Genomic DNA, 368510 nt, shown 5'->3' with positions numbered 1-368510 from the left:
GAACAAGCAAGAAAAATAACGGAAGAATGGTTAGAAATATATAACACAGAAAGACCGCATGAAGCATTAAATAATATGACACCAATTGAATATAGAAACATGAAACAAATAGCATGATTTTCTACTTAGTTTGTGTGCTAACAATGGGGTATTTACAATGATTGTTCCAAATATTTTAATTTAAAACATGAATTTTTGATTGTTTATCACTTCCCAATAATTCTTACTTTATCCTATAGTGCCATTTTATATTTTTATTATAAGATATACTTTTCAATAAATTTTCCAATATGTATTTGCAGTAATCTGTATTTATACACTGATTACTATTGTGATTTCAGGGAAGATTAATCAGAAGCAGAGGAGGTAAATAATCAGATTATGGTAGCTCCTAAAGTATTCTGAAAGTGCTTTAATGCCCATGAATGTCCTACCGGGTCAAAGCTGGCAACAGCATGCTGATGCACGACAATCTGATAATTAAGGTTATATGCATCAACTGCTGTATGTAATACGCAGATATCAGTACATACACCGGTTAAATGTATTTCGGTAATATTTCTTTCACGCAGGCGTAAATCCAGATCTGTTCCGCTGAATGCAGAGTAGTGGTGTTTATTCATCCAGTAAACTTGCGGATTGGTTTGATTGGCTATGTAGAGCTGTTTCAATGAACCGAAGAGATTCTGACCGTGGGTACCTATGATATTATGCGGCGGAAATAATTTATTTTCCGGATGGTACTTATCATCAGGTTCGTGCGCATCAATTGCAAATACCACAAAATCTTTCTGCTCAATAAACGTTCTGGTCAGATTTACCATTTCGTTTTCTATGGCTTGTCCCGCCTGACCGGTTGTCAGTGCTCCGTCTGTGGCAATAAAGTCGTTGGTATAGTCGATTGAAATAAGTGCTTTCATATGTCATTTATCAAATTGTTATTGTTGTCTGAGTTTTGTGAATTATAAATCATAAGTTAAACTGATTTTATTTTATTGTGTCAATTGGTGTTTATATAATTTTATTTTTAGTCAAGGTTGAATTCGCGAATTCGAACCTCGTTTCCGTACTGAATCTTCTCCTAAGAATTTCTAAAATTTATATAACTATTTGAAATAATAAAATTAATATTAAATTTATTGTCTATTGCAATCTATTTAACTCTACTTATTAAAGCAAGTACATTTAAGTCCACAGCTATATTCATTTTAGACAGCTGTTTTAACTGGGTATTTTATTTCCTATAATATATTTTTTAGGTCAGGTAGATACTCGATCATTACAAGGTAGTGTTTCTTAGTTCCTAGTTATTTTTGTCATGAAAATACTTTGAACAACGAATAAGAGGATAACACTTCCAACCGATTTATCAATCCGATGAGCCAAATCTACCCTTAATGTATATATCCTTAAGGACAGGGCTGGTCTTTACCTTAACATTAAGCAGAACATTACTAGGCAATCGCTATTTCGCTTTTACTGAGAAAGTATACAAAAATGGATCTCTTTCGAGGATTAACTCTGATATAAATTTATAGAAAGTACGTTCTTAACGGCAACAGTCTCTGTATTTAATCACATCGGGTGTTAACCCGTGTACGGGCGAAAAACAAGATTAAAATTTTTGGAAAATTTTTTCAGATAAAATTAATTTTTGTTGAGTATGTACAAACATAGAAGGAGTTTAAGTTTAGAAAGTTAGAAAGGCCAAGCTAATCATCGATAAAGTACGCATATTCAAATAGAGAAAAGCGAGGAGGATTATTTATTGCGAAGAAGTATCGAATCTGGTCAAATAAGATTTTTCGTTTGTCATCACTGAAGGATTTATTGTCCGTAATCCCGCAGGAAATTTAGATATTGTAGCCCTACAATCATTAAAGACCAAGTAAAAAGATATCAACAAAGACAAGAATACTTATAGGAACTGATTACTATCGGCACTGGTTCCAACTAGTATAGATTAAATTTTGATGATAATTACTGCTATTAATTAGGATATGCAAATATATCAAATTCTGTAAAATTAATTCTATCATCTAAACTATCAAAAATATTTTGATTAAAAATTGATTCATTTTTCAATATTTTTAGAATTTTTGTATCATTCACCCATGAATGGTTCCATAGTTGTATCTGTTTATTTTTTAAAGCTATTTGGCATAGATGTTCAGAAAATTCTATATCAGGTAACTTATTTTTTAACATGCGTTGTAGCCATATTTGAGCAAATCCGGAATCAGACATACGTTCTAGCTTTTGATAAACTTTCATTGCAAGATTTTTTTGTTCTTCCTCATTCAATATAACTAAGAATTGACTAATTATAGCGCAACAAACCGAAATACTTTTAGGATTTAGATAAGCAATATCTGCGACAATACTGATGATTTGTCTTGAGTATTGACTAAGATTTTTATCCTTTTCTTTTGTAATACGTTTTTGAAATTTGTTAAGTGCTGTTGTGAGACTACCAGAGTTTGGATACTCTAAAGAATGGTATTTAATTAATAGAATATGTTTTTGTAATGTAAGATTATTTATTTCTGGATTTGGTAATTGTAACCAGGCTAGTTTATCTTTTTTGATAGATGCCATGACAACATTATTATGATCTTTTGTTTTACTTGAATTAAGTTTTAAACCGAATGGTCTCAATATTTCAGATAGTAATTTTAAAATAATTTTTCCATTATTCGTAGAGTTTACAAAAATTCTATAATCATCTCGGTATCTGAGTATAAAATAATCATCAATATTATTTTCTTTTATTTTTCCTGTTAGTAGCTCATCAACATATCCTAGAACCATTTCGGCTATAAAATCCATTAAAACAGAGCCTTGTGGTATACCATTTGTTTGTTGGTACTGTGCCTCCTGAATGCTAGAATCAATAAAATTGCCAAGCAAGTCTCTCCCACGATTTTTTTTTGCAATCTCTTTTGTTTCAATAGCCCATGCGATAGAATGTGTATAAATTGAACTATAACAATCTGCTATATCTGTTTCAAATATAAAATCATAATCAATGGATAACGCTATTGACTCCTGTTCTACAGCTTCCCACCATTGTGAGATTTGTTGAGCTTTGTCTCTTTGTTTATTTTCTGCTTTGACAGGTATGCTTAAACAGCGAATTTTAGGGTTCTGTTGAAATTTTTTAAATCTTTCTTTTATTTTGCTCCAGCTTTGTGGTTCTGTAATTTTATCTACTAAAGCAACATATACTAAAGGATGGATGATCTGTAAAGGTCTCCATGAGAGCTTGCCATCTTTATTTGTATAAAGAGTATAATTTACATCATCTAGATTTTTTATTTTTTTTAAGTTAGATAATTCATTCAGTGTTCGATGATTTAATTCCTCAGCTAATTTTTGCAGCAACTCTGTAAATGAGAAATATATTGGTAAATCAATATTGCAATAGCTTTCATGTTTTAGAAAAAATTTTTTTGCTGAATCATTTTGTAAATCTAAAAGAGATTTTCTAGATGCCATTACTTAATTCTCATATTGCTTCTTATAAAAAGCTACATTTTATAATTATTGTGAAGAGGATTGACTGATAATTTTTTAAACTTGCTTAGATAATATCCATAAATCGTTTTTAGTTGGAAATGTTAGTCAAAAATATAACACTGTTTTCTGGCTATTGTAAATAAATGGTATTAGCTAAAACAATGATATGTATTTTATAATTTTGTTAACTATTTAGACATTTGCTAGAGAGAAAGTCTGACAAAATATTCAATACTTTGTTGCAGGGCACTAGTCTGGTTTTGTTTATCATTGAGCTAAAGCATTTGTAGTGCCAACTATTATTCTTTCTTAATTAATATATTTAGCGTTAGTGATTTCAGTATTTTACTATTGTTAATAATTCTTCTCTGTGCTTTATTAAGTGGCGTTGTAATAAATATTGCAGCAGCCTGATTTAAGAAATATTTATCATTATTTAATTTGGTAGATTAAGCGAAAAGTTTGTTCCTCCTTACCATTGTGACTACGAAAGGGAAGTTTATGTTTTGTTTCATCGGTTCTGATACAAGGCATTTTCTTCTTTCCTACAGGACAGTTAGTTAATGAAGCTCTTGCTCCTTGAGCTTCTAGATTTTGAATAGAATGCTCTAAATAAGTTAGCTCTGCACGTCTGTTTTCAATTTCATCAAAAGTAGGTATATAGCAAATTACAAATATGAGCATCATCACAAAGCATAAAGCTAAAACGGACCAATTAATAATAATTATCTTCCATTTTAATTTTTTTGCTGCTTCAGCTAAGGTATCTGCAGTTTGTTGGGCTTTTCTATCAAGTTCTTGTAAGTCACCTATTACTTTTGTGGAGACAATATTGGCGCTTGTTTCTGCGGCACCTTTAATGGTATTCGGAACATCTTGAATAAATTGGTGAACAGTATGTTCAATAGTTTGATGCAGTTGCATTGACCTTTTAATAGCATTTTTGATGTCTTCTTGGCTTTGTGTTTGGTTATTCATTAATATAGCTAATGCATCAAAGCCATCTTGCAATTGTTTATTCATTACTTTGTATTCGTCGTTATTATTCATAATTACCTCTCAAAGCTTGGTCCATCTCTTTCTATTTCTCTTCTATGTCTGATGATGTGTTGTTGTTTAATTTCTACTTCTTTTCCTTTCCACTCTTGCTGTAGAGAGTTTCGCCAGTATTTATAATCCTTTCTTAGATCCATTATATCTTTCATCACCACATAATGAATTTCACCTTTAGGATTGATGGATAGTAATAATCCTCCTGAACCACATTTTCCACCATTACCTAATGTTTTACGTACTATATTTAAATACCTTTCAGCATCTTCTGGAGTATAGTCATCTGAACCATTGGAGACATCGCTTGCGATATACTCAATAAATTTATTAAATACATTTGGCTGATGCTCTGGTAGTGAATTCATCTCAACATAGGGACCAATTCTGCTGACTAAGGTGTGGTTATTCAAATCATCTTGGGTTACGCTAGTTTCTATATACCAATGGATTTTTTTAGAGATTGATAGCAGGTCGTAATATTGTTCATTCTTTAAGATATTTTCTAGCATCTTATGACGGATTAATTCTTTGTTAGAATGATTCTTAGCTTCCTTGAATTCAATTAAGTAAACTTTGTTTCCTAGCTTAGCCATTAAATCACCTAATAACTTATCAGCAGGTGTCTGCTGCAGTAGATTAATATGGCTAGTAAATGATAAATCAGTATTTTTAGAGCCAATACGATAGCCTAATCCAAATAGAAAGTTACCGATAATGATGTTCTCGTAGATTTTCATAAAGTGTTTGACCTTAAGACAAAGAATTTTCAACTTTCTGATTGTTTAACTTCATTAAATAGTATATTTTCTAAGGCTTTATTTATTAAGATGACCGCTTGTTTGCCGCAAAACATCCGTAATCCTGCGAAGTATTTGTTTGGGATGATTTGTAAGTCTCAGTTAGGAGCGTTTAGGACCACTAGGTTGGATTATCAAGATCAGGTTAAGTCTATCATTATAACACTCATATATTAGCTTTAAAAAATACTCGCTTTAGTCAAACTAAAGCGAGTGCTGTTATTTCACTGTAACTTGACCATTCATTAGCATGGGGAGAAGAAAATCTCTTAGTGAGGCTAGACGAGCATTTTCATAATAATTTTTAATAATTTTTCTAATAATCGGGTTGGAAATATTACTAAATTTTTCAATTGTTTGCTGCTGAAAAGGAATTGCATAATCAATTATTAAATTTGGATCTATTCTTTTATGACTATTTGATGTTCCTGTGGACGATTGAGAGCAGTAATCAATAAATGGTTTCGACGTGGTTATACAATACAAAAAACTTTTACTTTCAAAATTATCTGTTCTTAAAACCACAAATTCAGTTGAACATATTTGGTCTTCTGCAGCCATTGGATATACTACTCTATTAAACCAAGGGTTTAATTTAGATACTAATAAATCATTTTCGGTAACTCTAAACTTATTACTTTTAATGTTGCATCCATACTCTATTTTATATATTTTATTTTCGTCAAACTGTGGAATACTAAAATATTTAAATATCTTTGAGGCACTCTTTTCTGGAATAATTGTTTCAGTTATTATGTTCGTTAGCGATGAAAGTCTTTTAAAAAGCCACCCCTCAGGTATTTCACGTTTTAAAGTGCTGTTATAAACCATCTTACCGCCTGAGCTTTTATAAGGCTTTCCTTCTTCATTAGGAAAATCAAACTGTACAAACCAATAGTCATATAAGGTTTTCGCCATAGCTTCTAATTCAGTATTAATGCGGTTGTTTAGTTCGATTTTTTGATCAATCAACATTAGTACTGAGGAGATTTTAATTTGTTCTTGCTTACTATCAGGTAAATAAATAAGATAATTTTTGATATCATTTGAGTTCAAATTTTTTCTTATTCCTGATGATAGGTTACGAATATTTTGGTATTGTGTTTTTAAAAAATAATAAACATATTCAAAGTCAGCATATTCAGGGTCTATTTCTATATTACAACATGCTTGATTGGTTGCCATTTCAGTCTTTAAAATAGATAAATTACCACGTGTTTTTCCCTCTCCATACATAGCAATTGATAGAGTGTTTTTAGGGAATATCTTCATATTGTTTTTTTTAACAGCTTCTTCAGAAATATATTCTTTTGTATCAAAAATATATTTATTACCTAATTGCTCTGTTTTTAGCCACGGTACAGTAGGATTGACCCAAAATAATGGATTACTCCTTAATGGAGTAAGTCCACTTGAAATATTTTTCGCTATACTTGATAGTGGCTTAATAATCATACTTCAACCCCGCCAACTGCTTTTTAATTTCTTCTTCTAGTTCATGGGACTGTTTAAATAGATTGTCTAAGTTTTGAGTATAACCTTGCATTTTGGCAGCAAATTCTTCTGGAGTAATATCCACGTACTCAATTTTTACGTCAAAATATTGTCCGGCGCTTAAAGAGTAGTTTTTGTTGATAATGTCCTCATAACTCACCACAACTGAAAAATCTTCATGTGCTTGTTTTTGGTTGAAGGCTTCGGTAATTTGTTGTTCTTCGGCTGGGGTGAGTACAGTTTTTTGGTTTTTGCCGTCTTTCACTTTTTTACCAAGGCTGGAAGCATCAATCAAAACTACCTTATCTTTATTGGTGGCATCAATAAAGATAATCGAGACATTAGTGCCAGTGGTGGCAAAAATATTGCTGGGCATGGAGACTACGCCTGCCAGCATTTTATTATTCACCAAATGCTCACGGATTTTTTTATCAATTCCTGATTGTGCCGTAATAAAGCCGGTGGGCACGACTACGGCTGCTTTACCTGTAGGTTTTAAGGAAGTGATTATATGCTGTAAGAACAATTGGTAAATTTCCATTTTGTCCTTATCTTTGGCTTTGATTTTTGGAATACCGGCAAAAAAACGGTCTTCATTGGCTTTGGTGTCTAAATCATTGCGATAGTCGCTAAAATCAAGCTTAAACGGTGGATTAGATACAATATAATCAAACTGTTTTAAGTGGCTACCTTCTTTATGGTAAGGATGCAATATAGTATTACCCTGTATCACATTAGGTATAGAATGCACGAGACCATTCAAAATCAAGTTTAAGCGTAATAAGTTAGAGGACTTTTGTGAGATGTCTTGGGTATAGATGCTACACCGACTCTCACCAATAGCATGGGCGACGTTCATTAATAGGGTGCCTGAACCCGCCGAAGGGTCATAACAGCTGACATTATTTACTTTACCCCGTTGTTCAACAGGCACAAGCACCGCCGCCATAATACGAGCCACGGCATGAGGGGTGTAATATTCGGCATATTTACCACCACTATTGCTGTTATAGTCTTTGATCAGGTATTCAAAAATAGTAGCGTAGAAGTCAAAGCCTTTTGAGAAAATATGTTCAAAGCTAAAGGCTACCAGCTTGTTAATGATAGCACGACAGAAGTCATCTTTTTTGCTCTCGTCGGCAATAAAGTTGCTGACGCGGTCAAACAAAACTACCTTAGCCCCGCCTTCTGTTTTAATGGAGAATACGTCGGTATTGCTACTGGCAATGTCGATTAGTGTGTCATCAAAGATTTTAGCAAAATCTTTTTGATTTTGGTTGTTAAACAAATAGCCAATAAAGTGCACAGGCTTTAAATGCGCAACCCCCGCGGGTAAACGCAACAGGAGCATTTCGTATTGTTCACCCTCCATTGAGGTCAATACTTCTTCCCACTTATCGGCTTTAGCTATGTGAGGATCCGTTTTTTTAACGGCTGAAGCAAATTGGTCGTTTAAAAACTTATAGAGAAAAGCTTGGGTGATGATTTTAAATTCGTTGCCATCGTTACCCAGGCCATAGTTAGCACAAATAGCTTTTAGATCGTCAATTAAGGTTCTAGTTTGTTCTTGAAAAGAGAGTTCTACTACCACTAATGAGCTCCGTTAGTAAATTCTTTAAGGTATTCTTTAACCACCAGCTCATTAATATAATGAGAGGTAGCAGGATTTAATTTAATCTGTTGTTGCGTCATAAATTGGTTAATGACCGTCGGCATAGTAATTTGTTTAAAATACCCTTCATTATTTAGAAGTTGTAAATTTTGTAATACTTGCTCATCGGTATCGTGTTTTACACCATTTAATGCTTCGAAAATTTTACGTTCATTCGCGCTTATTTCGTTTTTTTCTGTTAAGCGTTTATGAATGCGGACATATTTTACATCACCTGAGTATTTTTGACGAAGCAAATTGTCCTCTCCATTTAATATTTTAACACGCTCATAAATTTTATTGAGTACCTCGGTATTGGCTTTCATTTCTTCTTGGGTGGTTGCACTCAAGTTCTTTTTCTTAAATAGCCGTTCCAGCTCTTCTTTTAAGGTGATAAATTTAGGGTCATCTTGGTCAAAATTATCGTTCAGCGCCTCACGGGTACGTCTAAGTGTTTTCTGATAATCGTCTGCCAGTTGCAGTTCTTCTTCCCCAACTTTAATAAATTCAAAGAGAATATCTTCTAAGGCAAGATTCAATAGGTTAGTGTTTTCTGTGCCTTTTTCTAGGCTCTCTTTCAGGTTGAGCAGATTAAGCCGATTAGTCGTTTCACGGTAAAGCAGGTTAAGCTTATTAAAATCGAGTTGATCTAAAAGGCTAGACTCCCCTTGTAGGCGAATAAGGTTGTATAGAGTCTTGGCATTAGCTAAGGCTTTTTTAAGCGCTAAAATCGTTTCACGATTGTCTATTTCATTAATTTGCTGTGAAAAAATTTCAGCATTGGTGATATTGTATTTAAAAAGTGCATCTTTAATCTGTTCGATTTCTTGCTGAATTTCTTGTTGCGATTTAAACAGCTGTGAGTAGCCCTCTATTTCGTCACCCAACTCGTCTTGTAGTTCTTCGAAATAAGCTTTATTGGTAGCATCAAACTCTTTGCGAATATCTGCAAAATCAACCACGTAACCATAGCAAAAATCTTTATAAGGCCGATTTACACGCGTTAGCGCTTGCAGTAGATTATGAGAACGTATTACACGCCCTAAATAAAGCTTTTTTAATCGTCTGGCATCAAAGCCTGTTAAGAGCATGTTAAATACAAAGAGTAAGTCGATTTTGCCTGCTTTAAAGTCTTCAATCCAGTCTTTACGCTGTTGTTTTGTACCTACGTCGTGCAAAATTAACGCAGCTGTTTTAACTTTGTTATCTTGCTTACGTTTAACAGTATATGTTGTGATTGGTTCTGCTACTTTTAATGGAGTCAGTTCATTATCGTTAGCCGCTGCCTGGTTGAGCAACTGGTTATTTTGTAGGTAACGATCATTAAATAGCTTAAAGAGTTGCTTGGCTTGTTCCGCACTGTCACAGATGACCATTGCACCAATGGTGGAGTCAGCAAGGACGCCTCTGCTTTTTTGAAAATCAGTAACAATATAATCCAGCATGGGTTCAACAAAGCTAGAGTGGGCATAAATAAATTTCTTATCTACATCACCTTGTTGAATCTCGGCTTCCTCTAAGGCTTTTTGTAAAGCCATTTTGTAATGAGTGGCGATTTCTTCACGGATTAGCCTTAGGGTGTAGCCATCGGCAATAGAGGCGTTATAGTAATATTTATGAATATAATCGCCAAATAATTGGCGCGAGTTATAGTCTGTACCTAATAATGGCGTACCGGTTAAACCAATTTTAATTGCGTTAGGGTCAGATTGCTCTAGATTGGCTAAAAAGCTACCTTTAGGGTTGTAGCTGCGGTGTACTTCATCTAGAAAGTATACCCGTTGAATACTGACATCATAATCGTTCATTGAAACAACATCGGGGTCATCCTTAAATTTTTGAATGTTGACCACGGTAATTTCGGGCTTACCAATATTATTATGAATCGCTTTAGTGGCTTTAATATCTTGACTAAATGCCTCACGCGAATCAATGGTATAAACAGTTAAGCCACGACAGGTAAATTCTCGCTGTGCTTGAGTAAGTAGATCGATCCGATCCACAATAAAATAAAATTTAGGAATAATCTGTTTTTGCTGAAAATAATCGGTTAAGAACCTAACATTATAGTAAGCTAGGGCTGTTTTGCCGCTGCCTTGGGTGTGCCAGATAATGCCTTTTCTAATACCCTCATTAAGTTTGTTCTCAATCGCTTTAGTTGCAAAAATTTGGGGGTAACGCATTATGTGCTTTTCAATCCCTTGTGTTTCTTCCACATAAGTAAGCGCATAGCGTAAAATAAAAGCTAATCTGTCTTTGCTTAATAATGAGGTACAAATACGGTTTGTTGGCCTAAGTTCATTTTTATTGAGCTGATACTCATTACTGCTTCGAAGCGTCTCTTTGTTATTATCTTTGAGAATTTCTAGCTCTTTTTGCTCATCCAACGGCTTAGAAAACTCAGGTAAAATTAATGTTTGTTCTTCTCTAAAGTAGTTAAAAATAGGCTCACCATAAGAGGCACTAGCATAGAAAGCGCCTTGTAGTGGTTGAACAGCACCATCTTCATATTCCATGTTATTAGAAAAGATCATAAACTGAGTTATATTTATAAAGCGCTTAAACTTTTTATTTTGAAAGCGTTTATTAATTCGATCACGTTCAGCTAATATTCCTTCAGGATTATTTGGTTTTTTAACTTCAATAAAGACTAACGGCATGCCATTAATGAGTAACGTTATATCGGGTCTAAATTCTTCATCACCATTTTTGTAGGTTAGCTCAGTCACCACATGAAAGCTGTTGTTATTAAAACACTCGAAATCGATAAGTTTTGTGCCTGAACTCGCTGTTAATTTTTCATAAAAGGCTTTACCTAAATCTTCATTATCTAACGTTAATTTTACTTCTTCCAGTAATCGCCTGACATCATCTTGCTCTAGATTAGGATTAATTTTTGCAATCGCTGGAAGAAATAATTCAGGAAAAATATTGGTGTTAATATCCCAATGCTGTGTTTTGAGTGATAAATACTGATATCCTAAACGAACCAAATGCATAATGGTTGGTATTTTAACGCGTGTATCTTCATTGAATGCCATAACTAATCCCCTCAATTTTTATAGCAGTCAAGACCAGATTTTATAATAACCCACTCTGATGATGATTTCAGTTGGGTGGTATCTAGCCTGAATTGTCACCAAGTAATGTTTGTGCAGATGCTGTTACTTGATGTATTTTTCCTTAATCAGTTAGATTATTATTATTGTAATAATCTACGTATTCGTCCAGATAAAATTTTAATGTTTTTTTACTCGATATAGTAATCTTTAGTATAAATTAAACTTTTATTAGCTTGGGAAACAGGCTTCAATTTGTATTGAATATAGATATTATTAACTTTTTTTGAGAATACTCCGCTCTTAACTGAATGTTCTTTGATTTTTGGATGAATCTCATTTAAAAAACGATCTTGGTTATGGATAGTCTGTGTAAAGTATTCAGATAGTTAATATTTCTTTAATTCTGGTTGTGATGCAGTTGCTTAGCTGAGTTCGGGTCATAAGCCAGTCGCCAGATTGCAGCTCGCTGCCAAGCAGGATGCTGCCGCGGCCGTAGCGGCTGGTGATGTTGTCCCATGCTCTCATTAGTTCAGGGCGGTGATTGTGCTGGCTGTGGCAGAGTAAATCTAACTGCCGGAAGGTGTGCACTGGTTCGATGCCACTCAGTTCAATTCCACATTTTTTATATTCGTAGCCGGAACGGTAGATGCTGTTTAACAGGTGCCGGGCAATGTGGTTGAGGGTGAGTGTGTCGTTACTGGCCTGAGGCAGTTTGGTAATTCGGTAGCCGTTGTATTGTGGCAGGTCGTGGCGAAAGCGGTTGGTGTAGATAAATACACCAATGATATGTGCCTGACTGTTTTGTTCGCGCAGTTTGGCTGCTCCGGCGGTAATATGATGGCTGATGGCCGCCTGTAAACCGTCAAGATTGGTGACCATGTTGCCGAAGCTGCGGCTACGGACAATATTCTGACGACCGGCTTCTTCTGTGATGAGTTCGCTACAGGGAATTCCCTGCATTTCCCGCTGGGTACGTTCGAGTACAACACCAAATTGTTTTCTTAAGGTTGGGGTATGGGCATTGATGAAATCCAGAGCGGTGTGAATGCCTTGGGCGGCGAGTTTGTGGCCGGTTCTGCGGCCGATACCCCAGATTTCGGTAACCGGTTCGCTGGCAAGAGCTCGTTGTCTGATATTCTGATTCCAGTCTGTCCAGACAACAACGCCATTGAAATGATGGCGGTGGCGTTTGGCCAGATGGTTACAAAACTTAGCTAGTGTACGGGTAGGGGCAATGCCAACGCAGGTGGGGATGCCAACCCATTGCTGGATACGGGAGCGGATATTGTGGCCGAGCTGATGCAGGTTGTTCAGACCGTGCAGGCTGGCAAAGCATTCGTCGATTGAGTAGATTTCAATGGCCGGTACCAGTGAGGCAATGGTGCTCATCATGCGTCGCGACAGGTCGGCATACAGTTCGTAGTTGGACGAGAAAACGATTAGTTTGCCTTGCCGCACGAGGTGCTGAATCTGAAAGTAAGGTACGCCCATTCTGATGCCCATGTCTTTGGCTTCATTGGAGCGGGAAATGACGCAGCCGTCGTTATTGCTCAGTACGATAACGGGTTGCTGCCTGAGTTCGGGGCGATAGACTCTTTCACAGGAGCAATAGAAGTTATTACCGTCAATCAGGGCAAACATGGGCAGGATTCAAGGCTTGCAGCAGATGTTTATGCTGACGGATGATTTGATAGATGTCGCGATCAAGCTGTCCTCGCGGCTGATTGAGCAGGGTTTGCAGTTCGTCGGTATTACCGGCACTACCTAGATAAATCCAGTGGTGAAAGATGTGGTATTTGTGCTGTTCTTTTATATAGGCGTAACCACTAAACGGCCATGCAGCCAGTTTAAGTTTCTGTAAGGCCAGTGCAAGTTTGAGGTTGTGCATGTTGGCGGTAATTTTGTTGATGCAGGCACCACTGCACTGATGCAGCTGATGGCGGAAGCAGGGGCGGTTATTGCTGCCTTTTTCGATCCCCAGAGTTTGCAGACACAGATCGGTGTTGCTGATGATGTTTTTAATGCTTTTCTGTGCATCGCTTTTGCTGTGAAACAGGCCGTAATAGTGCTGTTCGCGGTTAAGCTGAACGTGGCGCATGGGTACAATGCTCAGGGTGTTGTATCCGTTAGTATTGGTATTCAGCTGGAAGCTGAACAGGTCTTTCTGACGGCGCAGGCGGCGGTTGAGGATGGGCTGGCGCTGCTTAATCTGGGCTGATTCGGTGAGCAAGGCATCCAGTTCGCCGCTACAGGGGATAATGTCGATTTTTCTGGCTTGCTGTGACAGGCTCATTTCTTTGCTGTTGTGTACATCCTGACTGAAATGGCTCATCAGGCGGGTTTTAACTTGTTTGCTTTTGCCAATATACAAAGGAATGTCGTTGTCACCATAAATAAGGTACACGCCGTAATCGTCGCTGATGTTGTCCAGAACATCGCTGTGCAGGTGAGCGGGCAGGCTGGGGCGCTGCATGATGGTTTTACAGGCCTGATGCAGGATGTCTGCGGGAAAGTTGTGTCTGAGCTGCTGCCAGAAGTCGTAGATAGCCCGGGCATCGGCAAATGCCCGGTGACGGTTTTGCATGTCGAGGTTGTGGCGGGCAATAATTTTGTCCAGTCCGTGATGTTTGTGTTCGGGATAAAGCAGACGTGACAGTTTAACGGTGCATAGTTGCTGCGGGTTGAATGTTCTGCCCAGACGTTTAAAAGCGGCTTTGATGAAGCCGTAATCAAAACGCACATTGTGCGCTATAAAGATTCGCTCTTTGAAGATGGCTGCCAGCCGGTCGGCAATTTCATTATCGAAATAAGGTGCTTTTTCTACCATTTTATTGCTGATGCCGGTAAGAGACTGAATAAAAGGCGGAATGCTGGTATCAGGATTAAGCAGGGTATGAAAAGTTTGTGGCTGCTGCTGTCCGGCTTCTGTGTAAATAACCGCGATTTCGGTAATACGGTCGCTGGTGGTGCGTCCGCCGGTAGTTTCGATATCGACAAAGGCAAGTTGCTGATCTGAAAACATGGTTTCTGGGTTAGCGGATATGTTTGATAACGTAGGTTACGACGCCGACGATGGCAAGGGTGTCGCCTTCTTTTAAGCTGAAATTGGGATAAGACTGGCTGCTGTTTTCGGAGTGTAGTTCGATGCGGCTGTTATCCAGTTTGTGCAGTCGTTTGATGGTAAATTCATTACCTAAATCGGCCATGACGATATCACGGTGTTTGGGTGTGATGGAGCGGTCAATGATAAGCAAATCGTTGCGGCTGATGCCGGCATCCTGCATAGAATCACCACCGCAGCGTACGGCAATGGTGGCAGCCTGATTTTTTATCAGGTACTGGTTGAAGTCCAGATAATCGCTGATATAGGGTTCTGCCGGGCTGGGAAAGCCGGCGGGAATGGTTTCGGTGGCTAAGGGAATGTTGAGCCGCGTGAGGTTGTCGGCTATTTTCCAGCAGTCGGCAGGCAGATTTTGTGCCGGTCGCAGCGGGGTAACGGCCAGCTGATTCATCAGGTGTTCTACTGCCGGTATCAGGCTGACGGGAATGCGTTTGACTATTTTGGGTCCGGCAATTCTGGCTTTGCGTCCGGCGCCGGCTCTTACGCCGCCATGCTGATTGTGTTTTGCTGCTGTATCAACCACAATTGTGCTCATCTTGATTAAGTTATTTAATCAAGAATGGTAGATTTTTGATTTTTCTGCGTCAATTATGCCTGCTGCGGATGGTTGGTAATGGTTTGTTTTTTATCTGTTATGCTGTCGGATATTACCCATGCTAATCAAAGCTAACTTATTTTATAGTTTTGAATTGGTTTGTATTGATGTTATCGAATGCAGATAAATTGTGATGGCAGACAATAGGTTTACTGATGTTGTGCAGGCAGGGAGGCAGGACGGGTCGGATGGCTGTTTGAGCCTGAAGCGTTACTGGCTGAGTTTATTTCATCCGCAATCCGGTCCAGGGTAGTGGTGGTTTCCAGGTGAGTACTTTGGATATCCGAAGCGGTGATAGCTGCGGCTTCACTGACGCTGTGTGTGCTCTCATTATGTGAACAGGCTGTCAGGCAGATGAGTGTGAGAGTGAATAGTGGAAGAGAAATTTTCATGATAGTTGTACGGACGCTGATTTAATTCTGCTTATTATGATCGGGTAAGTGGTGTACAGCCACATTGGGTAAGCAGCTGAGTAGTTTCGTATACAGGCAAACCCATGATGCCGGTGAAGCTGCCGCTGATATGCTCGACCAGCATTCCGCCCAGCCCTTGGATACCGTAAGCTCCGGCTTTATCCAATGGCTCACCGGTAGCAATATAAGCGGCAATCTGTTCATCATTTAAGGCGGCAAAACTGACTGTACTGGTTTGCAGGGTCTGAAAGGTTTGATTTTGCCAATAGATGCAGACTGCTGTATGGACATGATGTTGTTGTCCTGACAGCAGTTTAAGCATACGAGTTGCGTCGTTGATATTTTCCGGTTTGCCGAGAATCAGGTTATTCAGGCTGACGGTGGTATCGGCACTGATAAGGGGAAACTCTGGTGGCTGTTGTTTGCTTTGCTGCCAGGCATTGAGTGCTGCACGGTTTTTCATGCTTGCCATGCGCTGAACATAATCTGTGGCGTTTTCATCTGGATAGGGGGTTTCATCGATCTCTGCATTTAGCCGCAATACATGGTAGCCAAGATTAATGAGGATTTCATGCCGGCGCGGGCTGCCTGATGCAAGATAGACGGTTAGCGGATTCATTGATACAGGATGATTATGTATGGTTGAAATTGACTACGGTTATTTTAGTATTGCTTTAAGTTAGCATGTTGCTTGTTAACAATATAATAAAAGATTATGCCGGATATTTGTTAGCTGCAAGTCATATCCGGTAGCAGATTAGGTTTACTATTATCGGTTTAATGGTTTACATCGACAATAAATCGTCCTCGGATTTTACCACTAATGATATCTTCTGCAATGTCGCGACACTGATTCAGCGATATGGTATGCGCGATATTTTCTAATTGCTGAATGTCCAGATGTCTGGCAAGAAAATCCCAGGCTGCAATACGTTTTGCCCGTGATGCCATGACGCTATCAATACCTGCCAGAGTGATACCTCGCAAAATAAATGGCGCAACTGTGGCCGGAAAATCCATACCCTGTGCCAGCCCACAGGCGGTAACAATGCCACCATACCGGATTTGTGCGCAGATATTAGCCAGGCTATGAGAACCAAGCACGTCAATGGCTGCCGACCATTGTTCCTTTTGTAATGGTTTGCCTGTATCAGACAAGGTTTTGCTGTCGATAATATGCTGCACACCTAGTTGCTGCAGATAATCTGTATCGTTGATTTTGCTGGTAGCTGCGGTAATGGTATAGCCCAGCTGAGTGAGTAACATAATTGCCACTGATCCGACACCGCCGGTGGCTCCGGTAACCAGAATATTACCCTGTTCGGGAGTAATGCCGTGTTCGAGTATACGTTGTACACACAAGATTGCTGTATATCCGGCGGTTCCGATAATCATGGACTGTCGGGCAGTTATGCCTGCGGGTAGGGGGATAAGCCAGTCTGCATTGAGAAAAGCACGCTGGCTCATGCAGCCCCAGTGGGTTTCTCCACAGCCCCAGCCATTTAAAATCACTTTATCCCCGGTTTTGAAATCCTTACTGTTGGTGCTAATAACGGTTCCAACACCATCTATACCGGGAATCATCGGCCACTGCCGTACTACAGGTCCGCTGTTGGTAATAGCCAGGGCATCTTTATAATTCAAACTTGAATACTGCACCTCAATCAGGGTATCACCTGGTTGTTGCAACAGGGTGTCTTCACTAATATTTTGGATATTGCAGGAAAATTCAGTCTGATTTTTTTCTAAGAGTATGGCTTTGGATAGCATGATGATATTCCTGTTGCAGTTAACTAGACGAATGGTCTGTTTTTATTATAGACCGGTTGTCTAGTTGTAAGCAATTATTGCCGAATCTATCTGAGTATATAAGGGATTTTGATTAAATTTCAGTTAAATAGAGTGTTATTGATTATGACTGGTAACAGATATTGGAAGCTGATTAATGGTTTTTTATCAGATTAAAAAACTGTTCGGTAAAGATATCCAGCGGCGTTGCATTTTTGAGCAGTTTGGCACGGCTGACTGCACCTTCCCAGCCAAGCCAGAAGAAGTAAGCCAGTTTTGTGCAGTCTGTTTGTGAACTGATTTCTTGCTGCTGTTGCGCCAGCTGCAAACAGCAGGCTATTTTTTCCTGCCAGTTGTGCAGGATGTTATTGAGTAAAGCAGGATAATTTTGTGGCAGAAGAGATTCATTCTGCATTAGTTCACCCACCAGACAACCTCTGTTGAAATGATATTTGGCCATACTGGTTTTGGCATCTGTGCAGAATGCATTAATTCTGGCCAGTGCGGAAGAGATATTCTGGTTTAATAAATGTTGTTCCAGTTTTTCAGTAAAAAAGTGGTCGTAGTATTGGAGTATGGTTATGCCAAACTCTTCTTTACTCTTGAAATAGTGATAAAAAGAACCTTTGGGTACGCCTACCTGTTTCAGTATGCTTTCAATATTGGCACTGATGTAGCCGTGTGTGGTCATGGCTGCTACGCCGCTGTGAATAAGGGCGATTCTGGTGTTATTACCTTTGCGGGATAATGAGGGTGTACTGAATAATTCTGTCATTGTTATAAGATTTTTGCGGGCTGGTTGGGACAAATGGCTGTGGCAGGGGTCAGTTTGATTTTCCCTGTTTTCTGACGGCAGTGCGACATAGCCAGTCCAGACAGCTGATGGGCAGGAATTTTTTCAGATACCAGAAGAGGTGTGCCGGTACGGTAACCGGGTAACGTGCTTTAGGTTTGCTGGCATTGAGTGCACGGGCGCAGACCTGGGCGCATTGTTCGGCAGTCAGTGTAAATGGTGCGACAGAACCGGCTGCCTGCAGGCGGTTGAGCTGTGCCTGATAGGCGGCACGATGCACGCTGTTTTCAACATCTATATATTGTTTGAATTTAATCAGTGCATTGGGACGAAAGCGACTGGTGATTGGTCCGGGCTCAAGCAGGCTGATATAAATACCACTGGCATGAGTTTCATGACGCAATGTATCACAAAGTCCTTCCAGTGCAAATTTACTGCTGGTATAAGCACTGCGCCAAGGCATGGCTGCATAGCCCAGTATGCTGGAATTTACCAGAATACGGCCATGCTGCTGACGCCGGAAAATTTTCATTGCTGCGTTGATGCATTGCCATGTGCCGAATACGTTGGTATTAAACTGTTCCTGTAAGGCTGCCCGGCAAAGATCCTCGGCTGCGCCTGTCTGTCCATAACCGGCATTGCAAAATAAAGCATCAAGGTGGCCGAATTCGGCTATTACGGTTTCGATAGCTGCCTGTATCTGTTCATCATTGGTAATATCCAGTTGCAGACTGTGAAAACCTTCTGAACGTAAGCGCTCTACATCTTCTGCCCGACGGCAGCTTGTATAAACGTGCCAGTTGTCTTGTCGCAGAAGCTGAGCAGTTGCATACCCGATACCACTGGAACAGCCTGTGATCAGAATAGTTTTCATCATATTTATGTCGGTTGGAATTTAGTTACCGGATGTAGTTTAACATGCCGGAAAATGGATATGTCCGGGTTGTTTGACAGTTATGCTGTTGGCAGCAGGCGGTAAAATATCATTTTCCTGTCTGTGCGGAATATGCAGCTTCTGCCGGTAATCAAATTATTTTATTGCGTTATCAGCGTGCTTTATTTAATCGTTAATTAAAAGATTACTGTTCTTTTTCAGCTGCTTCATCATAAGCGTCGACAATTTTCTGTACTAACGGATGGCGTACTACGTCTTCGCTGGTGAACACGTGAAAATAAATCCCCTCAATGTTGCTGAGTTTTTCACGCGCATCTTTCAGACCGCTTTTGATATTTTTAGGTAAGTCGATCTGGCTGATGTCACCGGTAATCACTGCTTTGGCTCCGAAGCCGATACGGGTCAGGAACATTTTCATTTGTTCCGGTGTGGTATTCTGGGCTTCGTCCAGAATAATATAAGCCCCGTTAAGTGTGCGTCCGCGCATATAGGCTAAAGGTGCGATTTCAATCAGCCCTTTTTCCAGTAGTTTGGTCACACGGTCGAAGCCCATCAGGTCATAAAGGGCATCATACAGGGGACGCAGATACGGATCGACTTTTTGTGCCAGATCGCCCGGCAGAAATCCGAGTTTTTCTCCGGCCTCTACAGCTGGACGAACCAGTACGATACGTTCTACCTGATGTTTTTCAATGGCATCTACTGCGGCGGCGACAGCAAGATAGGTTTTACCGGTACCGGCAGGGCCCAGACCAAATACGACATCATGTTTTAATAATGCCTGTATATAACCGTTCTGACGCGGGGTGCGCCCGCTGATGTTGCCGCGGCGGGTGCGCAGTGTCCAGACTTTAGGTTCATGGTGGTCTGAGTTTTCCTGGGTGGTGGTTTTGGCTTCTACCGCAGCTAAATGGATGTCACTATCGCTGATATCGCGCTCACGCGCTATGCTGGCCAGATTCTCCAATGCTTTCACTCCTTGACTGATATGTTCTCCGCTTAAGGTAAAATGGTCAAAACGACGGGTAATTTCAAGATCCAGAGCTTTGCCCAGGCTGATAATGTGCTGGTCTAATACGCCGCACAGGCGTTGCAGAGAAATATTGTCTATCTGATGTAACTGATAATGGCTGGTTTGACTCATAATTACAATAAATAAAAAGATAAATATTGATTTTAATATGTAGTCAGGCTGATCGAAAGCAAGAGAGGATGATTTGATAATATTTTATCCGATAAAAGTGTTTTTTGTGTTTGCTTAAAGAAAACACCGGCTGACCTTGCCGGCAGAATTGAGTTGATATAGATTGTAGGTGTGGTGGAGAAATGCTGCAGGCAATTTATACTACTGCATATATAAATAATTCTGAAATGGAACATTGCATGCGAACTGCGACAATTACGCGTAATACCAGTGAAACAAAAATACAAATAAGTATTAATCTTGATGGCACCGGTGTAGGAAATTTTGATACCGGAGTGCCTTTTCTGGAGCATATGCTTGATCAGATAGCCCGCCATGGGTTGATTGATCTGGATATCCGTTGTCGCGGAGATCTGCATATTGATGATCATCATACTGTTGAAGATATTGGCATTGCGCTGGGACAGGCGTTAAAACAGGCACTGGGTGATAAATGCGGTATTACGCGTTATGGTCACAGTTATGTGCCGCTGGACGAGTCTTTGAGCAGGGTGGTGCTGGATTTATCCGGTCGCCCCGGTCTGGTGTATAACGTAGAGTTTACCCGGGCGTTAATCGGCCGGTTTGATGTGGATTTGTTCAGTGAATTTTTTCATGGTTTAGTGAATCATGCCATGATGACTTTGCACATTGATAATTTGCGTGGTTTGAATGCTCATCATCAGGCAGAAACGATTTTTAAAGCCTTCGGTCGTGCTTTGCGAATGGCTGTTACTCAGGATGAGCGAATGGCAGGGGTGATGCCGTCGACGAAAGGTACGCTGACTGCATAATGGTTTTGTATAGATTCTAATCCGCTGGTGTGTATACATTGGCGGATAAATTTATTTATGTCGGTCTGTACGAGTAATTATGAAACCATCTGCAATAATTTATTTTGCAAATCACAATTACTGATGGCTGTCTTATATACGTTATATTGTATTTGAAGTGATTGATTACAGTTTCTATCGGCTTGTACAACAAATTGCTGATGAATATGCCGGTTATTTATATCTTTAGGATTATTTTTTTACGGTTAGCTGTCATTGAATTTAACGGATAAAAATAAATGAAATCAGTCACCGGATAATAAAATTCTGATGGATAATATGGAAATAATCAGCATAATTGCTGATAAATATGTGTTTTTTTAGCAAGATTATGGCTACGTATCATAATCTGCCAGTTTCAGATTTTCAGCTATCCGGTGTTCATGTATGATAACAAGCTGTTTCTTTGCAGGCAGCCCGTTAGTGATAACCGGACTCCGGATAAACTTTTGCTGCAGGTATGTTCAGTTGATTTTATAAAGATATGAAGATGAAAGTAGCCATTGTCAATTATGGTATGGGAAATCTGCATTCAGTGCTGAAATCTGTACAGGCAGCAAACCAGTTACAGCAGATGCAGGCGGAAGTTATTCTGACAGCCGAACCGGATGAGGTATATCAGGCTGATAAAATTATTTTTCCCGGTCAGGGGGCTATGCCGGATTGTATGGCTGCTTTGCAGCGGAGCGGATTGGCTGATGCGCTGGAAGACGGATTGCGGCGCAAACCGTTTTTTGGTATCTGTGTTGGCGCGCAATTGCTGTTTGAATGTAGCGAAGAGGGTAATACGGCCGGATTAGGCTGGTTTCAGGGTACGGTACCGCGTTTTCAGGCTGCATTAAGTACTGATGGCAGACCACTGAAAATACCGCATATGGGCTGGAATCGTGTACATCAGATGCAAGAGCATCCTTTATTTGCCGGTGTGGCTCAGGATGAATGGTTTTATTTTGTTCATAGTTATTATCTGCGACCAGAGGATCCTTCAATTATTCTGGGTACGGCTGATTATGCCGGTAATTTTGCCTGTATAGCAGGCAGAGATAATGTTTTTGCTACGCAGTTTCATACAGAAAAAAGCCATGCGGCCGGTTTGCAGCTGCTGGGTAATTTTTTGCGGTGGGATGGTACGTTTTAATTGAAGTAAAGGTACCGGTGTTTAACTCGTCAGTATATTTGAATTTAATATGTTATTGATTCCGGCAATTGATTTAAAAGGCGGACAGTGTGTACGTCTTCAACAGGGGCTGATGGAAAAAGCCACTGTATTTTCTGATGAGCCTGCACAGATGGCTGTGCACTGGTGTCAGCAGGGTGCGCGTCGTTTGCATTTGGTTGATCTGGATGGTGCTTTTGCTGGAAAACCAGAAAATATGACCGCCATCAAAGCGATACTTGAACAGGTAGCGGATAATGTGCCTGTACAGCTTGGCGGTGGCATTCGTGATTTGCATACAATTGAACAATATCTGCAGCTAGGACTGAGTTTTGTCATTATTGGTACAGCAGCTGTGAATAATCCCGAATTTGTGCGTCAGGCATGTGCAGCTTTCCCCGGACAAATTATTGTGGGGCTGGATGCTAGAGATGGCATGGTTGCCATTGATGGCTGGGCAAAAGTGACAGATATCCATGTTACTGAGCTAGCCAGACAGTTTGCGGATGATGGTGTTAACAGTATTATTTACACTGATATTGGTCGTGACGGAATGATGAGTGGTGTGAATATTGACGCCACAGTCAAGCTGGCACAGGCAGCTTCTGTGCCGGTTATTGCATCCGGCGGGGTGAGCAGTATGAAAGATGTGGAATCTTTATGTGCCGTAGCCGGGCAAGGAGTTGTCGGAGCTATTGTTGGACGCGCGATTTATGAAGGTTCACTTGATCTGGCCGCAGCACAGCGGATGGCTGATCAGTATAAGTAATAAATTTTGCTGACAGTGCTTGTATCAGAATATTTTCTGATAATCTGATTTTGTATAAATTAATAATAATCATATAGGACTCGATTAATACCGATAGCCAATATGATTTTTGGACTGTAACTGTACAGGTAATCAGGGAGGACGTTTATGGTTAGCATCTTAGGTGCGGTAGTAATAGTTTTATGGCTATTGTTTACAATGAACCGCCCGAGACAGACTTTTTTTCAGGCCAGTATATTTACGATGGCGATGATGGTATTCAGCAGCATCATAGAACATGCATGGCCGGAAGTTAACAATGTCTGGTTAGTAGGATGGATAGCACAATGGGTATTTGTATTCATTGTCATATGGCTCTTTGATATTATTGCTGTAAGTACTACCAGTGCCGTGATTTATACATTAGTTGTGGGTATTGTTTACTATTTTTATCAGAATCATATTTTTGCTCTGGTTGCGCAGTGGCTAGGTAAATGATTGCTGCTCAGTAGCAGAGAAAGATGGCATTATTATGGCTTTAGCCAAACGTATTATTCCCTGTCTGGATGTTGATAACGGGCGAGTAGTTAAGGGAATTAATTTTGTTTCTTTGCGTGATGCCGGTAGTCCGGTTGAGGTAGCACAGCGTTATAATGATGAAGGTGCTGACGAGCTGACTTTTCTGGATATTACTGCCAGTTCGGATAATCGTGATACGATTTTACATGTTATTGAAGCGGTAGCCAGCCGAGTGTTTATTCCGCTGACAGTAGGGGGCGGCGTACGCAGTGTTGAAGACGTGCGCCGCTTACTTAATGCCGGTGCTGATAAGGTATCAATTAATACCGCAGCAGTGACCAATCCTGAACTGGTTAGTGAAGCCAGTGCATTTTTCGGTAATCAGGCAATTGTTGTGGCGGTAGATGCTAAAGCAGTCAATGCTGAGAATACCTGCTGGGAGGTTTTTACTCATGGCGGACGCCGGCATACCGGACTCGATGCAGTAGCCTGGGCACAGGATATGGCCTTACGCGGAGCCGGTGAAATTTTGCTGACCAGTATGGATCGTGATGGTACCCGTGCAGGGTTTAATTTACCGTTAACCCGGGCTGTAAGTGATGCTGTGTCGGTCCCTGTTGTTGCATCAGGAGGTGTGGGCAATATTGAACATTTGATAGAAGGTGTTCAGGAAGGTCATGCTGATGCTGTACTGGCTGCCAGTATTTTTCACTTTGGTGAAGTACGTATTCAGGATGCCAAGATAGCCATGAAACAGGCCGGTATTGAGATGCGTATCTAATCTAGCTGCCGATAGTGGTTGTATGTTTACCTGAAAATAAGGACAATTGCAGTGTTTGATACGCTTCTGGATGCGATAAAGTGGGATGATAAAGGTCTGATTTGCGCGGTGGTGCAGGACAGACATACTCAGCGCGTTCTTATGGTGGCATGGATGAATGCCGAAGCTTTGCGTCAGACAGTAAGTACTGGTCTGGCTCATTATTACAGCCGGTCACGCCAGCAGCAATGGATGAAAGGCGAACAGTCCGGGCATACGCAAAAGGTATATGAAATGCGGCTGGATTGCGACGGTGATGCACTGGTGCTGCTGGTTGAGCAGTCCGGAGGTATTGCCTGTCATACCGGACATGCCAGCTGTTTTTATCGTGTTTATCATGATGGTGACTGGCAGAGCACTGATCCGGTTATTAAAAATGAAAATGAAATATATACTCGTCCTGCCAATGGACACACACATACTGATTAAAGAGGAAGCAGGATGACACAAGTACCGGAAAAAGCAGATTTTTCCAGAGTATTAACTGAACTGGCTGATGTGCTGGACAGCAGACGTGAGGCTTCACCGCAAACTTCTTATGTTTCACAATTATTATATGCCGGTGAAGATAAAATCCTGAAAAAAGTTATTGAGGAAGCCGGTGAAGTATTAATGGCATCCAAAGACGGAGATAAACAGCATTTAGTTAAAGAAGTTGCTGATGTCTGGTTTCATACGATGGTGTTATTAACTTATCATCAGATTCGGGTTGAAGATGTATTGCAGGAATTGCAGCAGCGGCAAAATGTGTCTGGTCTGACTGAAAAAGCCAGTCGCCAGCCACAGTAATTACAATGGAATTTTAAATATGCGCAGCTGTGAGTAAACAGCAGGCGCATGTTTTTTTAGGCAGTTGAAGTAAAGGATAACATCATGGGCAGTTTTTCAATTTGGCATTGGGCTTTGGTATTACTGATTGTTGTACTGGTTTTTGGCACCAAAAAATTACGTAATCTTGGTAAAGATCTGGGCGGAGCTGTACACGATTTTAAGCAGGGACTGAACGAAAGTGACCGGGAAAGTACAAAAAATGATGATGTAATCGAACATAATAAAGACGACAGCAAAGTGTAGAAAGCATTTATGTTTGGTTTGGGGTTTGGTGAAATTTTACTGATTGCTGCTGTGGCTCTGGTTGTACTCGGACCGGAGCGACTACCCAAGGTAGCACGCAGTGCCGGTCTCTGGGTCGGGCGCATTCAGAATTTCATTAATAATGTTAAAACCGAACTAAGCCAGCAGGCCGGTGTGGCAGAATTCAGGCAGGCGCGTGACAGCATTGAAGCCGCAGCCCGTTCTTTTGAGCATGATATCAATGCCAATGTGCATAGTATCCGCGGGGAAGTAGATGCACTTAAACGTCAGCTCTCTAAAGATGAACAGCAGGCTGAAACAGACAGTACGCCTGAGTTCTCTGGGTCGTCACAAGATTTTCATTTGCCGGTAAGAGAAGCGCCATTGCTGCATCGCGTGTCGTTACGCCGGCAGGCTTTGCAACGCCGGCGGGATATGCGACCGCGGCACAGCATTACTCCTAAACTGCGGGTACGCCGACATTGATGGATAACCGATTGTGAAGCAGGTTGAAGAAAATACTGAATTGACGCTGATTGATCATTTGCTGGAATTGCGTCGCCGCTTGATGTGGATTCTGGGAATTCTGCTGCTGTGCTTTGCAGTTTTGGTGCCTTTTGCGCAAAAAATTTATACTTTTGTAGCTGAACCATTAATGGCGAATCTTCCGGCTGGTCAGCATATGATTGCCACAGAAGTGATTGCCCCGTTTTTTGTGCCATTAAAGGTAACACTGATGGCGGCATTTCTTCTGACACTTCCGCATACTCTGTATCAAATCTGGGCTTTTGTGGCACCGGGTTTGTACAGACATGAGAAACGTCTGATACTGCCATTACTGATTGCCAGTGTTTTATTATTTGCTTTAGGTATGGCATTTGCCTACTATCTGGTTTTTCCGGTTATTTTCCGTTTTCTTACCGGTGTTATTCCTGTTGGTGTCAGTATGGCAACTGATATAGATAAATATTTGTCTTTTATTCTAGGTATGTTTGTAGCATTCGGAGTAACATTTGAAGTGCCTGTACTGGTGATTCTGTTAAACAGAATCGGAGTAGTGTCTGTTCAGCAATTGAAAAAAGCCCGTGCCTATGTGGTGGTAGGTGCTTTTGTTGTAGCTGCCGTAGTGACTCCACCGGATGTGCTGTCGCAAACATTACTTGCTATACCGCTGATTCTTCTTTATGAAGTAGGAATTCTGGTGTGTCGCTGTTGGGGTAGTAGTAACAAAAAGACTGCTTTAACAGTCCACTCGGGAAGAGAATAGTTTTGTCACTTTTGCTTTTTTACTGAAATAACAGGCTGCCTGAGAATTTTCAGGCAGCCTGTTTAATAAATAATATAAGCCGGCTAATGATGTTATTCGTTGGAGAGTTGTATGAATCAGTCACAAATTGATTCGTGTCCGAGTATTTGCCGTCTGTCCACACTGATATGGTGGCTGGGGATGCTGACTTTATGCATTGTGCCATTTATGTCGAGTTGGCGGGTAGGTACGCTGTCAAGCTTTTATCTGGAAGCCGGGACGTTATTTTTTGCTCTTTGTCTGACTGGATTAACGGTACTGACACGCAAAACTCAGTTTTCATTTCCTCCTGCCTGTATCAGTCTGCTATTGCTCGCTTTTTTGCTGATGCTACAGGCAAGAGTTATGCATCTTACTTATATCAGCCAGTCTGATCTGACTGCTCTGGTATTTGTAGTAATGGCTTTGCTCGCATGGGCTGCACGGGCATGGGTGATTCGCATAGGCCAGACTCAGGCTGTCACTATTCTGGCGATGGCTCTTGTGCTGGGTGTATTACTGCAGTCAATCGTATGTGTAATGCAGTTTGCTGATATTGCAGGCCGGATACCGGGAATATTGCGCGGTCCGGGTAATCATTACATCTATGGTCAGCTGGCACAGCGCAATCATCTCGGGCATTATCTGATGTGGGGCGTGCTGGCACTGTGCTTTTTATGGGAACAGCGACGTCTGCCTAACTGGCTGGTATGGGTTTTATTAATCTGGTTTACCGGCATTATGGGACTGATCGGTTCACGGACGATTGTTGTCTATGTGCTGGTAATAGGACTGTCACTATTTTTCTGGCGCTGGCGTGCCGGCTCTGCAGCGAATCGCCTGTTGCTGATGCTGGGTATTGCCATAGGTCTGGTATTGCTGTTTCAGCTGATATTAAGCCCATTATTTGACATGTTGCTGCATATCAATTTTCAATCCGGAACAGCACGGCTGGAACAGGGTGGATTTGCCCGGTCAGGCAGACAAATGGAGTGGCATAAGGCCTGGCTGATATTTCAAAGCGCTCCGTGGTTTGGTTATGGCTGGGGCAGTTATTCATATCAGGGCTTTGCTATTGCAGATGTTTATCCGAATGGTTTTCGTCAGTATGAAAATACTGTGCTGTTTACTCATTGTCATAATCTGGTACTACAATTACTGGCTGAAACAGGCATAGTCGGACTGCTAATTGTCAGTGCCTGCTTTTTATGGGTTATCTGGCCTCATTTACGTAAAGGATTTAATCCGGCATCAATTGTGCTGATCAGTATGATTCTGGTGTCTTTATGCCACAGCATGCTGGAATATCCGCTGTGGTACAGCTATTTTCTTGCTGTGTTTGTTTTGTTTGTGGCATTAACGCCTGTATCACAGGAAGACTTGAAACGGTTTTGCCGTCCGGCGTCCGGCCGTGTAAATCAGTTTTGCGCCATAGTGGTATTGATTTCGATGGTTCTGCTTCTGTGGCAAATGATGAACTATCAGCGTTTTTTAAAAGTGCGTGCTGAACGTAATCTGCCCCAGGCTGAACAAGTAAGCCGTATGCATGATTTGCGTAATCAAATGTACTTTCTTCGTTATTATGTAGACATGGCAATTATCGAAAAGTTGAATGTTACTGATTCTTTTTTACCTTTATGGGGTAAACAGGCTGCATTGCTTGCCGGACGGTATCGCCCGTATAGCAACACTTTCATGCGCGGATTTTACTTAGAGCAAGCACATCAGAATAATGAGGCTAAAGAGTGGTTCAGCCATGTAAGTCATTATTATCCTGTACTTGTTCCTGGTTTTATAAGCAGATTTAAACAGCAGCCTAAGGCCGTGGCAGTAATACCACAATTGCAACAAGATTGCCTGAAATATCAGCAGCAAAGCATGCAGAAAGTGAATTGTTTATAGAGTTCAGACAAATATTTAACATAGTGCTTTTTAATGAAAAAATGAGCAAAAGCCTTGTTATTGTAAAGATAATCTCAACCTACATGTTAAGATACAAAGTGTAAATATAGTAAATTCGTCTGTAGTCAATACAGACAACGCACTTCCATTTAGGAGGATGATATGAATCGCGTATTATTAATTGATGATGATAATTTGTTGACTGAACTGCTCACTGAATATCTGACAGCAGAAGGTCTGGAAGTCAGCCGCGTTGCTGATGGTGAAGCCGGTGTTAAAGAAATTTTAACCGGTCAGTATGATGTAGTGGTTCTGGATTCCATGATGCCGAAAATGAACGGTCTGGATGTATTGAAAACGGTACGGGTTCAAAGCAAGATTCCGATTATTATGCTAACCGCCAAAGGCGATGATATTGATCGCATTATCGGTTTGGAAATGGGTGCGGATGACTATGTGCCGAAACCTTGTCAGCCGCGTGAATTGCTGGCTCGTATCAATGCTATCCTCCGCCGTACACATCAAAGTCATGACAATGACCAGAATGGCATTCCGAACAGTATTTCAGCCAGTGGTGTAGTACTTTATCCGGCTAAACGTCAGGTTACTATTGAAGAAGAACCACTGGAGCTGACCAGTACCGAATTCAATCTGCTGGAAGTTCTGATGCGTCATGCCGGACAGGTAGTTAGCAAAGAAACACTGTCTCTGGAGGCACTAGACCGGAAGCTGGCTAAATTTGATCGCAGTATCGACGTTCATATATCCAGTATCCGTCATAAGCTGGGCAATGCCAGTCTGATTCAGACTGTGCGTGGTCTGGGTTATCTGTTTGTAAAAAACTGAACCAGTGGATACAGGCTGTTGATAAACAGCCTGTTCTGATTTATGAAACTGTTCCCCCGTATCTTTGCTACTTTTTGTGCTGTAATTGTTTGTGCCATTTTTGTGGCCAGTTCTTCATTCTGGCTGGTACAAAACACTTTAGCCGAAACACGGTTTAAACAACAGCGCAATTTTGAAGAAAATCTGCTGAGCAGCACCATGAATGCGTTTCAGGCACGTGGTGATGCCGGTATACGTGAACAACTGGTTGAATGGGGGAATAGTCCGGGTGGTGAAAACCTGTATGTTATTACCGGTGACAATAAAAATGACATACTAGGGCGCCCTATTGATCCTGAGGATATTGATAAAGCACATGAGTTCGCTTTGTCACATCCGCACTCAAAACTCGTACAGATTGCCTATAATTCACTGGGTGAAGAATATCTCTTCATGATTCGCGGCTGGAATCATGAACGTACTCCTCGTCCGCCGAGCCCGTTTTTTATTCCCGGTTTACCCATTGCACCAGTCTGGCACGAATTTATCATTCTCAGCTTTATTATTATAGTAGGTTTATTAACAGCCTATATACTGGCTAATAATATTACTCAGCCAATCCGCGTATTGTGGCGCGGGATGGATCGTCTGGCTCACGGGAATTTGCAGACCCGTGTTTCTCATCAGCTATCAGAACGACGTGATGAACTGTATTCTCTGGCTGTGCAGTTTGACAATATGGCAGATAAACTGCAGAAGCTTGTGGAAAAAGAGCGTCACCTGCTGCACCATGTATCACATGAAATGCGCTCTCCTCTGGCACGCATGCAAGCGATTATTGGTTTGATTCACGTACAACCACAAAAACAGGAACAACACTTGCAGCGTCTGGAAAGTGAACTGGGACGTATGGATTTACTGGTAGGTGAACTGCTTACCTTGTCACGGCTGGAAACTTCTGATTTGCCTATTACGCTGGAGCCCCTGTCTTTGGTGCCACTAATCAAACAAATCGTAGAAGACAATCAGGCCATAGCTATGCAGCATCAGCAGACTTTATCATGGCAGTGTGAGATTCCTGAAACTGCTATGGTAAAAGCCAATGAAAGCTATTTATATCGGGCTTTTGATAATGTTGTGCGTAATGCCATTAATTACAGCCCTGATGGCAGTGAAATTAAGGTTTATCTGCATGAGGGTGGTAAACAGCAATGGCAGGTTGATATCAGTGACAATGGTCCTGGTGTAGCAGAAAATCAGTTACCGCATATTTTTACTGCTTTTTATCGTGCAGACAGCAGTGCTAATAAACCGGGTACAGGTTTAGGATTGGCGTTAACCAAACACATCATTGATCGTCACCATGGCAAAATTTATGCAGATAATCAACAACCCAAGGGTTTAAGTATGCATTTTTTACTGCCTAAATTTACGCCGAGCAGAAACAGGAACCGCCAGAAAAATAAAAATCAGTTGCCTGTAGCCAGCCGATAAAGTTATTTATGCTCTTATCCGGCTGGCAGGTTCTCGCCGAAGAATACGTTGTAGTTGTATGTAAACCGCTACTATTTAAATTTCAATATCGATATGGTTCTAGCCTGGCAGATGTATAGTACAACAGATAAATATTAATCTGTGGTTCTCTGGTCTGGTTTTTCCGCGTCTGTTATCAGGTTAGTTTGCCGGGTAAACCAATCAGTGGCAATTTGATTGACCTCATCTATACCTTGCTTTTTCAGGCTGGAGAACAGTTGTACCGTAACTTGCTGGCGGGCAATGTAAGGTTGAAGTGCTTTTTTAACACTGGACAAGGTTTTAATTTGATCGTTTTTTGATAATTTATCTGCTTTAGAGAGCAGAATATGGACAGGACGCCGAGTTACCGCAAAAAAATCAAGCATCTGTTTATCCAGCTCTTTAAGCGGGTGGCGGGCATCCATAATCAGAATCAGTCCGATCAGTTGCTTGCGTGTTTGTAGGTAATCGCCCAGCAGTGTCACCCAGTGTCTGCGGATTGCCTCAGGTACCTGAGCGTAACCATAACCGGGTAAATCCACCATAAACCCGCCATTAATCAGTTCAAAAAAATTAATGTGCTGGGTACGGCCTGGAGTTTTGGATACATAAGCCAGACGAGTATGATTAGTCAGTGTATTGATTGCGCTTGATTTACCCGCATTGCTGCGACCGACAAAAGCAATTTCTGCACTGGTTGCGGGCAGGTCTTTCAGATGATTAACGGTAGTATAAAAACGGGCGTGACGAAACAGATTCATGAGTAATTAAAAAAATAGTAAGGTGATAGCATACCATATTTTGAGCCCAGTCCGGATTCAGCTGTTTATGTAAATGCTTGCTTTCAGGCGGGGTACTTGATTTTTTGTTTTATGCTGCTAAACTGCATTTAAGATTATTTTAAGGAAACTTTCAGATGGAAGACGAGGTCTCGAGCAGTTGTATCGTGCGTAGACGTGTTTTTTCTCTGATTTAAGGCAGCCTTGCTCATGTAGCAGGCTGCCTGTTTGTATTTAACGCATAGGAAAAGAAAATGGATTTTAGCTGGTTAGGAGAACCGGCCACATGGGTAGGGCTGATTACCCTGATAATTCTTGAAATCGTTCTGGGTATCGATAATCTTGTATTTGTAGCCATACTGGCGAATAAAGCCAGTCCGAAAAAGCGTGACCATGCCCGTATAGCTGGTTTGTCTCTGGCAGTACTGATACGCATTCTGATGCTGGCACTGATGTCTTTTATCATTACCCTGACCAAGCCCTTTGTACATATCAGCGGTTTTGCCATTTCAGTTAAAGATCTGATTATGTTTGGCGGCGGACTCTTCCTGCTCTATAAGGCAACAACTGAGTTGCATGAACGGCTGGAAGGGCATACTGCTATGGCGTCAATTACCAATGTCTCCGTTTATGCCAGTTTCTGGAGTGTGGTATTACAAATTGTCGTGCTTGACGCGGTATTTTCACTTGATTCAGTCATTACCGCTGTCGCCATGGTGCAACACATTACAGTGGCAATGCTGGCCGTGATTATTGCTATGGCAATGATGATTTGGGCAAGCGGACCATTAACAGAGTTTGTAAATCGCCATCCTACAGTAGTAATGCTGTGTCTGGGCTTTTTACTCATGATAGGGTTCAGCCTGATTGCTGAAGGTTTACACTTTGAAATACCTAAGGGTTATCTGTATGCCGCTATTGCTTTCTCTATTCTGATCGAGATATTTAATCAGATTTCTACCCGGAATACCCGTCGTAACGATATGATTGGTCGCTCTTGGCGTTACCGTACCGCTGACAGCGTGCTGGGTATGATGGGACTGCGTGAAAAAGAGCTGGCTAAAAATGGTACGCAAACTGATGATGACGAACATTTTGAAGAAAATGAAAAATCCATGATTCGCAGCGTGCTTACTTTGGCCGAACGTCCGATAATGGGTGTCATGACACCGCGCAGTGATATTGAACGTCTGGATTTATCTCAGCCACGTGAGCAGCAGTGCCAACAATTACAAAGCACACCATTTTCACGACTGGTAGTAGTAGGAAAAGCCGGAATTGATGAGCCACTGGGATTTGTAAATAAAAAAGATTTACTTAACCAGTTATTAAGCGGAGAGCAATTAAATATTCAGGCTGCATTACGGCAACCACTGGTCTTACCGGACAGCAGCACCGTACTAGATGCTATGGAGTTGTTTCGTTCGCGAAGTGCTGATATTGCACTGGTAGTTGATGAATTTGGCGCTGTACTCGGACTGGTCAGCATGAAAGATTTAATGGAAACCATTGCCGGTGATTTTCCGGAAGAGTATGAACGTGCCGATGCACCCAGTATCCAGCAAAATGCCGATCATAGCGTTACTGTAGACGGCAGTCTTGAATATGCCATTCTGGCTCAGCACCTGCATTTGCCTACCTTACCGGAAGATGCTGAGTATCATACTGTAGCCGGATTAATTATGGAAGAAATGCAAGATATTCCAGATGTCGGAGATACCATTGATTATGCCGGTTACCGTTTTGAAGTATTGAACAAAGACGGGCACCGTCTGGAACGGGTACGTATCAGCAAAATTGAACAGCCGGAATCTGAATAATTCGGTTGATAGCCATAAAAAAGCCCGCTGATAACAGCAGGCTTTTTTCGTTAACTAATTTGATTATTGAATCTGGCTGCCGATAACGCCACCCAGCGCAGCACCGCCTAAAGTAGCACCGGTATCTTTACCTAACAGATTACCGGCTACACCTCCTACCACTACACCAGCAGCAGTATTACGCTGAGCCGGGGTCATATCAGCACAGGCAGAGAGAGAAGCAGCTACTGCAGCTATTAAAGCCAGTGTTTTTAGACTTGATTTCATGTTAATACCTCTTTCTATTCTGAATAAAGAATTGCGTGTTAATTAATATTTATATGTTACCTATAAACTATTTAACTACAAATAAAATATTATTTCAAAGTTAATTATATACCTTTAGCAAAGCAGTTTAGTAAAAAACTGCAATCAAAATCACAAATGTATTTTAGAGAAATATTCAAAATATCTGTCGATTATTCAAGTTCAGTAGCAGTATCCGTATCAGTACATATTTCCGGTGTCTGATGTGAAGGCTGCCTTTTTTGTTTATATTTAATCACAGCCCTGTCCAGTTTATCCATCAGACAATCGATAGCAGCATACATATCATTATCCAGACATTCAATATGGATATCTTTACCGGAAAGATGCAAATCAATTTCAGCTTTTTTCTGTACTTTAAATACAGAGAAAGTAACAGTTGCGCTGATGACCTGATCGGCATGACGGATAATGCGCTCCAGCTTATTCAGTGTGTAGTCTTTCAGAGCTGCGGTAACATCAAGATTCTGTCCGATAAATTTAAGATTCATAGCCTGATCCTTTTTAAAGGGTTTAGGAAAAAACAGGATAAATTTTATGGAAGTTAACTGAAAATTAATGATTAGTGTACTGTACTTTACGTTGGTGCGCCGGAGGAATTTTCAAGTCCTCACGATATTTTGCAACTGTGCGCCGGGCCAGATTAATACCCTGCTTAGCCAGCTGATTTACCAAATGTGTATCAGAATAGGGATGTTGCGGGTCTTCTCCGTTAATTATACTTTGCAGCAGTGATTTAATTGCTGTCTGACTGTTACCTGTTCCATCATCCATTGCTGCAACAGACTGGTTGAAAAAATAGCGCAGAGGAAAAACACCTTGTGAACAGGTCAGGTATTTTTGATTGATTGCCCGTGAAACAGTACTCTCTGCCAGTTCAAGAGCCTGAGCTGTTTCTTTAATGGTTAAGGGAGCCAGCGCCAGAGAACCAAAATTGAAAAAATCCTGCTGTTGCTGCAAAATCCATTCGCCCAATCGTTGCAGAGTGGTTTTACGCATCTGCAGGCTGTGAAGACACGTTTGTGCTTCCTGCCATTTGTTTTTACACATACTATCCATTTCTGTGCTTTTTTGCTCTATCCACTCTTCGACACCGGGTTCTATTCTCAGCTGAGGAAAAGTATCATGCAAAAGGCGTATCTGCCATTTGCCACTCTTATTGATATAAACTTCCATATCAGGGCGTACAGACAGAATACCATTACGATCAGGTAATCCGTAACAGGGATAAGGATTCAGTGCGCTAATGAGTTTACAGGCTGCTTCAAGTGTGTTTGCAGAAAACTGGGGCAGTTGCCGACAAAGTTGTCTGAACTGATGGGTACTCAGCCATTGACCAAAGTGTTTGCTAATCAGTAAGCGCGCGCAGGTATGAATTTCATCATTATCGACAGATTCAGCAGACAGATTATCCAGTTGCAGTAACAGAGATTCCTGTAAATTCCGAGCACCAACACCAGTAGGCTCAAACTGCTGCAGAATCGTCAGCGCCTGTGCCAGCTCTGTTTCGTCCAGCCGCCATTCCAGCGGTGCATTTTCTACCAGATCAGTTAAACTGCTGTCCAGATAACCCTGCTCATTCAGATTCTCTATCAGAAAATACACCTGTGCTGCCGTAACGTCATCCAGATTGTATTCACATACCTGCCGGCGTAGCAATTCATACATATCAGGATTGTCGGCCAGCGTGTCCCAGATATCACTTTCGTCTTGCATAATACCCAGCTGTGGCGGCTGTACATACTGAGTATCGGAAAAGCTGTCTTCAGATGTATTTTCTACTTCCTCAAGAAAAGGATTATCCGCCAGCCAGCCGGCTACCAGTTCCTGCAATTCCAGCGTAGATAGCTGCAACACCTGTAGCGATTGTTGCAGCTTCGGACTAAGGCGGGTTGTAAGACTGAGTCGGAGATGAGTAGCTGGCCTTTGCATAAGCAGTTAATACTCGAAATGCTCACCCAGATAAACAGCGCGTACCTGTTCATTATTAACCAGCTCTTCCGGTACACCGGAAGCCAGTACACTACCCTGATTAATAATATATGCGCGGTCACAGATGCGCAGGGTTTCACGTACATTATGGTCAGTAATCAGTGTGCCGATACCACGCTGTTTCAGGAAAGAAATCAGATTCTGAATATCAATCAATGCTATCGGATCAACGCCGGCAAACGGTTCATCAAGCAGAATAAAACGTGGATTGATAGCTAGTGCCCGCGCAATTTCGACTCGACGCTGTTCACCGCCAGACAGGGAACGTGCAACATTGTTGCGCAAGTGCTCAATATGCAGGTCGGCCAGTAGCAGTTCCAGCTGTTCGGCTCGTTTTTCCGGCGGATAATTAATTTCCAGAATAGCATTGATATTTTGGGCTACTGTCATTTTACGGAAGATTGATTGTTGTTGGGGCAGATATCCCAAACCCAGACGAGCCCGCTCATAAACCGGACGATGAGTAATTTCCTGCCCATCTAGCATAATATTGCCGCTATCAGCCGCTATCAGGCCTACAATCATATAGAAGCTGGTGGTTTTACCGGCACCATTCGGACCAAGCAGTCCGATTACTTCGCCACTGTTGACTTCCAGTGTGACATCGTTAACTACCTGACGCTGTTTAAAACTTTTTTTTAGACCGCTGACACGAAGCTGACTTGGCGGCACAGTAGGCATTACATTCATGAGTATGGATTATTTCTTTTTCTGTTGCGGTTGGATAATAACGTGTACCCGGCCTTTAGGCGCGCTTTTAACGGTATAAACCTCAGTATTGGTGTTATAAACAATTACTGCACCGCGTGCCATATCACCACCACGGTTTACCTGAGCATTACCGGTAATCGTAACAATACCGCTCAGGCTTTCATAATGTACATTATCTCCGTGACCGGTTACCATGCCGTCTTTTTCCAGCTGTTGTCCAAACGTAGCAGGCTTGCCATCAGCAATAATTGTCTGGTTACCGGCATTATCCTTATGCGCAGTGATACGGGCTGCATTCATATACATACTGCCCTGCCGCATTTTTACATTACCGGTAAATACGGTTGTCTGATTCTGTTTATCCAGGGAGCCCTGATCGGCTTCAATCTGAATAGGTTGCTGCCGGTCACTTTCCAGTGCCCATGCATGCATACTGCCGGCAAGCAGACAAAAGACTGCTAAAATTTTGCCGTTAATGAGAGTGCGGGTCATAAATAATCGCCTTTACGCGTGCGGGTAAATTCAGAAAGCCGCGTTGTTTGTCGTATTCGAAACCTTGTGATGTACCGTGAGATATACCATACTGGTAAGAAACCTGTGCATCAGTTTTGATTACCTGAGTTTGTGTATCAACATGTAATACACTGGTTTCCAGCTGTCCTGCCGGTTCATTTCCCACCGGATTTTTGTTCCAGACTACCTGTCCCAGTAAATCTACCTTGCGGCTGTCGGTATAGTACTGTCCGGTATTGGCCTTAATACGATAAAGTTCAGCACCGTTTTTATATAATCCCATATTGGGATTATCAATATAAATAACAGTTTGCTGCGGAAACTGCCGGGCAGCAGTGGCGTGAATGGTTTCACTTAACTGTCCGTGCTCATCATACCGTTCACCGTCGATTAAATTAATCACATATTTAGGCTCTTTCGGATTCAGGGGAACTTCCACTGTCTTGATATCAGTAATCCGGTCTAGCCAGAAGCTTATGCCGCCAAGGGCTACGGCCAGAATCAGCGGGAATGCCCAGTTACTGCGGCTGCGAATCACATTCATGCCAGATACTCCGCCATATCCTGAGCCAGAAAGCCCTGTGCATCCAGTAATAAATCACAGACTTCACGTACTGCACCGGCTCCACCGGGCGCACGAGTAACATAATCAGCATGCTGTAACACCAAAGGATGAGAACCGGGTACTGCAACTGCCAGCCCGCAATGTTTCATAACCGGTAAGTCTACGACATCATCACCGATATAAGCACATTGCTGCTCATCTAAACCAAGCTGCTGTAATAATTGCCGATAACAGCTGCGTTTATCCGAAATACCTTTAAAATAATATCCGATGCCAAGCTGCTGTACCCGGATACCGACAGAGGGTGCGTCGCGTCCGGTAATAATTGCCGTTTGAATGCCGTGGCGGTGCAACATCTTCAATCCGTGGCCGTCAAGTGTATGGAATGATTTGATTTCCTCGCCGTTATCACGGATAAAAATACGACCGTCAGTCAGTACGCCGTCTACATCCATAATAAACAGCCTGATTTTCCGGGCAGCTTCAACCACCGCACTGGCAGACATCATCGTAATCATCGGCATTCCTCAGTCATAACATTCGCACGCATTTAAACAATCCGTGCCTGTAATAAATCATGCATATTCAGTGCACCAACCGGACGATTATTTGCATCAATTACTGCCAGCCCGTTTACATGATTCTCCTGCATGATTTTCAGGGCTTCCGTCGCCAGTCGGTCGGCAGAGATGGTTTTAGGGGTATGTCCCATTACATCGGCCATCAGCCATTCCTTTAATTGCTGGTTATCCTGAAATAAACGGCGTAAATCACCGTCTGTAAATAAACCGCAAAGCTCTCCGGCAGTATTGACTACCAGCAGCATTCCCAAACCTTTTTCACTCATGGTAACAATGGCTTCACGCAAAGGCGTATCTTCCTGTACCAGAGGCATATCTTGGCCGCCATGCATAACATCAGCCACCGTTAACAACAGGCGTTTACCCAAACTGCCGGCAGGATGGCTTAGCGCAAAATCTTCAGGTGTAAACTGGCGTGCACGCAGCAGTGCCACAGTAAGCGCATCACCCAATACCATTACCGCCGTCGTACTGGATGTTGGAGCCAGCCCTAACGGACAGGCCTCCTGTGATACATGTGCGCATAAATGGATATCCGCATGTTTCGCCATACTCGAACTGGTTTTACCAGTTATACAGATCAACTGCACATGCTTACGTTTGATGGCCGGTATCAGCGCCAGAATTTCCTCGCTTTCACCAGAATTGGATAATGCTATCAGCACATCGCCATCAACAATCATACCCAGATCGCCGTGTCCTGCTTCAGCCGGATGTACAAAATAAGCCGGTGTACCAGTAGACGCCATCGAAGCGGCAATCTTACGCCCGATATGGCCGCTTTTGCCCATACCGGTGATAATCACCCGTCCGCGGCAGTTCAGAATAGTGGTTACCGCCTCAGCAAAATGCTCATCCAGACTATTGGCAACTTCACGTATCGACTGCTCTTCAATAGCAAAAACTTCTTTACCCCAGCCTAAATATTTATCCTGTAAATTCATAACATCATCAGCAGTAATAATAAGCAAACGAAAACACAATAAAGTTAACCGGATTATAACCTGATACCGGTTATTTTGTTTGCTTCGGAACTTGTCAAATTACACCATCCTCGTTAGAGTAATCCATAATTCATGAATAACCAGTTTAATCGATTGATTAACCTTAATAAAACATATCTAACATATATTTACTATAAGGAAATAATATGGCCGTATTAGCACAAGTCAATACATTGGGGCAGCAAATCTGGCTGGATAATCTTTCCAGAAACCTGATTCAGTCAGGTGAACTGGCACACATGCTTGAGGCGGGTATCAGTGGCGTGACTTCCAATCCGGCTATTTTTCAAAAAGCCTTTGCCAGCGATACCCTTTACCAGAATGATATTAACCAGCTAAAACAGCAGCCGCTGTCCCCTAAACAGCGTTATGAACAACTGGCCGTGGCCGATGTACAGGCTGCATGTGATGTCTGTCTGCCCTTGTATGAACGCAGTCAGGGTAAAGCCGGATTTGTCAGCCTTGAAGTGGCGCCAGATCTGGCCGATGATGCTCAGGCTACCGTTACCGAAGCCCAGCGACTATGGGAAGTTCTTAACCGACCCAATGTCATGATAAAAGTACCAGCCACAGACAGCGGAATACAGGCATTAACCACACTGGTTGCACAGGGCATTAATGTTAACCTGACCCTGTTGTTTTCTAAAACCCAGCTTAGCAAAGCATGGAAGGCACACACTGCCGGCATTCGCCAGCGTCTGGCACAAAATCTGCCGGTTAACCGTATTCAGGTAGTCGCCAGCTTTTTCCTGTCCCGCATTGACAGCGCTCTGGACATTACTCTGCCGGAATCTTTGCAGGGTAAAACCGCCATTGCACTGGCCAAAACAGCTTATGCTGAATGGCAGGAATTTATCCAGAGCCGTGAATTTACCGATCTGGCTGCACAGCAGGCAGCACCACTGCGTTTGCTATGGGCATCCACAGGGACTAAAAATCCGGCGTATTCCGATGTTTGCTATGTAGAAAATATTATTGGTGCTGATACCATTAATACCGTACCCACCAACACGCTTAATGCCTTTATCGATCATGGACATGCCGATACCACACTGACACAGGATGTACAGCAGGCTAAAAACATACTGATTGAAATTCAGAAGCTGGGTATTAATCTTGAATCCCTCGCAGTGCGCTTGCAGCAAGAAGGCTTACAACAGTTTGTGGATGCATTCGATGCATTACTGCAACCTCTGGCTTAAACGGAATAAATAAAACACAACAGACATACGGAAATCTGAATTGTGGCTTACCGGTTAGACTTATCAGAATAATCGGTAAGCTTTTTATAATTTTAGATTAAAAAAAGCACATTGAAAATACATTTGTAATATAAAACTTAAAAAGTATTAATTTAAATGATAAATTACACTTAATAATTTAAAGTATAGATAAATTAATTAACTTTTAAATTTATATTTAATGATTTTCAACTTTAAAATTAATAATAACAACTATAGTTTATAATCTAAACATAAATAATAATCAGAACAATACCATATAAGCCGCGCTGAATTAATCTTAACCTTATAATCGGTATTGCAGCCAGATTTTGGCCATAAGCCATAATCTTTATCCAAGGCTCAGATGTTCATGGCTGCTGAATTCAGACTAATATACATAAAAATGCCACAAAAGCATAAAACTCTTGTGGCATAAGCATGAATTGTCACTCAGCCGGCAACCGACCGGCGGCTCTGTTAAATTTTAATGTAAACCGACAATATTACCTTCAGCATCAATATCAATCTGTTGATAAGCAGGCAGAGTACCCAGCCCCGGCATAGTCATCACATTACCCGCATATACACGGATAAAGCCCGCACCGGCTGATACCTGTAAACGGGCAATTTCAACATCAAAATTTGTCGGAACATTTTTCAGATTCGGGTCTGCACTGATAGATAATGGTGTTTTCACCATGCATAACGGTAAATGATCAAGCTTAAGCTCTTTGATTTCTTCAATATTCTGCAAAGCCTGTGCCGACAGATTAGCCTGACGCGCGCCGTATTTCTTCACCATGGTCTGAATTTTTTCCGGCAGCGGCATATTGTCAGCATAGGGCAGATTAACCGAATTTTCCTGATTGCAGGCAGCGACTACATGCTGAGCCAGAGCCTGAGTGCCCGCACCACCCTGAGTAAACGCATCACTGATTTCACATGCGCAGGCACCGTGTTCCAGCGCATACTGGCGTACAAAATCCAGCTCTTCCTGATGGTCGTACGGGAAGCGGTTAATAGCCACAATCACAGGCAGGCCATAGCTTTTCGCATTCTGAATGTGCCAGCCCAGATTAGCACTGCCTTCAGCCAGCAGCTCAACATTACACTGAGTAACTTCTGCCGGTAACGGCTGACCCGGCTTAATATTAAACCGGCCGCTATTCGATTTCAGACTGCGTACCGTGGCTACCAATACAATGCATGAAGGCGCCACACCTGTCTGGCGATATTTAATATTAAAGAATTTCTCCATGCCCATATCAGAGCCGAAACCAGCTTCTGTTACCACATAATCCGCCACTTGCAGACCGACCATATCCGCCAGCACCGAAGAATTACCATGGGCAATATTGGCAAACGGTCCGGCATGAATCAGTACAGGGGTCTGTTCTGCCGTCTGCATCAGATTCGGATTAATCGCATCTTTCAATAACACCGTCATCGCACCGGCTACCTGAAGTTTTTCTGCCGTAACCGGATTGCCCTGAGTATCATAAGCCAGAATAATCCGCCCGATACGCTGGCGCATATCCTGTAAATCCGTCGCCAGAGCCAGAATCGCCATTAATTCGGACGCAGCAGAAATCTCAAACCCGTCTTCACGCTCCACACCATTAACACCACCGCCCACACCTACTTTAATCCGGCGCAATGCACGATCGTTGTGGTCGATTACCCGTTTCCAGACAATCCGGTTTTTATCAATATTCAGCCGCGACAGCTTGGTTTGTGCCGTAAACTCCTCGCCCAGATGTTCTTCATGGTATAAGCGTGCATCCAGTGCCGCAGAAGCCAGATCATGAGCCGCAGTAATAGCGTGAATATCACCGGTTAAATGCAGATTCAGCTTTTCCATCGGCAAAACCTGTGCCTTACCGCCGCCGGCTGCACCGCCTTTTACCCCGAATACCGGCCCCAGACTGGGCTGGCGGATACAGGCAATCGCTTTCTTACCGATAAAGTTCAGCCCCTGACTCAGCCCGATGGTGGTTACTGTTTTACCTTCTCCCAGCGGTGTCGGCGTAATAGCAGACACCAGCACCAGCTTACCCTGTTTGCTATCCGGCTGAATCACCCTTAAATCTACTTTGGCTACCTCATGGCCGTAAGGAATAAGGTATTGTTCAGGAATGCTGCTGTTGCGGGCAATTTCGGTGATGGGGAGTAGTGTTGGGCTAGAAGCCATATGAAATTTCCTTGTTTTTGAATTTAATACTTCATTGTTAACTATGTGTAATAAAAGTTTTATTTTTATAGAAAATAAAATTATTTAATTTATATATGCATATATTTATTTCATTCATTAAAAAAATTATTGTAACAATTGAAGTTATTTCGAAATAAAGCTTGAAATAATTAAATTAAAGATTTTTTAATTTAATGTATTATCAATATCATTTAAAAGTTTAATTAATGAACGTCCAACAGCATAAGCTAAATTTATAGGGACAGCATTGCCAATTTGTTTATATTGATTACTTAATGATCCTGCAAATTGCCAGTTATCTGGAAATGTTTGTATTCTTGCATATTCCCTGATAGTAAGTGGTCTTGTTTCATCAGGATGACAACGTTCTGTTTGTTTTTGTGCTGGAGAACAGGTGAGTGTTAATGATGGTTCGTTCCATGCTAAACGACGCGCCATTCCGGTTTTTCCCCCACCTAGAAAAAAGCTTTTCTTCATATACTCACGTTGCAAATTCTCAGGAAGATCTTTCCAATATCCGCCTTCTGGAACAAAACTTAATATTTCAGCTTTACGTTTTGGATATTTGGCTCCAACTGTTACTGGTACGTCGCAATCATATAAATCTCCCTTCTTTAGCGCATCTATTAATGTCATTATTCTATTATATGGAGAAGGCCAGTTATATTTCACTTTATCAGCTATATCTTTTCGTATTCCTATTAAAAAAAGTCTTTCTCTTTTTTGTGGGACTTGATAAAAGATGGCTTTAAGTATTCTAGGTTCAACAAGAACATACCCAATATCATTAATAATTCTTTTAATTGTATTAAGCGTTTTACCGTTATCATGATTAAGTAAACCTTTAACATTTTCTGCTAAAAAAACTTTAGGTTTAATTTCATCAATAGCTCTTGCAAATGCAAAAAAAAGAGTCCCTCTAGCATCCTCAAAACCTCGTTTTTGCCCGGCATAAGAAAATGCTTGACATGGAAATCCACCTGAAACTATATCAATTGAATTATGATATTTTTGGAAATCAATTTTATTAATATCTCCTTCTATAATATTCCATTTAGGGCGATTTATGCGTAGAGTTTGACAAGCGAATTTATCTAATTCACTTAATAACACCGTATTAAAACCGGCTTTTTCCATTCCTATTGCTAAACCACCTGCACCCGCAAATAGTTCAATTAAATTATACTTTTTTTGAGGTTTAATTTTTAACTCATCTTCCCACGCACTATTAAATAATAATTGAGCTTCTTCAAATTGTTCTAATTGTGAACGATGGTAAAGTCTATAATTATTCTCATCATTTCTTGATGGTACTAACTTACCACTTTTATCCCAGCGTCGAAGTGTTTCTTTTGATGTACTAAGAATATCAGCAACTTGTGCAATAGTATAAAAATCAGGAATCATTGTTTACTTAATATATATAAGATTACTCATGGTTATCAATTTATATTAGTAAATTTGGACTGTCAAACCTTATTCATGGTTATTTAAATTCTGTATTTTTTCTGATTTGGCCAATTCTGAAATTATATTTTGTAATTCTTGACCATAATTGGCTTCACAAGCAACCGAATCTATTGCATTTATTAGATCATTATAAAAATCTTTATCACCAGTCAGTCTATACCAAAATTCTTTTCCTATAATTACAGGATAATGATGTTTTTTTGTGATATTTTTATAATGTGTGCTTAGATCTGATTCTTCACCATAAATAACACCAATAACCATATCATCAAAACTGATTCGCTTTCGATTTTGTTTTGCCAAATTAATGACATCTTTAAAATGATTTGCAATAGTTTCAACATCATCTTTATTAATTGTATTTGGTCCGGCTTTTAGTTGGCAATATTTCCATTCTTTGTCGACTTGATCCATAAATTCAATATCAATTCCTGGGATAACACTACCAAATCCTTCTAAAACAGTACTTGTAAATGTTTGCATATTTGTTCCAAATGATGTGTTTATTGATGTGCCTAAAGCTCTTGGTAACACAAGTGCCTTAGCTATACTTTCTGGATTGGAATTTCCTGTTAGAAAATGTGCCAGATACTTACCTAAAAATGGATTGATTATAAAATTTTTTGGATTAGCTAATTTTTTAGTATTTTTAATATGATTTTGAGCAATAGAGTTTTTAAACCATTGTTTTGCTTTTTGTAAAATATCATTTTTATCGATAATCAATTCTTTAACTCCCTATACTTTTATATACGAAAAATAAAATACAGTATCAAATATTATAAAAAAATAATTATAATAAAATTTTTATAAATTAAATAATTTATATTACCTAATATTTTCATATTATTGATAGAAAGATTTTAATTAAGAAGTGGTTAAAGATTGAATAAATAAATGCATTATATTCATTTAGGTAAAATAGAAAATTTAGTGATTCATGATGTCGGGTCGGTAACAAAAGTATTGCGGATGGTATACGGATGTTTGATGAGTTAAGTAATTAGAAAAATGTAGAAGAATCATTTAATAAGTTAATTACTTCCAATTTTAAATTTGATAAATCTACCATTTAAAATATTATTTTAAAAATATCGAAATCTTGAAAGTAAATGACACAAACAAGCAAAAACATCAACCTTGAAGATGAAATAATTTTGTCGAAGTTTGAACAACAATGTCGTCAGAAACTATTAGATGAAGATTTTTACCATTACTTTCGAAAAAGGCTTACTAAACTAATTGGTCTGATTGATGGTGATAAGAAAAAAGTTGATTACGCTGAGTTTAATGTAGAACTGAAATATCAACAAGTTAGTTTAGATTAAGTAGTAGGAAAAAGTTGTGGTGAGTTATTTGATAGGCTGAAACATATTATAAAACTAATTAAGAGCTCAAATGATTATACGGACAAATATAATCTTGCCAATCCAGATAGTGAAATGAGGAATATTAAATTAAGGAAATACTTTACAGCTAAACACTGCTAACCTTACTAGGTTTAAGTATTTTGTTAATTCCTTTATTGATTCAATAGTTATTGACAACAAAATTTGTTTCCAACAATTTTAATAAATTATGTATTACTAAGTGACTAGGATAAATTACTGAATTTTAATTAATTGATAAGTTGATTGCTGGTGTTAATGCTAGCATACCAATTGAGCTTTTAAAGGTTACTCTCCAGTTATAATTACCAACAATTAATTTATCCCGTCGTTAAGTAAAATCATGAACAATGCTAAAAAGCGCTCTCAGATATGGTCGTCGATTCTTTGTTTAGCTTTTGCCGGATTTATTTTCAATACCACCGAATTTGTACCGGTTGGTTTACTGCCTAATATTGCAGAAAGCTTTTCGATGGATGTCGCTCATGCAGGGTTATTATTAACGATATATGCATGGGCAGTATCATTACTATCCTTACCCTTAACCGTATTAACATCCAGAATGGAGCGTCGCAAGCTCCTTATTTTGCTGTTTTGTTTATTTATCGGCAGCCACTTATTAGCTGGTTTTGCCTGGAATTTTTATAGCTTAATGACAGCTCGTATTGGTATCGCTTGTGCACATGCTGTATTTTGGGCTATTACCACGCCTTTAGCTGTTCAATTGGCGCCGAATGGCAAAAAAGCCAAAGCGATGAGTTTTATCGTAGTTGGCACATCAATGGCAACGGTGCTCGGTATTCCTATTGGTACCAAAATAGGGGAATTAGTCGGTTGGCGTGTAACATTTTTATGTATTGGTGGCATTGCCTTTGGTATTTTAGTTTTATTGATTTATTTACTTCCTAAAGTTCCTAGTATAAATACTATTTCAATCAAAAATCTGCCAAAAGTGTTAAAACGCCCGGCCTTACTCAATATTTACTTATTAACGGCTATTATTATCACAGGACATTTTACTGCCTATACTTACATCACACCATTTATGATGAAAGTAGGCGGATTCAGTCAGGAAATTGTTGTCCATCTCTTATTGGTTATTGGATTTTCGGGCATGATTGGTAGTGTTATTTTTACTCGATACGCAAGTAAATATCCGACAGCGATATTAGTTGTCCCCGTGATATTATTGACGGCGTGCTTATTATCACTCTATTTTAGCTCCTTTAGTCTCTACACCGCGATGATACAAGGCGTGATATGGGGATTAGCCATTACCATTATTGGTATGGTCATGCAAAGTAAAGTGATCGATGCAGCGCCCGATGCGACTGACATTGCCACGTCTGTTTATTCAGGCATTTATAATATAGGTATCGGTGGAGGAGCCTTTGTCGGCAGCCAGGTATTAGTGAAACTGTCAACTCATTATATTGGATTGGTTGGTGCTATTTTTGTTCTCCTCGCGTTAATACTTTTTTTCTTGTTATCCAGAAAAGCTTGGTAAAAAGCAAATAAGCGCAGGTGTAACCAGCGTTTATTAATTTTGTTTATTGATTATAAAAATGTTTGAATCTATGCCGAAATTTGTTCTTGGAAATATTAGTAGATTAATCATACACAGTATTGGCAACAAAAGTACTGCGGATGGTGTGCGGCTGTGTGATAAATTAAGTAATTATGAAAATGTGGAAGAAACACTTAATAAATTGATTACTTCCAATTTTAAATTTGATGAGTTGTATCAGTTTCATTTTTTTCCTGATTTAGAGCTCAATCCGGTTTATACCATTATCAAAGCCATGTTTGAGCATACAGATATTGATGATTTTATTAATCAGTCTAAAAATATGGGGCGTTATCTGTATGAAAAAAGTAATCATCCGCAAATTAAGCCCGGTGAATTGGGTGTATTTTATCTTGCGGACTGTACGGTAGATGATGAAGTAGTGGATTGTATTGGTATTTTTAAATCAGAAAATAAGCAGAGAATTCTGAAAGTTGAAGACCGGCAGAATGGTTATGATTTAGCTGATATTGAAGGATTAAGCATTCAGAAACTGGATAAAGGCTGTCTGATTTTTAATCTGCATTCAGAGCAGGGCTATCTGGTTGCTGTTGTAGATAATACCAACAAACATGCAGAGGCCAAATACTGGACTGAAGATTTTTTAAGTATCAGACCTGTTAATAATGAATATCATCAGACTACTCAGATTATGGAAACAGCCAAGCAATTTATTGCTCAGACCATGGATACTGATGATGAGGCGAGTAAATCAGAAAAAATCGGTTTGCTGAATAGGTCTGTTGATTACTTTAAAAATAATGAGCAGTTTGATTTGCAGGAATTTGAGCAGCGGGTTTTTGCAAATGATGATCTGATTCAGCAATATCAGGATTTCAGCCAGAATTATGCTCAGGAAAATCAATTAGAACAGGTTAAAAGCTTTGCTATTTCTCCCAAAGCGGTAAAAAAGCAGGAGAAATATTTTAAAAGCGTGGTGAAGCTGGATAAAAATTTTCATATCTATATTCACGGCGGTAAAGATATGATTGAAAAAGGGCGGGATGAAGACGGGCGTAAGTTTTATAAAATTTATTACCAGCAGGAAAAATAGTAAACCTAACTTATTCAGTATTTTGGATTGTCTGCAAAATAGAATGACGATAAGTCTGACAAAATAATGTCAGACTTATCGTGTTTGTTTACAAAGAGAATAACTCTCTAATAAAAATTTGTTTACCAAAAATATTACTAAGCGTGAAATAAGTATATTGATAAAATTATTAAAAAATTTATTGTAGTAAGAGTGATTTTACTCTTATCAGCCTGCAACTTAATATAAGTCTATGCAGAAAGTGGTTTCTAGCCAATGAAAACAAAAGCTGGTTTCTGTAATATAAATCTTCGAATCTAGCAGAAAATACAGCTATTTTTATAGCAGAATAAATTTATTTAAAATTTTTAATCAATAAACTCCTATGACTGTATAACTAAATAATTAGCGATATTAATACATCCGTGAATGGAACTTATTTATTATTGATGTTTTATATTTACACTAGCCGAATCAACTGCAATATCAGTTATGGGAGGCTGATTTTTTACTAAATCAGAAAAACGTCTGTATTTTTTCCAGTAAATAATTGGATTTGAGTTATCCGGAAGTTTATCAGCATAATGGAAGGTATAATTCTCATTCGTTATATTTGTTTTTATATTAATGAAAGTAGAGTACAAATCAATTAGATTTAATCCGCTAATCACTTTTTTTACCAGAATATGTTTTTTTTCATCCGGAGCTAAATAAAACAATGGTACTTGGTATTCTTGTAATAAACCACCCAGATCATGAAAAATACGATCTGGTTCAACCGATAATCCGTGATCTGAAAAATACATTAATTTATATTTTTTTCCTTTCATAAGTTCTGTAAGTTTTTTTATAAATAAATCTAATTTTTCAATGCTTGCCACATAGCAGCCAGCTTGATTATTCAATTTAAAATTTGATTTAAAATCATTAATTTGCGAGCATATTGGTTCATGAGAGCCCATCATATGCACAAAAACTACTTTTTTGTTACTGTTTTTGTTTATTACTTCCGAAACAATGGGTAACATATGATCATCATCATTAAAGCTAGTATAGTATGGACCTTTTTTTAAAAATTTGGATTTATCAGTTGTACCAGCTAATGCAGAAAAAATATTATCTCCATATTCACTTGTGCCCTGATTGCTAACCCAGTAAGTCTCATACCCGGATTTTTTTGCTAAGGAAACGAAATTAATTTCCCAGTCAATCTTATTTTTCTCAGGATAAGCTTTAAATAAAGTTCTAGTTAAGGATTGTTCTGTATTCGGACCAGCAGCCACTAATCCATCAATAAAAATTCCATTAGCTGTATTTAAAAAAGGAGTAGTATTGAGAGGGTAGCCATATACGGATAAATAATCTTTTCGTACAGATTCACCGATTACGACTAAAAATATTTCTGTATTATCATCTTCATTTAACCGACTTACCCGTATATTGTTATTATTACTGCCAATATATTTTTTCATTTCTTCATGTATTGAATTTATTTCTTGATATGCAGATATGACATTTTTTAAAAATGCGCTATTATTTACTCCCAGGTGCTGATAAGAAATGCCGAGTAAAGTTATTATATAAAAGAATATAAAGCTCATTACTGAGACAAATTGTGAAATTTTATTTTTCTTAATTTTTTGTGTTTTTATAATTTTATTTAAATAATAAATTAAACCTTGAATAAATATAAATACTACAGTAATTAAAATTTGCTGTTTGACAGCCATGAGATAACCAATAATTTCAAGTTTATTAGTTTGTAATAGTGGCATTAATAAATCAGCTGTTGGTTTGCCGTAATTTATCCCTGTAGGAAAATAAAATGATAATACGGAAAACGTAACTAACAGACTTATTAAAGTAAATTTATTTGCCGAACTTAATATGTAACAACCTAAGAATAATAAACCAGTAGAAATAACTGTATGATCAAAATCATAGTAATAACCTAAACCATATATAAGAGCTATAGTAGATATAATATATAAAATAGGTAATAAAACTAAGGCTGTTTTTCTGGTTATCACTCACATACCCCAATTATTTATTTAAAGCAGCTAGGTAAGAAATTTTGCTATGTGCTTAAATAGTTTATTGATTTGTATTATGAAATTAATATTTGATTTCGCTAAGCTGTTAATATTGGTTCTTGATGATAAATTCTTTCATCATATTAGAAATATTATAATAAAGTTTTAGGTATAGTTCTCCAGTTTTAAATGAATCATAATCCATTTGTTAATAAGCGATTTGTAAATAGCACATTGATAATATATATAAACACAGAGTAGAGATGATATTTTTTAATGTGTCTGTATCTAAGATGTATAAATAACAATTCTTTGGTCCCGCCGACAGGAATCGAACCTGTATCGCACGCTTAGGAGGCATGTGTTCTATCCGTTGAACTACGGCGAGACTTTTTAAAAACAGGGCTATGGCTGAAATTTGCCATAGCCCGCTATTTTAAGAGATTCGGGCTAAAGATGCCAAGGCTAAATCTCGCATAGCCTGGGTGGTTTCATTAACCGGTAACTCATTCAGGCAGTTAATTGCGGCATCTACGGCTTTTTTTGCTTGCATAGTGCAATAAGCCAGTGCATCAGAGTTGATTACGTGATCGTGAATTTTGTTGAAATAGCTGCGGTCGGCGTGTTCTAGAGCATGGCGTACATCGGCTTTGGCCGCAGCACTGCCCTGATTAAGCAGGTAAATCAGCGGCAGGGTAGGTTTGCCCTCAGCCAGATCGTCGCCGACATTTTTACCAATGGTTTCTACATCACCAGCGTAATCCAGTACATCATCGATAATCTGGAAAGCTGAACCCAGATATGTACCGTAATTTTTTAAAGCCAGTTCCTGTTGTTCTGTAGCCTTGGCAAGTATGGCACCTACCTGTGCCGCTGCCTGAAAGAGTTTGGCGGTTTTGTATTCGATTACTTGTAAATACTGTTCTTCAGTAACATCAATATTACCAATATTCATCAGCTGCATGACTTCACCTTCAGCAATGATATTGGTGGCTTCTGCCATCACTTTGAGAATACGGAGGCTGCCGGAGCCAACCATCAGCTGGAAGGCTCGTGTGTAGAGAAAATCGCCCACCAATACAGCAGCGGCATTGCCAAACAGATTGTTCGCAGTTTCCCGGCCGCGGCGCAGGTCGCTTTCATCCACTACATCGTCGTGCAGCAATGTAGAGGTATGGATAAATTCCACCATGGCGGCCAGTGAAAAAAGAGGGTCTTCTGTATAGCCCAGAGCTTTGCCGGCAAGGATGGTAATTATCGGGCGCAGGCGTTTACCGCCGGCACTGATAATATACTGGCCTATTTGTGAAATCAGGACAACTTCGGATTCAACAGCACGGTTGATTACCGCATTAACACGGTTTAAGTCTTCAGGCAGGTGTTTCTGGAAATAAGGCAGGTTCTCAAGCATGTGTTTAGTGTTTCTGCAACTGGTAATGATGATGTGTTTTAGCCATGTGTCCCCGAAACTGCCGGGCACTTTTGTGTATTATTATACTTGAAATTCATTTGGGAAATGAGAAAAGTTAGATTGGGTTAATAAAGATGCAATTGTGAATCGGTTAGGTAAATTATGCTGATATATACACAGGCCGGAACAGAAATTCTATGCTCAAAGCGGTGCATCCGTCAGAAATGGTAGTATATCCGGCAGCTGGTTAGCAGTTATGCTGCAATACTTGTAAAGTATTTTTGTGTGTTTGTACGGTAGACCGGAGAGCAAATTTTATGACAATGAATAATTCAGCTCAAGTCTGGGTATGGTAAATTATTAATATAAATCAGTTATGTAGTACTTCGCCATTTTATCCATTCATTTAGCGGAACTTAAAGCATTATTTAAAGAAGTTAATGCTAAAATAAATTGCATAAAATCAGGTGGATTACCAACCGTGCCGGAACTGCCTGAATGATAGGTTTCAGGATTAAATATGCGTTTCGGATTATAGGATAAAATCCAGTTATTCCAAGATTCATCTAATTGCATGCAATAAGGGCTTGGCATGGGGAGTGGCTGCGATAAAGCATTATGATAGTGAGTAACCGGTTGGTGATTATCCGGTAAGGTAAAACCGGTATTTGTCATATTTAAGGGAATGGTTATGCTGTTTTTTATTATTTCCTCTAATGATTGTTGAGTGACAGCAGTTAATACGCCATCTAAGACATCTAATGTCATAGTTTGAGCGGCTTGCTTTGGCTGTAACCAGTCTGTGAATGTAACGGGTCTTGCATATGCCCGGCGACACTATAAATAGCTTTCGGCAGGGCTTAATTTTTAATTGACTTAACTAATCTGAGCTATATATGCCATGAGATATTTATTATTGTTTTGACAGTAAAATCATGCGTTGATATAATCGCGAATTCCGTTTTTTGCGGAAATTTAATTTTTGTTTTTTAATTGAATTCCTATTGGAGTTGAGTATGTACGCGGTCGTAAAAACCGGCGGTAAACAATATAAAGTTGCCGTTGGCGAAAAATTAAAAGTAGAACAGATACCAGCAGAACTCGACAGCCAGATCGAACTGAATGAAGTTTTGATGATTGCTGACGGTGAAGCGGTGAAAGTGGGCACGCCTTTTATTGAGGGCGCTAAAGTAACCGCTAAAGTGGTTGCACATGGCCGTCACGATAAAGTACGTATTTTCAAAATGCGTCGTCGTAAACACTATCAGAAACGTCAGGGTCACCGCCAGAATTTTACCCAGATTGAAATCGTGGCGATTGCCTAATTGAGTGAAGGAATAACAGAATGGCACACAAAAAAGCAGGCGGTAGCTCCCGCAACGGTCGTGATTCAGAAGCCAAACGCCTGGGCGTTAAAGCCTTTGGTAATGAGCTGATTCCGGCTGGTTCAATTATTGTTCGTCAGCGCGGTACCCGTTTTCACGCGGGTGAAAATGTAGGTATGGGTAAAGACCACACTCTGTTCGCTAAAGTGGATGGTTATGTGGAATTTGCCGTTAAGGGCGCGCTGAACCGTAAAACCGTAAGTGTGCGTCCGTATACCGGCGCAGACGAGTAAGTTTTTACTGATGTTAAGCCCTGCCTTGTCTGGCAGGGCTTTTTTGTTATCAGGTCAGCTGGTGTGAAGAGGCAGCACAGATATTCTGTACTTTGGCTATAATCATGCTATGAGGTGTTCACAAGGGTATTACTGAGACTGGTTGCCCGGCATAAATATTGCAAACTGAGAATGATATGAAGTTTATTGATGAAGCAAAAATCGAGGTAGTTGCCGGCCGCGGCGGCAATGGTGCGGCCAGCTTCCGCCGCGAAAAATTTGTGCCTAAGGGCGGCCCCGATGGCGGTGATGGCGGCAGAGGCGGCAGTGTCTGGGCTGTAGCCGATGAAAATATTAATACCCTGGTGGAGTATCGTTTTGTTAAACGCTATCAGGCTAAAAACGGTGAAAAAGGTCATGGTTCAGACCGTTATGGTCGCGGAGCTGATGATATTGAGTTGAGAATGCCGGTAGGTACGCTGATTCGTGATGTTGATACGGAACAGGTTGTGGCGGATTTAACTCATCATGGTCAGAGGGTATGTCTGGCTAAAGGCGGTAAGGGCGGCTTAGGTAATATTCATTTTAAATCATCAGTAAACCGTGCTCCTAAGCAGGCCACACCCGGTGAAGAAGGTGAGGCGCGCAGTTTGTTGCTGGAGCTAAAAGTACTGGCAGATGTGGGTTTGCTCGGTATGCCGAATGCAGGGAAATCTACGCTGATTAGTGCAGTTTCGGCTGCACGGCCAAAAGTGGCTGATTATCCGTTTACAACGTTGCATCCTAATCTGGGGGTAGTACGCAGTGATGACAATCACAGTTTTGTTATGGCTGATATCCCTGGGTTGATTGAAGGTGCTGCTGAAGGTGCCGGTTTGGGGCACCGGTTTCTGAAACATTTGTCGCGTACCGGTTTGCTGCTGCATGTGGTGGATCTGGCTCCTTTCGATGAAGGTGTGGAACCGGCAGCAGAGGCGCTGGCGATTATTGAAGAGTTACGCCGTTATGATGAGGCTTTGCATGATAAACCGCGTTGGCTGGTGTTGAATAAAATTGATATGCTGGCTGATGATGAGCGTGCCGAACGTGTGGCTCAGTTTCTGGCAGATATTGGCTGGGATTACCCGCAGCCGGATGATCAGTTTGAATTTGATCTGACAACCCCGCGGGTATTTCAAATCAGTGCACTGGCACGTGAGGGTACGCAGGAGCTGGTGCAGACCATACAGCGTTATTTGGATGTGAAGCATGAATTACTGGCAAAACAGCAGGCTGAACAACCTGTTGTGGCGGAAGTGCCGGCTGCAAACGGGTTGATACAGCCGGAATAATTCTGCTATCCGGATAATTGATGTAGCCACCTGTTACAGGTGGCTTTTTTGTATTGGAATGAATCAGAAAATTGATGGTACTGAGAAATTAGTTTGCCCTTTTTCTGACAGTACGTCGACGAATAAAACGATATATCAATTGCAGGAGCAAGACGCTGACTAATGCCAGAACGGCAGCCATTGATATCTGATCTATTGTATATACCGTTGATTTTATCGGTGTGACTGTGCCGGCGGTAGCCTGATAGGTGGCAATGGTAATGCTGCGTGATGTACGCAGGCTGGTTCGTATCAGCTGTTGTTGTGCGTTTTGTTCAATAACTTTATAACTAAAGGTATCGTTATCATTTTTCTGTTTGCTGCCGTCAGGCTTTTTAGCCAGAAAAGTGGTATTGGCCAGTGTGTACTGCTGAACGTAAGAATAGGGCAGGGCAAGAAATGAGCCGTCCGGTTCAAAGGCTGCAATAGTCAGATCGCGGTGCCATGGTTTGTGATTGGCCGCAGTTCTGCTGTCCTGACCGGCAAGCAGGAAAATAAATAAAATAAAGAAGCCGCAAAATAAAATCAGTTTAAGCAGTCGCTGTTTAAACTGACCGGAACGCTTCTGAGGCTGACTGGCTGCCGGATTATGCTGAGTACTCATGTAACTAACCACTGCTGATTGATTAAATTCAGTCTGAATAATGTCTGAAAGGTAATTTTACCTAATTTTTGGCCTGTGAAAGCTTATTATATTGTTATTAATACTCTGATACGGGTAAATAATTACCGATTTTATTGATTTTAATGGCATTCTGATTTGATGATTTATTTGTGTTCATCTTTTTTTCCGTGCCCGGTATGTTTGATAATGATGCCTCGCCGATGATAAATAATGGTATGACGGTCAAATGGAATTTGAATTTTCAGATGGAAATTATTATCATTAATTTTGGTTATTGTTAATCTGATACAGGAATGAGTGTATGAGTGAGCAACAGAATGTCGCTGAGCTTCAGGCTGCTGTAACACGTTTACAGCAATTAAATTCTCTGGTTCTGGCTACGGTAGCACAGGATGGTACCCCTCAGGCAAGCTATGCGCCTTTTGCTGAATATGATGGTTGTCTGTATATCTTATTATCCGGTCTGGCACCGCATACACAGAATTTGCAGCAACAGGAGCAGGCCAGTGTGATGCTGATTGAAGATGAAACTTCGGCACGCAATATTTTTGCCCGTGCCCGGCTGAATTATACGGTATCGGTTACGGTAATTGAAAAAAACACAGCTGATGGCATTGCCGCTTTACAGGCAATGAAAACAAAACTGGGCAATACAGTAGATGTGCTGTCTGAATTGCCGGATTTCATGCTGTTTCGTCTGCAACTGGAAAAGGCTCGCCTTGTAACTGGCTTCGGCCGCGCTTATGTCTTTATGCCGGGTAAGGTTGATGGTGCAATACAGCTGACTGAAAAGAATGCTAAAACAGTGTGATGACGCTGTGCGCAGCGATTGCTCGGTAAAAATGGTTAAAATCCCGTACAATAGTCGTTTTATTCGGACAAACCGGAGCTGCGTGCATGTGGTGTTGGCCTAAACGAATTTGGGTAATTATCCATACGGTGTATGTATATGGTCTGCTGGATCTGGTTCAGCAGCATGTACATCCGTCATGGCTGCAAAGGCTGATACGTTTACTGCCGCGCGGACGCAAATACCGGCAGCTGGATGCAGCGGTACGGTTGCGTCTGGCTTTGGAAAGTCTGGGGCCGATTTTTGTTAAATTTGGTCAGGTATTATCCACCCGGCCGGATTTAATCCCTGCTGATTACGCGCGTGAACTGGCCTTACTGCAGGACAGGGTGCCGCCGTTTGCCAGTGATGTAGCAATCCGGGTGATTGAAACTGAGCTGGGCAGGCCGTTGGCTGAAATTTACGCCCGCTTTAATCCGCAGCCGGTAGCCAGTGCGTCTATCGCTCAGGTTCATGAAGCCTATTTATTCAATGAGGCCGGTGGTATCGGTCAAAAGGTTGCAGTAAAAGTTCTGCGTCCTGACATCGCGCCGGTTATTGATCAGGATTTAGCACTGATGGCTGTAGGAGCGCGCTGGGTAGAATGGCTGTTTGCAGATGGCAAACGCTTAAAGCCACGCGAAGTAGTCGCAGAGTTTAAGAATTATCTGCATGATGAGCTTGATCTGATGCGGGAAGCCGCTAATGCCAGCCTGCTCGGGCGGCAGTTCAGTAAAAGCACTATGCTGATTATTCCGGCTGTTTACTATAATTATTGTGCGCGTCGGGTGCTGACAATTGAATGGATGGACGGTACTCCGGTTGCCAGTACCGATAAGTTGCGTGAAAAGAATATAGATTTGCACCAGCTGGCACGCTATGGGGTAGAAATATTCTTTACTCAGGTATTTGACAACGGTTTTTTCCATGCGGATATGCATCCGGGCAATATTATGGTCGCAGATGACGGCAGGTATATTGCACTGGATTTTGGTATTGTCGGCACGTTAACAGATTATGATAAGCGCTATCTGGCAATTAATTTTTTGGCGTTTTTCAATCGTGATTATCATCGGGTGGCTACTGCGCATGTGGAATCAGGCTGGGTACCGGCAGATACGCGGGTGGAGGAGCTGGAAGCAGCAGTGCGTGCTGTATGTGAACCGATTTTCAATAAACCGCTGGCAGAAATTTCTTTTGGTATGGTGCTGATGCGGTTGTTTGAAACCAGTCGTCGTTTTAATGTAGAAATTCAGCCGCAGCTGGTGCTGCTGCAAAAAACATTACTTAATATAGAGGGGCTGGGAAGACAGCTGGATCCTCAGCTGGATTTATGGGCAACTGCCAAACCGTTTCTCACCCGCTGGATGCATAACCAGATTGGTCTGAAAGCGCTATGGAAAACGCTAAAGCAGGAAGCACCGGACTGGGCGCAAATGCTGCCTGCACTGCCGCGTAAGCTTAATGCCCTTGTAGATGAAAAGCGTCAGCTTGAATGGCGTGATGCCTATATTCATCTGCTGCGTACACAGCGGCAACAGAATTTCTGGCTGGCAGTAATTGCTCTGGTGATGCTGGCAGTTTTTCTCTTTAAATAAAATTTTACTGTGTTTTCAATGTGAAGTTATCGGATATCAGCTTGCGATGCTGAGATGGTAACCGTTATGGTTTAGCTGGTCTTTGGTTAATAATTGTACTGTTTTTATATTGTTCTTATGCTGAAATCTGCTTATAGTTATATGCGGTGCTTTAAGATACGGATTTCGGGTTATAATTTTGTCATTGTTTTAGCTCGCGGTTCATCCGCAGTATCTCATCTGTAAAGGAGTAGCCTTGTGTCGCGTGTGTATCCTTATCCTTTGATTGCTAAGGAAGGCTGGCCGTTTATTATTGGCAGTCTGGTGCTGAGCATATTAACTTTTTTCTGGTGCGGATGGTGGTCGCTGCCTTTATGGGTGCTGACAGCATTTGTGGTGCAGTTTTTTCGTGATCCTGCCCGTGATATTCCTGCAAATCCTGAAGATGTGCTGAGTCCGGCAGACGGACGTATTGTGGTTGTGGAAAAAACTACCGATCCGTACCGTGGTGTGAATGCTCTTAAAATCAGTGTATTTATGAATGTATTCAATGTGCATTCTAACCGCAGCCCTATTGATGGCAAAGTGGAGCGTGTAGATTATTTTAAAGGCAGCTTTCTGAACGCTGCACTGGATAAAGCCAGTGCACAAAATGAACGTAATGCAGTTCTTGCGGTAACCAAAACCGGCCGGCCGGTAACATTTGTACAGGTTGCAGGTCTGGTAGCACGGCGTATTCTGTGCTACGTAAATGCGCATGATTTATTACATCGCGGTGACCGCTATGGTTTTATCCGCTTTGGTTCGCGGGTAGATGTTTATTTGCCGGAAGATGCTACTGCGCTGGTGGCTATTGGTGATAAGGTCAGTGCCAGCAGTACAGTACTGGCAACTTTGCCATTGCAGGCTCCTGATATCAGTGCTGAACCGCAAAGTAATACTGAAGAACATGCAGATCTAGTCACAGAAGCTGCTAATCGGGCAGCAGCTGCCGCACGGCATGTACTGTCTCAGGAATAAAGGCTATTAATTGTTTACAGGCTGTTTGTCCTTTGTAAGGTCAGGCAGCCTGTTGTCGTTTAAACCGGTAAATGATGAGCAGATTTGATAAGACCAATTTATCTGAGCAGCAGCCAGAGCGGGTGCTGCTGGTAGGGGTATTGCTGGATAAGGATTTTCCGGTTGCTGCTGAGCGCCGGACAGTATTGTTTGAGTCGGCACTGGCTGAAGCTGAGGAGCTGGTACGTGCTACCGGAGCAGATTTAGTGGAAGTTGTTCCGTGTAAACGTCAGCAGCCGGACAGTGCATTGTTTGTGGGTAAAGGCAAAGCAGAAGAACTGGCACAAACAGTAGCTGAAGCCGGGATTGATCTGGTGGTCTTTAACCATGCGCTAACGCCTACGCAGGAGCGTAATCTTGAAAGGCTGCTCCAGTGCCGGGTATTGGATCGGGTTGGCCTGATTCTCGCTATCTTTGCCCGGCGTGCACAAAGTCAGGAGGGGCGCTTGCAGGTGGAGCTGGCTCAGCTGGTTCATTTATCCAGCCGGCTGGTGCGTGGTTATGGTCATTTGCAGAGCCAGAGAGGCGGTATTGGTTTACGCGGCCCAGGTGAGACACGTCTGGAAACTGACCGCCGTCTGATCAGGCAGAAAATTACCCGTCTGCGCCAGCAATTGCAGCAGGTGCGCCGGCAGCGGGCAACTCAGCGTAAAAGTCGGTATCAGGGTACACTGCCGGTCTTTGCGCTGGTGGGCTATACCAATGTAGGCAAATCCAGTCTGTTTAACCGTTTAACCAAAGCTCAGGTCATGGCAGAAGACCAGCTGTTTGCCACCCTGGATAATACAGTGCGCCGTTTGTATCTGAATGACCAGACCAGTGTTTTATTATCCGATACAGTCGGTTTTATTCGCGATTTACCGCACGGACTGGTAGCTGCTTTTGCGGCGACACTGGAAGAAACTGCGCTGGCTGATGTACTTCTGCATGTGGTGGATATTACCCATCCGGAATTTGAGCGGCAAATAGATGCTGTGAATACGGTATTACAGGAAATTGATGCAGAAAACATACCGCAGCTGATTATTTATAATAAAATTGATAAATTGTCTGCTGAACAAAGAATGCAGGGAATTGTGCGTGATATACATGGTCGTCCGCAGGCTGTTTATATATCGGTACAGGATGGCAGCGGACTGGATGATTTACGTACAGCTATGATAGAAATGGCAGGTATGAAATATGCACAACATAATAAACAGGATGAGTATTAATATTGCCTGTTGAGGATTTAGCTGAATATGACTCAAGAAAAAAATGATGTAATTAAACCAAATCGCCCCCATCGTCCGAACCGGCGCCGCCGGCTGCGTGATAACAGTATTTATTTGTTGCCTAATGCATTTACACTGGCGGCACTGTTTGCCGCTTTTTATGCCATTACTCAGTCGATGCATGGTCATTATGAAGTTGCAGCAATTGCGGTATTTATTTCTATGCTGCTGGATGGCATGGACGGTCGGGTTGCCCGTCTGACTAACAGTCAGAGTGCTTTTGGTGAACAGCTCGACAGTCTGGCTGATATGGTAAGTTTCGGGGTGGCACCTGCCTTGATTGCGTATAAATGGCAGTTATTTCATTTTGGTAAAATTGGTTACTCGGTAGCATTTATTTATTGTGCCTGTGCGGCCTTGCGGCTGGCATTGTTCAATACTCTGATTGGTAAAGTAAGTAAGAAATGGTTTATCGGAATTCCCAGCCCGACGGCAGCTGCACTGGTAATCGGCTTAATCTGGGTAAGCCATACTTTTCAGGGTTTACCTCATGTAGACTGGCTATGCCTGATTATTACTCTGTTTGGCGGTTTATCCATGGTGGTTCAGATACCTTTCTGGTCATTCAAGGAAATCAATGCTTATCGTAAAGTACCTTTTTTTGTAATGATTCTGGCTGTTATTGGCTTACTGGTAGTGACATGGGAACCATCAGTAGTACTGTTTGCCTTTTTCCTGCTCTATAGTTTGTCCGGTTATGTGATGTTTATCTGGCGCGTGCTGACTAAACGCAAATTTCAGCCAGAATAATGATGAGCACTTTCTATTGCTGAAAAAAATAAGCTGATATATTGATTAAAGGAGAATAGTAATGGCAGTTAATTTGTCCGTGCCTGGTGATGAGCAGATTTTAGCCATTGACGGCGTGCAGGTATTTGTTGGACAGGCCGGAATCAAAAAACCGGAACACGATGATTTAACGCTTATTGTGCTTAACGGGATAAACAGTATCGGCGCTGTATTCACCCAAAACCGTTTTTGTGCTGCACCGGTGCAGATTGCTAAACAGCATCTGGCTACAGACGCCGGAGTGCGTGCACTGGTAATCAATACAGGTAATGCCAATGCCGGTACAGGCAAACAAGGGCTGGATGATGCGCAGTTGATATGTGACAAGGTTGCACAGCAGATTGGTTGCAGTGCATCAGAGGTTTTACCGTTTTCTACCGGTGTGATTCTCGAACCCTTGCCGGTAAATAAAATTGTGGCTGCTTTGCCGAAAGTGAAAGTTGTACACTGGCCGCGGGCTGCTGCTGCCATTATGACTACGGATACTGTTCCTAAAATGGCCAGCCGTACGGTTTATATTGACGGGCATAAAGTACGTTTCACCGGTATTGCCAAAGGTTCCGGCATGATTCATCCAAATATGGCTACTATGCTCGGATTTGTGTTTACTGATGCGGCTATAGCCCAGCCATTGTTGCAGCAAATGGTAGCTGAAGTAGCAGCCATATCTTTTAATGCGATTACTGTTGACGGAGATACTTCTACTAATGACAGTTTTGTGGTGGTAGCCACAGGTAAGTCTCAGCTGGGGCGGATAGAGTCAGTAGCCGGAAAAGATTACTTAGCCGTCAAAACTGTACTGGCTGATCTGGCACTGGAACTGGCACAGGCGATTGTACGTGACGGTGAGGGCGCAACCAAGTTTATTACTATTGATGTACGCAATGCTCTGACTGAAGCAGAGGCCAGACAGGTAGGCTATGCTGTTGCCCGTTCACCATTGGTAAAAACAGCTTTTTATGCCAGTGACCCGAATCTGGGGCGTATTTTGTGCGCGATCGGTTATGCAGGTATTGCTGATTTGGATGTGGCAGCAATTAAGGTATATCTGGGTGAAGTGCTGGTGGCAGAAAATGGAGGTCGGGCTGCCAGCTATACAGAAGAGGCTGGTCAGCAGGTAATGGCACAGAATGAAATTACAGTAACCATTGATCTGGCACGTGCGGAAGCACGGGCAAAGATTTACACCTGTGATTTATCCAGAGAGTATGTGACGATTAATGCTGATTATCGCAGCTAAGCTATACTGAATCAGTAATTACTGAACCCGCGTTTAACGCGGGTTCAGTGCTTTAAAGGATTTCTTTTTGTACAGCTGTTAGTTTGATTTCTACTTTCCAGTCTGGGTTAGCCAGCGCAGCCTGTATACAGGCTCGTGCCGGCGCTCTTCCCGGTGTAACCCAGTTATCCCATGCCTGATTCATGCCTTCATATTCCTGCATATTGCTCAGGTAAATTACAGCTTCACAAATATGTTGCTTATCACTGCCACATGCTTGCAGAATAGTATCTATCTGTGCCAGAACATTGGCAGTTTGCGCAGTGATGTCGCCATCTTCATTAGTTGGAACTTGTCCTGCAAGAAATATCAGGCCGTTAACAATGGTGGCTTCTGCCAGGCGGTTACCGCTCTCGTAAAATTTAATACTCATAAAATTCAATACCCATATACTGGTTCTTGTGAAAATAGCCTGAGCTACAATGTTATTTGTTACTGCAAGAATTTATTTTGTGGCCGGGCAATACTGGCCTGAAAAAAAACAGACAGCAAAAGAATATAAGCAATGCCTTTTTATATCAATACTATCTTCTGAATCTATCGAGATATCGCTATATGATAACCATCATTTTTCATTAAGTAGTAAAATAATAATCCGTTATCTTTGCCTGAGTTGATGAAAATAATTGATGAGTAAAAGTAAATTTCCGGTTACTCCTGCTATCCGTTTTTTGCGTGCTCACCAGATACCGTTTGAACCGCGTGAGTATGCTTATGTTGAGCATGGCGGAACAGCACAATCAGCATTAGCGCTGGGCGTAGACGAGCATGCAGTGATCAAAACCATTGTGCTGCAAAATGAGCATAAGCAAGGTCTGATTGTGCTGATGCATGGCGACCGGCATATATCTACCCGTCAGCTGGCACGTGAACTGGGTATGAAGCATATAGAACCAGCCAGTCCGCAGCAGGCTAATAAATGGACTGGTTATCTGGTTGGTGGAACCAGTCCTTTTGGCAACAAGGCCGGATTACCGGTGTATGTTGAAAAAAGTATTTATTCTTTGCCATTGATTTATATTAATGGGGGTAAGCGTGGATTTCTGGTACAGATGCAGCCAGAATATCTGGCCTGCCTGCAGCCGCAATCAGTGCAGGTGGCAACAGAGACGGAATAATGTTAGCTAATAAACACAGGCCGGACGTGAAAGTCTGGCCTGTTTGTTTGCCGGCTAATAAAAATTTTTATTTGATTAGTCCGCGCTGATAAGAGTTATTAAAAGGCTGATAATTATGATCATGCAGCTGCTGGGCTGCTTCGGTTAACCAGTTGGTATTACGTAATAACACCCTTCCTTCCATAATCAAATCTGCCTGACCGGTTTGTAAAATATATTCAGCCAGATCAGGGCTGTCAAGCAGGCCAACGGTTGCTACCGGAATATTGACTACTTGTTTCATGGCAGTCGCAAAAGGTGTCTGATAACCGCCATGCACCGGGATATCCGGAGCGTAATCCATAACACCTCCGGTGGACACATCGATAACATCTATGCCGTCACGTTCTAGCCACTGACATATTTCCTGCCAGTCGGCAATACTGTTTTGCTGACCGGTTTTATCATAGTCGGATAAAGACATGCGTACCCATAATGAACCGGAAAATACTGCACGCATTTCGAGAGTAATTTCGTGCAGCAAACGATAACGATTCACTAAAGAACCGCCATATTCATCGGTACGCTGATTGCTCAGCGGTGAAAGAAATTCACTGATTAGATAACCATGTGCAGCATGGATTTCAATTACATCCACACCGGCTTGCTGAGCTCGTCTGGCTGCAGCAATAAAATCTTCTTTGATTTGTGTGATTTCCGGTTTACTCAATGCTTTTGGCGTTTTCGAGCTGCTATTAAAAGGAATAGCACTAGGTGCAACCGGCTGCAGTGCATCTGAGGCTTTGCGTCCGGCATGTGCCAGTTGCACACCTACTTTGCTGTTCAGATAATGTAGTGAATCAACCAGCTGAGCGAATTTTTCTGTCTGACTATCATCCCATAAACCTAAATCGTGTTTGGTAATTCGTCCGTCCGGCTGTACGGCAGTGGCTTCTATAATAATCAGACCAACATTGGCAATGGCACGTGCGCCATAATGTGCAAAATGAAAAGGTGTAACGATGCCGTCTTCCTTTTTTACTTCATACATGCACATTGGTGCCATAACTACTCGGTTTTTCAGATTTAAATTACCAATGGTTATAGGAGATAATAATAATGACATTGATATTCCTTTCGAGTTTTAGTAATTTAAAATGGACTTAAATAATAAGTATATTTTAAAGATTAGTCACTCCAAATGGAATGTGTACAGATGGAAGGATATTTACAACTTTTTCCAAATGATTTATCTGATCATCGAAAAATATATGAGGTCGTATAATTTCTAATACTTTATTTTTTTCAATTCCTCCAAGGAAAAAAGCTTCATTAATTTCTATTCCAAGCTTTCTTAAAGTTTTTATAGCTCTAGTATGTGATGGTGCATTTCTAGCTGTTACAAGGGCAGTTTTAAGAATTGGTTTATACTTTAGATTTTGGGAGACTTCTAAATGTTCAATTTGCTGAATATGTGCCAATCTCTGAATAAAATTATTTAATGGACCTGGATTATGAGTAATATCTTGTTTTAAACTTTCATTTTCATGAAATTTTTGTAAATCTTTATTTTTATGAAAAATTTTCTCAGCTTCATCATCAATAATTACACCATCAAAATCAAAGGCTATTCTTAATTCAAGATCATGAATATCATCTTTTATCTTTCCTTTCATTACTTGTCCAGCTGGATAACCTGCTCTTATTGCTTGACTTACATCAGTTGGGTTAGCCGATAGAAATAGCTCGATATCAAAAGCGGGTATATATGGTAAAGGCGATTTGCCTTGCAAAAATACAGCTCTGGTAATATTAAGCTTGTGATGTTCTATTGAGTTCATGACTCTTAAACCAGTGTCAGGATCATTTCTGGATAATAATATTACTTCTACGAGTGCTCCATTTTCATCCGATAGTTTATTCAATGACAAAAGTCTTTTTATAAATGGAAAAGCTACTCCTTTAGCTAGAGGCTTCTTTTCATTTTCTCTCTGATAATTTCGGTAACATTGTTCTCCACCAGATCTAAAAACTCTGTCAGATTCTTCTAAATCAAATAATGCACTTGAGGCTAAGCCTATTACTAATCTTTTAGTTAAATCATAAGCCATTATTTTTATGTACCCCTCTATTAGAATTAATTATAAAATTTAGATACAAATAATATAATAAAATATATGAATATTTTATATCAAAAATAAATTTTTATGCGCTCAAATAAAACTTATTTGTAATTTAAATTATCTATAATTTGTGACACAAATCCCCATATATGAATCCCTGCCAGTCTACGTCAATATCTTTTCCAAATGCGATGACTTTAAATAACTCGCCCATTTCATGTGCATCCAGCAGGGTATGACAGACCGAAGCAGTCTGAATGTATGCATTTTCTTCCGGTTTGCCGGTTTTTGTGAGTAATTCGGTTATACCCAGATTAAGCAGAAATGATGCCTGATTGGTATAACCAATTAAGTCCAGATGATTATCAATGCCGGCATCAGCAATACGGGTGAAATTAACATGAGCGGTTAAGTCAGTGAGTCCGGGATAAAAGAACGGATCATGAACGGTATGATGCCGGTAGTGGCCGATTAACGTACCCTGACGACGCTGAACATGATAATACTGTGCTGCGTCAAAACCATAATCAATCCATATCATTGCTCCGCGTTTCAGCTTTTGTGCCAGTGTTGCTACAAAGGCATATTGTTGCGGATGCAGCTCAGACTGATAAGGTTCTGCTGTATCAGGGAAAGTTTCCATAACCTGTTGTATTGCTGCGCTGCTAGCAGGTTTATCCTGCCAGACAAACTGGTTATCCAGCCAGCTAACGCCCATTTCTGTTATCAGATTTGCCTGACGGAGATAGACCGGAACAGGCATGGCATCCAGAACTTCGTTTCCTATCAGGATACCGTCAAACTGTTCAGGCAACTGAGTCAGGTGTGTAACTTTATGTATCTGATCAGGTGCATGAGTCTGAATATATTCTCTCTGACGCTGCGCCAGTTCTGCAGAAAGTTCAATAATGTAATAGTGCTGAAAGTGCTGGCTGTGCAGAGCTGGCAAAACAGATGCTGCCAGATGACCGGTTCCGGCACCGAATTCATAAATATTGCCTGCTGTTTGTGGCAATAGTGCATCTAATTGATGCGCCAGCGTCTGCCCGAACAAAGGAGTCAGAACAGGTGCAGTAATAAAGTCGCCATCACGACCGAATTTTTGTGCTCCGCCGGTGTAATAACCATAGTCAGGCGTATACAGTGCCATTTGCATGTAGTCGACAAAAGAAAGCCAGTTATTTTGCTGCCGGATTTTCTGCTGAATAAGTTCAGACAATTTCTGCGAACTGATTAATGCGGCTTTTTCAGGAGTGGGTAAATTATCCATAGGATAGATGATGGAAATTGTAAAGAAGATGGTCATTATAAACGCTGATTTTGGCTTATGTTGACCCTGGTCAAGTATCTGAAAAGGCACATAGGGACTGGATTGGATGATTAGTAAAATAATGATTTGATTTAAATATATTTTTGTATTTTAGATTGCTTTTATTCGGCTTCGGAATTTGACTGGATTACATTGACCCTGTATGCAAAATTGCCTTATAGTGTGAATAAGTGTGTAAAGGTGTGGCGAAGTGGGGGATAATCCCGTTATATTGAATAGGAGCTGAACAGTGTTTGGCGGCGCGTATGAATTAAGTATAGACAGTAAAGGACGACTGGCGATTCCGGCCAAGTTTCGTGATTTGCTGGCGCGTCATTTCACTCCGGTACTGGTTGCCACACTGGAAAAGCGCACACATTTGTTACTGTATCCCGAGTCATCATGGCGCAGTGTGGAAGCTCAGCTGTTACAGCTTCCTGTGGCAGGCAACAGAGTATTGCAGGCCTATCAGAATTTACTGTTGCATAATGCGGATACTTTGGATTTAGACAGTGCCGGCAGAGTATTGCTACCGGCACATTTGCGCCGTCTGGTGAATTTTGAGCGTGAAGTTTATGTTGTGGGTCGTGCCAACCGCATTGAAGTGTGGGGCAGGGCGCTATGGGAAGAGCAGAATAATGCTGCACTGGATATGGATGAAGATATGCTGGCGGCAGAGTTGGGTAAGACTCAACTGCAATTATGAGTGAACAGATAAATAATGGCGGTCATGTTACCGTTTTCCTGAATGAAGCAGTTGCCGGTTTACAGGTACAGCCGGCCGGAGTGTATGTTGACGGAACTTTTGGCCGTGGCGGCCATTCGCGTTTGATTCTGTCTCAGCTCGGGAAAGACGGGCGGCTGGTTGTTTTTGATAAGGATCCGCAGGCGATTGCTGTAGCACAGGAACTGGCAAGGCAGGATGCACGGGTACTGGTTGTACATGAAGGTTTTTCTGCATTAAAGCGGTCGTTACAACAGCTGGATATCAGCCGGATAAATGGTGCCTTATTTGATCTGGGTATTTCCTCTCCTCAGATTGATGATGCAGGTCGCGGTTTCAGCTTCCGCTTTGATGCACCGCTGGATATGCGTATGGATACTACGCGCGGACAGTCAGCAGCCCAATGGCTGGCTGTGGCAGAAGAGCAGGATATACACGAGGTAATTAAAAATTATGGTGAAGAGCGGTTTAGTCGCCAGATTGCACGGACAATTGTGGCGCAGCGGGAACAAAGCCCGATTACCACAACCGGCCAGCTGGCGCGCCTCGTCGCACAGGTCGTCCGTACTCGTGAACGCGGACAGGATCCGGCCACACGTACCTTCCAGGCCATTCGCATCTTTATTAACCGTGAACTGGAAGAAATAACTGTGGTACTGCCGCAAGTGATGGAATGTCTGGTTGCCGGCGGACGGATGGCGGTGATTTCATTTCATTCACTGGAAGACCGGATTGTAAAAAGATTTATGCAGCAGCACAGCAAGCCGGCTCCTTTACCACGCTGGGCAGTAGTTAAAGAAGCAGAACGTGAGCAGCCGCCGTTGCGTCTGATAGGCAAGGCGCAAAAACCTGCTCCGGCAGAAATTGAAGTTAATCCGCGAGCCCGTTCAGCGGTATTACGGGTAGCAGAACGCAGTTATTAAATAAAGACTAATAGTTGATTAATTATGAATAAAATCAACATTATTTTGCTTATATTGGTACTGGCTTCAGCTTTTGCTGTTGTAACAGTACAGGATCGTTCGCGTCAGTTTTTTATTGCGCTGGATAAAGCGCAAAAAGGGGAAAGTCTTTTGAACGAAGACTTTAGTCGCTTAAAGTTAGCGCAGGCAAAGTTATCTAATCATCAGTTGATTCAGGATGCTTCAGCCCGGCAGAATTTGCATTCGCCGTCATTGGCTGAAACGCAGATGCTGGATGCGCCGCGTTTGGTTAAGCAGTGATGTGACGGGTCAGAGAATAATGGAGTACTGCTTCAGGCAGTATTTCCGGCAGTGGAACAAACTACTATGTTAATTAAAAACGATTATAAGCCGCGCATGCTGCCCCGTGAGGTAAAACAGGCTAAGCCTGTAACCACTAACGGGCGGATTGTATTGGTGTTAGGTGCTCTGGCTATAGCTTTTGCTATGCTAATCGGACGTGGTATCTACTTGCAGACTGAGAAACATGAATTTCTGAAAGAGCAGGGTGATCAGCGTTTTGTCCGTACTCTGCCGCTCACGGCTACCCGGGGCACAATTACTGATCGCAACGGAGCCGCACTGGCCATCAGTGCACCCGCAGACTCTTTATATGCTATGCCCTCTGCTATGGAGCAGATGCCGACAGATACTCAGATTCAACAGTTATCTGCATTAATTGATGTACCGGCGGCAACCATTAAAAGCCGCCTTAGCCGTAATAAAGACTTCATTTATCTGAAAAGACAATTGTCGCCGGAGGTTGCAGAAAAAGTTGCTGCGCTGAATATTAAAGGTCTTGCCTTTCAGCATGAAAGTAAACGCCATTATCCGATGGGACCGATTTTTTCCCATATTATCGGTTTTACCAATATTGATGGTAAGGGGCAGGAAGGACTGGAATTATCGCGTGAAGACAGTCTGCATGGTATTGATGGTGCTAAAGTTGTTTTGCGCGACAATAAAGGTAATATTGTTGATAGTCTGGATTCTCCGCGTAACCGTCTTCCTCAGAATGGTACGAATATGGTGCTGTCTCTGGATCAGCGGATTCAGTCAATTGCATATGAATCGTTAAATAAAGCAATGCAGTATCACACTGCATCAGCTGGTTCAGTTGTGGTTCTGGATGGTAAAACCGGTGAAATTCTTGCTCTGGTAAATTCACCGGGATATGACCCTAATAATCCGGGTGCCACCGATAGTGATGCACGCCGTAACCGTGCGGTAACTGATATGATTGAACCGGGTAGTGCGATGAAACCGTTTACCATTGCTAAAGGGCTGGATAGCGGAAAAATCAAACCAGGCAGCGGTTTTAATACTTTACCGTATAAAATCGGACCGGCGACAGTACGGGACACGCATAATTATCCTTATCTGGATGTGGGCGGCATTATTCAGAAATCATCTAATGTTGGTACAAGTAAAATTTCTGCAATGTTTACGCCCGAAGAAATGTACAACATGTATACTTCTGTCGGTTTCGGGCACCGGATGCATTCCGGTTTTCCGGGTGAAACACCGGGAGTAGTACGTGACTGGCATAACTGGCGGCCGATTGAGCAGGCTACTATGTCTTTTGGTTATGGTATACAGATGAGTCTGCTCCAGCTGGCACGGGCATATACTATCTTTACCAATGACGGTGCGCTACTGCCAGTGAGTTTTCTTAAGCTGAACAGTGCCCCGCAGGGTGAGCAGATTATCCAGCCAAAGACTGCAAAGGCAGTACGCCATATGATGATTGCTGTAACGCAGCCCGGTGGTACCGGTTTGCAGGGGGCAATTGACGGGTATGATGTAGCCGCTAAAACAGGTACTGCGCGAATGCTGGTAGACGGACACTATTCTGATTCCAAGCATATGGCTACATTTATCGGCTTTGCACCGGCAGACAATCCGCGAGTTATTGTAGCAGTCAATATTCAGAATCCTACTACTAATGGTTATTACGGCGGACCGGTTGCCGGTCCGGTATTCCATGATGTAATGGTTGGCACTCTGAATGTACTTGGTGTTTCTCCGAGCAGACCGGTAAAATCCGCGCCACATTCTGAAACGCATTAATCTGAAGACAATCTGTGTGTTTGCACAGATTGTCTGTCTGTTTGTACCCGATAAAAATGTTTGAATCGACAGTGTTATGTTTTCCCTGAAAAAAATTTTGCCTGAATATCATTTAAGTGCTGAAACAAGTCGGCTGATTGCCGGCCGTACACTGCGGGTGGATAGCAGAAAGGTACAGCCCGGAGATGTATTTGTAGCCTGTCAGGGTGAGTATAGTGACGGTCGTGATTTTATACAGGCTGCAATTGATAATGGTGCAGAATTTGTTTTCTGGGATGATGATGGTCAGTTTGTATGGCAGACCGGCTGGAAAGTAGCGAATGAGGCTGTAAAAGATTTACGTCAGCGTGCCGGACTGGTGGCTGCTGCCTGTTATGACTATCCGGGCAGAAAGCTGAGTGTCTGGGGAGTGACCGGAACTAATGGTAAAACGTCAGTGTCACAATGGCTGGCGCAGGCCTCAGATATTTTTGGCAAAAAATGTGCCATTATGGGTACGGTAGGGAATGGATACTGGCAACAGCTGCATGATACTGCCAATACTACTATGGATGCGGTATCTAATCAGACATGGTTACGTGATTTTGCTGAAAATAATGCTGCAGCCGTTGCCATGGAAGTGTCCAGTCATGGTCTGGATCAGAGCCGTGTCGTTGGTGTCCCTTTTACCAGTGCTGTTTTTACCAATCTGACCCGGGATCATCTGGATTATCATCATAGCATGCAAAGTTACGGTGATTGCAAGGCTTCATTGTTTTACTGGCAGGGGCTGAAACACGCCATTATTAATATTGATGATGAGTTCGGCTATCGGTTATGGCAGGATTTATGCCGTGATTGTCCGCAGTTAACTGTACTGGCTTATGGTTTTCATGCTGATGCAGATATTCATATTAGTCAATTTCAAGCTTCAGCAAGTGGTATGCAGGTGCATTTGTGTACGCCGTGGGGAAACGAAGTAGTACATACACGTTTACTGGGTCGGTTTAATGCTCAGAATCTGGCAGCCTGTATAGGTGTATTGTGTGCTAATGGTTTTACTTTTAATGAGGTAATTGCTGTCTGGCCGCAGATTAATCCTGCTACCGGACGTATGGATTGTTTGATGGGAAGTAATCAGCCGCTAGTGGTGGTTGATTATGCTCATACACCGGATGCACTGGAAAAAGCATTATCGACTTTGCAGGAAATTAAACCTGACGGAGCGCATTTGTGGTGTGTTTTTGGCTGTGGCGGAGACCGTGATGCAGGTAAAAGACCATTAATGGGAGCCGCAGCCGCTGCAGGAGCGGATTATGTTGTCGTAACCAGCGATAATCCGCGTACAGAAAATCCGCAGGCAATTATTAATGATATTTTGCCGGCTGTTGCTGAACCGGTGCTGGTAGAAGCAGACCGCAAAGCTGCGATTAATTATGCTGTAAATCATGCAGCAGTTGACGATATTGTTCTTATTGCAGGAAAAGGTCATGAAACCTATCAGGATATCGGTGGTCAGAAGCAGCATTTTTCAGACTTTGAAATAGCACGGTCAGCTTTGCAACAGCGAGTCTAAAGTTTTGTAATTGCTTAATAATATGTCAAATTTAGATCTTAATTTTATTTATCAGACTTTTGGACAAGTGTTACCTGATAATAATCAGCCGGTCACACGGGTAGTTATTGATAGTCGTCAGATTCAGCCGGGTGATGTATTTGTAGCCATTAAGGGTGAACGCTTTGATGGTCATGATTTTGTTGATGAAGTGCTCGCTCAGGGAGCTCAGTTGTGTATTGTCAGTCGCTCAGACTGGCAAAATAAGGCGAAATGTCTGGTAGTTGCAGACACAGAAAAAGCGTTGGGAGAGCTGGCACAGGCATGGCGAATGCAGGTTAATCCGGCATTGCAAGTGTTTGGTATTACCGGTTCAGCAGGTAAAACCACGGTAAAAGAAATGCTGGCTGCAATTTTGCGGCATCATGCAGGTACTAGTGCGGTTCTGGCTACTGCCGGTAACTTTAATAATCATATTGGTTTACCGCTGACATTATTACAGTTAAAGCCGCAGCATCGCTATGCTGTGATTGAAATGGGTATGAATCATACCGGTGAACTGAGTTATTTAACCGGCCTGACCAAACCGGACTATGCTCTGGTTAATAACGCACTGCGTGCTCATATCGGCTGCGGCTTTTCAGATGTTGCTGATATTGCCCGCGCTAAAAGTGAAATTTATCAGGGGCTGAATGCAAATGGAACTGGTTTTGTTCCTACTGATGATGGTCAGTCAGATATTTATATTTCAGCTTTGCAAGGTAAGCAATGTGTCCGCTTTGGTTCAGAACAGGGTGATGTATATGCCAGCAATATTGTACTGCAGCCATTAAGTATCTGTTTTGATTTGTCCAGCCCGCAAGGGGTGGTTAATTTACAAATACCGGTTCCGGGATTGCATATGGTACATAATGCTGTGGCCGCCTGTGCACTTGCTCTGGGTGCCGGTTTGCCCTTAGCGGCATTACAGGGACTGAATTCATTTGAGAATGCTAAAGGCAGATTGCAACAAAAGCGCAGTGTGCATGGCGCTCTGGTAATTGATGACACTTATAATGCTAACCCGGATGCATTTAAGGCAGCTATCGATGTTTTGGCGGCTTTTCCTGCGCCACGAATTATTGTGATGGGTGCTATTGGTGAGCTGGGCAATAATGCTTCTGCTCTGCATGCAGAGGTAGGTGCTTATATACGGGCACGCGGTATTGATGCGGCATTTTTTATTGGTGACGAAGCGCGGTTTGCGGCAGAAGCTTATGGTGTACCAGATGCATTTTATACGGATCGAAACAAACTAATTGATGATTTACGTGCATGGGATCAGCAGACAGCTACCATTCTGGTAAAAGGTTCAAGGTTTATGCATATGGAAGATGTAGTACAAGCAATAACACAGAAATAAATTATTGCTAACTCTCGTCAAGTAGTGCTGAACGACTTAAAATAGCCGTTTTTATCCGGCTCAGGCTATCTGGATGATTATGCATCATTCATATAGCAATAAATTATTTAATAACGGTTATGGCTTTGGCTGTGACAAGGGAAAACAACCATGCTGTTGTGGTTAGCAGAAATTTTTCACTATTGGATAAATGGTTTCCATTTATTTCAATATACTACTTTTCGTGCCGTAATGGCGGCACTGACTTCCATGGGGCTGAGTCTGGCATTCGGTCCGTGGATGATTCGCAAATTAACTCAGCTCAAAGTAGGGCAGGCTGTTCGCGATGACGGACCAAAAACCCATCTGGTGAAAACCGGTACACCAACTATGGGCGGTACACTTATTTTACTGGCTATCACTGTTACAACATTATTATGGGCTAATCTGGCCAACATTTATATCTGGATACTTTTGCTGGTTATGCTGAGTACCGGAGCTCTGGGTTTTTATGATGACTGGAAAAAGGTAGTTTACAAAGATCCGCACGGGGTTTCAGCCAGATTTAAAATGATCTGGCAGTCTGTAGTGGCTCTGGTAGCCGGTCTGGTGCTGTTTTATGTGGCACACTTAAGCTCTACAAATACTTTTATTGTTCCTTTTTTCAAGGAAATTACTTACCCGCTGGGTGGCATTGGTTTTGTTATTCTGACGTATTTTGTCATTGTTGGTACTTCTAATGCAGTAAATCTGACTGACGGACTGGACGGGCTGGCTGCTTTTCCTATTGTGCTGGTTGCTGCCGGTCTGTCAATTTTTGCTTATGTCAGCGGTCATGCTGAATTTGCTCATTATCTGCAGCTGCCGCATGTCCCCGGTGCGAATGAAGTTATGATTTTCTGCGCTGCTATTTGTGGTTCTTGTCTAGGATTCCTGTGGTTTAATGCTTATCCGGCACAGGTATTTATGGGAGATGTCGGTGCACTGGCTTTAGGTGCAGCTTTGGGTACGATAGCTGTGATTGTGCGTCAGGAAATTGTGCTGGTAATTATGGGCGGCTTATTTGTTGTTGAGGCAATGTCTGTCATGCTGCAGGTAGGTTCATATAAATTACGGCGTAAACGTATTTTTTTGATGGCACCGATTCATCATCATTTTGAACAAAAAGGCTGGAAAGAAACTCAGGTTGTAGTACGTTTCTGGATTATTACCATGATTCTGGTACTGGTTGGTTTAGCTTCCCTGAAAATCCGTTAGTAGTCAGATAAGCAGGATCAGACGATATACATTTGGGTTAAATTTAGTGTAGGACTTAACCATGATTGACTGGCGTAATCAAAAGGTTTTAGTTGCAGGGCTGGGGCGTACCGGAATTTCAATGCTGGAGTTTTTAACTCAGGCAGGTGCTGATGTAGCTATTTATGATGCCCGGCCTGATGCAGAACAATTGCAGTCTTTAACTGAGCGTCATCAGGTTGCCGTATATACCGGAGAGCTGGCAACAGTGTTTGAACAGCACCAGTTTGATATTCTGGCTTTAAGCCCGGGAATCAGTCAGCGTCAGCCTGCTATTGTTGATTTTAAACGTGCCGGCGGTGTCGTACTGGGTGATGTGGCTATTCTGGCTGATTTACTTGAAAGCAGTAACAGTAAAATTATTGCAATTACCGGTTCAAACGGTAAAACCACTACTACCAGTCTGGTGGGTTTTTTATGTGCGCGATGCGGACTTGATACAGTGGTGGCAGGTAATATTGGTACCCCAGTACTGGAAGCCTATCTGGAGCGCGCAGGTAAAGCAGCAGATGTCTGGGTTCTGGAATTATCGAGTTTTCAGCTGGAGACTACTCCCTGCCTGAATGCGACTGCTGCTACAGTACTGAATGTATCAGAAGACCATCTGGATCGCTATGATGATTTTCTGGATTATGCGCATAGCAAAGACCGGATTTTTCGTGGCCAGGCCATACAAGTGTTAAATGCCGATGATGTTTTTTGTCGTGCTATGGTACGGAATAACCGGCCGGTGAAATGGTTTTCTTTACAGCATAATACTGATTTCTGGTTGAATAAAGATATGCTGTGTGCCGGTAATGAACCATTGCTGGCTTGTGATGCTCTGTCTTTACAGGGTACACATAATGCGGCCAATGTTTTGGCTGCATTTGCTTTATGTGAAGCCATTGGCTTGCCGCGTGCACAATTGCTTCAATATGTTCCCACTTTCAAAGGTTTACCGCATCGTGTGGAAAAAGTAGCCGAAGTGAAAGGTGTGACATTTATTGATGATTCCAAAGGTACTAATGTTGGTGCTACCTGTGCTGCATTGCTCGGGTTGGATAAACCTATTGTGCTGATTGCGGGCGGACAGGGTAAAGGTCAGGATTTTACTCCGTTGCAGGCTGCATTACAGGATAAGGCACGTGCAGTTTTACTGATTGGTGTGGATGGTCATCAGCTTGGTGCAGTTCTCGGACAAGCCTCCTATCCGGTAGAGTACTATGACGATTTGCCGCACGCTACTGAACGTGCTTTTGAACTGGCTCATCCGGGAGATATTGTGCTGCTTAGTCCGGCTTGTGCCAGCTATGATATGTTTAAGGGTTATGCACATCGCAGTGAGGTATTTATTGCCAGCGTCCGTCAATTGCAGGGTAGCGCAGCATGATTACTGAATCACGTCTGCTGGATCGCAAGCTATTGCGACGCGGATATACTTTTGATCAGTCACTGTTATGGATGGTGGTATTGATGGCCAGTTTCAGTCTGATCATGGTTTACTCGGCCTCAGTTGCATATGCAAAGCATGATGGTGGCAGTACTTATTTTTATCTGATTCGTCAGGCTATTTTTCTATTGTGCGGCGGTGTACTTGGTTGTGTGGCTGCACGTATTCCTTTGCGAACATGGAAAAAGCTGACACCACTGGTATTGCTGTTCAGTATCGTGTTGCTGATTCTGGTGCTGGTAATGGGAAGAGAAATTAACGGTGCCAAACGCTGGATTAATGTAGGAATGGTTAATATCCAGCCTACCGAAGTTTTTAAACTGGCGATAATTTTGTATTTATCCAGTTTTTTTACCAGACGTGCTGAAATCTTGAAAGAATTCAAAAAAGTCTGGTTTGCAGGTATTCCGGTAGGACTTGGTCTCGGGCTGATTATGCTGGAACCGGACTTTGGTTCATTTGTAGTGGTTTCTGTTATTGCGGTAGGCTTGCTTTTTCTGGCTGGTTTACCGTTTCGCTGGTTTATGGCCGTAGTAGGTTTTGGTTTGCTGGCCATGGTTATGCTGGTGCTGTTTGAGCCTTACCGTATGGCACGTGTAGCCGGCTTTCTTGATCCGTGGGCAGATCCTCTGGGTAAAGGTTATCAGCTTACGCATTCATTAATGGCAATCGGGCGCGGCGGCTGGTTTGGTGTCGGACTGGGAGCCAGTCTGGAAAAACGTTTTTATTTACCTGAGGCTCATACGGATTTCATTCTTGCGGTCATTGGAGAAGAATTCGGTTTTGCCGGTATTCTGGTATTAATGTTTTGTTATATCTGGCTGGTAGTCCGTGCTTTTTCCATTGGTAAACAGGCTCGCGATTTAGAATTATTTTATGGTTCTTTCGTCGCCAAGGGTATTGGTATCTGGCTGGGCATTCAGAGCTTTTTTAATATTGGTGTGAATATCGGGCTGTTACCGACTAAAGGGCTTACTCTGCCTTTACTGTCATATGGTGGTTCAGCTGTTATGATTATTTTAATCAGTGTGGGTTTGCTGTTGCGAGTGGATTATGAGAACCGGCGTGTGATGCGTGGATTCAAAGTATAAATAATCACAAAACTCTGATAGTTTTGACGGGAAAATAATGAGTGTAAAAACTTTCATGGTCATGGCTGGTGGAACAGGCGGTCATATTTTTCCTGCGCTTGCAGTTGCTCAGGCATTACAGGCACAGGGTCATCGTATTATCTGGCTGGGTAGTGACGGGGCGATGGAAACCCGTCTGGTTCCGCAGTACGACATACCACTGGAAACCCTGGCAATCAAAGGAATACGCGGTAACGGGCTAAAGCGTAAGCTAATGCTACCTTTTACCTTATTAAATACCATTGCGGCAGCACGTCAGATTATTCGCAGGCATCAGGTAGATGCTGTCATTGGTTTTGGTGGTTTTGTTACTTTTCCGGGAGGTATAGCCGCAAAACTATGCGGTTTACCCTTGATTATCCATGAACAGAATGCGATTGCAGGTTTATCTAATAAAGTGCTGGCTCGTTTTGCCAATCAGGTAATGTATGCATTTCCACAAGTATTTGCAAATGAAAACGGACTGGTAGGTAATCCGGTACGTGCTGATATTGCTGCATTACCACCACCGCAACAGCGCTTTAACGGTAGAAATGGTGAGCTGAATATTCTGGTAGTTGGCGGAAGTCTGGGTGCTGATGTATTGAATCAGATTGTGCCGCAGGCTGTGGCTTTGTTACCGGCTGAACAGCGTCCGCGACTGCTGCATCAGTCCGGACGAAATAAACTGACACAGTTGGAGCAGAATTATGCTCAGTGCGCAGTAGAGGCGCAATGTGTTGAATTTATCACAGATATGGTATCAGCCTATCGTAACGCCGATTTGGTGATTTGCCGGGCAGGTGCACTGACAATTGCTGAATTAACCGCTGCCGGAGTCGGGGCAATTCTGGTGCCTTATCCGCATGCGGTAGATGACCATCAGACAGCTAATGCACAGTTTATGGTTAAAGATGGTGCGGCAATATTATTACCGCAGACGAATCTGAATACGCAGACATTAATGACTACGCTGGCCGATTTATCGCGCGAACGCTGTTTAGACATGGCGATTAAAGCACGTGCGCTGGCTCAGCCTGACAGTGCGGCTAAGGTTGCGGCAGCAGCGCTGGCGAGTATCCGTTAAATTTTGATTGAGCCGGATGAATTGTTCAGACACGAGCTATCAATCACAATTCAGACTGGCAGGAAAAGTTATAAAGTATGAAAGAAAACATGAAAGACCGTATCCGCCATATTCATTTTGTAGGGATTGGCGGAACCGGTATGTGCGGTATTGCAGAAGTTTTACATAATGAAGGTTATCAGATAAGTGGATCTGATTTGGCTGATAATGCCGCAACCCGGCATTTACGGGCAATCGGAGTGCATATTTGTTCTGGACACAGTGCTGAAAATATTACTGGTGCAGATGTAGTAGTGACATCAACAGCCGTTAAAAAAGATAATCCGGAAGTGGTAGCGGCGCAAGAACAAAAAATTCCGGTAATTCCGCGAGCCATGATGCTGGCTGAAATCATGCGCTTTGGTCGCGGTATTGCCATTGCCGGTACACATGGTAAAACCACAACAACCAGTTTAACTGCTTCTGTACTGGCAGCAGCGGGGCTGGATCCGACTTTTGTTATTGGTGGTCGGTTAACTGCAGCCGGAACCAATGCCAAGCTGGGTAAAGGTGAATATATTGTTGCTGAAGCAGATGAATCAGATGCTTCGTTTTTATATCTGACACCTTTATTTACGGTCGTTACCAATATTGATACCGATCATATGGATACATATGATCATGATGTAGAAAAACTACATCAGGCGTTTGTGGATTTTGTGCACCGCATGCCGTTTTACGGCAAAGCCTTTCTATGTATTGACAGTGAGCATGTGCGTCAGATTTTACCGTTGATTCAGAAACCTTTTGTTACCTATGGTCTGGATGAAAATGCTGATTTATATGCAACTAATATTGTTGCCGATGGTGCACAAATGCATTTTGATGTCCATACGCGTAAAAAAGGCATAAAACCATTTAGTGTGACGGTCAATATGCCAGGGCGGCATAATGTTCTGAATGCACTGGCTGTTATCGGGATTGCACTGGAAATTGGTGTCTCAGTACCGGCAATTCAACTTGGGCTGGAAAGTTTTGCAGGTGTGGGTCGCCGTTTTCAGCAGTACGGTGAGATTGCATTACCGAATGGTGGCGAAGCATTACTAATTGATGACTATGGTCATCATCCTGTTGAAATGTCTGCAACCATAGCTGCTGCACGAGGAGCCTACCCTCAGCGTCGTCTGGTCGTAGCATTCCAGCCACACCGCTATACACGTACACGGGACTTGTTTGAAGATTTTGTTCAGGTTTTGAGTAAAGCTGATGGCGTGGTTTTAACGGAAGTGTATTCTGCTGGTGAAGACCCGATTGTGGCGGCTGACAGTAAGGCATTAATGCGTGCGATCAGAGTGCTGGGTAAAGTTGAGCCGATTTATGTAGCAAACGTAGACGAAATGGCGCCCACGTTATTAAATGTCTTGCAAGATGGTGATGTTTTGCTCAATATGGGTGCCGGCAGTATTAACAAAGTACCTGCCATGCTTACCGGAATGTCTGCTGCAGTATAATGACAGCAGTTTAATTATTTTACATACTGTTCTTATTAAAAGAAAAACAGGATTAATGACAAACAATGAGTGATTTTGGTAAAGTTGCCGTACTGATGGGCGGTTTCTCCAGTGAGCGTAAGGTTTCACTGGCTAGTGGTGCATCAATTCTTACTGCATTGAAAAGCCGTGGTATAGATGCACATGCATTTGATCCGTCTGAGCGGCCATTGTCTGAACTGGTTAGTGCCGGCTTTGACCGGGCTTTTAATATTCTGCATGGCTCTTATGGAGAAGACGGAGTCGTACAGGGGGCATTGGAAGCATTTGATATTCCTTACACCGGTTGTGGTGTTGCGGCCAGTGCGCTGGGTATGGATAAATTCCGTAGTCGTCTAGTCTGGCAGGGAGTTGGTTTGCCTTGCGTACCATTTATTGTGCTGCATGATGATAGTAATTTTGCTGCAGTAGAAGAAGAGCTGGGTTTACCTTTATTTGTTAAACCTGCAGCAGAAGGCAGTAGTGTGGGTGTGGTGAAAATCAGGCAGGCTGGTGAGTTGGCACAAGTTTATCAGCAACTGAAACAGTACCATGGTGAAATTCTGGCTGAACGGGCCATCGAAGGTGGTGAATATACATGTGGTATTCTTGGTGAACAGGTATTGCCAAGTATTCGCATCGTACCGGCAACGGAGTTTTATGATTATGAAGCTAAATACCATCGCAATGATACCGAGTATTTGTGTCCGGCTGATCTGGCACCGGCAGATGAGCAGTATATGCGTGATTTGACAGCCCGTGCTTTTAAAGCATTGGGTGGTCGGGGCTGGGGGCGAGTAGATTTTCTGCGTGATGCGGACGGTACAATCTATATTCTGGAAGTTAATACTGTACCCGGTATGACCGGACACAGTCTGGTGCCTAAAGCTGCACGTGAAATTGGCTTGAGTTTTGAAGATTTGTGTGTTGAAATTTTAAGTCATGCGACTTTGGGATAATGCACAAGCCTTAAAACGGCTTTATCGGTGGTTATATGTATGTGTATTGTTCTGCCTGCTGGCAGCAGGCGGATCGTGGCTGGTGCATTCGCCATATTTTCCGGTCCGGCAAATTCAGGTAATACATCCGTTGAAGCATTTGCAGTCGGCTGAAATTGAACAAATCAGCAGACAATATTTGCAGGGTAATATTTTTACTGTGGATGTGAGTGCGGCACAATCTGCACTGGCTAAACTACCCTGGGTATATAAAGTACAGGTAAAACGAATCTGGCCGGATACGGTACAGTTAGACATTAGGGAGCGGGACCCTGTTGCACGCTGGAATGACCAGCAGCTGGTGGATACTGACGGACAGATATTTAATGCAGTAATTCATGAGCAGCTGCCGGTATTTGTTGGAAGCAGCGGTTCTGCTCGCTACATGACCGTACATTTGTTAACATTCGAAAATTTGTTGCAATCAACAGGTCTGCATATTCAGCAGTTGCAGTTAAGTAATCGTTCTGCCTGGCAGCTGACCTTAAGCAACGGAATTACCCTGAAACTGGGGCGGGAAAAGGTAGAACAGCGTTTGGCTCATTTTGTCTGGGCATGGCCACAGGTTTTACAGAAACAGGCCAGTAATATCGATTATGTAGATTTGCGTTATCCGGATGGTTTTGCGTTACGGTACAAAAATAAGGCTAATTCAGCTGCAAGTACCAGAGCAGTAAATGCATCTGAAGTGGCGGATCAGTATGAAGCAAATCTGGATTGATCCGGACAGACCGATTGATTATTTGATTTTAAAGTGATGACCATGGTTAAAGGTAAAAAATACATCAGTGCACTGGATATCGGCACTTCAAAAGTAATCGCTCTTATTGGTGAGGTTCAGGAAGATAATGAAATCCACATTGTTGGTTTAGGGCAGGCTCCGTCGCGCGGTTTGAAAGCAGGTATGGTGACCAACATTGAAACCACTGCACAAGCAATCAAGCAGGCCATGGAAGAAGCGCAGATGATGGCTGATGTACAGGTAGACTGTGTAACAACTGGTATTGCAGGTAATCATATTCGCAGTTTCAATTCACAGGGTGTGGTTAAAATCAAGGACGGAGAAGTCAGTCAGGCTGATATTGACCGTGCAATTGAAACGGCAAAAGCTGTCAATATTCCGCCGGATCACGATATTTTACATACAGTGGTACAGGAATTTATTATTGATAATCAGCCGGGTGTGCGTGAACCCATTGGCATGAGCGGGGTTCGTCTGGACACGCGCATACATATTATTACCGGTGCTGTAACAGCGATGCAGAATATCCAGAAGTGTGTCAATCGCTGTGGTTTGCAAATCAATAAAATGATATTACAGCCACTGGCCAGTGGTCAGGCAGTACTGACTGAAGATGAAAAAGATCTGGGTGTCTGTGTTATTGATATCGGCGGCGGCACGACAGATATTGCCGTATATACTAACGGAGCTATCAGGCATACAGCCGTTATTCCGGTGGCAGGGGATTTGATTACCAAAGATCTGGCACAAGCGTTGCGTACACCCCACAGTGCAGCTGAATACATCAAAATCAATCATGGAGTGGCACTGGCAACCATGGATGGTCTTGATGATATGATTGAGGTGCCCAGTGTGGGTGACCGTAATCCGCGCCAGATTTCGCGTCGGACACTTGCAAGTGTAATTGGTCCGCGCGTGGAAGAGATTCTGGAACTGACACTAAATGAATTGCGCCGTTCCGGTTTTCCTGAGGATGTGCTGACTTCAGGCATAGTTCTTACCGGCGGAGCATCATTATTACCTGGAATGGTCGAGCTGGCAGAGGATGTATTTAATCTACCAGCCCGAATTGGTGTGCCGCAGGAAATGGGTGGTGTCTCAGAACGGATTCGCAATCCGCGTTATGCTACTGCTATTGGTCTGTTACAGTCTGCCTGTGAAGAAGAAAACAAAACAGACATGCCTGTGGCAGCAGCTTCTGAACCGAAAGATTCATGGCTTAAAAAATTACAGACTTGGTTTAAGAACAATTTTTAACTAAACTCAAACATTAAATGACAGAACTTTTGCGCATTGTATATAACTGTCTATATAATGATAGCTATACAAGGGCAGATGACGTTTATGCATAGGTTTTGTCAGGAGACATAAATGCAATTGGTATATGATGTTGTGGAGACGGTAGTCGGTGCTGCAGTTATCAAAGTCATTGGTATCGGCGGTGGTGGCTGTAATGCTATTAACAATATGGTGGAAAATGCGGTAGCCGGTATTGAGTTTATCAGTGCCAATACTGATGCACAGTCTTTACAAAACAGTAAAGCATCTAAACGCATTCAGCTGGGCAATAATCTCACCCGTGGTCTCGGCGCAGGAGCCGATCCGGAAATTGGCCGTAACGCCGCAATGGAAGACCGCGAAGCATTATCTGATGCTATTCGCGGAGCGAATATGCTGTTTATCACCACTGGTATGGGGGGGGGTACAGGTACAGGTGCGGCTCCGGTAGTAGCTGAGCTGGCAAAAGAGATGGGTATTCTGACTGTTGCTGTTGTTACCCGTCCGTTTGAATATGAAGGTAAACGTATTCACGTTGCTAATAACGGGATTGAGATTCTTAAAAATACCGTTGATTCACTCATTGTGATTCCGAATGACAAATTAATGTCAGCACTGGGTGAAGATGTAAGTATGCGTGAGGCTTTTCGTGCGGCAGACAATGTATTGCGTAATGCAGTAGCCGGAATTGCTGAAGTCATTACTAATCCGGGTATCATTAATCTGGATTTTGCCGATGTGAAAAATGTCATGAGTATTATGGGTATGGCCATGATGGGGTCAGGCAGTGCACATGGTGTTGACCGTGCCCGTATTGCTACAGAACAGGCTATTGCTAGCCCGCTTCTGGACGACGTGACTCTGGATGGCGCACAGGGTGTGCTGGTTAATATTACTACCGCACCAGGCTGCCTGAAAATGTCTGAATACAAAGAAATTATGTGCATGATTGATGAATATGCACATGATGATGCCGCCCTGAAATACGGTACTTCTGAAGATGACAGTATGGAAGAAGGCGAAATCCGCGTAACCATTATTGCTACCGGATTGCAGGAACAGAAAGTTTTACATCACCAGCAACCGAGCAGTTTGCGTGTTTTGCAAACCGTACAAGCCACTGGTACTGAAGATGCCTATCCGGATATCGGAAGTGTGGTACGTTCAGGACGCAGTGCACGCGGGATGAATCTGGCTGCTGCTGATTTCTCAAATCAGTCTGTGCTGGATGACTTCGAAATTCCGGCAGTCATTCGCCGACAAGCTGATTAATTGATTAAAGTTATTAAAGCTGTCCGGGCTGAGCTCCGGACAGCTTTTTTATTTTTAAAATCAATATATAATTTAAATACGATATATTGCCGGCATAAGAAAATTTTTAAAAAATTAGATAAAAAAGTTTATTCTTTAGAAAAATTGCAATTTCTGCAAAGTTTGTGTTGTATTAAAACCAACAATATTTAGCTGAAATGATAATGGTTTTTATAACATGAATTTCTGTTCTGTTATTTCATCAAACCAGAAGCAGTAGTTTTGGGTATAAAAGCAAAATCCTTTACAATAGGTAGCTTAGATAATCTGTTCCACAGAAGAATTTAATTAAGTCAGAATAAGTATGAGTGAATCTATTCAACAATCAGACCGCAGTGATGATCATCTGTTACTTGGTCAGTATGCAGAACGTGCTTACCTTGCCTATGCCATGAGTGTGGTAAAAGGGCGGGCATTACCGGATGTGGCTGACGGGCAGAAGCCGGTTCAGCGACGCATTCTGTATGCTATGAAAGATATGGGGCTGGCTCATGGTGCCAAACCGGTAAAATCTGCCCGCGTGGTTGGTGAGATACTAGGTAAATATCATCCGCATGGTGATTCATCAGCTTATGATGCTATGGTTCGGATGGCACAGGATTTTACCTTGCGTTACCCTCTGATTAACGGTATTGGCAATTTTGGTTCACGTGATGGTGACAGCGCAGCAGCTATGCGCTATACCGAAGCACGCTTAGCACCGATTGCTGAATTGCTGTTATCGGAAATCGATATGGGTACTGTGGATTTTGTGCCCAATTATGATGCCAGTTCTGCTGAACCCTCTGTATTACCGGCACGCCTGCCAATGATATTGCTTAATGGCGCCTCAGGTATTGCAGTAGGTCTGGCAACTGAAATTCCTTCACATAATTTACGCGAAGTCAGTGCAGCTGTTGTGGCTCTGTTGAAAAAACCTGAGCTGGATTCAGCAGCCTTAATGCAGTATTTACCCGGTCCTGATTTTGCCGGTGGTGGTCAGATTATTACTGCACCAGAGGATATTCAGGCAATTTATGCACAGGGTAAAGGCAGTATACGTGTACGCGCACGTTATGAAATTGAAAAACTGGCACGCGGACACTGGCGGGCTATTGTCACAGAATTACCTCCCGGTACTTCTGCGCAAAAAATTCTGGCTGAGATAGAAGAACAGACTAATCCCAAACCGAAAACCGGTAAAAAAAATCTCACTCAGGAACAGCAGAATACGCGCACATTAATGCTATCACTGCTTGAGCGGGTGCGTGATGAATCAGATAGTCAGGAACCAGTGCGTCTGGTGTTTGAACCGAAATCCAGTCGTCTTCAACCTGAAGAATTTATGAATACTTTGCTGGCACAAACCAGTTTGGAAGGGAATGTGCCGGTCAATCTGGTTATGATGGGGCGGGATAATAAACCGGCACAAAAGAATTTATATCAGATTCTGCGTGAATGGTTGGATTTTCGGATACTGACTGTAACCCGGCGTTTGCAATACCGTCTGGAACAGGTGGAAAAACGTATTCATATTTTACATGGGCGGCAAACGGCATTTCTTCATATTGATGAAGTCATCAGGGTTATCCGTGAATCAGATGAACCCAAAAATGAATTGATGTCTGCATTCGGTTTAAGTGAGATACAGGCGGATGATATTCTTGAAATCCGTTTACGTCAGCTGGCCAGACTGGAGTGGATTAAACTGGAAACAGAACTTAATAAACTACAGCAGGAACATGATCAGTTAACCACCCTTCTGGAAGATGATAAAGCTAAAAAACGACTGATTATCAAAGAAATTGAGTCTGATACCAAAATCTATGGAGATGACCGGCGTACACTGATACAGCCGGCAGAGCGGGCTACGCTTACACGAACTACTGCAGATGAACCAGTTACACTGGTATTGTCACAGAAGGGCTGGCTGAAAACGCGTGTCGGACACAATCTGGATTTAAGCCAGACTACTTTCAAGGAAGGTGACGGTCTGCTTCAGGCAGTAGAGGGACGTACAGTCTGGCCGGTAATTTTACTTGATTCGCGCGGGCGAGCTTATAGTGTGGATGCTGCCAGTATTCCGGGTGGACGTGGTGATGGTGTGCCTGCAGGTTCATTGGTTGATTTAGATAAAGGTGCCAGAATTGTAGCTATGCTCAGTGCCTTGCCGCAACAGCATTATGTACTGAGTAACAGTGGCGGATATGGTTTTGTGGTTGCATTTAAAGATATGGTCAGCCGTACTAAAAACGGTAAAGTTGTTATGACGGTTAATAGTGATGAGGCATTGCTGCCGCCGCTTCCTGTACCGTCTGCCTGCCTGTCTGTAAACGGGCAGACTCAACTTATTGCCATCTCCAGTGCCAATCGTCTGCTGGCCTTTCCATTACATGAATTGAAAGTGATGGCTAAAGGCCGTGGTCTGCAAATTATGAGTTTACCGGCTAATGAGAAACTGCTTTATCTTACTCTGACAAATAAATCGGAATTTAAACTGGAGACTCAGGGAAAACGTGGCGGACGCTATCAGGAAACCTTACGCGTTCAGGATATTCTTAATAAACGCGGACATAAAGGTAAGGAATTAAGCGTTTCGGGTGATATCGTTGCCGTCTATGGTGATCTGGATAACGGAAACTAAGCCGGTATGAAAACGTATATAAATGGCTGGCCGCAATATCTGGACAGGCTTTCAGCTTTGCTGAATATTGCGCGTATAAGTCTGCTGTTTTCAATTATGACGTTTTATTTGCTGACCCGCAGCATGGATGAGCCCGGTCTGGCTGTACCTATATTCAATAAAATTGAACTGTATAGCTGGGCAGCACTCTACGGTATTCTGATTGTCTTTTCCATGCTGGTACCACGCTGGCAGAATCAGCCGGATGCACTACCAAATGTTAATTCTGCTGTAGACATTACCATGATAGCCTGGCTGATGAATATGGGTGGAGGAGTGGATAGCGGTTTTGGTATTTTACTCCTGCCATTTGTCGGTTCGGCCTGTTTGTTCAGCCGTGGCCGGTATCCGATGATTTATGCCGGTTATGTAACTTTACTGATTGTCATCATTACCTGGACGCAGCTAAGCCGTAATGGTTTTGCTAATCACAGTATGCGGATATGCATTATTGCCATCATGCTGATTGCCGCTGTCTTTCTTGTGGCCGGTCTGACTGCCTATGCCGCTACTTTACTGGCGCGTTCACAAAGTTTGCAAGATCAGCAGTCAAAAATGCTGGACAGTTACCGGAATTTGCTCGACCGTGCTTTTAATTATGTACAGGAAGGGGTAGTTGTACTGGATGAAAGCGGTCTGGTGTGGCTGATTAACCGGAAGGCGCAGAATTATTTCCCGATGCTGCTGGTTGATAAACAAACTGCTTTATTTCGTCAGGTTATGCATTACTGGCATACTGAACAGAAAAATATTTTCGAAATAAACTGTACACTGAATAATTGGCCGATGAGGGTGCATGCACGCTTGTTACAGGAAGCAAATACACCTTTACTGATGTTATCAATGCGTTCGCGTACTGAAATTGATAAGGAGGCTATGGCCATTAAACTGGCCTCATTAGGCCAGTTAACGGCTAATCTGGCTCATGAAATTCGCAATCCGATGTCTGCAATAAGACAGGCCAATGAATTGTTACAGGAAGAAAAATATGATTCGACACGACTGCGGCTGTTTAATATTATAGAAAATAATATCAGTCGTATTGATAAAATGCTTGAAGATATCAGTATGCTGAACAAGCGGGATAAAAAAAATAAGCAGGCAATTGATTTGCGGGTATTCTGGACTGCCTTTTTGCAGGAATTTATACTGATCAGGCAGCAGGCCGTAAATTGTATTGAACTACAAGCCGATAAAGGAGATTTAATCGTCTGGTGTGATTCGGTACATTTGCAGCAGATTATATGGAATCTGATGAATAATGCATGGCGTCATAGTTTGCAGAATAAAAATGCTATTCGTGTTATTTTTTGCATAGAAGAGCAAAATGAAATTTCCATTACTGTAATTGATAATGGGGCTGGTGTCAGTGCGGAAAATCAGTTGCAATTGTTTGAACCATTTTTTACGACTGAACCCAGTGGCACTGGTCTTGGATTGTATGTGGCGCGCGAGCTGGCTCAGGCTAATCATGGTCAGTTAATTTATCGCCCTGAAGTTAATGGATTTGAATTAACCTTGCCAAGGATGGTTGATGAATAATAATAATCAGATGGACTTAGAAAAGCCGGTACTGATAATAGATGATGAAGCCGATATTCGTGATTTAATGGAGTTAACCCTGATTAAAATGGGTTTGTCCGTAAAAACTGCCGCTGGCGTAGCTGAGGCAAAAAAGGCTTTACGTACGCATGCTTTCTCCCTGGTGCTAACGGATATGCGTATGCCGGATGGCTCCGGGCTGGAGATTGTTGATTATATCACTGCTCATAATCTGGATATTCCGATTGCAGTTATTACCGCTTACGGAAATGCAGCGCAGGCTGTACAGGCACTGAAAAATGGTGCTTTCGATTACTTACAAAAACCCATTACTCTGGCACAGCTGCGTACTCTGGTTAAATCTGTTATTACAATCAATAATACTGCCGAAACCGAAATAGATAATAAAATGGTAACCGCATTTAAACAGTCTGAAAATAAACAAAAAAATGAAGATGCTTCCGCAACGGTTAACGAACAGCAGGTACGTGAACGTTTACTGGGTAATTCTCCGTTAATAACAGAAGTACGTCAGTTGATCAGCAAGCTGGCTAAAAGTAACGTGCCGGTATACATCGCCGGAGAATCAGGCAGTGGTAAAGAGCAGGCAGCGCGCAGTATTCATGAACAGTCAGAACGCAGAGACAAGGCATTTGTTGCTGTAAATTGTGGTGCCATACCTGAAGCATTGATGGAAAGTGAGTTTTTTGGTTATAAAAAAGGCAGTTTTACCGGAGCAGAATCAGACAGGGCCGGTTTTTTCCAGCATGCGGACGGTGGAACATTATTTCTGGATGAGGTAGCTGATTTACCACTATCGATGCAGGTTAAATTATTGCGGGCCATTCAGGAACGTGCTGTACGCCGGATTGGCGAAATGGAAGAAAAGCAGGTTGATGTCCGTATTATCTGTGCAACTCATAAAGATTTAAATGCTCTGGTTGAATCAGGTCAGTTTCGTCAGGACTTGTTTTATCGTTTGAATGTTGTATCTATTATCATGCCGCCATTACGTGAATTACGTGATGATTTACCGCAGTTAATTCGGGTTTTACTGCAACGAATTTTGCATGATGAAACCATGACATTAACACCGGAAGCAAAAAAAGCACTGTTGCAATACAGTTATCCCGGTAATTTCCGTGAATTGGAGAATATTCTGGAACGTGCTATTGCACTGTCGAAAAATCATATTATTGATATAGATGATTTACAGATTCATAGCTATCAGCTGGATAATCCGCGTACTGAATCTGCAGAGAATGCAGGCAGTAATCTATCCGCAGATAGTAATGAGGAAATTAAGGATTACCAGTTCGGAAAAACTCAGATACAGGATTATCTGGATGAAATAGAGAGAAAAATCCTGGAACAGGCTTTGGCGCAAACCCGATATAACCGAACACAGGCCGCCAAGTTACTGGGTATCAGTTTTCGTTCTATGCGTTACCGGATGGAACGGTTAGGGATTGTCTGATGGTAAAGCCTCTGATTTTAACCGGTCAGATAGCAGATAAAACTGATCTGATCACTCCTTTACAGAAATTGCTGGCCAGTAAAAAACTCTGTTATCAGCAACAACCACCCGAACAGGGATTATATCTGATATACGAAAATGACAGTCTTGCTTTAGCTAAAGCCGGGCAAAAAGGGGTCGTGCGGGTTGATTTTGTAGAAGGTACTGCACGACACCGGCGGCTTTTTGGCGGGGGAGAATTACTGGCACGTGCTATTCAGGCCAAAAACCGGCCGCTTGTCTGGGATGCTACCGGAGGTTTAGGTCGGGACGCTTTTGTAATGGCATCATTGGGACTGGAAGTTGTGGTATTTGAACAGAATCCTTATGTATATGTTTTATTTGCGGATGGGCTGAAACGTGCGATGGTTGATGAACAGACTGCGCATATAGCAAAGCAGATTCATCTGCATTATGGCAGTATTACTTTACCGGACGCGGAACAAAAGCAGATACCATTGCCTGATGTGGTCTATCTGGATCCGATGTATCCGCAAAAGCAAAAAGCAGCGGCAGTAAAAAAAGAAATGGCTTATTTTCATGAATTACTGGGTAATGCAGATATGAATAATGATCAGGCTTTATTACTCGCAGCACAGAAATTAGCCCGAAAACGGGTCGTGGTAAAAAGACCGGCTAATGGGGCAGTTTTAGCAGGAAAGACACCGGCATTTCAGTATTTTGGTAAAACGACGCGATTTGACGGGTATATGCCTTTGTAGCTTTAAAAAGAAGTCAATTTTGTGAATCTGAATTATTTTATTTAAATTTAATACAGGGGAGAATAACAAATGGCTAGAAAAATCTGGGCATATGCTAAAGATAAAAATCAATGTTTTATTTGCGAAAATCAATCTTTGCAGCCAAAAATTTTTTATATCTGGGATGTTCTGAGATTAAAAGAACAAAATTTTAAAAAATATCTGGAATTAACGTTTTACTCAACGGAATATGATGAAATTAATCGTCTGGAGTTAATTCCAACTGAACATGGCTTTTTTCGGTATAAATCCGACGAAATTGATGAAAACAATAAAGAGTCTATTTATCATTCTGCAGCGACAGTGATATTACTGGAAATGCCTGTAATTAAATTTACTATTGATAAAAATAAATATATTTTAAATTTTTCAAAATTTTTAGTTGAGCCGTGTCTTCGATTTAAGCATTTTGATCAAGATGAGGAAAAATATTATCCTGACCTTGTTGGCTATTTTTCTTCTGAGTGTGAATTACAGGAAAAATGGAAAGGATGTCTGGCTATAGAGGTTGTTTATACTAATGCTTGTTATTCTAAAAAAATACACTCTTTTGAAAAGAATCATATACCGATCATTGAAGTGAGTATATCAAAAAAATTAAAACTAGAGACAGAGTTTGGCGGTGAAATAAAATTTACAGTTGCAGATGTTGAAAATTATTATTTCTCACTAAAGAAGATTTTTGAGAAAAACGTATATGGCAAAATACGTTCAGATCCGGTGAATCATAAATTTTATACGGATAAGATTATTTCTCTTGAAGACGCATATAAGCGTGAATTAGAAAATAAGCAGCTATTAAATGATAATGAACAAGCAAATTTAAAAAGAGAGCTTAATTATATAAATCTAAAGTATGAAGAAATGAAATCTGAAGTATCACATTTACACAATTTACTTGAACAAATGAAACAACAGGAATGGCACTTAAATAACCGGTTAAATAATTATGCAGTAATGGGATTTTGGCAGAAACTAAAATTTTTATTTAATATTTCTGCAGATTAAATAATAAAGCTGCTTAGAAATTAAGGCAGCTTTATTATTTCCTGGCAGATATTTAATCATTTTGATTTATTCAGAAGGTATAACCTGTCTGAACTTCTTCTGAGCCAATTAATTCAGTAATTAATTGCAGTAGCGGGCGCAATTCACCATAACGGCGGCTGGTTTTGCGTAAATATTTCAGGAAGCGATGAATTTCACCGCGATATTTATCTTTACCATCGCGGTAATATAAGCGGGCAAAGATACCGGCAACTTTCAGATGGCGCTGTACACCCATCCATTCAAAATCACGGTAAAACTGATCAAAATCGGTACGTACCGGTAATCCGGCAGCTCTTGCTTTTTCCCAGTAACGAATGACAATATCAAGTATAAATTCTTCGTCCCATTCGATAAATGCATCACGTAATAGTGATACTAAATCATAAGTAATCGGACCATACAATGCATCCTGAAAATCAAGAATACCAGGACGGTCACGGGTGAGCATGATGTTTCGAACAATAAAATCACGATGTACATAGACCAGTGGCTGTGACAATATTACCGGTAATATATTGTTAACTGTCTGCTGCCATAACTGTTGCTGTTTCTCAGTTAATGATAAACCAAGTTCTTTCTGAACATACCATTCAGGAAAAAGTTGCATTTCCCTTTTTAGTACGGCTTCATCATATAATGGTAGTTGCTCCGGCTGGCTTGAAAGTTGTAGTTTGATGAGTTCATCAATGGCTTCCAGCAGCAATACTTTGTGTACTTCAGTACGTTTATCTTGTTGCAGTGCGGCCAGATAAGGGGTATTACCAAAATCTTCCAGAGCCATAAATCCTTGCTGTGTATCCAGATGATAGATTTCGGGAACATTAAGAGCCTGAAAAAGCTTTTGTACCTTAATATATGGCAGGATACTCATTTTATCCGGTGGGGCGTCCATACAGATTACTGTACGGTCGTCAGTAAAAGTAGCGCGGAAATAGCGTCGGAAATCAGCATCAGCAGCTGCAAAGCTAAGAACAAATTCCTGTTGCGGATAGCAGGTATGAAACCATTTTTTTAATTCAGATTCTCGTTGCATGACATTTTTCAGGTTAAAATAAACACTATTTTAACTGGCAAAGCCGTTTAGGTGATACTTTGTCCTACTTATTCTCTCCAAAACCATTAGCTCTGGCCTTAACAACGGTTTTTTGTACTTTGCCCGGGTTTGTTCTTGCGGCCTCACCTTTGTCTATGGGCGAAGGAAATGTTTGTACAGCGCCACAGCGTCCGAAAAATTTTGTTAAACCTGTACAAAGCAGCGGTGAAGCTAATCCGGGTACTGATGTTACCCGGGTTGTGGCTGACGATGTCAACGGGCAGTCACAGGTTCAGGTACATGCAAAAGGGAGTGTCATTATTGAGCGTAATGATGTCACTTTGAATTCAGACTGGGCTGATTATGATCAGGAAAGCCAGATTGTTAAAGCTGGTGATCACTTTACTTTAGATAATGGTAAGGGACGTGTTACCGGTGAACATGTTACTTACGACATGGCTAAAAGTACGGGTGTCGGTGATGCCGGCCGCTTTGAAATGGAAAATGATAACCGGCGTCTGCAAGGTGTCGGGGACGAGATACAGATGGGTGGTAAAAATCGCTATCGTCTGCAAAGTGCTAAATTCAACACCTGTAATCCGGGCGATGACAGCTGGTATATCCGTTCAGGCAGTATTGATCTGGATTATGATAAAAATGTCGGGGTAGCCCGTAATGCAACGCTGGTATTTGGCGGTGTTCCTCTGTTTTACACACCATGGATCGATTTTCCGTTAAACGGCAATCGTAAAAGCGGGTTTCTGACGCCTACACTTAAAGGAGGATCTGACGGTTTTGAAATAATGACTCCTTATTATCTGAATCTGGCTCCTAATTATGATGCAACTATCCGGCCGCATTTTATTAGTAGCCGTGGCATACAGCTGGGCGGTGATTTACGTTACCTGCAGCCGACTTATCAGGGGCAGATTAGTGCTGACTGGGTGCCGAATGATCAGAAAAGCAGTCACAAAAATCGTGCAGAAATTGATTTTACCCATTCCCAGAGACTGGCAAAGGGATTAACCGGCGGTATTGACTATCATCAGGTCTCAGATGATGATTACCGGCGTGATTTTTGGAGCGGAGATAATGGCAGTTCTAATCTGAACCGGCAGGCATGGCTGAATTACCACCGGGATTTATGGGGCGGGACATTTGATGGCAGTTTAATGGTGCAAAAATATCAGACACTGGCCTCAATCAGTGGATATAAGGATCAGCCTTATTCACGTTTACCTCGTTTATCTGCTACGTGGAACCGTTATTTTGGTAATCATTACGCAGTCAATGTCTATGCTGAAGCAACCCGTTTTGAGGGCAGGGAAACTGGTCATAAAGACTGGTGGATACATAAATATCCCAATGGTACCCGCATGGTGTTATTGCCCACATTTACTGCTGACTATTCCAATAACTGGGGTTATATTCGGCCAAAACTGAGTTTTCATGCCACTCATTATGATATGAACCGGCAGGATAATCAGGATAGCCGCAGTATGGATCGTGCCGTACCTTTACTTAGTGTGGATTCAGGCGTGACCTTTGAGCGTTTATGGAAAAACAATCGATTAAACAAGGGATATATTCAGACACTGGAACCACGTCTGTTTTATACCTATATACCGCGACGTAATCAGAATGATATGCCTTTGTTTGATACAGCTGAAAACAGTTTTACCTATGATCAGTTATTTCATGAAAACCGTTATTCAGGACAGGACAGAATCAATGCGGCTAATTTTATGACAACAGCACTGCAATCTCGGATATATGATAGTACTAACGGTATTGAACGTTTCGCAGCCGGTATTGGTCAGCGCTTTTATTTCCGTGATGATAACGTCAAACTGAATGACAACACGCCTAAAAATAAAGAACGCAAACGCTCTGATATGGTGGCTTTTGGACGTGCTGCCCTGAGCGAGCACATCACAGCTGAAACTAACTGGCATTATAATCAGGATTTAAAAACATCTGAAAGTTATAACTTTGGCATCCGCTATACACCGAATGCAGGTAAAACTATCAGTGTTCGCTATAAATATGGTCGTTATGAAAATTTATATGATGATGTTTATGGCAAAATGCGTACAATAGATGTCGGTGTTCAATGGCCGCTAACCCGTAATTACTATCTGGTCGCACGGCAGGATTATGATTTTAATAGTAGTACATCTCTGAATCAGACAGTAGGGATAGAGTACCAGAGTCCGTGTCATTGCTGGAGTGCCGGACTGGTAGGTTCCCGCTATACAGATGATTACAAAAAACGCAAAACCGCCGTATTATTCCAATTGCAGTTGCGTGACCTGACAGGTATGGGAAATGGTTCCCTCAATCAGCTCACTTCACAAATTCCCGGTTACAGCAATACTTATGAGGTAAAACATTAATGAAAAAGATACATTCCTGGCTGGCAGCAACGATGCTGGCTGTAGTATTGCCTTCGGCAATGGCATTGGATATCAAACCAGTTGATAACATTGTGGCAGTTGTCAATGATGATGTAATAACACGTCGCGAGCTGGACTTAGTAGCAGCCCAGATGCGTTCACAGTTACCAAAAGGACAAAATATCAGTAATGCAGATTTACACGAGCAGGCACTTGCACAGCTGATACGTAAGGATTTACTGGTGCAAGCTGCCAGGCGCTCCAATATCCGCCTGACTAATGCCGATGTAAACGAAGCAATTGAACTGTTTGCTTCACAACGCCATATGACAGTTAAAGAGCTGATTCAGCGCATTGCTAAAGAAGGTGTGAATGAAGATCAGCTGCGCCGCACCATAACGGAAAACCTGCTGGCACAGAAAATTGAACAAAGTGAAGTAATGGGCAAAAGTCAGGTCAGTGATGCAGAGGTAGATGATGCTATTGCACGTGCCCAGCAGGAAGGAAGACCTCTGCCGCCACCGGTTACAGCCTATTCCTATCATGTGCAACATATTTTGTTGAAAAACGATAACGATATCACACGAAAACTGATTGAACAGATTGCTCAGCAGGCACGTTCCGGTGCCTCATTCGATCAGCTGGCACGGCAGTATTCTCAGGATGGCAGTGCACAAAATGGCGGAGATCTGGGCTGGATTATCGATGGTGAGACTGTGCCGCCATTCGAAGCTGCGGTGAAATCATTGCAGCCGGGTCAGATATCCATGCCGGTGCGTACTCAGTTTGGCTGGCACGTAATCCGTCTGGTAGCTGTCAGAAGCAATGACAGCCCGCAAGAACGTCAGCGTAACGGGATGCGTGCAGTACTGGTGCAGGAAAAACGCGAAATTCTACTGCAGAATTTCCTGAAACAGTTACATGATCAGGCCTATATCAGTATTCGTCCTTTGGATTAACCGGATAAAAACGACTTTTCTGCAATGCGTGCAGCCTGTATCAGTGTCCAAATGTCGAGTTTGCATATTCTGATAGCAAAGTATTTTTTATTGATTTTTCTGTGAAAAATATCATTATAATTCTGGCTTATTTTTATGAAGAATCAGTTAATTATTGCTGTTACTAGCGGAGAGCCGGCAGGTATCGGTCCGGATATCTGTCTGGATCTGGCCAGCCAGGACTGGCCGCAACGCATTGTGGTATTGGGAGATATGCAATTATTGCAGCAGCGTGCGGCACAACTGAATAAAAAAATTACCATACAGGCTTATCAGCCAGATAGTAACAAACCTGTATCCGGAGTACTGGAAGTTTGTCATATTCCAGTTCAGGTATCTGTTCAGGCAGGAAAATTAAACGTACAAAATGCTGCTTATGTATTGCAATTACTGGACAGAGCATATACTGGCATAGAACAGGGTGAATTTGCTGCTATAGTCACTGCTCCGGTTCATAAAGGAATTATCAACGATAGCGGTATTGCTTTTAGCGGCCATACGGAATATCTGGCTGCTAAAAGTGCTACTTCTCAAGTAGTAATGATGCTTACCGGTGGCGGTCTGAGAGTGGCTTTAGCCACTACTCACTTACCACTGCGGGCAGTAGCAGATACCCTGACACTTGAATTATTAACCGAAGTACTAACTATTCTGCATCATGATTTGCAGACAAAATTCGGGCTGATACAGCCGCGTATTCTGGTTGCCGGTCTCAATCCGCATGCTGGTGAAGGCGGTCATCTTGGAAATGAAGAAAATGATATTATTATTCCGGTAATCAGCCAGTTACAACAGAAAGGTATGCAAATAACCGGACCATTTCCGGCAGATACACTGTTTCAGCCTTTCATGCTTGAACAGGCTGATGCTGTTCTGGCTATGTATCATGATCAGGGATTGCCGGTATTAAAATATGCAAGTTTTGGAGAGGGCGTTAATATCACTCTGGGACTGCCTTTTATCCGCACCTCAGTGGATCATGGTACTGCGCTGAATCTTGCCGGTACTGGTGAAGCAACCAGCAGCAGTTTATTTGCAGCAATTCATGCTGCAGTGGATATGAGCAGGCACTGGAAAGCAGGGCAGTAATTACGCACTTGTATTTGATAAATACCAACAGACATCATAAAATCTAAGTTGCTATACGGCATGGGAATTCTCAATATGGCTACGCCGTTTATTGAAATGAAAAATGTGGTTTTCGCTTATGGCGACCGACCCATTTTAAAAAATATTAATTTTAAACTGGAGCAGGGCAGTTTTACCGCTATTATGGGTAGTTCCGGAAGTGGTAAAACAACCTTGTTGCGTTTAATTACCGGTCAGATCAGTGCACAACAGGGGCAGGTATTGATCAATGGTCGTGATATTTCCGAATTCAGCCGCGAAGAACTGTATTACCATCGCCGTAACATGGGCGTACTGTTTCAGTTTGGTGCTTTGTTTACGGATTTATCAGTATTCGATAATGTTGCTTTTCCAATGCGGGAACATACTGATTTGCCGGAAAGCATGATACATGATCTGGTGGTCATGAAACTGAATGCAGTTGGTTTACGCGGGGTAGAGCAATTAATGCCATCCGAGCTTTCCGGTGGTATGGCAAGACGAGTAGCACTGGCTCGTACAATTGCACTTGATCCGGCATTATTGCTATATGATGAACCATTTACTGGCCTGGATCCGATTTCACTCGGGGTAATAGCCAGTCTGGTGAGTAAGGTCAATAAAGCCTTACAAACTACCAGTGTAATGGTGACACATGATATCCAGCAATCTCTGGATATTGCCAGCCATGTGGTTTTTCTGGCACACGGTGAAATTATTTTTTCCGGTTCACCGCTACAAATGCGTGAACTGGATTCACCATGGATAAATCAGTTTATTCATGGTCAGGCAGACGGCCCGGTAGCATTTCGTTATCCGGCTACCACCACCTTACAACAGGATTTAGACATCGCGTGATGAAAGCAATCGAGCAACTGGGTGCAAAAACCCTGAGTTTTGTCCGGCATCTGGGGCGGGCAGCATTATTTCTGCTTGCCGCCTTGCTGCGCAGCGGAACAGTTTTACGCCGTCCGCGCCTGATGATCCGGCAAATGTATTTTTCCGGTGTTCTTTCTATTGTCATTATCGCAGTATCAGGACTGTTTGTCGGAATGGTACTGGGGTTACAGGCCTACACACAGCTGGCTAAATTTAAATCTGCAGATATTCTTGGTTATATGGTGGCTGCCGCCATGCTGCGCGAGCTTGGTCCGGTATTGGCTGCGATACTGTTTGCCAGCAGTGCCGGTGGTGCAATGACCAGTGAAATAGGTTTAATGAAAACCACTGAACAACTGGAAGCCATGAATGTCATGGCTATTGATCCGGTGGCGAGAGTTATCGCACCACGTTTCTGGGCAGGTGTACTTTCCATGCCTTTACTGGCTTCAATATTCAATGTTGCCGGCGTTTATGGTGCTTATCTGATTGGCGTAAAATATTTTGGCATGGATAACGGCGTATTCTGGGGTCAAATGCAGAATAATCTTGATTTTTACTATGATGTTGTAAATGGTTTAATTAAATCATTGGTATTTGGCGTAGTTGTTACTCTGATAGCTGTTTATCAGGGTTTTTATGCAAAACCGACATCAGAAGGTATTTTGCGCGCCAATACACGTACTGTTGTATCCAGCTCACTAACTATTCTGGCAGTGGATTTTATGCTGACCGCTCTGATGTTTACCAAATAGGGTGCAGATTAACAAGGTAATGATATGAAAAAAAACAGTCTGGAAATGCTGGTTGGTCTATTTGTTTTAATAGGCATAGTGGCAATTCTATTTTTATCTTTTCGGGTAGCCGGCGGTAATGGGATCGGCTCTTCCCAGCCTACATATACTTTATCGGCCTCGTTCAGCGATATTGGCGGTTTAAAAACACAGGCGCCTGTCAAAGCAGCCGGTGTTGTGGTTGGCCGGGTAGACAAAATTGTACTTGATCCGAAAACTTACTGGGCTAAAGTGACTTTAAAAATTGATAAACAGTACCAGTTTAGTACTGACACTTCAGCGCAGATTCTGACTTCAGGTTTGCTTGGCGACCAGTATATCGGACTGGAGCAAGGCGGCGACCCGGATAATCTGGCCGATGGGGATAATATTACTATTACCAGTTCAGCTTTGGTGCTGGAACAGTTAATTGGTAAATTTATGACCAGTTTTGCTGAGGGTAATGCCAAAAGCGATAATAAAAAAACAGATACTGCTGTTTCTGCGAGTGAATAAGTAAAAGTAACAGTAGATAAACAAATTTAATTTAATTAAAGGAATATATTAATGAAACTGAATAAATCTTCATTTTTCGGGGCGGTAAGTATTGCGATTATGAGCATTAGTATGGCATTTGCTTCACCACAGCAGGCAGTAAGCCAGCTTAAAGACAATGCTACTCAGGTATTGAATATTTTAAGTTCAGCCAATGGTAAAAATGATAATCAGGTACGTCGTCAGGCTGAAAACTATGCTATTCCGTATTTTGATTTTGAGCGCATGACTGCACTGGCGGTAGGTGCTCCGTGGCGTACCGCCAGTACTGCACAGCAGCAGGCATTAACTCAGGAGTTTAAAACCCTGTTAATCCGTACTTATTCCGGCACTATGCTGAAATTTAAAAATGCTCAGGCAAATGTATACAGTAATCCTGTCGTTAATAAGGGCGGACGCGAAATCATTGTGCGTGTAGATGTTACAACACCTAACAGTAAACCAGTACGTATGGATTACACCCTGTATCAGGCAGGCAATATATACCGTATTTACAATGTAGCTGTAGAAGGTGCCAGTCTGGTGACTGTATACCGCAACCAGTTTAATCAGACTATCAGCCAGAAAGGCATAGATGGTTTAGTAGCGGATTTACGTGCCAAAAACGGTAAATAATCATGCAAACCAACGTGCAGGGTAAAACCCTGATGATTCATGACAAGGTAACTATGGGTACAGTAGGAGAAAACGATTTCAAACGTTTCTGTGACTATATCCAAACCGGACAAATAGAAAAAGTGGACGTCAGTGGTGTAACCGAAGCCGATTCTGCCTGCGTGGCATTACTCGTGGCGGCTAAGCGGCTGGCGCACAGACAGAAATTTATGTTGCACATCGCCGGTGTGCCGGCGGGACTCATTACCCTGATGGCACTTTACGGTGTAGAGGAATCATTACAATGAGTAGTAAGAAAAAGTTGCTAACAGGCTGTGTACTGCTTGTGCTCAGTCAGGCTGGCTGGGCGGCAGCAGAACAGACCTATACTTATAAAGATCCGTATGAGGGTTATAACCGGGTGATGTTCAATATTAATGATCATCTTGATCGTTATATCATGACACCGGTTGCCCGCGGTTACCGAAAAGTCACTCCTTCACCTGTGCGTACAGGCGTCAACAACTTTTTCAATAACTTGCGCGATGTAGTGAGTTTTGGCAGTAATCTGCTGCGACTGGATATTGAGAAAGCCAGTACAGATTTCGTGCGCGTTGGTATTAATACTACATTTGGCCTGGGCGGTTTACTGGATATTGCTGATGCAGGCCGGATTCCGAACAACAAAAATACCCTTGGTGATACCTTTGCCTCATGGGGTTGGAAAAACAGTAATTACTTTGTTTATCCTCTTTTGGGTCCGTCGACAGTACGTGATAGTATCGGCAGTACCATTACTGATATATTCCCCATAGAAAATGCTATTTTCAAGGAAGATGCTGTACGCTGGAGTCTTACCGGCCTGAATGGAGTGGCCTCGCGTGAAGCATTGCTGGATGTAACCGATAGCTTGAATGATGCTGCACTGGATCGCTATACATACATGCGTGATGTATATATGAAATTGCGTAACAATCAGGTAGGCGGCACACTGTTTCCGGCAGATGATGAAGATGATGACGATATAGATAATCTGGTAGCTCCGGGTAGCGATAATGCCGTTACCCAGCCGGCTTCTGTATCATCAAGTCAAACTGTTAAAAAAGTAACTGAATCAGATGATAATGTTCCGGCAACAGCTGATTCAACACCAGATAAAATTACAGGCGACAACTTGTCTGAATCTCCGGTTTCAGCAAGTCAGCCCTATTGGAATGTGCATTAAACGTTAGTATTTTATAACAGTAATAAAGATCATTCCGAAAACTGAAATTCAGATCAGTATAAAACAAGGAATAAGACTATGTATGAAGTTAACCGCAGTGTATTTTTGCTTGTTCCGCTTGAACCATTCTGGGCCTGGTTGCAAAAATTACCTGATATTGATCTGGAACAGTTATCTCTGGATATTTTGCAACAGGATGCCAATGCCTATCTGACTTCCGCCAGTGAAGATATAGATAGCTTGTGGGTTGAAATCGAACAGCGTTATGAGGATATCTTTGCAGCAGAACTGGCTGACTGGTGTGAGGATGAAAGCTTGTGGCCTGATTTGAGCTTTGAAAATTTCAGAAACTGGTTTGGTGTACAATTTTCCACAGTAGTAACTGATTTGGCACAAGAAGAGCTGGCACGTGAAGCTTTTGTACCGATCGCTCTGAGTTAAGCAGTTCAGCTGTTATATTATGAAAAAAGCCAATATTGATATTGGCTTTTTTCTTTAAAACAGTTGTCTGATATGGATTCTGTGGATTGAAAAACTCATGTTGTCATAAAAAATACTGTATAAACTTTAAAATATCTAACTATATTTAATATAATCAATTAAAATTACCTATCGTAATCTTGCAATCAGTTTGTATACAATACACAAACGGAATTAAATTATATGCCGTACAGAAATAAATCTGTCTCGCGACGCCGGCTGTTACAGGCAGGCGGTGCTTCCCTGCTGGGGATAGCTGTGCCGCGTATAGTGCTGGCAGGTGCACAGCGTGAAGAAACCCTTTCTGATGATGTTGCTTCGATCATGCGCAATGCAGTTAATAATGCCAATCCTCCGCGCCTGATTTTTTCTTCGCCTTCAGAGGCCAGCCGCTGGCTAAATGCCATGTCGGGTCGTCTTGCTTCACATATTCCTGATGATTATGCACGAAAACGTTTATTAACCAATATTCAGTATGAATCAATGCGTGCTGGTTTGGATACACAGGTTATACTTGGTCTGATCGAAGTAGAAAGCCGTTTTCGTCAATATGCTATCTCCGGAGTAGGCGCCCGCGGTTTAATGCAGGTAATGCCTTTCTGGGTAAAACAAATTGGTCGTCCGGAACATAACTTATTCGATATTCGCACTAACTTACGTTACGGATGTACTATCCTGCGTTATTATCGAAATCGTGAGAATGGTAATATGGTAAGAGCGCTGGCGCGTTATAATGGTAGCTTAGGACGTAGTACTTACTCGAATGCTGTTATCAATGCCTGGCAACGGCACTGGCAATGGGCCTGAATTCCTGGCATTCTGCGATATTTGTAATCTTTTAATTATGGGTTGTCATCTTGGACAGCCTGTATTCATTATTAGGAAACCACCATGTCTGTTAATAAAGTCATCCTGGTTGGCCGTCTGGGTCGTGATCCTGAAACACGATATATGCCCAGCGGAGATGCAATAACCAATTTTTCCATAGCTACTGATGAACAGTGGCGTGACCGTAATGGTGAACGCCAGACGCGTACTGAATGGCATAATATTACTCTGTTCGGTAAATTGGGTGAGATAGCCAGCCAGTATTTGCGTAAAGGCAGTCAGGTGTTTATTGAGGGTAGGATTCAAAGCCGTAAATATACCGGTAAAGATGGTATCGAACGCACCGCATACGATATTATCGGCAATGAAATGAAAATGCTGGGTAGCCGCAATGACGGGGCTTCCGGCTCAGGTAATAGCTATGATCAGATGAATGGCGGAAATAACTATGCACAGGGAGGTAACTATAATCAGGATGGTTATGATGCTGCATCTGCTGCTTCCAGTCCGCCACCGGCAGCTCCGCGCCGTCAGGCACCACGGCCGGCACCTACTCCTGCTCCGGTAGATGATATTGATGACGATATTCCGTTCTAATAACAAAGAATAGCATTGAATCTACTTTAAGCTGATAAAAACCTGATGATTTTTATTAATCAATTTTATACCTTTCAGAGAAATATCTTTGAAAGGTATTTTATTTAATGAAATATTAATACTTAGATTGGATAGTATATATTTTTATGTTGATTGGATACCGATCAGATGAAATAATTAAATTTAGCTCTTAAGATATAGTCTGGACTATTATTTATATAATAAATTAATATTTATTGATTAAGTAAATGTTTAAAATAAAGCATCTTTATGCCAGATGAAATGGTCTACCAGAACCCATTGATCCTGTTTTTTCTCATACCAGATAGTTAAATTTTCATCTTTATTGCTAGACCATGTAACTTCTCTGATTAGAATGTCTCTGTTTTCAATTTCTTTTTCTGTAAATGTGTTTCTTAAACCAATTCTGAATTCTGAAATCACACCATCTCCTTTGCCTAAAATAAAAGTACTATCTGTTAATGGCGGGTATTTTGATACTAAAGTATTAACTGGTATCTGTTGTATTTGATTTAAATTTATATTTTTTTCAGTAATAAATTCTGTATTTACATTCAGAGTATCTGTTTTATAGCTTTCTTCTAATGATTTGGTTTTATTACAGGCAGATAACAATATTACTAATAGCATAGCTACAAAATTTTTATTTGTTTTAAATAGATTCATATTGAAATAATTTTGGATTTTTAAACGGGATTATTTGATTAGATATAAAACAAGAGCGAAAGGATATACTAATAGCCTAATTTAAATCTAATTAGCGTAGTGATGTTGAATATTTTATTAACAAGCCAATCAATGTATATATTTTTTAAATGGTTAGCAGCAGTATTCTTTTGGTAAATTTGTTCTGATGAATTTTAGCAAAAAATTTATATCTGAGTGATTTTCCTTATCGGGCGAAACTGAATTTTTTAAACTTCATAAAAGCAAGCTGAATTGATTTACTGTATGTTATGAAATAACTAAAAGATTAGATAACCGAGGCATAAACTAATAAAATAATTAAAATATGTATATTTTTATTAAAATATATTTAAATGAAGTTTAGACTTCAGATAAATCTGGTGATGATTGGTTCGATTAATCAGATTAATGAACATACAAAGCCGCAGTATTGATGATGAATATTATGGCAAATTAAATTAGCTGATTATTCTATGAAATAGTCGTTATAAACGTTGCTATTTTATACCGGTCTGCTAAAATAGCACCTATGGAACAGCGCAAGCCGCCAAAATCGGGCGGCTTGCTTTTTGTTATTAATACGAAATACCGTTGATGCATTCTGCAGCGGTATCTTGGAGAAATATGATGCAAAAAATTCCGTTGACCGTAATTGGTGCTAATTTGCTGAAACAAGAGCTACAAGAGCTTAAAAGTGTAGCTCGGCCGGCTGTGATTGAAGCAATTGCTGAAGCACGTTCGCATGGCGATCTGTCGGAAAATGCAGAATATGAAGCTGCTAAAGAAAAACAGGGCTTTATTGAAGGCAGGATTGCTGAAATTGAGCACAAGCTTTCCCTGGCGCATATTATTGATCCAAAAGAAACCAATGCTGATGGTAAGGTGGTTTTTGGTGCTACAGTGAAAATGCAGGATCTGGAAACCGAAGAAGTAGTGAGTTACCAGATTGTGGGTGAAGATGAGGCAGATATTAAACAGGCTAAAATTTATGTCGGTTCACCTATAGCACGTGCTCTGATTGGTAAAGAAGAGGGTGATGTGGCAGAAGTTCAGGCACCGGGCGGTATTCGCGAATATGAAATTCTTGAAGTGTTTTATATTTAATTTATCTGCATTTAAAAAATTGTTTACTGTTTTACAGAAACTAGCCGGATAAAATAAAAGCGATTCATGTAATGAATCGCTTTTATTTATTCTGCCGGATTCTCTTTGCGGCGGAATAATATTAGTTGTTTGCCAATATGCTGAATTAATTCGGCATGAGTAGCTTTACATAGTTCTTCTGCAATGGCTATACGCGCTGCACGATCGTCACCTGCTACCTGTACTTTAATCAGTTCATGTGCATCAAGATTACGATTGGTTTCGGTGATTACTTCAGTAGTCAGTCCGTGCTGACCAATCAGTACTACTGCATGTAATTGATGTGCACGAGCTTTTAATGCCATTTTTTCTTTACTGTTTAATTTATCTGTTGCCATTTTACTTTCCGGATTGATTACGATCTGATTAGCCTGTTATTCAAGTTAGATTCAGAGTTAAGCTATTTTAAATGAGACAGACGATTTTTTATAGTTGAGAGGTCTTGTATATTTGTATTGAAAATAAAAATTCAAAATCAGTATATTAATAAGGTATTTCTTATTTTAATTAAAATAGTAATTTATAAAACATTCAGGTATATTTAATTTCTGTGATATTTGTTTATTGTTGGTAATATTTATTTTATTCCGATTAGTTAGAGAAATTTAGTATTTTTCCATTAGATCATAATAATTATGAAATTTTCGCAGATTTTGTGTCTCGGCATACTGAGAGTTCTGGATACCTTTATTTTCAGATTAGCTGTAGGGTTTGGGTTGTGCATGGTTTGTCTGCCTTTAGTGTCGCATCTGTACGCTAAGAGCAGCATCAAAAACCAATCTCATTTTCCTTTTGAAGTTGCGGTATTTAGGCCTGATGGCACTTTTACTCAGGTAAATTATAGTATTAATAAAGATTTTAAACCGGAAAATACGTCATTTCTGGCCAAATTTCCCAGTGGGCAGGATAAATCATCAGATGGTAATTATTCCTTCAGTTATAAGGTACTTAAAGAGGAGCCACATCTTCAATTGATTGAGATTGAAACTATTGACCTGGATGATGATAGAAATACATGGGCAACATATGTTGCTACGTCCGATACTATTATGCCATTGAGTACCAGAATTGAAATCCCCGGTTATCTGCTGCTGAGCGCTCTTATGGCTTTTATTCTGGTGCAGCTAATGAAACAATTTATCAGATATGTGCGCTGGTGTTTCACTATGTCAATCTATTCAGATGAGTAATTTACACTACAAAAAAAGATTTGGAATAAAACCTGAGGAACAGGTCTGATAAATTGCTGAGTATAGCCGGTGGATAAAATTATTTATGCTGATGAATTTATCTTTTATATAAGGGGAAATGCTGTATTCTGCATCAATTTCACGATACAATGTGGTGATTTTTTCAAGAATTTGCATCATGGGTGTTCGCTCTAAATCTTCCAGTGCATGGCTCAACGAGCATGTTAACGATCATTATGTTCATCTGGCTCAGAAAGAAGGCTACCGTGCACGCGCAGCCTATAAGTTGCTGGAAATCAATGATAAGGATCATCTGATACGACCGGGTGCGGTAGTGGCTGACCTTGGCAGTGCTCCGGGTAGCTGGTCGCAGGTTGCGGCCAGGCTAGCTGGTGCGGCAGGACAGGTATTTGCACTGGATATTCTGCCTATGGAACCAGTGACGGGTGTACGTTTTATTCAGGGTGATTTTCGCGAGAATGACGTGCTGGCAAAGTTTGAAACTTTGCTGGATGGTTGTGAACTGGATCTTGTAATTTGTGATATGGCACCCAATATGTCTGGCAATAACATTACTGATCAGGCACGCAGTTTTTATTTGGCAGAATTGGGTCTGGAGTTTGCTCAGGCACATCTCAAACCGGGTGGTGATTTTCTGGTGAAGGTGTTTCAGGGAGCAGGTCTGCAAGAGTTTCAGCAGGCTATGAAGGATTGTTTTGCTCAGGTAATGGTTCGCAAGCCGAAAGCATCCCGTGACCGCTCGAGCGAAATTTATTTGCTTGGTCGCGGTAAAAAATAGTAGTTATAGCCAATGCTATATGAAGAAGTTGGCTATATTAACTATTCTGAACAACAATTAATTAACCTCCTTAGGAGTTTCTGACAGTGCGGAATACCGTAAAGAATCTTTTGGTCTGGCTGGTGCTGGCGTTAGTATTAATGGCCGCATTCAATGCCATTACTGAGAAAAAAGAGAGTAAACAGCAAATTGAATACTCTCAGTTTATTCAGCAGGTTAACAAGGGTGAGATTGCCAGTGTAAATATTGAAGGTTCAGTGATTAATGGTCTGCAGCTGAAGGGCCAGCGTCATGATAAATCTTCTTTCATTACCAATGCACCGACACCGCTGGAAAATAATTTTGTTAGTAATCTGATAGCGAAAAATATTCGGGTTAATGTGATTCCGGAAGAAAAACCGGGTATTTTGACTAATATGTTTATCAGCATATTACCTATACTGTTGCTGATTGGTGTATTTTTTTATTTCATGCGCTCCACACAAGGCGGCGGAGGCAAGGGTGGTGCCTTTTCTTTTGGTAAAAGCCGTGCCCGATTACTGGATAAAGAATCTAATAAAACAACCTTTGCTGATGTAGCTGGTTGTGATGAGGCTAAGGAAGAAGTGCAGGAAATTGTGGATTATCTGCGGGCACCACAGCGTTATCAGACGCTTGGCGGGCGCGTACCGCGCGGTATTCTGATGTGTGGCAGACCGGGTACAGGTAAAACTTTACTGGCTAAAGCGATTGCCGGCGAAGCTCAGGTGCCGTTTTTCAGTATTTCCGGTTCCGATTTTGTAGAGATGTTTGTTGGTGTGGGCGCATCGCGTGTTCGCGATATGTTTGAGCAGGCAAAAAAGAACGCTCCCTGTCTGATTTTTATCGATGAAATTGATGCGGTAGGCCGCCAGCGTGGTGCCGGTTTGGGTGGTGGTAATGATGAACGTGAGCAAACGCTGAATCAGTTGCTTGTGGAGATGGATGGTTTTGAAAGCAATACAACAGTTATTGTGATTGCGGCAACTAACCGTCCGGATGTGCTTGATCCTGCTCTGATGCGACCAGGCCGTTTTGACCGTCAGGTAGTGGTACCGTTACCGGATATCCGCGGACGTGAACAGATTCTGAAAGTACATGCTGCTAAAGTGCCTCTGGATAAATCAGTGGATTTACCTGTGCTGGCACGTGGTACTCCGGGTTTTTCCGGTGCTGATTTAGCCAATCTGGTAAATGAGGCTGCTCTGTTTGCAGGTCGTCGGAATAAGACCAAAGTAGACATGAGTGACTTTGAAGATGCTAAAGATAAGATTTACATGGGTCCTGAACGCCGCTCCATGGTTATGCATGAAGATGAGAAAAAAGCCACTGCTTATCATGAATCAGGTCACGCTGTTGTTGCTGAGACACTGGATTTTACGGATCCGGTACATAAAGTAACGATTATGCCCCGCGGGCGTGCACTTGGTCTGACCTGGCAGCTGCCGGAACGTGACCGCATCAGTATGTATGAAGATCAGATGCTTAATGAAATTTCAATTCTGTTTGGTGGTCGTATAGCTGAACAGTTGTTTATTGGTCGTGTGTCTACTGGTGCTTCTAATGACTTTGAACGTGCTACTCAGATTGCGCGTGATATGGTAACCCGTTATGGTATGTCCAAAAAAATGGGACCAGTGGTATATGGTGAAAATGAAAATGAAGTGTTTCTCGGGCGTTCTGTAACGCAATCGAAAAATATTTCTGAAAAAACCATGCAGGAAGTAGATGCTGAAGTACGTCGTATCCTTGATGAGCAGTATGAAATTGCCTATAAAATTCTGGATGAGAATCGCGATAAGATGCATACCATGGCTAAGGCTCTGATTGAATGGGAAACCATTGACCGTGATCAGGTGCTGGAAATTATGGCAGGTAAGCAGCCTAGTCCGCCAAAAGATTTCAGTGAAAATATAGTTAAGGATGGCGATACTGAGCAGCCGTTAGCTGAGACTGAAACTGAAGCTAAGACTGATGCGGTAGCTGAAACCGAAACAGGTGCTAAAGCGGATGGAGCAACTCAATCCGAAATTAAAGCTGATGCTGTGGCTGAGGATGCAGATCATACTGAATCTAAAGCATCTGCACCTGAACAGAAATCACAGGACTAATTGATGTAGTTATATGATTTTTAACGGCAGCAATAGCTGCCGTTTTTTCTATGTTTTATCTGAAAATAAGAGGCACAAAATATAATAGTAATACTGAAAATAGTTATTCTGGTATATAGGTATATGCTATTTTGGTTCATATGAATTGTTGAAAAGCATGGTAATTTAAGTCAGGAAGATTCTGTATTATGTAAATGATAAAATACTGGCAAAAGCTGGTGTTAAAAATTCAGCTAAACGGTTCAATTCATGAAAGTAGTAAATCAATATTTCCCATGAGACAAATATTCTTTCATTTATTAATCTGGCTGGCTTTAAAATAGGTGAATTTATAAATTGAATATTTCTCCATTATTATCAGTTATAAATGTCAAATCAGAGCAATTATGATGGTTATATTGGAGTCTGGGTTATTTATATAACTCAGATAATGACAGGATATTTAAATCTTGAGATTTATCAATTTATTTTACATCAAGGTATTCTGTCTTAGTTCTGACAGCAATTCTGGTTGTAGTTCACTATATATCTTTGTTTATTTCAATATTCTTTGATTTACAATGATTTTTTAATAGATTTTATATTTTTGTTATTTTCAGTGAGTCTGAATTTGTACTTTGCGGATAAAAAAATTGAGATGCGAAGAGAAATAACTTTATCTGGCTGAGCAGAATTTATTGCTAGTATTATTGGTTTAACCACAAATACAGACTGTATGATTATTTGATAAATGTTAAGAGATTATGATTTAAGTATGGATAATTCTAGTCAAAATTACTGGCAGTGCGGGCGTTTTCAAATTGATTTGGCTCAGCCGAAAATTATGGGAATCGTCAATTTAACGCCGGATTCATTTTCAGATGGCGGAAGTTACAGTACTTCTCTGACTCTGGCATTAAAGCATGCGGAACAGTTATTAAAGGATGGGGCGGATATTCTGGATATTGGCGGAGAGAGCTCCCGTCCCGGATCTGATTTTGTTTCACCTCAGGATGAGTGGAAGCGTATTGAGCCGGTATTAACAGAGTTGGTTACCTGGAATGTACCATTAACTGTTGATACACGCCGCACATGGGTAATGCGTCAGTTACTTGAGCAGCAACTGGTTGACGGAATAAATGATATTCAGGCACTGGAAGATGCCGGTGCAGTGGATTTACTAGCGCAGCAGCAGAATATTGGTGTGTGTCTGATGCATATGCAGGGACAGCCGGAAAATATGCAGCATAATCCTGAATATCAGGATGTGGTTACTGAAGTTGGTCAGTATTTGCAGCAACGGGTATCTGTGTGTGAACAGGCTGGGATTGACCGTTTGCGTCTGACAATAGATCCGGGTTTTGGTTTTGGTAAGAGTCTTCAGCATAATATCGCATTAATGCAGCATTTTGCAGACTGGCATGCGGCCGCCGGTTGTCCGGCACTAATTGGGGTATCACGTAAAACGATGATTGGTTTACTGACTGATGAAACTGAACCAAGACAACGGGTTGCCGGAAGTGTGGTGGCGGCAGTAGCAGCCGTGGCACGTGGTGCAGCAATTATACGGGTACATGATGTACGTGAAACACGTCAGGGTTTACAGGTATGGGCGGCCTTGGGCGGAAGTATTTAACAAGATAGGTTGCAGATTGTCAGCAGACGCGGGCTGCGTTTTTATTATGTAATCTGAGTAGAGTTTAATCGGGTTCAGATTTATTGTGAACCGGATAGTTTTCAAATAACATTTTATTTACTGACTGAACAGCTATGCCTGTTCTACAATAATAGTCTTGAATTAATCGGTCGGAGCAGGTGATGGCAAAAAAATATTTTGGTACTGACGGGGTGCGTGGTGAAGTTGGTAAGTTTCCGGTAACCCCCGAATTTGTACTGAAATTAGCGTATGCTGCCGGACATGTACTGGTACAACATGGAACTGATCATCAGCCTACTGTGCTGATTGGTAAAGATACAAGAATTTCCGGTTATATGCTGGAAGCAGCAATGGAAGCGGGCTTTACAGCAGCAGGGGTAAATGTGCTGCTTACCGGACCATTACCTACACCGGGTGTGGCTTATTTAACCCGTGCACTGCGTTTGGATTGCGGTGTGATGATATCTGCTTCACATAATGCTTATCATGATAATGGTATTAAATTTTTTGCAGAGGGTGGAGTCAAGTTAAGTGATATTCTGGAGCTGGAAATTGAAGCAGAGCTGGAAAAGCCGGTAAAAACTGTCCCCTCCAGCGAACTTGGTCGCGCACGTCGCATAAATGGTGCTGTTGACCGTTATATTGAGTTTTGTAAATCTACTTTTCCGAATCATTTGAATTTGCGCGGTTTGAAGCTGGTGGTAGATACGGCAAATGGTGCGGCCTATGCTGTGGCACCTAAGGTATTTCATGAGCTGGGTGCAGATGTGGTCTGCATCGGCGATCAGCCGGATGGTTATAATATTAATCAGAAAATCGGTGCGACATATACTAAATCACTACAGGCAGCAGTGTTACAGAATGAAGCTGATTATGGTATTGCGCTGGATGGTGACGGCGACAGGCTGATGATGGTAGATAAATTCGGCAAAGTCTATGATGGGGATGCGCTGATTTATGTAATTGCCAAAGCTCGTGCTTCAGCAGGCTGTCTGGATGGCGGTGTAGTGGGGACAGTTATGACCAATCTTGCTATGGAGCTGGCGTTTAAGCGGCTGGGCATTGATTTTGTCCGCGCTAAAGTAGGCGACCGTTATGTTCTGGAACAGCTGCATCAGCATCAGTGGTCACTAGGGGGAGAAGCTTCCGGTCATATAGTTTGTCTGGATAAGCATAATACCGGTGATGGAATTATTGCAGCTTTACAGGTCTTTGCAGCCTTACAGGTTTTACAGCAGGATTTAGCCAGTATACTTACTGACTGGCAGCCTTTTCCGCAAACTATGATTAATGTTCATATTGAGCCTGATCAGGACTGGCAGAGTATTGCGGCGCCGGTAGCTGATGAGGTGATGAAACAGCTCGGAGATAATGGACGTGTGGTACTTCGCCCGTCAGGAACAGAACCGGTGGTGCGGGTTATGGTAGAAGCTCGTCAGACTGAAGTTGCGCGTCAGGCAGCTGAAAAAATTGCCAATGCAATTAAGACAGGTTTGGCAGAGTAAATCTGTCTGACAGGAATAAAAGAAGAACGGGCATTTTATGTTTGCATTGCTGGAAGCTTTTTTTACTGAGTATGGCTATGCAGCGGTATTTATGGTATTGGTTGCCTGCGGCTTTGGTGTGCCGATACCGGAAGATGTAACGCTGGTTGCCGGTGGTGTTATAGCCGGACTGGGACATGCGCATGTACATACCATGTTTATGGTAGGTATGGCCGGTGTTCTGGTAGGCGATGGTATGATGTTTAGTGCCGGACGCGTATTTGGTCATCGTATTCTGAAATTTCGTTTTGTTCAGCGGGTAATGACGCCCAGGCGCTATGCTCAGGTACAGGATAAATTTGATAAATATGGTAGCTGGGTATTATTTATTGCCCGTTTTCTGCCCGGTTTGCGTACCCCGATTTACATTACCGCCGGGATCAGCGGGAAAGTTTCTATACCGAAATTTTTGTTGATGGATGGTCTGGCAGCAATGATTTCTGTACCTGTGTGGGTGTATCTGGGTGAATATGGTGCGGAAAATATTGATTGGCTGATGCATAAGGTACATCAGTTCCAGGCAGTTGTGTATGTTGTGATTGGCGTTGGTGCACTGGCACTAGTCTATTACTGGTGGAAAAAGCGTCAGCGTATCCAGTTTTTTAAACGTAAAATTGCTGAAATTCGTCAGCGCAGGCGCAATCGTAAGCAGCAAAAACAAAATTTGAAGTAATACGCCCGAGATAAAGAAAAAGACAGTTGAGAAAACTGTCTTTTTTATTTATGGTCGCTATGTCAATTTATTATTTAGTTTCGCCGATTTTACCTTCACGACCGCTGAACAGGTTTTTGATATTGCTTTTATGCCGGTAAAGAACCAGTATATCAATTACTATAACAGCAATTACCCAGCTTAACTGAGGCATAAACCACCAGGCAGCAAACGGGCTGATCAGAGTAGCTATTAATGCGGCCAGTGAAGATACTTTGAAACCAAAGGCCATAATCAGCCATACCGCTGCGCAAATAAGTGCAGTAGGCCATGATAAAGCCAGGAGTACACCCAGTGCAGTAGCTACGCCTTTACCACCTTTAAATTTGAAAAATACCGGCCACATGTGGCCAATGAGAACCACTACGGCAATTATAGCAATGGTATTGCTGTCCAGTTGCCAGACCGTCTGATAGTGTTTTGCCAGCCAGACGGCCAGCCAGCCTTTGAATGCATCGCCTAGCAGTGTAAGAGCAGCGGCACTTTTTTTGCCTGTACGCAAAACATTGGTAGCACCGGGATTGCCAGAACCATAGCTGTGCGGGTCGGGCATACCCATACAGCGCGAAACAATAACGGCAAAAGACAGAGAGCCCAGTAAATAGGCACCGATAATTGCAAGGTAATTGACCATAAAGCGGTTTCTTTAGTCTACAATCTGAGGGTTTGCATTTTAGCTCAGTAGGTTGGACATGGATACTATCTTTTTACACGGTATGACTGCGCAGACGCTGATTGGGGTATATCAGTGGGAGCGGCAACAACAGCAAACACTGTTGCTGGATGTGGATATTGGTACAGATTTTCAGCAGGCAGCGCAAAGCGATAATATTGACGATACGATTCACTATGCCAGAGTGGCTGATGATTTGCGTGAGGTACTTGCTGAACAGGAATTTTTGTTACTGGAAGCACTGGCAGAGTATGTGGCGCAGTTTATATTGAACCGTTACGGGGCGTTATGGGTTCGGGTGAAAGTGGTGAAGCCGGGTATTCTTGCTGGTATTAAGGAAGTGGGTGTACAGATTGAACGCCGGAATACCCAAGTATGATTATAATCTGTTTTTCCTGCTAAAGGACAAGATATGAATATGCCAGTGTGGACTGTGGCACAGATGAAAGCATGGGAGGATACACAGAACCGGGAAGGTTTGAGTTATGCCCAAATGATGGAACATGCAGGAAGTCGTGCAGCGAAGGATTTATTATGTCGGTTTCGTTCCCCGCAGCATGCGCTGATACTGTGTGGCAAAGGGAATAATGCAGGTGACGGGCTGGTACTGACCCGAGTATTGTCTTTACATGGCTGGCCGGTAACGATTATGTTTTTACAGGGACAGCGATTATCAGCTCTTGCCGAAGCCAACCGGAAATGTCTGCCGGTTACTGTAGATTGTATTGATACTTCGCAATTGCATACTGTGCTGCCGTCTGTTCATCTGGTTGTGGATGCTGTTTATGGTACTGGTTTCCATGGTAAATTGCCTCAGGCTATTGCACGTTGTTTTGATGCAGTTTCTCAGGCAGATGTGTTTAAGGTGGCGCTGGATATGCCCAGTGGTGTGGCAGGAGATGGCGAAGAAATAGCTGCCGGAAGTTTTCAGGCACAGCTTACTTATGCTTTTCAGGCTCTGAAACTGGCACATTGTCTGGAGCAGGGAAGACGGTTATGCGGAGAAATAGTACGTATTGATTTACTGGATTAGTGTTGATGGTTTTGCCTGCTCCATACCTGATAGCATTGAGCCAGGTGTAATAGCATGCATGCAGTAGCTCCCCAGATATGCCGGTTTTGATAATGTAAATGATATACCTTAAGCTTAAGTTGCTGATGTTGTTTAATACTATGCTGGTATAGCTTGCTATCCAGAACAACAGGTAAGGGTACAGGGAATATTTCGCTGACTTCTGACGGGTTGAGCTGCCAGTATAGAGATGAATTGGTCCAGGCCAGAACAGGAACAACTTTGAAACCGCTGGGCAGATAGCATTGAGGTAAGGTTCCGACCAGCTGCCACTGATTACGAATTAGTCCGGTTTCTTCTTCGCTTTCGCGAAATGCTGCATTGATACTGCTTTCATTATTTTCCAGTTTGCCACCGGGAAAAGCGATTTGCCCGCGGTGCTGGCGTAGTTGCTGACTGCGCTGAGTAAGCCAGATTTGCGCGTTACCATGATTCCAGTCAACAGGCATCAGTACCGCAGCGCAGCGAAAATTAACGGGCAGATGCTGTAATGTATCCTGGCGCTGATTAAGTATAGTGGGCAGTGTACTAGTGCATGCGTAATGTAAAAATTGTTTCAGCTTATCAGGTGTAGTAAACATTTCAATGATGCCAGACTGTTCTTTTTTCAGGATACTAAGTAATTTATATATCGTTCAGGCATAAATGACCAGAATAATTTTAAGGAGGATTAACCAGTGGTTACCAGAGATATAATGTAATTATGGGTAATTGAAGCACTGAAGTACTTAGGCGGATCTGGCTGGCCTAAGGATGTCAGTAAATATATCTGGGATAAATATGAGCAGGAGTTGAAAGCATCCGGAAGTATGCTTTATATCTGGCAATATGATTTACGTTGGGCTGCTCAGCAATTGCGTAATGAGAAAAATTAAAACCAGTTCATAAACGGTGTGATTTACCGTGGGAACTGGTTTAATTTTAAACAGTAAAATTGGTTTGCAGTTAAGTAAATGGCGATGACGAACAGTTGCAGTATTTATTAATTTTGGCAACGTTATTTATCTTGCTGATAAAACGATGGTAACTGTTGCGGTTTGATTATTATAATGTACGCGAATACTGGGCTTCGGTGCGCTTCTGGCGCAAATAGTAGTCAAATACCATGGCGATATTGCGAATCAGCAGCCTCCCTTTGGGTGTAACCTGTAAATTCTGATCACTAAGATTGAGCAAGCCAAGCTGTTGCAGGTGCTGTAAATCAGACTGCTCAGCAGCAAAGTAAGTTTGAAAAGGCTGCTGCATGGCATGGCTATAATCAATGTAATTAAGCTGGAAGCGGCACATCAAATCCTGAATTACACGCCGGCGCAGTAAGTCGTCTGCATTAAGCTGGTAGCCGCGCATAACTGGCAGGCGGTTTTCATCCAGAGCCTGATAGTAGGCAGGCAGTTCTTTTTCATTCTGGCTGTAGATATTGTTGATTTTGCCGATGCTGGATACGCCGATGGCGATTAAGTCACAGTCTGCATGGGTTGAATAACCCTGAAAATTGCGTTGCAGGCGGCCTTCAGATAAGGCAATGGCCAGTTCGTCATCAGGTTTGGCAAAATGATCCATGCCGATGAAGATATAGCCCTGCTGTAACAGATATTGAACGGTGTTTTGCAGAATATCCAGTTTAACACTGCTGTTGGGTACGGCTGATGTATCAATACGCCGCTGTGGTTTGAACAGATGTGGCAGATGTGCATAGTGATACATGGCAATGCGATCCGGCTGCAGAGTCAGTACGTGATCCAGTGTGCAGCGCATAGAGGCTTCAGTCTGGTGCGGTAAGCCATAGATTAAGTCGACACTGACAGAGTGAAAACCATTAGCTCTGGCTGCCTCAATAACTGTCCGGGTTTCAGCTTCGCTCTGGATGCGGTTAACGGCCTGTTGTACCGCCGGATTGAAATCCTGAATACCGACGCTCATCCGGTTAAAACCGAGTCTGCCCAGATGAGCTACAGTTTCAGCTGTCACTTTACGCGGGTCGATTTCAATTGAATATTCACCCTGTTCTGACAGGGTAAAGTAGCGGCTGATACTGGCAAAAATATGACTGAGCTGGTCATCATTCAGAAAGGTTGGTGTACCGCCGCCGAAATGTAATTGTGCCAGCAGCGGTTTACTCTGCCAGTTTTTTGCCAGCAGTGCCATTTCTTTATCCAGATACCGGATATATATATCGGCACGGCTGGTATCTTTGGTAATAATTTTATTACAGCCGCAATAGTAACAGATGGTATTGCAGAAAGGCACATGTACGTACAGGGAGACTGGTTTGTCACCAATATTTTGCTGTAAAGCAGTTTGTAACTGAGTTGCGGTGAATGAAGTATTAAAACGGTCTGCTGTAGGGTAGGAAGTATAACGCGGGCCGGAAGACGGTAAGGAAGCAATAAGGGTACGGTCGAATTCTATGTTGATGCGTGGTGTGTTCATTGGATAATGATGGTTATTCTTGTGTTGGTCTGGTGAAATAGATAGGAGTGATAACTATTTATGGTAGAATACATCCGGCAGTAAAGTAAAGCAGTGAAAACATAATAAGCCAATTTTTTTATTAAATCAGGGTCTGAAGGAAATTCAATTCACTTTGTCTATAACAATACTATATTGGATAGTTTTTAAAAAATTGATTTATATCAATATGTTTTTTATATGATGTTCTGGGCAAAGTGTAATCAGTAATTATTAAATATATTATGATTAGATTGTATAAACAGGGTGAAATAGTACAGAAATTATGCGAAAAATGTTCTTTGCATATTCTCTGTATGCCGGTAATGCTTAAAGAGCGGGAACTAACCGATTTAGGAGCGATTATTCGTCAGAGTCGTCGTTTAAAAAAAGGGGAGTATCTGTTTCGTGCCGGTGAACCGTTTGATGCAATATTTGCCATACGAACCGGTTTTTTTAAAACCATGGTTAATAGCCGGGACGGACGAGATCAGGTAACTGGTTTTTTTATGTCAGGTGAATTGTTGGGGCTGGACGGTATTTGTCATAATGTTCATGGCTGTGATGCAGTAGCTCTGGAAGATAGTGAGGTATGTGAGCTACCATTCACTAATATGGAAGATGCCGGTAATATTTTGCCTTCATTACAAATACATTTTTATCGTCTGATGAGTCAGGAAATTCTGCGTACTCAGGAGCTGATGCTGATGCTGGGTAATATGCGTGCAGAAGAGCGTCTGGCTGCGTTTCTGGTGAATTTATCTCATCGTCTGAGTTTTCGTGGTTTTGCTGCAAATGATTTTATTTTGCGTATGTCACGTGAAGAAATTGGCAGCTATCTGGGGCTAAAGCTGGAAACAGTAAGCCGTACTTTGTCTAAATTTCAGCATGAAGGCTGGATAAAAGTTGAGCACAAGCATATTCAGTTATTAGAACCATGGATGTTGCAGAAAATGGTGATGCATTGTCAGCGGGCTGCAAGCTGAATTCAGTTAATGCTTAAAAAAGCTGTAGCATGTTATTGTTGCTACAGCTTTTTTGCTTGATGAGAAAAATTATTTTATATACCTGAATTTGCAATATCGATCATGATTGTGTTAGCTGGGCTGTTTCAGGCATATCCGGCCATCGCGGCAAGCTTAAGTGTATCTTTACCATAAAATTTAGCCTTTAGATGACGCATCCAGCGGATTTTATGTAAGCTTTTGTTGACAATACTACTTACTTCATTAGGTTGATTATGCAGTACGCTATGCCATAATTCTTTAGCCTGAATAGTTACGCCGAATTCCTGCATTAAACGTGCACCTGAGTGCAGATAGCATAGCCAGTCGCGGGAATGGCATTGCGTTAATGTCATCGCGGATAAAGGATCATCTTCGAAATCGATAAAGCCTATGCTGTCCTGATTAATGTAAATCATATTGCGTGCAAAAGTTTCACTCAGGTATTGCTTGCGTTTATGTACATCTTCGATGGCGTTAAGACCAAGCTGCCAGCGTTGCAACAGAAGTTCAGGCTGATGCTTACAGTGTTTCCATTCTTTTTCCAGATTGTGATCGCCAATATGACTAATCATCAGAGCATCCGGTTGTTGCGCCAGAATGGCAGGAACCCGCACTCCTGCTGAGGCCAGAGCCCGCAGACGGGATGCTTCGGTTTGCAGTGCAGGTATTCCGCCCAAATTGGGTACAGGTTGCAGCATGTGAATACCACTTATTTTCTGAGCTATTTTTAATAAGTGATAGCGCCAGGCACTATTGCGTGCACCAGCTTGCCGTACCCATACTTTTTCGCCGTTAGTCAGTATATGGCTTTGCATCAGGCCGGTTTGTATGAGCAGGCACTGTTGTAATGCATGCTGATAAAAGGCAGAAGAGTCGGAAGCGGTCATGAAGCCTGTTGCTTGAATTCAAAAACGGGTATTGATTGTACTATAGTTAAGTTTATAACTCTTAAAATTAAGGTAATAAATCTTTTAGACGGTAATAACCTGTTCCTGCCCATTGTATGGGCAGGCGCAGTAAACTGCCACCGGGAAAGTTGTGATGTATAATTTTTTCAAACATGCACAGGCGGCTGTCATCGCCGCTGATTGCCTCAGCAATAATTTGCCCGCCCATACCGGCAGCAGCCACGCCATGTCCTGAAAATCCTTGTAAAAAATAGAGTTGCGGGTTAAGACGCCCGAAATGGGGCAGGCGGTTCATGCTGATATCAACCAGACCACCCCAGGCATAATCAATTTCTGCATCAGCCAGTTGTGGAAATACTTTAAGCATGTCACGGCGCATACTCTGAATGAGTTGCAGCCGGCCGGGTTCACGACCGGAATAATTGACTTTACCTCCGAATAACAGACGTTTGTCTACACTCAGGCGATAATAATCAAGTACAAAACGGGTATCACATACTGCCATGTTATTTTTGATAAGTTGCTGAGCACGTTTCCCAAGCGGCTGGGTTGCAATCATGTATGTACCTACCGGCAGGATTTTGGCTTCGAGTGCCTTTATAGGTGCCTGCCGGAGGCTACGGGTAAAGGCATTGACGGCAATCACGAGGTTTTTTGCAATGATATTTCCGTTTGGTGTGGTAATCCGGTATCCGTGCTGCCATGTTTCCAGCGAAAGCATAGGGGAATGTTCAAACAGCAATGCTCCGGCACGGGCAGCTGCACGAGCCAGTCCAAGTAAGTAGTTTAGTGGATGTAAATGTCCGGCCTGATGGTCAAAAATCGCGCCGGTATAGCGTTCACTGGCCAGTTGCTGTTGCAGCTGATTGGAATTCCATACTTCATAATCATGAAAATGATAGTGTTCGGCAGCTTCTTTCACCCATTCAGTTAAGGCACGCAGCTGGCGTGGTCGGATGGCTGCATGAGCGTAACCGCGTTGCCAGTCACAGCTGATTTGGTAGGTTTGAATCTGTTGTTCAATCAGAGTGACAGCTTCACGGCTCCACTGCCAGAGTGTTTGTGCGTTTTTCAGTCCGATCATGCCGGCCAGATTGCTCATTTCAGCAGCGTAACCATAAATGACCTGACCGCCGTTACGGCCGGAGGCGCCATAACCGATTCGGGCGGCTTCGATAAGTGCTACACTATGCTGCTGTTGTGCCAATGGCAATGCAGTACCGATTCCGCTCAGTCCGCCACCAATGATGCAGGTTTCCACTTCAACAGTACCTGTTAAACTTGGATAGTGGCTGTGGTCATTACAGCTGGCTGTATAGTAGCTGTCAATGCGTTCTGTATCTGGTGGCATGTGTGTAGACATAGTTACAATGATTAAACTGATTAGGAAGATGAAAAATTGGCAGCTAACCGAAATCAGATAGCTGCCATGTATGCATTTTTATTTGTTAGCCTCAAGTAACTGGCTCTGTCGATAGGCTTCTGCCATTTCCCGTTCACGTCGGGTATTTTGCCGCATCATGAAGTAATTAATACCTATAACCAATGTACCTACCAGTGCAATGATGATGGTGGCCAGTACATTCATTTGCGGATCCAGACCCAGTTTGATTTTTGAAAATATAATCATTGGTAAGGTTGAGGAACCCGGACCGGACAGGAATGATGTAATGACTAAATCATCCAGCGACAGTGTAATGGACAGCAGAAAGCCGGATGCAATAGCCGGAGCAATTGAAGGCAGTGTAATCAGAAAAAATACCTTTAATGGCCTTGCACCAAGATCCTTGGCTGCTTCTTCCAGTGACTGATTAAGCTCAGATAAACGTGAGCGGATAATAACAGTTACATAGGCCATACACAGGGTGGTATGACCAAGCCAGATAGTAAAAAAGCCGCGTTCAAAATACAGAAAGCTAAAAACACTGTTTTGCAACAATATCTGTACCTGAATAATTAACAGCAGCATGGACAAACCGGTAATGATGTCCGGCATAACCATTGGTGCAGAAACCATACCGGCAAACAAGGTACTACCACGGAAACGTTTGATGCGGGCTAATGCGTAGCCGGCAAGTGTCCCCAGAATGACTGCGGCTGCCGCCGAGCACAAAGCAATGCGTACTGAAAGCCACGCAGCATCAAGTATCTGTTCATTCTGTAATAACTTACTGTACCACTGAATGGAAAAACCTCCCCAGACAGTGACCAGTCGCGAATTGTTGAATGAGTAGATAATCAGGACAACCAAGGGTATATACAGAAATGCCAGCCCCAGAAACAGCATTACTCTGAGAAACCAGGATGATATGTTTTTATGCATGGCTGGCTCCTTCTTCAATTTCCCGGTTTTCATAACGATGGAACAAGGTAATCGGAATCACCAGTAACAGCACCATAATAACAGCAACTGCTGACGCCAGCGGCCAGTTATTCTGATCGAAGAAAGCCTGCCACAGTACTTTACCAATCATCAGATTTTTTGGTCCGCCTATCAGTTCGGGTATCACAAACTCACCAACTGCCGGAATAAAGACCAGCATCGAACCGGAGATAATCCCGGCTTTGGATAGTGGCAGAGTAATGGAAACAAACGCTTTAATAGGACCGGCACCGAGATCGGCAGCGGCTTCCAGCAGGCGGTTGTCCAGTTTTACCAGCTGAGTGTACAGAGGCAGAATCATAAAGGGCAGATAGGTATATACCATAACCAGATTCAGTGAGAATGAGTTGTATAGCATATTCATCGGGTTGTTGATGAGTCCCCATTTGATCAGATAAGTATTAATAATACCGTTATGGCCGAGCAGGCTCATCCATGCATATACACGCAGCAGAAATGATGTCCAGAAAGGCAGCATAATGGTAAGCAGCAGACCGTTACGGATCCTTTCCGGAGCCCGGGCGATAGCATAGGCTATCGGATAACCCGCCAGCAAACAGATAAGTGTCGTAGTGAAAGCGGTTTTAATTGATAACCAGTAAGTCAGCAGGTAAATATTATCGCCTAGATTGCCAATAAACATTTGTCCGAGAGAATGCCAGAAATCATTGAAAATGTCGGCATAATTCTGGTAGCTGACCAGAATATTTACTCGTCCCATTTCAGCATCTACATGATACAGCGGAGTATAGGGCGGGATAGCAATATCCTGTTCGGCAAAGCTGATTTTAAGTACGATAAAAAATGGGATAAGGAAAAGTACCAGCAGCCAGATATAAGGAATGCCAACAACCAGTCCCTGTGTCGGGCGTAAGCCTTTGAGGCGGTTAAACCAGTTCATGTTTAAGCTCCCGCGCCAATTAATGGGTCAGAGGACTGACCTGATTATCCGGCCAGCTGATGTAAACTTTTTCTTCCCATGTGGGCATAGGAATGCTGTATTGTTCCCAGTATGAGGATAACACCTGACTTTTAATAATTTTGCCGGAAGGCAGCTGGATATGAAAAATACCGAAGCTGCCGAGATAGGCAATTTCTTTGACAATTCCGGCTGACCAGTTATATTCCTGCTGAGGTTGCTCACGATAGATGTTGATATCTTCAGGACGAATAGACAGCCAGATTTTCTGATCTTCCGGTCCGCTGATACCGTGACCAAGATAAACCAGTTGCTGCATTTCTGGGCAGTGAATAATGGTATGGTCGGCACCGTCTTCAGTCACTTTGCCTTCCAGAATATTGGTTTCACCCATGAATTCAGCTGTAAAGCGGCTATTCGGATAGTCGTAAATATCAGAAGGTGTGCCAACCTGTTGCAACTGTCCGTCCGACATGATGGCAATACGTGAAGCCATTGTCATGGCTTCTTCCTGATCATGAGTAACCATAATACAGGTAGCACCCACTTTTTCGAGAGTATTCACCAGTTCCAGCTGAGTTTGCTGGCGCAGTTTTTTGTCCAGAGCGCCCAGAGGTTCATCCAGTAATAGCAATTTAGGGCGTTTTGCCAGACTGCGTGCCAGCGCAACGCGTTGCTGCTGACCACCGGAAAGCTGGTGTGGTTTGCGTTTGGCGTATTTGCTCATTTGTACCAGACGCAGCATTTCTTCTACCCGCGCACTGATTTCATCTTTGGGCAGTTTATCCTGCTTTAATCCGAAAGCGATGTTTTGTTCGACCGTCATATGCGGAAACAGGGCATAGCTCTGAAACATCATATTGATAGGGCGGTCGTAGGGTTGCAGTTTAGTAATATCTTCACCATCAAGGATAATCTGTCCCTGAGTTGGTGTTTCCATACCGGCGAGCATGCGTAATAAAGTCGATTTACCGCTGCCGGAGCTGCCGAGCAAGGCGAATATTTCGTTTTTTTTGATGGTCAGATTAATATGGTCTACGGCGTAATTATCGCCATAGGTCTTGACGATGTCTTTAATCTGTAAGTAGTGTGCTGGATCGGCACCGGGTCTGGTGATTGCGTTTTCGCTCATAATTAAAGGTTACTCCAGAAAAATCGTTCCAGCCAATGCTCGGCATATGGATGTTTACTGTAATGTTTAAAGAACGGTGCAAAAACGATTCTGCTCCTGCTTTAGGGGACGCATTGTATGCAAGCATTTAGTATGGGGCAATGAAATTTAAGTGTTAATACGTTTAAATTCTCCACTTAGAGTATAACTTTGTATGTAAACAGGGATTTAGCGGTACTTTTTAAATTGAATAAAATTTTGTTAGGATTGAGCTAAAGTACGGTCTGACAGAGAACATGCTGTCTGGCAGGCTGAATATTGCCTAGTGTATCATGTAATTATTGGCTGCTATATTCATTTAAACCTGATCTACTCAGCGGTTGTATCTGATAATGAGATTGTACTGATTTCAATTATAAAATGTGAATATGAGTATAAATGGATTGTGCAAAAAATTTTCCTTATAATCAAATAGTTTGTTTTATTTTTTTCTGACTGGGTTAAATGAAAATTCGGTAGATATCTGTTTACGGCCGGTCATGACGATGGATGTAAAAGTAATGAAGAAAAAGGTGTTGCTGGGTATTTGTGGTGGTATTGCTGCATATAAATGTTGTGAACTGGTGCGGCTGCTTAAAAAAGCAGGACATCAGGTTAATGTTGTGATGACACAGGCAGCTACTGATTTTGTCAGTCCCACTACTTTTCAGGCACTGAGCGGAGAACCGGTATTGCTGGATACCCATGATGCTGCCGGCGGCAACGGGATGGCTCATATCAATCTGAGTCGTCAGGCAGATGTGATGCTGATTGCACCGGCTTCTGCCAATACGCTGGCGAAAATAGCGAACGGAATGGCTGATAATCTGCTGACAACTCTGGTAGCAGCCCGTACCTGTCCGCTGGCTGTTGCGCCGGCAATGAATGTACAGATGTGGAATAATCCGGCTAATCAGCGCAATCTGGCTTTATTACGTCAGGATCAGATAAAAATACTCGGACCGGCAGTTGGTGAGCAGGCCTGCGGCGAAACTGGCAGCGGACGGATGCTGGAAGCGGCTGAACTGGCGGAATTGCTGGCAGATGTCTGGACACTGCCGGTGCTGGCTGGTAAACGTGTGCTGATTACAACCGGGGCAACCTTTGAAGCCATTGATCCGGTACGCGGTATTACCAATATTTCCAGCGGACAGATGGGTATGGCTCTGGCGCGAGCCTGCCGTGCAGCCGGAGCAAGTGTATCTTTAATATACGGACAGATTAATACCTCAATGGCAGCAGGGCTGGCTTACACTGAACAGGCTGTCAGCGCAGATTCTATGCTGAATGCAGTCGAGCGTTTGTTGCCACAGCAGGATGTGTTTATTTCTGTAGCAGCAGTGGCTGATTACAAAGTAAAAAACCGCAGTGTACAAAAACTGAAAAAACAGCCGGGACAGGCTGTTCCTATAATCGAACTGACTGAAAATGCCGATATACTGGCAACCGTAGCCAGCCGGCCGGATGCTCCTTTCTGTGTTGGCTTTGCAGCAGAAAGTGAGCATGTTCTGGAACATGCGCGTGCTAAACGGCTGAAAAAAGGTGTGCCGTTACTGGTAGCTAATGATGTGAGTCTGGCTATGGGTAAAACGACCAATCAGGTAATTTTACTTGATGACGAGCAGGAAACGGCTTTACCGCAAATGAGTAAAGCGGATACGGCTGCGGCTATTGTTGAACGGCTGGCACAATTATTGCCGTGACAGTAAAAGGCTGTTACTGATGTGTTATAAGGGCGTGCTGTCCTGATATTTTTAATGATCTATTATTTAAAGACTGGTTTTTATGAGTGCTTCTGAGTTATCTGTACAAATTAAAATATTACATCCGTCAATGGCAGAACAATTACCTGAATATGCGACGATTGGTTCGGCCGGGCTGGATTTACGTGCCTGTATTGAAGCACCGGTTACTTTGCAGCCGGGAGAAAGCTTTCTGCTACCGACCGGACTGGCCATACATCTGGCTGATCCGGGATATGCAGCTCTGATATTGCCGCGTTCCGGTCTGGGGCATAAACATGGGATTGTACTGGGTAATCTGGTTGGTTTAATTGATTCGGATTATCAGGGAGAATTAAAAGTATCGTTGTGGAATCGCAGTCATGAAGCGTATGTGATTGAACCTCTGGCACGGATTGCTCAGATGATTATTGTGCCGGTTATGCAGGCAGCTTTTACCGTGGTTGATGAATTTGCGCAAACCAGCCGCGGAGAAGGCGGTTTTGGTAGTACTGGACATCAGTAATTTTTATGTATTCAAATGAAAAGCAAGGTATCCGGATGGATAACCTTGCTTTTTTTGCCATGGCACTGGCTAAAACTGCTTACTACACAATTAATTCAGCATTCTGACCGGCCATTCGGTAGTTTTAGGTTTGAAACCAGTATTATTACTGGCGATAACGCTCAATAAGCATATTCTGCATATTGGTTATTGACTCTTTCTCTGCTGGTTTAATGCGCTCATACTGACCATCCGGCTGCATCAGCCATGCACACTGATTATCAGCCAGCGCAAGCATCAGAGTTTCCTTGATTATACGTTGTTTTAGCTCAGATGTTTCAATCGGTGTACAAATTTCTACACGACGGAACAGATTTCGCCCCATCCAGTCGGCGCTGGATATCCATAGTTTAGAATCACCGCCATTTTCAAAATAAAATACCCGCGCATGTTCCAGCAGCCGGCCGACTATAGAACGTACCCGGATATTTTCTGATAAGCCTTTAACACCCGGACGTAACACACATATTCCGCGTACTATTAGCTCAATTTGTACACCGGCCTGACTGGCTGCATACAGGGCATCGACAATAGAAGGCTCAACCAGTGCGTTCATTTTAGCAATAATACGAGCTGTTTTGCCGGCTTTTGCCTGCTCAATTTCGTTATTAATGCTGTTGAGAAGCATTTTGTGCAGAGTAAACGGGCTTTGCGCTATTTTATGCAGATTATTGGGTTGTCCCAGACCGGTGATTTCCATAAATACGGTATTAACATCCACGCTGATATCCTGATTGCAGGTCATCAGACCCAGATCAGTATAAATACGGCTGGTGCCCTGATGATAATTACCTGTACTGACATGAGCGTAGCGTTTCAGCCTGCCGTCTTCACGTCGAACTATCAGTGCCATTTTGGCATGAACTTTATAACCGAAGACTCCGTATACGACATGGGCACCGGCAGCTTCAAGCTGACCTGCCCAGTTCAGATTGGTTTCTTCATCAAAACGGGCCATCAGTTCAACCACCACAGTAACCTGTTTGCCTGTCAGTGCCGCTTTCATCAGTGCTTTTACCAGGTCAGAGTTACTGCCAGTACGGTAAATGGTCATTTTTATCGCAATAACCTGAGGGTCATCAGCTGCCTGCTGAATCAGACGAACTGTAGGTTCGAAAGACTGGTAGGGATGATAGAGTAAGATATCGCGCTGGCTGATGATGCTGAACATATCGCGATTTTTATTCAGAATGGCCGGTGTGCCGGGAATAAATGGCGGAAATTTTAAATCATTGCGTTCAACCATATCCGGTACGGCCATCAGTCGTACCAGATTTACCGGACCGTTTACTCGGTACAATTCGTCGCGGCCCAGATGAAAATGGCTAAGCAGGAAATCGTAAACGTGTGCCGGACAATTATCGGCTACTTCCAGCCGGACACCATCTCCATATTGTCTTCCCTGTAATTCACCAGCAATCGCCGTGCGCAGATTTTCCAGATCTTCTTCATCAACACTTAAGTCGCTGTCGCGGGTAAGGCGAAACTGATAGCATCCTTTAACGCTCATTCCAGTGAAGAGTGTATGCACATGAGCATGCAGGATTGACGACAGAAATACAAAACCATCATGTCCGTCACATAATTCCTTAGGCATTTTCAGTACTCTTGGCAAAATACGCGGAGCCTGAACGATGGCCATGCCACCGGTACGCCCAAAAGCATCTTTACCTTCCAGTTCTACTGCAAAATTCAGTGATTTATTCAGTAAACGCGGAAAAGGATGCGAAGGATCCAGTCCGATAGGGGTCAGAATGGGTAACAGTTCATTTCGGAAGTAATCAGCCACCCACTGGCGTTGTGCTTCACTCCATTCACTGCGCGGATAAAAAGATATGCCTTCACTGCGCAGTGCCGGAATCAGCTCATCGTTAAATAATCTGTATTGTTCGGCAATAATGGCGTGAGCTTCTTCGGTTACATTGGCAATAACTGTATCCGGTAGTTCGCCATTGGCCAGAGGAATATGTGGCGAAAGTTCACGGGTACGCCGCAGCCATGCCATCCTTACTTCAAAAAATTCATCCAGATTGGAAGAAACGATACATAAAAACCGTAAACGTTCGAGTAAGGGTACCTGTGTATCCTGCGCCTGTGCCAGAACGCGACGATTGAAAGCCAGCAGGCTAAGTTCACGGCAAAGTAGATGTGGCTGAATTTCGGACATTGGCTATACCTGTAACTGTCATTAAGGGTAAGAATTTGTCAGTCTGGTGTTAATGTTACTAACATTGGCACTGTTTTGCTGTCAGGTCAAGCTTCATTTGTATTTTCTGGTGGCCAGCGGTTGTGGATATATTGTCCCGGATTCTGGTAATTCAGTACTTTAGCGTAATTGCCGGCAGCAGTGGCATTTGCCGGAATATTTTTAGTCACAACACTGCCGGCGCCAATAGTGGCATTGTCACCAATCTGTACATTTTCAATCAGATTACAATTGGGTCCGATGTAGACGTTATTACCGATACAGGCTGCGGGGCCGTTGTTAGCGCCAATTACTGTGTAGGGAGAAAGATTGACATTATTACCCAGTCGGGCACTGCTATTGATAATCAGCGGGCCGCCATGACCAATGTACAAACCATAACCTACTGCTGTGCGCGGGCTGATAATGATACCGCTGCGGCGTTTTTGCCATGCATACATGGGGTAGGCAATTTTGCGCCATATTCCCGGTACGGAGGCCAGCCTGAGCCAGAAAGTAAAGCGGAACCCCCGGTTAAACAGATAATGACGAATAAAACTAGACCAGTCTGTACGGCCGCTATAACGAAACAAATCACTTTTAATAAGCTGGATAACCATAAAACAGTGCAAAGATGTCGGGAAAATAAAAGGCTGTTCGTCTCTGTGAAATCGAACAGCCATTAGTTTTTATTCCTGAGGCGGTGTATAACCACTGATTTGGTCGGCACCCTCGCCGAAGAAATAATTTTCCATTTGCTGGGTAATGTACTGACGGGCGCGGGGGTCGGCCAGACTAAGGCGGTTTTCATTAATAATCATGGTTTGATAACGTAACCAGCCATCCCAGGCTTCCTGTGATACGTTATTGTATATGCGTTTACCCAGTTCATTGGGAAATGGCGGAAATTTCAATCCGGGCGCTTCTTTGCCCAGTTTAACGCAATGCACCATATGGCTCATGTGTTTTCCTTTGTGTCATTCAGGGAAAAATACAGATTGTAGAATATTTTGCAGGAGTTGGTTTAAAGCTGGCGGCAAAATATTTTCGACTGGCGTTTGTTACTGGTGTACTGTTGCTGCCGCTCTAATGGTAACTGTTCCAGATGAGCACTGATAAATCCGCGTTCGACAAACCAGTCACCAGTATGTGTGCTCAGAGCAAACAGTTCTTTTAGCTGTAATTGCTGTGCCTGTTTAATAACATGAGTCAGCAGCAGTTCTCCGTAGCCGCGGGCGCGGGCATTCGGTGAAACAATCAGACATGCCAGCTCACCGGCATTTGCTTCAGGATAAACATGTAAAGCAACACAGCCATAAACATAACAATCCTGCTCAAGCACAGAAAATTCATGAATATGGTTTTCCATGTATTCACTGTCACGCGGTAATAAAATACCGGCTGCTTCCAGTGGCGCAATCAGTTGCAGGATATCACCGATATCTTTATTGGCAGCCGGCCGGATACGCATAAAGGGCGCTTTAGCCATGGCTGTGCCGCTGCCTTCACGGGTAAATAATTCCTGTAACAGGCTGCCATCCTGAAGACCGGACAGAACATGCACCCGTTGAACGCCGTGTTCAAGTACATGGGCTGCTGTCTGTAACAGCTCTGTCTGGCGTCTGCTTCCGGTGTTTTGTGCCAGCAGACTGGCAATTTCAACACAGTTCAGTTCACTGATGGTTTGTTGCTGTTCATCCAGTAAACCCTGCTGTGTGCCCAGAAAGATGAGTTTTTCTGCGCTGATGGCTTCTGCCACAGCCTGTGCAACTTCATTTACCTGCAAACGATATGACTGACCGCTAAGCGAATGACCGATCGGGCTGATTAATACCAGCTGATTGTGAGCCAGACGCTCTTCGATAGCGGCCGAATCTACTTTGCGAACACAGCCGCTGTAGCCCATATCTGTTCCGTTAATTACGCCCAGAGGCTTGGCGCGCAGGAAATTCCCGGCAGCAATACGTAGGTTCGGAGTGCTGTGCTCCATAACCTGTGTAGGTATCATAGATAGTGCTGCTTCCAGATTGAAGCGTGCAATTCCGCTGGCCTGTTTGACTAACTCCAGAGCAGCATTATCAGTAACCGGATTTTCATCTATGCTGATTGCAGTATCACTGCCAGCTATGGCCTGAATATACTGGCTGCACCCGTGAATAAGAACCAGCCTCATACCGAGGCTGGTTAATAAAAGTATATCGGCGGCCAGTGCTGCGAGTTTGTCGCTTACCAAAACATGGCTACTGATTGCTAAAACAAGCGTTTTACCATTCAGATGGTGGATATAAGGTGAGGCCTGACGAAAATCGTGAACAAACTGGTTACTTTTAAAAATTTCTTGATTACCTGCATGAATGTTCATTTTACTGCCATTAAATAAAATAACTGCATCATCAGTACAGTTAACGCAACAATGGTTGCCAGAGTCCAGTTAAATTCTTTGGACAGTTTATCCTGCTGATGATGTAAAAATTCGGTTTTGGCATGGATGGCATCGGTTTTTTCGATTGCATCATTAAGCAGTAATGGTACATCTGCCTGATTTGGATTGTCATTAGGCAGTAAGGTAAAAACAAGATTATTCAGGTTATTCACATTACTGTTCATGGAGATGCTGGTGGTGTTTTCTTCAGGCACATGGACTGGTGTATTGACTATTGGCGGAGCTTCTTTTACCGGCTCTGCTACAGGTGGCGGGTTGCGCAGTAATTCACTGCTGGCTAGCTGCGGCTGCGGCGCAGACGAGTGTTCCGGTTCCGGTTCAATTACCGTTGGCACGCGGATTTCAACTTTATTGGCTACTTGATTTAATAAAGTATTCAGATTCGGTCTTTTATCAATAACCGCAGTATTTTTTGGTGTTGGTGCACTGGTAAATATCTGACTCTGGGCATTTCTGCTGTTGGTCTGATTTAAATTCAGAGCATTTTGCAGTAAATCCATTACTTCACTGGCACTGGGTACCTGTTGTCCGGAAGCAGCCGTATTATTTTTGCTTCCGGCCGGCGGGGTGACATTTTTATTCGTACGGATTTTGGATACAACTGTAAATCTGTGCCGGCATTGTTCACACACAACACGTCCTCCGTCACGTGGCGGTGTTGCTACGATATTTTCTGCATGGCATTTAGGACAAATAACAGTAATTGTTTTAGACATGATTTTTCAGCAAACCAAATAGTTAAAAAGGAGGCAATTAAGTACTGTCAGAAGCGGATAGCCGTGTTATCGCATTAGCATGTCATGCCGGTATTTTCAGATAAATAGCAAAACCGGGCAATTATGCTCTTTTACGGCCACTAATACATACCCACCCGTCCAGTGTTTTAGGTGAGTTCAAATCAAACCACTGACGATATATTCCACTGAGCTCTTCTGTCTGTTCTGCCAGAATACCTGACAGGACAATTTCACCACCGGTACGGGTACGTTCTGCCAGCATTTGAGCCAGCATGCGTAACGGATTAGCCAGAATATTTGCAACAACGATGTCAAATTTCTGACCGGCTGGCAAATTATCCGGAAGATAAAATTCAGCACTGACCTGATTTTGTGCAGCATTATCCTGACTGGCACGGATTGCCTGCGGATCAATGTCTACACCACAGGCACGACCGACACCCAGTTTCAGTGCGGCAATCGTCAGAATACCTGAACCACAGCCATAATCCAGCAGAGTTTCACCACTGCGCACATGCTTATCCAGCCATTGCAGGCACAGCCGGGTAGTGGGGTGACTCCCGGTACCGAAAGCCAGCCCCGGATCCAGTTGCAGATTGATGACCCCCGGTTGAGTTGGCTGGTTATGCCATGATGGCGTAATCCATAAGCGCGAAGAAATCTGAATCGGGTCAAACTGAGACTGGGTCAGGCGTACCCAGTCCTGCTCAGGAATGGTTTCAAGATAGTACTGTGGTTTGGCAATCGCACATTCCTGTGCCGCTGTAGAGACAACGGAATCAATATCAGTATTTTCATCAAACAGTGCCACAATGTTACTTTGCTGCCACACCTGTTCAGTGGGCATATCAGGTTCGCCGAAAATCGGCTGTTCATTATCATTGCCGGCATTGGCATCTTCAATAGCTGTACTTAATGCGCCGTTTTCAATTAGTGCATCGGAGAGCTTATCCACCTGATCTTGTGTAACTGTAATAACAACTTGTTGGTAGTGCATGGCTTTTTTACCGTAACTGGATGTTTTATAAAACTTCAGGCAGCCACCGCGGCTGCCTGCAAACAAAAGCGCAATGTATGCTTATTGTAAATTATTTTTGTGATTCTTTGTGTTTTTGTAACCATTGTTCAAGATAATGAATACTTTCACCACCATGAATGAAACCCGGATCAGCAAAAATATCACGGTGCAGGTTGGTATTGGTTTTAATACCGGTGATGGCCAGCTCCTGCAGGGCAACACGCATTTTGGCAATAGCTTCATTACGATCACGCCCGTGGGTACACACCTTACCAATCATGCTATCGTAATAAGGAGGCACGGTATAGCCCTGATAAATATGGCTGTCAATGCGCACACCGTTACCACCTGGCTGGTGGCAGCTGGTAATCAGACCGGGGCTGGGAACAAAAGTATACGGGTCTTCGGCATTAATCCGGCATTCAAAAGCATGTCCTTGTAAACGGATATCCGCCTGAGTGTAGGATAAGGGCAGACCGGAAGCTACACGGATTTGCTCCTGCACAATATCCACACCGGTAATCAGCTCGGTAATAGCATGCTCAACCTGTACACGGGTATTCATTTCAATGAAGAAGAACTCACCATCTTCATACAGAAATTCAAATGTACCCGCACCACGGTAGCCGATGCGCTGACATGCGGCTACACACGCGCTACCAATACGTTCGCGTTCTTCCGCGGTGATAAATGGTGCCGGTGCTTCTTCAATGACTTTCTGATGGCGGCGCTGCATAGAGCAGTCACGTTCACCCAGATAAATGGCATTGCCATGTTCATCACACAGTACCTGAATTTCAATATGGCGCGGTTTCTGCAGATAGCGCTCCATATATACGGCAGGATTACCAAAAGCAGCCCCGGCTTCAGTACGGGTCATTTCTACTGCGGCCAGTAAATCCTCAGCCTTTTCAACTACGCGCATACCGCGACCGCCGCCACCGCCTGATGCTTTAATAATGACAGGATAGCCTACCGCAGCACCGATTTTTTCAATTTCCTGCGGATCTTCCGGTAATGCGCCATCTGAACCGGGTACACAGGGGACACCGGCTGCCTGCATCGCCTTTTTCGCAGAAACTTTGTCACCCATCTGACGTATGGTTTCCGGACGCGGACCAATAAAAACGAAACCGGACTGCTCAACCTGTTCTGCAAAACCATCATTTTCTGCCAGAAATCCATAACCGGGGTGAATCGCATCAGCATCGGTAACTTCAGCAGCGGAAATTAGAGCAGGGATATTCAGGTAACTTTGGGCGGAACTGGCCGGACCAATACAAACAGATTCATCAGCCAGCTTAACGTGCAGAGCATCACTGTCGGCTTCTGAATGCACAGCCACGGTTGCAATACCCATTTCATGGCAGGCGCGCAGAATGCGCAGCGCAATTTCGCCACGATTGGCAATAAGAACTTTTTTTAACATGAGGCAGTACCTTGTAAAAAAGGGGAGTTATGACTGATATTAAGATTACTCAATAATAAACAGCGGTTCACCAAACTCCACAGGCTGCCCGTTGGATACGAGAATTTCCTTGACCACGCCACTGTGATCAGCTTCAATTTCATTCATCAGTTTCATGGCTTCGATGATACACAGAGTATCGCCGGCATTAACGGTTTGCCCCACTTCAACAAACGGTGCAGAAGTCGGACTTGCTGCCCGGTAAAAAGTTCCGACCATCGGTGACTTCATCGCTTTGCTCAGATCAGGACCGGCTGCCGGTACGGCTGCTGCCGGAGCAGCTTCTGCCGGAACTGCTGCTGGTGCAGCCATAACAGCCGGCTGTTGTTGTACTGGTGCAGAATATACTGGCTGAGCAGCAGTAGTGCGGGTAATGCGTACCTTTTCCTCACCTTCGGTCACTTCGATTTCAGCAATGCCTGACTCTTCTACCAGATCAATGAGTTTTTTAAGTTTACGTAAATCCATATTATGAACCCTTGTGTGATTGGACCTGATCGCAATAGGTATTAGTGTTGGCGATCTGTCTCTTGAATGTATTCAATTGCGCGGTGTAACGCTGCCTCGTAACCATATACGCCCAGACCACAGATTACCCCCATGGCAATATCGGACAGATAGGAATGGCGCCGGAACGCTTCGCGTGCATGTACATTTGAAATGTGTATCTCAATAAATGGTTTGCCGGCAGCTGCAAAAGCATCACGAATGGCTACGCTGGTATGAGTAAATGCACCCGGATTAATAATAATAAACCGGGTATCATCAGTTAATGCAGCCTGAATGCGTTCTGTCAGAACATGTTCGGCATTGCTTTGCAGTGTTTCCAGCGTTAGGCCGGCTGCCTGTGCCTGTACAAGCAGTTTCTGATTAATGTCTGCCAGTGTGGTATGACCATATATATGCGGCTCCCGTAACCCTAAAAGATTCAGATTGGGGCCGTTTAAAACCAGAATTGAGGCACTCATATATTGATTGTTTATCGCAAAATTGCGCCATTTTTGCCGAAAATGCGCGCAAATGTCCAGTATTTTCGTAAAAATTTCACTATATAAACTACAACTGTTTTCCCTATAACAGTCTGGCAGCCTTATTTTGCGTGCTTAATAAACTGATAAGCCGGATATTTAAACTGTGGCTGATAAGGGTAATATGCTACTGCTTCGCAGTCTGTGCAAGCCGGCTTATAATACGTCTTTTGCCTTTTTCGGGCACATATACATGCATATTAATGATTTTGATTTTGATTTGCCACCGGAACTGATTGCTCAGCACCCTCCGGCTGTGCGCGGCAGTAGCCGTCTGCTGGTGGCTTTGCCCGGGCAGCCTCCGACAGACAGTGAATTTATCCGGCTGGCAGATTATGTGGCAGCCGGTGATGTTCTGGTATTTAACAATACCCGTGTAATGAAAGCCCGCCTTTTTGGCCGTAAAGCCAGTGGCGGTCAGATTGAAGCATTGATTGAACGAGTGCTGGATAATCATACTGCTCTGGCGCATGTGCGTTCATCTAAATCGCCCAAACCGGGTACAGAACTGATTTTCGAAGGCGGATTGCATGCACAGATGCAGGCACGACAAGGTGAGTTATTTGTACTGCATTTTTCCGGCGACAAAACTGTATGGGAGCTACTGGAAGCTCACGGCCATTTGCCATTGCCACCATACATTACCCGTTCGGCTGATCATGACGATGATGAGCGCTATCAGACGATTTATGCTAAATATGAAGGAGCAGTAGCTGCCCCTACTGCCGGTTTGCACTTTACCGATACTATTTTGCAACAATTGCGAAATAAAGGCGTACACCTGACCGAAGTAACTTTACATGTGGGTGCAGGCACCTTTCAGCCGGTGCGGGTAGAAAATATTGCTGAACATCATATGCATAGTGAATGGTATGACGTGAGTGAGGAAGTTGTTGCAGAGATTGAAGCGGCACAGGCGCGAGGAAATAAAATCTGGGCGGTAGGCACAACAGCAGTTCGCGCACTGGAGTCTGCGGCACGCAGCGGAAAATTACAGGCAGGCCAGGGCGATACCAATATTTTTATTACGCCGGGCTATGAGTTTAAGGTAATTGACCGCATGATTACCAATTTTCACCTGCCTAAATCAACTTTACTCATGCTGGTAAGCGCATTTAGTGGTTATGATGAAATTCGTGCCATTTACCAGCATGCCATTGGTGCCGGATACCGCTTTTTCAGTTATGGCGATGCCATGCTGCTGGGTAATCTGGCAAAAACAAAAACAGAATAAGATATAAGGAACATAACATGAGAATGTTGCATACTATGCTGCGAGTAGGTGATCTGGATAAATCACTGGCGTTTTATCAGGATGTGCTCGGTATGAAACTGCTGCGGCGGGAAGATTTTCCCGGCGGACGTTTTACTCTGGCTTTTGTCGGCTATGGTGAAGAATCTGACAGTACCGTACTGGAATTAACCTATAACTGGGATACGCATGCTTATGATCCAGGTACAGGGTACGGACATATTGCTATTGAGGTAGATGATGCTTATGCTGCCTGTGATGCTGTGCGCGCTAAAGGCTGTCGTGTAACCCGTGAGGCCGGACCCATGCAGCATGGCACTACTGTCATCGCATTTGTGGAAGATCCTGATGGCTATAAAATTGAATTCATTCAGAAGAAGAAATAAGTTCGCAGCATTATATTGATTATAACTGTGGCAGACTGAACTGCGATCAGTATCAATATCCTGACAGATGGTCTATAGCCATCTGTTTTTGTTCCAATGGAGTTTTGATTGCTTGACGCTGATTCAGACTGCCTATTATGATGCCATTATTCACATGCTTATTTATGCATCCGTTCGGGACGACCCGGCCGGTAGATTCTCACGCAGGACGGCCTGCATCAGCCTTAACAGGAATCATTATGGCCTGGGTGTCATTATTGCTGGCCGGCATACTTGAAATAGTCTGGGCAATTGGTCTTAAGTATTCACAAAATTTTACTAAATTCACCCCGAGTATCATTACATTGGCTGCTCTGGTTGGCAGCTTTCTTCTGCTGGCACAGTCCATGCGTTCATTGCCGGTAGGTACAGCTTATGCAGTCTGGACTGGTATTGGCGCTGTTGGAGCAACCATTGTCGGTATCATTGCTTTTAAAGAACCGGCTGGTGCCATGCGTCTGATTAGCCTGACACTGATTATTGCCGGTATTATTGGTCTGAAACTGGGCGCACACTAAATTCATGCTGTCCGGCAAGTTATAACATCCGCTTATTAAATTTATATTAAGCCGGATTGTATTGCAAAGCTGGACATTTATATTAAATAATGATAATAATTATCATTATTTAATAATTTAAAATTCAAGGGGTAATTCAGTTATGAAAAAAATAATAACGCTGGCTGTTGCATCGGCTCTGATGATGGGGTTAAGTGCTTGTCAAAGCACTGCACCGTCAATTAACCTTACTCAGGCTGGCGAAGAAATTAAGATACCGGTACAACCGCAAAAAATTGTTGTGATGGATTTCGGTGCTTTAGATACGCTGGATGCACTGGGTGCCGGCAATCGTGTTATTGCTGCTCCGGTAAGTAATATTCCGGCTTATCTGCAACAATATCATAATGCACAGGTACAGGATTCAGGCAAAATGAAGGAGCCGGATATTGCCGGTATTAAAGCTGCCAGTCCGGATCTGATAATCATGAGCGGAAGGCAAAATAATTTCTATAAAGATTTGAGTGCCATTGCACCTACACTCAATTACTCAATTAATTCCGGTGAAAATTATTATTCTGCGGTCAAGAATCAGATCAGAATGCTGGGGAAAATTGCCGGTAAAGAAGTACTGGCGCAGGAGCAGTTGAATGCACTGGATTTAAAAATGGATGCAGCCCGTCAGCTCGCACAGCAATCCGGTAAAAAAGCCATCGTGGTATTACATAATGATGGAAATGTGATGCTGATGAATCAGGGTAGCTATGCTGCGCTGATCTTCGATGAATTACATGTAAAACGAGCTGTAAATGCCAATGATCTGCCTGTACCGGATAAAGCTGAAAATGGCCGGCCGGCACGTATAATGGTTGATAATCAGTTTATTGCTCAATATCATCCGGATATTATTTACGTTGTTGACCGCAGTAAAGCAATAGGCAATACACCGATGCGCAGCGATTATTTTGATAATAAAGTTATGCAGAATGCAGGTACACAAATCGTTAATCTTAGTGCTGACTTGTGGTATTTATCCGGCAACGGGCTGGAAAGTCTGAACCGTCAGATTGATGAAGTTATCCGGCCGCTGAACAGCATGAATTAAATTTTGTTCCTGTCAACATTACAGCCAGCCGTTATTACTAATGGCTGGCTTTTTTGTTGAAAACAGATAATAGCCTATCCTGATAATAGACATTATTGATAAAGACATATTATATGTAAATGTAATTGTTAAATTTTTTAAATCAGACACAAATAATGACCTGAATAAAGGTTTTATTGCTGTGTTTTCGATAATATAGTGGTTGTAAACAACAGAAAATATTATCTTCTGATAGTTATGAGTTAGGCAGGCAGTCTATACTGATTAACTCTGACCAAATATATCAGAGCAGATAAATATTTACAGTTACAACTATTTTACGGCACCTTCCTCGGAAAGGAATAAGAATGAAGATAGGTATTCCACGCGAATCTCTTGCCGGTGAAACCAGAGTAGCGGCTACGCCGAAAACCGTTACCCAGCTAATTAAATTGGGGCATGAAGTTGTTATTGAGCATGATGCCGGTAAGGCAGCCAGCTTGTCTGACGGTTTGTATCAGGAAGCAGGCGCAACAGTGGCTGATGCAGGCACTGTCTGGCAGTGTCCGCTAATATTTAAGGTAAATGTACCGAATAAAGAAGAAATTGCCGCCATGCAGTCCGGCACGATACTGGTCAGCTTCATCATGCCGGCGCAGCAGTCAGAGCTGGTACAGCAGTTACAGGCGAAAAAAATTACCGTGCTGGCAATGGACATGGTACCGCGGATTTCACGTGCACAGGCAATGGATGCATTGTCGTCAATGGCTAATATCAGTGGCTATCGGGCGGTAATTGAAGCTGCTGAAAACTTTGGCCGTTTCTTTACCGGCCAGATTACTGCTGCCGGTAAAGTTCCTCCGGCAGAAGTGCTGGTGATAGGTGCAGGGGTGGCTGGTCTGGCCGCTATTGGTACAGCCCGTCAGCTTGGTGCCGTGGTTAATGCATTCGATACCCGCCCTGAAGTTGCTGACCAGATTGAATCCATGGGTGGTAACTTTCTGCAACTGGACTATCAGGAAGAAGAAAGCAGTAGTGGCGACGGCTATGCTAAAACCATGAGTGCTGCTTATATTGAAGCAGAAATGAAACTGTTTGCCGAACAAGCCAGACAAGTTGACATTATCATTACAACTGCTGCGATTCCGGGAAAACCTGCTCCCAAACTGATTACCCGGGAGATGGTAGACAGCATGCGTGAAGGTTCAGTAATCGTGGATCTGGCTGCTGCTACCGGCGGTAACTGCGAATATACCGAACCCGGTAAAATTATTACTACCGCCAATGGGGTGAAAATAATTGGTTATACCGATATGGCTAACCGTCTGGCCGGCCAGTCTTCACAGCTTTATGGCACAAATCTGGTTAATCTGGCACGCCTGCTTACACCGAATAAGGATGGTGAACTGGCATTAAATTTCGAAGATGTGATTATCCGTAACATGACTGTTACTCATGAAGGCAACAGCATGTATCCGCCACCACCGATTCAGGTATCCGCCGCGCCAAAAGCAGAACCGAAAGTTGCAGCTCCGGCTCCTGTTGCGACAGCACAGCCGACATCAGCAAACAAAAAAATCATCTGGGCAGCAATTGCAGTCATACTGATGTTGTGGATAGGTGCGGTTGCTCCGGTGGCTTTTCTGAATCACTTCATGGTATTTGTACTTGCCTGTGTAGTGGGTTACTTTGTGGTATGGAACGTGAACCACGCCCTGCATACCCCGTTAATGTCAGTAACTAATGCCATATCGGGCATTATTGTAGTAGGTGCATTGCTGCAAATCGGGCAGGGACATGGTTTTGTATCGCTGCTGGCCTTTATTGCAGTAGCGATAGTCAGCGTTAATATCTTCGGTGGCTTTGCTGTTACCCGCCGTATGCTCAATATGTTTCGTAAATAAGGGGGAAACGGTATGTCTCAAGGTATCGTAACTGCTGCATACATCGTTGCTGCGGTATTGTTTATTCTGAGTCTGGCCGGACTCTCACAGCAGGAAAGTGCCAGACGTGGCTGTTATATGGGCATAGCAGGTATGGCTATTGCGCTGATTGCTACTGTTTTCAGTGAAAATGCGCACGGTCTGGGCTGGGTGATTATTGCCATGGTTATTGGTGGTGCAGTGGGTCTGCAACAGGCTAAGAAAGTGGAAATGACCCAGATGCCGGAGCTGATTGCTATGCTGCACAGCTTTGTCGGATTAGCTGCCGTACTGGTGGGTTTCAACAGCTATATCGACCCTCATGATGTAGACTCAGACATGTTCACCATCCATCTGGTTGAAGTATTTCTGGGGGTATTTATTGGTGCAGTAACCTTTAGTGGTTCATTAGTAGCATGGGGAAAACTGAATGGTAAGATTGCCAGCAGCCCCTTGCAACTGCCACACCGGCACCTGCTCAATCTGGGCGCACTGGTATTGTCATTTTTACTGATGCTATGGTTCGTAGGTGTTGGCGGTTCCGGTTTTGCTCTGATTGTCATGACTCTGATTGCCCTGGTATTCGGTTATCATCTGGTCGCTTCGATTGGCGGAGCTGATATGCCGGTAGTCATTTCCATGCTGAATTCTTATTCAGGCTGGGCTGCCGCCGCTGCCGGTTTTATGCTTGATAACGATTTACTGATTGTTACCGGTGCATTAGTCGGTTCGTCCGGTGCGATTTTGTCATATATCATGTGTCAGGCAATGAATCGCAAATTTCTGTCTGTAATTGGCGGTGGTTTCGGCGTAGCGCCGGTAGCCGCAAACAGTGACAATATACCAGCCGGCGAAGTTCAGGAAATCAAACCGGAGCAGGTAGCAGATACACTGAAAAATGCACATAGCGTCATTATTACGCCGGGATACGGTATGGCGGTGGCTCATGCACAAAATGCAGTGGCCAGTATTACTGCCAAACTGCGCCAGCAAGGTATTAATGTCCGCTTCGGGATTCATCCAGTAGCCGGACGTCTGCCCGGACATATGAATGTATTACTGGCTGAAGCAAAAGTACCTTATGATATTGTACTGGAAATGGACGAAATCAATGATGATTTCAGCGATACTGATGTAGTACTGGTGATTGGTGCCAATGATACAGTCAATCCGGCAGCAGTAACTGACCCGAATAGTCCTATTACCGGTATGCCGGTATTGCATGTCTGGGAAGCTAAAAACGTGATTGTATTTAAACGTTCCATGCAATCTGGTTATGCAGGTGTAGATAATCCACTGTTTTATGAAGAAAATGTCAGAATGTGTTTTGGTGATGCCAAAGCTACGCTGGATGAAGTGGATAAAAATATTTAACAGTGAAAAAACAGTCTGGTCATTTACCAGACTGTTTTTTATTAAAGCTCGATCAATACAAATCTTAAGAAATTCAAAATAAATCTGGATATTATCCTATCTGCTAAAAATTACAGAATGTTATTTATTGAATAAAGAATCACACCTTCCCATTTTCCGCCAATCAAATCCATTGCCAAATTAATTGGTCTGTGAACATCAGGCATTATTCAATCAGCGCTTGGGTAATACTACCGGACAAAAATCGGAATCTGTACGGATAAGCGGACCGCCAACGGCATCTACTGCAATAGGTATTGAAGCAAAAATACCCGGTATCAGGGTTTTTCCCTGTTCATCTTTTACGCCCCCCAGCGTTTCTGCAATTGCAGATGGTTTGCCGGGTAAATTCAGAATAAGACTATTGCCACGCAGTACCCCTACCTGACGCGATAAAATAGCTGTAGGAGTGAAATGCAGACTAATTTGCCGCATTAATTCACCAAAGCCCGGAATTACCCGGTCGGCTACTGCCAGCGTTGCTTCCGGAGTTACATCGCGTAAATAAGGGCCGGTGCCGCCGGTAGTCAGAATCAGAGGGCAGGCATCTTCATCGGCAAGCTGAGTCAGAATACTTTCAATAAGTGGCTGTTCATCCGGAATCAGGTGCTCAACAAATTCCAGAGGATTCAATACCGCACGCTGTAACCATTTTTTCAGTTCAGGCAAACCCTGATCCGTGTAGACGCCAGTAGAGGCCCGGTCACTGATAGAAACCAGACCAATTTTTAATAAAGACAATGTATCCATTTTCAGAGCTCATCCAGCATTACAAAGACAATTATTGTAATATAGACCCTTTAGCCTGTCAGTGAAGCAAGATGAATTCAGACGAGTTAACACATTTCAATAACCGTGGCGAAGCTCATATGGTAGATGTGGGAGCCAAACCGCATAGTAAGCGCATTGCCATTGCAACTGGTATTATCAGTGTCAATGAAACTGCGTTTAATAAAATACGCAATGGTGACAGTAAAAAAGGGGATGTGCTCGGTATTGCACGAATTGCCGCAATACAGGCATCTAAACAAACCAGTAATTTAATACCTTTATGCCATCCGATAGCACTTACCCGGGTTAATGTTGATTTCAGTCTTGATAATGAAAAACGCAGTATTACTATTTGTGTACAAACAGAAAATACGGGGCAGACCGGAGTTGAAATGGAAGCATTAACTGCTGCCAGTGTCGGACTGCTTACTATTTATGATATGCTCAAAGCAGTAGATCGCAGTATGATTATCAGTAATATCTGTCTGCAACACAAAGAGGGTGGACAGTCCGGTACCTGGCATCGCCTGCCCTGATACTGCTAAATAAATGTAAACGAATAGTCACTGAAAAATAAATAGTTGCCTGAGCAATTTAGTCTCAGAAATATTCTGTCAGTGACTTTAAATAAGCAAAGTTACTATTAACAAAATAGCTGTGATGATAAACTATACTCAGATCGTCTATGACATTAAAGATAAATTGTCTTAGATCCTATTCAGCTACAGATGGATTGCATCAGTATTATCATTAAATCCAGCAAAGCCAATCTGTAAGTCACCTAAATTAATTCTCTGCTATTTGAAAGCTTCACCTGTCTTTTCGTATCTAATTTAATCATTATTAAATACAAAACGTGTTGATTAAACAGAACCCTGAATAAAAAATTTCCTCTTATCTGAATCTTCAAATTTATACTGATAATGAGTTAATCGTTTGATTTCACTATTATTTATCTATGCATTTGTAGGTTGTAACTTGATTTATAGTTACACATTAAAAAATTAATATAAAAAATGAAGTGTTAACTTTATATATATTTTTTAGTTATAATAAAAAAATTTAATAGTATAATTAAAATCAATGAAAAATAAATGAATTTGCTGTTTTTGTTTACAAATTAATTTTCCAAAAAAATTTTGAAAGTTTTATTTGTATATAAAAAAATTTTAGTATTGGAAATATATAACTAGAAATATAAATATAAATTTACTAATTGAAATTTATTTAAAAATTAATAAAAAATTAAGTTTTAAAGGGTTTTTATAAAGGTTTATTTTAAGAGTATTTATTTTGAAATAATAGTAAAATACTATATGTTTAACAAAAAATTCACATATAATGACTTGAAAAATATTGCTTTAGGTTAAACAATTGTTTCAGAAAATGTGATATTTTATTTTATTTGATCAATTTTTTTATACAAAAAAAGTACAAAGACACGAAGTCACCCATTTTCTGGCATTTCCTTGCTCATGACAAAATGGTATTATTCATTCAGTGCCAAGCAAGCAAAGTGAATGTTTAGCCAATGTACGTTATTTAATATTAAATGCAATACTGTAAGTTAATAGTATAGCATTAACGTTAAAAATTTAACGTTAAATTTAATTATATTAAAGTAATTAGTTAATGCTCCTAATATATTTACATACTAAATTATATAGTAAAAGTTATATTTTGCAAGTTTTAATTTAAAGAATGTACCAAAATGTTGCTTTTTTATAATTTTAAAATTGTAAATTATTGTTTGCAAATATATTTTAAATTTGACCTTACATATTTTTTATTTGAAGGTAATTCCCATATGGAAAATTTTAACGTCGGCTTTGCCTCTAGAATGCAGGAAGTAGTAGATATTCTGAAAAGTGTTTCTGAATTAGCAAGAAGAGTAGGGGTTGCTTATCCGACTGCATCTAAATGGGTAAAAGATGGTGCGGAACCAGGTGCCGAAAATTTAATTAAAATAGCTGATGCTGCACAGGTAAGTCTATTATGGTTAGCAAAAGGTCAAGGACCTAAATTTGAAAAGGACAGAGAAAATAATCATAAAGATTGCTATGCAACGCTGTCCAATCCTTTATCTGTGAATACCGGTGCTCACCTCAGTGAAAGCAGTTGTGATTATGCCGGCCGCTCAAATGAAATATATGCCGGAGATTATGCATTTATTCCAGAGTATTCTTTGCAGAATTCATATGAAGTCAATGCCAGTGAGAGTAATGTTTTATGCACATTTGCATTTAATCGTATCTGGCTGAAAAATATCCTGAATGTAGATCCGCAAAAACTGAGTACCTTTATTATCAAAGATGACAGTATGGCCGGAATACTTAATCACGGAGATCATGTACTGATTAATCATGATAAAAAAGAAGGTGGTGATGGTCTGTATGTATTGCGTATAGGAAATAATATACAGGTTAAGCGTACACAGCTGAAACCGAATAATCAATTACTGGTTACTTCTGCTAATAAAGAATACGAAGCATTTGCTATTGATCTGAATAATCCTGAGGAAAATTTTGAAATCATTGGTAAAGTAGAATGGTACTGCAGAAAAATCTGAATGGTACTGATAATTCCGGCATTGAAATGCGGTGCTATTGTCTGACTCAATTTATATGGCGGTATTAATACAGAAACAGATCATCACCGGCAAAAAACTCTGTAAGAGGATTAAAACAGACAAACTGCTTTATTTTTACTTTTAATATCCAGTGCTATTTATTTTGTTCAATCAAATATACAAAATTGGCAAATGTATTTTCATTGTGTTATTTATACTGAATTTAGCGTAACTGGCTGTCTTTGCTGCCACGCCGGTTATATAAACTGAATGTTTTCTGCATTTCCTTATCCCGTTCGGCCTGACAGTGAACACAAAAACGAACGCCCTGAATAGCCTGACGACGCCCGATAGGAATTGCTTCGCCACATTCTTCACAAAATTCTGCGCTTTCATCTGCGGTATGTATTTGCTGGCGAACATGATTGATGGCATCTTCTATTGTGCTTTCAATCTGCTGATTTACCGCATCATCTGATGCCCAGCCGCTGGCCATAATAAACTCCTTCAAAATAATAGATTATTAATATGGAGTTATATTGTCTTATTTCAATATATTACTGATTAATATAGATATTTATTGATAATGTAAAGAGGGGACGAATCTGGATTACTGGATTTTTATGATCAAACATAAAGTTAATTATTGAAACGGTTTTAATATTTTACTTTGAAAGTAATCAATCTGCTTTATGAATGGCTAATCAGAAAATAAAAATTTATATTCTGAAATTATTTTTCTATTATATTTGCTTACTTACGTGAATAAACAATTTTCACCTGTTAATTGGCATATGAAATACAGATTCGGATAAAAATTAAATTAATCTATCTAAATCATAATTTTATTTACCTGTAAGTGGATTGCAACATGCGCTATGGTTTTATAGACTGATTTTGATTTCTCTTGTTATATCAAAATATTGCTGAATAGGATATCAACCATGGATGCCCAGAAATTTAAAGAATGTATAGAAGCCTGTAACCGCTGTATTGCTTTATGCCAATATTGTTCTACTGCCTGTCTGCAGGAAGATGATGTCAAAATGATGGCTAAGTGTATTCATCTAGATATGCAATGTGCGGCTATGTGCACACTTGCTGTTAATTTTATGTGCATGAACAGTGCTTTTATCGTACAGGTGTGTCAGCTGTGTGCTGAAGTTTGCCGTGCCTGTGCTCAGGAATGTGGTCGTTTTAAAATGGATCACTGTCAGCGCTGCGCTGAAGCTTGTAATGCCTGCGCGGATAAATGTATGGCTATGGCTGCATAAATAATGAAGTATGTATTGCAAAATTTTTTAAGCCATTGTTTCTGACAATGGCTTTTTTATGGTTGTTATGTTATTGAAAATATAATTAATTTTATGCCGTTTTTCGCTCTAAAATGTCTAAAATAAACAGGGTTAGCCAGATAAATAGCTAACCCTGTTTACTGTGTTTGTCAGATAACTTTATTTCAGACCAAGTACATCCTGCATATCAAACAAACCATGTGGGTGCTGACGCAGCCACACTGCCGCCCGGACAGCACCGTTAGCGAAAGTAGCACGGCTGGAAGCTTTATGGCTGATTTCTACGCGTTCACCATCAGTAGCAAACAGTGCTGTATGTTCGCCGACAATGTCACCGGCACGGATAGTTGAAAAGCCGATTGTCTGCGGGTCACGCGCTCCGGTATGTCCCTCGCGCCCGTAAATGGCACAAGTTTTTAAATCACGACCTAGTGCATCGGCAATTACTTCTCCCATGCGCAGAGCAGTACCGGAAGGAGCATCAACTTTATGGCGATGATGTGCTTCGATAATTTCAATATCGTAGCCTTCATTTAATACTCGGGCAGCAGTATTAAGCAGAGCAAAGGTCAGGTTGACACCTACACTAAAATTAGGGGCAAATACAATGCCAATTTTTTCAGCGGCTGAGGCAATGCGTTGTTTGCCTGTTTCATCGAAACCGGTCGTGCCGATAACATCATTGACACCAAGCCGTTCACAGATAGCCAGATTATTCAGTGTGGATTCCGGTTTGCTGAAATCTATCAATACATCGGTATTGTCCAGTACTTTTTCCGGGTCGTGACAAATACTAACACCCAGCTCCAGACCGATGGCAAACCCGGCATCTAGACCGATAGCAGGGGAAGCGTCGTGTTCCAGTGCGCCGCTCAGAACACAATCCTGGCGCTGACTGATGCTTTGAATAAGAGCTCTGCCCATACGCCCGTTGGCACCGGCTACAGCAATTCTTAAACGTGATGTAGACATGTTTTACTCCGTTACAGGTACAGGCTGAGCAGTTAAAGCATCACCTTCGGCATGTATCAGTTTTCCGTTGGCATCAAAGTAAAGAGTCAGCTTCTTCTCTTCCTGAATTTCATTGGCACGGGTTATAACAAACAGATAATCCCAGCGGTTGGCATGAAACGGATCACGGAGTAAAGGAGTGCCAAGCAGCATTTGTACTTGTTCACGACTCATACCGGGCTGTAAAGAGTTCACAACATTCTGGTCCAGCTCGTTACCCTGAATAATTTTCAGTTTGTACGACGGAATTTGTGTCAGTTTTGCTGTGGAGCATGCGCTCAGGCCTAGAACGGCCACTGCCAGCAGGCAGTATATTTTTTTCATACTGATACCTCTGATCCGGGACGAAACAGTTAGCAATGGCGATGGCGACATTGTATGACACCCAGTGGGCAATTGCCTTAAAAGTGCGTATTATAGCGAGTATTATTACTTAGTGGTGAAATAAGCATCATGAATAGCAATGTAGCTCAATTAAAAGATAACGGTTTAAAGGTTACTGGCCCCAGACTGAAGATTCTGGAGCTATTTGAAGCCCAGCCTGAACTGCATATGAGTGCAGAAGATGTATACCGGCGCCTGCTTGATGAAGGCGTGGAAATCGGTGTGGCCACCATTTATCGTGTGCTTACCCAGTTTGAACAGGCCAATATTCTGTTACGCCATCATTTTGAAACCGGTAAAGCTGTATATGAATTAAATCGCGGCGGTCATCATGATCATCTTGTATGTATTAAATGCGGAAAGGTAACTGAATTTTGCAGTGAAGAAATTGAAAAGCTGCAAAAGAAGATTGCTGATGATAACGGCTACCGTATTGTTGACCATGCCTTATATATGTATGGTGTATGCACTGAGTGCCAGCAGTTTGACAATAAATATCTCTGAAACTGAAATAAAGGGCAGGATATTCAAGTATGAATCAGCCTGAATACCGCTTACGTGTTCCGGTTCTGAGCAGGAATAATCTGGATTTTCCGGATATTGAAACTGCACAGCAACAACGTGACGGATTGGTGGCTGTTGGCGGCGATTTATCTCCTGCCCGAATACTGGCTGCATACCGGCAGGGTATTTTCCCTTGGTATTCACCTGATGAGCCTATTATGTGGTGGTCTTTTGCGCAGCGGATGGTACTATTTCCGGCAGAGCTGAAAGTCAGTCGTTCTCTGGCGAAAAATCTGCGCAATAAGCCTTATGCCGTGACCATGAACTATGCTTTCCGGCAAGTGATTGCCAACTGCGCCCAAACTCCGCGCCCCGGGCAGAACGGTACATGGCTGAGCGCAGAAATGCAGCAGGCTTACTACTCGTTACATCAGCAGCAGTATGCTTGTTCATTTGAATGCTGGTATCGGGATAAAGATGGCAATACGATTCTGGCTGGAGGCTTATACGGCGTGCTGATTGGGCAGATATTCTATGGTGAATCCATGTTTGCTCATGCTTCGGATGCTTCCAAAATAGCTTTTGTGCATGCCGTGCATTATTTGCAGCAACAAGGCGTACCGCTGATAGATTGTCAGGTTTACACTGACTACTTAGCCAGCTTCGGTGCCCGTAAAATTCCTTATGCTGAATTTGCAGCTTGTCTGCATGAGTTTAATCCGCGTTCACTGGCACAGCCAGACTCTTTCAAATCACAGATACTGGCAGATAATGGTGTTATACCCTTGATAATCCGGAACTGAATTATTGATTATAGGAATATTGTATGTCTTTACAACAAGTAATTGAAACTGCTTTTGAAAACCGCGCGGAAATTACTCCGGCTTCTGTAACTGCCGAAGTAAAGGAAGCTGTAGCTGAAACTTTACAGCAACTGGACAGCGGACATCTGCGTGTGGCTGAAAAACAGGGTAATCAGTGGCTGGTAAATGAATGGGCCAAAAAAGCAGTATTGCTGTCTTTCCGGATTAGTGACAATGTACTGGCAGATGATGCAGTCAATCGCTATTTTGATAAAGTACCTACTAAATTTGCCAACTGGACTGGCGCAGATTTTCAGCAGGCAGGCTTCCGTGCAGTTCCGGGTGCAGTAGTACGTGCCGGCAGTCATATTGGTAAAAATGTAGTACTGATGCCTTCATTTGTTAATATTGGTGCATTTGTTGATGAAGGTACGATGGTTGATACTTGGGCAACGGTAGGTTCCTGTGCTCAGATTGGTAAACATGTTCACCTGAGTGGCGGGGTAGGCATAGGTGGTGTACTGGAACCTTTACAGGCAGCACCAACAATTATTGAAGATAACTGTTTTATCGGTGCCCGTTCTGAAATTGTTGAAGGGGTAATTGTCGAAGAGGGCAGTGTAATTTCGATGGGTGTATTTATTGGTCAGTCTACTAAAATTTATGACCGTGAAAGCGGTGAAATCAGTTATGGCCGGGTACCAGCCGGTTCTGTGGTGGTTTCAGGCAGCCTTCCGGCAAAAGATGGCAGCCATAGCCTGTACTGTGCAGTGATTGTCAAAAAGGTAGATGCCAAAACCCGTGCTAAAACCAGTGTTAATGATTTACTGCGTGGAATTTAAGTTTATTCAGGTTTTATAAATAAAAGCCTCTTATTTTCTGGTAAGAGGCTTTATCTTTATTATCTGTTGTATTTTAACGTATATTGCGGCTAATTTTATTGGCTATCAGGGTAGCCGCGGTTAATACTGCACCCACCAGCAGCTTATTGCGCCAGCGTTTGGGTTTGTTCGCCAGCTTAAGTGCCAAACCTCCTGCCGGAATTTTATCCACAATATTCAGCGAGCGCTGCCATAAACGTGATTTATGGGTATTATCGCCATTCCTGAGCTGCTCTGCGAGTAATTTTAATCTCGTACCTTGTGCCTGTATGTCCAGCAATTCGCGTTGTTGTGCGATATTCAGCTTATCAGATTTATTCATGGTCGTCTGTGTTCTCCATTGGCTTCATGCTTGCCGGTGTGTCTGAGATAGCTGAGATCTTCACTCATTGCATCCAGTGTTTTTGTCATAAACTGGCTTTGCTTGCGTAACAATTTAATAATCAATATAGTCAGAAGCAGAATCAAAAGTAAAAACAGAATGGCAAGACCAAAAAATACCCATACTTTAGCCCGAGGGGAAAGTACAGTATTCAGACCGAATAATAAACTGATAAATCCCAGAAAAAACATAACTCCGGCAAGTACAACAAGTACCATCAGTACAATAATACTTTGCAGCTGGGCAATCGCATCCAGGCGCAGCATACGTAAGCGAATCCACAATAACTCAGTGCCGTAAGTCAGCCAGATTTTCAGCTGACGCAGGTCACGACCAAGATTGCCTATACTCATGGTATATTATCCGTTAAAAAGTAAATTATATTCAGGCAACCGAGCGTCAGACCAGATTGCCTGAATGAACTTATGCCGTAAGTTGTTTAGTGTCTGCAACGTCCCAGCAATACACCGGCAAGAAAGCCGACTGCGGCAGCAACACCCATAGCATAGTATGGTTGTTCATGTACCAGCTCATCAGTGCGTTCAGCTGTAGCACGGGCTTTTTCTGCCAGTGTACTTTCGATATCGCACAGTTTGGATTTGGTATTGCTTAGTTTTTTACGAAACTGATCTTTCAATGCTTTGGCCTGATCAGACCCGTTGTCGCCGGCGTTTTCATATAAATCTTCAACTTCATCCAGTACAGAACGTACTTCTTTCATTAAATCTTTTTTTTGTGAATCAAAATCAGCCATGGCAATTCTCCTTCCAATTGGCGTGGAATTTATCTACGATTTAACATCAGCAACCGACTTAACCCTTGCAGTACGGCAAACAGACTGTCTGTTGTATTGCAATATCGGTTAAAATAATCATTGGCTGCTAACATTTGTTGCACAATGATTACCTTAGCACAAGGTTATTGATTTGCACAGGTATATTATATTGGCGATTAACTGCTTGAATAGAGGTAGATGATGACTGAGCTGGCGCTGGAAAAAATATATTCGGGTAAAGTACGCGATTTGTATGCAATTGACGAGAAACGCATGTTGATGGTAGCTACAGACCGCTTATCGGCTTTTGATGTAATTTTACCTGAACCTATAACAGGAAAAGGCGAAATTCTTACCCAGATATCAAATTTCTGGTTTAAAAAACTGCAACATATTATGCCTAACCATTTTACTGGTGAAACAGTTTATGATGTGCTGCCACGCCAGCAGGCTGACAAAATTGCCAAACGGGCAGTTGTGGTAAAAAAATTAAGCCCGTTAAAAATAGAAGCTATTGTTCGCGGTTATCTTTCTGGCAGTGGCTGGCGTGATTACCAGCAAACCGGAGCTGTTTGCGGAATTAAATTGCCAGCGGGATTACGGGAAGCTGAACAATTACCTGAGGTAATTTTTACTCCTTCGAGTAAAGCCGCTGTAGGCGACCATGATGAAAATATCAGTTTGTCACAATGTGCTTCTCTGCTGGGAGAAGAACTGACAGAGCAGGTAAGTGCTAAGGCGATTAAGCTATATTCAGAAGCCGCGGATTATGCTCGCAGTAAAGGCATCATTATTGCCGATACCAAATTTGAATTCGGTTTGGATGAGAATGGTGTTTTAACGCTTATGGATGAAGTGCTTACCCCGGATTCCAGCCGTTTTTGGTCTGTAGACAGCTATCAGGTTGGTAGCAATCCGCCTTCATTCGATAAACAGTTTATCCGTGACTGGCTGGTAGAGTCCGGTTGGAATAAACAACCACCGGCACCACATATACCGGCAGACATAATTGCCAAAACACTGGCTAAATATGAAGAAGCCCTGCATCAGATTGCCGGAGCATAAAATATTATGAATGGCAGGCAAGCGGTCCTGCCAGTATCATCCTATGTATATCAGCTCATACTCTTTCAGGAATATTGAGTAGAGGGGATGGTTTGCCTGCTTTTATTGCTGATTTAGAGCATCATTATCGGATTTTGCTTTGCTTGTGATTTTGCTGATAACAGCACTAATCAGTCCATTGACCTTATTCTGTATCTGTACTTGTTTAATCTTACTACATAGATAGTTATTAAATTACTCTTTGGATATTACAAATCTCATGATAGATAGTTTGTGATTCAGCAATACAAATGGAAACACCGGATTTATAGATTACAGTATCAGAAAATTGATTCAATAACCGTTTAGCAGCTAACAAGACATAATATTTTAGAAAGATACTAGTATGCTTGTAATTATATTAATCATTGTTGGCATAGTTTTAATCGATTTGATATTAATATTTTGTCTTGTTTGGGTAATAGATAAAATATGGACTGAAGCAAAAGTTAACCCCAAAAAAACAAAATATATAATAAGTTTTTTATTCATAATATTAATTATTGCAGGAGGATTCGGAATAAAAAAACTATTCTATGAAAGATCTCCTTATCGCTTCTGGTATGACATATTAAAAAAGAATTCCATACCTTTTAATATTTCACAGAAAGAGTTTGAGAAAAAGAATAGAGAAGGGTACTGCTGGCGGGACAGAAGGTATTACACCAAAAAAGAGCTTTGGCATAAGGCAATGAAAAGCTTAACTGAGCGGATGATATTTGAGAATAGTTTATTTTGGAATAATGATGTTTTGGATGCCAATGGAGTGAAAAGATGGACTTCTAGTGATTGTAAAAGTCAGAATAATTGCAGAGTATGGCGAATTCCTTTGAATTTAAACAATGAGGAGCTTAAAAAACATATAGAAGTAGAAGAAGGAGAGAGTTACATGGAAAAAATTGAGGAACTTATTAATACTGATAAAGCACAGAGCTATGTAACATTAGATCAGAATTTTATCAATGATGATTTTAAATTGGAAAATTTAATTTTAATTCAAAGTAATAGTGGTGCTGAGATATATGGTAATAACTGTTGTAGTATTTTAAGTAAGTCTGAATGGTCAATGATCAGTAAAAATTATATTTTAGATTCTACTAAAAGTGATATAGGGACATTTGTGGAAGAAGCTAAAATTCCTGAAAAGATAAATATTAATTCTTGGGGAGTAGGTAATTTTTATCTAAGCACTAATTATTTTATCGCCGGAAATAAAAAAACACTATCCAAAAATTGGAATAATGTGTTTTATTTAAATAATTGTGGTGATGTTTTATATAAACCTTTTTATTTTAAGAAATATTAAATTTATTAAAATTAATCATATTAATGATGCTGATTCCAGATAAGACATAAGATTTGTTATAACTATATAATACACAACCAACTGGCCTCACTATATTTGCTGTTTATTCCAGTCTTATCAGTGAGGCTAATATTATTTTTAAACGGTTTACTGCTAATCTGATATTGAATATTATCAGACTGCATATTAGCCATCCGGCCAATTGCTACTTTATTGTTATCTGATGACGGAAATTACTATGCCACAACACCCCTATCGTCGTTTACGTCCTGCGCACTATGAGTTACCCGAAGTAGGCATATCCGAATCAGGCAATATACGTTCACTCCATCTGGGTACGTCTACTATACAAAGTTCTATGAATGTCGATGATCCGGCAGAACTGGTGCTATCGTATAGCCGGGCTATGATGGCATGGTTATTGTTTGCCGACAGCATGCCCCGGCATATTACCCAAATAGGTTTGGGCGGTGGTTCATTTGCACGCTGGATAGATGCTTACCTGCCTGATACCTGTCAGACTGCTGTCGATATCAACCCTCAGGTTATCAGTATTGCCCGCAGTATGTTTGAGCTGCCATTTGAGGGCGAAAAATTTGAAATTATTGAAGACGACGGTGCCGAATACATCAAGATATTACGGGGAAATACAGATATCATTCTGGTTGATGGCTTTGATGGTGAGCAGATTATTGACAGTCTGGTTGCTGAACCTTTTTTTGAGGATTGCCGTCAGGCACTGAGTGAGCATGGCATCTTTGTTACTAACTGGTGGCAGGGTGACAAACGGTTTCAGACTTTTGTACGCCGGTTACGTAGTGTATTTGACAACAGAGTACTAATGGTGCCGGCTGAAACTCATGGCAATATTGCCGTATTGGCCTTTCAGCACCCGCCTTCAGTACGTGACTGGGATAAACTGAAAAAACGGGCTGCACAGCGTGCAATTGAATTTAATCTGGATTTGCCCGCTATGCTCTCTTCTATTAAAGCTCAGCAATCACACAGTAATCGTGTGCTGACATTTAATGATTAAATATTTCATACTGGCAAAATGGATATTGCCGGTGTGAACAGAAACAAAGAATAAAGGAAAACCCGTGAGTTATTATGCTAAACATCTTTTTGTCTGCACCAATCGCCGAGATAATCCGTGTCGCCAGAGCTGTGGAGACGATGATGTTGGTGCAGATGCAGTTGATTATCTCAAAGGTCATGCTAAGGCTATGGGGCTGATGGGAGTAGGTAAGCTGCGTATCAGTAGTGCCGGCTGTCTTGGCCGGTGTGATGAAGGACCGGTTATGGTGCTTTATCCGCAGGGACGCTGGTATACCTATGTAGACGAAAGTGACCTGCAGGAAATATTGGATGAAGAACTGGCAAACGATCGTATTGTTACCCGATTGTTAATGGATAAACCTGAAAGTAATGAGTAAATCTGATGCTGAAGCAACAACCGAACATCTGGATTAACGGGCCGGCAGGAAGGCTTGAAACTATTTATTTACCTGCGCAGGGTACAGCATGTGGTGTGGCTGTAATTAATCATCCCAATCCTTTACAAGGCGGGCTGAATACCAATAAAGTGATACAGACAGCAGCAAAAGCACTTACAGGAATGGGTTTTCACTGTTATCTGCCTAATTTGCGTGGCGTGGGTAATAGCGAAGGAGAGCATGATTATGGTCGCGGCGAAGTGGCGGACTGCCTTGCCGTGGTTGACTTTGCCCGTGCTCAGCATCCAGAAGTTAGTAAACTGGTATTATCCGGTTTTTCTTTTGGTGGCTATGTAGCCTTGTTCAGCGCGCTCACTGCAAGACCGGATGCCTTATTGCTGATGGGTCCGGCTATAGGTATGTATACCATTGATGCACCCAGTGCCTATAATCCGGCTACTACATTACTGATTCATGGTGAAAAGGATGAAGTGGTACCGTTGCAGAACACCCTGAACTGGGCTGAAGGGCAGGATTTACCTGTATTGGTTGTACCCGGTTCCGGCCATTTTTTTCATGGTAAACTGATTTTACTGCGTCAATGGATTGAAAGGCTATTCCCTGCATTATTGACGAAATAAACGATAATATGTCTTTTGCCGGCAATTATCTGATGTTGGCAAAAGGCTATATTTAATTATTACAGTTTTTAAAAAGTATAAGCTATTATTATTTCAATTAACTGATTCTATTATTTTATTAATAATTAATCTTCATAAATAGATTTTAATATTTAATATTTACATGTTTGATTAAAATCAAATATTAATATATGCATAAATTGCATTTAATTTTAATATTTAATTATAATAAATTTACTTATTAAAGATAAATAACAGGAGAAGCAATGAAAAATTGGGTTTTAGCTTTTAGTGCTGCTATTTTTATGTTTAGTGTATTTAACCCAGCTAATGCCAGAGGTCGTGAACCATGTTCTGGTAAAAAAGGGGGTATTTCCCATTGTGCCGGTACAAAATTTGTATGTAATGATGGCAGTTACAGCGCTTCTAAGAAAATTTGCAGGCGTTAATATATCATTTATAATATTTATTATAACATAATAAATAGGCAGCCAGACGTGGCTGCCTGTGTTTATAAGTTTATAGTATTACTAAAAAAATATTCTTAACCTGAAAATTTATAAATTTAAATCAGTTATCAAAATTATCCTTTAATTTATCTGGGTTTGATGTTCGTCCCCTTGACGAGAACGAATACGACCAATCTGATAAACAGTTTCGCCTTGTTGCTGCAAAAATTTCTGTATCGCATCTGCATCTTCTGCACTCACCACCAAAACCATACCAATACCGCAATTAAAAGTGCGGTACATTTCCTGAATTTCTACATTTCCAGCTTGTTGCAGCCATTGAAAAAGTTTGGGTAATGGCCATGATTGAGAATCAATGGCGGCCACGGTGTTTTCAGGAAGAATGCGGGGTACATTTTCACTGATACCGCCACCGGTAATATGAGCCATACCTTTAATGGTAAATTGTTTTAGAGCCGCCAGGATAGGTTTTACATAAAGCCGGGTAGGGGCAATGATTGCCTGGCGCAATGTTTTACCCTGATTAAATTCAGCGTCAAGCTTAGGCTGGGCACGTTCGATGATTTTACGAACCAGTGAGTAGCCATTGGAGTGAATACCGTTTGAAGCCAGACCTAATACAACATCACCTGCAACAATGCTGCGTCCGTTAATTACCTGTTCTTTTTCTACAACGCCAACTGCAAAGCCGGCCAGATCATATTCGCCATCGGGGTACATGCCCGGCATTTCTGCAGTTTCACCACCTATCAGTGCACATCCGGACTGTTCGCAACCGGCAGCAATGCCTTTAATAACAGCAGCGGCACGTTCAACATCCAGTTTGCCGCAGGCAAAATAATCCAGAAAGAATAATGGTTCTGCCCCTTGCACCAGAATATCATTGACACTCATAGCTACCAGATCAATGCCTACGGTGTCGTGCTGATCCCATTCAAAGGCCAGTTTCAGTTTGGTACCTACACCATCGGTACCAGAAACCAGTACTGGGTGGCGATATTTCTGGCTGATTTCAACCAGAGCACCAAATCCGCCCAAATCACCTAATACTTCAGGCCGCATGGTACGCTTAGCAAATGGTTTAATTCTTTCAACCAAAGAATCACCAGCATTAATATCAACACCGGCATCACGATAACTCAGGGACTGGCTCATTTGGTGTGTTTCCTTTGGGTAAGACAAAGCAAGTTAAATTAGGGTGGAGTAAACCAAAAACCGGATAATTTTAACATTTTTCACCTTTTGCCGCTGTGTAAATTATTAGAGTTTGTGAGCAGAGGAGAGGATAGGCGTGGCTGGCATTCACAGATTTGGATTATTTCTGCCAGAGAAATTAATTTTTAAAAATTCAATTATCTATTCAGTATTTTTTATATAACACTATTTCAATAAGTATTTATTGATTATTTCATGCTATTTAAAAGCTCTGACATTTTCTGTTTTGCCGGTTTGACCGAAAGCATAAAGAAAAAGGCCGAATCTGATGATTCGGCCTGAGTATTAGCTCTGCCGCAGGCGGCTAATAGTAATTGTAAATACTGCTTAGGCTTTACGAGCCGGCAGTTTTTCACGGATACGGGCAGCTTTACCGGTTAAGCCACGCAGGTAGTACAGTTTGGCACGACGTACATCACCACGACGTTTAACTTCGATTTTTTCAACGGCTGGAGAATATAACTGGAATGTACGTTCTACACCTTCACCGCTGGAAATTTTACGAACGATGAAGTTGCTGTTCAGACCACGGTTACGACGGGCGATTACAATGCCTTCATAGGCCTGTAAACGGGTACGGCTACCTTCAGTAACACGTACAGAAACAACCACGGTATCACCTGGTGCAAAAGCCGGAATTTCTTTATTCAGGCGAGCGATTTCTTCTTGCTCTAATTGTTGAATTAAGTTCATATTAAGCTTCCTATTATAATGGGATATCCCGTTCCTCTTGTCTGATCGTCTGCAAGAGTCTGGATTCCTCTGGGGTTAATTCACGATCGGCCAGTAAATCCGGACGGCGTGTCAGTGTGCGCCTGAGCGCCTGAGTTAATCGCCACTGTGCGATTAAAGCATGATTACCGCTACGTAGAACGTCGGGAACTGTCTGCTGACGAAATTCTACCGGACGGGTGTAGTGTGGGCAATCAAGTAAACCATTGGCAAATGAATCTTCTACTGCTGAGCGCGTATCGCCAAGTGTGCCGGGTAACAAACGGATTACTGCATCCATTAACATCATTGCCGGCAATTCACCGCCGGAAACCACAAAGTCACCAATACTGATTTCGGTTACTTCGTTGCTGGTCAGGATGCGTTCATCAATACCTTCATAGCGGCCGCACAGTACAATCAAAGCTTTTTCTCTGGCCAGATTTGCTGTCTGTGCGTGATTCAGTGGCTTGCCCTGCGGACTCATATAAATCAGTCGTCCTTCGGGACAAGTCTGTCTGGCTGTATCAATGGCTGCCTGTAAGGGCGGAGCCATCATAATCATTCCCGGACCACCACCAAATGGCCGGTCATCAATATAACCCAACGGGTTATCAGCGAACTGGCGCGGATTGATGGTAGCAAATTCCCATATACCTTTTTGTAATGCACGACCGGTTACGCCACTGCCGGTAAGGGCGGTAAACATTTCCGGAAACAGGGTAATGGCCTGAATGTGCATCAGTAATCACTGCCCCAGTCAACAACAATTTGCTGTTGAGGCAAGTTAACTTCATCAATGTACTGTGAGACAAAGGGAATCAGTTTACGGCCAAAAGCACCATCTACTACCAGTACATCATGCGCACCGGTTTGCATTAATGAACTGACAGTTCCCAGATTTTCCTGTGTACGGTTATGTACCTGCATTCCGATCAGGTCTGTCCAGTAATATTCATTGTCATCGGTTTCGGCAAAGCTGGCGCGGTCTATTTCGATGGTAAAGCCGCGCAGTAATGCTGCGCTGTCACGATCGGTTATGCCGTCAAATCTTACCTGTAATTCATCGCCGCTGATTTTGCTTTCGGCTATGCTTACAGTTTTAATCTGGCCATCTTTACTCAGCTGCCATTGCGGATAGTCGAGCAGGCTATCGGTATATTCAGTATCAGAATGGACTTTCACCCAGCCTTTTACTCCGAACACACCTTTTATATAGCCCATTGCTACCCATTGTGGCTGTGTACTATTCATTTGCTTTACTGCTAAATCAGGCCGCAGCCTTTTGTTCTTTAACCAGCTTGGCAACAGCTTCGCTTAATTGCGCGCCCTGACCAATCCAGTGGTTCAGACGGTCTGCGCTCAGACGTACGCGTTCCTGTTTCTCATTGGCAACAGGATTGTAAAAACCAACGCGTTCGATAAAGCGGCCGTCACGACGGTTGTGAGAGTCTGCTACGACAATGTTATAGAAAGGACGGTGTTTAGAACCACCGCGAGCCAAACGGATAACTACCATAGTGTATTCCTTAGTGAAAAAATCGAAGTAATTTTATTCTGCCAAGATAACAGAAAATCGCTAATTTTAGTGGGTAATTCCTAGTCTTGGCAAGCTGTTAATGCATATTTGTTGCGTATATAGTGTTTCGAATCTGCTTGTTATCGGATGTTTATTTAATTAGCATTGCTGCTGAGGCATGTGGTTTAAGTTGTTGCTATATCTGTTTAAATTGATAGAAAACGCTAAAGTGTGATTCGGATGCGCAGGTGGCTGTAGAGATGTTTTTTTATAATTATATTTTATAAATCATATTGTTATTATTATAATCTATAATTGTGCTATCAGGTTTTTATTAATAAGGGCTGCATAGCTTCATTTCTTCGCGTATCATAGCTGATACATGTTTTTGCGGATATTTTAACAATGAAACAGATTTTTTTGGATTTTGAACAACCTATAGCTGAACTGGTACAGAAAATTGATGAATTGCGCTTTGTACAGGATGAATCGGCTGTGGATATATCCGAAGAAATCGCGCGCCTGAAAAAGAAAAGCGACGATTTAACCAAAAATCTTTTTGCCAAACTGACGCCGGTGCAAATTTCGCAGGTATCCCGTCACGCACAGCGTCCGTATACCTTAGATTATATTGATGCTCTGTGCACAGATTTTGAAGAATTGCACGGGGATCGTGCGTTTGCAGACGATGCTGCCATTGTTGGCGGTTTGGCACGCTTTAATGGTGAAAGCGTAATGGTTATTGGTCATCAGAAAGGCCGTGATACCAAGGAAAAAATTCGCCGTAATTTTGGTATGCCTAAGCCCGAAGGATACCGTAAGGCTCTGCGCCTGATGAAGCTGGCAGAAAAATTTCAAATACCTCTGCTAACCTTTATTGATACTCCGGGAGCTTATCCGGGCATCGGAGCGGAAGAAAGAGGGCAGTCTGAAGCCATCGGCCGTAATTTATACGAGCTGGCACGGCTGCGTGTACCGGTTATCTGTACAGTGATTGGTGAAGGTGGTTCCGGCGGGGCTCTGGCAATCGCTGTAGGTGATTACATCAATATGCTGCAGTTTTCGACTTATTCAGTGATTTCACCTGAAGGCTGTGCATCTATTCTATGGAAAACGGCTGAAAAAGCTCCGGAAGCTGCTCAGGCTCTGGGGATTACTGCCAAACGCCTGCATGATTTGAAATTAATTGATACTGTGATTGAGGAACCTCTGGGGGGAGCACATCGTAATTATCCGGAAATTATGCAACGGGTAAAATCGGTGCTAACCCATCAGCTGCAAGATGCTAAAGGCAAACAGTTGTCGACATTGCTAAGCCGGCGTTTTGATCGTCTGATGAGCTATGGTCAGTTCAGCGGTAAGTAAATTATGTGAGAGTATTGCACAACAATGGTCAGCCTCTATGGCTGACCGTTGTATTTTGGCAGTAGGTCTCAGCGGCGGGTTGGATTCAGTGGTATTGTTACACGCGCTGACTCAGTTGCGTGATAGTCTGCCGATACAGATATCTGCAATTCATGTGCATCATGGTTTGAGCAGATATGCGGATGAGTGGGCTGCATTCTGTGAGCAATTATGCGCATTGTGGTCAGTTCCGCTGCAACTTGTCAGGGTAGATGTGTGTGCGGCCGGAGAGGGATTGGAAGCCGCTGCGCGTAAAGCACGTTATCAGGTTTATGCTGATAGTGAGGCTGATGCGGTAGTATTGGCGCATCACAGAGATGATCAAATTGAAACCTTTTTTTTGGGGGCTCTGCGCGGTGGTGGTTTACGTTCGCTTTCAGCTATGCCGGCGATACGTTCATTAACTGAAAATACTGTTATCTGGCGTCCGCTATTGCATTTTTCCCGGCAACAGCTCAAGGCATATGCAGATGCCGCAGGACTTGGGCATATTGAAGATGACAGTAATAGTAATTGTGCCTATTTACGCAACTGGCTGCGTCTGGACGGTTTGCCATACTGGCGCACACATCTGCCACACCTGGATACCCAGATAGAAGCGGCAGTAGAACGTTTACAGGATGAACTGTCCTTATTAAATGAAATAGCTGAAGCTGACTGGACTATGCTGCATGCACAGCAAAGGGGGTTTCAGATACCTTTATGGCGTAATTTAAGTGAATCACGCCGTCGGCAGCAATTGCGTCTATTTACGCAAAAGCATTGTTTGGGAATGTCTACGTCTGCGGCTCTAACAGAATTTGCACGACAGTTGATGGAAGACAAAACCGGTGCACAATGGGCTTTACCGCATGCACGTGTGGTCTATTATGATTCCAGATTATGGATTGATAAGTATGATGTAAGCGGGCAGTGGCACTGGTATGGATTGTTACCGGTATCCAGTCAGAAACTGGTTACTGCCCGTTATCTGCAATGGAACCGGCATCCTTTTGGTTTGGCGGAAACTGATGCTGCATGGATAGTGCGTCAGGCAGATAATGAAGATACTATTGTTCTGAGAGGAGGAAGAAAAAAAGTTAGAAAATTATTACAAGAAAGGAAGATCCCTCCTTTTATGCGTGCTGTCTGGCCGGTTTTATGTGACTCAGACAATCAGTGTGCCGCTGTTATTAATGTTGCTGTTGATATTGACAGAGGTATAACTGACGGATGGATGCCAATTATGGAGGACTTGCCTCTAAGGCTGTAAAACTTTAAGGCTGATACTAGATTTATCGCAGATTCAGCTGCTGATTGATGCAACAACAATAATGACTAGAGGATAATAAAATGCATGATGATTCTACCCGGCAGGTGGAAGAGCAGGTGTTGGTGCGAAGGGCTCAGCAGGGTGATGCTCAGATTTTTAGTTTGCTGGTCAGAAAGTATCAGCGTCGTTTAAAACACTTTCTGCATCGTTTTACTCATGATGAGCAAACAACGCTGGATGTGGTACAGGAAACATTTCTTAAAGCTTATAAAGCTATGCCGCAATTTCGTGCCGGAAGTCAGTTTTATACGTGGCTTTGCTGTATCGGTATGAATACGGCTAAGTCTATGGCAGCTGTTTACGGACGTGAACCGCAAATGATTACTGAGATTATGGATGAGGACGGAGATGAAACTGATGTACTGGAACATTTGTCAGATTATCAGACTCCGGAGGATTTATTACTTAATCGTGAGCTGATTGATGCTGTTGATGAAGCAATTAATCAATTGCCGGCCAATCTGCGTCAGCCGATTATTTTATCAGAGATAAATGGTCTGACCTATGAAGAAATCGCTCAGGAATTAGGCTGTCCGGTAGGTACAGTGCGTTCACGTATTGCACGTGCCCGCGAAACGTTATCAGCCCAGATTGATACCAGATTTGAAAGAAAATAAGTCCCTCTGTAAATTGAAATTCTGATTTTCAGAATTTGGTAAAATAATTCTGGTAATTAAGTTAATCAGCATTATTTGGCATTTCACCACTTATATTTTAATCTGGTATATATACTTAATATTATGCAAAAAACAGTTTATCTGTAATTAGCAGATAAACTATCTTTTTTCTTGATGTGTTACCTGTGTCCGGAATCTGTCCGGCGGGCTGAGGTAATATATTTGCTCTGTCTCAAATTAATTTATCGGGTCGAAACGGGATGCAGGAGATTTGCTTGTAATTGCAGCTATCTGTCTGTAATGACTAAGATAATTTGTCAAATTTGCTAAGTATTTGTAAGAGTAAGGAAAAAAATTATTTTACTTACTCTTGAATTGCGGCGAGCCAGCCCTACTTTAAGTAACGAATAAATTTATATTTACGCCCCGCTGAAAATGCGGGTTTGTATTAACCAACTTTGCTGTGCCTCGGGCACTAAAGATGTGGAGAAGATAATATGACTATTCGTCCTTTGAATGACCGCGTTGTCGTAAAACGTCTGGAAGCTGAAGAAAAAACTGCTTCTGGTATTGTGTTACCCGGTTCTGCTGCTGAAAAACCTGATATGGGTGAAATAATTGCCGTAGGTAATGGCAAACTGCTGAAAAACGGTGACCGTCAGAAACTGGATGTTAAAGTTGGCGATAAAGTAATTTTCGGAAAATACAGCGGCCAGACTGTTAAAGTAGACGGTGAAGAGTTGCTGGTAATGCGCGAAGAAGATATTTTCGGTATCGTTGAATAAATTATTTATCCAGAAATTAAATTTTATTGCGTAATTAATTATTAAAGATTAGGAGTTGCAAATGGCAGCAAAAGACGTGAAATTCTCTGACGAAGCCCGTCAGAAAATGGTTGCTGGTGTCAATGTATTGGCTGAAGCGGTAAAAGTAACTTTAGGCCCTAAAGGTCGTAATGTATTGCTGGATCGTGCCTTTGGCGGACCACACATCACTAAAGACGGTGTGTCTGTTGCTAAAGAAGTAGAATTGAAAGACAAATTCGAAAATATGGGCGCACAGCTGGTTAAAGAAGTTGCTTCTAAAACCAATGACGTGGCTGGTGACGGTACCACTACGGCAACTGTTCTGGCTCAGGCTATTGTTACTGAAGGCATGAAATACGTTACTGCCGGTATGAATCCGATGGATTTGAAACGCGGTATCGATAAAGCTGTTGAAGCTGTTATTGCCGAACTGAAAAATATTTCTAAACCGGTTCCGGAAAAGTCTAAAGAAATTTCTCAGGTTGCTTCTATTTCTGCTAATGCAGATGAATCTATCGGTGAAATCATTGCCAAAGCCATGAATGAAGTGGGTAAAGAAGGCGTGATCACTGTTGAAGACGGCAAATCACTGGAAAATGAAGTAGAAGTTGTTAAAGGTATGCAGTTTGACCGTGGCTACCTGTCTCCTTACTTTGTTACTGATGTAGAAAAACAGATTGCCGGTCTGGACAGCCCGTATATTTTGTTGTTTGATAAAAAAATCTCTAACATCCGCGATTTGCTGCCTGTTCTGGAACAAGTGGCAAAAACCAGCCGTCCGTTGCTGATTATTGCTGAGGATGTTGAAGGTGAAGCTCTGGCTACTCTGGTAGTAAACAACATTCGCGGTATCCTGAAAACTGTTGCTGTTAAAGCTCCAGGCTTTGGTGACCGTCGTAAAGCCATGTTGCAGGATATTGCTATCCTGACCGGTGGTACTGTTATTGCTGAAGAAGTTGGTCTGTCTCTGGAAAAAGCCACTCTGGAAGATTTAGGTCAGGCTAAACGTGTAGAAGTTGGTAAAGAAAATACTACTGTGATTGACGGACTGGGTGACAAGGCTGCTGTTGAAGCACGTGTTGCTGAAATCCGCAAACAGATCGAAGTGGCTACCAGCGACTACGATAAAGAAAAATTGCAGGAACGCGTGGCTAAACTGGCCGGCGGTGTGGCAGTAATTAAAGTTGGTGCTGCTACTGAAGTTGAAATGAAAGAGAAAAAAGATCGCGTGGATGACGCCCTGCATGCTACCCGTGCTGCGGTAGAAGAAGGTGTGGTAGCCGGTGGTGGTGTTGCCCTGCTGCGTGCCCGTGCTGCGATTAAAGACCTGAAAGGTGCTAATGCCGATCAGGAAGCCGGGGTGAAAATCGTACTGAAAGCAGTTGAAGCACCATTACGCCAGATTGTTGCCAATGCTGGTGATGAACCAAGCGTTGTAGTCAACAATGTGTTGAATGGTTCTGGTAACTATGGCTATAACGCTGGTACCGGTGAGTATGGTGATATGCTGGAAATGGGTGTACTGGATCCGGCTAAAGTTACCCGCACTGCTTTGCAGCATGCTGCTTCTATCGCTGGTCTGATGCTGACTACTGATTGCATGATTACCGAATTACCGGAAGATAAACCTGCTGCTCCTGATATGGGTGGCATGGGCGGTATGGGTGGCATGGGCGGCATGATGTAATAGTCGTGTCTGGCTAACTAGTCAACATATAGCTAATAGTGAGCATAACTGGTGTTATGCTCACTATTTTTATATTGAATGGTTTAACTATAATAATGGCCAGATGCTTCAGATTTTATCTCCCACATATCAGACAAAGTAACCATTCTTTTGCTGTTAAATGTGTTGATGATGATATTGTGTAAAAGTACAGTATTAGCCACACCTCTTTTGTTAGTAATTGCTTATTATTAATTTTTCAATGTGTTAACTATGCTTTAGTTTAAAGCAGATTTATAAGCTTTATACCTTTTAATGTAGCTATTAGTTTTTTACGTCTGTGGAAAATATCTTTATTTCGATTTGATTTTTTCAATAAATCTTAGTCAATAAGAATGTTATATGGCTGAAATATTGTTAAATTAAACTTTTATCAATATTTCAGCTCATATCATAAAATGATTGATTATCATGAAGTGAAAAATGAAATTTCAAATCTTAAAAACTGTTTAGCTATTTTCAAAATAATCTTCATAAATCAATTCAAAATTTGATAAATTAAATTTATCGGTAAAATCACCAACCAAAAATTCAGTCTGTTTTATGCAGAGTAAAGCAGGTTGGTACATTCCTACCTATGAATAAAAAATTATTTTTCAGATGATGAATTCTCAAATAAGAAATAGCTTATTGCGCAAATAACAGCCATGACTGCCCAAACGCCAACCCAGGAGAATTGATGTAATAGCCATGGAATTATGGCTGGAGTTGCAAACAGAATGAAATATACTACTGTATTAGCCATGGCTAATACGGTTGCAACACTCTTTTGTCCGGCAACGGTAGCCAGTTCGGTATATCCGATTCCATGCCAGGAAGAAATTGATATACCAGATATAAGAATAATGAAACTAACAAAGTAGGCAAAATGATGTATATTGAATTTATATGAAAAATAAGTAAATACGGTAAGGGCTGCGAATAAGATGAATGACAGGGCTGTAACCGCTTTCAGAAAAAATTTTCTATTTCCCTTTTTATCTGTATAAAAGCCACTACCGATACGTGTTGGTATTGAACTGATTTGTATGAAAAATAGTAGGATACTGATATATCCAATACTTAATCCGGCAAAATCGTGCAAGAAAAGCATTGAAAATGTCATCAATGCAAACTGTGGCGCACATAGAATACCCACAGCTAATACAATGCGCCACACTCTCAATGATTTCATTGGCTGAGTTGATTTATTTTTTAGTGATTGTGTTATATCCGGTGTTTTGCGTTCACTCTCACTATCCGGATCAATAATCCATAGATAGCTGAATAATGCAGCCAGAATACAAATAAATGCCGATATAAATAGTGTGGTCGAGAATCCATAATGAATTGATATATAAGGGTAGAATAATGCTCCTAATGCATAACCAAGTGGTACAGCTGCCTGCCTTACACTCATTGCTAAGCCGCGTTGCTGTGGTTTAAACCATTGTATGATCGCTTTGCCACTGGAACCATTTACACTGCTCCCAAAAAGACCGACGACTAGTAAACCGGCACATAAAATGATACTTATTGAAGTGTGTGATGATATTTTTGCAAAATAAGCCAAGGTGAAAAGAGCTATGGCAGTTGTGGACAATCCTGTAATTAATATCGGCCGATCTCCGAAGCGATCAGTGGCAATTCCCCAGGGTAATTCACTTACAGCAATTCCAAAACCTACAATACCCATTAAAAGCCCTAATACAGATGTTTGGATATGGTAATCATTACGTAGAATAATGGAGGCTGCAGGTACGCCGCCGATAACAAAGGTAAAGCATGTATTAGCGAATGCACCTGTAAATAAAACTTTCCATTTATGGTTATCAGAAAAAAAATTTTTATTTTTATCCGGCAATTTGTTTGAGTTTAAAGACATTGATGAACTCCTGTTGTTTTTCCAGAAAATAATAGCTAAAATTTTTTATATCTGTAAAACAGGATTTTTTGATTTATTTATAACGGAAAATCCGATATATTAAAGAAATCTAATGACACTAATTGATGAAGACTGATTACACTATGGAAAAACTTGATTTAGAAATTCTTCACACATTTGTTGTCATTGTAGAAATGGGCAGCTACACAAAAGCTTCGAATATTTTATTTAAATCTCAATCGGCTATCAGTGAACAAATCCAAAAGCTTGAGGTATTTTGCGATGCACAACTGCTACATCGTGGCAGATACGGCGCGAAACCGACAGCTATCGGTGAAAAAATGTATAAGCATGCAAAAAAGATATTATCTTTAAATGATAATATCATAGCTGATATTAGAAACCATGATTCGGTATATGAGCTGACACTTTCAATTACAGATTATTTTATGCCTGCTACGATAGCATCTGTATTAAGAGGGCTACGTGACCAATGTCAGAATATTCAATTTAATGTCTCAATTCAGAGCAGTTCAAAAATGCTTCTTGAACATACTCTGGAACAATATGATATCGCTTTATTTATTCATTTAAACGGACAGCGATTACCCGATAATGATAATTTTATGGTTGTAGGGCATGAACCGCTCTGCTGGGCTGGCTCGAAAGATCTTAGTATAACCGGATCTGCTCCGCTGCCAATTATAACTTTGCCAAAAGGCTGCTTATTACAAAAATTAGCTATAGATAAATTAGAAAATAATAAAATATCTTATAATTTATCTCATTATGCTTCCAGTGTTATTGGTATGCAGTCTGCTATTGAGGCTCAATTAGGCATAGGCTGCCTGAACAGATCGTCAATGTCTAAGAAATTTATCGATTACACCGATATCCTGAAACTTCCGGCATTACCAGATATTGATTATATTATGTATTATAAATCGGAGAAAAATCCTTTTATAAATACGATAAAAGGATTAGTTGAGCGGGTAACAAGCAATGATAATGCTTTTGAAAAATAAAAATTTTAAAAAATATTATTATGTTTATCAGTACTGGTGTTTTCGCTAACTCAGATCTTAGATAATTCATAATATCGATTGATAAGTTGTTTTCTGTCAACTTTGCCAATATGAGTCATGGGCAATTCGTCAATGATATATATTTTTTTGGGCATCTGGTAACGTGCAATTTGTGGTTTTAACCAGTCTATTAAAGTATCTTCGGTTTGTTCAGTATGCGCTGCTAATACCACAAATGCCACTAATCTCTGTCCGAATTCCTCATCATTAACACTAATAACGGCTAAATCGTTAATGTCAGGATGGTTAACTAAGCATTGTTCGAGTTCGAATGGGTAAACATTTTCACCGCCTGAAACTATCATGTCATCAGCCCGACCATTTAGATAATAATTATTTGTACTGTCTTTTTGAACTATATCACCAGTAGCTATCCAGTTTTTGCCCTGAGTGGACCATGCACACTTGATATAGAGTTCACCTTTTATCGCATCCTCTTTGCCATTGTTCATTAATTTGGCTGATAATCCTTTAACAGGCTTACCTAGAGTTGATGGGTGAGTGATCAAATCATCCGGCGTTGCAATCAGGCATATTCCAGCTTCCGATGTGCCATATAAGTTAAATAACACTTTACCAAGTTGATTAATTGTTCGTTGAACCAGCGTGACAGCAATTGGTGCGCCGCCGGTGATGATGCATCTTAAACTACGTAACTGCGTTACAGAATAATTCATCATTCGACTGAGCATTAAGGGAACGAGGGTGATAACTTCAATGTTATGTTTGTTAATAAGTTGACAAACTTTGGCGGCATCAAAGCGTTTATTGATAAATATAGTGGCACCTAATAGTACCGACATACACAATGTCGCAATACCAAAACCATGGTAAATCGGTGTTGCTATATAGATTCTGTTATATTTGCTCAGGTTTAATTTCATCAACAATTGATAAAAAGGACTGATAAAATTTTGTGCTTTACTATTGCGTCCTGCCATTTTAAAACGTCCTGTTGTACCACTGGTTAACACAGTAAGTTTATTAAAATGGGTAACTTTAAGATTGCCGGAATAGGGTGGCATCTTATCCTTTAAGAGCGAGTAAATGGAAATTTGCTCCGGATGATCTGTTGGTAATGATTTGACATCAATTAAGATAGGAATTTGAGGATCATGTATGATCCAATCAAATTTTACTGCATCTTGTATATTTTGTAATTGCTTGGCTGATAGTTCTGTATTGAGTAAGTAAATATCTGCACCTAGCCGGGCAATAGCAAAGAGAGTTTGAATCATAATAGTATGATTACTTGCCATTATGGCTATTTTTTGATGCGGTTTTATGTCACAATGCGCCGCTAATTTTTTGGCTAAATGCTGTGACTGCGTATAAAGTGTACGATAATTTATGTAATTATCATTTTCATTAATGGCGATTTGGTCTGGGCTCAGCTTCTGACGTACATAGAGCAATGCCATTAAATTCATTCCAACCGAACGAAAACTCATTAATAAATAAAAAATTCCTTTAAAAGTCAAAAGTTTAATGGTGTATAGCGCTTTGATTGTTTTTATCATCATTTTCTCTTAATGTAATAACAATTTAATTTAAACCAGATGCCATTAAACAGGACGCTGGCCAATTGCACTATCATCGCCCACCATGGTTTATATTGGCGTTTTTGTGTTTGTAATAAATAACTTATAATTGTAGCAGCTTGCTTTGGCTGTAATGCAGGTAAGTTCTGATAAGCTTTGGTCGGCTCGATCATCCTTGTTTTTACTAAAGGTAAATATGCTGTCGATACTTTGATTTGCCGGTTTTGTAATTCAGGCATTGCTGAACGCAGCCATTGATCGAATGCCGTTTTTGAGGCTTGATATGCTGACCAATTCACCGCTGGAGCAAACAACACATTGACAGCCGAAACGTTAATGATATGTCCTTTACTTTGCTGTAATTTGGGGATAAGTGCAAGGCATAATTGTACCGGAGTCAGGTAGTTTAATTTTATTGTTCGTTCAAAATCATGCTGGCGGTCTAACGATTGCATGACCGGGCGACAAATCGATTTACCGGCATTATTAATAAATATGTCAACAGGTAAATTTTGTATATATTTTATGAATCCATCAATTTGTTCCTGATCACGCAAATCAGCTGCATAAATGTCAATTTTAGCTTTGCTCATAGTAAGCCGTTGCTTTAATTCGCGCAGTTTATCAACTGTGCGCGCAACCAATATTAAGTTGCAATCAATATCGGCTAAAAGATAACAAAGCGACTCTCCAATGCCATAACTGGCGCCTGTTATAATGATAGTTTTATGTTTTAACCGCTGCGTTAAACGGCGGATATTAGGTTTATGTACATAAAACAGCAAAAAGTTAAGCAGTTTAATCAAAGCAACGGATTTCAATTGTAAATAATATGAACAGCAGCATGAAGGTAGCAATTAATAAATCAATAGGTTATTTATTTTTGTTACGTCATCATTTTAATTTCATATGTTAAGTAATTAGTCTGGTTAAATCCTGTCCTTAGCATGGATCAATAAAGCAGGCAATCATCATGACGGAATAAATAGCGGGAATGTAAATCATCCTGGAATATCATATATTCCAAAAAGATAAACAAACCTTGCCAAAGATAGGATAAAAAATTAATGCTACAAGTTTAATTGAAAACTTTATAGATTTAGTAAATGAAAAAGTTATATGCCTATAATATAGAATGAACCATACTTTTGTATAGTTACATCAATCCAGGCTATAAAATCGATAATCATCTGAGAAAGCAAAGGCTTGGATTTAGAAAACTTGTGAGCCGTTTCTTTTAAATAATCGTCTTCCAGCATACAGACAAAACGAAAATCAAATAAATCATTTTTAAGTTCTTTTAAATTCTGGGCTTGATCAACCCTGGTCTTAAGCCTTAATAGTGCCGGTTTTATAAGTAGCCATTGTTCTGTATTAACTTCGGTGATTCCCCAATGCCCATATTCACCGTATTTAGGAACATACTCGTATATAATGCCCTCAATAAAGCTGAACGCACCTTCTGTCAGGTATTTAGATGTAGTACTGTAGACGGCTTTTTTATTAGGGGGTATGGCAAATTCAAAAATAAGTCCGCCTATGTTCTTATAATATGATTGTAAATTAAAATTAATCATGCACACACCATTATATTTCTCAAATGAGATTAAAACTGTATTAAATACAGGTACACTGAATATATTTTTAATTCAATTAATATATTGTTTTAAATGGAAATTTGATTTATTATTAAAAAATTCAACTAGATACTGAGTTATGTTTTAGGTGAAAAATTAGGTATTTTATACCTATATTTATAGCTTAATTATAAATAATCATTGCAAGCGTGTTATTGAGTTTTCAATAATATTGGAATATTTTAGCATGAAATAAAAAAACGGTTTAATTAAATTAATCTGTTTTTTCCATAAAATTTCTTTGAGCCCACATCTGCCGGCTTAGGCTGAGTTTTAAATTCCTGTAAGCCAATACCAAAACTTATCAAACAGTATGCGCTTCTAGGCATGATAGCATTATTATGGTAGCTGAGAAGTGGGTAGGTGATAATAATTTATAAAGAAATTAAAGCTTTATTCAGCTAGTTCTACGCCACGGTTAGCCAGTTCATCAGCTTTTCTTTAGTATGCAGCTTTTATTACAGGTCTGATGATGAACTGATTGTTTGATTATCAAATTATCGGAAGATAAACCTGCTGCTCCTGATATGGTTGAAATAAATGGCAAAATGTAATGTTACCTTAAACATTTAAATACAAAAAAATCCAAATAATTATTATTTGGATTTTTTGTTAATGGAAATAATTTTAACAAATAAGAAAATTGAAAAACTATTTAGTTTCTACTAAAGTGGATTTTTTCTCTAAAAACAAATCTCTGGCAGTATTTCCAATAATATTTGTTGTAATGCCATCAAATGTTGCGCCTACTAATCCCCCTACAATAGGAACAGCTTTTGTCAAATTTAATATTCCTGTACTTCCTGCTTTAGTAATGAGTCTAAATCCGACAGCTTTATTTATATAAATAATAATATCTCGGGTTATGTATTTTTGTATCAACCCCGCAGTATATTTTTCCGCAATTTTTATGCCAGCTTGTTTTAGAATTTCTGCGGAATTATTTCCTGTGAGACATAAAATACAAAGTGTTTTTATTTTATCGTCGCCTAATTCTTTTCCGCTTATACTGGCTATAGCTGCAATCATCCTTAATTGAATATATATACTTGTAACTAAATTAGCTGGTATTGAAACAGGCAGTGTTATTAAACCACCTAAATTTGTAATAAATCCTCCTGTTGCCGCCTTAGTATTTTGCCATCTAATAAGACTATTAATAGCTTCTAGTTTATCATAGTTGTTTGAATGTAAGTATTCTTCAGCTAAATCCTCTGCACTTCCTATACCAACAACTCCATTAACTGCCTGAGTATATGCCCACGTAAGTATTTCTGGCATATTTTTTTGTAAATCCTCATCCTTATTATTACTGTTAAAAATATCCATAAAAATCTCCCTTATTGAAGTAGAAAATTTATTTTAAAATAATATTGTTTAAATTTACAAATAAAAAAATTATTTAAAAAAAATTTGTACACCTTTATTAGCCAGTTCATCCGCTTTTTCATTTCCCGGATGTCCGGCATGGCCTTTAACCCAGTGCCAGTGCACCTGATGCTTACTTACTTCGCTGTCCAGTGCCTGCCATAGTTCAGCATTTTTTACTGGTTGTTTTGAGGCAGTTTTCCAGCCGCGTGCTTTCCAGTTATGAATCCATTCCTGCATGCCGTTTTTAACATATTGTGAATCTGTGTAGATGTTAACAATACACGGGCGTTTTAATGCTGCAAGTCCTTGAATTACAGCTGTGAGCTCCATGCGGTTATTGGTGGTATTAGCCTCACCGCCGAAAAGCTCTTTACTGTGGCTGCCGGATTGTAAAAATGCTCCCCAGCCACCTACGCCAGGATTGCCTTTGCAGGCACCGTCGGTATACAGAGTAACTTCACTCATATTCATAGTTGATTTAAAAATGCTTACTATATCATGTATGCACAGGTAAAACTTTTCCGGGATTCAGGATACCTTCAGGGTCGAGGTTATGCTTTTGTGCCTGCATCCATTTGATTTCTGCGTTACTGCGAACACGTGGCAGCCACTGATTTTTTAACTGACCAATGCCATGTTCGGCGGCTATACTGCCATGGTAGTTTAATACCTGTTCATATACGACTTTATTGATGTTTTCTTCATATTGATAAACATCATTATTCATTATATCAGCAATAAAAACGTTGTAATGCAGACTGCCATCACCGAGATGGCCGAATAAAATGGTCCTGGTTTGCGGAAAGGTTTTAATCAGTTGTTGCTGGCAGTTTTCGACAAAGTCAGCAACATGTTCAATCGGAACGACAATATCATGCTTAATACTGGCTCCGAGACTGCGTTGTGCAGCAGATATGTTTTCACGCAAACCCCATAAATGCTGACGTTCTGTTTCAGACTGAGCAATAACTGTATTAAGCCAGTTGCCCTGTTCCAGTACGCTGATTAAGGGATCGGTTAAATTTTGTGCCGGCAGGCTATCGCTCAGTTCTACCAGAATATGCCAGCTCGCATGAGTTGGTTCGCGTAACTGACTATAGCTGGCTGACAAACTCAGAGCCGCCTGACTGATCAGTTCAAAGCTGGACAGGCGCTCGGCAAAGTAATTTTTCAGTGCGGCTAACAGACTGGTGGCAGAGTGAATATTGTCTACGCCAATCCATGCTGTTAATACACTTTGCGGCGGAGCAAACAGTTTTAGTGTGGCTGCGGTAATAATCGCCAGTGTGCCTTCACTGCCAATGATTTGCTGACGCATTTCATAGCCACTGGTGTTTTTATGCAGTGGATACAGGTGACTGACCAGTTCACCATCGGACAGGACATATTCCAGACCCAGTACCAGATCACGCATTGTGCCATAACGCACTACATTCAGACCGCCGGCATTACAGGCAATATTTCCGCCTATCTGACAGGAGCCTTCACTGGCCAGACTCAGGGGAAAATAGCGATTGGCAGTTTGAGCGATTTTCTGTACTTCAGCCAGTATCATGCCGGCTTCTACGGTAATGGTGTTGTCAGCCAGATTGAGTTTGCGCATGCGGTTAAGTTTACTTAACGACAGGATAATTCCTTTACCGGCAATAGAAGCATGCGGTGTAGCACCGCCGCACAAGCCGGTATTTCCGCCTTGCGGAGTAACAGGAATATGTTGCTGATGGCAATAGCGCATAATCTCCTGTACAGCGCTGACAGTATGCGGTTGTAATACTGCAAAAGCCTGTCCATGATAACGGCCGCGCTGGTCGGTACAAAATGGTTCGATAAGCTGATTGTCAGTGAGGATTTCATCAGGCGTAAGGATTTGCTGAAACCGGGCTAGATGAATGGTGTGAGGCATGGCAGTTAACCCTGTAGACACAATAAGCTGATTGTACGGTAATTAAAAATTGCGGGGCGGTAAATATACGCTATCGCTGAAGGTTTACAGTACAATATGGTTATTCAGTAATATTAGTAAGGATAGGGCATGTATTTTGTTGATCGCAGTGCTGTTGTGCTGAAACCTGCTCAGGCTTTTCTCGACTGGCTGAAAAGTACCAGTGATGATTTGCCTGAGTTAACTTTGTCACAGCTCCAGAGTAATTGTACTACATTGCTGGTACCGGAATTTGAAACTCCGGAACAGGTCATTGGTTATATTGGTGAACGCTTTAATCTGATTTTTGAGGCAGAGCTGTCTGCATGGGAGGTTGAGCGTAAGCTGTGGCCGGTATTGGATATTGATCAGTTCTGGAATTTTTTTACAGTAGAAGTACATGATATGGTACTGGATCTGGTAGATACAGATATACATATATCTCCAGTATATGGTGAAGAACAGGTTTAGTATCTGATGATGGCGTGTGTTGTGCGGCTGAAGCCATCCCGATGTGCTTTATATCTGGCGGTGATTATGCATGTACTGACACTAGTGGCTATTGTGTTCTACAGTACAGGCTGGTTGTGTCTGGTATGGCTGCTGGCATGGTTATTATCTGCATTATGGGCAGGTTATGGCTTGCAGCAAAGCAGAGTCAGAAAAATTGAAATCAGTCCACAGGGGCAGGCTTCACTGCTATTTACACAGGGCAAAGCTGCTGAACCGGCTAAACTGTGTTGCAGTGGTATTGTTATCAGAGCAAATATGATGGCTTTACACTGGCAAACTTCGCGCGGCTGCGTATACCAGCTTTTGCTACCGGATATGACCGATGCGCAGGCATGGCGAAGATTACAAGTATGGGTACGCTGGTGTCAGCCAAACAATACACAATCTGGTTTGAGGCAATCAATCTTGAATAAGGTAATCCGCAGACTCGGGCTGAAGGATAAGAATTAAAATAATGGCAGAAAAATTTCATGCAACTGGTTTGTCTTCATGGCTGCAACATCTGGAAAATGGTGTGGCCGGCGGCGAAATTGAAATGGGGCTGGCCAGGGTAGGCGCTGTTCGTGACCGGATGGGTTTAAAGCCGGTATGTCCGCTGATTGTTGTTGGCGGAACCAATGGTAAGGGTTCGGTATGTGCCTATCTGACACAGATTTATCATGAAGCTGGTTATCGGGTTGGTACCTTAACCAGCCCGCATTTGTTACGTTTTAATGAACGTATTGCGATTAATGGTGAAGCTGTTGCTGATGATTTGATTGTCAGTGCGTTTGAGCATATAGAGACAGCACGGGCTGAGATACCGTTAACCTATTTTGAGTTTAATACGCTGGCTGCCGTAGATGTTTTTATACGCCAGCAGGTAGACGTAATGATACTGGAAGTAGGGCTGGGCGGGCGGCTGGATGCTGTCAATATATTTGATGCCGATGTGGCAGTGATTACCAGTGTTGATTTGGATCATGAGGCATTTCTTGGTGATACAGTAGAAAAAGTGGCATTTGAAAAAGCAGGCATTATGCGTGCTGGAAAGCCTGTAATTTGTGCTCAGATTCCTGTACCGCACAGTCTGTCATCGCATGCAGCTGAGGTAGGAGCAGATTTACTTCTGCTTGGCCGAGATTTTGATTGCCATAAAATGGAAATGCAGCAGTGGTCGTATCGTTTTCATCCACAAGAAAGTAGTTTGTATACAGGTGAGCATGCCCGTCATGCTTTACCGATACCTGTATTGCGCGGTAATTTTCAGCTTAGTAATGCAGCTTGTGCTTTAACTGTGCTGGAATGTTTGTCTGAACGTTTGCCTCTGGATATTGGCGCAATTAAGCGCGGCTTGTTGCGCGTACGCCATCCGGGAAGATTTCAGGTGTTGCCCGGACGACCGGTTACGGTACTGGATGTGGGGCATAACCCTCATGCAGCACGAGCATTGCGCAGCAGTCTGATTGCTTTACCCTATGCAGAAAAACGCATGGCTGTATTCAGTATGCTGGCTGATAAAGATATTGATGTAGTTCTGGAAATTATTAAAGACCAGTTTGACTGCTGGCTGATAGCTCCGCTTGCTTTGCCGCGCGGCATGACTGAACAGGCTTTACAACAAAAATTTATTCAGCATAATATTACTGCTGTGACAGCTTATCCTGATGTTAAGGAAGCTTATCAAGCTGCTTTATCAGAGGCAGGTGAGAATGATAGAATTGTTGTATTTGGTTCGTTTCACACGGTAGCAGAAATAATAGATTTATCATCTCGGTAAATTCTGAAAATAGAAACAATAAGGACAGAGGAGTTAGTGATTAATGAATGCGCAGGAAAATTATGAACAGCTGAAACGGCGCAACAGGCGCCGTTTAGTAGGTGCATTAATTATGGTGGTCATTGCTGCTATATTGCTGGTTATTATGCTGAGCCGTCGCACTCCTCAGCCTGTACCGGCACCGCAGCTTGATGTCAGAACTGCTTCATCAGCAAATGCAGCGTCAGGTACCACAGCTTTGGCTTCTCAGGTTAATGTTACCGCTCAGGTACAATCGGCTTCAGCGATCGTACTGGAACCGGTACACGGAACAACTGCATCTGCGGGTAGTACTCCTATTAACTCAAATCACGCGTCAGGAAGAACTGAACATCAACCTGTATCCAGACCTGCTGTGCATACAGATATTCCGGCTAAACCAAGTGACATACCGGTAAAAACTCCCGGTCCTGTGCAGACAGGCACTCAGCAGAATAATACAGATTCAGTCCATACCAGACCATCTTTACAGTCATCAAGAACTCCGGCTGAAAATAAGGTGATAAATAAAGAGGCTGCTGAAAGTAAAAAAATTGAAAAAAATACGCCGGTTCCAGTGAGCACTGCAACTGGGAGCCATTCTAAAACAGATGCTGTAGTAGCCAAACCAGCTAATAAAACACCGACATCTGTAAAACCAGCAGTGCCAGCAAAACCGGCAAATAATCCAACAGGCGGTAAACTGACACCGCAGCAGATATTGGAAAATAAAGCTGCCGGTACAATGTCTAAAAATTCTGCTTCTGGTCAGAATCGGAGCAGTGCTACTAGTAGCAGTAACAAACCGCCTGTGGAGCGCACAGTCATTCAGATTGGCGCTTATACCACTGAAGCACAGGCAAGTCTGGTACAGCAAAGGCTGGCGGCTGTTGGTGTGACCACGAGTATAAGCAGCCGGCAGACTAGTAAAGGCACACTGTATCGGGTACGCAGCCAGGTTTATAATAATCGCAGTCAGGCTTTGCAAAATTTGGATAAAGTGCATGCTGCAGGTCTGGACGGACTGGTAATTGGTTTATAGGAAGTTGGTATTGCATGACCCTTTTTGATGTGCTGGCTCTCGGCCTGATATTGTTAACAACTCTGGTTGCAATGATGCGCGGACTGGTAGGCGAAATAGCTTCACTGTTGTGCTGGGTAGTCGCATTTGTCGGAGCCAGACTGCTGGCAGCTCCTGTGGCTGATATGGCTTTTACCACCATGCAGCCACGGGCACTGGCTGTTTCATTGTCATTTATAGTGGTATTCGGTGTGTTATGGATTATTCAGCGTCTGATGCGTACACTGATAACTTCGGCATTGAAATCGATCGGGCTTGGCGGAGTTAACCGTATGCTGGGTGCCTGTTTTGGTGCGATTAAAGGAATTATTATTGTTACTTTGGTGGTGCTGATATGTTCTTTTACTGATTTGCCGAAATCCCCTGTGTGGCGGGATTCATTTTCAGCAGGCATGTTTGAAAGGCTGGCGATGGTGGCGGTGCCTTATCTGCCGTCTTTTCTTGCTGATAAGCTGAATTCACCATCGGTATAACAGCATGAACATAAGTAACCAAATACAACGCGCGTTTTTAATAACAAAAAACGCGCGTATTTATTTGTCTTGAATGGAGAAAGTAATGTGTGGTGTATTGGGTATTGTGGCACATGAACCAGTAAATCAGCTTTTGTATGATGGTTTACAGATGCTGCAACATCGTGGACAGGATGCTGCCGGAATTGTTACCGCTGAGGGTACTATGTTTCACATGCATAAAGGTCGCGGTATGGTACGTGATGTATTCCGTACCCGTAATATGCGTGAACTGATAGGTAATATTGGCATTGCTCATGTCCGTTACCCGACAGCCGGAAATGCCAATTGCAGTGCTGAAGCGCAACCCTTTTATGTAAATTCCCCTTTCGGAATTGTGCTGGCACATAATGGTAATCTGACCAATACCGGGGAGTTATTTAAAAATGTCTGTTTTACTGAATTACGCCATGTAAATACCCGCTCTGATTCTGAAGTGCTACTTAATGTACTGGCACGAGAGCTGGAAAATCAGGTTGGTAATCGTACTGCGCTGGCTTTATCGGATATTTTTGCTGCTGTGGCCGCACTGCATAAACGGGTACATGGTGCGTATGGTGTGGTGGCATTGATTGCCGGCTATGGTTTACTGGCTTTTCGGGATCCGCTCGGTATCCGGCCTCTATGTCTGGGTAAAAGGGAAGAGAACGGTCATACAGATTATGTCGTTGCTTCTGAATCAGTAGTGTTTCCAAGTCTGGATTATGAGCTCGTACGGGATGTGGCACCCGGTGAAGCTATATTTATCAGTAATGAAGGTCAGCTATTTTCACAGCAGTGCGCACAGGAACCACATCTGATGCCCTGTCTGTTTGAATATGTATACTTTGCCCGTCCAGACTCAGTCATTGATGGAGTATCGGTATATCAGGCTCGCCTGAATATGGGCGTAACACTGGCAGAAAAGGTAAAACGGACGCTGGATTTAGCAGACATTGATGTAATTATGCCTGTACCCGACACCAGCCGTCCCAGTGCTATGGAACTGGCTCTGCATCTGAATAAGCCTTACCGGGAAGGATTATTTAAAAATCGTTATATCGGTCGGACATTTATTATGCCCGGACAGTCTGTACGTAAAAAATCTGTGCGGCAAAAGCTTAATCCGATGAATTATGAGTTTAGCGGTAAAAAAGTTCTACTGGTAGATGATTCTATTGTACGCGGGACAACCAGCCGGGAAATTGTGGATATGGTGCGTGAGGCAGGAGCGATAAAAGTTTACTTTGCTTCCGCCGCGCCAGCTGTATTGTTTCCGAATGTTTATGGTATCGATATGCCAACCCGGGAAGAATTGATTTCATACCGGCGTAATGCAGAGCAGGTGGCTGCAGAAATTGGTGCCGACGGCGTTGTATTTCAGGATCTGGCTGATTTGAAAGATGTCGTTTTAAAGCTGAATCCGCAAATTGAAGGGTTTGACAGTTCCTGCTTTGACGGCCGTTATATTACGGGTGATGTTGATGAAGCTTATCTGCAACATCTTTCTGAGAATAAAAATGCATTAGCCACTTCTTTTGTGGTTCCCAGTCTGATTGAACACAGTGTCAGTGTGCAGGAAGATGAGGATGAAGAGGAATAAACTTATATTTTAAATTCTGAGGCTGACCGGACAAATAACAGAATTGCTGAATGTTCGATTTTTCAGCGGATTTAATCAGTAAATTGTCTATAGCTGTTCAGGGATAATTATTTTGTAAACAGATAGTAATCAATAAAGCAGCCTTAATGGCTGCTTTATTTAATAGGGCAGATTTAATTAAAGCTTTTATCTGCTCCGCAGTATTCAATAATCAATAATAACTTTCATGGCTTTTTCATCTGCAGCATGCTTAAAGACATCATAAGCTTTTTCCAGTTCATTAAAATGGAAATGGTGAGTAGCCAGCTTTTCCATCGGCAGTTTGCCTGAGCAACAGGTTTTCAGCAACATGCCGGTAGTGTTGGCATTAACCAGACCTGTGGTAATGGTAAGATTTTTAATCCAGAGTTTTTCCAGCTCAAAGTTGACTGATTGCCCATGTACACCTACGTTAGCTAAGTGTCCCCCTTCTTTTACCACACGCTGACAAATATTCCATGTGGCTTCAAGCCCTACAGCTTCCATAGCGCAGTCTACTCCGCGGCCGCTGGTGTATTCCAGAACACGCGCCACCGCGTCTTCACTGGCAGAATTAATGATTTGCGTGGCACCCAGCTCTTTTGCCATATGCAGGCGGTTATCATCCATATCAATCATGATAATCTGGGAGGGAGAATATAATTGTGCGGTTAATAAACAACTCATTCCTACCGGGCCGGCACCGACAATGGCTACTGTATCGCCGGGTTTAACATCACCGTATTGCACGCCGATTTCATGTGCAGTAGGTAAGGCATCTGACAACAAAACGGCCACATCTTCATTTAAATTTGCCGGTAATCGGTAAAGTGAATTATCTGCAAAGGGAGTACGTACGTATTCAGCCTGAGTACCATCAATCATGTAGCCCATAATCCAGCCGCCACCACTCTGGCAATGTGCATAAAGCTGTTTCTGACAGTTTTCACAAGTACCGCAGCGGCTGACACAGGAAATAATGACTTTATCGCCTTTTTTAAAGTTTTTAACCGCACTGCCTGTTTCTTCAATAATACCAATCCCTTCATGCCCGAGAATGCGACCGTTGAATTGACCGTCTTTTTGAATGGCGGTTTGTTCAATTTCCGGATTTTTTCCTTTCCAGATACCCAGATCGGTACCGCAAATAGTTGTCCGGGTTAAACGAATGATTGCATCAGTTGGTTCGATAATAACTGGTTTAGCCCGTTCTTCAAAACGAATATCACCTGCTCCGTAGTACACCATTGCTTTCATGTTGTTTACTCCATAAACTATTGAAAAATAATCCAGATATCTTTCTGGAAACCTCTTGATATGATTGTAGTGCAAAGAGATTCATACCACAATTTACCTGAGTATTTTCTTTAAAAGGTTTGTCGGAATATTAATTTGCCTCAAGTTTGAGCGATTTATTGCTATAAAGATAAATAGAATTATGTCATAATAGATAGTTTGAAATAATAATAAATATAAAGTTCAAACATACACTACTGGCTGGAAAAGCAGTCTGAAAAAATCCGCAGACTAACTACGGATTTTTATGTTAAATCACTAAATTATTAAATTATTTTTTTCGATACGGGTTTGCCATCCAAACCTTCCATCATGTCGGATAATTCGTCTGCATGATCTTCTTCTTCAGCAAGAATATGTTCGAGTATGCGTTTAGTAGTGGTGTCATAATCGCTGACATACATAATGGCCTGCCGGTAAAGATCAATCACAATACGTTCTGCAATCAAATCTGACTCTACCATATCCCGTAAAGTTTCTCCCTCAATATATTCTGTCGGTGAACGCTGAATAAACACATCCGGATTCAAATCCGGTTCACCGCCAAGCTGGGTGATACGTTCAGCCAGCATAGCTGCATGTTTTTGTTCCTGCTCTGCATGTTCCATAAATTCTTCTTTAACGGCATCCATAAACAGGCCGGTTGCCATGTAGTAATGTCGCAGATAACGCAGTACACATACCCATTCTGAAGCCAAAGCTATATTAAGCAGTTCGATTACCCGTTCTACATCCAGCTCATAAGTAGAAGTAATCGGTCCGTCTTCATAATTTTTGCGTGCATTTTCCCTTAATTCTTCAGTGGTGCTGAATTTAATATCTCTTTTTAGCGGTTTGCGTTTGTTCATGCTTATCTCCTTATTTATCTAAACAAGTTACGGTTTGTTGCCTTGTGTTCCTTTTATAACGGTAACTGATTGTGTAAGTTGTTGTCTATGAAAGTATTTTTAATATAAGTAATAATTAGCTGAATTTAATCGCATATTGTTTATTTAAATGTTTTCTTCTAAATATTTAATATATCAAGTCAAATATAATTAATTTATAAAGCATATATTTATGTTTTATGAGTAAAAAATTTAAAAAATATTATTCTTTATGCGTAAAAATTTTATTTTTTTTAATAAGATACTGCTTTAAGGCCTTTCAGAGCCAGTATTTCGCCGGTTTAAATCCATATTGTAAATAAAGCTATAAATTATTTTTTTGGTATATTTATTTATAATTTACCAATCTGAAATTAAATACATAATAGTACGGAATATTAAAATAGATAAAAAAAATCTTATTTGGTTAATAAATATATAGACAAGTAAATCAGTAATTTAGACCATGTATCATGCCTGAATGCTAAACCCGAACTGAATAAGCAAATCAATGTTCATTAAGGTTATCAAGAAATATTAATAAAAATGAAATTTAAATTTTTATATTTATTTTTCAAATTAAGATAAAGGAACAGCCAGTATGAAACATTCAGCTTTAATGCTTAAATCAATAGTGATTGCTGTTTCATTTGCTTTAACGGCATGTGGTGGCGGTGGCAGTGGTGTTCATTCTAATTCTACTGAAACTGGAGGTAAACCGGGCGGAACCGATCCCGGTACCGGAAACCAGACACCGGGAGACGGAGAAAACACACCAAATGTGCCTTCACCAGTTACTCCTCCTCCGGTTACTCCTCCTCCGGTTAATCCTTCACCAGTTAATCCAGATCCAGACAAACATGAGCCGGTTGATCCGACTCCGATAGATCCGGCTGATAATATTCCTGTTCCTTCATCCAATCCGTCGAGAATGGACAGTACCGAATCAGCAATAAAAGTTCCGTTGAGTAAAAACCAGTATCCCCGCAGTGTATACGGTGAGGATAATACACAAGCTAACCTGCTAAATCTGAAAGATGCACGGGATCAGGAGCTGGATGGTAAGGGGGTGAAGGTCGGTATTGTTGATTTGCCAGTCGATGTTAATCATCCGGCTTTACCTGACAATGTTGTTGATCTGGGACAGTTCGGGACACCTTATAATGGTAAAGCTTACCCGCATGGTGATGCAGTAGCTTTAAATATTGCCGGTAAAGATGTCAGGGGTAAAAAAATCGGAATTGCTCCAGAGGTGCAAATTTATTCAGCCAGTGCAACAGATAGCCGCGGGCCGGGATTAATCAATTTACTGGCTACCATAGATTCGTTTAACGCGCTTGATAAGGCTGGCGTGAAAATCGTCAATAACAGTTATGGCGCTAATTATTATAGTAATAAGCAATGGTACACTAATGTAGCTAAAGCTTATTTAAATGCAAATAATCCTGCTGATAAATCTGCATCCTATATTGGTCGTTTTGTTTCTCTGGTTCGGGATGATATGCTGTTTATCTGGGCAGCTGCCAATGATGGGCAAAGTCAGCCCAGTATTGAATCGTTATTTCCTTTAATTGAACCTGAATTGCAGAAAGGCTGGATCGTTGTTGCTGGTGTAAATAGCGATAATACAATTCAAAAGTCTTCCAACAGATGCGGCGATACTAAAAATTGGTGTATGGTGGCTTATTATCAGTATGAGATTGCTAATTTATACGCAAAGCCCGGCGATGATATTAATGCATTGCCACTAACCTATATCACGGGCACTTCATTTTCTGCTCCGCAGGTTACTGCTGCTGCGGCACTGGTTAAACAAAAATATCCCTGGATGACCAATAATAATTTACGAACCACATTACTGACGACGGCCACTGACCTGGGCGCTAAAGGTGTAGATTCGGTATATGGCTGGGGACTGCTGAATATTGGTAAGGCGGTTAACGGACCGGCACAATTTGCCTTCGGTGATTTCTCAGCAAATGTAACCGACGGCAGCTATGTATTCAGTAATGATATCAGCGGGCAAGGCGGGCTAATCAAAGATGGTACCGGAACACTGATATTGCAGGGTAATCATACTTATCAGGGTAAAACGCAGATTAATTCTGGTACGCTGGCCGTAAATGGCAGTAGCCAGTCTGCAACGCAAATTGGTAAAGATGCTGCTTATCTGGTTAAAGGCTTCACTGGTTCAGTAGATAATTCAGGTACATTTATTAGTCGGGATGCCACTGTTAATGGTAGTTTTAACCAGACGGCAGCGGGTACTTTTCAGACCAGCCTTGGTAGCCGGACTACTGTCAATGGTACTGCCAGACTGGCCGGCAGATTATATTTCGATGCGCTTAAAGCCGGTTTTGTGCCTCAGACAGGGATAAAAGTAGCTGTTATTAATGCACAAAAACGCTTGGGTGAATTTGACTCAACTGAATTTTCCGGTGGAATTCTGCTAAATGGTAAAACGGTTTACGATGACAATAATGTAGATTTTGATATTACCCGTATTCCTGCACAAAAAGCTGTTATGAATAATGGTCTGTTAACCCGTAGTATTGCCGATCCGGCAATAGAGTCTGCTGCCAGAGCTGTGGATACGGCTTTCAGCCAGCTGGATGGTATACCCGCAGCGGACCAATATAGTGAACAGGATAAAGAATTATTCGATGGTGCGGCCAGAATTCAGAATGTACAGTCCGCTCAGAGTTTAAGGCGGTCGTTATATTCTTTATCCGGTGCGGTTTACAGTAACGCTAATATGGTCAGCACTCTGACATTAGGAAAACTGAATAGTGACTTTATGTCATCAATTCAGAATAACTCTGATGAGGTTAATGTGATTATGGAATTTAATCATTCACAGAATCGCTGGAATCCCACTGTTGTCAGAGGAAAACAGAATACTAATAGCGGTATATTCGGTATCAGTAAAAAATTTGGTAACGGATTATCTGCAGCGCTGGCCTATACTTTTCAAAATACCGGCTGGAATGAACAATATGGCAATGCTGATATTAAAACCAATGGTCTAATTGCTGGTTCATTTTATGCGCCAAACCGATGGAACGGTGCCTATATATCCGGCAGCTTTGGATACAACCGTTTTTCCAATGATGTCAACCGGCGAATATGGCTGGGTGAGTCGTCAGAAGCCACGGGAGCGAAAGCTAAAGGTAACGTATGGCAACTGGCTTTTAAAGGAGGTAAAGCATTTTATCTGAATCAATTGATTCTGACACCGCAGCTAGGTCTGAGATATGATTATTTGCAACAGAATCATTTTAGCGAAGAGGGGGTAAGTGGTTATGGTTTATATGCCCGAAAGCTTAATAAAGGCGTTGTCGCCGGTTCGGCCAGTATTCTTACTCAATATCGTTTTGGTATACGGGATACTGTGTTTGATATTTTCGGACTGCTGGGTATTGAGCATGATTTTCGCGATAGAGAATATGCAATGCGCGGAGGTTTTGCCGGAATACACGGAAATGAACGTTCCGGTAAATGGGCTTCAGCAAAAACACGCTGGAATGCTGCTGTAGGTGGAAACGTACAGATCAGCCGTAATCTGAAAGCAGGTATTCAGTATCAGTATGAAAATGGCAGCCACTGGCACAGTAATTCAGGAATGGCAAACTTAAAAATCACTTTCTGATTATGATAAGTAGTAAAACGGATAATTAACCGGATTTCAGGTTAATTAAAATTCTTTTTTTAAGAAATTAAAATTTTAATTTAACAGAATGCTGTCTGACTTGAGGATTTATGGTCGATGTTAAGTTAACAAATAAATGTATAATGTAATGGCTAAAATGAAAAATCAGGCGTTAAAAAAAATTTATATACTGGTAAGTAAAACATCAGTAATTATAAATTTATTTTTACCGGATTAATCCTATGATTATTAAAATAAATACTAAAGCCTTTTATGCTTTTATTATGACACTTCCAATATTGATTATAGTAATTGGTATTGATGCTTATAATATTTATATAAATAGAATAACAATTTCTCTGATAATTCTGAATATTATAACTATTTTCTATCCGATATTTAAAATCAAGGATGAATTTGAAAAAATAGGAGGATTTGGCAATTATATTATTGAAATTACTTCTGAGTGCCTGACAAAAGAAAAAAAGGGAAATAAGACATGCTTTGAATGGCAGGATTTTTATTCAGTAATTAAATTTCACAATAGAATTTATTTGTATTTAAAGAGAAAAAACTCTATCAGATCATACAGACGTTTAATATATTTGGATAGAAAAGACTTTAGCAGTAAAGATGAATTTGATGCCTGCTTCGAAAATTGTAATACCTATATAAAAAAGCAAAAGTATAAAAATTTGATTAATTTGTAAAAAAACCACAAATAATTTACTTAAAATTAACAGTTATTTATGAGGAAGTTTTTTATTCTGTTTTTTAATGAATTGAGAAGAATAGAATAGATAGAAAAAGAATAAAATTTTAGTAATGTAAAATAGATTTCTGAATTTATATAAAAAAAGAACCCGTCATTAAAAATTTATAAGCCGGAATGTAGGAGAAAAGCTTATAAACAAAATGACCGGGTCAGGGAAATAAATAGCTTAGATATTCAGGTGTTAATGATATCAGTCATATTAATCTATGTCTACAAATATTTTCTTATTATTACTGAAATATACAAAATATTTTAAATATGGTTTTGATATTTATATAAATATTTTTAAAGCTGGGTTATGAATGATGTTAAATCAGGAATTAATGTAATGTTTAATGTTGTAAATTACTGATTTTTAATTTAATTTTTTTATATAAGTTGACTTGTCAATATGTGCTAGGAAATAGCTTTTAGTGTCAAGAAGCAGGTTGAAGCAGGAATCGAAAACTTTACCAGATATATCATTAGGTATTTATTTGCATAATAAGCTGAATGCCAGACATAAATTTATTTAAATAAGGTTGGTTATGCTTTTTTATTGCTGGTTTAATGAGTATGCAGCTATTTTTTATATTTTTTAATAGTTTATGGTGATTGTAGCATGTTGAGCATCTAAATTTATTTTAGCTATACTAATTGAGTTATGCAGTGTTGGTTTATAAGGGAATTTTGCAAATATGGCTATTTTATCTGGGGCCAGAACAGTCCGGAAGATGGCCTGTGATCATCGTCAGAGTATTCTGGCATTTAGCACAGGTAAGAATGCTGTTGCTGCGTATCTGGCAATTAGGGATAGTTTTACTGAGATTTATCCCTATTATTTGTATCTGGTGCCCGAGCTGGAATTTGTAGAAGAACAGCTTGATTTATATGAACGCCAGTTTAATTTCAAAATTACCCGTTTGCCGCATCCAGCACTGTATCAGATGCTCAGTGCACATGTTTTTCAGCCACCATCTAATATATCTGTGATTGATAAGGCAAATTTGGTGAATTTTGATTTTGCTGATATCCGCCGGATGATGTGCAGAAAATTTAATTTACCGTCCAATACCCCGGTAGCGAACGGTACCAGAGTGGAACATAGTTCCAAACAGCGCCTGAGTATGCAGAGACACGGATCGATTGTGAAGAGTCAGTGTCAGTATTATCCAGTATGGGACTGGAAAAAAGGGGATTTGCTCCGCTGTTTTAAGCAGCATAACATCAGGCTGGGAAGTGATTACAGGGTGTTTGGCTGCTCATTTGATAGTCTGGATTTACGTTTTTTGTTACCTGTTAAAGAACTCTATCCGAAGGATTACCGAAAAATTCTGGAGTATTTTCCGCTGTGTGATTTAGAAATTTATCGCTGGGAATGTGCTAATGGAAAAAGATAAAACAATGAAAATTAAAGTATCTGCACAATCTGTTTATAACAGGGGAAGGCAGAGAGGTAAATCCGAACCGGTTTCATGTTCAAAGCATGCTGACAGGAATACAGATGCAGATGCATTAGAGCAGATGAGAGGGCTGAAAGAAGAGTTTCAACAGGTTAAAAAAATGCCTGCGCAGCTCAGACAAAGAGTGACTGACAGTGAATACTGGTGTGCTGTCTGTTTTCAGTCCTATGAACAGTTGATGGTTTTTCTCGGTGAATTAACTGTACCGGTTTTTGAAAATAAGTATATTGACGGTCAGTTACTGGCACAGAAAATGAGTATTGATCTGCCCCCGGTCAAAGTGAGATTTCGTTTGCCTGGTTATATAGATAAAGATTTCCAGGAGTTAGCAGATGAAAAGTAATAGAAATCTGTGTCATAACTGCCGGTAAAACGGACGGGATAACAGCTCTGTTTTTCCGAACAGAGCTATTTTATTGAGTACATTTATAAAATAGCCGTGCGTTTATCCCATTCTTTGCTCAGGCGTTTTGCTGAAACCGGATAGGGTGTTTTCAGCTCCTGAGCAAACAGGGAGACGCGCAGTTCTTCCAGCATCCACCGGAATTCGGCAATGGCCGCAGGTACCGGCTGATTTTGTTGCCGGTATTGCTGTACTTTTTTTTGCCAGGTATCAGTAAGTTCCTGAATGTCGTTTTCCCGCGCATTATCACGTGCCGGATTACTGCCGTATTTATCCATACGCCTGAGCATGGCTTGCAGATAAACCGGCAGACGCGGCCACTGCTGCCATGGTGTGGCACTGGCAAAACCCGGATAAACCAGACTGTTCAGATGCTCACGCAGAAGCGGGGTTAACGGGTGTTTACCCAGATGGCTGCTGACTTCAGTATAAGCCTGCGCTGTTTGCAGGGCATATTGATTAACAGCTTCTTTAACTGCCGGTAAACGGCTGCGGGCACGTTTTATCTGTTCTTTAAAAGCTCTTTCATCACGCGGCAGTTCATCTTCACCTATCAGAGCCCGATCCAGAACGGCATGAGTCAGGTCTTCACGCAAAGTATCAGTACCCAGGTGTTTAAGCAGCATGGCGATTTGGGTGAAGTCGGGCAGACCTTTATTCAGGTCTTTAACCTGTTCTTTCAGTTGCAGACTCATCAGAGCAAGTACGCCGCTGCGGTGTGCCTGTTCGGCAGCCGCCGCTGTATCAAACAGCCTCAGGGAAATACTGCCGTTTTTTTGCAGTTGCAGGCCGAGATAGCCGGTAAGCTGTTGCTGAGCACGGGCAAATTTGATGCTTTCCGGTAGTTTACCTATATCCCAGCTGGTAATGTTATCTCGCTCAAACTCATTGCTGTTGTCACGGAAAGTAACCGCAGCCGCCTGTCCGAGCTGTTGTTGCAGGCTAATAAGATCACGACCGCTGGCCAGTTCTGTACCGCTGTCATCAATCACCTGAATATTGAAATAACAATGTGCCGGCAGTTGCTGGGTTTGCCAGTGTTCGACGTCTATCTGGTTAAGCAGACGCATGTCTCCGGCCTGACGGGCAATGGCATGTGCCAGCTGAGGCAGTAAAGGCGCATTGATATCGGGATGATTGCTGAGAAATGTAGTGATGAAATCAGGTACAGGCACGCAGATCCGGCGAATTTGTTTGGGTAAAGCTTTTATCAGTAACTGCAGCTTTTCTCGAATCATGCCGGGAACCAGCCATTCCAGTCTGGATGCATTGATGCGGTTAAGCAGTGGCAGAGGCACAGCTATAGTGACACCGTCAAACGGATGATGGGGTTCGAAACGGTAGCTGAGCGCACAGCGACCGTCTGTAGTATCAAGGTATTCCGGAAACTGGCTTTCAGTAACATTACTGGCTGTATGTTGCATCAGGTCGTCACGGCTCAGATACAATAGTTTCGGATTTTCTGCCTCAGCCTGTTTACGCCACATTTCAAAGGTACGGATATCAGCCAGCGGCAGAATACGGCCTTTGTTTTCTACATTTGCCGGCAGACGCTGGTCGTAGAAACTGAACAGTGCTTCTTCATCTACCAGTACATCCTGCCGGCGTGATTTATGTTCCAGTTCGGTGATTTCTTCGATCAGTTGATGGTTATGCCGGAAAAAAGCTGCTTTAAGATCGCATTCCTGCGCTACCAGTGCACTGCGAATAAAGATTTCGCGTGCTTCTTTGGCATTGATGCGCCCATAGGCGACCGGGCGGCGGGGCAGAACAGTGAGACCATAAAGAGTAATGCGTTCACTGGCCACCACTTCACCGCGTTTCTGTTCCCAGTGGGGTTCAAAATAATGATAGCGCAGAAGATGAGGTACTTCGCTTTCAATCCATTCCGGTTCAATCTTGCCGACATCACGGGCATATAGTCGTGAGGTTTCGGTTAGCTCTGCAGCAATAATCCATTTAGGCTTACTTTTAAACAGAGCGGATGCCGGAAAAAGGTGAAAATGAATTCCTCGTGCACCGGTATAGTCGTGGCCTTCGGGGCTTTTCAGTCCGACATTGGCTATTAGTCCGGTCAGTAGAGCACGGTGAATTTGTTCGTAGCTGGCTTCTTTTGCCTGTTGCCGTTGCTGACGCTGCTGCCGGCGGACGATTTGCTGCTGTTTGAGTTTTGCGGATAAATCCTGATCACTAATGTCAGTTATGGCTGGCTGGGGATGATTGTCCGGTAATTGTCGGTAAGCACCGGCCTTATCGGTAAGTTCCATATCTATGGCAATTTGTGCCAGCTGGTGATGTAGCTCGCGCCATTCGCGCATACGCAGATGAGAAAGAAAATATTGATGACACCACTGCACCATCTGACGATTGGATAACCCTTTGTCACGTTCGCGCTGATAGGAGTCCCAGATATTCAGATAGGCGAGAAAATCCGACTGCTTATCGTTAAAACGTTCATGTGCTTTGGCAGCAGCTTCGCGAGCTTCCAGTGGTCGTTCACGCGGATCCTGAATCGACAGTGCAGCCACAATAACCAGCATTTCGGCAACGCACTGCAAGCGTTTCCCCGCCAGCAGCATGCGGCTGATACGCGGGTCTACTGGCAGACGTGCCATTTGTTCGCCAAGTTTGCTTAGCTGATTATGTTCATTTACTGCGCCCAGTTCGAGCAATACCTGATAGCCATCATTGATATAGCGCTGGTCAGGTGCTTCGAGAAAGGGGAATGCATTAACATCGCCGAGTTTCAGGCTGATCATGCGCAGGATTACAGCCGCCAGATTACTGCGGATAATTTCCGGATCTGTAAAGGCAGGGCGCTGATTAAAATCCTGCTCGCTGTAGAGGCGTATACAGATACCGGCGGCAATGCGCCCGCAACGGCCGGCGCGCTGACGAGCCGCAGCCTGACTGATAGGTTCGATATGCAGTTGTTCGACTTTAGCACGGGCTGAATAGCGTTTTACCCGCGCCAGTCCGGTATCGATAACATAACGGATACCGGGTACGGTGAGTGAGGTTTCGGCAACATTGGTAGCCAGTACGATACGCCGCTGACGACCATTGGGATGAAAGATTTTATGCTGTTCGGCTGCTGACAGGCGTGCAAATAGAGGCAGAATCTCATCATTACGACGCAAAGGTGATTGCTGTAATGCATGTGCTGCTTCGCGAATTTCTCTTTCACCCGGCAGAAAAATCAGAATATCACCTTCACCTTCTCGTGCCAGCTCATCTGCGGCATCGACGATGGCATCATTGATTTCTATTTCAGCTTCGTCTGCATCTGTGGTGTGCAGCGGACGGTAACGTACTTCTACCGGATAGGTACGTCCGGATACTTCAATCACCGGTGCTGCTACACCGTTCTGTATGAAATGTTTACTAAAACGTTCGGCATCAATCGTAGCTGAGGTAATGATGACTTTCAGGTCCGGGCGCCGTGGCAGCAGTTGTTTGAGATAACCAAGCAGAAAATCAATGTTCAGGCTGCGTTCATGCGCTTCATCAATGATGATGGTATCGTAAGCACTGAGAAAGCGGTCAGTCTGGCTTTCTGCCAGCAAAATGCCGTCAGTCATCAGCTTGATGTAGCTTTCCGGCGCGGTTTTGTCATTGAAGCGCACTTTATAGCCGACATGCTGTCCGATCCGGCTATGCAGTTCTTCAGCAATTCGTTCAGCTACTGAGCGTGCGGCCAGCCGCCTTGGCTGAGTGTGACCAATCAGTCCGGCTACACCTCGGCCTAGCTCAAGACAGATTTTCGGTAACTGGGTGGTTTTACCGGAACCGGTTTCACCACAAACGATTACGACCTGATGCTGACTGATTGCCTGCTTGATTTCTTCGCGTCTTTCATGCACAGGCAAAGTGTTATCGTATTCGGGTACAGGCAGTCCGGCCAGACGTTGCAGATAAGCCTGATGAGAGCGCTGGTAACGGCTGTTTACTTTTTCCTCGCCACCGAAAGGGGCAGGATTTTTACAGGTTCGATACAGGTAATAGCGGTCTTTACTCAGGATTTGGTTAAGTTCGTATACAGACATGGCACAGAGATTGCCGGAAAATTAGTAGTGTGTGTATTATACCAAATCTGCCAAAACTGCTTTTTTACAGGCATTCCATGGCAGATTTATATCTCAGAATCAGATAAGGATATAAATGAACAACAAGATAATAAAAATAAAGATTTTTAATTGCTATGCGGAATAATTATTAAGTCTGAGCCGGAAAGCAGCAGAAAAATTATTTTAATAAACACACTGGTACTGAGTTATGCAGAATAGCATAACTTTCAGTTTGGCTTTTGGCCTTGAATCTATGTGTTTTTAGTGATGCGTGTGTTGCCGGCGCCAGATTTTCGCGCCAATCATAATAAATACGCCAAACAGAAAAGTACACACTAGCCCCATAAAAATGAGCATAATCCGTGCCATTGACATCCGTACGGCAGCATCATCTCCCAAAAACAGCCAGATAAACCATGCAGCCAGTACGACAAACAAAGCAATCATGGCAGTAATCAGCCCCGTCATTTTGCGTGAACCGGGGGTATTATTGTTTTGCATAATAAAGCCTGCTAGAAGTGATGGATAACAAGAGGTTTCCCTTTATGACTGACAACTTCTGTATCCAGATTAAATATGGTTTGAATATGATCTGCAGTAATAATATCTTCTGGTGTACCTTGCATAACAATCTGCCCGTCTTTAAGAGCAACAATATGGTCAGCATAGGCTGCTGCCATGTTGATGTCGTGAACCACCATAATGGTAGCCAGACCCTGTTCGCCGGTAAGCTGGTGTAATAAACGCATCAGCTCACGTGCATGATACATATCCAGATTGTTAAGCGGTTCATCAAGAATAACATGTTTGGTTTGCTGGCAGAAAGTCATGGCTACCAGTGCGCGCTGGCGCTGTCCGCCGGAAAGTGCACTAAGATAACGCTGTTGCAATGGTTCCAGCTCAAAGCGCTGTAAAGCCTGATCAACAATTTGCTGGTCTTCTGCTGTGACGCGTCCCTGATTATGCGGATAGCGGCCAAACAGTAATAAGTCACGTACGGTAATACGGCTCTGTATGTTGTTCTCTTGCGACAATATAGCCAGTTTTTTGGCTATAGCAGTTGATTTGCTGTGGCTGACTTCAAGTTCATCAATATGGATATTGCCTTCCTGTAAAGGTTGCAGACGGGCAATCAGCGAGAACAATGTAGATTTACCTGCACCATTGGGCCCAATCAGCGCAGTAATGCTTTTATCCGGAATATCAAGATTAATATCGCGGAGAATGGGTGTACCGTTGATGTGGTGGTTAACATTTTTTATGGTAATCATAATGCTGTCAGGTTAAATCGGTGCAAAAAATGGTGATGATAAAAAAGCTACTGTTGCAGCTTAGCGTTTGCGTTTTAATACCAGCCATAGAAACACAATGCCGCCGCAAAATTCAATAACGGCACTCAGTACGCCCAGCATCCCAAGCAGCTGCTCAAATATCAGCTGGCCGCTGACCAGTACCAGTGCTGCAACCAGAAATGCTGCCGGCAGCCGCAGCTGATGTTTCATATCGGGGGCGCAGGTATTAACCAGTGCGCATATCAGTAAACCGAAAAAACTGACCGGACCGACCAGTGCAGTGGAAACTGAAACCAGCAGAGCAATCCATAACAAAATGCTGTGGCTCAGCCGTACATAGTTAATACCCAGTGCTATAGAGGCATTACGTCCGAGCATAAGAACATCGAGCTGATAGCGCATCCGCCAGATCCAGACTGTACTGAACAGCATGATACTCATGCCGATAATCAGCATGGTGACATTCACAGAGGTAAACTGAGCAAAATAGCTGGTTTGAGCAACCGTAAACAGAGTAGGGTCAATCAGACGTTGCAGCAGACTATTGAAACTGCGAAACATGACTCCGAAAATCATACCGGTAAGTATCAGTCGGGCCAAATCACCGTTACTGTTCCGGGTTAAAGTGCGAAACAGCAGGAGCGAGGCAACCATCATTATGGGTGCTTCGATAACAAATTTGCTCAGCACACTCATACTGGTGAATCCTACTGCACCGAATACAAACAAAGTAATGGTTTGCAGCAACAGATAAAGCGAATCGTAGCCAAGTAATCCCGGTGTAAGAATAGGGTTATGGGTCAGAGTCTGGAAAAGTAAAGTGGATACACCAACTGCGTAGGCAACAGTAAGCAGCATCAGCAGCTTTTTACCGCGCAGTTGCAACACAAAATCCCAGCTTCCTTTAACGCCATACGTCATAAACAGAATACTGGCAATAATTAACAGAATACCGAGTACACCGAAAAAACGTGCACCGGAGCGGTGTGACGGCATAGTGGAATTAAACTGCATGTACAGGAGGCTTTCTAAACAGCAAATACAGGAAAATCACAGTTCCGACGATACCGAAAATCAGAGACACCGGTATTTCATAAGGCGGGTCGATAGTGCGGCCGATAATGTCACAGATCAGCAGAGCATTGGCACCCAGGAGTGCAACTGCGGGCAGATTCTGACGTAAACGGTCACCTGCCAGCCGGGAAATAATATTAGGCACTACCAGCCCGATAAAAGGAATCTGTCCGACTGTGACCACGACAATGGCAGTAATCATGGCCACGGTAATCAGGGAAATCCACATCATTTGTGCATAATTGATACCGAGGCTGGTGCTGATATTCTGTCCCAGTCCGGCAATGGTAAGCCGGTCAGCCAGAAAATAAATAACTAATGTCATCAGACCGGTAATCCACAGCAATTCGTAACGTCCGGCGAGTACTGCAGAAAAATCACCGGCAAACCACACCGCCAGCAATTGCAGGGTATTGGTTTCCACACCGATAAAATTCACCAGTGCTTCAATAATACTGCCATAGATTATGCCGATTAGCGGAATCATCAGTTGCCGGTGTGCAGGCAGACGCCGAAATAAAAATAAAAACAGCGTCATCCCCAGCAAAGCAGTCAGACTGGCGCAGCTCATTTTGGTCAGCTGACTGGCCTGCGGCAACCAGATGGAGACCAGTAATACCCCAAGTGCTGCACTTTGGGTAGCACCAACCATACCCGGTTCCAGAAAACGATTGCGCAATACTATCTGTAACACCATACCCGCTACGGCCAGTGTGGCACCGGTGAGAATAATCGCCAGAGAACGGGGTAAACGGCTATACAAGAGCAAAGAACGGGTATCATTACTGATAAACAGATCACCCCAATGAAAAGAAGCTGCACCAATACTAATGCTGATAATCAGTAAAATAGGTAACAGCAAAAAATTGATTGCATTAATCTGAGAGGAACGAAGCATATGACAGAAAAAATACAGACAACAGGTTTGCGCTAATACTGCATATTTATGCAGCATAGCACAACCTGATTATCGTGAATAAAACTCCGGCTTAGTGTGACATTGCCGCTTTAATATTGGTCAGATCAGTTTTCATTTGCTGTACGCCGCCTGCGGCCAGATAGGATGCACTGCTCAGATAAATAACGTGACCTTCTTTCCATGCTTTAGACTGACGTACCAGATCATTATTCAGTACAGCCTGAGCGGTTTTACCTTCTTCGCCGATGGCAGCAGTACGGTCAATAACGAATAACCAGTCCGGATTGATTTTCTGCACGTATTCGAAAGAGACAGACTGACCATGCGGAGAAGCCGGAATGCTGGTATCTGCAGCCGGTACGCCAACCTGAGTATGAATCCAGCCAAAGCGAGAGGAAGAACCAAATGCTGAAAGTTTGCCGGCATTAACCATCAGTATCAGACCAGTGCCTTTTCCTTTGGCTGCCTGCTGGGTTTCATTAAGCAGATTCTGGATATCATCATGCAGTTTTTTCGCTTCAGCTTCTTTCTTAAACAGCTTACCGTAGCTATCAAGCATTTTCATGCCATCGCCAATTAAATCCTGTCCGCTGTCAGACATATCGATAGTAGGAGCAAGAGCAGCGAGTTCATCATATTTCGGAGCGGTACGACCTGCGATAATAATAAGCTGTGGTTTCAGCGCATTAAGTGCTTCCATATCCGGTTCAAATAAAGTACCGGTATTATTTACCGTTTCCAGAGTTTGCTGCAGATACGGTACCAGCACTTTTTTCGGGGCACCGATAACCGGCACTTTCAATGCCTGTAAATCATCCAGTGTAGCCATATCAAATACTACAACTTTAGACGGATTCTCCGGTACGGTTATTTCTCCGCGGGCAGTATTTATTGTCACTGTTGGTCCGTTAACAGCAGTTGCAGCAGCAGACGAAGCATTACTGGCAGTGTGATTCTCATTGGTTTTTTCGCCACAGGCAGAAAGCAGAGACAAAGTTAAAACAGACAAAGCAAGAGGTTTCCAGCAAGATTTAATCATTTTTCAGTATTTCCTATCATTATCGTTTGCATTAATTATACCGCCTGAACAAGGCTAAAGTTAATTTTCTTGAACAGGTATCTATTTATCAATAAATCTGTGCCGTGTTTCATGATAACTTTCTTCATTTTCTCCCTGACGCCAGTAGGGGACGGCATAATGGCGCTGAGGCGGTAATTGCCACTGTGTACGCAGCAATTCACGCAGTGGCTTAACCAGTGCCGCTTCGCCGGCAACCCAGGCAAAGTCATCATCATTCAACGGGGCAAAACTGCTTATATGCTCTACTACAGCAGGAATCTGGCTCAAATCACCAAAAAAGGTATGCAGATGCATTTTTTCAGGTAACGGGAGTGATGCAGGCAGATCTTCTGCCTGCGGTAATAACAGCACAACGTCACCGCTCGCATCTGCGGCAATATCTGCCAGCAGAGATTCAATTGCCGGAAGAGCTGTAATATCACCGGCAAATAAATAGCGTGACGCTGTTTTCAGCATCGGATTCGGCCCGCCGGGAGAAGAGATTCCAAGAATATCTCCAGCCTGAGCATGCTCGGCAAAAGATGAAGCGGGTCCGGTGTCTCCGTGTTTGACAAAATCAATACTTACCGTACACGTCTGTGCATCATAATTGCGAATAGTATAGGTACGCACAATCGGTTTATTATCCGGCTCAATCCAGTTAAAACCATGACCGGAAAACTGGGGTAATTGCGGTGTTATCTGACCATCCGGTGCCAGAAATATTTTGATATGGGCACCATTATACTGATGCGGATAATCAGTCAGCTCCGGACTATGCAAAACCAGCCGGCGTAAATTCGGGCTCAGATCGATAATATCCTGAACGCGTGTCAGATAAGCCTGATGTGGTGAACGTTTATTCATTTTATTGCCTGATTACTGGATAAAATAATGCCTGCTGCAGGCTTTTGCCAAACAGGCTGCCATGATTTTCCTGCGGATAATGCTCATATCTGATAGTTAAATCAGTTTTTTGCTCTAATTCGTTAATCAGTTTGTTAATCAGACCGGCATATCTGGCTGTATGCTCATTGCGTATGCGGATACGTGCGGCCGCCTGAGGATTTTTCGGTAATTTACCGGCTTTGAGTTTGCTGCTTAAAACCCACAGACTGCTGCCGGAAAAAGCCACCTGACGTTTAAGCATGGTTTCAGCTTCCTGCTGTAACAGATCGCCGTGTAACCAGACGGACGGATCGGCAGCAATATAGTGCTGAAAAAGATTAGGCTGAGTAAACAAAGTATGCATAACCATCAGCCCGCCGTAAGAGTGCCCCCACAGAGTTTGTGCATTGGGATTAATCCGAACCTGTTGATTTACTGCCGGCATAATTTCATTCTGAATTAAATCCAGAAATATATCAGCCCCGCCGTTTATTCTGGTTGAATCAAGAGGATCGGTATTGTCATTGTCCGGCGCAATGGTGTAATCGTAGGCCCGTGCCTGCGCATCAAAGCGTTTATCTGTGGCATAGCCAATCAGTATCAGCACCGGAGGCTGAGGCTGTGCGGACAGTACCCGCATATTTTCCGGCGCAAGAAAATCCAGTGCAGCATTTCCGTCCAGAATATAGAAAGCAGGAAAACCCCCTGCAGGAACTTTACAGTCGGGAGCTGCTATATAAACCCGGTAATGACGCTGTCCGTCTGCAGAAGTAAACGCAAGCTTATTAAACAGATAGCCGCTGTCTGATTGCTTTAATGCAGAAAAATTAGCTGGTTTATTCAGATTAGGCTGAGCTTTGGCTGTGTTGTGCAAGATTAAGGCCGTAAAAAACAATAAAAGAAAAATAATAATCTGGCGCATATTTAATCTTTCCGTCAGTTGATTGGTGTTAAAGAACATATGGAGACAACAGGACGGATATGAGGTAAGATTTTGTTTCTGCATGGTAAAATTAATCGAATACCAGTTAAAAATATTGCCGGATCAGGTGGTTTGGTTAAAGTACAGTCAGATTGAATAACCTATTTTATTTACTTAATAAAGTTGCTCAATATGTGTAAACAATAATCATTACTATTTATGATGGTAACTGAAATTGATTGATAAGTCACGGTGAAAAATAATTTGCTTATAAAAAAACAGGCTGCCCGAATGGCAGCCTGTTCGCAGAAAGCATCAGAAAGAAACTTTCATACTGCCCCATACTGCTCTGCCACGTTCATTGTATGTATACGCAGTGCCGCGCAGTGTAGAGGCGTAGATACGTTTATTGAATATATTTGACATTCCGGCTCTGATATTAATATTTTTATTTACAGCGTAGCCGGCGGAAATACCCCAGATACCATAACTGCCGATTTCTTCTCCGCTCAAACCGGTAGTTACTTTTCCTCCGTTACCGATACCTGCCTCAACAGGATTTACCGGTACTGTGCGCGGTTTCTGGCGACCATAATAAGTATAGGTAAGTAATGTGTCCCATTTTTCAGCAGGATTCCAGGCCAGAGACGAATTAATTGTATATTTAGGGATGACAGATAAAGGATTGCCGGTTTCCTTATTTTTGGAATCAAACATATAAGTAAAATTGTTTACCCATTTCCATTTACTTGAAAACGGCAGGGTTAAATTGCCTTCCAGTCCTTCTACCAGCGCTTTGCGGGTATTGGTCCATTCAAAATAGTCATATCCGCCTGAGCGTGAATTGGTGCCTGTACTATCTGTGAAGATAATCTGCCGGCCGGCTTCAATCTTATTTTTGTAATCATTGCGGAAATAAGCCAGAGAAGCCAGATAACCGTTTTTATTAAATTCAAAACCCAATTCTTTATTAATACTGGTTTCCGGTTTGAGATTACTGTTACCTATCAGATAGCAGCCGCGGCCGCTTCCGGAAGAGGTGGCACAACCATTGCCTTTGCTGTACAGCATATAACTGTCTGTACTCTGGTACAGATTCGGAACTTTGTAGGCACGTGCTATTCCGCCTTTAATCAGCCAGTTCGGATGAAGCTGCCATGACAGATTAACTCCGGGGCTGACATTGCCGCCCGTTTTATTATTGTGATCATAGCGCAGCATTGGTACCAGTTTTAAATAGTCGGTCAGGCTGATATTGTCTTCCACATAGCCGGCCCAGCTGCTTAGTGACGGTGTGTGGTTGGCCGGAGCCGGATAAACTGCCCCGGGAAGAGGTATACGGCGCAGACCATCCGGATCATTCAGTTTATCGTGCTGATATTCTGCACCCATAGTCAGCACGTGGGACACACCTAATGTAAACGGAAAGTGTATTTCACCCGTCAGACGTTTTGTTGTCAGTGTACTGTCTTTATAAGTAATATCTTTGCTGCCCAAATCCTGACACAAGCCTTCAGGACCACCTGACAGCGCTTCAGAGCAGTGGCTGTCGGTAGTTTTATCGTATTGTGCTACCAGCTTGCTGTCGCCCTAGTCCCATACACCTTCATGAGTCAGCGCAAAACTCTGGCGGTATACTCTGCGGGTTTCCTTACCATATAAACTTTGGGTGTAATCAGTCTGTACATTATTGGGACCATCACCGTTATAACGATTGCCCTGCCGGCTGTAGGTAGTATCCAGTGTCAGAGTTTGTGCCGGAGATAGGCACCATGCCAGCCGTCCGCCAATATCTTTATTAATCAGACCTTCCTGTCCGGCAGCCAGCGGTTTACTGCCTTTATCATTCGAACGCTGATTAATGAATGGTGAATCTGCATCAGTACTATTCAGATTGCCATATATCCGAAAGCCGATACGATGTGTATCGCCTTCTTCTTTATCTGCCGGCAAATTCATAAACGCATTGATAGAACCGTGAAACTCATTACTGACTTTTTTTGTCACAATGTTCACTACACCGCCAGCTGCACCAGAACCATAGCGTGCGGCAGCCGATCCGCGAATAACTTCAATTGATTGAATTTCTGCTGCCGGTACCCAATTGCTGTCACCAATGGTGTCACGTTCACCGCGCCAGCTCATGCGTGTACTGTTGCGCGAAGTAACCGGCCGGCCGTCAATCAGTATTAAGGTGTTTTCCGGACCCATTCCGCGAATATCAATCTGGCGTTTATTGCCATGCTGACCGGAAGCAGTATTACCGGTCAGGTTAACGCAGGACATCGTACGCACCAGCTCAGAAATATCATTGACCGGTGTTTTGCGTTCAATATCCTGACTATCAAGTTCAGAAACGCCAAGAGACTGTTTAACCTGCTGTTCGGCGGTGACGTAAATATCGTCCAGCTTTGCTGAATTATCCTGAGCATAAACAGTACTGCCGGTAAAAATAATGAACGGAATTAATCCCAGTTTAAAAGAAGGAAAAGGGTGATCAGATATATTATTGAGTTACGAAAAGAGAAAAATTGATAAATCCGCGAATAGGTAATGAATACCATTATTATTTTTAACTAAAACCATACTGATTAATCAAAAAATACAAATTCATACTTAATCAGTATAATAACTATCGATACTTACATAATTCAGTTTAATGTGACAAAATTTGACACATTTGGCAAATAATCTATTCAGTGAGATGACGAGAAATGTATATTGATAAATTAAAAAATTGATTTATTTAAAAAAATTAACGGAGAATTTTGTTTTCAGACTGGATATTCAGCAGAAAATGTAATTCTGACAGATATATAGTTATCAAAATCAAAATATACAAAAAATTGAAATTAAAACAGAAAATAATCAGCCAAATGAAAAAATCAACTTTTTATATTTGTCAGTATATTTTTTTATTGTTATTGATTACTACAGGTGTCTTACCTGCGCAAGCAGAAGATCCTGTTTCGAATTCCTTTAATACAACCGGACAAGTAAAAATATTGCCAGTGACTCAGACTTGTACGGGTAAACCATGGCAACATATTGTATGGGTGCATGTGCATGATAATGAAGAAACTGCACGTCAGACCGCATTAATGGCATTAAACCAGATTCAGCAGGGCTGTCTGCTGGATTTTCGCCATGGTGGCAGCCGGGAAATCAGAATACAAACAAATGATGTAAATTATCACTTTGATCCAAATAGAATTTTTACTGAAACCGGTCGGAAAAACGCATTAAAATGTCTGCGCGGTAATTGTGCTCAGGCACGAGAAGAGTTAACTCAAGAGGTCGACAGTTTTCTGAATCAGTATATGATTCACGCCAAATTGATTGTTGCTTTGCATAACAATCATCCAAGTGGATTATCTATACGAAACTATGTGCCTGGTGGCTCAATGACGCAAGGGATGAGCCAGGTAGCGGTCAGCCCCGATAAAGATCCTCATGATTTTTTCTATGTTACCAGCCAGCGGGCCTTTGAGTTTTTGTCCGGCCGGAATTTCAATGTCGTTTTACAGAATAATCAAACTGTTCGTGATGATGGTTCATTGTCTGTATGGGCTGCCCGGCAACAGATTGATTATATTAATTCTGAAGCCGGTACCGGAAATCTGGCCAGTCAGATGGTTATGCTTGCAGCAGTATGGGCGTATATGCAGGAATATTACCTGTAATTTTTCAGATTAAGTAAGTCCGGACAAAGTTATCTGATTTACAATTATATCCGTCGGATATAATTGTCTGACTATTAATAATAAAAAACTTAATTTAAAAATTTTGTCAAAAAATTTATTAAAAATATACAAATAAATCAATTTATTATGAAATAAAGGTACATATTTGATTTTTTAATCAAAATAAATAAATTTTTGTATAGAATAATCAAATATAATAATGAATATTACATTTGCAAATTAGTCGGACAATCAATCAAATTTAAACATTTAAAAACATCATGAGTTTACATCACCAGGGTTTTACATTAATTGAAATAATGATTGCAATAGCAATAATAGGGATACTGACTGCCATTGCCGTGCCCGCTTATCTGGATTACAGTGCAAAAGCTCAGCTTGCTGAAGCAGCAGATCTGGCAGGAAACCTGAAAGCGCAGGTTTTAGATAGTTTACAGAACCAAAAATGCCGGGCACAAAATCCATCAGAGTATAGCTATAAAGGAAAATACGGAATTGCAGAGATTACGACAGAATTTCCTGTCGTGAATGCTCAGCATTCTGCTACTGCCAGAACAGGCTGTTCTATTCGATATACGGTATATTCGCAGAATGCTTCATTTGTTCTGGTAAATAAATATCTCGAATTGGATGTACTGAGGAACGGAACATTAAAACTCAATAACGGCACTATAGAACAAAAGTATTTGCCTAAAGCTTTGGTTATTTAATCAGCCGCAGCATCATTGTTAAATTTAAATGAGTCTGTATACAAAATTTTGGATAATACAGATTTAATATTCTTTCGAAAATACATGTTATTTTAAGAAAATGGTATGTGTTTTGCTTTCATTTCTTTAAATATCTGATTTCGTCTGACAATGAAAATATATCTATTAGAAAAAGGCTTTACTTTAATTGAGTTAATGATCGTTATTGCTGTAATCGGGGTACTGGCGGCTATAGCGCTTCCTGCTTATAATGATTATATAGCTCGTACGCAAGCTAGTGAGGCTTCGAGTATGGCAGGGGTATTGAAATTACAAATTTTTGAAAACCTGCAAAATAATACATGTTTTGATTCAGGAACCAATTCTGTTGTGAGTCAGACCGGTAAATACGGTACGGCTACTATTGGTGGTAATGCATCAATATCATCAGGGGCTTCGGCTAATTCGGTTACGGGATGTACAATTACTTATAAAGTAAAAAGTACAGAAGTCTCTGCTGCTATTGCAAATAAAATATTGGTAGTGGATGTTTTGAAAAACGGATCCTTACGTAAAAATAGTGCTTCAACCATAAATAATAAATATATTCCAAGAGCATTTCTAAATATTTAAAATTTAAAAATCAAAATATTATCTTACAGATACATTTTTGTATTTAAAAAATAATTAAATTTTAAAACTTGGCATGAAATTTGCTCCAGTATTATATAAATTGATGTATTAATGAATTTTCAACCGTTTTGTAAGATGGAGAATAATATGAAAGCATTCCAAAAAGGTTTTACTTTACTTTAATTGAATTGATGATTGTAATTGCAATTATCGGTATTCTTGCTGCAATTGCCGTACCTGCTTATTCTGATTATATTGCCCGTTCTCAGGCTTCAGAGGCTTCCAGTCTGGCTGCTGGTCTGAAAACTCAGATTATTGATAATTTGCAGAATAATAATTGTAAGTCAGGTGACAATAATGCACTTGATGCCACCATTGACGAACAAACTGGTAAATACGGTAAAGCAACAATCGGTGGTGATGCTAAAGCCGGCAGTCTTTCTGCTAACGCTCCAACAGGCTGTACAATTACATATGAAGTAAACAAAACGAAAGTATCTGCTTCTATTGCTAGTAAGAAATTAGTATTAGATGTATTGAAAAATGGTTCACTGAAGAAAAATGCAAGCTCAGATATGCCTGATAAATATATACCTAAAGCATTCACAATCTAAATACTCAGGAAATCTATACATACAAAGCCGCGGTAGCGGCTTTTTTTTTCATTAAGCATATATACATATGAAACGAATTAAGTATGAGTTTTGATAAGAATTTTCCAACAATTATTAAAATAGCAAATCTGTTAAAGTTTTATTTTCCATTACGATTTTGGATTTTTTTATTACTTTATTTATTAATAACCAATGGTTTGTTCTGGCTGGCTCATATTTTTGTTTACTCTGAAAGATATATTATTGTTTTAGAGTATATATGGATTTTGCCCTTAATATTCCTGCGCAGACGCTGGTCATTAATATTATTTGCTCTGGCATACACGGTAGTATATATATTTGATATTCTGTACTGGATTAAACAATTTTATCATTATGATAATATTGTCGAGTTTATTGAGATTTTACGTTTTATTCCTCATGCCCCGAAATTATACTGGTTATTTATAGCAATATTTGTTCTGTATTTAGCAATAAGTCTGTTTCTCATACTTAAATATATTGTTCGGCTATGTTCTGGCAGAATGATATGGTCATTGGGCTTACTGTATCTGATTTTTGCAGTTTTCTTCTTTGATTATCGCGGGGTCAATCTATCCAATCGTTATCAGACAACTGGCTGGTGGGGAAGTTATTATGAAACGATTCAAAATCTGAAATTCAATCATGAATTTTTCTGGCGAGGTACGGTTAAACCGGAATTTTATGACTGGCCGCACGGCGGTGTATTGCAAAAGCAGATTGATATGCAGAATCCGCCTAAAAAAATATTGTTCATTCTAAATGAGTCGTGGGGAACGTTTATACCTGAACACGGAGCTGTTAATCCGTCTGTTGATGCTCCGTTAATGAATATTCCGAATGTGCAGTTAATTGCACAGGGAGAAAATCCCGCACTGCACAGTACTATTATGGGAGAACTGCGTGAGTTATGCGATTTAAAAGCTAAAAGTTCTAATTTTGTTCTGGGTCCGTTTGATAAATTCAAACAATGTGTTCCTGTACACCTGCAAAAAGAAGGTTATCTGGTTCAGGCTTTTCATGGTTCATATTCTAAAATGTATGACCGTAAAGACTGGTATCCGCATATGGGTCTGCAAAACGCCCGTTTTTTCCCGCAATTCAGTAATATCAAACAATGCCATTCATTTCCCGGCGCTTGTGATTATAATATTGTGCATGATGTGTCTGCCGCAAATAAAGCTGCGCAAGGCAAATCATTTATCTATTGGCTGACACTCGACACTCATCATCCGTATTCTGAAAAGGATATACTTGGTAATTATACTTATGATTGTAAACAGCCGATATTTGACGGCCGGCAGGAGGCATGCCGGAATCTGAATTTACAGCATCAGTTTTTTACTGTGCTTGCCAATGAAATTAAGGCCGGAGGTTTTAAAGACACAGACATAGTGGTTGTTGGTGATCATAGTCCGCCAATTATTCTGGATAAATATAAGGACAGTTTTAAGGAAGATTCTGTGCCATTCACTCATGTACGTGTACATTAACCTAGTATTAAAAAAGCCGGACGAATTTTTGTTGTCCGGCTTTTTTTATTTGCTTAGGAAATTCAGTATGCAGTTTATCGGCTAAATATAAAATTTGTTAATTAATATTAATAGAAATCGGTATTTATATAAGATTTTCTATGATCTCAGTTTAATTTTAAATCTCTGATTTTTTAAAATTCAATCAGCTGATTGTTCATTGGTATGACTACTCAGACAATCATAAATGGTTTGTGCCATGCGCTCACTTGCTCCCTGATGCTGCCGGATAAAGGCTTGTGCACTGGCAGACATCTGCTTTCTTTGCTGTGAATCATCCAGCAAAGCCAGGGTTGTTGCTGCCCAGTCTTCTGCAGACTGAATTTGCCTGGCTGCTCCTGCGGCAATTGCTTTGGGTGCGGCGTCGGCAAAATTATAGGTAGAAGGACCAAACAGAGTAGGGAGTTTACACACAATCGGTTCGATAATATTATGGCAGCCGCTGTCGACCAGACTTCCGCCTACAAAGGCAATATCGGCACATTCATAGTAGGCAAACAGTTCGCCGATACTATCACCTATCCAGACCTGAGTCTGTTCGGCGATATTCTGGTTATCACTGCGTTTTTGGGTAATAAAATTCAGTTTTTCGGCATATTCGTAAGTTGGCTCAAAGCGCTCAGTATGACGCGGAACGATAATCAGCAGGATATTGCCGGTTTTTTGTTTTGCCCATGCATCAAGCAGTAACTGTGCTTCGTCTGTGCCGTGATAAAAGCGGGTACTGCTGCACACAACTACCGGTCTGTTACCACTACGCTGTCTGAATGTTTGTGCCAGTTCAGCCATTTCTGCCGGCGGAGTAATATCATATTTGGTATTACCACAGACCTGAATATTGGCTGCACCGATTTGTTTAAGCCGCTGAGCATCCGCCTCAGTCTGGGCGTAACAGCCGGTTAACGTGCCCAGAGCCGGCGCAACCAGTGAGCGTACTCTCAGATAACCGTGCAGAGACTTTTCGGATAAGCGCGCATTAGCCATAAACAGCGGAATCTGATTGTCGGCGCAGACATTAATCAGATTCGGCCAGATTTCTGTTTCCATTAATACGCCGAATACAGGCTGGTGATCCCGGATAAATTGTTTAACCCAGGATTTTTTATCATAAGGCAGATAACGGCATTGTGCTTCAGGAAAAAAATGCTGTACTGTGGCACGACCGGTAGGCGTGGTTTGCGTCATCAATAATGGTTTATCCGGAAAATGTTTTTGCAGTGCACGGATAAATTGTAATGAAGCGCGTGTTTCACCAACAGAAACTACATGAACCCAGATGCCGTGTTTTACCGGATCGGGATAAGGTTTGCCGAAACGTTCAGACCAGTTAAGCGCATATGCCGGTGCCAGCGCTGCACGCCGGCGTAAATACCTGCGTAAAAAGGGAGGTGCTATCTGCCATAAGATTTGGTATAAAAAATTCAGTAGCATAGGTATTGCTTGTAATGGTCTGTTGCAGGGAATTATAAATTAAAAAAAGCTGATTATCAGGAATGATTCAGTAAGCATCATGAGTTGAAAAAGCAGAGGCTGTATTGTGCGGTTAGTGCCATTCTGTTATCTGCGCACTTAAGCTTCAGCCATATCCAGTGCCTGGCGGATATTGACTTCAACAATACGCGAAACACCTTTTTCCTGCATGGTTACCCCTACCAGCTGCTCGGCCATTTCCATCGTCAGCCGGTTATGGGAAATATACACGAACTGAGTCTGTGCCGACATTTGCTGAACCAGATTGCAAAAACGGCTGGTATTGGCATCATCCAGCGGAGCATCTACTTCATCCAGCAGACAGAACGGAGCGGGATTAAGGCTGAACAGGGCAAAGACCAGACTCATGGCAGTTAAGGCTTTTTCTCCGCCGGAAAGCAGATGAATAGTACTGTTTTTCTTGCCCGGCGGGCGTGCCATAATGGATACGCCGGCGCTGAGTAAATCATCGCCGACCATATCCAGTCTGGCCTCACCACCACCAAATAAGGTAGGAAAGTAGCTTTGTACTTTTTCGTTTACCGCATCAAAAGTAGTTTTAAAGCGGGTTTTGGTTTCTTCATCAATTGTACTGATGGCTTCTTCCAGTAACGCAATAGCCGCCTGTACATCCGCTGTTTGTGTCTGATAATACTCAGCGCGCTCATGTGCTTCTTCCAGCTCCTGTAATGCCGCCAGATTAACCGCACCCAGTGCATTGATTTTCTGTGCCAGTGCCGCAATTTCCTGATTTAATTCCGGTACAGCCTGCTGTGACTGATTAAACAGTTCGGCTAATGCCTCCAGATCAGCCTGATTTTGCTCAAGGGTTTGATGAAAACGTCTGGCATTCAGCAAGGCTTCCTGTTGCTGCAACAAGGCAGTCTGAGTATCGGCCTGTAATTGCGGAAGCTGGCTGTTGAGATTGTGCTGCTGTTGCTGTATGTGCTGTAATTGCTGCTGGAGCTGCTCAAGCACTTGCTGTGCAGTTGTACACTGTTCAGTAGCTGCATCGATTTGGGTATTCAGTTCTTCAGTTTGCAGAGTTTGTTCGTCTTCCATTTCCTGCTCGGCAATCCCGAGTGCAAGCTCGCTCTGACGTTCCTGCCAGCGTTCCGTTTCGCGTGCAATACGCTGCTGTTCCTGTGTGGCAGTCTGAATCCGCTGTTGTAAGCGTACTATAGCCATTTCTACCAAACCCTGCTGCCGTCGCGCTTCCAGCAATGCCAGCTGGCTCTGTTTCAAAGTTTGCTGCTGGTTTTGCTGGCTGGCAGTATGATTTTGTAATTGCGGACGCAATTGTTCTACCGCAAGTGTAAGATTTTCAGTATCAGCCTGCGTTTGTTGCTGTACATGCTGCTGCTGTGCCAGCTCACTGATGATTTGTGCGCTTTCCTGCTGAATATGTTCCTGCCGCAATTGCCCCTGACTGGTGCGTGCCAGTAACTCAGTAGCCTGAGCAGAGGCTGTTTGCCAGCGCTGTTGCTGCTGTTTAAGCTGTTGCTGACACTGATTCAACCGTTCTTCCGTACTCTCAAGGTTGCGCTGCGCCAGCTGCATGGTTTCTGCAGCCTGCTGCAAAGGTTGTTCCAGTGCTAGCAATGCCTGTTGCTGTTCGCGCAATTGCTGCTGCTGTTGCAGCAGACCGGTGCCATTATCTTCAGCATACAATGTCACACTGATGGCATCTATGCAGTGGCCTTCAGGAGTAATAATAAGCTGTTGTGCCTGTAAATCAGTCTGTCCGAGCAAAGCCTCTTCCAGTGTTTCTGCACAAAATACCTGTCCGAGCCAGTATTGTATGGCTTCGGAAAATGGAGCCTGAACTTCTATATGCTGTAAAAGGGCATTTGTTGCCCATTTTTGCCGGTTGGTTTCAGCTGCCTGATTGACCCAGACGGTTGTGTGTTCTGGCAGAGTATCTCCAGGTTGCAGCTGTTCGGTATACAATGCCTGTAGTCTGTGTCCGAGGACAACGGTTGTCGCATGCTGCCATTTTTTGGCAACCTGCAAATGTTGCCATAATAAAGGAATATTACTGTCGGTTTCGTTTTCTGTATTGCTGCGCTCAGCTTGCGGAAGCATGGCTGTTAACGCTTCTACCTGCGCGTTAAGGGTAAGCTGCTGCTTGTCCAGCTGCCGGTATTGTTGCTGAGCCAGAAGCAGTGCTTCCCGTGCGCTTTCACGCTGCTGTTCATATTGCAGCAGGTTCTCTTCCAGCGTAGTTACAATCTGTTCCAGCTCTGCTGCTGTCTCACGGGCGGTTTCCAGCTCTCCGTTTTGCGGTAAGGCCAGTTGAGTCAGCTCTTCTTCCAGACGCTGTCGGCGCTGCTGCAATTGAGCAATGGCCGCTGTCGCATGCTGGTGCTGCTGCTGTCTGATGGCCAGTTCACGTTCCAGACGTGCCAGCTCATTTTGCTGGTTCTGACGAGTGCGCTCGCCCTGATGAGCCAGTTCTTCCAGTTCCGGCATGCGCGCTTCATGTTCCGCGGCCTGTAAAGCCCATTCTTCACGCTGTAATTGCTGTTCTTCCAGCTCTGAACTGGCCGATTCCAGTTGCTGCTGTTGCTGAATATTTTCATTGTGCAGGCGTTGCAGCTCAGTTTGTGCCTGAGTCTGTTCACGGGCAATACGCTGCTGCCAGTCACGCCGGTGGCGAATCTGTTCTTCCAGCCGTGCCCATTGTTCGCGCAGGCCGGCACGCTGCATTTCAGCTTCGCGTACTCGCTGTTGCTGTTGCTGTTCCTGTTCGCGCAGCTGCTGTAATTGCTGTTCCAGTGTTTCCAGTTGCTGCTTCAGCGATTCCTGTGCATTGCCATGCTGCTGGTAAAGTGCTGTCGCACTGTCTGCCTGATGCAGAGCCTGCTGCCACTGACTGTAATCAAATAAATTCTGTTTATCGGCTATCTGAGTTTTCAGTTCCTGATAGCGTTGTGCGGTATTTGCCTGTCGCCTGAGTTTTTCTACCTGACGATCAAGCTCGCTTTGTAAATCGGCCAGTCGCTGTAAATGTTCACGGGTATCGGCAAGACGATTTTCAGTTTCACGGCGGCGTTCTTTGTATTTAGACACGCCGGCGGCTTCTTCGATATGGGCACGCAGCTCTTCCGGCCGTGCTTCAATGATGCGGGAAATCATTCCCTGCTCAATAACGGCGTAACCGCGGGCACCGACGCCAGTTCCGAGAAACAAATCGGTAATATCACGGCGGCGCACAACCTGATTATTAATGAAATAAGTAGAATCGCCCTGACGGGTCAGCTGGCGCTTTATCGCCACTTCGGCATATTGTCCCCATGCTCCCTGAAGCTGACCGTCACTATTGTCAAATACCAGTTCGACACTGGCACGCGGTGCCGGCCGGCGGGTATTGGCACCGTTAAAAATTACGTCCTGCATGCTTTCGCCGCGCAACTGCCTGGCAGAAGCCTCTCCCAGCACCCAGCGCACAGCATCAATCACATTGCTTTTGCCACAGCCGTTTGGTCCGATTACCGCTACCAGTCTGCCCGGTACAGCAATCGTGGTGGGATCTACAAAGGATTTAAAGCCGGAAAGCTTGATATGGGTAAGACGCATAGCAACAATAAAGCCCGGGAAAAGTGCCGAAAAGCGACTATTTTAGCTTGTTTTAAGTAAAAAGACAGTTTTAGTTACCATGAATAACAGCTAGTCCTGAACGGATAACACAAACCGGAGCCGGCTTAACTGTGATTACCGGCATAACCATGCTTATCCAGCCCGTCGATAATCGCACAGTGTGGTGAAGCATCACCGCCACAGCGGTTGTACCAATTTTCCAGAGTCTCTTTCATGCTGGATAAATCATTAATTTTCTGGTTAAGACGCTGTATGTGCTCGCCTGCCAGTGCTTTGACATCAGCACTGGTGCGTTGTGGATTGTTGCGTAATGCAAGCAGCTGGGCAATCTGTGCCAGCGAAAAATCTACTTCGCGGGCATGTCTGATAAAGCACAGTGTGGCAATATCGGCTTCACTGTAATCGCGATAGCCGTTACTCTGGCGTACAGGCTGAATCAGTCCGGCAGCCTCATAATCACGAATGGTTTTACTGGATAAACCGGTTAATTTTTCTGCAGCACTGATATTCATAAGATAAAAATCTGAATTTGCATATGTAAAGCTTGACTCTATCACAGTGTTAAGGTTTAAGCTGTACTTTATCTACTTTTTATTAAACCCGAATCCATAAGGAGACAGAAATGCAAATGGTTCAGTTTAAAATTGACGGCATGACCTGCGAAGGTTGTGCCAAAAGTGTGACATCAGCACTACAGGGCAGCCCGGGTGTGGAAACTGTGGCGGTTAATTTTGCAACCGGTATTGCCGATATCGGCTTTGACGACAGCCTTACTAACGTAGATACCCTCAAAGCCGCGGTTGAAGCTGCCGGTTTTGATGTAGTTTAATCCTCAGATATGCGGCTGGAAAACACGAAGGACAGAACCATGGAACAAACTCAGCACACTAACGGCAATACAGCCGAAACAGCGCGCTTTGCCATTGAGGGCATGGACTGTCAGGCCTGTGCCAACCGCATAGAAAAAGTATTGCGCCGGCAGCAGGGTATTATTGCTGCCGATGTAAACTTTGCCAGTGATGAATTACAAACCTGTTTTGACAGTAAGCTGCTGAGTACGGCCGATATAGTTCAGATAGTGGCAAAAACCGGATTTAAAGCCACAGCCGTAACCAGCGCCAGTATAGAAGCACTGGCTGAAATGCAGAATGAGGAGCATAAAACGACAGCGATACCGTGGCGTCTGGCAGTTATCTGGATCATTGCTCTGCCTTTTGTTATCGGTATGCTGGGCATGCTGCTGGGACAGCACTGGATGCTGCCGCCATGGTGGCAGTTTGTTCTCGCTTCGATTATCCAGCTTGGTCTGGCGTGGCCGTTTTACAATAGTGCGATTAAATCCCTGCAAGGCGGCGTAGCCAATATGGATGTACTCGTGTCTCTGGGCACGGTCGCTATCTGGCTCTATTCCAGTATTATGCTGTTTAATCATCAGCATGATGCGCATCAGTTTATCTATTTCGAAGCCAGCGTGATGGTAATTGCCTTTGTTTCGCTGGGCAAATATCTGGAACAGCGGACTAAAAAGCAAAGCCTTAACAGTATGAGCATGCTGCTGCAACTGACCCCGAAAATGGTGCGCAGACAAACAGACAACGGCTGGCAGGAAGTACCGCTCAGCCAGATACAGAAAGGTGACATCCTGCAAACCAATGCCGGCAACCGCATCGCTGCCGATGGCATCGTGCATAGTGGTGAAGCATGGTGTGATGAAAGCTATCTCACCGGTGAATCTAAACCATTACTGAAACAGGCTGGTGATAAAGTACTTGCCGGTGCATTACTGAGCAACGGCAGTATCACCTATCAGGCACAGACCCTCGGCAGCCAGACTCTGCTGGGTGACATGATGCAGGCACTGGCGCAGGCACAGGGCAGTAAAGCACCGATTGCAAGGCTGGCTGATAAAGTATCCATGGTATTTGTGCCTGCCGTAGTTGCCATAGCCGTATTAACTTTTATTCTGAACTGGTGGTTTGGTGGTGATTTTAACGAAGCAGTGACCCGCGGCGTAGCCGTACTGGTAATTGCCTGTCCATGTGCGCTGGGGCTGGCCACACCGGCCGCGATGATGGTGGGTATGGGGCGCTCGGCGCGGTACGGAGTATGGTTTAAAGATGCGGCTTCACTTGAGCGTACCAGTCAGGTCAATACGGTTGTACTGGATAAAACCGGCACTCTTACTCAGGGTAAACCCCAGATTGTTGCCCAGTGGCGAAATCCCGATTGTCAGTATGATGCGCAAACCATTCTGCAACTGGCAGCCGCCGCTGAACAGCTCACCACTCATCCGCTGGCGCAGGCGGTGATTCAGGCTGCTGAACAGCAAAACCTGCCGGTACTGACCGCCAGCAATAGCCACAGCGAAATCGGGCAGGGTACACAGGCGCAGGTAGACGGGTATGGCGCGGTAAAAGTCGGTAATCCTGCCTGGTGCGGTTTCAGCATACCCGGGCAATTACAGCAGCAGGAAATCTGGCAGATTGCCAGTATTGTGGTTGTCGCTATTAATAATGAAATAGCAGGTGCATTTGCTATTGCTGATGCTTTAAAAGAAGACACTGTCAGTGCAATTAAACGCTTACAGCAGCAAAATATTGATATTCATATTATGAGTGGTGACCAGCACAGTGTAGTTGAATACATTGCCAAACAACTGGGTATCAGCTATTATCAGGCAGAAATGAATCCGCGTGCCAAGGCCGAAGCGGTGAGAGCGCTGATGCAGCAAGGCAAGGTAGTAGCGATGGTCGGTGATGGTATTAACGATGCGCCGGCACTGGCCGCGGCGGATGTCAGCTTTGCCATGTATGGCGGGGCAGATGTGGCCACCAATACTGCTTCAGCTACGCTGATGCGCCATTCGGTGACTCAGGTAGCCGATGCCCTGGCTCTAGCTCACGCTACTGTACGCGTTGTTAAACAAAACCTGTTTTTTGCTTTTTTCTATAATATTCTCGGTATCCCGCTGGCTGCAATTGGCTGGCTCAGCCCGGTAATCGCCGGCGCGGCAATGGCAATGAGCTCGATTTCAGTATTGCTTAATGCTTTGCGACTGCGAAAAAGCAGGCTGGACTGAATAATAAATTTTCTGTGCAGGCAGATAAATCGCTGCTTGCATAACAATAAAAATAAAAATATCAGTTTCTTAACCCTACCAATAAATCTGCAACTAAAGTAGTAGTAGTCTACTTTGGCAATGTATTTTTTTATCTGTCTGATTGTAAATAATTTATCAGATGATAATCAATTGCCGGATATATGATTTAAAAGAATCATAACTTAACGAATAATCAGAAGAAAACAGCTTTTTTTCTATTCGGATTTTCTTATTGCATGATAGATATGGGCTAAGGAGAAACTTTATTATGAATCATACGGATATATTTCTGCCAGTAAAGAATAAAGTATCTTATTCTATATTTTTGGCATCAATTGCTCAGGTGCTTAAACTGAGTATCTGGCTAATGTTGATCTGGGTCCTGTACCAATTAATGTTGGATGCCAGTGTTTTCCCGGGACTGCCCATTCTCTCTCTGCTTGTGCTGAGCATTCTTTTTTATACGCTGAGAACTTATGCCCACGATAAATCTCACTATGCGGCATTTGAACTAGAAGAAATATTACGAACCAGGCTTATCAAAAAAATCAATCAATTGCCAATTGAAACGGTTAGAAACATGGGCAGTGGGAATCTTGTTAAAACATTAATTGATGATATTAAAGAATTACATGCTTTTGTGGCTGATGCTCCGCCTTTAAAAGCTGAAGCATTCGTTACCCCAATTTTTACCTTACTCGTTTTATTTATCTTTAATTGGGTCTTTGCAAGCATTGTATTTGCAATCACTTTAGTTACTTTTCTGCTGCTGAGTTTTATCATGAAAAAAGCTAAGCTTTTAAAGGAAAGCTATAACAATGCAACTATTCAAATCAACGGTAAAATCATTGAATATATTCAGGGAATGAGTGCAGTAAGAACATTTGATGCCGGGGAGGGGGCATTCGGTCAATATCAAAAAGCGCTGGAAAATTATAGTCAGGTGGTCTTTCATTGGTTGCAATCTATGCGATTGTCTACAAAAATTGCCCGCAGCCTTTTCTCTGCTATGCCGATGAGTATCATATTAGTTGTTGGATTGAGCATAGCCCAGCTAAATGACCAAATCTCTTTTATCACGACGTTCTGTTTTTTATTGCTGGCGATCGGTATTGCAGAAAGTGTTTATCCTGTGATGAGCCTGTTTCAGATATTACAAAAGTCAAAGGCAGCAATAGAAAGGATATTTGAAGTTGAAAATCTGCCAATTTTAAAGGCTCCCACCAACCCGCTATTACCTGACAATAATGAGATTATTTTTAAAAACGTTGGGTTTTCTTACCAGAATTCTGGCACTGTTTTATCCAATATCAATATCAAAATTCCTGAAAATTCATTTACTGTTCTTATAGGTACATCTGGTTCTGGCAAGACAACGCTGGCTAATCTCATTCCTCGCTTTCTTGATACAACCTCTGGAACGATAACTTTAGGTGGCGTGAATATAAAAGATATTGAATACACTGAACTTATGTCGAGAATCTCATTTGTCTTTCAGGATAACTTTTTATTCTCGTGTTCGATCGCAGATAACATACGCTATGGGTTAAACGGTATCTCTGACGATGACGTTATTGAAGCCGCCAAAAAAGCTGAAATTCACGACTTCATTCTGACCCTTCCTGAACAGTATAACACTCTGGCAGGAGAAAGAGGGCAGCTATTATCAGGTGGTCAGAAACAGAGAATCACCATTGCCCGGGTTTTTCTGCAAAATCGACCAATCGTTATTTTAGATGAACCGACGGCTTTTTCTGATGCCCGAAATGAAGCTTTGTTGTTAAAAGCCTTTAACCGTTTAATTGATAGAAATAAAACTGTCATTATGGTAACTCACCGCTTATCGACGATTGTCAATGCCGACCAAATAATATTATTGGATAAAGGGATGATTAAAACTCATGGGACACATAATGATTTAATCGAAAATTCTAGTGACTATAAATTGTTGTGGCAAGAGTATAACAAAGCAAAAAGTTGGTCGATTCCAGTCAATAATTTGGCTGATGGAGAAAAGTGATGAAAGAGTATATTAATACACACACACGCACAACAAAATCATTGCTGACAACGTATACTGGCTTAATCAATGCGGCAGGTAAGCAAAAGAAAATATTGATCCGCAGTCTGATTTATACTGTGATTTCCTCTTGTCTGTTTGGCATTTCGCTGGTTTTACTATATCCCTTATTTGCTGCGCTAGAAGCCAAAAATATTACTGCAACACTCACTCATTTAATTATTGTCGTTGTTCTACTGGCGGGTAGTTTTATTTTTAAGGTGCTTTGTGAACGCTATGATGCGGATGGTTATTCGACCTTAGCCGTTACCGAGCTAAGGGAAAAATTAGGCAATAAGTTACGTAATATTTCCTTAGATTATTTAAGTCAGTTTAGATCTGGCGAAATAAATCACCTTATGATGCAAAGCGTAAATGAAGCGGCAGTATTTACATTTATGCTACTCAATATCATCATTACCGGCGTGGTTATACCACTGTCAGCTGCAATTGCCTTGTTATTTTACAGCTGGCAACTTTCTTTGATGATGCTTTTGGTTTTTCCAATGGCAATTCCACTCTATCTGTGGCGCAGGAAGGCCTATCGCAGAGGTTTTAGCATTCTGGCAGAAGCCAATGCAAAATTAAAAGGTGAAGCTGTCGAGTTTGTACAAGGACTTGATGTATTAAAATCGACAGGTCAAACCGAAGAAAAGATGACAGAGTTTGTTAAGGTAACAACAGATGTGGCAAATATACTGCGCATTGGCACGAAAAAAGGGGAAAAACCTAATTTAATTATAACCATCGTGATTCAAGCTGGTTTAATCCTTATCATCTCGTTAGGTGCGTATTTGGTAAATGCTGCAACCATTTCTTACCTCTTGCTAGCCTGCGTGTTATTAATCGTTGCCCGTTCCACAGATGTATTAAACTTTTTTGTACAAATGTCATCGATGCTTGAATCATTGGTTATAGGGTATGAAAAATTGCAGGGACTGTTGAATGCACCGTCATTACCTGAAAAAAAGGCAGAGATTATGCCTGAGCATTATAATATTGAATTTGAACGAGTTAACTTTTCGTACCGGAGTCAGGACAAGTACGTACTTAAGAATATATCCCTTCATATCCCGGAAAAAGCATTAACCGCTCTGGTCGGTGCCAGTGGCTGCGGTAAGACTACAATAACCAAGCTTATTCTTCGGTTTGCTGACGTAATATCAGGCAGTATTAAAATCGGTGGTATTGATATTCAAGATATGTCTCAGAGGCAGTTAATGAGTCTAGTCTCTGTCGTATTTCAGGATGTTTATTTGTTTCAGGATACCATTATTAATAACATCAGAATGGCAAAATTATCCGCTAGCGACGAGGAAGTCATCGAAGTTTGTAAACAGGCAAATTGCCACGAATTTATCCAGAATTTCCGCGACGGTTATCAAACACAACTGAATGATATTGGCAAAAGTCTCTCTGGTGGGGAAAGGCAGCGTATCTCTATTGCCAGAGCCATTTTGAAAAATGCACCTATTCTTATCCTCGATGAGCCAACTGCCGCTCTCGATACTGAGAATGAACTGGCAGTGCAAAAGGTGATTAATAAGCTCGTACAAGGAAAAACAGTATTAGTTATTGCCCATCGGCTTTCAACTATCATCGGAGCTAAGCAAATTGTAGTAATTGATAAAGGCGAAATAGTGGAAAGTGGTACTCATCAGCAGTTATTGCAACAAAATGGGATTTATAAGGAGTTTTGGCATCTCCAGCAAAATTAACCTCATCTGCTACCTTCTGCAAATTATGAAGTTATACAACTTAATGTTTTGCAATATTCTTAGTCGTTTGCTTATTGACTTTGAAATTGGGTAGTAAATTTTTAGAAAATTCCTTATTGTAAGTTTGATATGCAAAAGAGGACATTGTCTTTATCGTTTATTTGTTTGTTGATAATGGTTTTTCAGACCAGATTGGTTTATTTCTTATCTATCCGAGTATTCCTTATTTTATTAACGTCTAGGTAAGAGCTCACAACGATCAAAAAACTATCTACGGTTAAAATTCCATGCGCATATTGAATTGATGATGAGTTTACCTTATCCATTCGCAGAGTAACTGAAGGCACTATGGTAGTGAAGATTTAAATATGACATGCTTTAAGGAAATATCAACGGAATATCGATGCTCTTTTAGTGTCTATATTAGAGAGTTTTAATAGCATATTTTTCTTTTTCGATTAGTGAGTAAAGTACATGCTTAATTTGCTCACCAGGATTGCTGGCATTTTGTAAGATCAGTCCTTCGGTGAGGGCTATAAATATTTGAGCTAAAGATTCATTAGGTAAAGAGGGTTGTACTCCTTCTGATTTGAAAACAGCGCATATGATTTCACCTAGCGATTTATTGTTTTCCCGTTGCAGTTGGTTGTAGTACTGTTTGAAGTTTTGATCTCTGCTGGCAATAAGCTGCATTTCTATGTCTAAAATAACACAAATGGTGTTATTTTTTATTTGATCAACATAGCTGTTTAATCCATTTATCGAGATGGTATTATTTTCATTATCAATAGCAAGCGCTGATTTTAAGCTTAACCTTTCTTCTGATTTAAGTTTTTCTGTGAGTTGTAGTAATAAATCGTATTTGTTTTTAAAATTTGAGAAGAAAGCACCTTTTGAAAAACCTGCGCCTTCACTTATCGAGTTGATGCTTGTTTTATCAAAACCAAATTTAATAATTTGTTCTATTGCAGCTGCAAATAACATTTCTTTAGTTTCTTGCTGTTGCTGTGCTCTCGTTTTTCTTTGCATACTTTATATACTTCGCTACTTCATGTATTCCAAATATTTATACACTTTAAAACTGTTTTAAAAACGATAAATTATTCGATTAATAAATATTGCCATTTCTAAAAGATTAGAATAACATATATTTTTTGAGATACCAATTGGTATCTGAATTCTGTCTGGTATTTTACTTGTGCCGAACTAGGGCTATTTAATAAGGATTTTAGAAATGAACGTAGTGTTTGTAACAGGTGCAACAGGATTATTAGGCAGTAGTATTGTAAGAATTTTGATTGATCGCAATATTAAAGTAAAAGTATTGGCAAGGTCGGTAGAAAAAGCTAAAAAGCAATTTCATAGTCCTTTAGTTGAGATAATTGAGGGAGATATGTTAAACATAAAAGGCTTTACTGCGCATTTAAAAGGATGTGATGCTTTATTTCATTGTGCGGCTTTTTTTAGAGATAATTATAAAGGTGGCAAGCATTGGGATGAACTTTTTAATACGAACGTAAAGGGTACAGAACAAATATTAGAAGCAGCCTATGCAGCAGGAATCCGTAAGGCAGTTTATACCTCATCTATTGCAACTTTGTGTGGTAAAGAAGAGGAGTTAATTGATGAAACCATGCAACGCCCTGTAGAGGGTAGTGATAATTATTATAAAAGTAAAATTTTAGCAGAAGAAAAAGTTAAAGAGTTTTTAAGTAATCATCCTGATATGTTTATAACCATTGTATTACCTGGTTGGATGTACGGTCCTTTTGATATGGGACCAACTTCATCTGGGCAATTAGTATTAGATTATGTTGCTAGAAAAATGCCAGGTGTATTACCTGCAAGTTTTTCAGTCGTTGATGCTAGGGATGTTGCAGAACATCATATTGCTTCTTTAGAAAAAGGTAGAAGTGGTGAAAAGTATCTTGCAGCAGGGCGTTATATGGAAATGAAGGATATTTTTAAATTACTTGAAAAAAGCACGGGTGTAAAAATGCCAACTAAGCTTATCCCTTTATGGTTATTAAAGGCTATTTCAATGGGGCAGGAAATTTATCACGTATTTACACGTAAACCTATTTTATTAAGTTATTCGTCCGTGAATTTGATCGGAAATGAATACAAGCGCACACATTTTAGTCATGAAAAGAGTGCTAAGGAATTAGGCTGTCAATTTAGACCTTTAGATGAGACGTTTACAGATGTTGTCACTTGGTACAAAGAAAATAATTACATTTCTTAATAATTATTAGGTACTATATTATTTCTGGTGGGTTTATCTATCGTCTATTACCAATTATGGGGCTGTATTAGGACCAGTTTGTACAAACCGTATGTATTGCTTCACGGTTAATCAACCCTTACCAAATAGCGATGGTTACCCATTTATTTTTTCTGCAATCCTGGTATTGATATGCTTAATCCCGCTCTCTAAAGGATTAAAAATAGCAATCGCTGGACATAATTAATCTTTGTCACGTTGAGGTTTGTAATAAAATGTCCCATAAAGAGATCAAAAACATCCCCAAACAGATTCAGAAATTATTTTTTACTTTATATTACACGAGGTATATTGGCTCTGGATTTTTGGCTAGTGGTTTGTTTTTAATTTTACGCAATAAAGGTATTGCGCTGGATAAATTAAGCCTTATTCCACTCATGTCTTTGCCACTTAGCTTTAGAGTGTTATGGGCGCCGTTTATTGATAAATATTTAAAAACATCTTCAGGCCATTATCGGAACTGGCTGTTGATTGCGCAATTTTTGATGATATTGGGTTTATTTGCGATTGCTTTTATTGATCCGGTTAATAATTATTTATTAGTTTTGTTGGCCATTTTATTTTTTTCATTTATTATCCTCACGCAAGATTTGGCGTTGGCAAACTTAACCAGCAACATTTCTGAAGAGCATGAGAGAGGTCTTATTGCTAGTCTAGATGTTAGCGGTTTTATGTACGGCAATATTATCGGTGGGGCCATTGTGTTGGTGCTATATTCTTACACAAGCTGGAGTGTCTGCATAATTTTTCTCTCTGGGTTTTTGGCATTTTCATTTCCATGGAGGCAAATATGGTTTTTTAATGAGTATAAGTTCAGTAAAAACAGTCGTATTTCTGAGACTACTGACAAAAATTATTGGAAGAATATTGTTTCAGCCTGGAAGGGAAAGAAAAGCTGGTGTGCTTTGCTGGTTATTATCCCTTTTGGCATTTCTCCCTCTTATAATCTGATGCCTCTAGCGCTGCTTGATAGCGGCTGGTCGTTAGCTAATACTGCCCTTTTGCTAAAATTATTCGGTACGATGATTTTGGTGATAACTATTTACGTTGGTATTCGTCAGCTTAGAAAATTGACCCGGAAACAAAGCTTGTCGTTTTCTATTATATTCTATGCTTGCTGTTTATTGTCATTTATCCCTATCTCGCTTGGTCATAATAATGCCTTGTTAGTTTATTTTTCATTTTTCCCGTACTTTGTTAGTTTGCAGTTTGTTCGTACCTGCCTATATACCATTATTTTGGATAATGCTGCCAGTAGTGTAGCACCGACTACAGCCGCCAATGCTCAGATGGCAATTTTGGGGGGCTTTGATTTAATCGTTGCATCCTTAAGTTTTTATTTTGCTCAAACGTGGGGATATTTTGTCATAATCACTGGTTCTGTTGTGATCGCTTTTTTTGCCGCATTTTTGGCAACCAGAGTCGTCCAAAATCAGTCCGATTAGCATTAACACTATAGCTATTAAAACATTAAGTAACACGATGACATTCAATCAACAAAATTTTTCTATCAAAAAAATTATTTGAACCGTCCGTTACTTATTTGCCGCAATAAATTATTTAGCGTATTAGGAAATTTACTGAGCAAAAAGATGTGGCTAACTCTTATAACAGAGAAGAGTCAGATAATATCTTTTCGACTTTAATCATTCCTGAAACGCTCGCAAGTATCGAATCCTATATTGATAATGTAAAAAATACTATCATTCCTATTTGGTCTCATTGAGCAAACCGAACGTATCCAGGGCATATGACCAGCCGCATGCCATCGTTAATTCCAGAAATGGGTCGATTAATCCAGACATTAAATCAAATTATAGTTTAGCTGGAAACCAGCAGAAGATTAACACTGCCAGAGCATCAGTCGCTTAAATTATTGCATAAGGCAGTATTTAACTATAATGATGATTTTTAAGCGGATGTTAATCAGAATTTTAGTATAACACCGAGGATTTTTATTAATAGCTAGTTGATTACTACGCTTAATTTTTTTTAAAACTAAGCTTGTTTATGCAAGCTGGAAATTATTTCTTAGCTTCTGCTAACCCATGTTAAATTCAAGCAGCCGGAATAGGGATATTGACAGCTATAACGGTGTTTTTTAGAGTAAAATTACACTTTATTGATGCTGATTACACTATAGATAAGCCGTGTTTGTTTGATTAAGTCAGTTTTGAAATTTACAGCAGCTATTTTGCTGAACTAGCAGTAAATTCACTTAACAGAAAATGTCTAACATGGTTTTTTGCTGGATTAATTGATTTCTCAATGGGGACACAGACTATGACCGAAAGAGATATTACCAAAATAACTGATTATCCCTTAATTCAAAAGCTGGCACAGGCATTATGGCAGAAAGAAGATTATGGTCATGGGGTAGCTATTATGGTAGGGGCGGGCTTTAGCCGCAGTGCTGCTGTAACACAGGATATCAATAAGAAAATGCCACTCTGGGCAAATTTGGCTGAAAAAATTGCTCAAGAACTTGGAGAGGAGGAGCATACAGATGCTTTACGTCTGGCACAGATATATCAGGATTACTTTGGTAAGCAGACGCTATATGATTTATTGAAAAATGAAATTGATGATGAGATATGGCAGCCGGCAGAGCTTTATCAGCAGTTATTAACCTTACCCTGGACTGAAGTATTAACCACAAACTGGGATACATTGCTGGAGCGTGCAGCCAGAGAGATATATGAACCTATCTATAATATTGTCAGTAAACAAGAGGATTTAGCCTGTTGTCATTCTCCCCGGATTGTAAAATTACATGGCACAATTAATCTCAGTAGCGATTTGATTTTTACCCAGGAAGATTACCGTCATTATCCGCAGAAATACGGCATTTTTGTTAATTTTGTCCGGCAGGTGTTTTTAGAAAACGAATTATGTCTGATAGGCTTTTCAGGAGATGATCCGAATTTTCTCCAATGGATAGGCTGGGTAAGGGATAATCTTCAAAGCAATGCGCGACGTATTTATCTGGTAGGAGCATTGAATTTATCTTCTGCTAAACGTAAGTATCTGGAAAGTTTGAATGTAGCTCCTATTGATTTATCTGAGCTTGTTGCCGATATCGATGATAGAGATTTAAAACATAAAACGGCAATTGAATTGTTTTTAACACAACTGTCAAACTTAGAGGTAAAGAAAGTCTGGGATTGGTTTCCTAAACAATTCGATGAAATTATTAAGCTTTATTCACGTAACCAAGGAGAAATAAAATTAGATGAAGCTCTTTCCGCTTTAAGAAAGGATAGAGAATCATATCCAGAATGGATTATTTGTCCTAATTTTTTAAGATTAAGTTTAATAGTACAAATATATAGATTCTGGTTTTTAATCCCTGATATTTCTAGACAATGAGTAATCATTTTGTTACAGCTTGGTGAAAATTTTAAATATATGTTGAAATTAGACCATAAATATTTTGATCATGATAAATTCCATTTAAGTATTCAGCCTGTTTTAGAGTTCCTTCATAACTAAAACCGCATCGCTTAGCAACCGCATTACTTTTAGGATTATCCACTGAGCATTTAATAACAAATCGTTTAATTATTTTTTGTGATGCATAGTAATGAGTAAGTGCTTGAATTGCTTGTGTCATAACACCTTTACCTTCTGCTTGGCTATTGAGCCAATAACCAATATAGGCTGTCTTATTGTTTTTATCTATTCGATTGAAAGACAGTAAGCCGACAGGGTTATTATTTAGTAAAATTACATAAGTTTTGGTAATATCTTTTTGATGCTCGACTGAACAATTATCTAAAAAATTTGATGTGTCTGCTTCATTATTAACAAACTTAGGCCAAGCCATAAATTGACTAAAACTATCACGATTAACATCAATAATATTGTATAACTTAGTTGAGTATTGTCGATCTGATGGCACTAAATGAATATGTTCATTGACAAAGATACTTTGTTGATTGGTATTTGTCATTAATTATTCCTTTAAGAGAGTATAACCAATTCTGAGTTAATATAAATTGAAGTATATGTTAGAAACAAGTTACTTTATGAATTAGTGTGGAGATATGGAATAATTTTTTATTATGATATTCGTAAAAATATTCAAACCATGTTACTGGAAATATGTGACCCTGCTATGGATATTCTGAATCGAAGCCAGCAACCGATTACAGAGTTACAAAATATTCTGGAAGAAGCTAAAAATGATGCATTGTCAGAGGTACGTTTTGCCGAAACTGATGAATTTTATAAATTATGAATAAATTAATCTGCTAAACCATATTAATTAAAGTGCCAATGAATAAAATATTTATATTTTAGTGCTTTATTTTCAGCTATAGAAATCAGACTTAATAAAAAAGGTTGCTATTTAGTAAAGTAGCAACCTTTTTTAATCCTATTTACAGTAACACCCGCTCAATCCCTCCGTTACTGGCTTTCTGCACAAATTCATCCTGCCAGTTTTCGCCCAGTATATGTTTGGCCATTTCAATTACTACATAATCAGCCTTGATATTTGCATCATCAGTATAACGGCTCAGGCCTTGCAGACAGGCGGGGCAGCTGGTGAGGATTTTTACTGGTTCGCCCTGAGGCAGCTTGGCTTTGCCTTTTTCGATTTCCTCCTGTTTGCGGAAGCGTACCTGTGTGGCGATATCCGGCCGACTGACGGCAAACATGCCGGATTCACCGCAGCAGCGGTCTGACAGAGGTACGTTCTGCCCCATCAGCTCATTCACAACTTTTATCGGCTGGGTGGTTTTAATCGGGGTATGGCAGGGGTCGTGATAGAGGTACTGACGGCCTTTTACGCCGTTCAGTTTCAGCCCTTTTTCCAGCAGGTATTCATGAATATCGAGTATGCGGCAGCCGGGGAAAATTTTATCGAAGTGATAATCTTTGAGCTGGTCGTAACAGGTTCCGCAGCTTACAACTACGGTTTTGATATCCAGATAGTTCAGGGTATTGGCTACACGATGGAACAGTACGCGGTTGTCCATGGTGATTTTATCGCCTTTGTCTTTATTACCGCCGGCGGTTTGCGGATAGCCGCAGCACAGATAGCCCGGCGGTAAGACGGTTTGGACGCCTACATGCCAGAGCATGGCCTGAGTAGCGAGACCTATCTGGCTGAACAACCGCTCGGAGCCGCAGCCGGGAAAGTAGAAAACGGCTTCGGCTTCATCGCTGATCTGCGGATTGCGGATAATCGGTACGGTGGTGCTGTCTTCGATATTCAGCAGGGCACGGGCTGTTTTAATCGGTACGTGGCGCGGTAAAGGGCGGTTGATAAAGTGTATTACCTGTTCGCGGATTTCCGGCTTGGCGGTGGTGGCACGTGGCGCGGTTTTCTGGCGCTTCAGCCAGCCAAGGCTAAAGTGCTTACCCATTTCATAGCCCCAGTTTTGCAGTCTGAAGCCGGCTTTAACCACGCCTGTACGCAGGGCTTTGATGGTTCTGGGGTCGGTGGCGTTAAGAAAGGCCATGCCCATGTATACGGTGGGATTGAATTTCTTTTTACCGGCTTTGCGCAGGTAGTTGCGCATGGCTACGGTAACGTCGCCAAAGTCGATTTTTACCGGACAGGGTTTTATGCAGCGGTGGCACACGGTACAGTGATCAGCCACGCTGTTCAGTTCATCAAAATGTTTCAGGGAAACGCCGCGGCGGGTTTGTTCTTCGTACAGGAAAGCTTCGGTAAGCAGACCGACACCCAGAATTTTATTGCGCGGTGAGTACAGCAGGTTAGCGCGCGGTACATGGGTACTGCACACGGGTTTACATTTGCCGCAGCGCAGACAGTCTTTGATGGAGTGGGCAATTTTACCCAGCTCGGACTGTTCCATAATCAGCGATTCTACGCCCAGCAGCTCAAATGAGGGTGTATAGGCTTTGTCGAGGTTGGCACCGGGCATCAGTTTGCCGCGGTTAAAATGGCCGTGCGGGTCTACCTGCTGTTTGTAATCCCAGTAGGGCTGCATTTCTGCCTGTGTCAGGTAGTCGATTTTGGTAATGCCGATGCCGTGCTCACCGGAAATAACGCCGTTAAGGCTGCGCGCCAGTGCCATGATGCGGTCTACGGCATGATGAGCAGTTTGCAGCATGTCGTAGTCGTCGGAATTAACCGGAATGTTGGTATGGACATTGCCGTCACCGGCATGCATATGCAGGGCAACGAAAACACGGCCGCGGATGATATGGCGGTGAATTTCGTCGAGTTTTTCCAGTATCAGGGTATCGGTTTTGCCGCTGAATATTTCGGCCAGCGGCTGCATAATGTCGCGTTTAATGGATACGCGCAGATGAAAATCACGCATGGCGATAAAGCAGCTCTGGTCGCCAGCCGGTTCGTTGTCTTCGAGTTTTTGCGGAAAATGCTGCAGATAATCGGCCAGTGGTGTGTCGAGATGGTTGAGCAGCCATGTCCAGCGGGTCTGAATACCGGTGATGTAATCAAGGGCATGCTGTTTGCGGGAGCCGAGCAGCTCGGCGCTGGAAAGGTCGGTATCGAGTTTATCTACCGGCAGTTTGGTTTGCAGATATTCGATGATGGCCGCGCACAGGGCAAGTTTGTTCTGAATCGACAGCTCAATGTTGATGCGTTCGATACCGTCGGAATAGCTGCCAAGCTGTTCAAGAGGGATAACAACGTCTTCATTGATTTTAAACGCATTGGTATGGCGGGCGATGGCGGCCGTACGTGAGCGGTCGAGCCAGAAAGTTTTGCGTGCTTCAGGAGTAACGGCGATAAAGCCTTCGCCGCAGCGGGCGTTGGCCAGCCGCACGATATGAGCTGCTGCTGCCTGTACTTCATTTTCATCATCTGAAACGATGTCGGCCAGCAATACCATTTTCGGGCGGCCTTTGCCGGCTGCCTTAGTAGCATAACCAACGGCGCGCACGTAGCGCCAGTCGAGATGCTCCAGCCCCGCCAGTTTGACGGTTTTATGGTTAAGCATGTAGTTGCGCACTTCGACGATGGACGGGGTGGCATTGGCTACGGTGCCGAAAAACTCCATACAGATGGTACGGGTGTATTTGGGCATGCGATGCAAAACGAAAGCAGCAGAGGTGATGATGCCATCCGTGCCTTCTTTCTGCACTCCCGGTACGCCGGCAAGGAATTTATCGGTAACGTCTTTACCCAGCCCCACTTTGCGGAAACGCTGCCCGGGTACTTCGAGACGCTCGGTTTTAAGGATGCTGTAGCCGTCGTTATCAAGGGTATGTATGTCAAATATGGCGGTGGTTTCGTCGTGGATTTTGCCGAAATTATGGCGTACACGTTCTATTTTCAGCCATTGCCCCTGAGGGTTGACCATTTTCCACCACGCCAGATTATCCAGAGTGGTGCCCCACAATACGGCTTTTTTACCGCCGGCATTCATGGCTACGTTGCCGCCGATACAGCAGGCATCGGCAGATGTCGGGTCTACGGCAAAAACCCAGCCGGCAGCACTGGCCGCTTCTTCTACACGGCGGGTAACTACTCCGGCACCGCAGGTAATTACCGGATGAGTGCCTTCCAGCCCGGGCAGTTGCTGTAAGGCAACCGGGCTGTACTGGTCGAGTTTTTCGGTATTGATTACGGCGCTCATGGCGTCCATCGGAATGGCACCACCGGTATAGCCGGTACCGCCGCCGCGCGGAATGATGGTGAGCTCCAGCTCAATTAAAGCGCGTACAAGCGGTGCAACTTCTTTTTCGTGATCCGGGTTGATAACTACAAAAGGGTATTCAACACGCCAGTCGGTAGCATCGGTAACGTGGCTGACGCGCGCCAGCCCGTCGAACATAATGTTGTCTTTGTGGGTGATTTTACGCAGGCGGTTGAATACCTGTTCGCGTTTACTGCGGGTTTTGCCAAAGCTGCTGTCAAAATCGCTGATGGCCTGCTCTGTGCTTTTTATCAGCTGCTCGACCATCTGGTTGTTGTCGCGCCGTTTCTGAATTTCGCTGAGGCGGTGGCGCATTTCTTTAACCAGCGCCTGCTGGCGATGCTGGTGTTCGAGCAGGTCGTCAATCAGGTAAGGATTGCGGATAACTGCCCAGATATCTCCGAGTATTTCAAACAGCATTCGTGCTGAGCGACCGGTTCGTCTTTGCTCGCGCAGCTGTTGCAATAAATCCCATGAATGGCTGCCGAGCAGGCGAATGACTATTTCTCTGTCGGAATAAGAGGTGTAGTTATAAGGGATTTCGCGTATACGCTGACTGGCTTGTGTGCTCATTAAACGTGTTCCGTTCCGCTCTGCTGGCGTTAAATTGGTAAGGCTGTAAATTGGTTATTTTAACTGTTTACTTTACTTTTCGCAGTTTTGTCTGATAACAATTTAGGTGAAAACAGTGGTAATGGCAATGGAAAAATCTGCTGGTTTGATGGTATTTTGTTTCATGTACCCGTTTTTAAAGGTGCATTTTATTATTTGGCCGGATGCTTTCCGGATTTTGGGTACTTACAGTTTAAATGCAGAATGATTGATTGGCATGTAAGTCTGTAAAGATGCTTTTATTGAGAGAGGTAAGTTAATTTACAGATTCAACGGGGATAACCGGTTTTTTATATCCGGGATTGTAAGGTCCGAAGAGTATGCTATTAGTTTCCTCAGCTGACAGTAAACCGGTATCTACTGCACCGGCAACGATATAAGCTTTATCGGAGACTTTATTTGAAATCTGTGTAATCACGGCATTGACCATCAGTGAAAAAATATCATTGTTGCTATTATTACTGGAATCTATGGTGATATTTTTTTCTCCGCTCCAGATAATCGAACCGTTTTTAGCATCTATCAGTTTGGCTTCTACGGTAACTGTGGTAACGCTACTGATTACTTTGTATTTTGTGCCATAGTCTTTTACGTTTAAGTACAGGATGGCATCAGGATTGTAAATCTGTCTGATTTTGTTTATGTCTATTGCCTGAATTTCAGCTCCATCATTCAGACCATTGTCTTTAAATGTTTCATTAACCAGAGCTACAGGAAAAACATAATAACCTGATTCAGCTAATGGTTGTGTTGTCTGAGCCAATACAGCATATGGTGCTTTTGTATCAACTGAGGAGCTGGTGGGCAGTAATACCAGAATAGAATGCGGATCACTTTGCCGGAATTTGCTGTAATTATGCGGTTGTGGCTGGTAATGAGAGGTGGAACAGGCGTAAAGTAAAGTAGTAACCGCCAGAGAAAGCAGTAATTTGAAAAAGCGCATTATGATTTATCTTTGTCAATATTTTTTAACAGGAAGTTCATATAAGTTGCTGATTCGGGAAAAGCGGCTTTTTCTTTTTCAAACTGAGCTTTAGCACCGGCGCGGTTGCCGGCCTGTGCATACAGCATCCCCAGATGTGCATGGGCTCCCGGTGCCGGCTTACTGTGATGACTGGCGGCATCAATAAAATATTTTTCCATACCGGCAATCTGTTCTTCCAGTGAGGTTTTACCGTCCAGTGCCTGATATTGCAGTTTGTGATAATCACCCCAGTAGTAAAGTGTGGCAGACTGACTCTGATGAGCGTATACAGCCAGTATCAGGGTCGCGAAGGCGGTTGTTATTATTTTTTTCATTTCGGATTTGATGTGTGCAGAAAGGTTTTATGTTAAGGCTGAGGATTCCATTGTCCTGATTCAATGCCATTAACCAGATTGTTTACTGCTTCTCGAATGGCTAAATCAAGCACTTTTCCGTTAAGGGTTCCGTCATAGCTGGCATAGCCGCCGGTACCGAGTATTTCGCGTGTGGAAAGTTTGAATTCTCCGGCACCCTGACTTGAATAAACGATTTCTGCTGTTTGCACATCAATGATGTTAAGGGTAACTTTGGCATAGGCTACCTGAGTTTTTCCCTGACCAAGAATGCCGAATAATTGTTCATCACCTATAGTTTTACGTCCGAATTCTGAAATATCACCAGTTACAATGTAGCGCGCGCCCTTGAGCTTTTGTTGCATACCGTTGATATTGGCTTCATTACGGATTTCATCCAGATTAGTACGATCCAGAACAATAAAACGACCTGTTTGCTGTAAATCAGTCATCAGAATGGTTTTCGCCTGACTGGTAAGCTGATTATTGCTGTTGCTGAAAATACCGCCGCCCAGATTACCACGGCTGTCAAACTTCCCTACAGCCAGCTGAGTTTTTATGCCGTTGTATGCTTGCTGATAAGTGGCTACTTTGGGAGTGTTGATTACTTGTGATGTTTCTGTTGCACAAGCGGATAGCAGGCTGGCACTCAGCAGGGTAAGATAAATTTTTTTCATATTGAGCTGCATATATTATTTCTTCAGCTTGTATCTGGGAAAATATTGATGTTAAAAGATATTATTAGTATTTTCAATTAAATATAATTTATATCCGTTCAGGTTGCAGAGTATCAGAATTTTTCCTGCGGGCTTAAATAACGCCATTGTCCTGGTGGCAAGGCACCCAGTTTGATTTTACCCATGCGTACCCGTTTCAGACCGGTTACACGTAAGCCTACCAGTTCACACATGCGTCTGATTTGGCGTTTTTTACCTTGTTTAAGTATAAAACGCAGCTGATCCTGATTTTGCCAGCTGACTTTAGCCGGCCGCAGTTTTTCACCGTCAAGACTTAATCCGTGGTTCAGCAGCGCCAGACCGCTTTCACTCAGTTTGCCGGTTACGCGTACGAGATATTCTTTTTCGATACCACTGTGTTCACCGATCAGCTGTTTGGCAATACGCCCGTCCTGAGTAAGTACCAGCAAGCCTACCGAATCGATATCCAGACGGCCGGCCGGCGCCAGATGGCGTGTATGCTCCGGCTGAAACTGAATGCGGCTTTTGTCTTCCTGCCAGTGGTTGGCTTCGGTAATCAGCTCAACGGCCGCACGATAACCTTTTTCCGGCTGCGCGCTGACAAAGCCTACTGGCTTATTCAGTAGAATGGTAACGCGTTCGGCTTGCTGACGATGCGCCTGCCGGTCGAGGTCGATGCGATCACTATTAAAAACTTTTTGTCCAAGTACGGCAGTTTTACCATTAACTTTTACCCAGCCCTTTTCAATATAGCTGTCTGCTTCACGGCGTGAGCATAAACCCAGTTGCGCCATGCGCTTTGACAGACGCTGAGCTTCGTTTTGTTCTGTAGTTGTCATGCTTTATGCTCTTTTTGTCGATTAGAACCGGCTACCATATCCAGCAGGAACAGGCGGCAATCCAGATTACCGTTAAACAATGGGATTTTACGTTTTGGTGACAAACGCATCAGTTTAGGCATATCACGGTCGGCGCTGAACATACCGATCAGCCAGCCGGCAAAATGTTGTTTCAGCCAGCTGCCTAATTGAGGATATAAAGCGTGTAAAAGCTGAATTTCAGAAAGGCGGACACCATAAGGCGGATTGCTTATCATGATGCCGTTTTTTCCGTTCGGACGGGTATCCAAAGCATCAGTTACCTGCCATTGAATATATTGCTCCATACCGGCATAGCGGGAGTTGTCCTGAGCCAGTCTGATTAGCCTGCTATCAATATCTGCTCCGAAAACCGGTGCAGATGGCTGGTGTATGGCTGCCTGAGCAGCGCGACGCAGCTGCTGCCATAAATTATCATTATAATTATTCAGCTTTTCAAAACCGAAAGCACGTTCCAGCCCGGGTGCTGTGCCGGTGGCAATCAGTGCGGCTTCAATGGCAAGAGTACCACTGCCGCAAAAAGGATCCATAAAGGGCTGGCTGCCGTTATAGCCAGCCAGTAACAGTAAACCGGCTGCCAGATTTTCACGTAATGGTGCTTCACCGGTGTCACTGCGGTAGCCACGTTTAAATAAGGCTTCACCACTGCTGTCCAGATAAACAGATATTTCGTTTTTCTCAATAAAGACATGAATGCGGATATCCGGACGAAATTTTTCTATACTGGGGCGGCGGCCGGTTTTATCGCGAAATACATCGCAGATAGCATCTTTTACTTTGAGGGCAGCAAAATTAAGGCTGTTGATTTGTGCCTGTTTGCCTTCGATATGAATTTTGAAATTTTTATCTACGTCAAACCATTCAGGCCAGCAGATTTTCCGGGCCAGTTGATAAATTTCGTTTTCGTTGCGAAAGTGGCCGGTAGTCAGACGGATAAGTACCCGGCTGGCTACACGGCTGTGCAGATTAATTTTGTATACGCTGGCTAAATCACCTGTAAGTGCGATACCGCCGTCACAATTATGAATCTGCTCACAGCCCAGGGTAACCAGTTCCTGATTTAATATGGTTTCCAGCCCGCGCGGACAGCTTACGAAAAGAGAATATGAATTCATGCAGTACTTTATTTAAAGAAGATAGGACATGCTAAATTGGTTTGCGCATGTATAAATAGTATGATTGTAATATTGAAGTTTATGTGCTGACTATTGTTTATGTTTTCGGGCTTGCAAATTTGAGTGATTAAGCGTGAAGATAACCTTAAGAAGAAAAGGGATAAGAAGTCTGTATATGTCTAATTAATCGGGGATAAATACCATGTTTATTTTTAAACTGCATTATTTGAAGTCGATAGAAGAAGTAGAAAAATATTTGCCTGCTCATCTGAATTATTTGCAGGAACACTATGATAGTGGTGATTTTATTGCTTCCGGCCGGCAGGTACCGCGCATCGGCGGAGTTATTCTGTGCCGGGCGGCCAGTAAAGAATCGGCGCAGTCTATTATGGTTAAAGATCCGTTTTACATTCATCAGATTGCCGAATATGAACTGATTGAATTTATACCGACAAAATATGCATCAGGTTTTGAAGCGTTTATTTAAAAAAATTTTCAGAATGCTGTTTACTTGTTTTTTGTGTTACAGGCAGATAAACGGTAAATCATCATTATGCCGATGCTCAAATCACATTACTGGTTTTATTAGCCTGATGTGTAAACAATTTTATGATTTAAGATTACTTTTTTCATGGTCAATCAGCCATTTTTTACGTTCCAGCCCACCGCCGTAGCCGGTTAATTTACCATTGGAGCCGATTACTCTGTGACAGGGGATAATAATAGCAATACGATTAAAACCATTGGCATTGGCTACAGCCCGGACTGCCTGAGGATTATGCAGTTTTTCTGCCTGTTGTTTATAGGTAGTGAGTTCTCCGTAGGGGATCTGTTTGAGACAATTCCAGACTGCCTGTTGAAAATCAGTGCCGGGAGTATGTAGTGGAATAGAAAAATATTTTCGTTTTCCTTCAAAATATTCCTTAATTTGAATTCTGGTCTGAATGATATGTTCATTTTCACCAAAAATAATTGTAGCATTCAGTAATTGCTGTAATTGTTTAAACTCTGTTTCTAACATCCGCCGGTCGACGAATTCCAGCAAACAGACTCCCTGTTGCGTAGCGCAGACAAACATCGGACCTATAGGCGTGGTCAGCCGGTTAATAAGTATGATGTTGTTGTTTAAATGGCCGGATGGTGAGTTTTTAGCAATTTTTTTATAGATATAGCCAAAGCCGCTTAATGATCCATAACCATTATCGAAAGCGACATCTATTATTTTTTTACCGGTTTTCAATTCCTGATATGCCTGATTAATCCGGTACATTCTCTGATATGCCTGAAAAGTAATTCCATAATTTTTTTTAAACCAGCGGCGAACAATTTCCGGACTGATTTCATGTGCTCTTAATACGGAATCAGAAATTTTTATCTTCGGATTCTGAGTAATCATTTTTATGGCATTAATAATCTGTTCGGGTGCCTCATTGGCATTTTCAGTCGGACGGCAAATTTTACATGGGCGGTAACCTGCATTCAGAGCTTCTTTGACTGTATAAAAAAATTCTGTGTTTTCTAATTTAGGCTTTTTTGCTCTGCATGTTGCGATACAAAATATTGAGGTGGTTTTCACACCTGCATAAAAAATACCAATATAACTTTGATCTTTTGTGAGTAAGGCCTGATAGTATTTTTTGATTTCATTTATCTCTGTAACTGGCATTTAAAATATACTTTCCTGTATTTTGTGAACACTGTAAACTAATTCATCTGCCTGCAATGATGTAGTTAAATTACTTTTTATGCATAATTTCATTAGGTGTTTTTAAGTTAAAAGATTATGTAATTAGGTTCTGGAATGAGCATAGTTAAATTTGCTCCGATGTAGTTTCTGTTGATGTAGCAGTAAATAAAAAGATATTAAAAATTAATGCTGACAATAACAACCGAAAAATGGATAACTATTTTTATAATTTGAATTATTAGATTGTATGATTTAATCTCTTTGTAATTCAAAATAAAAATATTGTGAAAATAATATAAATCGGTTTTGCAAAATGAGTAATGAAAAGATGGAAACAAAAAAATCAGATAAGTTTTTAAGTACTCTGGAAGCAGCTCAAAAAGGAGATGCGGATGCCCAATTTGCTATGGGTGGTATGTGTGAAGATGGAGATGGAACGGAGCAAAATTATGTAGCTGCCTATAAATACTATAAACTTGCTGCAGACCAGGGAAATATTGATGCACAAGTCAATTTAGGTCTTTTATATGCGTATGGTAATGGCGTAGAACAGAATTATGAAAAGGCAGCTGAATATTATGCAGCTGCAGCTGCGAAGGGAGATGCTATTGCCCAGTATAATTTAGGTCTATTGTATGAAAATGGTGATGGTGTAGAAAAGAATTATGCAAAAGCATTTGAATGTTATGCAGCTGCGGCTAAGCAGGGAGATGCTATTGCTCAGTATAACTTAGGTGATTTGTATTATTTCGGTAAAGGTACAGAACAGAATTACACTAAAAGCTTTGAATATTTTCAGTTAGCTGCGCAACAAGGTAATAGTGATGCCCAATTTGCTCTTGGTCTTATGTATGAGGATGGAAAAGGAACGGAGCAAAATTATACAGAGGCATATAAATACTATAAGCTGGCTGCCGAACAGGGAAATATCGATGCACAAGTCAATTTAGGTAATTTATATTGCTTTGGAAAAGGAGTAGAGCAAAATTACACTAAAAGCTTTGAATACTATCAGTTAGCCGCGCAACAGGAAGATGCTACTGCTCAGCGTTATTTAGGTAATTTATATTACTTTGGAAAAGGAGTAGAACAAAATTACACTAAAAGCTTTGAATATTATAAATTAGCCGCGCAACAAGGTGATAGTGAAGCACTATACACTTTAGGATATATTTATGACGTTGGAGAGGTAATTGCTCAGGATTATGCAGAGGCACATAAATATTTTAAGCAGGCTGCCCGGCTCGGAAATATTAGTGCACTATTGAGTTTAGGTATTCTATATGAATATGGTCAAGGTGTAGAGCAGAATTATGAAAAGGCAGCTGAATATTATTCAGCTGCAGCTGCACAGGGAGATGCTGCTGCCCAATTTAATTTGGGTGTATGCTATGAAAAGGGCGAGGGTGTAGATCAGAGCTATGAAAAGGCAGTTGAATATTATTCAGCAGCAGCTGAACAGGGAGATGCTGTTGCCCAATGTAATTTAGGTAGATTGTATGAAAATGGTGATGGTGTTGAGCAGAATTATGAAAAGGCGGTTGAGTATTATTTGGCTGCAGCTGCACAGGGAGATGCTGCTGCCCAATTTAATTCGGGTGTATGCTATGAAACGGGCGATAGTGTAGAGCAGAATTATGAAAAGGCAGCAGAGTATTATTCAGCTGCTGCAGCACAGGGACATGCAAATGCTCAGTGTAATTTAGGTGTATTGTATGAAAATGGCGAGGGTGTAGATCAGAGCTGTGAAAAGGCATTTGAATATTATTCAGCTGCAGCTGAACAGGGACATGCTGCTGCCCAGTGTAATTTAGGTAGATTGTATGAAAATGGTGATGGTGTAGAGCAGAATTATGAAAAGGCGGCAGAATATTATGCAGCTGCAGCTGAACAGGGATATGCTAATGCCCAGTGTAGTTTAGGTATATTGTATGAAAATGGTGATGGTGTAGAGCAGAATTATGAAAAGGCAGCAGAGTATTATTCAGCTGCAGCTGAACAGGGACATGCAAATGCTCAGTGTAATTTAGGTGTATTGTATGAAACGGGCGATGGTGTAGATCAGAGCTGTGAAAAGGCGGTTGAATATTATTCGGCTGCAGCTGAACAGGGAGATGCTGTTGCCCAGTGTAATTTAGGTAGATTATATGAAAATGGTTATGGTGTAGAGCAGAACTATGAAAAAGCGGCTGAGTATTATAAATTTGCTGCGCAACAGGGGGATAGTAATGCCCAATTTAATTTGGGTTTATACTATGAAAAGGGCGATGGTGTAGATCAGAGCTATGAAAGGGCGGCAGAATATTATTCAGCTGCAGCAGCACAGGGACATGCTGCTGCCCAATGTAATTTAGGATTTTTATATCACAACGGCGATGGTGTAGAGCAGAATTATGAAAAGGCAGCAGAGTATTATTCGGCCTCAGCAGAACAGGGAGATGCTGCTGCCCAGTGTAATTTAGGTATATTGTATGAAGATGGTTATGGTGTAGAGCAGGATTATGAAAAGGCAGCAGAGTATTACTCAGCAGCGGTAGCACAGGGATATGCTGTTGCTAAGTATAATTTAGGTATATTGTATGAAAATGGTTATGGTGTAGAGCAGAATTATGAAAAGGCAGCAGAGTATTATTCAGCTGCAGCAGCACAGGGAAATGCAAATGCTCAGTGTAATTTAGGTGTATTGTATGAAAATGGCGATGGTGTAGAGCAGAATTATGAAAAGGCAGCAGAGTATTATTTAGCAGCAGCTACACAGGGACATGCTGTTGCCCAGAGTAATTTAGGTAATTTATATTGCTATGGTAGAGGTGTAGAAAAAAATTACAACAAAAGTTTTAAATATCATCAGTTAGCTGCGCAACAAAACTATGGTGAATCACAATATCAACTAGGTTTGATGTATTGTAAAGGTCTTGGAGTAAAACTGAGTAAGATTAATGCTTATAAATATTATTTACAAGCATCTACGCAAAAGCATGTTAATGCCGAGAATGAACTGGGATGCATGTATGCTGAAGGTAAGGGAATAAAACAAAATTTTAAAATAGCAAGGGATTATTTTTATTCAGCCGCCAGAAAAGGACATAGTGGAGCACTAAATAAGTTAGGACTTATGTTTCTCTCAGGAAATGGTGTACGGCAGAATTATATGAAAGCAGTATATTACTTTTGTTTGGCAGCAAAACGAGGTGAAACAGAGGCATGGCACAATTTAGGAATAATGTATGCCGATGGTCAGGGTGTGAAAAAAAATAAACGCATTGCCCGGCAACTGATCAAAAGAAGCGCGGTATACAAAAAAACGGGGACACGTAGATTTTATCAGTGATTAATCTAAAACTGATGGAAGAAATAAAGCGTAGTATTCAGGCTGAATAAACATTACTGTATTAAAGTATGATTGAAAAATTAAATAGAATTAATTCGATGATTAATGATATTTAAAAAAGTCTGAAATCCGATATTTTAAGAGCAGATTTTTTATATTCACTGTTTATACTCAATACAAATATTAAGAATGATTGCTAATGATATACAAAATGATGACTATTTTTGTTATTGGTATCAGCGTTTAGGTTTATCTGTATTTTATAAATACAATAAATTGAGAATATTTTAAAAGCAATCTTGTAAAAGGAATAATAAGTATATGGAAACAAAAAAATCAGATAAATTTTTAAGTACTCTGGAAGCGGCTCAAAAAGGAGATGCGGATGCCCAATTTAACCTGGGTTTTATGTATGAGAACGGAGAAGAAACAGAACAAAATTATGCAGAGGCATATAAATACTATAGGCTGGCTGCCGAACAGGGAAACATTGGAGCACAAGTCAATTTAGGTTTATTTTATAGTGAGGGTTATGGAGTAGAGCAGAATTATGAAAAGGCAGCTGAATATTATGCAGCTGCAGCTGCACAGGGAGATGCTATTGCTCAGTATAATTTAGGTCTATTGTATGAAAATGGTGATGGTGTAGAACAGGATTATGCAAAAGCATTTGAATGTTATGCAGCTGCGGCTAAGCAGGGAGATGCTATTGCTCAGTATAACTTAGGTGATTTGTATTATTTCGGTAAAGGTACAGAACAAAATTACACTAAAAGCTTTGAGTATTGTCAGTTGGCTGCGCAACAGGGTGACAGTGATGCTCAATTTACTCTGGGTATCATGTATGAGAAAGGTAAGGGAACAGAGCAAAATTATGCAGAAGCATATAAATACTATAAGCTGGCTGCCAAGCAGGGAAATAGTGATGCACAAGTTAATTTAGGTATTTTATATCAAAACGGTGATGGTGTAGAAAAGAATTATGCAAAAGCATTTGAGTGTTATCAGGCTGCCGCTGGGCAAGGAAATCCTAGCGCTCAATATTATGCAGGTAGTATGTATTATTATGGTAAAGGTGTAGAACAAAGCTTCATTAAAAGTATTGAATATTATAAGTCAGCTGCGGAACAGGGAAATAGTGATGCACAATTTACTTTGGGTATCATGTATGAGAAGGGTAAGGGAACAGAGCAAAATTATGCAGAAGCATATAAATACTTTAAGCTGGCTGCTGAACAAGGAAATATTAGGGCACAAATCAATTTAGGCACTTTGTATTATGAGGGTAAGGGTGTAGAACAGAATTATGCAAAAGCAATTAAGTATTATCGATTAGCTGTGCAACAAGGTGATAGTGATGTGCAATTTCATCTGGGTAATATGTACAGAGATGGAGAGGGGACAGCACAAGATTATACTGAAGCATATAAATACTATAGACTGGCTGCTGAACAGGGAAATATTGATGCACAAATTAATTTAGGTATTTTATATAAGTATGGTTTTGGTGTAGAACAGGATTATGCAAAAGCATTTGAGTATATTGCAGCAGCTGCTGAGCTTGGAAATGCCACTGGACAGTGTAATTTAGGTGATTTGTATTATTTCGGTAAAGGTGTAGAACAGAATTACATTAAAAGTATTAAATATTATAAATTAGCTGCGCAACAGGGTAATAGCGATGCCCAAAATAAACTGGGTGTTATATATGAATGTGGACGGGGAATAGAACAAGATTTTGCAGAAGCATACAAATATTATAAGTTTGCAGCAGAACAGGGAAATATTGATGCACAAGTTAATTTAGGTGATTTGTATTATTTCGGTAAAGGTAGAGAACAGAATTACGCTAAAAGCTTTGAATATTTTCAGTTAGCTGCGCAACAAGGCAATAGCGATGCACAATTTGCTCTGGGTCTTATGTATGCAAAAGGAGAAGGAAAGGAGCAAAATTATACAGAGGCATGTAAATATTATAAGCTGGCTGCGGAACAGGGAAATAGTGATGCACAAATTAATTTAGGTATTTTATATGAAAACGGTAAGGGTGTAGAAAAGAATTATAAAAAAGCATTTAGGTATTATCTGGCTGCCGCTGAGCAAGGAAATCCTATCGCTCAATATTATGCAGGTAGTATGTACTATTATGGTAGAGGTGTAGAACAAAGCTATATTAAAAGTATTGAATATTATAAGCTAGCTGCGGAACAGGGAGATAGTGATGCACAATTTTCTCTTGGTCTTATGTATGAGGATGGAGAAGGAACGGAGCAAAATTATACAGAGGCATATAAATACTATAAGCTGGCGGCAGTACAAGGACACTCTGGAGCTCAGAATAATCTGGAGCTTATGCAAGAAAATGGTTTTGGAATAAAGAAATAAAAGTATTTTCAGAAAATTTATAAAAAAGTAGTACAAAAATCTTTGATGATGTCTGAATGCTATATAACTTTTTTATTATTGATCTCTATGATTGAGGTTATTTATATTTGCAGATAAAAATATTCTGAAAAAAATTTAAAAGCTTACTGTAAAAGGAATAATAAAAAGATGGAAACGAAGAAATCAGATAAATTTTTAAGTACTCTGGAAGCGGCTCGAAAGGGAAATGCGAATGCACAATTTGCTCTGGGTGTTATGTTTGAGAATGGAGAAGAAACAGAGCAAAATTATGCAGAAGCATATAAATACTATAAGCTGGCCGCAAAACAGGGAAATATCGATGCACAATTCAATTTAGGTTTATTGTATAGCGAGGGCTATGGCGTAGAGCAGAATTATGAAAAGGCAGCTGAATATTATGCGGCTGCAGCTGCACAGGGAGATGCTTCCGCTCAATGTAATCTGGGTATATTGTATAGTGATGGTTATGGTGTAGAGCAGAATTATGAAAAGGCAGCTAAGTATTATTCAGCTGCAGCTGCACAGGGAAATGCAAATGCTCAGAGTAATTTAGGTATATTGTATGAAGATGGTTATGGTGTAGAGCAGAATTATGAAAAGGCAGCTGAGTATTATTTGGCTGCAGCTGCACAGGGAGTTGATATTGCCCAAAGTAAATTAGGATTTTTATATTACAACGGCTATGGTGTAGAGCAAAATTATGAAAAGGCGGTTGAGTATTATTCAGCTGCAGCTGCGCAAGGAGATGTTACTGCCCAGTATAACTTAGCTAATTTATATTACTATGGAAAAGGCGTAGAACAAAATTATACTAAAAGTATTGAATGCTATCAGTTAGCAGCGCAACAGGGTAATAGTAAGGCACAATTTACTTTAGGATATATTTATAAAACTGGTGAAGGTGTTGCTCAGGATTATGCGGAGGCATATAAATATTATAAGCTGGCTGCAGAACAGGGAAATAGTGATGCACAAATTAATTTAGGTATTTTATATGAAAACGGTGATGGTGTAGAACAGAATTATGCAAAAGCATTTGAGTATTATCTGGCTGCCGCTGAGCAAGGGAATCCTATTGCTCAATATTATGCAGGTAGTATGTATTATTATGGTAAAGGTGTAGAACAAAGCTTCATTAAAAGTCTTGAATATTATAAGCCAGCTGCGGAACAAGGAAATAGTGATGCACAATTTGCTCTGGGTTTTATGTATATAAATGGTGAAGGAGCAGAGCAAAATTATGCAGAGGCATATGAGTACTTTAATCTGGCGGCAGAACAAGGACACTCTGGAGCTCAGCATAATCTGGAGCTTATGAAGAAAATGGTTTTGGAATAAAGAAATAAAAGTATTTTCAGAAAATTTATAAAAAAGTAGTACAAAAATCTTTGATGATGTCTGAATGCTATATAACTTTTTTATTATTGATCTCTATGGTTGAGGTTGTTTATATTTGCAGATAAAAATATTCTGAAAAAGTTTAAAAGCTTACTGTAAAAGGAATAATAAGAAGATGGAAACAAAAAGTTCAGATAATTTTTTATGTGTTCTGGAAGCGGCAAAAAAAGGAGATGTTAATGCCCAATTTACTATTGGATTAATGTATTACAAGGGTGCAGGCGTTGAGCAGAATTATATTAATGCTTTTAACTATTTTAAGTTAGCATCTGAACAAGGTGATAGTGGTGCTCAATATAATTTAGGCGTGATGTATTACTATGGAGAAGGAGTAAAACAGGATTTTACAAAGGCATTTTATTATTGTCGGTTATCTGCTGAACAAGGGAATGAAGATGCTTTGCTCAGTCTGGCAAACATGTATGAAAAAGGTAATAGTCTTCAGCAGGATTATGATAAAGCTATATATTATTATCAGCTAGCCTCTGATAGAGGAAATATAAATGCACAGTTTCATTTAGGATATGTTTACTATAATGGTATAGGGGTAGAACAAAATTTTGCGCAGGCATTTAAGTATTATCAACTGGCTGCTAAACAAGGACATGCCGATGCTCTGACTAATCTGGGTATGATGTATAGCGAAGGTTCAGGCGTCAAACAGAATCACAAACAAGCCTTAAAGTATTTTCATATTGCAGCTTTAAAGAACAGTCCGGAAGCACTATTTAATCTTGGTGCATATTACAGATATGGCTATGGTGGTATTGAACAAAATGATACCGAAGCTATTAAATATTATAAATTAGCGGCTGATCAGGGTAATGCAATTGCACAATATAATCTGGGCGTAATTTATGAGTTTGGTCAGATTGTCCCGGCTGATTATTCTAAATCAGTTAAATATTATAAACTGGCAGCCAAAAAAGGGTATTCTTACGCTATCTATAATTTAGGGCTGATGTTGTTTAATGGTAAGGGTATTGAACAAGATTATCAGAGAGCTGCTCAGTGTTATCGTCTTGCTGCTAAAAAGGGATTGGCAGCTGCACAATATAATATGGGATTAATGTATTTCAAAGGTACAGAGATAGAACAGAATTATGAAGAGGCTGTCAAATATTTTCAATTAGCGGCAGATCAGGGAAAAATTGGTGCTCAGGCTCATTTGGGGTATTTGTATAGTGAGGGAGAGGGTGTTAAACAAGATTATATAAAATCATTAAAATACTACCAATTGGCTGCCGACCAGGGAGATTCGTTCTCACAAAATAGCTTAGCTAATATGTATGAGAATGGTGAAGGAGTGAAACAGGACTTTGCAAAAGCAGCCAAATATTATCAGCTGGCGGCTAAACAGGAAAATGCAGATGCTCAGTATAATCTGGCCTATATGTTTTTGAATGGTACCGGTGTCAAACAAAATAAACGGATAGCTAAAGAATTATTCGGTAAGAGCTGTAAAAATGGTAATCAGGAAGCTTGTGAAATATACAATCAATTGAAATAAAACCATATTGGTTATCATGGATATTATTTTTCATTTTAAAACTATGAATTCTGAAATTTTTTTACAGTAGATTTTAATAAGTAGTCACTGTTATTTAAATTTTATATCATGAAATTTAACACTATTGATAATATTTCTCTGTTTATGATTATGAAATAATTTTGCTTTTCTAAAGCAGATTCTTGTTTTATGTCTATAATTACCCATATTAGTTTATTACCTGAATTATTCAGGCTGATCATGATTTTTTTATGTTAAATTAGGGTGTTATGAATAAACAAGCAGTGCAGGAGGCGGAGTTTGCTCCTCGCCTGGTAAGCTGGCAGCGTCAGCATGGCCGGCATGGTCTGCCATGGCAGTGTCGTGAACCATATAAGGTATGGTTATCGGAAATTATGTTGCAGCAAACGCAGGTGTCCACGGTACTTGATTATTATCCGCGCTTTCTGGCTGCATTTCCTGATGTCCGGGCACTGGCGGCGGCTGATGAAGATAAAGTGCTGGGTCTGTGGCAAGGGCTGGGCTACTACAGTCGTGCACGCAATTTGCATAAGGCTGCCAGACAAGTTATATCTGAATTTTCAGGAAATTTTCCACACAGTCGTGTGGAATTACAAACTTTATGTGGTGTAGGTCGCAGTACGGCAGCAGCGATTGCTGCATTTTGCTTTGATGCACGCGAAACCATTCTGGATGGTAATGTAAAGCGGGTATTGTGCCGGGTTTTTGCTCTGGACGGTGATATTGCGAATAAAGCTTTTGAAGATCAGCTCTGGCGCAAAGCAGAAGCTTTGCTGCCACTTAATGCAGCAGATATGCCGGCTTATATTCAGGGGTTGATGGATTTGGGAGCAACGGTATGTAAGCGCAGTAAGCCAATATGCTGTTCATGTCCGATGAACGATCTGTGTCAGGCATATGCCCAGAACCGTATTGCTGAATTACCGCGTAAGAAAAAAGCTGTAAGTGTAAAAAATTTATCGCTATATTGGCTGGTTTTACGTAACTGTGATGGTGCAATATTTTTGCATAAACGTCCTGCTAAAGGAATATGGGGTGGTTTATGGTGTGTACCATGTGCAGACAGTCTGGATGATTTGTATAAACTTGCTGCAAAGTTTGGTTGTACTGCTGAAGATTTAACTGAAGGTATTGAATTCAGTCATCGTTTAACTCATCGTCAATTGCTTATTCTGCCTTTTGCTGCTCAGATAAATACCGGGCAGGATGCTGCATCTTGTGCAATAACTGGTGAATGGGTATCAGCCAATAATCTGAATGCATATGGTATCCCTAAACCGTTATATGATTATCTGAACGTAAAACAGAGCAGTCTTTTTTAATTTGATTATTATGTTAATAGCATAATTTTTAACCGCTATTTTGCTGCGTATATTTATTTTTAAATTTGTCTGTTTTATGTGCATATTATCGTTATTAATATTATATATTGTGAATAATATTGTTTTTTAATTTGTATAGCGTAAATATAATTGACACTGACATCACAAATATGTATAAACGCTATCTTGCTGAAATATTGCTGTCTTTCAGATGTTTTAGTTATTCAGACAGAATAAAGAAGAGAAAGCTGTTGTTTCAGTAAGGTGTGCTTAATTCTATGTATTAAGTATCTGATTATTTAACCGGGAATAAAACAATGGAAGAAGATTCGAGTCGACCGTTTATTTTATTAAAACAACAACTGCAACAAGGCCGTTGATGTTTCCGGGTTAACAGTATCTGCCGACCGGGAAATATCATGGTCGGTGAGGTACTGTTTATGAAAAAATTCAAAAAAATCATTTCCCAACCAGTGGTAATCAAGGCTGTGCTGGAGTCCCGCAATAGTCTTGACCGTACACTGTCTAATTTACAGACCAGTTTAAATGGTCTGACTGAGCAGGATGTTAAAGAAAGACTGATCAGTTTTGGCAATAATGATGTAGTGCACGATAAAGCACCATCAGTCTGGCTGCAATTATTACTAGCCTTTAAAAATCCGTTTATTTTTGTTTTACTGGCGCTGGCTTTGGTAAGCTTTTTCACTGATTATCTGATTCCTTTGCATAATGGCGAAGAAACCAGTGTGAGCGGTATTACAATAATTCTGGTAATGGTTCTGCTCAGTGGTGTACTCAGTTTCTGGCAGGAATATCGTTCCAATAAGGCTGCACAGGCGCTGAAATCTATGATCAGCACCACTGCTACAGTAGTGCGCCGCAGCCATAGAGATATCAATGCAGAACAGCTTGAAGTACCGATTAAAGAAGTAGTACCGGGAGATATTATTTTGTTATCTGCCGGCGATATGGTACCGGCTGATGTGCGTCTGATTGAATCACGTGATTTGTTTATCAGTCAGGCCGTACTGACCGGTGAGTCTATTCCGGTAGAGAAATCTGATACTCTTGGCATGAATAGCTCGCTAGCTATTGAAGAGCAGCCATTATCAGCTGATCCGCTGGATGCAGAAAACATCTGCTTTATGGGTACTAATATTGTCAGTGGTACGGCTAAAGCTGTGGTTGTGGCAACAGGAAATGATACCTATTTTGGCTCTCTGGCCAAATCCATTGTCGGTACACGCAGCCAGACTGCGTTTGATCGCGGTGTAAACAGTGTAAGCCATCTGCTGATTCGTTTTATGCTGGTTCTGGTACCGGTGGTGTTGCTGATTAATGGCTTCACTAAGGGAGACTGGGGTGATGCTGCCCTGTTTGCACTTGCTGTTGCTGTCGGGCTGACTCCTGAGATGCTGCCCATGATTGTCAGTGCCAATCTGGCTAAAGGTGCTATGGCCATGGCACGGCGTAAGGTAGTGGTAAAACGCCTGAGTGCTATTCAGAATTTCGGTTCAATGGATATTTTATGTACAGATAAAACCGGTACATTAACTCAGGATAAAATTATTCTTGAGCATTACACGAATATTCATGGCAATAATGATAGTGAAGTTTTGCAACTGGCCTGGTTAAACAGTTCCTATCAGAGCGGTATGAAAAATCTGATGGATAAAGCCATTGTGCGTTTTGCACAGGAGCCTGAAAACAGGGCGGGTATCAGCGATGGCGGCTATCATAAAATTGATGAATTACCGTTTGATTTTATTCGCCGGCGTTTATCTGTGGTTTTACAGGATGAAGAACAGCGCCATGTGCTGATTTGTAAGGGCGCAGTGGAAGAAATGCTGTCTATTTCCAGCTGTGTTTATGAGCACGGAGAATATCTGCCATTAGATGCAGCGCGGCGGGAACAATTGCTGGCTTTAGCTGAAAGCTATAATAAGGAAGGTTTCCGGGTACTGGCGATTGGTAAAAAATACATTAGTACTGAAGCTCAGAAAGCACAATATGCAGTTGCTGATGAAACTGAGCTTACTCTGTGCGGCTTTCTGACTTTTCTAGATCCGCCGAAAGACAGTGCTGCACAGGCTATTGCTGCGCTGAGTGAAAATGGTGTGGCTGTTAAGGTTTTAACTGGTGATAATGCGATTGTTACCCGTAAGATTTGTTATGAAGTCGGAATTGAAGCCGGACAGCCTTTACTAGGTAGTGAAATTGAGGCTCTAAGTGATGAGGTACTGAAACCTCTGCTGGAAAAACATACTGTATTCGCCAAACTAACACCATTACAGAAATCACGGATTATTCGTCTGCTTCAGGAAAACGGACATACAGTCGGTTTTCTTGGTGACGGTATCAATGATGCTCCGGCTCTGCGCGATGCCGATGTCGGTATTTCTGTGGATACGGCTACTGATATTGCCAAAGAATCGGCTGATATTATTCTGCTGGAAAAAAGTCTGATGGTATTGGAAGAGGGCGTAATCAAAGGACGTGAAACTTTTGGCAATATTATTAAATATCTGAATATGACTGCCAGCTCTAATTTTGGCAATGTGTTTTCAGTATTGTTTGCCAGTGCGTTCCTGCCATTTCTGCCTATGCTGGCTATTCAGTTACTGATTCAGAATCTTCTGTATGATTTTTCTCAGCTATCATTGCCGTGGGATAAAATGGATGAGGAATTTTTGCGTAAACCGCGTAAATGGGATGTATCCAATATCAGCCGTTTTATGCTGTTTATCGGTCCTATTTCCTCTATATTTGATATCAGTACTTTTGCGCTGATGTGGTTTGTGTTCCATGCTAATGCGCCGGAAGTGCAGAATCTGTTTCATTCCGGCTGGTTTGTAGAAGGTTTATTGTCACAGACTCTGGTAGTACATATGCTGCGTACCCGCAGAATACCGTTTGTACAAAGTACCGCTGCTTTACCGGTATTGCTGATGACAGGGTTAATTATGGCTATTGGTATTTATATTCCGTTTTCGCCGATTAGCAGCTGGATCGGGCTGGTACCGCTGCCATGGCAATATTTCCCCTGGCTGGTACTGACACTGGGTTGTTACTGTGTTGTGACTCAGATAGTGAAACGCTGGTATATTCGCCGTTTCGGACAGTGGTTCTGAGTATTATGTAAAAAAAGCGAGTTGAGTACTCGCTTTTTTCAGGTCTGAATCAGACAGGGATAAGCTAAATACTGATTTTATTGCCTGAATACTTTTATCAGGATGAGTATAAGAACTGGCAATTTTAAGATTGAATCTGATTATTTTTCAGTTTGCTGTATAACTGATATTTATAGTATTTTAAATCATATTGAAATTATTATATTCAGAAGAGGGAAATAAATGGCATTTACTGAAACTGAAAAAGCGGCTTTGCTTACTGTAAAAGGGGTAGGAGAAAAGGTAATTATGCGTCTGGAGCAGATGGGTATTGATTCATTGGATAAGCTTGCCCGTGCAAACCCGCAGGATATCACTGAGCAGGCAGCCAGTCTGGTTGGCAGCAGCTGCTGGAAAAATAGTCCGCAAGCCAAAGCAGCTATCACTATGGCAGTAGATTTTGCGCGTGGGAAAATTCAGAAATAAGCAAATCTGTATAGTTTAGAGCAATTAACTGCAGTATGTCTGATAAAAATATACTATTTATTAACAACAATTTATCAGGTTAGTTTTTACTATTATTTAATTTACAGCACTAAGATTGCACGAAAGTCATTGATATTGGTTAATGTCGGGGTTGTCACCAGTAGTTGTCCAGTTGTGCTAAAAAAATCATATGCATTATGAATATTCAGCATGTCTTGTGCTGATATTCCGGCCTGTTCAGCTCGAAGTAATGTATCAGGTGTTAGCCATGCTCCGGCATTATCTTCGCTGCCATCAATACCATCTGTATCGGCAGCCAGTGCATAGATATTGTTTGCTCCATTCAGAGCAATAGCTAGTGCCAGTAAAAATTCAGTGTTACGACCGCCGCGTCCTTGTTGCCGGTTCAGGGTAACAGTGGTTTCTCCACCGCTGAGAATCAGCAAAGGTTTACTGCGTTGATGCCGGTTTTGCTGAAATAGAGCGATTCCGGCCATCACCTGAGCCACCTCCCGTGCTTCGCCACCTATACGGTCTCCCAGATATAGTACTTCAACTTCCTGATTGATTGCCCAATTTTGCACGGCAGTAAATACCTGATCAGGGTTAATAATTATGTGAGCACTGCTGTTTGGAAGATTTTTAGGTGTTTCTGCATCAGCTTTGTTTAAATAGGTGATAACACTTGCGGGGAGGTCGATTTGGTATTGATTAACAATACGTTTAATATCAGCCAGGGTGGTAGGATCGGGCACACCTGCGCCAGAGCCTATGGTACTGATATCATCACCAACTACATCTGAAATAGCCAGGGTGGTGATATGTGCTGGTGCTGCTGCGGCAGCCAGTCGACCGCCTTTGATGCGAGAAAGATGTTTCCGCAGTGTATTCATGGCGTCTATGGGAACACCATTACTAAGTAACTGGCGGTTAATATATTGCTTATCAGCCAGTGTGATGCTGCTAACAGGCAGTGTGGTCAGAGCGGAAGCGCCGCCGGAAACGAGATAATAAACCTGATCGTGCGGATTTAGTCCGCTAACAGCATTAAGTAAGGCCTGAGCAGCAGCCTGTCCGGCAGTGTCCGGCAGGGGATGACTGGCTTCGAGTACTTTGATGTGCTTTGTAGGGGTAGTGTGTCCGTAGCGGGTAACAACGACACCGGATAATGGCGGATAGTCTTGCGGCCAGATTCTTTCCCATTCAGCCGCCATGGCAGCAGCAGCTTTGCCTGCACCGACAACTATCACTCGTCCGCATGGATTGGTCTGTGGTAACCAGTTACTCATTTTATTCACCGGACTAGCTTCTTCGATAGTATAGCGAAATAATTGCTGTAAAAAGCTGATGGCATTATCGTGGCTGAGCATACTGTTCTCCCCTTAGACTTTTTATTGGATTTTAGCGGTTTTTAGCAGTTTCAAATTTTTCTGCCAGAAAATCAATAAAACTGCGCACTTTAGCGCTGAGAAATTCACGATTCATATAGGCTGCATACAGTGTATGGCTTTCCGGACAAGCGATGTGTTCGATGATTTCTAAACGTTTTTGTTGTATATCTTCTCTTACCATCCATTCAGGCAAGTATGCCAGTCCCATATGATTAAGCGCCATCTTGTGTATTAGCAGAGCACTGTTACTGGTACAGGCAGGAATAAGCGGTAAATCAAGATGAACGTATTGTGGTAACAGTCCATAATGCTGTTTCAGGTCTGCTACAGTATGCGGCATGCCGTATTTTTGCAGATATTTCGGGCTGGCTACCCATAAAAAATCAATGCGGGTAATGGGTTTAACAATGAGATTGGGTTCAGGGTTATTGGTGACACGTAAAGCAAGATCGATACCCTCTGCAACCAGATCGGTACGCCGGCTGTCCAGGTTGATGGATAAACTTACTTCCGGAAATTGCTGCCGGTATTCTGACAGAATTTCACTAAACTGACGTGAAGCACACCAGTTAGGAGCGGTAATTTTAAGTAAGCCCTGCGGTTTGACTGTCCCCGCCTGTGCAATACGTTTGGCTTCGGTAAGTGTATCCAGTGCTTCTACGCAGCGATGATAGTATTCCTGTCCGGCTTCGGTAAGGCTGATGCGACGGCTGGTACGGTTGAGTAGTTTAGCCTGTATGTTTTTTTCCAGATGATGCAGGTGTTTACTGGCCATCGCAGTAGAAATATCCATAAATTCAGCTGCTTTAGTGAAGCTGCCTAACTCTACTACGTAACGGAAAACCCACATGCTTTGTAATGTGTCCATTCTGTTTCTTTAAAGGAAATAATTATTGAATAAAAATGATATCGTTTCTTTTTAGTAAATTCAATACACTATTTTCATGTTTTTTATGAATGAATGGCAGAAATTACTATGTTTAAGATAGATAAAATTTATACTATGGGTACTGAGTTTGCTTTGGAGTTACTATGTATAGTCACAGCATTTTTATACATACAGCATACCACGGCAAAATTTTTATAGCGGTAATTTTCAATGACTGACGGGAATGGATTAATAGCGTTATTTTCGATAATAAGTGTTGCTGGTATGCAGGAATGATTGGGAAGTTTTCTGTTGCCGGCGGTGGTCATTTTTAAGACGGAAAATCGGTTTCAATAATTGCAGATTGTTACTTAAATGGCATTTTAAGCAGATGCCGGTGCTAGCGATAATTTTATGTATCTGCTGAAATAATTATTATAAACCTGGATTTATGTCTGATAAGAGTTATAAAGGTTTAATTGGAATGGATTGGATTTTTTAGGAATATATGCCAATTTCATTAGAAAAAAGATTATTTATTTTGTACTAAATTTTTTTATTTAAAACTGATGCTAATATCTTTTTTTAGATTTCCAATAATCCAGAGTTGATTTAGATTTTCGATAATAATAAATTGCAGTAATAATAATCATAAAAGATAAAAATAAATAACAATAAAACTCAAATTTACGGCTATGATTGCCTTTGATATCTGCTACTTTAGGAAAAAATTTACTATAGATAATTTTAATTGTATTACCAGGAGATAAGTGATAATCGCTACGAATATTTGTAATATAAGTTTTATTGTGTTTGTCGGTATATATAACTGTCAGTATATAGACTTCCCCAGTTTTTCTTGAGGAAAAGATAGATTCTTTGGAATCTATTACCGTAGCGAATGTTTCTTCACTGTATCTGGAAAGTATGAAAAGTAATTTTGCATCATATAAAGTTGTACCTATAATCTTAAAGCTAAAAAATATGGCAACCACTAATAAGAGGATTTTTTCTATTTTACTCATAATATAAAGAATAATAATAAATATTTACATATTAAATTAATTAAATAATATAATTTATTTATTTTTACAATTCAAGCAATATATAAAATGTTCAGAGTATTTCAAACCATGTGTCGGTTGTGTGCTCTGAACATCTTTATCAGTGATGACTTAATCAAAACGGCGGATATAACGAATTTCATTCCGGCTGATCCGGTACCTATGCGCACAATATTCTGATAATGGCGATTTTTATAACTGACGAGACTGGATCAATAGCATTTCGATAATTGGTGTTGCTGATATGCTGGAATGATTAGGAAGTTTTCTGTTGCTGACGGGGCTGTTTGTGCGGGCTGAGTGGTTTACTGTTGTTGGTCGTTTTAAGACAGAAAATAGGTTTAAATAATTGCAGATTGTTACTTAATTGGCATTTTCAGTAGACACAGGTGTCGGTAATAAATTTATGTATCTGCTGAAATAATTATTATAAACCTGGAATTATGTCTGATAAAAGTTAAATTGGAATAGATTGGATTTTTTTCAAGAATATAAGCTAATATCTTTAGAAAAAAGATTATTTATTTTGTATTAAATTTTTACTTAAAGCTTATGCTTATATTTTCTTTTGGATCTCCAAAAATTTGGACTGGATTTGAATTCCTGATACCCTTGAATTGTAAGAATAATAAAAATAAAGCAAATATATAAATTTATATTAAATTTCTTTTTGCGCAAACTGTTGTCTTTGCGATCGGCAACTTGAGGAGAAAATTTATTATAAATAATTGTAATTTTATCGCCAGGCTTCAAGCTATTTTCGGTTTTGATAGTATTTGTAATATAAGTTTTATTATATTTATCAGTAAATTCGGCTGTTACTAAATAATATTCACGATTTCTATAGACATAGGATTCGCTAGTTACTATCGTAGCTAATGTTTCTTCCCCATGTCTGGCAAGTCCGAAAATAATTTTCGCATCGGAGAAAGTTACAGCCATATATAGTGCGGTAAGGACTATAAAGCTGATATAGCAGGATATTATTATTATTTTGTTTATTTTTTTCATAATAAGGAGCTAATAACAGATATTTATATATAAAATTCATTGTACTAATATAATTTATTTATTTTTACAATTCAAGTAGTATATAAAATGTTCAGAGTATTTTAAACCATGTGCCGGTTGTGAACTCTGAACATTTTTATCAGTGATGACTTAATCGAAACGGCGGGTATAGCGGATTTCACCTCCAGCCGATCCGGTACCTATGCACACAATGCTTTGCAGTGCACGGCTAATCTGATAGATGATGCTGATGATCTGGGTCGCACTTTCAATTCCATACAGATAACAGATATAAAGATTATCAGACAGATGTTTGTCGATTGTGATGACCTGTTCTGCAGGATTCATTAGTAAAGCTGCTCTGTCTCTACTAGGTAACCAAAAACCTACACATTTTGTAATGTGTTCATTCTGTTTCTTTAAAGGAAATAATTATTCAGTAAAAAAGATATTGTTTCTCGTTAGTAAATTCAATACACTATTTTTTTATCTAAAACTGATACTAATATCTTTTTTTAAATTTCCAATAATTTGGATTGAATTTAAATTCCTGATAATAATAAATTGCAGCAATGATAATCATAAAGGAGGCGAATAGTTCTGCAGAAAAATTATTTTTACGGTTATGGTTGCCTTTGATATCGGCTACCTGAGGAGAAAATTTATTATAAATAATTGTAATTTTATCGCCAGGATTTAAGTTTTTATAGGTTTTAATATCATTTTTGATATAGGTTTTATTATAGTTGTCGGTGTATTCTACTGTCAGTATATGGAGGACTAGCCGACGTCCTTCGTCTTGGGATTTGGTATCTATTACCGTAGCTAATGTTTCTTTTCCGTGTCTGGCAAGCCCGAAAATAAATTTCGCATCGGATAGAGTTAAACCTATAATCGAAACGCTAAAAACTATGGCAGCCACTGACAAGAGTATTTTTTCTATTTTTTCCATAATAAAATTATTATAACAAATATTTACATATAAAATTAATTAAATAATATAATTTATTTATTTTTATAATTAAAGCAATATATAAAATGTTCAGAGTATTTTAAACCATGTGCCGGTTGTATACTCTGAACATTTTTATCAGTGATGATTTAATCAAAACGGTGGGTATAGCGGATTTCACCTCCGGCCGATCCGGTACCTACGCGCACAATGCTTTGCAGTGCACGGCTAATCTGATAGGTAATGCTGACAGTCTGGGTCGCACTTTCAATTCCATACAGATAGCTGATATAAAGATTGTTAGACAGATGTTTACCGATTGTGATGGCCTGTTCTGCAGGATTCATTTCGCCAGTCTGACTATTTCGGGTTTGCTGGCTGGTAAGGCCGATTTCGTCAAGTAAACCAAGCTTGTCATTCAGGCCTCCGGCAAGCCAGGCACTGGCCGCAGCTGCAATGGCGGCTTCGTCACCGGCGCTGCCGCTGCTGGGACGATTGAGTATCAGCCACGATAGTTTGTCTTTTTCACTCATGGCTTCATTGGCTATCAGATTAATACGCGGGCTATCCAGCCGTCCGAGTGCTTCAACACCCGCACCAACCTGTGAATAACGGCGTTTGGCACGTATTTTCAAATTGGGATTATCCATCGGACCTACGAAAGAAATGGTACTCCCTTGCTGAATAACCAGATCCTGTCCGTAAGCTTTATATTGTCCGCGGACAACGTTTACTGTACCAACAATTTGAACTGTGCTGCCCGGATTGGCAGTAGCGGTAAGCTGACCGCCAAGCAGAACATCAATCCCTTCAGCACTGAAACGGAAAGCATCATTCATGTCTAAATCGAGATTGAGCCGGATCGGTGTAGGGCGTTGCTGTTCTGCTGTCTTTTCGCGACCCAGTACGACAACATCGTCATCTAACTGTGGCATTCCTGATTTTTGCATACCAAAGAGACCTTTATCGACTCTTAGTTTGCCGTTCAGAACAATTCCGTGTGCAATAGTATACAGTAGCTGAGTATTTCCGCTTATGGTAAGGCGACGGTTTATCTGATCAAAAATATTGTAATGGTCAAAGTGGGCAGTAACGTTAATATCTGGAGTCAGTTTGGTCATATCTACTACGCCACTGAGTTTAATAGTTCCGTCACGGCGCGCAAAACTAAGATTGTCAATTAACCAGCGCCGCCCCTGAAAGTGGCTTTTAAGGTTGCCGTTTTCAAGAATAGTGCCGTTGGCCTGATCTCGGTAGTAAAGGTTATTACCGGTAAGCGTACCATTAAGCAGAGGTTCATTCAGATGTCCGCTTATGCCGGCTTCTGCATGCATATTACCCTTAAGCTGCATGCCAATGGGCAGAAGATTGCGAATAGTGCTCAGATCAGGGCTATCAAGTTTTATACGCCCGCTGATAGGGGCTGTACGTACTTTGCCGTTATTGTCAGGAGTAATAACCAGTGTGGCATCTGTAGTTCCATAACGGGTAATACCACTCAGATGATTATTGATATGACCGTTCTGGAATTGTGCATCCAGACGTACATTTTGTAAGCCAAGTTTCTGCTGATGCTGTGGCAGAGTAATGTCACCGCCCTGCTGGTATAGTTTCAGATAGCCCTGCATGTGGCGACTGTAACTGAAGTTCCAGTCGCCACCAATGATCAGGTTTTGCTCAACGGGTAATTCTATGACGTTGTGTAATTCGTGCAAAGCCAGATTGCTGGCTGAACCACGGGTAATCAGACCTTTATCTTTATCCCAGTTCAGATTATTCAGAGTTAAGTTACCGTTCAATGCAGCCCAGCGTGCATTTTGCATGCTGACATGCTCGGTTCCGGCATCAAGCTGAATAGGATTGAGCAGTTTCAAATTAAGTGCACCACTTATATCCAGAGCATTAACTCGTCCGCGCCACTGATAATGCTGGTCCAGACCACCATGCGCACTGAGGTTAAAATGGTAAGCTTTGCCATCCAGAGTCAGATTGCTGCTACCCTGAAGCTGATGCTGGCTGCCGCGGCCATTGATTTTGATGTCGGTACTGTTAATGATCGTGGGTTTTTCGCTGGTGCTGCCGGCAATGCTGATATGATCTGCATTCAGGTTAACCAGTAATGGCTGATTAATATCAGGTGAACCAAGAAGTTTAAAATCCAGCTGATTAATGTTAAGTAGTTGAGCAATTTGCAGGTTGCGTGCCGCGCCAGTAAGATTTGCTGTAATTTTTTTGGGTTCTCCGGCGATAAAGCCTTTGGTGCTGAGCAAACCTTTCATGCCTAATCCGAATAATCCCAGATTGGGTGCATTGATATCAAGATTGAGCTTGTCACCTTTTTTACCAAAACTGCCATTGGTAACTATCCGGTTCGGGCCGGCATTCAGGTTAATATTGGCCTGTTCCAGATGCTGATTGCGATAGCGGATGACGGCTTTACCTGAAAGAGGTGCACCGGAAAGAATGCTGTTATGCCAGAGCATGTCTGCCTGAATGGCAGGTTGTTGTGCCAATTGTCCGTTAACGTTGATATGTCCGTTGATACTGCCTGCCGGAAAATCTGAATTAACTTTGGCGGGATTAAAATTGTTGCTGTTAATGGCCAGCTGGATTGCTTTATTCTGATACAGTGCCAGACTGCCTTTGGCATTAAAGCTGCCGCCGCCTTTGGGGGTGATGTTCAGTTTATCGAGTATCAGGGTTTGCTGATGTTTCTGTTCATCTGTAATAATCTGAATCGAACCTTCGCTGTTGCCTTTTTCACTGGACAGAAGCCATTGGGTAGTCAGTCCGTTGAAACTGCCGGATACACGAATATGACCATTAAGTGAACCGGGTAGTGGTGTAACCAGAGCATCGCTGGCGTAAATACGTAATAATTGGCTGTTGATATCGAGTTGTCTGGATGTACTATCGATATTTCCGCGGGTGATGATTTGTCCCTGCTGAAGCAGACGTGTGGTTAATGCCGGTAAGATAAGTTTGCCGTTATTATCGATGTTAATGTCACCTTCAATACTGCGTACAGGTAAACCGCCATGTTTAGCATCGTTATAGGCCAGTGGCTGTTCATTCCCTAGCTTAATATGTCCGGCAAGCTGGCTTTTGCCGTTGTTTACGGGTGCCAGATCTAAATTGAGATTGAGATCGGCAAATGGTAAGTTTGCATTAAAAGCAGCCGGATTAATATGGCGGCTTTGAAGATTCAGGCTGATGATTTTATGATTGAGTTGCAGTGCATACGGTCTGATGATGGCATGGGTACGGAAATGAATATTTCCGCCGTCCAGGCGGGCAAATATATCTGGCTGTTGCAGGCTGCCTTTGATGAGCGCAGCACTTTCAACCGCAGTTTTATCAAGGGTGCCGCTTCCGTTCAGCTGTCCGCTCAGTATAAAGGGTGTCTGAGCGGTAATGGCTGCATTGCCGTGAATGTTCTGCCATGGTGTATTCAGCTCACTGAGAATAAGCTGATGTTTGTGATAGTCAAAAGTGTAGCTGGCCTGGCTGGCAAGCAAAACTGGCATTTCTTTTTTACCCAGTGTGAATCCACCAAGCTGAATGTTATCAATAATAACTTGTAATGGCAGGCTGATGCTGTTGGGTAGGGTAGGAACGGGCTTGGGTTTGGGTACACTATGGTCTGTATAATTAATTTTACCAACATCGAGCAGCCGTACGTGGAAGCGACGTCGCCATAATTCACGATTGTTCCAGTCAAGACGTACTTTATCTATGGATAAGTCAAAATCGCGATGGCTGACGTGAATATCTGTGCCGGAAAACCCGCGCCAGATACTACCAGTCAGATTTTTTGTCTGGATGTGCACACCAAACCATTTCGGGACAGTATGTACACCAAAACGCAGACCGGATTCGGTACCAATCAGCCAGCATAATAGTGCCACAATAATAATAAACAAAGCCAGTAGAGAATACAGACTGGTTTTCAGCCATGATTTCCAGCGTGGTTTACGCGGGGGTACGGAAGGCGGCGTGGCGGGAACTGGTGTTTCGCTTGAGTTGATAGTGGTTTCAGCCATTAGAATTTAGTTCCCAAACTGATAGACCAGCGCCATTTTTCATCATGATGGCCATAGGCTATATCAAAGGCAAACGGGGCAACCGGATTAAACCAGCGTACTCCGAATCCGCTGCCATGACGCCATTGCATGTCGCTGAAGTTTTTCGATACCGAACCGGCATCATGAAAAAGCGCCAGAGAAAAATCCTTATACACTGGAATCTGGTATTCAACACTGGCTACAGCCAGCGTACGGTTAGGTAACACTGAATTATGTGAGCTTTTAATACCGATACTGTCTATTTCATAACCACGTACGCTATTGGCACCACCGGCACGGAACATCAGCACAGAAGGTATGTTTACTGCATCACCGGTATGTACATAGCCAATCTGGCTGCGTAAAAACCATGTTCCGTATTTTTTGTTTTCAGGGGTGAAATAGTAGCCGCCACTGGCTGTTATTCTTTGCATGGATGCCGATGATATCAGTTTGCCCAGAGTGGTGCCGACTTTGCCTTCCAGATAATAGCCATTAGCTGGCCGCAACTGGGTTTCTATGTTCTGACGTTTCCATGAAGCTGTCACCATGGTGGCATAGCTGTGTCCGAGATTAGGTCCGTTTTCAATTTTGCTGCTTTCAGTAACGTATTCAATCCCGATCCGCGAATCAATTCCGTCACGGTCTCGAACTTTCCACATCCCGCTGGATAAAGCGCGGCTTTCCAGATGCTGGACAGTAGAGTAGGTATAGTTAAGATTGCTGGTCCAGTAGTGACCGCGATTGTCACGCGGCTGGCTCAGACCTAAACCGAAAGTAGTTTCATAGCGGTCTGTATCCAGCAAGGTTGAACCGACAAAACCTTTATGAAAAACATTATAGTGGTCATACCCACCACGAAAACCCGGACCGTTTTTGGTGTCATAACGTAAACCAAAGGTCAGCTTCTGGCGGCGCATTTCACTGACTTTCACCAGAACCGGCACCTGATTATTTTCCATATGGTCAAAATCTGCATTGACTACGGCATTACCATAATGGCTGTCCTGTTCCAGTGCCTGCTGATAGTCCAGAAGTTTGTCCAGATCATAGGGAGAGCCTGAAGCAAAACTGGCCATACCGGTGACGATTGAAACAGGATATCGTTCATTTCCGCTAACGTGAATATCACCAAAGTATACAGGCTGCTTACTGTCAATTGTGAGGGACAGATCCGCCTTATTTTTTTGCGGATCAATAGTCGCACGGCTGGCGCTAATGGTTGCCAGCGGGTATTTTTTGCGCACAATAGCGCTGAGGACAGAAGATTTACTTGCTGACCAGTTACTCTGAGTAAACGGATCACCTACAGGCAGCACCCAGTTATCAATAGCAGTTTTGTAATAGTTGGTCAGATTATCATCACTGGTTACATCACCAATCAGAGAAACGTCGACATTTTCAATACGGGTCAGCGGGCCGGGCTTTATATGGATAATGTAACTATTACTTTGTTTCTCCAGATTAACTTCAGCATTGAAATATCCCTGAGTTTCCAGCATGGTTTGTGTTTGCTGAGGTGCTTCTTCTGCGAGGAAACTGAGCTGCTCATCGTCCAGATCTTCAATCAATTGTTGAGTAATCAGGGGCAGATGATCATTAATCAGTTTTTTTAAGAATGAATTGTTAATATCTATGGTTACAGGAACTCGAGGGCTTTTTGGTGTTTGAGGCTGTTTTTTTTCCTCAGATTCTTGCCCGTGCAGTAATCTGTGCAGCAGGCCGGTTTTGGGTGGCGGAACATCATCATCAGTATCATCACTGTCTGCTGGCAAGCTCACAGCCCACACCATAGAGGTAATGGACGACAGTAACATACTTAAAAGCAGCCATTGCAAGCGCTTCTGCGTGAAATATACCAAAATCAGTCCTGTTTCAGAAAGTTAAAACATATGTCAGTTTTTGCAGTCTGTTTATGTCTGCTATTGTAGCGTGAAACTGAAATTTCATCCTATGCCTTGAATGACACAGATATTCTATATTAATGTACAAACAAATTTAAAGTCATGATAACAGGTTTAGTGAAATGTTAAATCATCAAAGCTGTTTACTGACTTGGACGAATGTCTGACATTTTTGTAGAATAAATGATTTAGGTTAATATGGATTGTGTTATCCATTCACCCGAATTTACTGAGGATTAATTGTGGCCGGAATTATTCGTGTAGGCAATATTGAAGTAGCCAACCATTTACCGTTTGTACTGTTTGGTGGTCTGAATGTACTGGAAAATCTGGATTTAACAATGCGCACATGTGCACATTATGCAGAGGTTACCCGTAAACTGGGCATTCCGCTGGTTTTTAAGGCCTCATTCGATAAAGCCAACCGCTCTTCCATTCATTCCTATCGCGGAGTAGGGCTGGAAGAGGGAATGAAAATTTTTGCTGCGGTTAAACAGGAATTCGGTGTGCCGGTAATTACCGATGTACATGAACCCTATCAGGCTGCACCAGTAGCAGAGGTTGCCGATGTATTACAGTTGCCGGCGTTTTTAGCCCGTCAGACTGATTTAGTGGTGGCACTGGCACAAACCGGTAAAGTAATTAATATCAAAAAACCTCAGTTCCTAAGCCCGCACCAGATGAAGAATATTGTTGAAAAGTTTTATGAAGCCGGCAACCAGCAGCTTATTCTGTGTGAGCGTGGCAGCAGCTTTGGTTATGATAATCTGGTAGTTGATATGCTGGGTTTTGGTGTGATGAAAAAAGTTTGTGCTGATTTACCGATTATTTTTGATGTAACCCATGCATTGCAGCAACGTCAGGCTGATGCCGCAGCATCAGGCGGGCGTCGCAGTCAGGTACTGGATCTGGCATTAGCCGGTATGGCTACCCGGCTGGCCGGTTTATTTCTTGAATCACATCCTGATCCGGATAAGGCACGTTGCGATGGTCCCAGCGCTTTACCTTTGGATTTGCTCGAACCATTTCTTGCTCAGGTTAAAGCTGTGGATGAGCTGGTAAAAACCATGTCGGTACTGGATATTAACTAAATAAGTATATTTTTGTATAAAAAAGCAGAGCGTTTTGCTCTGCTTTTTTATTTATCAGGTAAAGTTCAACCAGAAGGATTTTATTGCTCAACAGAACCGGAATTCTGGTACAGCGTAAATAATGGTACTCCTTCATCTCGAATTTTTTTGCCGCCGGGCAGGTCTGTAAATTCGATAATGGCAGCTGCCTCTACTACTTCAGCACCCAGTTTACGAATCAGTTTTACACCGGCATTCATCGTACCTCCGGTGGCAACCAGATCATCTACCAGCAGCACACGAGTGCCCGGTTTTACTGCATCAGTGTGCATTTCGATGGTTGCATGTCCGTATTCCAGTTCGTAACTTTCCGCAATAGTAGTAAAAGGAAGCTTGCCTTTTTTACGGATGGGAACAAAACCGACATTCAGCTGATAGGCAAGAGCAGCACCGATAATAAAACCGCGTGCATCCAGACCGGCTACAACATCAATTTTCTGATCCATATACCGGTAAACCATTAAATCTACCAGCAGACGGAAGTACTGCGGGCTTTGTAATACCGGAGTAATGTCGTGAAATAAAATTCCTTCCTGCGGCCAATTCGGAATTTTGCGAATTTTTTCGGCCAGCGCGTCAACACCTATGACTTCGGGATGAGTCTGCATTATAAATCCTTTAAAAATAAAGACTATATGCGAAAGCTATAAACGCAGGACGAGCGAAGTTATTTGCATATAGTGTATGCGAAAGTTGCGCATAATAGCACTATTCCTGTTTTTCTACAGCCTAATATGAAGCATAAAATGGTCTGTTTTGGTAAAATGGTCGCCATAATTTACACAAATCAACAGGTTGATAACATGGTTAGCACGCCTGATCAAGCTCTTGTCACCAATCCATGCTTACCGTGTGTCTGGTTAGATGATTATATTGCCACCTTACCAGCGGCGATGGGAGTAATGCTCCGGCATGCCCAGAGTTTGGTAAATAACAGCTATCCGAAAGACGCGGTAACCTTTGCCGGTGAAGATCTGTATATCAATTTAATGGCTGCTGCTAAATCGGTAGCAGATATGGATTTGATGGCCGATGCTGTTGCCGCCACAATGCTGAGCTGTCTGCCCAATTATGTCACTGACTGGAAAAATATTGTCAAAGAAGAATGTGGTGACAGTGTAATGCAGCTGGTTGCTGGTTTGTATCAGGTACAGAAGCTTACTTATTTTGTCAGCATCAGCCCTCTGGCTACACAGGAGGAACGGCAGCAGCAGGCTGAAGCAATGCGACAGATGTTACTGGCGATGGTATCGGATATCCGGGTCGTACTGATTAAACTGGCTATGCGCGCCCAGACCATGAGCTACCTGAGTAAAGTCACCGACGAAAAATTAAAAAAAGACGTAGCTAAAGAAACCATGACAGTTTTTGCCCCTCTGGCAAATCGTCTGGGTGTATGGCAGCTGAAATGGCAGCTTGAGGATTTAAGTTTTCGTTATCAGAATCCGGATGAATATAAGAAAATTGCCCGTCTGCTGGATGAAAAGCGTACTGAGCGTCTGGACTATATTGAACATTTTGTTGATACCCTCAGACAGCAACTGAGCCGCCTGAATATGCATTTTGAAGTGGCCGGACGACCAAAGCATATCTATTCCATTTACCGTAAAATGGTAAAAAAGAAACTGAGCTTTGATGGTTTGTATGATATACGGGCAGTACGCATTCTGGTGGATACAGTAGCAGACTGTTATGCCACTCTGGGGATCGTGCACAGCTTATGGCAGCCTATACCGGGTGAATTTGATGATTATATTGCTCATCCTAAACCCAATGATTATCAAAGTTTGCATACTGTTGTCGTCGGACCTGAAGACAAAGGCGTGGAAATCCAGATTCGAACTTTTGATATGCATCGTTATGCAGAGTTTGGGGTGGCCGCTCACTGGCGCTATAAAGAGGGTGGCAAGGGTAATGAAGCCTATGAACATAAAATAGCATGGTTACGTCAGTTGCTCGACTGGCGCGAAAATATCGCCGAAAACGATAGTAGCCGTGAAGATCTGTCACGTGCTTTTCAGACAGAACTTTTTAATGACACTATTTATGTTCTGTCTCCGCATGGCAAGGTATTCTCTTTACCGGCTGGTGCCACACCGATTGATTTTGCCTATGCATTACATACAGATATTGGCAACCGTTGTCGCGGTGCCAAAGTAGACGGACAGATTGTTCCGTTATCCACACCATTGGAGAATGGTCAGCGGGTTGAAATTATTACTGCACGCGAAGGTAAACCGTCAGTTAACTGGCTGCATGATGGCTGGGTGAAAAGTAATAAAGCCATTAGTAAGATTCGTGCGTTTATCCGGCAGCAGAACGGTGAATCCATACGGGAATCAGGACGTGCTGCGCTGGAAAAACAGTTAGTAAAAATGCAGGTACAGCCAAATATTCATAAGCTGGCTGAAGCTCTGGGATTTTCCAGTGCAGATGATTTTTATCTGTCTATGGGGCATGGAGAAGTTTCCGGCCGCATGATTCAGAAAGCAGTCGATACTTTACTGGAAAAACCGGAAGCACCGGTAACAGAAAACCATTTAGTCAAACGCAGTAAAATTAAGAAAAATTTTGGTGGTGTTCTCGTTGATGGTGAGGCTGGTTTATTTACGACACTGGCTAAATGCTGTAAACCGGCATTCGGAGACAAAATTATTGGTTTTGTAACACGGGAACGTGGTATCTCAATCCATCGCAGCAATTGTTCTTCGTTTCAATATCTGGCTCAGATTTCTCCGGATAAAGTGTTACCTGCATCCTGGGCAAGTGATTCAGCCGGACAGGTTTTTGCTATTGATATTGAAATTCGTGCCAGAGACCGCAGTGGATTATTGCGTGATATTTCTGAAACACTGGCACGCAACCGGCTTAATGTTACTGCGGTACAGACGTTATCACGTGATATGGAAGCTCAGTTGCGATTTACTGTTGAAGTACAACAGGTAAATGATTTACCCCGGGTACTTAGCCACCTGAGCGATGTTAAAGGTGTACTCTCAGTAACCCGTTTATAAGCAATTGCTATCCGCTGCGGATAAATTATCAGCTTATTTATCATTTATCTGAACAAGCCACGGACTTTGTACCTATGTTCGTGGCTTGTTCAAACTGCTTAATATCTATTTCTTTTAAGTAAGAGAGTTTTATGCCTCCGGAAAATATTTTTCAATTAAAGCGTATAAGATAGCAACCGTTTCGCAATCCACTCTTCCGCTATAGTCTGTCGGACGGAAATGCAGTTGAAAAGCACGTATCAGTTTGTTCAATTGTTCAGCATCAGCGTCAGCACCGGTGATATCGTAACCATAACGATTTAATTGTTTTAAAATGGTTGCATTATCAGGTATCCCTTGCTTTGTGAATTGGATTAGATAATTTAATTTGGTTTTTGTATCAAACCAGGCGCCAATTCCAGCTTTGTACAGTTCTTTCCATGGAAAGGCCGCACCCGGATCACTTTTGCGTTGTGGTGCGATATCTGAATGGCCGATAACATGAGTTGGCGTAATGTCCGGATAACGCTGGAGAATATTCAGAGCTAGTTGTTTGAGCGCTTTAATCTGATTTATTCCATAGGATGGAAAAGTAAATATACCGTTATTATCGGTAGCCAGATTAACAACTTCTATACCTATGGAAGTATCATTCAGATTACTACGACCTTGCCAGCTACTGACACCTGCATGCCAAGCCCGGTCTGTTTCTGCCACCAGATTAAAAATACGCAGCTCTTTAAAGCCGGCTGCCTGATAGCTTGCTTCTGCTTCATCCGGAATCAGATAATGAATACTCGTATTTGGACCGGTGAGTGATTTGATCGAATCAGCAAAATTTTCAGCAGTATAATGCAATATTAAAAAACGTACGCGCTGATTAAAACTGTTTATAGAGCGATAGCTATTGTAGTCAATATTATACATATTATTTTCTCCTTTTATATGCTTTTAAGATTTTTTATAATTTAAATTAATAACCTAAGCTAAAGAAGTTAGGTAAATAAATTATATAGTTTATTTTTTATTAAGCAATACTTTATTCATGAAAATAATAGTTTAATTATAATATTTTAAATGAAAATTTTTAATTATTATAAAGATATAAATATTTTGTTATTTATTCTGTATTAATTTATTTAAAATCTCTTATCCCGGTTAAGAAAGAGAAAGATAATTGAATTATTTTAGCGAGAAGTAAAATAAAAAAACGAATAAAGATACACAAGCAGAAAATTTCACCTGAAATGAAAACAAGTTGTATAAGTTGTGAAGATTCTATAAAAAATAATATACCGTTAATAAAAAACAAAAAGAGGCAGTTTATCAGAGATAATCCGGAGCTGCTAAGTAAAGAAATAAATGAAAAGGATTCACTATTTTCAATATTAAAAAAAATATATTTTACAGGTTTAATAGTAGAAACAGATATAATCAATATAAAAGTTAAAAAATTAATTCCGAGCAGAATTAAGTTTAATTTTCCGATTCCAAGCAAAAGCTTGAATTGGTAAGTATAATCACCAATAGAATGGTAAAATCCAATCATGCAGATTATAACTAATGAGTAACTAGTTAAAAACATAAATAAATCTTCGGATACAAGTCTATAAGAAGAAATCTGAACATTTTTTTCTGCCCGTAAAAAATATTTTATGATTTTTATATTTATTAGTATAAAAAAACTGACTGCCCAGCAATATAAAATGAAATATATCATTAAACCATAAATAGTGTACGCTAAATCTCTGTCGATACCTAATAAATAAACAACAAAGTGAAATAGCAAAATTAAACCAATGTTAAGTGCTAATTTAAAAAATAAAGATTTAAAAGAAGATGATTGATTTTTGCTGTTGCGAATGAAAATAGTTTTAGTCGTTTTGAACAAAAAAAAGAAGTATAAAAAGAGAATGAAAGTTATTTCCATCAGACCCAAAACTGACTCTCGTGTAAAAAATTCATTAATATCTCTAAAACCCCTAGGGAGTTCGAGTATAATGAAAAAAACTATTGTAAATATTAAATAGTTAATTAAAAATCTGATCAATTTTCTGAGATTTAAGTAATGCTGAATCATATTTAAATTTTATTGTCAATAAAAATTATTTTATTATATATAAATTTTTTAAATTAAATATATTTAAATGTTGTGGTTTGATTTAAATCATATATATAATTGATCATTATATTGATGAGTCAGTTATCTTAATTGCCTTAAATTACAGCGACTGGAAAATAATATTATCTACTGCTGAACTCATTAAAATGTTTAGATTTATCACTAGCTGTTTGTATATTATGAATGACTGTTTAAAAATTAATTCTGGCTCGGGCTATTACATTTCTAATTAAAATGCTGCATTTGGTTCTGATGTTATAAATAATTGAGTACGGAATAAGTATATTGATTCATAATTAAATATAAAATGATACGAGTCATTATGTTTATTTTACAGTAAGTATTGAGTGAGGTTTATATACTTTTTTCCCGGAATTAATTAGTTAACATTTTTATCATTAAGCTGAACGTAAGAAAAGCCATTTAATTATTTTGGCGAAAAATAAAATTAAAAAACAGATAAAGATACAAAAAGAGCAGCAGAGAATATTAAGTAAAACAATATCTGTTTGATTATAATAGGTACTTAATAATCTATAACCCAAAATACTGATAAAAAAGGTAATAAGAAATAGTGTGAAATTAAACAGTAAAAATTTAAATGAAAGTGATTGTTTATTTTCAGTCCGGGAAAAAATTGCTTTTAAAGCTTTAATAACTATAGAAAATAAAAAAACAAAAAAATTAATCAGTGCTATTAAACCTAAAAAGAAACTTGCGCCTGATCGTTCACATTCATCATAAAAATAAAATAAGAGTGCTCCAACTGAGCACAGTATAAATATGAAATAACTGACAAATAATATTAAAAAATTTCTAGATAATTTTTTATGCAAAGAAATTTGAACTATTTCTGTCATTTTATTATATCCATTAATAAATTCAAAGATAATTATATTTATGTATTCTTTTTAATGTAAAGAAAAACAAATATTTTAGCTGGATTCTGATTAAAGATTTTCTGTCTTCTGTACACTGCCTGTAAACTGGTGATATTACTGTAAATTATTAATAATATACGGTATTTCTGGTTTCCATTCATCAGTATGTAGTCTGATGAAGAGATAAATATTGTTTTGACAAATTTCTGAAAATACCCGGTATTATCTAAAGATGATATTTAACACAGGCAGCAATGTTTCAGGCATTCCATAATTGTACATTCAGTATTGTAAACAAAATTTCTGGATATTCCGGTATTGTTTATTGATAATATTAATAAATTTAATAATAATCAGATTGATATATTTGTGTTAATGTAAAGCATCATATATCTTTTCGGCCAGAGCAAGGCTAATACCTTCCGTCTGACTTAAATCATGCACACTGGCGGCAACCACGCCGCGTAACCCCCCAAAACGGGTTAATAGTGCCTGACGCCTCTTGCTGCCAATACCCGGTATGTCGTTGAGTGAAGAAGTGACTCTTGCTTTGGCACGTTTCTGCCGATGGCCGGTAATGGCAAAGCGGTGGGATTCATCTCGGACAGTTTGTAACAAATGCAGGGCAGGATTGTGCGGTTCTATCCGGATATTGCGCTGCTGATGCGGAATAATCAGTTCTTCCAGACCGGCTTTTCGTTCCGGACCTTTGGCAATACCGACTATCGGAATATGAATACCCAGCTCCTGCCATACATCCAGAGCCATATGCACCTGACCTTTACCTCCGTCTATGAGCACCAGATCCGGCCACGCACCGATACTGTCATCATTATCTGCCAGTCGTCCGTAGCGACGGGTTAATACTTCGCGCATGGCGGCATAATCATCACCGGCCTTTGCGGTTGTAATATTATAGCGACGATATTTAGCAGGCTGCATGGCTTCATCTTCATATACGACACATGAAGCAATAGTAGCCTCGCCCTGAGTATGGCTGATATCAAAACATTCAATCCGGTTGAGATTTTCTGCATCCATATCAAGCAGTTGAGCCAGTGCTTCAATCCTGTGTTGCTGGCTATGCTGCTGTAAACGATGCTGTTCAATCGCCATATGTGCATTGCGTTCCGCCATATTCAGCCATACGCGCCGTTCACCTACAGTTTTATGAATAAACTGAATCTGTTTGCCGTTTTCGTTATTCAGTGCTTCACACAGACTTTTGGGCAGTTGAAAATTACTGATGATTATATCCGGCTTATTTTTACCCAGATAGTGTTGTGCAACAAATGCCTCTCCATAGTGATTGAGTTTTTCAGTAACACGGTAGCGGGTATCTGGAAAAAAGTTTTTATCCCCGACATGCCGGCCGCCGCGAATGCTAACCCAGTGAATACATACAATATCATTTTCTTCAGCCAACGCAAGGATATCAATGTCATTGTGACGAGCCTGTTTGCTGTCGATAAATTGCTGAGACTGCATTAGTCCCAGTGCCTGAATTTGATCTCGCACCTGTGCTGCCGTTTCAAAATCCAGCTGTTCAGCAGCATGTTGCATTTTGGTATGCAAAGAAGCAGTCAGCTCACTGGTTTTTCCGTGCAGAAAGCTGATCGCAGCTTTAACACTGCTCTGATAATCTTCAACTGTGATATGCCCTGTACATGGCCCAGAACAACGCTTAATCTGGTAAAGCAGGCAGGCACGGTCGCGATGTTCAAATACACTATCTTCACAAGTACGCAGTCTGAATACTTTCTGTAATGTCTGGATGCTATTACGTACTGCATAGCCATTAGGATAAGGACCGAAATACTGGTTATTTTTTTTCAGATTGCCACGGTAATACGCCATTTGCGGGAACTGATGCCCACTCAGCATCAGATAAGGATAGCTTTTATCATCCCGGAACAGAATATTGTATTTCGGCGATAATGCCTTGATAAAGTTATTTTCCAGAATCAATGCTTCTGTTTCTGAATGAGTGGCTGTAATTTCAATTCGCGCCACTTGTTTCACCATAAGCTGAATCCGGGGCGATAAATTGGTTTTCTGAAAGTAGCTGCTGACACGACGTTTCAGATTCACTGCTTTGCCCACATATAATACTTTATCATTTGCATCGAGCATTCGGTATACCCCCGGCACTAAAGGCAGGTTTTTAAGAAACAGGGCTATATCAAATTTATTACTGTCAGCATTGCTGGATGATGTGGCTGTGGTATTGGTCATAGTAATGGTATATCTGGTTAACAACTATGTATGCAGCCATAAAAAAGTCCATAAGCTGCGTAAACAACTTATGGATAAGGAGTAAAATAGTCAAGAGTAAAAGTTTATTTACAATTCAGTTGTACGTCTTCATCATAACGTTTAATCAGCGCATCGCGATTATTGGTGCGCAGACTGTCAGCCATTTGGCGGTTCATCTTCGAAGTTTTGCAGGCGGCTTCACGGTTTTTCTTGTTTTGTTCTTCAATTTTTTTGTTCCGCTCATCTGTCAGCTTGTTATGTTCTTCAATTTTACGGTTAAGTTTTGCCTGCTGTTCTGTTATTGAATCAGAACTGGCTTCAGCATTAGGCTGAGGTGCTGCCACAGGCGTGGCAACCTGTGTGCGCACATTAAAACGCTGAGTTTTAGCAGGTGAAAGATTTACTGGGGTGTCTGAGTATTCATTTACGCCTTTGTTATCACGCCATGTATATACCTCCACAGCACCTGCTATTAATGTGCTGCCCATCAGTACCATTGCCAGTGACATTTTCAGTATTTTGTGACGCATGTTTACTTTTCCTTGGGTTTGAAAATATATGTTTTGACTATTATACGATAAAAAAAACCAATGTTTGCCAATTGACCGGTTTATGTAAAAGTATATTTTGCGAGTGTGTCGTATATTTGTTAAAATTACCCGCCAATTCCCTTATCTAAATTTCTTCTCATCCTCTAAAAAGAAGCCCTAAAATGCGTATAGTCGAAAAAGCTTACACTTTTGACGACGTGCTGCTCGTACCTGCTCATTCTGAAGTACTACCGCGCGACGTTATTCTGAAAACTCCGCTTACCCGCCGGATTAATCTGAATTTACCCCTGGTTTCAGCGGCGATGGATACGGTTACTGAGGCTAAGCTGGCTATTTCCATGGCTCAGGAAGGCGGTATTGGCATTATTCACAAAAACATGAGTGTTGAACGGCAGGCACGGGCCGTAGCCAATGTTAAACGATATGAAAGTGGTGTGGTCAAGGATCCGGTAACCATTACGCCTGATACGCTGATTAGCGATTTAATTGGTCCTGGGCGTAAATACAAAGCTTCCAGCTTACCGGTGCTGGAAAATGGTAAAGTTGTTGGTCTGGTCACTAACCGGGATTTACGTTTTGAACGTAATCTGCAGCAAAAAGTATCCAGCATTATGACCCCGCGTGAGCGTCTGGTTACTGTAAGTGAAACTACCAGCATTGATGATGCGCGTGAATTAATGCATACACATAAAATTGAGCGTGTGCTGGTAGTGAATGAAGACTGGGCGCTGAAAGGTCTGATTACGGTAAAAGACATATTAAAAAACACAGCTTTTCCTAATGCCAATAAAGACAGTGAAGGGCGGCTGAGAGTAGGCGCAGCAGTAGGAGTCGGAAAAGACACAGACGAGCGGGTAGCTGCACTGGTACAGGCCGGAGTAGATGTGCTGGTGGTGGATACAGCACATGGACACAGTCAGGGTGTAATAGAACGTGTACGCTGGGTAAAACAGCATTATCCGGATGTAGATGTCATTGGCGGTAATATAGCAACAGCCGCTGCTGCGCGTGATCTGGTTGCAGCCGGAGCGGATGCAGTTAAAGTCGGCATCGGGCCGGGTTCTATCTGTACAACCCGTATAGTAGCCGGTGTAGGTGTGCCGCAGTTAACCGCTATTCATAATGTGGCTGCAGAACTTGCCGGTACCGGCGTGCCGCTGATTGCTGACGGTGGTATACGCTTTTCAGGTGATCTGGCTAAAGCGCTGGCAGCCGGCGCCTCTGCAGTAATGCTGGGCGGTATGTTTGCCGGTACTGAAGAAGCACCGGGCGAAATCGAGCTTTATCAGGGACGCTCTTATAAATCCTATCGCGGTATGGGTTCAATGGGAGCCATGAGCCAGGGCTCATCTGACCGCTATTTTCAGGATAATGTCTCCAGTGCTGATAAATATGTGCCGGAGGGCATTGAGGGACGGGTACCTTATAAAGGACCAATCAGCCAGATTATCCATCAGCTTGTAGGCGGATTACGCTCCAGTATGGGCTATCTGGGCTGTAAAACCATTCATGAGATGCATGATAAGGCAGAATTTGTTGAAATTACCGCAGCGGGTATGAGTGAGTCGCATGTACACGATGTGCAAATCACCAAAGAAGCGCCGAATTATCATGTACGCTAAAATAGTGTTGTAAAATTTGCAGTCAGTCTAATGGGCAGCCGGCGGGCTGCCCAGTAAATTAATAAAAATTTTCTTTTTTATTTAGTAATATCTGCATTGCCAAAGCAGAGAAGATTAGCTAAAATGCATTGCTTTCATGGCAGTGTCAGATTTTATGTCTCTGCCATAATCAAGCACGTAGCTCACGCTTTTTGCGTGAAGTGGCGTGTTTTTTTTTGCCTGCAACTGGTAACTGGAAGCACGATTATTAATCCATAAAAAAACAGATTGTCGTTATTGACGGTCTATTAAATACACAGGACTCATCCATGACTACAAGTGCAATTCTGGTGTTGGCTGACGGTTCCGTATTTCATGGTGTCAGCATTGGTGCAGCCGGGCAGGCAGTTGGTGAAGTAGTCTTCAATACCAGCATGACTGGCTATCAGGAAATCCTCACTGATCCGTCTTACACTCAGCAGATGGTGACTCTTACTTATCCGCATATCGGCAATACCGGTATCAATAGTGAAGACACTGAGAGTAAACAAATTTATGCTTCCGGGTTAATTATTCGCGACTTACCTTTATTGCACAGTAATTTTCGTGCGCAGGAAAACCTGTCCGATTATCTGAAACGTCAGCATACTGTGGCAATCGCAGATATTGATACCCGACGCCTTACCCGTTTGCTGCGGGATAAAGGTTCACAGGCCGGCTGTATTTTGACTGGTGCCGATGCAAATAAAGAACAGGCTCTGGAAATGGCACGTGCTTTTGGCAGCATGGCCGGAAAAGATTTGGCACGGGAAGTAAGCTGTTCTGCAAAATATGAATTTACTCAGGGTGAATGGCAGCTGGGGCAGGGTTATGTTCAACCGCAAGAAGCCAGATATCATGTGGTTGCCTACGATTTCGGGGTAAAAACCAATATTTTGCGTATGCTGAGTGAACGCGGCTGCCGTCTGACTGTGGTTCCTGCTACTACACCGGCAGCTGAAGTACTGGCATTGAATCCTGACGGCGTATTTCTGTCTAACGGGCCGGGTGATCCGGAACCCTGTGATTATGCCATTAAAGCTGTGCAGGAAATTCTGGCACATAAACTTCCGCTATTCGGTATTTGTCTGGGACATCAGCTGCTTGGTCTGGCTTTAGGGGCGAAAACCCGCAAAATGCCTTTTGGTCATCACGGAGCCAATCATCCGGTACAGGATATGGATACCGGCCGGGTTGTGATTACCAGTCAGAATCATGGTTTTGAAGTAGACGCAGATACTTTACCGGAAAATGTTCGTATTACTCATAAATCTCTGTTTGACGGTTCACTTCAAGGTATTAGCATGACCAGTCAGCCGGCTTTTTCATTTCAGGGACATCCGGAAGCCAGTCCGGGCCCGCACGACGTTGCCTACCTTTTTGACCGCTTTATCGAACATATGCAAGCGGCAAATAAAAATTAATTGCGTGATATTACGAACTACATTTATTGAGAATAGTAAAAAAGTACAGGAACCCCCATGTTTGGTATTACTGATCTGGGAACATATATTGTTGGTGCCATAGCAATTGTTCTGCTGCCGGGACCAAATTCAATGTATTGTCTGGCCATGGCTGGAAAATATGGAGCACGGGCTGCTTATTGTGCGGTTGCCGGAATATTTCTGGGTGACAGTATTTTGATGTTGCTTTCAGCTTCAGGTGCAACATCAATTATCAAAACCATACCTGCATTGTATTTAATACTGAAACTGGTCGGTGGTTTGTATTTGTTTTATCTGGGCTGGCAGTTGCTGCGTTCAGCTCTTAAGCAATGGAACAGACGTCAGAATGCTGCTGCAGATGTTTTCAGACAATCATTGTGTGAGCCGGCAGCAGCCAGTAAACCGCTTCCGGCACGTCATTTCTTTCAGCATGCTTTGCTGCTCAGTTTGTTAAACCCGAAAGCAATTTTGTTTTTTCTGGCTTTTTTTGTTCAGTTTGTTGATCCGCATTACTCACACCCGGCATATAGTTTTCTACTGCTGGCTATTATTTTGCAAATTTTCAGCCTGACTTATCTAAGCGTACTGATATTCAGTGGTTTATCGCTGGTCAAGTGGTTTCGTCACTATCAGCGTCTGGCTGCCGGGGCAGTAGCCACAATCGGGCTGATGTTTATTGCGTTTGCACTGAAATTATGGACGGCAAGTATCGAATGACCGATTGACTGTCAGAAAATCAATCCTGCCGTACCGCTAAATTAACAGATAATTTTTGATAAAGGTATCAGTATGCCTAAGCGCACAGACTTAAAATCTATCCTAATTATTGGTGCCGGTCCTATTGTAATTGGTCAGGCATGCGAGTTTGACTACTCCGGAGCTCAGGCATGCAAGGCATTGCGTGAAGAGGGCTATAAAGTCATTCTGGTTAATTCCAATCCGGCTACGATTATGACAGATCCGGATATGGCTGATGTTACTTACATTGAGCCGATTATGTGGCAGACAGTGGCAAAAATTATTGAAAAAGAACGTCCCGATGCCATTTTGCCAACGATGGGCGGACAAACGGCACTCAACTGTGCTCTTGATCTGGCGCATAACGGTATTCTGAAAAAATATCAGGTAGAGCTGATTGGTGCATCCGAAGATGCAATTGATAAAGCAGAAGACCGCGGCCGTTTTAAAGAAGCAATGAATAAAATCGGTCTGCATACCCCGAAATCCTTTATTTGCCATAGCATGGAGCAGGCACTGGAGGCACAGGCGCAGGTTGGATTTCCTGCATTAATCCGCCCGTCTTTCACCATGGGCGGTAGTGGCGGCGGAATTGCCTACAATAAAGATGAATTTATTACTATTTGTGAACGTGGTTTTGATGCTTCACCTACTCATGAATTACTGGTCGAACAGTCTGTACTGGGTTGGAAAGAATATGAAATGGAAGTGGTGCGTGACCGTGCCGATAATTGCATTATTATCTGTTCAATAGAAAATTTTGATCCGTGCGGCGTACATACCGGTGATTCGATTACAGTAGCTCCGGCACAAACACTGACGGATAAAGAATATCAGCTGATGCGTGATGCTTCTCTGGCAGTGCTGCGTGAAATCGGTGTGGATACCGGTGGCTCTAATGTACAGTTTGCCGTTAATCCGCAAAACGGCGAAATGATTGTGATTGAAATGAATCCGCGTGTCAGCCGTTCTTCTGCTCTGGCTTCTAAAGCTACCGGTTTTCCGATTGCCAAAATCGCAGCTAAGCTGGCAATAGGTTATACACTGAATGAATTGCAAAATGATATAACCGGCGGACGCACACCAGCTTCCTTTGAGCCTTCCATTGATTATGTGGTAACTAAAGTTCCCCGTTTTGCCTTTGAAAAATTTCCGTCTGCAGATGATCGCCTGACGACACAGATGAAATCAGTTGGGGAAGTAATGGCTATCGGCCGTACATTTCAGGAGTCTGTCCATAAAGCTCTGCGCGGTCTGGAGGTTGGTCTGAGCGGCTTTGATTGCCGCAGCAGTGACCGTGCAGCCATTCAGCGTGAACTGGCTAATCCCGGTCCTGAACGGATACTGTATGTCGCCGATGCATTTCGTGCCGGCTTTTCATTAGAGGAAATCTATAAAATTTGTGCTATTGATCCGTGGTTCCTGGCACAGATTGCTGATCTGGTTAGCGAAGAACAGAAACTAACAGCGATCAGACTGGAAGATATCGATTACAGTTATCTGCGTAAACTCAAACGCAAAGGTTTTGCTGATAAACGGCTGGCGCAATTGCTTAATCAGGATGAAGCCAGTGTAAGGCAGCATCGTTATGCCATGAATCTGCATCCGGTTTTTAAACGCGTAGATACCTGTGCAGCGGAATTTGCTACCGATACTGCCTATCTGTACTCAACTTATGAAGAAGAATGCGAAGCGGAACCGACACAGCGTAAAAAAATTATGATTCTTGGTGGCGGACCAAATCGTATTGGTCAGGGTATTGAGTTTGATTATTGCTGTGTACATGCTGCATTAGCATTGCGCGAATCTGGTTTTGAAACCATTATGGTGAACTGTAATCCTGAAACCGTTTCGACAGATTATGATACTTCTGACAGATTATATTTCGAGCCGCTTACCCTCGAAGACGTACTGGAAATCTGTCATACAGAACAACCTGATGGTCTCATTGTGCATTATGGCGGTCAGACGCCTTTAAAACTGGCTAATGAACTGGTAGCTAATGGTGTTAATATTATCGGTACCTCAGCCGATGCCATTGATGCAGCAGAAGACCGTGAGCGTTTTCAGCAGATTCTGCATAAACTGGGATTGCGTCAGCCGGAAAACCGTACAGCACGTACCGAGGCAGAGGCACTGCAACTGGCTGAAGAAGTTGGCTATCCGTTAGTAGTACGTCCATCTTATGTACTTGGCGGACGAGCTATGCAGGTAGTGCATTCAGCCAATGAATTACAAACCTATATGCGCGAAGCTGTACAAGTATCCAATGATAGCCCGGTATTGCTTGATTATTTTCTCAGCCACGCTATTGAAGTAGATGTAGATTGTGTATGTGATGGCAAACAGGTGGTTATTGGCGGCATCATGCAGCATGTGGAACAGGCAGGTGTCCATAGTGGCGACTCAGCATGTTCCATTCCGCCTTATTCGCTAAGTGAAGCTATTCAGAATGAAATTCGTCGTCAGACAGCAGCCATGGCAATGGCTTTAAATGTAGTTGGTCTGATGAATGTGCAGTTTGCGGTACAGGATGATATCGTTTACGTACTTGAAGTTAATCCGCGTGCTTCGCGTACTGTTCCATTTGTATCTAAAGCCACAAGTGTGTCTCTTGCTAAAATCGGAGCAAGGGTTATGGCCGGTATCTCATTGACCGAACAGGGCTATACACAAGAAGTTATTCCTGAATTTTTTGCAGTTAAGGAAGCCGTATTTCCTTTTATTAAATTTCCCGGCGTAGATACCATTCTCGGGCCGGAAATGCGTTCTACCGGTGAAGTAATGGGTGTCGGTGAAACATTTGCCGAAGCATATTTAAAAGCCCAGCTCGGAGCAGGAGAACGTATGCCGACTATTGGCAAAGTGTTTCTGGCTGTACGTAATGAAGACAAACCTGCTGTTGTTCAGGTGGCAACCAATTTTCAGTCGCTCGGTTACGGATTATGTGCTACCCGCGGGACAGCAGCTTTTCTGGCTGAGCACGGAATCAATGTGCAAGTGGTGAATAAGGTAACTGAAGGGCGCCCGCATATTGTTGATGCCATTAAAAACGGAGAGATTGCTCTGGTCGTTAATACTGTCAGCAGTGATGTACAGTCTATTAAAGACAGCCATTCAATCCGCCGTAGTGCACTGAATATGCGTATCCCTTTATATACCACCATCGCAGGTGCTTTAGCGATGAGTGAAGGTGTAAGCCGTTTATCCCGTACTGATGTTTACAGTATTCAGAATTTACATCAGCGCATAAAGACAGCTTTGCAAAACTAATTATTTCAAGATAAAAAGCTGCTGATTGCTAATAATGCAACCAGCAGCTATTTTATTAATAAAAAATTTACTTTAAAGTCATTAGAAAGTAATAGCTTTAGTCTTTTACCAAATTCAAGTATGAACAAAGCCTGAAATCAAATTGCAGGCTTTGTTTTAAAGTACAGTTGTTAATTACCCCAGTATGCAGCTACAGTATTATGCTGATGAGGTAATACTGTCTGCTCAGGAGCCATAAAACCAGTTGTAGTACCGGCGGACATACCCGTCATTGCTGTAATCAGCTGATTTACCTGATTAGCAATCTTGGCTTCATGTGCACTGTTCGTGACAAAGTATCCAGTTTGGTTGATATTCTGTCCTTTATTACTATTTGTATAAACACTCCTGTCGCTGATTTCCGTAAATTTTTTGCGTTTGGTTAAAGTGTTAATCTGATTCAGCTTAAGCTCCTTACAATCTATGCTTTTATCTTCGAAATTAATAGTTTGTATAAGCTGTTTTTTACCAAAAAAGTTTTTGATTAAAACTGAATCAGTATCAGAGTATCCGGAAATTATCAGATTAGCCCCTTCTTTGCGATAAATGACTTCATCAGATCGAATATCAGTAAACTGGATGATATTTGTATCCTGTTCGAACTGATTACTTTCAACTATTGTATCATGACCATGACCACGGTTGATTACATAGGTATCATTGCCTATACCACCTTCCAGATAATCATTGCCCAAACCTCCTACAAGAATGTCGTTACCTTTACCTCCATATAAGTAATCATCCCCGATGCCTCCATTCAAATAATCATTACCATGATCGCCATATAAACTATCATTACCGGCACCTCCTTCGATATAATCATCTCCGCCTTTGCCATGAATATGATTATTCAGATTGTTTCCGATAATAACATTATTCTTATCATTCCCATAACTGGTTTTCTTTTCAGCAAAAATCGTATCAGCTGGTAAAATTTCAAACTCAATTTGCTGAATTGCCTGTTTACCGAATTCGTCAGTAGCGACTAACTGTACAGTAAACCAACCACTTTGAGATGGAGTACCACTTAGCTGATTAGTTATCGGATCGATAGTCAGCCAGCTGATATCATCTTTGGGGTTAACTGCTTTTAGAGTATATTGCAGTTTATCGCCGTCTTGGTCAGTAAATAGATGGTCGATTTTTCCAAAAGACCATGATTGTTTTGCAACCAGTCTTTGATCTTGTATATGTCCGACAGCTTCTGGTGTATGATTGGCTTGAATATTTAGGTAAAGCGGTATGTGAGCACTTAAACCGCCAGTATCCGTTCCTGTAATCTGAATAATGAATTCACCATTCAAATCTGCATCAGGTGTGCCATATAAGGTTTGAGTATGTTCATCATAATTTAGCCAGTCAGGCAAACCATCTACGCTAATAAAGATTTCATCTGATTGATTTGGATCTTTAAACAAATTGTATGGTAGTTGATAACTAAAGAAACGACCTCCTCGGGTATTCAGAGGATCAATATGCTGTGCTGCTTCTGGAGCCAGATTACGTTCAGGCAGATTAATATCTAAATCACCATCATGATAATCATGAATAATAATACTTGAATTAAAATCACCAGTTATTATCAGATTACTGCCATTTTTTTGCAGCTTCAATTTCCCTGAATACCATACAGTATCTTTTACTGCATCGATAGTCCATTTTAAATTATTTAGACGAACATTATCGATACTGATATAACCTAATCCGTCACTGTCGGTAATATGATTAACAGATTCTCCTATTAAATCCGTACGAGAAAATACATAACCATCAATTCCTTTACCGCCATCAAGATAATTATTTCCTGTACCACCTATTAAAATGTCATTACCATCATTACCATATAGTTTATCGTCACCATCGCCACCAATTAAAATATCACGACCATTGGCACCAAATAGTGAATCATTACCAAGACCACCATTAAGTACGGTGTCTTCATTACTGTAAGCATAAAGCTCGTCATCACCATCAGTACCGGTCTGGGTTAATTTTTTAATATCCTGCACATTTAACCGGGTACCATCAGTAAATTCAATGAAATCAACCTGATAATTTCCTTTTGCTTCATTCCGGAAATAATTCTGAACAGTAATGCTGTTATCGTCCTGACGGGTACTGATAACCAGATTACTGCCGGTACGCCGGAAAATTAAATCAGCCTGACTGATATTATCGGTAAAGCGGATAATATCTTCGCAATTACCGGATGAATCATAGTTATTAATAACATCATGACCGAAATTGCTGCCGAATATATAAATATCAGAACCGGCACCACCTTCCAGATAGTCGTTTCCTGTGCCGCCGGTCAGAACATCATTACCGGCACCACCATAAATACGGTCGTTACCGTCGCCGCCAATCAATGTATCATTACCATTTGCACCGAATAGTGAATCATTACCGAGACCACCATTAAGTACGGTGTCTTCATTACTGTAAGCATAAAGCTCGTCATCACCATCAGTACCAGTCTGGGTTAATTTTTTAATATCCTGCACATTTAACCGAGTACCATCAGCAAATTCAATGAAATCAACCCGATAATTTCCTTTTGCTTCATTCTGAAAATAATTCTGAACAGTAATACTGTTATCGTCCTGACGGGTTCTGATAACCAGATCATTGCCGGTACGCCGGAAAATTAAATCAGCCTGACTGATATTATCGGTAAAGCGGATAATATCTTCGCGATTACCGGATGAATCATAGTTATTAATAACATCATGACCGAAATTGCTGCCGAATATATAAATATCGGAACCGGAACCACCTTCCAGATAGTCGTTTCCTGTGCCGCCGGTCAGAACATCATTACCGGCAGCACCATAAATACGATCGTTACCGTCACCGCCAATCAATGTATCATTACCGTTTGCACCATAAAGCTGGTCATTGCCTTTCCCGCCATTCAGATATGTATCTTTTGTACCATATGCATACAACTCATCATCACCATCAGTTCCGGTTTGAGTAAGGGTACGAATATCTGAAATATCCAGCTGGCTGCCATCTGAGAATTTAATATAGTCTAGCTGATTTTCACCGGAAGCACGGAAGAAGTTGATAATTTGTAATGAATCAGCTGAATTTTTAGCCACAATATAAAAATCCAAACCCTTGCGATAATAGATAAAATCATCTTTTATCCAATTATTAAAGTATACATTATTAATATCTTTACCTGAGGGATTGAATTCGAGTAACTTATCGTTGCCAAAATCTTTATCGAAGATGAACAGATCTGAACCTTCACCACCTTCCAGATAATCATTACCGGTACCACCAATAATAATATCATCGTCATCCCCGCCATAAAGAATATCATTGCCGGCACCACCGATTAATACATCATTACCAGCACCGCCATCAAGGTTATCATTACCATCTCCGCCATCAAGCAGGTCATCCCCGCCATGACCTTTCAAAGTATCATTGCCTGCAAGGCCTATCAGCGAATCATTTGATTCATAACCATGAATAATATCGTTATTATCTGTCGCCTGTAACAATAATGCTTTGATTTCCTCTACATTAAGCTGTTTTCCATCAGCAAATTCAATCAGATCAATTTCATATCCGCCGTGACCATCTTTAATGAAGAAATTTTCTATTTTAATTTGATCGGTAGTATTTTTGATTTTCAAGAATAAATTATTACCTTCGCGAACAAATATTACTTCACTTCTTAAAATACCATCAGTAAAACGTATCTTATCTGTTTTATCTGTACCGGTATCATGATTGTGAATAACATCCTGACCAAATCCGCGTGCAAATTCATAAATATCTGAGCCAGTACCTCCATCCAGATCATCGTTGCCTATTCCGCCGATAAGAATATCATTTCCGGCACCACCTTTAATAATATCTCTGCCATCACCCAGAAGATTGGTACCAATCAGAATATCGTCGCCATCACTGCCTGAGCGTACACTCAGTTTATCCTGCGCCGTCTGCCCCAGATGATTACACCATTGTTCATATACACCATGAGTTTTAGCATAATCAATATACTGATTTAAAAGATTAAATCCTTCCGGCCAGAAACCATCATACTGATAGGCAAGAAATTCTCCTAAGTCAACAAAAGCTTTTTCCGGATTATGCTGGAAAACCTGATTGAAAACCGCAGTAGTATCTGAAAAATCTATAGATATCTGATCATTTTCTAATTTGAATGTTAGCTTCTCCAGATATGGTTTCAGACGTGTCTGGAACAACAAACTTTCATACAGGCTATCACGGATACTGTTATAAGTATCATCAATAGTATCCAGAAGTTCCTGACGCTGCTTTGCGGTACCCGCATAAAACAATTTAGAAGATTCACCTGTAAAAGCATTCAGAATGTTCAGTTTATTGCTGTAAGTATCAAATTTTTTGAGCCATTCCGGATCTACAACTTTCAAGCCACCTTCTTGTGAAGGTGTAAAACCTGAACCGCCACTATTTGAGCTAACTCTTATCCAGTCTGTACCCAGAGAATATTTAGCATTCTCATCAAACTGAGGATCGGATTTTGCCCATTCCAGCAATAAGTTATCTAGTAAAGACAATTGTCCGGCCCGCGTTTCGGTATTCGAATAAGTATTTAAAAGCTCGGCGAGTTTATCTGAAAGCGCTGCTGCATCGCGTAAGTCACGCACCCGGCCTGTACCTTTTAAATTCGGTGCCTGTTTTTGCTGTTCTGTCAGTTTAACTTCTTCGGTATATTCACTGAAAACTGGCTTATGCTCAAAATTGACATCACCCATTGCATGGGTACGCCCGTCTGTAGTTTCATAACTTCCGCTTTGCGCTAAAGTATTGCCGTTACCCAGATTAATATTTGTATTTTTATTATCCAGATTCAATGCTTTAACACCAACTTGTTCCAGTGTAAACAATTCATTAGTCTGGCAGATACCGTCCTGATTCAGATCCCGCCATACACGTAACTGATTGAAATGTTTATCCTGCGCATCTACTCGACCATCACCATTACTGTCAAATTCACGTAATGCAGCATAACCGTCTTTTGCTTTAGTGCCGTCAGCCAGCAACGTACTGTCACCAAACAGTTCAGTACCGTCATTAATAATACCGTCACCATTACGGTCAACAACCAGCAGACCGTCATCAGCTTTTACCCAGCCTGTAGCCGTGCGGATACCATCTCCGTCATTATCGAAGACAGCCCCGCTTAATTTTCTGGAGCCAACTGTTTCGATGCCATCTCCGTCAAGATCCAGTATTAGAGGATCATAGATATAGTATTTACCATCACGATTCCAGTCTGACCATGCTCTGAAACCTTTGCAGATCCAGCCTCCGAAATTATAACGATCTAGTTTAGAATACATCTTTCCGAAAAAATAATTACCAAAAGCTTTTGCAAAACCGGGTCCATTTATTGAATCTGGGTTTAATTTATCAAGATTATGCCAATCCAGTGCAGAACCGGGCCAATCTGAAGGTGTAAAATCATCCGGGTCAAAACGGGTAAAACCCTGTGCATCTGATTTTAGAATTCCGTCTAATGAAACTTTTCCTGATGTTGCTATATTATCTAATAAAGCTTGAGCCATTTCATTGGAAAATTGGTTATATTTTTTATGATCAAATACCCCCATGCGGCTACGCATCATTATCTCAGTAGCATGGCGCAAAGCTGAATCTATCCCCAAATTTTTTATTCCGCCAGCTCCGCGACCATTAGTGGCTATTGCCACATCTAACCAATAACCTAAGCCTGCAGCATCTGGATTACCTGGTGGTATAGTTGATTTTAAATATTCATAGGCTTTGGTATAATTTCCATCCTCACCATTAGCTAATTTCTTATTAATATCATCTAAAATTGATGCTAATTCTTTTTGTTGGTCTTTAGTTAAATCATAAGAATTTTTTTCCAATATATAATCGGTAAACGTTAAGTACCCCTGAAAATCTTCACCCTTATTAAAACAGTTCATAAATCCCTCTCTAATTAATCAATTATTTTGCTATGTTGATGAATATAATCTAAAATAGTGTTGTTATTATTAACAAAACCTTGGACAATTTCCGGGTGGTCAAGTAAACTTTCATTGTGCTTATATATTTGAATTAATCCATCAGCAAAATAGTTCTGGCTTACTGGTGGTTTATATTTCCCGTGTAAAAATCTTGAAGAATAAACAGTATAAACAACATTAAATTCTTTATCTAAAATAGAATGAATATCAATTTGATGTGGATAAGCATCGTTTATATCTTCAGGATCAAATGGCCAGAAATCAATTCTAAAATCCTGTTGATTGGTATCGGATTTATTAACAAACATAGTTTGTTTTCCTGCAATACCAATATAATAAAGTTCCTGATTATTTTTCTTTTCTTTTAATCTAAATTGATAGCTGTGCTGTTTTAGCCAATAATTTCCAGGTTCCAGTTTTTTTGCATATGGTTTGGGAAATAACGGCCCGAAACCAAGCCCTGTAACAGGCTTAGAAAAATCAGGACATCGATGAATTGCTTCTTCATCATTGGGAAAACCTGATAAAGTGGGTAAGGCAAATATAATTGATGCTGCTTCTTGCTCTACAATACCATCAATAATTTTATTCTTGATACTAAAGCCAAACATGCATCGCGGCAGGGTAATTTCAAGTTTTTTATCTGATAATTTTGACGGAATGCGAACAGTAATCTCTGTGGTGTCTGTCATTATCCGTTGTTCCTCCAATTTTTTAATTTTGTCCTGTTCACTGCTGCCATTAAAGCAGCCGGTTAAGCATAAAAGCAGTATACAAAGCCAATATTTCATATTTTTTCCTTGTACTGTCTGGTTTAAATATTTATTTAAAATTCCCCTTACTTTTGATAAAATTAACCGCAAAATAACATTTAATCAGATAAATATCAAAAGTATAATACATTCAAATATTGTGTATTGAGGATTTAAATTGAAAAAAAATTCTTTTTATTTAGTCTGGATATGATATTTATTGTACTTTAAATATTCATTAAAGCACAAAATTGCTAAATCGAAGTTTTAATTATGATTAATTAATATATATATTAATTGTTTTCACTACCAAAAAATTATATTTAAGGCTGTCTTATTGTAAAAATCTTTAGATAATGCACTAGCTAATCAACGACTTTACTGTGCTGATGGATATAATTCAGAATACGGTTATTATTCTGAATGAAACCCAGTTGAATTTCCGGATGATCAAGTAAGCTTTCATTGTGCTTATATATTTGAATTAATCCATCAGCAAAATAGTTCTGGCTTACTGGTGGTTTATATTTCCCATGTAGAAATCTCGAGGAATATACAGTGTAAGCAACACTAAACTCTTTATCTAAAACAGAATAAATATCAATTTGATGCGGAAAAGCATTGTATTCATCCTTAACATCAAATGGCCAGAAATCAATTCTTAAATCTTGTTGATTGGTTTCGGATTTATTAATAAACATAGTTTGTTTTCCTGAAATACCAATATAATACAATTCCTGATTATTTTTCTTTTCTTTTAATCGGAATCGGTAATTTTCCCGTTTGAACCAATGATTTCCATATTCCAGTTTTTCTGCTTTTATGTTGCGATATAACGGTGCAAAACTGAGGCCTACAACAGGCTTAGAAAAATCAGGACATCGATGAATTGCTTCTTCATCATTGGGAAAACCTGATAAAGTAGGTAAGGCAAATATAATTGCTGCTGCCTTTTGCTCGACTATACCATCAATAATTTTATTTTTTATACTAAAACCAAACATGCAGCGTGGCAGGGTAATCTCCAGTTTTTTACCTGATACTTTTGATGGAATGCGCACAGTAATCTCTGTAGTGTCTGTGATTATCCGTTGTTCCTCCAATTTTTTAATTTTATCCTGTTCCCTATCATTGTTGCTGTTAAGACATCCGCTTAAACTTAAAATTAATAACAAAAGCAATATTTTCATTTTGATATTCCAAATATCTGCGAGCTTTTAAATTTAATACTACATTATTTTAATAAATATTAACATAAAATAACATTTATTTAGTAAATCACAAAGCATATAAATATTTTTATTTAAAGATAATGATTTTTTATAATTTCATATTCACTCAGCTGTAATCAGACATTTTCAGCTTTCTCCTTGTGCTTGTTAGTATAATGACTTTATTGTAATAAGAATAAAGCTATGTATTAACAATGCAGACTGCTATATCTTGCACGATTAAAGGAAATTTATGGTTTTCAGAAAAGAAATTTTAGACTGGTGCGCTCAGGAGCTGGCGGTTGCTCAGTTTCGCGATTTCAGTCCGAATGGGTTACAGGTAGAAGGCAGGGATGAAGTTAGCACTATTGTTTGTGCTGTCACTGCCAGTCAGGCTGCTATTGATTTTGCCGTAAAGCAGCAGGCAGATATGCTACTGGTTCATCATGGTATGTTCTGGAAAAATGAAGCGGCTGTGATTACAGGCTGGAAAAAACGCCGTATTCAGACATTATTAGCCAATAATATTAATCTGGCTGGCTATCATTTACCGCTGGATGCGCATCCGCGCTGGGGGAATAATGTGCAACTGGCTCAGCATTTAGGCTGGCAGATTACTGGCTGTGGCGGTGAACAGAATTTAATTCAGTACGGTGCTTTAACCTATGAGCAAACTGCAGAACAGCTGGCTCAGGAGATTGAGCTAGGCCTGAATCACAAACCCATATTGCTATGTGCCGATAAACAACAACCAGTACGCAGGCTGGCTTGGTGTACTGGCGGCGGCCAGAGTTTTTTTCAGCAGGCTATTGATGCCGGGGTTGATGCATTTATCACAGGTGAAATATCCGAACCGCAATACCATCTGGCGCAGGAATGCGGAGTGGTATTCATCGCGGCAGGGCATCATGCTACCGAAAGATATGGTATTCAGGCACTTGCCTGTGCATTAGCCAGTGAATTCGGGATTACTCAGCAGTTTTTTGATGAGCCTAATCCGGCTTAAATGAATTTTGTGTGATTGGTGGTAATTTGTATAATAAAAATTTTAATAAACATAAACTTAAGCTATTTTTCTGGTAAAAATAGAGTCATTTGTCTATAATTGAATAATTTTTAAACACCACACTGTATTGATTATACAGTAATTCTGGGAAACTTATTATGATGACATTATATGCGGGTATCACTTGCCCGTTTAGTCAGCGTTGCAGCTTTGTGCTGTATGAAAAAGGCATGGATTTTGAAATTAAAGATGTAGACGTTTTTAATAAGCCGGAAGATCTGGCTGTGATGAATCCCTATAATCAGGTTCCTGTTCTGGTTGAACGTGACCTGATTTTGTATGAATCCAATATTATTAATGAATATATTGATGAGCGTTTTCCGCATCCGCAGCTAATGCCGGCAGACCCGATTATGCGTGGTCGTGGTCGTCTTGTTTTATATCGTCTGGAAAAAGAACTGTTCAGTCATGTACTGGTGCTGGAAAATCCTGAATCAAGTAATAAGGAAATGAACAAAGCCCGCGAAGCCATTACTCAGGGCTTAACAATGCTGGCTCCTGCATTCACTAAAAACAAATATATTATCGGCGATGATTTCTCCATGATTGATGTGGCGCTGGCTCCGCTTTTGTGGCGTCTGGATCATTATGATATCAAGCTGCCAAAATCAGCTGCGCCATTGCTTAAATATGCGGAACGTATTTTTCAGCGTGAAGCGTTTATTGATGCCTTAACACCTGCCGAGAAAGCGATGCGTCGTTAAATTATCCTGACAAAGGGGAGGACAATGAGCAAGCTGAACACCAAACCGTATATTCTGCGAGCATTGTATGAATGGGCGCTGGATAGTGGTTATACACCGCATATTGCAGTATGGGTAAATGATAAAACTCAGGTACCGCTTCAGTATGTAAAAGACAATGAAATTGTGCTTAATATCGGGCCTGTAGCCGCACATAATCTGAATATAGATAATGAATGGGTTAGTTTTTCTGCCCGTTTTGGCGGCGTTTCCCATGATATATGGATTCCGGTTGGTCATGTAATCAGTCTTTTTGCCAGAGAAACTGGTGACGGCATGGGGTTTGATGTAGAACCTCTTACTGAAAACAGTGAACACCCGACAGCAGGCGAGGATAACACCGTATCTGAAAGCCAGCCTTCTGTGCCAGAGAGTTTACCTGCAGATGACAGTAATAAATCTGGTGCGAAAAAAGGTTTGAAGATAGTTAAATAACGATTGTTATTAATAGAATATATTCTTAGCAAATAAGAAGTAATTTGTTTATTGATAAACAAGGCTGAAACTGACTGATGGTTTCAGCCTTTTTAATTTTTTAAAATTCAGACTGATAACATTTTATTCTATTTATACCTAATAAAGTGTGGCAAATAAATCAGTTCTTATAGCTAATAAGTATATATAAATTTGATGAAAAATTAGCCGTAATCTGAACAGACAGTAAATAAAATTTTTGAAGCTATGCAGTTTTAAAACTATATATATATTTGAATATTAGTTATAAATTAAAAATATTTACAATATGTCATATAAATAAATTGATAATTTTGCGGATGTGTATCTGATTAAATATGCGTTAACAAAATTTTTTCTGAGTTATTCTCTTATATCAAATTGTTAAAATAGTACTTCATTACGAGTGTAATACCGGTTAAAATAGGCCTTGTCTTGAAATTTGACATTACAATAATATTCATTAGCTTTACATTTACTGGAGTTTGAACACATGAACCAAACTGCTGAATTTGCAACAAACAGTAATGAACTAAGTGTACAGCTTGCACACAAAGAGCAAAAATTTAAAAGAGTAAAGTTCTATTTTAACGTCATATTTGCTTTGTGTTTTCTGGTATTTGCTGTGGGTCTGGTATGGATGAATACCATGGCAATTGCCAGCTCATTCATTACCGCTATGATGTTTGGTATGGCCTATCTGGGCGTAATTATGATATTTGAAGAAGATATCAAAGAATTGAAAATCAAACTGGAAAAAACACAATCTGTTTCCGCCTGATTACCTGAGCTTTAAGAGATGGCAGCTTTAGTCAAAGCTGCCATGCAAGACTAATCAGATACTTTGCTGTTGTCAGTTGGATCCGATCTGATTTTTACTTGTAATGGTAACTGCGGTTTTAACGTGATGGTCTCCGTAAGTGCCGTTTACTAAAATAAAGATAGATAAGCATGGTGCTGCAACCTATCAGACACCAAAGCATATCTTTCTGTGTATCCCATACATCGCCCTGTGTGCCAAGAAAAGTGACAGCTTCCTGATTACTCAGTATGGCTACCAGCCACTCAAACAATTCGTATATGGCGCTAATCGTCATGCAGACACAACCACTCAAAAATATCACCCAGCCGCGGTAGCGTACAATTTGTAATCTCCATAGTAATTCACTGGCTATAATAGCTGGTGAAAAACCCTGAAAAAAATGTCCAAGCTTATCGTAATTATTACGTGACCAGCCAAATACACCGCGCAGATAATTAAATACCGGTTCTTCGGCATAAGTATAATGTCCGCCAATCAGTAATATAACTGCATGAACTAAAACTACCCAGTACATAAGCTGACTGAAACGAAAGCGGGAATAGGTGAATATAAGAAGTATCAATCCCAGCAATGCCGGAAAAACTTCAAGCCACCAGGTAGGGTAGTCATGCGGCTGATAAGCAGACCATATGAGCACCAGTATAAATATTATCAATTGCAGAATATGCGTTTTCATACCATACATCACCTGCAAATATTCAGTAGCAAAATTAAACTGAAACTAAAAAGTAAAAAAATTTTTTGCCGGTATCAATCTTAATTTGACTTCTTTTTTATGATAATCTGTATATTAATCTTGATAAATGCTCTGGGCAAATATCAGTAATGTGCAGCATACAAGCTGTGACCGGTTTAGTTACAGCAGTTTTAGATTTTGGCAGACTAACTCTCATGCAACTAATGGCTGTTTATAATAGTTTTTATATATGAATTTAGTGTATTTATCTGGTCTGTAAGTTATTTTTATAATCTTGAAAATATAATACTTTGTTTTTTATGTAAAATAAAAACTATCGATTACATAAAATCATTTGATTATATTTATTGAGTAAATTTGTGTACTATACATCCATCGATTAATTCAACCTGTACATTCAAGGAGATATTTCATGGTTGCTAATGTTAACACTGAAATCAAACCGTTCAATACCACTGCCTTTCATAATGGTAAATTTGTAGACATCAGTGATGCTGACGTAAAAGGTAAATGGTCTGTATTCTTTTTCTATCCGGCAGATTTTACTTTTGTTTGTCCTACTGAATTAGGTGATCTGGCTGACCACTATGAAGAATTGCAGAAACTGGGCGTAGAAGTTTACTCTGTTTCTACCGATACTCATTTTACTCATAAAGCATGGCACGATGCTTCTGACACAATTGCCAAAATTAAATACTTTATGCTGGGTGACCGCAATGCTACCCTGACAACTAATTTTGGTGTACTGCGTGAAGGTCAGGGTTCTGCCGATCGTGCTACATTCCTGGTTGACCCGCAGGGTATTATCCAGTGTGTGGAAGTAACTGCAGAAGGTATCGGTCGTGAAGCTTCAGATCTGGTACGTAAAGTTAAAGCTGCACAATATGTTGCTTCTCATCCGGGTGAAGTTTGTCCTGCTAAATGGAAAGAAGGCGAAAAAACTCTGGCTCCTTCTCTGGAACTGGTTGGTAAAATCTAACACACTTAAATACACACATCAAAAATTTACTGTTAAATAAACAGTCATTCAGCCCGAATACCGGCTGCGGTATCCGGGCTTTTTACTAAAACAAAAATACAGGCTATCAAAAACAGAATATCTATAGTTTATTTTTATTAATGTAATGGAGCAGTAAAATGTTAGACGACACTTTGAAAAACCAACTAAAAGCTTATCTTGAATATGTAACCAGACCGGTTGAAATTATTGCTACGCTGGACGAAAGTAAAGGTGCTCGCGACATGCTGGCACTGTTACAGGAAGTAGAGGCGTTAAGTGATAAAGTCAGTCTGCGTACCGATGGTCAGTCTGAACGTAAGCCATCTTTTGAGATCACTAATCCCGGTGTGCATACAGGACTGGTTTTTGCCGGTAATCCGATGGGGCATGAATTCAGTTCACTGGTACTGGCTTTATTGCAGGTGGGCGGTCATCCATCTAAAGAAGCAGAATCATTACAGCAACAAATTAAAAATTTGCAGGGCAGTTATCACTTCGAAACTTATTATTCTATTACCTGTCACAATTGTCCGGATGTTATACAGGCATTGAATCTGATGTCTATTCTCAATCCGAATATCAGCCATACAGCTATTGACGGAGCATTGTTTCAGGAAGAAATTGAAGCGAAACAGATTATGGGTGTGCCGGCCGTTTTTCTGAATGGTGAACCATTTGGTCAGGGCAGAATGGAACTGGCGGAAATTGTTGCTAAACTGGACAGCAATGCCGCCAGTGCGGCAGTTGATGAATTAAATGCAAAAGCACCGTTTGACGTGCTGATTGTGGGCGGGGGACCTGCCGGTGCTGCTGCCGCTGTATATGCAGCACGTAAAGGTATTCGTACCGGTATTGTTGCCGAACGTTTTGGTGGTCAGGTTCTCGACACGCTGGATATTGAAAATTACATATCAGTTTTACGTACCGACGGTCCGCGTTTTGCCCATGATCTGGAAAGCCACGTACGCAGTTATGATGTCGATATTATGAATTTGCAAAGAGTTAGTGTGCTGGTACCGGCTAAAACTACAGGCGGACTGATTGAAGTACATACAGAAAGTGGTGCTGTTTTAAAATCGCGTACAGTTATCCTGTCTACAGGTGCACACTGGCGCTCAATGAATGTGCCCGGTGAGCAGGAATACCGTACGAAAGGTGTGACTTATTGTCCGCATTGTGATGGTCCGTTATTTAAAGGCAAAGATGTAGCCGTAATTGGTGGTGGTAATTCCGGTGCAGAAGCTGCCATTGATCTGGCTGGCGTTGTAAAGCATGTTACTTTGCTGGAATTTTCCGATAAAATGCGTGCTGATGAAGTATTACAGCAAAAATTGCATAGTCTGCCTAATGTTCAGATTATTATGAATGCTCAGACTAGCGAGGTAACCGGCGAAAACGGTAAAGTTAATGGCCTGAACTATCTGGACCGGGTAAGGAATACAGAACATCATCTGGCATTGGAAGGTATTTTTGTTCAGATTGGTTTATTACCAAATACCGGATTTTTGCAAGGTACAGTAGACTTAACTGAGCCAATGCACGAGATTGTAATTGATGCTTTTGGTAAAACCAGTGTGCCGGGTGTTTTTGCCGCCGGTGACTGTACAAACGTACCCTATAAGCAGATTATTATCGCTGCCGGTGAAGGTGCTAAAGCAGCATTAAGTGCTTTTGATTATCTGATTCGTACCAGTGCAGCTGATTAATCATTGACATAAGACACCACTCAAAACCAATCGTTTTGAGTGGTTTATATTTTTATCGGGATATTTACAGACCTGATACGATGACACTTATGGAATATTATTGAAAACATCATATATTTTCATGCCAGAATCTCATTGTTAATGCTAATCTCTCTTATAGACAAATATTTACTGACGCAGCTAATTTAACGTTTTATTAATCCATAAGTATTATTAACTTCATTTTTTAAATATCTGAAAAAATTCAACTTATAACGAGCGTATATTCAGACAGTAAATCCCAGCATCATCCCGGTATCTTCATGTTCCAGTATGTGGCAATGAGCCATGTAAGGAAAACTTGCTGGCGCACTGTGGTTGAATTTCACCAATACCTTACTTACACCACCTTCTACCCGTACCGTATCTTTCCAGCCTGAGCGATGAGCAGCAGGCGGTTGTCCGTTTTCATTAAGAATGCGAAACTGAGTACCATGAATATGAAACGGGTGCAGCATCATATCGCCTAAACCGGATATTTCCCAGCACTCATATTTTCCTTTACTGGCGGCAAATGCCGGCTTATTCATATCAAAAGTCTGTCTGTTAATCCTGTTGGCATGCATTAAATCTAATGCGTTTTTATCCGTGTGCATATTATGCATCATTTCCATATGAGACTGATGCATAGACATATGCCCCATTGGCATAGCTGATTTTCCCGCCAGTTGTTGTAAAGCCTGCATGCCCATACTGTCTAGTTCAGGATCCATAGACAGCTGAAAATGGCGCTGCACAAGCTGAGACAGATCAGGTAATACAGGCAGAGAGCTGGTAAGCTGATCGGGTAAAGATGCATCATTACGCGAAAAAAGTACAGACACACGAATTATCGGGCAGGGCTGATCAAAAGGAGGCAGATTCATGCCCACCTGTTTTACCGGTAAAGTAAGTAAATCAAATGCTTTACCGTTACTGGTGTCAACCATTACTTCAAAACGTTCGCCGGGCAATACCAACAGGCTGGACACTGTTACTGGCTGAGGCAGAAAGCCACCGTCACTGGCAATAACATATAAAAGGCGGCCATCACTACAGGCAAAATTCAGAGTTCTGGCATTACAGCCATTAAGCAGACGTAATCGCAACCAGCCACGCGGCGCGTTATGCTGCGGATATATCTGACCATTACACAGCAGAGTATCTCCAAACCAGCCTGTGGCTGCACTCATAACATCAAGCTGATAATCAATCTGTCCAGCTGTATTAAATTTTTTATCCTGTACGATCAGAGGAATATCATCTAATCCCCAGTTTTTGGGGATAGGCAGACCAGTACTGACAGTATCTTCCAGCAACAGCAAACCAGCCAGCCCCATTGCTACCTGACGGCCGGTCTGCCCATGCTGGTGCGGATGAAACCAACATGTTGCAGCAGGCTGGCTTGAGGTAAATTCAATTGCTCGTGCTTGTCCGGCTGGTATACAGGCCTGAGGTCCGCCATCTGCTTCACCCGGTACTTCCAGACCATGCCAGTGTACGGTTGTGGCTTCAGTTAATCGGTTTTGCAGTTTTATCTGTACCGGTTTGCCCCGGTAAATACGTATAGCAGGACCAAGCAAAGCACTATTATAGCCCCATGTCTGCGTCTGATATTTGCCAAAACGGCTGGTGCCCTGCTGAATAGTGAGCTGAATCCTGTTATCTTTACCGGTATCTAATAATGGCGGAATAGCCAATACCGGTAAATCCAGAGTATTCAGAGCATAAGCAGAAAGCGGTAGCGTAGCTGCGGCGCTTACCATGGCCGAATATCTGAGGAAGTCTCTTCTGTGCATAATGATTCTTATGAAGAAAAAGAACAGCTTAAACCTTCACCTAAGTTGAATGTCAAGCCTGTTTTGCTGAAAAGAAAACCAAAGAATATTTAAACAGAAACAGGGCACAGCATTAAATGCTGTGCCCTGCAGAAAGCAGCAGTAACCATATGGCTACTGCTGGATAATGCATTATAACCAGGTATATTTATAACCCATAGTACCTTTAAAGCCTTTGCGTTTATCACTGCCAAAATTTTTCTCGTAACGGATATCGCTGTAGAAATTACTTTGACGGGTGATTGGCAACTGAATACCCAGACCGACTTCGCCCCAGGTTTTGGCATAATCTTCTTTTAGTTTGTCACGACCAATATCAACTGATTTGGGATTAACGAAATCATGCCAGATATTCGCAATGCCATAGAAAGAGGATGACGGCAGGTTATCACGGGTATCACCATTATAGCCGAAACGCATACCTACACGACCGCGCAGTGCAGACGGATCATGCTGGTCAACATGGCGGATTCTGTCATTAAAATCATCCAGAGACAGATACTGGTATACCAGCTGAGCCTGCGGCTCTACGAACCAGTTATTTCCATATACAATAAATGATTTACCTGTTTCAGCTGATAAAGCTGCGCCCCAGCCGTTCTGATGTACAGATTCGTTCGAACGGGCATTGTATTTATTGCGCAGATAAGTTACCTGACCAACAAGATCTACATAACCGCCATTATTGCCGTAGAAGGTACCATAACCACCAACACTTACTGCATCAGTACGGCCTTTGCCCGTGTAATGGTCATCAACGATGTAACCATTCTTAGCTCGGTACTGATCGCGGAAATCATTTTCATTATGGCCATAAGCTACATAGCCGCCAATATGCCGCCGTATTCCGGTTTTCTCATTTTCATCCAGAATAAAATCATGACCAATCTGTAATACAGATTGATTACCGGCGGTATTCAAACGTTTTTTACCATCTTTATCCAGATGTTTAACCAGAACTCTGCCCCATGTCTGCTGCTGATCACTACCAAGAGCAGTATTATTCGAACCAGTGATATTGTAAGTCTGGTTTTCCCCGCGCCGCTCATGTAATGTGCCAATCGTGGTAAAGCCAAGTTCCATATCTGCTGTAGGCATCTGCACATAACCGGAAACCGGTTCTGCATAAATTGGTACTTCTGTTATAGGTGGTGCTGGCAAAATAGGCTTATCAGGAGCAGTAGGTTCGGAAATATTAGGATCAGTAGGTCCAGACACACCAGGATTAGTCGGTTCGGGTGTTTTATTTTGTGCAGTTAATGTCCATGCATAATCAGTTCCTGAAGTAGTATCTATTTTTTTAAGCTGAGCTTCACCGGCATTGGTAGTCGGAGCGGAACCGGTAAAATCATTGCCGCTACTCTTACCGGCTACATGCACCACAACTGCAGAATGAATAGGTATCTCTTTCAGGGTCACATCGCCATAGATACCGTTTAATGTCTGCACTGTTGTAGCGGCACCGTCTACATCGCCATGAATATCAACGCGGTCGCTATAAGAAGTGCCATCCTTATTCCATACAGTATTAACACGCATCAGACCGCCACCGGTATAGTTACCATTAACAGTGATAGTATGGTACTGGTCTTTGTCACCGGCATTAACTTCAGATACTTTCGGAAATATAATTGTCCCGGTAGTGTTTTGCAGCTTTGTTAATACAGAGTTTCCGGTATTGTTCCAGATACCCTGATTATCCAGATTTATTTTTCCTGAATCGGAATTGTCTGTTATACCGGTAAAGTTTTTGGTATTTAAGGCAGAAATAAATCCTGTGTTAGCATTAATCAGATTACCTTCGAATTCCTGTGTATTGATAAATTCAATTTCACCTGTACTGCTTTTAGTATTGGTTATATCCGTTTTCATAATACCGTTATTGGTTATACCAATAGTACCATCACTGGCATTGCTGATTGGTCTGTTCAAAGTTTTATTATTGATAATGGTAATCGTGCCATTACCAGTATTCTGAATTTGCCTCAGACTAGTATCGTTAATTCTTACACTGGTATTATTAACTACACTAGCATCTACATCACCATTGTTAGTAAATGTAATTGATCCGGAACCATCATTCTTAATATTGCCGTTTAATACAGCTTTATCTTGATTCTTAATGCTGATATTACCAGCACCACTATTAGTAATATTACCATTAATAAAGCTGTCTTTATTGTTTTCAATATTAATAGCACCAGCCCCTCCATTAAGAATAGCGCTAGCTATCTCACCATCATTGTTCAAGGTGATAGTACCGGCATTGTTATTAGTAATATTACCGGTAATACGTCTAATACGGCTAATACGGCCGGTATCTTTGGTATTTTCAATATAGATACTGCCTGTACCATTATTTTCGATAGAGCCGGTTAACTCCTTATTGTTGGTGATCTTAATATTGTATTTATCGACAGTACTGATATCACCGGTATTGGTGATAGTGCTGTTAAAGATTTTGTCATTAATAATCCTAATATTACCAGTATTCTGATTGGTAATAGAGCCGTTAAAGGTATTTCCATAATTGTGAATAAAAATAATGCCGGTACCGGTTGCATCATTATCAATGTCACCTTGAAAATTGCCTTCATGCTCATTATCAATGTTAAGATGACCACCGGAATTAGTAATTTTAGAGTAATTAGCCTCACCGCTGTTTTTGATCTTAACACTACCGTTTATATTAGTAATATCACCCTCAATAGTAGAGGTTTTTGCCTTGTTGTTAATAGTAATATCACCATTATCATTGGTAATATGGCTATTAATTTTAGTATTTTCTTCATTGTTGTTAACAGTAATCTTACCTGTATTAAAACCATTGTTATTATAAATATTGCCGGTAAAAGAAGAGCCTTCTTTATTGTTGTTAACAACAATACTACCATTGAGATTTTCAATATTGCTCTTTAACTCTTTATTGTTATCAATCCAGATATTATCAATCCAGTTGTTACCAACCACTCTTTGAGTACCGGTATTGGTGATAGAGCCATTAATGGTACCGTCATTGGTTATAGAGATCCTGCCTGTACCATTATTTTCGATATAGCCGCTAACGGTATTGTCATTGGTTAAAGAGAGGCTGCCCGTACCTTTATTTTTGATATAGCCGTCAAAGGTACCCTTGTTATCCAGAGTAATATTACCATCCTTAGTATTAGTAATATTACCGGTAATAGTAGAGGCAGAATCTTTGTTGTTAACAGTAATAGTACCAGACTGAGTGTTGGTAATATCACCATTAATAACAGAGCTGGCTTCATTGTTGTTAACAACAATAGTACCACTACCATCATTATTAATAGTGCTGTTTAAATCTTTATTATTATCAATCCAGATATTATCAGGATCATTTTTATTTACTTTAGAACCGGTATTGGTGATAGAACCAACAAGGGTATTGTCATTGGTAATTTTAATAGCACCAGTATTCTGATTGGTAATAGTACTATTAACAGTACCCTTGTTATCCAGAGTAATCTTACCAGCATTGGAATTAGTAATTTTAGAGGAATTAGCTTTACCGCTGTTATTGATAGTAACTATACCGTTATTTTTATTAAGAATATCGCTGTCTATAGTACCAGTATCGGTATTAGTAATATCTATCAAACCTGTACCGGAATTTTCAATCTTATTCCGTGTATTATCATTCTGGATCTTACCGCTGTTATTGATAGTAACTGTACCGTTATCTTGATTAGTAATATTACCGGTAATAGTAGAGGCAGAATTTTTGTTGTTAACAGTAATATTACCATCCTTAGTGTTAGTAATATTACCATTAATAACTGAGTGAGCTTTATTATTGTTAACAGTCATAATACCATTAGTATTAGTAATATCACCATTAATAATAGCCTCTTTATAAACAATTTTATCTTCAGTTTTATCCTTAATAACGAAGATGGTTTCATTATTGTCGACAGTAATATTACCATTGTTATTATTAATAGAGCTGTTTATATTTTTATTGTTGGTAATAATTATATCACCGCCCGCATTGTTATTAATTGAACCATTATTAATAAGACTATCATTATTTTTAATGATCTCATTAATTGAATCCTCAGTAGAATCCTCATTATAATCTACATTAATAAGATCATAACCATTAGTGATATTTATTTTTCCTGAGCTATCATTATTGACATTACCTGAAAGTGTTCCAGGACCAGTATCAGTACCAGTATTTGTAACGATAACTGTACCGTTAGCTTTATTTCTGATAACCGAATATTTATCTTTATTTTCAGACAACAACGGTGCAGATTCCAGTGTACCTTTATTATCAATAGTAAATATACCGCCTCCATTGTGAACAACAGTATCTACCTGACTAGAAGTTGTGGCTGTTTTACCATTATTGAAAGCTACTGAACCGATCGCACTTTGATCTGAAGCAATTACAGAGTTTTTCCCGCCATTTACAGTTAGATTTCCCACATTATTATTAAAAGTGCCATTATCTGTAAGTATTATTCCGGTTGTAGTTGTATTTTCTTCTCCCGTGTCTTTATCCGTAACAGTAATTGTGGTATCACCATTTGTCGTGTAGGTACCGCCTCCAACATTAATAACGGATGGATTTTTATTATTACTATTAGTAGACATGTTAATAGTTGTATTACCGTCAACAGTGATTGTTCCTGACTGAATATCTATGGCTGAGGCATTACTTTCAGGGGCATATGTTGTTATATTGAGATCTTTTTTAATATGGATTTCAGGATTTTTATTAGATGAATTGTCATCATCATCATCGTCATCACTTAATTCTTGTATTTGTTGAATCGCACTATTTTTTCCACCTTGATTAATTGTTACAGTGTCTGCTTCAATAGTCCCCCCATTATTTATAATTGCTGAAGTGCCTTTAACAACATCTTTATTTCCTGTTATCGTTATATTATTAGCGGTAATAGAACTATGATCATTCAAAATGCCAGCATCGCTTGCTCCTCCTTCATCGGTAATGGTTATATCATTGGCGACATCTAACGTAGAGCCATTTTTAACTGAAATAATTTGTGCCGAAGTACCTGTATTAGTGTTAGTAGCATTAAGATCATGATGAACAGTTACAGTGGAACTATTATTTACCAAAAGAGCACTACTTTGATTATTTTTTTTATTATTTGTAGTAGTTATATTATCTGCTGTTAATGAGCTATTACCCGTTATATTTATTACTTTTTCAGTGGCAGCACTAACGGGGCTTCCAACAGCAGTTATGTCCTTACCCGTTATTTCAGAAGATTTCTTTGCTGATATTGTCGCATAATTAATAGAACCATCTACATTGCATGTAGAGCCAGAAACATTAATATTTGGATTAGCAGCACCATTCGCTGTTGTAGTAACGCAATCTGCCGCATATGAATTTATGCTGATCATGGCAAGGGCAACAGCTGCAGCGATTTTGGCACAGTTATTTTTAGTTTTACCACGTACTAGTTCCGAACAGGCTACCCATGTCTGTGTTGCTTCACTCCATTTGGATTTATATATGTTATTCATCACTTCCCCTTGCTTACGCAAATATTTAAAAATAAACAGTAGCTATAAATTTACGAATTTGTTTAATTTACACACTAATTGCTAATTAACAAATAAAAATAATCTTATACGAAATAATTATATAAGATATGTTATACCATATTCAAATTAGGTTAACTTTATGATAAAAACATTAGTGTATATCAGTGCCGGAAAGTTGATCAGAATGTTTTAGAAAAATAAGTGTTTTCATAAGAATAAAAGTAAATATGCTATTTGATATTTTGACGTGTAAAAAAGCAGATTTAATATTTATAAGTTATAACGTTCTCCAGATTAATAACACTGGGTGTGATTGTGAGAATTAAAAATGTTAATAAAAATTGTTGTTATTTATCAGTTTTTTTGTTTTATGTTTAAGTAATATTGCCGGAATAGTAGCTAGTACTGGCGCAAGATTTACGAATAATTAAAAAAAAAGATTAAAAATCAGGAATAAGTGTATTAATTGTGCAACTATATGCATGTAAAAAGGATTTTATTCTAAAATTAATAATTTTATGTTAATTTTTAAAATATGATTAGTTGATCTGTTAAAGCTAAATTCGGAGAAATGTGTCTGTTATAAAGTATGATTAACCAAAGTTTTTTTATGATGAATAAATGTTAAATGAAAGTTACTGTTTTAATGTAAATGTATCATCCGGTCTGAAATATATTCCGCATATAGATGATAAAAATCATAATTAAACAATTTTTTAGTAGCTATATTTTAAAATACTATTTGCGGAATATAATAAACATAATTTTTAGCTTAAAATATTTATAGGGTGTGTTTTCTGTGAGTATTGAATGAAAATGCGTGTCTGTATAATAAAAATTACAGTGTTTATTATTTGTGCATATAATTTTAATAAGCAATAAAAAGCCGCTTTCAGCGGCTTTTTTGATAAAAACTCTGTTTTCTGATACAGGATTTTATGGGTTATCTGGTGGGTCCAGTGGGGTTCGAACCCACGACCAAGGGATTATGAGTCCCCTGCTCTAACCCCTGAGCTACAGACCCGTAAGCTGCGTATTGTAACCAATACGGATGGGTATTGCAAGGTTTTACATAAAAAATCATCCGCTCCTGGCGGATGATTCTGGTTTTAAACTAAAAAATGTTTATTGTTTGTTTTCGTCACTATCAAGAAAGCTTTTCAGTCGGTCAGAGCGGGTAGGGTGGCGCAGTTTGCGCAGGGCTTTTGCTTCAATCTGACGGATGCGCTCACGGGTAACATCAAACTGTTTACCCACTTCCTCAAGAGTGTGATCGGTATTCATATCGATACCGAAGCGCATGCGCAGTACCTTGGCTTCGCGCGGAGTCAGGCTTTCGAGTACATCTTTGGTAACTTCGCGCAGACTGGAATACATGGCTGCATCTGCCGGTGCGACGTTGTTGGCGTCTTCGATAAAGTCGCCCAGATGAGAATCATCATCGTCACCAATCGGAGTTTCCATTGAAATAGGCTCTTTAGCAATTTTCATGATTTTGCGGATTTTGTCTTCCGGCATTTCCATCAGTTCAGCCAGTTTGGCAGAATCAGCTTCTTCGCCGTTTTCCTGCAGATACTGGCGGGAGATACGGTTCATTTTATTGATGGTTTCAATCATGTGTACCGGAATGCGAATGGTGCGCGCCTGATCGGCGATAGAGCGGGTAATCGCCTGACGAATCCACCATGTGGCATAGGTGGAAAATTTATAGCCGCGGCGATATTCAAATTTATCTACGGCTTTCATCAGGCCGATATTACCTTCCTGAATCAGGTCGAGAAATTGCAGACCGCGGTTGGTGTATTTTTTGGCAATGGAAATCACCAGACGCAGGTTGGCCTGAATCATTTCCTGTTTGGCTGCGGCAGTTTCCTGCTCGCTTTTCACCATATTTTTGTTAATCTGTTTAAGCTCATCCAGTGAGATCTGGGCAGACTGCTCCAGATTGGCCAGTTCGGTCTGTTTTTCGATGATGGCATACTGAAAACGGCGCAATGCTTCATTCCATACGCGGTTCAGGGAGAGTTCTTCATCTACCCAGCCCAGGTCGGTAGTACGATTGGTAAAGCTTTTAATAAAATAGTCGCGTTCCATGTGGACGCGGTTCAGGGCAATATCGCGAATCTCGCGTTCAAGCTGTCTTACCTGATTAACGCGCATACGCAGATTGTCGCACAGGCTTTCAATCTGGCGAGTAGCGAAACGCACCTGTAGCAGTTGTTCGGCAATTTCCTGCTGTAATTTCAGGTAATCGGCATGGTGACTGCCTTTTTCCTGTAAGGTGGCAACCATGGTATCGTACAGGCTTTGAATACCATCGAAATGTTCGAGTGTTTTCTGGCGCAGTTCTTCAAGGTTGGCTGAAGCGGCCAGTGCTGCACTCTCTTCATCATTTTCTTCATCATCAACGTCTACACTGTCATCACTGTCATCAGTAATTTCGGTGTCTTCGTTTTTGGTATCCAGACCAATGCCCAGTTCATCCAGCAGCTCTTCATGAGGGTCGACAATGGCTTCGACTATTTCGTCTACTTTGATTTCATCTTTGCGCACGGCATCAATCAGAGCAAGTATTTCTGCTACTGATCCTGGACATGCGGAAATGGCCTGAATCATGTTACGCAGGGCATTTTCGATTTTTTTGGCGATGATGATTTCATCTTCACGGGTCAGCAGATCTACCTGTCCCATTTCACGCATGTACATGCGTACCGGATCGGTGGTGCGTCCGAATTCGTTGTCGGCATTAGATAGTGCTGCTTCTGCTTCTGCTACTGCATCGTCATCGGTCATGTTGGCGGTGTTGTCGCCCATGAGCAGACTTTCGGCATCAGGAGCTTCTTCCGTAACCTGAATACCCAGACCGGAGATCATCGATACAATGTTGTCAATCTGATCGGCGTCAGACATTTCGTCGGGCAGGGCATCATTGATTTCAGCGTAGGTAATATAACCGCGCTCTTTACCCTGAATAATCAGCTGGCGCAGGCGGGCACGCTGTTCTTCTGCGGTTAACGGGCGAGTATCATCCTGTTCCTGACTGGTATCAATAGTGGATTTCTTAGGTGTGGAGTTTGCCATATTTTACTCGATGTATTCACAACGACTTTGTCGCTGCAAGCGTTTACAATAACCGCCGGTTTATACTGACGGCATTTTGGACGGACTTAAAAGTAGCAGTAATAACTGTTTTTCGTCGGCACTTAGTCGCTCATGCTGGAGTTTGCGCTTCAACGCATCAATCTGCTGTGTTTTAAGGTTGTCCAGTAATTTTTGCATGCCCTGTCTGAATGTGGTGCAGTCATCTTCATTGCCTGGCTGCATGACATCCGGTGAGTCCATATAATCATGAATAATCTGCCGGATAACGGGTTCAAATTCAGTATTACGCATCAGTTCCAGCACGGCACCACTGTTTAACGGGGTAACGGAGGCTTGAATACGTTCAGCCAGCGCGGCGAGGCATGCATAATCGCCGTGCAGGTCCAGATATTCTGGTAGTTCTATATATACGGCCCATTGCGGATTTATCAATAGCGCGCGTATCTGCTTTTGCACTAATGACATGACTGGCGGCTGCCGGAAAGTATTGCGGGGTAATTGATAACTTTTCTGTCTGATAGTCTGAGGTCTGGGCAGTTCCTGCCCGAGCAGTTGTGCCAGATTGTGTTCATCAATACCTACTTTCCGGCTAAGTTCCTGACGCAGCAGAAAAGAAAGTGCCGGTGCTTTGATTTGCGCCAGTAAAGGACTGGCGGTTTTAATCAGCTCCGCTTTGCCTTCCTGTGTATCCATATCAATATTTTCTGTTAGTACCTGCCAGAAATAGGCTGATAGCGGCAGACTCTGATTGAGTAATGCATCTTCAAATGGTTTTAATCCATAGCTGCGTACGTAACTGTCAGGATCGTGTTCGGCTGGTAAGAACAGAAAGTGTAAAATTTTGTCGTCTTTTAACTGCGGTAAGGCATTTTCTAAAGCCCGCCAGGCTGCTTTTTTACCTGCGTTGTCGCCGTCAAAGCAAAAATAGATATGATCGCTTTGCCGCATCAGTAAGCGCACATGTTCGGCGGTGGTGGCAGTACCAAGTGCGGCTACTGCATAGCCCAGACCAAACTGTGCCAGGGCAACTACGTCCATATAACCTTCTACTACCAGTACACGCTGTGCTTCTTTAATGGCGGCACGTGCTTCATACAAGCCATACAGATTACGACCTTTATCAAACAAGGGAGTTTCAGGTGAATTAAGATATTTAGGTTCGCCTGAATCCAGAATGCGCGCACCAAACCCGATAATCTGACCGCGGGTGCTGCGGATTGGAAACATAATACGGTTACGGAACCGGTCGTAATGGCGGTCGTCTTTGGTGATGACCATACCGCTGTTTACTAGTGCATTGCTTGGATAGGGCTGGAATACTTTTGCCAGTGCCTGCCAGTCATCAGGTGCATAGCCCAAACCATAATGAAGAATGATTTCATCGCTCAGCCCGCGCTGCTGTAAGTAATTCTGAGCACTTGTCGAGGTTTTAAGTTGTTGCTGGTAAAAGGTGGCGGCATCAGCTGTGGTTTGTTCCAGTGTCTGCTGTTGCTGTTTAAGAGCTTTATGTACCTGTGAGTTGTTGTTGCCGATCTGTCTGGGTACGGTCATTCCGATCCGGTCGGCCAGAAATTGCACAGCTTCCTGAAAGCTTAATCCTTGATATTCCATGATAAAGCCAATGGCTGAACCATGTACGCCGCAGCCAAAGCAATGATAAAACTGTTTGCTGGGGCTGACAGAAAAAGAAGGAGATTTTTCTTTGTGAAAAGGGCAGCAGGCCATGTAGTTGGCACCGCTTTTTTTTAACGGTACAAACTCTTCAATTACATCGACGACATCAATTTTATTTAATAATTCGTCAATAAATTCACTGGGAATCATGCCAACTATGCCTGCTATCTTCAATATGAAAGATTGGAAAACGGTCTTTCTGATCTGCTGTTATGGTTAATGCAGAAAACTTTTAGTTCAAAAGCTGTTTGATTTTTTTGCTGACTTCACTCATGTCAGCTTTACCGGTCAGTGTTTTTTTCAGTACACCCATAACTTTACCCATATCACTTGGCTGCGCAGCGCCTGTGCTGGTTATGGCTTCTTTAATGGCTGCGTCAATTTCAGCTTCGTCGAGCATTTTGGGCAGATAATTCTGCAGCAGATCGATTTCTGACTGTTCTTTTTCTGCTAGATCGGTTCTGCCAGCCTCGGTATACATGCGTACAGACTCTTTGCGCTGTTTAACCATTTTGCTAATAATGGCCGTGAAGCGTGTATCGTCTACTTCGATTCGTTCATCTACTTCGATCTGTTTTATTGCAGCCAGCGCCATTCGAATGGTAGACAGGGTAGCTGAATCATGATTGCGCAAGGCAGTTTTCATATCTTCTTGCAGTTGTTGTTTCAGGCTCATAATAATGCTCGCAATAAATAAAAATTAAATTAGTTTAGTATGATACTGCTAAAATTGCGGTGCTTCAGATAGTTATTTCTGTAAAATGCAAATACCGCAAGCAATAGCCTGCGGTATTGTTTTCAATTGTATTTATTTCCGGTTACCAGAAAATGATAAACCGGAGCTACCAATTAATAGAATTTTGGTGGCAATTGCTGGCTGCGCAAGCGTTTCTGTAAACGTTTTACGGCTGCTGCTTTTTTACGTTTACGTTCAGTAGTTGGTTTTTCGTAAGCTTCACGAGCACGCAGTTCGGTCATCAGACCGGTTTTTTCAACAGAGCGTTTAAAGCGACGCATCGCAACTTCAAAAGGTTCATTTTCTTTTACACGTACAGAAGGCATGTTTTTTCCTGAATAAATGAGTTCTGATGCTGATTACTATATTAATCAGCTAAATATTTAAATATTGCCACTTAGGGCTAGGGCGGTGTTTACGGTACCGCATAACCGTTTACAACATCACCTCCTAAGGTGTAAATAATGGCTATATCTGTAATAAACAAAGGAATAACAGACATAGGTTTATTTTAAAAATAAGGCAGAATTATGTCTGATTAAATATCGTTCGTCAAGATGATATTTAACGGATATATATATGAATATTTATCAGGAAAGATTGCTTAGACGCGGTTTACGCGGCGAATCTGAGGTACAGAGTGCAAATCCCGGGTAATCTGGTTCAGCTGGTCTAGATCTTTTACCTGTAAAACAAAGCGAAATTCGATAAATCCATCAATGCCTTCAAGTTTTTTCGATGTTGTTTCAACCGACTTGATATCACCGCCATTAGAGGAAATCGCCTGAGCAATAGTGGCCAGTAAGCCATGACTATCGATTGCATTCAGACACAGTGTTGTTTGATAGTTGCTTGCCTGCATAATATCCCAGTTAGCATCAAGCTGAAGCTCAGGATCTGTTTTCAGAATGGTATTGCAGGTATCACGATGGATGATGATTCCCTGATCTTTGATTAATAAGGCTTTAATAGTATCACCGGGAATAGGGTGGCAGCATTTAGCCAGATGAATATGGGTAGATTCATTGCCGGTAAGATTAATGGGTGCCAGTTTAATGGTGTTGTTAAAGTGTTCTCCGGCCAGCTCTGCGATGTGCATGGCTATGGAAACCGGTTGCAACAATCCCATACCAACTTCGCACAGGATATTTTCAAAGGAAGTATTTTTCTGTTGTAAATCGGCCAGATATTTATCTTTCAGACTGTCTGAAAGTAAAACGTTTTCCGGTAACAGGCTGGAGAGTGCTTTTTGTAATAATTTCTCACCCAGACGGATGGCATCTGAACGATTCATTTTTTTAATCTGGCTGCGAATGGCGCTGCGTGCATGGCTGGAAACGGCAAAATCAAGCCATGCCGGGGTAGGATGACCATTGCTGGAGGTAATGATTTCTACTGTATCACCAGTGTGCAGCCGAGTGCGTAATGGCATAAGATTGTGATTAATACGTGCTGAAACAGTGCGATTACCAATACCAGTGTGGACTGCATAAGCAAAATCCACCGGTGTGGCACCTTCCGGTAAGGTAATGATTTTGCCTTTAGGGGTGAAAACGTATACCTCGTTTGGAAACAGATCAGTTTTTACATGTTCAAAGAATTCAATGGCATTGGCACTATGCGCCTGAATATCAAGTATGCTTTGCAGCCATTGATTTGTACGCATCTGAGCCTGATCAAAGCTATTCTGCTCACCATCTTTATGCATCCAGTAACTGGCTATACCGCGTTCGGCAATGGTATCCATTTCATGTGTACGAATCTGTACTTCAATTGGTAGACCATACGGGCCTACCAGTATGGTATGCAGACTCTGGTAACCATTATTTTTAGGGATGGCGATATAGTCTTTGATTCTTCCCGGCTTAGGCTTGTAAAGATTATGCAGTACGCCTAAAGCGGTATAGCAGGCTGGTATATTATTAACGATAACTCTGAATGCATATATATCCATTACGTCGGCAAAATGGAGATTTTTCCGGCGCATTTTTTCATATATGCTATAAAGATTTTTTTCTCGACCTCTTACCTGTGCCTCGATATTGGCACTAACCAGACGCTGGCTGAATGCGCGCAGTACTTTTCCAACCACGTCACGCCGGTTACGCCGGGATGACTGAATAGCTTTGGCGAGTACTTCATAGCGATGCGGATACAAATGCTTGAATGCCAGGTCCTGTAATTCGCGGTACACATGGTTTAATCCGATTCGATTGGCCAGTTGCGCATAGATTTCCATGGTTTCCTGAGCAATACGTCTTCGGCTGGCTGGTTTTTTTGCTGACAGTGTGCGCATATTGTGCAGCCGGTCTGACAGCTTGACAATGATCACCCGTACGTCCTGTGTCATTGCCATAATAAGCTTGCGAAAACTTTCAGCCTGAGCTTCCTGCTGGCTGTTATATTCCAGTTTTTCCAGTTTCGATAGCCCGTCAACCATATTGGCTATGGTTTCTCCGAATACAGCAATAATTTCTTCTTTGGTGGTACCGGTATCTTCCAGTACGTCGTGTAATACACCTGCACATAAAGCCTGAATGTCTACATGCCATTCAGCCAGTTGGGTTGCCACCGCTATAGGATGGGTAATATAGGGCAGACCACTATTGCGAAACTGTCCTTGATGTGCAGTTGCACCAAATTCACAGGCTTTGCCAAGTAATTGCAGGTCATCTTTTCCGAGATAGGATGCAGTATGCAATAATTTATTCTGTGCCTCGGTAATAATGGCATGATAGCTGTTTTCTATTTGCTGCTCACAGCATTTAAGTTGTGAAGCAATATCGGTATATGCTGAGGTATTAATTTCGTTTAAAATTTTCATCCCCACCTGTCCTAATGCATGGCTTGGCAGGTGAAAATCTGAAGTACCTAAATCTTCAAAAGCAATTTTGATTAAAACGGCAGCAAGAGCCTGTACTCTGTGCAGATTTTGTGCAAGAGATGTAGTAATGGCAAAACTGCGTTCCAGTAATGCAGTTTTGCCAGTTTTGTCAGCAAGAGAATATATATAGGCGCATGCCTGTTCCAGCAATTCCCAGCGTTCTTGTTTATTCAGATATTCTGTATGTGCGAAAAGATTATCTCGCCATTGGTTTACTGGTGGTTTATAAGGCACGCTGGGGGGGTACATGGCTGTTTGCCTGTATTATTTTTGCTGGTTAAGTAATTCTGTTCCGATTTGTCCGCTAGCAATTTCGCGCAAGGCAATGACAGTCGGTTTATCATGATCTTCTTCGACCAGTGCAGTAGCGCCGTTGGCAAGCTGACGGGCGCGTAAAGCAGCTATCATGGTCAGGTCAAAATGATTCGGAATACGTCCGATACAATCTTCTACAGTGATACGAGCCATAATCTGAGTTCCATTCCTGATATCAGGATAAGTAATAAAAGGTAAATAAATTATTTTTCGGATAAAATTTGTATAATTGTCTGGCTTTGTGCTTTGGCACGCAAGCCAACTGAGCGAATAATCGCCAGCAGGTCATTTTCTGCTTGTGTAATCTCTTCATTAACAATCACATAATCGAATAACAGGCTTTGCTCTATTTCTTCACGTGATTTTTCCAGCCGGTAGGCTATTACATCTTCACTATCTGTGCCTCTGTTTCGCAGACGTTCGTTCAGTTCAGCCATTGACGGAGGCAGAATAAAAATGCTGGTGGCTTCCGGTAATAAACGGCGGATCTGTTCAGCACCCTGCACATCTATTTCCAGAATAACGTTATAGCCCTGTTTTGATAATGACTCAACAGCTTTTAAACTGGTGCCGTAATAATTACCATAGACATTTGCATGTTCTATGAAGGCATTGGCAGCAATCATTTGCTCAAATTCATCACGGCTGACAAAATGGTAATGAATGCCATTTTGTTCTCCATCTCGCGGCATTCTGGTGGTGTGGGAGATAGAAATACGGATATCAGGCTGACAGGCACTCAGACGTGAAACCAGAGTGGTTTTGCCTGTTCCGGAAGCGGCGGAAACAATGAAAATATGTCCAGATTGCAACATAATAAAAATTTAGCGGTTACGGTGATTAATTATGCCACAACCGTGATTATTGCGCCAATCCGGAGATAATATTCTCACTCTTTATGTGACCGGGCAGTATCTTTCATTTCATGCTGTTTTCGGCTAAAATGCTCAATTCAATTTCCTGCTGATTGTCATGACCAAGTTTATTTTTGTAACTGGCGGTGTGGTCTCTTCACTGGGTAAAGGCATTGCCGCTGCGTCTACTGCTGCTATTTTAGAATCCCGTGGTTTAAAAGTAACCATGCTTAAACTGGATCCGTATATTAATGTTGATCCGGGTACAATGAGTCCTTTTCAGCATGGGGAAGTATTTGTTACTGATGATGGTGCTGAAACAGATCTGGATCTCGGGCATTACGAGCGCTTTATTGATGCTACGATGCAAAAGCGCAATAATTTTACATCCGGCCAGGTGTATGAAAGTGTAATTCATAAAGAACGCCGTGGTGATTATCTGGGGGGTACGGTTCAGGTTATTCCCCACATTACTGATGAAATCAAACGCAAAATTCATGAAGGTGCTGCCGGTTTCGATGTGGCGATTGTCGAAATTGGAGGTACGGTAGGTGATATCGAGTCTTTGCCTTTTCTGGAAGCCATCAGACAAATGCGCAGCCAGCAAGGGCGAACCAATACTCTTTTTGTTCATCTTTCCTATGTACCGTATATTGCGGCCGCAGGTGAGATAAAAACCAAACCGACCCAGCATTCCGTTAAAGAATTACGTGAAATCGGCATTCAGCCGGATGTACTTATCTGCCGTATAGACCGGCCGATGCCGGAAGAAGAAAAACGTAAGATCGCTTTGTTCTGTAATGTTGAAGAGCGTGCGGTTATAAGCTGTTATGATGTTAATAGCATTTATGAAGTGCCGGCAATGCTTCATGATCAGGGTATTGACAATATTATCTGTGAGCAGCTGCAACTTAATGTTCAGCAGGCCGATCTGACTGCATGGAATAAGATTGTTTATTTAGTACAACATCCGAAACACAAAGTAAAAATTGCCATGGTCGGCAAATATGTCGATTTAACTGAATCATATAAATCTTTGTCGGAAGCTTTAAAGCATGCCGGTATTCAGACCGAAACTGAAGTAGATATTCATTATATAGATAGTGAAGCTCTGGAAACAGAAGGAACGGCCTGCTTAGAAGATATGGATGCCATACTGGTTCCCGGTGGTTTCGGTACGCGTGGTGTTGAAGGAAAAATCGCTGCTGTTCGTTATGCGCGTGAAAAGCAAATTCCTTATCTGGGTATCTGCCTGGGCATGCAAATCGCGCTGATTGAATATGCACGTGATGTGGCTAATCTGGATGGAGCCAATTCAACTGAATTTGATCTGAAAACCCAGCATCCTGTTGTTGCTTTGATTAGTGAGTGGCAAGACAGGGACGGGCAGATTGAAAAGCGTGATGTTAATACTAATCTTGGCGGTACGATGCGTTTAGGCGCACAAGAAGTAAAACTGGCTGACGGCTCATTGGCGAGAAACATTTATGGTAATGAGTTGATTCGCGAGCGTCATCGTCATCGTTATGAAGTTAATAACTATTATGTGCCACAGTTAGAACAGGCTGGTTTGGTTATTGGCGGTGTATCTACCGGACATGAGCGTTTGGTTGAAACAATTGAATTACCGAATCACCCTTGGTTTTTCGCTTGTCAGTTTCATCCTGAGTTTACTTCAACACCAAAAAATGGCCATCCTTTGTTTACAGCCTTTATTAAAGCAGCATTAGCTTATAAAAAATAAATTATTATAGTTTTTATTAGAATCAGGCTATCCGAGTGCTCGGATAGCCTGATTTTTTTATTTATATCAACATTAATTTTGCTAACGCTGATTACATTTTGTATGATGAAATAAATTGTTACTAATTGCACATCAAAATTTTTACTTATGAAGAAAGTAATTTTGCTGGTTATTGTGGCGCTGGGATTATGGTTGTGGTTGCAAAGCACAACAGACGAACGGCCAAAAAGTCAGGCACAGGAACAGGTAATTAATTCTTTTAAATCTATGCGGCATAGTTTTACTGCTGCACCTGCTGCAAGTAATCCAAAGGAAAGTGTGTCGATTGAGCAAGCTCAAAAAGAAAATCTTGATAAAGTACAGGTATATGGAGAAGGTAAAGTTATTAAAACATTACTTGATGATAATAAAGGCAGTCGTCATCAGCGTTTTATACTGCGTACAGGTACAGATAGTACGGTTTTAATAGTGCATAATATTGATATAGCGCCGAGGCTGAATGATTTGCAGCGTGATGACACAGTTGGCTTTTCAGGTGAATATATCAGTAACAACCGTGGCGGATTAGTCCATTGGACACACCATGATCCAAAGCATCGGCATTATGATGGCTGGCTGTTATATAAAAATAAGCGTTATCAATAGCAATCGTTTATTGATATCTTATCCATTAATATTTTATCATTTAGAAATGGACATTTAATTAAAGGAAATATTGTGAATAATTTTACATTTCGCAGTCCGTTAGCTAATTTACTTTCAAAAAATTGGTGGATAGTACTTTTACGTGGGATTGCTGCATTGATTTTTGGGTTGCTAACGTGGTTCTATCCATTCATAACTATAATGGTCATGGTTATATTCTTCGGTGTTTATGCTTTAATAGATGGTGTAATGGGCGTAATCATTTCTATTAATGGTCGAAAAAGTCATCAGGATTGGTGGTTAATGCTGATTTGGGGTATTGTAAGTATTCTGGCCGGTATCCTGACATTTTTTGTTCCGGGAATTACCTGGCTGGTTTTAATTACATTTATTGCTGCTTGGGCTTTGATATCCGGTATATTCCAAATTATAACTGCAATACGTCTTCGCAAAACTCTTCAGGGTGAATGGTGGATGATTATTGCCGGTATCTTATCGGTTTTGGTGGGTGTTATTCTGTTAATTGATCCAGTGCAGGGCGGTATAGCATTAACCTGGGTAATTGGTGTTTATGCAGCATTATTCGGTGTCATGAATATTGCATTGGCTTTCCGGTTACGCCGGTTTGCTATTCATCAAGTCAATTAAGAAATTTACTTTGTAATTGAATTTATTGTGTTGGTAATACAAATAATGAAACTGGCTGACTAGTTAATAATCAGCCAGTTTCAATGTTCAGACACTAATTACTTTAATACAGCAACCATTGCATTGGCTACGTATTCTATATTACTGCTATTTAATCCAGCCATGCACATACGACCATTTTCAACCATATATACACCAAATTCGCTTTTCAGACGTTCAACTTGCTGCGGATTCAGACCAGTGAAGCTGAACATACCCCGTTGTTTTACAAAATAGCTGAAATCGCGCTCTGGGAATTTTGCCTGTAAAACTTCATGCAAACGGCTGCGCATAGCGCGAATACGATCGCGCATCATATAGACTTCCTGTTCCCATTGCTTGAATAACTGATTATTGTTCATTACACGGTCAACGACATGACCGCCGTGTGCAGGAGGGCTTGAATATAAACGGCGTACAGTAAATTTAAGCTGACTTTGTACAAGACGGGCTTCTTCAGTTGTCGGGCAGACAATACTCAGACCACCCACTCGCTCGCCGTACATTGAAAGATTTTTAGAAAAAGAGTTGCTGATATAAACGCATAAGCCTAAATCAACAGCTTTACGAATAGCATAGGTATCGGTTTCTATGTCGTCACCAAAGCCTTGATATGCTATATCCATAAAAGGGATAAGTTGTTTTTGTTTGATAATCTCAAGCAGCTCATCCCATTGCTGTTGGCTTGGGTCTACACCGGTGGGATTATGGCAGCACGGATGTAACAAAATAATATTGCCTGCATCCAGTTGCTGAAGAAATTGTTTTAATTCTGTAAATTTAATGCCAATTGTTTCAGGATCATAGTAGGGGTATTTTAATACTTCTATGCCTGCACCCTCAAAAATACTGATGTGGTTACCCCAGGTAGGATTGCTGACATAAACTTTTGCCTGAGGAAACCAGCGGTGAATAAATTCAGCACCGACGCGCAGGGCACCAGAACCACCAAGGCTGGCAATGGTAGCAACTCGTGCACTTTTAATAGCTTCATGTTCACTGCCAAGTAATAATTTCTGGCAGGCCTGGCGATAACCGGGCAGTCCGTCCATAGGCAGGTAATCATGTGGTAAATTTTCTTTAACCAGTTGCGATTCTACGGTGCTAACGCATTCCAGTACTGGGACATGGCCGGTATCATCATAATAAACACCAACACCCAAATTTACTTTCTGATTACGTGAATCTTGTTTGTATTGATCCATCAGACCCAGAATGGGATCGCCCGGATAGTATTCGACATTCTGAAACATCTCAGTTCCTTAGAAGACAGCAATATTATTTAACAGAAAAAAGAATTGCCGCAATGCAATCAGGTTGATTGTACCTTAAATGTCTTTACTTTTTATTAATTCTTGATGTTATTTTTTTACAAAAATCAAATCCCACACACCGTGTCCCAGACGTTTTCCGCGTGCTTCAAATTTAGTTTCCGGCCGGTAGGTCGGAGTGGCAGCAAAATCATCAGCAGTATTTTGTAATTCAGAGAAGCTGGATAACACTTCAAGCATCTGATCGGCATATTCCTGCCAGTCGGTAGCCAAATGGATATAGCCGTTTGGTTTCAGTTTGGGAAGTAATTGGGCAATAAAAGGTATCTGAATTAGACGTCGTTTATTATGGCGTTTTTTATGCCATGGATCAGGAAAGAAAATATGAATCCCATGCAAACTATTATCATGGAGCATGTAATTGACGACTTCCACCGCATCGTGGCGCATCACCCGTATATTCTGAATATTTTGTTCCTGAATCAGCTTTAGCAGATTACCTACGCCCGGGCCGTGTACATCAATAGCCAGAAAATCACACTCAGGCAGGTTTTGGGCAATTGCAGCTGTTGCTACTCCCATCCCAAAGCCAATTTCCAGAATTTTTGGTGAAGGACGATTGAAGATGGTATCTAAATCAATTTGATTTTGGTTAAAATCAATACCAAACAGTGGCCATTGAGTATCTATAGCACGTTGCTGGGCAGCTGTCATATGGCCTTGACGAAGAACAAAACTGCGGATGCTGCGCTTATGATCGTGATTATTTTCCGCCTGGAGATCGGATTGATTAGTCATACTTTATCTTGTGTTTAATGTAAAAGTCGATGATAGAATTAGGCGCAGATTCTAACATGCTTCACAAGATATAGGGTTTCAGAGTTGTGGCCAGTGTTTCGGTTACAATATCATCAGCTATCATTGCCTGCCCAAGTTGTTTGAGTGCAACAAAACGTAATTTTCCATCAATTACTTTTTTATCATGGCTCATATGTCCAAGCCATGCCTTAAGTGACATCGCCGGAGGGAGAACGGGCAGCCTGGCCTGATTTAATAATGCAATCACACGCTCCGTATCTTTTTTGTTCAAATAACCCAGTTGCTCAGATAAACGGCAGGCAAGTACTGTACCGGCAGCCACAGCTTCTCCATGCAGCCAGTTACCATAACCCATTTCTGCTTCGATGGCATGGCCGAATGTATGTCCCAGATTTAAATAAGCACGGATACCGGCTTCTTTTTCATCGGCACCCACAATTTCAGCTTTCATCTGACAGCAACGATAAACGGCTTCAGCCAGTATTGATGGATTCTGTGCCATTAATGCGGTGATGTTATTTTCCAGCCATTGAAGAAATTCGATATCACCTAATACGGCATACTTGATTACTTCTGCTAAACCGGCAGAAAATTCACGTGCTGGTAATGTTTGCAAACTGTTTAAGTCAATAAATACGGCTTGGGGCTGATAAAACGCTCCAATCATATTTTTTCCTAAAGGATGATTGATTGCTGTTTTACCGCCAACTGATGAATCTACCTGACTGAGCAGTGTTGTAGGAATCTGGATAAAAGGTGCTCCGCGCTGATAGGTAGCAGCGGCAAAACCTACCATATCGCCAATTACACCTCCTCCTAAGGCCAGTAAGGTGGTTTGGCGTTCGGCATGGTTTTGCATCAGACCATCATAAATTAAATTGAGAGTTTCCCAATTTTTATACCGTTCTCCGTCTGGCAGAATAATACTGAAATATTCATGGCCTGCCTGATTCATGATTTGCTGCCATTGAGGTAGATACAATTCAGCAACGGTTACATTGGTAACAATGGCAATCTTATGATTTAAATAAGGAGCAAGAATATTTTGTGCAGATTTCAGCAGATCACTGCCAATAAATATCGGGTACTGGTGTGAAGCAGTTGCAACAGAAAGGGTATACATGATGGGTTATAAAAGAGAGAGTTGTTGAGAGGGGTATCGTAATAATCGAATTAATCGATTAATCGTCCTGGAGCTATAAGGACTGTCTACATCTATTATGGTATGGGCTGTTGCACGATAGATAGGATCACGTACGGTATATAGTTCTTGCAATTTTGCCAGAGGATCAGAAACTTGAAGTAGTGGTCGGTTTTTGTCGTGCTGAATTCTGCTTAACAGTATTTCCGGTTGGGCATGCAGATAAACAACGTGACCATTTTGTTGCAGTTTAAGTCGGTTTTCGATTTGTAAAATAGTACCGCCACCAGTGGCAATGACAATATTTTTTTGCTGCACCAGCTCGCTGATAATGGCCGCTTCCCGTAACCGAAAACCGGCTTCTCCTTCAACTTCAAAAATAGTGGGAATAGATACGCCAGTACGTTCACATATTACTTGATCGCTATCATAAAAATCGCGATGTAATTTTGTTGCCAGTTGTTTACCAAGAGTAGTTTTACCTGCTCCCATCAAACCGATCAGAATCAGATTGCCAGCTATATTATCCATGTCTGTTATTGTAACTGAGAGCTGTAGTTTATGCATTAGTAAACTGATGTAGATACTTGATGAATAGCATAATCTGTAAATGAGTATATTTCTGTTTTTCTAACTTTAAAAAATAATAGCGAGAAGAGTAGTTATATTTGATAAATAGAAAATATAACTTTAATAAATGTTTTCTCCTTGTTGATATTTAATAATTAAAAAGCCAGCCTGTTTTACAGGCTGGCTAAGTGTTAGGTGAAAAGATTAATTAATATTTCAAAGGTGCGCTGGCAGAATCAACTACCCGAGGTGTAATGAAAACAAGTAATTCATTACGTTGCTGGGTATTCTTTCTGTGTTTAAATAAATTACCAATGCCCGGAATATCACCTAATAAAGGTATTTTATCCACACTGTTTTCATTATTTTCATTGTAAATGCCGCCAATGATTAATGTTCCGCCATTTTCAATCATGGTTTGGGTAACAACATTACGTTTTTGCATACAAATATCGCCTGAACGAAGTACATCCGGTGCGACATTTGAACAGGCAATCGGACGGTCATTCTGTACATTCAATGTCATAATGATATTGCCGTCAGGAGTAATCTGTGGTGTTACTTTCAACCCTAAGACTGCATCTTTGAAACTAGTTGATGTCGCACCGCTTGAAGTAGATTCCTGATATGGAACTTCATAACCAGATTCAATTTTGGCTTCCTTACGATCCTGAGTTAATACACGGGGTGAAGAAATAATTTTGGTTTTACCTTGAGCCTGAGATGCTGAAAGTTCCAAAGCTAACGCACCTGAAGCAAATTTATGTACCCAGGATACAACGGAAGTAGGATTAGTTACACCTAGATTAATATTTGGAAATCCAAGTTCAAAATTCGGATTACGGGTCGTACCTTTATTATCATCCTGAAGAGAAACTGTACCGCCAATATCAGTATGGGTAGTTCCTCTAGTATAACCGAACTTAGTACCTAGTTCACGCGCGAAACTATCTGTAGTTTCAACAATTCTTGCTTCAATTAATACTTGCTGAGAAGAAATATCAACCTGAGCTATCAGTTTTTCAAATTTTTTAATTACACTACTAATATCAGTGATAATTAAAGTGTTAGTTGCCGGATCGAGTAAGGCACTACCACGAGGGCTCAGAATACTTTTACTATCGCTTGAGCTACCGTCATCTGACAAATGCAATATTTTCTTAAAATCCTCTACACTGCGGTATTTAAGCTGGAATGTCTGAGAAATTAACGGACCTAAATCATCCAGTTTCCTTTGTTGTTCAAGAGAGGCAGTATCTCTGGACATGAATTCATCACGCGGAGCAATGTTGATAACATTTCCTTCACGACGCATATCAAGATTTCGTGTTTCCATAACCAGATTCAGAGCCTGATCCCAGGGAACATCTTTCAATGAAATGGTCATTTTGCCTTGAACGCTGTCACTGGCGACAATGTTCATGCCAGATTCTTTTGCCAGAATTTGTAAAATAGTGCGGACATCAATATCCTGAAAATCCAGAGATACGCGTTTACCTTTAAATGATTTATTATTAGCTTGTATTCCCTTATTTTCTACATCAAATTTGCGTGAAATCTGCAGGACAAGATTATTGCCGCTTGTCATTTGAGTATAGTCCCAGTCGCCCTGCATCTGAATGCTAACTTCAGTGTCGTTACCAATTCTGCGCAAACGTATAGCTCGTACCGGTGTACTGAAATCGGTAACATCTAAGTTACGTTGCTGTTCAGTTAATAAGGGAACATTTTTATAGGTTAAAGTAAGAGTAGCAGCATTACTTTTAATGGTTGGCTGTGCTTTACCATTCAGTCCGATAATGGAAACCACACCATTACCGTTTTTTCCTTTCTGGAAATCTACATTAACCGGCACCGGATCAGCAACATTGTAGGCATTATCTGCTGCACTGGAAGTCTGACGGTTAACTACTTGTTCAGTTATATTAGGTGCCGGATATGGTGCATTGAATACCGGAGCAGGTTCGGCATCAACAGAAGCTTGTTTATTTTTTACTTTGTTTTTAACAGGATGCGGGTCTTGTACATAAACCCAGACTTCATTACCTTTTATGGTTGCATTATATTGTGCTGCTTTTGATAGTGAAAGCATGATGCGTGTCCGGTCAGCTGTCTGACCAGCTTCAATCTGCTGTAATACAGAATCATCAAATTTGAGCAGATTCTGCGGTATGGTTAGACCTGTACTTGCAAAATCCAGTGCAATACGTGCAGGATTTTCGGTTGTAAAACCCCGTGGTAGTGCCGGGTCTTTATCAAAATGAATTTTTATCAATCGTTGTTGATTTTGCAGCGCACCAACATTAATAGCAGTAATATTTCCTGCCATTATACTCTGACTCAGTAAACCCAGACCCAGAGTGGATAAAATAGATATGGTTTTCATTTTCATATTTGGTACCTTTTATTCTTAAATGGGTTACTTGTATCAGTCGTCTTGTTCGGATGTTTCCGTGGAGGTGCTGTCTGCAGCCTGTAAAGGTAAGCTGGCACGATGTGTTGTCCAGTTACCGTACGAATCTTCAACTAATTCTGAAATAACAATTTCATCTTGCGTTATTGCCGTAATGCGTCCGAAACTTTGTCCGAGATAATTTCCCACATTAACGGTATATACATGTCCGTTTACAGCAATAAATGCGGAAGGAGCTTTACCTGCACCCTTTATCAATCCAACGTAATGTAATTCATCTAATGAAAAATTTTCCAGAATTTGTTTAGGCCGGTTTAAATCTGGTGCATTCGAACCCTGAACCCCGGCTTTAAATCTTGCCGGATCAAAAATATTTAGTTTTGGTTGTACAGGTGGCGTATAAGTAGGCTGAATATTTAACTTGGTTTCATTAGGTTTAACATTCTGAGTTTTTACCTGCTGTCTGGTATTTTGCATCCATTCATGTAAATCTTCATTTGCTGAAGAACAAGCACCTAATGCGAAAAGACCAAGAAAAAGTAAATATTTATTCATAATTTATCCGTTGCATATATGTTATAAAGTACTGTTTTGCAGAAACTAGGCTTATTTTTTATCATTGTTCTGTTCTTTTATTTCTGCATCGGTTAGCGCTTTATAGGTATTGGCAACCGCGTTCAAAGTAAGCGTATTATCTTTTTCATTCCGTTTAATAACAATTGAGTTCAACGTTACGATTCGTGATAATTTTCCTACATCGCGGAGAAACTGACTAATCTGATTGTAATTTCCTGTTAGGGTGATGTTATAAGGTAATGTCTGAATTACCTGCTGTTCAGATTTTTTGTCAGTTTGATTATCTGATTCAGTATTTTGGACCTGGGCAGGTGTTACACTGTCCATATTCAGTCCGTTTTTGGTTGCGCATTCATGTAATTCCTGAATCAGATTCGGAATTTCAGCCTGAGTTGGCAGCTGCTTTAATAATATATTAAATGAACCATTAATAGAGTCCAGTTCTGCTTTTAAAGCATCAAGATGAGCAGCCTGTCGGCTTTTTTCTGTATATGTCTGTTTCAGTTTTTCCTCTTCCTCACGCAGCTGGCTGATTTGTCCATTTAAACCACTGTAAACAAAGAAGTAGGCGAGAATTAGAATAATAACAATGATTGCTCCGGCAATACCTAATTGTACAGGTTTACTTTGCTGAGGTAAGGAGTTTAAATCAATTGCTTTCAAGTCAATATTTTTTGCCATGTTCAACTACTCCTTCAGTTTGATGCGGCTGCTGCATCAGACGCTGACTCATTTTGATCTGCAGTATCTGTTGAGATTGGATTAGTATTCTGATTTGCCTGAGTCATGTCATATGGTTGCCCAATGTTGCTATTCAGAGGAATACGAATACTGAATTCTTGTACATTATTTACCCGTTTAATATTGAGTAATTCCGGAGTGCTGAATAATTGTCCCGGTATTGCATTCATAAATGCAGCAGTTTTAGCATCACTGAATGCTTTACCATTGACTATATAGGTAGAGGAATTCTGAGCCTCAATACTGGTTATGTACAATCCCAAAGGTGCTACAGTATTTAATGTATCCAGTATACGCGCAGCTTCAAATCGTTTGTTTGATAGTTCTTCAACTTTTTCCTGTCGCGCGATAAAGTTCTTACGTTCTTCCTGCAGCTTGGAAATTTCTGCTATTTCTGAATCCAGTTTTTTAATACCGTTCTCTAACACCAGATTACGGCTTTCCTGGCTGCTTACTCTACTTTCAACAGCCAGATAGCCGAGGAAAGCTAGACCGAACCCAATTAGAGCAGCTCCGGCTAATAATGTCTGAAATTGCTTTTTTTGCTTGGCTTGTAATGCTTCACGGTAAGGCAGCAGGTTAATTTTTAATAAAGGTAACATCTTATAATCCTCTTATAGCCAGACCAAATGGAACGGTTAATAAACTGCTGTCTTGAAGTAATTTCGCCTGTGGGATGTTATCACTTGGCTGTGCCAGTAATACAGGGTTGATTTGCTGTGCAGGTATTCGTGTCTGCTGAATAATACTTTCAGTAAATTCATTAGCACCTTTGTTGCCGTAGCCGAAAATCAGGATTTCATCAATTTCGTTTTCCTGACTGGCTGAAGTAAAGTAAAACTGCAATACCCTCTGTATTTCCTGAATAAACTGTTGCTGGAATGGCTGTGCCACAGCTGTATTGTAATCTTCAGGTTTGGAAGGATTATAAAGCATGTTCCATGCTTCCTCTTCGGTTAACTGATAGTTGCGTCTTAAAGACTGCGTTAAATGATCATAGCCAAGATTAATTTCCTGTTTGTAGAGTAATTTACCATGGCACATGATAATTGCCTGGGTTTCACTGTAATCAATGTTGAAGACAGCAACACATTTATTGGTAAGTTCCGGTTGTCTGAAATTGATCCAGGTGATGGCACTATTCATTATCGCCATTAAATCTACATCCATCTGGCTGGGTATTATTCCGGCATCAGTATAGACATCCATCAGTATGTTTACATCTTCCCGCTTACCATTAACCAGCAACAGACATTCTTTCCCCTGATCGTTTGCATCAATCTTCTGATAATCATAACTGACTTCATCCAGAGAGTCATATTGACTCAGTTCAGCCATAATTTGTTCTTCTTCGGTATACTCTGTATCCAGATCACGGTCGAGGAATTGGACTGACACCTGCTTTTGTGAAATTGCCGCTGTAATATTCCGGCAATTACTTTGTAGTTTTTGTTTTGCCTGTTGCAGGTAAGCAACAAGTTCTTCATGATTTTCTATACTGCCATTACCTACAATATTTTTTGGCAGAGGGACAACAACGTATTTTTCGAGACGAAATTGATTTAAACTGCGTGCATTTAATAGCACCATATTAATGCTTTTATCAGTAATACTGATACCAAGACTTTGTCTCGAGGATGTTGTGGCCACCTTCTTATTCTTTGAATTTATTTTGAAATTATTCAGTTTCATGAAAGGGCTTTCTGTCTGTTTATCAAACGGGTAATGTCGGGTGTTGAAAATTACTGTTCTGTGTTGCTAACAAATTTAAGACCAAAGTTTACTTTATTTTGGATATATTTCGCAGCCTTAAATGAAAATTAGTTGATTATGATTAGAAAATTATTACTTTCAACCGTAGGTTTGCTTGCCGGGCTGGCGCTTTTTGCTGTCGGTTTGCTGGCAGTAGCGATTATGGTTACTTATCCGAAGCTGCCTTCTCTGGAAGCAGTAACGCATTATCAACCCAAACTGCCGCTTACAATTTATTCAGCCGATAATAAACTGCTGGGGCAGTTTGGAGAGGAAAAACGTGCTTTTACAAGAATCAATGACTTTCCTCAGGTGCTGAAAGATGCAGTGGTAGCCGCTGAAGATAAACGTTTTTATGATCATGGCGGAGTCGATTTTATTGGTGTAACCCGTGCTTTGATTACAAATCTGACCGGCGGTGTGCAATCTGGTGCCAGTACGATTACTCAGCAGGTAGCACGTAATTTTTATCTGACTAATGAGCGCACCTATACGCGTAAATTCAATGAAGCGCTTCTTGCTTACAAGATTGAACAAAAATTAAGTAAAGATCAGATTCTTGAGCTTTATTTTAATCAGATTTATCTGGGGCAGCGTGCTTATGGGTTTGCTGCTGCTTCTCTGGTTTATTTTAATAAACCAGTACAAAAACTGGACTTGGCAGAAGCAACGATTTTGGCTGGCTTACCTAAGGCTCCTTCCACCTTTAATCCTGTTGTAAATCCGCAACGGGCTAAAATGCGCCAGCGTTATATTCTCAATAATATGGTGGAAATGGGCAAAATTACACCTGCTCAGGCTGATGCTGCTTTTGCAGAACCATTAAATTACGTTCATTATCAGCAACCTATAGATCAGAATGCGCTCTATGTTGCTGAAATGGTTCGTCAGCAAATGTATGAAAAATATGGTGATGCAGCCTATACGCAGGGATTTCGCGTTTATACAACAGTCAATTCACAGGATCAGGCTGTAGCAACAGAAGCATTGCGTAAAACATTGAATAATTTTGATAGGGGTTCGGCTTACCGTGGGGCGGAAGGATTTTTTGACCTGAGTAAAATCCCGGAAGATATTCGTGATGAGCAGATAGAACAGTATCTGGCAAATCGTTCTGCTGTAGACGGTATGTTGCCGGCTGTAGTAACTGAACTTGGTTCAAATTCAATTGTGGTGTACATAGGCGGTGTAGGTGAAAGCAGAATTAGCGGTAGTAGTTATAACTGGATTAAACGAACCATTAATAATGCGAAACTGGATGACGCAGCCGTACGTGTGGGCTCAGTAGTACATGTACGAGGTGATGGTAAGAGTTATCGAATTGTACAGCAGCCGGAGCTTCAGGGGGCGATTGTTGCTCTGGATGCTCAGACTGGAGCTGTAAAAGCTTTGGTAGGTGGTTATGATTTTTATCGTCGAAGTTTTAACCGTGTGACTCAGGCCAAACGTCAGCCTGGTTCTTCTTTTAAGCCTTTTATTTATTCAGCAGCTATTGCTAAAGGCTTCACGCCGGCGACAGTGGTAAATGATGCTCCGATTGTTATGCCGGGAATGGGTGCAGGCGGGCGTGCTTGGACACCTAAAAACTCAGACGGTCGTTATGCTGGGTTTATCACGTTACGTCAGGCCTTAACTGCATCCAAAAATATGGTTTCAATCCGTATACTGATGGCTATGGGTGTTGACTATGCCAGACAATATATCCAGCATTTTGGTTTTCGTTTGGATCAGATTCCGAATAGTCTATCCATGGCACTTGGTAGTGGTGAGGTAACGCCAATGCAGATGGCTGAAGGTTATGCTATTTTTGCTAATGGTGGTTTTAAAGTTTCCAATTATGTGATTGACCGGATTTATGACAGTCGTGGTAACCTGCGTGCGCAAATGCAACCATTAGTTGCTAAGCAAAATGCGCCACAGGCTATTGATCCGCGCAATGCATTCATTTTATATCACATGATGATGGATGTAGTTAATCATGGTACTGCTTATAGTGCACACGCACTTGGGCGTAGCGATATTGCAGGTAAAACGGGTACAACTAATGATAATAAGGATGCTTGGTTCGTAGGCTTTAATCCGAACATCGTTAGCGCAGTTTATATAGGATATGATCGTCCGCGCAGTATGGGGCGTTCAGCCTTTGGGGGTACAATTGCTGTACCGGTATGGCTGGAATATATGCGTTATGCATTAAAAGGCAAACCTATTGTGAATACACCTGTTCCGGCCGGTATTATTCAGAAATCCGGAGAATATTTTCTTAAAGAACATCAGACAACTAATCCTGATTTACCATTGGATAATCGTGCTGACGGACCGGTAACAGCCAAAACGAATGGTAAAAGTGGTGATGCTGATGATGCCGGAGAAGTACCAGTTGTCCCGCAATCTGGTACTAATAGTCAGTTAGACTCATTATTTTAAAATTTTGTATTAATAAAATTGTAATTTACTAAAATGGGCAATCATTCGGATTGTCCATTTTTATTTACTATTGAAATATAAATATATTAAATCATTAATATTTAATTAATTAATAATGTTCTTAAAATTCAATGTGTAAAATATATTTTTAAATATATAAATTTGAATTTGGGAATAGTATGTCTATAAATATATAAAAATTATATCAATAGTTTGTTTTAAATTTGTCATATTGTTTGGTGTAATTGCATAACATTGAGTTACAATGTTTAAACGAATTATCACAATCTTTAAAATAAATTTTATGCCTGATTTTGGTTTAAAAAGAAAGGAACAATATGAGTGAGCAACAATCACAGACTGAGCAGTCTGATGAAATTAGTACGAATGATAAAGAAGCAAGATTGAAAGTTTTTGAGAGAAGTGTATTGGAAGGCAGGCATACTGATGAAGATTCATCTACAGCGCCATTACCTTCAAATTATCCTTATCGTACCCGGATGAGACGTTCAACATATGAGCGAGAAAAAGCCAAATTGCAAATTGAACTCTTGAAAGTGCAAAACTGGGTTAAGGAGTCGGGTCAGAAAATTGTATCTTTATTCGAAGGCAGAGACGCAGCGGGTAAAGGGGGAACGATTAAACGCTTTATGGAGCATCTTAACCCTCGTGGTGCACGGGTAGTGGCTCTTGAAAAGCCTACTGAGACTGAAAAGGGTCAATGGTATTTTCAGCGTTATATTGAGCGCTTGCCTACAAGTGGTGAAATGGTATTTTTCGATCGCTCCTGGTATAACCGTGCCGGTGTGGAACGTGTAATGGGCTTTTGTCAGCCTCATGAATATTTGCAGTTTATGCGCCAGACTCCGGAATTGGAGCGTATGCTGGTAAATAGTGGTATTTATTTGTTTAAATTTTGGTTTTCTGTTTCCCGTGAAGAGCAGTTACGTCGTTTTATTTCACGGCGCGATGATCCTTTAAAGCACTGGAAACTTTCTCCTGTTGATATTCAGTCTTTGGATCGCTGGGATGATTATACCGAAGCTAAAAACGATATGTTTTTCCATACTCATACCGGCGATGCGCCATGGACAGTAATTAAATCTGACGATAAAAAACGCGCACGACTCAATTGTATACGCCATTTCCTCACTGAACTTGATTATCCGGGCAAGGATATTGCTGCAATAGGTGCAGTAGATAATTTGATTGTATTAAAACCTCAGACTCAGTTTAAAGATTCAACAGATACGCATATTGATTAATTGTTTCGTTGTAAGACAATTTCGAAAGAGGATTTAATTAACATATCATATAATTTTTAATGGGTATGCAAGGGTTGTTTTAGTTGGGTAAATGTATCTTGTGTGATTTTATATGAGAATACGAATGATTTTTGTGTTGTCTTTGTAGAAAGTAGATTTGCGTGGAATTAACCAAGTATATTACTGAAATGGCTAAAGCAGCCAAAGATGCTTGTTATGCTCTTAATATGGCATCTACTGCACAGAAAAATCAGTTATTGTCATTTATTGCATCGGGTCTGTCTGCTGAACGAAATAGGATTCTTGCTGCTAATGAAATTGATATAAGTGCAGCACGAAAACAGGGAATAGATACTGCTTTACTTGATCGGTTGCAACTTAATGAAAGCAGGATAGCGGCAATGATTGATGGTGTACATCAGGTTGCTGCATTAGCGGATCCAGTGGGTGAAATGGATGAGTTTCGTGTACTGCCTAATGGTATTACGCTCGGTAAAATGCGTGTGCCGTTAGGTGTAATAGGTATGATTTATGAATCTCGCCCGAATGTAACTCTGGACGCAGCCATATTATGCCTGAAAACAGGTAACAGTTGCGTGTTACGGGGTGGCAGCGAAGCAATCAATACTAATAAGGCAATCGCTTCGGTCATTACATCATCATTAAAGCAAGCCGGCTTACCGGAAACTGCTGTTAATCTGCTGACTGATACTGATCGTGCCGGTGTAGATATACTGGTGGGTTTATCTGAATATATTGATGTAATTATTCCGCGGGGCGGTAAAGGTCTGGTGCAGCGGGTAAATGAAAAAGCACGTATACCGGTTATCAAACATTTGGACGGTATATGTCATGTGTATATTGATGCTTCTGCAGAAGCAGAAATGGCGATTAATATTGCTGTAAATGCTAAAACATCGCGTTACGGCACGTGCAATACTATGGAAACTTTGCTGGTTCATGTTAGTCGTGCAGCAGAGTTATTACCTGTACTTCAACAAAAATATTCAGAAAAAGGTGTTGAGTTACGAGGCTGTCAGCTTACTCAGAAAATTTTGCATAATGATATTATTCCAGCTTCAGAAATTGATTGGTCAACTGAGTATCTGGCTCCGGTTCTTTCAATAAAAGTAGTCAATGATGTCAGTGAAGCCATCAGTCATATTAATTATTATGGTAGCCATCATACAGACAGTATTATTACAAATGATTTATCTCATGCACAGTTATTCCTGCGTATGGTAGATTCATCCAGTGTTATGGTGAATGCGTCAACTCGTTTCGCTGATGGGTATGAATATGGCTTAGGCGCAGAAATTGGAATTTCTACTGACAAAGTCCATGTACGCGGTCCGGTGGGTTTATATGGTTTAACCAGTCAGAAATGGATCGTTATGGGGCAGGGGCAAGTACGTCTTTGAAATTTCAGCGCTATAATATTATTCAAGCATATATTTATATCTCATTATATGCTTATTATTATAATTTTAAGTTTTGATTTCGAAAACTTTTAAATAATTGATTTATGAACTTATAAATAAAATATCAGTTTTCAGATTAAATGAAAACTGAATATTATTAGTTTTTATGTCACTGATATTATTGTACTGATGAATTTTTACAGAAATTAAAAGGGCATAATGTGAAACGTATTGTATTGTTTATTGCTACCAATCTTGCAGTCATCATTGTTATTAATGTTGTTCTGAATATTCTTTGTGCACTTTTAGGTATTAATATTTATAGTAACGGCAATGGTATTTTGTTATTACTGGCTGCTGTTGTTGGTTTTACCGGTTCTATTATTTCTTTGCTAATGTCCAAAACGCTGGCACTTAATTCAGTTAATGGACAGATTATTGGTCAGCCACAAACAGCTGCAGAGGCCTGGCTGTTAAATACAGTTGCCAGTCTGGCCAGTCAGTGGAATATTGCTATGCCCGAGGTGGCTATTTATGATTCTCCTGAACCTAATGCTTTTGCTACCGGAGCTACACGTAACAGCTCACTGGTGGCAGTAAGTACTGGTCTGCTGCATAGTATGTCGCAGGATGAAGTAGAAGCCGTGCTTGCTCATGAAATGGCTCATATTGGCAATGGAGATATGGTGACAATGACATTGTTGCAGGGAGTGGTTAATACTTTTGTTTTTTTCTGGGCTAACCGCATTGCTGATGTTGTAGCCCGAAAAGAAGATGGGGAGGTATCTCATAGTATTTATTATCTGGTAAGTATGATTTTGCAGACAGTGTTCGGTTTTCTGGCAAGTTTAATAGTTATGTGGTTTAGTCGCCAGCGCGAATATCGTGCAGATGCGGGAGCAGCACGTCTGGTGGGTGCGCCTAAAATGATAGCTGCCCTGCAAAGATTAAAAGGTGAAACCAGTCATTTACCTGCTGGTATGCAGGCTTTTGGAATTGCCTGTGAAACTGCTGATGCTCTTTTCAGTACTCATCCGACACTGGATAACCGGATTAATCGCTTACGTCAGATGTGATATTAATATGATTGAAGTAGTTTTTATTTATATCAATCTGACAAATCTGAATTTAATCAGGACTGTTTTTTTAACACCCAATTTAATCTATGGATTGTGCTTGTATCTGTTTTAGTGAAAAGAATTTCAAATTTAATTATTAAGCGGCAAAAGATATTGATATATTTTGATTAAATAGCATACATATTTGAATTTATTATTATCTAAGTGGTAATCTTGTATTGTTTATACAAAATTTAGTTGTTTTGTGGCTATATTTTAATTCATCAGACTTTAATTCATGATTGCTGTAACAATATATAATTTTACAAATCAAATTATGTTTTTATAATAAATAGAGAGAAAAATGCACAACTACTTAACCCCGAATTTTACTTTTGCACCTATCCTGCCGGATCATGCACAGGGCAGTCGGGTGTGGGATGATAATGGTCAGGAATATATAGATTTAGCTGGCGGTATTGCTGTTAATGCACTGGGGCATTGCCATCCTGCATTAATTCAGGCACTGACTGCACAGGCACACAAGATTTGGCATATTTCTAATATTTATACAACACAGCCGGCACAGGATTTAGCAAAAAGACTCGTAGAAAATACCTTTGCTGAGCAAGTATTTTTCTGTAATTCCGGAGCTGAAGCAAATGAAGCTGCTTTCAAGCTGGCTCGTAAGTATGCACGAGATCATTTTGCCGGAACTGAAAAATATGAAATTATAGCTTGTGTAAACGGATTTCATGGACGTACTTTGTTTACGGTATCAGTAGGAGGGCAACCTAAATATAGCAATGATTTTGCACCTTTACCTACCGGAATTAAACATATTCCGTTTAATGATTCCTCAGCTATTGTGGCAGCTGTTAACGATAAAACCTGTGCAGTTGTCATTGAACCTATTCAGGGGGAAAGCGGAGTATTGCCGGCAACTGAAGAATTTTTGCAGGCAGCCAGAGAGGCTTGTGACCGGCATCAGGCTTTATTGATTTTTGATGAAGTACAAACAGGTATGGGACGAACAGGAAAACTGTTTGCTCATCAATATTATGATGTTCAGCCAGATATAGTTTCCAGCGCCAAAGCTTTGGGTTGTGGTATTCCTATTGGTGCAATGCTGACCACAGCTCATATAGGGAATAGTTTTACACCGGGCAGCCATGGCAGTACTTTTGGTGGTAATCCGTTGGCCTGTGCCGTTGGCTGTGCTGCATTTGATATTATTAATACACCGGAAACGATGCAGAATGTGCTTCAGCAAGGGAAAAAATTACAGGCAGGTTTGCAGGAACTTGCTGAATCAACTGGTGTATTTTCTCAGGTAAGAGGCCAGGGATTACTACTTGGCTGTGTTATGTCTGAGACATATACCGGAAAGGCTGCTCAGTTAATGCAATTGGCTTTACAACATGGTTTGCTGGTTTTGGTTGCCGGTAATAATGTCTTGCGTCTGGCTCCGAGTTTGTTATTGAGTGATGCTGATTTACATGCAGGATTACAACGACTGAAAGCAGCGATTACGGCTTTTATACATATCTGATGATGGAATTTATGCCCAACTCAAACAGACAGCATATTGTTGTATTAACTGGATCCGGTATTAGTGCTGAAAGCGGTTTACAGACTTTTCGTAATCAGGGAGGTTTGTGGGAGGGTGAACGTGTAGAGGATGTGGCAACACCGGAGGCATTTAAGCGTCAGCCATTATATGTGCTTAATTTTTATAATCACCTAAGACGTCAGCTGCTAAAAACCGAACCCAATTCTGCTCATATGGCTCTGAAACGTCTGGAAGATGGTTATGATGTAGATATAATTACTCAAAATATAGATGATTTGCATGAGCGAGCCGGAAGTACTCATGTTTTACATTTACATGGTGAGTTGTTAAAAGCCAGAAGCTGTGTTGATGAAAATTATATTGTGGATTGCCCGGGGGATCAGAAAGTAACAGATGTTGATGTTAATGGTTTTCCGATGAGGCCGCATATTGTCTGGTTTGGTGAGGCGGTGCCTATGATTGAACAGGCTATACAAGTGATGCGTTCAGCTGATATTGCAATTATCATTGGCACTTCCTTGCAGGTTTATCCGGCCGCTGGTCTAATCCAGTATATACCACCGAACGCTGAAATTTACCTTGTTGATCCCCAGCCGATTGATGGCTTGCAAAATGTACAGATTATTCGCGCACCGGCTCAGGCTGGTGTATCTGGTCTGGTTAATGAATTACTGCAACGTCCTGAAGCACATTCTTTATCCTGCTGATACGGGTGGTATATCAAAATCAAATTTTAGTTAGTGCTAAAATTTCTGTTCTGATTTTTTTGATTCTTGTAAATTAATATGACAAAAAATGATTTAGTCATTGCCAGCCGCGAGAGCACTTTGGCTATGTGGCAGGCTCATTATGTACAGCAATGTCTTCAGACTGCATATCCGGGGTTATCTATTGAAATTCAGGGTATGACAACCCGGGGTGATCAGATATTGCATCAGTCTTTGTCCAAAATAGGTGGTAAGGGATTATTTATAAAAGAGCTTGAGTTAGCCTTGCAAAAGGGAACAGCAGATATTGCTGTGCACTCTCTTAAAGATGTTCCTATGCAACTGCCGGATGGCTTTATCTTGGCAGCAATAACTGAGCGGGCTAATCCATTTGATGCATTTGTTTCTCATCAGTTTAGCTGTTTGGCTGATTTACCGGCTAATGCCATAGTCGGAACTTCAAGTCTGCGTCGGGAAGCTCAGATTAGGTTGCTGTATCCTGATTTGCAGGTAAAGCCTCTGCGGGGTAATGTGCAAACACGTCTGGATAAACTTGACAGACAGGAATATGCTGCAATTATTCTTGCTGCAGCTGGTCTTGAGCGACTGGGTTTAGAGCAGCGAATTCAGTGTATATTATCTCCAGAAATATTGCTGCCAGCTGCTGGTCAGGGGGCACTGGCTATAGAGGTTGCCGCTCATCGTGAGGACTTACTGACTTTATTGCAACCATTACACCATCCTGTTACAGCAGCGTGTGTTACTGCAGAACGTACTATGGCACGTGTACTTGGTGGTAGCTGTCAGGTACCGCTGGCAGCGTATTGTACTGAAAAATCCGGCATGCTTGAGTTACGTGGTTTAGTGGCATCTGCAGATGGTGTAACAGTGTTGCGAGCCAGTGAAAAGGCAAATATTAGTGAAGCAGAGCAGCTGGGTTTGATGGTTGCACAGCAGCTAGCTGATCAAGGTGCGCAGCAGTTAATTAATGATGTTTTATCTATCCGATGAATACTTTACCATGTCTGGTGCTAATGCGTCCGCAGCTGGCAGCCACTGCCGATATAGACTGTTGCATTCGTTATGGCTGGCAACCTATTTTACTTGAATATCTGCAATTACAGACACAATCAGCGGCTTTAAACCGGCTATCTGGTCAAAGCCAGAGTCAGAATATTATTTTCTGGGTTAGCCCGAGTGCCGTACATATTGCTGCAAATTATGTTTCACGTTCTGATAAATTAATACATGTGGCAGTGGGTGCTGCTACGGCATCGGCATTATCCGGTTATGGATTTAAACAGATTGTTTATCCGGAAAACGGACATGATAGTGAAGCAGTTTTACATTTGCCTGTATGGCAGCAGCGTAAAGGTAAATTGCTATTTATTAGAGGTATAGGCGGCCGCGACTGGCTGATTAAGCAACTGCATCAATTAGGATGGCAAATTGAGGTAGCAGAAGTATATCAGCGAAATCCAGTACCTATAAACTGGTCAGTTATTTCAACACAGGCCGAACAGGGAAATTTGAAGGCAGTGTATATGACGACAACTGCCGCAGTTCAAGCGTGGTTTACTCAATTACCTCCGGATTTGTACGCAGTTAGCAAAAGCTTGTTATACTTAGTTCACCATCCGCGCATAGATGCCGCGTTAATCGGATATGGTGTCAAGACACTTCATGTTCCGGACTTATGTCGCGGACTGGCACTTTTGCATTCACGCAGCACCTGATGCTATTTTCTTCAGTAGTGCTGTTAACCTATTATATAAAGTAGGGAGTATACCGAATGAGTGAACAACAGAATGCACAGGCTGGCCAGCCTCCTGAACAGGAAAAGCAGCCATTGCTGGTGAATAAACAAGGCGAAGTTAGTGCTCCGCCCGAATCGGCTACTTCTGCGGTTACTGAAGCTACCAATAAAGATCTAAACACGACACATCAAACTATGAATTCCCAAAAAAACAACACAGTATCAGATGCTTCTGCATCTAGTATTCCTGTTCAGCCATCTCCGGCAAAACAGTCGCAATCCGGCTCAGGTAAGGGAATTGCTCTGGGCGCACTGGTATTATCATTACTGGCTCTGGGAGCCAGTGGGTTTTTATTTGTTGAAGGACAGAATCAGCTTAAAAACCAGCAGCTACAATTTGATCAGAAAATTGACAATGCCGGGATTAGTGCCAGCAAAACTGCTGTTTCGATAGAAACCAGCCTGACACGCATTGATGAGTTAAGCCGTCAGTTGCAGGAAATTCAAACCCAGCAGAAAACTCAGGGTGATAATGTAGACCGGCTTACCCGTGCCTATCAGGAGCTGGTAAAAAATCGCACTGACTGGCTGGTTGATGAAATAGAAGCTACATTGAATCTTGCCTCTCAGCAGTTGCTGATTTCCGGTAATGTTCCTGTTGCAGTTAATGTACTTGAAAGTCTGGATGGCCGGCTATCCCGCTTTGACCAGCCGCAATTGCTGCCTATCAAAAAGGCTATAAGCAGTGATTTGGAAAATCTGAAAAACCGGCCTTATCTGGATGTTGCCAGTGTTTCATTGCGTCTGAATCGTCTTGAGTCTGCTATAGCAGGTCTGCCGTTAGTAGTTGAAAGTCAGTTACAGCCCGGAGTGACAAGTAATATACCGGTGAATCCAAATGCTTCATGGTGGCAGCGTACATGGCAAAATACTTTGCACTCTTTACGCAGTATGGTAGAAGTGCGTCACATTAATCACAATGATTCAATGCTAATGTCGCCTGAACAGATATATTTTGTACGTGAAAATCTGCGGCTGCGATTGCTGGATGCACGTATTGCTCTGATTCAGCGTCGCGGAGAAGTTTATGTTGCTGATTTAAATGGTGCAGAAACTGCTGTTAAGCAATATTTTGACGGTGGTTCAGCAGCAACGCAGTCGTGGCTGAAAGAATTAACCCAGTTAAAGACACTTAACGTGCAAACTAGTCAGGACAATAGTCTGTCAGCCAGCCTGGCTGCTGTACGTGAATACCAGAATCAGTCTGGAATGGATATGTCAACGGCGTTGCCGGATTTAAGTGCATCATCTGCCAGCAATATACCGGTACATACCGAACAACAACAGCAGGCTAGCCCTGTAAACAGTAATAATGCTTCTGCAGCGTCCTCTTCCAGACAAGGAGACCATTCATTATGAGATCTCTATTATGGTTGATTGTTCTGTTTATTGTTGCAGTGGGTGTCGTACTGGGTGCGAAATATTACAGTGGTGATGTGTATATTGTAGTTGAGCAAACTCTGATACGTATCAATCTGCAGCTGTTTATTGGTCTTGTGCTGCTAACGGTAGTACTGTTGTATATATTTTTACGCATTATTATGGGTTTTGTGCATTTACCCGGTCACTGGCATCACTGGCGTATCAATCATCAGCGCCATCAGGTTGAAACAGCATTAAATCATGCCGGTTTAGCCTACTTTGAAGGTCGCTATCAGTTTGCTGAGCGTGAGGCTGAGCGGGTCTTACGTAATAAACAGGGGCAGCACAGTCGTGCTCTGGCCTTATTACTGGTTGCGCATAGTGCTGATCAGATGGATGACAGTACAACACGTGACCGTTATTTAGATGAAATTGCAAAGTTACCGGAAAAACAGCAGCTTTCCCGCTATTTGCTTCTGGCTCAATCAGCTTTATCACAGCACAATGATCAGCAAGCCAGAAGTGCACTGGAAGCAGCAGCCAAAATCAATCCGAATTTAACCCAGCTTGTTAAGTTGCAGTTACGATATGACTGGGAAAAGCATGATGCTCAGGGTGTTTTGGAAGCAGTTGATAAATTAAGCCGCGCAGGAGCGTTAAGCAAAAGCGAACAGAATAATTACCAATACTGGGCTTATCGGCAGTTACTGGCAAATGTTAAAGAGCCGGGTGAGCTGAAAAGCAGTCTTAATTTGATTCCGGTAGATGAACGTGAAAGTACACTTAGTGCAAATATTGCAGAAAAATATCTTCAGCTAGGTATGTATACTCAGGCATTGAAATGGGTAAAAAAATATTATCCGCGCACTCATGATGCTTCACTATTACCTGCATTTAATCAGGTCAATCAATATTTAAGCAGTAAAGAACAGCAAAAAAATATGGTAACCGTTGATAAGTGGTTACAACAAAATCCGCAAGACCCGGACTTACTATTGTTGATGGGTGAGTTAAGTTATCAGCAACAACTGTGGGGAAAGGCAAAGACTTATCTCGAAGCCAGTTTGCAGGCCAGTAATAATAATGTAACCAGATTGTTATTAGCTAAAGTACTGGAGCAATCCGGTCAGAGCGAGGCTGCCGAGCAGCAGCGTAATGAAATTCTGGCCACAATTGGTAATAATGATGAGTTGTAATTTTTAGTTTTTATTTAACAGGCAGTTGGTACTGTATGTACTAACTGCCTGAGGTTAATTATGGCAGTTTTACATAACGATATTTTTTTACGTGCTTTACTAAAGCAACCGGTTGAATATACGCCGGTATGGTTAATGAGACAGGCTGGACGCTATTTACTGGAGTACAGAGAAACAAGAGCGAAAGCCGGCAGTTTTCTTGAACTTTGTCATAATCCAGAGCTGGCTACAGAGGTGACTCTTCAGCCTTTGGAGCGTTTTGCACTGGATGCGGCTATCTTGTTTTCCGATATTCTCACGGTACCGGATGCAATGGGGCTCGGTTTGCATTTTGTCGAAGGTGAAGGACCTAAATTTACTCATCCGTTGCAGAATGAAAACGATGTGACACGTTTACAGGTTCCTGATATGAACCGTTTGCGCTATGTGTTCGATGCTGTTCATAGTATACGTAATGCTTTGAACGGTCGTGTACCGTTAATTGGTTTTTCTGGCAGTCCGTTTACACTAGCCTGTTATATGGTTGAAGGAGAAGGCAGTCGGGATTTTCGTTTATTGAAAACCATGCTTTATCAGCGACCGCAATTGTTACACCGGATACTGGATATTAATGCGCAGACTGTAACTGCTTATTTGAATGAACAGATAGCTGCAGGTGCACAGGCCGTACAGATTTTTGATACATGGGGCGGAATTCTTAGCGATAAAGCTTTTCAGGAGTTTGATTTACGCTATCTGCAACAGGTCATTTCAGGCTTACAGCGTGAAGCAGATGGTCGTCGGGTACCAATCATTATATTTACTAAAGGCGGTGGCCAGTGGCTGGAACAATTAGCTGCACTGGGTGCTGATGCGTTAGGTGTGGACTGGACTGTCAATTTACAGCAGGCACGTCAGTTGGTCGGACAGCAGGTGGCATTACAGGGAAATCTTGACCCGCTGGCTCTATTTGGTGATTCAGAAAGTATTACAGACGAAGTTAAGCGTTTACTTGCTGCTTACGGAGCTGGCAGCGGACATGTATTTAATCTGGGTCATGGTATCAATCAATATACTAATCCGGAAATGGTGAAATGTGCAGTAGATGCGGTACATCGCATTTCTGCAGAATATCATCAGAATTAATTATTTGTATTTCAGAGAATATCAATCAATTCTGAAACAAATAATTGATGTGAATAATTACTTGCTATTTCTGGCAGTCACAGACTTAGTTTTCTGTACCTGCCAGAATTTTTTATCTGATATTTATCTCAATTCATTATATAGATTATTTATCCATTTATAATCTACTATATTCTAGACATTAAATAATTGGTTTACTTATATGTTACATGATATACCCTGGGCTGAAATTCTTGTTGTATTACATGTGATTGTGGTTACTGTTCTGGTAGTGAGAGTGTTATACCATCAGCGTAATACAGGAGTTTCCGTTGCTTGGATTCTGATGTTAATGGCTTTTCCTTTAGTCGGGGCTGTAGGCTACTTGTTAATTGGTGAACCCAGGCTGGGTTCACGCCGGCTACGTCGTCAGAATGAACTGGTGAAATTTTATCAGGGATTCAGTAATAAATATCTGCATAATTTCAATCAGCATGCTTGTAGTGGTCTGAATGAACGTTATCATGGTATCAGTTTGATTGCAGCCGATAAAACTGGATTTGAGGCTACCGAATACAATCACTTAAAGCTTCTTACCAATGATGAAGAAATCATTGCCGCCATTCGTTATGATATTCAGCATGCGAAAACAAGCTGTTTACTGGCTTTTTATATTGTTGATCCGCAGGGAGAAATTATTGAATTGCTGAATGATGCCATTGCAGCAGCACAACGAGGTGTGGTTACCAGTATGCTGGTTGACAGTATTGGTAGTGTAAAATTCTGGCGTAGTGACTGGCCTCAGCGTTTACGCAATGCGGGTATTACATTGACTGAAGCTTTACCCGTTCAATTATGGCGCACTTTTCTTGTACGTGCAGATTTGCGGAATCATCGTAAAATTGCGGTTATAGATCAGAAAATTGGCTATACGGGCAGTTTTAATCTGGTCGACCCGCGTTTTTTCAAAAAAAATGCCGGTGTCGGAGAATGGGTTGATGTGATGATGCGTTGTGAAGGAAGTCTGGTACAACCTCTAGCCGCAGTATTTGCCGGTGATATGGCAGTAGAAACTGAATCTAATTTAATGCAGGTACAGCAATGGGTAGACAGTTACGGTAAACAGGCGCTCATGCATAATCTGCAAGTTGCACAACAGGAACAAAGTGGTGTAGTGGTTCAGGTGATTCCTTCAGCACCTGAGCAAGGCAGTCCGGTTATTTACGACACTATTGTTAATGCAATTCATGCCGCTACACGACGTATTATTATTACGACGCCTTATTTTGTTCCGGATGATGCTTTGCTGCTGGCTTTAACTACGGCTGCTACCAGGGGAGTGGATGTTACTCTGATTGTACCGGAAGCAGTGGATTCAATGCTGGTGAAATATGCTTCACGTGCATATTATCCAAGACTATTACAGGCTGGGGTGAAAATTGCTTTGTTTAAGGGTGGGCTGTTACATGCTAAAACTTTAACTGTAGATAGTGATTACACTTTGTTTGGCACTGTAAATATGGATATGCGCAGTTTTTATCTCAATATGGAAATTAGTCTGGCTATTTATGATGAAAGTATGACTGAAACAGTAGTGGCGTTACAGAGCACTTATTTGAAAGCTTGTGAATATATCGAACTGAAAACATGGCAGGCTCGTTCAAAGTGGTGGGGGCTGGTGGAGAATACAGTGCGTCTGGTTGGTCCGTTGTTATAAATTTTAATAATGAAAAAGCTGCCGGCTTAAAACCGGCAGTTTTTTTACCTGATTATTTTTTCTATCAGCGTTGAAAAAAGTATTTTCAGAATGTGATGTTTTAAAATATTAATAAGATAATATTATGTTTAGGAAAATATAAATTAATCTACAAGCCATATTTTTAATAGTTTATTGACAGTAAATATTCATAAGTGTTATCTGTCACGGTTGGTTAATTTTATAATAATTTTATATTAATATTTTTAATTTAAGAATAGTAGTTATGATACACACACATCTGAAAATATTAGTTTTGTCACTGACAGCGCTGCCATTTATGGCTTATGCCAATGATAAAAATGATGAAGCAGATTTGCCGGATATCGAAGTCACTGCTTTACGCACTAATTCAAAATGGTTGGATACTACAGCTTCTGTTTATACTGTAAATGTAAATACACTCAAAAATACGCCTAAAACTAATATCTCTGATGCTTTGAAAGCTATTCCGGGTTTACAAGCTCTCGAAAGAGAAAATTATGCTCAGGATATGCAAATATCCATGAGAGGTTTTGGTGCCCGTTCGACATTCGGTGTTCGCGGAATCAGGATTTATGTTGATGGAATTCCGTCTTCTATGCCTGATGGACAGGGGCAGACATCCAATATTGATTTAAATTCTTTGGAGAAAATTGAGGTACTTGGCGGACCTTTTTCTTCTTTATATGGTAACTCTTCTGGAGGAACTATTCTCGCGACAACCCGTGAGGGTACAGGCAATCCGAGTGTCAGTGTTGGTTTTAACACGGCGCGTTTTGCTAAGCAGCAAACTTCATTTCAGTTACAAGACGGAAGTAAAGCGGCGAGTTTACCTGCATATAATATAAGTTCAAGTTACTTTGATACCAATGGTTACAGGGAACATAGCGACGCAAGAAAAGTCCTCAATAACGCAAAATTTACTTGGGATTTAAATGATGGCAGTACATTGAATTGGGTACTTAATCAGGTTCGTATCCGTGCTGCTGATCCCGGAGGACTGACACGTAAACAGTGGCAAGACAATCCGCGTCAGGTAGCTCAGAATGTCAGAGATTATAATATGCGTAAAGAAATTGACCAGAGTCAGACCGGTCTGACGTGGGATAAATCAATCAATGAGCATAACAGTTTATATGCTATGGCGTATGCTGGCCGGCGTCACGTTGTGCAGTACCAGTCAATTCCGGCCAAAGCTCAGACAGCTCCTAAACATGCCGGAGGTGTTATCGATTTTACCCGTTATTATTATGGAACCGATATTCGCTGGCTGAATACAAATACAATACCTAATCTAACTTTGATTGGAGGTGTGGCGTTTGATAAGGAAAATGAGGACCGGCAAGGTTATAATAATTTTAGTGGTGCGCATTTAGGGATTAAAGGAAAATTACGCCGTGATGAGGATAATACCTTATGGAATTTAGATCCTTATATTCAGTTTTCATGGAAATTTTTACCTGAATGGCATTTGGATGGCGGGTTACGCTATAGCAATGTGCATTTCAGAACACGTGATCATTATCTGGCTAATGGTGATGATAGTAGTACTATGCGATACCATAAACTGTTGCCCGGTATTTCACTAGACTGGAACTTCAGTAATCAGGCAGCAGCCTATGTTGCTTATGGTAAAGGTTTTGAAACACCGACATTTACTGAAATGGCATACAGACCGGATGGACAGGATGGTTTTAATCGTAATCTTAAACCTTCTAGCAATGATACAGTTGAAGCAGGACTAAAATTTGAACAGTCGTGGGGCCAACTGACAGCTACAATTTTTCATACTGAAACTCACAATGATATTGTTTCTGCGGTTTCATCTGGCGGCAGAAGTACGTTTCGTAATGCTGACCGGACGAAAAGATATGGTAGTGAATTAGCTTGGCAAAAGAAGTTGTGGCAGGATTTACAAGTTCAGGCGAGTTATTCCTATGTGGATGCGAAGTTTGATAGTGAAATAGCAGCACAAGGTAAAGCAGCCGCTGTTAGCAAAGGTAATAAAATTCCGGGAGTTGCTCAAAACCAGTTTTATTTAGGATTTCAATGGCAACCTAAGCAAGGATGGCAGGGGGGGATGGATATCCGCTATATGGATAAAATATATGTTAATGACAGTAACAGTGATTATGCACCTGCTTATGCTCTTGCTTCAGCGAATATCGGTTATGAATGGGTTCATCGTGGCTGGACAGTAAGCAGCTATGCACGTATAGATAATATATTTAATCGCCGTTATGCTGGATCTGTGATAGTCAATGATAGTAATGAGCGATATTTTGAACCATCACCTAAACGTACATTCAGTACCGGAATTAATATTCGTAAAATGTTCTGATTGAAAAAAGCACTGATATTTCAGTGCTTTTTAATATTTAAATATAATTGCTAGTTAAATATGTGCAAGTGAGAATTAATCCTGTTGTATACCGGCAATCAGCCAATCCTGCTGACTACCCATAGGTTTAACAAAATGCCATACTTCACTGAATGGTTGCTGTGCACTACCCAGCTCTTCACTCACTAAACCACTAAAACGTACACTGGCAATATACTGACCATTTTCCTGAGTGCTATCTACTAGTTCGGCATTAAGATTACTGAATTCAGCAGTTTCATGATTATTTATAATATCATTACGGATATCTGCGAACATATCTGAAGTAAAGTAACGGCGGATTTCTTCCAGATTTGAGGCATTGTTCATTGACTGAACATGATTAAAACGCTGACGTGCGAAACGCAGAAATGCGTCTGGATTACTTCCGTCTGGCATACCAGATAAATTGTTTGTCATTAAATTATTATTGCTTCCAATATTTTGTCCGAAAATATTGGTACTACTACTGTTGCTATTATTGTTTAATGAAGTGAAATTATTAGGCTTGGTATTTCCGGCATAAGGTATATTTGACTGATTATTCCTTTTAGCGGCAAAACGACGGTAAAGATAAACACCACCAAATACAATAATAAGTAACCATAACCAGCTAAAGCCACTTTTAGGTTCCGGTTGTGATTGTTGCTGTACCTGTGGCTGATCAGAATTGGTAGATTGAGTAGCGGCTGCATTATTACTATCAGTAGCATTCTCACTATAATTACCATCAGGATTTGTCACAGGTGCATTGGTTTGTTGCTGGTTATGATTAGCCATTGCATGACCTGCAAGTGCCCCAATAGCGGCACCAGCTACACCCGCACCAATTACCCGACCGGTATTGCTACCGCGCGGCTGTGTCTGACCAGAATAATTGTTCTGATTATCAGAGCGATAATCGTTACGTCCGGAGTTAGAGTAAGAACGTGACATACCTGCATTATTGCCACCGCCAAGTCGGCTGGAAGAAGAGTTTGCATAGCTGCCGCGATTGGATTGGTAGGATGAGCCAGAATAAGAGCTGGAGTAACTTGAGCGGGACATTCCACGGTTACCGCCACCGCCAACTCGTTTGGCTTCAGCCAGTGGACTCAGCGTCAGGCTGAGAATAACTGCAGAAGCAATATAACGTAATTTTCTATTTTCCATCACTTGGATACTTTCTTATCTATAATATTAAAACTAACTTTACCGTACATAGCGCTGAAAAATAAGATTTCAAGCAAAGAAATAGTTATTATTTAATCTCTTTTACGGTTTTATGGTTGCTTTTGCAAATAAAAGACAGCATTGTAGCGCATGAAAGAATGATAGTCATATTGGGTTATCAAAATATTTATCATTAAATCATAGTATGAGTTCAGAAGAAGATTAATAAAATAGTGATAATTTATCAGAACTAATATTTTGTTTGTATTTATCAAAATACAAAATAGCTTCTTCTATCGATAGAAATGACTGATAAAAATTGCAGATAAAAAGAACCCTCTGTGCCAAGGGGAGAAGCAGCAGAGGGCCAAAATAATGTTTCGACAAGAGAATACTGAAAAACCATTTTAAATCTTTAATTTATACGCTTGTAGCTGCGTATGAACATCATCTTAATGACTTAGACTGTTTTTTGCAGCGAAAGTTCTTGTAGTTTTGTTATATTTTGTAATTTTTCTTCTTTTGAAATCCCGGCAGGGTAATGTTGTAATGATAAGCGAGTAAACGGCTTAGTACACCACCAATAAACAGCAAATTAATACTTAATGGTGTAACCATTTCCCAGTGATCCAGCAGGCACAGAAGTAAGCCAAGTAAAATAGCAATGGTACCGTAAATATCACTACGTAAAATAATGGGTACTTCGTTTACCAGTATGTCGCGCAGTATCCCACCGCCTACAGCTGTTACAAATGCCAGTGTAATTACACCAAACCAGTTTAATTCAAGATCCAGACCAACTTGCGCACCAGTCAGACTGAATGCTGCCAGCCCAAGAGCATCAGCAACAACAAACCATACTGCAAGTACACGATGACGATGATATTGTAAATGGCACACCCATGATATTACTAATGTAATAAAAATAGTCCACAATGCTGTATTACTTTTAAAAATCATAGGAATATGACCGACCAATGCATCACGCATCATGCCGCCGCCTACCGCAGTAAGTAAAGCTACAATGACAACCCCGAGAATATCAAGTCTTTTGCGAAAACCAACCAGATAACCTGATACGGCAAAAGCGACTGTTCCGATAATATTGATTAGTTGGAAAATAATATCTGTATTAAGCATGTTACATTAAGCCGGACTCAGGTTGAAAAAAACGCCATCCGCCAGCAGGTAAATCTTCAGTCTGCCATAGTCCGAAAGCACTGCGATGCAAGGCAGTAACACGATTGCCGGCTGCAGCTATCATCCGTTTTACCTGGTGGTATTTACCTGAAGTAATGGTAAGCTGTAAGGTATGCGGATCAATTAACTCAGCGGCCTGTGCAGTTACCGTTTCGTTATCATCGTGTAACAAGACCCCGTTTTTTAAAATAATACATAGTTTTTCGTCTGCAGCATGCTTCAAACTAACACGATAAATTTTTGGAAGTTTATGTTTTGGTGACGTGCAACGGTGATTAAACTGACCATCGTTAGTCAGGATTAATACGCCGGTTGTATCTGCATCCAACCTGCCTACAGCCTGCATCTCCAGATGACGCAATGGCTCTGGTAATAAACTAAAAACACTCGGGTAAAATTGTGGTTTATGCGAAGTTTCATAATCAGCGGGTTTATTGAGCAGAATATAAAAATAAGGAAGGGGTACTGGAATCAGACTCACGTCATCAATATATAAACTGCTTACCGCTTTCGGGTCGATATCCATTTGAGCATGATTGCAGAGCGTATCATTAATTCGTACGGCATCGTCGTCAATTAATGCCTGACATTGCTTGCGACTGCCCAAACCTTGTGCTTGCAGGTATTTCAATAATTGCATAACTAAATAAACCTTAATGGCCGGCTATTCCGATAAGTTAAAAAAACAATAAAGTATCCAGTAAAAAAACCGGAATAAGCAGAGTAACAGACCAACCCATGTAGCCAAAAAAGCTTGGCATAGTAATTCGGTGTTGCTCGGCAATAGATTTAACCATGAGATTAGGAGCATTACCAATATAACTGAGCGCTCCCATGAATACTGAACCCATAGAAACCGCCATTAATGTAGAAGGTAAATGTTGCATTAGTAAAGCAGCATCACCTCCAGCAAGATTGAAAAACACCAGATAGGTAGGCGCATTATCCAGAAAGCCGGATAATAAACCACTTAGCCAGAAATAGAGAGTATTTACTGGTTCTCCCTTTTGCTCAATTAAATTTATCAGTATTCGGAAACTTCCATCCTGTCCGAGTTGTAATATAGCCATTACAGGAGCAATAGTTATGAAAATTCCGATAAATAATTTACCTACTTCAACCATAGGTGCCCAGTTAAAGTCATTTTGTCTGCGTAATTTCAATGGTGTTAATTTTAGCGAGCATAAAGTAATGATGAGCAGTAAACCATCACGTATCCATGCAACTAAACTGGTTTCAATTCCGTAAATATTCCATACCGGTAAATTTTTACATAATCCAGAAACCAATATTACTCCAGTAACTGCAAATAATAACAATAAGTTGGCTTTACCCTGAATAGACCATGAAGAAATACTGTTCTGAACTTTATCATTAGTAATAATTTCACGTTGCCATAAATAGTAATCAATACAAAAGAAAATAAATAGTAAAATCAGAGTATTGATAATTACGGGCAAAAGCATGTGAACGAATGTCCACTGAAAACCAACACCTTTCAGAAAACCCAGAAATAATGGCGGGTCTCCAAGCGGGGTTAATCCGCCACCGATGTTGGCCACTAGAAAAATAAAAAATACTACAAGATGAGTTCGATGGCGTCGCTGTGCATTGGCCCGCAATAAAGGGCGGATAAATAGCATGGCAGCACCAGTTGTACCCATGATTCCGGCCAGAAGTGTACCTACTGCCAGAATCAGTACATTGAGTTTTACACTGCCATTACCATTATGCTGAATAAGAATACCACCGGAAAGTGTATATAAAGCCAGTAGTAAAAGCATAAATGGAATATATTCCTGTAACAATGCATGTATGGTAATAGATAAACCAGCTGAAACATTATAGTAGCAGCTCAGAGGTATCAGAAATGCAGCACACCATACACCGATAATTTTTCCACTATGACTATGCCATGTTTTAGGTATCAATATCGGACACAAAGCTATAGACAAAAGCAAACCAATAAAAGGAAAGCACCACCATAAACTCAATTCATGGGCAGGTAAGCCGGCAGCCAGTACAGGAAATGGTAATAAACTAACGATAAATAAAAATATTAATTGCAGTATTCGATTGCCTTGCTTTAATAAAGAAAAGGCAAACTGTTCAACAGAAGGGTTAACTGGCGTCATTCTTGATAGTTTACTATTTAAGCAAATAGAGATTTTAACAATAATTTCGTATGGTGTTAAAAAGTAAACTCGATAAAAAGTGAGCTATTAATAAAAGATTTAGCATGATAGTTCAGAGGAAAGATTCGAATTTTACAGTTTGATATGAAGTTTAAGATTAATTTATTTTGATTTTTGCAACGGGTATTCGATTGCTAATTTTGTCCAGCCTTCCATTCCCATTTCCCGTAACAATGCTTTGTTACGTTCATATATGGTTGCAGCATCAGGAAATGCCGCAATCGCTTGATCAATACTACTTTCACGTATCAAGTGTAAAATAGGATAGGGACTGCGATTAGTATAGTTACTGATATCATCCTTAGGTTCATCAGCAAACTGAAATTCAGGATGAAAAGGGGCTATTTGTATGATGCCATTTGCTCCAATCTCCTGAAGTACATCTTCTGCTAAAGTTACAGCATCCAGAAACGTCTCAAAATCTGTAAATAATGAAGGTTCGACAATTAAAGTGGTTTCTGTTTCGTGTGCCGGCGTTTGTAACAACAACTGAATTTCCTGCTCTATGAATTCCAGAAATGCATCAACATGTCTGGCATGGCTTATGCTAAACCGCAATCTTTTTAAATTGTAAGGTTTTCTGGCAAAAGGGCAAAGATTAAGTCCGATTACTGCCTGTTCCAGCCAGTGGCGGCAAATAGCAATAATTTCTTCATCCTGATTATAAATGACAGACATATGTATTTATCTATGTAGATAACAGACGCTCAAGCGTAGCATGAATTCTTAAATAATTAAAACATTCTTTACTATTAGTTTATTAAAACTAATTTTGAGTTTTTTAGCCTACATTTAAATGTTCCAGCGGTAACGAAGTAGTTGTTTTAATCTCTTTCAGTACAAAGCTGGATTTGGCATCTTCCACTCCCGGAGTTGCCAGTAAAGTTTCCAGTACGAAGTGCGAAAAAGCATTCATATCTGAGAAAAAAGCCTGAAGAATGTAATCAGACTCCCCAGTGAGTGCAAAACAATTAAGCACCTGAGGCCAGCTTTGAACAGCAAGAGTAAACTCATCACGGGACTGTTTACTTTTATTAACTCTAACCCGAATAAATGCCTGCAAACCCAGTTCTACATGATAAGGGTCCAGAAGAGCTGCATAACGGCGAATAATCCCCGATTCTTCAAGCTGCTTTAACCGGCGCAGACATGGCGATGGTGATAAAGCTACTCGCTCGGATAGCTCAACATTAGTAAGACGACCATTATCTTGTAAAACTTGCAGGATTTTCAAATCGGTTTTATCTAAAAAACTTATTGCCATGATACAAGTATCCTGAGGATTATTGTCGCAGCGATGAAACAGGCGGCGATAATAAATTAAAGTTAAAGTTTATACAATTTATAAGATTGCACTTAATTACACAAATTTATTTTATTTTGACATTAATTTAAAATTAATACTAGTTATTCCAAATGCTTTTTAAATATCTAATCCCCTTATTACTATAAAAAATGTTGATACTATTCTACTTTCTTGAAATATATTATTCAGTTTAAAGTTGTAATATCTGTATATTATTGCTAATTGAAGTTTACACGGATAATAACCATTAAATGCAATAAATAAAATGATATTGTTTAATTTGTTGATTAGTATAAATATTTTTATATAGGTAATATTTATTCATATTTTTGTAAGCGTATAAACTCAATTTATTAACGGTTTATTTTTTAAGAAATTAATAATTAATAATAACTATATAAAGAATAAAGTGATATTATCCAGAAGTTTAAATTACTGCAAATCTGAAAAGCTATAATTACACTGAGAGGTATAATAAATAAAATACATAATATAACAAATTTTAAAATATTTTGTTTAACCATTATTTGAAATAATCAGATTAATTATTATATGTTATTCAGATAATTCTAATAAATAGTTTGCATTATAATGAGTAAACCACTTACACCTTCAATCACTCCAAAACTGAATCTGGCCTTAATTATAACAGTGCTGATTACCGGTGCTCTGGCTTTTATTCAGGTTTACGCTATTCAGTCAGTGTTACCTGTATTGATGCAGGAGTTCCATGCCAGTGCTGCTGCAATAGGTTCAACTGTAGGAGCGACAATTTTGGCTGTCGCATTAACGTCTCCGTTTTTAGGAATGATTTCAGATGCTTTCGGACGCAAAGCTTTTATTGTAGGTTCGGTTTTTTTTATTGCTATTCCTACTTTAGCATTGTCTTTTGTGCACAGTATCAATTGGCTATGGTGGTTGCGCTTTGCTCAGGGTGTTGCAGTACCCGGCATAACTGTCGTTTTACTGGCTTATTTAGGTGAAGAATTTTCTGGTAATACACGTATCAAACTGATGAGCTTTTATGTTTCTGGTACGGTATTGGGTGGTTTCCTTGGCCGGTTTCTGATGGGATACCTCACAGACTTTATGGGCTGGCGTCATGCTTTCTTAATAATGGGTATTATCAGTATATCTGGAGCGGTTCTGGTATGGAAAAATCTTCCTGCATCGCAAAAATTCGAGGCTAAACCACAGATTTCAACAGCATTAATAACCTTATGGCATCATTTACATAACCGGTATATTCTTGCAGCTTGTGCATTGGGTTTTTGTGTTCTGTTTTCTCTGGTTGGTTGTTTTACCTATATCAATTTGTATCTTGATCAGCCGCCATATAATCTAAGCAGTTCACAATTAGCTAATATTTTTGCCGTATATCTGATTGGTATGATTATTACTCCATTATCAGCTCGGTTAATTGTCAAATTTGGTACCAATCTAACTGTATTAATAGCTATGAGTTTATCCATTTTTGGTGTGCTGATAACCCTGATGCATCCGTTATGGGTTATTGTACTGGCACTGGCTATTATGAGTAGCGGTATTTTTATTACTCAATCGTCTACTATTACCTATATCTCTGCCAATGTAACAGAAGGCCGTTCACTGGCTTCCGGTCTGTATTACATGTGCTATTATGCAGGCGGTTTTGCCGGCTCATTATTATGTGGTCATGCCTTTGAGAGTGGAGGGTGGTTTATGACTGCTGTTGTATTAATTAGTGTACAGTTGCTGGCAATGCTGATTGGTGGTGTATTGATGCGAAAAAAAGCATAAACAGAAACATTGAAACCATATAAAGCACCATTTTTATAATGGTGTTTTATTTTGTATATTTTTCGATTTAGTAATTGTATCTGTCGAAATAAATTTTATCAATTTATAAACTATTAAGTAAAAGAGTAATATTTATTTCATTATCAGGCTGAAGAAGTTGGAGTAGAACTTTAGTGCTTGAAAAAAGAATTACATATTAGCTTAGCAAGAATTTTATTTAATCTGACTGGTAAATAAGATTTATGTTTCTATATGGATAAATTACGTTAGAATTTGACTGTCTTGATTAAGAGTACTGCTTATGCAGCCATTATCACATTATCCGTTTATTATTATCGGTGCAGGCCCTGTTGGCATGCTTACTGCTTTGTTGTTAAAACAGCAGAATCAATCGGTTTTATTACTGGAGGCCAGAGCTGCTGACAGTAATCTGAATGATCAGCGTACTCTTGCTTTGTCATATCATAGTATCCAGACTTTCCGGCAGGCCGGAGTATATCTGCCTGATGAAATGTTGACTTTTATCCGGCAGGTACATGTTTCACGGCAGCATCATTTTGGTCGTGTACTAATGTCAGCACAGGATATAGGATTACCTTATCTTGGAGCGACGATTGATTATGTCAGATTATTACAGGCTTGTGAAACAGCATTACAAAAAAACAATATATCTGTGCAATGGCAAACAACTGTTGAACAGGTACAAAGTACAACTCATTGGGCTTCAGCACAGTGTTTTTATCAGCAACGAAGGCATAACTTAACTGCACAATGGCTGATTCTGGCAGAAGGAGGTGAACTGGCTGCCGGTTTGCCGAATATAAAAGTACACACCCATGATTACCGGCAGCTGGCTTTAGTTAATACTCTAAAGTTCGAGGCAGGCAATCATGCTATTGCCTATGAACGTTTTACTGAAAATGGACCGCTTGCTTTATTACCTTATAGAAATGATTTTCGACTGGTCTGGACATGTACTCATGAAGAAGCATTGCAACGAGAGCTGTGGAATGTGGCAGAATTTAATCAGCAGTTACAGTCTGTAATGGGAGATCGCTTAGGTCATTTAGAGCAAATGGGAACGCCGGCAACTTTTCCATTGAAATTACGTCAGCTTAACCAGGTATATAGCCAGAGAGTAATTTGCATTGGAAATGCTGCCCAAACCATGCATCCAGTTGCTGCACAAGGATTGAATCTCGGTGTTCGTGATGCCGAAATGTTAAGTGCAACATTTGGTAAGACAGATAAAATTTCTCTTAATGATAGTTCTTTAGCCGGAAAATATGCACGAATACGTGCTTATGATGCTCGTGCAGTTGTAGGCTTTACGCATATTCTGGTACAACTGTTTGATCATGCTCACAGCGGGCTGGCATATGGACAAAGTATGGGTATGAGTATTTTGGGATCAGTGCCTGTTTTGAAGCATAAGTTTACCAGGCAGCTGGTTTTTGGAGTAACTCCGCATCCCGATATCTAGAATAAATACTATTGTTTAAACGATATGGAAAGCAAAATGAGCATAAACACACAATATGATTTTGATGTCATTATTCTAGGTGGAGGGTTGGTTGGTGCAACTTTAGCTTTAGCTTTACATCAGCAAGGTAAAAAAATTCTTATCATTGAAAAAAAGCCACCTCAAACAGATTTGCTCAGTCTCTCTCAGTCTTGGGATGCCCGTATTTATGCCATTAGTCCGACTAATCAGCAATTTTTCAATAGATTAGGCGTTTGGCCGGAAGAAAGAGTACAAAAAGTAAGCCATATGGAGGTTTATGGTGACGGTAATGGATGTATTAGTTTTGACGCCTCCAGTATAAATGTACCTTGTTTAAATTCAATGGTTGAAAACCGCTATTTGCTGGCAAAATTGTGGCTAGCATTGGAGGAAGAGGGGGTAGCAATAGTCAGTAGTTGTCCTCAATCGGTGATTACCGATGTATGGTCGGCAAAGATAACTCTGGAAAATGGTCAAACTTATTGCAGTCAGCTAGTGGTTGGTGCAGATGGAGCTAATTCTTGGTTGCGTGAGCAGGTTGGCATTGAAGTAAACGCTTCTCCATATCGGCAACAAGGTATTGTTGCTAATTTCAACACGGAAAAACCACATAATGGATGTGCTTATCAGTGGTTTCGTGGTAGTGATATTCTTGCTTATTTGCCTTTGCCGCAGCAGCAGATTTCTATCGTATGGTCGACATCTGACCCAGAAAGTTTGACGAAGCTGGATAAAGAAAGTTTTGCACGGGAAGTTGCTTTGGCAGGTAATCAAAAGTTAGGTGAACTAACACTAACCACTCCTGTGTTCAACTTTGACCTGATAATGCGACAGCCTAAAAAAATTGTCAGCCAAAGAATTGCTCTGATTGGGGATGCAGCTCATACTATTCATCCATTGGCCGGACAAGGCGTAAATCTGGGTTTTGCAGATGTGCAATGTCTCAGTAACTTACTGACAAATGCCAGTGATTCGGGTATATGGTCTATTCTCAGGCAGTATCAGCGATCAAGATTATTAGCAGTAAGGCTGATGCAATATAGTTGTGATGGTTTATTCAAATTATTTGCCAATGACTATTTTCCTGCCATTGGCTGGGTTCGTAATAAAGGATTGAATCTGGTGAATTATTCAGGCTTAATTAAAAAAAGAATGATTCGGGAAGCAATGGGTTTATGATTTAATAATAAAGATTTGTTGCTAAAGATAGAGTAATAATGACTGGATTAAGCAATAATGAAATTATTTTTATATTCTCAATTTATATTTCAATTTATAGCTAATCATAATTGAGAATATAGATTTGTATGAAAAATTTTGCTTTATACAATAGTAGTATTGAATAAAACATTTATCTAACATTGGAATTTCGCTAATTTTATTGTTACCAACATAAATTAGATAAATTTGCTGGCTTTTTATCTCTGTAGTTCTTTATCAGTTTTGCTATTGGCTGCGTATGCCTGAGGGATTAGCTACTTCGAATTCAGTGCCTGTTTTAGAGTTCTATACGCTTCACCCAGCTTTAAATTCATGTTTTTTAAATGCATGGTTATTAAAAATAATAAGTATAGTTTGATTACTGCTTTTCTAAATTTTATAAAATATGTTAGAGCATGTTCTTTATGTATAGGAATATATGTAAGAGGTAGAAAATCATCAATAGAATTTCAGGTATCAATTTAATGTTTGTATGTCACAGAGCAGTTGAAGAAGCAAAATATACAAGTGTGTATTTCTTGAAATATAAATGTAAAGAATCCAGATACATCTAAGTATATCTGGATTCAATAAATGGTGCCCGGAGCCGGAATCGAACCGGCACGGCCGTTTTAAGAGCCGACGGATTTTAAGTCCGTTGTGTCTACCAATTTCACCACCCGGGCAGGTAGTTTTTAATGCACTTTTGTGCATATTTGTGTGCTGTATGGAGGCGGGGGCACGGATTTAAACCGGCCTGCACAGCTTTGCACACTGTGGCATAGTCACTCTGCCACCCCGCCATGAAACTCTAATATAATCTGGAGGCGGGAGTCGGAATCGAACCGGCGTACACGGATTTGCAGTCCGCTGCATGACCACTCTGCCATCCCGCCTTATATATTTACTCAATCGGGTAGAGCAACTAATACATCAAACTTGGAGCGGGAAACGAGTCTCGAACTCGCGACCTCAACCTTGGCAAGGTTGCGCTCTACCAACTGAGCTATTCCCGCAAATTCACTTTATACATGTGAGCATGTTTTTTGGAGCGGGAAACGAGTCTCGAACTCGCGACCTCAACCTTGGCAAGGTTGCGCTCTACCAACTGAGCTATTCCCGCAAATTCACTTTATACATGTGAGCATGTTTTTTTGGAGCGGGAAACGAGTCTCGAACTCGCGACCTCAACCTTGGCAAGGTTGCGCTCTACCAACTGAGCTATTCCCGCGTTGTTCATTCGTACTGAATGAAGAAGCAACATTATATCGATGAAAAAAAATGTGTCAAGATTATTAATACATCTGATGAAGTATTTTTTGCTTTCACTATGATTTTTTAGGATTTAAATTCTTTCGTTGCCATCTTTAAATAATACAGCATTGACCAGATAGTAAGGATACAGGCTATTAGCATAAGAATATTTCCAAATATCCATAACAAATTGGGTTCTGCTAATGGTGGGGAAGTGAGTAGTAAAAGAAAAATAGCTGCCATTTGTGCCGCGGTTTTAAATTTTCCCAATTTGGCTACGGCAACACTATTTCGTTTGCCAAGCTGAGCCATCCATTCCCGTAAAGCAGAAATGGTAATTTCACGACCGATGATAATCATGGCAAATATGGCATAGGTGCGGCCGGTTGCTACAAGTAATATCAGAGCAACAGCTACCATTAGTTTATCCGCAACCGGGTCAAGAAAAGCACCAAAATTAGATGTTTGTTTCCAACGACGTGCCAGATAACCATCAAACCAGTCAGTTATTGCAGCTACGGCAAAAAAGCCTGCTGCAAGCCAGTTAATGATCTGGCGATCACTAATCCAGTCTGCTGGCAAATAAAATAATAAAGTAAATATTGGAATGATAAGGATACGCAACCAAGTGAGCAATATCGGAAAATTCCATGGCATAACGGGGTGTCCCTGACAAGTTATGATTTGGTTGCTTATATGATACCGCTTTGAGCGCTTTAAGGTGATTTTTTATTATTGATTGATGAATGTATCTCTGGATAAATTGTTGTGATAATTTTATATTTTTATTTAAATATTTAATTATTAATTATGTTTTGATAGTAATTCATACTATTGGAAACTACAGCATCGGACAGCAAAGATAGTTTATATATCCTGTCCGATGCTGAGGAAGTTACTTCACCATGTCTTTATAGGCAGCATAGCCGGCAGCATCCATCTCTTCATAGGGAATGAATCGTAAACTTGCTCCGTTGATGCAATAACGTAATCCACCACGATCTTGCGGACCATCTTTAAATACATGTCCTAAATGTGAGTCTGCATGCTGACTACGCACTTCAGTTCGCTGCATGCCATGACTGTTATCTTCATGTTTACTCACTGCTTCGGATTGTATTGGCTGACTGAATGCCGGCCAGCCGCAACCGGAATTAAATTTATCCCGTGAGCTGAAAAGTGGCTCTCCACTGACAATATCTACATAAATCCCAGGGACAAACAGTTCATCATACGGATGACTATACGGACGCTCAGTGCCTGCATTCTGAGTAATTTGATAAGCTTCTTGACTCAGTTGCTGGTGTAAAGTGGCTGCATCAGGTTTGTGGAAAGCATTTGCATCATATAATGTTGTGGAAGTCTGCGATGGTGGCAATTCAGGCAGAGGCTCTCGGGCTTTTCGTAAATCAATATGACAGTAGCCTTGTGGATTTTTGTCCAGATAATCCTGATGATATTCTTCAGCGGGAAAAAATTGTTGTAAAGGCAAGTCTTCTACTACGATAGGTGCAGTATAACGCCCTTGTTCAGCTTTAATCATTGCCTGAATGACATCATGGTCAGCCGGATCTGTATAGTAAATACCGCTGCGGTACTGGGTGCCTGTATCGTGTGCCTGACGATTTAGGGTAGTAGGGTCTACAATCCGGAAAAAATGCCGCAGGATATCAGTTAAAGAGATGATATCTGCATCATATTTAACCTTTATCGTTTCAGCATGGCCTGTGTCCTGATTGCATACTTCTTCATAGCTTGGATTATCAGTATGACCGTTGGCATATCCGGCCTCGGTTTCAATCACGCCATTTAAACGCTTAAAATAGCCTTCCATACCCCAGAAGCAGCCGCCAGCTAAATAAATAGTTTTTAGATTCATGATGTTATTCCATATATTTGTGTGGTTTATTTGTACATGCTAACACCAGCATGTGTTGAATAAAAGATGTTGTTTTGCTTAATTATGTTTAAGTGATATAAAATCTCTGACTTATTTTGATAAATTGATGCATTGTCATATTGGTTAAAGATCATATGAGTATTATTACTTATTTACGTCCTGCGAGACCGGAAGACTGTGAAGATATTTATAATGCTCATCGCTATGCTGTTCAGTATACCTGTGCACGTAAATATGATGAAACAGTATTGAAAGCATGGTTGTCATTATTAAATATACAAAGCTATTTGCATACGCTGGCAGATGCTAATAAAGCTTTATGGGTGGTTGATTATAAAGGCCATATACAAGGCTTTTTTCAGATGGATTTAGTAGAAGCTCAACTGGATGCTTTATATATCCATCCTTTCGTACATAATCAGGGTTTGGGAACTGCTTTGTTGCAGCGTGCTGAAGATGTTGCCAGTCGTGCAGGGCTGGGTATGCTGAAGCTCTATGCATCGCTTAATTCCGTAAAATTTTATGAAATTAATGGTTATACTTCACTAGGTGAATGTGCATTGCCACTCAATCGTGAAGTTACCGTTAACTGCTTACTGATGCGCAAATATTTAATTGAGTGATGTGCTATAAACAATTTTGTCCAAATTTAATACTTAATACAGAAAATGAAAATTTAAAATTAATGGTTTGAATAATTATTAAATTTATTTTTATAAATTGTTTGTTTAACTAAATTGTTGATAGTAAATTTCTATTTCTCTTTTTTTGAGTGTGTTGGATTATCCAATAATTATAATGTGCCTATTTTTTAATCAATAAAAAATAATTAATATAAATCAATATTATATTGTAGTTATCCCCATATTTTACCTAAAGTTTTGCGCTGAATTTTGTGTACAGGTAGATAAGTTATCTATAATTGATTAAATCATTTGAATTTACAGAACAAAGAAGCTTGCCAGCAGTGGTACTGCCTGCCACAATAGCTATTCAGTTTAATATTTATTTTGTATTTATATGAAATGTCCTTTTTGCCAGCATAACAATACACAGGTAATTGATACACGTCTGAGCGAGGGTAATAATAGTATTCGCCGACGTCGTCGCTGTCTGGCTTGTGATTGTCGGTTTAGTACGTTCGAAGTAGTTGAAATGCGGATGCCATTGATTATCAAACGTACTGGAGAAAAAGTTTTGTTTGATCCGGCTAAGTTGTATACCAGTATCAGCAGGGCATTACATAAACGGCCAATGGATAGGGAAAGTATTGAAAATGCAGTGGCAGAAATAGAAACTAATCTTTATCACATGGGGGTTAAGGAAGTTCCCAGTCAGATGATTGGAGATATGGTCTTGAGTTTACTGGCTAAGCTGGATGAAGTTGCTTATGTGCGCTTTGCTTCTGTCTATAAAAGTTTTCACGATGTTTCGGAATTTACTCAATTAATTGCTACTTTAAAAAATACCAATTAGTTATATCAGCCCTTGAGAAGAGTATTGTTTTGTTCGCTGCATTCGGCGCTAATTCTTGTTATACTTTGTAACTATTATGCCTTGTCATGAAAGCTTAAATATATCATGTTGAAATCTCGTATAGGGTTGTGTGCAATACTTTTTTTATTGGGCTTATCTGCTTGCACGAAACAGGATACTTCTGTAACTATGGATGCAAGTGATACTCAGACTGCCAGCAGTAGCGCAGCATCTGCTGATGAACCTGCTGTTTCTGCTACTCAGACTCTGACCAGTAAAGACAGTAAACTCAGTATAGTAGTAGACGGAGATTTTGCTGATGTACTGGATAGTGCAACAGACTGGGTAGATCCGGCACAATTAAATAATCTAACTTTATTACAGCATGATGACGGTAGTAATATCACTTTGGCAGTAAATAACTTAGGTACATTAAAAATTAAACCAGATGAATATTTTAAAAATCTGGCTGACAGTCTCGAACATAATAGTAGTATTAGTAATATCAAAGTAGGTGCCGCTACTGTAAACCGTATGAATTATCGTTTCAGTCATCAGCAAAATGGTACGTTGCTAAATGAAAGCTGTGTTGCACTGATTGTGGATAATAATCTTTATTCAGTATGCGCCAGCAGTGAAAGTGCCGACTATAATGCACTTGCTGGTACTTTAAAAACCATAAATGTACAGTATAATTAAAAAATGAGCTTTTCTGAGCTTGATGCGAAATTTATGCAAACCGCCCTTGAGCTAGCCTGGCAAGGGCGGTTTTCTACCAGTCCTAACCCGCGAGTAGGCTGTGTTATTACTCATGGCGAACAAATTGTGGGTCAGGGATTTCATGTCTGTGCAGGACAGCCTCATGCAGAAATTCACGCATTACATCAGGCCGGATATCTGGCAAAGGCTGCTACTGCCTATGTAACCTTGGAACCGTGCAGTCATACAGGTCGGACAGGACCATGTGCTCAGGCATTGATTGATGCTCATATTAAGCGTGTTGTTGTTGCTATGAGCGATCCAAATCCATTGGTAAAAGGTAATGGGTTACACATGCTGCAAAAGGCAGGAATTCAAGTTGACAGTGGTTTGTTTGCACAACAGGCGCGTGAACTGAATTCTGGTTTTTTATCCAGACAGGAAAGAAATAAACCTTATATCAGATTGAAGATAGCAGCTAGTCTGGATAGTAAGACAGCTCTAAGTAATGGTTTAAGCCAGTGGATTACTGGAGAGGCAGCGCGTGATGATGTGCAGACATTACGTGCTGAAAGTTGTGCCATATTAACTGGTGTTAATACTATACTGGCAGATGATCCTCTGTTAAATGTACGTCGTTTTTCGACATTAAGACAACCATTGCGCATTATTCTGGATAGCCGCTTACGTCTTACACCTGAGTATCAGATAATTCAGGACACTAAAAGTCCTACACTGATCATTACTACTGTCACAGACAGCGCTAAAAAAGCCATTTTTGTATCTTATCCGCATGTTTCTATTCTTACTGTACCTGCAAATTTGCGAGGACAGATTGATTTACAAAAACTTTGGGTGATTCTGGCTAAACGTGATATTGGTTCGATATTGGTGGAAGCAGGTTCTATATTGAATTCAGCATTGCTGACAGCTGATGCAGTTGATGAAATCATTTACTATCAGGCTCCCAAAATACTCGGAGCTAATGCGCGCAATGCTATTGAAATATCAGAAAATCCAAATGCTTTAACAGAGCGGAAATGGCAGACTGTTGATGTAAAAGTTTTAGGTCAGGATTGTCGCTGGTTATTGCGTCATCGTGAAAGTGCCAAATGGTTAGCGGGTAAAACTGCTTCAGAAGCATAGTTAGCTGCATATCAAATCAATTCTTCTGAGTAAAAATTTTTTGGTGCTGAAAATAAACTTTCAATATGTAACAATAAGCTTATTTTATGTAAGCATAATTTTTAAGCGTGATTTAGCGTTATTGTTGTAAATATATTCATTTTTCTATTGGCAATTTAAAATAAAAGGTTTCGCCATGCGTATTTTATTAACAGGTTCAAAAGGTCAGGTAGGTAGTTGTTTAAGAGACAGATTACCGGAAAGCTGGGAGCTGATTGCCAGTGATTCTCAGACTCTGAATATTACTGATGCACATAATGTGCTTAATATGGTGAAAACTTTTGAACCGGATGTGATTATTAATGCGGCAGGGTATACCAAAGTTGATGCTGCGGAAGCAGATATAGACAGAGCTTTTGCTGTAAATGCAACAGGAACACTGAATCTGGCTCAGGCTGCGCATTCCATTGGTGCACGTCTGATTCATATATCGACTGAACAGGTATTTGATGGCCATCATCATGTCATTCTCACGGAAAATATGGCACCTAACCCTTTGAATGTATACGGGCATAGTAAACTGGCGGGTGAACTGCTGGCTTTAAATGCTCATGTAGATGCTGTGGTTATTCGTACTTCATGGGTTTATAGTGAATACGGACATAATTTTGTAAAAATTATGTTACAAAAAGGATTGGAAACACCCAATATACGGGTTGTTGGTGATCAGATTGGTTGTCCTACCTATGCCGGTGACTTGGCTGAAGCCATTATACGCCTTGCAGCATTACCTCATTCTCCGCGCGGTTTATTACATTTTGCGGGAAGTCAGCAGATGAGTTGGGCAGAATTTGCTCAGCGTATATTTACTGAAGCGGCAAAAATTGACGAAAGGTATAATCAGGTTAAGGTAGAGCGTATTGCCACAGCTGATTACCAGTCAGCTGCCAGAAGACCTGAGTTTGGTATTCTGGATAGCCGTACCTTGCAAAATATGCTTCCGCAACCGGTTACTGATACACCTTTAGCTCATATTGTTGAAAAATTGATGAGATAAAAATTATAGAAAGAAAGCGGGTTAACTGATAACCCGCTTTTTTGATAACTGCTAGTTTTAGTTTTGCGTCCTCATATCGAAATGCTCAACTTTAAATCCGGCGCTCCGATAAGTGCGAAAACGTTGACGTGCAGCTGCGATTTCATCCAGATCATTACTTACCAGTTCTAATACGCGTTCTGGTTTCCGTGGGGCATTACACCAGTATGCATCTGCAAGATTAATAACAACATAATCTTTTTCTATTACTGGTAAATCTTCACCATAAGCCAGTAATACTGCCTGAATTGGTTGAACATGTTGTGGTGACCAGATTTCATGTGGAATAAAACTTGCAGGTTGAAATGACCATAAAGCATGATCCAGTTGATTAACACGGCTTACATCATCACACCAAATCAAAATATTTGAACCACTTTTAAATACTTTTTGCGTCAGCCGGCATGTAAATGAAACGGGGTCAGTAATGTGAGTATAAAAAGTAGTTGTGGCCATATCTTTTTTCTCAGGATTGCTGAATCAGATACTCAAGCAGAAGTGGAACAGGACGACCTGTCGCACCTTTATTATTGCCGGAATTCCATGCCGTACCGGCAATATCAAGATGTGCCCACGAGTAAGATTCAGTAAAGTATGAGAGAAAGGCAGCAGCCGTAATCGTTCCCGCAGGACGACCGCCAATATTTTGTAAATCAGCAAAGTTGGATTTTAATTGTTCTTTGTATTCCTCAAATAATGGTAGTTGCCATGTTTTATCATTAATACTGTCTGCTGCCTGTAATAACTGATCGATTAATTGCTGATTGTTGCCTAATACACCTTGTGCAACATGTCCTAAAGCGATGATACAGGCACCAGTAAGGGTGGCAACATCGATTACTGCTTTAGGCTGGAAGCGTTCGGCATAGGTAAGTGCATCACATAATATCAGTCTGCCTTCTGCATCAGTGTTTAAAACCTCAATATTTAAACCATTCATAGCCTGAACAATATCGCCTGGTTTAACAGCATTGCCTGAAGGCATATTTTCACAAGTTGGGATTATTGCAACGAGGTTTAATGGTAGTTTGAGTTTTACTGCAGCTGCAAAAGTACCAATAACCGAAGCTGCACCACACATATCAAATTTCATTTCATCCATGGCAGCACCCGGTTTAAGAGAAATACCACCAGAATCAAAAGTAATACCTTTGCCAACCAAAACTACCGGCTTATCTTCGTTATTCGAAGCTCCATGATATTGCAATTCAATAAGATAAGCTCCGGCCGTGCTTCCCTGTGCAACAGACAGTAAAGCATTCATACCCATTTCCTGTATTTCGGTGTCGTTTATGATTCTTACACTGGCACCTAAATCATTGGCAATCTTGGCAGCAGAAGAAGCCAAATAGGCCGGAGTACAGATATTTCCCGGTGCATTGCCTAAATCTTTACAGATATTCATACCATAGATAATAGCTTCGGCCTTGCTAAGGTGGTTATTGACAGGGTGAACAGTCTGATAATTGATTTTTTCAAGTAATACCGGCTTAGAATCTTTTTTGAATTTATCAAAGCAATAGACCGCTTCGCCAACAGCAATTGTAAAAGCCTGTACCCATTTCTGGGCAAGTATTTCCGGCAATTTGCTTAAATCTATATTGAGTGATGATTGCTCTTTGGACCAGCTGGCAGCTTTTGCAGCCAGTTTCTGGATGCTGGCATAATCATCTTTATCGATGTTTACTACAGCTAAAGCCTGTAAAAATTCATCTTTTACTGTGTGTGTCGCAATAAAATCCTTTTGTTGCTGTTGTAATTGAGTTAACAAAGTATTAGCCAGATTTTGTTCTGGTTTGCTTTCTTTGCAATACACAAATAGTAAAGAACTGTTGTTTTGCGGCTGCAATTGTTCCGCATTTATGCTAAATTCCATATTTTCCTATCCTATTTTATAAGGGCATTGTATATATTCTGTACGAATCATGCGTTAAGCAGAACCGGATGCACTTATTGTAACGCAGGCTGCCGCTAAAGTAAGGACAGTCGCAAATGTGTTTAATTATCTTATGATTTATCAACGCCAATTTATTAAAGAATTATCATGGACTGCCGTAGGCATATTCGTGATCTTATTGGTAGTACTGGTAGCTACACAGGCAATTAATCTGCTGGGTCGTGCCGCCAGTGGCCGTGTAGCCATTGATGCAGTGTCTGCGTTAATTGGATTCTGGACAATTGGCCTGACACCTGTACTGCTTATTCTGACAGCTTATATCAGTATCATCACGGTACTTACACGTTATTGGCGTGATAGCGAAATGGTGATATGGCTATCCAGTGGCTTATCATTAAGAAACTGGATTATTCCTTTAATGAAATTCGCTATTCCGTTTGCAGTTTTGGTGGCAATAGTTTCCATGCTCATTCAGCCTTGGGCAGAGTGGCGCAGCCGTGAATTTGCGGAGATACTAAAACAAAAACAGGAAATGTCATTACTGGAACCCGGGGTATTCAAAGAAATTGGCAAAAGCCATCCGCGAGTTTATTTCATTGAAACATTTGACCCTGATAGCGGTCGTGCCAGTAATCTTTTTGTTCGTGAAAAAGAAAAAAATGGCAAGGAAAGTTCGATTTTTGCGAAAAAAGGCGAATTTAAACAGGATGGAGAGAAACGTATTCTTACTCTTGAAGACGGTTTTCGCTACTATGGAAAGCCCGGACAGGCTGATTATCAAAGAGCTTCTTTTGATAAAATGACAATGATTATCAGTGTTAATACAACCGTTATAGATCCAAAACAGAACCGGCATACAATTCCTACTTCTGCATTATTTGCTAGTAACAAACCCATTTACAAAGCAGAACTAATGTGGCGCTTATCATTACCGATTAGTGTTATTGTACTTGCTTTAATGGCTTTACCATTATCCTATTTTAATCCCCGTACCGGACATACATACAATATTCTGATTGCAATTGCAGTATTTTTAATTTATCAAAATGGCCTGACCTTTCTGCGAGATCTGGTAGAAAATGGTCGTATACCTTTCTGGCTAGGCATATTTCCAATGCATCTAATGATGTTTATGCTGTTTCTATTCTTATTACGCTGGCGTGACTTCCCATCAGCTTCTTTTAAAACAGCGTTTACATCATTACTGGGAGGACGGTCCTGATGCGTTTGCTTAATCGTTTTGTCATCAGCCAAATGACTGTTTATACTTTATATGCATTATTGGCACTGGTAAGCTTATACAGTTTTTTCGATATTATGGGTGAAATCAGCCATGTTGGTGACGGACGTTATACTGCCGATAAAATGCTGTATTATGTTCTTATGCTGATTCCGACACATGCTTATGAGCTTATGCCTCTGGCTGTACTGGTTGGTGGTCTGGTTTGCCTTAGTCAAATGGCCAGCAATAGTGAATTTACTGTAATCAGAACATCCGGAATCAGTTTGTCTAACATTATTAGTATGATGCTGCAATTTGGACTATTCTTTGCAGTCATTGCTGCGCTGCTTGGTGAATATATCGTACCTAGAATAGGTCCTTATGCAGAACAGTATCAATTACATGCACGTCAGAACAGCATTAGTGCTGGAGATAGTGGTATATGGTTAAAACAAGGAAAAGATATTGTAAATGTAGCTGAAATGCTTCCAGATGGCAGTTTAACAGATATCAATATTTATCGTCATGATGAAAATTTTCAACTGACTGAAACTTTACATGCTTTCAGTGCTAAAGTGGATGTTCATTCTACTGAAGGTAAAAAATCTAAATGGCATTTGAATCAGGTAGATCAGTCACTATTGGGGAAAAATCAGATATCTGTAAATCATATTGAAAATCTGGATTGGAAAATGTCTGTTAATCACCAGCTTCTCAATATATTGCTGGTAGCACCAGAACAAATGTCAGCTATAGCACTTTCAACTTATATCAAGCATCTGAAGCATAATCATCAACAGACAACACGCTACGAACTTGCCTGGTGGAGAAAGATTGCCTATCCATTGGCGTGTATGGTTATGGCTTTGGTAGCGCTGGCATTTACGCCCCAACAAAACCGGCATGGGAATATGGGTTTGAAACTATTCTATGGAATATGTTTAGGACTATTATTTCATTTTTCCGGAAGACTGTTTGGATTTACCAGTCAGTTATATGGAGTGCCGACTATAATTGCTGCATTTTTGCCTACAATTCTTTTTCTGTGTCTGGCTGTTTATCTGATTCGAAGACAGGAAAAACGTTAATATCCATTTTGTATTTAAACTTTATACGCCTGAACCGTAAAATGTTAAGTGATAGTTACTAATTTCAATAAGAAAATTAAATGGATATTGTTTTTATGGTAAATCTCATTAAATAATTTCTTAATTACTAAGAATAATATTGATGAATTAGTTTCTAAGTGTTATTCAATAAAATTTCAGCAAATAATTGACGGTAAAAAGTTTGGTTATAGTGAGTTTATTTCACATATAAAAATTCTAAGCAAATGAGGAAATTATATTTATATTTACCAGTTTGTAAAAAGTTACCATACCTGAAAATAGCTTTATTGAATTTGAGATTTTTGCTTTATTTATAATCGAAAATAAAAGATTATCGCCTGTAAAGAATTGACTCAACAATTGATAGATAATTTAAATGATTGCGATTTTAATTCAATACATTAAATTTTAGGAAACTCTAAAAATTAAATAATATTTTTATTTAAATAAAAATTGATTTAACATAAAAATGAAAATTCAAATAAAGTAACAAATTTCTCTTAAGTAGCTATCAATTAAATATCAGAGAAATTGATAGCTACTTAATCTAAGGTACTTAATAAGATTAATTATTGAATTGCTTAATACAGCAATTTATGTAATTTTTTTTGTTCTGTGGGTTGAGTCAAAATCCCTGCGCTTTGCAGAAGCTGAATATACGTTGTTATATAACCATACTGTGCTTCGGCTAATTTTTGCTCAGCATCGGCCTTAGCCTGTAAAGCCTGTAATTCATCCAGATTACTGCGTATACCTACTTTACGACCTAATTGGGTAGCTTCTAGTTTTACAGAATTCGCTTTTAATAATTGTTGCTGTGCCTGAATCTGATAAAGATTGCCTAATGTAGTCTGATAAGCCTGATTAACATTAAGTTCAATTTTACGTTCAGTAGCAATTAATAAAAATTTATTTTGTTGCTCTTTTGCAGCTGCTTCTTTAATTTTACTGTGGATTAATCCACCAGTAAATAAAGGCATTGAAAGCTGAACTGTAACAATCCCGCCTTTACTGCGAGTACCATGATCCAAACCATAAAATTGTTGAATCTGATGATTGTCCTGATAACCGCCATTAATTGTTAACTTCGGCCAGTTTTCTGCTTTAGCTGCGATATAAGCTTGTTTAGCATTTTCTAAAGCCAGCTTTTGCTGCTGCCATTCCGGATTATTTGTTTGCGCTGTATTTATCCAATCTGCTTTGCTTGTTTTGCCTAGTAAGTCACCAAAATCTGTATGTCTTAAACGTTTAATTTTCTTCGGATCAAGGCCGGTGATATTAGCCAGATTATTTTGAGCTACCAGCAGATCGGTCATTGCACTAACTTTTTTTGCACGCGCTGCTTCATACCCAGCCTGAGCTTCGTTTGTATCCAAAATGGTGGCTGCACCTTTATTGAATAGAGCTTTGGACTGTCTGATTTGCATTGCATAGGCTTCTTTTTCTTTTTCAATTGAAACTAGTTTATCTTCAATGAGTAAGACCTGAAAATAAGCCTTAGCAACATTAAATAGCAAATCTTCTTTTACATTCTCCAATTGCCAGTCAGCCATATTGGCGGTAATTTTACCTTGCTGGTATTGTGCCCATTTAGTTTTATCAAACAGAGCCTGACTTGCCTGAACATTCCAGCCATGAGTTTGGGTTGTACTGGATAGAGAGGGGGGTTGCTTCTGATAGATATAATTGCCATTTACCTGCGGGAGCAGGGCAGCACGTGTTTGTGCCAGTTGTTCTTTTTGAGCATCGCGTTCACTTTGAGCTGCTGAAAAATCTGCAGAATAGTTTATTGCAGCCTGCCAGGCATCAAATAAATCGAATGCCTGTACAGGAGCAGAAATAACACTGTATCCAATATAAATACAGAAAGTTTTCCAAATAGTAAAAGTATATTTTTGCATCAGCGTTCTCGCATACTTTCATCAACTTTAGTTTGCAGCGGGCTTAACAAATAAGTGATGACGCGACGCTTCCCAGTTTTAATTTCTGCAGTTACATTCATACCGGCTGTTAAATTCACTTTTTTACCATCTATCATCAGATAATTTCTGTCCAGAACAATAGTAGCAGCAAAAACCAGCCCCAACTTTTCATCCTCAATTGCATCAAAGCTTACATTTTTTACTTTACCAGTAAGGTATCCGTAGCGAGTATAGGGAAAGGACTCAATTTTAATAATGGCACTTTGTCCTGCTTTAACAAAACCGATATCTTTATTCGGAACAAGTGCTTCGATTTCCATCTGATCCTGATCCGGCACAATAACCATAATTTGCTGAGCAGCTGTAACGACACCGCCTATAGTATGTGTGGCCAGTTGCTGCACCGTACCGTCGACAGGTGATTTTAATGTCATTAATTGTTTGCGCTGTAATGCTTTATCAGTTGCTTCTGTTAGTTGCTGAATTTGTTCATTGGCCTGACGCAATTGATCGAGTGTATCGCGTCTAAGGGTATTAGTCTGTAACAGTCTGTTTTGCTCAGCTTCGCGTATACTTTCCTGAATTTGACGAAGCTGACTACGCTGACTGGCTAAGTCATTTTTATTTTGAATAAACTTGCTTTCCTGCTCGTAATAAGCATGTTTGGATACAAAATTTTGTGCCAGTAAGTCCTTGTAATCAGCTGTACGACGTTGCTCAATGGCTGTAGTTTGTTCAAGTTTACTTACCTGTGACTGGGTTCCCTGTAACTGTGCCTGATGTTCGCGCAGTACAGTCTGCAATTGGGCATCCTGAGTAAACCATGTTTGGAACTGATTTATAGCTAATGATTGTGCTTCCATAATCTGATCAGGAGTCAACTGCCATTTTGTTGCTAGTTCATGATCCAATACAGGAGGCTGATGTGTATCAACAGCACGAATCACCGCTTCCAGACGTAATTTATTTAAACGTGCGGCCTGCAGGGATTTTTCTGACTGAGCATAATCACTGTCAGAACCAATACCACTTAGCTGAACTAATACTTGTCCGCTTTTTACATGATCGCCATTTTTGACTGCAACTTTATCGACAACAGATGTTTCAAGCGGCTGGATAACTTTACTGCGTCCGCCCGGGGTAGTTTTACCCATTGCTACAGCAACAATATCCAGTTTGCCAATTAATGCCCATAATAGTGCCAGCACGGCAAACAGAATAATCAGTCTTGCTGTCCATTTAGGTGCGGCAGAAACAGGTGTTTCAGTTAATTCCAGATGTGCCGGTAAAAAAGCACGTTCGTCTTCATCTCGTTTAGGCGGGTCCAATTGAAAGCGTACCGCCCAGACATTTTTCCAGACTGTGCTATATCGTTGTAAAAAATCTTTAAAAGCTTGAAAGCGAATGCCCATATCTTATTTTCTTATTTTGAATTTAATGTCAGCTGTTTTGCAGTTGATATAAATAGCGATAGTAACCATTTGGTTTTTCCAGTAACTCCTGATGAGTACCTTCTTCTACTATACAGCCTTTATCCATGGCTATAATACGATTGGCCATACGGACTGTAGACAGACGATGTGCAATAATCAGTACAGTACGTCCTTTGCAGATAGCCTGCATATTTTTCATAATAGCTCGTTCGGATTCATAATCCAGAGCACTGGTTGCTTCATCAAGAATCAGAATACGCGGATTTCCTACCAGAGCCCGGGCAATTGCTACTCGTTGTCTTTGCCCTCCAGAAAGGCCTGCGCCCTGTTCTCCAACTATAGTGTCATATCCTTCCGGCAACTCCATGATAAATTCATGTGCACCGGCCATTTTAGCAGCATACATCACTCTTTCTAGCGGCATACCCGGATCAGCAAGAGCAATATTGGCACGGATACTCTGATTGAGCAGAATGTTTTCCTGAAGTACCACACCTACCTGACGCCTTAACCAGGCCGGGTCAGCCAGCGCCAGATCATTACCATCAACTAAAACCCGCCCCCGCTCCGGTGTATATAAACGCTGTACCAGCTTGGTTAGAGTGGATTTACCTGAACCAGAACGCCCGACAATTCCCAGAATTTCTCCGGGCCGGATATTTAAACTCAGATCCCGTAATATTTCTGCACCATCAGGCCGGTAGCGAAAAGAAATTTTTTCAAATTCAATTTGTCCTTTAATATTGGGGAGAGCCATGCGCGAAGTTGGATTTTCCGTCGGAGTATTCAGAATATCTCCTAACCGTGATACCGATATCCCCACTTGCTGGAAATCCTGCCATAGTTGTGCCAGCCGGATAACAGGAGCCGCTACTTGTCCTGCAAGCATATTAAATGCAATTAACTGACCTACAGTCAGATCGCCCTTAATTACCAGATGCGCACCAAGCCATAATGTAACAACTGTAACCAGTTTTTGAATAAACTGTACACCTTGTTGTCCGATAGTAGCCAGCCGGGCAACGCGAAAACCGGAATTGACATAAGCGGCCAGTTGCTGATCCCAGCGTCTGGTCATCTGTGGTTCAACGGCCATTGCTTTAATGGTACCGACAGCAGTGACTGATTCAACCAGAAAAGACTGATTATCGGCATTGCGGGCAAATTTTTCATTCAAACGAGCACGCAAAATCGGGCTGATAGTTGCAGACCAGATGGCATAGCAGGGCAGGGAGATAACAACTACCAATGTTAGCCAGCCACTATAAAACCACATAACCAGCAAGAAGATAAAAGAAAAACATAAGTCTAAAACAGAAGTTAATGCCTGTCCGGTTAGAAAATTCCGGATTTGTTCCAGTTCACGCACCCGTGCAACGGTATCTCCCACTCTGCGATGCTCAAAATAAGCCAGAGGCAGACTTAACAGATGTCTGAATAATCGTGCACCTAATTCAACATCAATACGTGATGTGGTATGAGCAAATATATATGTACGTAATCCGCTTAGCACGACATCAAAAATAATGATCACCAGCAATGCAATAGTAATCACATCAAGTGTAGAAAAGCTGCGGTGAACTAGAACTTTATCCATTACCACCTGAAAAAACATAGGTGTAACAAGTGCAAAAAGCTGAATAAAAACGGATACAACCAGTACTTCCAGAAAGATACGCCGGTATTTGATAACAGCCGGAATAAACCATGTGAAATCAAATTTGGCCAGTTGACCAAGTATTGATGCACGGGAAGTAACCAATATAAGCTGTCCAGAATAGCGTTGGGTAAATTCTTCTTTCGTAAGGATAACCGGTTTACCCTGTTCAAGATCCTGAATTAAATAGCGATCACCATCTATTCTAGCCAGAACAAAATGCTGTCCGTCATCCCGCCAAACAACTGCGGGCAAAGCCACAAGATGCAGACGTTCAACATTATGCTTTACCAGTCTGGCTTTTAATCCCAGGTCTTTGGCTGCCAATAGCCATTGCTCACTGTTTAAATCCCCTTTTTCAGCATATTTATGGGTAATATCGGCAGGATTAACTGCCAAACCATGAAAATGGGCAATAAGTACGAGTGCAGTAACCGCTATATTGGGTTTTTGAAAACTATCTGATTTTTTTAAAGAATCAGATTTTGAAGGCAGAGACTCAGGTGATAATGACATAGGTATTAAAAATATCTTAATTTAAGATGACAAATTAACATAAATAATAACAAAAATACACATAAAAAAGACAATAAAATCCAAATATTTAATATTTAATTATATTGTATAAAATTTAAAATATATATAAATAATATGTATATATTTGACTTAACATCAAATAATGTTAAATTTAATTGATATCAATTCAGGATTCTAGTAGTCTGTTTTAAATCAGATTTTGTTGATTTTATATAAAAAGGATAACTAAGTTCATATAAGAATATTTCTAAACACGAACTAGTATTTTATTCCTTGTTAATATAAAAATGATATACAGATAATTTTATTTAATAAGTTAAATGTAGAGTTGTATTTATTGTTTTGTTTATAAAGTAAAGGGGGATTTTATATAAATAGAAATTAATTATTAGAATGCAAATATTAAATTTAACTTTTGTATTAATTTTTTTTAATTAAGGATTAGCTATATGAATGCGTTAATAAAAGAATACCAATATCAGAATACCAGTTCAATATTGTCAGATAATGTGAACCTAATTGAAGGAAGTGATAAAGATGATAATTTATCAGGAACAAGTCAGGATGATACTCTGATAGGAGGTTCAGGGAATGATAAGCTATACGGAGGTGCAGGTAACGACACTTACGTTTTTGCTAAAGGACATGGTAAAGATCTGATAAGTGACGAGGCAGGTGAAGCAGATACGATTCAGTTTTTAGATGTCAATTTTGAAGAAGTGAAATTCAGGAAAAAAGACAATACACTGTTTATTTATGGTTATAACGAAGGAGATTCAGTTGAAATAAAAGATTTCTTTATTGGCTGGGGAAATCATTCAATAGAGAATTTTATCTTTAAAGATAGAACAGTTACGTTAGAACAGCTTCAGAAGGAAGGAATGGAACTGTACGGAACATCAGGAAATGACAATATCAATATATCAAAAGGCAGAGGAATACTGCATGGCGGAGATGGTAATGATACTCTTAAAGCCAGTCAATATGATATTGCAAATGACATACTTGATGGTGGTGCAGGAGATGATACATTATGGGGATATAAAGGAGATGACATCCTGATAGGAGGTGGAGGAAATGATAATTTATATGGGGGAGAGGGTAACGACACTTATGTTTTTGCTAAAGGACATGGTAAAGATCTGATAAGTGACGAGGCAGGTGAATCAGATACGATTCAATTTTTAGATGTCAATTTTGATGAAGTGAAATTCAGAAAAAACGGAAATACACTGTTTATTTATGGCTATAACACGGGAGATTCAATTGAAATACGAGATTTTTTTTATTCTAATGGAATTAATGCTATAGAAAATTTTATATTCAAAGATAGAACAGTTACATTAGAGCAGCTTCAGAAAGAAGGAATGGAGTTGTATGGAACATCAGGAAATGACAGTATTTATATACCAAAAGGCAAAGGGATACTGCATGGCGGAGATGGTAACGATAATCTTAGTGCCAGCCAACATGATAACGCAAATGACATACTGGATGGTGGGGCTGGTAATGATACCCTTTATGGATATAAAGGAGATGATACTCTGATAGGAGGTACAGGGGATGATAATTTATATGGAGGAGATGGTAACGATACTTATATTTTTGCCAAAGGACATGGTAAAGATTATATTTCTGACAGTGCAGGAGAATCAGATACGATTCAATTTTTAGATGTCAATTTTGATGAAGTGAAATTCAGAAAAAACGGAAATACACTGTTTATTTATGGCTATAACACGGGAGATTCAATTGAAATACGAGATTTTTTTTATCCGCATAGAGGGTATGCGATAGAAAATTTTCTATTCAAAGATAAGACAATTACCCTAGAGCAATTCCAGAAAGATGGAATGGTAATACAGGGTACTGCCGGCAATGATAGTATTTCGCTTGATACAGGCAGAGCAATATTATTCGGAGAAGATGGGGATGATATTCTCAGTGGAGGAAAATATAATGATGTTTTAGTTGGTGGTAACGGAAATGACGTTTTACAAGCTTATGGAGGAGATAATACATTAATAGGAGGAACAGGTAATGATGATTTAAGAGCAGATGATGGAAAAAATATATTTGTGGGCGGATCTGGTGATGATAATCTTTCCGGCAGTGGTGGTGATGACATATATATATTTTCAAAAGGACATGGAAACGATTTTATCTGGGATGGAAATGTATTATTACAACATAATAATAGTACAGAAGATACTATAATATTTACAAATGTGAATATGAGTGAAGTTATTTTTAGAAAAAAAGGAAATTCATTATTTCTTCTAGGTTATAATCAAGGTGATTCCATTGAAATAAGAGATTGTCTTTCTAAAGGTGTTGGAAATTGGGCTGGGGTTGAGAAATTTGTTTTTAAAAATCAATTAATTACATTATCAGAAATTTTTGCTAGTTTTGAACGAAATGGAAATAAAGATGGTGATTACTATTTTTATACTGGAAATAATGTAAATCATAACGACATAACCGGTCATCCTCAGGTCACACAACAAGTTCAACAGCTTGTTAATGCAATGGCAGGATTAAATACAAATGCAATAGATGATGTGCAATTGTGTGAATTATTAGAACAAAACAGATTACTGGATAATATTGCAACCAGTTTTGATAAATAATTGAAATTTAATTATTAAAGTCTGTGTAAAATAACCTGTGATTAATATTAATCACAGGTTTATAATATATTTGACAAAGATATTTATATAAAATAAAGGTCTATATTAATTATAAAAATTTTGAAAAATATAAATCCAAGATTTTATTAAAATTATTTCATATACAGCAAATATAACAATTATAGCCGGGTAAATATTAATTTTAAATATTTTATTAAATGGTTTATTATTTGATTATTTGAAAAAATTTTTCTAAAGGGATATATTAGCAATGTTTGAACTTATGTTGGCATGGATTCTGATTGGTATAATCTTAATCATTTTAATATTACTATATTGTCTAGTAAGGATAATAGGTAAAGTACAGATTATTGCAAAAAATAATCCCAAAAAAACAAAATATATAGTAATAGTTTTATCCATGATATTAATTATTGCAGGAGGATTTAAAATAAAAAAGCTATATTATGAAAGACCTCCCTATCGCTTCTGGTATGAATTATTAGAAAAAAATTCTAAACCTTTTTACATTTCACAAAACAAGTTTGAGGAAAAGAATAGAGAAGGATACTGCTGGCGAGACAGGACCTGTAACTATCCCCTAAAATAGTACAGCAAGAAAGTAGAAAATTCTCTATGATATTTTTAAGGAGAATTTCAATATGAAAAAATTTTCAGAGCATCAAATTGTATCTATTTTAAATGAAGCTGAAGTTGGCATCTCTGTCA

312 protein-coding genes, 8 tRNA genes and 2 pseudogenes are annotated in these 368510 nt (G+C 41.1%); 168 read left to right on the top strand and 154 right to left on the bottom strand.

Annotation, left to right across the window (positions count from 1 at the left end; genetic code table 11):
• On the top strand, nucleotides 1–117 hold a 117-nt coding region (locus GYX91_RS08430; RefSeq protein WP_144340592.1), incomplete at its 5' end, for an integrase core domain-containing protein.
• 257 nt (nucleotides 118–374) lie between these two features.
• Here the strand turns inward: GYX91_RS08430 and GYX91_RS08425 are convergent.
• The 16 genes from GYX91_RS08425 to GYX91_RS08350 form a co-directional block, all read right to left on the bottom strand.
• Complete coding sequence (locus tag GYX91_RS08425; RefSeq protein ID WP_084561254.1) at nucleotides 375–920, bottom strand: cysteine hydrolase family protein; 546 nt, start codon at nucleotides 918–920, stop codon at nucleotides 375–377.
• 1069 nt (nucleotides 921–1989) lie between these two features.
• Nucleotides 1990–3498 carry an RNA-directed DNA polymerase gene (locus tag GYX91_RS08420; protein WP_174830579.1) on the bottom strand — a complete coding sequence of 503 codons (1509 nt, stop codon included), beginning with the start codon at nucleotides 3496–3498 and terminating at the stop codon, nucleotides 1990–1992.
• Nucleotides 3499–3951: 453 nt separating this feature from the next.
• Nucleotides 3952–4569, bottom strand: coding sequence for a hypothetical protein (locus GYX91_RS08415; RefSeq protein ID WP_174830578.1), 618 nt, complete (start codon nucleotides 4567–4569; stop codon nucleotides 3952–3954).
• Nucleotides 4570–4571: 2 nt separating this feature from the next.
• Nucleotides 4572–5309, bottom strand: a complete 738-nt coding sequence (locus GYX91_RS08410; protein WP_174830577.1) for a hypothetical protein — start codon at nucleotides 5307–5309, stop codon at nucleotides 4572–4574.
• A gap of 279 nt (nucleotides 5310–5588) precedes the next feature.
• Nucleotides 5589–6824, bottom strand: coding sequence for a restriction endonuclease subunit S (locus GYX91_RS08405; RefSeq protein WP_174830576.1), 1236 nt, complete (start codon nucleotides 6822–6824; stop codon nucleotides 5589–5591).
• Nucleotides 6814–8454, bottom strand: coding sequence for an N-6 DNA methylase (locus GYX91_RS08400; protein ID WP_174830575.1), 1641 nt, complete (start codon nucleotides 8452–8454; stop codon nucleotides 6814–6816). The genes GYX91_RS08405 and GYX91_RS08400 overlap by 11 nt, the downstream gene beginning before the upstream one ends.
• Nucleotides 8454–11555, bottom strand: coding sequence for a type I restriction endonuclease subunit R (locus tag GYX91_RS08395; RefSeq protein ID WP_174830574.1), 3102 nt, complete (start codon nucleotides 11553–11555; stop codon nucleotides 8454–8456). The genes GYX91_RS08400 and GYX91_RS08395 overlap by 1 nt, the downstream gene beginning before the upstream one ends.
• A gap of 399 nt (nucleotides 11556–11954) precedes the next feature.
• Complete coding sequence (locus tag GYX91_RS08390; protein WP_174830573.1) at nucleotides 11955–13217, bottom strand: Y-family DNA polymerase; 1263 nt, start codon at nucleotides 13215–13217, stop codon at nucleotides 11955–11957.
• Nucleotides 13201–14598 carry a 3'-5' exonuclease family protein gene (locus GYX91_RS08385; protein WP_174830572.1) on the bottom strand — a complete coding sequence of 466 codons (1398 nt, stop codon included), beginning with the start codon at nucleotides 14596–14598 and terminating at the stop codon, nucleotides 13201–13203. The genes GYX91_RS08390 and GYX91_RS08385 overlap by 17 nt, the downstream gene beginning before the upstream one ends.
• Before the next feature lie 10 nt (nucleotides 14599–14608).
• On the bottom strand, nucleotides 14609–15232 hold the full coding sequence (locus GYX91_RS08380) for a LexA family transcriptional regulator (protein WP_174830571.1): 624 nt from the start codon (nucleotides 15230–15232) through the stop codon (nucleotides 14609–14611).
• Between the two features lie 209 nt (nucleotides 15233–15441).
• Complete coding sequence (locus tag GYX91_RS08375) at nucleotides 15442–15684, bottom strand: hypothetical protein (RefSeq protein WP_174830570.1); 243 nt, start codon at nucleotides 15682–15684, stop codon at nucleotides 15442–15444.
• A gap of 34 nt (nucleotides 15685–15718) precedes the next feature.
• Nucleotides 15719–16324, bottom strand: a complete 606-nt coding sequence (locus GYX91_RS08370; protein ID WP_084547664.1) for a nucleoside triphosphate pyrophosphatase — start codon at nucleotides 16322–16324, stop codon at nucleotides 15719–15721.
• 158 nt (nucleotides 16325–16482) lie between these two features.
• Nucleotides 16483–17475, bottom strand: a complete 993-nt coding sequence (locus tag GYX91_RS08365; RefSeq protein ID WP_174830569.1) for an MDR family oxidoreductase — start codon at nucleotides 17473–17475, stop codon at nucleotides 16483–16485.
• A gap of 172 nt (nucleotides 17476–17647) precedes the next feature.
• Nucleotides 17648–18268: a TetR/AcrR family transcriptional regulator gene (locus GYX91_RS08360; RefSeq protein ID WP_174830568.1), complete on the bottom strand. Its 621-nt coding sequence runs from the start codon at nucleotides 18266–18268 to the stop codon at nucleotides 17648–17650.
• A gap of 49 nt (nucleotides 18269–18317) precedes the next feature.
• Nucleotides 18318–19160 carry an SDR family NAD(P)-dependent oxidoreductase gene (locus tag GYX91_RS08355; protein WP_025331293.1) on the bottom strand — a complete coding sequence of 281 codons (843 nt, stop codon included), beginning with the start codon at nucleotides 19158–19160 and terminating at the stop codon, nucleotides 18318–18320.
• 205 nt (nucleotides 19161–19365) lie between these two features.
• Complete coding sequence (locus GYX91_RS08350) at nucleotides 19366–20325, bottom strand: PhoH family protein (RefSeq protein WP_084547661.1); 960 nt, start codon at nucleotides 20323–20325, stop codon at nucleotides 19366–19368.
• Nucleotides 20326–20567: 242 nt separating this feature from the next.
• Between GYX91_RS08350 and hisB the strand changes: the two are divergent.
• The 13 genes and pseudogenes from hisB to GYX91_RS08285 all read left to right on the top strand — a co-directional run.
• Nucleotides 20568–21158, top strand: a pseudogene (hisB, locus tag GYX91_RS08345) (imidazoleglycerol-phosphate dehydratase HisB); the annotation flags it as partial.
• Nucleotides 21159–21687: 529 nt separating this feature from the next.
• Nucleotides 21688–22335 carry an imidazole glycerol phosphate synthase subunit HisH gene (gene hisH, locus GYX91_RS08340; RefSeq protein ID WP_078475722.1) on the top strand — a complete coding sequence of 216 codons (648 nt, stop codon included), beginning with the start codon at nucleotides 21688–21690 and terminating at the stop codon, nucleotides 22333–22335.
• 49 nt (nucleotides 22336–22384) lie between these two features.
• Entirely contained in the window at nucleotides 22385–23122 is a 738-nt protein-coding gene (hisA, locus tag GYX91_RS08335; protein ID WP_078475721.1) for a 1-(5-phosphoribosyl)-5-[(5-phosphoribosylamino)methylideneamino]imidazole-4-carboxamide isomerase, read from the top strand.
• 147 nt (nucleotides 23123–23269) lie between these two features.
• Nucleotides 23270–23599: a hypothetical protein gene (locus GYX91_RS08330; RefSeq protein ID WP_025331288.1), complete on the top strand. Its 330-nt coding sequence runs from the start codon at nucleotides 23270–23272 to the stop codon at nucleotides 23597–23599.
• Nucleotides 23600–23633: 34 nt separating this feature from the next.
• Nucleotides 23634–24401, top strand: a complete 768-nt coding sequence (hisF, locus tag GYX91_RS08325) for an imidazole glycerol phosphate synthase subunit HisF (protein WP_025331287.1) — start codon at nucleotides 23634–23636, stop codon at nucleotides 24399–24401.
• Between the two features lie 51 nt (nucleotides 24402–24452).
• On the top strand, nucleotides 24453–24869 hold the full coding sequence (gene hisI / locus GYX91_RS08320) for a phosphoribosyl-AMP cyclohydrolase (protein ID WP_174830567.1): 417 nt from the start codon (nucleotides 24453–24455) through the stop codon (nucleotides 24867–24869).
• Nucleotides 24870–24881: 12 nt separating this feature from the next.
• Entirely contained in the window at nucleotides 24882–25229 is a 348-nt protein-coding gene (locus GYX91_RS08315) for a phosphoribosyl-ATP diphosphatase (protein WP_174830566.1), read from the top strand.
• 84 nt (nucleotides 25230–25313) lie between these two features.
• Nucleotides 25314–25514: a Sec-independent protein translocase subunit TatA gene (gene tatA / locus GYX91_RS08310; protein ID WP_025331284.1), complete on the top strand. Its 201-nt coding sequence runs from the start codon at nucleotides 25314–25316 to the stop codon at nucleotides 25512–25514.
• Nucleotides 25515–25523: 9 nt separating this feature from the next.
• Nucleotides 25524–26000, top strand: a complete 477-nt coding sequence (gene tatB, locus GYX91_RS08305; RefSeq protein WP_174830565.1) for a Sec-independent protein translocase protein TatB — start codon at nucleotides 25524–25526, stop codon at nucleotides 25998–26000.
• A gap of 13 nt (nucleotides 26001–26013) precedes the next feature.
• A complete protein-coding gene (tatC, locus tag GYX91_RS08300; RefSeq protein ID WP_025331282.1) occupies nucleotides 26014–26781 on the top strand; it encodes a twin-arginine translocase subunit TatC in 768 nt (255 codons plus the stop codon).
• Between the two features lie 111 nt (nucleotides 26782–26892).
• Nucleotides 26893–28701 (top strand): PglL family O-oligosaccharyltransferase, encoded by a 1809-nt coding sequence (locus GYX91_RS08295; protein WP_084552101.1) that lies wholly within the window; start codon nucleotides 26893–26895, stop codon nucleotides 28699–28701.
• Nucleotides 28702–28863: 162 nt separating this feature from the next.
• On the top strand, nucleotides 28864–29547 hold the full coding sequence (locus GYX91_RS08290) for a response regulator transcription factor (RefSeq protein ID WP_084552100.1): 684 nt from the start codon (nucleotides 28864–28866) through the stop codon (nucleotides 29545–29547).
• 42 nt (nucleotides 29548–29589) lie between these two features.
• Nucleotides 29590–31020, top strand: coding sequence for a cell wall metabolism sensor histidine kinase WalK (locus GYX91_RS08285; RefSeq protein WP_174830564.1), 1431 nt, complete (start codon nucleotides 29590–29592; stop codon nucleotides 31018–31020).
• A 134-nt stretch (nucleotides 31021–31154) separates the two neighbouring features.
• On the opposite strand, the gene yihA is transcribed toward GYX91_RS08285, so the two are convergent.
• Nucleotides 31155–31802, bottom strand: a complete 648-nt coding sequence (yihA, locus tag GYX91_RS08280; RefSeq protein ID WP_174830563.1) for a ribosome biogenesis GTP-binding protein YihA/YsxC — start codon at nucleotides 31800–31802, stop codon at nucleotides 31155–31157.
• 272 nt (nucleotides 31803–32074) lie between these two features.
• Here yihA and GYX91_RS08275 point away from each other — a divergent pair, with 272 nt between their 5' ends.
• Nucleotides 32075–33640: a TerC family protein gene (locus GYX91_RS08275; protein ID WP_025331277.1), complete on the top strand. Its 1566-nt coding sequence runs from the start codon at nucleotides 32075–32077 to the stop codon at nucleotides 33638–33640.
• A 63-nt stretch (nucleotides 33641–33703) separates the two neighbouring features.
• On the opposite strand, the gene GYX91_RS08270 is transcribed toward GYX91_RS08275, so the two are convergent.
• The 8 genes from GYX91_RS08270 to GYX91_RS08235 all read right to left on the bottom strand — a co-directional run bounded on the left by GYX91_RS08270 (nucleotide 33704) and on the right by GYX91_RS08235 (nucleotide 39252).
• Nucleotides 33704–33907, bottom strand: coding sequence for a glycine zipper 2TM domain-containing protein (locus tag GYX91_RS08270; protein WP_025331276.1), 204 nt, complete (start codon nucleotides 33905–33907; stop codon nucleotides 33704–33706).
• A 191-nt stretch (nucleotides 33908–34098) separates the two neighbouring features.
• The gene (gene hpf, locus GYX91_RS08265) at nucleotides 34099–34437 is read right to left on the bottom strand and encodes a ribosome hibernation-promoting factor, HPF/YfiA family (protein WP_084552097.1); all 339 of its coding nucleotides are present in this window, start codon (nucleotides 34435–34437) and stop codon (nucleotides 34099–34101) included.
• 64 nt (nucleotides 34438–34501) lie between these two features.
• Entirely contained in the window at nucleotides 34502–35878 is a 1377-nt protein-coding gene (gene rpoN, locus GYX91_RS08260) for an RNA polymerase factor sigma-54 (protein WP_084552096.1), read from the bottom strand.
• A gap of 6 nt (nucleotides 35879–35884) precedes the next feature.
• The gene (lptB, locus tag GYX91_RS08255; RefSeq protein WP_078475710.1) at nucleotides 35885–36628 is read right to left on the bottom strand and encodes an LPS export ABC transporter ATP-binding protein; all 744 of its coding nucleotides are present in this window, start codon (nucleotides 36626–36628) and stop codon (nucleotides 35885–35887) included.
• A 9-nt stretch (nucleotides 36629–36637) separates the two neighbouring features.
• Nucleotides 36638–37141, bottom strand: a complete 504-nt coding sequence (gene lptA, locus GYX91_RS08250; protein ID WP_037392713.1) for a lipopolysaccharide transport periplasmic protein LptA — start codon at nucleotides 37139–37141, stop codon at nucleotides 36638–36640.
• Nucleotides 37122–37706, bottom strand: coding sequence for an LPS export ABC transporter periplasmic protein LptC (gene lptC, locus GYX91_RS08245; protein WP_037392710.1), 585 nt, complete (start codon nucleotides 37704–37706; stop codon nucleotides 37122–37124). The genes lptA and lptC overlap by 20 nt, the downstream gene beginning before the upstream one ends.
• Nucleotides 37703–38236: a 3-deoxy-manno-octulosonate-8-phosphatase KdsC gene (gene kdsC / locus GYX91_RS08240; RefSeq protein WP_025331270.1), complete on the bottom strand. Its 534-nt coding sequence runs from the start codon at nucleotides 38234–38236 to the stop codon at nucleotides 37703–37705. Before kdsC ends, lptC begins: the two co-directional genes overlap by 4 nt.
• 41 nt (nucleotides 38237–38277) lie before the next feature.
• The gene (locus GYX91_RS08235) at nucleotides 38278–39252 is read right to left on the bottom strand and encodes a KpsF/GutQ family sugar-phosphate isomerase (RefSeq protein WP_174830562.1); all 975 of its coding nucleotides are present in this window, start codon (nucleotides 39250–39252) and stop codon (nucleotides 38278–38280) included.
• 206 nt (nucleotides 39253–39458) lie between these two features.
• On the opposite strand from GYX91_RS08235, the gene tal reads away from it, so the two are divergent.
• On the top strand, nucleotides 39459–40514 hold the full coding sequence (gene tal / locus GYX91_RS08230) for a transaldolase (protein ID WP_174830561.1): 1056 nt from the start codon (nucleotides 39459–39461) through the stop codon (nucleotides 40512–40514).
• Between the two features lie 505 nt (nucleotides 40515–41019).
• On the opposite strand, the gene GYX91_RS08225 is transcribed toward tal, so the two are convergent.
• From GYX91_RS08225 to GYX91_RS08215, 3 genes are all read right to left on the bottom strand, one after another.
• The gene (locus tag GYX91_RS08225; RefSeq protein ID WP_174830560.1) at nucleotides 41020–42726 is read right to left on the bottom strand and encodes a formate--tetrahydrofolate ligase; all 1707 of its coding nucleotides are present in this window, start codon (nucleotides 42724–42726) and stop codon (nucleotides 41020–41022) included.
• A 186-nt stretch (nucleotides 42727–42912) separates the two neighbouring features.
• Nucleotides 42913–44154, bottom strand: coding sequence for a DNA (cytosine-5-)-methyltransferase (dcm, locus tag GYX91_RS08220; RefSeq protein WP_041878889.1), 1242 nt, complete (start codon nucleotides 44152–44154; stop codon nucleotides 42913–42915).
• A gap of 69 nt (nucleotides 44155–44223) precedes the next feature.
• On the bottom strand, nucleotides 44224–44943 hold the full coding sequence (locus tag GYX91_RS08215; protein WP_194240754.1) for a PmeII family type II restriction endonuclease: 720 nt from the start codon (nucleotides 44941–44943) through the stop codon (nucleotides 44224–44226).
• Between the two features lie 386 nt (nucleotides 44944–45329).
• On the opposite strand from GYX91_RS08215, the gene GYX91_RS08210 reads away from it, so the two are divergent.
• From GYX91_RS08210 to GYX91_RS08200, 3 genes are all read left to right on the top strand, one after another.
• Nucleotides 45330–45545 carry a hypothetical protein gene (locus GYX91_RS08210; protein WP_041878887.1) on the top strand — a complete coding sequence of 72 codons (216 nt, stop codon included), beginning with the start codon at nucleotides 45330–45332 and terminating at the stop codon, nucleotides 45543–45545.
• A 403-nt stretch (nucleotides 45546–45948) separates the two neighbouring features.
• Nucleotides 45949–47112, top strand: coding sequence for a sugar transporter (locus tag GYX91_RS08205; RefSeq protein WP_174830559.1), 1164 nt, complete (start codon nucleotides 45949–45951; stop codon nucleotides 47110–47112).
• A 58-nt stretch (nucleotides 47113–47170) separates the two neighbouring features.
• The gene (locus GYX91_RS08200) at nucleotides 47171–48226 is read left to right on the top strand and encodes a nucleoid-associated protein (protein WP_202983735.1); all 1056 of its coding nucleotides are present in this window, start codon (nucleotides 47171–47173) and stop codon (nucleotides 48224–48226) included.
• Between the two features lie 422 nt (nucleotides 48227–48648).
• On the opposite strand, the gene GYX91_RS11235 is transcribed toward GYX91_RS08200, so the two are convergent.
• The 4 genes from GYX91_RS11235 to GYX91_RS08180 all read right to left on the bottom strand — a co-directional run bounded on the left by GYX91_RS11235 (nucleotide 48649) and on the right by GYX91_RS08180 (nucleotide 52417).
• Nucleotides 48649–50235: a phosphoethanolamine transferase gene (locus GYX91_RS11235; RefSeq protein ID WP_174830558.1), complete on the bottom strand. Its 1587-nt coding sequence runs from the start codon at nucleotides 50233–50235 to the stop codon at nucleotides 48649–48651.
• A 316-nt stretch (nucleotides 50236–50551) separates the two neighbouring features.
• A tRNA-Arg gene (locus tag GYX91_RS08190) sits at nucleotides 50552–50626 on the bottom strand.
• A 48-nt stretch (nucleotides 50627–50674) separates the two neighbouring features.
• Entirely contained in the window at nucleotides 50675–51649 is a 975-nt protein-coding gene (locus tag GYX91_RS08185) for a polyprenyl synthetase family protein (protein ID WP_084547548.1), read from the bottom strand.
• Nucleotides 51650–52051: 402 nt separating this feature from the next.
• Nucleotides 52052–52417, bottom strand: a complete 366-nt coding sequence (locus tag GYX91_RS08180) for a serine hydrolase (protein ID WP_174830557.1) — start codon at nucleotides 52415–52417, stop codon at nucleotides 52052–52054.
• A gap of 248 nt (nucleotides 52418–52665) precedes the next feature.
• Between GYX91_RS08180 and rplU the strand changes: the two genes are divergently transcribed.
• From rplU to obgE, 3 genes are all read left to right on the top strand, one after another.
• Nucleotides 52666–52974: a 50S ribosomal protein L21 gene (gene rplU / locus GYX91_RS08175; RefSeq protein ID WP_025331258.1), complete on the top strand. Its 309-nt coding sequence runs from the start codon at nucleotides 52666–52668 to the stop codon at nucleotides 52972–52974.
• 20 nt (nucleotides 52975–52994) lie between these two features.
• The gene (rpmA, locus tag GYX91_RS08170; protein WP_025331257.1) at nucleotides 52995–53267 is read left to right on the top strand and encodes a 50S ribosomal protein L27; all 273 of its coding nucleotides are present in this window, start codon (nucleotides 52995–52997) and stop codon (nucleotides 53265–53267) included.
• A 176-nt stretch (nucleotides 53268–53443) separates the two neighbouring features.
• A complete protein-coding gene (gene obgE, locus GYX91_RS08165; RefSeq protein WP_174830556.1) occupies nucleotides 53444–54577 on the top strand; it encodes a GTPase ObgE in 1134 nt (377 codons plus the stop codon).
• 88 nt (nucleotides 54578–54665) lie between these two features.
• Here the strand turns inward: obgE and GYX91_RS08160 are convergent, their stop codons facing one another.
• Entirely contained in the window at nucleotides 54666–55220 is a 555-nt protein-coding gene (locus tag GYX91_RS08160; RefSeq protein ID WP_174830555.1) for a hypothetical protein, read from the bottom strand.
• A 322-nt stretch (nucleotides 55221–55542) separates the two neighbouring features.
• On the opposite strand from GYX91_RS08160, the gene GYX91_RS08155 reads away from it, so the two are divergent.
• The 6 genes from GYX91_RS08155 to argJ all read left to right on the top strand — a co-directional run bounded on the left by GYX91_RS08155 (nucleotide 55543) and on the right by argJ (nucleotide 62009).
• Nucleotides 55543–56052 carry a HugZ family protein gene (locus tag GYX91_RS08155; protein WP_037392667.1) on the top strand — a complete coding sequence of 170 codons (510 nt, stop codon included), beginning with the start codon at nucleotides 55543–55545 and terminating at the stop codon, nucleotides 56050–56052.
• 86 nt (nucleotides 56053–56138) lie between these two features.
• A complete protein-coding gene (gene ubiB / locus GYX91_RS08150) occupies nucleotides 56139–57668 on the top strand; it encodes a ubiquinone biosynthesis regulatory protein kinase UbiB (protein WP_037392666.1) in 1530 nt (509 codons plus the stop codon).
• 237 nt (nucleotides 57669–57905) lie between these two features.
• A complete protein-coding gene (locus GYX91_RS08145; RefSeq protein WP_041878867.1) occupies nucleotides 57906–58667 on the top strand; it encodes a phosphatidylserine decarboxylase in 762 nt (253 codons plus the stop codon).
• A gap of 74 nt (nucleotides 58668–58741) precedes the next feature.
• Nucleotides 58742–59920: a GTPase HflX gene (gene hflX, locus GYX91_RS08140; RefSeq protein WP_174830591.1), complete on the top strand. Its 1179-nt coding sequence runs from the start codon at nucleotides 58742–58744 to the stop codon at nucleotides 59918–59920.
• A gap of 27 nt (nucleotides 59921–59947) precedes the next feature.
• Nucleotides 59948–60730 carry a CDP-diacylglycerol--serine O-phosphatidyltransferase gene (gene pssA, locus GYX91_RS08135; protein ID WP_041878862.1) on the top strand — a complete coding sequence of 261 codons (783 nt, stop codon included), beginning with the start codon at nucleotides 59948–59950 and terminating at the stop codon, nucleotides 60728–60730.
• Between the two features lie 61 nt (nucleotides 60731–60791).
• Complete coding sequence (argJ, locus tag GYX91_RS08130) at nucleotides 60792–62009, top strand: bifunctional glutamate N-acetyltransferase/amino-acid acetyltransferase ArgJ (protein WP_174830554.1); 1218 nt, start codon at nucleotides 60792–60794, stop codon at nucleotides 62007–62009.
• 52 nt (nucleotides 62010–62061) lie between these two features.
• On the opposite strand, the gene GYX91_RS08125 is transcribed toward argJ, so the two are convergent.
• Nucleotides 62062–62421, bottom strand: a complete 360-nt coding sequence (locus tag GYX91_RS08125) for a RidA family protein (protein ID WP_174830553.1) — start codon at nucleotides 62419–62421, stop codon at nucleotides 62062–62064.
• A 256-nt stretch (nucleotides 62422–62677) separates the two neighbouring features.
• Between GYX91_RS08125 and ybaK the strand changes: the two genes are divergently transcribed.
• A complete protein-coding gene (ybaK, locus tag GYX91_RS08120; RefSeq protein ID WP_025331248.1) occupies nucleotides 62678–63166 on the top strand; it encodes a Cys-tRNA(Pro) deacylase in 489 nt (162 codons plus the stop codon).
• Nucleotides 63167–63233: 67 nt separating this feature from the next.
• On the opposite strand, the gene GYX91_RS08115 is transcribed toward ybaK, so the two are convergent.
• The 3 genes from GYX91_RS08115 to GYX91_RS08105 all read right to left on the bottom strand — a co-directional run bounded on the left by GYX91_RS08115 (nucleotide 63234) and on the right by GYX91_RS08105 (nucleotide 66574).
• Entirely contained in the window at nucleotides 63234–64271 is a 1038-nt protein-coding gene (locus GYX91_RS08115) for an NADH:flavin oxidoreductase/NADH oxidase (protein ID WP_174830552.1), read from the bottom strand.
• Between the two features lie 55 nt (nucleotides 64272–64326).
• Complete coding sequence (locus tag GYX91_RS08110; RefSeq protein ID WP_174830551.1) at nucleotides 64327–65256, bottom strand: 5'-nucleotidase; 930 nt, start codon at nucleotides 65254–65256, stop codon at nucleotides 64327–64329.
• Between the two features lie 133 nt (nucleotides 65257–65389).
• A complete protein-coding gene (locus GYX91_RS08105) occupies nucleotides 65390–66574 on the bottom strand; it encodes a class I SAM-dependent methyltransferase (RefSeq protein ID WP_370520380.1) in 1185 nt (394 codons plus the stop codon).
• 253 nt (nucleotides 66575–66827) lie between these two features.
• Between GYX91_RS08105 and mraZ the strand changes: the two genes are divergently transcribed.
• The 20 genes from mraZ to GYX91_RS08005 all read left to right on the top strand — a co-directional run bounded on the left by mraZ (nucleotide 66828) and on the right by GYX91_RS08005 (nucleotide 91498).
• Nucleotides 66828–67283 carry a division/cell wall cluster transcriptional repressor MraZ gene (gene mraZ / locus GYX91_RS08100; protein ID WP_025331245.1) on the top strand — a complete coding sequence of 152 codons (456 nt, stop codon included), beginning with the start codon at nucleotides 66828–66830 and terminating at the stop codon, nucleotides 67281–67283.
• The gene (gene rsmH / locus GYX91_RS08095) at nucleotides 67280–68224 is read left to right on the top strand and encodes a 16S rRNA (cytosine(1402)-N(4))-methyltransferase RsmH (RefSeq protein WP_174830550.1); all 945 of its coding nucleotides are present in this window, start codon (nucleotides 67280–67282) and stop codon (nucleotides 68222–68224) included. The genes mraZ and rsmH overlap by 4 nt, the downstream gene beginning before the upstream one ends.
• A gap of 24 nt (nucleotides 68225–68248) precedes the next feature.
• Nucleotides 68249–68524: a cell division protein FtsL gene (gene ftsL, locus GYX91_RS08090; RefSeq protein WP_084552075.1), complete on the top strand. Its 276-nt coding sequence runs from the start codon at nucleotides 68249–68251 to the stop codon at nucleotides 68522–68524.
• 66 nt (nucleotides 68525–68590) lie between these two features.
• A complete protein-coding gene (locus GYX91_RS08085) occupies nucleotides 68591–70333 on the top strand; it encodes a penicillin-binding protein 2 (RefSeq protein WP_084552074.1) in 1743 nt (580 codons plus the stop codon).
• A 76-nt stretch (nucleotides 70334–70409) separates the two neighbouring features.
• Entirely contained in the window at nucleotides 70410–71888 is a 1479-nt protein-coding gene (locus GYX91_RS08080) for a UDP-N-acetylmuramoyl-L-alanyl-D-glutamate--2,6-diaminopimelate ligase (RefSeq protein ID WP_174830549.1), read from the top strand.
• Nucleotides 71889–71910: 22 nt separating this feature from the next.
• A complete protein-coding gene (murF, locus tag GYX91_RS08075) occupies nucleotides 71911–73269 on the top strand; it encodes a UDP-N-acetylmuramoyl-tripeptide--D-alanyl-D-alanine ligase (protein ID WP_174830548.1) in 1359 nt (452 codons plus the stop codon).
• A gap of 150 nt (nucleotides 73270–73419) precedes the next feature.
• Nucleotides 73420–74505: a phospho-N-acetylmuramoyl-pentapeptide-transferase gene (gene mraY / locus GYX91_RS08070; RefSeq protein WP_025331240.1), complete on the top strand. Its 1086-nt coding sequence runs from the start codon at nucleotides 73420–73422 to the stop codon at nucleotides 74503–74505.
• A gap of 64 nt (nucleotides 74506–74569) precedes the next feature.
• Nucleotides 74570–75916, top strand: coding sequence for a UDP-N-acetylmuramoyl-L-alanine--D-glutamate ligase (murD, locus tag GYX91_RS08065; RefSeq protein WP_084552137.1), 1347 nt, complete (start codon nucleotides 74570–74572; stop codon nucleotides 75914–75916).
• A complete protein-coding gene (ftsW, locus tag GYX91_RS08060) occupies nucleotides 75913–77067 on the top strand; it encodes a putative lipid II flippase FtsW (protein WP_174830547.1) in 1155 nt (384 codons plus the stop codon). The genes murD and ftsW overlap by 4 nt, the downstream gene beginning before the upstream one ends.
• 37 nt (nucleotides 77068–77104) lie before the next feature.
• A complete protein-coding gene (murG, locus tag GYX91_RS08055) occupies nucleotides 77105–78172 on the top strand; it encodes an undecaprenyldiphospho-muramoylpentapeptide beta-N-acetylglucosaminyltransferase (RefSeq protein ID WP_174830546.1) in 1068 nt (355 codons plus the stop codon).
• A 77-nt stretch (nucleotides 78173–78249) separates the two neighbouring features.
• Nucleotides 78250–79662, top strand: a complete 1413-nt coding sequence (murC, locus tag GYX91_RS08050; protein WP_232336187.1) for a UDP-N-acetylmuramate--L-alanine ligase — start codon at nucleotides 78250–78252, stop codon at nucleotides 79660–79662.
• Between the two features lie 65 nt (nucleotides 79663–79727).
• Nucleotides 79728–80639: a D-alanine--D-alanine ligase gene (locus GYX91_RS08045; RefSeq protein ID WP_174830545.1), complete on the top strand. Its 912-nt coding sequence runs from the start codon at nucleotides 79728–79730 to the stop codon at nucleotides 80637–80639.
• Nucleotides 80623–81399: a cell division protein FtsQ/DivIB gene (locus tag GYX91_RS08040; RefSeq protein WP_174830544.1), complete on the top strand. Its 777-nt coding sequence runs from the start codon at nucleotides 80623–80625 to the stop codon at nucleotides 81397–81399. The genes GYX91_RS08045 and GYX91_RS08040 overlap by 17 nt, the downstream gene beginning before the upstream one ends.
• Nucleotides 81400–81441: 42 nt before the next feature.
• Nucleotides 81442–82677: a cell division protein FtsA gene (gene ftsA, locus GYX91_RS08035; protein WP_025331233.1), complete on the top strand. Its 1236-nt coding sequence runs from the start codon at nucleotides 81442–81444 to the stop codon at nucleotides 82675–82677.
• A 114-nt stretch (nucleotides 82678–82791) separates the two neighbouring features.
• Nucleotides 82792–83970: a cell division protein FtsZ gene (ftsZ, locus tag GYX91_RS08030; protein WP_084552070.1), complete on the top strand. Its 1179-nt coding sequence runs from the start codon at nucleotides 82792–82794 to the stop codon at nucleotides 83968–83970.
• A gap of 343 nt (nucleotides 83971–84313) precedes the next feature.
• Nucleotides 84314–86632: a DNA topoisomerase IV subunit A gene (gene parC, locus GYX91_RS08025; RefSeq protein WP_174830543.1), complete on the top strand. Its 2319-nt coding sequence runs from the start codon at nucleotides 84314–84316 to the stop codon at nucleotides 86630–86632.
• A 6-nt stretch (nucleotides 86633–86638) separates the two neighbouring features.
• Nucleotides 86639–88213: a nitrogen regulation protein NR(II) gene (locus GYX91_RS08020; protein ID WP_025331230.1), complete on the top strand. Its 1575-nt coding sequence runs from the start codon at nucleotides 86639–86641 to the stop codon at nucleotides 88211–88213.
• A complete protein-coding gene (locus GYX91_RS08015) occupies nucleotides 88206–89690 on the top strand; it encodes a sigma-54 dependent transcriptional regulator (protein WP_174830542.1) in 1485 nt (494 codons plus the stop codon). The genes GYX91_RS08020 and GYX91_RS08015 overlap by 8 nt, the downstream gene beginning before the upstream one ends.
• Nucleotides 89690–90451 (top strand): class I SAM-dependent methyltransferase, encoded by a 762-nt coding sequence (locus GYX91_RS08010; RefSeq protein WP_174830541.1) that lies wholly within the window; start codon nucleotides 89690–89692, stop codon nucleotides 90449–90451. Before GYX91_RS08015 ends, GYX91_RS08010 begins: the two co-directional genes overlap by 1 nt.
• A gap of 69 nt (nucleotides 90452–90520) precedes the next feature.
• Nucleotides 90521–91498 (top strand): hypothetical protein, encoded by a 978-nt coding sequence (locus tag GYX91_RS08005; protein ID WP_174830540.1) that lies wholly within the window; start codon nucleotides 90521–90523, stop codon nucleotides 91496–91498.
• 70 nt (nucleotides 91499–91568) lie between these two features.
• On the opposite strand, the gene amgK is transcribed toward GYX91_RS08005, so the two are convergent.
• Nucleotides 91569–92573, bottom strand: a complete 1005-nt coding sequence (amgK, locus tag GYX91_RS08000) for an N-acetylmuramate/N-acetylglucosamine kinase AmgK (RefSeq protein ID WP_084565505.1) — start codon at nucleotides 92571–92573, stop codon at nucleotides 91569–91571.
• Nucleotides 92574–92632: 59 nt separating this feature from the next.
• Between amgK and GYX91_RS07995 the strand changes: the two genes are divergently transcribed.
• From GYX91_RS07995 to GYX91_RS07940, 12 genes are all read left to right on the top strand, one after another.
• Complete coding sequence (locus GYX91_RS07995; protein ID WP_174830539.1) at nucleotides 92633–94969, top strand: LPS-assembly protein LptD; 2337 nt, start codon at nucleotides 92633–92635, stop codon at nucleotides 94967–94969.
• Nucleotides 94969–95928: a peptidylprolyl isomerase gene (locus GYX91_RS07990; RefSeq protein ID WP_084552063.1), complete on the top strand. Its 960-nt coding sequence runs from the start codon at nucleotides 94969–94971 to the stop codon at nucleotides 95926–95928. Before GYX91_RS07995 ends, GYX91_RS07990 begins: the two co-directional genes overlap by 1 nt.
• A gap of 135 nt (nucleotides 95929–96063) precedes the next feature.
• Entirely contained in the window at nucleotides 96064–97056 is a 993-nt protein-coding gene (pdxA, locus tag GYX91_RS07985) for a 4-hydroxythreonine-4-phosphate dehydrogenase PdxA (protein WP_084553060.1), read from the top strand.
• Between the two features lie 75 nt (nucleotides 97057–97131).
• Nucleotides 97132–97932 (top strand): ABC transporter ATP-binding protein, encoded by an 801-nt coding sequence (locus tag GYX91_RS07980; protein WP_084553059.1) that lies wholly within the window; start codon nucleotides 97132–97134, stop codon nucleotides 97930–97932.
• Nucleotides 97932–98708, top strand: a complete 777-nt coding sequence (gene mlaE / locus GYX91_RS07975; protein ID WP_100126221.1) for a lipid asymmetry maintenance ABC transporter permease subunit MlaE — start codon at nucleotides 97932–97934, stop codon at nucleotides 98706–98708. The genes GYX91_RS07980 and mlaE overlap by 1 nt, the downstream gene beginning before the upstream one ends.
• A 24-nt stretch (nucleotides 98709–98732) precedes the next feature.
• Complete coding sequence (gene mlaD / locus GYX91_RS07970; protein ID WP_174830538.1) at nucleotides 98733–99242, top strand: outer membrane lipid asymmetry maintenance protein MlaD; 510 nt, start codon at nucleotides 98733–98735, stop codon at nucleotides 99240–99242.
• 57 nt (nucleotides 99243–99299) lie between these two features.
• Nucleotides 99300–99896: a phospholipid-binding protein MlaC gene (locus tag GYX91_RS07965; RefSeq protein ID WP_025331219.1), complete on the top strand. Its 597-nt coding sequence runs from the start codon at nucleotides 99300–99302 to the stop codon at nucleotides 99894–99896.
• Nucleotides 99897–99898: 2 nt separating this feature from the next.
• Complete coding sequence (locus GYX91_RS07960; RefSeq protein ID WP_025331218.1) at nucleotides 99899–100183, top strand: lipid asymmetry maintenance protein MlaB; 285 nt, start codon at nucleotides 99899–99901, stop codon at nucleotides 100181–100183.
• Nucleotides 100180–101100: a VacJ family lipoprotein gene (locus GYX91_RS07955; protein ID WP_174830536.1), complete on the top strand. Its 921-nt coding sequence runs from the start codon at nucleotides 100180–100182 to the stop codon at nucleotides 101098–101100. Before GYX91_RS07960 ends, GYX91_RS07955 begins: the two co-directional genes overlap by 4 nt.
• A gap of 78 nt (nucleotides 101101–101178) precedes the next feature.
• Nucleotides 101179–101541, top strand: a complete 363-nt coding sequence (locus tag GYX91_RS07950; protein ID WP_084547258.1) for a VacJ — start codon at nucleotides 101179–101181, stop codon at nucleotides 101539–101541.
• A gap of 222 nt (nucleotides 101542–101763) precedes the next feature.
• Nucleotides 101764–102387, top strand: a complete 624-nt coding sequence (locus tag GYX91_RS07945) for a lytic transglycosylase domain-containing protein (protein ID WP_174830534.1) — start codon at nucleotides 101764–101766, stop codon at nucleotides 102385–102387.
• Nucleotides 102388–102471: 84 nt separating this feature from the next.
• Nucleotides 102472–103005, top strand: a complete 534-nt coding sequence (locus tag GYX91_RS07940) for a single-stranded DNA-binding protein (RefSeq protein ID WP_084586103.1) — start codon at nucleotides 102472–102474, stop codon at nucleotides 103003–103005.
• A 252-nt stretch (nucleotides 103006–103257) separates the two neighbouring features.
• Here GYX91_RS07940 and GYX91_RS07935 read toward each other — a convergent pair whose 3' ends face one another.
• Complete coding sequence (locus GYX91_RS07935; RefSeq protein ID WP_084586104.1) at nucleotides 103258–103692, bottom strand: hypothetical protein; 435 nt, start codon at nucleotides 103690–103692, stop codon at nucleotides 103258–103260.
• 648 nt (nucleotides 103693–104340) lie between these two features.
• Between GYX91_RS07935 and greA the strand changes: the two genes are divergently transcribed.
• Nucleotides 104341–104817, top strand: a complete 477-nt coding sequence (greA, locus tag GYX91_RS07930; protein WP_025331212.1) for a transcription elongation factor GreA — start codon at nucleotides 104341–104343, stop codon at nucleotides 104815–104817.
• A gap of 86 nt (nucleotides 104818–104903) precedes the next feature.
• On the opposite strand, the gene yhbY is transcribed toward greA, so the two are convergent.
• A complete protein-coding gene (yhbY, locus tag GYX91_RS07925) occupies nucleotides 104904–105194 on the bottom strand; it encodes a ribosome assembly RNA-binding protein YhbY (RefSeq protein ID WP_041881436.1) in 291 nt (96 codons plus the stop codon).
• Nucleotides 105195–105491: 297 nt separating this feature from the next.
• Between yhbY and GYX91_RS07920 the strand changes: the two genes are divergently transcribed.
• The 6 genes from GYX91_RS07920 to GYX91_RS07895 all read left to right on the top strand — a co-directional run bounded on the left by GYX91_RS07920 (nucleotide 105492) and on the right by GYX91_RS07895 (nucleotide 112827).
• Nucleotides 105492–106046 carry a hypothetical protein gene (locus GYX91_RS07920; RefSeq protein ID WP_174830532.1) on the top strand — a complete coding sequence of 185 codons (555 nt, stop codon included), beginning with the start codon at nucleotides 105492–105494 and terminating at the stop codon, nucleotides 106044–106046.
• Between the two features lie 178 nt (nucleotides 106047–106224).
• Nucleotides 106225–106845 (top strand): RlmE family RNA methyltransferase, encoded by a 621-nt coding sequence (locus GYX91_RS07915; protein WP_041880460.1) that lies wholly within the window; start codon nucleotides 106225–106227, stop codon nucleotides 106843–106845.
• An 86-nt stretch (nucleotides 106846–106931) separates the two neighbouring features.
• Nucleotides 106932–108974 carry an ATP-dependent zinc metalloprotease FtsH gene (gene ftsH, locus GYX91_RS07910; protein WP_041880462.1) on the top strand — a complete coding sequence of 681 codons (2043 nt, stop codon included), beginning with the start codon at nucleotides 106932–106934 and terminating at the stop codon, nucleotides 108972–108974.
• A 754-nt stretch (nucleotides 108975–109728) separates the two neighbouring features.
• Nucleotides 109729–110589: a dihydropteroate synthase gene (gene folP / locus GYX91_RS07905; protein ID WP_078475790.1), complete on the top strand. Its 861-nt coding sequence runs from the start codon at nucleotides 109729–109731 to the stop codon at nucleotides 110587–110589.
• 182 nt (nucleotides 110590–110771) lie between these two features.
• Nucleotides 110772–112115, top strand: coding sequence for a phosphoglucosamine mutase (gene glmM, locus GYX91_RS07900; RefSeq protein WP_100126556.1), 1344 nt, complete (start codon nucleotides 110772–110774; stop codon nucleotides 112113–112115).
• Between the two features lie 37 nt (nucleotides 112116–112152).
• The gene (locus tag GYX91_RS07895; RefSeq protein ID WP_084587147.1) at nucleotides 112153–112827 is read left to right on the top strand and encodes a DedA family protein; all 675 of its coding nucleotides are present in this window, start codon (nucleotides 112153–112155) and stop codon (nucleotides 112825–112827) included.
• A 70-nt stretch (nucleotides 112828–112897) separates the two neighbouring features.
• On the opposite strand, the gene plsY is transcribed toward GYX91_RS07895, so the two are convergent.
• Nucleotides 112898–113500: a glycerol-3-phosphate 1-O-acyltransferase PlsY gene (gene plsY, locus GYX91_RS07890; protein ID WP_110414447.1), complete on the bottom strand. Its 603-nt coding sequence runs from the start codon at nucleotides 113498–113500 to the stop codon at nucleotides 112898–112900.
• Nucleotides 113501–113558: 58 nt separating this feature from the next.
• Here plsY and folB point away from each other — a divergent pair, with 58 nt between their 5' ends.
• Nucleotides 113559–113918, top strand: a complete 360-nt coding sequence (folB, locus tag GYX91_RS07885) for a dihydroneopterin aldolase (RefSeq protein ID WP_084547902.1) — start codon at nucleotides 113559–113561, stop codon at nucleotides 113916–113918.
• A 33-nt stretch (nucleotides 113919–113951) separates the two neighbouring features.
• Complete coding sequence (locus GYX91_RS07880; RefSeq protein ID WP_174830531.1) at nucleotides 113952–114572, top strand: NAD(P)H-hydrate epimerase; 621 nt, start codon at nucleotides 113952–113954, stop codon at nucleotides 114570–114572.
• Here GYX91_RS07880 and GYX91_RS07875 read toward each other — a convergent pair.
• Together GYX91_RS07875 and hemN are read right to left on the bottom strand one after the other, a co-directional pair.
• The gene (locus tag GYX91_RS07875; protein ID WP_174830529.1) at nucleotides 114569–115192 is read right to left on the bottom strand and encodes a CoA pyrophosphatase; all 624 of its coding nucleotides are present in this window, start codon (nucleotides 115190–115192) and stop codon (nucleotides 114569–114571) included. The two genes, GYX91_RS07880 and GYX91_RS07875, sit on opposite strands and share 4 nt — an antisense overlap.
• Nucleotides 115193–115655: 463 nt before the next feature.
• On the bottom strand, nucleotides 115656–117041 hold the full coding sequence (gene hemN, locus GYX91_RS07870; protein ID WP_174830527.1) for an oxygen-independent coproporphyrinogen III oxidase: 1386 nt from the start codon (nucleotides 117039–117041) through the stop codon (nucleotides 115656–115658).
• A gap of 263 nt (nucleotides 117042–117304) precedes the next feature.
• Between hemN and fnr the strand changes: the two genes are divergently transcribed.
• Nucleotides 117305–118045: a fumarate/nitrate reduction transcriptional regulator Fnr gene (gene fnr, locus GYX91_RS07865; RefSeq protein ID WP_025331198.1), complete on the top strand. Its 741-nt coding sequence runs from the start codon at nucleotides 117305–117307 to the stop codon at nucleotides 118043–118045.
• A 125-nt stretch (nucleotides 118046–118170) separates the two neighbouring features.
• Here fnr and GYX91_RS07860 read toward each other — a convergent pair whose 3' ends face one another.
• From GYX91_RS07860 to GYX91_RS07840, 5 genes are all read right to left on the bottom strand, one after another.
• Nucleotides 118171–118953: a hypothetical protein gene (locus GYX91_RS07860; protein ID WP_174830526.1), complete on the bottom strand. Its 783-nt coding sequence runs from the start codon at nucleotides 118951–118953 to the stop codon at nucleotides 118171–118173.
• A 67-nt stretch (nucleotides 118954–119020) separates the two neighbouring features.
• On the bottom strand, nucleotides 119021–120337 hold the full coding sequence (locus GYX91_RS07855; RefSeq protein WP_238791328.1) for an FAD-binding oxidoreductase: 1317 nt from the start codon (nucleotides 120335–120337) through the stop codon (nucleotides 119021–119023).
• A 78-nt stretch (nucleotides 120338–120415) separates the two neighbouring features.
• Nucleotides 120416–121297, bottom strand: coding sequence for an ABC transporter permease subunit (locus GYX91_RS07850; RefSeq protein WP_174830524.1), 882 nt, complete (start codon nucleotides 121295–121297; stop codon nucleotides 120416–120418).
• Nucleotides 121290–122258 carry an ABC transporter permease subunit gene (locus tag GYX91_RS07845; RefSeq protein ID WP_084565490.1) on the bottom strand — a complete coding sequence of 323 codons (969 nt, stop codon included), beginning with the start codon at nucleotides 122256–122258 and terminating at the stop codon, nucleotides 121290–121292. Before GYX91_RS07845 ends, GYX91_RS07850 begins: the two co-directional genes overlap by 8 nt.
• Nucleotides 122259–122277: 19 nt before the next feature.
• Nucleotides 122278–123408, bottom strand: coding sequence for an ABC transporter ATP-binding protein (locus GYX91_RS07840; protein ID WP_025331193.1), 1131 nt, complete (start codon nucleotides 123406–123408; stop codon nucleotides 122278–122280).
• A gap of 539 nt (nucleotides 123409–123947) precedes the next feature.
• On the opposite strand from GYX91_RS07840, the gene coaBC reads away from it, so the two are divergent.
• Together coaBC and dut are read left to right on the top strand one after the other, a co-directional pair.
• Nucleotides 123948–125129, top strand: coding sequence for a bifunctional phosphopantothenoylcysteine decarboxylase/phosphopantothenate--cysteine ligase CoaBC (coaBC, locus tag GYX91_RS07835; protein WP_174830588.1), 1182 nt, complete (start codon nucleotides 123948–123950; stop codon nucleotides 125127–125129).
• Between the two features lie 82 nt (nucleotides 125130–125211).
• Nucleotides 125212–125673 carry a dUTP diphosphatase gene (gene dut, locus GYX91_RS07830; protein WP_174830522.1) on the top strand — a complete coding sequence of 154 codons (462 nt, stop codon included), beginning with the start codon at nucleotides 125212–125214 and terminating at the stop codon, nucleotides 125671–125673.
• Nucleotides 125674–125818: 145 nt separating this feature from the next.
• On the opposite strand, the gene ppk1 is transcribed toward dut, so the two are convergent.
• The 9 genes from ppk1 to aroQ form a co-directional block, all read right to left on the bottom strand.
• Nucleotides 125819–127879 carry a polyphosphate kinase 1 gene (gene ppk1, locus GYX91_RS07825; protein WP_174830521.1) on the bottom strand — a complete coding sequence of 687 codons (2061 nt, stop codon included), beginning with the start codon at nucleotides 127877–127879 and terminating at the stop codon, nucleotides 125819–125821.
• Between the two features lie 86 nt (nucleotides 127880–127965).
• Nucleotides 127966–128580, bottom strand: coding sequence for a serine acetyltransferase (locus GYX91_RS07820; RefSeq protein WP_198210839.1), 615 nt, complete (start codon nucleotides 128578–128580; stop codon nucleotides 127966–127968).
• Between the two features lie 6 nt (nucleotides 128581–128586).
• A complete protein-coding gene (locus GYX91_RS07815; protein WP_025331188.1) occupies nucleotides 128587–128859 on the bottom strand; it encodes an oxidative damage protection protein in 273 nt (90 codons plus the stop codon).
• 62 nt (nucleotides 128860–128921) lie between these two features.
• A complete protein-coding gene (gene argA, locus GYX91_RS07810; protein WP_025331187.1) occupies nucleotides 128922–130259 on the bottom strand; it encodes an amino-acid N-acetyltransferase in 1338 nt (445 codons plus the stop codon).
• On the bottom strand, nucleotides 130256–131056 hold the full coding sequence (locus tag GYX91_RS07805; RefSeq protein ID WP_084547888.1) for a hypothetical protein: 801 nt from the start codon (nucleotides 131054–131056) through the stop codon (nucleotides 130256–130258). The genes argA and GYX91_RS07805 overlap by 4 nt, the downstream gene beginning before the upstream one ends.
• Nucleotides 131057–131177: 121 nt before the next feature.
• Nucleotides 131178–132074 (bottom strand): 50S ribosomal protein L11 methyltransferase, encoded by an 897-nt coding sequence (prmA, locus tag GYX91_RS07800; protein WP_084547908.1) that lies wholly within the window; start codon nucleotides 132072–132074, stop codon nucleotides 131178–131180.
• 91 nt (nucleotides 132075–132165) lie between these two features.
• Nucleotides 132166–133524 carry an acetyl-CoA carboxylase biotin carboxylase subunit gene (gene accC / locus GYX91_RS07795; RefSeq protein ID WP_025331184.1) on the bottom strand — a complete coding sequence of 453 codons (1359 nt, stop codon included), beginning with the start codon at nucleotides 133522–133524 and terminating at the stop codon, nucleotides 132166–132168.
• Between the two features lie 45 nt (nucleotides 133525–133569).
• Nucleotides 133570–134031 (bottom strand): acetyl-CoA carboxylase biotin carboxyl carrier protein, encoded by a 462-nt coding sequence (gene accB / locus GYX91_RS07790; protein WP_025331183.1) that lies wholly within the window; start codon nucleotides 134029–134031, stop codon nucleotides 133570–133572.
• Nucleotides 134032–134072: 41 nt separating this feature from the next.
• Complete coding sequence (gene aroQ / locus GYX91_RS07785; RefSeq protein WP_025331182.1) at nucleotides 134073–134531, bottom strand: type II 3-dehydroquinate dehydratase; 459 nt, start codon at nucleotides 134529–134531, stop codon at nucleotides 134073–134075.
• Between the two features lie 253 nt (nucleotides 134532–134784).
• Here aroQ and queA point away from each other — a divergent pair, with 253 nt between their 5' ends.
• From queA to pntB, 6 genes are all read left to right on the top strand, one after another.
• Complete coding sequence (gene queA, locus GYX91_RS07780) at nucleotides 134785–135825, top strand: tRNA preQ1(34) S-adenosylmethionine ribosyltransferase-isomerase QueA (RefSeq protein WP_174830519.1); 1041 nt, start codon at nucleotides 134785–134787, stop codon at nucleotides 135823–135825.
• Nucleotides 135826–135842: 17 nt separating this feature from the next.
• Nucleotides 135843–136229, top strand: a complete 387-nt coding sequence (gloA, locus tag GYX91_RS07775; RefSeq protein ID WP_084565485.1) for a lactoylglutathione lyase — start codon at nucleotides 135843–135845, stop codon at nucleotides 136227–136229.
• A gap of 239 nt (nucleotides 136230–136468) precedes the next feature.
• Entirely contained in the window at nucleotides 136469–136786 is a 318-nt protein-coding gene (gene sugE, locus GYX91_RS07770; protein WP_025331179.1) for a quaternary ammonium compound efflux SMR transporter SugE, read from the top strand.
• 142 nt (nucleotides 136787–136928) lie between these two features.
• Nucleotides 136929–137870, top strand: a complete 942-nt coding sequence (locus GYX91_RS07765) for a siderophore ABC transporter substrate-binding protein (RefSeq protein ID WP_084586120.1) — start codon at nucleotides 136929–136931, stop codon at nucleotides 137868–137870.
• 347 nt (nucleotides 137871–138217) lie between these two features.
• Nucleotides 138218–139753: a Re/Si-specific NAD(P)(+) transhydrogenase subunit alpha gene (locus tag GYX91_RS07760; protein WP_174830517.1), complete on the top strand. Its 1536-nt coding sequence runs from the start codon at nucleotides 138218–138220 to the stop codon at nucleotides 139751–139753.
• A 12-nt stretch (nucleotides 139754–139765) separates the two neighbouring features.
• Nucleotides 139766–141145: a Re/Si-specific NAD(P)(+) transhydrogenase subunit beta gene (pntB, locus tag GYX91_RS07755; protein ID WP_174830515.1), complete on the top strand. Its 1380-nt coding sequence runs from the start codon at nucleotides 139766–139768 to the stop codon at nucleotides 141143–141145.
• 213 nt (nucleotides 141146–141358) lie between these two features.
• On the opposite strand, the gene mog is transcribed toward pntB, so the two are convergent.
• The gene (gene mog / locus GYX91_RS07750; RefSeq protein ID WP_025331175.1) at nucleotides 141359–141934 is read right to left on the bottom strand and encodes a molybdopterin adenylyltransferase; all 576 of its coding nucleotides are present in this window, start codon (nucleotides 141932–141934) and stop codon (nucleotides 141359–141361) included.
• 71 nt (nucleotides 141935–142005) lie between these two features.
• On the opposite strand from mog, the gene moaC reads away from it, so the two are divergent.
• Nucleotides 142006–142491: a cyclic pyranopterin monophosphate synthase MoaC gene (moaC, locus tag GYX91_RS07745; RefSeq protein WP_174830514.1), complete on the top strand. Its 486-nt coding sequence runs from the start codon at nucleotides 142006–142008 to the stop codon at nucleotides 142489–142491.
• Nucleotides 142492–143762: 1271 nt separating this feature from the next.
• Nucleotides 143763–144524 (top strand): S24 family peptidase, encoded by a 762-nt coding sequence (locus GYX91_RS07740; RefSeq protein WP_174830512.1) that lies wholly within the window; start codon nucleotides 143763–143765, stop codon nucleotides 144522–144524.
• Between the two features lie 223 nt (nucleotides 144525–144747).
• Here GYX91_RS07740 and GYX91_RS07735 read toward each other — a convergent pair whose 3' ends face one another.
• Nucleotides 144748–145020 carry a DksA/TraR family C4-type zinc finger protein gene (locus GYX91_RS07735; RefSeq protein ID WP_174830511.1) on the bottom strand — a complete coding sequence of 91 codons (273 nt, stop codon included), beginning with the start codon at nucleotides 145018–145020 and terminating at the stop codon, nucleotides 144748–144750.
• A 448-nt stretch (nucleotides 145021–145468) separates the two neighbouring features.
• Between GYX91_RS07735 and GYX91_RS07730 the strand changes: the two genes are divergently transcribed.
• On the top strand, nucleotides 145469–145798 hold the full coding sequence (locus GYX91_RS07730) for a four-helix bundle copper-binding protein (protein ID WP_025331171.1): 330 nt from the start codon (nucleotides 145469–145471) through the stop codon (nucleotides 145796–145798).
• 180 nt (nucleotides 145799–145978) lie between these two features.
• Here the strand turns inward: GYX91_RS07730 and dapB are convergent, their stop codons facing one another.
• Both dapB and GYX91_RS07720 read right to left on the bottom strand, forming a co-directional pair.
• Complete coding sequence (dapB, locus tag GYX91_RS07725; RefSeq protein WP_174830509.1) at nucleotides 145979–146791, bottom strand: 4-hydroxy-tetrahydrodipicolinate reductase; 813 nt, start codon at nucleotides 146789–146791, stop codon at nucleotides 145979–145981.
• A 3-nt stretch (nucleotides 146792–146794) separates the two neighbouring features.
• Nucleotides 146795–147154, bottom strand: coding sequence for an outer membrane protein assembly factor BamE (locus tag GYX91_RS07720; protein ID WP_025331169.1), 360 nt, complete (start codon nucleotides 147152–147154; stop codon nucleotides 146795–146797).
• A gap of 129 nt (nucleotides 147155–147283) precedes the next feature.
• Between GYX91_RS07720 and fur the strand changes: the two genes are divergently transcribed.
• Genes fur through dapD form a run of 3 tightly spaced genes read left to right on the top strand, consistent with a single transcriptional unit; the run spans nucleotide 147284 to nucleotide 149363 of the window.
• The gene (gene fur, locus GYX91_RS07715; RefSeq protein WP_025331168.1) at nucleotides 147284–147718 is read left to right on the top strand and encodes a ferric iron uptake transcriptional regulator; all 435 of its coding nucleotides are present in this window, start codon (nucleotides 147284–147286) and stop codon (nucleotides 147716–147718) included.
• 29 nt (nucleotides 147719–147747) lie between these two features.
• Nucleotides 147748–148521, top strand: a complete 774-nt coding sequence (gene aat, locus GYX91_RS07710) for a leucyl/phenylalanyl-tRNA--protein transferase (RefSeq protein WP_174830507.1) — start codon at nucleotides 147748–147750, stop codon at nucleotides 148519–148521.
• Nucleotides 148522–148544: 23 nt separating this feature from the next.
• Nucleotides 148545–149363, top strand: a complete 819-nt coding sequence (dapD, locus tag GYX91_RS07705; RefSeq protein WP_084547880.1) for a 2,3,4,5-tetrahydropyridine-2,6-dicarboxylate N-succinyltransferase — start codon at nucleotides 148545–148547, stop codon at nucleotides 149361–149363.
• 73 nt (nucleotides 149364–149436) lie between these two features.
• On the opposite strand, the gene GYX91_RS07700 is transcribed toward dapD, so the two are convergent.
• From GYX91_RS07700 to GYX91_RS07690, 3 genes are all read right to left on the bottom strand, one after another.
• Nucleotides 149437–149724 carry a hypothetical protein gene (locus tag GYX91_RS07700; protein WP_174830505.1) on the bottom strand — a complete coding sequence of 96 codons (288 nt, stop codon included), beginning with the start codon at nucleotides 149722–149724 and terminating at the stop codon, nucleotides 149437–149439.
• The gene (locus tag GYX91_RS07695) at nucleotides 149721–150137 is read right to left on the bottom strand and encodes a phage holin family protein (RefSeq protein WP_174830502.1); all 417 of its coding nucleotides are present in this window, start codon (nucleotides 150135–150137) and stop codon (nucleotides 149721–149723) included. Before GYX91_RS07695 ends, GYX91_RS07700 begins: the two co-directional genes overlap by 4 nt.
• Before the next feature lie 86 nt (nucleotides 150138–150223).
• A complete protein-coding gene (locus tag GYX91_RS07690) occupies nucleotides 150224–150538 on the bottom strand; it encodes a YqjD family protein (protein ID WP_025331163.1) in 315 nt (104 codons plus the stop codon).
• A 222-nt stretch (nucleotides 150539–150760) separates the two neighbouring features.
• Here GYX91_RS07690 and GYX91_RS07685 point away from each other — a divergent pair, with 222 nt between their 5' ends.
• From GYX91_RS07685 to GYX91_RS07660, 6 genes are all read left to right on the top strand, one after another.
• Nucleotides 150761–151624: a phosphoribosylaminoimidazolesuccinocarboxamide synthase gene (locus GYX91_RS07685; RefSeq protein WP_174830587.1), complete on the top strand. Its 864-nt coding sequence runs from the start codon at nucleotides 150761–150763 to the stop codon at nucleotides 151622–151624.
• Between the two features lie 385 nt (nucleotides 151625–152009).
• Nucleotides 152010–152969 carry a hypothetical protein gene (locus GYX91_RS07680; RefSeq protein ID WP_100125833.1) on the top strand — a complete coding sequence of 320 codons (960 nt, stop codon included), beginning with the start codon at nucleotides 152010–152012 and terminating at the stop codon, nucleotides 152967–152969.
• 238 nt (nucleotides 152970–153207) lie between these two features.
• Nucleotides 153208–154005, top strand: a complete 798-nt coding sequence (locus GYX91_RS07675) for a polyamine aminopropyltransferase (RefSeq protein ID WP_174830500.1) — start codon at nucleotides 153208–153210, stop codon at nucleotides 154003–154005.
• 64 nt (nucleotides 154006–154069) lie between these two features.
• Nucleotides 154070–154405, top strand: a complete 336-nt coding sequence (locus GYX91_RS07670) for a ferredoxin (RefSeq protein WP_174830498.1) — start codon at nucleotides 154070–154072, stop codon at nucleotides 154403–154405.
• A 5-nt stretch (nucleotides 154406–154410) separates the two neighbouring features.
• Nucleotides 154411–155046 carry an alpha/beta hydrolase gene (locus GYX91_RS07665; protein WP_174830497.1) on the top strand — a complete coding sequence of 212 codons (636 nt, stop codon included), beginning with the start codon at nucleotides 154411–154413 and terminating at the stop codon, nucleotides 155044–155046.
• A gap of 266 nt (nucleotides 155047–155312) precedes the next feature.
• A complete protein-coding gene (locus GYX91_RS07660) occupies nucleotides 155313–155495 on the top strand; it encodes a hypothetical protein (RefSeq protein WP_025331158.1) in 183 nt (60 codons plus the stop codon).
• A gap of 141 nt (nucleotides 155496–155636) precedes the next feature.
• On the opposite strand, the gene purM is transcribed toward GYX91_RS07660, so the two are convergent.
• From purM to rpsP, 5 genes are all read right to left on the bottom strand, one after another.
• Nucleotides 155637–156671, bottom strand: coding sequence for a phosphoribosylformylglycinamidine cyclo-ligase (gene purM, locus GYX91_RS07655; protein WP_174830496.1), 1035 nt, complete (start codon nucleotides 156669–156671; stop codon nucleotides 155637–155639).
• Between the two features lie 387 nt (nucleotides 156672–157058).
• Nucleotides 157059–157424, bottom strand: coding sequence for a 50S ribosomal protein L19 (gene rplS / locus GYX91_RS07650; protein ID WP_025331156.1), 366 nt, complete (start codon nucleotides 157422–157424; stop codon nucleotides 157059–157061).
• A 13-nt stretch (nucleotides 157425–157437) separates the two neighbouring features.
• Nucleotides 157438–158184: a tRNA (guanosine(37)-N1)-methyltransferase TrmD gene (gene trmD / locus GYX91_RS07645; RefSeq protein ID WP_025331155.1), complete on the bottom strand. Its 747-nt coding sequence runs from the start codon at nucleotides 158182–158184 to the stop codon at nucleotides 157438–157440.
• Nucleotides 158184–158696 (bottom strand): ribosome maturation factor RimM, encoded by a 513-nt coding sequence (gene rimM, locus GYX91_RS07640; protein WP_078475139.1) that lies wholly within the window; start codon nucleotides 158694–158696, stop codon nucleotides 158184–158186. Before rimM ends, trmD begins: the two co-directional genes overlap by 1 nt.
• A gap of 16 nt (nucleotides 158697–158712) precedes the next feature.
• Nucleotides 158713–158961: a 30S ribosomal protein S16 gene (gene rpsP, locus GYX91_RS07635; RefSeq protein ID WP_025331153.1), complete on the bottom strand. Its 249-nt coding sequence runs from the start codon at nucleotides 158959–158961 to the stop codon at nucleotides 158713–158715.
• 405 nt (nucleotides 158962–159366) lie between these two features.
• Here rpsP and GYX91_RS07630 point away from each other — a divergent pair, with 405 nt between their 5' ends.
• From GYX91_RS07630 to groL, 5 genes are all read left to right on the top strand, one after another.
• The gene (locus GYX91_RS07630) at nucleotides 159367–160326 is read left to right on the top strand and encodes an acetyl-CoA carboxylase carboxyltransferase subunit alpha (RefSeq protein ID WP_174830494.1); all 960 of its coding nucleotides are present in this window, start codon (nucleotides 159367–159369) and stop codon (nucleotides 160324–160326) included.
• Nucleotides 160304–161617, top strand: coding sequence for a tRNA lysidine(34) synthetase TilS (tilS, locus tag GYX91_RS07625; protein WP_174830492.1), 1314 nt, complete (start codon nucleotides 160304–160306; stop codon nucleotides 161615–161617). The genes GYX91_RS07630 and tilS overlap by 23 nt, the downstream gene beginning before the upstream one ends.
• 80 nt (nucleotides 161618–161697) lie before the next feature.
• A complete protein-coding gene (locus tag GYX91_RS07620) occupies nucleotides 161698–162294 on the top strand; it encodes a sigma-70 family RNA polymerase sigma factor (RefSeq protein ID WP_078475141.1) in 597 nt (198 codons plus the stop codon).
• A 497-nt stretch (nucleotides 162295–162791) separates the two neighbouring features.
• Nucleotides 162792–163079 (top strand): co-chaperone GroES, encoded by a 288-nt coding sequence (gene groES / locus GYX91_RS07615; protein WP_025331149.1) that lies wholly within the window; start codon nucleotides 162792–162794, stop codon nucleotides 163077–163079.
• Nucleotides 163080–163140: 61 nt separating this feature from the next.
• Complete coding sequence (gene groL, locus GYX91_RS07610) at nucleotides 163141–164787, top strand: chaperonin GroEL (RefSeq protein ID WP_078475142.1); 1647 nt, start codon at nucleotides 163141–163143, stop codon at nucleotides 164785–164787.
• Nucleotides 164788–165415: 628 nt separating this feature from the next.
• Here groL and GYX91_RS07605 read toward each other — a convergent pair.
• Nucleotides 165416–166690 (bottom strand): MFS transporter, encoded by a 1275-nt coding sequence (locus GYX91_RS07605; protein WP_174830490.1) that lies wholly within the window; start codon nucleotides 166688–166690, stop codon nucleotides 165416–165418.
• Nucleotides 166691–166833: 143 nt separating this feature from the next.
• Here GYX91_RS07605 and GYX91_RS07600 point away from each other — a divergent pair, with 143 nt between their 5' ends.
• Complete coding sequence (locus GYX91_RS07600; RefSeq protein ID WP_174830488.1) at nucleotides 166834–167715, top strand: LysR family transcriptional regulator; 882 nt, start codon at nucleotides 166834–166836, stop codon at nucleotides 167713–167715.
• 50 nt (nucleotides 167716–167765) lie between these two features.
• Here the strand turns inward: GYX91_RS07600 and GYX91_RS07595 are convergent, their stop codons facing one another.
• From GYX91_RS07595 to GYX91_RS07570, 6 genes are all read right to left on the bottom strand, one after another.
• Entirely contained in the window at nucleotides 167766–169298 is a 1533-nt protein-coding gene (locus GYX91_RS07595; RefSeq protein WP_174830486.1) for a class I adenylate-forming enzyme family protein, read from the bottom strand.
• A complete protein-coding gene (locus tag GYX91_RS07590; protein ID WP_202983734.1) occupies nucleotides 169295–170122 on the bottom strand; it encodes an SDR family NAD(P)-dependent oxidoreductase in 828 nt (275 codons plus the stop codon). Before GYX91_RS07590 ends, GYX91_RS07595 begins: the two co-directional genes overlap by 4 nt.
• Nucleotides 170123–170431: 309 nt before the next feature.
• Complete coding sequence (locus GYX91_RS07585) at nucleotides 170432–170893, bottom strand: hypothetical protein (protein WP_174830484.1); 462 nt, start codon at nucleotides 170891–170893, stop codon at nucleotides 170432–170434.
• A 711-nt stretch (nucleotides 170894–171604) separates the two neighbouring features.
• Entirely contained in the window at nucleotides 171605–172282 is a 678-nt protein-coding gene (locus GYX91_RS07580) for an EcsC family protein (RefSeq protein ID WP_084562097.1), read from the bottom strand.
• A gap of 69 nt (nucleotides 172283–172351) precedes the next feature.
• Nucleotides 172352–172789, bottom strand: coding sequence for a ribonuclease HI (gene rnhA, locus GYX91_RS07575; protein WP_025331141.1), 438 nt, complete (start codon nucleotides 172787–172789; stop codon nucleotides 172352–172354).
• A gap of 31 nt (nucleotides 172790–172820) precedes the next feature.
• Nucleotides 172821–174227: an FAD-binding oxidoreductase gene (locus GYX91_RS07570; RefSeq protein WP_174830482.1), complete on the bottom strand. Its 1407-nt coding sequence runs from the start codon at nucleotides 174225–174227 to the stop codon at nucleotides 172821–172823.
• Between the two features lie 129 nt (nucleotides 174228–174356).
• On the opposite strand from GYX91_RS07570, the gene GYX91_RS07565 reads away from it, so the two are divergent.
• The 6 genes from GYX91_RS07565 (at nucleotide 174357) to purF (ending at nucleotide 179710) form a co-directional block, all read left to right on the top strand.
• Nucleotides 174357–174716, top strand: coding sequence for a hypothetical protein (locus GYX91_RS07565; protein WP_078475149.1), 360 nt, complete (start codon nucleotides 174357–174359; stop codon nucleotides 174714–174716).
• 6 nt (nucleotides 174717–174722) lie between these two features.
• On the top strand, nucleotides 174723–175208 hold the full coding sequence (locus GYX91_RS07560; RefSeq protein WP_174830480.1) for a protein YgfX: 486 nt from the start codon (nucleotides 174723–174725) through the stop codon (nucleotides 175206–175208).
• A 4-nt stretch (nucleotides 175209–175212) separates the two neighbouring features.
• Complete coding sequence (gene folC / locus GYX91_RS07555) at nucleotides 175213–176517, top strand: bifunctional tetrahydrofolate synthase/dihydrofolate synthase (protein ID WP_174830478.1); 1305 nt, start codon at nucleotides 175213–175215, stop codon at nucleotides 176515–176517.
• Between the two features lie 43 nt (nucleotides 176518–176560).
• Nucleotides 176561–177577, top strand: a complete 1017-nt coding sequence (locus tag GYX91_RS07550; RefSeq protein WP_174830476.1) for an SPOR domain-containing protein — start codon at nucleotides 176561–176563, stop codon at nucleotides 177575–177577.
• A 14-nt stretch (nucleotides 177578–177591) separates the two neighbouring features.
• A complete protein-coding gene (locus GYX91_RS07545; RefSeq protein ID WP_084565387.1) occupies nucleotides 177592–178089 on the top strand; it encodes a CvpA family protein in 498 nt (165 codons plus the stop codon).
• 85 nt (nucleotides 178090–178174) lie between these two features.
• Nucleotides 178175–179710, top strand: a complete 1536-nt coding sequence (gene purF, locus GYX91_RS07540; protein ID WP_174830474.1) for an amidophosphoribosyltransferase — start codon at nucleotides 178175–178177, stop codon at nucleotides 179708–179710.
• A gap of 204 nt (nucleotides 179711–179914) precedes the next feature.
• On the opposite strand, the gene GYX91_RS07535 is transcribed toward purF, so the two are convergent.
• The gene (locus tag GYX91_RS07535) at nucleotides 179915–180985 is read right to left on the bottom strand and encodes a zinc-dependent alcohol dehydrogenase family protein (RefSeq protein ID WP_174830473.1); all 1071 of its coding nucleotides are present in this window, start codon (nucleotides 180983–180985) and stop codon (nucleotides 179915–179917) included.
• A 305-nt stretch (nucleotides 180986–181290) separates the two neighbouring features.
• The gene (locus GYX91_RS07530) at nucleotides 181291–181872 is read right to left on the bottom strand and encodes a bacterioferritin (protein ID WP_025331132.1); all 582 of its coding nucleotides are present in this window, start codon (nucleotides 181870–181872) and stop codon (nucleotides 181291–181293) included.
• Nucleotides 181873–182491: 619 nt separating this feature from the next.
• Here GYX91_RS07530 and GYX91_RS07525 point away from each other — a divergent pair.
• The 4 genes from GYX91_RS07525 (at nucleotide 182492) to GYX91_RS07510 (ending at nucleotide 188099) form a co-directional block, all read left to right on the top strand.
• Complete coding sequence (locus GYX91_RS07525) at nucleotides 182492–185539, top strand: S8 family serine peptidase (RefSeq protein WP_174830471.1); 3048 nt, start codon at nucleotides 182492–182494, stop codon at nucleotides 185537–185539.
• A 242-nt stretch (nucleotides 185540–185781) separates the two neighbouring features.
• Nucleotides 185782–186249, top strand: a complete 468-nt coding sequence (locus GYX91_RS07520) for a YcxB family protein (RefSeq protein ID WP_078475157.1) — start codon at nucleotides 185782–185784, stop codon at nucleotides 186247–186249.
• Nucleotides 186250–186991: 742 nt separating this feature from the next.
• Nucleotides 186992–187693 carry a phosphoadenosine phosphosulfate reductase gene (locus GYX91_RS07515; protein ID WP_078475158.1) on the top strand — a complete coding sequence of 234 codons (702 nt, stop codon included), beginning with the start codon at nucleotides 186992–186994 and terminating at the stop codon, nucleotides 187691–187693.
• Entirely contained in the window at nucleotides 187680–188099 is a 420-nt protein-coding gene (locus GYX91_RS07510) for a hypothetical protein (RefSeq protein ID WP_078475159.1), read from the top strand. Before GYX91_RS07515 ends, GYX91_RS07510 begins: the two co-directional genes overlap by 14 nt.
• Before the next feature lie 83 nt (nucleotides 188100–188182).
• On the opposite strand, the gene hrpA is transcribed toward GYX91_RS07510, so the two are convergent.
• The 10 genes from hrpA to GYX91_RS11085 all read right to left on the bottom strand — a co-directional run bounded on the left by hrpA (nucleotide 188183) and on the right by GYX91_RS11085 (nucleotide 200781).
• Nucleotides 188183–192205, bottom strand: a complete 4023-nt coding sequence (gene hrpA / locus GYX91_RS07505; protein WP_174830469.1) for an ATP-dependent RNA helicase HrpA — start codon at nucleotides 192203–192205, stop codon at nucleotides 188183–188185.
• 282 nt (nucleotides 192206–192487) lie between these two features.
• On the bottom strand, nucleotides 192488–192727 hold the full coding sequence (locus tag GYX91_RS07500) for a hypothetical protein (RefSeq protein WP_078475161.1): 240 nt from the start codon (nucleotides 192725–192727) through the stop codon (nucleotides 192488–192490).
• Nucleotides 192728–192738: 11 nt separating this feature from the next.
• Entirely contained in the window at nucleotides 192739–193497 is a 759-nt protein-coding gene (locus GYX91_RS07495) for an ABC transporter ATP-binding protein (RefSeq protein ID WP_174830467.1), read from the bottom strand.
• A 60-nt stretch (nucleotides 193498–193557) separates the two neighbouring features.
• Complete coding sequence (locus GYX91_RS07490; RefSeq protein WP_174830585.1) at nucleotides 193558–194514, bottom strand: iron chelate uptake ABC transporter family permease subunit; 957 nt, start codon at nucleotides 194512–194514, stop codon at nucleotides 193558–193560.
• Between the two features lie 7 nt (nucleotides 194515–194521).
• Nucleotides 194522–195490, bottom strand: coding sequence for an ABC transporter permease (locus GYX91_RS07485; protein ID WP_174830584.1), 969 nt, complete (start codon nucleotides 195488–195490; stop codon nucleotides 194522–194524).
• Between the two features lie 91 nt (nucleotides 195491–195581).
• On the bottom strand, nucleotides 195582–196550 hold the full coding sequence (locus GYX91_RS07480; protein ID WP_025331122.1) for a siderophore ABC transporter substrate-binding protein: 969 nt from the start codon (nucleotides 196548–196550) through the stop codon (nucleotides 195582–195584).
• 81 nt (nucleotides 196551–196631) lie between these two features.
• Nucleotides 196632–197438, bottom strand: coding sequence for a siderophore-interacting protein (locus GYX91_RS07475; protein ID WP_174830464.1), 807 nt, complete (start codon nucleotides 197436–197438; stop codon nucleotides 196632–196634).
• Between the two features lies 1 nt (nucleotide 197439).
• Nucleotides 197440–198381 carry an alpha/beta hydrolase gene (locus tag GYX91_RS07470; RefSeq protein ID WP_174830463.1) on the bottom strand — a complete coding sequence of 314 codons (942 nt, stop codon included), beginning with the start codon at nucleotides 198379–198381 and terminating at the stop codon, nucleotides 197440–197442.
• A 315-nt stretch (nucleotides 198382–198696) separates the two neighbouring features.
• Nucleotides 198697–199890 (bottom strand): TonB-dependent receptor domain-containing protein, encoded by a 1194-nt coding sequence (locus GYX91_RS11090; RefSeq protein WP_238791326.1) that lies wholly within the window; start codon nucleotides 199888–199890, stop codon nucleotides 198697–198699.
• A gap of 81 nt (nucleotides 199891–199971) precedes the next feature.
• Complete coding sequence (locus tag GYX91_RS11085) at nucleotides 199972–200781, bottom strand: TonB-dependent receptor plug domain-containing protein (RefSeq protein WP_370520383.1); 810 nt, start codon at nucleotides 200779–200781, stop codon at nucleotides 199972–199974.
• 476 nt (nucleotides 200782–201257) lie between these two features.
• Here GYX91_RS11085 and GYX91_RS07460 point away from each other — a divergent pair, with 476 nt between their 5' ends.
• The 5 genes from GYX91_RS07460 (at nucleotide 201258) to GYX91_RS07440 (ending at nucleotide 205535) form a co-directional block, all read left to right on the top strand.
• Complete coding sequence (locus tag GYX91_RS07460; RefSeq protein ID WP_174830461.1) at nucleotides 201258–202064, top strand: hypothetical protein; 807 nt, start codon at nucleotides 201258–201260, stop codon at nucleotides 202062–202064.
• A gap of 281 nt (nucleotides 202065–202345) precedes the next feature.
• A complete protein-coding gene (locus GYX91_RS07455; protein WP_096765601.1) occupies nucleotides 202346–202795 on the top strand; it encodes a pilin in 450 nt (149 codons plus the stop codon).
• Nucleotides 202796–202945: 150 nt separating this feature from the next.
• A complete protein-coding gene (locus GYX91_RS07450) occupies nucleotides 202946–203407 on the top strand; it encodes a pilin (RefSeq protein ID WP_110414402.1) in 462 nt (153 codons plus the stop codon).
• 155 nt (nucleotides 203408–203562) lie between these two features.
• Nucleotides 203563–204021: a pilin gene (locus tag GYX91_RS07445; RefSeq protein WP_174830583.1), complete on the top strand. Its 459-nt coding sequence runs from the start codon at nucleotides 203563–203565 to the stop codon at nucleotides 204019–204021.
• A gap of 524 nt (nucleotides 204022–204545) precedes the next feature.
• On the top strand, nucleotides 204546–205535 hold the full coding sequence (locus GYX91_RS07440) for a sulfatase-like hydrolase/transferase (protein WP_174830459.1): 990 nt from the start codon (nucleotides 204546–204548) through the stop codon (nucleotides 205533–205535).
• 180 nt (nucleotides 205536–205715) lie between these two features.
• Here GYX91_RS07440 and waaA read toward each other — a convergent pair whose 3' ends face one another.
• The 3 genes from waaA to GYX91_RS07425 all read right to left on the bottom strand — a co-directional run bounded on the left by waaA (nucleotide 205716) and on the right by GYX91_RS07425 (nucleotide 211156).
• Nucleotides 205716–207005, bottom strand: coding sequence for a lipid IV(A) 3-deoxy-D-manno-octulosonic acid transferase (gene waaA, locus GYX91_RS07435; RefSeq protein WP_174830457.1), 1290 nt, complete (start codon nucleotides 207003–207005; stop codon nucleotides 205716–205718).
• Nucleotides 207006–207143: 138 nt separating this feature from the next.
• The gene (smc, locus tag GYX91_RS07430) at nucleotides 207144–210623 is read right to left on the bottom strand and encodes a chromosome segregation protein SMC (RefSeq protein ID WP_174830455.1); all 3480 of its coding nucleotides are present in this window, start codon (nucleotides 210621–210623) and stop codon (nucleotides 207144–207146) included.
• 125 nt (nucleotides 210624–210748) lie between these two features.
• Nucleotides 210749–211156: a MerR family DNA-binding protein gene (locus tag GYX91_RS07425; RefSeq protein WP_025331111.1), complete on the bottom strand. Its 408-nt coding sequence runs from the start codon at nucleotides 211154–211156 to the stop codon at nucleotides 210749–210751.
• Between the two features lie 110 nt (nucleotides 211157–211266).
• Between GYX91_RS07425 and GYX91_RS07420 the strand changes: the two genes are divergently transcribed.
• The 4 genes from GYX91_RS07420 to GYX91_RS07405 all read left to right on the top strand — a co-directional run bounded on the left by GYX91_RS07420 (nucleotide 211267) and on the right by GYX91_RS07405 (nucleotide 217521).
• Nucleotides 211267–211473: a heavy-metal-associated domain-containing protein gene (locus GYX91_RS07420; RefSeq protein WP_025331110.1), complete on the top strand. Its 207-nt coding sequence runs from the start codon at nucleotides 211267–211269 to the stop codon at nucleotides 211471–211473.
• 39 nt (nucleotides 211474–211512) lie between these two features.
• Nucleotides 211513–213723, top strand: a complete 2211-nt coding sequence (locus tag GYX91_RS07415; protein ID WP_174830453.1) for a cation-translocating P-type ATPase — start codon at nucleotides 211513–211515, stop codon at nucleotides 213721–213723.
• A gap of 289 nt (nucleotides 213724–214012) precedes the next feature.
• Nucleotides 214013–215764, top strand: coding sequence for an ABC transporter ATP-binding protein (locus GYX91_RS07410; RefSeq protein ID WP_174830451.1), 1752 nt, complete (start codon nucleotides 214013–214015; stop codon nucleotides 215762–215764).
• Complete coding sequence (locus GYX91_RS07405) at nucleotides 215764–217521, top strand: ABC transporter ATP-binding protein (protein ID WP_174830449.1); 1758 nt, start codon at nucleotides 215764–215766, stop codon at nucleotides 217519–217521. Before GYX91_RS07410 ends, GYX91_RS07405 begins: the two co-directional genes overlap by 1 nt.
• Before the next feature lie 423 nt (nucleotides 217522–217944).
• On the opposite strand, the gene GYX91_RS07400 is transcribed toward GYX91_RS07405, so the two are convergent.
• Nucleotides 217945–218550 (bottom strand): TetR/AcrR family transcriptional regulator, encoded by a 606-nt coding sequence (locus GYX91_RS07400; RefSeq protein ID WP_025331106.1) that lies wholly within the window; start codon nucleotides 218548–218550, stop codon nucleotides 217945–217947.
• A gap of 205 nt (nucleotides 218551–218755) precedes the next feature.
• Between GYX91_RS07400 and GYX91_RS07395 the strand changes: the two genes are divergently transcribed.
• From GYX91_RS07395 to GYX91_RS07385, 3 genes are all read left to right on the top strand, one after another.
• Complete coding sequence (locus GYX91_RS07395; RefSeq protein WP_025331105.1) at nucleotides 218756–219766, top strand: SDR family oxidoreductase; 1011 nt, start codon at nucleotides 218756–218758, stop codon at nucleotides 219764–219766.
• A gap of 254 nt (nucleotides 219767–220020) precedes the next feature.
• Entirely contained in the window at nucleotides 220021–221250 is a 1230-nt protein-coding gene (locus GYX91_RS07390) for an MFS transporter (protein WP_174830447.1), read from the top strand.
• A gap of 838 nt (nucleotides 221251–222088) precedes the next feature.
• Nucleotides 222089–223174, top strand: coding sequence for an SIR2 family protein (locus GYX91_RS07385; protein ID WP_174830445.1), 1086 nt, complete (start codon nucleotides 222089–222091; stop codon nucleotides 223172–223174).
• A 31-nt stretch (nucleotides 223175–223205) separates the two neighbouring features.
• Here the strand turns inward: GYX91_RS07385 and rimL are convergent, their stop codons facing one another.
• Complete coding sequence (gene rimL, locus GYX91_RS07380; protein ID WP_086309040.1) at nucleotides 223206–223757, bottom strand: 50S ribosomal protein L7/L12-serine acetyltransferase; 552 nt, start codon at nucleotides 223755–223757, stop codon at nucleotides 223206–223208.
• Between the two features lie 138 nt (nucleotides 223758–223895).
• Between rimL and GYX91_RS07375 the strand changes: the two genes are divergently transcribed.
• Nucleotides 223896–224045, top strand: a complete 150-nt coding sequence (locus tag GYX91_RS07375) for a hypothetical protein (RefSeq protein ID WP_174830444.1) — start codon at nucleotides 223896–223898, stop codon at nucleotides 224043–224045.
• A gap of 142 nt (nucleotides 224046–224187) precedes the next feature.
• Here GYX91_RS07375 and GYX91_RS07370 read toward each other — a convergent pair whose 3' ends face one another.
• From GYX91_RS07370 to GYX91_RS07345, 6 genes are all read right to left on the bottom strand, one after another.
• Nucleotides 224188–228018: a DUF3683 domain-containing protein gene (locus GYX91_RS07370; RefSeq protein WP_174830443.1), complete on the bottom strand. Its 3831-nt coding sequence runs from the start codon at nucleotides 228016–228018 to the stop codon at nucleotides 224188–224190.
• A gap of 295 nt (nucleotides 228019–228313) precedes the next feature.
• Nucleotides 228314–229000: a GNA1162 family protein gene (locus tag GYX91_RS07365; protein ID WP_174830441.1), complete on the bottom strand. Its 687-nt coding sequence runs from the start codon at nucleotides 228998–229000 to the stop codon at nucleotides 228314–228316.
• Nucleotides 229000–229356, bottom strand: a complete 357-nt coding sequence (locus GYX91_RS07360; protein WP_174830439.1) for a DUF4810 domain-containing protein — start codon at nucleotides 229354–229356, stop codon at nucleotides 229000–229002. Before GYX91_RS07360 ends, GYX91_RS07365 begins: the two co-directional genes overlap by 1 nt.
• Nucleotides 229357–229388: 32 nt before the next feature.
• The gene (locus tag GYX91_RS07355; RefSeq protein ID WP_025331098.1) at nucleotides 229389–230051 is read right to left on the bottom strand and encodes a CsgG/HfaB family protein; all 663 of its coding nucleotides are present in this window, start codon (nucleotides 230049–230051) and stop codon (nucleotides 229389–229391) included.
• Between the two features lie 113 nt (nucleotides 230052–230164).
• A complete protein-coding gene (locus GYX91_RS07350) occupies nucleotides 230165–230911 on the bottom strand; it encodes a pseudouridine synthase (protein ID WP_037474852.1) in 747 nt (248 codons plus the stop codon).
• Nucleotides 230908–232065: a class I SAM-dependent RNA methyltransferase gene (locus GYX91_RS07345; RefSeq protein ID WP_174830437.1), complete on the bottom strand. Its 1158-nt coding sequence runs from the start codon at nucleotides 232063–232065 to the stop codon at nucleotides 230908–230910. Before GYX91_RS07345 ends, GYX91_RS07350 begins: the two co-directional genes overlap by 4 nt.
• Before the next feature lie 202 nt (nucleotides 232066–232267).
• Between GYX91_RS07345 and GYX91_RS07340 the strand changes: the two genes are divergently transcribed.
• Nucleotides 232268–232552 (top strand): YciI family protein, encoded by a 285-nt coding sequence (locus tag GYX91_RS07340; protein ID WP_037391720.1) that lies wholly within the window; start codon nucleotides 232268–232270, stop codon nucleotides 232550–232552.
• Between the two features lie 120 nt (nucleotides 232553–232672).
• Here GYX91_RS07340 and GYX91_RS07335 read toward each other — a convergent pair whose 3' ends face one another.
• Nucleotides 232673–233731, bottom strand: coding sequence for a bifunctional transcriptional activator/DNA repair enzyme AdaA (locus tag GYX91_RS07335; protein ID WP_037391718.1), 1059 nt, complete (start codon nucleotides 233729–233731; stop codon nucleotides 232673–232675).
• Between the two features lie 349 nt (nucleotides 233732–234080).
• Between GYX91_RS07335 and GYX91_RS07330 the strand changes: the two genes are divergently transcribed.
• The 7 genes from GYX91_RS07330 (at nucleotide 234081) to GYX91_RS07300 (ending at nucleotide 247336) form a co-directional block, all read left to right on the top strand.
• Nucleotides 234081–237083, top strand: a complete 3003-nt coding sequence (locus GYX91_RS07330) for a tetratricopeptide repeat protein (protein WP_174830435.1) — start codon at nucleotides 234081–234083, stop codon at nucleotides 237081–237083.
• Nucleotides 237084–237404: 321 nt separating this feature from the next.
• Nucleotides 237405–239468 carry an SEL1-like repeat protein gene (locus tag GYX91_RS07325; protein ID WP_174830433.1) on the top strand — a complete coding sequence of 688 codons (2064 nt, stop codon included), beginning with the start codon at nucleotides 237405–237407 and terminating at the stop codon, nucleotides 239466–239468.
• Between the two features lie 168 nt (nucleotides 239469–239636).
• On the top strand, nucleotides 239637–240827 hold the full coding sequence (locus GYX91_RS07320; protein WP_174830431.1) for an SEL1-like repeat protein: 1191 nt from the start codon (nucleotides 239637–239639) through the stop codon (nucleotides 240825–240827).
• 175 nt (nucleotides 240828–241002) lie between these two features.
• On the top strand, nucleotides 241003–242397 hold the full coding sequence (locus tag GYX91_RS07315) for a tetratricopeptide repeat protein (RefSeq protein ID WP_174830430.1): 1395 nt from the start codon (nucleotides 241003–241005) through the stop codon (nucleotides 242395–242397).
• A gap of 269 nt (nucleotides 242398–242666) precedes the next feature.
• Nucleotides 242667–243740 (top strand): A/G-specific adenine glycosylase, encoded by a 1074-nt coding sequence (gene mutY / locus GYX91_RS07310; RefSeq protein ID WP_174830428.1) that lies wholly within the window; start codon nucleotides 242667–242669, stop codon nucleotides 243738–243740.
• Nucleotides 243741–244180: 440 nt separating this feature from the next.
• Nucleotides 244181–246871 carry a magnesium-translocating P-type ATPase gene (gene mgtA / locus GYX91_RS07305; RefSeq protein ID WP_174830426.1) on the top strand — a complete coding sequence of 897 codons (2691 nt, stop codon included), beginning with the start codon at nucleotides 244181–244183 and terminating at the stop codon, nucleotides 246869–246871.
• 222 nt (nucleotides 246872–247093) lie between these two features.
• Nucleotides 247094–247336, top strand: a complete 243-nt coding sequence (locus GYX91_RS07300; protein ID WP_041880310.1) for a helix-hairpin-helix domain-containing protein — start codon at nucleotides 247094–247096, stop codon at nucleotides 247334–247336.
• Nucleotides 247337–247437: 101 nt separating this feature from the next.
• Here the strand turns inward: GYX91_RS07300 and GYX91_RS07295 are convergent, their stop codons facing one another.
• The 8 genes from GYX91_RS07295 to GYX91_RS07260 form a co-directional block, all read right to left on the bottom strand.
• Nucleotides 247438–248706, bottom strand: a complete 1269-nt coding sequence (locus GYX91_RS07295) for a glycerate kinase (protein ID WP_084565356.1) — start codon at nucleotides 248704–248706, stop codon at nucleotides 247438–247440.
• 31 nt (nucleotides 248707–248737) lie between these two features.
• Nucleotides 248738–249595, bottom strand: coding sequence for a LysR family transcriptional regulator (locus tag GYX91_RS07290; RefSeq protein WP_174830424.1), 858 nt, complete (start codon nucleotides 249593–249595; stop codon nucleotides 248738–248740).
• A 572-nt stretch (nucleotides 249596–250167) separates the two neighbouring features.
• Nucleotides 250168–250620: a hypothetical protein gene (locus GYX91_RS07285; protein WP_084547915.1), complete on the bottom strand. Its 453-nt coding sequence runs from the start codon at nucleotides 250618–250620 to the stop codon at nucleotides 250168–250170.
• Between the two features lie 582 nt (nucleotides 250621–251202).
• Nucleotides 251203–251670, bottom strand: a complete 468-nt coding sequence (locus GYX91_RS07280) for a DUF3592 domain-containing protein (protein WP_037394511.1) — start codon at nucleotides 251668–251670, stop codon at nucleotides 251203–251205.
• Nucleotides 251671–251820: 150 nt separating this feature from the next.
• Nucleotides 251821–252018: a hypothetical protein gene (locus tag GYX91_RS07275; protein ID WP_174830422.1), complete on the bottom strand. Its 198-nt coding sequence runs from the start codon at nucleotides 252016–252018 to the stop codon at nucleotides 251821–251823.
• A 154-nt stretch (nucleotides 252019–252172) separates the two neighbouring features.
• Nucleotides 252173–252622, bottom strand: a complete 450-nt coding sequence (locus tag GYX91_RS07270) for a DUF3592 domain-containing protein (RefSeq protein ID WP_174830420.1) — start codon at nucleotides 252620–252622, stop codon at nucleotides 252173–252175.
• 149 nt (nucleotides 252623–252771) lie between these two features.
• Nucleotides 252772–256665 (bottom strand): translocation/assembly module TamB domain-containing protein, encoded by a 3894-nt coding sequence (locus tag GYX91_RS07265; protein ID WP_174830419.1) that lies wholly within the window; start codon nucleotides 256663–256665, stop codon nucleotides 252772–252774.
• Nucleotides 256665–258548 carry an autotransporter assembly complex family protein gene (locus GYX91_RS07260; protein WP_174830418.1) on the bottom strand — a complete coding sequence of 628 codons (1884 nt, stop codon included), beginning with the start codon at nucleotides 258546–258548 and terminating at the stop codon, nucleotides 256665–256667. Before GYX91_RS07260 ends, GYX91_RS07265 begins: the two co-directional genes overlap by 1 nt.
• Nucleotides 258549–258841: 293 nt before the next feature.
• On the opposite strand from GYX91_RS07260, the gene kdsA reads away from it, so the two are divergent.
• Nucleotides 258842–259681: a 3-deoxy-8-phosphooctulonate synthase gene (kdsA, locus tag GYX91_RS07255; RefSeq protein WP_370520382.1), complete on the top strand. Its 840-nt coding sequence runs from the start codon at nucleotides 258842–258844 to the stop codon at nucleotides 259679–259681.
• A gap of 80 nt (nucleotides 259682–259761) precedes the next feature.
• Here the strand turns inward: kdsA and GYX91_RS07250 are convergent, their stop codons facing one another.
• The gene (locus GYX91_RS07250; RefSeq protein WP_025331077.1) at nucleotides 259762–260328 is read right to left on the bottom strand and encodes an adenine phosphoribosyltransferase; all 567 of its coding nucleotides are present in this window, start codon (nucleotides 260326–260328) and stop codon (nucleotides 259762–259764) included.
• 195 nt (nucleotides 260329–260523) lie between these two features.
• Here GYX91_RS07250 and GYX91_RS07245 point away from each other — a divergent pair, with 195 nt between their 5' ends.
• A complete protein-coding gene (locus GYX91_RS07245; RefSeq protein ID WP_084586664.1) occupies nucleotides 260524–262734 on the top strand; it encodes a bifunctional (p)ppGpp synthetase/guanosine-3',5'-bis(diphosphate) 3'-pyrophosphohydrolase in 2211 nt (736 codons plus the stop codon).
• Nucleotides 262735–262863: 129 nt separating this feature from the next.
• Here GYX91_RS07245 and GYX91_RS07240 read toward each other — a convergent pair whose 3' ends face one another.
• Entirely contained in the window at nucleotides 262864–263640 is a 777-nt protein-coding gene (locus GYX91_RS07240; protein ID WP_174830416.1) for an N-acetylmuramoyl-L-alanine amidase, read from the bottom strand.
• A gap of 1771 nt (nucleotides 263641–265411) precedes the next feature.
• Between GYX91_RS07240 and GYX91_RS07235 the strand changes: the two genes are divergently transcribed.
• Complete coding sequence (locus GYX91_RS07235; RefSeq protein ID WP_172397390.1) at nucleotides 265412–265579, top strand: hypothetical protein; 168 nt, start codon at nucleotides 265412–265414, stop codon at nucleotides 265577–265579.
• A gap of 509 nt (nucleotides 265580–266088) precedes the next feature.
• On the opposite strand, the gene uvrC is transcribed toward GYX91_RS07235, so the two are convergent.
• Together uvrC and GYX91_RS07225 are read right to left on the bottom strand one after the other, a co-directional pair.
• On the bottom strand, nucleotides 266089–267951 hold the full coding sequence (uvrC, locus tag GYX91_RS07230) for an excinuclease ABC subunit UvrC (RefSeq protein WP_078474735.1): 1863 nt from the start codon (nucleotides 267949–267951) through the stop codon (nucleotides 266089–266091).
• A 104-nt stretch (nucleotides 267952–268055) separates the two neighbouring features.
• Nucleotides 268056–268502: a DUF4124 domain-containing protein gene (locus tag GYX91_RS07225; RefSeq protein WP_078474736.1), complete on the bottom strand. Its 447-nt coding sequence runs from the start codon at nucleotides 268500–268502 to the stop codon at nucleotides 268056–268058.
• Nucleotides 268503–268684: 182 nt separating this feature from the next.
• Here GYX91_RS07225 and guaB point away from each other — a divergent pair, with 182 nt between their 5' ends.
• The 4 genes from guaB to carB all read left to right on the top strand — a co-directional run bounded on the left by guaB (nucleotide 268685) and on the right by carB (nucleotide 275619).
• Entirely contained in the window at nucleotides 268685–270145 is a 1461-nt protein-coding gene (gene guaB, locus GYX91_RS07220; RefSeq protein WP_084550851.1) for an IMP dehydrogenase, read from the top strand.
• 308 nt (nucleotides 270146–270453) lie between these two features.
• Entirely contained in the window at nucleotides 270454–271587 is a 1134-nt protein-coding gene (carA, locus tag GYX91_RS07215) for a glutamine-hydrolyzing carbamoyl-phosphate synthase small subunit (RefSeq protein ID WP_174830414.1), read from the top strand.
• A 57-nt stretch (nucleotides 271588–271644) separates the two neighbouring features.
• Entirely contained in the window at nucleotides 271645–272325 is a 681-nt protein-coding gene (leuE, locus tag GYX91_RS07210; RefSeq protein ID WP_174830412.1) for a leucine efflux protein LeuE, read from the top strand.
• 72 nt (nucleotides 272326–272397) lie between these two features.
• Nucleotides 272398–275619 carry a carbamoyl-phosphate synthase large subunit gene (gene carB, locus GYX91_RS07205; RefSeq protein WP_174830410.1) on the top strand — a complete coding sequence of 1074 codons (3222 nt, stop codon included), beginning with the start codon at nucleotides 272398–272400 and terminating at the stop codon, nucleotides 275617–275619.
• A 170-nt stretch (nucleotides 275620–275789) separates the two neighbouring features.
• On the opposite strand, the gene GYX91_RS07200 is transcribed toward carB, so the two are convergent.
• The 3 genes from GYX91_RS07200 to GYX91_RS07190 all read right to left on the bottom strand — a co-directional run bounded on the left by GYX91_RS07200 (nucleotide 275790) and on the right by GYX91_RS07190 (nucleotide 283602).
• Nucleotides 275790–281618, bottom strand: a complete 5829-nt coding sequence (locus GYX91_RS07200; protein ID WP_174830408.1) for a calcium-binding protein — start codon at nucleotides 281616–281618, stop codon at nucleotides 275790–275792.
• A 14-nt stretch (nucleotides 281619–281632) separates the two neighbouring features.
• On the bottom strand, nucleotides 281633–282451 hold the full coding sequence (locus tag GYX91_RS07195) for a hypothetical protein (RefSeq protein ID WP_174830406.1): 819 nt from the start codon (nucleotides 282449–282451) through the stop codon (nucleotides 281633–281635).
• A 326-nt stretch (nucleotides 282452–282777) separates the two neighbouring features.
• Nucleotides 282778–283602 carry a hypothetical protein gene (locus GYX91_RS07190; RefSeq protein ID WP_174830404.1) on the bottom strand — a complete coding sequence of 275 codons (825 nt, stop codon included), beginning with the start codon at nucleotides 283600–283602 and terminating at the stop codon, nucleotides 282778–282780.
• A gap of 274 nt (nucleotides 283603–283876) precedes the next feature.
• Between GYX91_RS07190 and GYX91_RS07185 the strand changes: the two genes are divergently transcribed.
• The 4 genes from GYX91_RS07185 to GYX91_RS07170 all read left to right on the top strand — a co-directional run bounded on the left by GYX91_RS07185 (nucleotide 283877) and on the right by GYX91_RS07170 (nucleotide 286666).
• Nucleotides 283877–284629 carry a Nif3-like dinuclear metal center hexameric protein gene (locus GYX91_RS07185; protein ID WP_174830402.1) on the top strand — a complete coding sequence of 251 codons (753 nt, stop codon included), beginning with the start codon at nucleotides 283877–283879 and terminating at the stop codon, nucleotides 284627–284629.
• A gap of 158 nt (nucleotides 284630–284787) precedes the next feature.
• On the top strand, nucleotides 284788–285393 hold the full coding sequence (locus GYX91_RS07180; protein ID WP_025331062.1) for a glutathione S-transferase N-terminal domain-containing protein: 606 nt from the start codon (nucleotides 284788–284790) through the stop codon (nucleotides 285391–285393).
• A gap of 24 nt (nucleotides 285394–285417) precedes the next feature.
• Complete coding sequence (locus tag GYX91_RS07175) at nucleotides 285418–285867, top strand: ClpXP protease specificity-enhancing factor (RefSeq protein ID WP_084586400.1); 450 nt, start codon at nucleotides 285418–285420, stop codon at nucleotides 285865–285867.
• A gap of 511 nt (nucleotides 285868–286378) precedes the next feature.
• On the top strand, nucleotides 286379–286666 hold the full coding sequence (locus tag GYX91_RS07170) for a hypothetical protein (protein ID WP_025331060.1): 288 nt from the start codon (nucleotides 286379–286381) through the stop codon (nucleotides 286664–286666).
• A 118-nt stretch (nucleotides 286667–286784) separates the two neighbouring features.
• Here the strand turns inward: GYX91_RS07170 and GYX91_RS07165 are convergent, their stop codons facing one another.
• Entirely contained in the window at nucleotides 286785–287384 is a 600-nt protein-coding gene (locus tag GYX91_RS07165) for a DUF2238 domain-containing protein (RefSeq protein WP_174830400.1), read from the bottom strand.
• A gap of 433 nt (nucleotides 287385–287817) precedes the next feature.
• Between GYX91_RS07165 and ahpC the strand changes: the two genes are divergently transcribed.
• Entirely contained in the window at nucleotides 287818–288384 is a 567-nt protein-coding gene (gene ahpC / locus GYX91_RS07160; RefSeq protein ID WP_084586686.1) for an alkyl hydroperoxide reductase subunit C, read from the top strand.
• Between the two features lie 158 nt (nucleotides 288385–288542).
• The gene (ahpF, locus tag GYX91_RS07155; RefSeq protein WP_174830399.1) at nucleotides 288543–290111 is read left to right on the top strand and encodes an alkyl hydroperoxide reductase subunit F; all 1569 of its coding nucleotides are present in this window, start codon (nucleotides 288543–288545) and stop codon (nucleotides 290109–290111) included.
• A 266-nt stretch (nucleotides 290112–290377) separates the two neighbouring features.
• Here the strand turns inward: ahpF and cueO are convergent, their stop codons facing one another.
• From cueO to gmk, 10 genes are all read right to left on the bottom strand, one after another.
• Nucleotides 290378–291928: a multicopper oxidase CueO gene (gene cueO / locus GYX91_RS07150; RefSeq protein WP_174830397.1), complete on the bottom strand. Its 1551-nt coding sequence runs from the start codon at nucleotides 291926–291928 to the stop codon at nucleotides 290378–290380.
• A 171-nt stretch (nucleotides 291929–292099) separates the two neighbouring features.
• The gene (locus GYX91_RS07145) at nucleotides 292100–297496 is read right to left on the bottom strand and encodes an autotransporter outer membrane beta-barrel domain-containing protein (protein ID WP_174830396.1); all 5397 of its coding nucleotides are present in this window, start codon (nucleotides 297494–297496) and stop codon (nucleotides 292100–292102) included.
• Between the two features lie 969 nt (nucleotides 297497–298465).
• A tRNA-Ile gene (locus GYX91_RS07140) sits at nucleotides 298466–298541 on the bottom strand.
• Nucleotides 298542–298642: 101 nt separating this feature from the next.
• On the bottom strand, nucleotides 298643–300598 hold the full coding sequence (gene rpoD / locus GYX91_RS07135; protein ID WP_084547389.1) for an RNA polymerase sigma factor RpoD: 1956 nt from the start codon (nucleotides 300596–300598) through the stop codon (nucleotides 298643–298645).
• 60 nt (nucleotides 300599–300658) lie between these two features.
• Nucleotides 300659–302443 carry a DNA primase gene (gene dnaG, locus GYX91_RS07130; protein WP_174830395.1) on the bottom strand — a complete coding sequence of 595 codons (1785 nt, stop codon included), beginning with the start codon at nucleotides 302441–302443 and terminating at the stop codon, nucleotides 300659–300661.
• A gap of 82 nt (nucleotides 302444–302525) precedes the next feature.
• A complete protein-coding gene (locus GYX91_RS07125; RefSeq protein ID WP_174830393.1) occupies nucleotides 302526–302969 on the bottom strand; it encodes a GatB/YqeY domain-containing protein in 444 nt (147 codons plus the stop codon).
• 173 nt (nucleotides 302970–303142) lie between these two features.
• Nucleotides 303143–303355: a 30S ribosomal protein S21 gene (gene rpsU / locus GYX91_RS07120; RefSeq protein ID WP_025331051.1), complete on the bottom strand. Its 213-nt coding sequence runs from the start codon at nucleotides 303353–303355 to the stop codon at nucleotides 303143–303145.
• A gap of 278 nt (nucleotides 303356–303633) precedes the next feature.
• Nucleotides 303634–306162 (bottom strand): bifunctional (p)ppGpp synthetase/guanosine-3',5'-bis(diphosphate) 3'-pyrophosphohydrolase, encoded by a 2529-nt coding sequence (locus tag GYX91_RS07115; protein WP_174830391.1) that lies wholly within the window; start codon nucleotides 306160–306162, stop codon nucleotides 303634–303636.
• 15 nt (nucleotides 306163–306177) lie between these two features.
• Nucleotides 306178–306381: a DNA-directed RNA polymerase subunit omega gene (gene rpoZ, locus GYX91_RS07110; RefSeq protein WP_174830389.1), complete on the bottom strand. Its 204-nt coding sequence runs from the start codon at nucleotides 306379–306381 to the stop codon at nucleotides 306178–306180.
• Between the two features lie 50 nt (nucleotides 306382–306431).
• On the bottom strand, nucleotides 306432–307043 hold the full coding sequence (gene gmk, locus GYX91_RS07105; protein ID WP_025331048.1) for a guanylate kinase: 612 nt from the start codon (nucleotides 307041–307043) through the stop codon (nucleotides 306432–306434).
• Nucleotides 307044–307200: 157 nt separating this feature from the next.
• On the opposite strand from gmk, the gene GYX91_RS07100 reads away from it, so the two are divergent.
• From GYX91_RS07100 to GYX91_RS07090, 3 genes are all read left to right on the top strand, one after another.
• Complete coding sequence (locus GYX91_RS07100) at nucleotides 307201–308826, top strand: CTP synthase (RefSeq protein ID WP_174830387.1); 1626 nt, start codon at nucleotides 307201–307203, stop codon at nucleotides 308824–308826.
• A gap of 147 nt (nucleotides 308827–308973) precedes the next feature.
• A complete protein-coding gene (locus GYX91_RS07095) occupies nucleotides 308974–309471 on the top strand; it encodes a DUF3465 domain-containing protein (protein ID WP_174830385.1) in 498 nt (165 codons plus the stop codon).
• Nucleotides 309472–309543: 72 nt separating this feature from the next.
• A complete protein-coding gene (locus GYX91_RS07090) occupies nucleotides 309544–310119 on the top strand; it encodes an HdeD family acid-resistance protein (RefSeq protein WP_025331045.1) in 576 nt (191 codons plus the stop codon).
• 98 nt (nucleotides 310120–310217) lie between these two features.
• On the opposite strand, the gene GYX91_RS07085 is transcribed toward GYX91_RS07090, so the two are convergent.
• The 9 genes from GYX91_RS07085 to pilM form a co-directional block, all read right to left on the bottom strand.
• Nucleotides 310218–311411 (bottom strand): amino acid aminotransferase, encoded by a 1194-nt coding sequence (locus GYX91_RS07085; protein WP_174830382.1) that lies wholly within the window; start codon nucleotides 311409–311411, stop codon nucleotides 310218–310220.
• A 108-nt stretch (nucleotides 311412–311519) separates the two neighbouring features.
• A complete protein-coding gene (gene trmB / locus GYX91_RS07080; protein ID WP_174830380.1) occupies nucleotides 311520–312227 on the bottom strand; it encodes a tRNA (guanosine(46)-N7)-methyltransferase TrmB in 708 nt (235 codons plus the stop codon).
• 61 nt (nucleotides 312228–312288) lie between these two features.
• On the bottom strand, nucleotides 312289–313371 hold the full coding sequence (gene aroB / locus GYX91_RS07075) for a 3-dehydroquinate synthase (RefSeq protein WP_174830379.1): 1083 nt from the start codon (nucleotides 313369–313371) through the stop codon (nucleotides 312289–312291).
• A 6-nt stretch (nucleotides 313372–313377) separates the two neighbouring features.
• Nucleotides 313378–313920: a shikimate kinase gene (locus tag GYX91_RS07070; protein ID WP_174830377.1), complete on the bottom strand. Its 543-nt coding sequence runs from the start codon at nucleotides 313918–313920 to the stop codon at nucleotides 313378–313380.
• A gap of 247 nt (nucleotides 313921–314167) precedes the next feature.
• Nucleotides 314168–316351, bottom strand: a complete 2184-nt coding sequence (gene pilQ, locus GYX91_RS07065) for a type IV pilus secretin PilQ (protein WP_174830375.1) — start codon at nucleotides 316349–316351, stop codon at nucleotides 314168–314170.
• 36 nt (nucleotides 316352–316387) lie between these two features.
• Entirely contained in the window at nucleotides 316388–316927 is a 540-nt protein-coding gene (locus GYX91_RS07060; RefSeq protein WP_084550899.1) for a pilus assembly protein PilP, read from the bottom strand.
• 51 nt (nucleotides 316928–316978) lie between these two features.
• Nucleotides 316979–317629 (bottom strand): type 4a pilus biogenesis protein PilO, encoded by a 651-nt coding sequence (locus GYX91_RS07055; RefSeq protein WP_084547399.1) that lies wholly within the window; start codon nucleotides 317627–317629, stop codon nucleotides 316979–316981.
• A 14-nt stretch (nucleotides 317630–317643) separates the two neighbouring features.
• Complete coding sequence (locus GYX91_RS07050) at nucleotides 317644–318291, bottom strand: PilN domain-containing protein (RefSeq protein WP_084584936.1); 648 nt, start codon at nucleotides 318289–318291, stop codon at nucleotides 317644–317646.
• 1 nt (nucleotide 318292) lies between these two features.
• The gene (pilM, locus tag GYX91_RS07045) at nucleotides 318293–319339 is read right to left on the bottom strand and encodes a type IV pilus biogenesis protein PilM (protein WP_172397391.1); all 1047 of its coding nucleotides are present in this window, start codon (nucleotides 319337–319339) and stop codon (nucleotides 318293–318295) included.
• Nucleotides 319340–319519: 180 nt separating this feature from the next.
• Between pilM and GYX91_RS07040 the strand changes: the two genes are divergently transcribed.
• The 13 genes from GYX91_RS07040 (at nucleotide 319520) to GYX91_RS06980 (ending at nucleotide 337449) form a co-directional block, all read left to right on the top strand.
• Entirely contained in the window at nucleotides 319520–321868 is a 2349-nt protein-coding gene (locus tag GYX91_RS07040; protein ID WP_084550913.1) for a penicillin-binding protein 1A, read from the top strand.
• A 338-nt stretch (nucleotides 321869–322206) separates the two neighbouring features.
• The gene (ppk2, locus tag GYX91_RS07035) at nucleotides 322207–323133 is read left to right on the top strand and encodes a polyphosphate kinase 2 (RefSeq protein WP_025331034.1); all 927 of its coding nucleotides are present in this window, start codon (nucleotides 322207–322209) and stop codon (nucleotides 323131–323133) included.
• A 161-nt stretch (nucleotides 323134–323294) separates the two neighbouring features.
• A complete protein-coding gene (locus GYX91_RS07030; protein ID WP_370520375.1) occupies nucleotides 323295–324554 on the top strand; it encodes a glutamate-5-semialdehyde dehydrogenase in 1260 nt (419 codons plus the stop codon).
• 221 nt (nucleotides 324555–324775) lie between these two features.
• The gene (gene htpX / locus GYX91_RS07025) at nucleotides 324776–325630 is read left to right on the top strand and encodes a protease HtpX (RefSeq protein ID WP_174830373.1); all 855 of its coding nucleotides are present in this window, start codon (nucleotides 324776–324778) and stop codon (nucleotides 325628–325630) included.
• Between the two features lie 346 nt (nucleotides 325631–325976).
• Nucleotides 325977–327164 (top strand): acetylornithine/succinyldiaminopimelate transaminase, encoded by a 1188-nt coding sequence (locus GYX91_RS07020; protein WP_174830371.1) that lies wholly within the window; start codon nucleotides 325977–325979, stop codon nucleotides 327162–327164.
• An 11-nt stretch (nucleotides 327165–327175) separates the two neighbouring features.
• On the top strand, nucleotides 327176–327892 hold the full coding sequence (locus GYX91_RS07015; RefSeq protein ID WP_174830369.1) for an NAD-dependent deacylase: 717 nt from the start codon (nucleotides 327176–327178) through the stop codon (nucleotides 327890–327892).
• Nucleotides 327893–327970: 78 nt separating this feature from the next.
• Nucleotides 327971–328903 (top strand): hydroxymethylbilane synthase, encoded by a 933-nt coding sequence (gene hemC / locus GYX91_RS07010; RefSeq protein ID WP_078474370.1) that lies wholly within the window; start codon nucleotides 327971–327973, stop codon nucleotides 328901–328903.
• Complete coding sequence (locus GYX91_RS07005; RefSeq protein ID WP_174830367.1) at nucleotides 328900–329628, top strand: uroporphyrinogen-III synthase; 729 nt, start codon at nucleotides 328900–328902, stop codon at nucleotides 329626–329628. Before hemC ends, GYX91_RS07005 begins: the two co-directional genes overlap by 4 nt.
• 56 nt (nucleotides 329629–329684) lie before the next feature.
• Entirely contained in the window at nucleotides 329685–331067 is a 1383-nt protein-coding gene (locus GYX91_RS07000) for a uroporphyrinogen-III C-methyltransferase (RefSeq protein WP_078474368.1), read from the top strand.
• Nucleotides 331064–332266, top strand: coding sequence for a heme biosynthesis HemY N-terminal domain-containing protein (locus tag GYX91_RS06995; protein WP_174830365.1), 1203 nt, complete (start codon nucleotides 331064–331066; stop codon nucleotides 332264–332266). The genes GYX91_RS07000 and GYX91_RS06995 overlap by 4 nt, the downstream gene beginning before the upstream one ends.
• 60 nt (nucleotides 332267–332326) lie before the next feature.
• The gene (hemE, locus tag GYX91_RS06990) at nucleotides 332327–333391 is read left to right on the top strand and encodes a uroporphyrinogen decarboxylase (RefSeq protein ID WP_174830363.1); all 1065 of its coding nucleotides are present in this window, start codon (nucleotides 332327–332329) and stop codon (nucleotides 333389–333391) included.
• 202 nt (nucleotides 333392–333593) lie between these two features.
• On the top strand, nucleotides 333594–335087 hold the full coding sequence (cls, locus tag GYX91_RS06985) for a cardiolipin synthase (RefSeq protein WP_041879874.1): 1494 nt from the start codon (nucleotides 333594–333596) through the stop codon (nucleotides 335085–335087).
• Nucleotides 335088–335352: 265 nt separating this feature from the next.
• Nucleotides 335353–337449, top strand: a complete 2097-nt coding sequence (locus tag GYX91_RS06980; protein WP_174830361.1) for a TonB-dependent receptor — start codon at nucleotides 335353–335355, stop codon at nucleotides 337447–337449.
• A 75-nt stretch (nucleotides 337450–337524) separates the two neighbouring features.
• Here the strand turns inward: GYX91_RS06980 and GYX91_RS06975 are convergent, their stop codons facing one another.
• From GYX91_RS06975 to GYX91_RS06950, 6 genes are all read right to left on the bottom strand, one after another.
• Nucleotides 337525–338640, bottom strand: a complete 1116-nt coding sequence (locus GYX91_RS06975) for a Tim44 domain-containing protein (protein WP_174830359.1) — start codon at nucleotides 338638–338640, stop codon at nucleotides 337525–337527.
• Nucleotides 338641–339138: 498 nt separating this feature from the next.
• Nucleotides 339139–339780 carry a trimeric intracellular cation channel family protein gene (locus GYX91_RS06970; protein ID WP_174830358.1) on the bottom strand — a complete coding sequence of 214 codons (642 nt, stop codon included), beginning with the start codon at nucleotides 339778–339780 and terminating at the stop codon, nucleotides 339139–339141.
• A gap of 1 nt (nucleotide 339781) precedes the next feature.
• Entirely contained in the window at nucleotides 339782–340480 is a 699-nt protein-coding gene (locus GYX91_RS06965) for a 16S rRNA pseudouridine(516) synthase (RefSeq protein ID WP_174830356.1), read from the bottom strand.
• A 37-nt stretch (nucleotides 340481–340517) separates the two neighbouring features.
• Complete coding sequence (locus GYX91_RS06960; RefSeq protein WP_174830354.1) at nucleotides 340518–341975, bottom strand: sodium:proton antiporter; 1458 nt, start codon at nucleotides 341973–341975, stop codon at nucleotides 340518–340520.
• A 162-nt stretch (nucleotides 341976–342137) separates the two neighbouring features.
• Nucleotides 342138–342713, bottom strand: coding sequence for a DUF1415 domain-containing protein (locus GYX91_RS06955; protein WP_041879856.1), 576 nt, complete (start codon nucleotides 342711–342713; stop codon nucleotides 342138–342140).
• Between the two features lie 103 nt (nucleotides 342714–342816).
• Nucleotides 342817–343299 carry an Lrp/AsnC family transcriptional regulator gene (locus GYX91_RS06950; protein WP_025331019.1) on the bottom strand — a complete coding sequence of 161 codons (483 nt, stop codon included), beginning with the start codon at nucleotides 343297–343299 and terminating at the stop codon, nucleotides 342817–342819.
• A 633-nt stretch (nucleotides 343300–343932) separates the two neighbouring features.
• Here GYX91_RS06950 and GYX91_RS06945 point away from each other — a divergent pair.
• The 3 genes from GYX91_RS06945 (at nucleotide 343933) to GYX91_RS06935 (ending at nucleotide 347803) form a co-directional block, all read left to right on the top strand.
• Nucleotides 343933–345120 carry an MFS transporter gene (locus GYX91_RS06945; protein WP_078474359.1) on the top strand — a complete coding sequence of 396 codons (1188 nt, stop codon included), beginning with the start codon at nucleotides 343933–343935 and terminating at the stop codon, nucleotides 345118–345120.
• A 301-nt stretch (nucleotides 345121–345421) separates the two neighbouring features.
• Entirely contained in the window at nucleotides 345422–346603 is a 1182-nt protein-coding gene (locus GYX91_RS06940; protein ID WP_025331017.1) for an FAD-dependent monooxygenase, read from the top strand.
• A 36-nt stretch (nucleotides 346604–346639) separates the two neighbouring features.
• Nucleotides 346640–347803 (top strand): FAD-dependent monooxygenase, encoded by a 1164-nt coding sequence (locus GYX91_RS06935; protein WP_038648938.1) that lies wholly within the window; start codon nucleotides 346640–346642, stop codon nucleotides 347801–347803.
• Nucleotides 347804–348419: 616 nt separating this feature from the next.
• On the opposite strand, the gene GYX91_RS06930 is transcribed toward GYX91_RS06935, so the two are convergent.
• The 8 genes and pseudogenes from GYX91_RS06930 to msrAB all read right to left on the bottom strand — a co-directional run.
• Nucleotides 348420–348510, bottom strand: a tRNA-Leu gene (locus GYX91_RS06930).
• A gap of 42 nt (nucleotides 348511–348552) precedes the next feature.
• A tRNA-Cys gene (locus tag GYX91_RS06925) sits at nucleotides 348553–348627 on the bottom strand.
• 19 nt (nucleotides 348628–348646) lie between these two features.
• Nucleotides 348647–348720: transfer RNA gene (locus GYX91_RS06920), tRNA-Cys, on the bottom strand.
• Nucleotides 348721–348764: 44 nt separating this feature from the next.
• Nucleotides 348765–348840: transfer RNA gene (locus GYX91_RS06915), tRNA-Gly, on the bottom strand.
• 31 nt (nucleotides 348841–348871) lie between these two features.
• Nucleotides 348872–348947 (bottom strand) — tRNA-Gly (locus GYX91_RS06910).
• A gap of 32 nt (nucleotides 348948–348979) precedes the next feature.
• Nucleotides 348980–349055: transfer RNA gene (locus GYX91_RS06905), tRNA-Gly, on the bottom strand.
• Between the two features lie 107 nt (nucleotides 349056–349162).
• On the bottom strand, nucleotides 349163–349735 hold the full coding sequence (gene pgsA, locus GYX91_RS06900) for a CDP-diacylglycerol--glycerol-3-phosphate 3-phosphatidyltransferase (protein ID WP_025331015.1): 573 nt from the start codon (nucleotides 349733–349735) through the stop codon (nucleotides 349163–349165).
• A 238-nt stretch (nucleotides 349736–349973) separates the two neighbouring features.
• Nucleotides 349974–350966: pseudogene (gene msrAB, locus GYX91_RS06895) on the bottom strand (bifunctional peptide-methionine (S)-S-oxide reductase MsrA/peptide-methionine (R)-S-oxide reductase MsrB); the annotation flags it as partial.
• Nucleotides 350967–351112: 146 nt separating this feature from the next.
• Between msrAB and GYX91_RS06890 the strand changes: the two are divergent.
• From GYX91_RS06890 to rfbD, 5 genes are all read left to right on the top strand, one after another.
• On the top strand, nucleotides 351113–351601 hold the full coding sequence (locus GYX91_RS06890; protein WP_025331014.1) for a GNAT family N-acetyltransferase: 489 nt from the start codon (nucleotides 351113–351115) through the stop codon (nucleotides 351599–351601).
• A 397-nt stretch (nucleotides 351602–351998) separates the two neighbouring features.
• Nucleotides 351999–352454: a transcriptional regulator NrdR gene (gene nrdR / locus GYX91_RS06885; protein WP_025331013.1), complete on the top strand. Its 456-nt coding sequence runs from the start codon at nucleotides 351999–352001 to the stop codon at nucleotides 352452–352454.
• 189 nt (nucleotides 352455–352643) lie between these two features.
• Nucleotides 352644–353153 carry a cytochrome C gene (locus GYX91_RS06880; protein WP_174830352.1) on the top strand — a complete coding sequence of 170 codons (510 nt, stop codon included), beginning with the start codon at nucleotides 352644–352646 and terminating at the stop codon, nucleotides 353151–353153.
• A 3-nt stretch (nucleotides 353154–353156) separates the two neighbouring features.
• Nucleotides 353157–354299: a bifunctional diaminohydroxyphosphoribosylaminopyrimidine deaminase/5-amino-6-(5-phosphoribosylamino)uracil reductase RibD gene (gene ribD, locus GYX91_RS06875; protein WP_174830350.1), complete on the top strand. Its 1143-nt coding sequence runs from the start codon at nucleotides 353157–353159 to the stop codon at nucleotides 354297–354299.
• A 175-nt stretch (nucleotides 354300–354474) separates the two neighbouring features.
• Complete coding sequence (gene rfbD / locus GYX91_RS06870; RefSeq protein WP_174830349.1) at nucleotides 354475–355335, top strand: dTDP-4-dehydrorhamnose reductase; 861 nt, start codon at nucleotides 354475–354477, stop codon at nucleotides 355333–355335.
• 57 nt (nucleotides 355336–355392) lie between these two features.
• Here rfbD and GYX91_RS06865 read toward each other — a convergent pair whose 3' ends face one another.
• Nucleotides 355393–355830, bottom strand: a complete 438-nt coding sequence (locus GYX91_RS06865) for a DNA polymerase III subunit chi (RefSeq protein ID WP_174830348.1) — start codon at nucleotides 355828–355830, stop codon at nucleotides 355393–355395.
• 10 nt (nucleotides 355831–355840) lie between these two features.
• Complete coding sequence (locus GYX91_RS06860; RefSeq protein WP_174830347.1) at nucleotides 355841–357250, bottom strand: leucyl aminopeptidase; 1410 nt, start codon at nucleotides 357248–357250, stop codon at nucleotides 355841–355843.
• Nucleotides 357251–357383: 133 nt separating this feature from the next.
• Here GYX91_RS06860 and lptF point away from each other — a divergent pair, with 133 nt between their 5' ends.
• Nucleotides 357384–358493, top strand: a complete 1110-nt coding sequence (lptF, locus tag GYX91_RS06855; RefSeq protein ID WP_084547227.1) for an LPS export ABC transporter permease LptF — start codon at nucleotides 357384–357386, stop codon at nucleotides 358491–358493.
• Nucleotides 358493–359581, top strand: a complete 1089-nt coding sequence (gene lptG, locus GYX91_RS06850; protein ID WP_174830345.1) for an LPS export ABC transporter permease LptG — start codon at nucleotides 358493–358495, stop codon at nucleotides 359579–359581. The genes lptF and lptG overlap by 1 nt, the downstream gene beginning before the upstream one ends.
• A 602-nt stretch (nucleotides 359582–360183) precedes the next feature.
• Here the strand turns inward: lptG and GYX91_RS06845 are convergent.
• From GYX91_RS06845 to GYX91_RS06835, 3 genes are read right to left on the bottom strand one after another with little or no spacing between them, the layout of a single operon-like run.
• Nucleotides 360184–361503: a TolC family protein gene (locus GYX91_RS06845; RefSeq protein WP_174830343.1), complete on the bottom strand. Its 1320-nt coding sequence runs from the start codon at nucleotides 361501–361503 to the stop codon at nucleotides 360184–360186.
• Nucleotides 361503–362930: an HlyD family type I secretion periplasmic adaptor subunit gene (locus tag GYX91_RS06840; RefSeq protein ID WP_174830580.1), complete on the bottom strand. Its 1428-nt coding sequence runs from the start codon at nucleotides 362928–362930 to the stop codon at nucleotides 361503–361505. Before GYX91_RS06840 ends, GYX91_RS06845 begins: the two co-directional genes overlap by 1 nt.
• Nucleotides 362931–362964: 34 nt before the next feature.
• Nucleotides 362965–365130 (bottom strand): type I secretion system permease/ATPase, encoded by a 2166-nt coding sequence (locus GYX91_RS06835; protein WP_174830341.1) that lies wholly within the window; start codon nucleotides 365128–365130, stop codon nucleotides 362965–362967.
• A gap of 470 nt (nucleotides 365131–365600) precedes the next feature.
• On the opposite strand from GYX91_RS06835, the gene GYX91_RS06830 reads away from it, so the two are divergent.
• Nucleotides 365601–367781 carry a calcium-binding protein gene (locus tag GYX91_RS06830; protein ID WP_174830339.1) on the top strand — a complete coding sequence of 727 codons (2181 nt, stop codon included), beginning with the start codon at nucleotides 365601–365603 and terminating at the stop codon, nucleotides 367779–367781.
• The last annotated feature ends 729 nt before the right edge of the window (nucleotides 367782–368510 follow it).

Source organism: Snodgrassella sp. ESL0304, assembly GCF_013344995.1.
Classification (GTDB): domain Bacteria; phylum Pseudomonadota; class Gammaproteobacteria; order Burkholderiales; family Neisseriaceae; genus Snodgrassella; species Snodgrassella alvi.
The sequence above is the reverse complement of the archived record's forward strand: the minus strand, read 5'-3'. Positions and strand labels throughout refer to the sequence as shown.

Excerpts from the sequence above, each read along its gene's own strand:
- GYX91_RS08425 (WP_084561254.1), bottom strand. The coding sequence starts at position 920 with ATGAAAGCACTTATTTCAATCGACTATACCAACGACTTTATTGCCACA.
- GYX91_RS08420 (WP_174830579.1), bottom strand. The coding sequence starts at position 3,498 with ATGGCATCTAGAAAATCTCTTTTAGATTTACAAAATGATTCAGCAAAA.
- GYX91_RS08415 (WP_174830578.1), bottom strand. The coding sequence starts at position 4,569 with ATGAATAATAACGACGAATACAAAGTAATGAATAAACAATTGCAAGAT.
- GYX91_RS08410 (WP_174830577.1), bottom strand. The coding sequence starts at position 5,309 with ATGAAAATCTACGAGAACATCATTATCGGTAACTTTCTATTTGGATTA.
- GYX91_RS08405 (WP_174830576.1), bottom strand. The coding sequence starts at position 6,824 with ATGATTATTAAGCCACTATCAAGTATAGCGAAAAATATTTCAAGTGGA.
- GYX91_RS08395 (WP_174830574.1), bottom strand. The coding sequence starts at position 11,555 with ATGGCATTCAATGAAGATACACGCGTTAAAATACCAACCATTATGCAT.
- GYX91_RS08390 (WP_174830573.1), bottom strand. The coding sequence starts at position 13,217 with ATGTTTGCCCTGATTGACGGTAATAACTTCTATTGCTCCTGTGAAAGA.
- GYX91_RS08385 (WP_174830572.1), bottom strand. The coding sequence starts at position 14,598 with ATGTTTTCAGATCAGCAACTTGCCTTTGTCGATATCGAAACTACCGGC.
- GYX91_RS08380 (WP_174830571.1), bottom strand. The coding sequence starts at position 15,232 with ATGAGCACAATTGTGGTTGATACAGCAGCAAAACACAATCAGCATGGC.
- GYX91_RS08375 (WP_174830570.1), bottom strand. The coding sequence starts at position 15,684 with ATGAAAATTTCTCTTCCACTATTCACTCTCACACTCATCTGCCTGACA.
- GYX91_RS08370 (WP_084547664.1), bottom strand. The coding sequence starts at position 16,324 with ATGAATCCGCTAACCGTCTATCTTGCATCAGGCAGCCCGCGCCGGCAT.
- GYX91_RS08365 (WP_174830569.1), bottom strand. The coding sequence starts at position 17,475 with ATGCTATCCAAAGCCATACTCTTAGAAAAAAATCAGACTGAATTTTCC.
- GYX91_RS08360 (WP_174830568.1), bottom strand. The coding sequence starts at position 18,268 with ATGACAGAATTATTCAGTACACCCTCATTATCCCGCAAAGGTAATAAC.
- GYX91_RS08355 (WP_025331293.1), bottom strand. The coding sequence starts at position 19,160 with ATGAAAACTATTCTGATCACAGGCTGTTCCAGTGGTATCGGGTATGCA.
- GYX91_RS08350 (WP_084547661.1), bottom strand. The coding sequence starts at position 20,325 with ATGAGTCAAACCAGCCATTATCAGTTACATCAGATAGACAATATTTCT.
- hisH (WP_078475722.1), top strand. The coding sequence starts at position 21,688 with ATGAAAGTAGCCATTGTCAATTATGGTATGGGAAATCTGCATTCAGTG.
- hisA (WP_078475721.1), top strand. The coding sequence starts at position 22,385 with ATGTTATTGATTCCGGCAATTGATTTAAAAGGCGGACAGTGTGTACGT.
- GYX91_RS08330 (WP_025331288.1), top strand. The coding sequence starts at position 23,270 with ATGGTTAGCATCTTAGGTGCGGTAGTAATAGTTTTATGGCTATTGTTT.
- hisF (WP_025331287.1), top strand. The coding sequence starts at position 23,634 with ATGGCTTTAGCCAAACGTATTATTCCCTGTCTGGATGTTGATAACGGG.
- GYX91_RS08315 (WP_174830566.1), top strand. The coding sequence starts at position 24,882 with ATGACACAAGTACCGGAAAAAGCAGATTTTTCCAGAGTATTAACTGAA.
- tatA (WP_025331284.1), top strand. The coding sequence starts at position 25,314 with ATGGGCAGTTTTTCAATTTGGCATTGGGCTTTGGTATTACTGATTGTT.
- tatB (WP_174830565.1), top strand. The coding sequence starts at position 25,524 with ATGTTTGGTTTGGGGTTTGGTGAAATTTTACTGATTGCTGCTGTGGCT.
- GYX91_RS08295 (WP_084552101.1), top strand. The coding sequence starts at position 26,893 with ATGAATCAGTCACAAATTGATTCGTGTCCGAGTATTTGCCGTCTGTCC.
- GYX91_RS08290 (WP_084552100.1), top strand. The coding sequence starts at position 28,864 with ATGAATCGCGTATTATTAATTGATGATGATAATTTGTTGACTGAACTG.
- GYX91_RS08285 (WP_174830564.1), top strand. The coding sequence starts at position 29,590 with ATGAAACTGTTCCCCCGTATCTTTGCTACTTTTTGTGCTGTAATTGTT.
- yihA (WP_174830563.1), bottom strand. The coding sequence starts at position 31,802 with ATGAATCTGTTTCGTCACGCCCGTTTTTATACTACCGTTAATCATCTG.
- GYX91_RS08275 (WP_025331277.1), top strand. The coding sequence starts at position 32,075 with ATGGATTTTAGCTGGTTAGGAGAACCGGCCACATGGGTAGGGCTGATT.
- GYX91_RS08270 (WP_025331276.1), bottom strand. The coding sequence starts at position 33,907 with ATGAAATCAAGTCTAAAAACACTGGCTTTAATAGCTGCAGTAGCTGCT.
- hpf (WP_084552097.1), bottom strand. The coding sequence starts at position 34,437 with ATGAATCTTAAATTTATCGGACAGAATCTTGATGTTACCGCAGCTCTG.
- rpoN (WP_084552096.1), bottom strand. The coding sequence starts at position 35,878 with ATGCAAAGGCCAGCTACTCATCTCCGACTCAGTCTTACAACCCGCCTT.
- lptB (WP_078475710.1), bottom strand. The coding sequence starts at position 36,628 with ATGAATGTAATGCCTACTGTGCCGCCAAGTCAGCTTCGTGTCAGCGGT.
- lptA (WP_037392713.1), bottom strand. The coding sequence starts at position 37,141 with ATGACCCGCACTCTCATTAACGGCAAAATTTTAGCAGTCTTTTGTCTG.
- lptC (WP_037392710.1), bottom strand. The coding sequence starts at position 37,706 with ATGAATGTGATTCGCAGCCGCAGTAACTGGGCATTCCCGCTGATTCTG.
- kdsC (WP_025331270.1), bottom strand. The coding sequence starts at position 38,236 with ATGATGTCTGCCAGTGCGGTGGTTGAAGCTGCCCGGAAAATCAGGCTG.
- GYX91_RS08235 (WP_174830562.1), bottom strand. The coding sequence starts at position 39,252 with ATGAATTTACAGGATAAATATTTAGGCTGGGGTAAAGAAGTTTTTGCT.
- tal (WP_174830561.1), top strand. The coding sequence starts at position 39,459 with ATGGCCGTATTAGCACAAGTCAATACATTGGGGCAGCAAATCTGGCTG.
- GYX91_RS08225 (WP_174830560.1), bottom strand. The coding sequence starts at position 42,726 with ATGGCTTCTAGCCCAACACTACTCCCCATCACCGAAATTGCCCGCAAC.
- dcm (WP_041878889.1), bottom strand. The coding sequence starts at position 44,154 with ATGATTCCTGATTTTTATACTATTGCACAAGTTGCTGATATTCTTAGT.
- GYX91_RS08210 (WP_041878887.1), top strand. The coding sequence starts at position 45,330 with ATGACACAAACAAGCAAAAACATCAACCTTGAAGATGAAATAATTTTG.
- GYX91_RS08205 (WP_174830559.1), top strand. The coding sequence starts at position 45,949 with ATGAACAATGCTAAAAAGCGCTCTCAGATATGGTCGTCGATTCTTTGT.
- GYX91_RS08200 (WP_202983735.1), top strand. The coding sequence starts at position 47,171 with ATGTTTGAATCTATGCCGAAATTTGTTCTTGGAAATATTAGTAGATTA.
- GYX91_RS08185 (WP_084547548.1), bottom strand. The coding sequence starts at position 51,649 with ATGCTTGAGAACCTGCCTTATTTCCAGAAACACCTGCCTGAAGACTTA.
- GYX91_RS08180 (WP_174830557.1), bottom strand. The coding sequence starts at position 52,417 with ATGACATTAGATGTCTTAGATGGCGTATTAACTGCTGTCACTCAACAA.
- rplU (WP_025331258.1), top strand. The coding sequence starts at position 52,666 with ATGTACGCGGTCGTAAAAACCGGCGGTAAACAATATAAAGTTGCCGTT.
- rpmA (WP_025331257.1), top strand. The coding sequence starts at position 52,995 with ATGGCACACAAAAAAGCAGGCGGTAGCTCCCGCAACGGTCGTGATTCA.
- obgE (WP_174830556.1), top strand. The coding sequence starts at position 53,444 with ATGAAGTTTATTGATGAAGCAAAAATCGAGGTAGTTGCCGGCCGCGGC.
- GYX91_RS08160 (WP_174830555.1), bottom strand. The coding sequence starts at position 55,220 with ATGAGTACTCAGCATAATCCGGCAGCCAGTCAGCCTCAGAAGCGTTCC.
- GYX91_RS08155 (WP_037392667.1), top strand. The coding sequence starts at position 55,543 with ATGAGTGAGCAACAGAATGTCGCTGAGCTTCAGGCTGCTGTAACACGT.
- ubiB (WP_037392666.1), top strand. The coding sequence starts at position 56,139 with ATGTGGTGTTGGCCTAAACGAATTTGGGTAATTATCCATACGGTGTAT.
- hflX (WP_174830591.1), top strand. The coding sequence starts at position 58,742 with ATGAGCAGATTTGATAAGACCAATTTATCTGAGCAGCAGCCAGAGCGG.
- pssA (WP_041878862.1), top strand. The coding sequence starts at position 59,948 with ATGACTCAAGAAAAAAATGATGTAATTAAACCAAATCGCCCCCATCGT.
- argJ (WP_174830554.1), top strand. The coding sequence starts at position 60,792 with ATGGCAGTTAATTTGTCCGTGCCTGGTGATGAGCAGATTTTAGCCATT.
- GYX91_RS08125 (WP_174830553.1), bottom strand. The coding sequence starts at position 62,421 with ATGAGTATTAAATTTTACGAGAGCGGTAACCGCCTGGCAGAAGCCACC.
- ybaK (WP_025331248.1), top strand. The coding sequence starts at position 62,678 with ATGAGTAAAAGTAAATTTCCGGTTACTCCTGCTATCCGTTTTTTGCGT.
- GYX91_RS08115 (WP_174830552.1), bottom strand. The coding sequence starts at position 64,271 with ATGTCATTATTATTATCTCCTATAACCATTGGTAATTTAAATCTGAAA.
- GYX91_RS08110 (WP_174830551.1), bottom strand. The coding sequence starts at position 65,256 with ATGGCTTATGATTTAACTAAAAGATTAGTAATAGGCTTAGCCTCAAGT.
- GYX91_RS08105 (WP_370520380.1), bottom strand. The coding sequence starts at position 66,574 with ATGACCATCTTCTTTACAATTTCCATCATCTATCCTATGGATAATTTA.
- rsmH (WP_174830550.1), top strand. The coding sequence starts at position 67,280 with ATGAGTGAACAGATAAATAATGGCGGTCATGTTACCGTTTTCCTGAAT.
- ftsL (WP_084552075.1), top strand. The coding sequence starts at position 68,249 with ATGAATAAAATCAACATTATTTTGCTTATATTGGTACTGGCTTCAGCT.
- GYX91_RS08085 (WP_084552074.1), top strand. The coding sequence starts at position 68,591 with ATGTTAATTAAAAACGATTATAAGCCGCGCATGCTGCCCCGTGAGGTA.
- GYX91_RS08080 (WP_174830549.1), top strand. The coding sequence starts at position 70,410 with ATGTTTTCCCTGAAAAAAATTTTGCCTGAATATCATTTAAGTGCTGAA.
- murF (WP_174830548.1), top strand. The coding sequence starts at position 71,911 with ATGTCAAATTTAGATCTTAATTTTATTTATCAGACTTTTGGACAAGTG.
- mraY (WP_025331240.1), top strand. The coding sequence starts at position 73,420 with ATGCTGTTGTGGTTAGCAGAAATTTTTCACTATTGGATAAATGGTTTC.
- ftsW (WP_174830547.1), top strand. The coding sequence starts at position 75,913 with ATGATTACTGAATCACGTCTGCTGGATCGCAAGCTATTGCGACGCGGA.
- murG (WP_174830546.1), top strand. The coding sequence starts at position 77,105 with ATGAGTGTAAAAACTTTCATGGTCATGGCTGGTGGAACAGGCGGTCAT.
- murC (WP_232336187.1), top strand. The coding sequence starts at position 78,250 with ATGAAAGAAAACATGAAAGACCGTATCCGCCATATTCATTTTGTAGGG.
- GYX91_RS08045 (WP_174830545.1), top strand. The coding sequence starts at position 79,728 with ATGAGTGATTTTGGTAAAGTTGCCGTACTGATGGGCGGTTTCTCCAGT.
- GYX91_RS08040 (WP_174830544.1), top strand. The coding sequence starts at position 80,623 with ATGCGACTTTGGGATAATGCACAAGCCTTAAAACGGCTTTATCGGTGG.
- ftsA (WP_025331233.1), top strand. The coding sequence starts at position 81,442 with ATGGTTAAAGGTAAAAAATACATCAGTGCACTGGATATCGGCACTTCA.
- ftsZ (WP_084552070.1), top strand. The coding sequence starts at position 82,792 with ATGCAATTGGTATATGATGTTGTGGAGACGGTAGTCGGTGCTGCAGTT.
- parC (WP_174830543.1), top strand. The coding sequence starts at position 84,314 with ATGAGTGAATCTATTCAACAATCAGACCGCAGTGATGATCATCTGTTA.
- GYX91_RS08020 (WP_025331230.1), top strand. The coding sequence starts at position 86,639 with ATGAAAACGTATATAAATGGCTGGCCGCAATATCTGGACAGGCTTTCA.
- GYX91_RS08015 (WP_174830542.1), top strand. The coding sequence starts at position 88,206 with ATGAATAATAATAATCAGATGGACTTAGAAAAGCCGGTACTGATAATA.
- GYX91_RS08010 (WP_174830541.1), top strand. The coding sequence starts at position 89,690 with ATGGTAAAGCCTCTGATTTTAACCGGTCAGATAGCAGATAAAACTGAT.
- GYX91_RS08005 (WP_174830540.1), top strand. The coding sequence starts at position 90,521 with ATGGCTAGAAAAATCTGGGCATATGCTAAAGATAAAAATCAATGTTTT.
- amgK (WP_084565505.1), bottom strand. The coding sequence starts at position 92,573 with ATGCAACGAGAATCTGAATTAAAAAAATGGTTTCATACCTGCTATCCG.
- GYX91_RS07990 (WP_084552063.1), top strand. The coding sequence starts at position 94,969 with ATGAAAAAGATACATTCCTGGCTGGCAGCAACGATGCTGGCTGTAGTA.
- pdxA (WP_084553060.1), top strand. The coding sequence starts at position 96,064 with ATGAAGAATCAGTTAATTATTGCTGTTACTAGCGGAGAGCCGGCAGGT.
- GYX91_RS07980 (WP_084553059.1), top strand. The coding sequence starts at position 97,132 with ATGGCTACGCCGTTTATTGAAATGAAAAATGTGGTTTTCGCTTATGGC.
- mlaE (WP_100126221.1), top strand. The coding sequence starts at position 97,932 with ATGAAAGCAATCGAGCAACTGGGTGCAAAAACCCTGAGTTTTGTCCGG.
- mlaD (WP_174830538.1), top strand. The coding sequence starts at position 98,733 with ATGAAAAAAAACAGTCTGGAAATGCTGGTTGGTCTATTTGTTTTAATA.
- GYX91_RS07960 (WP_025331218.1), top strand. The coding sequence starts at position 99,899 with ATGCAAACCAACGTGCAGGGTAAAACCCTGATGATTCATGACAAGGTA.
- GYX91_RS07955 (WP_174830536.1), top strand. The coding sequence starts at position 100,180 with ATGAGTAGTAAGAAAAAGTTGCTAACAGGCTGTGTACTGCTTGTGCTC.
- GYX91_RS07950 (WP_084547258.1), top strand. The coding sequence starts at position 101,179 with ATGTATGAAGTTAACCGCAGTGTATTTTTGCTTGTTCCGCTTGAACCA.
- GYX91_RS07945 (WP_174830534.1), top strand. The coding sequence starts at position 101,764 with ATGCCGTACAGAAATAAATCTGTCTCGCGACGCCGGCTGTTACAGGCA.
- GYX91_RS07940 (WP_084586103.1), top strand. The coding sequence starts at position 102,472 with ATGTCTGTTAATAAAGTCATCCTGGTTGGCCGTCTGGGTCGTGATCCT.
- GYX91_RS07935 (WP_084586104.1), bottom strand. The coding sequence starts at position 103,692 with ATGAATCTATTTAAAACAAATAAAAATTTTGTAGCTATGCTATTAGTA.
- greA (WP_025331212.1), top strand. The coding sequence starts at position 104,341 with ATGCAAAAAATTCCGTTGACCGTAATTGGTGCTAATTTGCTGAAACAA.
- yhbY (WP_041881436.1), bottom strand. The coding sequence starts at position 105,194 with ATGGCAACAGATAAATTAAACAGTAAAGAAAAAATGGCATTAAAAGCT.
- GYX91_RS07920 (WP_174830532.1), top strand. The coding sequence starts at position 105,492 with ATGAAATTTTCGCAGATTTTGTGTCTCGGCATACTGAGAGTTCTGGAT.
- GYX91_RS07915 (WP_041880460.1), top strand. The coding sequence starts at position 106,225 with ATGGGTGTTCGCTCTAAATCTTCCAGTGCATGGCTCAACGAGCATGTT.
- folP (WP_078475790.1), top strand. The coding sequence starts at position 109,729 with ATGGATAATTCTAGTCAAAATTACTGGCAGTGCGGGCGTTTTCAAATT.
- glmM (WP_100126556.1), top strand. The coding sequence starts at position 110,772 with ATGGCAAAAAAATATTTTGGTACTGACGGGGTGCGTGGTGAAGTTGGT.
- GYX91_RS07895 (WP_084587147.1), top strand. The coding sequence starts at position 112,153 with ATGTTTGCATTGCTGGAAGCTTTTTTTACTGAGTATGGCTATGCAGCG.
- plsY (WP_110414447.1), bottom strand. The coding sequence starts at position 113,500 with ATGGTCAATTACCTTGCAATTATCGGTGCCTATTTACTGGGCTCTCTG.
- folB (WP_084547902.1), top strand. The coding sequence starts at position 113,559 with ATGGATACTATCTTTTTACACGGTATGACTGCGCAGACGCTGATTGGG.
- GYX91_RS07880 (WP_174830531.1), top strand. The coding sequence starts at position 113,952 with ATGAATATGCCAGTGTGGACTGTGGCACAGATGAAAGCATGGGAGGAT.
- GYX91_RS07875 (WP_174830529.1), bottom strand. The coding sequence starts at position 115,192 with ATGTTTACTACACCTGATAAGCTGAAACAATTTTTACATTACGCATGC.
- hemN (WP_174830527.1), bottom strand. The coding sequence starts at position 117,041 with ATGAACACACCACGCATCAACATAGAATTCGACCGTACCCTTATTGCT.
- fnr (WP_025331198.1), top strand. The coding sequence starts at position 117,305 with ATGATTAGATTGTATAAACAGGGTGAAATAGTACAGAAATTATGCGAA.
- GYX91_RS07860 (WP_174830526.1), bottom strand. The coding sequence starts at position 118,953 with ATGACCGCTTCCGACTCTTCTGCCTTTTATCAGCATGCATTACAACAG.
- GYX91_RS07855 (WP_238791328.1), bottom strand. The coding sequence starts at position 120,337 with ATGTCTACACACATGCCACCAGATACAGAACGCATTGACAGCTACTAT.
- GYX91_RS07850 (WP_174830524.1), bottom strand. The coding sequence starts at position 121,297 with ATGCATAAAAACATATCATCCTGGTTTCTCAGAGTAATGCTGTTTCTG.
- GYX91_RS07845 (WP_084565490.1), bottom strand. The coding sequence starts at position 122,258 with ATGAACTGGTTTAACCGCCTCAAAGGCTTACGCCCGACACAGGGACTG.
- GYX91_RS07840 (WP_025331193.1), bottom strand. The coding sequence starts at position 123,408 with ATGAGCGAAAACGCAATCACCAGACCCGGTGCCGATCCAGCACACTAC.
- coaBC (WP_174830588.1), top strand. The coding sequence starts at position 123,948 with ATGAAGAAAAAGGTGTTGCTGGGTATTTGTGGTGGTATTGCTGCATAT.
- dut (WP_174830522.1), top strand. The coding sequence starts at position 125,212 with ATGAGTGCTTCTGAGTTATCTGTACAAATTAAAATATTACATCCGTCA.
- ppk1 (WP_174830521.1), bottom strand. The coding sequence starts at position 127,879 with ATGTCCGAAATTCAGCCACATCTACTTTGCCGTGAACTTAGCCTGCTG.
- GYX91_RS07820 (WP_198210839.1), bottom strand. The coding sequence starts at position 128,580 with ATGGCTGTTCGATTTCACAGAGACGAACAGCCTTTTATTTTCCCGACA.
- GYX91_RS07815 (WP_025331188.1), bottom strand. The coding sequence starts at position 128,859 with ATGAGCCATATGGTGCATTGCGTTAAACTGGGCAAAGAAGCGCCCGGA.
- argA (WP_025331187.1), bottom strand. The coding sequence starts at position 130,259 with ATGAACATTCATGCAGGTAATCAAGAAATTTTTAAAAGTAACCAGTTT.
- GYX91_RS07805 (WP_084547888.1), bottom strand. The coding sequence starts at position 131,056 with ATGTCTAAAACAATTACTGTTATTTGTCCTAAATGCCATGCAGAAAAT.
- prmA (WP_084547908.1), bottom strand. The coding sequence starts at position 132,074 with ATGCACTACCAACAAGTTGTTATTACAGTTACACAAGATCAGGTGGAT.
- accC (WP_025331184.1), bottom strand. The coding sequence starts at position 133,524 with ATGTTAAAAAAAGTTCTTATTGCCAATCGTGGCGAAATTGCGCTGCGC.
- accB (WP_025331183.1), bottom strand. The coding sequence starts at position 134,031 with ATGGATTTACGTAAACTTAAAAAACTCATTGATCTGGTAGAAGAGTCA.
- aroQ (WP_025331182.1), bottom strand. The coding sequence starts at position 134,531 with ATGAGTGCCTCAATTCTGGTTTTAAACGGCCCCAATCTGAATCTTTTA.
- queA (WP_174830519.1), top strand. The coding sequence starts at position 134,785 with ATGCATATTAATGATTTTGATTTTGATTTGCCACCGGAACTGATTGCT.
- gloA (WP_084565485.1), top strand. The coding sequence starts at position 135,843 with ATGAGAATGTTGCATACTATGCTGCGAGTAGGTGATCTGGATAAATCA.
- sugE (WP_025331179.1), top strand. The coding sequence starts at position 136,469 with ATGGCCTGGGTGTCATTATTGCTGGCCGGCATACTTGAAATAGTCTGG.
- GYX91_RS07765 (WP_084586120.1), top strand. The coding sequence starts at position 136,929 with ATGAAAAAAATAATAACGCTGGCTGTTGCATCGGCTCTGATGATGGGG.
- GYX91_RS07760 (WP_174830517.1), top strand. The coding sequence starts at position 138,218 with ATGAAGATAGGTATTCCACGCGAATCTCTTGCCGGTGAAACCAGAGTA.
- pntB (WP_174830515.1), top strand. The coding sequence starts at position 139,766 with ATGTCTCAAGGTATCGTAACTGCTGCATACATCGTTGCTGCGGTATTG.
- mog (WP_025331175.1), bottom strand. The coding sequence starts at position 141,934 with ATGGATACATTGTCTTTATTAAAAATTGGTCTGGTTTCTATCAGTGAC.
- moaC (WP_174830514.1), top strand. The coding sequence starts at position 142,006 with ATGAATTCAGACGAGTTAACACATTTCAATAACCGTGGCGAAGCTCAT.
- GYX91_RS07740 (WP_174830512.1), top strand. The coding sequence starts at position 143,763 with ATGGAAAATTTTAACGTCGGCTTTGCCTCTAGAATGCAGGAAGTAGTA.
- GYX91_RS07735 (WP_174830511.1), bottom strand. The coding sequence starts at position 145,020 with ATGGCCAGCGGCTGGGCATCAGATGATGCGGTAAATCAGCAGATTGAA.
- GYX91_RS07730 (WP_025331171.1), top strand. The coding sequence starts at position 145,469 with ATGGATGCCCAGAAATTTAAAGAATGTATAGAAGCCTGTAACCGCTGT.
- dapB (WP_174830509.1), bottom strand. The coding sequence starts at position 146,791 with ATGTCTACATCACGTTTAAGAATTGCTGTAGCCGGTGCCAACGGGCGT.
- GYX91_RS07720 (WP_025331169.1), bottom strand. The coding sequence starts at position 147,154 with ATGAAAAAAATATACTGCCTGCTGGCAGTGGCCGTTCTAGGCCTGAGC.
- fur (WP_025331168.1), top strand. The coding sequence starts at position 147,284 with ATGAATAGCAATGTAGCTCAATTAAAAGATAACGGTTTAAAGGTTACT.
- aat (WP_174830507.1), top strand. The coding sequence starts at position 147,748 with ATGAATCAGCCTGAATACCGCTTACGTGTTCCGGTTCTGAGCAGGAAT.
- dapD (WP_084547880.1), top strand. The coding sequence starts at position 148,545 with ATGTCTTTACAACAAGTAATTGAAACTGCTTTTGAAAACCGCGCGGAA.
- GYX91_RS07700 (WP_174830505.1), bottom strand. The coding sequence starts at position 149,724 with ATGAATAAATCTGATAAGCTGAATATCGCACAACAACGCGAATTGCTG.
- GYX91_RS07695 (WP_174830502.1), bottom strand. The coding sequence starts at position 150,137 with ATGAGTATAGGCAATCTTGGTCGTGACCTGCGTCAGCTGAAAATCTGG.
- GYX91_RS07690 (WP_025331163.1), bottom strand. The coding sequence starts at position 150,538 with ATGGCTGATTTTGATTCACAAAAAAAAGATTTAATGAAAGAAGTACGT.
- GYX91_RS07685 (WP_174830587.1), top strand. The coding sequence starts at position 150,761 with ATGACTGAGCTGGCGCTGGAAAAAATATATTCGGGTAAAGTACGCGAT.
- GYX91_RS07680 (WP_100125833.1), top strand. The coding sequence starts at position 152,010 with ATGCTTGTAATTATATTAATCATTGTTGGCATAGTTTTAATCGATTTG.
- GYX91_RS07675 (WP_174830500.1), top strand. The coding sequence starts at position 153,208 with ATGCCACAACACCCCTATCGTCGTTTACGTCCTGCGCACTATGAGTTA.
- GYX91_RS07665 (WP_174830497.1), top strand. The coding sequence starts at position 154,411 with ATGCTGAAGCAACAACCGAACATCTGGATTAACGGGCCGGCAGGAAGG.
- GYX91_RS07660 (WP_025331158.1), top strand. The coding sequence starts at position 155,313 with ATGAAAAATTGGGTTTTAGCTTTTAGTGCTGCTATTTTTATGTTTAGT.
- purM (WP_174830496.1), bottom strand. The coding sequence starts at position 156,671 with ATGAGCCAGTCCCTGAGTTATCGTGATGCCGGTGTTGATATTAATGCT.
- rplS (WP_025331156.1), bottom strand. The coding sequence starts at position 157,424 with ATGAACTTAATTCAACAATTAGAGCAAGAAGAAATCGCTCGCCTGAAT.
- trmD (WP_025331155.1), bottom strand. The coding sequence starts at position 158,184 with ATGCACATTCAGGCCATTACCCTGTTTCCGGAAATGTTTACCGCCCTT.
- rimM (WP_078475139.1), bottom strand. The coding sequence starts at position 158,696 with ATGAATAGTACACAGCCACAATGGGTAGCAATGGGCTATATAAAAGGT.
- rpsP (WP_025331153.1), bottom strand. The coding sequence starts at position 158,961 with ATGGTAGTTATCCGTTTGGCTCGCGGTGGTTCTAAACACCGTCCTTTC.
- GYX91_RS07630 (WP_174830494.1), top strand. The coding sequence starts at position 159,367 with ATGAAACAGATTTTTTTGGATTTTGAACAACCTATAGCTGAACTGGTA.
- tilS (WP_174830492.1), top strand. The coding sequence starts at position 160,304 with ATGGTCAGTTCAGCGGTAAGTAAATTATGTGAGAGTATTGCACAACAA.
- GYX91_RS07620 (WP_078475141.1), top strand. The coding sequence starts at position 161,698 with ATGCATGATGATTCTACCCGGCAGGTGGAAGAGCAGGTGTTGGTGCGA.
- groES (WP_025331149.1), top strand. The coding sequence starts at position 162,792 with ATGACTATTCGTCCTTTGAATGACCGCGTTGTCGTAAAACGTCTGGAA.
- groL (WP_078475142.1), top strand. The coding sequence starts at position 163,141 with ATGGCAGCAAAAGACGTGAAATTCTCTGACGAAGCCCGTCAGAAAATG.
- GYX91_RS07605 (WP_174830490.1), bottom strand. The coding sequence starts at position 166,690 with ATGTCTTTAAACTCAAACAAATTGCCGGATAAAAATAAAAATTTTTTT.
- GYX91_RS07600 (WP_174830488.1), top strand. The coding sequence starts at position 166,834 with ATGGAAAAACTTGATTTAGAAATTCTTCACACATTTGTTGTCATTGTA.
- GYX91_RS07595 (WP_174830486.1), bottom strand. The coding sequence starts at position 169,298 with ATGATGATAAAAACAATCAAAGCGCTATACACCATTAAACTTTTGACT.
- GYX91_RS07585 (WP_174830484.1), bottom strand. The coding sequence starts at position 170,893 with ATGATTAATTTTAATTTACAATCATATTATAAGAACATAGGCGGACTT.
- GYX91_RS07580 (WP_084562097.1), bottom strand. The coding sequence starts at position 172,282 with ATGGATATTTTTAACAGTAATAATAAGGATGAGGATTTACAAAAAAAT.
- rnhA (WP_025331141.1), bottom strand. The coding sequence starts at position 172,789 with ATGAGTGAAGTTACTCTGTATACCGACGGTGCCTGCAAAGGCAATCCT.
- GYX91_RS07570 (WP_174830482.1), bottom strand. The coding sequence starts at position 174,227 with ATGCCTCACACCATTCATCTAGCCCGGTTTCAGCAAATCCTTACGCCT.
- GYX91_RS07565 (WP_078475149.1), top strand. The coding sequence starts at position 174,357 with ATGTATTTTGTTGATCGCAGTGCTGTTGTGCTGAAACCTGCTCAGGCT.
- GYX91_RS07560 (WP_174830480.1), top strand. The coding sequence starts at position 174,723 with ATGATGGCGTGTGTTGTGCGGCTGAAGCCATCCCGATGTGCTTTATAT.
- folC (WP_174830478.1), top strand. The coding sequence starts at position 175,213 with ATGGCAGAAAAATTTCATGCAACTGGTTTGTCTTCATGGCTGCAACAT.
- GYX91_RS07550 (WP_174830476.1), top strand. The coding sequence starts at position 176,561 with ATGAATGCGCAGGAAAATTATGAACAGCTGAAACGGCGCAACAGGCGC.
- GYX91_RS07545 (WP_084565387.1), top strand. The coding sequence starts at position 177,592 with ATGACCCTTTTTGATGTGCTGGCTCTCGGCCTGATATTGTTAACAACT.
- purF (WP_174830474.1), top strand. The coding sequence starts at position 178,175 with ATGTGTGGTGTATTGGGTATTGTGGCACATGAACCAGTAAATCAGCTT.
- GYX91_RS07535 (WP_174830473.1), bottom strand. The coding sequence starts at position 180,985 with ATGAAAGCAATGGTGTACTACGGAGCAGGTGATATTCGTTTTGAAGAA.
- GYX91_RS07530 (WP_025331132.1), bottom strand. The coding sequence starts at position 181,872 with ATGAACAAACGCAAACCGCTAAAAAGAGATATTAAATTCAGCACCACT.
- GYX91_RS07525 (WP_174830471.1), top strand. The coding sequence starts at position 182,492 with ATGAAACATTCAGCTTTAATGCTTAAATCAATAGTGATTGCTGTTTCA.
- GYX91_RS07520 (WP_078475157.1), top strand. The coding sequence starts at position 185,782 with ATGATTATTAAAATAAATACTAAAGCCTTTTATGCTTTTATTATGACA.
- GYX91_RS07515 (WP_078475158.1), top strand. The coding sequence starts at position 186,992 with ATGGCTATTTTATCTGGGGCCAGAACAGTCCGGAAGATGGCCTGTGAT.
- GYX91_RS07510 (WP_078475159.1), top strand. The coding sequence starts at position 187,680 with ATGGAAAAAGATAAAACAATGAAAATTAAAGTATCTGCACAATCTGTT.
- hrpA (WP_174830469.1), bottom strand. The coding sequence starts at position 192,205 with ATGTCTGTATACGAACTTAACCAAATCCTGAGTAAAGACCGCTATTAC.
- GYX91_RS07500 (WP_078475161.1), bottom strand. The coding sequence starts at position 192,727 with ATGCAAAACAATAATACCCCCGGTTCACGCAAAATGACGGGGCTGATT.
- GYX91_RS07495 (WP_174830467.1), bottom strand. The coding sequence starts at position 193,497 with ATGATTACCATAAAAAATGTTAACCACCACATCAACGGTACACCCATT.
- GYX91_RS07490 (WP_174830585.1), bottom strand. The coding sequence starts at position 194,514 with ATGCCGTCACACCGCTCCGGTGCACGTTTTTTCGGTGTACTCGGTATT.
- GYX91_RS07485 (WP_174830584.1), bottom strand. The coding sequence starts at position 195,490 with ATGCTTCGTTCCTCTCAGATTAATGCAATCAATTTTTTGCTGTTACCT.
- GYX91_RS07480 (WP_025331122.1), bottom strand. The coding sequence starts at position 196,550 with ATGATTAAATCTTGCTGGAAACCTCTTGCTTTGTCTGTTTTAACTTTG.
- GYX91_RS07475 (WP_174830464.1), bottom strand. The coding sequence starts at position 197,438 with ATGAATAAACGTTCACCACATCAGGCTTATCTGACACGCGTTCAGGAT.
- GYX91_RS07470 (WP_174830463.1), bottom strand. The coding sequence starts at position 198,381 with ATGCGCCAGATTATTATTTTTCTTTTATTGTTTTTTACGGCCTTAATC.
- GYX91_RS07460 (WP_174830461.1), top strand. The coding sequence starts at position 201,258 with ATGAAAAAATCAACTTTTTATATTTGTCAGTATATTTTTTTATTGTTA.
- GYX91_RS07455 (WP_096765601.1), top strand. The coding sequence starts at position 202,346 with ATGAGTTTACATCACCAGGGTTTTACATTAATTGAAATAATGATTGCA.
- GYX91_RS07450 (WP_110414402.1), top strand. The coding sequence starts at position 202,946 with ATGAAAATATATCTATTAGAAAAAGGCTTTACTTTAATTGAGTTAATG.
- GYX91_RS07440 (WP_174830459.1), top strand. The coding sequence starts at position 204,546 with ATGATATGGTCATTGGGCTTACTGTATCTGATTTTTGCAGTTTTCTTC.
- waaA (WP_174830457.1), bottom strand. The coding sequence starts at position 207,005 with ATGCTACTGAATTTTTTATACCAAATCTTATGGCAGATAGCACCTCCC.
- smc (WP_174830455.1), bottom strand. The coding sequence starts at position 210,623 with ATGCGTCTTACCCATATCAAGCTTTCCGGCTTTAAATCCTTTGTAGAT.
- GYX91_RS07425 (WP_025331111.1), bottom strand. The coding sequence starts at position 211,156 with ATGAATATCAGTGCTGCAGAAAAATTAACCGGTTTATCCAGTAAAACC.
- GYX91_RS07420 (WP_025331110.1), top strand. The coding sequence starts at position 211,267 with ATGCAAATGGTTCAGTTTAAAATTGACGGCATGACCTGCGAAGGTTGT.
- GYX91_RS07415 (WP_174830453.1), top strand. The coding sequence starts at position 211,513 with ATGGAACAAACTCAGCACACTAACGGCAATACAGCCGAAACAGCGCGC.
- GYX91_RS07410 (WP_174830451.1), top strand. The coding sequence starts at position 214,013 with ATGAATCATACGGATATATTTCTGCCAGTAAAGAATAAAGTATCTTAT.
- GYX91_RS07405 (WP_174830449.1), top strand. The coding sequence starts at position 215,764 with ATGAAAGAGTATATTAATACACACACACGCACAACAAAATCATTGCTG.
- GYX91_RS07400 (WP_025331106.1), bottom strand. The coding sequence starts at position 218,550 with ATGCAAAGAAAAACGAGAGCACAGCAACAGCAAGAAACTAAAGAAATG.
- GYX91_RS07395 (WP_025331105.1), top strand. The coding sequence starts at position 218,756 with ATGAACGTAGTGTTTGTAACAGGTGCAACAGGATTATTAGGCAGTAGT.
- GYX91_RS07390 (WP_174830447.1), top strand. The coding sequence starts at position 220,021 with ATGTCCCATAAAGAGATCAAAAACATCCCCAAACAGATTCAGAAATTA.
- GYX91_RS07385 (WP_174830445.1), top strand. The coding sequence starts at position 222,089 with ATGACCGAAAGAGATATTACCAAAATAACTGATTATCCCTTAATTCAA.
- rimL (WP_086309040.1), bottom strand. The coding sequence starts at position 223,757 with ATGACAAATACCAATCAACAAAGTATCTTTGTCAATGAACATATTCAT.
- GYX91_RS07375 (WP_174830444.1), top strand. The coding sequence starts at position 223,896 with ATGTTACTGGAAATATGTGACCCTGCTATGGATATTCTGAATCGAAGC.
- GYX91_RS07370 (WP_174830443.1), bottom strand. The coding sequence starts at position 228,018 with ATGAGCACACAAGCCAGTCAGCGTATACGCGAAATCCCTTATAACTAC.
- GYX91_RS07365 (WP_174830441.1), bottom strand. The coding sequence starts at position 229,000 with ATGCGCTTTTTCAAATTACTGCTTTCTCTGGCGGTTACTACTTTACTT.
- GYX91_RS07360 (WP_174830439.1), bottom strand. The coding sequence starts at position 229,356 with ATGAAAAAAATAATAACAACCGCCTTCGCGACCCTGATACTGGCTGTA.
- GYX91_RS07355 (WP_025331098.1), bottom strand. The coding sequence starts at position 230,051 with ATGAAAAAAATTTATCTTACCCTGCTGAGTGCCAGCCTGCTATCCGCT.
- GYX91_RS07350 (WP_037474852.1), bottom strand. The coding sequence starts at position 230,911 with ATGACAACTACAGAACAAAACGAAGCTCAGCGTCTGTCAAAGCGCATG.
- GYX91_RS07345 (WP_174830437.1), bottom strand. The coding sequence starts at position 232,065 with ATGAATTCATATTCTCTTTTCGTAAGCTGTCCGCGCGGGCTGGAAACC.
- GYX91_RS07340 (WP_037391720.1), top strand. The coding sequence starts at position 232,268 with ATGTTTATTTTTAAACTGCATTATTTGAAGTCGATAGAAGAAGTAGAA.
- GYX91_RS07335 (WP_037391718.1), bottom strand. The coding sequence starts at position 233,731 with ATGCCAGTTACAGAGATAAATGAAATCAAAAAATACTATCAGGCCTTA.
- GYX91_RS07330 (WP_174830435.1), top strand. The coding sequence starts at position 234,081 with ATGGAAACAAAAAAATCAGATAAGTTTTTAAGTACTCTGGAAGCAGCT.
- GYX91_RS07325 (WP_174830433.1), top strand. The coding sequence starts at position 237,405 with ATGGAAACAAAAAAATCAGATAAATTTTTAAGTACTCTGGAAGCGGCT.
- GYX91_RS07320 (WP_174830431.1), top strand. The coding sequence starts at position 239,637 with ATGGAAACGAAGAAATCAGATAAATTTTTAAGTACTCTGGAAGCGGCT.
- GYX91_RS07315 (WP_174830430.1), top strand. The coding sequence starts at position 241,003 with ATGGAAACAAAAAGTTCAGATAATTTTTTATGTGTTCTGGAAGCGGCA.
- mutY (WP_174830428.1), top strand. The coding sequence starts at position 242,667 with ATGAATAAACAAGCAGTGCAGGAGGCGGAGTTTGCTCCTCGCCTGGTA.
- mgtA (WP_174830426.1), top strand. The coding sequence starts at position 244,181 with ATGAAAAAATTCAAAAAAATCATTTCCCAACCAGTGGTAATCAAGGCT.
- GYX91_RS07300 (WP_041880310.1), top strand. The coding sequence starts at position 247,094 with ATGGCATTTACTGAAACTGAAAAAGCGGCTTTGCTTACTGTAAAAGGG.
- GYX91_RS07295 (WP_084565356.1), bottom strand. The coding sequence starts at position 248,706 with ATGCTCAGCCACGATAATGCCATCAGCTTTTTACAGCAATTATTTCGC.
- GYX91_RS07290 (WP_174830424.1), bottom strand. The coding sequence starts at position 249,595 with ATGGACACATTACAAAGCATGTGGGTTTTCCGTTACGTAGTAGAGTTA.
- GYX91_RS07285 (WP_084547915.1), bottom strand. The coding sequence starts at position 250,620 with ATGAGTAAAATAGAAAAAATCCTCTTATTAGTGGTTGCCATATTTTTT.
- GYX91_RS07280 (WP_037394511.1), bottom strand. The coding sequence starts at position 251,670 with ATGAAAAAAATAAACAAAATAATAATAATATCCTGCTATATCAGCTTT.
- GYX91_RS07275 (WP_174830422.1), bottom strand. The coding sequence starts at position 252,018 with ATGAATCCTGCAGAACAGGTCATCACAATCGACAAACATCTGTCTGAT.
- GYX91_RS07270 (WP_174830420.1), bottom strand. The coding sequence starts at position 252,622 with ATGGAAAAAATAGAAAAAATACTCTTGTCAGTGGCTGCCATAGTTTTT.
- GYX91_RS07265 (WP_174830419.1), bottom strand. The coding sequence starts at position 256,665 with ATGGCTGAAACCACTATCAACTCAAGCGAAACACCAGTTCCCGCCACG.
- GYX91_RS07250 (WP_025331077.1), bottom strand. The coding sequence starts at position 260,328 with ATGCAGACTCATCCCGAAGTCATAGGTGTTGACGCGCTGGCCGAAAAA.
- GYX91_RS07245 (WP_084586664.1), top strand. The coding sequence starts at position 260,524 with ATGGTTAGCACGCCTGATCAAGCTCTTGTCACCAATCCATGCTTACCG.
- GYX91_RS07240 (WP_174830416.1), bottom strand. The coding sequence starts at position 263,640 with ATGTATAATATTGACTACAATAGCTATCGCTCTATAAACAGTTTTAAT.
- uvrC (WP_078474735.1), bottom strand. The coding sequence starts at position 267,951 with ATGACCAATACCACAGCCACATCATCCAGCAATGCTGACAGTAATAAA.
- GYX91_RS07225 (WP_078474736.1), bottom strand. The coding sequence starts at position 268,502 with ATGCGTCACAAAATACTGAAAATGTCACTGGCAATGGTACTGATGGGC.
- guaB (WP_084550851.1), top strand. The coding sequence starts at position 268,685 with ATGCGTATAGTCGAAAAAGCTTACACTTTTGACGACGTGCTGCTCGTA.
- carA (WP_174830414.1), top strand. The coding sequence starts at position 270,454 with ATGACTACAAGTGCAATTCTGGTGTTGGCTGACGGTTCCGTATTTCAT.
- leuE (WP_174830412.1), top strand. The coding sequence starts at position 271,645 with ATGTTTGGTATTACTGATCTGGGAACATATATTGTTGGTGCCATAGCA.
- carB (WP_174830410.1), top strand. The coding sequence starts at position 272,398 with ATGCCTAAGCGCACAGACTTAAAATCTATCCTAATTATTGGTGCCGGT.
- GYX91_RS07200 (WP_174830408.1), bottom strand. The coding sequence starts at position 281,618 with ATGAACTGTTTTAATAAGGGTGAAGATTTTCAGGGGTACTTAACGTTT.
- GYX91_RS07195 (WP_174830406.1), bottom strand. The coding sequence starts at position 282,451 with ATGAAATATTGGCTTTGTATACTGCTTTTATGCTTAACCGGCTGCTTT.
- GYX91_RS07190 (WP_174830404.1), bottom strand. The coding sequence starts at position 283,602 with ATGAAAATATTGCTTTTGTTATTAATTTTAAGTTTAAGCGGATGTCTT.
- GYX91_RS07185 (WP_174830402.1), top strand. The coding sequence starts at position 283,877 with ATGGTTTTCAGAAAAGAAATTTTAGACTGGTGCGCTCAGGAGCTGGCG.
- GYX91_RS07180 (WP_025331062.1), top strand. The coding sequence starts at position 284,788 with ATGATGACATTATATGCGGGTATCACTTGCCCGTTTAGTCAGCGTTGC.
- GYX91_RS07175 (WP_084586400.1), top strand. The coding sequence starts at position 285,418 with ATGAGCAAGCTGAACACCAAACCGTATATTCTGCGAGCATTGTATGAA.
- GYX91_RS07170 (WP_025331060.1), top strand. The coding sequence starts at position 286,379 with ATGAACCAAACTGCTGAATTTGCAACAAACAGTAATGAACTAAGTGTA.
- GYX91_RS07165 (WP_174830400.1), bottom strand. The coding sequence starts at position 287,384 with ATGAAAACGCATATTCTGCAATTGATAATATTTATACTGGTGCTCATA.
- ahpC (WP_084586686.1), top strand. The coding sequence starts at position 287,818 with ATGGTTGCTAATGTTAACACTGAAATCAAACCGTTCAATACCACTGCC.
- ahpF (WP_174830399.1), top strand. The coding sequence starts at position 288,543 with ATGTTAGACGACACTTTGAAAAACCAACTAAAAGCTTATCTTGAATAT.
- cueO (WP_174830397.1), bottom strand. The coding sequence starts at position 291,928 with ATGCACAGAAGAGACTTCCTCAGATATTCGGCCATGGTAAGCGCCGCA.
- GYX91_RS07145 (WP_174830396.1), bottom strand. The coding sequence starts at position 297,496 with ATGAATAACATATATAAATCCAAATGGAGTGAAGCAACACAGACATGG.
- rpoD (WP_084547389.1), bottom strand. The coding sequence starts at position 300,598 with ATGGCAAACTCCACACCTAAGAAATCCACTATTGATACCAGTCAGGAA.
- dnaG (WP_174830395.1), bottom strand. The coding sequence starts at position 302,443 with ATGATTCCCAGTGAATTTATTGACGAATTATTAAATAAAATTGATGTC.
- GYX91_RS07125 (WP_174830393.1), bottom strand. The coding sequence starts at position 302,969 with ATGAGCCTGAAACAACAACTGCAAGAAGATATGAAAACTGCCTTGCGC.
- rpsU (WP_025331051.1), bottom strand. The coding sequence starts at position 303,355 with ATGCCTTCTGTACGTGTAAAAGAAAATGAACCTTTTGAAGTTGCGATG.
- GYX91_RS07115 (WP_174830391.1), bottom strand. The coding sequence starts at position 306,162 with ATGTACCCCCCCAGCGTGCCTTATAAACCACCAGTAAACCAATGGCGA.
- rpoZ (WP_174830389.1), bottom strand. The coding sequence starts at position 306,381 with ATGGCTCGTATCACTGTAGAAGATTGTATCGGACGTATTCCGAATCAT.
- gmk (WP_025331048.1), bottom strand. The coding sequence starts at position 307,043 with ATGTTGCAATCTGGACATATTTTCATTGTTTCCGCCGCTTCCGGAACA.
- GYX91_RS07100 (WP_174830387.1), top strand. The coding sequence starts at position 307,201 with ATGACCAAGTTTATTTTTGTAACTGGCGGTGTGGTCTCTTCACTGGGT.
- GYX91_RS07095 (WP_174830385.1), top strand. The coding sequence starts at position 308,974 with ATGAAGAAAGTAATTTTGCTGGTTATTGTGGCGCTGGGATTATGGTTG.
- GYX91_RS07085 (WP_174830382.1), bottom strand. The coding sequence starts at position 311,411 with ATGTTTCAGAATGTCGAATACTATCCGGGCGATCCCATTCTGGGTCTG.
- trmB (WP_174830380.1), bottom strand. The coding sequence starts at position 312,227 with ATGACTAATCAATCCGATCTCCAGGCGGAAAATAATCACGATCATAAG.
- aroB (WP_174830379.1), bottom strand. The coding sequence starts at position 313,371 with ATGTATACCCTTTCTGTTGCAACTGCTTCACACCAGTACCCGATATTT.
- GYX91_RS07070 (WP_174830377.1), bottom strand. The coding sequence starts at position 313,920 with ATGGATAATATAGCTGGCAATCTGATTCTGATCGGTTTGATGGGAGCA.
- pilQ (WP_174830375.1), bottom strand. The coding sequence starts at position 316,351 with ATGAAAATGAAAACCATATCTATTTTATCCACTCTGGGTCTGGGTTTA.
- GYX91_RS07060 (WP_084550899.1), bottom strand. The coding sequence starts at position 316,927 with ATGAATAAATATTTACTTTTTCTTGGTCTTTTCGCATTAGGTGCTTGT.
- GYX91_RS07055 (WP_084547399.1), bottom strand. The coding sequence starts at position 317,629 with ATGGCAAAAAATATTGACTTGAAAGCAATTGATTTAAACTCCTTACCT.
- GYX91_RS07050 (WP_084584936.1), bottom strand. The coding sequence starts at position 318,291 with ATGTTACCTTTATTAAAAATTAACCTGCTGCCTTACCGTGAAGCATTA.
- GYX91_RS07040 (WP_084550913.1), top strand. The coding sequence starts at position 319,520 with ATGATTAGAAAATTATTACTTTCAACCGTAGGTTTGCTTGCCGGGCTG.
- ppk2 (WP_025331034.1), top strand. The coding sequence starts at position 322,207 with ATGAGTGAGCAACAATCACAGACTGAGCAGTCTGATGAAATTAGTACG.
- GYX91_RS07020 (WP_174830371.1), top strand. The coding sequence starts at position 325,977 with ATGCACAACTACTTAACCCCGAATTTTACTTTTGCACCTATCCTGCCG.
- GYX91_RS07015 (WP_174830369.1), top strand. The coding sequence starts at position 327,176 with ATGCCCAACTCAAACAGACAGCATATTGTTGTATTAACTGGATCCGGT.
- hemC (WP_078474370.1), top strand. The coding sequence starts at position 327,971 with ATGACAAAAAATGATTTAGTCATTGCCAGCCGCGAGAGCACTTTGGCT.
- GYX91_RS07005 (WP_174830367.1), top strand. The coding sequence starts at position 328,900 with ATGAATACTTTACCATGTCTGGTGCTAATGCGTCCGCAGCTGGCAGCC.
- GYX91_RS07000 (WP_078474368.1), top strand. The coding sequence starts at position 329,685 with ATGAGTGAACAACAGAATGCACAGGCTGGCCAGCCTCCTGAACAGGAA.
- GYX91_RS06995 (WP_174830365.1), top strand. The coding sequence starts at position 331,064 with ATGAGATCTCTATTATGGTTGATTGTTCTGTTTATTGTTGCAGTGGGT.
- hemE (WP_174830363.1), top strand. The coding sequence starts at position 332,327 with ATGGCAGTTTTACATAACGATATTTTTTTACGTGCTTTACTAAAGCAA.
- cls (WP_041879874.1), top strand. The coding sequence starts at position 333,594 with ATGTTACATGATATACCCTGGGCTGAAATTCTTGTTGTATTACATGTG.
- GYX91_RS06980 (WP_174830361.1), top strand. The coding sequence starts at position 335,353 with ATGATACACACACATCTGAAAATATTAGTTTTGTCACTGACAGCGCTG.
- GYX91_RS06975 (WP_174830359.1), bottom strand. The coding sequence starts at position 338,640 with ATGGAAAATAGAAAATTACGTTATATTGCTTCTGCAGTTATTCTCAGC.
- GYX91_RS06970 (WP_174830358.1), bottom strand. The coding sequence starts at position 339,780 with ATGCTTAATACAGATATTATTTTCCAACTAATCAATATTATCGGAACA.
- GYX91_RS06965 (WP_174830356.1), bottom strand. The coding sequence starts at position 340,480 with ATGCAATTATTGAAATACCTGCAAGCACAAGGTTTGGGCAGTCGCAAG.
- GYX91_RS06960 (WP_174830354.1), bottom strand. The coding sequence starts at position 341,975 with ATGACGCCAGTTAACCCTTCTGTTGAACAGTTTGCCTTTTCTTTATTA.
- GYX91_RS06955 (WP_041879856.1), bottom strand. The coding sequence starts at position 342,713 with ATGTCTGTCATTTATAATCAGGATGAAGAAATTATTGCTATTTGCCGC.
- GYX91_RS06950 (WP_025331019.1), bottom strand. The coding sequence starts at position 343,299 with ATGGCAATAAGTTTTTTAGATAAAACCGATTTGAAAATCCTGCAAGTT.
- GYX91_RS06945 (WP_078474359.1), top strand. The coding sequence starts at position 343,933 with ATGAGTAAACCACTTACACCTTCAATCACTCCAAAACTGAATCTGGCC.
- GYX91_RS06940 (WP_025331017.1), top strand. The coding sequence starts at position 345,422 with ATGCAGCCATTATCACATTATCCGTTTATTATTATCGGTGCAGGCCCT.
- GYX91_RS06935 (WP_038648938.1), top strand. The coding sequence starts at position 346,640 with ATGAGCATAAACACACAATATGATTTTGATGTCATTATTCTAGGTGGA.
- pgsA (WP_025331015.1), bottom strand. The coding sequence starts at position 349,735 with ATGCCATGGAATTTTCCGATATTGCTCACTTGGTTGCGTATCCTTATC.
- GYX91_RS06890 (WP_025331014.1), top strand. The coding sequence starts at position 351,113 with ATGAGTATTATTACTTATTTACGTCCTGCGAGACCGGAAGACTGTGAA.
- nrdR (WP_025331013.1), top strand. The coding sequence starts at position 351,999 with ATGAAATGTCCTTTTTGCCAGCATAACAATACACAGGTAATTGATACA.
- GYX91_RS06880 (WP_174830352.1), top strand. The coding sequence starts at position 352,644 with ATGGATGCAAGTGATACTCAGACTGCCAGCAGTAGCGCAGCATCTGCT.
- ribD (WP_174830350.1), top strand. The coding sequence starts at position 353,157 with ATGAGCTTTTCTGAGCTTGATGCGAAATTTATGCAAACCGCCCTTGAG.
- rfbD (WP_174830349.1), top strand. The coding sequence starts at position 354,475 with ATGCGTATTTTATTAACAGGTTCAAAAGGTCAGGTAGGTAGTTGTTTA.
- GYX91_RS06865 (WP_174830348.1), bottom strand. The coding sequence starts at position 355,830 with ATGGCCACAACTACTTTTTATACTCACATTACTGACCCCGTTTCATTT.
- GYX91_RS06860 (WP_174830347.1), bottom strand. The coding sequence starts at position 357,250 with ATGGAATTTAGCATAAATGCGGAACAATTGCAGCCGCAAAACAACAGT.
- lptF (WP_084547227.1), top strand. The coding sequence starts at position 357,384 with ATGATTTATCAACGCCAATTTATTAAAGAATTATCATGGACTGCCGTA.
- lptG (WP_174830345.1), top strand. The coding sequence starts at position 358,493 with ATGCGTTTGCTTAATCGTTTTGTCATCAGCCAAATGACTGTTTATACT.
- GYX91_RS06845 (WP_174830343.1), bottom strand. The coding sequence starts at position 361,503 with ATGCAAAAATATACTTTTACTATTTGGAAAACTTTCTGTATTTATATT.
- GYX91_RS06835 (WP_174830341.1), bottom strand. The coding sequence starts at position 365,130 with ATGTCATTATCACCTGAGTCTCTGCCTTCAAAATCTGATTCTTTAAAA.
- GYX91_RS06830 (WP_174830339.1), top strand. The coding sequence starts at position 365,601 with ATGAATGCGTTAATAAAAGAATACCAATATCAGAATACCAGTTCAATA.